The organism is Aeromicrobium massiliense JC14 (genome assembly GCF_000312105.1).
Taxonomy (GTDB): Bacteria; Actinomycetota; Actinomycetes; order Propionibacteriales; family Nocardioidaceae; genus Aeromicrobium; species Aeromicrobium massiliense.
On the sequence record NZ_HE978637.1, the window covers coordinates 1 to 441,664 of the forward strand.

The following is a 441,664-nucleotide window of genomic DNA, read 5'->3' on the forward strand; positions in this document are numbered from 1 at the left end:
AACGAATGCGCGTCCACTGTGAGGTTCCCGAGATACGAACGGGAACCAACCACCACCACACAACCCCCCCCGGGGCCGGTGGGGGATGGTGACTGGTTTTGATATCTCCATAGAGTTTCGGCGACCATGGCGAGAGGGAAACACCCGGTAACATTCCGAACCCGGAAGTTAAGCCTCTCAGCGCCGATGGTACTGCCCCCGGGAGGGGGTGGGAGAGTAGGACGTCGCCGGACAACCTTTAGAGCGCGAGGCCGCCCCCACACCAGGGGGCGGCCTCGCAGCCATTTACGCGGATGAATCGCGTCCGCGCACGAGAAGGGCCCACCGCCACGGCGGTGGGCCCTTCGTCGTTGTGGGACGGCTCTAGAGCCGCTCGGCGACCCAGTCCAGGCAGTGGGTGAGCCGGCGGACGTCGTCCGGCTCGATCGCCGGGAACATCGCGACCCGCAGCTGGTTGCGCCCCAGGCCGCGGTAGCTGTCGACGTCGATGACGCCGTTCTCGCGCAGGACGCCGGTGAGCGTCTTCTGGTCGACGCCGTCCAGGTCGATCGTGCCGACCACGAGCGAGCGCTGTGCCGGGTCGGGCACGAACGGGGAGGCGTACTCCGACCGCTCGGCCCAGTCGTACAGGACGGTCGAGGACTCGGTCGTGCGGCTGACCGCCCACGCGAGCCCGCCGCGGTCGTTCAGCCAGCGCACCTGGTCGTCGAGCAGGAACAGCGTCGCCAGGGCCGGCGTGTTGTAGGTCTGGTCCTTGCGGGAGTTGTCGATCGCCGTCGGCAGGTCCAGGAACCCGGGGACGTAGCGTCCCTCCGCCTGGATGCGCTCGGCCCGCTCGATCGCGGCGGGCGACATGATCGCGACCCACAGCCCGCCGTCCGAGGCGAAGGTCTTCTGGGGGGCGAAGTAGTAGACGTCGGTCTGCGAGATGTCGACCGGTAGGCCGCCCGCGCCCGAGGTGGCGTCGACGAGCACGAGGGCGTCGTCGTCAGCGCCCGGGACGCGGCCCACCGGCACCATCACGCCGGTGGACGTCTCGTTGTGCGCCCAGGCGTAGACGTCCACCCCGGCCTCCGCGACCGGCGCGGGGTGGGTGGACGGGTCCGACTCGATGACCGTCGGGTCCGCGAGGAACGGTGCCCGCTGGGTCGCGGTGGCGAACTTGCGGGTGAACTCGCCGTGGACGAGGTGCTGCGCCTTGTCGCGCACCAGCCCGAAGGTGGCGGCGTCGAAGAAGGCGTGCGAGCCACCAACGCCCAGCACGACCTCGTAGCCGTCGGGGAGGGAGAACAGCTCGGCCAGCCCGGCGCGGATGCTGCCGACGAGACCGCGGACGGGTGCCTGCCGGTGGGAGGTGCCCATCAACGTCGTCCCGGTGGCGGCCAGTGCGGCCAAAGCCTCGGGGCGCACCTTGGAGGGTCCGGAGCCGAAGCGACCGTCGGCGGGCAGGAGCTCGGTGGGGATCTGCACGCGGCCATTCTCGCAGGCGGCCGCAGTGGACTACCTCACATGCCGACGCGCGGGACGCTCCGTACGATGCCGCTATGGTCCCCGAACCCCCCGTCGACGCCGACGCCCTGGAGATCCCGCTCGCCGAGGGCGCGCAGCACACTCGCGAGGAGTGGGAGAAGGCCACGGCCGCGGTGCTGCGGAAGTCCGGCCGCCTGGGCGAGGGCGCGCCCGACGCCGACGTGTGGGGCCGGCTGTCGACCAGCACCGTGGACGGCATCGCGGTCACGCCGCTCGGCACCGCCGACCTGGTCGCCCGGCTGACCGACCCGGGACTGCCGGGCCAGGCGCCGTACACGCGCGGCGCCCGGGTGAAGGCTCCCGAGGACGCCTGGGACGTCCGCGCCTGCTTCGCCGACCCGGAGCCGCGGACCACCACCGACCACGTCGTGACCGACCTCGAGAACGGCGTCACGTCGCTGTGGCTCCAGGTCGGCGAGGGGGAGATCGCGCCCGGTGACCTGGCGCAGGTGCTCGAGCCCGTCTTCCTCGACCTCGCCCCGGTCGTGCTCGACGCGCCCACCGTGCCGGTCGACGCCGCCCAGGCCCTCGTCGCGGTGCTGGACGACAAGGGCGTGAAGCCCGCCGAGGGCACCTCGCTGGGCGCGGACCCGATCGGCAACCGTCTGCGTGGCCATGGCGTGACCGAGCTGGACGTCGTCGACGAGGTCGCCTCCCTCGCGGTGCGGGCCGGCGTCCGGGCCATCACCGTCGACGGCACGGCCGCGCACGACCTGGGCGCCTCGGACGTCCAGGAGCTGGCCTACGTGCTGGCCGCAGGGGTCGCGTACCTCCGGGTGCTGACCGACGCCGACTCCACGACCGGGCACGAGACCGACACCGCCGCCGGACTGCTGGAGTTCCGCCTGGCCGCCACCGACGAGCAGCTGCTGACCATCGCCAAGCTGCGCGCCGCGCGCCGTCTGTGGGCCCGCGTCGGCGAGCTCAGCGGCATCGCCGAGGAGCACCGCGGCATGGCGCAGCACGCGGTCACGTCGCGGCCGATGATGACGAAGTACGACCCGTACGTGAACATGCTGCGCACCACGGTCGCGGCGTTCGCGGCCGGCGTCGGCGGGGCGGAGTCGGTGACGGTGCTGCCGTTCGACGAGCGCCTGGGCCTGCCGGAGCCGTTCAGCCGGCGCATCGCCCGCAACACGTCCAGCCTGCTCATCGAGGAGTCGCACGTCGGTGCGGTCACCGACCCGGCCGGCGGGTCGTACGCGATCGAGAAGCTCACCGACGACCTCGCCCGCGCGGCGTGGGAGCTGTTCGGCGAGCTCGAGGCTGCTGGCGGCGTGCCGGCGGCACTCGACCTGCTGCGCGACCGCATCGCCACGACGGTCTCGGACCGGGCGCTGCAGGTGGCACGCCGGAAGCGTCCGATCACCGGGGTGAGCGAGTTCCCGAACCTGCGCGAGGAGCTGCCCGAGCGGCGCCCCGCGACGTCCACCCGGCCTCAGCCGCACCGCTACGCCGCCGAGTTCGAGCAGATGCGCGACGAGCCGGTCGGGCAGCCGGTCTTCCTGGCCACCATGGGCCCGGTCGCGCAGCACACCGCGCGCGCGACGTTCGCCAGCAACCTGCTTGCCGCGGGCGGCATCGACGCCATCGTCGCCGGGGCCACCGACGGCGCCGAGGCGGTGGTGGCCGCGTACGCCGAGGCCGGACGTCCGCCGGTCGCCGTGCTCGCCGGCACCGACGCCGCCTACGGGGAGTGGGGCGCCGCGCTGGTCGCCGCGCTGCGCGAGGCGGGCGCGGCCCGCGTCGTCCTGGCCGGCAAGCCGGACGCGGTCGACGCCAAGCTGGACGACTCCGCCGCCGCCGGGCTCGACGCCCTGGCCTTCCTGCGCCGCACCCGAGAGGCACTCGCATGAGCATCCCGAAGAGCTTCGCCGGCCTGCCGCTCGACCCCGAGCAGGCCCCGCGTCCGGACGCCGAGGCGCTGGCCGCCGCGACCGCCGGCCACCAGCCGTGGGCGTCGCCCGAGGGCATCGACGTGAAGGGGCTGTACACGGCCGCCGACGTCGATGGCCTGGACGCGCTCGACACCTACCCGGGTCTCACGCCGTTCCTGCGCGGCCCGTACCCGGCGATGTACACGACGCAGCCGTGGACGATCCGTCAGTACGCGGGCTTCTCCACCGCCGAGGAGTCCAACGCCTTCTACCGGCGCAACCTCGCCGCCGGGCAGAAGGGCCTGTCGGTCGCCTTCGACCTGGCGACCCACCGCGGCTACGACTCCGACAACCCGCGCGTCGTCGGCGACGTGGGCATGGCGGGCGTCGCGATCGACTCGATCTACGACACGCGCACCCTGTTCGACGGCATCCCGCTGGACAGGATGAGCGTCTCGATGACGATGAACGGCGCCGTGCTACCGGTGCTGGCGCTCTACATCGTGGCCGCCGAGGAGCAGGGCGTGAAGCCCGAGCAGCTGGCCGGGACCATCCAGAACGACATCCTCAAGGAGTTCATGGTCCGCAACACCTACATCTACCCGCCGGCGCCCTCGATGCGGATCATCTCCGACATCTTCGCGTTCACGGCCCAGCGGATGCCGCGGTTCAACTCGATCTCGATCTCCGGCTACCACATGCAGGAGGCGGGGGCGACGAACGACCTCGAGCTCGCGTACACGCTGGCCGACGGCGTCGACTACATCCGCGCCGGGCTCGACGTGGGCCTGGACATCGACGCCTTCGCGCCGCGGCTGAGCTTCTTCTGGGCCATCGGCATGAACTTCTTCATGGAGGTCGCCAAGCTGCGCGCGGCCCGCGCCCTGTGGGCCCGGCTGGTGCGCGACTTCGACCCGAAGAACCCCAAGAGCCTGAGCCTGCGCACGCACAGCCAGACGTCCGGCTGGTCGCTCACCGCCCAGGACGTGTTCAACAACGTCGGCCGCACCGCGATCGAGGCGATGGCCGCGACGCAGGGCCACACCCAGTCGCTGCACACCAACGCACTGGACGAGGCGATCGCGCTGCCGACCGACTTCAGCGCCCGCATCGCCCGCAACACCCAGCTGCTGCTGCAGCAGGAGTCGGGCACGACCGACGTCATCGACCCGTGGGGCGGCTCGTACTACGTCGAAAAGCTCACCCACGACCTGGCGAACCGCGCCTGGGCGCACATCCTGGAGGTCGAGAAGGCCGGTGGCATGTCCAAGGCCATCGAGGCCGGCATCCCCAAGATGCGCATCGAGGAGGCCGCGGCCCGCACCCAGGCACGCATCGACTCCGGCAAGCAGGCGGTCATCGGCGTCAACACCTACCGGCTGGCCGACGAGGACCCGCTCGAGGTGCTGAAGGTCGACAACAAGGCCGTCTACGCCTCCCAGGTGGCCAAGCTCGAGCGGCTGCGCGCCGAGCGCGACGACGACGAGGTGCGCCGCACCCTGGAGGCCCTGACGAACAGCGCCGAGCGTGGCGCGTCCCGTGACGGCTCGCTCGACGGCAACCTGCTGGCGCTCGCCGTGGACGCGGCGCGGGCCAAGGCGACGGTCGGCGAGATCTCCGACGCGCTGGAGAAGGTGTACGGACGCCACCAGGCGGTCATCCGTACGATCTCGGGTGTGTACCGCTCCGAGGCCGGTGGCGCCGGCAACGTCGAGGCCGTGATCGCGAAGACCGAGCGCTTCGAGGAGGCCGAGGGCCGTCGCCCGCGCATCCTGGTGGCGAAGATGGGCCAGGACGGGCACGACCGCGGGCAGAAGGTCATCGTCTCGGCGTTCGCCGACATGGGCTTCACCGTCGACGTCGGGCCGCTGTTCTCCACGCCCGAGGAGGTCGCCCAGCAGGCGGTGGACGCGGACGTGGACATCGTGGGCGTCTCGTCGCTGGCCGCCGGCCACCTCACGCTCGTCCCGGCGCTCAAGTCCGCGCTGGCCGAGCTCGGCCGGCCGGAGATCATGATCGTCGTCGGCGGCGTCATCCCGCCCGACGACGTCCCGACCCTGCTCGAGATGGGCGCCGCCGCGGTGTTCCCACCCGGCTCGGTCATCGCCGACTCGGCCCTGGACCTGCTCGACAAGCTCGCCGACCAGCTCGGGCACTGAGCCCGTGCCCCGGACGATCGACGTCGCCGAGCTCGCCGCCGGGGTCCGTGCCGGGCAGCGGGCGGCGGTGTCGCGGGCGATCACGCTGGTCGAGTCGCGCCGCGCCGACCACCGCGCGCTGGCGCGCGACCTGCTGGCCGACCTGACCCCGGACGCCGGGGGCGCGGTGCGGGTCGGCATCTCCGGCGTGCCCGGCGTCGGCAAGTCCACGTTCATCGAGGCCCTGGGCATGCACCTGGTCGGGCGCGGGCAGAAGGTCGGCGTGCTCGCGGTCGACCCGTCCAGCGTCCGCACCGGCGGCTCGGTGCTCGGCGACAAGACCCGGATGGCGCAGCTCTCGGCGCACCCGCAGGCGTACATCCGCCCGTCGCCGACGGCGGGGACGCTCGGCGGCGTCGCGCGCGCCACCGCCCAGGCGATCACCGTGCTCGAGGCGGCCGGCTACGACGCGGTGCTGGTCGAGACCGTGGGCGTCGGCCAGTCCGAGATCACCGTGGCCGGGATGGTCGACTCGTTCCTGTTCCTCACCATCGCGCGCACCGGCGACCAGCTGCAGGGCATCAAGAAGGGCATCCTGGAGATCGCCGACGTCATCGCGGTCAACAAGGCCGACGGCGAGCGCGTCACCGAGGCGCGGGCCGCGGCCAAGGAGCTGTCCGGCGCGCTGCGGCTCGTCCACGCCGGCGGCCAGGGGTGGGTGCCGCCGGTGCTCACCTGCTCGGCGGTCGAGGGCACCGACATCGACACCGTGTGGCAGCGCGTGCTGAGGCACCGCGAGTTCCTCGGCATTGCCGGGCTGTGCGAGAAACGGGCCCAGCAGCAGCTCGACTTCGCCTGGGCGCTGGTGCGCGACGAGCTCGAGCAGCGGCTGGCGAGCGACCCGGAGGTCGCCCGCGTGCGCGACGAGGTGCGGGCCGAGGTGCTGGCCGGACGCATGCCGGCGGCCACGGCGGCCGACCGCATCATCGCCGCCTGGGACGACTAGCGAGACGGAGGGGCCACCTCCCCGTGCCGGACGCCGGTATCGTGCCCCCGGAACCGACGAGAGGGGGAGGACGTGAGCTCGTTGAGCCCACAGCGCCTCATGGGCGCCGTGCGACGAAGGGCACCGGGGCGCCGCGAACGGCCCGCTGCGACATCGACGGAGACGCGGGCCGTCCTGGCCGGTGGACTGTTCGACCCGTGGTACTACGCGCTGCAGGTCGGTCGAGGGATGACGGCTGACGAGGCGGTGGCGCACTTCCTGGCTCGCGGCGCCGCCGAGGGTCTGCGACCGAACCCCTTGACCGAGACGGCGGTGCTCCGCCCTGAGGCCGTCCGTGAGGCGGTCCTGGACGGATCCGCGCGCACGCTACCGGTTCGTCGCTGGTTCGACGACGTCGGCTTCGTCGCTGCCGTCCCGGACAGCGTCGACCATCCTGGAGGGCCGGTCGGCGCCTACCTGGACCGTGCCCGCGCCGCTCAGCCCACTCCGAAGGTCGAAGGACGCTCCTGGGCCGACTTCGTCGTGCGACGGGAGAAGCAGGCCAAGGCGCTGCGCGCGATCCTGCGCTCGGGAGTGGTGGACCGGGAGTTCTACGAGCGACAGGTCGGACGGACGTTCCCGAGCGGCCGGGCGGCCGCATGGCACTTCCTCGAGGAAGGAGAGGCCGACGGGTTGTCCCTCACCCCGATCTTCGTCGGTGAGTGGTATCGCCGCACGAGTGGCGCCCGGGGCACCCTGCTGCTGAGCCAGCTCCTGCGAGCCGGCCAGTCGAGGGGCGCGGCTGGTCCTCACCTGGACCTGGGCGAGTACGTGCTCGCCCACCCCGAGGCGCTCGAGCACCGGAGCGGACCGCTGGCCCACTTCCTCGAGGAGGCCGACGACGACACGATGACGGTCCCGACGCCAGGATCCGGCGTCCGCCCGGCCCGGTTCGGCACGCTGCGCGCGACGATGATGGCGACGGCCGACGAGCTGGGTCTGGCCGGCCCGCGCACCGTGAGCACCGTCGCCGCGTGGGCCGTCGCCGCCGGTTCCCCTACCCGGTGCTCGTCCACGGCATCGGTCGCCGTGCTGCTGGACGCCCATGACTGGGACGCGGGCACGATCAAGACCTTGCGCAGCGTCCTGGACCAGACCCACGAGCACGTGGTGCTACGAGTGGCGGTCGAGCCGGAGGCCGGCTCAAGGGTCGAGATCGAACCTCGGACGGCCGGCCACCGGGTGGAGTGGGTCGAGACGGCCGCCCGCGACGTCGGGACTCGCCTCGCCGCGGTCGCGGCGACCGCGGCGGAGGACTTCGTCATGGTGTGGCAGCCCCAGGAGTCGTGGCACCCCGACCTGCTGTGCGGACTCGTCACGGCGGCGGGCGACGGCGTGGGTGCCTACGCTGCGATCCATGACGAGGCGGCGGGCGCGACAGTCGGCCCGCTGCCGCTGGCCGAGCACCGCGTCTGGCACCGGGCGCGCCCGCTCAGCGGCGTGCTGGTGCGTCGTGTTGAGCTCGTGCGGGCGGGATTCGCCGAGACCGCCGGCGACCAGCGAGGGTGGGAGCTGTTGCTGCGACTCGGCGACAGCCTGACCTTCGCACCGTTCATCGGCGTGCGTGGGCGCGACCTGGGACGGGAACCGGCCCCTCGCGGGTGGACGTCCACCGACGAGAACGTCGTGCGTGCGCAGCGCATCGTGGACTGGGCCGGCGCCGCCGACGAGCTGCCCACGCGGGTCGCGGACCGCGTGTCGCTCGTGGTGCCGACGTACCGGGACTGGCAGATGACCACGACGGCCGTGGCGAGCGCCCTCGCCCACGGCAGTGGTGACATGGAGGTCGTCATCGTCGACAACGGCTCGGCCCCCGACGTCGCGCTGACGTTGGCCGCGACCTTTGCCGGCGACGACCGGGTGGTGGTGCGGCACGTGCCGGTCAACACCAACTTCGCGACAGGCTCGAACCTCGGTGCCGTCTGGTCGACGGGTGAGACGGTCGTGTTCCTGAACAACGACACCGTCGCTCAGCCCGACTGGCTCGAGCCCCTCGTGGCCGCCCTCGCGGAGCCAGGCGTGCTGGGCACGCAGTCCCTGCTGCTGTATCCCGACGGCACGATCCAGACGGCCGGCACCGTGTTCCACGGGCCTCACACGGTCGCGTCGCACTTCCTGGCCGGGCATCCCGTCGAGGACCTCGTGCCGGAGATCGACCTGCGATTCCGGGCCGCCACGGCCGCGTGCCTCATGATGCGTGCGCAGACCGTCGTCAGCGCGCGCGGGTTCGACCCCGTGTTCGTGAACGGCATGGAGGACGTGGACCTGTGCCTGCGTGTCGCGCAGCAGCAGCCCGGTGCCTTCGTGACGGTTCCTGCATCCCGCGTCGTGCACGCCGAGAGCAAGACACCGGGCCGGATGGACCGGATCGAGCCGAACCGGCTGCGGTTCCTGGCGCGCTGGGGTGCCGAGCTGCCGGGGCCGGACGACCGGCCGTGGCAGCAGGCTGGGTTCGCCGTCGCGCAACGGCTGGTGGACGGCGGGCTGCCGGCCAGCCGGCGACGCACGTCCGTGCGCACGATCCTGAGTCGTCCGCGGGCCACGGTGCAGGACGGCCCCGCCGCGGGCCTGCCCAGTCTGCGCTGGTCGATCAAGATCGCGGCCCCCGCAGGCCCGCTGGGGGAGGCGTGGGGTGACACCCACTTCGCGGCCGACCTTGCGCGGGCCTTGCGCCGCTACGGCCAGCAGGTGGTGGTCGATCGGCGTGAGGTGCACGTCCGGCCGGCCTCGGATTACCTCGACGACGTGACGTTGACCCTCCGAGGACTCGATCGGGTCTCGCCGCAGCCGGGCGCGACCAACCTCCTGTGGGTCATCAGCCATCCCGACGACGTGAGCGACGACGAGCTGCGGTCGGGCTTCGACCGGATCTATGCGGCCAGCCGCTCCTGGGCGGACAGAGCGACGACGCGCAGCGGCGTGTCGGTGCGGCCGTTGCTCCAGGCCACTGATCCAGACCGCTTCTCGCCCCAGGGTGCCGCGACCGCCGGCCTGGGCGTCCTGTTCGTCGGCAACTCGCGGAAGGTCTTCCGCCCGGTCGTGCGCGACGCGGTCGCCGCGGGGGCCGACCTCACCGTGTTCGGTCGAGACTGGGACGGCCTCATCGATCCGCAGCTCGTGCGGGCCGAGCTCCTGCCCAACGAGCAGCTGCCGGCGGCGTACCGCGGGGCTGACGTGGTGCTCAACGACCACTGGCGTGACATGGCGGTCGAAGGCTTCGTCTCGAATCGCCTGTTCGACGCCGTAGCCGCCGGCGCGCGGGTGGTGAGCGACGCGGTCGAGGGGCTCGACGCGCTGTTCGGCGGATCCGTCCAGGTCTATCGGACGGCGGACGACCTGTCGACGCTGCTCGACCCCGCGTGCGCCCGCTGGCCCGACGACGAAGCCCGCCGGGCGAACGCTCGTGCCGTCGCAGAGCACCACTCGTTCGACGCCCGCGCCCGCACGCTGCTGGCCGACGTCCTGGACCAGCGTGAGGTGGACCATTCCCTCCGGGTGGCAGGTCCGGGTCCCGCCCCACGTGGCGACGTGTAATGTGACGACGGCCCTCCGACCTCCCAACCTCGGCGTCAGCCGAGCCAGCTCCTCTGCAGAAAGCCCGACAGCATGAGAAAGCGGATCAGCTCCGTGCACGGCCGGATCCGCCCGACGCCGGCTCCTCCGGCGGCGCCGACCGCCGTGCCCGTCCGGGCGCAGCGTTCGCGGCGGGACGCGCAGGTCATGCTGGAGTCCGGGGCGTTCGACGTGAGCTGGTACGCCGGTGAGGCCGGCGCCGCGTTCTCCACGCTCGAGGACGCCGTGGCGCACTACCTGGCGGAGGGAGCCGAGGCAGGACTGGCACCCCATCCGTTGTTCGACCCCACCACCGTGCGCAAGGTGCTGGACCGCTCGACCCCGTTCGGGACCTATCTGCGCCGCAGGAAGCTCTGGAGCAGGTCCCCGCACCCTGGGTGGGACCTGGCGTTCTGGCTGCGTGACCACCCGGAGGCGCTGGACCACCCGTACGGGCCCCTGGCCCATCTGGCCGCGACTCTCGGCGACGACACGATGCTGCCGCTGGTCACCCTCGAGGGCCGCCGGATCGTGCGTTGGGGGGACGTCCTGCCGTCGTGGACGCGCAGCAGCCGGCTGTGGACCGACATCTCGCGACTTCGCATCCCCGCGCTGGTCACGTCCCTGCCGGACAGCCACGTCCTTCCCGACCTCCCGCCGACGCCGCGGGACGACAGCACGCTCGTGTCTGTCGTGATCGCGTCCTGGAACCGCGCCGCCTCGCTGCGTGGCGCGATCGAGTCGGTCCAGGCTCAGACATGGCCGCACTGGGAGGCTGTCGTCGTCGACGACGGATCCGACGACGACACCGCGGTCGTCGTGCGCGCGCTCGCCGCCCGTGACGAACGTGTGCGCCTGGTCAGCCGGCCGCACGAGGGCGTGAGCGCGGCTCGGAACGCCGGCATCGCCCACGCGCGTGGCGCCTACGTCGCGTTCCTGGACTCCGACAACGTGTGGCAGCCCGGCTTCCTCAAGGCGATGGTGGCGGTGATGAGCGACGGTGGGCTGACAGCGGCCTACGGGACGCTCGAGCAGCGCACCGCGAAGGGCTCGGAGTTCCGGTGCGTCGCCTCACTGACGCGGGAGATCCTGCTGCGTGACAACCACGTGGACCTCAACGTCCTCGTGGTGCGCACCGACCTGCTCCGCACGGTCGGGGGCTTCGACGAGGGCCTGCGTCGCGCCGTCGACTACGACCTCGTGCTCCGCCTGTCGGTGCACACGGACCTGGTCCATGTGCCGGTGGTCGGTGTCGCGTACACGAACGACTCCTCGGCCGAGGACCGGATCTCGGTCCGTGAGCCGATGGCCTGGAACGACGTGGTGCACCAGCGGCACGTCGTCGACTGGGAAGCGGCACGCCGCGTTCCGCGGGTCCAGGGTCGGGTGAGCGTCGTCGTCACCGCGAACGACCGTCCGCTGACGGTGCTGCGGGCGATGCGCGCGGTCGCGTCGTCCCTTCGGGGCGTCGACCACGAGATCGTGGTGGTGGACGTGTCGCGGGGGCGGGAGATCCTGGCACGCACCCTCTCCCTGGTCGCCGGCGCGTCGAACGTGCGGTACCTGCGGCACCAGCGTCCGGTGGCCTTCGCGACCGCCGCATCGGTGGGCGCCGCCCATACGACGGGTGAGCACGTGGTGCTGCTCGACGGCGGAGTGGTGCCGCGACCGTCGGCAGTGCCGGCCCTCATCGAGGCGTTGGAGGCCGGGGCGGACGCCGCGCAGCCGGTCGTCGTGCGCGGCGACGACTCGGTGGTCGTCACGGCGGGCTCGGTCTTCGCCCGCCGTGAGGCCGTCCCGGCGCAGCTGCTCGCCGGGCATCCGGTCGGTGACCTGGAGGTGCTGGAGTCGCGGACGCCGTTGGCCGCCCTGAGCGGTTCCGCGGTCGCCCTCCGTGCCGCCGCGCTGCTCGAGCTCGACGGGCTCGATCCGCTCATGCGCGACGAGCTCGAGCTCGCCGACCTGTCGTTGCGCTGGCGTGCGCGTCAGCCCGACGTCGGGCTCGTCCTCGTGCGCGACGCGCGCATGCACGTGCCCGTGGCACCGCGCGGCGGCGAGGACCGACATGCGACCCGGCGAGTCTTCCGCGAGCGGCACGCCGGTTCCGTGCGGGCCACCCCGGCCTCGTTCTGGCGGCGATGGGGATGGGAGGCCACGCACTGGACGGTCGACGACGCGCCGCTCGACCCGGTCCGGCCGGTCGTGCACCGGCCTGAGCGGGCCGCCGGGTCGTTGCGCTGGCTCCTGCTCGTCGGCGAGCACCCCTCCGACTGGGTGCGCGCCTGGAGCGCGGCGCTGGTCGATGCCATCGAGGCGTGCGGTGACGTCGCGGTGATCAAGCCCAGCGCTCGGGTGGACCACTCGGCGAGCTATCTGGACGACGTCGTCCTGGCGCTCGTTCCGGAGGCCTCGATGCCCGAGGGGCAGGAGGTCGTCCGGGTGCGGTGGGTCCATGCCGCGCCGTGGACCGTCCCGGCCAACGCGAGCGCAGGCGACCTGTCGATCGGCTCGACCGAGGGCGGCCCGGGTGGGATCAGCCCCGAGATCACGCGTCCACCGGTGTCGTTCGAGGGCGGTTGGGTGGCCGGCACGCTCAGTGGGCCGGCACCGGCGACCGTCACCCCGGGCGCCGAGCCGGTGCTGGTCGTGGGTTCGGTCGAGCTCGCGCCGCTCGTCGTCCGAACGCTGCAGGACGCAGGCGTGCCGTTCCGTGTCGTGGGAGAGACCTGGCGCGCGGCACTGACACGCGCCGACCCCAAGGAGCGTCCACCCGCCGAGGTGCTCCCGTGGCCGGATGGTCCGGCGGAGTGGGCCGAGCTGCTCGGCTCGGCTCGACACGTCGTCGTCCTGCACGACCACGCCGCCGTGGTGGAAGGATTCTGGTCCCCGCTCGTGATCGATGCGCTCGCCGTACGGGGGGCCGTGATCACGAACCTAGGCGCAGAGACCACGCCGTGGGCCAGCGGCGTGCAGAGCTTCGGGTCCTACGAGGAGCTCGTCGCGATGCTGCGGTCCGACCACGAGCCCCGGCTCGACGACGACGCTCGTCACGCCCTGCTGCAGTCGCGGGGAACGTCGACGGTCGTGAGGGCCCTGCGCGAGCGGGTCCTGACCATGCTCCCCGATCAGGAACAGGACTGACCGTGCGCCGACTCGCCGCCGTAGCCCACTGGGACCCTGACGGACTCGCCGGACCACATGTCGTGCGTCTTCTCAAGCAGATGTCGGAGGTCTGCGACGAGGTCGTGCTGGTGACGACCTCGCCGCTGCAGGCCGACGCGCGGATCCAGGTCACGCCGTTCGCCGACGTCGTCGAACGAGAGAACGTCGGACAGGACTTCCTCGGCTGGAAGACGGTCCTGGACGCGCGGCTGTCGCACGGCTTCGACGAGGTGGTCCTGACCAACGACACCTACGTAGGAATGTTGCGCGATCCGGGGCACATGTTCGCGGAGATGGACGGCCGCCCCGTCGAGTACTGGGGGGTGACGCTCAGCGACCAGATCACCCGCCACCTGCAGAGCTTCTTCCTGGTGATGCGCGCGCCGGTGCTGCAGTCGCGCGCGTTCACCGAGTTCTGGCGCCGGATGCGCCCGGCTGCCACGCGCGTGGAGGCCATCTACAACCAGGAGGTGGGGCTGAGCGGCGCCCTCGACGCCGCGGGGTTCGTCGGTGAGCCGTACTTCCGGCCCACGGCAGCCGAGGAGGACCTCGCCTGGCGGCGGGACGCGTGGTACAAGCGCAAGCGGCGGCAGCGGGATGTCGCCCTGGGGCGCACGGGCCAGTCGATCCCGCCCATCGGAACGCCGTTCAACCCTGCCGTCGCATATGCCGATGCGGCCTTGGCCGACGGTCGCCTCCCGCTGGTCAAGTTCGACACGCTGCGGTACGACCCCTACTTCCTGGGCACCGATCACCTGTTGACGTTGTGCGAGCAGCGCTTCCCAGAGATGTTCGACGGCATCCGCGAGTTCCTGGCCCGGACGGACCCTGCCTATCCGCTCCGCAACCTCGACAACCGTGGCGGTGCCGTCCTGTCAGCGGAGGAACAGGCTACGATCGGCTACCACGCCTGCTAGACCTCGGTCCGGGCGCCGCCGTTCAAGACCGCCGGAGGCTGGATGCCCACGCCAGGATCGATCGTCTGCCCAGCTTGTCAAGGAGTCGGCCGGCTCAACCCCGGGCCAGGCGGACGTCCCTTGGCCGCGTGCCGCCACTGCGGCAGTCTGGAGCGGCATCGTGCCCTGGTCGGGCTGCTCCCAGCAACGGCCAAGCACGCGGCGCGGGGCCTCGTGCTGGACGTCGCGCCGACGCCCGTGACCTCGGAGATCATCCGGGCGACGGCCGGCGACGCGGGCAGCCGCTACCTCGGCATGGACTTCGACCCCGCGGCCGACAAGCGGGCGGTGAACGTCCAGGCCAGCCTGACCGACATCCCGCTGCCCGACTCCAGTGTCGGCCTGGTCATCTGTTTCCACGTCCTGGAGCACATCCCGGACGATCGGACCGCCATGCGTGACCTCGCCCGCGTCCTCGCCGACGGCGGGCTCGCCCTCGTGCAGGTGCCGCGCAAGGTCGGTGTCCCGACGGACGAGGACCCGTCCGCCCCGGTGGAGGTGCGACTCGAGCGGTTCGGCCAGGCTGATCACGTCCGTTTCTACGGTGAAGACTTCGAGGACCGCCTGCAGGAGTCAGGACTCACGGTCACCGCGATCGTGATGAGTGACCTGTACGACCCGCTCGAGTGCGAGGCCCTCGGCATCGACCCGGCTGAGACCGTGTGGCTGTGCACGACGGGCGAGGCCGTCGACCTGCCGGAGCTGCGGGGGCAGTGCGGAGCATCGGCGCAGCGCTCGATCCTGGATGGGCTGGACCGCACGTTCCTGCTGGCGGACCAGCGTGGAGCCGAGCTGCGAGCCTCGGCCGACCGTCTGCGCGCCAGCCAGGAGCGGCTCCGCGCGACCGCTGCGAAGCTCCGCTCCAAGAACGAGCGCATCCGCGAGCTCAAGGCCCGCCTGGCCGATGCGCGCGCTGGACACCGCCCGACCCGTCTGTCTCGTGTGCGAGCGCGAGTCGGCCGCGTCCGGCGTCGTCTTCGACAGCACTGAGCCGGACGCACGACGGCCCCGGCACCCTCGCGGGTCCGGGGCCGTGGTGGCTCAGCGGGTCAGGCGTGGGCCCAGTCCGGGTTCCAGCCGTCGACCTCGTCCGCGGCGCGCGACGCCGGGCCGGTGTAGATCGACGACGGGCGGATGAGGCGTCCGGTGCGCTTCTGCTCCAGGATGTGCGCGCTCCAGCCGGCGGTGCGGGCGGAGGTGAACATCGCGGTGAACATGTGCGGCGGGATCTGCGCGTAGTCCAGGACGATGGCCGCCCAGAACTCCACGTTCGTCTCCAGCACGCGGTCAGGACGACGCTCGCGCAGCTCGGCCAGGGCGGCCTGCTCGAGCGCCTCAGCGACCTCGGCGCGGGGAGCGTTGAGCTCCTTGGCCGTGCGGCGCAGGGTGCGGGCGCGGGGGTCCTCGGCGCGGTAGACGCGGTGGCCGAAGCCCATGAGGCGCTCGCCGCCGTCGAGCAGCTTCTTGACGTACGCGCGCGCGTCGCCGAGCTGCTCGACCTCCTCGATCATCGTCAGCACGCGGGCCGGGGCGCCGCCGTGCAGCGGGCCCGACATGGCACCGACGGCGCCCGACAGGGCGGCCGCGGCGTCCGCGCCGGTGGAGGCGATGACGCGGGCGGTGAACGTCGAGGCGTTCATGCCGTGCTCGGCGGCCGAGACCCAGTAGGCGTCGATTGCCTTGACGTGGTCGGGGTTCACCTCGCCGCGCCAGCGGGTCAGGAAGCGCTCGGTGATCGTGGAGCACTTGTCGATCTCGCTCTGCGGCACGAACGGCTGACCCACGCCGCGCGCGGCCTGGGCGACGTACGACAGCACCATGACGGCGGTGCGGGCGAGGTCGTCGCGGGCCTGCTCGTCGGAGATGTCGTACAGCTGCTTCATGCCCCACGCGGGCGCGGTCAGCGCGATGGCGCTCTGCACGTCGGCGCGGATGTCGCCCGAGTGCACGGGGATGGGGAACGGCTCCGCGGGCGGCAGGCCGGGCTCGTAGGCGCCGTCGACCAGCAGGCCCCAGATCTTCTCGAACGGCACGCGGCCGACGAGGTCGTCGATGTCGACGCCGCGGTAGCGCAGCGCAGACCCTTCCTTGTCGGGCTCGGCGATCTCGCTCTCGAACGCGATCACGCCCTCGAGGCCGTGGTGGACTTCAGTCATGGGCTCATCATGCCCTGCCCGGTCGTACCGTGTCCCCGTGGATGTCAGGCTCGCGCAGATGCGCACCGAGTACGCCCGCGAGGGACTGGACGAGCAGGCCGCCGGGGACGACCCGGTGACGCTGTTCCGGCGGTGGCTGGACGAGGCGGTCGAGGCCGGCGTGCCCGAGCCGAACGCGATGACCGTCGCCACGGCCACGCCCGACGGCGTCCCGTCCGCGCGCATCGTGCTGCTCAAGGACTTCGACGAGCGGGGGGCGGTGTTCTTCACCCGCTACACCTCGCGCAAGGGCGACGAGCTGGAGCGCAACCCGCGCGCCGCGGCCGTCATGCTCTGGCACCCGCTGCAGCGCCAGGTGCGCATCGAGGGCCGGGTCGAGCGGCTCGACCCGGCCGACTCCGATGCCTACTTCGCCTCGCGTCCGCGGGGCGCGCAGGTCGGTGCGGTCGCCTCGCCGCAGTCGCGCGTCCTGGCCGGTCGCGGCGAGCTCGAGCGGCTGGTCGCCGAGACCGAGCAGGCGTACGAGGGACGGCCCGTGCCGCGCCCGGACGACTGGGGCGGCTACCGCGTCGTGCTGGGCCGGATGGAGTTCTGGCAGGGCCGCGAGAGCCGGCTGCACGACCGGGTCGTCTTCACCCGGACGGCCGGCGGCTGGGACCGGACCCGGCTCGCACCCTGACCCGTTCGGGCTATACGGACTAGCCCGAACTAACTACTCCGGCGGTGGAAGTCAAGACTGCACTTCGGCCGCCGGACCTGCCTAGCGTCGAGGTACTCATTCCGAGCTAGGGGGAACTCATGATCCGTCGCACCATCGCCTCGGCGGTCGGGCTGGGGGCGCTCGTCGCCGCCGGTCTCGCCGGCCAGGCCACCGCCACCGCGGCACCGTCGTCGGCGTCCGGGGTCGTCGAGCGCACCACCGTGAGCGCCGCGGCGCAGGACCGGACCGAGAGCTACTGGACGCCCGAGCGCATGCGCCGGGCCCAGGACGCCGACGTGCTGGTGCGCGACGCCGCGCGGCGCAAGGCGGCCGCGCCCGAGCGGGCCGTGGCGAAGGGCGAGCCGACGGTGGTCGGCGGACGGGCGGCCGCGGCCCGGCCGAAGCAGCACGCCGACCTCGACGGCGGCCTGTACACCGGGGGCGGCACCGTGGTGCGCACGACCGGCAAGGTCTTCTTCACCCTGGGCGGCAGCGACTACGTCTGCTCGGGCAGCTCGACGCAGGCCGCGAACGAGAGCCTCGTGCAGACCGCCGGGCACTGCCTCAACGAGGGCCCCGGCGACTTCGCCACCAACTTCACCTTCGTCCCGGCCTACGACCGCGGCGCCGCGCCGTACGGGCAGTTCGCGGCGACCGAGCTGCTCACCACCACGCAGTGGGCCGACCAGGGCGACCTCGACTACGACGTCGGCTACGCGGTGGTCGGCCCGTCCGGCGGCCGGACGCTCGCCGATGCCGTGGGCGCGCAGGGCGTGGGCTTCAACCTGGCCCGCGGCGCCTACACGTACGCCTTCGGCTACCCGGCCGCGGCGCCGTACGACGGTGAGGAGCTGGCCTGGTGCCATGGCACCGTCGCGCAGGACACCTACGGCGGCAGCCAGGACCAGGGCCTGGTGTGCGACATGACCGGCGGCTCCTCGGGCGGCCCGTGGTTCAGCGGGTACGACGAGGCGAGCGGCCTGGGGACGCTGACCTCGGTCAACTCCTTCAAGTACAACCTCGGACCGCAGAGCGACCGGATGTTCGGTCCGTACCTGGGCAGCGTGGTGCAGGCGGTGTACCAGCAGGCCCAGGGCTGAGCGTCCGGCGAGCGACGGGGACGGCCTCGGCCGTCCCCGTCGCCGTGTCCGCGGTCAGTTCAGGACGGCGATCGCGGCGCTCAGCGTCGTGGCATAGAGCGTCCAGGCCAGGTACGGCACCATCAGCCACGCGGCCGCCGCCGACCAGCGGCGGAAGCGCCACACGCACAGGGCCACGAGCACGTCGAGGGCGAGGATGACGACGAGCCCGGGCCAGAGCCACTGCAGCGTGAAGAACACCGGGCTCCAGACGAGATTCACCGCGAGCTGGGCCCACCAGAGCCCGAGCGGGCCGCCGCGCCGCCAGACCAGCCACGCCGCGACGGCCATCGCGGCGTAGAGCACGGTCCAGACCGGCCCGAAGACCCAGCTGGGCGGGTTCCACGGCGGCTTCTCGGCGTCCTGGTACCAGCCGGTCGTCTCGCCGGCGTTGGCCCACGACCCGAGCGCGGCGACGACGGCAGTGGCCACGAGCAGGCCGGCGAGGACGAGCCAGGGCCGCGGCGAGCGACGGTCGGTGCGGGCGGCGACGTCGGTGGCGGTCATGCCTCCACACCAGCACGGGCCGCCACGGCCTGCACGTCCGTCCGTTCACCCGCACGACGCGGCGGGTTGGCGCCCCCGACACGCGCGCGGCGCAGCCTGGGGACGTGGTGGACGAGCTGACGGTCCTGCTTCTGGCCCTGGCGGCCGCCTTCGCCGAGTCCGGGCTCGGCCTCGGTGCGGTGGTGCCGGGGGAGACCTTCGTCGTGGTGCTGGCCGCGACGGCCGGCGGCGGGTGGGCCGCCGTGGCGCTGGGTGCCGCCGTGACCGTGGGCGCCTGCCTGGGCGACCACGTCGGGTACGGGCTGGGCCGGCGCCACGGCGACCGGCTGCGCCGCACCCGCGTGGTCGAGCGCGTCGGCGTGCACCACCTGGACCGGGCGATGGCGACGATGCGCCGGCACGGTGCCGCGGCCGTCGTGCTGACCCGCCTGGTGCCGGTGGTGCGGACGCTGACCCCCGCGGCTGCCGGCGCGTCCGGCCTGACGTACCCGCGGTTCCTGGCCGCCTCGCTGTCCGGCTCGGCGCTCTGGGCCACCGTCTACGTGGGCGGCGGCAGCCTGGCCGGGGTCGTGGGCGAGGCGCTGAGCGACGTCGCCGGTCGCGCGGGCTGGCTCGTGCTCGTGGCGGTCGCCTCGCTGGCGGTGCCGCCGCTGCTGGTGCGGGTGCTGGGCGGACGTCGTCCGGGCGTCGCCGCGCCGGATCTCGCCTCGCTCGAGCGGGACGTCGTGGTGCGCCGGCGCGCCGCGACGTCTCCGCTCATCGGCGACGTGCAGCTCTAGGCGAAGCGGGCGGGGTCGACCTCGATCCAGACCTGCTCGGCCCGGCCCACGAGCGTGCCGGCGTCGTCGTACAGCGCGGTGTCGGTGAGGAACTTGCGGCCGGACCGCTCGGCGAGACGTCCGGCGGACGCGTACGAGCGTCCGGCGACCAGCGGCTCGAGGACCTGCGCGGTCATGCGGCCGAGCACCATCACGTGCTGGGAGAAGTCAGCCGCCCAGCCGCCGGGACAGTCGAGCGCCGCCCACGCGACGGGCAGGCCCAGCGTGCCGTCCGGCTCGGCGAACGCCTCGTGCGCGTGGAAGGGGCCGGCGACCAGGCCGTCGCCGACCGGCCCGGTGAACAGGCGCAGGCCGTCACCCTCGCCGCGCTGGGTGCCGCAGGTGAAGCAGCGGTCGAACGGGTGGTGGTGGAAGCCGGGGTACGCCGCCAGCCCGGCCTCGACCTGCTCGCCGGTGGGCGCCGGCGGGACGTCCCGGACGAACGCGCCGTCGGTGGCCTCGCCGACCACGGTGCCGCCGTGGGTGAGCAGCCGGGTGAGGCCGTCGGCGTGCTCCCAGGTCAGCGGGGCGCCGAGCGGCGGCGGGACGCGCAGGGTGGCCGTGACCGGCCGGTCCGTCGCGTGCGCCCGGGCGAGCAGGCCGCTCACGTAGCCGCCGTTGCCCGAGCCGTCCGGTCCGTTGAACTGAGCCGAGATCGTCACCATGGCGCGAACCTACCGGTCACGCAGGGCGGCCAGCCGGGCCAGCGCCTCGCGCCGCTCGGCCGCGTGGTCGACCAGCGGCGGCGGGTAGTCCGCCGGTGGCTCGGGCATCTCCCACGGCTCGTGGACGAACGCCCGCGGCACGTCGGCCAGCTCGGGCACCCAGCGCCGGACGTACGCGCCGTCGGGGTCGAACTTCTTGCCCTGCGAGACCGGGTTCATCACCCGGAAGTAGGGCGCGGCGTCGGTGCCGCAGCCGGCCACCCACTGCCAGCCGTGCTGGTTGTTGGCCAGGTCGCCGTCCACGAGGTGGCCCAGGAAGTGCCGGGCCCCGTGCTGCCACTCCAGGTGCAGGTCCTTGACCAGGAAGCTGGCGGTGATCATCCGCACGCGGTTGTGCATCCACCCCTCGGCGAGCAGCTGGCGCATGCCGGCGTCGACGATCGGGATGCCCGTGCGCCCGTCGCGCCAGGCGTCGAGGTCGCCGCCGGGCTCGTCGTACTCCATGTGCGCGAAGCGGCGGTCGTAGTAGTCGCGGGCCGAGTCGGGACGCTCGCGCAGGACGCCGGCGTAGAAGTCGCGCCACGCGAGCTGGCGGACGTACGCGCCGGCGCCGCGGGACCGCAGCGGGGCGAGGTCGGCGAGCATCGTCCGCGGATGGATCTCGCCCCACTTCAGGTGCACCGACATGCGGGACGTGCCCCGCACGAGGGCCGGGACGTCGCGGGTGTCGTCGTAGTCGCGCACGTGGGCGTCGAGCCAGGTCCGCCACTGCCGCCGGGCCGCCGCTTCCCCGGCGTCCGGCAGGTCGGTGCCGGACGGGACCGGGGCGTCGGGGATCGCGTGCGTGCGTCCAGCGGGCGAGACCCACTCGACGGTGTCCGGGTCGACGTCCTGCGCGGGGGAGCGCCAGCCGTGCTCGGTCCAGGCCCGGTGGAACGGCGTGAACACCTTGAACGGCGTGCCGCCCTTGGTGGTGAGCCGGCCCGGCGCGACCGCGTACGGCGAGCCGGTGCGCACGAGCGCGACGCCGTCGTCGGCGAGCGCCCGCTCGACCGCCTCGTCGCGTCGCGTCCCGTACGGCCCGAAGTCGGCCGCCACGTGGACGCTCGAGGCGCCGGCGGCGCGGGCCACCCTCGGCACCTCGGTGACCGGGTCGCCGTGCACGACGTGCAGGCCGCCGACCCGCTCGGACAGGTCGCGCAGGGACGCCGCCAGGTACGCGCGGCGGACCGGTCCGGCCGGGCCCCAGAGCGTGTCGTCGAGCACGAAGAGCGGGACGACGCGACCGTCCGCGGCGGCGATCGCGTCCAGCAGGGCGGGGTTGTCGCCGAGCCGCAGGTCGCGGCGGAACCACAGGACGCTGGAGGGCACGCCACGACTCTGGCCGGTCACGCCCGCCGGCGCCAGACGAGCCGCGGACACGGGTTCGGGGCGTCGCCCACCGATGCGACACAATGGGGGGCGTGAGCGACCTGATCGACACCACCGAGATGTACCTGCGCACCATCTTCGAGCTCGAGGAGGAGGGCATCGTCCCGCTGCGCGCGCGCATCGCCGAGCGCCTGCACCAGAGCGGTCCGACGGTGTCGCAGACGGTGGCCCGCATGGAGCGCGACGGCCTGCTCACCGTGGGCGGCGATCGCCACTTGGAGCTGTCCGAGCGCGGCCGTCAGCTGGCCACGCGGGTGATGCGCAAGCACCGGCTGGCCGAGCGCCTGCTCACCGACGTCATCGGTCTGGAGATCGAGTACGTCCACGAGGAGGCGTGCCGCTGGGAGCACGTCATGTCCGAGCAGGTCGAGCGCCGGCTCATCGAGCTGCTCGAGCACCCCACCGAGTCGCCCTACGGCAACCCGATCCCCGGCCTGGCCGAGCTCGGCGACCCGCACGGCATGGTCAACTCCTTCCTCGACGGCGTGCTGCCGCTGCCGCAGGTGGCCGGCACCGCCGAGCCGTCGCGCGTCGTCGTGCGCCGCATCGCCGAGGAGCTGCAGAAGGACACCGAGGTCATGTCGGTGCTGCGCCGCGTGGGTGCGCTGCCGGGCAACGACATCCTGGTCTCGCGCACGATCACCGGCATCACCGTGGCCCGCCAGGGCGAGACCGCCGAGATCGACCACGACGCCGCCTCGCACGTCTTCGTCAGCGCCTGACCCTCAGCCCTTCCGGGGCGGCAGCGGCACGAAGTAGCTCGTCCGCCGCGCGTACGACGCCCAGCCGGGCTTGCGCTGCTGGCCCTGCTCGTTGAGCTTGGCGCCGGTCACGTTCACGAGCGAGTACGTCATGACGGCCGGGCCGAGCAGCGCGACGACGCCGGGCCACGACGAGGCGGCCACGAGGCCCAGTCCCCACCAGACGCACGCGTCGCCGAAGTAGTTCGGGTGCCGCGTGTAGCGCCACAGACCGGTGTCCATCACCTGGCCGCGGTGCGCCGGGTCGCGCTTGTAGACCTCGAGCTGACGGTCGCCGACGGTCTCGAAGAACAGGCCGACGGCCCACACCGCGACGCCGAGCACGACGAGCCAGGTCACGTGGCCCTCGTTCTGCGGGCCGACCATGAGCGGGGCCGCGACGACGTACATCCCGAGCCCCTGCGGACCCAGGACGCTGCGCACCGCGGTCTGGCCGAAGCCGCGGTCGGGATGGCGCTCCAGGACGTCCCGGTAGCGCGGGTCCTCGCCCTTGCCGTGGTTGCGGCGGTGGACGTGGGTGCCGAGCCGGACCGCCCAGACCGTGGTGAGCCCGAGCAGCAGCCAGCGGGTGAGGGCGTCGCCGCCGCCGGCCAGCGACACGGCCGTGGACGCCACGGCGACCGGCACGAACCCCAGGCCCCACACGGTGTCGACCACCGAGAGCAGGCCGGTGCGCCGGGCCCAGACGTACGTCACGGCCATCGTGAGGACGACCGCGGCCAGGCCGGCGAGCAGCGCCCAGCCGGTCTGGGACAGGTCGTTCGGGCTCACGCGACGTCCCCGTCGCGCACGAGCGGGAACGAGCTCGCGCCATCGGCGTCGGGCTTGACCGCGAGCACCTGGTCGACGCCCATGCGGTTCTCCTCGAAGGCCAGCGCGCCACCGACCAGGTAGAGCCGCCAGACCCGGGCGTTCTCGACGCCGGCGACGCGCACGGCCTCGTCCCAGTGGGTCTCGAGGTTGTGCAGCCAGCCGGCGACGGTCAGCGGGTAGTGCTCGCGCAGGGCCTGGACGTCACGGATCTCCAGGCCGGGCTCGCTGATCATCTGCAGGGTGCGCCACAGCGGCTTCATGTGCATGTCCGGCGCGATGTAGGTCTCGATGAACGGCCCGCCGCCGGGTCGGTCGCCCGCCTGGCCGTTGCTGCGCGACATCTGCTGGATCAGCACCCGGCCGCCGGGCCGGAGGTAGCGGTGGATGGCCGCGGTGAACTCGGCGTACTCGGCGTCGCCGACGTGCTCGCCCATCTCGAGCGACGCGATCGCGTCGATCTGCCCGTCGCCGACCCCGGCGCCGCTGAGGTCGCGGAAGTGGCGCAGGCTCACGTCGACGCGTCCGCCCAGCCCACGCTCGGCCGCGCGGGCGAGCACGAAGTCGCGCTGCTCGGACGACAGCGTCACGCCGACGACGTGGACGCCGTGGTGCTCGGCCGCGTGCAGCGCGAGGGCGCCCCAGCCGCAGCCGATGTCGACCAGCCGCTTGCCCGGGCCGAGGTCGAGCTTGCGGCAGACCAGGTCGAGCTTGTCGCGCTGGGCCTGGTCGAGCGAGACTTCCGGCGTGCGGTGGAAGCCCGACGAGTACGTCATCTGCGGGTCCAGGACGAGCTCGTAGAAGTCGTTGGAGAGGTCGTAGTGGTGCGCGATGGCCTCACGGTCGCGCTCGCGCGAGTGCAGGTCGCCGCTGAGCTGAGCCTCGGCGGCGGGCACCTCCGGCCGCCGGCCGACGGCACCCAGCCGCACCGCGAGCCAGGCCGCGCGGGCGGCGAGCCGCGGGGTGATGCGCACGCGGCCGGCCCGCGGGTCGGCCGCCCGGGCGTCGCGCACGGCGGCCCACAGCGTCCGGAACCCGTCGCCCAGGTCACCCTCGACGTCGAGCCAGCCCTTGACGTAGGCGCGGGCGACGCCGAGCTCGCCGGGGGAGTGCAGGACGTGGCGCAGCGCGCGCTTGTCCGAGACGACGACGGTCGGGCCGCCGGCGGGGCCCGTGACGCTCCCGTCCCACAGGCGCAGACGGACGGGGAGGCGCATGCCGAGGACGTCCTCGGCCAGGGAGTGGAGCGCGGCGGCCTTGTTCACCTGGACAGTGAAGCGTCCCGTGGCAACCGCGGCGACTCAGACACCCGTGTGGTCGTCGGTGGGGCCTGGCATGCTTGGGCCATGGCAGCGGCTGGCGCACGGAGGTGGTTCTCCCGCACGGGCTCGCTGACGCTCGGCTGGTTGCTGGTGGTCGTCGGCATCCCGCTCATGCCCCTGCCCGGGCCGGGCACCATCGTGCTGGTCGCCGGCGTCGCGCTGCTCTCGCGCCACTACACCTGGGCCGCCCGGGTGCTCGACCCGCTGGAGGCCAAGGCCGTCGAGGCCGCGCGCTACGGCGTCGCCACCTGGCCGCGCATCGCGATGAGCGTCCTCGGCGGGGTCTGGCTCATGGCGCTGGCCGTCGTCTGGACGATCGACCCGCGCATCCCGACCTTCGAGCTGCTCGGCATCGGCTTCGGCCCGCACCTGCCCGCCGGGGGCTGGGGCACGGGCCTCGGCCTGGCCGTCTCGGCGCTCGCCGCCTGGGGCCTGCTGGCCTACAGCGTCAAGCGCTGGCGCCCGTCACCACAGGACGGCGATGAAGACGTTGACGAGCGCGAGGGCACCGACGGCGTGGAACAGTCCCGCTGACGGCTGGGCCCCGGCGCGCTTGGCCTGCTTCTGGCCCACGAACGCGAGCACGGTCACGACGAGGGCGATGACGAGCTTCACCCCCAGCTTCACGTGGTTCGGGTCGCCGTCGTACGGCCGCGCGTCCGTGCTCTCCCACAGGCCGAGCAGGATGATGCCGGTCAGCAGCGCCGACGCCGCACCGTGGAACATGCCGGGCACCACGACCCGCGTGCGCACGTGGGTGAGCCAGCCGCCGATGACGATGGCCCACGAGACGAGGTGCAGGACGAGGATCAGCTCGTAGAGGGTCTCCATGGCGTCATCGTAGGGAACCGCGACCCTCGGGCCCCGGTCGGCTCAAGCCTTCTGCAGCAGCGCCAGGACGTCCCGCTCGAGCGCCCGACCGACGGCGCCGCCGGGGGAGACGCGGCGGTGGTCGGGCGACACGGTCTGGCCGTCCTCGAACAGGTCGACCACGCGCGGGTCGACGTACGACGAGCGCGCGACGGCCGGGGTGTTGCCCAGGTGGTCGGACACCTCCCGCATGGCCGCCGTGATCGCCCGCTTGCGGGCCGTCTTGGTGCCGGCCGCGCTGCCGGCCAGGGCCAGCGCGGCGATGACCGTGCCACGCCACGTCCGGAAGTCCTTGGCCGTGTGGTCGTCGCCGAGCTTCGCCTTCACGTACGCGTTGACGTCGGACGCGTCGACGTGGTGCCAGGCGTCGTCCTCGCGGAAGGCCAGCAGGCGCGGGTCGTCGTCGTCACGGTCGATCAGGTCGCGCAGCACGGCCACGACGCGCTTGTCGCGCACGGTCACCTCGACGTCCTGGCCGGACTTGCCGACGTAGTGGAAGTCGAGCGCCGCGCGTCCGTGCGGCGTCACGTGGTCGCGCTCGATCGTCGTCAGGCCGTAGGAGCCGTTCTCCTCGGTGTAGCGCTCCGACCCGATGCGGAAGATGCCCAGGTCGAGCAGCGCGAACGCGGCGGCGACGACCTGGGTGCGGCCGAGCTCCTCGCCGGGCGCGGCGCTCAGGTCGCGGCGGGTCGCCGCGCGGCGCTTGACCAGGGTCGCGGCGAACAGCTCGATGCGCTCGAACTTCTCCAGGTCGCGCTTCGTCCGCCAGTCCGGGTGGTACAGGTACTGGCGGCGTCCGGCGTCGTCCGTGCCGACGGCCTGCAGGTGGCCGTTGGGGTGCGGGCAGATCCACACGTCCTTCCAGGCCGGCGGGATCACCAGGTTCTTGCAGCGCACCACGTCCTCGGGCTCGAGCGGCCCGCCGTCCTGGTCCAGGTAGCGGAACCCGCGGCCCTGCTTCACCCGGTGCCAGCCCGGGCCCTGGCACGTCACTCGTCGCAGCCTCACCATCGTGCGATCACCGTAGGGCGGTCGCGCCGGACCCGCTCGTCGGCGGTGCTGGTGCCCGGCGCGCGGGCGCGCTACGCTAGGTCGTACAACTTTCAACTAGTGAGGACGCGGTCATGGCAGCGCAGCTCGAGCTCGGTCTGGACACCTTCGGCGACGTCACCGTCGACCTCGAGGGACGTCCGGTGCACCCGGCGCAGGTCGTCCGCGACGTCGTCGAGGAGGCCGTGCTCGCCGACCAGGTGGGGCTGGACTTCATCGGCCTGGGCGAGCACCACCGCGAGGACTTCGCGATCTCCTCGCCCGAGACCGTCCTCGCGGCGATCGCCGCCCGCACCGAGCGCATCCGGCTCGGCTCGGCGGTCACGGTGCTGAGCTCGGACGACCCGATCCGGGCCTACGAGCGGTTCGCCACCGTGGACGCGCTGTCGCACGGCCGCGCCGAGGTCGTGCTCGGACGCGGCTCGTTCACCGAGTCCTTCCCGCTGTTCGGCTTCGACCTGGACCGCTACGAGGAGCTGTTCGAGGACAAGCTCTCGCTGTTCGCCGAGGCGGTGAAGGAGCAGCCGATCACGTGGTCGGGCACGACGCGCACGCCGCTGGCCGACCAGTCGGTCTTCCCGCCGACCGAGAACGGGCTCACGACGTGGATCGGCGTGGGCGGCAGCCCCGAGTCGGTGGTCCGTACCGCGCGCTACGGCTTCGGCCTGTTCCTGGCCATCATCGGCGGCGACCCGGTGCGCTTCCGGCCGTACGTCGACCTGTTCCACGACGCGCTGGAGAAGATGGACCAGCCGGCCAAGCCGCTGGCCGTCCACTCGCCCGGCTACGTCGCCGACACCGACGAGCAGGCCCGCGAGGAGCTGTACGAGCACTTCCAGGCGCAGCGCGCCCGCATCGGCGCCCAGCGCGGCTGGCCCGCGCCGACCCGGCTGCAGTTCGAGCAGGAGGCCAGCCCGCACGGCTCGCTGTACGTCGGCTCGCCCGAGACGGTCGCCCGCAAGATCGCCCGCACGGTGGAGGCGCTCGGCGCGGACCGGTTCGACCTCAAGTACTCCAACGGTGCCGTGCCGCACGCGCAGCTCATGCACGGCATCGAGCTCTACGGCACCAAGGTCGCGCCGATGGTGCGCGACATGCTCGCCGGCTCCTGAGCCGCACCTCCGCGCTGGGCGTGGCGTTCTTGCGGCGACACGCCGGGTCGCGCCGCCAGAACGTCACGCTCAGCGCGAGGGGGAGCGCTGCAGGTCGGTGGCCAGCAGCGCGGCGTGCAGCGAGGTGCGCACCTCGGCCTCGGTGAGGGACGCGTCGAGCACGCGCTCGAGCTTGGCCAGGCGGTCGTAGAGCACCGGACGCGAGACGCCCAGCGCCGCCGCGGCCGCCGCCTTGCTGCCCCAGTGGTCGAGCACCGCCCGCAGGACGCTCATGAGCTCGGTGCCGTCGCGCTCGTCGGCGCGCACGACCGGCGCGAGCTCGCGCTCGGCGAAGGCGCGCACACGGTCGTCGTCGTGCAGCAGCACGAGCAGGCCGCGCAGGTGCACGTCCTCCAGCCGGTTGACGCCGCGCTCGCGTCCGGGCCGGCCGGCCACGGCGGCCATCACCTGCATCGCCTCGCGCAGCGTGCGGTCGGCCGTGCGCAGGTCGGGCACGCGCGTGCCGGCCGCGGCGACGAGCGCGACGCGGGTGCGCACCAGCTCGACCAGCCGGTCGACCGCCCGCTCCGGGTCCTGGCGCGCCGGGATGGTCACCAGCAGCCGCACGTCGCTCTCGAACGCGGCCACCAGCGCCTGCAGACCGGTCGCCTGCACCGACCGGGTGCAGGCCATGACCAGCGTGTCGAGCGCCGCGGACTGGCCGCTGAGCGGCTCGTCGCCGGCCGGGCGGAGCGCCAGGCCCACGACGTGGCCGGGGCGGCTGGGCAGCCCGGCCAGCTCGGCCCGGCGCACGAGCTCGGCGTCCGGCGGACCCGCGAGGATGCCGAGGACGAGCTCGTGGTGGGCCCGCCGCACGCGGCTGTCGCGCGTGCGGTCGTGCAGGCGGTGCATGGCCAGGGCGGCGGCGCCGCGCTCGGCGACGGTGACCAGCCGGGCGGCCGGCTCGCTGGTGGCGCCGATGACGAGCCGGCCCCACTCGCGCTCGCGCCGGCCCAGCGTCGTGACCAGCCAGCCGTTGCTGGCGTCCCAGAACGTGCGCTCGTCGCTGCGGACGGTGCGCGACCGGCGCTCCCAGTCGTCCAGGAAGCTGATCGAGGCGCCCGGTCCGGGGCGGAAGTCGACGACGCGGTGCTGCGCGCTCTCGAGCACGACCGGCGCGCCGGCCAGCCGCTCGACGGCGGCCAGCACCTCGTCCGGCCCGGCCTCGGCGATGCTCAGGTCGGTGAAGGTCTCGTGGACGCGCTGGGACTCGCGCAGCTCGGCGAGCTGCTCGTCGACCAGCCGCTCGCCGACCGCCTGGGTGATCGCGGCGAAGCGGACCTCGCGGCGCAGCGCGACGAGCGGCAGGCCGAGCTCGTCGCACGCCGCGACCAGGGCGGGCGGCAGGCTGGACCAGCGCCGGCCGAGCTCGACCATGAGGCCGACGGCGTCGGAGTCGACGAGGCTGCGGACGAACCCGCGCAGCGCCTCGTCGTGGTCGGCCAGCGCGATGCCGGTGGTGAGCACCAGGTCGCCGCCGCGCAGGAGCGGGGCGATGTCGGCCAGCTCGGTGGTGTGGACCCAGCGCACCGGACGGTCGACCAGGTGTCCGGCGGCGAGCACCGCCGGGTCGGCGCTGCGCACCGCGGCCATCGCGAGCACGTCGGCGAGCGTGAGCATCCAACCTCCTTCGTCCGACACCACGTCGGGTCGGCGCAGGAGATCCTACGGAACGTCGGGGTGTACCTGCGGGCGCTTCCGCCAAGATCGTCCCAGACCGACGAGAGGACCCTCATGACGACCACCATCGCGCACTGGGCCGCGGGCGAGCCGTTCGCCGGCACCAGCGACCGCTACGCCGACGTGACCAACCCGGCCACCGGCGAGGTGACCGGACGCGTCGCGCTCGCCTCGGCCGAGGACGCTGCGCACGTCATCGCCGCCGCCGACGCCGCCGCGTCCGCGTGGGGCCGGACGTCCCTGGCCCGTCGTACCCAGGTCGTCTTCGCCTTCCGCGAGCTGCTCAACGCCCGCAAGGACGAGCTCGCGGCGCTCATCACCGCCGAGCACGGCAAGGTGCACTCCGACGCGCTCGGCGAGATCGCCCGCGGCCAGGAGGTCGTGGAGTTCGCCTGCGGCATCTCGCACCTGCTCAAGGGCGGCCAGTCGCCGCAGGTCTCGACCGGCATCGACGTGCACTCGCGCCGCGAGCCGCTCGGCGTCGTCGGCATCATCAGCCCGTTCAACTTCCCGGCGATGGTGCCCATGTGGTTCTTCCCGGTCGCCATCGCGGCCGGCAACGCGGTCGTGCTCAAGCCCAGCGAGAAGGACCCGTCGGCCTCGCTGTGGCTGGCCGCGCTGTGGAAGGAGGCCGGCCTGCCCGACGGCGTCTTCACCGTGCTGCAGGGCGACAAGGTCGCCGTCGACGCGCTGCTGGAGAGCCCGGTCGTCCAGGCGATCAGCTTCGTCGGCTCCACGCCGATCGCCGAGTACGTCTACGAGACCGCCTCGCGCCACGGCAAGCGCGTCCAGGCCCTCGGTGGCGCCAAGAACCACATGGTCGTGCTGCCCGACGCCGACCTCGACATCGCCGCCGACGCCGCGGTGAACGCCGGCTACGGCAGCGCGGGCGAGCGCTGCATGGCGGTCAGCGTGCTGGTCGCCGTCGGCGAGGTGGCCGACGACCTGGTGGCCCGCATCGCCGACCGCACCCGGACGATCCTGGTCGGCGACGGCAGCGCGGAGGCCGGTGCCGAGCGTGAGGCCGACATGGGCCCGCTCGTCACGAAGGCGCACCGTGACAAGGTCGCCTCGTTCATCGACTCCGGCGAGCAGGCCGGCGCGAAGGTCGTCGTCGACGGGCGCGACGTCGCCGCCCGCGGCGCGGCCGGTGGCTTCTACCTCGGCCCGACGCTGTTCGATCACGTCACGCCCGAGATGGAGGTCTACCGCGAGGAGATCTTCGGCCCGGTGCTGTCGGTCGTCCGGGTCGACACCTACGACGAGGCCGTGGCGCTCATCAACGCCAACCAGTACGGCAACGGCACCGCGATCTTCACCAACGACGGCGGCGCGGCGCGTCGCTTCGAGTCCGACGTGACCGTCGGCATGATCGGCGTCAACGTGCCCGTCCCCGTGCCGGTGGCCTACTACTCCTTCGGCGGCTGGAAGAAGTCGCTGTTCGGCGACACCCACGCCCACGGCGTCGAGGGCGTCCACTTCTTCACCCGCGGCAAGGTCGTCACCAGCCGCTGGATCGACCCGGCCAACCGTCCCACCGGTGGCCTCGAGCTGGGGTTCCCGCGCAATGACTGACCCGACGACGACCGAGCTGGTCGACCTCACGCCCGAGCGCACCTACGAGCTGGACCGCGCGCACGTCTTCCACTCCTGGTCGGCCCAGGGCGCCCTGTCGCCGATGGTCGTCACCAAGGCGGAGGGCTCGCACGTCTGGGACGGCGCCGGCGCCCGCTACCTGGACTTCACGTCCCAGCTGGTGTTCACCAACCTCGGCCACCAGCACCCGCGGCTCGTCGCGGCGATCCAGGAGCAGGCCGCGCACCTGTGCACGGTGGCCCCGGCGTTCGCCAACGCCGCCCGCTCCGAGGCGGCAAGGCTCATCGCCTCGCACACGCCCGGCGACCTGGGCAAGGTGTTCTTCACCAACGGCGGCGCGGACGCGAACGAGCACGCCATCCGCATGGCCCGGCTGCACACCGGACGCCACAAGGTGCTCTCGACGTACCGCTCGTACCACGGCGGCACGCAGCTGGCGGTGAACGTGACCGGCGACTGGCGCCGGCACGACAACGACCACGCCTCCACCGGCACGGTGCACTTCTTCGGCCCGTACCTGTACCGCAGCGCCTTCCACGCCGAGACCGAGGCCCAGGAGTGCGAGCGTGCGCTCGAGCACCTGGAGCAGACGATCGTCATGGAGGGGTCGAGCACGATCGCCGCGATCATCCTGGAGTCGATCCCCGGCACCGCGGGCATCATGCTGCCGCCGGCGGGCTACCTGGCCGGCGTGCGCGAGCTGTGCGACCGGTTCGGCCTGGTCATGATCGCCGACGAGGTCATGGCCGGGTTCGGCCGCGCGGGCCGCTGGTTCGCGATCGACCACGACGAGGTCGTCCCGGACCTGCTGACCTTCGCCAAGGGCGTGAACTCCGGCTACGTCCCGATGGGCGGCGTGGCCATCAGCCCGGCCATCGCGGCGACCTTCGACGACCGCGTGTACCCGGGCGGCCTGACCTACTCCGGTCACCCGCTCGCCGCGGCTGCCGCCGTCGCTACGATCCGGACGATGGAGGACGACCGCGTCGTCGAGCACGCCGCGGCCCTCGGCGCGGAGGTCTTCGCGCCCGGCCTCGCCGCGCTGGCCGACGAGCACGCGTGGGTCGGCGAGGCCCGCGGCACGGGTGCGTTCTGGGCCGTGGAGCTGGTCGCCGACGCCGCGACCCGTGAGCCGCTCGACGCCGCCCGCGTGGGTGCCGTCGTCGCCGCGTGCAAGCGCCGTGGCCTGCTGCCCATGGCCAACGCCAACCGCATCCACCTGGTGCCGCCGCTGACCACGACGGCCGGCCAGGTGCGCGAGGCGATCAGCAGCCTGGGCGAGGCGCTGGCCGAGGCGTCGGCATGACCCTGACGTCCGGCCACCGCGACGCCCTCGCCGGCTCGGTGCTGCGCCCGCTGTGGCTCGACACCGCCGACCGTCCCGCCCCGCGACCCGCCCTCGCCGGGGACGTCTCGGTCGACCTGCTCGTCGTCGGTGGCGGGTTCACCGGGCTGTGGACCGCGCTGCGGGCGCTCGAGCGCGACCCCGGCCGCCGGGTGCTGCTCGTCGAGCGCGATCGCGTCGCCGAGCACGCGACCGGCCGCAACGGCGGGTTCTGCGAGGCGTCCATCACCCACGGCGAGGCGAACGGGCTCACCCGCTGGCCGGACGAGTACGACGCGCTGCACGCGATGGGCGTGCGCAACCTCGACGAGATCGAGCAGACCGTCGAGCGGTACGGCATCGAGTGCGGGTTCGTCCGCGGCGGCCAGCTCTCCGTGGCCACCCGCCCGCACGAGGTGGCGTGGCTGGAGCCGGACGAGCCGGGCTTCCTGGACGCCGACGCGATCCGCGCCCTGGTGGACTCGCCGACGTACGTGGCCGGACGTCTCGACGGTCCCGAGGAGTGCGCGCTGGTCGACCCGGCGCGCCTGGCCTGGGGACTGGCGGACGCGGTCGAGAGCCTCGGCGGCACCATCGTCGAGCAGACCTCGATCGAGCGACTGGCCCGCAGCGGCGGCGCGGTCGAGGCCACCACCGCGGGCGGCACGGTGCGCGCCGGCCGGGTCGTCGTGGCGACCAACGCGTTCCGCGGCCCGCTGCGCCGCACCCGCCTGGGCACGGTGCCGGTCTACGACTACGTGCTCGCCACCGAGCCGCTCACCGACGAGCAGCTCGCGGCGATCGGGTGGGACCCGGCCTTCGGCATCGCCGACTCGGGCAACCACTTCCACTACTACCGGATCACGCCGGACCGCCGGATCCTGTTCGGCGGCTACGACGCGATCTACCACTTCGGCCGCTCGATCGACCCCGGGCACGAGGACCGCACCGCGACCTTCGAGACGCTGGCCGGGCACTTCGCCGAGACCTTCCCACAGCTGGCGGACGTCCGGTTCACGCACCGCTGGTCGGGCGTCATCGACACCTCGACCCGGTTCTGCGCGTTCTTCGGCCGGGCGCACCGGGGCCGCACGGCGTACGCCACGGGCTTCACGGGCCTCGGGGTCGGCGCTTCGCGCTTCGCCGCGGACGTCGTCCTGGACCTGCTCGACGGCCGCTCGACCGAGCGGACCCGACTGAAGATGGTGCGCCGCCGGCCGCTGCCGTTCCCGCCGGAGCCGCTGGCCTGGATCGGCATCCAGCTCACCAGCTGGGCCATGGGCCGCGAGGACCGCACGGGCCGGCGCAACCTGTGGCTGCGCCTGCTCGACCGGCTCGGCCTAGGGTTCGACTCGTGAGCGAGACCAGCGAGACCAGCGAGACCAGCGAGACCAGCGAGACCAGCGGGACGAGCGGGACGAGGACGCAGGCGGACGAGCGGCTGCTGGCCGCCGACGTCCAGGCGCACGAGCTGCTGCGTGACGACGCCGGCGGCGCCCTGGCCACGTCCTCGACGGTGCTGGGCACGCTCGACCACACCGAGGTCGGGCTGTGGGAGGCCGGGCCGGGCACCGACCACGACACCGAGGTCGACGAGGTGTTCGTGGTGCTCTCCGGCGCGGCCACCGTGACCTTCGCCGACGGCAGCAGCGTCGCGCTGCGCCCGGGCGTCGCCGTGCGCCTGCACGCCGGCGACCGCACCCGGTGGGACGTCACCGAGCGGCTGCGCAAGCTCTACCTAGCCTGAGCGCCCCGACTGACGATCTCGTCGGTCATGTCGTCGAAACACTTCGGTATCAGAAGGTTCATTCCCCGATCCTCGACGGAATCGGTGGTTTCAGGTACGTTGATCCGCGTGACCGACACCACCTTCAGCAACGTCGTCGACGGCCGGCTCGTCCCTGCCGCGGACGGCCGCACCTACGACGTGATCGACCCCAGCACCGGCCAGGTCTACGCGCAGGCGCCGCTCTCGGGCGCCGAGGACGTCGACCGGGCGTACGCCGCCGCGGAGCGGGCGTTCGAGTCCTGGGGCTCCACCACCCCGCAGGAGCGCATGCTCGCCCTGCTCAAGATCGCCGACGCGCTCGAGTCGCGGGCCGAGGAGTTCGTCGCGGCCGAGTCGCGCGACACCGGCAAGCCGCTCGCGGTGACGATGAGCGAGGAGATGCCGCCGACGGTCGACCACTTCCGCTTCTTCGCCGGCGCGTGCCGCGTCATGGAGGGCAAGTCGGCCGGCGAGTACCTGGCCGACCACACGTCGTACGTCCGCCGTGAGCCCATCGGCGTCGTCGGCCAGGTGACGCCCTGGAACTACCCGCTGCCGATGATGGTCTGGAAGATCGCCCCGGCGCTCGCTGCGGGCAACACCGTCGTGCTGAAGCCGTCGGACACGACGCCGGCGACGTCCACGATGATGGCCGAGCTCGCGCAGGAGTTCCTGCCGCCGGGCGTGCTCAACGTCCTCACGGGCGACCGCGACACCGGCCGCGCGCTCGTCTCGCACCGGACCCCGCAGATGGTCGCCATCACCGGCTCGGTCCGTGCCGGCATGGAGGTCGCCGGCTCGGCGGCCACCGACCTCAAGCGCGTCCACCTCGAGCTCGGCGGCAAGGCGCCGGTCGTGGTGTTCGACGACGCCGACGTCGAGAAGGCCGCCGAGGCGATCGCCGCCGCGGGCTACTTCAACGCCGGGCAGGACTGCACCGCCGCCACCCGCGTGCTCGCCGGCAAGGGCGTCTACCGCGACTTCGTCGCCGCCCTCGCCGCGCAGGCGAAGGCCACCCGCACCGGCATGCCGGACGACGCCGACGCGTACTACGGCGCGGTCAACAACGCCGACCAGCTCGCCCGCGTGGGCGCGATGGTCGACCGCCTTCCCGACCACGCCACCGTCGAGGCCGGCGGACGCCGCCAGGGCGACCAGGGCTACTTCTACGAGCCCACCGTGCTCGCGGGCCTGCGCCAGGATGACGAGCAGGTGCAGGACGAGATCTTCGGCCCGGTCATCACGGTGCAGGAGTTCGGCGACGAGGCGGAGGCGCTGCGTCTGGCCAACGACGTCCGCTACGGCCTGGCCTCCAGCGTCTGGACGAAGGACCACGGCGTCGCGATGCGCATGTCGCGCGGCCTGGACTTCGGCGTCGTGTGGATCAACACCCACATCCCGTACGTCTCGGAGATGCCGCACGGCGGCTTCAAGCACTCCGGCTACGGCAAGGACCTGTCCATGTACGGCCTCGAGGACTACACGCGCATCAAGCACGTCATGTCCTACACGGGCGCATGAGCGCCGTGGAGGACGTCGACGTCGTCGTGGTCGTCGACGTCGTCGTGGTCGGAGCCGGCGCGACCGGCCTCACCGCCGCCACCCGGCTGCGCGAGGCCGGACGCTCGGTGGTCGTCCTCGAGGCTCGCGACCGGGTCGGCGGCCGTCTGCTGACCGACGACGTCGACGGCGTGCGGCTGGAGGTCGGCGGCCAGTGGGTGTCGCCCGACCAGTCCGCGCTGCTGGCGATGCTGGACGAGCTGGGGCTGAAGACGTACGAGCGGTACCGCGCGGGCGAGTCGGTCTACGTCGGACGCGACGGGGTGCGGCGCACCTTCACCGGCGAGGCGTTCCCGGTGAGCGAGCGCACCGCCGCGGAGGTCGACCGCATCACCGCCGAGCTCGACCGGCTGGCGTCCCTCATGGACCCGCTCGAGCCCTGGGCCCACCCGGACGCCGAGGCGCTGGACCGCGTCTCGTTCGCGACCTGGCTGGAGCAGCAGACCGACGACCCCGAGGCGCGCGACAACGTCGGCCTCTACATCGGCCCGGCGATGCTGACCAAGCCGACGCACGCCTTCTCAGCTCTCTCGGCGGTCCTCATGGCCGCGTCCGCCGGCGGGTTCAGCCACCTGGTCGACGCCGACTTCATCCTCGACCGGCGCGTGGTCGGCGGCCTGCAGGGCGTCCCGCTCGCGCTGGCCGAGCGGCTCGGCGACGCGGTGCGGCTGTCGTCGCCGGTGCGGCGGATCGCCTGGACGGCCGACGGGGCGACGGTCTCGACCGACGACGCCACGTTCACCGCCCGGCGGGTGCTGCTGGCGCTGCCGCCGACGCACGTCTCGCGGATCGGCTTCGAGCCCGCGCTGCCGGCGATCCACAGCCAGATGCGCCAGCACCAGTCGTTCGGGCTCGTGCTCAAGCTGCACCTGACGTACGAGACGCCGTTCTGGCGCGAGCAGGGCCTGTCCGGCACCGCGTTCAGCCCCTACGAGCTCGTGCACGAGGCGTACGACAACACCAACGAGGACGTGGCGGGGGAGACCCGCGGCACGCTCGTCGGGTTCGTCTCGGACGTCAACGCCGACGAGGTGCTGCGCCTGGACGCCGACGAGCGCCGCCGCCGCATCCTGGCGTCGGTGGCCTCGTACTACGGCGATCAGGCGCTCGAGCCGGTCGCGTACTACGAGAGTCCGTGGATGGACGAGGAGTGGACGGCCGGCGCCTACGCGACGAGCTTCGACATCGGCTCGCTCACCCGGTACGGCGCGCACCTGCGCGAGGACGTCGGCCCGATCGCGTTCGCCAGCAGCGACGTCGCCGGGCTGGGCTTCCAGCACGTCGACGGCGCGATCCGCATGGGCGAGGCCGTCGCGCGCCGCTTCCTGGAGTCCTGACCCGGCTCAGCCGCGGCGCAGGTGCAGCAGCGGGAACGGGCGGCCCTCGTTCGTCGAGGGCCGCCCTTCACGACGTCTGCTCGTCGGCGAAGAACGAGAACGAGCCGTCCTGCTCCAGCACGGCCCACTTCACCTGCTCCAGGTGCTCGATGCCGTTCGTGCGGGCGGCGGCCAGCAGGTCGGCCTCGTCGAGCCGCTCGATGCGCAGCGACTCGTGGATGATCCGCCCGTCGCGCACCAGCAGCGTCGGGACGCCCTCGAAGAACGAGCGGCGCCGCGGCAGCCGCCACGACAGCCACGACATGGCCACCGTCAGCACCGCGATGGTGGCGACGGCGACGACCGCGCCGGTGACCGACGTGTCCTCGCTGATGACGCCCTCCGCGACCAGGTCGCCGACGACGACGAGGATGACGAAGTCGAACGCCGAGAGCTCGCTGAGCTCGCGCTTGCCCACGATGCGCACGACGACCCAGACCAGGACGAAGACGACGGCCGCGCTGATCACGATGCTCACGGGCGAACCTCCGAGAAGGACGAACGGTACGGACGTCCGCCCGTGACGATGCTGTGGGTTCGGTCGCTCACGGCAGCACCCACGTCCGGGCGTCGACCTCGGTGACGCCGTCCGGTCCGGGCGCACGCAGGGTGTAGGAGAACGGTCCGGGACGGGCCTCGGTGGGGGAGCGGCCCGACAGGCTCACCGTGAGCGGCCCGCTCGGCGGCGCGTCGAACGTCAGCCGCACACGGCGGTCGTCGCCGGTCTGCGCCGACGGCGAGGGCGACATGACCTCCAGGCCCAGCCGCTCCAGCATGGCGGGCTCGACCTCCAGCACGACGGAGGCGCCGGGGGCGGGGGCGTCGACCGTCACGACGACCGCGGCATCCAGCCCGGCGCGGGTCACCTGCGGGTGCTGCACCTGGAGCGCAGGACCGGGACCCTCCGCGGACGCGGTCGTGTCGCGCGGGCCGAACCAGCCCACGACGGCGGCCAGCACGACGAGGACGAGCAGCGTCACGCCGAGCCGGCGCCAGGCCCGTCCGCGGCGGGCCCGCTCCGGCCCGGCGACCCCGCGCAGGACCGGGATCGACTCGCTGTCGTCCATGGCTCGACCTCCTCGTGACGGACGCCCGATCGTAGCCATCCCGTGGCGCCGCGGCGAGACGCGTGCCACTTCGCTCAGGTCCGGCAGCCTCCCGCCGATGCGTGGCGGCGCAGCGTCCAGGACGGACGCGCTCTGAATCGTTTCAGGAGGAAACTGCATGTCCGACCCCACCACGTCCGAGCACGGAGCCCGAGATCGCGCGAGCGGGGGCCGCGGCCTGGCCGGCTGGTGGTCGAGCCGTCCGGTGCGCACCAAGGTGCTGGTGCCGGCCGTGACCGGTGTCGTCGCCGCCGCCGTGCTCGGCGTCTACAGCCTCGACGCGCTCTCGGACAGTGCTGAGACCAGCGAGCGGATGTACGCCGAGGACGTGCAGGCGGTGAAGGTGCTGGGCGAGCTGAACGCGACCCGCAAGAGCATCTCGCTGAGCATCCGCGACCTGCTGCTGGTCGGGAACGGCCCCGACCGCGACGCGGTCGTCGAGGAGTACGAGGGCCTGCAGCAGACCTTCGACGAGCAGATCGACACCTACCTCGGGACCAGCCCCAACGCCGCCGACGAGGCCAAGGCCGAGCAGATGCGCGGGAAGATGCAGGAGTACACCGACACCGTCGACCAGCGGCTCACCCGGTACGCGGAGCGTCAGGACCTGGACGGCTGGACGGCCGCCAACAACGAGTACGGCGTGCCGATCGCCAAGGAGATCGGCGCGGCGCTGACCGAGATCACCGAGGTCGAGGACGCCCAGGCCGCCAAGGACGCCGCGCACGCCCGCGACGTCTACGAGCAGGCGCGCTTCACCGGCATCCTGGTGCTGCTGGCCGGTGCGGCGGCCTGCCTGACCATCGGCCTGCTCGTGGCACGGAGCATCGCGACGAACGTGGGCCGCGTGCGCAAGGTCGCGGTGGCGCTGGCCGCGGGCGACCTGACCGCGACGTCGGGCGTGACGTCGCGTGACGAGGTCGGTCAGATGAGCGCGAGCCTGGACGAGGCGACCGCGACGCTGCGCGGGCTCATGGGCTCGGTGACGGCGTCCTCGGACGCGCTGGCCGCCGCCGCCGAGGAGCTGTCGGCGTCGTCGCAGCAGATCGCCGCTGGTGCGGAGGAGACGTCGGTGCAGGCGGGCCTGGTGTCGGGTGCCGCCGAGGACGTCAGCCGCAACGTGCAGACCGTCGCGGCCGGGTCCGACGAGATGGGGGCCTCGATCCGCGAGATCGCGCACTCGGCGAACGAGGCCGCGCGCGTGGCGTCCGAGGCGGTGCGGACGGTCGAGACGACGAACCAGACGGTGGCGAAGCTGGGCGAGTCCAGCCAGGAGATCGGCAACGTGGTCAAGGTGATCACCTCGATCGCGGAGCAGACGAACCTGCTGGCGCTCAACGCGACGATCGAGGCGGCGCGGGCCGGCGAGGCGGGCAAGGGCTTCGCGGTGGTCGCGAACGAGGTCAAGGAGCTGGCGCAGGAGACGGCGCGGGCGACCGAGGACATCGCGCGCCGGGTCGAGACGATCCAGAACGACTCCGGGGGAGCGGTGGACGCGATCAGCGAGATCGAGTCGATCATCACCTCGATCAACGACTACCAGGTGACCATCGCCTCGGCGGTGGAGGAGCAGACCGCGACGACGAACGAGATGTCGCGCAACGTGGCCGAGGCCTCGACCGGTTCGGGTCAGATCGCGGACAACATCTCGGGCGTCTCGCAGGCGGCGTCGGGCACCACCCAGGCGCTGGCCCAGACCCAGGCCGCGGTCGACGAGGTGGCCCGCATGGCCGCCGACCTGCGCGGATCGGTCGCCCACTTCCAGGTCTGACCCACCCGCCCGAACGGCCCGGACCCTGCGCGAGCAGGATCCGGGCCGTTCGTCGTTTGGGAGACATTGGGAACCAGATAGCCTATAGGCTGGGTCCATGAGTACACGGCTTCCGGGGACCAGCGACCTGTACGACCAGCACGGGGAAGCCCTGCAGTCCTGCGACCTGCCGCTGCGCGACGTCGGCGGCGTCCGCCACTTCGCCGGCGAGGTCGTCACCTTCCGCTCCCGCGAGGACAACCTGCTGGTGAAGCGGATCGTGGCCGAGTCCGGCCGGGGGCGGGTGCTGGTGATCGACACCGAGGGCGTCACTCGGTGCGCGATGCTCGGGGACAACATGGCCGCGGCGGCGCTCGAGAACGGATGGGCCGGGATCGTGGTCAACGGCGCCGTCCGGGACCTGGAGGCGCTGGCGGCGCTCCCGATCGGCATCAAGGCGCTGGGGTCGAACCCGCGCCGCAGTCGCAAGGACGGCACCGGGGAGCGCGACGTGCCGGTCGCGTTCGGTGGTGCGTTGTTCCGGCCGGGCGACCACCTGGTGAGCGACGCCGACGGCCTGGTGGTGGCCCCGCCGACGCTCGGGGTCCTGGGCGGCTGACCGCCGTCAGTCCCGCGAGCCCTCGAGTGCGTCGATGGCTCGGCGTCCCAGGCTGTGGGCGACGTGGTCGAGCATCACCTGCCGCGCCCGCGCGACGTCCTGGTCGAGGACCGCCCGGGCCAGCGCCTCGTGCTCGGCCCGGACCCGCTCGAGGTCCTTCTCGCTGTCCGGCTGGGCCTTGAGCCCGGCGATGCGATAGCGGTCGGCCTTGTCCCAGAGTCCCTCGAGGACGTCGACGAGGATGGCGTTGTGCGACGCCCGGTAGACGGCGCGGTGGAACTCGCGGTGCACCTGGAGCGCCTGCAGGTCGGCGGTGTCCTGCAACGGCTGGAGCCGGGCCAGGGTGGACTCGATGTTCTCGACGTCGGCCTCGTCGCGGCGCTGCGCGGCCAGCTCGGCGGCCAGCGGGTCGATGCTCTGACGGATCTCGTACAGGTGACGCGCCTCGGCGGAGGTCAGCTCGGTGACGCGGGCGTCCCGGTGCATGTCCAGGCGCACCAGCCCCTCGGTCTTCAACCGCTTGAGCGCCTCGCGGACCGGGGTGGTGCTGACGCCGATCTCGGTCGCGATCCGTTCCTGGCTGACGACGGCGCCCGGCTCGAGCTCGTCGCTGAGGATGCGTCGCTTGATCTCCTCGTAGGCGACGTCGCTCTTGCTGAGAAACACGGCGGCAGGCATGGAGCTCCTTCGGGTCGGCAGGTGCATCCTAGTGGCCGATCTGTCCCGGTGACATTGTGTAGCCTATAGGCTCGGCTATGCTGACGAGGTGAACGCATCGTCCGACGTCCGCGACCTGGTCCTGGCCAGTGGTCGATCCCTGAAGGTCCACTCGATCGCCGGGCTCCCCGGGGTGGAGCGGCTGCCGTTCACGCACAAGGTGCTGCTCGAGAACCTGGTCCGGCACCGGGATGGGCGCGTGGTCACGGACGACGACGTGGACGCGGTGCTGCGCGGGGACGAGGCGGGGACGCGAGCCATCGCGTTCCACCCCGCCCGGGTGTTCCTCCACGACACGAACGGGGTGCCCGTCCTCACCGACCTGGCGGCCATGCGTGACGCGGCCGTGGCTCGCGGCGCCGATCCCATGGTGATCGACACGGTGGTCCCGGCGCAGCTGACGGTCGACCACTCGGTCGCCACCGACTTCCACGGACGCTCGGACGCCCCCCGGCTCAACGTCGCGCGGGAGTACGAGCGCAACGGCGAGCGGTACCGGTTCCTGAAGTGGGGCCAGAACGCGTTCGCCGGACTTCAGGTCGTCCCGCCCGGTGCGGGGATCATGCACCAGATCAACGTGGAGCGACTCGCGTCCGTGGTGGCGGTCCGCGACGGCTGGGCCGTCCCCGACACCGTCGCGGGCACCGACTCGCACACCACGATGGTCAACGGACTGGGCGTGCTCGCCTGGGGTGTGGGGGGCATCGAGGCCGAGGCGGCCATGCTCGGCCAGCCCATCTCGATGCTCGTGCCGCCCGTGGTGGGCGTGGAGCTGGCCGGCTCCCTGCGTCCGGGGGTGACCGCGACCGACCTCGTGCTCTCGCTGACCGAGCGGATGCGCGCCGAGGGCGTCGTGGGCTGCGTCGTGGAGTTCTTCGGGGCGGGGGTCGCCGGCACGTCGATCGCGACGCGCTGCACGATCGCCAACATGAGCCCGGAGTTCGGGTCGACGTCGGCCATGTTCCCGATCGACGCCGAGACCCTGGCCTACCTGCGGCTCACCGGGCGCAGCGAGGAGCAGGTGGACCTCGTCGAGCGGTACGCCAAGGCCCAGCTGCTGTGGCACGAGGTGGAGTCCGTGCCCGCGTTCGACCGGACGGTCTCGTTCGACCTGGGCGCGGTGGAACCCAGCCTCGCCGGCCCCCGGCGCCCGCAGGACCGACTGGGGATCGCGGACGTCCCGGCGGCGACCGCGAGCGCCGTGGAGCGGGAGCTGGCCGGTCGCCGGGAGCGGTCGCCCCGTTCCCGCGAGGCGCACGACGGGGCGGTCGCCATCGCCTCCATCACGTCGTGCACCAACACGTCGAACCCGCAGGTGATGGTGGCCGCGGGCCTGCTGGCGAGGAACGCCGTCCAGCGTGGACTCCAGGTCCCCGCGTGGGTCAAGACGAGCCTGGCGCCCGGCTCGAAGGTCGTCACCGACTACCTGGCTCGGGCCGGCCTCGACGTCTCCCTGGACGCACTTGGGTTCCACCTCGTCGGCTACGGGTGCATGACCTGCATCGGCAACTCCGGCGGCCTGGCTCAGGAGCTGGACGAGACGGACCCCGGCCGTGAGCTGGTCCTGTCGTCCGTGCTGTCGGGCAACCGGAACTTCGACGGACGCATCAACAACGAGGTGTCCATGAACTTCCTCGCCTCTCCACCGCTCGTGGTGGCGTACGCCCTGGCCGGGACGACCGACGTCGACCTGGGGCACGAGCCGGTCGGCTGGGACCGGCAGGGCCGTCCGGTGATGCTCGACGAGATCTGGCCGGACGACGAGGAGGTGGCCGCGATCGTCGCCGGTTCGGCCGACCCGGGCCTGTACGAGGCGGCCTACGCCACCCTCTTCGACGGCGACGAGCACTGGGCCGCCCTGGACGCACCCGACGGGGACGTGTTCGCGTGGGACGAGCGCTCGACGTACCTGCGCCGTCCGCCGTTCCTGGACCAGGCCGACGGTCGGCCCCAGGCGCTGACCGACATCGAGGGAGCCCGGGCCCTGGAGGTGCTGGGCGACTCGGTGACCACCGACCACATCCTTCCGGCGGGTCGCATCCCCACCCGGAGCGCGGCCGGAGTCCATCTCTCCGAGTGTGGAGTCGCGGCGGCCGACTTCAACACCTACGCCTCCCGGCGCGGCAACTGGGAGGTCATGGAGCGGGCGGGGTTCGCGAACGTCCGGCTGCACAACGCTCTGGTCCCGGACGGTCCCGGAGGGCTCACGGTGCACCTCGGCGACCGCACGCGGGAGGTGGTGCCCGTGCACGAGGCGGCGCGCCGCTACCGGGCGGAGGGGGTGCCTCTCGTGGTGCTCGGCGGGCGCGAGTACGGGACGGGATCGTCGCGGGACTGGGCCGCGAAGGTCACGGCGCTGCTGGGAGTGCGGGCGGTCATCGCGGAGTCCTTCGAGCGGATCCACCGCTCCAACCTGGTCAACATGGGCGTCCTGCCGCTGGAGCTGCGGGACGGAGCCACGCGCCGCTCGCTGGGCCTGGACGGCACCGAGGTCTTCGCCGTGCGCGGCCTCGCGGGGCGGGACCGGGTGCCTCGGACCGCCGTGGTGGAGGCGGTCCATCCCGAGAGTGGACGGCGAGTCGAGTTCGAGGTCGTCGTGCGGCTGGACACCGCGCTGGAAGAGCTCTACTACCGCGCCGGCGGAATCCTGCCGTACGTCCTCGACCAGCGACTGCGCCAGGCTTGACCTACAGCCTATAGGCTGTATGGTGTGATCGTCATCACGCTCTGCGAGAGGAACCCCCGATGAGGCACTTCACCCGCGCCGCGGCCGTCGCCAGCGCCGCGCTCCTGGCGCTGAGCGCCTGCGCTCAGGACCAGCCCGGAGACGAGGGAGGCGACGCCTTCCCGACGAAGGCGGGTCTGCAGCTCGTCGCGCCGGCCGCCCCGGGCGGCGGGTGGGACGGCACCGCCCGAGCCCTGCAGAAGGCGATCGAGGACGAGAAGGTGGCGGACGACGTGCAGGTCGTCAACGTCGAGGGAGCCGGCGGCACCATCGGCCTGTCGCGCTTCGTCTCGGCCGACGACCGCAAGCAGCTCATGGTCATGGGAGCGACGCTCGTGGGCGCCACCCTCGCCAACGACTCCGACGTCACCCTGGACGACGCGGTCCCGGTCGCCCGGCTGACGTCCGAGTACCACGTGCTCGTCGTGCCCAAGAACTCGCCGTACAAGACGCTCGACGACTTCACCGCGGCGTTCAAGGCCGACCCTGGCTCCCAGGCCATCGGCGGCGGGTCCGCGGGCGGCACCGACCAGGTGACCGCCGGCCTCTACGCCGAGGCGGTGGGCGTCGACCCGACGAAGGTCAACTACATCCCCTTCTCCGGTGGCGGCGAGGCGCTCGCGGCGATCGTCGGTGGCAAGGTCAAGGCCGGCATCTCCAACGTCAACGAGTGGGCCGGCCAGATCGAGAGCGGTGACCTGCGGGTCCTCGCTGTCAGCGCGCCCGAGCCGCTCGCTTCGCTCGACGCGCCCACCTTCACCGAGCAGGGCGTCGACGTCGTCCTGGCGAACTGGCGCGGCGTGCTGGCACCGCCCAGCACCACGGACGCGCAGGTGGAGCAGATCCAGGACTTCCTCGCCGAGGTGCACGAGTCCGACGCCTGGAAGCAGACCCTGGAGACCAACGGCTGGGAGGACTCGTTCATGGTCGGCGACGACGTCGAGCCGTTCTTCGACGAGCAGTCCGAGCAGATCCAGAGCACGCTCGAGCAGATCGGGCTCGTGTGAGCCAGACGACCACTCACCACCAGGGCCGCAGCGAGGTCGTCCCCGCTGCGGGCCTGGTGGTCCTCGGGATCTACCTGCTGCTCTCGGCCCGCGGCATCTCGGTGCCGGCCGGTGAGCACTCGATCGGTCCACGGTTCTTCCCCTACGTGGTCGGCGGTGTGCTGGTCGTCGTCGGCCTGTGGCTCGTCGTCGCGGTGCTGCGCGGCGACCGCGCCGAGGCCGAGGCCGGGGAGGACGTCGACGACCAGGCCTCGACGGACTGGCGGACGCTGGGCGTCATCGCCGCCGTCCTGGTGGGCTACGTCGTGCTGGTGCAGCCGCTGGGCTACCTCCTGGCCACGATCGGCCTGTTCGCCGGCATGGCCTGGAGCCTCGGCGCTCGGTCGTGGCGCAGCCTGGTCCTGGTCAGCCTGCTGGCACCGTTCGCCACCTACCTGCTGTTCACGCGCGCGCTCGGCATCTACCTGCCCAACGGGCTGCTGGCGTCGGTGATCTGATGGGCAGCCTCGACCTGCTGATGCAGGGGTTCGCCGACGCGCTGACCCCCACGTACCTCCTGTACGCCTTCATCGGGGTGCTGGTCGGCACCGCCGTGGGCGTCCTGCCCGGCATCGGGCCGGCCATGACGGTGGCCCTGCTGCTGCCGGTGACGTACTCGCTGGACGCCACCGGGGCGTTCATCATGTTCGCCGGCATCTACTACGGCGGCATGTACGGCGGCTCGACCACGTCGATCCTGCTCAACACGCCGGGCGAGTCCACCTCGATCATCACCGCGCTCGAGGGCAACAAGATGGCCAAGGCCGGGCGCGGCGCCGCGGCCCTGGCGACGGCGGCCATCGGCTCCTTCGTCGCGGGGACCATCGCGACCGTCGCGCTCACGCTCGTGGCACCCCAGGTCGCCGACCTGGCGGTGAAGCTCGGCCCCGAGGACTACTTCGCCCTCATGGTGCTGGCCTTCCTCACGGTCTCCACGGTGCTGGGCTCGAGCGTCGTGCGCGGCCTGGCGAGCCTGTGCCTGGGCCTCACGCTCGGACTCGTGGGCCTGGACGTCCTGTCTGGCCAGGCCCGTCTCACGTTCGGCGTGCCGCAGCTCTCCGACGGCATCGACGTCGTGGTCGTGGCGGTCGGACTGTTCGCCGTGGGCGAGGCCCTCTGGGTCGCCTCGCGGCTGCGGCGCACGCCGCCCAGCCTCGTGACCGTCGACGGCCACTGGATGAGTCGCGACGACTTCCGGCGGTCGTGGAAGCCCTGGTTGCGCGGGACCGCGCTCGGCTTCCCCTTCGGCACGCTGCCGGCCGGCGGTGGCGAGGTGCCCACCTTCCTGTCGTACGCGGCCGAGAAGCGGCTCAGCAAGCACCCCGAGGAGTTCGGGAAGGGCGCGATCGAGGGCGTGGCCGGCCCGGAGGCCGCCAACAACGCGTCGGCGGCGGGCGTGCTCGTGCCGCTGCTGACGCTCGGCCTGCCGACGTCGGCCACGGCCGCCGTCCTGCTCGCGGCGTTCCAGCAGTACGGCCTGCAGCCGGGGCCGGCGTTGTTCGACGAGGACTCCGAGCTCGTGTGGGCGCTGCTCGCGAGCCTCTACCTGGGCAACGTCATGCTGCTGGCCCTCAACCTGCCGCTCGTGGGCCTGTGGGTGAAGCTGCTGCGCATCCCGCGTCCGTTCCTCTACGCCGGGATCGTCATGTTCGCCGCGCTCGGCTCGTACACCCTGAGCCAGTCCGCCGTCGACCTGACGCTGCTGTTCCTGATCGGTGCGCTCGGCTTCATGATGCGCCGGTACGGATGGCCCGTGGGGCCGGCGGTGATCGGCCTGATCCTGGGCCCGATCGCCGAGCAGCAGCTGCGCCGGGCGCTGGCGATCAGCCAGGGCGACGTGTCCACCCTGTGGTCGACACCGTTCGCCGCCATCGTGCTGGGCATCTGCGCCGTGATCGTGCTGACTCCGCTCGTGCTGCGGGTCGTGGCGACGCGGCGGCGGGGCCATGACACGACGACCGATGACCGTGACGACGTACTGGAGAAGCGATGACCGTCCTGCTCGCCCATGCCCCGACCGCTGCGGCGGAGAACGCGTTCCTGGCCGCCGTCGAGGAGGCGCGCCTGCGGCACCTCGAGCTGGTGATCGTGAACGCTACTCGGGGTGACTCGCTCGTCGACCCGAAGTTCGCGTCGCAGGACGAGGTGGAGTCCTTGCGGCGCCGTGCCGGCGAGCTGGGGGTCGAGGCGAGGGTCCTGCGCCCCGTCGCGTCGGACGTGGTGGACGCCGTCCTGGAGACGGCGTCCGCCGAGCGGGCGGTGCTCGTGGTGATCGGGATCCGGCACCGGTCTCCCGTGGGAAAGATGCTCATGGGCAGCACCGCTCAGCGGATCCTGCTCGATTCCGAGCGTCCAGTGCTCGCGGTGAAGAGCTGAGCCATGGTGCTCAGGTTCTACAGCCTATAGCCGATAGGGACGGCGGTCTCGACCCCGGGGCCGCCGTCCCTCATGTGCTGGAGGCCCCATGTCCACGTCCGTCGTGCCCGAGACCGTGCGCTCGAGCGCCGTCGCCACCTGGTGGTCGAGCCGCAGGATCCGCACGAAGGTGCTCGTGCCGGCCGTCATCGGGGTGCTGGCCGCGTCCGTCCTCGGCACGTACAGCGTGAACGCGCTGTCCGACAGTGCGGCGACCAGCCAGCGCATCCACGAGGAGAACCTGCAGGCGGTCAAGGTCCTGGGTGACCTCAACACGACCCGCAAGAGCATCTCGCTCAGCATCCGCGACATCCTCATCGTGGGCGACGGGCCCGACCGCGCCGCGGTCGACGAGGAGTACGTCGAGCTGCAGCAGACCTTCGACGCGCAGCTAGGCGACTACCTGGCGACCGGACCGGACGCGGAGGACCGTGCCCGGGTGGACGAGATCAGGACGCTGTTCGCCGGATACGTCGATCGCATCGACTCGACGTTGGGACCCATCGCCGCCCGCCAGGACCTGAGGCGGTGGCGCGTGGCGAACGAGCAGGCCGGTGACGACTTCGCCTCCAAGATCAGCGACCTGCTGTCGCAGATCGTCGAGAACGAGGACGCCGCAGCCGAGGCGGACGCCGTCGCCGCACAGGACGCGTACAAGACGGCGCGCGCGACGACCCTCGTCGTGCTGATGCTGGGTGCGGCGACGTGCCTGGGCATCGGTCTGCTGGTGGCGCGGAGCATCGCGAGGAACCTGGGTCGGGTGCGCGAGGTGGCGGTGGCGCTGGCGGCGGGTGACCTGACGGCGACGTCGGGCGTGACGTCGCGTGACGAGGTCGGCCAGATGAGCGCGAGCCTGGACGAGGCGACCGCGACGCTGCGCGGGCTGATGGGGTCGGTGACGGCGTCCTCGGACGCGCTGGCCGCCGCCGCCGAGGAGCTGTCGGCGTCGTCGCAGCAGATCGCCGCTGGTGCGGAGGAGACGTCGGTGCAGGCGGGCCTGGTGTCGGGTGCCGCCGAGGACGTCAGCCGCAACGTGCAGACCGTCGCGGCCGGGTCCGACGAGATGGGGGCCTCGATCCGCGAGATCGCGCACTCGGCGAACGAGGCCGCGCGCGTGGCGTCCGAGGCGGTGCGGACGGTCGAGACGACGAACCAGACGGTGGCGAAGCTGGGCGAGTCCAGCCAGGAGATCGGCAACGTGGTCAAGGTGATCACCTCGATCGCCGAGCAGACGAACCTGCTGGCGCTCAACGCGACGATCGAGGCGGCGCGGGCCGGCGAGGCGGGCAAGGGCTTCGCGGTCGTCGCGAACGAGGTCAAGGAGCTGGCGCAGGAGACGGCGCGGGCGACCGAGGACATCGCCCGCCGGGTCGAGACGATCCAGAACGACTCCGGGGGAGCGGTGGACGCGATCAGCGAGATCGAGTCGATCATCACCTCGATCAACGACTACCAAGTGACCATCGCCTCGGCGGTGGAGGAGCAGACCGCCACCACGAACGAGATGTCGCGCAACGTCGCCGAGGCGTCGTCCGGCTCGGGTCAGATCGCCGACAACATCGCGGGCGTCTCCCAGGCGGCGTCGGGCACGACCCAGGCGCTGGCCCAGACCCAGGCCGCGGTCGACGAGGTGGCCCGCATGGCCGCCGAGCTGCGGGGCTCGGTCGCCCACTTCCAGGTCTGACCCCAGGACCCACGACGGCCCGGACCCTGCGCGAAGCAGGATCCGGGCCTTCGTCCGTCCCCGGGGCGGACGACCGGGCTCAGAGCGCGGCGTCCAGGTGGCCCAGCACGAGGGCGGTCAGCTGCAGCCGGCTCGTCACCTGGCACTTGGCGAAGACCGCCTTGAGGTGGTCCTGGACGGTGTAGGGCGACAGCATCAGCGCGGCGGCGAGGTCGCGCGTCGACCCACCGGTGAGCACGGCGCCGACGACCTCGGTCTCCCGCGGGGTCAGCCCGTGCTCGGACGCGAGTCGTGCCAGAGCCTCCGAGCGCGCCGACCGGTTGAGCACGATGACCGCCTCCGGGCGTCCCGCGGCGGTGCGGCGGAAGGTGACCCGGACGACCAGGCCCTGGAACGCCTCGGCACGCTGCGGCGCGACCAGCCGGGCGTGGGTGGCGTCGTAGTGTCGCCACACCGCGCCGATCAGGCAGGCCACCGGGCCGGTCGGCCCGAGGTCGGGGCGCAGTCCCAGCGGGCCGAGCAGGGTGCGGGCGCCCTCGTCGGCCTCGACCACGCGGCCGCTGCGGTCGACGACGAGCACCGCCTGCTCCGGCCGCCACGCGATCTGGGGCGCCGAGGTGGCGCTGACGGTGCGTCGCGCGAGCGTCGTGGTCTTCATGGTCCGTGCTCCCTGTGAGGTGTTCTGGTTGGTGCAGGACCTACTCAAACGGAGCCGGCTTTCAGCGGGCTTTCATCGGTCTTGCGCCGCGGGACCGCGGGATGACAGGGGCGGGTCGCTCGGGATCGGCTTGAGTTGCGACGGGGTGGGGAGACCGCCAGCGGGCAGGAGCACCGGTGAGGGAGGTCGCGGCCCTTGATGCTTCGTCCTGTCGAGGGACGTTCACGGTGCGGTCGAGCAAACGCGCTTGCGCGCGCGACGCGCATGCGCCGGGACAGCGCGGGCCCCCCGGCACCCTCAGCGACCAGGACGCTCGCGCGGCCGCCGAGGGTGCGGGGTCCCCGGAGCGCACGGAAGGGTGCCGTGCGCGGGGCGCCGGCACCGAGCGAGAGGACGAGCAGGGCGGGACGGGAGGCGGTCCGCCCGCTCAGGGTGCAGCGGGGAGCACGGGGTCCGCGTCCTCCGGCAGGTCGTCAACCGGGTCAGGAGCCTCGACCTGGCCCGTGACGACGACGTCCGGCCCTCCCTGGAAGAGATGGTCGAGGGTGAAGACCTCGGGGTCTGGCTGTTCAGCGGATTCACTCATGGGTGTCCTCTCGTGCCACCGGTGCGGTGGTCACAGCCTGCGAGATCGCGCTTTCACGAACCTTTCTACCCGTGAGTCACTTCGCCCCGGAGCCGCTCTGACGCTGCTCGTCCGCCAGCTCGGTCGCCAGGCGCAGCTCGGCCTCGGCGGCCCGCGGGTCCCGGGGCGCGAGCAGCTCGGCCCGCAGTCCGTGTAGCCGCACCAGGTCGAAGCGCTCTCCCGTGCGGCGCGACTCGTCCAGGGCCCGCTCGGACAGTCGCAGCGCCTCGTCCGGTCGTCCCGCGAGGGCGTGCAGGTCGGCCAGCAGGCGCAGCATCAGGTGCCCGAACATGTGCCCGTCCGGCAGCGAGCCGAAGGCCTCGAGCGCGGCGGACACCTGCGCCAGGCCCGACTCGGGATCGGTGGTCCGCCCGTGCCCCCAGCCCAGGGGGATCAGGGCGAACGCCTGCAGCTGCGCGAACCCGTTCTCGCTTGCGACCTCCATGGCCAGACGGCCGTGCCGGGCGGCGTCCTCGGGCCGGTCCAGCACGATGTCGCGCAGACCGATGACGATGTGGGCGTAGCTCGTCGAGAACAGGTGGTCCATGTCCTGCACCAGACCTTCGACGTCCTGCACGATGGCGTCGGAGGCCTCGACCTCGCCCTGCTGGGCGAGCACCATCGCGAGCCAGACTCGTGCCTGGACCCCAGGGTGCTGGAGCCACAGGTCCAGGTCGAACCCCTCGTCGGCGCCGTCGGCCAGCCCCATCGCGACCTCCAGGTCGCGTCGAGCCGGCGCCAGCTCGGCGACGTGCCAGGCGGACTGTCCGCGGGCGATGCGACCCGCCAGCGTGAGCATCGGGTCACCGGTCGCGGCGGCGGTCTCCATCAGGACGTCGACCGCGCTGCGGGCGGAGGCGAACCGGCCTGAGACCAGCGCGTTGCCCCAGGTTCCCCAGTGGGCGGAGAACAGGTCGGCGCTGGCGCCGTCCGGTCCGCTGAGGGCGAGCACCCGGTGGCGCTCGTCGGCGACTCCCGGGCCGTTGTAGCCGTGCCGGAGCGTGAGCAGCGTCCCGAGCCGCACGCGCAGGGCGATCTCGAGGCTCACGGCCTCCTCCGGAGGCAGGGCCTGGACGAGCGGGAGCGCGCGACGGACGAGACGTTCTGCCTCCTCGAGCGCGAGTCGCTGCTGAGCCAGGGACGCGGCCCGCAGCGAGTACTCCACCGCCCGGACCGGGTCGCCGTGCGGGTACGCCGCCACGTAGTGGTGCGCGATGGCGGCCACGGCGTGGGGGTGCGCGCCGTGCCGGACCTCGAGCGACTCCGCGACCGCGGCGTGCACGGCCGCCCGGCGCGCCAGGCTGGCCGACGCGATGAGGGCCTCCTGGACGAGCGCGTGCCCGAAGCGGAACTCCAGGGCGTTGTCCGTGCCGACGAGGACGCCGGCGGACACGCCGCGATCGATCGTCTCGAGCAGGACGAGGCGACCGACGGCACTGACGTCCTCCAGGACCAGGAGGTCGAAGGTGCGGCCGATGACCGCCGCGGCCTGCAGCACGTCGAGGTCGCCGGCCGGCAGGTGGCGCAGCCGGCGCTCGATGACGGCCTGCACGCCGCTGGGCACCGGCGTGTCCCCCCGGCCGGTGCGCCGTCGCTCGTCGCCGTAGAGCCGGGCGAGCTCGGACACGTAGAACGGGTTCCCGTCGGTCCGTTCACGCAGGGTGCGGGCGGTCGCGAACGACACCTCGACGCCCAGGCTGTCGGTGGCGAGCTCCTGCACCTCCTCGACGGCCATGCCGTCGAGGACCGTCGTGACGGCGCCGCCGGTCCTCGACATCGCTGCCGTCAGCTGGCGCGTGGCCGTGTCGGAGAGGTCAGGTCGGCGGACGGTGAGAAGCAGGGCCAGGCGTCCGGTCCGAGCGGTGGTGGCGAGGTACTCGAACAGCTCGACGGTGCCGCTGTCGGACCAGTGCATGTCCTCGAGCACCAGCAGCACCGGTCGCGCGTCTGCGGCCACCTCGAGGAAGGCCGTCACGGCGTCGTGGAGCCGGATCGCCGGTACGTCGCCCGCAAGGTCGACGGGCTCGTCGTGGGCGTTCGGAACCAGCAGGCGCGCCAGCTGACCGCGGCCGGAGAGGGCGGCGTCCCTCGTCGCGGGATCGAGCGCGTCCGCCACCGCGCCCAAGGCCTGCTCCCAAGGCCACAACGGCGGCGTGCCCTCGCTCTCCAGGCAGCGGCCGAACGCGACGACGACCCCCTCGGAGCGGGCCCGAGCGGCGAGCTCCTCGGCCAGCCGGGTCTTGCCGATGCCCGCCTCGCCGAACACGGCGGCCACGGCTGGCGGGCCCGTCGGTGTGGTCCAGCCCTGGCGCAGCGCCTCGTCCAGCACCTTCAGCTCATCGGTGCGGCCGATGAAGCCGCGATCGCGTGGTCCGGGCGCTGCTGAGGCCGGAGCCGGGCTGAGGGACGGATCGTGCTGGAGGATGCGGGCCTGCATCTCGCGCACGAGCGGGGTGGGCTCCAGGCCGAGCTCCTCGTCGAGGACGCGTCGGGCTCGCTCGTAGGTGGCCAGCGCCTCGGCCTGCTGGCCGCAGCGGTACTGCGCGAGCATGAGCGGGACCAACAGGCCCTCTTCCAGCGGGTACGCCTCCACCAGCACGGCCAGCCTTCGGGCGACGTCGTCGTGATGACCGGTCGAGAGGTCGATCTCGGCCAGGCGCTGGTGGGCGCCGAGCCGCAGGCGATGGAGCCGCTCGGCCTCGCTGCGCACCGCCGGCACCTGGACGTCGGCGTACGCGTCTCCCCGCCAGAGCGAGAGCGCCTGCTGGATGCGCTCCCTCGCGGTGGCGGCGTCGGCAGCGTCGCGGGCTGCCGCCAGGTGAGCCTCGAACTCGCGGGCGTCCGTGCGGTGGTCGCCGAGCGCGAGCCGATAGCCGGGGGCGCGGGTCTCGACCAGCTCGGCACCGAGTCGCGAGCGCAGCCGCGAGACGACCACGTGGACCGAGCCCGGTGCCACGTCGGCGCCGCCCCAGACCTCGTCGATCAGGGTCTCCACCGACACGACCTCGCCAGCGTGGATGAGCAGAGTGGCCAGCACCTCGCGGTTGCGGCGGGGCCCGACGTCCACGAGGTCCTGGGAGCCTCGGACCTGCAGGGTGCCCAGGACGTCGAACCTCATGGTGTCGATGGTCACGCGCGAAGGTCCTTCCTGAGGGGAGGGAGGGGTGCTGGTGAGCCGCTGCCCCGGTGCCGGGTCGAGCCTTGCACGTCCGTGGTGCCAGACGGTGCAGAACGGGCGACGTGTCCTCACGGACCGCAGCGGGGGCGAGGCCGTCGGGGTGCGAGGGTACGGTCCGCCACCGTCTCGCGGATCCCTCGGATCTGGGGGCCTGGCGGTCAGCCCGCGGCCAGCGCGCGGTCGACCGCAGCCTCGACGTGGATGCGGGTCGTGGGGAAGACCGGCACGGGGCTGTCGGACTCGCTGACCAGCAGCTCGACCTCGGTGCACCCGAGGACGACGCCCTGCGCGCCCCGCTCGACCAGGCGCTCGATGACGGCGCGGTACTCGGCACGGGACGACTCGCTGACGACGCCGCGCACGAGCTCCTCGTAGATGACCCGGTGCACGAGCGCGCGGTCGTCCGTGTCGGGCACCAGCACGTCCAGGCCGTGGCCGGCCATCCGCCCGCGGTAGAAGTCCTGCTCCATCGTGAAGGCGGTGCCGAGCAGCCCGACGTGGTCCAGCCCCGCCGCCCGGACGCGGGCCGCGGTCGCGTCGGCGATGTGCAGCACGGGCACGTCGACGGCCTGCTCGACCCGGTCGATCACCAGGTGCATCGTGTTGGTGCACAGGACGACCAGCTCTGCCCCCGCAGCGACGACCGCGCGGGCGCGCTCCGCGAGCAGGCGCCCGGCGTCGTCCCAGCGGCCCTCGGACTGCAGCAGCTCGACGTCGGCGAAGTCGAGCGAGTCCAGGACGACCCGGGCGGAGTGGACCCCGCCCAGCCGCTCGCGCACGAGGGTGTTGGCCAGCCGGTAGTACTCGGCCGTCGACTCCCAGCTCATCCCGCCCAGCATCCCGATCGTGCGCATGTCGTCCGTCCTTCGTCCGTGGTGCTGATGGTCGTCCCATCGTCGGGCGGCCGATGACCGCGGCACAATGCCATAGTTCTTTTCAGATTCCTTAGCAGCACTTCGGTGTGGAGGTCGTCCCATGGATCAGCAGCCCGCGTCGGGGCCGGCATCCGGCCCGTCGGAGCCGACGATCGACCCGCGTTCGCTGCTGGTCTTCGGCGAGGTGGGCCGCGCCGGGTCGCTGACGGCGGCGGCGCAGGCGCTGGGCTGGACCCAGCCCGCGGTGAGCCAGCACGTCAGGCGGCTCGAGCGCACGCTCGGCGTCCCGCTGGCCGTGCGGCGCGGCCGCGGCATCGAGATCACCGAGGCCGGCCGGGCGCTGCTGCGGCATGCGGACGCCGTCGCTGCCTCCCTGGCCGACGCCGCCCGGGAGGCCGACGCCCACGCCCAGGCCCGGACCGGGACGGTGCGGCTCGCCGCGTTCCCCTCCGCCAGCGCCACGATCGCGGCCGAGACCGTGACCGTGATGGCCGAGCGGCATCCCGGCGTCGAGCTCCGGCTCGCCCAGCTCGAGCCGCCGGAGGCGCGGGCCGCGCTCGTGGCGGGCGAGTGCGACGTCGCGGTGGTCTTCGAGCACGCGGGAGAGGACGTCGCACGCGGCGACGTGGACGCGACCTGGCTGCTGGACGACCCCGTGCGCCTCGTCGTGCGCCGGACCGACGCGCGGGCCGGACAACCGGAGCTGTCCTTGCGCGACCTGGCCGACGAGGCGTGGGTCGCGGGCTGCCCCACCTGCCGCCGTCACCTGGTCGGGGCGACTGCCCGCGCGGGGTTCGTGCCGGACGTGCGGCACAGCACCGACGACTACGTGGTGGTGCAGGCCCTGGTCGCGAGCGGGATGGCGGTCGCGACGCTGCCCGCGCTGGCCCTGCGCGCGAGCCGGCACGCGGGCGTTTTCGACGTCCCCGTCGCGGACCTGCCGCCCCGGCGGGTGCTGGCCCTGACCCGGCGCAACACCGCCCAGGTGCCGGCCGTCGGGCACACGCTGCGTGCGCTGCGGACCGCGGCGCAGCGTCACGCCGGGGACTGACCGGCTGCTGGTGCCCCCGGCAGGATTCGAACCTGCGACACCCGCTTTAGGAGAGCGGTGCTCTATCCCCTGAGCTACGGAGGCGGGGCCGCGGCCGCACGGGCGGCCGACAGGTGCCGAGCCTACAAGAGCCCCTCCGGTCGCCCCCTGCGAGTGGCGACGCGAGGTGGCCCGGGTTACGGTCGCTGAGCCTCGGCGGTTGCCCCGACCCCGCTCCTTGCCCCGGCTCGCCAGAGCACGAGATGGACGGTCGACCTCCCGGGAGTCCCATGTCGAAGTGGTTCAGCCACCTGCTGCTGCCGCACGACCTCGGCAGCCCGGGCCGAGCGCGCTCGTTCGTCCGGCACCTGCTCGACGAGCACGAGCTCCCCGAGCTGGCCGACGACGTCCAGCTCGTGGTGACCGAGCTGGCGACCAACGCGGTCGTCCACGCCCGCACCCCGTTCAGCGTCTCGGTGTCGCGCGACGGCCCCGTGCTGCGCGTGCGGGTCGAGGACGGCGCCCCCGAGCACCCCGCGCTGTCCGGCGACGCGGGCCCGGACGACACCGGCGGCCGCGGGCTCACCCTTGTCGAGGGCGTCAGCGACTCGTGGGGCGTGGAGCGCATCGACGGGCACGCGAAGGCGGTCTGGGCCACCTTCGCCGTGGAGCAGGCCTAGCGGCCGAGCAGCCGGCGCACGCCGAGCGTCGTCACCAGGCGCAGCGACGTCAGCAGGGTCGAGCGCGGGATCTTGGACGTGCCCTCGGTGCGGTCCAGGAACACGATCGGCAGCTGGACGACCTTGTCGGTCAGTCGAAGCGCCCGGGTCTTCATCTCGATCTGGAACGCGTACCCGGCCGATCCCACGCTCGTCAGGTCCATGCGGCGCAGCAGGTCGGCGGCGTACAGGTTGAAGCCCCCGGTGTAGTCCGACAGTGCCCGGCCCAGCAGCAGGCGGGCGTACCAGTTGCCGCCGCGGCTGAGCGCCTTGCGGTGCCAGCCCCAGTCGGGCGTCGCGCCGCCGGGCACGTAGCGCGAGGCGACCACGAGCTCGGCCCCGGCGCGGGCGTGCTCGAGGAACTCGTGGACGTACTGCGGGTCGTGCGAGAGGTCGGCGTCCATCTGCAGCACGGCGTCGACGTCGTCGCGGCGCAGCACGTGCTGCATGCCCTCGACGTAGGCGCGGCCGAGCCCGTTCTTCTCCGCGCGCTCCAGCACCTCGACGGTGAGGCGCCCGCTGGCCAGCTCGCCGGCCATGGACCGCACCAGCGCGGCCGTGCCGTCGGGGGAGGAGTCGTCGACCACGAGGACCCGCACGGCGTCCTCGGGGTGCTCCCGCGCGACCTGGGCGAGCCGGCCCATGAGCGGGACGATGTTGGCGCGCTCCTGGTAGGTGGGCACGACGACGGCGAGACGGACCATGCGGCGTGCTGCTCCTGGAGGCTCGGGTGCGGGGCCCGCCCATGCTTCCACACGGGCCCGGTGCGCGTGACGGTGTCCGGGTGAACGGTGGACGTCCGCGTGAGAACGTGGAGGAGTGACTGCCGAGCACGAGGTCTACCGCATCCCCACGAGCCCCGTCGCCGCCCCCGAGGCGGTCGTCCAGGGGGAGACGTTCCGCATCACAGTCCTGGCCGACGGGCTGGTGCGGCTCGAGCACGCCGCGGACGGCCGGTTCGAGGACCGGGCGAGCGCGTTCGCGCTGCACCGCCGCCAGCCGGTGCCCGAGTTCGACGTCCGCGACGGCGACGTGCTGGAGATCGTGACGGCCCGGCTCCACCTCACCTACGACAAGCGGCCGTTCAGCACGAGCGGCCTGAGCGTGCAGGTGCGCGGCGGCGTCAGCAACTACCACTCGGTCTGGCGGTATGGCGAGGACGTCCCGGACCTGGGCGGCACCGCCCGGACGCTCGACAAGGCCGACGGCGAGATCGACCTCGAGCCCGGTGTCGTGTCCCGCTGGGGCTATGCGGTCATCGACGACTCCGCGACCCCCGTGCTCACCGACGACGGCTGGGTCGAGCCGCGCGACGGCACCCGCCAGGACGTCTACGTGTTCGCCTACGGCCTGGACCACCGCGAGGCCGTCAAGGCGTTGTACGCGGTGTCCGGAGGCCAGCCACTGCTGCCGCGGTACGCCCTGGGCAACTGGTGGAGCCGCTACTACGCCTACTCCGCCGACGAGTACCGCGCGCTCATGGAGCGCTTCGAGGCCGAGCGGGTCCCGCTGTCGGTCGCGGTGCTCGACATGGACTGGCACCACGTCGACGTCGACCCCGTCCACGGCAGCGGCTGGACCGGCTACAGCTGGAACCGCGACCTGTTCCCGGACCCGCAGGGCTTCCTGGACGACCTGCACGCGCGCGGCCTGCACGTCACGCTGAACGTGCACCCGGCCGACGGCGTCCGCCAGTACGAGGACGCGTACGTCGCCGTCGCCCAGGCGCTCGGCCACGACCCCGCGGCTGGGGCACCGGTCGCGTTCGACGTCACCGACCGTGAGTTCGTCCGGGCCTACTTCGACCTGCTGCACCGTCCGCTCGAGGACCAGGGCGTCGACTTCTGGTGGATCGACTGGCAGTCCGGGCCGTACTCGCGCGTCGCCGGCCTGGACCCGCTGTGGATGCTCAACCACCTCCACTTCCTCGACAACGCCCGCGGCGGACAACGTCCGCTGACGTTCTCGCGCTACGCCGGCCCGGGCAGCCACCGCTACCCGGTCGGGTTCTCCGGCGACTCGGTGATCAGCTGGGACTCGCTGGCCTTCCAGCCGTACTTCACCTCCACCGCGTCCAACATCGGCTTCGGCTGGTGGAGCCACGACGTGGGCGGGCACTACGGCGGCCGCCGCGACGACGAGCTGGCGACCCGCTGGGTGCAGCTGGGCGTGCTCAGCCCGATCACCCGGCTGCACTCCAGCAACAACCCGTTCAACAGCAAGGAGCCGTGGCGGTTCAACCTCGAGGCGCGCCAGGTCATGTCGACCTGGCTGCGCCACCGGCACCGGCTGCTGCCGTACCTGCACACGATGAACCACCGCGCGGCGCGCGAGGGCGAGCCGCTGGTGCAGCCGCTGTACTGGGAGCACCCGGACGTCGACGACGCCTACGACCTGCGCAACACGTACCTGTTCGGCAGCGAGCTGCTCGTCGCGCCGATCACCAGCCCGCGCGACACCCGGACGATGCTCGGCTCGGTCACCGCGTGGCTGCCGCCGGGCACCTGGGTGGACGTCATCACCGGCCAGGTCTACGACGGCGACCGTCGCCTGGAGCTGCACCGCGACCTGTGGAGCATCCCGGTCCTGGCGCGCAGTGGGGCGATCGTGCCGCTGGACGCCGACCCGTCGTCCGCGGGCGCGACCGACAACCCCGCGACCCTGGAGGTCTGCGTGGTCGCCGGCGCCGACGGACGCTTCGTGCTCGTCGAGGACGACGGCCGCGGCGACGGCATGGACGAGTCCGGGGTCGCCCGCACCGAGCTGGTCTGGGACCAGGCCTCCGGCACGCTGACGATCGGCGCGGCCACGGGCGCGACGCACTGCATGCCGGCCGAGCGCACGTGGCGCCTGCGGCTGCTCGGCACCGACCAGGTGGTCGGCGTCGGCCCGCACACGACCACCGAGCCGCTGACCGTCTCCGTCGGCGACGACCCGCGGCCGCGCGACGCGCGCATCGGCGAGCGGCTGTTCGAGCTGCTCGACCGCGCGCAGATCCCGTTCGACGTCAAGCAGCGGGTCCACGCCGTCGCGATGCGCGACATGGACGCGGGCGTCCGCATGGCCCACCTGGGCACGCTGGGCCTGCCGCCGGCGCTGCTCTCGGCGGTCGGCGAGATGCTGCTCGCCAGTCCCTGACCTAGGGTCGCTTGGCATGCGTGTGCCCCGTCGACCCGTACGTGCCGCCCTGCCCGTCCTGCTGACCGCCGCGCTGCTGAGCGCCTGCGGTCCCTCGGACGCCTCGGACGGGCCCTGCGAGGACGTCGAGCCGGGCACCACGCGCGAGAGCGTCACGGTCGGCGGCGTCGAGCGCGAGTACCTGCTGCACGTCCCCGAGGGAGCGGCCGAGGACCAGCCGCGTCCGGTGGTCTACCTGCTGCACGGCTACGACAGCGACGCCCAGGACATGGTCGACACCACCCAGGTCCTGGCCACCGCGGACGAGGAGGGTTTCGTGGTCGTCGCGCCCGAGGGCGGCGGCGACCCGCAGCGCTGGGAGACGCCGGCGACGGGCTCGGACGACGACGTCACGTTCGTCGAGGAGCTGGTCGAGCACGTGGCCGACGACGTGGCCTGCGTCGACGAGGAGCGCACCTACGTGGCCGGGTTCTCCAACGGCTCGGCGCTCGCCCAGGCGCTCTCGTGCCAGGACGACAGCCCGTTCGCCGCCTATGCCGGCGTCTCGGCCCCGTTCGACCTGGGCCGCTGCCCGCGCGCCGAGCCCGCGCCGCTGCTCTACGTGCACGGGAGGCGCGACCCGGTCATCACCTACGACGGCAACATCCGGTCGGTCATCGGGCCGACCGCCCCGGTCGACCTCATGCTCGACCGCTGGCGTGCGCGCAACCAGTGCGACCGCCAGCCGCGGGTCGAGCGGCGCGGCGCGATCGAGCACCGCACCTGGACCGGGTGCGACGCGCGGCTCGAGGCCTACGTCGTTGCCGACGGCGGTCACCAGTGGCCCGGGGGCGACCGCGCGGCCGCGGGCGGTCCGTCGGGGAAGATGACCGACGAGCTCGACGCGACACGGACGGTGTGGGAGTTCCTCTCCGCGCACCGGCTCGCGAGAGGATGACCCCATGACCTCCCCCAGGCCGATCGAGTCGTGGCTCACCGACATGGACGGCGTGCTCGTCCACGAGGAGCGCGCGATCCCCGGTGCCGCCGACTTCATCGGTCGGCTCACCGCCACCGGCCGCAAGTTCCTCGTCCTGACCAACAACTCGATCTTCACCCCGCGCGACCTCGCGGCCCGGCTGCGTGCGGCCGGCATCGTGGTGCCGGAGTCGGCGATCTGGACGTCCGCGCTCGCGACGGCCAAGTTCCTGGCCGAGCAGCGTCCCGACGGCACGGCGTACGTCATCGGCGAGGCCGGGCTCACCACCGCGCTCTACAACGCCGGGTACGTCATGACGTCCAAGGACCCCGAGTACGTCGTCCTCGGCGAGACCCGCACCTACTCGTTCGAGGCGATCACCCGGGCGATCCAGCTCATCGCCGGCGGCGCGCGGTTCATCGCCACCAACCCCGACCCGACCGGCCCGTCGCCGACGGGCCCGCTGCCGGCCACCGGCTCGGTCGCGGCGCTCATCACCAAGGCGACCGGCGTCGAGCCGTACTTCGTCGGCAAGCCGAACCCGCTCATGATGCGCAGCGCGCTGAACCAGATCGAGGCGCACTCGGAGACCACGGTGATGATCGGCGACCGGATGGACACCGACGTCCTGTCCGGGCTCGAGGCCGGCCTGCGCACGATCCTGGTGCTCAGCGGGTCGACGTCCGCCGGCGAGGTGGACCGCTTCCCGTTCCGGCCGACCCGCGTCTTCAGCTCGATCGCCGACGTCGTCCCGCTGGTGGACGACGCGGAGGCCGAGTCGGTCCTGCAGCCGGATTGACCGGCGTCGCGGGGACCGGCGGGAAGTCCGCGGCTTTGGGGGAGCGGCGGGCCCGTTGCTAGGATCGCCGCGTCTGTCGGGACGTCGACGTCCCGACGGGGACGGAGATCGCGTGAAGGTGTTCCTCACCGGAGCGAACGGGGTCATGGGCCGATCGGCCGCCACCGCGCTCCTGGAGGCCGGCCACGACGTCGTGGGCCTGGTCCGGACGGCCGAGGCCGCGCGGGTCGTCGCCGACCTGGGCGTCGAGCCGTGGTTCGGCGACCTCTACGACGAGACCGCTCTGGCCGCCGGCATGCTCGGCTGCGACGCGGTCGTCAACTTCGCCACCAAGGTGCCGGTCGGCGCGACGTCGGTCAGCTACGCCCAGTTCCGCAGCCACGACCGGCTGCGCGTCGCGGGCACCCGCATCGCCGCCCAGGCCGCCTGCCGCGCGTCGGTCGGCCGCTTCGTCCAGCAGAGCGTCAGCTTCATCTACGCCGACCACGGCGAGGAGATCGTCGACGAGGACAGCCCCACGGCCGTCTCCCGCTTCTCCGAGCCGGTCGTCGTCTCCGAGACGCACGTGCGCAACGCGACGCTCGCCGGCCTCGACGGCGTGGTGCTGCGCTTCGGCCTCATCGTCGGCCCTGACCCGCACAGCGCCTGGCTGCTCAAGCGCGCCCGCGCCGGCCGCCCGGTCGGCGTCGGCGCCCGCGAGGCCTGGTGCCACGTCGTCCACCCCGAGGACGTCGGCACCGCGGCGGCTGCGGCCCTCGGCGCGCCCGCGGGCACGTACAACGTCGGCGCCGAGCCGCTGCGCCGCGGGGAGCTGGCCGACACCTACGCCCACGCCGTCGGTCGGCGCGAGGGCGTGCTGCACCACCGGCTCGTGCAGCGCAGCGTCGGGCACAAGATCGAGTGGCTGTCGCGCTCGCAGCGGGTCAGCTCGGAGCGCTTCCAGGCCGCCACCGGCTGGCAGCCGCGCCACCCCAAGGCCGTCCCCGAGTGGTTCGATGACCTCGTCCGCGTCTGAGCGGGAGCGGCGCGAGCGGCTGCGCCGGGCGGCCGCGCTGCTCGGCGACCTCGAGCCGTCCACGACCCGTGACGAGACGCCCGAGGGCTGGGGCGAGCGGGGGGCGGGCTCGCGCGACGACGAGCTGCGCCGCGACGTCCCGCCCCACCACGGCGGCTAGCTCAGGCCGGCGGGCCCGCGTGGCTGCCGGACGCCCCGGTGGCGCCGCCCCCGGGGTTCTGGCCCGCGAGCAGGTCGCGGATCTCGCGCAGCAGCGCGACGTCCTCGGGCGTCACCTCGGCAGGCGCCTCGGCCTTCTTGCCGCGGTCGCGCAGGTCGTTGATCTTCTTCATGGGCACGACGAGCACGAAGTAGATGACCGCCGCGGTGATCGCGAAGGTGATGAGGGCGCCGATCAGGTCACCGAACCGCAGCGTCGTGTCCGGGTTGTCCTCGAAGATCGTGTACGACCAGCCCGGGCCGCTCTTGCCGCCGACCGTGGCCAGGATCGGGTTGACGATGTACTCGGTGAACGCAGCCACCAGCGCCGTGAACGCGGTGCCGATCGCCACCGCGACGGCCAGGTCGACCAGGTTGCCGCGGAACAGGAAGTCCTTGAAGCCCTTCAGCATGGTGCCCCCTCGTGAGTCGGACGGTCGGCTCACGCTAGCGCGGGCCTCAGCCGACGGCGAGCAGCGACAGGGGTCCGCGCAGCGACGCCGAGCTGATCGACAGCGCGGTGGCCTCGTCGACGCCGAGGCCGACGACGACCGCGCCGTCGCGCGGCGGCGGGAGCGAGACGATGCGTGCCTCGCGTGTCACCACCCGGGAGCCGGCCTCGCCGTGCGGGTCGCTGGCCACCACGACGGCCTCGTCGCCCACGCCCAGCGCCGCGAGCGACTCGGGGTCGGCCACGCGCACGGTGGCCAGCACGGTGCCGTCGCCGAGCGCCTCGAGCAGGTCGGGGCCGGCGAGCCGGACGTCGGTGAACGGCTCGCCCGCCCGCATCGGGGCGGCGACGGTGCGCCCCACCAGGTCGCCGGCGTCGACCGTGCGGCTGGGTGCTCGCGCGACGACGGCCGTGCGCAGGTCGGAGCGGCTGAGCACGTGGCCGCTGGGCAGGTCGTCCGCGGCCACGACCACGCGGTCGCCGGGCGGGTCGGCGCCGAGCTCGGCGAGTGCCAGCCAGACGGCCAGGGCGACGCAGAGGGCCGAGAGGGCCCGGCGGTGACGCAGGACGAGACGGGAGACGCGGCGCATGCCGCGACGCTACGAGCGGCGCGCCGTCCGGCGTCCGCGCGCGTCCACAGGCCTCAGGCCGCGGAGCCGCCGGTCGAGGACGAGGACGTCGACGAGGACGTGGACGAGGAGCCCGAGTCCGAGGAGGTGCTCGTGGACGACGCCGAGGAGGACGAGCTGGTGTCCGACGACGTGGTCGACGACGAGCGGCTGTCGGTCTTGTAGAAGCCCGAGCCCTTGAACACCACGCCGACGGCGTTGAACACCTTGCGCAGCCGGCCCTGGCACCGCGGGCACTCGGTGAGGGACGGATCGCTGAAGCTCTGCTGGACCTCGAGGGCCTCGCCGCACTCGGTGCACTGGTACTGGTACGTGGGCACGGACGTCTCCTGGGGAAAGGGCGGGGGTTGCGGCGCCCAGGATACTCTGGGCGGACACGGCCCCGACCTCCAGGAGACCTGCGCTCGTGACCGAGTGGCTACTACTCGCCCTCGCCTTCCTGCTCGTCCTCGCCTGCGGAGTGTTCGTCGCCGCCGAGTTCTCGTTCGTGACGGTCGACCGCGCCAGCGTCGAGCGGGCCGCCGAGTCCGGCGACCGCGGTGCGGCCGGCACCCTCGTCGCTCTGCGGTCGCTCTCGACCCAGCTCAGCGGCGCCCAGCTCGGCATCACCATCACCAACCTGGCCATCGGCTACCTGGCCGAGCCGGCGATCGGCCAGCTCGTCCGCGGACCGCTCGGCGACGCCGGGCTCGAGGACGGCGCGCTCAGCGCCGCGTCCTACGCGATCGCCCTGGCGCTCAGCACGTTCGTGACGATGCTGCTGGGCGAGCTCATCCCCAAGAACCTCGCGCTCGCCGTGCCGATGCGCACCGCGTCCGCGACCCAGGCGGCCCAGCGCGCGTTCACCAAGGCGATGGCCTGGCCGATCCGTGGACTCAACGGGGTCGCCAACGCCACGCTGCGCCGCATGGGCGTCGAGCCGCAGGAGGAGCTGCGCTCGGCGCGCTCGCCGTTGGAGCTGCGCTCGCTGGTGCTGCGCTCGGCCGCCGACGGCTCCCTCGAGAGCCCCACCGCGCAGCTGGTGGCCCGCAGCATCGCGTTCGGCGACCGCACCGCCGCCGACGTGCGCACCCCGCGCGTCCGCGTCCACTTCCTGGAGGACCGCGACACCGCCGCCGACCTGGTCGAGGCGGCCCGGCAGACCGGCCACTCGCGCTTCCCGGTCATAGGCCGCACGCCCGACGACGTCCTGGGCGTCGTGCACGTCAAGGACGCGTTCCGCATCGACGCCGACCGCCGGCGCTCCGTGCGGCTGGCCGAGATCGCCGAGCCGGCGACCCGCGTGCCGGACTCGATCGAGCTCGACCCGCTGCTCAACGTGCTGCGCGAGTCGGGCATGCAGATGGCCGTCGTGGTCGACGAGTACGGCGGCAACGACGGTGTCGTGACGCTGGAGGACCTGGTCGAGGAGATCGTCGGCGACATCGCCGACGAGCACGACCGGATGGTCGCCCGCAGCCGCCACCGGCCCGACGGTCGGTGGACGCTCTCGGGCATGCTGCGGCCCGACGAGGTGCGCGAGCAGACCGGCGTCGCGGTGCCCGAGAGCGACGAGTACGAGACGATCGCCGGCTACGTCACCCAGCAGCTGGGCCGCCTGGCCGAGCGCGGCGACGTCCTGGAGGTCGAGCTCGACGGCGTCGCCGACGGCCTCAAGCGCCGGGTCGTGGTCACGCTCACCGTCGACCGCATGGAGGGCCGCCGCATCGACCGGGTCTCGATGACCACCCGCACGCGTGACGACGAGGAGGGCGAGGACCGATGAGCCCCGTCTTCAGCCTGTCGCTGACCCTCGTGCTGCTCGCGCTCAACGCGGTCTTCGTGGCCTCGGAGTTCGCGCTCATCTCGGCCCGTCGCGACCAGCTCGAGCTGCGCGTCGCTGCCGGCTCGCGGCCGGCCGCGCTCGCGCTCAAGGCGGTCGAGAACGTCACGTCCGCCATGGCCGCGGCCCAGCTGGGCATCACGATCTGCTCGATCGGCCTGGGCGCCGTGAGCGAGCCGGCCATCGCGCACCTCATCGAGCCCGGCTTCGAGGCGCTGGGCGTCCCGCACGGGCTCGTGCACCCGGTCGCGTTCACGATCGCGCTGGCGCTCGTGGTGTTCCTGCACGTCGTCTACGGCGAGATGGTGCCCAAGAACCTGGCGCTCGTCGGACCGGAGCGGGCCTCTCTCGTGCTCGGCCCGGTGATGCTGGTCTTCGTCGCCGTGCTGCGCCCGTTCGTCTGGCTGCTCAACGGCCTCGCCAACGGCTTCCTGCGCCTGGTCGGCATCGAGCCGCGCGACGAGGTGGCGTCCACCTACAGCCACGACGAGGTGGCCGGCCTGGTCGAGGAGTCGCGCCGCGAGGGCCTGCTCGACGAGGACGAGTACGGCCTGGTGTCCGGCGCGCTCGACTTCACCGCCGGCCGCGTGGAGCAGGTGCTGCTGCCCAGCGACACGCTCGTCACGATCCCGCCCGCGGCGACCCCGGCCGACGTCGAGGACGCCTGCGGCCGCACCGGGTTCTCCCGGTTCCCGGTCGCCGACGCCGGGGGAGACCTGGTCGGCTACCTGCACATCAAGGACGTCCTGGACGCCGGCGACACGTCGCGCGAGCTGCCGGTGCCCGAGAAGTGGGTGCGGCCGCTGGCCACCGTCGCCGCCGGCTCGGGGCTGTACGAGTCGCTGCGCACGATGCAGTCGCGCGGCGCGCACATGGCCCGCGTGGCTTCCCCCGAGGGCGTCGTCATGGGCGTCGTCATGCTCGAGGACGTGCTGGAGGAGCTGGTCGGCGAGATCCGCGACTCCGCCCGCGAGCGCCCCGCCCGCTGACGAGCGTCCCTCACCCGGCGCTCGCGCTGCCGAGATGTGGACGCGAACGCACCTCGATCCGGTCGATCGTGGTGCGTATGCGTCCACATCTCGGGGGAGCCGGGCTCGGGGAAGCGGCCGTCGTGAGGTGGGTCAGGACAGGACGCGGTGGACGCCGTCGGGCGTCGCCACGAGGTTCACCGGCACGTCGTGCGGCTCGGCGGGCACCGCGTCGAGCAGCTCATCGGTGAACACCAGCGCGCACAGCGGCACGTCCAGCCCGGCGAGCGCCCGGTCGTAGTAGCCCGCGCCGCGGCCCAGCCGGCGTCCGTGCACGTCGGCGGCCAGCGCCGGCACCAGCACCACGTCGCAGGACGCGAGGGCGTCGGGGCCGACCGGCTCGCCGGACGGCTGCGGGACGCCGAGCGTCGACGGCAGCAGCGGAGCGCCCGGCTCGTGCACGACCCAGTCGAGCGTCCGGTCGGGCCGGCTCAGCGGGAGCAGCACCTCGGTGCCGCGGTCGGCGAGGGCGTCCAGCAGCGGGCCGGTGCCCGGCTCCGTGGGCAGCGAGAGGTAGGCCGCGACGCGTCGGGCGCGGGCCACGACCGGCTCGGCGAGCAGGTGCGCGGCGATCGCCTCGGCCGCCTCCGACCGCGCCGCGTCGCTGCGGGCCGCCCGGTGCGAAAGCGCTTGGGCTCTTACGTCCTGCTTGTCCACGGGATCGACGCTAGCCTGATTCGCGATGAACGGACTCGAGGCAGCTCAGCGCAAGATGCGGGACGCGGGGATCGCGGACCTGGCGATCGACGTGTTCTCCGACTTCTACGGCAAGCTCGCGGCGGGGGAGACCGGGATGATCCCCGAGGTGGACGTCGATCCGCTCGACGGGGTCGACCGCGCCGCCGACCTGGAGGTGTCGCTGGAGGACCAACGGGCCGCCGCCGACGTCACCGCGGTGATCAAGCTCAACGGCGGCCTCGGCACGTCCATGGGCATGGACCGGGCCAAGTCGCTGCTGGACGTCCGCGAGGGACGCTCGTTCCTGGACCTCATCGTCGCCCAGGTGCGCGGCGTGCGTGAGGAGCTGGGCGTCCGGCTGCCGCTCGTGTTCATGAACAGCTTCCGCACCAGCGACGACACCCGCGCGGTGCTCGAGCGCTACCCCGACCTCGCGGTCGGCGACCTGCCGCTGGAGTTCCTGCAGAACCGCGAGCCCAAGCTGCTCGAGGACGACCTGACGCCGGTCGAGTGGGACGACGAGTCGCTCACCTGGTGCCCGCCGGGCCACGGCGACCTCTACACGGCGCTGGCCACCTCCGGCGTCCTGGACACCCTGCTCGAGCAGGGCTTCCGCTACGCCACGATCTCCAACTCCGACAACCTCGGCGCCTCGCCCGACCCGGCGATGATGGGCTGGTTCGCCGCGTCCGGCGCCCCGTACGCCGCCGAGGTCTGCCTGCGCACGCCGGCCGACGTCAAGGGCGGCCACCTCGTGGTCCGCAAGAGCGACGGGCGCCTGGTGCTGCGCGAGACGGCGCAGACGCCCGACGAGGACGCCGACGCCGCCGCCGACATGCAGCGGCACCGCTACTTCCACACCAACAACCTGTGGTTCGACCTGCAGGCGCTCAAGGCCCGGCTCGAGGAGCGCGGCGGCGTGATGGGTCTGCCGCTCATCCGCAACGTCAAGAACGTCGACCCGCGCGACCCGAGCTCGCCCAAGGTCGTGCAGATCGAGAGCGCCATGGGCGCCGCGGTCGAGGTGTTCGACGGGGCGACCGCCATCGAGGTGCCGCGCTCCCGCTTCCTGCCGGTCAAGACGACCAACGACCTGGCCCTGCTGCGCTCGGACGTCTACGACGTCGCCGACACCGGCCACGTCAGCGCGGCCGTCGACGAGGTGCCCCTGGTGCGACTGGAGAAGACGTACTTCGGCACGATCGACGCCTTCGAGCAGCGCCTCCCCCAGGTGCCGTCGCTGCGTGAGGCGCGGTCGCTGACCGTGCGCGGCGACTGGACGTTCGGGTCCGGCGTCCGCGTCGTCGGCGACGTCGAGCTGGCCGACACCGGCTCGGCCGAGCGCGTCGCCGACGGCGAGGTTCTGACGGGCGACTAGGCTGCCCACCATGTCCTCGGACGACGAAGTCACCGGCACCGCGCCCACCAGCGGCGCTCAGCCAGCGACCGCGGGGGCCGACGCCGGACCCCGCAGGCGGCCGCGGCCCGCGAGCATCCCCGACGGCGTCCTGACCGTCGAGGACCACCTCGAGCTGATCCTGCGCGGCACCGGACCGCTGGAGCCCTACGACCAGCCGCTGGTCGACTCGCTCGGCCTGCCCCTGGTGGAGGACTTCGTGGCCGGCCACGACCTCCCGCGCTTCGACAACGCGGCCATGGACGGGTACGCCGTGCGGGCCGAGGACATCGCCTCGGCCTCCGCCCACGCGCCGGTCGTCCTGCCCGTCGTCGGGTCGGTCGCCGCCGGTTCGGGCAAGCCGTTCGCGATCAGCGCCGGCACCGCGGCCAAGATCATGACCGGGGCTGCCATCCCGCGTGGCGCCGACACGGTCGTGCCCTACGAGCTCACCGACCGCGGCACCCAGCGTGTGTCCATCACCCGGGCGCTCGACTCCGGCGCCAACGTGCGCTGGCACGGCGACGACGTCACCAACGGCGAGACCGTGCTGCCGGCGGGCACCGTGCTCGGCCCGCGCGAGATCGGCCTGCTGGCCTCGCTGGGCGCCGGACGTGTGCCGGTGCGCCCGCGGCCGCGCGTCGTCATCATCTCCACCGGCAACGAGCTGCGCGAGGCCGGGCAGCACCTCGAGCACGACTCGATCTACGACGGCAACAGCCACATGATCGCCGCGGCCGTGCGCGCTGCCGGCGCGATCGCCTACCGCGTGGGCTCGGTCGACGACGACCCCAAGGCGTTCCGCCGGCTGCTGTCGGACCAGCTCGTCCGAGCCGACCTCGTGGTCACCACCGGCGGCATCAGCCAGGGCGACCACGACGTGGTCAAGGCCGCGCTCACCGGCATGGACGACATGCAGTTCCACCCGGTCGCGATGCAGCCCGGACGCCCGCAGGGCTTCGGCCGGGTCTTCGACGAGGGCACCCCGCTCATCGCGCTGCCCGGCAACGGCGTCTCGGCGTACGTCTCGTTCGAGGTGTTCGTGCTGCCGGCCATCCGCCGGCTCATGGGACTCACCCCCTACCGCCGCCCGATGGTGCACGCCGTGCTCGCGTCCGACCTCACGTCGCCGCCGGGCAAGCGCCAGTACGTCCGCGGGTTCTTCGAGGTCACGCACCGCGGCGCCAAGGTGACGCCGGTCGGCGGCCGCGGGTCGCACCAGGTCGGCGGGCTCGCCCAGGCCAACGCGCTCATCGTCGTCGGCGAGGACGAGACCGCCCTCAACCTCGGCGACACCGTGCGCACCCTCGTGCTCGACCGGCAGTTCTGAGGCGCCGGCCATGACCGAGCGCAGCGAGGGAATCGTCCGGGGTGTCATGGGCGGGCCTCCGTATCGTGCGTCCTTCACGGAGGTCCGGCCATGACCGAGCCGCGCCTCACGCACGTGGACGAGTCCGGTGCCGCGCGCATGGTCGACGTCACCGCCAAGCAGGTCACGGCCCGCACGGCAACGGCCCGCGGGCTCGTGCAGACCACGCCCGAGGTGGTCGCGCTGCTGCGCGGCGAGGGCGTGCCCAAGGGTGACGCGCTCGCCGTCGCGCGCATCGCCGGCATCATGGCCGCCAAGCGCACGCCCGACCTGGTCCCGCTGTGCCACCCGCTCGCCATCGGCGGCGTCGAGGTCGACCTCGCCGTCGTCGACGCCGGGGTGACGATCGAGGCCACCGTGCGCACCGCGGACCGCACCGGCGTCGAGATGGAGGCGCTGACCTCGGTCTCCGTGGCCGCCCTGACCGTCGTCGACATGGTGAAGGCGGTCGACAAGCTGGCCCGCATCACCGACATCGAGGTGGTCGCCAAGTCCGGGGGCAAGAGCGGCGACTGGCGGCGCGAGGACGTCCGATGAGGGCCGCCGTCGTCGTCGCCAGCAACCGCGCGGCCGCCGGCACCTACGCCGACACCACCGGCCCGCTGCTGGCCGAGGCGCTGCGCCGCTGGGGCTTCGAGACGCCCGACCCGGTCGTCGCGCCCGACGGCGAGCCGTTCGGCCGCGCGCTCGACACCGTGCTCGCCGCTGCGCCCGCGATCGTCCTCACCACCGGGGGCACCGGTGTCAGCCCGACCGACCGCACGCCCGAGGAGACCCGGCAGAGGCTCGACCTCGAGCTGCCCGGCGTGGCCGAGGCGCTGCGCGCGTACGGCGTCGCGCAGGGCGTGCCGACCGCGATGCTCTCGCGCGGTCTCGCCGGCGTCGCCGGACGCACCGTCGTGGTGAACCTGCCCGGCTCCCGCGGCGGGGTCCGCGACGGGCTCGCGGTGCTCGAGCCGGTCGTCGGGCACCTCGTGGACCAGGTCCACGGCGGCGACCACGTCCGGGGCGAGGGATGAGCCCCGGTTGGCCCGCGGAGCTCCAGCACGGACGAGTCGGGCTGCGGCCCCTGAAGGTGCGCGACGCCCGTGAGTGGCGCCGCCTGCACGACGCCAACCGCGACTGGCTGACGCCCTGGGAGGCCACGCTGCCCGAGGCGTCCGGGCCCGGGTTCCTGAGCGTCCGCTCGATGATCCGCACCCTGCGCCGGCGTGCGCGCCAGGGCCAGTCGATGCCGTTCGTCGTCACCTGGGACGGCGAGATGGTCGGCCAGATGACGGTCAGCGGCATCACCATGGGCTCGGCTCGCTGGGCCAGCGTCGGCTACTGGGTCGCCCAGAGCCACGCTGGGCGCGGCATCACGCCGACGGCCCTCGCGCTGGTGTGCGACCACCTGCTCGGGACGGTCGGGCTGCACCGGATCGAGATCGCCATCCGGCCCGAGAACGAGGCCAGCCTGCGCGTGGTGCAGAAGCTCGGCTTCCAGCGCATCGGGCTCGCCCCGCGCTACCTGCACATCGCCGGCCGGTGGTGCGACCACTGGCTGTTCCAGGTCGTGGCCGAGGACGTCTCCGAGGGGATGCTCGCCCGGCTCGAGCCCGGTGCCGGCCGCTGACCCTCCGAGGTCCCTCTCGTCACACCCGTCACACGAGCAACTCGGCGACACACGCGCGTCGCTGCCCGATGAGCCGCTCGCGACGTCCTACCGTGTCCATGTGAGTTACGGCAGCGGCTTCATCCTGGCCTTCATCGTCGCCCTGTGGGCGGCGTTCGTCGTGCCGTACATGCTGCGCCGCTACGACGAGGCCTCCCAGACCCGCACGGTCGAGAAGTTCTCCTCGCTCACCCGCGTCATCCCGCACCGCCGCTCGGCCGACGCCGCCGACGTGGAGGTCGAGGTGGCCGTGCAGACCGCTCCCGCACCGGCCGTCGAGCGTGAGCTCGCGACACCGGAGATGGTGCGCGTCGCCGCGACCCGTCGCCGCCGCGTGCTGTTCACGCTGCTCACCGCCCTGGTGGTCGTGGGCGCCCTCACCGCCGCTGCGGTCGCCCCGCTGTGGGCCCCGGCCGTCCCCGCCGGCCTCATCGCCGTCTGGCTGGTCGCGTGCCGCGTCCAGGTCCGTGGCGAGCAGGGCCTGGCGCGTCCGTCGCTGCGTCTGCCGCGCCGTGCCGCTGCCGAGCCCGACGACGGCCGCGAGGACACGATCGTCGTCTCGGGCCAGCTCGAGGAGCACGACCCGCACCGCAAGCACGTCATGCTCGAGGAGCCGCTGGCCGTCGACGCGCTGGACCAGAAGATCCAGATCGCCGTGCCGGTCGGCGCCACCGCCGGCTCCGGCCTGTGGGACCCGCTGCCGGTCACGCTGCCGACCTACGTCACGAAGCCGCGCGCCGGTCGCACCGTCCGCACCGTCGACTTCGGCGAGCCCGGCACCTGGACCTCCGGCCACGTCGAGGGCGAGGACGTCCGCCTGCCCGGTCGTGACGCGTCCGGCACGCAGGTCGAGGCGCCGCGCCGCGCGGTCGGCGAGTAGCTACCACACCTCAGCGTCCGACGGCCCCGGGAGATCCTCCCGGGGCCGTCGTCGTCCGTGGCGGTGCCGCCCGGCCCGCGCGCCGTGCGACAGACTGCGCCCGTGCGATCGTTCGTCCTCGTCCTGCTGGCCGCCGTCTGCTTCGGCACGACCGGCACCGCCCAGGCGCTCGGCCCGGACGCGTCGCCGTCGGCCGTCGGCCTGGCCCGCATCGTGTGCGGAGGGCTGGTGCTCGGGCTCGTCGCGACGTGGTTCCTGCGCCGGCACGGCGGCACCGGGGTCGCGCCGGGCGTGCTGTGGCCGCCGATGCTTGCCGGTGCTGCCGGGATGCTGGCCTACCAGCCCACCTTCTTCCTCGGGACGAGCGAGAACGGCGTCGCGGTCGGCACGGTGGTCGCGCTGGGCAGTGCCCCGGTGCTCACCGGCGTCCTGGAGTGGCTCGTCACCGGACGTCGTCCGACCGCGGTGTGGGGCGTCGCCACGCTGGTCGCGGTGCTGGGCGTCGGCCTGCTCGCCGGGGCCGACGGCGGCGGGGGAGGGACGTCGGTCGCCGGCCTGCTCGGCTCGGTCGGCGCCGGCCTGTCGTACGCGGTCTACGCCGTGGCCAGCAAGCGGCTGCTGGACGCCGGCGTGCCGCAGCCGGTGACCGTCGGTGGCGTCTTCGGCCTCGCGGCCCTCGGCGCGGTCCCGTTCCTGCTGCTGGTCGACCTGAGTCCCTTGGAGTCCGGCGCCGGCGTGGCGATGATCGCCTGGCTCGGCCTGGTGACGGTGGCCGTCGCCTACGTCCTGTTCGTGGCCGGTCTGGCCGGCCTGCGGGCGTCCACGGTGTCGTCCCTGACGCTCGCCGAGCCGGTCACGGCCTGCCTGCTGGGCGTGCTCGTGCTGGACGAGCGGCTGACCGGCCAGGCCGCTCTCGGGGTGCTGGCCGTCGCCCTGTCGGTCGTGCTGCTGGCCGCCGGTGCCCGCCGGACGACGGCCCACGCGAGCTGACCGCCCCCGGGTTGTCGTCCCCCGGGCGGGGGTTGCTAGAGTGGTCGTCGCACGAGGGGCATTGGCGCAGTTGGTAGCGCGCTTCGTTCGCATCGAAGAGGTCAGGAGTTCGAATCTCCTATGCTCCACCGGAAGGGCCGCCGAGAGGCGGCCCTTTTTCGTTGCCCTTGCACGACCTGAGCGCTGTGCCACGGTGGTGCCATGAGCATGGAGTCGATCGACCTGGCCGGCATCGTCCGCGACGAGCTGGAGGCGGCCCGGCAGGCGTCCAGCGGGCGCGCGGCCCGCACCGTGCGCGGCGGGCAGAACCACGCGCTGAAGCAGACCGTCATCGCGCTGCGCTCGGGGTCGGAGATGGCCGAGCACAACAGCCCGGACGAGGGCACGGTGCAGGTGCTGGCCGGACGCGTCCGGCTCGTCGCCGGTGCGGACGCGTGGGAGGGCGGTGTCGGCGACATGGTCGTCGTCCCGCCGCAGCGTCACTCGCTGCTCGCGCTCGAGGACGCGGTCGTGCTGCTGACCGCGGTGAACCGCTAGCCCGATGGCCGAGGACGTCCGCGCGCGGCTCGAGCGCTGGACCCGCGCCGGCGGCACCTGGCGGGCCGACCCGGCACCCGGCGGCCGCGTGACCGTCGTGCTGCAGCGCTGCGACGGCGGCGAGGAGGTCGACCGCTTCGTCTGCGAGGCGTCCGAGCTGCCGGCCGAGCCCAGCTAGGCGTCACGGGACGTCGACGACCTCGCCGTTGCGCGGCAGCCTTCCGTCGAGCAGGAACGGCACGGCGACGGCGTGCCTGGGGTCGGGGCCGTCCATCGCCTGCAGGTGGAGGTGCGGCTCGGTGCTGTTGCCGCTGCTGCCGCACCGGCCGATCTCGTCGCCCACCTCCAGGTGCTGACCGGGGCGGACCGCCACGCTCCCGCGCTGCAGGTGGCACAGCGCGACCACCGCTCCGCCGGTCCGGAGCAGCACGTGGTTGCCGGCGAGAGCGACCCAGCCGGCCGCCAGGCGTCGGCGCTGGGTGAGCGCGTGCGCCACCGAGGGCAGCCCGCGGTAGGCGGGGTGGTCGGGCTCGCCGTCGTGCACGGCCACCACCACGCCCGACGCCGGCGCCGTCACGACCCGGCCGAAGCCGGGGAACCGCTCGGGCGGTTCCGGCCGCACCAGCGTCGTCAGCCGGACGGGCGCGGTGCGGCCCCGGGCGTCCACCGGCACGAGGTCGATCGCGTGCGCGGTGGCCAGCAACGTCGTGCCGTGGCTCGGGACCCGGTTGGCCGGGCTGTTGCGGGCGAGCCAGCGACCGCGGAACGGGTGGGCGAGCGAGAGCGGGACGGTCACTCGGCCCCTTTCCTCACGTGCCGCCGGGTGCGGCCGAAGCGTCAGTCCTCGTAGGACGCGCGGGTGCGCTCCAGCAGGTCGCGGACGACCGCGTCGAGGTCGGTGTCGTCGCCGGCCACCCGGCACTGGCGCTGGGCGCCGGAGCCGTGCTCCTGCAGGTGGTGCAGCCGCTGGGCGATCCGCTCGCTGTCGCCGGCCGCCTCGAGCGCCGGCAGGACGTGCGCGACCAGGGCCTCGACGGCCTCGTACGCCGGCACCAGGTCGCCGCTCACGGGGTGGACGAGCCGGTCGGTCAGGCCGTGCCGGCTGGCGCGCCAGCGCGCGCCGCGGAGCAGGTCGACCCGCCAGGGGGCGACAGGCACGCCGGCGGCGTGCTCGTCGGCGACGGTGGTGACGATCGCCCGGATCAGCGCCGCGACGAGCGCGGTCGTGCCGAGGTCGGTGCAGATGTCGGCGACGCGCACCTCGACGGTCGGGTACGAACGGGCCAGGCGGGCGTCGAGGTAGATCATCCCCTCGTCCATCGCCGCCCCGGACGCGACGAGCCGCTCGACCGCCGACCGGTAGTGCCCGACGTCGCCGAACGGCTCGGTCGGGCCGGCGCTCGGCCAGGCGTCCCAGACCTGGGCGCGCCAGGACGCGTACCCGGTGTCGACCCCCTCGTTGAACGGCGAGTTGGTCGAGACGGCCTGGACGACGGGCAGCCAGGGACGCAGCCGGTCGACGACGCCGACGGCCTCCTCGGGGCTCTCGACGTCCACGTGGACGTGCATGCCGCAGACGACCGCGCGGCGGCCGAGCTCGCCGAAGCGCCCCATCATCCGCTGGTAGCGCTCCTTGGGCGTGACCTCGGAGTCCGGGTCCGGCAGCACCGGCGTGGGGGCGGCCATGATCGTGGCCCCGGCCTCGCCGGCCGCCTTGGCCGCGCGTCCCCGCCGGTTCCGCAGGTCGGCGACCACCTCGTCGAGGTCCGCCGACGGGTCGCTGGCGATCTCGACCTGGGTCAGGAACAGCTCCTGCTCCAGCTGGTCGTCGCCGCCGCCGACCACGCGGTCCGACACGGCCTTGAGCCGCAGCGTCCCGGGATCGACCAGCAGCAGCTCTTCCTCGACACCCACGCTGCGCACCGTCACCCAGCGATCGTGGTGCCCGGCCGGGGCCGCGGCAACTCGGGCTAGGAGCGCCGACCGCGCGGTCGGCGGACCCAGAGCACCGCACCGGCGCCGAGCAGCGCGCCGACGACCCAGGGCAGGGCGGCGGCGACCGCGTCCGAGCCGCGCGCCAGTGCCTCCTGCTGCGGCTCCTCCGGCTCGCGGGCCGTCGACAGGACGACGTAGAGCACCGCATCGCCGGCCACCGTCTTGCCCGCCGTCGGCGTGAGGGAGGAGAGCGACTCCTCCTTCAACCCGCCGCTGGACTGGACGTAGCGCTGGGTGACGTCAACGGAAGCGCCGTCGTCGAGCGACTCCAGGTGGTCGCTGACGGTCTCCAGCTCGCCGGCCGGGAAGCGCAGCCGCACCAGGGCGGTCGTGTCGTCGCCGTCCTGCTCGACCGAGCTGAGCTCGACGCGCCCGTCGGCCGTGGGCATCCACGCCCTCAGCTCGTCCGCCGTGCTCTCGGCGTCGGGCACGTCGAGGTGCGCGTTGCCGGCGGCGGCCACCTCGCTCAGCCGGACGGCCCAGTCGTCCGGGAAGAAGTCGGGGTCAGGACGTGCGTCGGACCAGGCCTGGGCCTCGAGCTCGGCTGGCGTGGTCGGCGGAACCGCCTCCACGGACGAGCTCTCCGAGTACGCCGCGCTCACGGACGAGGAGGACGCCTCGCCCTCGCCCAGCACGACCTGCTGGAGCGTGCCCGCGCCGACGCCGACCACGACGGCGGCCGCCGCGGCGAGCAGGGTGGTGCGGCGTCGGCGGGAGCGCTCGCGGTCCTCGGCGTCGATGCGGGTCGTGATCGCCGAGAGCATGGCATCGACGCGGTCGTCGCCGAGCTCGGGGAGGTCGGCGCGATCGGTCTCGTGCGGGTTCATGCCAGCCCCCTCAGGTCGTCGGTGTCGCGGCGCAGCCGGCCGCGCAGGCGCGAGACGCGGTTGCGGATGCCGCCGTGCGTGAGCCCGAGCTCGTCGGCCGCCTCCGCGTAGGTGCGATCACCCACGACGCACAGCTCGAAGAGCCGCCGGTCGACGTCCGACAGTCCGGCGACGCTGTCGCGCAGGCGGTCCAGCACGAGCGCGGTCGCGACCTGGTCGTCCAGCGGGGCGTCCGCGGACGGCGCCGTGTCGTCGTAGGCCTCCCAGCGCCGGCGGGTCGTGCGGCGGGCGTGGTTGCGCCCGATGTTCTTGGCGGTGACGAGCAGCCAGGGCAGCACCGAGGCGTCAACCAGGTGCAGGTCGTCCAGCCGGCGCCAGGCGACCACGAACACCTCCTGCACGACCTCCTCGGCGTCCGCGGCCGAGCCGACCACGCCGTACGCCTGCCAGTAGACCGGGCGCACGTGCCGGGCGTAGAGCTCGCCGAACGCCTCGCGGTCGCCCGCGCGGGCCCGCGACACCAGGGCGTGGTCGTCCGCGACGGGGTCCGGGGTCATGCCGCTCCGTCCTGCCACGAGGGTGCTCACGACCACCCATGTCGCGAGGGCGCCCACCGTCTCACGGGACCCTCGCGCCCGTCCGCGACTTCGGCGGTGAGACAGCGTCCACCGGCGACCCGTCGGTGGACGCAGGGTCACCGCTCGTCGGCGAGCGGGCTAGATCCAGCGGCCGAACCACATGCGGTCGCGCCACTGGTCGTACGAGACGAGGTCGTCGGTCCAGATCGGGTGGAAGTAGACGAACAGCACGACGACGGCCACGACGTAGAGCGCGAGGACGACGTGCAGCGCCGTCCGCGCACGCCCGTGCAGGGCCCGGCGCAGGCCGTCGACGACGAGCGCGACGGCGATGATCATGAACGGCAGGATCACGACGGCGTAGAACAGGAAGATCGGCCGGTCGGCGCTGAAGAACCACGGCAGCCAGGTGGCGACCAGACCCAGGGCGGGCAGCGACCAGGCCCAGTGGCGCGTGCGCATCCAGGCCAGCAGCGAGCCGACCACGGCGAGCACGCCCGACCACCAGACCAGCGGGTTGCCGAGCACGAGCACCTCGCGCATGCACGAGGAGTCGGCCGGGGCCCCGCACGAGGCCGCGGGCAGGTCGTTCTGCGCGTCCACGCCGACCGGTCGCTCCAGCACCAGCCAGCCGAGCGGGTGCGACTGGTAGGGGTGCGTCTGCCCGGCCAGGTAGTCGCCGGTGTGGAACTCGTAGGCCATGACGTGGAAGTGCCACAGCGAGCGCAGCGCGTTCCAGGTCTCGCCCCACCAGCTGCCCGGGTCGGTGCCGACGTACGAGCCCCAGGCCGGGGTGTCGCCGTAGCCGCGGCCGAACCGCAGCTCGTACGCCTCGTGGTGGACGAGCCAGCCGGTCCAGGTCAGCAGGTAGACGACCAGCGCGATGCCCACGAGCAGCACGAACGCGGGCGCGCCCACCCGCAGCGTCGTCAGCACGAGGCCCGGCCGCCGCAGCGTGGCGCGGTCGGCCCGCCAGGCCGCGCGCCGCGCGTGCACCTCCCACAGCACGATCGCCAGGCCGGCGACGGCGAGCACGTACACGCCGCTCCACTTCACCGAGCAGGCCAGCCCGAGGCTGACCCCGGCCGCGACCTGCCAGGGCCGCCAGGCGTGGAAGCGGTCGAGCCGGACGGCGATCCAGTCGCGGTCGGCGACCAGGCAGGCCACCGCGACGACCACCCACAGGCACAGGAAGACGTCCAGCAGCGCCGTGCGCGAGAGCACGAAGTGGACGCCGTCCAGGGTGAGCAGCAGGCCGGCCAGCCAGGACGCGACCAGCGAGCCGGTCAGCCGCAGCACGAGGCGGGCGAGCACGAGCACCGTCAGGGCGCCGGCGACCGCCGCGCTGATGCGCCACCCGAACGAGTCGGTGCCGAAGACCGCCTGCCCGAGCGCGAGCATCCACTTGCCGCCGTCGGGGTGGACGATCTGGGTCGGCAGGTCGAGCATCCCGGAGAAGTCGCCGCGGGCGAAGTCGTCGTTGACGTCCTCGGACCAGTCGCGCACGTACCCGTGGTGCAGCAGCGAGTACGCGTCCTTGGCGTAGTAGGTCTCGTCGAACAGCAGCCGGTTGGGGAACCCCAGGTTCCACACGCGCAGCACGAACGCCAGCACCGCCAGGCCGATCGGCCCGGCCCAGCCGAGCAGGTGGCGATCAAGCGCGACGGCGGGCAGACGGGGCACGAGCCCGATCCTAGGCAGACGCCTTCGCCGTCCCACCTGCGAGGATGGCCGGGTGCTGATCCTCGCCGGAACCCCCATCGGCCGCGTGGCGGACGCCTCGAGCCGGCTGGGCGAGGTGCTCGCCTCGGCCGACGTCGTCGCCGCCGAGGACACCCGCCGCCTGCGCCGTCTGCTCGGCGAGCTGGGCGTCGAGCCGTCCGGCCGGGTCGTGTCGTACTTCGAGGGCAACGAGGAGCGCCGCACCGTCGAGCTGCTGGACGAGCTGAGGGCCGGCGCGACCGTCGTGGTCGTCACCGACGCGGGCATGCCCAGCGTCTCCGATCCCGGCTACCGGCTCGTGGCCGCCGCCGTCGAGGCGGACGTCCCGGTCACCGCGGTGCCCGGCCCGTCGGCCGTCCTCACCGCGCTCGCCGTCTCCGGCCTGCCCGTCGACCGCTTCTGCTTCGAGGGGTTCCTGCCGCGCAAGGCGGGGGAGCGTGGACGCCGGCTGGCCGAGCTGTCGGCCGAGCCGCGCACGATGGTGTTCTTCGAGTCGCCGCACCGCACCGAGGCGACGCTGCGCGACATGGCCAGGGCCTGGGGCGACGACCGTCCGGCCGCCGTCTGCCGCGAGCTGACCAAGACGTACGAGGAGGTGCGGCGCGGCGGCGTGGCCGAGCTGGCCGAGTGGTGCGCCGGGCTCGAGCACGGCGTGCGCGGCGAGGTGACGCTCGTCGTCTCCGGCGCGGTGGCCGAGCAGCGCGAGTACTCCGCCGACGAGCTCGCCGCGCTCGTCCGCGAGGCCGAGGCCGGCGGCCTGACCCGCAAGGACGCCATCGCCCGCGTCGCCGAGGGCACCGGCGCCCGCAAGAAGGACGTCTACGCCGCCGCCCACCGCTGATCGGCGCGGGCGGCGCTCACTAGGATGGGGCGCATGTCCGACACGACCTTCTACGTCACGACGCCGATCTACTACGTCAACGACGCCCCGCACATCGGACACGGCTACACCACGACGATCGGCGACGTGCTCACCCGCTGGCACCGCCAGCGCGGCGAGAAGGTCTGGTACCTCACCGGCACCGACGAGCACGGCCAGAAGGTGCTGCGCAAGGCGCAGGCGAACGGCGTGTCCCCGCAGGAGTGGGTCGACCGCCTCGTCGAGAACGAGTGGAAGCCGCTGCTGCGCACGATCGACGCGGCCAACGACGACTACATCCGCACCACCGAGCCCCGCCACGAGGCCGGCGCGAAGGCCTTCTGGTCGGCCCTGCACGAGGCGGGCGCGGTCTACAAGGGCTCGTTCTCGGGCTACTACAGCGTCGGCTCGGAGGAGTTCGTCGCCGACGAGTACGTCGCCGACGGCGAGGGTGACGACGCGGGCCACAAGGTCTCGACGCTCGACGGCAGCCGCCTGGAGCACATGACCGAGGAGAACTACTTCTTCCGGCTCTCCGACTACGCCGACAAGCTGCTCGAGCTCTACCGCGAGCACCCCGAGTTCGTGCAGCCGGCGTCGGCGCGCAACGAGGTCGTCTCGTTCGTCGAGCGCGGCCTGCGCGACCTGTCGATCTCGCGCTCGACGTTCGACTGGGGCATCAAGGTGCCGTGGGACGACAAGCACGTCATGTACGTCTGGGTCGAGGCGCTGCTTAACTACCTCACCGCGGCCGGCTACGGCGTCGACCAGGAGCGCTTCGAGCAGCTCTGGCCGGCGAGCATCCACCTGGTCGGCAAGGACATCGTCCGCTTCCACGCGGTCATCTGGCCCGCGATGCTCATGGCCGCCGGGCTCCCGGTGCCGCAGCAGGTGTTCGCGCACGGCTGGCTGCTGGTCGGCGGGCAGAAGATGAGCAAGTCCAAGGCCAACGGCATCCACCCGACCGAGCTGGTCGACACGTTCGGCTCCGACGCCTACCGCTACTACTTCACGCGGGCGCTCACGTTCGGCTCGGACGGCTCGATCTCGTGGGAGGACATCGCCGCCCGCTACACCGCCGAGCTGGCCAACGGCTTCGGCAACCTCGCCTCGCGCGTCGCGGCCATGATCGGCAAGTACTTCGACGGCGCGCTGCCCGCGGCCGGCGAGCCGACCGCGGCCGAGCAGAAGGTCGTCGACACCGTGGCGGCGGCCGTCGCCGAGGCCGACGCGGCCATCGACGCCGTCGCCCCGCAGGACGCGATGACCGCCGTGTGGCGCATCGTCGACGAGCTCAACGGCTACCTGACCGAGCAGGAGCCCTGGAAGGTCGCCAAGGACGAGTCCCAGCGCGACCGCCTGGCCACGATCATGGCCACGGCCGCCGAGGGCCTGCGGGTGCTCGCGGTCGTCCTCAACCCGGTCATGCCGAAGGCGTGCGCCGCGCTGTGGGAGTCGCTCGGTGCCGAGGGTCCGCTGGGCCCGCTCGCCGACCAGCGCATCGACGACGTCGCCCGCTGGGGCCAGCTTCCGGCCGGCACGCCGGTCACCAAGGGCCCGTCGCTCTTCCCGCGCCTGGAGCTGGAGACCACGCAGGCGTGAGCGAGCGCAGCGAGCGAGCCCCCGTGAGCGACGACGTCCGCGCGCTCTGGCCCGAGGCGCCCGAGCCGCTGCCCGCGCCGGTGGTCGACAACCACTGCCACCTGGACGTGCGGGTCAAGGGCGGCCACCGGCTCGGCACGCGCGAGGCGATCGAGGCCGCCGCGGCGGTCAACGTCACCCGCATCGTGCAGGTCGGCTGCGACGTCGACGACTCCCGCTGGGCGGTGCAGGCCGCCGCCGAGCACCCCGAGCTGGTCGCGGCCGTCGCCATCCACCCCAACGACGCCGCGCGCCTGGACGCCGACGGACGCCTCGACGAGGCGCTCGCGGTCATCGACGAGCTCGCCGCGGCGGGCGACCACGTCCGCGCGGTGGGGGAGACCGGGCTCGACTACTTCCGCACCGGTCCCGAGGGCCGCGGTGCGCAGCACCGCTCGTTCCGCGCCCACGTCGAGATGGCCAAGCGGCACGACCGCACGCTCGTCATCCACGACCGCGACGCCCACGACGACGTGCTGGCCGTGCTCGACGAGGTGGGGGCGCCCGAGCGCTGGGTCATGCACTGCTTCTCCGGCGACGCCGACTTCGCCCGTGCCTGCGTCGAGCGCGGCGCCCACCTGTCGTTCGCCGGCACGGTGACGTTCAAGAACGCGCCGTACCTGCGCGAGGCACTGGCCCAGGCGCCCGCGGACCGGGTGCTGGTCGAGACCGACGCGCCCTTCCTGACGCCCGAGCCGCACCGCGGACGGCTCAACGCGTCCTTCCTCGTGCCGCACACGATGCGGCTCATGGCCGACGTCCGCGGGGCCGACCTGGCCGAGCTGTGCGCCCAGGTCGAGGCCAACACGTTCGCCGCGTTCGGCGGTCGCTGGTAGGCGTCCGGCCCGGCGTTCCAGGTGTGACCTGGGATTCGTCGGCTTGGCCTGCTACCAGAGGCTGGTTATGGTGGACAAGTTGTCTGCCCCCGACACGCGAGGAGAAGCGTGGCTTTCGCTCGACGATTCAAGGCACTGTCCTGGCCCATGATCGCCGTCTACACGGCGGTCCTGCTGGTGGTCGCCGGCGGCACCATCGCCTACGCCGGCCTTTCCAAGACCGTGACCCTCGTGGTCGACGGCAAGGAGCAGACCGTCCGCACCTTCGGTGACGACGTCGCCTCCGTGCTCGAGGCCCAGGACGTCAAGGTCGGTCTCGACGACCGCGTCGTCCCGGCCCAGGCCACCTCGATCTCCGACGGTGACACCGTCGAGGTCAGCTACGCGCGTCCGGTCACGCTGACCGTCGACGGCCAGCAGAAGACCGTCACCACCTGGGAGCACACCGTCGACGAGGCGCTCGCCGCGCTGGGCGTCGAGCCCGAGTCCGGCGCGTTCGTGTCGCGCTCCATGGACAGCCGCGTCCCGCTCAAGGGCCTGCAGCTGGTGGTCAGCAACCCCAAGACCGTCGAGATCCGCCAGGGCGACGACGCCCGCCGGGTCACCTCGACCGGCGTCACCGTCGCCGACGTGCTCGAGGACGCCGGCGTGCGTCCGGGCCAGGAGGACGAGGTCAAGCCGGCGCTCGACACCGCCCTCGCCGACGGCGACCGCGTCCGGGTCGTCGACATCGAGGTCGTGAACCGCGTCGAGAGCGTCGCGGTCGACCACGAGACCACCGTCCGCAAGGACCCGGACGCCTTCGAGGGCGAGGTCGACGTCGTCACCAAGGGCAAGGACGGCAAGGCGCGCCAGCAGGTCCGGTACGTCCTGGCCGACGGCAAGAAGCGCAGCCGCACCGTGGTGTCGACCAAGACCGTCCGTGAGCCGGTCACGCAGGTCGAGGAGCGCGGCACCAAGAAGCCCGAGTCGTCCTCGTCCGGCGACAACAGCGTCTGGGACCGGATCGCCAAGTGCGAGTCCGGCGGCAACTGGCAGACCAACACCGGCAACGGCTACTACGGCGGCCTGCAGTTCAGCGCCGCGACGTGGAAGAGCGTCGGTGGCCCGGGCCTGCCGCACCAGCACAGCCGTGAGGTGCAGATCAAGTACGCCAAGATCCTGCAGGCGCGTGCGGGCTGGGGCCAGTGGTCCTGCGCGGCCAAGGTCGGCGTTCACTGAGCGGTTCCGCCGGGGAGGTGAGGCAGGTCCGCCTGCTCACCGCCCCGGACGTCCGCACGCTCGCCGACGAGATCGGCCTGCGGCCCACCAAGCAGCGGGGGCAGAACTTCGTCATCGACCCCAACACGGTGCGCCGCATCGTGCGCACGTCGGGCATCGGTGACCAGGACGTCGTCCTGGAGGTCGGCCCCGGCCTGGGCTCGCTGACGCTCGGCCTGCTCGAGGCCGCCGACCGCGTCGTGGCCGTCGAGGTCGACGAGGTGCTCGCGGCGCGGCTGCCGCGCACGGTCGAGGAGCACGCCGCCTCCGCCGCCGAGCGGTTCACGCTCGTGCTGCAGGACGCGCTGCGCGTCACCGAGCTGCCCGGGCCCGCGCCCACCGCGCTGGTGGCGAACCTGCCCTACAACGTCTCGGTGCCGGTGCTGCTGCACCTGCTGGAGCTGCTGCCCTCGATCGAGCGAGGCCTGGTCATGGTGCAGGCGGAGGTCGCGCACCGGCTCGCCGCCGGCCCGGGGTCGCGCACCTACGGCGTCCCCAGCGTGAAGGCCGCCTGGTACGGCGAGCTCCACCTGGCCGGCAACATCGGGCGCAACGTGTTCTGGCCCGCTCCGAACGTCGACTCGGCCCTGGTCGCGTGGACGCGGCGTGAGCCGCCGAGCGTCCCGGGCTGGACGTCCGAGGAGCTGCGCCGCCGGCTGTTCACGGTGGTCGACGCGGCCTTCGCGCAGCGCCGCAAGACGCTGCGAGCCGGCCTCGCCGGGCTGGCCGGGTCGCCGGCCGCGGCCGAGGAGGCGCTCGTCGCCGCCGGCCTGTCGCCGCAGGTCCGCGGCGAGCAGCTCGACCTCGACGCCTTCGTCCGCCTCGCGGTGGCGATGGGCCGACCGCAGGAGGAGACCGCATGACGCAGGACGACTGGCTGGACGGCTGGCAGCGCTGGCACGACGAGCGCGAGCAGGCGGTGCTCGCCCCGCACGGCACCGCCTCGCTCACCGGCACCCACTGGATCGGTCCCGACCCGGTCCAGGTGCCGGGGCTCGACGGCTCCTGGAAGAGCGAGGACGGCGTCGTCACCGACGGCGACCTCCGGCTCGCCCCCGGCGACGAGGCGCGGGTCGGCGACCTGCTGCTGACCGCGATCGAGCGCGACGGCGAGCTCGCCCTGCGGGTCTGGGACCCCGAGGCGCCGACCCGCACCGGCCTGGCCGGCATCGACACCTTCGCGCCGGACGCCGCCTGGTCGGCGACCGGCCGCTTGGAGCCGGCCGCCGAGACGCTCTCCGTCGACCACGTCGACGGCCACACCGGCGCCGAGACGTTCGGCGGCGTGGTGCGGGTGACGGTGGCCGGCCACGAGCTCGGTCTGGTCACGCTCGTCCAGCCCGACGGACGCCTGCTGGTGCCGTTCGCCGACACCACCAACGGCACGACCACGCGCCAGTTCCGCTTCCTCAAGCTGCAGCCGGACGCCGACGGGTCGGTCGAGGTCGACCTCAACCGGGCCTACCTGCCGCCGTGCGCGTTCACCGACCACTACCTGTGCCCGATGCCGCCGCGTGAGAACCGGCTGACGTTCGCGGTCGAGGCCGGCGAGACCCACCCGCGCCTGCGCTAGAGCGCGGCGCCGTGCTGGGCCGGCACCGCATGGCACAGCCGCTGGTGCGCGTCGGCGGCGGCGCGGTCGACCCGGTGCGGGTCGATGCCGCTGAGCAGCGCGACCTGCAGGCCACGCCACAGCGCGAGCACCTGGCCGGCCGTCCGGCGGGCCGCGTCGGGGTCGACGCCGTCGCCACGGATCGACGCGGTGAGGTCGTCCAGCCACTGCATCCCGACCTCCTGCAGGAACGCGTCGTAGGACTCGGGGTCGAACGCGGCCAGCCCGAACACCTGGAAGAACAGCCGGTGGAAGGCGAGGTTCTCGGGAGCGGCCAGCGACTGCCACGCGGAGTCCAGCCGGTCGCACAGCGGGCGGGCGGCGTCGGCCACGATCCGCGGCACGGCCATGACCCGGGGGAAGCGGCGGGTCGACTCCTGCAGCGCGGTGACGATCAGCTGGTCGCGCGACCCGAAGTAGTACAGCAGCATGCGGTTGTTCGAGCCGGTGGTCTGGCTGAGCCCGCGCAGGGTGAGTCCGTCGATGCCGTGCTCGACGACGTGGTCGATGATGCGCTCCAGCAGCTCCGTGCGGCGGTCCTGGCTCACGGGTGGGCGTCCTCTCGGTGGACGGGGTCGGCGTCGTCGCGCAGCGGTCGTCCGGACGCCCCGCTGCGGGTGGCCACCACCTCGGCGTAGATCGAGACGGCGGTGTCGAACGGGGTGGTCGCCCCCAGGCGCAGGCCGACGGGGGAGTGCAGCCGCGCCAGCGTCGCGTCGTCGACGCCGAGCCCGCGCAGGGCCGCGACGCGGCGGGCGTGCGTGCGCCGCGAGCCCATCGCACCGACGAAGCCGAGCGGGAGCGCGAGCGCGGCGGCCAGGAACGGGGCGTCGACGCGCTCGTCGTGCGCGAGCAGCACCGCGACGCCGCGCTCGTCCAGCCCGGCCGCGGCGACGTGCTCCTGCGGCCACGCGCAGACGACCTCGGCGGCGTCCGGGAACCGGTCCTTCGTCGCGAACACCGGGCGCGGGTCGACGACGGTGACCCGGAAGCCGGCCGCCGTCGCGAGCGTGCACAGCGCGGCGGCCTCCTGCGTCGCCCCGGCCAGCAGCATCCGCGGCGCGGCGGGACGGTGCTCGACGTGCACCACGCGCCCGTCGTGGCGCAGCTCCAGGCGGGCGTCGAGACCGGCCGCGGCCCGCCGCAGCGGCTCCACGGCGTCCGGCCCGAGCAGCTGGACGAGCACCTGCACGCGTCCGCCGCAGGTCAGGCCGGGCGCGAGACCGCCGTCGCCGTCGTAGGCGTCCAGGCCCGGCTCGGCGGCGCCGTCGAGCAGCTCGCGGCAGCGGTCGTGCACGGCGCCGTCGACGCACCCGCCGGACAGGCTGCCGAGCACCGCGCCGTCGTCGGCCACGGCGAGGGACGAGCCGACGGTGCGCGGGGCGCTGCCCTGGACGTCCACGAGGGTCGCGACGGCGACCCGGCGTCCGGACTCCACCCAGGCCACGAGGTCGTGCGCGAGGTCGAGCATGCCGCCACCCTAAGCGCGTCGCCGCCAGGTCTCGCGTCGTCGGGCGGCGGCGGGCAGGATGCGGGGCATGTCCGAGGTCGTGGGTCTGCTGCTCGCCGCCGGGGCGGGCCGGCGCTTCGGCGGCCCGAAGGCGCTGGCCCGTGACGCGTCCGGACGTCCGTGGCTGCGACTCGCCCACGACGCGCTGGTCGAGGGCGGGTGCACGGACGTCACGGTCGTGCTGGGGGCCACTGCCGACGAGGCGCGGGCGCTGGTGCCGGACGGCGCCCGGGTCGTGGTGGCGGACGACTGGGAGCGCGGGCAGTCGGCCTCGCTCGCCGCCGGCCTCCGGGCTCTCCCGCCGGCCGTCGCCGTGGCCGTGACGCTGGTCGACCTGCCCGGGCAGACGGCCGCGGCCGTCGCCCGCGTGGGGCACGACGCCCGGCCCGCCTCGCTGCGCCGAGCCGTCTTCGGCGGCCGGCCCGGTCATCCCGTGCTGCTCGGTCGCGACCACTGGGCCGACCTGCTCGACGTCCTGGCCGGCGACGAGGGGGCGCGGACGTACCTGAGGAGCCACGGCGCCGAGGGCGTCGACTGCACGGACCTGGGCGGCGGCGAGGACGTCGACCGATGAGCGCGCGCTCGGGGTGCGACCTGGCGGCGCGCCGATAGGTTGTCACGGTGACGACGACCGTGCGGGTGCCCGCCAAGATCAACGTGAGCCTGGCCGTCGGACCGCTCGGCGAGGACGGGTTCCACTCGCTGGCGACGGTGTACCAGGCGGTGAGCCTCTACGACGAGGTCACCGCGCGCCCCAGCGACGACGCCGAGCTGCACGTCCAGGTCCACTTCGAGGGCCTCGAGCGCGAGGGCAGCGTCCCGCTCGACGGCGACAACCTGGCCGTCCGCGCCGCCCGCCTGCTGCGCGAGGAGACCGGGGTCGACGAGGGCGTCGTGCTGGCCATCCGCAAGGCCATCCCGGTCGCCGGTGGCATGGCCGGCGGCTCCGCGGACGCGGCGGGTGCGCTCGTGGCCTGCAACGACCTGTGGGGCACCGGGCTGACCCGTCCCGAGCTGGTCGAGCTGGCCGCCGCCCTCGGCAGCGACGTCCCGTTCTCGCTCACCGGGGGCATCGCGATGGGCAGCGGTCACGGCGAGGTGGTCAGCCCCGTGCTGGCCAGCGGCACCTACCACTGGGTCTTCGCGATCAGCGACGAGGGACTCTCGACGCCGACCGTCTACGCCGAGCTCGACCGGCTTCGCCACGACGACGACGTCGCGACGCCGGAGGTGCCCTCGAGCATCCTCACCGCGCTGCGCGCCGGCGACCCCGAGGCGCTGGGCGCCTCGCTGTCCAACGACCTGGAGCGGGCGGCGTTCTCGCTGCGACCGGGTCTGCGCGAGACGCTGCGGGCGGGTCGCAGCGCCGGTGCGCTGGGCGCGATGGTCTCCGGCTCGGGTCCCACGGTGATGTTCCTGGCCGCCGACGAGGCGCACGCCGCCGACCTCGCGGCGTTCCTCGAGGGGTCCGACGCGGTCACCGAGGTGGTCCAGGCGTACGGCCCCGTGCCGGGCGCCCGTATCGTCTAGGCGTGACCAACCGGACCCGTACCGCCTGATGGCCCATCTCCTCGGCGCCGAGAACCTCAGCCTGGAGTTCCCCACGCGACGCGTCCTCGACGGCGTCTCGCTGGGCCTGGACGAGGGCGACCGCGTGGGCGTCGTCGGCCGCAACGGCGACGGCAAGTCCACCCTGATGCGCCTGCTCGCCGGCCGCCTGGAGCCGGACGAGGGCCGGGTCACGCGTCGCCGCGACGTCACGGTCGGCTTCCTGGACCAGGCGGACGTCCTCGACCCCACGCTGACCGTGGCCGAGACCGTCGTCGGCGACACCGTCGAGCACGAGTGGGCCGGCGACGCGCGCGTCCGCGACGTCATCGACGGCCTCGTGGCCGACCTGCCGTGGGACGCCGCGGTCGGCACGCTCAGCGGCGGCCAGCGCCGTCGCGTCGCGCTCGCCGCGCTGCTGGTCGGGGAGTGGGACGTGCTGTTCCTCGACGAGCCCACCAACCACCTGGACGTCGAGGGCGTCGCGTGGCTGGCCGAGCACCTCAAGCGGCGCTGGTCGCCGAGTGCCGGCGGCCTGCTGGTCGTCACCCACGACCGGTGGTTCCTCGACGAGGTCTGCACCGACACGTGGGAGGTGCACGACGGTGTCGTCGAGCCGTTCGAGGGCGGGTACGCCGCGTACGTGCTGCAGCGGGTCGAGCGCGACCGGCAGGCGGCGGCGATCGAGTCCAAGCGGCAGAACCTCATGCGCAAGGAGCTGGCCTGGCTGCGCCGGGGCGCGCCGGCGCGCACGTCCAAGCCGAAGTTCCGGATCGACGCGGCCAACGAGCTGATCGAGGACGAGCCGCCGGTGCGCGAGGCCGTCGAGCTGCAGCAGCTCGCCACCGCGCGCCTGGGCAAGGACGTCGTCGACCTGCTCGACGTGTCGGTGTCCTACGGCGACAAGGCCGTGCTGCGCGGCGTGGAGTGGCGCATCGGGCCGGGCGAGCGCACCGGCATCCTCGGTGTCAACGGCGCGGGCAAGAGCACGCTGCTCGGCGTCGTGACCGGCGCGGTGACGCCGACGTCGGGCCGGGTCAAGCGCGGCAAGACCGTCCGCGTCGCGGTGCTCACCCAGTCGCTGTCCGAGCTCGACGAGATCGCCGACGACCGGGTCAGCGACGTCGTCGGACGCCAGCGGGCCACCTACGTGGCCGGCGGCAAGGAGATGACCCCCGGTCAGCTGCTCGAGCGGCTCGGGTTCTCCAGCGCGCAGCTGTCGACCCCGGTCAAGGACCTCTCGGGCGGGCAGAAGCGCCGGCTGCAGCTGCTGCTCATCCTGCTCGACGAGCCGAACGTGCTGATCCTGGACGAGCCGACCAACGACCTGGACACCGACATGCTGGCCGCGATCGAGGACCTGCTCGACACGTGGCCCGGCACGCTGCTGGTCGTCTCGCACGACCGCTACCTGCTCGAGCGTGTCACCGACCAGCAGTACGCGGTGCTCGACGGCGGGCTGCGGCACCTGCCCGGCGGCGTGGAGGAGTACCTGCGGCTGCGCTCGCTCTCGCGCGAGCTGGCCGCCCCGCCCGCGCCGACCCCGGCGAGCGCGCGCCCCGCGACGTCCAGCGCGGTGCAGCGCCAGGCGCGCAAGGACGTCGAGCGCCTGGAGCGTCAGCTGACGAAGGTCGGCGAGCGCGAGGCGGCGCTGGAGACCCAGATGGTCGAGCACGCCACCGACGCTCACCGGCTCGGCCGGCTCGCGAAGGAGCACGCCGACCTCGTGGCCGAGCGCGAGGCGCTCGAGGTCGCTTGGCTCGACGCCGCCGCCCTGCTCGAGGACTAGCCCCGACCCTCACCTCACGTCCGCTCCGCCGAGATGTGTGGAGGTATCGACCGGTCTCCCGCGGAACGGGGTCCACTTCTCCACACTTCGCGGCGGAGCCGGGCTGGGGTGAGCGGTCAGGCGAAGCGGCGGGCGAGGACGCGCAGCGCGTCGACCAGCACGTCGGCGCTGTCGTCGTTGAGCTCGGCGAGCAGCTCCTTCTCGTGCTCGACCAGCTCGGTGAGGGCGCCGTCCACGGCCGTCCGGCCCGCCGGGGTGAGCCGCACCTGGACGCCGCGCCGGTCGCTGGGGTCGGGCAGCCGCTCGACGAACCCGCGGGTGGCCAGCCGGTCGACCCGGTTCGTCATCGTCCCGCTGGTCACGAGCGTCTCCTGCACGAGGCGTCCGGGGGAGAGGGCGTAGGGCTCGCCGGCCTTGCGCAGCGCCGACAGGACGTCGAACTCCCACGGCTCGAGCCCGTGCTCGGCGAACGCCCGGCGGCGGGCGCGATCGAGGTGGTGGGCCAGCCGCGCGACCCGGCTCATGACCTGCATGGGGGACACGTCGAGGTCGGGACGCTCGTGCGTCCACGCCGCGACGAGTCGGTCGACCTCGTCCGGCTCGGCACTCATGGACGCCACTGTACTCGTCAAGAATCTCGACATCGAGATACCTGCGTGCCTAGGGTCGGAGCATGACCTGGGACCCCGCGACCTACCTGGCCTTCGCCGACGAGCGGGGCCGGCCGTTCCTGGACCTGCTCGCCCGCGTCGACGCCGACCCCGCGACGGTCGTCGACCTGGGATGCGGCCCTGGCCAGCTCTCGCCGGTGCTGCGCGCCCGCTGGCCCCGCGCGCAGGTGCTCGGCGTCGACTCCTCGGCCGAGATGATCGCGCGTGCCCGCACCGACGACCCCGACCCGCGCACCCGCTACGAGCAGGCCGACGTCGCCGCGTGGGCGCCGGACGAGCCCGCGGACGTCGTCGTCTCCAACGCCCTGTTCCAGTGGGTGCCCGAGCCGCTGGCCGTCGTCGAGCGGCTGGCCGGGCACGTCCGGCCCGGCGGGACCTTCGCGCTGCAGGTGCCGGGCAACTTCGACGCCCCGAGCCACCGCCTGCTGCACGACACCGCGGCCCGCGAGCCGTACGCCGCGCACACCCGCGGCCTGGACGAGGCGCGCGGCACCGAGCTGTCGGCCTGGTTCGAGCTGTTCGCCGGGCTCGGCTGGTCGGTGGACGCCTGGGAGACGACCTACCTGCACGTCCTGCCGGGGGAGGACCCGGTCTTCGACTGGATCCGGGGCACGGGCGCGCGGCCGGTGCTGCAGACCCTGCCCGACGACCTGCGACCCGGCTTCGAGACCGAGTACAAGGCGGCCCTGCGCGAGGCGTACCCGCGGCGTCCGTGGGGCACGGTGCTGCCCTTCCGGCGGCTGTTCTGCGTGGCACGCCGGCCCGACGAGGTCCGGTAGCCTGGGCCCGATCCCCGGTTGGTCTGCCGGCAGGGCCCGCCTGACTTTGAATCAGGACAAGCGACGCAGGTTCGACTCCTGCCCGGGGAGCGAACCGCCCGTCAACCCCGAAGGAGCCCGGTGAGTCACGCCGTCACGGCCGTCGTCCTGGCTGCAGGGGCCGGCACGCGCATGAAGTCGCGCACCGCCAAGGTCCTGCACGAGATCGGTGGCCGCAGCCTGGTCGCCCACGCCCTGCACGCGCTGTCCGGCGCCGGTGCCTCGCGCACCGTCGTCGTGGTCGGCCACGGCCGCGAGCAGGTCGGCCCGCACGTCGAGCAGGTCGCCCCGCATGCGCAGGTCGTCGTCCAGCACGAGCAGAACGGCACCGGCCACGCCGTCGCCGAGGCGCTCGCCGCGCTGCCCGAGGCCGTCACCGGCACCGTGCTGGTCACCTACGGCGACGTCCCGCTGCTGGAGCCGCAGACGCTGGCCGAGCTGCTCACCGACCACCACGCGCACGACCGCGCGGTGACGATCCTGACCGCGGAGGTGCCCGACCCGACCGGCTACGGACGCATCCTGCGCGACGCGTCCGGTGCGGTCACCGCGATCCGCGAGCACAAGGACGCCACGGACGACGAGCGCGCGGTGCGCGAGGTCAACAGCGGCATCCTGGCGCTCGACGCTGCCTTCCTGGCCCGGGCGCTGCCCCGCCTGGAGGCCAAGAACGCCCAGGGCGAGCTGTACCTCACCGACGTCGTCGCCGGCGCGGTCGCCGAGGGCGGCACCGTCGGGGCGTTCATGCTCGCCGACCCCGTGCAGGTCGAGGGCGTCAACGACCGGGTCCAGCTGGCGACCCTGGGTGCCGAGCTCAACCGCCGCACCACTGAGCGCTGGATGCGCCAGGGCGTCACGATCGTCGACCCGGCCACGACCTGGCTGGACGTCACCGTCGAGCTCGCGTCCGACGTCACCCTGCTGCCCGGCACCCAGCTGCACGGCGCCACCCGGGTCGCGTCCGGAGCCACCGTCGGCCCCGACACCACGCTGCGCGACGTGGTCGTCGGCGAGGACGCCACGGTCGAGCGAACCCACGGCTCGGACGCCGTGATCGGCGCCGGCGCCACGGTCGGCCCGTTCGCCTACCTGCGCCCGGGCACCGAGCTCGGCGAGCGCGGCAAGATCGGCACCTTCGTCGAGACGAAGAACAGCCGCATCGGCGCCGGCTCGAAGGTGCCGCACCTGTCGTACGTCGGCGACACCGAGGTCGGCGAGTCCAGCAACATCGGCGCCGGCACGATCACCGCCAACTACGACGGGGTCACCAAGAGCCGCACGCAGGTGGGGCACCACGTGCGCACCGGCTCGCACAACGTCTTCGTCGCGCCGGTCAGCATCGGCGACGGCGCGTACACCGGCGCCGGCACCGTCGTCCGCCAGGACGTCGAGCCGGGGGCGCTGGCGGTGCCCGAGACCGGGCAGAGGACCATTGGGGGGTGGGTCCCGCGCCGTCGGCCGGGGTCCGCTGCGGCGGACGCCGCGCTGAACGCCGCACCGAACCTGGAGGACAACGCCGGTGAGTAGCCTGAAGAGAACGCCGACGAAGAACCTGATGCTGTTCTCCGGTCGCACCCACCCGGTGCTGGCCGAGGAGGTCGCCAACCTGCTCGAGGTCGACCTCGTCCCCACCACCGCCTACGACTTCGCCAACGGCGAGATCTACGTGCGCTTCGACGAGTCGGTGCGCGGCTGCGACGCCTTCGTGATCCAGAGCCACGCGGCTCCGATCAACGAGGCGATCATGGAGCAGCTGATCATGGTCGACGCGCTCAAGCGCGCCTCGGCCAAGCGCATCACCGTCATCCAGCCGTTCTACGGCTACGCCCGCCAGGACAAGAAGCACCTGGGCCGCGAGCCCATCTCGGCGCGGCTCATGGCCGACCTGTTCCAGGCCGCCGGCGCCGACCGGCTCATGGCCGTCGACCTGCACACCGCGCAGATCCAGGGCTACTTCGACGGCCCGGTCGACCACCTCATGGCCAAGCCGATCCTCACGCGCTACGTGAAGAAGAAGTACGGCCAGCGCCCGTTCGCGGTGGTCTCGCCCGACGCCGGACGCATCAAGGTCGCCGAGCAGTGGGCCAACGCCCTGGGTGGCGCCCCGCTGGCGTTCATCCACAAGACCCGCGACGTCACGCGCCCGAACGAGACGAAGGCCAACCGGGTCGTCGGCGACGTCGCCGGACGCACCTGCATCCTGGTCGACGACCTGATCGACACCGGCGGCACGATCGTGCAGGCCGCCGAGGCGCTCATGGCCGACGGGGCCGAGGAGGTCGTCATCATCGCCACGCACGCGGTCTTCTCCGGCCCGGCCGTCGACCGGCTCAAGAACAGCCCGGCGACCGAGGTCATCGTGACCAACACGCTGCCGCTGCCCGAGGACAAGCACTTCGACAAGCTCACCGTGCTCTCCATCGCGCCGCTGCTCGCCCAGGCGATCGCCGCCGTCTTCGAGGACGGCTCGGTCACCAGCCTGTTCCGCTAGGCGATGTGCCTCGTCGGGGCGGCGTGGGATAGGATTCCCAGGTTGCCTCGGCGAGGACCCGCACCCGTGTGGGTCGTGATCGACAGGGCGCTCCGCTGCTGAGTGCCGTGTCGAGCGCCCCGAGCGACCGCAGACCTGAAGAAGCACCAGACCGCAGTACGTGTTGACGCGCGTACGAGCACCAACACGTCGAGGAGATTCCCGTGGCCGAGATCAAGCTGACCGCCGAAGCCCGCACCGAGTTCGGCAAGGGCGCCGCCCGCCGCATCCGTCGCGAGAACAAGGTGCCCGCCGTCCTGTACGGCCACGGCACCGACCCGCTGCACGTGACCCTGCCGGGCCACGACCTGATGATCGCGCTGCGCAACTCCAACGCGCTGCTGTCGATCGACCTGGACTCCGAGTCCCACCTGGCCATCCCCAAGCAGGTCCAGCGCGACCCGCTCAAGGGCTTCCTCGAGCACGTCGACCTGCTGCTCGTCCGCAAGGGCGAGAAGGTCGTCGTCGAGATCCCCGTGACCGTCGTCGGCGAGGCTGCCCCCGGCGCGCTGGTCGTCAACGAGACCACCGAGCTGTCGGTCGAGGCCGAGGCGACCCACCTGCCCGAGGGCGTCGAGGTCTCCATCGAGGGCCTGCAGGCCGGTGCGCAGGTCCTGGCCTCGGACGTCGAGCTGCCCGCGGGCACGACGCTCGCGTCGGACGCCGACCTGCTGATCGTCAACGTCACCGCCGCTCCGACGGCCGACCAGGTCGAGGCCGAGCTGGCCGACGCTGAGGCCGAGGCCGGCATCGAGCACGACGCTCCCGAGAGCGACGCCGCTGCGGACGAGGCCCCGGCGGAGTCCACCGAGTCCGAGTGACCTGGTTGGTGGTCGGCCTCGGCAACCCGGGGCCGGCCTACGCCGCCACGCGTCACAACGTCGGCTACATGGTGGCCGACGTCCTGGCCGGTCGCATGGGCGGCCGGTTCAAGGCGCACAAGGCCACCCGCACCGACGTCGTCGAGGGACGTCTCGCCGGCGAGCGGGTGGTGCTCGGCCGCGGCCGCACCTACATGAACGAGAGCGGCGGCCCGGTCAAGGCGCTCGCGTCGTTCTACGGCGTCGAGCCCGACCACGTCGTGGCGATCCACGACGAGCTGGACATCCCGTTCGCCGCCCTGCGGGTCAAGCTCGGCGGCGGCGACAACGGGCACAACGGGCTCAAGAGCATTCGCCAGTCGCTGGGCACCGGCGACTTCTACCGCATCCGCTGCGGCATCGGCCGTCCGCCCGGACGCCAGGAGATCCACGACTTCGTGCTCAAGCCGTACTCGTCGGTCGAGCGCAAGGAGCTCGACCTGCACCTGGAGGAGGCCGCCGACGCGGTCGAGAGCCTCGTGAGCCAGGGACTAGAAAAGACCCAGAGCGCGTTCAACCGGTAGATGTCTCTCTCCTCCCTGCGCACCCGCCTGGCCGCCGAGCCCACGCTGCGCGCCGCCACCGTCGACCGACGCGAGGGCCTGCCCGAGCTCGTCGTGCAGGCGCCCGCCGCCATCCGTCCGTTCCTCGTCGACGCGCTCGCCGGTGCCGGTCCGGTGCTGGCCGTCACCGCCACCGCCCGTGAGGCCGACGAGCTGACCGTCGAGCTGCGCTGCCTGCTGGGCGAGCACGCCGTCGTGTCGTTCCCGGCCTGGGAGACGCTGCCGCACGAGCGGCTCTCGCCGCGCTCGGACACGGTCGGCCGCCGGCTGGCCGCGCTGCGCCGGCTCGTGCACCCGGAGCCGGGCGAGGAGGTGCAGGTCGTCGTCGCGCCCGTGCGCTCGGTCCTGCAGCCGCAGATGAGCGGCCTGGCCGACCTGCGGCCGGTGGAGCTGGCGAAGGGCCAGCAGGCCGAGCTCGAGCAGGTCGTCCGCGACCTGGCCGCGGCCGCGTACACCCGGGTCGATCTGGTCGAGCGCCGCGGCGAGTTCGCCGTGCGCGGCGGCATCGTCGACGTCTTCCCGCCCACCGAGGACCACCCGGTCCGGATCGAGTTCTGGGGCGACGAGGTCGACGAGATCCGTCAGTTCGCCGTGGCCGACCAGCGCACCCTCGAGGAGGTCGGACGCCTCTGGGCGCCGCCGTGCCGCGAGCTGCTGCTGACCGACGACGTCCGCGAGCGCGCCGGCCGCCTGGCGCTGGCCCACCCGTCGCTGGCCGAGCTGTTCACCAAGATCTCCGAGGGCCACGCGGTCGAGGGCATGGAGTCGCTCACGCCGGTGCTGGTCGACGAGATGGAGCTGCTGGTCGACCTGCTGCCGGACGGCTCGACCGTCCTGGTGCTCGACCCCGAGCGCGTCCGCGCCCGTGCCGCCGACCTCGTCGCCACCAGCGAGGAGTTCCTGCAGGCGTCCTGGGCGGCCGCGGCCACCGGCGCCGAGTCGCCGATCGACCTGGGCTCGGCCGCCTTCCGCGAGCTCGACGACGTCCGCGAGCACACGCTGGGCCGCGGGCTCGGCTGGTGGTCGCAGAGCCCGTTCGGGCTCGACCTGGACGAGGAGACCCGCCGCGTCGCCGTGCAGGAGGCCCCGGTCTACCGCGGCGACCTGCCGGCCGTGGCCGACGACGTCCGCCGCTGGCTGGGCGAGAAGAAGCACGTCGTCGTCGTGGTGCCCGGTCCCGGCCAGGCGCAGCGCACCGTCGAGTGGCTGGCCGAGAACGACCTGGCCGGCAGCACCGACGCCGAGCCGCCCGCCGGCGTCGTGCAGGTGCTCGTCGGCGACCTCGACCACGGTCTCGTCGTCGAGGCGCTCGACCTCGTCGTGCTGACCTACGACGACCTGGTCAGCCAGCGGGCGGTCGAGCGGTCCGAGCGCAAGATGCCCACGCGCCGGCGCAAGCAGGTCGACCCGCTCGAGCTGAGCCCCGGCGACCACGTCGTGCACGAGCAGCACGGCGTCGGCCGCTACGTCGAGCTGGTCAACCGCACCGTGCAGGGTGCGGCCCGCGAGTACCTGGTCATCGAGTACGCGCCCAGCAAGCGCGGCCAGCCCGGCGACCGGCTGTTCGTCCCGATGGACCAGCTCGACCAGGTCAGCCGCTACGTCGGCGGCGAGAGCCCGAGCCTGGACAAGCTCGGCGGCTCGGACTGGACGAACCGCAAGAACAAGGCCCGCCGCGCCGTCCGCCAGATCGCCGGCGAGCTGATCAAGCTCTACGCCGCGCGGCAGTCGACGAAGGGCCACGCCTTCGGTCCCGACACCCCCTGGCAGCGTGAGCTCGAGGACGCCTTCGCGTACGTCGAGACGCCCGACCAGATGTCGACGATCGAGGAGGTCAAGCGCGACATGGAGCGGGAGGTCCCGATGGACCGCCTGGTCTGCGGCGACGTCGGCTTCGGCAAGACCGAGATCGCCGTGCGCGCCGCGTTCAAGGCCATCCAGGACGGCAAGCAGGTCATCCTGCTCGTCCCGACGACCCTGCTCGTGCAGCAGCACTACGCCACGTTCGCCGAGCGGTTCGCCCAGTTCCCGGTCACGGTCAAGCCGCTCTCGCGCTTCCAGACCGAGAAGGACACCAAGGCCGTCCTCGAGGGCTTGGCCGAGGGCACGATCGACATGGTCGTGGGCACCCACCGGCTGCTGCAGCCGGGCGTGAAGATCAAGGACCTCGGGCTGGTCATCGTCGACGAGGAGCAGCGCTTCGGCGTCGAGCACAAGGAGGCGCTCAAGCACCTGCGCGCCGCCGTGGACGTGCTGTCGATGTCGGCCACCCCGATCCCGCGCACCCTGGAGATGGCGGTCACGGGCATCCGCGAGATGTCGACCATCGCCACGCCGCCGGAGGAGCGCCACCCGGTGCTGAGCTTCGTCGGGCCGTACGAGGACCGGCAGGTCATCGCCGCCATCCGGCGCGAGCTGCTGCGCGAGGGCCAGGCGTTCTTCATCCACAACCGGGTGCAGAGCATCGACAAGGCCGTCGCGCGGCTCAAGGAGCTCGTGCCCGAGGCGCGGGTCGCCGCCGCGCACGGCCAGATGAGCGAGACCCAGCTCGAGCAGGTCATGGTCGACTTCTGGGAGAAGCGCTACGACGTGCTCGTGTGCACCACGATCGTGGAGTCGGGCCTGGACGTGTCCAACGCCAACACCATGATCATCGAGCGGGCCGACACCCTCGGCCTGAGCCAGCTGCACCAGCTGCGCGGCCGCGTCGGACGCTCGCGGGAGCGCGCCTACGCCTACTTCCTGTACCCGCCGGAGAAGCCGCTCAGCGAGACCGCGCACGACCGGCTGGCCACGATCGCCCAGCACTCCGAGCTCGGCGGCGGCATGGCCGTGGCCATGAAGGACCTCGAGATCCGCGGCGCAGGCAACCTGCTGGGCGGCGAGCAGTCCGGCCACATCGCCGACGTCGGCTTCGACCTGTACATCCGGCTCGTCGGCGAGGCCGTCGCGGAGTTCCGTGGCGAGGGCGAGCCCGAGCCCGAGGTCAAGATCGAGCTGCCCATCGAGGCGCACCTGCCGCACGACTACGTGCCCAGCGAGCGGCTGCGCCTGGAGATGTACAAGCGCCTGGCCGACGTCCGCACCGAGGACGACGTCACGGCGCTGCGCGAGGAGCTCGTCGACCGCTACGGCGAGCCGCCGGAGTCGGTCGGCACGCTGCTCGACGTCGCGCGGCTGCGCGTCCGGCTGCGCCAGGCCGGCATCAGCGAGGTGACGTCCGCGGGGTCGAACGTCCGGTTCGCGTCGCTGGACCTGCCCGACTCGATGCAGCTGCGGCTCAACCGGGTCTACCCCAAGAGCCTGTACAAGAAGGCCGGCCAGGTCGTGCTCGTCCCGCGTCCGCGCACCGCCGCGGTCGGCGGGCAGCCGCTGCGCGACGGGCCGCTGCTGGAGTGGGTGCGCACGGTCGTCGACACGATCGTCCCCGTGCGCGAGGACGCCCAGGCCTGACGGTCGAGGCGGGGCCCGCCCATCGCGTCCGAGTTGCGCGGTGGCGGGCCGCCCGTACGTTGTGCGCCATGGCATTTTCGGGCTTGTTCCGCACCAAGGACATCGACGACGTCGTCGAGCAGAACTCCGACGACAACCCCATGTCGGAGTCCGAGGGACCCCGGCTCGCCCGTCGCCTGGGCACGTCCGACCTCATCGGGTTCGGCATCGGCATCGTGATCGGCACCGGCATCTTCACGCTCACCGGCGTGCAGGCCAAGAACAACGCCGGCCCCGCGATCACCATCGCCTTCCTCGTGGCCGGCGTCGTCGCGATGCTGGCCGCGATCTGCTACGCCGAGCTCGCCGCCGCCGTCCCGACCGCGGGCAGCTCGTACACCTACGCGTACTCGACCATCGGCGAGCTGGCCGCCTGGGTCATCGCCTGGGACCTGATCCTGGAGTTCGCGCTCGGCGCCGCGGTGGTCGCCCGCGGCTGGTCCGGCTACCTGCAGGACGTCTTCGGGCTGCCTCAGGCGTTCTTCGGCGAGGAGGACTCCGTCGTCAACATCGGCGCGGTGTTCATCGTCGTCGTGCTCGGCGTCGTCGCCGCGGTCGGCATCCGCGAGTCCAAGTGGGTCACCAACGCGCTGGTCGTCATCAAGGTCGCCGTCTGCCTGTTCGTCATCGGCGTCGGCGCGTTCTTCGTCAAGGCCGCCAACTGGGACCCGGTCGTCCCCGAGTCGAAGCCGGCCGAGTCCGCCTCGGGCCTCAAGCAGCCGCTGTGGCAGTGGGCCACCGGTGCCGACGCCACGGCGTACGGCGTCACCGGCGTGCTCGTCGCCGCCGCCGTCGTCTTCTTCGCCTACAGCGGCTTCGAGGCCGTCGCCAACCTCGGCGAGGAGACCGAGAATCCCGAGAAGGACATGCCCCGCGGCCTGCTCGGCACGCTCGCCATCTGCACCCTGCTGTACGTCGGCGTCTGCATCGTCCTGACCGGCATGGTCAAGTACTCCGACCTCAGCGAGGGTGCCCCCATCTCGGACGCCTTCAAGCAGGTCGGCCTCGGCTGGGCCGGCATCCTCATCGGCATCGCCGCCGTCGCCGGCCTGACCTCGGTCATCCTGGTCGAGCTCGTCGCCATGGGTCGCATCGGCTACGCCCTGGCCCGCGACGGCCTGCTGCCGCGCTCGCTCGGCAAGCTCCACCCCACCTTCCACACCCCGGTGCGGCTGACCGTCATCATCGTCGTCGGCGTGGCCGCGCTGGCCGCGTTCGTGCCGATCCACACGCTCGCCGAGATGGTCTCCATCGGCACGCTGTTCGCCTTCCTGGTCGTCTCGGTCGCCGTGCTGGTGCTGCGCCACACGAAGCCCGACCTCAAGCGTCCGTTCCGGACGCCGTGGGTCCCCGTCGTCCCGGTGCTGTCGGCGCTGGCCTGCGTCGCGCTCATGACCAACCTGGCGGTGGAGACCTGGCTGCGGTTCCTGGTCTGGCTCGTCGTCGGTCTGGCCATCTACCTGTTCTACGGCCGTCACCACACCCGTCTGGCCAAGGAGGAGGCCGCGCGCGCCGACTCGTGAGTAGCATCGGCGCATGGGGGTACGACGTGCCGCGCTCTTGGCGCCGGCTGCACTGGTCCTCGCTGCCTGCACCCAGGTCCATCCGGGTGCCGCGGCGGTCGTCGACGGTGAGCGGATCGGGTTCGACGACGTCGACTCGACGGCTCGCGCCTACTGCGAGCTGACCACGCTGCAGGGCGCGACGCCCGACCCGGTCACGCTGCGCCAGCAGGCGCTGGCCGACCGTGTCACGCTCGACGTGGCCCGCGACCTGGCCGAGCAGCGCGACGTGGTCGTGCCGCGCTCGGCCTGGATCGTCCCGGTGGCCGACCGCGAGGCGCTGGCCGAGGCGCTGCCGGATGCCGACACCGAGGCCGTGATCGAGGCGGCCGAGCTGAACGGACGCCTGTACGCCACCCTCGAGGCGCTCGGCGCCCCGGCCGGCTCGCCCGAGGTCGCCCGCGAGCAGGGCCGGGCGCTGGTGGACGAGGAGCTCGCGACCCGCGACGTCCAGGTCGACCCGCGGCTCGGGCTCGACGAGACGCTCCAGCTCGCCGGCCCGGCGGGCGCGCTGTCGGTGCAGGTCGGCGACGTCGACCGTCCGGCCGTCACCGGCTGCGAGTGACGCCGTGCCCGTCCTGCAGCTGAGCCCCCGTGTGCCGCCCGGCCTGCTGACCGCCGAGGCGTGGGACGTCCTGCGCACCGCCCGGGAGGTGCTGACCGACGACCTCGCCGTCCCGCACGTGGCAGCGGTGCGCCAGTCCGGCGTCCGCGTGCGGCAGGTCGCCCACCGGCCGGTCCACCTCGACCACGACGTCGTATGGCTGACCACCGACCCGGTCGACGCCGACGACCTGCTGGTCGGCTCCTACGACGTCCCGGGCGCCCACGTGCTCGACCTCGTGCACGTCATGGACCGGCTGCGCCGCGAGTGCCCCTGGACGCAGCAGCAGACCCACGAGGGCCTGGCGCGCTACCTGCTCGAGGAGACGTACGAGACCCTCGAGACGATCGAGGACGGCGACCGCGACCACCTGCGCGAGGAGCTCGGCGACCTGCTCATGCAGGTGGTGTTCCACGCCCGCATCGCCGCCGAGTCGGCCGGGTGGGACCTCGACGACGTCGCCGACGGCATCACCACGAAGCTGGTCAGCCGCAACCCGCACGTCTTCGGCGACGCGCAGGTGAGCACCGTCGAGGAGATCGACGCCAACTGGGAGGCGATCAAGGCCGCGCAGAAGCAGCGCACCCGGCCCGACGAGGGCGTCCCGCGTGCGCTGCCGGCCCTGGCCTACGCCGACACCGTGCTCGGCCGGCTCGGCGACCCGGACGTCGAGGGGGATGACCTGGGGTCACGCCTGCTGGCGCTGGTCGCCGAGGCGCGGACGTCCGGCGTGGACCCCGAGGGCCTGCTCCGCGCCCGCGTCCGGTCGCTGCTGGCCTAGGAGCAGAACTCTCCTAAGTCGTCGGTCGTCACCTCGGTCGCGATGTCGCCCTCGGCCCGCACCGTTTCGTGCTGACCCTTCCGGGACACGTCGAGCGTTCCCAGCGTCATCCACACGAGCGAATCTCCCCAGCGGCACGGCTCCGCCGCCCGACGCAGCGGCAGGTTCACGGAGTGGGAGTCACCGGGCTCGAGCGTCACGTCGATGACGACCCGCCGGCCCCTGACCGTCTCGAACAGCAACTCATGGTCCACCAGGAGACCGAGCTGGCTGCTCTCGTCCTCGGGCACGAGGTAGGACGACAGGTCGTGCACGCGGACGGCGTGCTCGCCGTCGTTGCGCGCCAGCATCTTCAGCAGGCAGCGGTCGGTCCGTTCGAGCGGCACGACGAATCCCGGCAAATGGTCGGGCACGTCCCCGTACTCCTCGTCGTTCTCAGCCGGAACGAACGGGACCGGCTCGTCGTCGCACACGAGGGACGACGGCAGCAGTCGGACACCGCCGACCTCAGGCTCGGGCCGGCTGGTCCACCACCAGCCGGCGGAGACGGCGACGAGCGCCGCCACGAGCAGGCCGACGACGACGGTGGTCGGCTGCACGCGACGGCGGGACGGAACGAGGTCGGACGGGGCAGTCACGGCGTCACCCTGGCAGACCGACCGCCTCCGGTGCGGCATCTTCGGAGAACGAGCGGGCAGGACTAGGCTGGAGCCGCATCCGACGGACGACCCCCAGGAGAAGCACGTGGCAAGCATCGAGGCCGTAGGCGCCCGCGAGATCCTCGACTCGCGAGGCAACCCCACCGTCGAGGTCGAGGTCGCCCTCGACGACGGGACGATCGGACGTGCGGCGGTGCCGTCGGGTGCGTCCACCGGCCAGTTCGAGGCCGTGGAGCTCCGTGACGCCGGCGCCCGCTACCTAGGCAAGGGCGTCCTGAAGGCGGTCGAGAACGTCAACGCCACCCTCAACGAGGCGCTCGTCGGCTTCGACGCCGACGACCAGCGCTCGCTCGACCAGGCGATGCTCGACATCGACGGCACGCCGAACAAGGCCAACCTCGGCGCCAACGCGATCCTCGGCGTCTCGCTCGCCACCGCGCACGCCGCGGCCGAGTCCGCCGGCCTGCCGCTGTTCCGCTACGTCGGTGGCGCCAACGCGCACGTCCTGCCGGTGCCGATGATGAACATCCTCAACGGCGGTGCCCACGCCGACTCCAACGTCGACGTGCAGGAGTTCATGATCGCGCCCATCGGCGCCGACTCCTTCGCCGAGGCGCTGCGCCAGGGCGCGGAGGTCTACCACGCGCTGAAGTCGGTGCTGAAGGCCGACGGCCTGTCCACCGGCCTGGGCGACGAGGGCGGCTTCGCGCCCAACCTGTCGTCGAACCGCGCCGCGCTCGACCTCATCGCCAAGGCGGTCGAGAAGGCCGGCCTGACGCTGGGCACCGACATCGCGCTGGCCATGGACGTCGCCTCGAGCGAGTTCCACGGCGAGGGCGGCTACACCTTCGAGGGCGAGCTCAAGACGTCCGAGCAGATGGCCGACTACTACGCCGGCCTCGTCGACGCCTACCCGATCGTCTCGATCGAGGACCCGCTGGACGAGGAGGACTGGGCCGGCTGGGTGAACCTCACCGAGCGTCTGGGCGACCGCGTGCAGCTCGTCGGCGACGACCTGTTCGTCACCAACGTCGAGCGTCTGGCGCGCGGCATCAACGAGGGCGCCGGCAACGCGCTGCTCGTCAAGGTCAACCAGATCGGCTCGCTCACCGAGACGCTGGACGCCGTCGAGCTGGCCCACCGTCACGGCTTCACGTCGATGATGAGCCACCGCTCGGGCGAGACCGAGGACGTCACCATCGCCGACCTCGCCGTCGCCACCAACTGCGGCCAGATCAAGACCGGTGCGCCGGCCCGCTCGGACCGCGTCGCCAAGTACAACCAGCTGCTGCGCATCGAGGAGCTGCTCGGCACGGCGGCGTCCTACGCCGGCGCGACGGCGTTCCCGAGGCTGTCGCTCTGAGGTGAGTCCGGTGGCCCCGTCGTCGAACCGTGGACCCGGTCGCGGCCCCTCGCGGAGCCGTCGGCCGGCCCGGTCGCGCACGGGGCCGTCGGCCGCACCGACCACCGCGGGGGAGCCGGCCCTCGCGCCGGCGCGCCCGGCCCGCTTCACGACCCGGGCGATCATCCTGCTCGCGGTCGTGCTGCTGCTCGTCGCCTCGTACGTCACGAGCCTGAACGCCTGGTGGCAGCAGCGCCAGGAGATCCAGTCGACCAAGGCGCAGATCGCCACGACGAAGGCCGACATCGCCCGGCTCGAGGACGACGAGGCCCGCTGGGAGGACCCGGCGTACGTCGAGCAGCAGGCCCGCGCCCGCTTCGGCTGGGTCATGCCCGGCGAGGTCGGCTACCGGGTCATCGGCGCCGACGGCGAGGTGCAGGGCGAGGTCGCCGAGCTCGACGAGGCGCCCGACGAGACGCCCGACAGCTGGCAGGCCCGGCTCTGGGCGTCGGTCGAGCAGGCCGACGAGCCCCCGCAGGACGTGAAGCAGGACGCCCCCGTTCCCCCCGACCCCGACAAGGTGCTGAAGAAGAAGTCGTGACCACCATCGACCCCGCCGACATCGAGGCCATCGAGGGCCAGCTCGGACGCGTGCCGCGCGGCATCGTCGAGATCGCGTCGCGCTGCCCCTCGGGCCACCCGAACGTGGTCAAGACCGAGCCGCGACTGCCCGACGGCACCCCGTTCCCCACGCTGTACTACGTCACGTGCGACCGGCTCGCCGGCGAGATCGGCACCCTCGAGGCGTCCGGGCTCATGCGTGAGATGAGCGAGCGGCTCACCCACGACACCGACCTCGCGGCCGCGTACGCCGCCGCGCACACGTCCTACCTGGCCGAGCGCGAGGCGCTGGGCCACGTGCCGGAGATCAAGGACGTCTCCGCCGGCGGCATGCCCACGCGGGTCAAGTGCCTGCACGTGCTCGTCGGGCACAGCCTGGCCGTCGGTCCCGGCGTGAACCCGCTGGGCGACGAGACCCTCGCCCTGCTGGGCGACTGGTGGGCCGGGACGCCCTGCGGCCCGCAGCAGCAGGACCCCCAGGAGTAGCCGAGTCGCGGTCGCCCCCGGCCGGCCCCAGGATGGGCGCGGACCAATCACGTCGATCCGGGGGGATCCATGACCAGGGCCGAGCCCGAGTCCACGCGCACCGAGCGCAAGGACCGCACGCACTACCTGTACATCGCCGTCATCGTCGCGGTCGTGGCCGGCGTGACCCTGGGCTTCGTCGCCCCTGAGTTCGCCCAGGAGCTCAAGCCGCTGGGCGACCTGTTCGTCGCGCTGATCAAGATGATGATCGCGCCGGTCATCTTCTGCACGATCGTGCTGGGCGTCGGCTCGGTGGCCAGCGCCGCGCAGGTCGGCAAGGTCGGCGGCCTCGCCCTGGCCTACTTCGTCACGATGTCGACGTTCGCGCTCGCCATCGGCCTGGTGGTGGGCAACCTGCTCGACCCGGGCGAGGGGCTGCAGCTCAGCGACGAGCTCGCCGCGACCGGCTCCGAGCAGGTCGCCGAGGAGGAGACGACCTGGGAGTTCCTGCTCGGCATCGTCCCGGACACCCTGGTGTCGGCGCTGACCTCCGGCGAGGTGCTGCAGACCCTGCTCGTGGCGCTGCTGGTCGGCTTCGCCCTGCAGGCGATGGGCGAGACGGGCGAGCCGGTGCTCACTGCGATCGGCTACATCCAGAAGGTCGTCTTCCGGGTGCTGGCGATGATCATGTGGCTGGCGCCGATCGGCGCGTTCGGTGCCATGGCGGCCGTCGTGGGTGCCACCGGCGTGGACGCGCTCAAGAGCCTCGCGACGGTGATGATCGGCTTCTACGTCACGTGCGTGCTGTTCGTCTTCGGCGTCCTCGGCACGCTGCTGTACGTCGTGACGCGGGTGAACATCTTCAAGCTGTTCAAGTACCTGGGCCGGGAGTTCCTGCTCATCCTGTCGACGTCGTCCTCGGAGTCGGCGCTGCCCCGGGTGATCGCCAAGATGGAGCATGCGGGCGTGGACCGGACGACCGTCGGCATCGTGGTGCCGACCGGCTACTCGTTCAACCTCGACGGCACGGCGATCTACCTGACGATGGCGTCGATCTTCGTCGCGGACGCTCTGGGCAAGCCGCTGTCGCTGGGCGAGCAGATCTCGCTGCTGGTGTTCATGATCATCGCGTCGAAGGGGGCCGCGGGCGTCACGGGCGCCGGCCTGGCGACGCTCGCCGGCGGCCTCAACTCGCACCGCCCCGAGCTGGTGGAGGGCGTCGGCCTCATCGTCGGCATCGACCGCTTCATGTCTGAGGCGCGGGCGCTGACGAACTTCGCCGGCAACTCGGTGGCCACGGTGCTGGTCGGCCACTGGACCGGCACGGTCGACCGCGAGCGGCTCGACGCGGTGCTCGACGGGCAGCGTCCCTTCGACGAGAGCCGCATGCTCGACGACTGACGACGGGCGGCCCCGGCGTGCTTCGCTAGGCTCGCCCTCATGCTCGATGCCCAGCGCGTCGCCGCGATCGACTGCGGCACGAACTCGATCCGTCTGCTCGTGGCGGACGTCGGCATCGACGGCAGCAAGACCGACCTCGCCCGCGAGATGCGCATCGTCCGCCTCGGCCAGGACGTCGACCGCACCGGCGTGCTGGCCGAGGAGGCGATCGAGCGCACGCTGGGCGCCCTGCGCGAGTACGCCGACGTCATCGCCGAGCACGACGTCGACAAGGTGCGCTTCTGCGCGACGTCCGCGACCCGGGACGCGGCCAACTCCGCGGAGTTCGGCCAGAGGGTGGAGCGGGTCATCGGCGTGCGTCCGGAGGTCATCAGCGGCACGAGCGAGTCCCGGTTCTCCTACGTGGGGGCCACGTGGGGGCTGCCGCCGGGCTCGCGCGCGGTGCTCGACATCGGCGGCGGGTCGACCGAGCTCGTCCTGGGCGACAAGCCGCTCGGTCCGGACGTGGGGGAGTCCTACGACATCGGCTCGGTGCGGATGACCGAGCGGTTCCTGCACGCCGACCCGCCGACCCTGGCCGAGATCGGCACCTGCCTGGACGCGTGCGACCGGCTGATCGGCCGCGAGCTGGAGAAGTACCCGCCGGTCTCGACGCTCATCGGCGTCGCCGGCACGATCACGACCGTCGCGGCCCACGCGCTGGAGTTGCCCCGCTACGACAGCGAGGCGCTCCACGGAGCCCGCATCCCGGTCGACGAGATGACCAGTGCGTGCCTGGCGCTCGCGTCGATGTCGGTGGCCGAGCGGCGCGACCTGCCGTTCATGCACCCCGGTCGCGCGGACGTCATCGGCGGCGGTGCGCTCGTGCTGGACTCGGTGCTGTCGCACCTGCCGCTGCAGACCGACGAGATCGTCATCAGCGAGCACGACATCCTCGACGGCATCGCGCTGTCGTTCGTCCTGCCCCTGGACCAGCCGTGATCGGACGTCGTCGGCCGACCCACCGCGTCCACCTGCCCGCGCGGGTTCTGCCCATGCATCGCGGCGACTGGTACGAGGACCCGCTCGTGCACGAGCTGGCCGCCGAGGGCGTGAGCCTCACCGTCACGGGCAGCCGGACGTTGATCGACGACGACGCTCGGGTCGAGGGCACGGAGCTCTACGTGCGCACGAAGGACGAGCGGTTCGTGGCGGCGGCCGTCGACCTGCTCGAGCGACAGGCAGCCCCGGTCGGCTCCTACGTCGAGGACCTCCGTACCAGGCAGCGGACACCGTTCGGACGGTGCGCCGTGATCGTCGCCCGGCTGCACGCGGCGGTGCCCGTGGACGCCGTGTTCGACCGGGCCGACGGGAACGCCGTGCTGATGGCGGTCATCGAGGCCATGCGCGACGAGCTCGCCGCCACCCGCGCCGGTGTCGTCCCCTCCTGGCACGTCCTGCCCGAGACCACCGACGTCGTCCTGCACGGGGCCGACGCCGACGCGCTGGTCGCGTTCGTGGAGTCCGAGCCCTGGTTCGCCGAGCTGACCGACGAGGTCGAGCTCGTCCGGGTGACGCCGTGAGCGACCCGGCGGCGGACGCCGAGGCGTTCGAGGCCGAGCGCCCGCGCCTCGTGCGCCTGGCCGCCCGCATGCTCGACGACCGGGTCGAGGCCGAGGACGTCGTCCAGCAGGCGTGGCTGCGGCTGCACGGCACCGACCGGAGGATCGACAGCCTGCCGGCCTGGCTCACGACCGTCACGACCCGGCTGTGCCTGGACCGGCTGCGCGCCAAGGTGCCCGTGCCCGAGGAGCCGGTCGACGCCGCGGACCCCTACGACGACCCGGTCGAGGACGCCGTGCTGGCCGACTCGGTGGGGGAGGCGCTGTCGGTCGTCCTGGACCGGTTGTCGCCGAACGAGCGGGTCGCCTTCGTGCTGCACGACAGCTTCGGCCACGACTTCGCCGCCGTCGCGGCCGTCCTCGACACGTCCCCGGCCGCGGCACGCAAGCTCGCGTCGCGCGCCCGGGCGAAGCTGGCCGGGCCCGCGCCGGCGGCCGTCCCGCCGCGGTGGGAGGTCGTGGACGCCTTCCTGTCGGCCGCCAAGGGCGGTCACCTCGACCGGCTCGTCGCGCTGCTCGCGCCCGACGTCGTGGTGGGCGCCGACGCGGCCGCCGCCGCGCTCGGCACGCCGACCAGCATCGTCGGGCGCGAGCAGGTGTCGGCGTTCTTCGACGGCTCCGCGCACGCCGCGCTGCCCGTCTTCGCCGGGGACCGGGCCGCCGCGGCGTGGATGGACCGGGGCCGGGCGCGGGTGGTCTTCGACTTCGACATCTCCGACGGCGTCGTCACCCGGATCGAGTTCCGGGCCGAGCCGTCGCTGCTGGCCACCGTGCGGCCCCGCCGCGACGGCGGGCCGGGCGGGCGCGACGCCCCACGCGCACCCGCCTGACGGCGCTCAGCCCTCCGGCAGCTCGGCGAACGCCTTCTTCATGTCGCGGTACCAGCCGAGCGACTTCTTCGGGTGGCGCCAGCGGCCCTTCATGTCCTCGCGGGCGGGCTCGTGCGCGGCGTCGCCGGCTTTGACCGCCTGGCGCAGGTGCTTGTCTTGGGCGTTGATGACGTCGTCCGCGGTCTCGCCGGTGTGCGCGAGGTCGCAGGGGCCGCCGAGCTGGCGGCAGGTCATGGTCTTCATGGTGTCTCCTCGGTCGGTGCGGTCAGGCGGGCGCCTGCTCCTACCCTCATGACGCACGAGGGGCACGCGATGTGACATCGCCCGGGCACGGGCATGATCGGGGTCATGAGCGAGCCGACGACCGACCTGCGCGTGAGCGTCCCCGAGGAGACCTGGCTGGAGTCGCTGGCCGACGAGCCCGACACCGAGCTGGTGGTCTGGGACCCGCGCGAGGCCGACCAGCCCGACGGCCACCTCGACCTCGTCGTGTGGCCGTACGACCTCGGCGGCGGGAACGCGTTCACCCGGCTGGACGTCTCGCGCATCGGGCTCGTCCAGCTGCAGTCGCTCGGCTACGACGGTGTCGCGGACGCGATCGGCGAGGGTGGCCGGGTCGCCAACGCGGTCGGCGTCCACGAGGAGTCGACGGCCGAGCTGGCCGTCGCGCTGACCCTCGCGGCCCTGCGCGACCTGCCGTCCCACGTGCGCCAGCAGGAGCACGGCGAGTGGCGCAAGGCGTTCACGTCGAGCCTCATCGATCGGCGCGTCATGCTGCTGGGGCACGGGGGCATCGGCACCCAGGTGGCGGCGCGGCTGGACGGCTTCGGCTGCGAGCTCGTGCGTGTCGCCTCGCGGGCCCGCGACGAGGACGGCGTGTACGTCCACGGCACCGACGAGCTCGACGCGCTGCTGCCGACGGTGGACGTCGTCGTGGCGGCGGTGCCGTACTCCGCGGCGACGCACCACCTGGTCGACGCGCGCTTCCTGGCCGCCCTGCCGGACGGGGCGCTCGTGGTCAACGTCGCCCGTGGCAAGGTCGCCGACACCGACGCGATCCTGGCCGAGGCCGGACGCCTGCGGTTCGCCTCGGACGTGTGGGACCCGGAGCCGCTGCCGGCCGGCCATCCGCTGTGGTCGGCGCCCGGCGTGCTGGTGAGCCCGCACGTCGGCGGCATGACGTCGGCCATGCGCCCTCGGATCGTGCGGGTCGTCCGGGGCCAGCTCGCGCGGCTGCGGGCGGGGGACGAGCCGGCGGACGTCGTCGTCGGCTGATCATTGACTTTCCATCTCGGAACATGATTGAGTGTCCGACATGGAAAACATCGATCCGCTCCAGGACGTCGCCGCCGCCCGTGCCGCCGCGGCCGATCGTCTCGTGACGCCCTGGTGGTACCACCTGACCCTCGGTGTCATGCTCGCCGTGTACGTGGTGGGCCTGACCCTGGGCGGACCGTTGCTGGACCTGCTCTTCCTGGCCGTCCTCTTCGCCGGCCTGTACCTGCTCGTCCGGGCCTACCGCCGCACGACCGGCGTCTGGATCGACGGCCTGCAGTCGGGCCCGGCGCGACGCTGGTCGTACGCCATGGGCGGCTCGGTCTTCGTCGTCGCGCTGGCCGCGGTGATCGTCCCGCGCCTCACCGACACGGTCTGGCCCATGTACGTGCTCGCCGGGCTGCTCGTCCCGGTCACCGTGGTGCTCGGCGGCCGGTTCGACGCGGCGGTCCGCCGCGAGCTGCGGGAGGGCGTGTGACCGAGAGCCGGTTCGACGAGGTCGTCCACGCGCCGAACCGGCTGAAGATCTGCGCGTTCCTCGACGCCACGACGTCCGCGGAGTTCTCCGCCGTGCGCGACATGCTCGGCGCGGCCGACTCGGTGGTCAGCAAGCACGTCAAGGTGCTGCAGGACGCCGGCTACGTGAAGGTCTCCAAGCCCACCGGCAAGGGCCGTGTGCGCACCTGGCTCTCGCTGACGCCGGCCGGCCGCGAGGCGTACCGCGGACACGTCGCCGCGCTCCGCGAGCTCGTCGGCGACCCGGGCGCGGCGCCGGCTGACTAGGCTGACGCGCGCGCTCCCGTAGCCCAATCGGCAGAGGCGGACGGCTTAAACCCGTCGCAGTGTGGGTTCGAGTCCCACCGGGAGCACCGGAACCTCACCGCGCGTCGCCTCCGGCGAGATGTGGACGCAAAGGCACCACGATCTCGGCGAACGTGGTGCCTTTGCGTCCACATCTCGGGGGAGCCGGGCTCGGGCGAGGAACTCCGGGAGGTGGGAAGGCGGGACGCAGGACTCGCGCAGTCGGGGAACTGCGGTCGCGCCGGCGCCCCGCCGATCAGGGGGCGGTGCGGCTCAGATGGCCGCGCCCGCGGTGACCTGCCAGGCGAGCGCGTGCTCGCCGAACGGAGCCGGACGCTCGAGGATCGCGTCCGCCGCGTGGCGGGCGATCGCGGGGCCGAGCTGGATGCCGTTGCCGCCGCCGCCGGCCGCGTAGACCACCGACGGCTGGTCCGGGTGCGGCCCGGTGAGCGGCGACAGGGTGGACGTCATCGGGTAGGTGCCGGTCCAGCTGCGGCCGATCGCCATGTCGTCGACGTTGTGCAGGCGGGGGAGCAGCAGCTCGATGATGCGCTCGACCTCGGGCATCGGCAGGCTGCCCAGCGTGACGTCCGGGTCGACCGTCGGGGCGATGGCCTCCTCCGTGTGCAGGCCGGCGATGAGCTGGTCGGCGCGCTCGGAGCGGAAGTACACGCCCTCGACGCCCGACCCGGGGATGTAGTCCATGATGAACGGCGTGAACGGCACGTCGTGCGCGAGCTCGACGGTCACCGCGCCGTGCAGCTGGGGCGTCAGGGCGACGGGCGCGCCGAGCGTCCGCCCGACCGGCCCGGCCCACGAGCCGGCCGCGTTGACGACGACGTCGGCCTCGAAGACGCCACGGGTGGTCTCCAGGCGCCAGGCCTCGGGCCGCTCGGCCCCGAGCAGCCGGGTGCCGGTGTGCACGCGTCCGCCGGCGCCGCGCACGAGCCGCGCCAGCACCTGGCAGACCTCGTAGCCGTCGACGTACCCGTCCCAGGAGCCGAACAGGCCACCGGACAGGTCGTCCACGACCAGGTGGCCCCAGCGCTGCGCCAGCTCGGCCGGGGACAGCACGACGGCGTCCTCGATGCCGACCGCGCGCTGGGTCTCGATGCTCTCGCGGAAGCGTTCGAGGTCGGCGTCCGTGCGACCCAGCCGCAGGTACCCGCCGTGGGTGAACGTGAGGTCGTGCTCGGCAACCAGGGCGCTGTAGACCTGGCGGCCGTAGGCCCGCACCGCCACGTCGGCCGGCTCGAAGTACTGGGTCTCGACCATGCCGACCGACCGGCCCGACGACCCGTCACCGGGGTGGGACATCTCCAGGACGTCCACCTCGACGCCCCCGGCCCGCACCAGGTCCCACGCCGTGAACAGTCCCGCCACTCCGCCGCCGACGACGACGACCCGCTTGTCCGCCACGTTGCTCGTTCCTCCCTGTCGAACGGCTCGTCCAGCCGCGTGGGCGCAAACATACAAGTATGTCGTTTTAGTTGACCAGCCCTCCGGACGATTTGGTCGTGCGCACCTGGATCCGTGACCGGCGCCACAGGGCAGAACGACGGTCAGGCCGAAACCGTCCCGAAACACGAGCGAAACCGCCACGACGAGAACTTGAGCGAAGGTCTGGGCAGGAAAAAGATAGTTGTGTATGTTAACGCCATTCGATGCGCGGACATGACCGCGGTCACATCGCCGCCGGACCGGAAGGAACGCCATGAGCCAGAAGATCGACTACTCCTCGTCCACCCTCGGGGACGCCGACACGGAGCGTCGGTTCGAGGCTGCGCTGACCCTCGCCCGCTCGGCGCAGGTGGCGGTCGAGCCGCACGTCGTCGACGGCCAGGAGCTGTTCGAGGGCGCGGCGATCGAGCGGCAGGACCCGTGCCACGCCGGCGTGGTCGTCGGCCGGGCCCACGAGGCGGACGCGGCCGTCGTGGAGCGGGCGGTCGCCGCCGCCAAGGCGGCAGCGAAGGGCTGGCGCCGCACCCCGTACGCCGAGCGCAACGAGCTGCTGCGCGCCGCCAGCGCCGAGCTGGCCGGCCAGGTGCCGGAGATCGCGGCCCTCGTGTCGGCCGAGACGGGCAAGACCCGGCTCGAGGCCGTCGGCGAGGTGCAGGAGGTGCTCGACATGGTCGCGCACTACACGCACCTCATGGAGGCCAACGAGGGCTACGCCGTGCAGCAGACCTCGACCGAGTCCGAGAAGAACTACGACGTGCTCGTGCCGGTGGGCGTCTTCGGCGTCATCTCGCCGTTCAACTTCCCGGCCGCGCTGCTGGTCGGCATGACCAGCGCCGCGCTCGTCACCGGCAACACCGTCGTGCTCAAGCCGTCGGACAAGACCCCGCGCTCCAGCGGCGTCATCGCGCGCATCATCGCCGCCCACCTGCCCGCCGGCGTGCTCAACGTCGTCCATGGTGGCGCCGAGACCGGCAAGGCGCTGGCCGCCACGGACGTCGACGGCATCGCGTTCACCGGCTCGTCGGCCGTCGGGTGGCAGCTCGTCGAGACGCCGCGCCCCAACGGGCTGCCCCGCCCGGTGCTCGCCGAGATGGGCGGCCAGAACGTCGCCGTCGTCGCCGCGTCCGCCGACCTGGACGCCGCCGCGTCCGGCATCGTCCGCTCGGCCTTCGGCCTGTCGGGCCAGAAGTGCAGCGCGTGCCGCCGCGTCGTCGTGGAGCGGTCGGTCGCCGACGAGCTCGCGGCCAAGATCGTCGAGCAGGCCGAGGCGCTCGTGCTGGCCGACCCGATCGACCCCGCCGCGGGACTCGGCCCGGTCATCGACGACGCCATCGCCGCCCGCGTGGACGAGGCGATCGCCCAGGCGACGGCCGACGGACGCGTGCTCACCGGAGGTCGGGCCGACGACCTCAAGGGCAACTGGTTCCGCCCCGTCGTGGTCACCGACCTGCCGATCGGCCACCGGCTGACCCGCGAGGAGCTGTTCGCCCCGTTCCTGACGATCATCGCCGTCGACTCGTTCGAGGACGCCATGACCGAGGCGAACGCCGTCGAGTACGGCCTGTCCGCGGGCGTGTTCTCCGCCGACCCCGAGCAGGTCGAGACCTTCCTGGACGAGGTCGAGGCCGGCGTGCTCTACGTCAACCGCGCGGCGGGCGCCACGACCGGCGCGTGGCCGGGCGTCCAGTCGTTCTGCGGCTGGAAGCGCAGCGGCTCGACCGGCAAGGGTGGCCTGGGCGTGCACTACCTGCAGGGCTTCATGCGCGAGCAGAGCCGCACCATCGTGGTGGACGCGTGACGGGCCCGGCCCAGGCGGCGTACGCCGACCACCCGCTCGCCGAGCGCGCCCGGGCGGTCATGCCCGGCGGCAACACCCGCTCGACGCTGTTCGTCCCTCCGACGCCGCCGTTCGCCGTCCGCGGCGAGGGGGCGTGGGTGGAGGACCAGCTCGGCCACCGCGTGCTCGACTGCAACAACAACTACACGGCGCTCGTCCACGGCCACGCCTTCGAGCCCGTGCAGCGGGCCGTGGCCGGCGTCGTGCCCCGCGGCACCGCGTTCGGGCTGCCGACCGCCGAGGACGTCGCCCTGGCCGAGCTGCTGCAGCAGCGCACCGGCCTGGAGCTGTGGCGCTTCTCGAACTCGGGCACCGAGGCGGTCATGACCGCGCTGCGCGGCGCCCGCGCCGCGACCGGCCGCGACGTGGTCATCCGCTTCGCCGGCAGCTACCACGGCACGACCGACGCGGTCGTCGACGTGACGGCGCCCGGCGTCCCGGACGCGGTGGGGCAGACCGTGGTGGTCGTCCCGCAGGGTGACCGGGCGGCGTACGACGCGGCCCTCGACGAGCACGGGGACGACCTGGCGGGCGTCCTGGTCGACCTCATGCCCAACCGTGCGGGCCTCGTGCCGGCCGACCCGGGCTTCGTCACGCACCTGCGCGAGACGACCCGCCGGCTCGGCGCCGTGCTGGTCGTGGACGAGGTCATCACCTACCGGCTCGACGTCGGCGGCCTGCACCAGCGCTACGGCATCGAGCCGGACCTGGTGACCTTCGGCAAGGTCATCGGCGGCGGCTACCCGGTCGGCGGGCTCGGCGGCCGGGCCGAGATCATGGACGTGTTCGACCCGCGCCGCCAGGGCGCCGTCGGCTGGGGCGGCACGTTCAGCGCCAACCCGGTCACGATGACCGCCGGCCGGGTGGCGCTCGAGCACCTCGACGAGGCCGCGATCGCCCGCCTGGACCGGCTGGGCGAGCTGCTCCGCGGCCTGCTCGCCGAGGCGGGGGTCGCCGCCAGCGGCGGCGGCTCGCTCACGCGCCTGCGCGAGCCCGTCGACGTGGGCGAGCTGTGGTGGGAGGCCTACCGCCGTGGCGTCATGGCGGGCACCAACGGCCTCGTCGCCCTGTCGACGCCGATGACCGAGGACGACGTCCGCACCATCGCCTCCGCGCTGGTCGACGCCGTCCGCACCGTGAAGAAGGAGACCCCCGCGTGACGACCGACCCCTCCGCCGGGCAGGCGATCCTGAGCCTGTCGAACGTCCGCAAGGAGTACGCCGGGCACGTGGCCGTCGACGACGTCGACCTGACCGTCTCGGCGGGCGAGGTCGTGGCGATCATCGGCCCGTCCGGCTCGGGCAAGAGCACGACGCTGCGCTGCATCAACCTGCTCGAGGTGCCCGACTCCGGCACCGTCACGGTGCTCGGCCGCACGCTCGACACCGCCCGCGGCGTCAAGCACGCCGAGCTCATGCAGCTGCGCCGTGACGTCGGCATGGTCTTCCAGTCGTTCAACCTGTTCCCGCACCTGACGGTGCTGCGCAACGTCTCGCTGCCCCAGGAGCGGGTGCTCGGACGCTCGCGCAAGGAGGCCGACGAGCGCTCGATGGCCCTGCTGGAGCAGGTCGGCCTGGCGGGCAAGGCGTCCGCCTACCCGCCCAAGTGCTCGGGCGGCCAGCAGCAGCGCGTCGCCATCGCCCGCGCGCTGGCCCTCGACCCGAAGGTCATGCTGTTCGACGAGCCGACCTCGGCGCTGGACCCCGAGCTGGGCCTGGAGGTGCTGGCCGTCATGCGCCAGCTCGCCGACAAGGGCATGACGATGATCGTCGTCACCCACGAGATCCACTTCGCCACCGAGGTCGCCGACCGTCTGGTCGTCATGTCCGACGGCCGGATCATCGAGGAGGGCGACCCCAAGGCCGTCCTCGCGCACCCCCAGGTCGAGCGCACCCGCACCTTCCTGTCGGCCATCCGGGACCGCTGATGGACCACCTCGTCATCATCCTCGAGGCGGTGCCGACGACGCTCGCCGTCACCGGCGCGTCCTTCGCGGTCGGTGCGCTGGTCGGCCTCGTCCTGGTGCTGCTGCGGCGCACCCCGTGGCTGCTCGTGCGCGGCCTGGCCCGGCTCGTCGTGGACGTCCTGCGCGGCATCCCGCCGATCGTCCTGCTGTTCATCGTCTTCTTCGGCATCGGCAGCGGCGCGATCCGGCTCGACCCGTTCCAGGCCGCGGTCATCGCGCTGGGCCTCGTCTCGGCCGCGCACCTGTCCGAGGTCTACCGCGGAAGCCTGCTCGCCGTGCACCGCGGTCAGTTCGAGGCCTGCCAGGCGCTCGGCCTGGGCCGGCGCACGACGTACGCCCGGGTCATCGCGCCCCAGGCCGCCCGCGTCGCCGTCCCGGGCATGGTCACCTGGGCGATCAGCCTGCTGAAGGACTCCGCGCTGGTGTCCACCATCGGCGTCGCCGAGATCATGCTCGTCGCCGGGCAGGACGCGCGCTCCACCGGCGCGGGCCTGCTCCCGTTCGTCCTGGCCGGCGCGGTCTACATCGCGCTCGGCACTCCGCTGGCGCTGCTCTCGCGCTACCTGGAGGACAGGCTCAGCATCGAGAGGAGCCGCTGATGTCGACCTCCCTGCTCGACGACTGGGCCGACTGGGCGCCGCGGCTGCTCGACGGCCTGGGCCTGAGCCTCAAGGTCACCGGGCTGAGCCTGGCGATCGGCCTGACGCTCGGCCTGGTGCTGGCGCTGTGGTCGTCGGCCAAGCGCCTGCCCGTGCGGCTGCCGGCGATCGTGCTGGTCGAGGTCGGTCGCGGCATGCCCGCCCTGGTCATGCTGCAGCTCATCTACTTCGGCCTGCCGGACGCGGGTCTCACCCTCGAGACCTTCCCCGCGGTCGTGGTGGCGCTGTCGCTCACCACGGCGGCCTACACCAGCGAGATCATCCGGGCCGGCCTGCGCGCCGTGCCGTCCGGCCAGCTCGAGGCGGCCTCCGCCCTGGGCATGTCCGGCGGCGACACGCAGCGGTTCGTCGTGATCCCGCAGGGGCTGCGCATCGCGCTGCCCACCCTGATGGGCTTCGCGATCCTGATCTTCCAGATCAGTGCGCTGGCCTACTCCGTCGGCCTGCCCGAGCTGCTCAGCCAGGCCTACTCGGTCGGGGCGGCGACGTACCGCTACCTCGACGTGCTGGTCCTGGCCGGGCTGTTCTACCTGGCCGTCACGATCCCTGCGAGCTGGCTCGTAGCCCGACTCGAACGGCGCCTCAACCGGCACCTGTGAGTCATCCACCACCCCTCAAGGAGAAACCATGAAGTCCTCTGTGCTGCGCGTCGGTGGCGTCCTCGCCGCCGCCGCCCTCGTGCTGTCGGCCTGTGGCTCCGACTCGGAGTCCAGCGTCGCGGCCGACTGCAAGCCCGCGCACGACGTCTCGACGGTCAAGGAGGGGGTCCTGACCGTCGGCCTCACCAACACGCCGCCGTACTCGTTCGAGCAGGACCGCGAGATCGCCGGCATCGACTCCGACATCCTCAAGGCCCTGGCCGAGGAGGAGTGCCTGGAGATCGAGCACGCGCCGTACACGTACGCCGCGGCGATCCCCGCCGTCAACACCGGTCGCGTCGACGTCGCCGTCGGCGGCTTCTACCGCACCGAGGCCCGCGCGAAGGAGACCACGCTCAGCGCCCCGCTGTACGTGGACGAGCTGACCGTCATGTCCGAGGACGGCTACTCGACCGTCGACGACCTGCTGGGCAAGAAGATCGGCACCGTCGAGGGCTACCTGTGGGTCGACGCGCTCAAGGCGCTGCCCGGCACCGACCTGCGGGTCTACGCCGACTCCGGCGCGCTGGCCAACGACCTGAAGGCCGGCCGTCTGGACGCCGCGCTGGACGGCTACGGCGCCGCGACCATCTCGGCCAAGGGCACCGACTTCGAGCTCGCCGTGCTGGAGGAGGACGACCGCGTGCCGGCCACCAACGAGCCGAGCCAGACCAGCATGCTCGTCCACCCGAAGGACGAGGCGCTCGCGAAGGCGCTCGACGAGCTCGTCGGCGCGATGCGCGAGGACGGCCGCTTGGTCAAGATCCTCGGCGAGCACGGCCTGCCGGAGACGGCCGCCGAGGTGGGCGAGGCGCGCCTCGTCAGCTGACCTCGTCACGGTCCCGACGGGACGTCGCCCGCACCGCGGGTGGCGTCCCGTCGTCGTGTCGGGGGAGGGTCAGGCCAGGTGGACGAGCGTCCAGCCGGACGCGCCGACCGGGACGCGGCGCTCGACGCGGGCGTCCTCGAGCGCGCGCAGGCGCACCGACAGCTCGATCGTCGGGTCCGAGCTGGCCACGACGCGGTCCTCGGCGTCCAGCAGCAGCTCGCGGCTCATCGGGTCGAGCAGGTCGTCGACCTCGGCCAGCCAGGTGCGGACGACCAGGTCAGCGGCCACGACGCCCAGCACGGCGTCGTCGACGACCACCGGCACGGCCGCGACCATCGTCAGGTCGTCCGTGCCCCAGGAGTCGACGAACGGCGCGATGAGCGTGCGCTGCCGGGTCTGGACCGCGGTGCGGAACCAGCGCGACTGGGCGAAGTCGTAGTAGGAGTCCGACGCCGGGTTGTCGACGTGCTGCTTGCGGCGCACCTCGTCGCCGGAACGGCGCCACCAGACCATCGTGCCGAGCGGGCCGAGACCGGCGGCCTCGGGTGCGACGGCGACGCCCGCGCCGATCGTGAGCGGATGCCCCTCGAGGTGGGCGAGCACCGGCGGCTCGGTGACCGCCGCCAGCGCCTCGGCGTCCGTGCCGCCGGCGAGCGCGGGCGCGGTCGCGGCCGCGATCCGCTCCAGGTCGGTGAAGAGCGCGTCGGTGACGTCGACGATGCGCTGGGCGCGCTGCTCCATGTCGCGTCTCATGCCTGCCATCCGTTCGAGCGCAGCGTGCCGGCCCGGTCGGCGACGAACCCGATGGCGTCCGCGACGGCCTGCTCGGCCTCGCGGACGCGCACCTCGCGCAGATGCTCGGCCACCGGCTCGAGCAGGCGCGCGACGTGCTCGCGCGTCTCCACGGCGTGGTAGACGAGGGTGAGCACCGGGCTGTACTCCACCTGGGCGTTGATCAGGGCGGTGCTGAGCCGGGTCGACTGCGACGCCGCGCCCAGCTCGATGTAGAAGCGGCTCTCGGCGCGGCGGCCCTCGATGCCGTCGCCGGCCTCGTGCAGCCGCTCGACGCTGCGCGGCATCGGGGCGACGTCCTCGCTGGACGCGCGGCGGGCGGCGAGCCGCACCGACTCCAGCGACAGCGCCCGGCGCCAGTCGGCCAGGTCGCGCAGGTCCAGGGCGGTCAGGGCGCGCACCTGGTCGATGGCCACGCGGATCTGGCTGACGGTCGGGGCGGTGACGACGGTGCCGCCGCCGCGTCCGCGCCGCGTGGTCACCAGGCCCTGGTCGCGCAGGCGGTTCAGTGCCTCGCGCAGCGTGACGGGGGAGATGTTGAACTGCGCGGCCAGCTCGGGCTCCGGCGGCAGCAGGTCGCCCTCGGCCAGGACGCCGAGCGAGATCGCGGTGCGCAGGCGCTCGGCCACCGTCTCGGCCCGGCCGTGGGCGTCCAGCGGCGCGAACAGCACGCGACGCGTGTGCGTCGTGAGCAGCTCGGGACGCCGGGGCGCCGACGCAGCGCGTGCAGGCATGCTCGCGAGTCTATCGGCGCGCTCGGGCGTCCGGGTCGTTCCGTCAGGCGCGTTGCAGCGGGACGTCCATGCGCTCGGCGAGCTCGTCGAACGACAGGCCGTAGGTCTCCAGCACGGTGACGCCGTCGGGCCCAACCGCGAACACGCCGTGGTCGGTGTAGACCCGGCTCACGCAGCCGACGCCGGTGAGCGGGTACGTGCACGCCGGCACGATCTTGGCCGAGCCGTCCTTGGCGAACAGGCTCATCATCACCAGCACCTCCTTGGCGCCGATGGCCAGGTCCATCGCGCCGCCGACGGCGGGGATGGCGTCGGGTGCGCCGGTGTGCCAGTTGGCCAGGTCGCCGTTGCCCGCGACCTGGAAGGCGCCCAGCACGCAGACGTCCAGGTGGCCACCGCGCATCATCGCGAACGAGTCGGCGTGGTGGAAGTACGCAGCGCCGGGCAGCTCGGTGACCGGCACCTTGCCGGCGTTGGTGAGGTCGGTGTCGACCTCGTCGCCCTGGGCCTGCGGCCCCATGCCAAGCATGCCGTTCTCGGTGTGCAGGACGACGCCGGAGTCGGCCGACAGGTGGTCGGCGACCTTCGTCGGCTGGCCGATGCCCAGGTTCACGTACGAGCCGTCGGGGATGTCGCGGGCGACGCGGGCGGCGAGCTCGTCGCGGTCTAGCGGGCCCCGGTCGGTGTGCTCCTGCGTGCTCATCAGCGGGCTCCTTCCACCTGCAGGTGACGCGGCTCGACCCGCACCACGCGGTCGACGTAGATGCTCGGGGTCACGACCGCCTCGGGGTCGAGCGTCCCGGTCTCGACGACCTCGGACACCTGAGCGACGACCGTGGTGGCGGCGGTGGCCATGACCGGGCCGAAGTTCCGGGCCGTCTTGCGGTAGACGAGGTTGCCCATGCGGTCCGCGGTGTGCGCCGAGATGAGCGCGACGTCGCCCTTGATCGGCATCTCGAGCACGTAGGTGCGTCCGTCGATCTCGCGCACCTCCTTGCCCTCGGCCAGCGGGGTGCCGACCGCGGTCGGACAGTAGAACGCCCCGATGCCGGCACCGGCGGCGCGCATGCGCTCGGCCAGGTTGCCCTGCGGGACGACCTCGAGCTCGATCTTCCCGGCGCGGTACAGCTCGTCGAACACGAACGAGTCGCTCTGCCGCGGGAACGAGCAGACGACCTTGCGGACGCGTCCGGCCTTGAGCAGCGCGGCCAGGCCCCACTCGCCGTTGCCGGCGTTGTTGCTGACCACGGTGAGGTCCTTCGCGCCCTGGTCGATGAGCGCCTCGATGAGGTCGAACGGCATGCCGGCCAGGCCGAAGCCGCCGACGAGCACGGTCGAGCCGTCCTCGATCCCGTCGACCGCCTCGCGCGCCGTGTCCAGCACGGTGGCCCGGGTCATCGCGCGTCCGACGCGGTGTTCTCGAGGACGACGGCCAGGCCCTGCCCGACGCCGATGCAGATGCCGGCGACGCCCCAGCGCTGCTTGCGCTCGCGCAGGACGTGGGCGAGGGTGCCGACCACGCGGGCGCCGGACGCGCCGAGCGGGTGGCCGATGGCGATCGCGCCGCCGCGGGTGTTGACGATCTCGGGGTCGACGTCCCAGGCGTCGACGCAGGCCAGTGACTGGGCGGCGAAGGCCTCGTTGAGCTCGACGGCACCGACGTCGGACCACGAGATGCCCGCCCGGCGCAGCGCCGCGTTGGCCGCCTCGACGGGAGCGAAGCCGAACTCGGTCGGGTCGAGCGCGTGGACGCCGCGGCCGGCGATGCGGGCCAGCGGCTCGAGGCCGAGCGTCGAGGCGGCAGCCTCGGAGCCGATGACGACCGCGGACGCGCCGTCGTTCAGCGGCGAGGCGTTGCCGGCGGTGATGCTGCCGTCGGGGCGGAAGGCCGGCTTGAGGCCGGCGAGCTTCTCGACCGTCGTGCCGGGCCGGATGCTCTCGTCGCGGTCGAGCTCGACGCCCTCGACCGCCACGGCGAGGTCGGCGTAGAAGCCGTCGTCCCAGGCCTGGGCCGCGAGCTCGTGCGAGCGGGCGGCGAACGCGTCCTGGCGGTCACGGCCGATGTCCTTGGCCTCGGCCAGCTGCTCGTTGCACTCGCCGAGCGAGATCGTCCACTCCTTCGGCATGCGCGGGTTGACCAGGCGCCAACCGAGGGTGGTCGAGACCGCAGTGGTGTCGCCGGCCGGGAACGCGCGGCTCGGCTTCGGCAGCACCCACGGCGCGCGGGTCATGGACTCCACGCCGCCGGCCACCACGACGTCCGCGTCGCCGGTGTCGACGGCGCGCGAGGCCTGGATGACCGCGTCGAGGCTGGACCCGCAGAGCCGGTTGATGCTGGTCGCGGGCACCGACGTGGGCAGGCCGGCGAGCAGCACGGCCATGCGTCCGACGTTGCGGTTGTCCTCACCGGCGCCGTTGGCGTTGCCCCACAGGACGTCGTCGATGCGGGCCGGGTCCAGGTCGGGGGCCTTGGCCAGCACGCCGCGGAGCGCGGTGGCGGCCAGGTCGTCGGGGCGGACGCCGGCGAGGGCGCCGTTGAACTTGCCGAACGGGGTGCGAGCGGCCGCGTACACGTAGGCCATGGGTCCTCCTGGAGGAGAAGTTCACGATGCGAACAAGTGTTTGCTGTGCGAACTCAAGCCTACCAAGCCGAGGGCCGGTCGGCCAGGGGTCAGACGGCGTGCGGGGCGACGGCGAGGTCGTCCGAGATCGCCGCCGCGGTGGCCAGGAGCTCGGTGCGGTACGACTCGGGCAGGGAGCGTCCGGCGTAGGTGGCCGAGACGTTGACCGCCGCGACGACGCGTCCGCCGGTGCCGCGCAGGGGAGCGGCCACCGAGGCCAGGCCGGGCTCGAGCTCCTGCTCGACGCTGGCCCACCCCTGGTCGCGCACCCGGCCGAGCGCGGCCCGCAGCGTCGCCTCGTCGTGCAGCGTGGCGTCGGTGAGGGCGGTCAGCTCGGCGGTGGCGAAGTACGCGTCCAGCTCGGCGGGCTCCAGGTGGGCGAGCAGCACCCGGCCCATGGACGTGGCGTGGGCCGGGAAGCGCGTGCCGACGGTGATGCCGACCGACATGATGCGCCGCGTGCCGACCCGGGCGACGTAGACGATGTCGGTGCCGTCGAGCACGGCCGCGGACGTCGACTCGTGCAGCGCGGCGCTGAGCCGCTCCAGGTGGGGCTGGGCGATCTGCGGCAGGTCCAGGCCGCTCAGGTACGCGGTGCCGAGCCGCAGCACCTGTGGCGTCAGCGAGAAGCGGGTGCCGTCGAGCCGCACGAACCCCAGGTCGACGAGCGTGAGCAGGAACCGCCGGGCGGTGGCGCGGCTCAGGCCGGTGCGCTGGGCGACCTCGGTGAGCGTCATCGCCGGGTGGTCGCGGTCGAACGCAGTGATGACGGCGAGCCCGCGCTCCAGCGACTGCACGTGGTGCGCGCCGGGGGACGGCTCGGCCGGTGTCATGGTGGCCACCCTAGGGTCCGCCGGACGCTCAGAGCTGCGCGATGCGCATGGCCGACCACGCGCCGCCCAGGCGGTGGTGCTCGTAGGCCGCCCACGCGAAGTCGTCCAGGACGTCGTACACGTCCTCGGGCGTCATGGTGCCGTAGCCGTCGTCGGGGTAGACGACCCAGACCGGCTCGACGGAGCCGAGCTCGGAGAGGGTGTCGTCGAGCAGTCGGCGCAGGTCGGCCTGCCCGTCGGCGACCAGGACGGCGGCGTCGACGCTCTCGCTGGAGTCGTCGTCGCCCTCGGGCGCCTCGATGACGAAGGCGCCCTCGGGCAGGGGGTCGAGCAGGCTGTCGGTCTCGAGGGAGCCGCCGACCAGCCAGACGGCGTACCCCTCGCCGATGCCGAGCAGCTCGGCGGTGGTGGGCTCAGGCACGGGCACAGCCTAGCGACGCGTGGCCGTCAGGTCCCAGATGTCGCGCCCGACGGTCGTGCCCTTGGTCTCGAACCGGGTCACGGTGCGCCCGGCGAAGCGCTCGGTGCGGCCGGCGTGGTCGAAGCCCTCGGCGCGGGCGAGCACCTCGTCCATCTGCTCGGCGTAGTCGAGCCAGTCGGTCGCGAGCCGCAGCGTGCCGCCCGGCCGCAGCACCCGCCGCACGAGCGGCAGGAACGAGTCGTCGACCAGGCGCCGCTTGTGGTGGCGCTTCTTGTGCCACGGGTCGGGGAAGAACACCCACACCTCGTCGGCGCGCTCGGCCGGCACCATCGTGGCCAGGGCCTCGGCGGCGTTGACGATGGCCAACCGGACGTTGGTGAGCCGGTGCTGGCGCACCTGCACGAGGGTCTGCGCGACGCCCGGCTTGTAGACCTCGAGCGCCAGGAAGTCGTGGTCGGGACGCTCCTGGGCCGCGGCGACGACGGCCTCGCCGCGTCCGCTGCCGATCTCGACGACGAGCGGCGCCTGCCGGCCGAACGCGGCCTCGACGTCGAGCTCGTAGGCGGGGTCGACCGACGTGCTCGGGCCGCTGCGCGGGACGTCCAGCACGTAGCGTCCGGCCAGCTCGTCCCAGGCGCTCTGCTGGCGCTCGTTCAGGCGGCCGCCACGGCGGGTGAAGGAGACCGGCTCGGTGCGGTACGGGGGCGCTTCGGACACCGCAGCAGCCTACCGGCGGCTGTCGTAGGGTCTGGCCATGGCGATCACCCCCGACTCCAAGGACTGGACCTGGGTCCTGTCCGAGCCGTGCCCCGAGTGCGGCTTCGACCCGGCCGGCCTGGACCCGCGGGAGGTGCCCGGGCTGGTGCGCCAGAGCGTCCCGCGCTGGCAGCTGGCGCTCGACCGCGGCGACGCCCACGAGCGTCCGGACGAGCAGACCTGGTCGGTCGTCGAGTACGCCTGCCACGTGCGCGACGTCTTCACCGTCTTCTCCGAGCGGGTCGCGCTCATGCTCACCCAGGACGACCCGGTGTTCGAGAACTGGGACCAGGACGCCACCGCGCTCGAGCAGGACTACGCATCCCAGGACGCGGCGACGGTCGCGCCCCGGCTCGCCGCCACCGCCGAGCTGGCCGCCGCCTCGTTCGAGTCGGTGCCCGACGACGCCTGGGAGCGCACCGGGCGCCGCAGCAACGGCTCGTCGTTCACGGTGGCCACGCTCGCGCAGTACTTCTGGCACGACGTCGAGCACCACCTGCACGACGTCCGCGCGGACCAGTGACCCCGGACGCCGTCGACGCGGTCGTCCTCGCCGGTGGGCGGGGGACGCGGCTCGGCGGCGTCGACAAGGGCGCGCTCGAGGTCGACGGCCGCACGTTGCTCGACGGGGTGCTGGACGCCGTCGCCGGCTGCGACCACGTGGTCGTCGTCGGTGACGTCGCGCCGCGTCCGGGCCTGGTGGTGACGCGCGAGCAGCCGCCGTTCGCCGGCCCGGCCGCGGCCGTGGCCGCCGGGCTCGCCCTCGTCGAGGCGCCGTGGGTGCTGCTGCTGGCGTGCGACCTGCCGCGGGCGGTCGACGCCGTCCCGGCCCTGCTCGCCGCCGAGCGCGGGCCCGACGGCGTGGTCGCCGTCGACGGGACGGGTCGCCGTCAGCACCTGCTGTGCCTCGTCCGGACCGAGACGCTGCGGGCCGCGGCGGCCGCCGCGGGCGACCTGGAGGGTGCCGCGCTGCGCCGCCTGCTCGCCCCGCTCGACCTGGTCGAGCAGCCGCTGCCGGCTCGTCTGACGCAGGACGTCGACACGTGGCACGATCTCGAGAGAGCGAGAGGAGAGCACCGGTGAGCGACATCTCCCTGGAGCAGTGGGCCACGGCCCTGGCCGCCGAGCTCGGTCTCGGCCCGGACGCCGTCGACGTCGAGCAGGTGCTCGACCTGGCCGCGGACGCCGCGCACGGCGTCGTGCGACCGGCCGCGCCCGTGACGACCTACCTGGTGGGCCTGGCCGCGGGCAAGGCCGGGGGCACCGACGCCGACGTGGCCGACGCCGTGGCCCGTGCGGAGGCCCTGATCGACCGTCTCGGGGAGGAGTGACGTGGCCGGCCGCGTGACCCGCCGGCTGCGCGTCCAGCGGCACCGGCCCGACGGCACGGTCAGCCGCCGCGAGGACGTGCTCGCCGCCGAGGAGCCGCTCGAGGTCCGGCTGGGCGGACGCTCCTTCACCGTCACGATGCGCACTCCCGGCGACGACTTCGACCTCGTGGCCGGGTTCCTGGTCTCCGAGGGCGTCATCTCCTCGCCGGACCACCTGGCCGCCCAGCGCTACTGCGCCGGCACCGACGAGGACGGCCTGCAGACCTACAACGTCATCGACGTCCAGCTCGCGCCGGGCGTCGCGCTGCCCGACACGTCCATGGAGCGGCACGTCTACACGTCCAGCGCCTGCGGCATCTGCGGAACGGCCTCGATCGACGCGGTGCACAAGGCCGCGCACTTCGGCCGGGTCGACGACGCCACGACGTTCGACGCCGCGCTCGTCGGCCGGCTGCCCGAGCTGCTCCGCGCCGAGCAGAAGGTGTTCGACCGCACCGGGGGCGTCCACGCGGCCGGCCTGTTCGACGCGTCCGGCGAGCTGCTGTGCCTGCGCGAGGACGTCGGCCGGCACAACGCCGTCGACAAGGTGGTCGGCTGGGCGCTCGGCCAGGGACGTCTGCCGCTCGCCGACACGGTGCTGCAGGTGTCGGGCCGCGCCTCGTTCGAGCTGGTGCAGAAGGCCCACATGGCCGGCATCGCGATGCTGTCGGCCGTCTCGGCCCCGTCGTCGCTGGCCGTCGAGCTGGCCGAGTCGTCCGGCGTCACGCTGGTCGGCTTCAACCGCGGCGGCGGCTTCAACGTCTACGCCCACCCGCACCGCATCGCCTGAGCCACCCGCACGCCATCGCGGTGCTCGTTCGTCCGCGGTAGTGCGTACTGCGTGGTACCGTCCGACGCATGGATGCGACCCAGCTGCTCAAGGGTGTGCTCGACCTGGCCGTCCTGGCCGTCGTCGAGAAGGAGGACGGCTACGGCTACGACGTCGTGCGCCGCCTGCGGGCCGCCGGCCTGGAGGAGGTGGGCGAGGCGTCGGTCTACGGGACGCTTCGCCGGCTCTACTCCGCCGGCGCGCTCACGTCGTACGTCGTCCCCTCCGAGGAGGGCCCGCACCGCAAGTACTACGGGATGAACGACCAAGGGCGGGCCACGCTCGCGGCGCAGCGCAAGGTCTGGGCCGACTTCACCGCCACCATGGAGCACGTGCTCACCGGGGAGGCAGCATGACCACCACGACCGTGCCGGCGCAGATCGCCGACTTCGCCCACCGCGTCCGCGCGGCCCTGTCCGACCTGCCGGCCGAGGAGGTCGACGAGCTCACCGACGGGCTCGAGGCCGACCTCACCGAGAGCTTCGCCGAGGACCTGCGCCGCGAGCTGCCCGATCCGGCGGCCTACGCCGACGAGCTGCGTACCGCCGCCGGCTTCCCGCGCGCGGAGGAGACCACCCGCCGCCGGCTGAGCCCGGCCGAGGCGTGGACCGACCTGGTTTCCCGGGTCGGCGGCAGCCCGGCCGGGTCGGCGGTGCTGGACTTCCTGGAGGCGGTGCGCCCGGTCTGGTGGGTGCTCCGCGGGCTCGTCGTGGCCGGCTGGCTGATCATCCTGAGCGGCCGCGGCGGCGCTCCCGTGCCCGGGACCGCCGGCGAGTGGACGCTCACGGTGCTGCTGGTCGTCGCCAGCGTCCAGTGGAGCCGGGCCCGGTCGCGGGGGACCTGGTGGCGACGGGCTCTCGTGGGCGCGAACCTGGTCACGGCACTGGCGTTCTTCCCCCTCGTCGGCGAGGTCGCGTCCCAGACGGTGTCGTGGGACGAGATCGACGCAGCCGACTACTCCACCGGCAGCCTCGTGCTCGACGGCGAGCCGGTGACGAACGTCTTCGCCTACGACGCGCAGGGCAACCCGATCCAGGACGTCCAGCTGTTCGACCAGGACGGAGATCCGCTCACCGCGGAGGCGCCTCAGTACTCGGACTGCCTCGACGCGGACTGCACCACGTCCGGTGCGCTCACCTCTCGTGCGCTCGAGAACGGCCGCGTCGCTTGGAACGTGTTCCCGCTGCGGTCCGTCGAGTGGGCGCCCGACGAGTGGGGCGTCGAGTCACCGGTGGTCGGCGCACCGACGCGGGCCGTCGAGCCGCCGCTGCTCAAGGTGCCGGCTGTCGCGCCGCTCGCTCCCGCACCGTCCGCCGAGCCGATGGCGCCGCCTGAGGTTGCCCAGAACAACCGCTAGATCGGGCACAAAGCCGCAGGTCACGACGTTCTATAGGGTGGACACACGTCCCGCCCGATCCGGAGGAACCATGCAGAGCAGCAACCCCGTCTTCTCGCGCAGCGAGGAGTTCAACGGTCGCGGCCAGTTGCGCACCGACCCGTCGCAGTGGCAGATCGACCTCAACGGCGAGCCCACCACGTACGGCTCGCAGTCCGTCACCGACCAGCGCCGCATGACCATCGACTCGGTGGTGGAGAAGACGGCCATCACGCTCGGCCTCGTCGCCATCTCCGCGGCGGTCACCTGGTTCCTCATCGGTGACATCGCAGCCTCGGACGCGAACATCCAGAAGGCGTGGACGTTCGCCATGGGCGGCGCGCTCATCGGCTTCGTGCTGTCGATGGTCAACTCGTTCAAGAAGGTCATCAGCCCCGCGCTGGTCATGGCGTATGCCGTGGCCGAGGGCGCGTTCGTCGGCGCCTTCTCGAAGGTCATCGCGAACATGGTCGGCGACCAGACGATCGTCTTCCAGGCAGTGCTGGCCACCATCGTCGCCTTCGCGGCGACGCTGGGCGCGTACAAGTTCTTCGACATCCAGGTCACCGCGAAGTTCCGCAAGGTCGTCCTGATCTCGATGTTCGCCTTCGTCGGCGTCATGCTGGTCAACTGGATCCTCAGCCTGACCGGCGTCCTGGAGTCCGGCGGCCTGCGCAGCTTCGACAACCCGGGCCTGTCGCTCCTGGTCTCCGGCATCGCGGTCGTCCTGGCCGTGTTCATGCTGATCCTCGACTTCGACTACGTCGAGCAGGGCGTCCGCGCCGGGCTCCCGGAGCGCGAGTCGTGGCGCGCGGCCTTCGGGCTCACCGTCACCCTCGTGTGGCTCTACCTGGAGCTCCTGCGCATCCTCGCGATCCTGCGCGGCGACGACTGACCCCAGCACCACGCACGACGGGCCGGTTCCCCCTCGGGGAGCCGGCCCGTCGGCGTTGGTGCGGGAGGTCAGCCGCGGCGGCGGCGGACGGTGGCCCAGCGGCCGGCGCCGACGACCTCGGTGCCGGACTCGTGCGACGCCTGGGCGGCCGCAGCCCCGAGCGGCATGAGGTCGCGCGGGACGTCGAAGAACGGCACGCGCCCGGTCTCGTGCTCGCGCAAGGCGCCGGTGATGGCGGGCAGCAGCACGCCGACCATGTTGGCGTAGCCGGTGGCCGACGGGTGGAAGCGGTCGGCGCCGAACATGACGTCGTGGTGCTCCAGGAACAGCCGGCCGAGCAGCTCGCCCAGCGACACGGCGCGTCCGCCGTTGCGGGCGACGGCCACGGTCTGCAGCTTGGCCAGCCGCGTGCTGATGCGGTGGGCGTACCAGCGCAGCGGCTGCTGCAGCGGCCGCACGAGTCCGAGGTCGGGGCAGGTACCGACGACGACCTCGATGTCGCGGGCCGTCAGGTCGCGCACCACCTCGCCGAGCTGGCGCGCCGCGAGGCCCGGCCGCACGCGGTGGGTGACGTCGTTCGCGCCGACGACGATGACGACGACGTCCGGCTTGTGCTCCAGCCCCAGCTCGAGCTGGGCCGGCAGGTCGGCGGTGACGGCCCCGACGACGGCGACGCTTCGCACGTCCACGGGCGCGCCGAGCACGTGGGTGAGCCCGATGCCGATGAGGCCGGGCGGGGTCTGGTCGGCGCGCTCGGTGCCGTAGCCCACCGCCGCGGAGTCGCCGGCGACCAGGACGCGGACGGGCTCGCCCAGCAGGTCGTCACCGTACAGGCCGTCGGGGGAGGGCGGACGCTCGTCGGTCACGCCGATCGCCTTGCGCGCCAGGACAGCCTCGGCGAGCACGGTGCCGTAGAAGCCGGTCAGGGCGGCGGTGCTGCCCACGAGCGCGGTGGTGGCGACTTTCGTGGGCTTGGGCACGCCGCACATGATACGAGCACCCACCCCCCTGGTTGCGAGTCGAGACGACGTGGGATCGGCCACGCTGTCGGATCCGGTGGCTAGGGTCGGGACATGACGACCTACCTGCCCAACCTGCGCGACGTCGGTGGGCTGCCGGTGCCCGGTGGCGGACGCGTGCGGGCCGGGCGGGTGCTGCGCAGCGCCGCGCCCATGGCCGGTGACGCGGTGCCCGAGGGTCTGGTCTGGCCGCCGGCGGTCGTGCTCGACCTGCGCTCGGCCGGCGAGCTGGGCAGCGTCCATCCCCTGGCCGGGCCGTCCACCCGGGTCGTCAACGTCCCGCTGCTCGAGGCGCTGCGGCCCGACGCGCACCCGGTGCGCGACCTCACCGACCTGTACCGGGTGATGCTCGACCACTCCAGCGAGCGCTTCGTCGACGTGCTGCGCGAGGTCGCCGACACCGACGGCCCGGCGCTGCTGCACTGCGCGGCCGGCAAGGACCGCACCGGTGTGAGCGTCGCGCTGGTGCTGCGCCTGCTCGACGTCGAGCACGAGCACGTCGTGGCCGACTACCTGGCCACGGAGAAGGAGTACGACGCGATCGACGCCCGGCTCAGCCAGGGCCCGGGCGCCGCGAACCGGGCGAACCTGCCGGCCTCGTTCTTCACCACGCCGGTCGAGGCGATCGAGAGCGTCCTCGAGCGCTGGGACGCCGCCGACGGCGGGGTCGAGGGCTGGGCCGTGCGCGCCGGCGCCGACGAGAAGCTGCTCGACCGGCTCCGCACCTCGCTGGTCGGCTGAGCCCGGCTCCGGCGGGCTCGGCCCTCGACACGGAGCGTTCACCGGGTGTCCGCCCCGATGACCTGTCGCCGTGCTGTCCTGAGGGCATGAGCACTCGGGGGAGCCGCTCCACGCGGCTGCACGTCATCGGTCCACTCGCCGGCCTCGCACTCGCGGCCGGCCTCGTCCCACTCGGCGCGGGCAGCGCCGAGGCCCACGACCGTGGGTCCCACCACCAGGCCGCGCCGGTGGTCATCGCCCACCGCGGCGCGTCCGGGTACCGGCCCGAGCACACGCTCGAGGCCTACCGCGTCGCCATCCGCCAGGGCGCCGACTTCATCGAGCCCGACCTCGTGCCGACCAAGGACGGCGTCCTCGTCGCCCGGCACGAGAACGAGATCAGCACGACGACGGACGTCGCGCAGCACCCGGAGTTCGCGGCCCGCCGGGCGACCAAGACCATCGACGGCGTCACGGTCACCGGCTGGTTCACCGAGGACTTCACGCTGCGCGAGCTGAAGACGCTGCGAGCCAAGGAGCGCCTGCCCCAAGTCCGTCCGGGCAACACCGCCTACGACGGACGGTTCCAGGTGCCTACGCTCGAGGAGGTGCTCGACCTGGCGCAGCGGGCCTCGCGGCGTGAGGGGCGCACGATCTCGGTCTATCCCGAGACCAAGCACCCCACCTACTTCGACTCGATCGACCTGTCGCTGGAGGAGCCGCTCGTGCGCACGCTGAACCGGCACGGCCTGCGCGGGCCGAAGGCGCCGGTCATCGTCCAGTCCTTCGAGACCGGCAACCTGCGCGACCTGTCGCGCCTGACCCGCGTCCGTCTGGCGCAGCTCGTCGACGCCGCCGGCGCACCGTACGACCTGCGGGCCGCCGGAGATCCGCGCACGTACGCCGACCTCGTCACGCCTCGCGGCTTGCGCGAGATCGCGCGCTACGCCGACGGCATCGGTGCGGAGAAGAAGGTCGTGCTGCCCCGCGACGCGGACGGAGCGACCGGCGCGCCCAGCTCCGTCGTGCGCGACGCGCACCGGGTCGGGCTGGACGTGCACGTCTGGACGGTCCGGGCGGAGAACCAGTTCCTGCCGACGAACTTCCGGCGGGGCACCGACCCGAACGCCCACGGCGACGTGCGCGGCGAGCTGCTGGCCCTGCTCGACACCGGGGTGGACGGCATCTTCTCGGACTTCCCCGACGAGGCCGTGCAGGCCCGCAAGGCGTGGCTGCGCGACCGCTACCGCCGCGCCGGCTGAGTCTCCTCGACGGGCTCGGGGAGCTGGCGGCTCCCCGAGCCCGTCGACGGTCCTGTCGTGAGCCTGTCGAAGGTGCCTGTCCTGAGCCTGTCGAAGGGACCCCCGGTTCGCATACCGTGGGTATGTGATTCACAACGACTGGTCGGGGCAGCCCTTCCCGCACCCACCGGGGCGCCGTCTGCTCACCGGCGACGTCGACCCGGACCTGCGTGACACCCCGCTGCAGGGCATCATGCGGCGCGGCGAGGGTCTCGGCCCGATCTTCTCGGTGCGGGCCTTCCGCCAGCAGTTCGTCATCGTGGCTGGCGCGAGCCTGTCGGCCGAGCTGTGCGACGAGCAGCGGTTCGAGAAGGCGTTGTCGCCGGCGCTGGAGTCGCTGCGCGAGCTCGGCGGCGCCGGCCTGTTCACGGCTCACAACGACGAGCCGGAGTGGCAGCTGGCCCACGACCTGCTGCGTCCGGCGTTCTCCAAGCAGGCGATGGAGCGCTACCACCCGGTGATGGTGCAGACGTCCGACGAGCTGTTCGCCCGCTGGGACGCGGCGCAGACGCCGGTCGACGTCTCGCGCGACATGACCAAGCTGACCCTCGAGACGCTGAGCCGCACCGCGTTCAGCCAGGACTTCGGCTCGTTCGCGAGCGACGAGCCGCACCCGTTCATCCCGGCGATGGTGGCCGCGCTGAAGGCGGCGCAGCGCAAGTCCGGCCTCGACGGGGTGCCCGGGGCGTCCCTGGTGCGCCGACGCATCGACCGCGCGAACGCGCCGCACGTGGCCTACCTCGACGACATGCTGGACGAGGTCGTGCGCACGCGCCGGGCGGCGGACGACGGGCGCGACGACGACCTGCTCGGCCTCATGCTGCAGACCGCGCACCCGGAGACGGGGGAGCGGCTGCCGGACGAGAACATCCGGCACCAGATCCTGACCTTCCTCATCGCCGGGCACGAGACGACGTCCGGCGCGCTGTCGTTCGCGCTCTACTACCTGTCGCGCCACCCCGAGGTCGTGGCGCAGGCGCAGGCCGAGGTCGACGCGGTGCTCGGCCCGGACCCGGACGCCGCGCCGACCTTCGCCCAGGTGCCCAAGCTGCGCTACGTGCGCCGGGTGCTGGACGAGGCGCTGCGGCTGTGGCCCACCGCGCCCGGGTTCGCCCGCTCGCCGCGCGAGGAGACGACGATCGGCGGTCGCTGGCGGATGCGTCCGCAGGACTGGGCGCTCGTGCTGCTGCCGCTCGTGCTGCTGCCGCTCGTGCACCGCGACCCGGAGGTCTGGGGCGAGGACGCGGAGGAGTTCGACCCCGACCGCTTCCTCCCGGCCCGTAGCAAGGGCCGTCCGCCGCACGTCTACAAGCCGTTCGGCACGGGGGAGCGGGCCTGCATCGGGCGCCAGTTCGCGCTCCACGAGGCGGTGCTCGTGCTGGCGCGCCTGCTGCACCGCTACGACCTGTCCGGCGACCCGGGCTACGACCTGCGGATCGCCGAGCGGCTGACGATGATGCCGCAGGGCTTCGAGGTCACGGTGTCGCGGCGGCGCCCGCAGGCGGTGCCCACGGGCGCTCCGGAGCCGGTCGACGAGCCGTCGGCCGAGGCCGGCGGCTGCCCCGTCCGCCACGCCCCCTGAGGCACGACGTCCGCTCCCGGGGCCTGTCGAAGGGCCGGACGCGACGAAGGCCGCCGCCCTGCGTGAGGGTGGCGGCCTTCGTGCGTGGGTGTCAGGACGCGTCGTCGGCGGTCTCGCCGCTGACCGTCTCGACGGCCTTGGGCGAGCTCGAGCTCACCGCGATGCGGGTGGGCTCGGTGCCGGCGTAGACGCCGGCGACCCGGATGCTCAGCACGCCGGCGTCGTAGCCGGCGCTGATCGCGTCGGGCCCGACGTGGGCCGGGAGCGCGAACGTGCGCTCGAAGCGTCCGTAGCGGATCTCGCGGACGTGACGCCCGCGATCGTCCTCGGCGCGCTCGTCGCGGCGCTCACCGCGGATGACGAGGCGTCCGGAGACGGCCTCGACGGTGACGTCGTGCTCGACGTCGATGCCGGGCAGCTCGAGCCGGACGACGGCGTCATCGCCGTCGCGCAGGGTCTCGGCGGCCGGCATGAAGTCGGTGCGCTCGGTCGTCATCGGGGCGGTGCCGGCGAACGCGTTGCGCATCAGCGAGTCGAACTCGGCGAACGGGTCGCGGCGGTTGAAGAGGGAGAGCGTCGTCATGGAAACCAACCTCCTGGTCGATCAGGCCGGCCACCTCGGCCGGCACCCTGTTCAACATGAGTCGATGCGACTCAATTCCCATGACAGAGATTCTAGGCATGGACGCGTTCGAGTCCAGCGGCGTCGGCGGCCTCGCCGTACGCCACGGCCAGGGACGCGACGGTCGCGTGGGCGTTGAGGCCGCTCGGGTTGGGGACGACCCACAGTCGCGCCGCGCCGATCGTCCGTGGTTGCTCGCCGGCGGACGCCTTCCGCTCGCCGAACGCCGTGCGGTACGCGGTGATTCCAGCGACCGCCACGACCCGCGGGCGTTGCTCGGCCACGAGGCGCTCGAGCCGCGCCCGGCCCTCGCGCAGCTCCTGGTCGTCGAGCTCGTCGGCCCGGGCGGACGCCCGCGGCACGAGGTTCGTGATGCCGACGCCGCGCTCGAGCAGCGCCGGCACGGCGTCCTCGGGCGTCAGGACGTCCGGCGGGAGGATGCCGGCGGCCCGCAGCGCCGGGTAGAAGCGGTTGCCGTTGCGGGCGAAGTGCAGCCCGGTCGCCGCGCTCACCAGGCCGGGGTTGATGCCGACGAAGAGCAGGCGCAGGCCGGGCCCGACGAGGTCGGGGATGGTGCGGCCCGCGTACGACGAGAGTTCATCGCGCGTCCACCGGGACGCACTTGCCGTGGCCCTCTCGCGGCCTACGGTGGACCCATGAGCTGGATCATCGTCGTGGCCGTCCTGTCGCTGACCATCGTCGCGGGCACCGTCGTCTTCGGTACGTCCGATCACGACCACATCGTCGTCTGACCGCACGCCCCACGCACCCCGGCGGGCGCCGGACCCGGTCGGCGCCCGCCGGGCCCCGGACGCCTAGCGCGTGGGGTCGACCAGGACCTTCGCGTGCGAGGTCCGGCCCGAGTCGAGCTCGTCCATGAGGGCGGCCAGCTCGCCGAGCCCCACCGTGCCGGTGTGCAGCCCGGTGACGTCGACCGAGCCGTCGGCGATCGCGCGCATCGAGCCGAGGAAGTCCTCGTGGTTGTACGCGAGGGAACCGATCACGGTCAGCTCACGCACCTGCCAGTCGCCGTAGCTCACGGTCGAGTCGGTCATCGGGAAGCCGAGCAGCGAGAGCGTGCCGCCGCGGCGCACCATCGCCGCCGACGGCTGCAGCAGCGCGGCGACCCCCGTGCACTCGTACAGCACGTCGGCGCCCAGGCCTTCGGTGATCTCGGCCAGGTGCGCGGCGACCTCGTCGCCCGGGGCGAAGACCTCGGTGAAGCCGAGCGCCTCAGCGGCGGCGCGACGCTGCTCGTTCGGCTCGATCACGACGAGCCGACCGGCGCCGGCGTGCCGCGCGTGCTGGGCGGCCAGCAGGCCGATCGGACCGGCGCCCTGGACGACCACGACGGCGCCCAGCGGCTGCTTCGTGCGCTTGACCGCGTGGTAGGTGACGGCGGAGGGCTCGACCATCGCGGCCTGGACGTCCGAGACGCCCGGCAGCACCTTCATGACGCGCCGGACGGGGACGACCAGGCGCTGCGCGAAGCCGCCGTGGGTCGGGCTGTCGGGCGTGACGCCGTTGGCCTCGGCGAAGGCGGTGTCGCAGTGCTCGGGGTGGCCGGCGACGCACATGGCGCAGGTGCCGCAGGCCGGCCCGACGCAGGCCACGACCCGGTCGCCGACGGCCACGGACGTGACGTCGTCCGCGACCCGGGCGATCGTGCCGGTCCACTCGTGGCCGAACACCGAGGCGGGGATGGGGCCGGGGCCGGACGTGTAGTTGTGCGTGTCGGTGGCGCAGACGCCGCAGTAGGTGATCGCCACCTCGACGCGGCCCGGCGGCAGCGTCTCGGCGTCGGGCTCCTCGACCAGGTCCACAGCGCTCGGTCCCGAGACCCGCGCGACAAGATTGTTCATGCTTCAACCATATGCCTCGGTCGAAGCGCGCTCCGTCAGAGCAGGTCGGCAGTCGCCCGTCCGCGCCGGTGGCGGTGCCACTCGGCGTCCGTCCGGTCCTTGTTCACCGCCCAGACGACGATCCACACCACCGGCACGAGCCCGGCCGCGAGGGCGACCAGCATGCTGTGCGGGACCGAGTAGCCGCTGAGGTGCCGGCAGCGCCGGAAGCACGCGACGGCCACGGCGAGGCTGAGCGCGACGGCGAGGACGGTGCTGACGGCCGACAGCACCAGCTCGGCCCGCTCCACGGGCAGCGGCTCGGCGGCGCGCGGGCCGTCCATGCCGGTCGTCAGCCCGCGTGCCGGAGGCGACTGGTGGCCGTGACCAGCGACCCGGCGAGCAGCCCCAGCAGCCCCCCGACGGCGGCCGCCGGCACGCCGACCTCGAGCACGGCGAACCACGCCGTGGCCGGGTGGGCCAGCAGGCCGAGCACGAGACCGGCGACGGCGCCGAGCACGCCGGCGACGAAGCCCGCGATCACGCCCCAGCGCAGCGGGCGGGGAAGGTCGCCGAGGATGGCACGCACGTCGTCCATGCCGGCAGCCTGCCACGCGCGCCGGGCGCGTGGGAGCGGAACACGTCCGTCTGCCCGAATGACGAGGGCCCCGCAGACCATCGGTCTGCGGGGCCCTCCTGTGCCGGGACGATCAGGCGTACGAGACGCCCGTCGCGTGCAGCGGGCAGTAGCCGAACGGGTTCTTCACCAGGTACTGCTGGTGGTACTCCTCGGCGTAGTAGTAGTCCTGCAGTGGCTTGATCTCGGTGGTGATGCGTCCGTAGCCGGACTTGGTCATCTGCTCCTGGTAGCGGTCGCGCGACGCCTCGGCCTTGGCCTGCTGCTCGGGCGACGTGGTCAGCAGCACCGAGCGGTACTGGCTGCCGCGGTCGTTGCCCTGGCGCATGCCCTGCGTCGGGTCGTGGTTCTCCCAGAACACCTTGAGCAGGTCGTCGTAGGACGTCACGCTCGGGTCGAAGACCACGCGGACGACCTCGGCGTGGCCGGTGCGTCCGGTGCAGGTCTCCTCGTACGTGGGGTTGGGCGTGTAGCCACCCGCGTAGCCCACGGACGTGGACCAGACGCCGGGCTGCTCCCAGAACGTCTTCTCCTCGCCCCAGAAGCAGCCGAGGCCGAGCACGGCGACCTCGAAGCCCTCGGGGCCGTCGGTCTCGATCGGGTTGCCGGTGACGAGGTGCTTGTCGCCGACCGCGAACTCGCGGGTCGGGCGGCCCGGGAGCGCCTTCTCGCGCTCGGGCATGGCGGTCTTGTCGAAGCCGAAGATCATGGTCACCTTTCCGCCGGCCGGGAAGCCGGTCCACGACTGTCAACCGCCGAGCGGCTTGCGGTGTTCCCGATAGTGTCGCCGGTGTGAGCGAGCGACGAGACGCCGGGCGCCCGACCTTCCCGCGCGGCATGGAGATCGCGACCGGCTGGGCGTGGCGGCTGCTGCTGCTCGGCGTCGCCACCTACGCGCTGCTGTGGGTGCTCAACTTCTTCTCGGCCATCACCGTGCCGATCGCGGTCGCCCTGCTGCTGACCGCGCTCACGTCCGGGCTGGTGGACCGCCTGCAGGGGTGGCGCGTCCCGCGGTCGGTGGGCACGCTCGCGGTCGTCCTGGGCTTCCTGGCCGTCGTGACGGGGCTCGTGCTCGTCGTCGGCACCCAGGTCTCGCGCCAGTTCGACGACCTGCGCCGTCGCGTCGTCGACGGCATCGCCGACCTGCAGGACTGGCTGCAGACCGGTCCGCTGCGCCTGACCGACGCCCAGCTGCAGCGCTACATCGACACCGCGCAGGAGAAGATCGCGCAGGCGGACGGCGTCCTGTTCACGACCGCGGGCGAGGTCGGGGTGACCGTCAGTCACTTCGTCGCCGGGCTGTTCGTGGTGCTGTTCGCGACGATCTTCTTCCTCTACGACGGCAAGCGGATCTGGGCCTGGATCGTGCTGCTGTTCCCGCGCTCGTCCCGCGACCGCGTGCACTCGTCGGGCGAGACCGCGTGGCACTCGCTCACCGCGTTCGTCCGGGCCACCATCGTCGTCGCGCTCGTGGACGCCATCGGCATCGCCCTGGCCGCGTCGCTGCTGAACGTCCCGCTGGCACTGGCGATCGGCGTGCTGGTGTTCCTGGGTGCGTTCGTGCCGATCATCGGTGCCTTCACGTCCGGGCTCGTGGCGGTCGGCATCGCGCTGGTCGCCCAAGGGCCGTGGACCGCGCTGTTCATGCTCATCGCCGTGCTGGCGGTGCAGCAGATCGAGAGCCACGTGCTGCAGCCGTTCGTCATGGGACGCATCGTCTCGGTGCACCCGCTCGGCGTGATCCTGGCGATCGTCGCGGGCATCACCGTCGGCGGCGTGGTGGGCGCGCTCGTGGCCGTCCCGATCGCCGCGTGCCTGAACGGCGTCGTCCGGCACCTGGCCACGGACGAGGGGGAGCGGTTCGCCTCCGACGGGCTGCCCGCCGACGAGCAGCATCCACCGGTCGAGCCGGCTCCCGAGCAGGCCTAGCGTCCGCCGGCGGCGGCCTGCGCCGCCGTAGGGTGGCCGGGTGCAGCTCAGCGACGTCGTCACCGCCCGGTCCCTGCTCGACGGGGTCGCCACCACGACCCCCTGCGTCAGCTCGCGCTGGCTCAGCGACCTGGCCGGGACGACCGTCCGGCTCAAGTGCGAGAACCTGCAGCGCACCGGCTCGTTCAAGATCCGCGGCGCGTACGTGCGCATCGCGCGGCTCAGCACCGAGGAGCGCTCGCGCGGCGTCGTCGCCGCCAGTGCCGGCAACCACGCGCAGGGCGTCGCGCTCGCCGCGGCGATGCTCGACACGAAGGCGCGCATCTTCATGCCCGAGGGTGCGGCCATCCCGAAGGTCAGCGCGACGCGCGGCTACGGCGCCGACATCGAGTTCGTCCACGGCGGCGTGACCGAGGCGGTCAAGGAGGCCCAGGCCTACGCGCAGCGCACCGGGGCCGAGTTCATCCACCCGTTCGACCACGACGACATCCTGGCCGGCCAGGGCACCGTGGGCCTGGAGATCGTCGAGCAGGTGCCCGACGTCCGCACGATCCTCGTGCCGATCGGCGGCGGCGGGCTCGCGGCCGGCATCGCGCTGCTGCGCGAGAAGCACCCGGACGTCCGCATCGTCGGCGTGCAGGCCGAGGCGGCGTCCACGTACGTCCCGTCACTGAGCTCCGGCGCCCCGGTCGAGGTCGACCTGGGCCCGACGATGGCCGACGGCATCGCGGTCTCCCGGCCGGGCCAGATCCCGTTCGACGTCATCGCCGAGCACCTGGACGAGGTGCTCACGGTCAGCGAGGAGGCGATGAGCCAGGCGCTGCTGCAGCTGCTCGAGCGCACCAAGATGCTGGTCGAGCCGTCCGGCGCCGCCGGCGTCGCCGCGCTCATGGAGCACCCCGGACGCTTCGAGGGCCCCGTCGTCACGGTGCTGTCGGGCGGCAACATCGACGCGCTCGTGCTCATGGAGGTCATCCGGCACGGACTCAACGCGGCCGGCCGCTTCCTGGCCTTCCGGGTGCGCATCCCCGACCGTCCGGGCGAGCTGATGCGCCTGCTCGTGGCGCTCGCCGACCTGCAGGTGAACATCCTCAACGTGCAGCACGACCGCACGTCGGAGTCGCTGGGCGTCCGCCAGGTCGAGGTGGCCCTGCAGGTCTCGACCCGCGGCACCGACCAGCAGGCGCAGGTGCGCGAGACGCTCACCGGCCTGGGCTACGACCTGCTCTGACCCTCACCCGAGCCCGGCGCTCCCGAGAAGTGTGAAGAAAAGGACCACTTCCGCGAAGGAAGTGGTCCTTTTCTTCACACGTCGCGGCGGAGCCGCGGGGCGGTGAGGCTCAGAACGGGACGGCGTCGACGATCTCGACCTCGATGGTGCGGCCGTTGGGCGCCTCGTAGGACGCCGAGTCGCCGCGCTTCTTGCCCATGATCGCCGCGCCGAGCGGGGACGTGGGGGAGAAGACGTCGAGGTCGACGCTGGAGTCCATGCTGAGCAGCTCACGCGAGCCGAGCAGGAAGGTCTCGGTGTCGGAGTCGCCGGCGAACTTGATCGTCACCTTCATGCCGGCCTCGACCAGGCCGTCGTCGGCGGGGGCGTCGCCCACCTCGGCGCGACGGAGCATGTCCTCGAGCTGGCGGATGCGGGCCTCGGTCTTGCCCTGCTCCTCGCGGGCGGCGTGGTAGCCACCGTTCTCCTTGAGGTCGCCCTCGTCGCGGGCGGCGGCGATCTTGGCCGTGATGTCGGCCCGGACCTCGCCCTTGAGGTGCGCGAGCTCGGCCTGGAGACGGTCGAACGCCTCCTGCGTCACCCAGATGGTGTCCTGCGTCGGCTGCGTCATGGCATGCCTCCTTCTACGTACGGCACCCCGGGCGCCCGCCCGGGGTGAATACGCAAGGCTACCAGTTCAGCGGACTTCCCGGCAGGTGCGCAGGACGCCGTTCACCGCGCGCTCCTGGGTGCGCACCGCCACCGAGAGCGCCTGCTCGCGGTCGTCAGAGTCGAGCCGGACGGTCTTCTCGCCGACGACGGCGTGGTTCATGTTCTGGGCGTAGACGGTGCACTCGACCGGCTCGTCGGTGTTGACCACGACGTCCACGCGGACGACGACCTCGGTGTTGCTGACGACGTCGTAGCTGTGCAGCGAGGCACTGACCGGCTTCTCGGCCGTGGCCACCCAGGCGGCCCAGGCGACGCCGAGCACGATGCCGACGGCGGCGAACGCCCACCAGAACCAGGTGGGCTTGGTGCGGCGGCCGTAGCGGGCGTCCAGGTTCGTCACGTCCCCATTGTCCCAGGTGCGGGAAGCGGGACGGGGGTCGGTGACGTTGCATGGAAGGATGGCCCCGGCCGAACGACGGACAGGAGAGACGTGAGCGAGAAGCTGCGACTCATGCACGTGCACGCCCACCCGGACGACGAGTCCAGCAAGGGCGCTGCGTCGACCGCGAGGTACGTCGCCGAGGGGGTGGACGTCCACGTCGCCACCTGCACCGGCGGTGAGCGCGGCTCGATCCTCAACCCCTCCTTCCAGCACCCCGGTCTGGAGGACAACCCCGAGCTGATCAGCGAGATCCGTCGCGACGAGATGGCGCGTGCCCGCGACATCCTCGGCATCAAGCAGGACTGGCTCGGCTTCGTCGACTCCGGCTGGCCCGAGGGCGACCCGAAGCCGCCGCTGCCCGAGGGCTGCTTCGCGCTCGTGCCGATCGAGGAGGCCGCCGCGCCCCTGGTGAGGCTGATCCGCTCGTTCCGTCCGCACGTCCTGACGACGTACGACGAGAACGGCGGCTACCCGCACCCGGACCACATCAAGTGCCACGAGATCAGCGTCTACGCCTTCGAGGCCGCCGCCGACCCCGAGCGCTACCCCGACCTCGGCGAGCCGTGGCAGGTGCAGAAGCTCTACTACCACGTCGGCTGGAGCGTGGCCCGGCACGAGGCCATCTCGAAGGCGCTGGACGAGCACGGGCTGGAGAACCCGTACAAGGAGCGCGCGAGCTGGCTCGACCCCGAGCGCGACAAGCGCATGACCACGCGGGTCGAGTGCGCCGACTACTTCCACGTCCGCGACGAGGCTCTCATCGCGCACGCCACGCAGATCGACCCGGACGGCTTCTGGTTCGCCGTGCCCCGCGAGATCCAGGCCGAGGTGTGGCCCACGGAGGACTTCGAGCTGGTGAAGTCGTTCGTCGAGACCACGACGCCCGAGGACGACCTCTTCGCCGGCCTGCGCTGACGCCCGCCTGCGCGGCCGGGCTCCTGAGCCCGCCGCGTAGGCTGGGGGCATGCGCACGTACGTCCTGCTGGCCTCGTCCGGCTCCCGTCCCAACATCGACCCCGACATCGTCAAGCCGGGGTGGGGCGCGCTCGGACTCGTGGTGCTGCTCGGCATCGTGCTGGCCCTGCTGCTGTGGAACTTCACCAAGCAGCTGAAGAAGGTCGACTTCGTCGAGGAGCCCGACCCGCGCGCCGACCGGACGGCGTCCACCGACGCCACCGACGAGTCGCGCGACGAGCCCCGCTCGGACGCCTGACCTACGACCGCACGCGGTAGACGTGCCGGTCGCCGATGACGGCGGCCACGTCGTAGTCGCGGTCGAGCACGGTCTGCGCCGACGCCGCGTCCACGCCCCACGTCCGGAGCGTCGGGCCGGTCACGAGCACCCAGGTCGGTCGTTCGCGCTCGAGCACCCGCCGCAGCTCGTCCAGCCGCGGGTCCCGCACGCGGACGGGCAGGCTCCACAGGTGCTCGTACGGGCTGTCGAGCCCGGCCTCGCGCAGCAGCGCCGGGTCGCCGAACGCGGTCACCGCGGTGTCGCCCGGACCGGCGCTCGCCTGCAGGTACGCCACGAGCCGGTCGTCGTCGCTCGGTGCCTGGGCCGTCGCGAGCGACGGGACGAGGGCGACGAGCGCCGACGCCGCCGTCCCGGTGACCGCGAGCCGGACCAGCCGGCTCGGTCGCGGTGAGCGCTCCAGCGTCGCGGCGAGCAGCAGCGCCAGGCCCGGGATCGTCCCCACGAGGTAGTGCCGCCAGTAGCTGCCGCCGCCCGCGACCACGACGAGCTCGGTGGTGAGCACCGCGACGGCCAGCACGAGCGGGAGCGACGGACGCCGGAGCCCGCCGGACCGCGGGAGCAGGCACGCGAGCAGCACCACCGCGGCCCCGCTGGCCACGAACGCCAGCACGAGGCCGGCGGCGCGAGCGTCGGTGGCGCTCGTCGACGAGCTGCCGATGACGTGGGCGGCGTCCAGCCGGAACCGCACCGTGGCGTCCCACAGGTCCAGGGGACCGGTGCCGCGCGCGGCGGCCCAGCCCAGCAGCAGACCCAGCGTCGCGACCGCGCCGAGGGCGGCGGACGCGATCAGGCGCGCCGCCTCGATCGGCCGGGTGCGCGCGACCCAGACGGTCGCGACCAGCCCGGCCACGACCAGCTCGACGACGGACTGCTTCACCGCCACGGCGCACGCGGCCAGCACGCCGGCGGCGGCCCAGGCCAGCGCGTGCGACCGGTCGGGCCCGGTCCCGGCCACCAGGGCGACCAAGCCGGCGAGGACGAGCGGCAGCGCGAGCAGCTCGCCGTTGACGTCCTGCGCCCCATGCAGCGGGGTGGATGCCAGCGCGGCCACCGTGACCGCCACGAGCACCGGGGCCGACGGCCGTCCGGGGGCGACGAGCACCGCCAGCCGAGCGGCCAGCAGCACCGAGCCGAGCACCGCCGCGGCGCCGATCAGCCGCAGCGGGACGGTGCCGCCCAGTGCGTCCGCGACGGCGAAGACTCCGATCAGCAGCGGCGGCCGGTCGACCCAGTAGTCGCCGTAGAGCGAGGAGCCCGGCGCCCACTGCGCGGCGACCATGAGGAAGCCGCCCTCGTCGGGCGACAGCGGGGCGTCCAGCCCGGGCAGGCGCACGAACACGGCCGCGAGCCCGGCCAGGACGACGAGCGGCCCCGACCGCAGGGACCGTGCGACCGTCGTGAGCCGGCTCGTCCGCGGGGGCGTGCGCTGGAGCATGGGCGTGACGCTAGGCAGGCCACGTGACCCGTGCGCGACGCCCGGTCGACGCGTCGGCGAACGTCTCGGAACCCCCGCCACGCGGCACCCGGCGGCTCGCCTGGACACCCCGGCGGAGCCGACCTAGGGTGAAAAACACCGCGGAATCGCAGCAGACACGACGGTGGCCTCGCTCCACCGTCCTCTTCCAGGATGCAGCACCCCCACACCGCGCGGCGCCCCGACCACGGTCGCCCCGCCGCGCTCCAGCGGACTCGCCTTCGTCGCGCCCGACGCCCTGCCGCGCCGCCCCCTCGGACCTGTCCGGAGCCGGAGGGCTCATGTTCTTGCCACGCAGAATCCGAGCACGCCACACCACGGTCCTGATCGTCGCGACGTCCGTCGTCGCGCTGATGGGATCCACCGTCACCACCGCCACGGCGGCACGTGACGACCAGGACCAGCGCAGCCGCTTCGGCGGACCACGCTTCACCGCACCCAGGGTCGACACCTCCCGCGTGGACGCGCCGCGGACGCCCAGCTGGGACACGTCGCCGGCGGTCGAGCGCCGGGTCGAGCAGATCCTGGCCCAGATGACCACCGAGGAGAAGGCGGACCTCGCGACCGGCCAGATCAACAACAACTATGGCTTCTACAACAACCCGATCGAGCGGCTCGGCATCCCCGCCCAGACCATGGCCGACGGCCCGGTGGGCGTCCGCGTCGCCAACCCGAACATCGACCAGCGGTCGACCCAGCTGCCGTCCGCGTCCAGCCTGGCGGCCACGTTCGACCTGCGCCTGGCCGAGACGTTCGGTGACGTGCTGGGCCGCGAGGCGTTCCGCACCGGCCACAACTTCGAGCTGGCGCCGTCCGCCGACGTCGCCCGCACACCGCTGTGGGGCCGCGCCTTCGAGGGCTTCGGCGAGGACCCGCTGCTGATCGGCTCGATGGCCGCACAGGTGATCCGGGGCATCCAGGCCAGTCCGGTCGTGGCGTCGCTCAAGCACCCGTTCGCCTACAACCAGGAGACCGACCGCTTCGACGTCGACGCCCAGGTGGACGAGCGCGCGCTGCAGGAGATCTACTCGCGCCCGTTCGGCATCGCCATCGACCGCGGCCGGCCCGGCTCGGCGATGTGCTCGTTCAACCGGGTCAACGGCATCAGCGCCTGCGAGAACCCGCTCATGACGACGATCCTGAAGGAGCAGTTCGGGCTCCGCGGTTTCATCATGAGCGACTACAACGCGACGCCCAGCACCGTCCAGGCGGCGAACGCCGGCTTGGACCAGGAGCAGCCCGGCGACCAGGGTCCGGGCTCGGCGAACTTCGGCGAGCGTCTCGTCGCCGCGGTCGCGGCCGGCCAGGTCAGCATGGCCCGGCTCGACGACATGGCCCGTCGCATCCTGCGGCCGATGGTCGGCCTGGGGCTGTTCGACCGGCTGCCGGTGGTGCAGCCGATCCAGGTCGAGCGGGACGCCCGCGTCGCCCGTGAGGTGGCCGCGAACGGCATGGTGCTGCTGAAGAACCAGCGCGGCGTCCTGCCGCTGAACCGGCGCGCCCGGTCGATCGCGGTGATCGGCCCCGACGCCGACAACACGTCGGCCCAGGGCGGCGGCTCGGCCACCGTCTCGCGCCCGACGCGCTCGGTGTCCCCGCTGCAGGGGATCGAGCAGCGTGCCGGCGGCGGCACGGACGTGACGTACTCGGCGGGCACCGACGGCATCTCCGAGGGCGACCTGCTCCCGGGTGCCGCACCGGTCCCGTCGTCGGTGCTGACCCCGTCGCAGGGGGACGGGAACGGGCTGTCGGCGACGTACTGGAGCAACCGGACGTTCTCCGGCGACCCGCACCTGACGCAGGTCGACCCCAACGTGAACGTCAACTTCGGGTTCCAGAACTTCCCGGGGTTCAACGTCGCGTCGCCCAAGATCCCCACGGCGCGCGGTGACTTCGCGCTCCTGGGCGACCTGTCGGCGCGGTGGACGGGCACGCTGACCGCTCCGGCCACGGCCTCGTACCAGCTCGGGCTCACGGCCCGCGGCGACGCCCGGCTCTACCTGGACGGCGAGCTGCTGGTCGAGCACACCGGCGACCTGTCGTCGGTCGGCCGCCGGGTCACGCTGCGGCAGGGCGAGCCGCACGAGGTGCGCATCGAGTACAGCGCGCCGGCGCTGAACTCCTACCAGGGCGGCCAGGTGCGGCTGTTCTGGCAGCACCCCGAGGACGTGGTGTCGCCGGCGATGGCCGAGGCCGTCGCGACCGCACGCGCCGCCGACACCGCCGTGGTGGTCGTCCGTGACTACGAGACCGAGGGCTACGACCGGCCCGACCTGGCCCTGCCGAAGGAGCAGGAGCAGCTCATCCGCCAGGTAGCTCGGGTCAACCCCCGGACCGTCGTGGTGGTCGAGACCGGTGCCGTCAGCCGGACCGAGCCGTGGTCGGCACGGGTCCGGGGCATCGTCCAGGCCTGGTACCCCGGGCAGGAGCAGGGCCACGCCATCGCCGACGTGCTGTGGGGTGACGTGAACCCGTCGGGCAAGCTGCCGGCGACCCTGCCGCGCAACGAGCGCCAGGTGCCCGGCACGCCGCCGGGGGTGGCTCGGTTCCGTGAGTCGATCTACGTCGGCTACCGAGGCTTTCTCGAGGACCGCGTCCGGCCGAGCTACCCGTTCGGCTTCGGCCTGTCGTACACGACGTTCGCCTACCGCAACCTGAGCGTCTCGTCGGGCAACCGGCGCGGCGACCGGGTGACGGCGACGTTCACCGTCCGGAACACCGGCCGGCGGACCGGCTCGGAGGTGGCCCAGGTCTACGTCGGGCGGCTGCCCGGTGCCGTCGCCACGCCGCCGCGCCAGCTCGCCGGGTTCGCCAAGGTGAGGCTCGCGCCGGGACAGTCGCGGCGCGTCACGGTGCGCATCCCGAAGGAGGCGCTGTCGTACTGGGACACGGGCGACGACGCCTGGGTCACGCCGTCCGGCCGCACGCGGATCCTGGTCGGACCGTCGTCGGCCCGCGTCGTGCTGGGGGGCTCGGTGCAGGTCCGCTGAGCACAGGGACGGCGCAGGCCCGGGCCGGTCGCCCGGGCCTGCGCCGCGCCCGGAGGTCTCGCCCGGCGTCCGGGCGTCGTGCTCGCTAGCGTGGCGGGCATGGCCAACCGACTCGCGCAGGCGTCCAGCCCGTACCTGCTCCAGCACGCCGACAACCCGGTCGACTGGCACGAGTGGGGCCCCGAGGCGTTCGCGCTCGCCCGCGAGACCGACCGCCCGATCCTGCTCAGCGTCGGCTACGCCGCCTGCCACTGGTGCCACGTCATGGCGCACGAGTCGTTCGAGGACGCGGCCACCGCGGCCTACATGAACGAGCACTTCGTCAACGTCAAGGTCGACCGCGAGGAGCGTCCGGACGTCGACGCGGTCTACATGCGCGCCGTGCAGGCGATGACCGGCCAGGGCGGCTGGCCCATGACCTGCGTGCTGACGCCGGAGGGGGAGCCGTTCTTCAGCGGCACCTACTTCCCGCCCGTGCCGGCGCAGGGGATGCCCGCCTTCACGCAGGTGCTGCAGGCGCTGAACGACGCCTGGACGAACCGCCGTGACGAGGTGGTGCGCATCGGCCAGCAGGTCGTCGACCACCTGGGCAGCGCCGGCCACGTGCCGGGCGAGGTGCTCTCCGCGGCCGACCTCGACGGTGCTCTGGACGCGCTGGCGCGCACCTACGACGAGGACGCCGGCGGGTTCGGCACGAGCCCGAAGTTCCCGCCGTCCATGGTGCTGGAGTGGCTGCTGCGGCACGAGGCGCGCACCGGCGACGAGCGCGCGACCCGCCTGGCCGACCACACGCTGCTGGCCATGGCCGCCGGCGGCATGCACGACCAGCTCGCCGGCGGGTTCGCGCGCTACAGCGTGGACCGGTTCTGGCGGGTGCCGCACTTCGAGAAGATGCTCTACGACAACGCCCAGCTGGCTCGCGTCTACACGCACGCGAGCCGTCGCGGGGAGCACGCGGAGCGCTTCCGCCGCGTCGCGACCGACGTCGCGGACTTCCTGCTGCGCGACCTGCGGACGTCCGAGGGCGGCTTCGCGTCGGCGCTGGACGCCGACACCGAGGGGGTCGAGGGGGCGACGTACGTCTGGACGGCCGAGCGGCTCGTCGAGGTGCTCGGCCCCGACGACGGTGCCTGGGCGGCCGAGGTCTTCACCGTCACCGAGCAGGGCACGTTCGAGCACGGCACGTCGACGCTGCAGCTGCTCGACCCGCCGGCGGACGACGACCGTCTGGACCGCGTACGGGCGCGGCTGCTCGAGGCGCGCGGTGAGCGGCCCCAGCCCGCGATCGACGACAAGGTCGTCGCCGCCTGGAACGGGCTGGCGATCAGCGCGCTGGCCGAGATGTCGGTCGTCCTGGAGCGGCCGGACTACCTGGACGCCGCGCGGGCGGCGGGCGAGCTGCTGGCCACGGTGCACACGACCGACGATGGCCGGCTGCTGCGCGTCTCGCGCCACGGCCGGGCGGGCGCGCACGCCGGCGTGCTCGAGGACTACGGGTGCGTCGCCGAGGCGTACCTGGTGCTGCTCGGCGTGACCGGCGACCGGGTCTGGTTCGAGCGGGCGCAGGCGCTGCTGGAGCAGGTGCTGGACCGCTTCGCCGCCGAGGTCGGCTTCCACGACACGGACGCGGAGGCCGACGCGTTGCTCGTCCGGCCGCAGGACCCGGCCGACAACGCCTACCCCTCGGGCACGTCCGCCGTCGTCCACGACCTGCTGGCGATGGCCGCGGTCACGGGGGAGGAGCGCTGGCGCGAGGCCGCCGAGTCGGGCGTGCGTTCGGCGGCCGGCGTGGCCCGTCAGGACCCGCGCTTCGCGGGGTGGACGCTGGCCGCGGCGGAGGCGCTGCTGGCCGGCCCGCTGGAGGTCGCGCTGGTCGGCTCGGGCGACGAGCTCGCCGCGCTGCAGCGCACGGCGCTCACGTCGGCCTCGCCGGGCGCGGTCGTGGTGGCGGGGGAGCCGGGCCTCGACGTGCCGCTGTTCGCCGAGCGGGGGCTGTTGGACGGACGGGCGACGGCGTACGTCTGCCGGCGGTTCGTCTGCGACCGGCCGGTCACGACGCCGCAGGAGCTGGCCGCGCTGCTCGGCGGCTGACCCTTCGACAGGCTCAGGGAGCGGTGCGCGAGCTGAGGGAGGACGGTGCCCCTGCGGCTCAGTAGCCGCTGTAGGCCAGGATGCTGACGCCGACGTAGTGGACGACGAACGCCGCGATGGTGAACGAGTGGAAGATCTCGTGGAAGCCGAACCAGCGCGGCCACGGGTCGGGCTTCTTGAAGCCGTAGACCGCCGCGCCCAGCGAGTACAGGACGCCGCCGACGATCATCAGCACGAACACCGACGTGGGCGCCTCGCGGGCGAACTCGGGCAGGTAGATGACCGCCGCCCAGCCCAGCGCGAGGTACAGCGGCACGTACAGCCAGCGCGGAGCGCCGACCCAGAAGATGCGGAAGAACACGCCCAGCAGCGCGCCGCCCCAGACCAGCGTCATCATGATCGCGGCGTGGTCGGGATCGAGCAGCATGAGCGAGAACGGCGTGTACGAGCCGGCGATCATCACGAAGATGTTGGCGTGGTCGAAGCGCTTCCAGACCACGCGAGCCTGGTCCGACCAGGTGCGCGTGTGGTACAGCGCGCTGACCGTGAACAGCAGCAGCGCCGACACCATGAACACGGCCGCGCCGACCCGCAGGCGGGTGTCGTCGGCCAGCACCAGCAGGACGATGAAGCTGAAGAAGGCCAGCGGCGACGTGGCGGCGTGCAGCCACCCTCGAAGGCGCGGCTTGATCTCCTGCGCCGTGTCCCGGATCCGGTCACCGAGCTCGTGGGCGGCGTCCGGGGTCCTGGTCTCTGGCATGGCCCTAGAGTAGCCCGCATGGGCCTGAACCACCTCGTCTACCAGCTGTACGAGCGCAGGCTCCAGCGCGAGATCCGGCCCGACCGTCTGCCCCGTCACGTCGGTGCGATCGTCGACGGGAACCGGCGGTGGGCGAAGGGAGCCGGGGCCGACCTGGTGGGTGGTTACCGGGCGGGCGCGGACAAGATCGTGGAGTTCGTCGGGTGGTGCGACGAGCTCGGCATCGAGATCGTCACGCTGTGGGTGCTGTCCACCGACAACCTCGCGCGTCCGGCCGACGAGCTGCGCGGTCTGCTCGCCGTCATCGAGCAGCTCGCCGAGACCCTGGCCGGCACCGGACGCCGCCGGGTGCAGCTGCTCGGCAGCCTGGACCTGCTGCCTCCCGACACCGCCGAGCGGCTCAAGCGCACCGCGGAGTCCACCAGCGGGGTCGAGGGCTCGGTCGTCAACGTGTGCGTCGGGTACGGCGGACGCCAGGAGCTGACCGACGCCATCCGCTCGCTGCTCCTGACCGAGGCCGAGGCCGGACGCAGCCTGGCCGACGTGGCCCACACGCTCGACGTCGACGACATCGCCGAGCACCTCTACACCAAGGGCATGCCCGACCCCGACCTCGTCATCCGCACGTCCGGCGAGCAGCGGCTGTCGGGCTTCCTGCTGTGGCAGAGCGTCCACTCGGAGTTCTACTTCTGCGACGCGCTGTGGCCGGCGTTCCGGCGGGTCGACTTCCTGCGTGCGCTGCGCTCGTACGCCGGGCGCGAGCGCCGCTTCGGCCGCTGAGACGCGTGGGACGACTGTTCACCTGACGGCAACGCACGACACGCGCACAATGCCGTGTCGCGGCGCGGCGCGGTCGTACGTTCGTCCTGTGACGCCCGCCCCGGAGCCGAAGGTTCAGGTCCCCCCTACCGAGTAAGGGGACCGGCGAGGGCGCGCGCGGGTCCCACGAGGAGCACATCGTGGCCGACAGCATGAGCACCCCTCGCACGTACGTCCTGGACACCAGCGTCCTGCTGGCCGACCCCGGCGCCGTGACACGCTTCCACGAGCACGAGGTCGTCATTCCCGTCGTGGTCATCACCGAGCTGGAGGCCAAGCGCCACCACCCCGAGCTCGGCTACTTCGCCCGTCAGGCGCTGCGGCTGCTGGACGACCTGCGCACCCAGCACGGTGGTCTCGACCGTCCGCTGCCGATCGGCGACGAGGGCGGCACGCTGCGGGTCGAGCTCAACCACGTGGACGTGTCCTCGCTGCCGGCCGGCTTCCGGCTCGGCGACAACGACACCCGCATCCTCGCCGTGGCCAGGAACCTGGCCGACGAGGGGCGCGCGGTGACGCTCGTGTCGAAGGACCTGCCGATGCGGGTCAAGGCGTCCGCGTCCGGGCTGGCCGCCGAGGAGTACCGCGCCGAGCTCGCGGTCGAGACCGGCTGGACCGGCATGGTCGAGCTCGAGGTCGACTCGCTCGACCTCGACGACCTGTACGAGCAGGGCCGCATCGACCTCGAGGCGGCTCGCGAGCTGCCGATCCACACCGGCCTGGTGCTGCTGAGCGACAAGGGCTCGGGCCTGGGACGCGTCACCGCCGACAAGCAGGTGCAGCTCGTGCGCGGCGACCGCGAGGCGTTCGGCGTCCACGGCCGCTCGGCCGAGCAGCGCGTCGCGCTGGACCTGCTGCTCGACCCCGAGGTGGGCATCGTCTCGCTCGGCGGCCGGGCCGGCACCGGCAAGTCGGCGATGGCGCTGTGCGCCGGGCTCGAGGCGGTCATGGAGCGCCACCAGCACAAGAAGGTGGTCGTGTTCCGGCCCCTGTACGCCGTCGGTGGGCAGGAGCTGGGCTACCTGCCGGGCAGCGAGTCCGAGAAGATGGGGCCCTGGGCGCAGGCGGTGTTCGACACGCTCGGCGCCGTGGCCAGCGAGTACGTGGTCGAGGAGATCGTCGAGCGGGGGATGCTCGAGGTGCTGCCGCTGACCCACATCCGCGGACGCTCGCTGCACGACGCGTTCGTCATCGTCGACGAGGCGCAGTCGCTGGAGCGCAACGTGCTGCTGACGGTGCTCTCGCGCATCGGTGCCAACTCCAAGGTCGTCCTGACCCACGACGTCGCGCAGCGCGACAACCTGCGGGTCGGACGCTACGACGGCGTGGTCGCGGTGGTCGAGAAGCTCAAGGGCCACCCGTTGTTCGCGCACGTGACGCTGAGCCGGTCCGAGCGCTCGCCGGTGGCGGCGCTGGTCACCGAGATGCTGGAGGACGTCACCCTCTGACGTCGGGCTGCCGCTCCGGGTCGTCGGCGACGACCCGGAGCGGTCCCTCGTCCGGGGTCGGCACCTCGAAGGTGTCGAAGTGGCGGGCGGCCACGTCGGCGTCCAGCACCAGGTCGTCGCCGTCGCGGCCGGTGCGCCCGCGCAGGCGGGCCAGCGCGGTGGCGCGGTCGGTGGCCAGGAAGACCGTCTCGGGCACGATGCCGGACGGGGCGAGCAGCGCGCGGTACTCGTCGCGCAGGGCCCGGGTGGAGAAGGAGAAGTCGAGCACGACGTCGGTGCCGGCCGCGACGAGCGCGAGCAGGCGGGCGCGCAGCTCGGCCTCGATCTCGGCAGCGGCCGCCGCGGTCAGCGGGGCGGTGAGGCCGCGCCGCCACGTCTCGTGGTCGAACGAGAGCCGCACCATGCCGTCGGCCTCGAGCCGCCGGGCGTACGTGGACTTGCCCGACCCCGACGGCCCGCACATGAGGATGACCCGGCTCATGAGCGGACCCTACGACGTCCCGTGACAGGATCGGGGCGATGAGCGCCTCGACCACCGGACGCGTGCGCCGCGGCGCCTCACTGGTCGCCGCGGCGCCGGTCGTCGTGGCCGTGCTGACGAGCCTGGCGCTCGGCGTCCTCTCGCTGCGCCGGTTCGCGCGGTTCGAGCCCTCGTCGTGGGACAACGCCATCTTCGAGCAGGCGCTGCAGTCGTACGTCGACCGCGGCTGGCCGCTCGTGGAGATCAAGGGTCCGGGCTACAACCTGCTCGGCGACCACTTCCACCCGGTGATCGCGCTGCTGGCGCCGGTCTACGCGCTGGTGCCGTCGGCCCAGACGCTGCTGGTGGCGCAGGTCGTGGCGATCGGCGTGGGGGTGGCGGTGGTCGGACGCCTGGCCGCGCGGGAGCTGGGACCGTGGAGCGGCGTGGCCGTCGCGCTGGCTATGGGGCTGTCGTTCGGCGTGCAGTCGGCCGTGGTCGCCGACTTCCACGAGGTCGCGCTGGGCGTGCCGCTGCTGGCGCTCGCGGGGGCGGCGTACGTGCGACGCGACTGGCGAGCGGTGGCGCTGTGGTCGCTGCCGCTGCTGCTGGTCAAGGAGGACCTCGGCCTGACTGTCGCGATGATCGGCTTCGTGGTCTGGCTCGGGGGAGCGCGCCGGCTCGGGGCGGCGCTGGCCGCGGCCGGGGTGCTCGGATGGCTGCTCGTGGTGACCGTGCTGCTGCCGCTCCTCAACTCGTCCGGCGGCTACGACTACACCGGCAACCTCGGCGGCGACGACGGCGTGATCGGCACGCTGCTGACCGACGTGGACGTCAAGCTCGGCACGGTGCTGCTGACCCTCGGTGTCACCGCGTTCGCGGCCTGCTGGTCGCCGTGGGTGCTGCTGGTGCTGCCGACGTTCGCGTGGCGGTTCGTCGGGGGCGTGCCGTTCTACTGGGGCACCGAGTGGCACTACTCGCTGCTGCTCATGCCCGTCGTGTTCGTGGCGATGGTCGACGGGCTGGCCCGCGTCCGGCGGCGGTCGAGCCCGGTCGTCTGGCAGGTCGCCCGGTGGGCGCCCGCGGTGGCCGTCGCGGTCGCGCTGGTGCGGCTGCCGACGTCCCCGCTGGGCGACCTCGCGGACCCGGCGACGTACGAGACGTCGCCGCGCGCGCAGGCCGCGCAAGGGGCGGTCGACCTGGTGCCTGCCGGCGCGTCCGTCGTCGCCGACATCGCGACGCTGACCCACCTGGTCACCGACCGTGACGCCTACTGGATCGGCACCGTGATGCCCGACGCGCGTCCGGACTACGTGCTCGTCGAGGCCGGCCAGTACGGCTCACCCACGGACGCCGCGGCCTGGGCCACCGAGACCTTCGGCGTCCCCTACGACCTCGTCCTCATCGACGGCGGCTTCCAGCTCGCGTCGAGGCGGTAGCGCTGTCTCCTTCTGGCGGTTTCCCTGGGGCCCCAGGGAAACCGCCAGACCCCGGGGAAGCATCCCCGGGGTTCGGCAGGATGCCCGGGGTCTGCCGCGGAACGGACGCGACGAGGCCCGTGGCGTGGACGCGACGAGGCCCCCGGTCCGTGGGGACCGGGGGCCTCGTCGGTGGCGTCAGGGACGCGTCACGGGTGGGTCATGCTCATGACGTCCAGCGCCTTGTCGAGGTCGGCCTCGCTGATCTCGCCGCGCTCGACGAAGCCGGACTCGATGACGACCTCGCGGATCGTCTTCTGCTCCTTGACCGCGGTCTTGGCCACCTTGGCCGCGTTCTCGTAGCCGATGAAGCGGTTGAGCGGCGTCACGACCGACGGCGACGACTCGGCCAGGCGCTTGCAGTGCTCGACGTTCGCGGTGGTGCCGTCGATGCAGCGGTCGGCCAGGACGCGCGAGGCGTTGCCCAGCAGGCGCATCGACTCCAGCAGGTTGCGGCCCATGACCGGCAGCATGACGTTGAGCTCGAAGCTGCCCGTCGTGCCCGAGAACGCGATCGCCGCGTCGTTGCCGATGACCTGCGCGCAGACCTGCAGCGTCGCCTCCGGCAGCACCGGGTTCACCTTGCCCGGCATGATGCTCGAGCCCGGCTGCAGGTCGGGCAGCGCGATCTCGCCCAGGCCAGTGCGCGGGCCCGAGCCCATCCAGCGCAGGTCGTTGCAGATCTTCACGAGGCTGACCGCGATCGTGCGCAGCTGGCCGGACATCTCGACCAGGCCGTCGCGGGCGCCCTGCGCCTCGAAGTGGTCGACCGCCTCGGTCAGCGGCAGGCCGGTGTCCTCGGCCAGGATCGCGATGACCCGCTGCGGGAAGCCCTGCGGCGTGTTGATGCCGGTGCCGACCGCGGTGCCGCCCAGCGGAACCTCGGCCGTGGCCGGGACGGCCTGCTGGACGCGCGCGATGCCCTTGCGGATCTGCGCGGCGTACCCGGCGAACTCCTGGCCGAGCGTGACCGGCGTGGCGTCCATGAGGTGGGTGCGGCCGGACTTGACGACGTCCTTGAACTCCTCGGCCTTGCGCTCCAGCGACTCTGCCAGGTGCGTCAGGTCGGGGACGAGGTTCTCCAGCGCGTACGCCGTGGCGGCCACGTGGATGGACGTCGGGAAGACGTCGTTGGACGACTGCGAGGCGTTCACCTTGTCGTTCGGGTGCACCTCGCGGCCGAGCGCCTTGGAGGCCAGGGTCGCGATGACCTCGTTGGTGTTCATGTTCGACGACGTGCCCGAGCCGGTCTGGAAGACGTCGATCGGGAACTGGTCGTCGTGCTGGCCGGACGCGACCTCGGCCGCCGCGGCGACGATGGCGTCCGCCTCGTCCTGCGGGAGGATGCCGAGCTCGGCGTTCGCCTTCGCGCACGCGGCCTTGATCTGCGCGAGCGCCTTGATCTGGGCCGACTCGATGGGGGTGCCGGAGATCGGGAAGTTCTCGACGGCGCGCTGGGTCTGGGCCCGCCACAGGGCGTCGGCCGGGACCTTGACCTCGCCCATGGTGTCGTGCTCGATGCGGTATTCGGTCATGCTCGGCACCATATCCGACCGCATCCGGACAGGCCTGTGGGCTTCTTCACCCGGCCTGCGCCGGGGTCAGCCGGCGAGCCGCGGACGTGACCCGGTGAGCACCCAGTAGGTCTCGTCGCGGCCCTGCAGGTCGACCGGCACGGACGTGGCGGTGACCTCCTCGAAGCGGTCGTCGAGCAGGGCGCGGACGTCGGCGGAGTCGGCCATGGACCAGATCGACAGGTGCCCGCCGGCGCGCAGCCGGGACGCGCACACGTCGGCGAACCCGGGCTCGTAGACGGCGGCGTTCTGGTCGTGGACGAGGAAGTCCGGCCCGTTGTCGACGTCGAGCACGATCGCGTCGAGGGACGCGGCGGGCTGCGCGGCCACGACGTCGCGCACGTCGCCGACGACGACCTGCAGGCGAGGGTCGGTCAGCAGGTCGGCACCGGGCAGCGTGCCGTCGCGCATCCAGGCGACGATCTCGCCGTGCAGCTCGGCCACGACGACGCGCTGCACCGACGGCGCCGACAGCAGCTCGCGGGCGGTGAAGCCGAGCCCGAGCCCCCCGACCAGCACCTCGGACGCACCCAGGTCGACCACGGCGCGCGCGAGCAGCCGCTCGCTGCTCGTCTCCACGTCGTCCATGACGAAGACGCCGTTGACCCGCAGCTCGACCGAGCCGTCCTCGCGCCGCCGCACGGTGACCTCGTCTGCTCGCTCGCTGCGCTCGCTCATGCGTCCCCATCGTGGAACGCGGACACGACACGCGGTGCCCGCTGCGGACGGCTGAGGGTGCGCATCAGGGCCGCCTGGCCGTGCCGCTCGACGGCCAGGTTCGTGAGCAGCGCGAGGACGGGACCGACGACGCGCTCGGGCATCGGCGGCGTGCGCAGGCCGACGCTGCTGGCCAGGTCGTCGCTGTGCACCACGAGCTCGAGCGAGCGGGTGAGCAGGAAGTCGTCGGACGTCAGCGTCCAGCCCTGCCACGGGACGCGCACGACGTCGGGGGAGCGGTGTGCTGACAGCACGTCGGGCAGGTCGTCGAGCACCTCGCGGGCGTGAGCCAGCACGGCGTCGTGGCCCGCCGTGGCGGCGTCGTCCGCGCTCGTGCGGATCTCGATGTTGACCTCCGCCTCCGGATCGCTCTGCACCCACGCGGCCCGGCGGTAGTGCTCGATCGCCGGGATCGGGTCGCCCTCGGGCGCGGCGGAGAGGAGCTGCACCACCCGCTCGGGCTGCGCCAGCAGGTGCTGGGCGAGCCCGCCGACGGTCATGCCCTCGCAGCTGCTCTCGGACGTCCACGCGTCCGCGACCTCGGGCCGCGACGCCAGGTCGAAGGCGGTGCGGCAGGCGGCGACGAAGGCGATGCGGTCGATCCGGTCCATGACCGGCACCGTACCGAGCCTCAGGTGCGCGGAGGGTCGCCGGCGCGGGCGGCGGTGCGCGCGACGACGTCCACGAACGTGCGCCACAGCGGGGCGGGCAGGTCGTGGCCCATGCCGGCGAGCTCGAGCAGCTCGGCGCCGGGGATCGCCGCAGCGGTGGCGCGCCCGCCCGACTTGTCGACGAGCGGGTCGCGCAGGCCGTGCACCACGGCGACCGGCATCGTCAGGTCGCCGAGGTCACGGGTGCGGTCGGGCTGGGTCAGCACCGCCAGCGTGTGGCGCAGCGACCCGCCGCGGATCCAGCCGCGGTCGTACGTCTCCTCGGCCCGGGTGCGGTGCACGTCCTCGGTGGTGGGGAACCCCGGCGAGCCGATGAGCGCGCTGCCCCGGATCGTGCGGGTGACGTACGCGTCGCGGTCGAGCGGGACGTTCGCCAGGAACGGCTTCAGCACGCTGGGGTGCTGGTAGCCGACCCGCCGGCGTCCGGTCGTGGACGACATCGACACCAGCGAGGCGACCCGCTCGGGGTGGGCGATGGCCATGGTCTGGCCGATCATCCCGCCCATCGACACCCCCACGACGTGCGCCCGGTCGACCCCCAGGTGGTCGAGCAGGCCGAGCGCGTCGTCGGCGAGGTCGTCGAGGCCGTACGGCGCCTTGCCCAGGCCGAGCCAGGCGCGGACGAGGTCGACCCGCGTCACCTCGAAGCCCTCGAGCTTGGTCGAGCGTCCGGTGTCACGGTTGTCGTAGCGGACGACCCGGTAGCCGCGGTCGGCGAGCATCCGGCAGAAGTCGGTGTCCCACCAGCCCATCGGCCCGCCCACGCCCATGACGAGCAGCACGGTCGGATCGCCGTCGTCGCCGAACGTCTCGAAGCACAGGTCGATGCCCGACGGCAGGGCCGCGACGCGCTCGGTCATCTCAGCTGTTGTAGTCGATGGCCGAGTACGCTTGGAGCTTGGTGAGCCGGTGCTCGGAGGTGATCTTGCGGATCGTGCCGCTGCGCGAGCGCATGACGATCGACTCGGTCACCGCCCGGCCGGGCAGGTAGCGGACGCCGTCCATGAGCTCGCCGTCGGTGATGCCCGTGGCGACGAAGAACGCGTCGTCGCCGGTGACCAGGTCGTCGGTGTAGAGCACGCGGTCCAGGTCGTGGCCGGCGTCGATCGCGCGCTGGCGCTCGTCGTCGTCGGTGGGCCACAGCCGGCCCTGGATGACGCCGTCGACACACTTCATGGCGCACGCGGCGATGATGCCCTCCGGCGTGCCGCCGATGCCGACCAGCAGGTCGACGCCGGTGCCCGGACGCGCGGCGGTGATGGCGCCGGCGACGTCGCCGTCGGTGATGAACTTGATGCGGGCGCCGGTGGCGCGGATCTGGTCGACCAGCTCGTCGTGGCGCGGACGGTCCAGGACGCAGACGGTGATGTCGCCGGCCGAGACGCCCTTGGCCTTGGCGACGAGGCGGATGTTCTCCGAGATCGGCAGCCGGATGTCGACGACGTCCGCGGCCTCGGGGCCGGTGACCAGCTTCTCCATGTAGAACACGGCGGACGGGTCGTACATCGAGCCGCGCGGCGCCACGGCCATGACCGAGACGGCGTTGGGCATGCTCTTGGCGGTCAGCGTGGTGCCGTCGATCGGGTCGACCGCGACGTCGCACTCGGGGCCGGTGCCGTCGCCGACCTCCTCGCCGTTGAACAGCATGGGCGCGTCGTCCTTCTCGCCCTCGCCGATGACCACGACGCCGCGCATCGTGACGGTGTTGATGAGGCTGCGCATCGCGTTGACGGCCACGCCGTCGGCACCGTTCTTGTCACCGCGTCCGACCCAGCGGCCGGCGGCCAGCGCTCCCGCCTCCGTCACGCGCACGAGGTCGAGCGCGAGGTTGCGATCGGGGGCTTGGGCGGCCGGCTGCAGGCTGTGCTCAGTCATGGCGGCATGCTACCGGCGTCACGGCGGTGCGCCAGGTCGGTCGCGGCGGGCGGACGGTCGGGCGCTGTGCCCGCCCCCGTAGGCTGACCGGCGGCGACGACGAAGGAGACGGACGTGAGTGGACGCGGCTACAGCGGTGGCAACCCGGCGATGGGGGACATCCTGCGCTCGGTGCTCGTGCTGGGTCTCGCGCTCGTCGTCATCTACGGCGTCGGCCAGCTGATCTACGGTCGCGACCCCGAGTCGCCGGCCCCGAAGGTCGACTACGCGACGGCCGCCCAGACCGCCCAGCGTGCCGCCGACTTCGGCCTGCTGGTGCCGGGCGAGCTGCCCCAGGGGTGGCAGTCGAACTCGGCCCGCTTCGAGCCGGGCGAGCGCGGCGGCTGGCACCTGGGCGTGCTCACGGACGACGACGAGTACATCGGCGTCGAGCAGTTCAAGCGCACCGAGGACGACCTCGTCCGCGACTTCGCCGAGGGCGCGAAGGACGCCGGCACGGTCGACATCGACGGTCGGTCGTGGCGCGTGCTGAAGGGGGCCGAGAACCCGGTGGTGCTCGTGACGACGATCGACAACACGTCCGTGCTCGTCACCGCGACCGCGCCCAGGAGCCAGGTCGAGGACTACGTGGCCACGCTGCGGCCGGCCGGTCAGCCGGCGTCGGCCGCGCCCTCCGCGGGCTGACCCGAGGCCGCGGCCAGGCGCGTGCGGGCGCCGTCGAGCCACTGCTGGCAGATCGCGGCCAGCTCCTCGCCGCGCTCCCACAGCGCCAGCGACTCCTCCAGGGACGTGCCGCCGGTCTCGAGCCGCTGCACGACCGAGATCAGCTCGTCGCGGGCCTGCTCGTAGGGGATGGCGGGAGCCTCGTCGCTCATGGTGCCTCCTGGGCGGGGTGGGGGTCGGGGGTGACGGCGGTGCTGGTGACGCTCACGTGGCCGTCGGCCAGCCGCAGCACGAACTCGGTGCCCACCGGGGCCTGCTCGATCGACGTGACGACGTGGCCGTCGGGGGTCTGGGCGACGGCGTAGCCGCGCTGCAGCGTGTTGAGCGGCGACAGCGCACGGACCCGGGCCAGGTGGTGCCCGACCTCGTCGTGGGCGCGGTCGAGCCGATGGCCCAGCGAGCGGCGGGCGCGGTCGCGAGCCTCCAGCACGACGTTCTGCTGCAGGTCGACGAGCGTCGTGGGCGTGGCCATGACCGGCCGCGAGCGCAGCGCCGTCAGGCCGTGGTGCTCGCGCTGCAGGAAGTGGTGCAGGGCGAAGCGGGCGCGCTCGCGCATGGCCTCGACGCCGGCGAGCTCCTCGGCGACGTCGGGCACGATGCGCTTGGCCGCGTCGGTGGGGGTGGACGCGCGCAGGTCGGCGACCAGGTCGAGCAGCGGGGTGTCGGGCTCGTGGCCGATGGCGCTCACGACCGGCGTGGTCGCGGCGTGGACCGCGCGCACGAGGGCCTCGTCGGAGAACGGGAGCAGGTCCTCCACCGAGCCGCCGCCGCGGGCGATCACGATGAGGTCGATGCCGGGGGCGGCGTCCGCCTCGCGCAGCGCGGCGATGACCTCGCGGGCCGACGACGCGCCCTGCATGAGCGCGTGGCGCACGTGCAGCGGCGCGGACGGCCAGCGGAGCCGGACGTTCTCGACCACGTCCCGCTCGGCGGCGGACTGCTTGCCGGTGATGAGCGCGATGCCGCGGGGCAGGACGGGCAGGGGGCGCTTGAGCCGCGGGTCGAACAGGCCCTCGGCCGCGAGCAGCTGCTTGCGCCGCTCGAGCTGGGCCAGCAGCTCGCCCTCGCCGACCGGACGGATCTCGCGGACGTCCAGCGACAGCGAGCCGTTGGGGGAGTAGAAGGTGGGCTTGGCGTGGACGACCACGCGGCTTCCCTCGGTGACCGGGGCGACGCACGCGTCCAGCACCCGGCTGTGGCACTTGAGGCTGATGGAGATCTTGGCCTGCAGGTCGCGCAGGGTCAGGAAGCTGATGCCCTGACGGCGGGTCATCTGGGCGATCTCGCCCTCGACCCAGATGGCGCCGAGGCGGCCGACGTAGCCCTCGATGAGCTGCGAGACCTGCCGCAACGGCGCGGGGGCGTCGGCCGTGGTCTCCAAGGGCATGGTGATCACCCTAGAGGCCGGGGCCGACACCCCCGCGAGCTGATGGTCCGTGTGTCGTCAGGGGCGACGCACGACGTACCGCGAGCTCCAGATCTTGGTCTTCTTGACCTTGGTGCCCGGACGCTGGGCCTCCCAGATCTTGCCCTTGCCGGCGTAGAGCGCCGCGTGGTAGGCGCGACCGTTCTTGAGGAAGACCAGGATGTCGCCGGCGCGACGGTTCTTCTTCGAGACCTTCTTGTACTTCAGCATCGACGCGGACGTGCGCGAGAGCTTCTTGCCGGCCTTCTTGTAGGAGTACTGCACCAGGCCCGAGCAGTCGAAGCCGCTGGGACCGGCGCCGCCGCGGCGGTAGGGGTCGCCCTTCTGCTTCGCGGCGACCTTGAGGGCCTTGGCCGCGGTCTTCTTCGACGCGGCGTCGGCGTGGTCGGCGCCCGGTCCGGCGAGTCCGCCGAGCAGGAGTCCGCCGGCGAGCATGGCAGTGGTGATGACACGAATGAAGCGCATGGATTCCTTCAGATCCGCCTGCGAAAGATGACCTGTCGGGTTCAGGCGTGAAGGTTGCCTGCCGCTCGACACGAGCGGTTCACCCCAAGGCTCCTCAGGGGGAGGAGCCGTACTGCTGGGTCTTCCGTGCCCATCCCTGTGTTGCGGATCGTCATGTCCCGATGGGCCTCGGCGAGGACACGACAACGCCCCCGGTGGGGGGCGCCGCGGTGACGTTACAGACACGTTTCAACGCCGACCAAGCGCCAAACCGCTTTTGTGACAAGTCCCTCATCGAATCCCCGCGTGGGTGTGACGCAGGACTCAGGTTTCGCGGGCCCGTAGGATGGGCGCCATGTCCTCCTCCGTCACCCTCGGCATGCCCACGATCGGCGGCAGCGTGCTGCTGGCCGACCCGCGCGGCTACTGCGCCGGTGTCGACCGCGCCGTCATCACCGTCGAGAAGGCGCTCGACCTCTACGGGCCCCCGGTGTACGTGCGCAAGCAGATCGTGCACAACAAGCACGTCGTGCAGAACCTGTCCGAGCGCGGCGCGGTGTTCGTCGAGGAGCTCGACGAGGTGCCCGAGGGCGCGACGGTCGTGTTCTCCGCCCACGGCGTCTCCCCGTCGGTGCACGCCGAGGCGGCCGAGCGCAGCCTGAAGACGATCGACGCCACCTGCCCGCTGGTCACCAAGGTGCACCACGAGGCGCGCCGCTTCGCCGCCGACGACTACCGCATCCTGCTCATCGGCCACGCCGGCCACGAGGAGGTCGAGGGCACCGCGGGCGAGGCGCCCGAGCACATCACGCTGGTCGAGACGCCCGAGGACGTCGACACGCTCGAGATCGATCCCGGCGTGAAGCTGTCGTGGCTGTCGCAGACCACGCTGAGCGTCGACGAGACGATGGAGATCGTCCGCCGGCTGCGCGCGAAGTTCCCGCACCTGGAGGACCCGCCCAGCGACGACATCTGCTACGCCACGCAGAACCGTCAGGTCGCGGTCAAGCAGATCGCCGCGGACGCCGACCTGGTCATCGTCGTCGGCTCGGCGAACTCCTCGAACTCGGTGCGCCTGGTCGAGGTCGCGCTCGAGGCGGGCGCCAAGGCGTCCTACCGCATCGACGACGTCAGTGAGATCGACGAGCGCTGGCTCGACGGGGTCGAGACGGTCGGCGTCACGTCCGGCGCCTCGGTGCCCGACGACCTCGTGCAGGACGTGCTGAGCTACCTGGCCGAGCGGGGCCACGAGGGCGCCACGGCCGTCCGCACCGCCGACGAGAGCCTGGTCTTCGCGCTGCCGCCCGAGCTGCGCCGCGACCTCAAGGCCGCCGGCCGGGCCTGACCCCCAGCCGCACACGACGACGGCGCGCCATCCCTCGCGGGTGGCGCGCCGTCGTCGTGTCCGGCGTCGCTGGCCGGTGACTAGCGGCGGCTGGGCCTCACCACCGCGGCGCTGCCCCCGCCACGCCGGCTCGGCTCGGCCGCGGCGGTCAGGCGTCCGCGCCGGTCGACCTCGATGGCGGCGACCGCCCCGATCTCGCTGGCCGACGTGAACGAGTCGCCCGACGGGGTCAGCTGCTGGCCGTACGCGGCGAGCGCGTCGCCGTACGCCTCGATGAACGCCGGCTCCGCGGTCGTGGACGCGGTGTTGCGCTGCGAGGCGCGCGGCGCGGCCACCGCCTCCGGCAGCGTCATGCCGAGGTCGAGCCGGTTGAGCAGCACCTGCAGGACGGTGGTGATGATGGTCGATCCGCCGGGCGAGCCGACGACGAACCGGACGCCGCGGCGGTCGGTGACGATGGTCGGCGACATCGACGAGCGCGGACGCTTGCCCGGCTCGATGCGGTTCGGGTCGTCGGCGTCGTAGACGGTGCTGAAGTCGGTCAGCTCGTTGTTGAGCAGGAAGCCCCGGCCCGGCACGGTCATGCCCGAGCCGCCGGTCTGCTCGATGGTGAGCGTGTACGCGACCGCGTTGCCCCAGCGGTCGACGACCGACAGGTGCGTGGTCGAGACGTTCTCGGTGTCGCTCTCGTCGACCGTCGGCTGGGCCGGGGTGCACGCGGCGCCGTCGAGCGCGCCGGGTGCGACGGGGCGCGGCGTCGCCTGGTCGGGATCGATGGTGCACGCCCGGGTGTCGGCGAAGCGCTGGCTGAGCAGCGTCCGGGTCGGGACGTCGACGAACGCCGGGTCGCCGACGTGCTCGGCGCGGTCGGCGAACGCGCGGGCTGACGCCTCCAGGTACAGGTGCAGGGCCTGGGGCAGCGGCAGCGCACCGAGGTCGTAGTTCTCCAGGATGTTGAGCCCCTCGCCGACGGCGATGCCGCCGGACGACGACGGCGCCATGCCGTGCACGGTGAGTCCGCGGTACTGGACGGACGTCGGCTTCTGGTCGACCACGCGGTACCGAGCGAGGTCGCGCGTGGTCATGGAGCCGGCGGGCGCGGGCAGGCCGGACGCGGGATCGACCCGCGGCGACCGTACGACGTCCGCGATCTCGGCGGCGAGCCGGCCGCGGTAGAACGCCTCGGGGCCGCGCTGGGCGATGGACTCCAGCGTGCGGGCCAGCTCGGGGTTGCGGAAACGGGTGCCGACCTGCGGTGCGTCGCCGCCGGGCAGGAAGAGGCGGGCGGTGTCCGGGAACGCTGCGAACCGCTTGGCGTTGTCGAGCGTCTGGCCGCGGAACGTCTGGTCGACCACGAAGCCGCGGCGGGCCAGGTCGATGGACGGCTTGAGCGCCTGCTTCAGGCTGAGCCGGCCGAAACGGTCCAGGGCCCGGTCCCAGGTGGCGACGGTGCCGGGCACGCCGACGGCGACGCCGGAGCTCACCAGCTCGGGCGTGAAGCGGTACGGCTGGCCGGTGGCCGGGTCGATGAACGCGTCGGGCTTGATGCCGGCCGGGGCGGTCTCGCGCCCGTCGATGGTCGAGACCTTGCCGGTGCGCGCGTCGTAGTGGACGAAGTAGCCGCCCCCGCCGATGCCGGCGCTGTACGGCTCGGAGACACCCAGCGCGGAGGCGGTGGCGACGGCGGCGTCGGCCGCGTTGCCGCCGCGGCGGAGCACGTCCAGGCCGATGCGGGTGGCGTTGGCGTCGACGGACGTGACGGCGCCGCCGTAGCCGTAGGCCGTGGCCGAGTCCGGCAGCGGTGGACGTGGGTCGCGCCGGTCGGCGTCCGCGGTCGTGCCGGTGCTGACGAGCAGCGCGGCGGTGAGCGCGGCGACGGCCGCCGTGCTGGTGGCGCGCAGTCGAGTGCGAGCAGTCATCTGTCATCCCCCCGGAAGCAGCGTGGACCTCGACCGTAGGCACAGCCGGGCTCGGTCGGCAACGGGACGGCCGGACCTGGCGGTGCCGGTGCGGGCTCGGTGCGGGCATGCTGGGGCGATGCCTCACCTGGAGATCGAGCACACCGACAACATCGACCTCGTCGCCGACCACCTGCTGGCCGCGGCGGTCGACGCGCTGCACGACCTCGGCGAGTACGACATGGCGGCCACCAAGGCGCGCGTGCGTCGGCTCGACGTGTACTCGGTCGACCGGCCCGACTCGGGCGGCGCGTTCGTGGCGGTGACGCTGAGCATCCTGCCCGGACGCTCGGAGGAGCTGCGGCTGCGGACGTCCCAGGCGCTCACCGAGGCGGTGGCGACCGCGGCGACGTACCCGGCGGGCACCCAGATCACGACGCAGGTGCGGGAGCTGGAGGCCTACAGCAAGGTCGTGGTCTGAGCGGGGGCTGCGTCAGGTGGCGCGGGGCTCGGCCTTCGCACTGGCGGCCCGGAACGCCAGGACGAGCAGCGCGCCGATCTGGCCCACGACCAGCGGGGTCGCGTGGTCGATGAAGCCGGCGAGGACGTGCTCGAGCGCGCCGGCGCCGGCCTCGACGTCCTGGCCGTGCAGCTGGTCGGGGGCGAGCAGGCCGAAGCCGACGACCACGACGGTCATGAGCAGCGGCGGGAGGATGCCGGCGACGAAGAAGCCGCGCGGCCGGACGGTCAGCGGGACGGTCCAGGCGACGAGCACGAAGGCGACGCCGAACAGGATCGCGAGGCGTCCCTCGACCAGCAGCTCGAGCGCGATGACGACCGCGAGCGCGAGGACGGCGAGCACGACGGCCTGCCCGGGCAGCAGGTCCTGGGACGCCAGGCTGCCGCGGGGGCGAGGGGACCGTGCCGCCGTCGACATGTCAGGAAGATAGCCGCTCGACGAGCTCGGGAGCCGTAGGCGCACGGTGCCCTGTCTCGACCCGTCGCGGGGCGGTGACCTCGCGGGTGCCGATGTCGAGGTCGTGCAGGCGGCGGGCGGTCACGAGCAGGCGCGACTCGACCGAGCCGACGGTGTCGTTGTAGCTGGTGACGGCGTTGGCCAGCGCCTTGCCCAGGGCGTCCACGTGACCGCCGACGACGCCGATGCGCTCGTACAGCTCGGCGGCGACGCGCTGGATCTCGCGGGCGTTGTCGGCCAGGCGCTCCTGGGTCCAGGCGTGGGCGACGGTGCGCAGCAGGGCGATGAGCGTCGTGGGGGTGGCGAGCACGACCTGCTTGGCCGCGGCGTGCTCGAGCAACGACGGATCGTGCGCGAGCGCCTCGGCCAGGAACGCCTCGGCCGGCACGAACAGCACGACGAACTCGGGGGAGTGCTCGAGCCGGCTCCAGTACGACTTGGCCGCGAGCTGGTCGACGTGGGTGCGCAGCTGGCGGACGTGGCGCTGCACGTGCACCTGGGCGACGTCGGGATCGCTGGCCTCGACCGCGTCCAGGTAGGCGTCGAGCGGCACCTTGGCGTCGACGACGACGTTCTTGCCGCCGGCCAGGTGCACGACCATGTCGGGGCGCAGCGTGCCGTCGGCGGTGGTGACCTGCAGGTCGAAGTCGCAGTGCTCGACGAGGCCGGCGAGCTCGGCGGTGCGCTTGAGGTGCATCTCGCCCCAGCGTCCGCGAACCTGCGGGCGGCGCAGCGCGGTGGCCAGCGACGCGGTCTCGCGGCGCAGCGAGTCGGACGTGGTGCGCACGGCCTCGACCTGCTCGCGCAGCTGGCTGTGCCACTCGATGCGGCTGGCCTCGAGCTGGCGCAGGCGGGCGTCGAAGCGGTCGAGGCTCTCGCGGACGGGAGCGACGGCGCGGGCAGTGGCCTCGGCGGCGGGCGCGGAGACGTCCGGCGGCGCGGCGGCGGGGGAGCGGCGGCCGAGGGCCAGGCCGATGCCGATGCCCGCGGCCAGCGCGAGGACGGCGGTCAGCAGGAGGGGGAAGGCATCCATGACGTCAGGATGCCCGCCCCCACCGACAGAACCGCGCACGTCGACCTCACCCGTGCCCCGCGTTGCCGAGGTGTGGACGCAAACCGACCACGATCAGCGCGAACGTGGTGCTTTCGCGTCCACACATCGCGGCGGAGCTGGGCTCGGGTGCGGGACGGCGAGGAGGCGGGTCAGGCGCGGCGGTCGAGCGCAGTCTCGTACGACCACAGCTCGGCGCCGGTGCCGACCGGCTTGCGGCGGTGGCCCTCGCCGTTCTCGTCGGTGCCGCCGCCGTGAGCGCCGGCGTCCGCGCCACCGTGACCGTGGCTGCGTCCGAACGCCTCGGACGCGGTCCAGGCCTCGAACGACGCCTCGTCGGTCCAGCGCGTGACGACGAGCCACACGTGGCGGTCGTCGGTGGGCTTCAGCAGCTCGAAGCCCTCGAAGCCGGGGGTGCCGTCCATCGAGTCGCCGCGGGCGGCGAAGCGGTGGGCCAGCTCGTCGCCGGAGTCGGCCGGGACGGTGATCGCGTTGATCTTGACGATGCTCATGGCCCGAGGCTACCGACGGTGCGTGGGGGACAGCAGCCCGTGCGCGAGGACCAGGAGGCTCGTGCCCGCCGCCGTCATGACGACGGCCGCGACCCACGGACCGGTCGGGTCGGGCAGGGTGCCGTCCGTGCTGCGCGCGGTCGTCCAGGCAAGCGCCCAGAGGGGCGCGAGGACGAGCAGCGTCCCCACGGACGCCAGCAGGCAGCCACGGTCGCCGCGGCGGGCGCCGGCGCCCCGAGGTCCGGCCGCCCCGGCGAACAGCCCGACGACCACTGCCGGGACGGCACAGATGGCCCAGAACAGGAGATGCCGAGACCACGAGACCTCGGTGGCGAACGCGTAGAGCGCGATCATCATCCCGATCGCGATCGGCACCACGACGGCGGTCGTGAGCACAGCGATCGCGACGAGCGTCCGCCCCGGTCGCACCCTCAGTCCTCGAGCAGGATGCGGCCGGCGCGGAAGGACAGGACGGCCAGGCCGCCGAGCACGGCCACGCCGACGACGTGGGCGGGGAGGTCGGTGAGTCCGCCGGTCAGCAGCGCCACGACGGGACCCACCACCAGTGGCGGAGCGGCGGCCACCAGGACTCCGGCCACGACCGCCCGGACGAGCGGCACCTTCAGCGCCACGCGCGACAGCACCCCGCTGAGCAGACCGACGCCCAGTGCCACCAGCGCGAACGGCCCGGCCAACGCACCTTGGCCCGCGCTGTCGTTCATGAAGAACGACGACACGAACAGCCACGGCGCGATCGCGACCAAGGCAGCGCTGCTGAGTGCCAGCGTCAGGACGACCGCGGACGACGAGGTGCTCGTCCGCGTCATGCGGCGACCTCGGCGCGAGCGGGCCGGCTCAGGATCCGGTGGGCACCCCAGAGGCCAGCGGCGCCGGTGAGGAAGAGCCCGAGCGCCAGCAACGTGTTCGGCAGGTCCGTCTCGGGTGTCGAGTAGCCCAGCTCGTTGAACGGCAGCACCGACTCCACCCAGATCGGGCCGAGCAGCAACGGCGCAGCCGGGGCGGCAATCAGGCACGCGAGCACGGCGGAGGCCTTGCGACAGGCGAGCCCGCAGAGCAGACCCGCGGCGAGCGTCGGCGTCAGCACGGTGACGGCGAACATACGGTTCTCGCTCGCCGTCACCGAGTCGTTCAGCATGTAGCACGAGAAGAACCCGTAGGGCACCGAGACGAACAGCGTCCCCAGCCCGAGGAACGCGGTCAGCGCGACCGTGCCCCACGGCGTCATCGACGACGGGTGGGACGTCACCACCGGGGGATCCGCTCGTCGCGCAGCAGGCGTGAGGCGCTCCGGAGGCACGCGCAGCCCGCCAGAAGCAGGACGAGCGAGAGGGCAACGTTCTGCAGCGTCGTGTCGGGGGCCGGGTCGTCCCACCGGTCGAACGGCAGGATCGAGAAGACCCAGACGGGCCCGGCCAGCAGCGGCGGTGCGAGGGCAGCGAGCAGGCCTCCCGGTACGGCACGAGCCTCGGGGACGTCGCCGCGTGAGCCGATGGTCGTCCCGCACACGAGCCCGACGACGAGCGCGGCGGCGACGACGAGCGCGACGAACTGAAGGTGGTCGCCCCACGACGGGGAGTCGTTGAACATGTACGCGGGCGCGAACGCGAGGGGCACCACCACGACCAGCGTGAGGACGGACACGCCGGCCGTCGTCGCCACGCTCGCACTCGTCATGGCGGCATCGTGGCACCGGCGGGCACCGCAGCGCAGGCGTTTACGCTCGCGGGGTGATCATCGAGACCGAGCGACTCGTCCTGCGTCCGTACACCGACGCGGACGCCGAGCGGGTGCTCGACATCCACTCGCGGCTCGAGGTCATCCGCTGGCTGGACGACCCGCCGTGGACGCCGATGGCCGACCTGGACGAGGCGCGGGCCTGGATCGCCAACTGGGAGCGCATCCACGAGAAGGACGAGCGTGACGTCGGGCTGGCCATCGAGGTGCGCGAGACGGGCGTCGTGGCCGGCACGATCATGTGCGTCCCGCTGCCGAAGTCCCAGAACGGCGAGAAGCAGATCGGCTGGCACCTGCACCCCGACAGCGTCGGCCACGGGTACGTCACCGAGGCGGCGTCCGCGCTGCTCGACCACGTCCTGCCGCTCGTCGGCAACCTGTGGTGCGACATGTTCGCCGACAACGCCCCGTCGGCCGCCGTCGCGCGCCGGCTGGGGCTGCGCGAGCTCGGCGTGCGTCCCGACCCCTGGTACGGCGGGGAGTCGCTGATGTTCCACGTCACCCGCGACGAGTGGCAGGCGCGCCGGCCCGCGTAGGCTTGCCTCCCGTGGCTCTCTCCATCGGCATCGTCGGACTCCCGAACGCAGGCAAGTCGACGCTCTTCAACGCCCTGACCAAGAACGACGTCCTCGCGGCGAACTACCCGTTTGCAACGATCGAGCCGAACGTCGGCGTGGTCGGCGTGCCCGACTCGCGGCTGGAGAAGCTCGCCGAGATCTTCGGGTCGGAGAAGATCCTCCCCGCGACCGTGCAGTTCGTGGACATCGCCGGCATCGTCCGCGGCGCGTCCGAGGGCGAGGGCATGGGCAACGCGTTCCTCAGCCACATCCGCGAGTCGGACGCGATCTGCCAGGTGACCCGTGTCTTCCGCGACGAGGACGTCACGCACGTCGACGGCAAGGTCGACCCGGGCAGCGACATCGAGACGATCTCGACCGAGCTGATCCTCGCCGACCTGCAGACCGTCGAGAAGGCGCTGCCGCGACTCGAGAAGGACGCGCGCCGCGACAAGTCGCTCGCCGCCCAGCTCGCCGAGGTCGAGAAGGCCAAGGAGGCGCTCGAGGCGGGCACCGGCGTCTTCCAGGCCGGCCTGGACCTGGAGCTGCTGCGCGACCTGCACCTGCTGACCGGCAAGAAGCTGCTGTACGTCTTCAACTGCGACCTCGACGAGCTCGCCGACGAGGACCTCAAGGCCAAGATGCGCGAGATCGTCGCGCCGGCCGAGGCGATCTTCCTGGACGCCAAGAGCGAGGCCGAGCTGGCCGAGCTCGGCGACGACGAGGAGTCCCAGGAGCTGCGCACCCAGATGCTCGAGGAGATGGGCATCACCGAGCCCGGCCTGGACGCCCTCGCGCGCGTCGGCTTCGACACGCTCGGCCTGCAGACCTACCTGACGGCGGGCCCGAAGGAGGCGCGCGCCTGGACGATCAAGAAGGGCGCGACCGCTCCCGAGGCCGCCGGCGTCATCCACACCGACTTCCAGCGCGGCTTCATCAAGGCCGAGATCGTCTCGTACGACGACCTGGTGGAGGCCGGCACCATGGCCGCGGCGAAGTCCGCCGGCAAGGTGCGCATGGAGGGCAAGGACTACGTGATGGCCGACGGCGACGTCGTGGAGTTCCGGTTCAACGTGTGAGGTGGTTCCGTCGAGGAAGTGACGGACCTTCCGCCAATGCTCTGGACATGACGCAGGACCGACGACGCGAGCTCATCGAAGACATCATCGAAGGCCTCGTCCACGGGGAGGTCGGAGAATCTCTGCCGACGTTCGACATCCAGCGCGTCGACGATGGTTCGATCACGTTCGACCTGGGTGACCCGGACCGGATCTACGTCGTGACGGTCACGAGCTCCCTGCGGTCGGGATAGGTCCTTCCCGCTCGCTTGTTGGCTCGCGAGTTCCTGAGCGCTACCTCCTGAGCGAGGACCGCAGCGTCCGCACACTGTCCGCAACGCGGGGGCCGGACGCCGTCCGCGCACCTAGCCTTCGTCCATGCAGGACTTTCTGCTCGTCGCCGGCCTGGTGCTCTTCCTGCTGGGACTGCTGACCGGCTTGGTCGTCCCCGCGCTGAAGAACCCGCGCATGGGAGTGGTCAGTCACCTCCAGGGGATGACGAACGGGCCGTTCCTCGTCGTCGTCGGGCTGCTGTGGCCGATGCTCGCGCTGTCGCGTGCGTGGGAGGTCGTCGCGGTCGTGCTGCTGGTCTACGGCACGTATGCGAACTGGCTCGGGACGCAGCTCGGCGCGCTGTGGGGTGCGGGCGGCCGGTTCGCCCCGCACGCGACCGGCGACCATCGCGCGTCCGCCGGGCAGGAACGGGTCGTGGACGCGCTGCTCGTGACGCTCGCCCCGGCGATCATCGTCGCCACGGTGATCCTGATCGTGGGTCTCCTGCTCAGTTGATGATCTCGGCCCGGGTCTGCCGCATGATCGCGAGCCGCTCGGCCCACGTCGCCAGGGCCTCGGGGGTCAGTCGCGTCCAGTCGGTGACCTCCTCGACGACGACCAGCGGGTCCGTCGTGCGGAAGGACCGGGTCGGGTTGCCGGGGAACTTCTTGTCGGTGACGTTCGGGTCGTCCTCGAACGGTCCGGTCGGCTCGACGACGTACACGTGCGGCTCGGCGTCGTCCGGCCCGAGCATGGCGGCGATCTCGGCGGCCAGGCCTGCTCCGTCGCGCAGCGCGGTGAAGTAGACGTGGTTCATGACCACCTCGGGCCGGTAGTTCGACGGCCGCCCGGCGGTCAGCCGGTCGCCCGGCTGAAGGAGCGCACGGGTGCCGTGGAAGAACGGACCGTCCGGCGTCCCGCTCAGACGTCCGCCGTCCGGATGCGGACCTCGCGCTCCATCCGCTTCTCGTGCCGCGCGCGTCCCTTGATCGCCTCGAGCTCGCGGCTCTTCGGCGGTGCGTTCGTCACGAGCTCGTCGAGCATGCGACGGGTCGCCGCCGCGATCTCGTCGATGGCCCGCTCGAACGCCTCGGTGTTCGCCTTGGACGGCTTCGTGGAGCCGCTCACCTTCCGCACGAACTGCAGCGCCGCCTCGCGGACCTCGTCATCGGTGGTCGGCGGCTCGAAGTTGTGGAGCTGTCGGATGTTCCTGCACATGGATCGACGGTAGTCCCGACTGGCCGCATCCGGACAGGTCCGAGCCGATTCCCGCCAGGCCCAGCGGGGTAGGACGAACGCGTCGTACCCGTCGGTAGGGCGGCCGTGTCGCTAGCCTTCACGGACCGTCACGGAGGAGGAACCATGCTGAAGAACATCGTCGTCGGAGTGGACGACAGCGAGAGCGCCCTCAAGGCCGCTCAGCGGGCCGCCGAGCTCGCCGCCACCACCGGCGCCGTCCTGCACGTGGTCTCCGCGGTGGACGACCGCCGCCCGCTCCCGGACTCCACCGACGTGCCCGAGGGTGTCGGCACCACCCCGGGCGAGCAGGCCGAGGCCATCGCCGCCGGCGTCGCCAACGCGCTCAGCGACACCACCACCCAGGTGCACGCCTCACCGCACCCGGGACGTCCCGGCGACGCGCTGGTCAGCGTGGCCAAGGAGGTCGACGCCGACCTCATCGTCGTCGGCAACCGCCGGGTCCAGGGCCTCGCCCGCGTGCTCGGCAGCGTCGCCACGGACGTCCTGCACCACGCTCCCTGCGACGTCTACATCGTCAAGACCGTCTGACGCGTCGCACGCCGCAGGCGGGCCGCCCGTCTGGCAGCGTGGGGGCATGAGCACGATCGACGAAGCCCTGGCCGTCGCGGCCGAGCACGGGCTCGAGCTGTCCGCCCACGACGCCACGGTCAACGAGGCCGGGCTCGACTACCGGGTCGTCATGGCGTCGGACGCCGACGGCGTCCGATGGGTGCTGCGACTGCCGCGACGCGAGGACGTCTCGGAGGGGATGGCCGACGAGGTGCGCATCCTCGACCTGGTGGCGCCGGTTCTGGCGGCCGACGGGATCGCGGTGCCCGACTGGCAGGTGCGGGCGCCGGAGCTAATCGCCTACCGCGCCCTGCCCGGCGCACCCGGCCTGACCCTTACGGACGCGAGTGAGGTGGTCTGGCACATGGACCCCGCCAGCCCCGACTACGCCGAGCGTCTCGGACGTCTGCTCGCGCGCCTGCACTCGATCGGCGCGGAGGAGGCCCGCTCGGCCGGGGTCGAGGTGCGCACGCCCGCGGAGGTCCGCCAGGCCTGGCTCGACGACGTCAGCCGTGTGCGCGAGGCGTTCACGGTGGCGCCGTCCCTCTCCGACGCGTGGCAGGCCTGGCTGGACGACGACGCGTGCTGGCCCGAGCGGACGGTGATGACGCACGGCGAGATCTACCCGGCGCACGTCCTGCTCGCCGACGACGGCACGTTCACGGGCGTTCTCGACTGGACGACGGCGCGGGTGGACGACCCGGCGCGCGACCTGTCCGCCCAGTACGGAGCCGGCGGCGAGGAGATGCTGCAGCTGACCCTGCGTGCGTACGAGCAGGCCGGCGGGCACGTCCATCCCGGGCTGGCGGCGCAGGCACAGCACCTGTGGGACGCCTCGCCCATCGGCTACGGCCTGTACGCGCTGACGACCGGTGCGGATGCCGACCTGGCGACCGCCGCGGCCCTGCTCGACCCCCAGGAATGAGCGGAGCGGCGCGTCTGGACGCGTTCGAGGACGAGCTGCGGAGTCGGCTCGACGGTCTTGCGACCGTGACGCGCGAGCACGTCCACAACTATCCGAAGCCTGACCTGTACGACGTCGTCGTGACGATCGAGCCGGTCAATCCGGCGAGCGCCCCGATCTCGTGGATCGCGTCCGACGTGGACGTCGTCCTGTCCGTCGGCCGCGGGAACTGGCCGCGGTGGGAGCTCGCTCTCGACGATCTGGGCTTCGACGAGCTCGACAACCTCGTGAAGGCTGCCATCGACGGTCGGGTGCGCGAGACGTTCGGCTGGCACCGGTCGTTCGTCGAGGTGCTGCACGAGGACGGTCAGGTCGAACGCTCGACCGGCGGCGGCCTGCTGGGCCTGGTGCCCTTGCCCGGCTGGAAGTGGTGGGGGCGGCACGTCCGGTACGAGCCGTACGCCTGAACGGGGGAGCGGCGGCGCGGTCGCGTCCTTGCCGCTGCACCGGGGCGGCTGCCAGGCTCCGGAGCACCATCGACGGGACGAGGTTCTGCATGCAGGTGACACAGGTGGGGGCGGCCTTCGCGGTCGAGGATCCAGCGGCCGCCGGGAGCTGGTTCGCCCAGCACCTCGGGTTCGGTGTGCTGGTGGACCTCGGCTGGTTCGTGAGCACGCAGCACCCGGACCAGCCGGACCTGCGGATCGACTTCGTCAGCGCCGACCACGAGACCTGGGTCGAGCGCACGCCGGGCGTCCGCGGCTCGATGATCGCGCTCGTGATCGGCGACGTCGACGAGCAGCACGGGCGACTCGTGGCCGCCGGTGTCCCGATCCTGAAGCCGCTGGTGACCGAGCCGTGGGGGCAGCGCCGCTTCCAGGTGCTCGCTCCGGGAGGGCTCGTCGTCGAGCTCGTGCAGCCGGTCGAGCCAGACTCCGCCTGGATGGAGTCCCAGGGCCTCGGGACCTGAGCTTCCCCACGGCGAACCGCCCGGCGGCCGGCTAGCGCTCGGCGTCCATCAGGCGCCAGGTGAGGGCCGGGATCACCACGGCGGCGGCGACGAGGTGCAGGCCGACGAGGGTGAGGATCGTGGCGATGTCCGCGCCCGACAGCGTCGCGGGCACCAGCGAGACCAGTGTCAGCACGACCGTCGTGCGCAGGAACCAGGTGGACGGTCGTGCGCTCCATCGGCGCAGCGCGACGGCCAGGACGACGCCGAGCAGCGACGCGAACGCGGTGACCACCGCGAACCCCGACAGCGGGATCTTCTCCTCGCCGTCAGGCACCTCGAAGTCGACGCCGGCCGCGCGGGCGAGGGCCGCGATCGCGGTCGTCAGCACCACCGCGCCGAGGGTGGCGAGCAGGCCGGTGACGACGAGCTCCCGCTGCGGATGCCGGTGGTCGTGCCCGGGTGTCTCGCCGGTGGTGAGGGTGGGTCCGTCGATGCTGTTCATGTCGTGCCTCCATCTTTCGCGGTTCGCGCAGGGGCGGTGGCGTCGGGCCAGCGTCGTGGTCGGTGATCGCCGTGGCATCCGCAGGGGACGCCGCGATCCCTCAGTCTGCGTCAGGCAGGGTGTCGAGCCAGTCCTGCCAGGCCGGCTCCTCGCGCTTCGCGTAGTCGGCGGCGTCGGCGCCGAACAGGTAGGCGCGGACGCCGACGGTGGCCTTGTCGTCGTCCCACGGGAAGGTGAAGAAGCTGAGCATCCCGGGCACGGGGTCGGTGACCCGGACCAGCGTCTGCCGCTCGCCAATGCGCTCGACGACGCCCGTGGAGCCGCGGACGTCCACGGTCTCGCCGACGTCCGTGAGCCCGAGCCGCTCGTGCAGCGTCGCCCACAGCGTCTTCGGGTCGCCGGGGTGCGTCGAGCTGATCTCGAGCGGCGTCGCCTGCTGGCCGGGGAAGTGCGACAGGTACAGGCGCAGGTTGTCGAACCACGGGCGCCAGCTGATGTCCATGTCCTCCCACCACTCGGACTCCCAGTCGGCGCCGGTGCCGTACCCGCTGGTGGTGACGCGGACGACGCACGTGCCGCCGGACGTGGCCTCGACGAGGTACTCCGACGTCATCGGGCTGAGCTCGTCCGGCTCCTTGCCCATGAGGGCGGCCCAGTCCTCCTGGTACTCGAGCCGGCGCGGCGGCTCCCAGGCGGTGACCTCGCCGTCCGAGCCCATGTCGGGGCCCATGGAGATGTGCAGCGAGCCGCCGACGCGCTCGTCGATCTGGGTCGGGAGGAACCAGGCGGTCATGCCCTTGCCGGTGGCGATCGCCTCCCAGACCTGCTCGGGCGTGCCGGGCACCTCGACGCTGAACTGCAGGCGGTACGGGACGTTCGGGGTGGTGGTGCTCATCTCTTCTCCTCGGGTAGTGGGTGGGAGGCGACGACCAACCGGTGCGGACGTCCGTCGTCGTGGTGGTACTTGGCGGTCAGGTCGATCACCGCGGCGGTGAGCTCGTCGGCGAACGCGGCGCGGTCCTCGGCGGAGCGGAACCCGACGCGGGTGTCGATGGTCAGGGTGGGAAGGCGCTTCCCGGACGATCCGGCTCGGCGGGCGAGCGCGCCGACCTCGCGCACGACGCGTCCGGCCAGGGCGACGAGGTAGCCGGCGGACTGCTGGTCGGCGTTGGCGTCGGGGTCGGCGGCGGACGCGCTGACGACGGCGGGGGAGACGACGTATGTGGCGGCGGACGCCTGCAGGACCCGCTCGGTGATGCCGCCGTGGCGCCGCTCCTCGGCGAGCGTGACCAGGCCGCGCGCCTCGAGCGCCTTGAGGTGGTAGTTGACCTTCTGCCGGGCCAGGCCGACCCGGCTGGCGAGCTCGGCGGCGGAGGCGGGCGTGGCCAGCTCGCCCAGCAGCCGGGCCCGGATGGGCTCCAGCGCGGCGGCGGCCGTGCCCGCGTCCTCGATGACTTCGACGTCCTGCATGGCCTCAGCCTGCGCCTTGACAAGAAAACTTGTCAAGGGTGTCCGCGAGCGCCTGCGGAGGCCCGCAAACGTCCGGGCCGGCGGGCATGAACAGGCTTACGCTGACGAGGTGTCCACGACGTCCTTGGCGCGGCGTGCGGCCCGGACGGTGGGCGAGAGCCCGGCTGCGGGCCGGGTCGCGGACGCGCAGGAGGCGCTCTACCGGCCAGTGCTCGCGTGGTTGGGTCACAGCCCCTTCCACACGGACGTGCTCGGCCACTCGATCCATCCGATGCTCACCGACGTCACCCTGGGGTGCTGGCTCAGCGCGTCGATCCTCGATGCGAGCCGGGGGAGGAGCGCTCGGGGAAGCGCGACGGTGCTGGTCGCCAGCGGCCTGGTCGCGTCGGTGCCCACCGCGTTCGCGGGAGCTGCGGACTGGGCGGGGATGTCGGGCAGCGATCGCCGCATCGGCGCGATCCACTCGCTGGGCACCGACGTCGCGACGTTCCTGTTCCTCGGCTCCCTCGTCGCGCGCCTGCGAGGCCGGGACTCCACGGGGATGAGGCTGGCGATCGCGGGCAACCTCGTCCTGGTCGGCGCCGGCTTCCTCGGTGGGCACCTGGCGCTCAGCCGCGGCACCGCGAAGCGGTAGTGCTGGGTGGCCGGGCGTCAGCCGTCCGTCCGGAGGCGGACCGGCGCTCGTCGGCGTAGCGTGCCGGGCATGACGAGCGACGCTGACGCCCAGGTGGAATGGCCGACCCACTGCCCCGAGTGCGGCACCGAGCTGCAGTCGGAGGTACTGGAGTCGGTCGTGACGAACGACTGGAACGAGGGCTCGCCGATGCCCGTCCTGGCGGTCGACGTCTGCCCGAACCCGGACTGCCCGGCGAAGACCGTCGGTCCGGGTGGCGGTGCTGAGGGCGTCGAGCTCTGAGCCTCAGCCGATCCGCTCGGCGAGCGAGGCGATGATGCCCTCGGGGCCGCGGACGTAGGCCATGAGCCAGACGTCCTCGTAGCGTCCGATGCCACCGACGAGCCCGAACCCGTCGGCGGCGAGGCGCTCGACCGTCCCCTCGAGGTCGTCGATCTCGAAGCAGACGTTGCGCAGGCCGAGCTCGGTCGCCATCGCGGTGGGGGAGCCGGGCTGGTGGTCAGGACGTACGAACGTCGACAGCTCGAGCGCGGTCTCGCCGCCGGGCGGACGCAGCATGACGATCTCGGTGCGCGCGTCCGGGATGCCGATGACGGTGTCGAGGAACTCGCCCTCCACGAACGTCCGGCCCTCCGCCTCCAGCCCGAGCTTCTCGAAGAAGGCGAGGGCGGCGTCGAGGTCGGCGACGGTGATGCCCACGTGGTCGAACCGGCGGATCGGAGTCATGGGGTCATGCTCCGCCGCCGGTGGGTCAGGGCAGGGCCGGCCAGCTTGCGCGGAAGTCGTCGGCAGCGGCATGGGTCCTGAACTCAAGAACCGCGACGTTGTGCTGTTGCAGCGCGTCCAGGACTGCCTGAGGCTCGACGCGGAAGAACTCCTTGCGAAGGTTGACCTTGTTCAAGCGTTGCGCGGCGAACTCCCGATGCAGCATCGCTTCCACGCCGACCGCGTCGTCGCTGAAGAACAACGCGTGGACGTCGAAGATGAAGGGAACGGACGCGTCGCCCAGCTCTCGCACTCGATCCATCGGGTCGAGTCTTCGGGTCATGCCGATCTTCACCACCCCTTCTCCGAACGCCCCGATGTTGGAGATGACGTAGACGTAACCGGCGCGGATGTTCGCAACGCGGTAGTCCGCTTCGGCGATTGCCGCGTCGATGCGTACGAGCTCCGACTCGAGCTTGAGTGCGCCGTCCTCATCGCCGGCAGCGCGAAGGCGTTCGATGGAGTTCGTGTAGTGCGCGCGCTCCTTTTCGAGCCTTTCCTTCTCGCGGGTGATCTCGGCCTCTAGAGCCTTCTGCTCACGCAGCTCAGCGCGACGCTCGCGTTCGAGCTCCTTGGCAGTCGCGACGGCCTTCAGATGCCGGGCGGCAAGCTCCAGCTCTAGGAGTCGAAGGTGGTGGTAGCGCGTGGTCACCGCGAGATCGATCATGGTGCCCTGCTTGGCGATCTGTTCACGCGCAACCGACAGCCGCTTCTGCGCGGAGGCTAGATTGCCAGCCTTGACGCTCTTGACTGCATTCTCCGCCTCGGCGTTGTAGGCACGGAGCATGATCCGGCTCATCTGATTGACGAAAGTCTTGCCCTTCGCCGTCGAGCCGTTGAACGTGAAGCCGGACGTGGCCGTGATCGCGGTGCCGATCTTGTTGGCCTGGCGGATCTGGGAGCGGAGCGCTTCAAGCTCGGTTGCAAGGCTAGCCGAGGCTTCCGCTGGATGCTCGAAGTCGAAGAGCCCGAGCTCCTCCAGCGAGATTCGGTCGCGGGCCACCAAGATGTCGGACTCGACCCGCTCCTTCTCAGCAGAAAGTTCCTGGACTTCTGCCCGCAAAGCGGTCTCGAGCTCTTGCTGCTCTGCGATCCGTGTCGCGCGCTCGACCGCGTCTAGGGCACCCAACTCCGCCAACAGACGGGTGAGACGGGCGTTTTCGGACTGAAGCTTTGTCGCGATCTTCTTGGCGTTGAATGCCGTGACCTTCTCGGGCTCACGAGTTGCCGCGGACGGCATCGGGTCTGGCTCATCGATGGCCGGGGCTTCCGCAACTGGTGTTTCGTGCGTCGGCTGGGCCTTGTCCGTTTCGCCTACCGCCGGTTGAGGAGGCAGGGCGTCCTGATGACGCTGACCGTTCGTAGCCACGTGCTCGGTCCATCGAGCGCCGTCCCAGTAGCGAAACTCGTAACGTCCAGTCGGGTCGCGGTACCAATCGGCGACGGTCGTTCCCATGATTCATCGTCCTTTGCTCATCGGGACCGTATGACATTGCGTCAGAGAGATGGGGCGTTTCGACGGACCTGCTCCTGAGAACCGTCCTGGATTCCGCCGCGGAACCCGTTCAGGACCTGGTGCCCTACGACGAGGACGCCCAGCAGGTGCTGGCTCGCGCGTTCGACGTCGCGATCGCGGCGGAGGCCGAGATGGTCGACGTCCCGCACGTCGTGACGGCCCTCGGCGACGACTTCGCGGCGTAGGCGCGTCGCCACAACGAGGTGCTAGGCCTAGCACCCCTGTGGCACGGCACCATGGCGTCATGACGGACGCACCCCGAGCCCGGCCCGCTGCCCACGTCGTGCGACGGGGCGAGGGGATGCCGCTCGTCGCGCTGCACGGCAACGGCGTCGACCACCGGATGCTGCTCGGCCTGGACGACGTGCTGGCCGCGTCGGGCGGGTGGGAGCGGATCTACCCGGACCTCGCCGGCTTCGGGCGCACCCCGGCGCTGGACGCACCGGGTGGCCTGCCCGAGCTGGCCGACTGGACGGTCGCGACGGTGCGCGACGTCGTCGGCGATCGTCCGTTCGCGCTGATCGCGAGCTCGCTCGGCGGACTGCTGGCCCGGCACGTCGTCGCCGCGATGCCTGACCAGGTGCGCGGACTCGCGCTGCTCGCTCCGGTGGTCGATCCGGTCCCGTCGCGTCGCTCGCTGCCGCCGTTCTAGGTGCGTGAGCGCGACGAGGAGCTGGTCGCATCGCTCGACGCCGGCGACCGCCTGGAGTTCGAGGGCCTCACGACGCGTCAGGTGCGCGACGTCTGGGAGCTGTTCCGCGACACCGTCCTGCCCGGCGTCCGGGTCGCCGACGCGGAGGCAGGTGCGCGGCTGTGGGAGAACTACGTGCTGGACATGCCGGAGACGTCCCTCGTGGAGCCGTGCGAGGCGCCGACGCTCATCGTCACCGGACGCCAGGATCACATCGTCGGCTTCCGAGACCAGCTCGCCCTGCTCGAGCACTACCCGCGGGCCACGTACCTGCTGCTCGACGACGCCGGTCACAACCCGCAGCTCGAGCAGCCGACGCTCGTCGCGGCCGCGCTGCAGGACTGGTCGCGCCGCGTCCACGCGGCGGAGTAGCGCCTCAGCCGAAGGCGGCGCGGGTGGTGGCGTCGGCGGGGAGGAACGTCTCCAGGTGCAGGCCGGCGAGGGTGACGTCCGTGGCGGTGTCGAGCTGGGCGGACGTGCTGAAGAAGCGCAGCACGCCCGCGTCCGTCTCGAGCTCGAGGGTGAGGACGGGTCCGGACGTGCGTGGCGGTGAGGGCGTCCCGCCGAGGTAGCCGGTGACCTCCTCGACGAGTGCGCGATGCCGCGGGTCATGGGTGTGCGCGGCCCGGTGTGCGACCTGGTGGAACAGGTGGGCGGCCCAGTCGTCGCGGTTGCGGATGCGGGCGCCGATGCCGTCCGGGTGCAGGCAGATCCGCAGCACGTTGAGCGGCGGCTCGAGCAGCGCCGGTGAGCATCCGACCAGCAGAGCGTCCACCGCGGCATTGGCGTCGACGACGTCCCACGCGTCATCGAGCAGCAGCGCCGGGTACGGCAGGTGGGCGTCGAGCAGGTGACGTAGGCCGTCCATGACGTCCGCGACGGAGCCGTCGTCGAGCGGCTGGTCGTGGAACCGCGGCGCGTACCCGGCGGCGAGCAGCATCGCGTTGCGCTCGCGCAGCGGGACCTCCAGGTGGTCGGCGAGGTGCAGCACCATGTCGGCGGTCGGTCGGGCGCGGCCGGTCTCGACCCGGCTGAGGTGGCGGGTGCTGACGCGCGACAGGTTCGACAGCTCCTGCTGGCTGAAGCGGCGACGCTCGCGCCAGGTGCGCAGCATCGGCCCGACCCCGGCCGGGGGCGCGTCCTCGACGGTGGCGAGCAGTGTCATGGCGGTGAGCCTAGGGACGCGCGAGTCCACCGCCCATGACCTCGGAGGTCATGGACCGTCCGCCGCGACGGCACGAGGCTCCTGGTGTCGGGCCGATCGCCGGCCGATGTCGGAAGGAGATCCTCATGAGTGACGTGACCGAGCAGTACCTGGCGACGTGGAACGCGACCGGGTCCGAGCGCGACCGGCTGCTGGCCGAGCACTGGGCGGCGGACTTGGTCTACGTCGACCCCATGGCCGCGGTCGAGGGACGCGAGGCGATGAGTGCGCTCATCGACGCCGTCCACGCGCAGTTCCCCGGCTTCGTGTTCACCCGCGCGTCCGAGGCCGACGCGCACCACCAGCAGGTGCGCTTCACCTGGGGGCTCGGACCGGCCGGGCAGGAGCCGGTCGTCGTCGGGTTCGACGTGCTGATGCTGGACGACGACGGACGCATCCGGGACGTCCGTGGCTTCCTCGACCGGGTGCCGGCGTGAGCGGACGCCGCGGGTACGCGATCGGGCACCTGCGCGGGGTGCGTCTGGGGCCGGACATCCGTCGCTACCTGGAGGAGATCGAGGCGACCATGGCGCCGTTCGGCGGCGAGTTCCTCGTGCACGGCACGACCGCGGAGGTGCTCGAAGGGCCGCCGGTCGGCGACGTCATTCTCATCGGTTTCCCGTCGGTGCAGGCGGCGCGCGACTGGTACGCGTCGCCGGCCTATCAGGCGATCCTGCCGCTGCGCACCGAGCACGCGCAGTCGAACGTCGTCCTGCTCGAGGGCGTGTCCGAGGGGTACCGCGCGGCCGAGACGGTGGCGAAGGTCTTCGGCAGCTGAGTGAGGGATGAGTCAGCGAACACGATTCCCGCAGAGCGCCAGGACAGAACCGAAGTCTGTTGCCAGATTTCCCATCTCGCCAATCGCGACGATCAGTGCTGGGACATCGATGGTGATCGCGTCGAACGATCCGCCTGCGGACTTGCGCGATGGTTTGTGCCCCCAGACGGTGCCGTCAGTAGCCGTCGGGTACGCGCTGTGGACAAGAGAGTTTCGTTTATCTAGTACCCCCTCGACGGCGACCAGATACTCATGCACACGAGGCCGGGCGTACGCAGGGAGTTCCTCAACGAGTTTCAGACATCTCTGAACGCATTCAGATGCAGGAAGCTGCTTGCCCACCGGCGACCCCCGCAGGGCCATCTGCTCGTAGAGCGCCTCGAGTTGTTGTTCAAGCACTGCCGAGACGCAGACAACCCGTCCCAGACAGGAGAAGAAGTCGTCGGGCAATGGTCCCAGGACTCCCTGCGGTAGCCCGTACTTGTCGGTACCCATGGCTGGATTCTGCCCGCTCCAGAATCTGACGGTCCGAATTTCTCTGTCAGGCTCTGCAAGGGAAGCGCTACGCGCTCGAACGCGTTGCCCCTAACGTGAGGCTTTCGCTGCTCGACCGCTCCCGGACCCGCGCCGGACGTCCCGACGCCGAGGCGCTGGAGGGGACGATCGCCCGGGCGGCGCACGCCGAGCAGCTCGGGTACGAGCGGTTCTGGGTCGCCGAGCACCACGCCGTCCCCGGCATCGCGTCCGGCACGCCGGCGGTGCTGGTCGCCGCAGTCGGCGCCGCGACGTCCCGCATCCGGATCGGTTCCGGCGGCGTGATGCTGCCGCTGCACCAGCCGCTCGTCGTGGCCGAGCAGTTCCTGGTCCTGGAGGCGCTGCACCCCGGACGTGTCGATCTCGGACTCGGACGCTCGCTCGGCTTCACCCCGCCCGTCCGGCGGGCACTGCGCCGCGAGCTGGATGCCGTGGACGAGTTCGAGGACGACCTGGTCGAGCTGCGCTCGTATCTCGACGGCACCGGCGGCGTCACCGCCCGTCCCGCTTCCGGACCCGTGCAGATGCACCTACTCGCGACCGGTCGCGGCATCGACATCGCCGCGCGACTCGGCCTCCCGGTCGTCCTCGGTGGTCCCGTGCTCGACTCCGACGAGCTGCCGGACGTCCTGGCGCGCTACCGCCGGACGTTCCAGCCGCACGAGGGGAGCGAGCCGTCGGTCACGATCTCGCTCGACGTCACGGTCGCCGACGACGACGCGACCGCACGCGAGCTCGCGCTGCCCGAGGCGTACGCGATGGCGATGTCGCGGCAGACGGGGGAGTTCGGACCGCTCGAGTCAGTGGCGGACATTCGTTCGCGTGACTGGCCGGACATCGTCAGCCGCCGCGTCGAGGAGTCGCTCGACCGCGCCGTCGCCGGGAGCCCCGCCACCGTCCGCAAGCGTCTCGAGCAGCTCGCCGAGCGCACCGGTGCCGACGAGCTCCTGGCGAGCACGTCCACCCACGACCGTGACGCCCTGTTCGCGTCCGACACCATGCTGCGCGACCTGATGGGCTGACGCGATTGGTCAGTCGCGAGCGACCAGCCCGCGGCTCAGCTCGGCTCGAACGTCAGCACGACAGTCGGGTGCTGAACCTCCAACCGTCCCCAGCTACCATCGAGCACCCAGGATCCATCACGGTCAGCGGGCCCGAAGGCGTCGATCTGGCCGAGATCGAGCTCACCGTTCGCGTCGATGGCTGGCCGATTCCCCGACAGAGCGAGTTCGGCGTCCTCGCTGTGTACGACCATCCATCCGCGGCGATAGCAGTGCTGCTCGCCGGTACGCGGTGCCCGATAGTCAGGGTGATCGGGAGTCAGCACCACGTCCATCAAGAACGCGACGCCTGCCGATGACGGCACGATCTCGAGGACCCACGACTCGGTCAGGTCGACGGCCCTCAGGTCCGCGAAGGCCTCCCAGTACTCCATGCCAAGGGCCTTCGTCAGTCCTCATCTGCCGACGACTCGTCGCCGTTCTTTCGTGTGCCGCGCTCGCTGACACGACGTGACACCTTGTCTTTCGCCGATCGCGCCCGGACGATCGCATGAGTGCCGAGTCGCTTGGAGGCATCGAAGCCTCCTGAGCCGGCCTCGAGCATGCGGTCCCTGACGTCCGTGGCAGCGTCCGACCAGGGACGCGCCTCGAGCGCGGATCGCTCGGACTCGATCCCGAGCCGTCCGTGAAGCTCCGACACGACTTCTGAGACTCGTTCGGTGGAGTTCACGACCGTGGGCGAGGCAGACGGGTGAAACAGCACCTTCGTGTTCGCCTTCGTCGCGGCTGTCTGCATGCGTGCGAGCAGGCCGTGGGTCGACCGGGTGATGCTGTCGAGTCGCTTCTGGCGGGCGGCGCGCAGCCCGCGCCGGTGTCCGTCGAGGCCCTCCGGTGATGCCTCGGCCACGCGGTCGATCTCGAGGATGGCGATCGCGTCCTGCAGCTGGAAGCAGCGGGCGAGCACGGCGAGCCAGCTCTGCACGTCCGCCTCGATCTTCTCGGCGGTGTCGGCCAGTCCGCGGATGCCCGACTGGCTCTCGAGCTTGTCGGCGAGAGCATCGAGCCTGAGCAGGGCGTACGCCTGAGTGCGGGCGATGGTCGCTGACGAGGCCTGGACTTTGGACCAGGTGACCTCGTTGACACCGCCGCCGTGCTCGCGGATGACCATGGCCTCGTCGATGTCGAGCCCGACACCGATCATCCCGGCGATGACCTCGTCCTTCTGGGCACGCAGCAGGTCGTCGACCTTCTCGTCGATCGTGGCGAGGTAGTCGGTCAGCTCGCTCATCGTCTGCTGCATCGCGAGCTGCGCCATGACACCGGCAGCACCGGCGAGCAACGCGGGGTTCGCGGCGATCGAGCCGGGTGCCTTGGAGACCTGGAGCCACGACTTCACGGCACCGGGCTTTCCCACCATCGCGTGAGTGACGCCGGGGTCCTTGCCCTGCATGAGCCCGTACTTCTTGACCTGCTCGGCCGACTCCGCCGTCAGCTTGAGCCACCTACCAGAGTTCGCGGCGACCTGTGATCCGGCTTGCGCGGCGCTGCTGCCGGCACCCAGGACGGTGCTCAGCTTCGGCATGGCGACGGCCTGGGACGTCAGGTTCTCCGAGACGAGGAACTGCTCCACGGCGTTGGGGTCGCCGATGACGGCCAAGCCATCTCCGTCGCTGATCAGCTGAATCTCGTCGTTCAAGTCCGCTCCTCGCGTGGGTCCTGCCGGAGCCGCATGGCTTGCGGAATCCTCGACGATGCTAAGCGTGACGGGTCGATGGTGAGCCGTGTTCGGCGAACTCACCCCACCCGCACCGGCACCCGCTTCAGGTGCGTCCAACCCGTCCAGCCGCGCTGCTCGATCAGCCGCATCAGCTCGCGGCCGCACGGCACCGAGTCGATGAAGACGCGATCCAGCAACGCGATGAGCTCGGGGGCGAGCGGGAAGTCGTCCTCGTCGCCGTCGGGCTCCGGGGACGCCTCGAAGATCGCGACGAGCTTGTCGGCGACGGCGGGCAGGCGCGGGTCGTCCGGCGTCCAGTCGACGATGTCCCACAGGTCGCGGTACATCTCCACGACGCCGGGCTGGTCGAGCTGGGCCTGCTTGAGGTCCATGAGCATCGTCATGTGCTCGGGCAGCTGGGCGGCGACGAGGATCCAGGCGTCCCGCTCGGCGTCGACCATCCGGTCGTGCAGACCGAGCTTGCGCAGCCGGTCCAGGTAGGCGACGGCCTCGGCGGGCAGCGCGAGGCTGTCGCCGGCGGCGAGCCGGGCGATGCGGCGGCGGTGCTCCTGCTTCTGGGCGATCTCGCGCCGCAGGCGGCGGTCGATGTCGTCGACCGCCGCCGCGAACGTCGCCTCGTCCGCCCCGAGCAGCTCGCGCACCCGGGCCAGCGGCACCCCGGCGTCCGCGAGCGCCCGGATGCGGATGAGCTCGACGACGGCCTCGGCGCCGTACCGGCGGTACCCCGAGACGTCCCGCTCGGGCTCGGGCAGCAGGCCCTTCTGGTGGTACAGCCGCACCGCGCGCGGCGTGACGCCGGCGTAGGTGGCGAGCTGTCCGATCGTCAGCATGGCGACACCCTGCCTCAGGCCGAGCGCCGGTGGAAGACCGCCATCGCGCCCCAGTAGGCCACCGCGAGCAGTCCGATGCACCAGGCGAGTGCGATCCACAGCTCGTCCCCGACCGGCTGCTCGGCGAGCAGGCTGCGCAGGACGTCCACGATGGACGTGACCGGCTGGTGCTCGGCGAACGCGGCGACCGGCGCGGGCATGGTGTCGGTCGGGACGAACGCCGAGCTGAGGAACGGCAGGAACAGCAGCGGGTAGGCGAAGCCGCTGGCGCCGTCGACGGACTTGGCGGTGAGGCCGGGGATGACCGCCAGCCAGGTCAGCGCCAGCGTGAACAGCGCCAGGATGCCGACGACGCCGAGCCAGGCGAGCGGGCTCGCGCCGGAGCGGAAGCCCATCAGCAGCGCCACCGCGATGACGACGACGAGCGCGACCGCGTTGGCCACCAGGGACGTCAGCACGTGCGCCCACAGCACGGACGAGCGCGCGACCGGCATCGTCTGGAAGCGCTCGAAGATGCCGGCGGACAGGTCCGTGAAGAGCCGGAACGCGGTGTACGAGATGCCCGAGACGACGGTGATCAGCAGGATGCCCGGCAGCAGGTACGCGACGTACGACTCGCTGCCGGTGTCACCCTCGATCGCGCCGCCGAAGACGTAGACGAACAGCAGCAGCATCGCCACGGGCATGACCGCGGTGGTGATGATCGTGTCGGGGCTGCGCAGGATGTGGCGCAGCGACCGGCCGGTCAGGGCGGCGGTGTCGCCGGCGAAGTGGGTGGTCATGTCACTGCTCCTTCGTGGTGGTGGGGGAGTCGGCCGGCGCGGCGGGGTCGTCGCCGACGATGGCGAGGAAGACCTCCTCGAGCGTCGGCTGCTTCTCGACGTACTCGACGCGTGCGGGCGGCAGCAGCGCCTTGAGCTCGGCGAGCGTGCCGTCGGCGATGATGCGGCCGCGGTGCAGGATCGCGATGCGGTCGGCGAGCCGCTCGGCCTCCTCCAGGTACTGGGTGGTGAGCAGCACGGTGGCGCCGCCGGACGCGAGCCGCTCGACCGTGGCCCAGACCTCCTGCCGTGCCTGCGGGTCGAGGCCGGTGGTGGGCTCGTCGAGCAGGACGACCGGCGGGTCGCCGATGAGGCTCATGGCGATGTCGAGCCGGCGCCGCATGCCGCCGGAGTACGTCCCGGCGCGGCGTCCGCCTGCCTCGGTGAGCGAGAAGCGGTCGAGCAGCTCGTCGGCGACGGCGCCGGGGTCGGGCAGGTGCCGCAGCCGGGCGACGAGGGCGAGGTTCTCGCGTCCGGTGAGGATCTCGTCCACGGCGGCGAACTGCCCGGTGAGGCTGAACGACTCGCGGACGCGAGCGGGATCGTTGGCGACGTCGAAGCCGGCGACGCGGGCGGTGCCGGCGTCGGACTTCAGCAGCGTCGCGAGGATCTTGACGAGCGTGGTCTTGCCGACACCGTTGGAGCCGAGCAGGGCGAAGATGCTGCCGCGGGCGACGTCGAGGTCGACCCCGCGCAGCACGTGGACGTCCCCGAACGACTTCTCCAGGCCCCGGACCTCGATGGCGGAAGTGGGTGTGTCAGTGGTCATGCAGGGAGCCTGAAGGGTTGCCCCTGCGTCAAGGTCAAGGGTCGGGAGAAGCGTCGGGACGAGTCATTAATTCGCGACTCCGCCTATGCAGGTGACCTGCTGCCCGTCAGGTGCTCATCCGATCCGCTACGTGGCCACGGCGCGAAGCGGTCCAGGCGACACCGGTCCGTGCTTCCATGTCCCCAGACACTCACGTCACCAGGAGGCCCACCGTGGAACAGCGCAAAACTGTGTTTTTGGCATTTGCGAAAGAGGACGAGACGTCCAAGAACCTCTTCATTGGTCAACGGAAACTTGGTAATACGCCGTACGACTGGACTGATATGGCGGTTAAGCAACCTTATGAGACCGCTTGGAAGGACCGCGTGCGCACGCGAGTGCGTCGTTCCGACGGGGTTATCGCGCTAATCAGTAGCAGCACCCCGGACGCAGATGGCCAGCTCTGGGAAATTGAGTGCGCGGTAGAAGAGCAAGTACCGGTTCTTGGCGTGTGGATCGAAGACGGCTACCGGACCAAGCCGACGGAGCTGGGTAGCGCGAAGTGCGTGAGTTGGACCTGGGATAACATCGCCAATTTCATCGACTCTCTCTGATCATGAAGCGCGCACTGTTGGTCGGCAATGACACGTATAAGTCGTTTGGAAACTTGAGTGGCTGTGTCGAAGATGTTAAGGCGTTGCAACCGCTGCTCGCCCGTCACGAGAACGGTGAGCCAAATTTTGAGTGCGTCACAGAGACCGACCTAACACGAGATGAACTGATCGGCGCTATCGGTCGCCTTCTCGCCCCGGGCGCCGACTCCGCGCTGTTTTTCTTCGCCGGCCACGGGGGAAAGAACGTTAATGATGTCGTGCTCTGCACCAGCGATGGGACCGAAAATTCTCCGGGCGTGGCATTCAGCGACGTGTTGGGGATGATTGCATCCTCCCCCCTTCAGGAGGTTGTGATTCTCCTAGACTGTTGCTTCGCCGGTGGTGCTGGCAACGTGCCTGCGCTCGCCTCCGACGGCGCGACTTTGAAGCCAGGTTTGAGTATTCTGGCCGCGAGCCGAGGTGACCAGACATCAGCCGAAACTGAAGCAAGACGGGGACTCTTTTCAACCTTTGTGGAGGGAGCGCTCGACGGCGGGGCCGCGGACACGCTCGGCAGCGTCGATCTGGGAAATCTGTACGCGTACGTTTCTGAGTCGTTCGGCGCATGGGAGCAGCGACCGACATTCAAGGCCAATATCAGCCGGCCACTGGAACTTCGGAAGTGCGAACCTATTCTAAGTTCGGGCGATCTACGACGGATTCTCAACCTCTTCGAGCATGCATTCTCGCGGTACCCCCTGAACCCCTCCTATGAGCCGACGGAAGATCCGAAGCACGAGGAGAACGAGGCCATCTTCCGCCTTCTGCAGAAGGCGAGAGCGTCGCGCTTGGTGGAACCGGTGGAAGAGGATCATCTGTACTTCGCTGCGATGAACTCCGGCGCGTGTGAACTCACGGCGTTGGGTCGTCACTATCATCAAGTCAATCGTGAAGGTAGATTGTGACTTCCGACTCGGCAACCTCGAACCGTATCGGTGTTACCGGCCATCAAAAACTTCCGCGCATCGCCGCCGAATTGGTCGAGGAGCGACTCCACGAGTGGTACCCCGACGGCCTTGGAATTACGGTCGTCTGTTCACTAGCAGAAGGCGCGGATTCGCTAGTCGCCGACATCCTGCTGTGCGCCGGGGCTGAGTTGCACGCGATAATTCCCAGCCAGGGTTATCGCCAGACTTTTGATGAGCAATCCGTGGAAACCTACGAGCGGCTACTCGGGCAGGCTTCTCGTGTAGACGTTCTCGATTTTCGGGAACCGTCGGAAGAAGCGTACTTATCGGCTGGACAATTGATGGTAAGTACCTGCGAGACGCTGATCGCGGTCTGGGACGGCGAGCCTTCTCGCGGTGTCGGAGGTACCGGAGACATCGTCGAGTTCGCAGCCAGCTTAGGCAAGAGTGTAAGAGTCATCTGGCCGCCCGGCGTTGCCCGGTAGTGCCCCCAGGGTGTTTGAACAGCGCGAGGGAAGGCACGTGACCATCTTGTTCGTGGCGGGGCATCAGGCAGCTCAGGGCGGCTGAGATCGGAACCACAACCACCGTCATGGCCATAGTGATGCACGTCGTCCAGTCGGTCGGTGGGACAGCCAACCCAAGCAGTCCCGCGCTGACGCCGAGGATCGCGGGGATGATCGCCAGGGTGCCGATGAGCCAGGCGCAAACCGCGATCACCAGGGACTCGACGAGGAGCATGCGGCGGAGCTGGTGGCGGGTCGCGCCGGTGCGCCAGAGCAGGGTGAACTCGTCGCGGCGGCCGGCGGTGGCCAGCACCAGGGCGTTCGCGGCGGCGACCAGGACGAAGACCAGCAGGCACAGGAGCAGGACGGTCGACAGGTCGCGCTCGCCGTCACCTGCCGACACCGCGGTGGCGACGTACTCCTGCTCGTCCGTGACGGTGACGCCGAAGTCCGCGACGGCAGCAGCGCCGGCGTCGGACGTGCGGAGCAGCAGGGTGTCCGGGCGGGCGTCCACGCCGTGCGCGGCCGGGGTCGCCTCACCGGTCAGGTAATCGCCGAAGCCGAGTCCGCGGTCGTAGATGGCCACGACGGTGGCGCGCACGGGCTTGCCGTCGTCCCAGCGGAACGTGAGCTCGTCGCCGATGCCCTTCATCGCCTCGAACTTCGCGTCGCGGCTGATGGCGACGGTGTCCGGCTCGCTCAGCGCGGCAAGCGAGCCGTCGACGACGTCCGGGTCGAGCAGTCCGTCGACGCCGCCGGCGGGCAGCGCCCGCACCTGCAGCGGCTCCCAGGCCAGGGCGCCCATGAACGCGTCCTCCTCGTCGAGCATCACCTGCGCAGACACGGAGGAGAGTGGCACCGCGGCGTCCACGCCGGGGGCGGACGACACCGCTTCCACGGTGGCGGCGTCGAAGTCGCCGGTGACGATCGCGTCCGCCTTCATCCCGTCCTCGAGCTGACGGGTGCCGGCGACCGCGACGGTCTCGTCGACCGTCGCCTGAACGGTGCCGACGCCTAGCGCCAGCGCGAGCGGGACGACGACCAGCGTCAGCCGGCGCGAGAAGCCGCGCGTGTTGGCCAGGGCGAGCTGCGTGGCCGGTCCGCCGGGCAGGCGCGACAGGACGCCGACGAGCCAAGCGACGAGGACTGGTCCGGCCAGTGCCGCGGCACCGATGAGCAGGAACGCCGACACCGCAGCGAAGGCGGCGCCGATCGTGCCGGGCACGAACACGGGGCTGAACGCAGCGACGAGCCCGAGTCCGGCGACGACGAGCGCGGACGTGCGGCGGACGGGTCCGATGCCGGCCGGCTCCACGACGCTCTGCGCCACCGCCGCCGTCGGGGACGTGCGCAGGGTGCAGCGGGTCGCCAGCCGCGCCGCGAGGTACGCGACCGGCAGCAGCAGGACGAACGCGCTCAGCACCGGCACGGGGGAGAGGGACAGCTCGAAGCCGGGGTCGACCATGCCGGACGACTCCAGGATCGGCGTCAGACGTCCGACCGCGAGCAGGCCGACCAGACCGCCGAGCGGCGCGGCGACGAGGGTGATGAGCGTGACCTCGCGGCTCACCAGCTGGCGCACCTGACCGCGCGTCGCGCCGACCGCACGCAGCAGCGCGAAGTCGCGCTGACGCTGGCGCAGGGCGAGCGAGACCGTCGACGAGACGACGAAGATGACGAGCAGCAGCGCCGTGCCCGAGAACGAGCTGGCCAGCGCGACGAGGAACCCCGCGTCACCGCCGGTCCGCAGCCCGGACTCGACGAGCACTCCCGCGCCCGACACCAGCACGCCTGCGAGCGCCAGCACCACGAACGGGCCGACCAGGCTCGGCAGGTGCGCCCTCGCGCCCGAGCGGGCCAGCTGCCACGTGGCGCTCATCGCTCGAGCCCCAGCATGCGGTCCGCGACGGCCTGCGCGGTCGGGCTCGTGAGCATGTCGACCAGGCGTCCGTCGGACAGGAACAGCACCTGATCGGCGGCCGCGGCGACCTTCGCGTCGTGGGTCACGACGACGACGGTCTGACCGAGCCGGCGGGCGGTGTCGCGCAGCAGCGTCAGGACGGCCTCACCGGTGCGCGCGTCGAGCGCCCCGGTCGGCTCGTCGGCGAACACGACCGTCGGCCGCGAGTACAGCGCCCGCGCGATCGCGACCCGCTGCGCCTGCCCGCCGGACAGCTCGCCGGGACGCCGGTCGGCCTTGCCGTCGAGCCCGACGGCGTCCAGCAGGTCCTCGAGCCAGCGCGGGTCGGCGTCGCGTCCGGCCAGGATCATCGGCAGCCGGACGTTGTCGGCCACGCTCAGGTGCGGCACGAGGTTGTAGGCCTGGAAGACGAAGCCGACGTGGTCGCGGCGGAAGCGCGTCAGGTCGTCCGGCTTGAGCGCGCTGATGTCGCGGTCGCCGACGATGACGCGTCCGCTCGTGGGGGTGTCGAGACCGGCGGCGCAGTGCAGCAGCGTCGACTTGCCCGAGCCCGACGGACCCATGACGGCGGTGAACGATCCGGCGGGCAGGGTCAGCGAGACGCCGCGCAGCGCGGCGACCGCGCCGACCGGGCCGGGGTAGGACTTGTGGACGTCCAGCAGGCGCAGCGCGGCCGTGCTCTGCGGCACGGGCGCGGCGGTGCTGGGGTCGGACGTGGAGGTGAACACGAGGGCTCCTCGGTCGCGGTGGTGGGACACCACGAACCTAGGAATTCCGGCACCCCGCCATCGAGCCGCTCAGGACGGAGATCGGGGAGTTGCATCCTTCGATGGAAGGGCGGTAGGCGCAGTTGCTAGGTGTCTGTCATCGCCGCCGCAGGATCTCAGCCTGCCAATCGTCGAGAGCGCTCTCCGGAATCGAAACCCCGAAGTTCTCGAGGACTTGTTGTGTGAGGTCGATAGCAAACTGTGTTGGCGAAGCGATAAGCGCAGGAGCCTCCGCTGTCACGCGCGCTTCAATCTCGTGTCCGTGGAATACCGGGTTAGAGACCAGCTCCCGTCGCCAATCGCCCGCCACTAGTTCCCGACCGTCAACGCCGCGGAGTGTTACCGTGAAATCTACCGTGCTGCAGCCCGTCGCTACGGCGAAACGTGATCCGAGCTCGGCGAGCTCGACGAAGTACAGAAGCACATCCCAGACTGCGATTACGGCTGAGGCTTGGCTTCGGCGCGGCTTCAAACTGGGAACGTCGTGCATATCGCTAGCAAACATCCGGCGATGCAAGAACTGTCCGCTGCTGCAAAGACGCCATGACTCGGAGCGGGTCGACTCGTCTTGTCCAAGGCAGGACGCTGCGCGCAATGGGGTGGCTTGTTCAATGAATGGAACGGGCCACCCGCGGAGACGGACAGTGTGTGAAGTCATGAAGTTCATGAGTTCCGCCGGCGGGATTCGGCGGTTCTCGTATGGACCAGGACGAACAGCGGCGTCGAAGTAGCTTGTGGTCGGGCCATCCGCCCGCAGTGGGGATTCGCCCAATCGCCAGGCGCGGTCGCGCTCGTCGTCGAAGCGGGATTCGTCTGACACCTCCACCGGTCTAGTCGAGGTAAGCAGGCCTGCATCAGAAAGCGTGGAGATGTATCGGCGCAAGGCCTTTGCCGTGGCGAGGTCGAGGACTTCTCTCATCTCGGCCGAGTCGGGGACATTGGTGGATCGCGGTTTCCCTCTGGGGCGGACGTACAACTGTCCTGCAACCAACTCTCCGGGGAGGTCCCGCTTACAGATATGAGGCGAAAGCTCGAACTCCTCGATGTCCAGGACGCAGATCGTGTTGCCGTTGGAAAGCTGTTCGATTCTCAACCCGAACTTGACCGGAGGGTCGCTGTAACGGGCGATAGCGTCAGCGACGTCGTCGAACTTGGACCACTGCTCGGCCTGATCGGAAGACAGTCCCGGCGCCATCGATGGGAGGTCTTGATCGTTGACGCCGAGGACCAAAGTTCCGCCGTCCGTAAGATTTCCCAGCGCCATAGCCGCGCGTGCCACCTTGGCGCAGAACGGCTTCGACCCCAGGTTTCCAGGCCCCTTCACTTCGAATGGGCGGGTCTCATGACCCAGGCGAAGGAGTTCCTCGATCTCATCGACAGTGAGCATGGCTCACCGTAGGCCGAGAGGCGCCGCTAACGAGGGGGAATAGTTCCACCCCTCACTCGGGGATGGCGACGACCTTGTTCTGGTAGGCCCAGACGACTGCCTGGAGCCGCGATCGGACGCCGAGCTTGGGCATCATCCGGGCCAGGTGCGACTTCACCGTGGACGTCTCCAGCACCAGCTTGGCCGCGATCTCGTCGTTCGACAGGCCCTGGGCGAGCAGCAGCAGGATGTCCAGCTCGCGGGCAGTGAGCAGCTCGGACGCGCGTCCGGCCGTCACCGGGACGATCTCGCGGCGGGTCACCACCTCGCGCAGCACCCGCTTGGTCAGTGCGTCGTCGAGCGTCCCGTTGCCGGCGGCGACGGTGCGGACGGCGCCGACCAGCACCTCGGGCTCGGAGTCCTTGAGCAGGAAGCCGGACGCGCCCGCCTCGAGCGCACCGAACAGGTAGTCGTCGATGTCGAACGTCGTCAGCACGAGCACCGGGATCGGGTCGGCGACGCCCGGGCCGCACAGCTGGCGGGTGGCGCTGATGCCGTCCTGACCGGGCATGCGGATGTCCATGCAGACGACGTCCGGTCGATGCTCGCGCGCCGCCGCGACCGCCTCGCGTCCGTCGGCGGCGACGGCCACGACCTCGATGTCGGGCTCGGCGTCCAGCAGCGTCTTGAGCCCGGCGCGGACGAGCGCCTGGTCGTCGGCGATGACGACGCGGATCATGCGTCCTCCCTCGGGTGGAAGTCGGTGTCGGCGTCGGCGTCGTGGTCGCGCGGGACGCGCAGGACGACCCGCCAGCCGCCGTCGTCGGTGGGTCCGGCGTCCACGCGGGCGCCGGTGAGCTCGGCTCGCTCGCGCATGCCGACGAGCCCGAACCCGCCGCCACCGGCGTCGACGGACGCGACGGGGGAGCGGTCGTTGGCCACGGTGACCACCACGGCGGCCGCGTCACGGTCGTCCACGGTCACCTCGACGCGCGAGCCGGGCGCGTGCCGGGCCGCGTTGGCGAGCGACTCCTGCGCCATCCGGTAGGCCGCGAGCTGGGCGAGAGGTCCGACACCGTGACCGAGCGGACGCTCACCGGTGAGCACCGTCAGGCCCACGTCGCGTCCGGCCGAGACCGCGTCGTCGACCAGCGCGCTGATGCCGGCGAGCGACTCCGGCCGCACCTCGCCGGGGCCGGCGTCGCCCTCGCGCAGCAGGCCGACCAGGCTGCGCAGGTCGCGCAGGACGGACGTGGTCTGCCGCCGCACCTGGGCGACGGACGCCTTCGCGGCCGCGGGGTCGGAGTCGATCTGGGTGCCGATCGCGGCGGTCATCACCGCGATGCCGGACAGGTGGTGCGCGGCGATGTCGTGCAGCTCGCGCGCCATGGCCGTCCGCTCGCGGGCGATCGCGGCCTGGACGAGGGCGTCGCGCTCGCGCAACAGCGCCGCCTCACGTCCCTCGCGGGCCTGACGCACCTCGCGTCGCGCGGCGACGACCATCGCGACGACGACGGGGAGCGCCAGCGTGCCGACGGCCTGCGCGATGCCGATGCCGACCGCGGACGCGTACGAGTCGCCACCGGCCCGGGTGCTGATCGTGCCGCCGACGGCGAGCAGCACCGCGGCGGCCAGGTACGTCGGCCAGGCGCGCGAGAGCGGCTGCGCGAGCCCGAGGGTGAACGCCGCGACGAGGACGGCGAGCTGGGCGAGCCCGGTCGCGTCCCCGAGCCCGACGACGGCGGCGAGCAGCAGGCCCGCGGACGTGGCGAGCAGGACGGCTTCGGGCGCGGCCCGGCGCCACAGCAGTGCGACTGCCTGGACGGTGAGCACGAGCCCGCCGAGCACCCAGGACGTCGTGGACGGGACGGGCGTGACGACGTCCGACTCGGGTGCCGCGTGCGCGACCAGCGCGACGGCGACGAGCGAGACCAGCGCGATCGCCCCGGTCACCAGCGCGACGCGACGGTCCACGGTGCTGGGACGGGGCAGGCGGTTCACGACCGCGACGCTACCGCGCAGCGTCGCGACGTCCTGGGGAACGGCTGCGGGGACTGACCTGCGTCCGCGAGGATCGGGGCCGTGGACGAGCGCGAGGACCGGATCGAGGTCCGGGTGATGAACGAGTACGGCGTCGACTTCCCGCTTTGGGGGAGCGACGGCGACATCGGCCCGGACGACCCGGAGGACGCCGGGCTCAGCCCCGAGCTCACCGCCGACCTGCACGCGTTCGCCGCTCGGTGGGAGGCGCACCTGGGCCCGGACGCGTCCGACGACCGCTTCGACCGGTTTCCGGTGCTGCCGGCGCTCGTCGACCGGTGGCGTCGGCTCCGCGCATCGGTGGACCGAGAGGGTGTCCAGCGGGAGGCCGAGGCGACCGCCATCAAGGAGCTCGGCGAGCAGCTCGCTCACCGGGTCCAGGACGAGCTCGGCCCGCGCTACGCCGTCAGCTACCGGGGCTGACGCCCTTCACCCCGCGGCGAGCCGCTGCTGCAGGCTGGCGAGCACGAGGTCGACGCCGAGCTGGAAGGCGCGGTCGGCCCGCTCGCGTCCGGTCGGGGACGCCTCGATGGCCGCCGCGAGCAGCGGACCCTGGGCGGCGTCGCGGCTCCAGACCTGCTCGGGCGCGGCGAGGTCGAGCGCCGAGCCGATGACCAGGTTGTCCAGCACCGTGATGACGGTCAGCAGCTCGTCGTCCGGCACGCCGGCGCGCGAGAGGGCCGCCGCCATCTGCTCGTACAGCGCCATGACGTCGGGGGACGAGACCGTGTACGCGGTGAGTAGCGGGACGAGCCGCGGGTGGGCGGCGAACGCGTCGCGGTAGCGGCGCAGCAGCTCGCGCAGGTGGGACTCCCACTCGTCCGTGTCGGTCAGCGGCGGCGGGTCGAGCTCCTGGAAGACGAGCGAGCGCATCGCCTCGACGATCTCGGCCTTGCCGGCCAGGTGGTTGTAGAGCGACGAGGGGCGCACGTCGAGCGCCTTGGCGACCTCGTTGACGCTGAACTCGCCCTTGCGGTCGACGATCGCGAGCGCCGCGGTGGCGATCTTCGCGACCGAGAGCACGGGCACGGACGGTCGGGCCACGCCGGTGCCTCCTCGGGACGTCGTCGGGCGGGACCATGGACATCCGGCCCCGCGATCACCATACTAACGAACACCATTCGTTTTAGATCCCTGCGAGGCACCCATGTCCCGTCCGTCCGGTCCGGCCGCGCACCTCGTCCACGGCCCCGCCCTGGAGTCGCCCGCCCGCGTCGACGCCCCGACCCGCGAGCCGCTGCGCGTCGGGCTCGTCCAGCACCGCTGGCGCGAGGACGCCGACGAGCTGCAGGAGGTGCTCGCCGACGGCGTCGCCGCCGCGGCCGGCGAGGGCGCCACCGTGGTCTTCCTGCCCGAGCTGACGCTGTCGCGCTACCCGGCGTTCGAGGAGCCCGCCGGCGCCGCGTCCGACCTGACCGAGAGCCTCGAGGACGGCCCGACGGTTACCTTCGCCGCCCGGGTCGCGCGCGAGCACGGCGTCCACGTGCACGCGTCCCTGTACGAGCGCGCGGACGCCGGCGACGGGCTGGGCTTCAACACCGCCGTCGTCGTCGACCCGTCCGGACGCCTCGTGGCCCGCACCCGCAAGACGCACATCCCGGTCACCGAGGGCTACGTCGAGGACAAGTACTTCCGTCCCGGCCCGGCCGAGGACGCCTACCCGGTGCACCAGCTCGACGGGCTGCCCGCGGCGCTCGGCCTGCCGACCTGCTGGGACGAGTGGTTCCCCGAGGTCGCCCGCATGTACGCGCTCGGTGGCGCGGACGTGCTCGCGTACCCCACGGCAATCGGCTCCGAGCCCGACCACCCCGACTTCGACACCGCGCCGCTGTGGCGCCAGGTGATCGTGGGCCACGCGATCGCCAACGGGCTGTTCATCGTCGTGCCGAACCGCACCGGCGACGAGGGACGCATCCGGTTCTACGGCTCGTCGTTCGTCGTCGACCCGTACGGCCGGGTGCTCGCCGAGGCGCCGCGCGACGAGGAGGCCGTGCTCGTCGTCGACCTCGACCTCGACCAGCGCCGCGACTGGCTGACGCTGTTCCCGTTCCTGCGCACCCGCCGTCCCGACACCTACGCGGGGCTAGCGCGATGACCTGGACCATGCCGGCCGAGACCGCGCCGCACGCCTGCACCTGGATGGCCTGGCCGTCGTCCGGCTACACGCTCGGCGAGACCGACGCGGACGCCGACGAGGCCCGCCGCACCTGGGCGTCCGTCGCGCACGCGATCTCGCGGTTCGAACCGGTGCGGATGGTCGTCGACCCGTCCGCCGTCGGCGTCGCCCGCGACCACCTGGGCTCGGACGTCGAGCTGCTCGAGGCGCCGCTGGACGACGCGTGGATGCGCGACATCGGCCCCACGTTCGTCGTCGACGGCGACCGGCTCGGGGCCGTCGACTGGACGTTCAACGGCTGGGGCGGGCAGGCGTGGGCGTCCTGGGAGCACGACGCCCAGGTCGCCGGACGCGTCGCCGAGTGGGCCGGTGCGACGCTCGTGCCGTCCGACCTGGTGAACGAGGGCGGCGGGATCCACGTCGACGGCGACGGCACCGTGCTGGTCACGACCACCGTGCAGCTCGACCCCGGCCGCAACCCCGACCTGTCCGCCGCCGACGTCGAGGCCGAGCTGCGCCGCACCCTCGGCGTGCGCGACGTCGTCTGGCTGCCACGCGGCCTCACCCGCGACTACGCCGAGTTCGGCACCCGGGGGCACGTCGACATCGTCGCCGCCATGCCCGAGCCGGGCGTCGTCCTGCTGCACCGCCAGCAGGACCCGCGCCACCCCGACCACTCGCTCGACGCCACGCTGCGGGCCGCGCTGCCCGAGACCTGGCGGGTCGTCGACCTGCCGGCGCCGCAGCAGCTCGTCGACGAGACCGGCCCGGTCGACTACAGCTACGTCAACCATCTCGTCTGCAACGGCGGCGTGGTGATGGGCGGCTTCGACGACCCGCACGACGACGTCGCCGCCGAGGTGCTCGCGCAGGCCTACCCGGGGCGCGAGGTCGTCCGCGTCGACGCTCGTCCGCTGTTCGCCCGCGGCGGAGGCGTCCACTGCATCACCCAGCAGCAGCCGGCGGTCTAAGCCCGGACGTCGGTGCCGGTCCCTACGCTGAGGGCTCCGTCATCGAGGAAGGGACGCCCGTGGTCGACGTCTGGAAGGTCGTGCACGCCGAGCGTGCCTCGCTCGTCGCGTTCCTGGAGCGCGTGCCCGACGAGCGGTGGGCGACGCCGTCGCCGTGCGAGGGCTGGACGGTGCACGACGTCGTCGCGCACCTGGTCGACTGCGCCCGCACCGACACGTGGCACCTGGCCAAGGGGCTCGCGCGGGCCCGGTTCGACCTCGACCGGCAGAACCAGCAGGGGCTCGAGCACGAGAAGGGCACGCCGGCCGAGACGCTGCAGCGGCTGCGCGAGGTCGTCCCGCTGACCAAGACGCCGCCGGTGAAGCTCGAGACCCGGCTCGTCGAGGCGTTCGCCCACGGCGAGGACGTGCGGCGTCCGCTCGGCGGCCGCGGCGAGTACCCGGCCGACGCGATGAACGCGGCGCTCGGCTATCTCGTGGGCGCGTCCACCAAGATCGGCGGCGGGCGCCAGCGGGTCGAGGGGCTGCGGGTCGAGGCGCCCGACACCGGCTTCGCCCACGGCGCCGGCCCGACGGTCACCGGCCCGGCGAGCTCGCTGCTGCTCGTGCTGTCCGGCCGCCGCGCCGGCCTGGACGAGCTCGAGGGGGACGGCACCGAGGTGCTCGCCGCGCGCTGAGGCTCAGGCGCCGGCTCGCCGCCGGACCAGCTCGACCAGGGCGTGGCGGGTGCGGGCGGCCTCGGGGATGGCGCGGGTCATCCAGACGTGGAACATCGCCGGGTGCTCGTGCACGTGCAGCGCGACCTCGGACGTCCGGGCGCGGTCGGCGAGCAGGTCGACGGCCGGACGCAGGATGTCGCGGTCGCCGATGTACACGTCCAGCGGCGGCAGGTCGTCCAGCCAGCCGTTCACCGGGCTGACGAGCGGGTCGGCGGGGGAGCGGTCACCCGCCCACCAGCGTCCGGCCGCCCGCAGGCCCGACTCGGCCAGCATGGGGTCCGTCGCCTCGAGGTCGCGCACCTGCTCCTCGTCGAGCGTCGCGTCCAGCCACGGGGACAGCAGGACCACCCCGGCCGGCCGCGCCCCGCGGGTGTCGCGCAGCTGCTGGGCTATGACGAGCGACAGCGCGCCGCCGGCCGAGTCACCCATGACCACGAGCGGCAGCCCGTCGGCCGAGACGGCCGACACCAGCGACATGAGCCGGGGCAGCACGTCGTCGACGGTCGCGTCCGGGGCTAGCGGGTAGGCCGGCACGACGACCTCGGCCGGCACGGACGTGAGCGAGCGGACGAGGCGCCAGTAGTCCTTGGTCAGCGGGTGCACGTAGCCGCCGCCGTGCAGGTACAGCACGCGGGCGACGGGCGCGTCGGTGCGCGGACGAGCGGTCCGGACCGGCATGCCCGCGACGGACGCGGTGCGGACGTCGAGCCGGCGCCTGGTCAGCCGGGTCGGTGGCGTGTTGCCCGAGCGCTGCTGCGTCAGGGCCTTGTCCAGCGTGTGCTGCTCGCCCTCGAACGCCTGCTTGTCGCGGTTCAGCCACATGCCGCGCACGTACACGCGGGTGTAGGGCGTCGGCCGGTCGCGACCCTCGACGTCCCACTGCACGCTGCGCATCGCCCCGAGTGTGCCCAGGGTCGGCGCCGGTTGCACGATGGGCTCATGACGCTGCTCGGGACCGACCTGCCGATCGTCGGCGCACCCATGGCCGGCGGCACCACGACCGTCGACCTCGCCGCCGCCGTGACCGGGGCGGGCGGTCTCGGCTTTCTCGCCGCCGGCTACCGGACGCCCGACGACCTCGCCGCGCAGGTGGCCGCGCTGCGCGAGCGGACCCACCAGCTCGGGGTCAACCTGTTCGTCCCGTCGGACGAGCGGCCCGACCCGGCCGCGCTGCGCGCCTATGCCGAGCGGCTGCGGCCGGTGGCTGACGCGTTCGGCGTCACGCTCACCGACCCGCCGCTCGTCGACGACGACCACTGGGACGCGAAGGTCGACCTGCTGACGTCCGACCCGGTGCCGCTCGTCTCGCTCACCTTCGGGCTGCCGCCTCGTGAGGACGTCCGGCGGTTGCAGCAGCCCGGCAGCAGCGTGCTGGCGACCGTCACCACCGCGGCGGAGGCGCGCGAGGCCGAGGCGCTCGGCGTCGACGGGCTGGTCGTGCAGGGGCCGTCGGCCGGCGGGCACAGCGCCACGTTCGACCCGCGCCGGACGATCGAGGACGTGCCGACCGCCGATCTCGTCCGGGCCGTGCGGGCGGCGACCCGGCTGCCCGTGGTCGCGGCAGGTGGCGTGGCCGGACCCGCGGACGTCCGCGAGCTGCTCGCCGCGGGAGCCGAGGCCGTCCAGGTCGGCACCCTGCTGCTGCGCACCGACGAGTCCGGGGCCAACCGGACCCACCGCGACGCGCTGGTCGACCCGCGGTTCACCGAGACCGTCGTGACCCACGCGTTCACCGGACGTCCGGCCCGGGCGCTGCGCAACGCATTCGCCGACGAGCACGGGGAGGACGCGCCCGTCGCCTACCCGGCCGTCCACCACCTGACCCGCGAGCTGCGCGCCACGGCGGCCCGGGTGGGCGACGCCGAGCACGTCCATCTCTGGGCCGGCACCGGCTACCGGCACGCGCCCACCGGCCCCGCCGCCGACGTCGTCCGCGCCCTCACCGAGGATCTGTAGGCGTCCCTTCGCGCTGGACGTGACGTTGTGCACGCGACACGCCGAGAAGGGCGTACACAACGTCACGCTCAGCGAGGAGGCGACTAGTGCGGGCCGGCGAGGAAGACGTCGTGGGCCAGGCAGGAGTCCGGGACCCGCTGACCGCGGAAGGTCCACGGCGCGTCGGGAACCTTGCCGCCGACGTGCTCGACGATCCATCCGCCGCCGAGGCTGATCCGGTCGCCGAGGGCGAACCGTCCGCGTCCCGGCACCTCGACGGTCAACGGGTCGTCGCCGACGAACCGGGTGCCGTGCGGCCAGACGATGACGCCGCCGTCGGCGCCCGGGCAGCCACCGACGACCTCCAGGCGTCCCCGGGTCAGCGCCGTCATGCTCGCCCCGGTTGGCTCGTCGACCAGCAGCACGGGACGTGGCGCCGGGGACGTGGAGGGCGCGGGCAAGGTCTGCACGTCCGGCGCACGGCCGCACCCGGACGTCATGGCAAGGACGAGCAGTGCGGCTCCCAGAAGGCGTCCGACGGTGGTCATGCTCCTCCATGTCCTTCAAGCTCGCCCCGTCTCGGCCCTCCTTCCCGCTGAGCGTGACGTTGTTGCGGGGATCATCGGCGTGTCGCCGCAACAACGTCACTCCCAGCGCGAGGGGGCGTCGCCACGCAAGGGGTGACCAGCGCGCGGAGGTGCCCGGACGGCTGACCCGGCGCAGGATGAGGGCAGCCGACGAAGGGGAGCCCATGACCGTCCTGTCCACCGTCCGTGCCGCCGCCGCGGGGGCGCTGCTCGTCAACGCCGTCCCGCACGGGGTCAAGGGGATCACCGGCCAGCGGTTCCCGTCGCCGTTCGCCAAGCCGCCGGCCGTCGGACTGTCCGGACCCGTGCCCAACGTGCTGTGGAGCGCCGCGAACCTCGCGGCCGGCTCGTGGCTGCGCCGCGGCGTCACGACACCGGCCGAGCGACGAGCCATGGTGCTCGGCGGGGTCGGGACGGCGGCCGGCCTGGCAGCGTTCTTCCACCGCCTGCCGACCCTGCCGGAGGCGTGACGAAGCACTCCGTCGTTTGCGGTGCACGACGCCGGAGCGCCGCTTACGCTTCGGGAGGTGCCGAACCGGCACCACGTCCCGCCCGACGGATCGGGCTTCGGGGGACTGCAAAGGAGTGCACCATGAAGAGCTTCGCCTGTGGCGACGTCGTTCCCGGCTGTGACGCCACCTTCGTCTGCGACACCGACGACGACGTGCTGGCCGCCGTCGCCCGCCACGCGCAGGACGACCACGGCATGACCGAGGTCCCCGCCGAGCTGGTCGACCAGGTGCGTGGACACATCGTCGCCGTCGCCTGACCAGGCGACCGTCAGCCCCGCCGACATCGCCCGTGTGCTGGGCGGCGAAGGACTGACGACCCACTACCAGCCGATCGTCGACCTGCGCCGCGGCACGGTCGTCGGCTACGAGGCGCTCGCGCGCTTCGACGCCGCCGAGCGCAACCCCGAGGTGTGGTTCGCCCGGGCCCGCGAGCTGGGCCTGGGCGCCGCGCTCGAGGCCGCCGCGGTGCGGTCGGCGCTCACCCGCCGCGCGAACCTGCCGGCCAACACCTTCCTGACCGTCAACGTCGGGCCGGACGTGCTCGCGTCCGCCGAGATGCAGGACGTCTGGGCGTCGTCGGAGTCGCTGGGCGGCGTGGTGGTCGAGCTGACCGAGCAGCACCGCATCGAGTCGTACGTGGACCTCGAGCCCAGCCTGCACGCGCTGCGTGCGCAGGGTGCGCTCGTGGCCATCGACGACGCCGGCGCGGGCTACGCGGGCCTGCACCACCTGCTGTCGTTGCGGCCGGACTTCATCAAGCTCGACCGCGGGCTCGTGGCCGGGCTCGATCGCGACGAGGCCAAGCGCGCCCTCGTCGAGATGATGGGCACCTTCGGCAGCCGGGTCGACGCCTGGCTGCTCGCCGAGGGCATCGAGACCGGCGAGGAGCTGGACGTCCTGGTGCAGCTGGGCGTCCCGCTCGGCCAGGGCTACTTCTTCGGCCGGCCGGCGCCGGAGTTCGCCGGCGCCGACCCCGACTCGGTGCTGCGCGTCCTGACCCAGCAGCAGGCCGGCGAGCACCCGGGGCTGCGTCCGCTCATCGAGTTCGCGCCCACCGCCGTCGAGGTCGACGAGGCCCGCGTGCTGCTCGGCGACGACCGGCACGACGTCGTCGTGATCCTCGACGGTCACGGACGTCCGTCGGCCACCGTCGACGGCTGGGGCGCCCTGCATGCCATCCGCGACTCGGGGCTGCGGATCAACGTCTCGACGCCGCTGGACGAGGCCGCCCAACGGGCCATCGTGCGCTCGGCGACCTCGCGCTTCCACCCGCTCGTCTGCACCGACAACGCCGGACGCTACTGCGGCATCGTGCGCGTCGAGCGGCTGCTCGACGCGCTCGCCCGCGCCGCGGCCCCGGCGCTGCACGCATGAGCCGTCCGGCGGGCGATTTCGCTCACGTCGCCGGGCCCGCGGCCGATGGGTCGGGGGTCGAGCACACCCCGGATCCCGGACCCCCTCCCGAGGAGCAGTAGTGAAGCGATTTGCCTGTGGTGACGTCGTCCCCGGCTGCGAGGACGTGTTCCTCGGCGCCACCGACGACGAGGTGCTGGACCAGGCGCTCCAGCACGCGGCCGAGGCGCACGGCATGACCGACGTCCCGCCGGAGACGCTCGAGCACGCCCGCGGCCTCGTCACGACCGTCGCCTGATCATGACCGCCGGGACCGCGGCGGGAGACGTCGTCGGGCCCGAGGACCTGGACCGTGCCGTCCACGGTGACGGGCTGCGCGTCCACCTGCAGCCGATCCTGGACCTGACCCGCGCCACGGTCGTCGGCTACGAGGCGCTCGCGCGCTTCGACGGACCGGTCACGAGCCCCGAGGTCTGGTTCGACGCGGCCCACGCGTGCGGCCGCGCCGCCGAGCTCGAGGCCGCCGCCGTGCGCGCCGCGCTCTCCCGCCGGGCCGAGCTGCCGCCGATGCGGTTCCTGACCGTCAACGTCTCGCCGGACGTGCTCAGCGACCCGGTCATGCAGCAGGTCTGGCGTGAGGCCGCCCCGCTGCGCGGCGTCGTCGTGGAGCTCACCGAGCAGCGCCGGTTCGACGAGCGCGAGGTGCAGGCCGAGCTCACCGCGCTGCGGGCCGCCGGCGCGTTCATCGCCATCGACGACACCGGCTCGGGCTACGCCGGGCTGCACCGCCTGCTCGTGGTGCGACCGCACTTCATCAAGATCGACCGCGGGCTCGTCGCCGGCGTCGACCAGGACGAGGGCAAGCGCGCCCTCATCGAGATGCTCGGCATCTTCGGCAACCGCGTGGACGCCTGGCTGCTCGCCGAGGGCATCGAGACGCCCGAGGAGCTCGAGGCACTCATGCAGCTCGGCGTCCCGCTCGGCCAGGGCTACCTGCTCGGCCGTCCGACCGCCGAGCCCGTCGCCCCGAGCGCCGAGGCCGTCCGCCAGGTGCTGGCGCACCGCCGTGTGCACCACGACGGCGAGGGGCTCGGCCCGCTGCTCGAGCGCGTCCCCACCGCCCCCGACGTCGCCAGCGCGCACGCCGTGGTCGCGCGCGAGGGCGTCGACCTGGTCGTCGTGGTCGACGCCGACCACGGCCCGGTGTCGACCGTGTGCTCGGCCGGCCACGTGGAGCCGGTGCGCGAGGCCGGTCTGCGGCTGCACGTCGACACTCCGCTGCACGAGGCGGCGCGCCGGGCGATCGTCCGGACGCCGGTGCTGCGGTTCCGGCCGCTCGTGTGCATCGACGCGCAGGGCCGACTCGCCGGGATCGTGCGCATGGAGCGACTCGTCGAGGCGCTCGCCCAGCCCGCCGCCGGCTGAGCCTGTCGCCGCCGGCTGAGCCCGGCGCCGCTGGCTGAGCCTGGTGAAGCCTCCCTTCGGCAAGCTCAGGGAGCGGGGGTGCGGCTCGGAGAGCGGGGCTCAGGCGGTGACGGCGTCGGGCCCGGGCGCGGGGACGTCCTCGCCGCGGGGCGCGAGCAGCGTCGCGAACGCCGTGGTGATCGGCACCGCCAGCACCAGGCCGATGGCGCCGACGAGCGTCCGCGCCACCTCCGAGCCGATCTCCTCGCTGGTCGCGACCTGGGTCAGGCTCTGGCTGTACGCCGACACCAGCAGCAGGATCGTCATCGCCGAGCCCGCGTACGCGAACACCAGCGTGTAGACGCTGGACGCGATGTGGTCGCGGCCGATGCGCATGGCCGACGTGAACAGCTGCGTGCGGCTGGCGCCGGGCTGCAGCGCGCGCATCTCCCACACCGCGCTGGCCTGCGTGACGGTGACGTCGTTGAGCACGCCGAGGCCGGCGATCACCATGCTGGCCGCGACGATGCCCGACAGGTCGGCGCTGGTGGCGACGGCGGCGAGCAGCCGGTCGTCGTCCGACGCGACGCCGGTCAGGTGCGACCAGTCGGTCGCCCAGGCGCCGAGCACGGCGGTGAGGGCGAGTCCCACCAGCGTCCCGAACAGGGCTGACGTGGTGCGGATCGAGATGCCGTGGGCCAGGTAGAGCACCACGATCATGATCGCCGCCGACCCGACCGTGGCCACGAGCAGCGCGTTCGTGCCCGACAGCAGCGCGGGCATGACGAAGCCGAGCAGCACGACGAGGGTGACGCCGATGCCGGCGATGGCGAACAGGCCGCGCCAGCGCGCGACCACCACCACGAGCAGGCCGAACACCGCGGCGATCGCGGCGAGCGGGAAGCCGCGCTCGAAGTCGTAGAACTCCCAGGACGCCGGCTGGCCGTCGGGAGCGATGCGCAGGACCTGGATCTCGTCGCCGACCTTCATGCCGGACGCCCACCGGGTCGGGTCGAGCGTGAACGTCGCGGTCTCGTCGCCGGCCTGCGCGGTCACCTCGGCGCAGTCGCCGGCGCGGGCCTGCGTCTGGTCGGGGCCGAGGCCGTCGCCGCCGCAGTCGAACGCCCGCACGGACTCGACCACCGCGGGGACGCGGCTCACGCCCTCGGCGGCGTACGGGTCCTGGGCCTTCGGCACGTCCTCGTCCGCGGGCCACAGCAGCGCCATGGCGACGAGGGTCACGACGGCGATGACGCCGACGATCGCCGCCAGGACGAGCGCGAGGGTGCGGCGCGGCGGGCCGTCGGAGGGCGGGGTCGCGTGGGAGTGGCTGTGGCTCACGGCCCCGATCGTGCCAGGTCCGGCCGGCGACGGCGTCCGGGACTCAGTCGGCGAACGACAGACCGTGCGCGCGGAGCGCCTCGTCCAGGAGGCGCACCGCCTTCGGGCCGACGCCGTGCAGGGCGAGCAGCTCGGCGCGGGTGCGGCCGGCGACCTGCTCGAGCGTCGTCCAGCCGGCCGCGGTGAGGGCCGCCGTCGCCGGCCGTCCGATGGCGGACGGGAGGGGATGCGTCATGCGCCGGGCTGGTCGAGCGCGAGCTTCATGCCCTCGTGCGAGGCGACGAAGCCGAGCCGCTCGTAGAAGCGGCGCGCGTCCGTGCGCTGCTTGTCGGTGGTGAGCTGCACGAGGACGGCGCCGCGCTCACGACCGTGCTCGACGGCCCAGCCGATCATCGCGGTGCCGAGGCCGGTGCCGCGGTGGGACGCCGCGACCCGCACAGCCTCGACCTGGAGCCGCAGGGCGCCACCCCGTGACAGCCCGGGCAGGAAGGTCAGGTGAACGGTGCCGGCCACGACGTCCCCGTCGCGCACCACGGCGAGCAGGTGAGCGGGGTCGGCGTCGACGGCGTCGAACGCGGCCAGGTACGGATCGAGGTCGGGCGCCTCGCGGTCGCGGCCGAGGACGTCGTCGGCCAGCAGGGCCACGATCGCCGGCACGTCCGTGCGTCGGGCGCGGTCGACGTGCACGGTGCGGTCGGCGAGCTCGAGCGGCGTCATGGCGCACAGACTACGGACGGATGTCGGGGCAGAGGCCTAGCCTTCGGCCATGAGGCTGAGCGACGAGGACCTGCGGCTGCGCACTCTCGCGCGCCAGCTGCCGGACGCGGGCGACGTGCTCGACCTGTTCGAGCGCCTCGCACCGATCCAGTCCCAGGTGCCGCGCGGCCCGTTCGTCCTGGCCTCCTCGCGCCGGCCGGGCACGACGTACGCCGAGGTGAACGCGCTGCTCGAGTCGCACGCGCTGGTCAAGGGCACCTGCCTGCGCGGCACGGTGCACACGGCGTCCGCGGCCGTCTGGCCCGACCTCGACGCGGTCGCCCGGCGGGCGCGCGCCGGCGAGCTGCGCCGGGCCCTGCGCCTGGAGCGTCTCACCCCCGACGACGTGACGGCCGAGGTCGAGCGGGTCTGCGCCGACCGCTTCGTCCCGCGCGAGGAGCTCGTCGACGCGGTGGTGGGGTTCGTCGAGGCGGCCGAAGGGCGTCCGGTGGAGCGGTCGACCTTCAGCGACAACCTGCTCTGGGGGCACCCCGGCCTGGTGCGCCGCCCGCGCGACGAGCGCTGGGAGAAGCGCACCGACGCCTTCCACCGCACGGCGTCCACGCTGCTGGAGCTGGGCGACTCACCGTCGCCGGACGCCGCGCTCGACCGGCTCGTGCTGCGTCACGTCGCGGCGTGCGGCCCGGTCACCCGCCGCGACCTCGCCTACTTCCTGGGCGAGCAGCTGCGCCGGGTGGACGCGTCGCTGGCCCGGCTCGGCGACCGGCTCGAGCACCTCGACGGGCCCGACCCCGAGGGCTACCTCGACCTCGTCGACGCCCCGCTGACCCCGTCGGCCGATCTCGGCGTGCGCCTGCTGTCGGAGTTCGACGCGCTCACCGTCGGCTACCGAGGGCCGGGGCGCACCCGCTTCCTGCGTCAGGAGCAGCTCGACGTGGTGTGGGGCCGGGTCAACGGCCAGTACGCCCCCACAGTGCTGGCCGACGGACGCATGGTCGCGACCTGGCGGGTCGCCGGCCCGGCGCGAGCCACGCGGCTCGAGGTCGCGATGCTGCCCGGCGAGGCAGCCCTCGCCGACGACGCGCTCGAGCCGCCGGCCCGCGCGCTCGGCGCCGTGCTCGACCTGCAGGTCGCCGACGTCGACGTCCGCGCCTAGACGCGACGAGGCCCGGGGAGGCGTGCTCCCCGGGCCTCGTCGGACGTCACTGCGTCAGTGGTGGCTCTTCTTCTTGCCCGTGAACGCGTTGTAGGCGATGAGCACGATGATGGCGCCGACGATCGAGCCGATGATGCCGGCCGCGGAGAAGTCGATGCCGTCACCGCTGATCAGGCTGCCGAGCAGACCGCCGACGAACGAGCCGACCATGCCGAGCACGATCGTGGCGAGGATGCCCATGCTGTCCTTGCCGGGCACGATGGCGCGCGCCAGGAAGCCCGCGATGAGTCCGACGATGATGAAGCCGATGATGCCCACGTGATTCTCCTTCTCGGCCGGCCGGGTGGCCGGCGCTAGCGGTGTCTCGCCGGTCACCGTAGGGGAGTCCGAGCCGGTCCGCCTTCCGAGCGGGGTCGGCGGCGTGCCACGATCGTGGCCATGGCTGACGAGGAAGAGCTGACCGGGGGAGCCACCGGCGGGGCGACCCGCGTGGGGCGCACCGTCCGTCGTCCGACCGGTCCCTGGACCCCCGCCGTGCACGAGCTGCTGGACTTCCTGCACGAGGCGGGCCTGCGCGGCATCCCGCAGGCGCACGGCACCGACGAGCAGGGCCGCGAGGTGCTGACGTACGTCGAGGGGCGCGGCGTCCCGGTCGACGACGAGGTCGTGCTGCCCGAGGTGCTGCAGGAGGCGGTCGCCTGGCTGCGCGACTTCCACGACCTGGTCGACGGCTTCCGTCCCGACGGCCCCCGCACGTGGCGCCAGAGCGGCGAGGTCGAGCTCGAGCCCGGCCAGGTCATCTGTCACAACGACCCGGGCGCCTACAACTGGATCATCCAGTCCGGCCACTTCGTGGCGATGATCGACTGGGACCTGGCCGGACCGGGCGACCCGATCGACGACCTGGCGTTCATGGCCTGGACGGCGATCCCGCTGTACCGCGAGATCGACCCGGCGCTCGCCGCCGAGCGGATCAACCTGCTCGTGGACGCCTACGGCGAGTGGGGACCGATGACGCTGCTGGACGCCGTCGAGCGCCGCATGCGCACCGCCGCTGACCGCATCGAGGCCGGCATCGAGCGCGGCGACGAGGGCATGCTCAACCTGGCCCGGCTGCGCGGCGAGCCGCAGCGCACCCGCGAGCGGGTCGAGGCGTTCGCCGCCCGCCGCCCGGCGATCGAGGCCCACCTGTGAACGCGATGGAGGTCTGCCCGTGAAGCACCCGCTGATCGACGCGCTGGGTCTGGTGCAGCACCCCGAGGGCGGCTGGTACCGGCAGAGCTGGGCGTCCGGCGTGGACGTCGAGCTGGCCGACGGCCGGGTCCGGCCCACGGCGACGCTGATCCACTTCCTGCTGCCGGCCGGTGACGCGTCCGGCTGGCACAAGGTGGCCTCGGACGAGATCTGGATCGCCCAGCAGGGTGTCGTCGTGCTCGAGCTCGGCGGCTCCGGCGAGGAGCCGGAGGCCGAGGCGCAGCACACCGTCGGGCTGGACGTCGAGGTCGGTCACGAGACGCAGGTGCTCGTCCCGGCCGGCACGTGGCAGCGCACCGTGCCTCGCGAGGAGGACGCGCTGGTCAGCTGCGTGGTCTCGCCGGGCTTCGACTTCGCCGACTTCACGCTGCTCGACTAGTCGACGGCGCGCAGGAACGCCTCGACGACGTCGTCGAGCGTGGGCAGCGCCGCCTGCGTGCCCGGCACCCGGTCGACCGCGGCCGTGTCGCGGATGGCGGCCACCGCCAGCAGCACCGCCGGGCGGAAGCGGCCCCCGCTCCTCGAGCGTGTCGAGAAGGGCCCTTCGACAGGCTCAGGGACCGGGCCTCGGCTGAGGCTCAGGAACCGGACGCCTAGGCGCGGTGGAGCTCGAAGACGGGCAGGGCTGGGGCGGCGGCGAGCAGCTCGGCGTCGGTCGAGGCCTTCGAGATGCTGACCGGCATGATCGCGCCGACCTCCCACTCCCACTTGCGCAGGTACTCGCGCAGCACGGGGATCTTGTCGGCGTCGGCCAGCTCGGTGGCCCGGTAGCGGACGACGGAGCGGCCGCGGCGCAGCGTGCAGGTGCCGGCGGCGCGCAGGTTGCGGGTCCAGTGCGTGTGCCCCCGCGCGCCGAGGACGTACGTGTGCCCGTCGAGCCGCAGCGGGTTCACCGGGGTGGTGCGAGGCTGCCCGCTGGACCGGCCGACGACCTCGAGGGTGCGAGCGCCGACCAGGCCGATCCCGCGGTTCGCGAGCCAGCCGACGAGCCGGTTGAAGCGGGTGGAGAGCCGGCCCGGTGGCCGGTAGGCGAGTGCGTCCATGGGGGACTCCTTCGATTCGGAGAGCACTGCTCTCGGAGTCAGCATGGTGGTTCCGGGACGCGAAAGCAAGAGCAGTGCTCTCGTTGTGTCACGATGGCGCCATGCCCACCCGAGCCGAGACCCGTGCCCGCACCGAGCAGCGCATCCTCGAGGTGGGCCGCGATCACCTGGCGACGTGCGGGGCGGCGGCCCTCTCGCTGCGGGCCGTCGCCCGCGACCTGGGCCTCGTCTCGTCGGCGGTCTACCGCTACGTCGACAGCCGCGACGAGCTGCTGACCCGGCTGCTCGTCGACGCCTACGACGAGCTCGCCGACGCCGCCGAGGCTGCGCACGCGAGGGCGACGACGCCACGCGAGCAGGTGCTGGCCGTCGCCCGCGCGTTCCGGGCCTGGGCCGTCGCCGAGCCCGCCCGCTACGCGCTGCTCTACGGCAGCCCGGTGCCCGGCTACGCGGCGCCGGCCGAGCGCACGAGCGGTCCGGGGACGCGCGTCATCGGCCTGCTGCTGACCACCCTCGACGGGGCCGGTGCCACGGCACCGGCCCCGCCGGGGCTCGACCTCTCGCGCCTGCGCGAGGAGGCCGGGGTCGCGCTGGACGACGGCGCACTGCGCCACGCCCTGGGCGTCTGGACGACCATCGTCGGGCTCACGAGCCTGGAGGTCTTCGGCCAGCTCGGCCCCGACCCGGTCGTCGACCCGGCCGCGCTGCTGGACGTCCAGGTCGCCGACTCCCTGGACGCCCTCGGCCTCACGTCGTGATCGTGCGGTCCAGCCCGAGCGCCTCCAGGAACCGCTCGTCGTGGCTGACCACCACGAGCGCGCCCTCGTAGCCCGACAGCGCCTCGACCAGGCGGTCGACGCTGCGCATGTCGAGGTCGTTGGTCGGCTCGTCCAGGCACAGCAGCTGCGGGGCCGGCTCGGCGAGCAGCAGGCACGCCAGCGTGGCCCGCAGCCGCTCGCCGCCCGACAGCGTCCCGGCGTCCTGGTCGGCGCGGGCACCTCGGAGCCCGAAGCGGGCCAGGCGCGAGCGCACCTCCTGCCGGGACGCCGTCGGCGCGAGCCGCTCGACGTTCTCGGCGACCGACGTGCCGGGCACCAGCAGCCGCGGGCGCTGGGGGAGCAGGCGAGCCGGCACGCGCAGCCGCACCTCGCCCTCCCTCGGCTCGAGCTCGCCGACGAGCGTGCGCAGCAGCGTCGTCTTGCCCGAACCGTTGCGGCCGACCAGGCCGATGCGCTCGGGCCCGCGCACGTGGACGTCCAGGGCCAGCCCGTTGGCGAGCACGAGCCCGTCGGTCGTGACGACGTCGCGCGTGGCCGGCACCCGCGTCTCGGGCAGGTCGACGCGGATCGGCTCGTCGTCGCGCAACCGGGCGTCGGCCTCCGACAACCGGTCGCGGGCCGCCTCGACGTTGCCCTCGTGCTCGCCGCGCAGCTTGCCGGCCGACACCTCCGCGTTCATCCGGCGGCCGTGGGCGACGATCTTCGGCACCCGCTTCTCGCGCTCGGCCTTCGCCGCCGTGCGGTTGCGCCGGGCCAGCGTGACCTGGGCGGCGGCCAGCTCGCGCTTCTGCCGGCGCAGGTCGGACTCGGCGTCGCGGACGTCCCGCTCGGCCGCCTCGCGCTCCACCGCGACCGCCGCCTCGTACGCGGTCAGGTCACCGCCGAACGTGCGCACGCCGCCGTCGCGCACCTCGTGCACGGCGTCGACGTGCTCGAGCAGCTCGCGGTCGTGGCTGGCCACGACGAGCACGCCGCGGAACTCGTCGACGACCGAGAGCAGGCGCTCGCGGGCGGGACGGTCGAGGTTGTTCGTCGGCTCGTCCAGCAGCAGCACGTCCGGCTCGGTGAGCAGCCGCGCCGCCAGCGCGAGCAGCGTCAGCTCGCCGCCGGACAGCGTCGACGCATCCCGGTCGAGCGTCAGCCGGTCCAGGCCGAGCCGGCCGAGCAGCGCGGTCGTGCGTGCCTCGACGTCCCAGTCGTCGCCGATGGTGTCGTAGACGTCCGGGTCGACGCTTCCGGACTCGACGGCCCGCAGCGCCGCCAGCCGGTCGGCTACGCCGAGCACGTCGGCGACGGTCGCGGCGTCCTCGGGCAGCGGGTCCTGCGGCAGATGCGCGAGCCGGCCCTCGACCAGCCGGGTGCCCGACGTGGGGGCGAGTTCGCCGGTGAGGATGCGCAGCAACGTGGACTTGCCGGACCCGTTGTCTCCCACCAGGCCGTGGTGGGCGGGGGACAGGTCGAGCGTGACGCCGTCCAGGACGGTGCGGCCGTCCGGCCAGGTCAGGGTGAGGTCGTGCAGGGACAGGTGTGGCATGGGGCCTCCAGGCAGTCACAGGGACGGGATGCGTGGAGACGCTGCGTGGACGACGCGCGGTCGAGGGTGCCCGTGGGCAGAGGTCGACGAGGACGCGCGGCAGTGCCGCGCAGGGTCTCGGACCTCAGCTCTTCAACGGATGCGTACCTCGTGGTGGGCGACGTGACCGGACCATCCTACGCTCTGCTCGTGCAGGACGTGTGGTTCGACGAGATGGACGACGCCGAGGCGTTCGTCGCCGCGCTGGACGAGGCCGGTTACGCCAGCAGCGTGCGCCGCGAGATGTTCGCCGGCGAGGAGGACGACGAGGACCTCGCCTCGGTCGTCGCTGTGGAGCCGTGGGACGCCGTCGCGGCCGACCTCGCCGACGAGGCGGGCGGCTGGGTGCCGCCCGAGCCGGACGGGCCGCCGGCGCCGGTCGTGCCGCTCGAGCTGCCCACCCAGCCCAAGCGGCTCAAGCGCCCGCGCGCCTGAGCCACGGCTCCGGCGTCAGCCGAGGTGGGTGCGCAGGAAGTCGAGCTGGAGCAGCTTGAGGTTCTCCGCGACCGTCTCCTGCGGCGTCATGTGCGTGACGCCCGACAGCGGCAGCACGGTGTGCGGACGCCCGGCCGCCAGCAGCGCCGACGACAGCTTCAGCGTGTGCGCGGCCACGACGTTGTCGTCGGCCAGGCCGTGGATGATCATCAGCGGACGCTCGAGGCCGGCGGCCAGGTGCGTCAGCGAGTTCTCGTCGTAGACCTCGGGACGCTCGTCGGGGTGGCCGAGGTAGCGCTCGGTGTAGGCGGTGTCGTAGAGCCGCCAGTCGGTGACCGGGGCGCCGGCGACCGCGGCGTGGAAGACGTCGGGACGGGCCAGCACGGCGAGCGCGGCCAGGTAGCCGCCGTACGACCAGCCGCTGATGCCGACCCGGGACGTGTCGACGTCGTCGGGCAGCTCGGCCGCCACGCCCTGCAGCGCGTCCACCTGGTCCTGCAGGGTCGGGCCGGCGAAGTCGTGCAGGATCGCGTGCTCCCACGAGATCGAGCGGCCCGGCGTGCCGCGTCCGTCGGCGACGACGACGGCGAAGCCCTGGTCGGCGTACCACTGGGCCTCGAGGAACATCCGCGCCGAGCTGAGCACCATCTGGGCACCCGGGCCGCCGTAGGGGAGCATCAGCACGGGCAGCCGCCGTGAGCCGGGCACGTGCTCGCGCGGCAGCACCACGGCGACGCGCAGGTCGCGCTCGCCCACGGTCAGCAGGCGCACCTGCGGCTGGAACGGCGCCTCCTCGCTGACGACGCGCAGCTCGCGCGGCTCGACGCCGTCGCGGAAGACGGTGACGGTGGGCCGGGCGGACTCCAGCGACGCCCGGGTGACGACCGTGGTGCCGCCACCGACCACCGCGCCGTGCACGGCGGGGCCGGACGTGACGGGGTCGACCGAGCCGTCCAGGCCGAGCCGGACGACCTGCACCTGGGTGGGGTCGTCGGACGCGGTGACCACCACGGCGTCCGGGTGCACCGAGACGATGCCGCGCACGTGCCAGGTGTCGTCGCCGATCGGCTCGCCGTCGACGCAGACGCGGCGCTTGTCGCCGGACTCCTCGATCGTCACGAGGCGTCCGCCGGGGGCGAGGCGGGCGGGGGACGCGTTGGGCTCGACCCACGCCCGCGAGGTCAGCTCGCGCAGCACGCGGGTGGCGCCGGTGGCGGGGTCGACCGCCAGCACCTGCGAGCGGCGCTGGTCGCGGCCGAGCACCTGCACCACGGGGTCGCCGTACTCGTTCCACGACACCTGGTGGACGTACTCGTACGCCTCGCGGTCCCACACGACCTCGGTGCGGGTGCCGTCCAGGCCGACGATCCACAGCGTCACCTCGGCGTTGGGGGTGCCGGCGGCGGGGTAGCGCTGGGTGACGGGCGTGCGCTCGGGGTGCTCGGGGTCGGCGACGTGCCAGACCGGCACCGGCGACTCGTCGGTGCGCTGGACGAGCAGCGACTCGCCGTCCGGCGCCCACCAGAAGCCGCGGTAGCGGTCGAGCTCCTCGGCGGCGATGAACTCGGCCTGGCCCCAGGTCACGTGCTCGCCGTCGGGCTCGACGAGGGCGCGGTCGTCCTCGCCGTCCACGCCCACGACGCGCAGCGCGCCGCCGCTGGCGTACGCGACGCGGCGTCCGGCCGGGTCGAGGCGCGGGTCGATGACGCCGGCGGGCGTCGGCAGCTCGCGGACGGCGCCGGCGCCCAGGTGCACGGCGAACAGGCGGCCGGAGAGCGGGAAGCAGGCCCAGCGGCCCGTGGGGTCGACGTCGTAGGAGACCAGGCCGGCCGCGGACTCGCGGCTGCGCTCGCGACGGGCGCGCTCCTGCGGCGTCAGCTCCTCGGGCCCCTCGCCGAGCAGGTCGGCGGGGTCGACGAGCAGCGACTCCTCGCCGGACGCGACGTCCAGCGCCCACAGCTGTCCCGTGCGCGTGACCCCGTCGGGCGTCCGGATGAAGCGGACGGTGCCGCCGTCGGGGGAGACGGTCACGGTGCGCGGCACCCCCAGCGTGAAGCGGAGGGTGCGGGCGGCGAGGCGGGGGTACGAGACGGTCACGCCCCGATCTCATCACAGCGTGGCTAGCCTGTGACCCATGGACTCTGCCGACAAGCGGCTGCTGCTCGTGCACGCGCACCCCGACGACGAGACGATCGGCAACGGCGCCACCATGGCCCGCCTCGTCGCGGAGGGCGCCCACGTCACCCTCGTCACCTGCACGCTCGGCGAGGAGGGCGAGATCCTTGTCCCCGAGATCGCGCACTACGCCAGCGACCAGGAGGACCGACTCGGCCAGCACCGCATCGGCGAGCTCGCCGCCGCGATGAAGGAGCTCGGGGTCACCGACCACCGCTTCCTCGGCGGGCCCGGACGCTTCCGCGACTCCGGCATGGTCTGGGGCGAGGACGGCAACGCCACCGCCGGCACCGACGTGCGTCCGGACGCGTTCTGGGCCGCCGACCTGCTCGTCGCCGCCGACCTGCTGGTCGAGGTCATCCGCGAGGTGCGTCCGCAGGTGCTGGTCACGTACGACCAGTTCGGCGGCTACGGCCACCCCGACCACGTGCAGGCCCACCGCGTCGCGATGTACGCCGCCGACCTGGCCGGCGTCCGCTCCTACAAGCCCGAGCTGGGCGAGCCGTGGGAGATCGCCAAGGTCTACTGGTCGGCGATGTCGGCCCGCGCCTTCCGCGAGGGCCTGACCGCGCTGCGCGAGGCCGGCGACACCACCAGCTTCGAGGGCTGGGAGGCCGACAACCTGCCGCCCATGGCGTTCGAGGACGACCAGCTCGACGCGGCCATCGACGGCACCGCCTTCCTGGACGCCAAGTCCGCGGCGCTCCGGGCGCACGCCTCGCAGGTCGAGGTCGACGGCCCGTTCTTCGCGCTGTCCAACAACGTCGGCCAGACGGTGTGGGGCACCGAGCACTACCGCCTCGCCCGAGGCACCCGTGGTCCGGTCGGCCCCTCGGGGCTCGAGGACGACCTCTTCGCCGGGCTGTGATCGCCGGGCGGGTGGTCGCCGGGCTGGCCGGTCTGTGGACCGGCCTCATGGCGTCCGTCGTGCACCGTCACCTGTGGGACGCAGGTGACCTCGAGCTGCCGTGGGGCCTGGTCGTGGGCGTCGTCGCGACGCTGCTCGTGGCCCGCGGGGCCGAGGCCCTGGTGTCGCTCGGGACGGCCTGCTTCGCGGTCGGCTGGGCGGTCGCCGTGCTCGCTCCGCTGATGGCCGGGAGCGACAGCTACCTGGTCGCCGACGACACCCTCGGGTGGGTCTTCACCCTCGGTGGCGGCGGGGCGCTCGTGGTGGCCTCCCAGTGGAAACCTAGGCTTGCCCCGTGAGGGATCCGATCGACGACAAGGCGTTCCGTGGCGCGCTGGGCAGGTTCGCCAGCGGCGTCACCGTCGTCTCCACCGTCCACGAGGGCATCGACCACGCCATGACGGCGAGCGCGTTCTGCTCCGTCTCGATCGATCCGCCGCTCGTCCTGGTCTGCTCGCACAAGAACAGCCGGTTCCACGAGGCGGTGCTGCAGAGCGGTGTCTGGGGCGTCTCGATCCTCGCCGAGGGCGGCCGTGAGACGTCCGCCTGGTTCGCCCACCGCGGACGTCCGCTGGAGTCCCAGCTGGAGGGCGTCGAGCACCACCGCGGCCCACGGACCGGTGTCGCGCTCATGGATGAAGGTCTGGCGTGGCTGGAGTGCGAGACGCATGCTGTCCACGACGGCGGTGACCACTCCATCCTGGTGGGCAGCGTGGTCTTCGCCCGCGTCCGCGACGAGATCGACGACCCGCTGCTGTACTACCGCTCGCACTACGGACGCCTCGTCCACACCGACGCCTCGGAGAAGACGGTCTACCGTCCCCCGACCACGCAGGAGCCCGCATGAGTGTCGCCACGTTCGTCCGCAGCCACAAAAAGCTGTCGTGGAGCCTGGGGACCCTCGTCGTCGTGCTCGTCGGCGTGTACCTGGCCGGCTTCTTCCTCACCGGCTCGCGGCTGCCGGCCAACGCCACGATCGGCGGCATCGACGTCGGCGGCATGAGCCCGGCCAAGGCCGAGCGCACCGTCGCCGACGCCGTGAAGGCGCGTGAGGACGCCCGGATCGGCGTCCAGTACGACGTCGACGGCGAGACCGAGACCGTCCAGCTCAAGCCCGCCGACCTCGGCCTCGAGGTGGACGCCGCCGAGAGCGTCGACCAGGCCGGCGGCGAGCGCACCTGGAACCCGGTCCGCATGGCCGAGCTCGTGCTGGGATCCGACGAGCACGACCTGGTCGTGACGTCCGACCCGACCAAGATGGCCTCGGCGCTCGACAAGGTCGCCGAGGAGGTCGAGGTCGAGGTCGTCCAGCCGCTCGTCACCTTCCCCAAGGCGAAGCCGCGTCCGCGCTCGCCCGAGGACGGCGTGGCTCTCGACCGCGACGCCACGGCTCGGGCCGTCGAGGCCGTCTACGGCACGACCGACGAGCCGGTCGTGGACGTCCGGACCGACGTCGTCGAGCCGGAGGTGGACGAGGCGGGCCTGCAGCAGGCCGTCACCGAGATCGCCGAGCCGGCCGTCTCGGCGCCCGTCACCATCGCGGTGGGCCAGAAGAAGGTCGCGCTCCCGGTGTCCGCCTACGCGCCGGCGCTCAAGATCGAGCCGGTCAACGGCACCATGACCGCCGTCATCGACCCCGAGAAGCTCTCCGGTGCCCTGGCCGCCGAGACCAGTGGCGTGGGGCGCAAGGCCGTCGACGCCCGCATCGTCGTCGACAGCGGCAAGCCGCGCATCGTCCCCAGCAAGACCGGCATCGGCCTGCAGCCCGAGGAGATGGCGACCAAGATCGCCCCGGTGCTCACCGAGACCGGTGCCGCGCGCACCGTCACGGTCGAGGCGAAGGTCGTCGAGCCCGAGTTCACCACCGAGGACGCGCAGAAGCTCGGCGTCAAGGAGAAGGTCAGCGAGTTCACGACGTACTTCCCGCACGCCGACTACCGCAACATCAACCAGGGCCGGGCGGCCGAGCTGCTCGACGACACCCTGGTGCTGCCGGGCGAGACGTTCAGCTTCAACGACACCGTGGGCGAGCGGACGATCGAGAACGGCTTCACGACCGGCTCGGTCATCAACGGCGGCCAGTTCCGCGAGGAGCCGGGCGGAGGCGTCTCGCAGGTCGTCACCACGACCTACAACGCGGCGTTCTTCGCCGGTCTCGAGGACGTCCAGCACAAGGCGCACACGTTCTACATCGACCGCTACCCGGTGGGCCGCGAGGCGACCGTGTACTGGGGCAGCCTGGACATGAAGTTCAAGAACAACACCGACCACGGCGTGCTCATCAACGCCTGGGTCGACAAGAGCACGCCCGGCCGCAAGGGCGAGATGCACGTGCAGATGTTCTCGACGAAGGTCTGGGACGAGGTGGAGGCGGGCAAGTCCGGCCGCTACAACTTCCGCACCCCGGGCAAGCGCTACGACACCAGCGACAAGTGCGTCCCGCAGTCGCCGATCACCGGCTTCGACATCGACATCTACCGCTACTTCGTCCAGGACGGGCAGCGCAAGAAGTCCGAGAAGTACACGACGACCTACCAGGCCGCCGACCACGTCATCTGCGGCGAGGACCCGGCCAAGAAGAAGGCCGAGCAGCGCAAGAAGCGCGCCGAGCGCGAGGCCGCCGAGAACGGCGGCTAGTCCCGAGCATGAGCGCGGAGGAGGACTGGCAGCGCCAGATGGTGAAGCTGGTCCGCGAAGTTTCGGGGCCGGCCGTGCTGGTGGACGTCCTGCCGGGTTGGCGTCCGGAGGACGGCGTCGCCGTGCTGCTGAGCGGCGAGGAAGGCCGGACTGCTCGGCTCGTGCTGGAAGGCGGCTGGTGCGACCTGCTGCTCCGCGAGGACGGCGTGGGCGCTTTCGGGCTGATGGACGATGCCGACGACTTCGAGGAGCGCCCTGACGAGGTCCGGGCCTTGACCCGGCTGGCGGCCACCTACGTCACCGGCGGCGGACGTCTGGAGCACCGTCGTTCGCGGGTGCTGAGGCGTCAGGTTCCGGTCTGGGTGGCCACGGTCGAGGGCGAGGTGTGGGAGCTGTCGCGACGGTGGTCCCGCCGAGGCCCCGCCTGACGAGATCGACCGGGCGACGTGGGCGTGCCGACGCCGGTTAGTCCCGTCGCACCGCACGGAGCGGTCAGTGGCGCTGCGAAGCCGGAGCCGGCTCGCCGGGCCCAGTGCCCCTCAGCGCGAGGTGACCGGCCTGCGGCGGCGGTCGAGGACGGCGACGAGTGCCGCAGCGACCGCGACACCGACGAGCGTGCCGATGCCGTTGGCGAGCCAGTCGTCGACGTCGCAGCGGCGGCCGACCGCGGGGATCGCGGCCTGCACGGCCTCGATCGCGAGCGACAGGCCGATGCCCGCCGCGAGCACCAGCAGTGGACGACGCAGGGCGACGACGGCGAACAGCGCCGGCACGAGGAACAGCAGCATGTTCTCGTGGTCGCGCAGGAAGTAGATCGGATCGAGGTTGCACCGCACGTCCGCGGGCTGAGCGGTGTCAGGCACCAGCGTCAAGCCGACGATGGCGAGCAGGCCCAGCGTGGCCAGCACGCCGGCGACGCGGCGGCCGGTGTCCCCACCCCGAGCGAACACGGCGGCGAGCACGACGCACACGACCAGGACGGCGCCGACGAGGAAGGCCATGAGCGTCTGGTGCTCGGCGATGAAGGTGCTGATCACGGGGCGAAGTCTCTCGTGTCGGCTCGACGATGGGTCCGCCGGGTGCTGCCGGCGGTCTACGGTGGCGCCATGAGCGACGAGCGGATCAGTGCCACCCGGCTGGTGCCCGTCGACCCGGAGGCGATCCGGTCCGTGCTGTCGGACCCCGACGGGCACGTCGCGATCGACGCCAGCGGCATGCTGCAGGGGGCGACCGGACGCCGGGTCTCGTCGGTGGGCGACTCCTTCATCGTCCACATGGACCGCGAGGCGCTCGGCGACCTGCCGATGGGCCGCTACGACGTCACGGTGATCATCACGCGGCACGACCCCGGCGGCGTGGAGTGGACGATCCATGGCACGGTGAAGCCGCCGATCGGCCACGTCTGGGGCTACGAGCTCGAGCCTGCCGACGAGGGCGGTACGCGGGTCACGTCGTACTGCGACTGGTCGGACGCCGCTCCCGAGTGGAAGCCGATCTTCCCGGTCGTCGGCGAGACCGCCCTGCGAGCGTCCCTCGGGCTGCTTGAGCGCGCCGTGGTCCGCGGCTACCCCCGTCCGGCGAGCGCGACGGACTGAGCCGGGGATCTGCCCCCGAACGCCGGACGCGACGGGTCGCCGCGGCCTAGCATGAGCCGCTGCCCTCGTCCCGACCTCGGAGTCCCTCGTGAAGCTCTTGTCCCCGCGCCTGGCCGGCGTCGCCGTCGCTGCTGCCGCCGCCCTGGTGGCCGGCTCCGTCACCTCGGTGCAGGCCGAGACCGCCGACACCCGGATCTCCGTGCGCGTCACCGCCGCTGGCGAGCCCCAGCGCGGCGTGGACCTGATCGCCGAGAAGGTCGACGAGGACTACAACGGGTACACGGCCTACCTGGGAGTCAGCGGGTCCGACGGCGTCGTGCGCCCGAGCAAGGGGTCGCGGTTCTGGGGGATGCCACGCACGCTGGAGCCGGGGACCTGGGAGCTCGCCTTCGTCGACCACGCCGAGGAGCACGGCACCGTCTTCCGGACCGTGACGCTGACGGCCGGGACGAACACGCTCGCCGACGCCGTGATGGAGCCCGCCTCCGCGGCGCGCGGGCGGCTGCTGACGCCGTCGGGCCAGCCGTTGAAGAACGTGGACGTGGCGGCGATGGCCGTCCGCGGCGAGACGTCCCTGGGGTTCTCCGTCGCGATGGACGAGAACGGCGTCGACTCGACGGGCCGCGACGGCACCTACGCGCTGCACGGGCTGGGTCGTGCGAAGTACGACGTCACGGTCGGCGACCGGCGCGTCCGCGAAGGCAACCTGCTTTCGACCCGCGGCAAGGTCGTGGTGACCCAGCCCGGCACGACCTATCAGGTGCCGGACATCCGCGTGCGGGTGCAGCCGACCATGAGCGTCGCCCGGACGAAGTCGCGTCGCGGCGTCGCGGTGGTGCGCGCGAAGCTGCTGGTGCAGCGCTTCGGCATCACCGCGCCAGGCGGGATGATCCGGGTCTACGAAGGGCGCACGCTGCTCGCCAAGGTCAAGGCCACGGGCGCGCCGCAGACGTTGCGCGTGCGTCTCGGCAAGGGCCAGCACCGGCTCCGGATCAAGTACACCGGAAGCAAGGACGTCCGCGAAGCCGCGGCGAAGCACCTGAACGTCCGCGTGCGCTGAGCGGACCGGGGTGGACCCCCGCTCCGTCGTAGCGTCGGGACGCACGCCTGAGCAGGAGGTCCCCATGACGGCACGGCTGGACTCGCTGGCGATCGACGCTGCCGACCCCGACCGGCTGGCCGCGTTCTGGGGCGGGCTGCTGGGCTGGTCGGTCGAGGACGATGCGTCCGGAGCGCCTATCGCGCGGTCGGACGATGGGAGCGGCCTGCCGCTGCGGTTCCCGCCGTCCTCCGCGTCCCGTACCGGGCTGAACCGCATCCACCTGCACCTGACCAGCACGTCCCTCGACGACCGCGACGCCCGCATCGCCACCGCGCTCCGGCTCGGCGGTCGGCACCTGGACGTCGGCCAGCTGCCCGAGGAGACGCACGTGGTCCTGGCCGACCCCGAGGGCAACGAGCTCTGCGTCATCGAGCCGGGCAACCGATGGCTCGCGGGCTGCGGCCTGCTGGGCGAGCTGGCCTGCGACGGGACGCGCGCGACCGGCGTGTTCTGGAGCGAGGCGCTCGGCTGGCCGCTCGTGTGGGACGAGGACGGCGAGACCGCGATCCGTTCACCGCGGGGCGACTTCGTGATGGCGTGGGGCGGGGAGCCGCTGAACCCCAAGCGCGGCACCAACCGTCTGCGGCCCGAGCTCGTCGCCGACGACCTCGACGCCGAGGCGGGCCGGCTGGAGGCCCTCGGTGCGCGCCGGTCCTTACCGCTGCCCGGTACCGACGGGGTCGTCCTGCTCGACCCGGACGACAACGAGCTGGTCGTCCGGGCGGCGGGCTAGCCGCGGCTAGTCGGGGTAGACCGCGAACGACCACTCGGCGCCCTCGGGCGCCGTCACGGTCATCTGGCGCGGGCCCGGCGTCAGGTCGTAGTCGAGGGAGACGAACCCGGGGCCGTCGCCGACGTGCTCGCCGCACCCGATGCTCGCTCCACCCCCGTCCTTCAGCTGCACGCTGAGATCGCCCGACGGAGCCACGCAGTCGAGCGCCACGAGGACGCTGCCCGAACCGTCCGGGATGGTCACGTCCTGGCGGAGCTGCGTGCCGGTGCGTCGGTAGGCCTCGGCGAGCGCCGTGGCCCCCTCGGGTTGCATGCTCTCGAACGACGTCGCGGCGTGCTCGCGCGGCTCGGGGTCGTCCGAGCAGCCGGACAGCGGAAGCAGGACGAGGGCGGCGAGGGCGAGGGAGCGGAGGTGCACGGCGGTGAGCCTAGGGTCCGGTCGCCCACCCCGTCCGGGTTTCAGCTCCCGGGGGTCAGGTAGCGGTACTCGTGGTGGTCGGTGAAGCCGAACGGTCGGTACAGCGCGATCGCCGGGTCGTTGTCGCGCATCGTCTGCAGGTACGCCTTGTCGGCCCCGTGCTCGACGGCCCACGCGAGCGACGTCTCGACGATGCGTCGCGCGAGTCCCTGGCGGCGCGCCTCAGGAGCCACCTCGACGGCGGCCAGGCCGGCCCACTCGCCGGTCACCACGACGCGCCCGATGGCGACGGCGGGGGAGGCGATGCTGACGAAGCCGACCGTCTCCGGTCCCTCCAGCACGGCGCGGGCCAGCGGGAGGTCCTCTGCGCGGTGGTACATCCGCATCCATCCCTCGGACACGTCCGTCTCGACGACCGCGTCCGGGTCGCGCCGGTAGGCGGGCTCGAGGTCGGCCACCTGCACGATCGCGCCGGGGCGCGCACCGCCGTAGGCCACCCAGCCGGCCTCGCCGAACGCGCGGTCCCAGGCCGACCCGGCGACGACCTGCGCCAGCGCGGGCTGGTCGCGGGCGGCGTAGAACGCCTCGACGAGCACGAGCGCGTCCGCCAGCGGCACGCCCGGGTCGCCGTGGACGGCGACGGAGTTCGCCCGCCCCGTGAACCCGCCGGCCGCGCGCAGCTCCCAGTCGCCGAGCGGGACGCTCTCGGTGCCCGGCCAGCCGCGGGACGTGATGCGGGTGAGGTCCTCGGCGTCGACGGCCGCGGCACGCCGGCGGCGCAGCGGACGCGGCGGGACGGTCTTCGCGGCGACGACCGCGGCGACCGGGACGTCGACGGGGGTGCCGTCGCGACGCTCGACGCGGGCGGTCGCCTCGTCGAGGGCGAGCAGACGCCCGACGACGTCGGTCATGGCGGGGCCGCCGCCGGGACCGGTGCCACCCACCAGGTGGCGCACGACGACGCGGGACCCGACCATGCTGGCGTCCAGAGGCATGCGCACAACCTACGGACGTCCCATGAGGCGAACCTCCGTGGGCCCTCCGTGGCCGGACGGTAGATACTGAGGCGTACGCCCATCGAAGGAGACAGTTCAGTGACCTACGTGATCGCCCAGCCGTGTGTGGACATCAAGGACCGCGCCTGCGTGGACGAGTGTCCGGTCGACTGCATCTACGAGGGCAAGCGCATGCTCTACATCCACCCCGACGAGTGCGTCGACTGCGGCGCCTGCGAGCCGGTCTGCCCGGTCGAGGCGATCTTCTACGAGGACGACACGCCGCCGGAGTGGAAGGACTACTACGACGCGAACGTGAACTTCTTCGACGACCTCGGCTCGCCCGGTGGTGCCGCGAAGATGGGCGTCATCGACAAGGACCACCCGATGATCGCCGCCCTCCCGCCGCAGAACCAGGAATGAGCGCCCCGGTCTCGTCGCGGTTCCCGGACTTCCCCTGGGACACGCTCGCCGCGGCCAAGGCTCGGGCGGCCGAGCACCCCGGCGGGATCGTCGACCTGTCCATCGGCACGCCGATCGACCCCGTGCCGCAGGTCGTCCAGGACGCGCTGTGCGCCGCCTCGGACGCGCCGGGCTACCCGACCGTGCTCGGCCCGGTCGAGGTGCGCCAGGCGGCCGCCGACTGGATGACCCGGCGGTTCGGCGTCGTCGGCGTCGGCCCCGAGCACGTCCTCATGACGATCGGCTCCAAGGAGCTCATCGCCAACCTGCCGACCCAGCTCGGCCTGGGCGAGGGCGACCTGGTCGTCTTCCCCGAGCGCGCGTACCCGACCTACGAGGTGGGCGCCCGCTATGCGGGGGCGACGCCGGTCGCCGCCGACTCGCTGACCCAGCTCGGCCCGCAGAAGCCGGCGCTGGTCTACGTCAACAGCCCGGCCAACCCGCACGGCCAGATCCTCGGCGTCGACCACCTGCGCAAGGTCGTGGAGTGGTGCCGCGAGCGCGGCGCGCTGCTGGTCTCCGACGAGTGCTACCTGGAGTTCGCCTGGGACGCCGAGCCGGTCTCGGTGCTGCACCCGGACGTCTGCGGCGGCTCGTTCGAGGGCCTGCTCGCGGTCCACTCGACGTCGAAGCGCTCGAACCTGGCCGGCTACCGCGGCTCGTTCGTGGCCGGTGACCCGGACGTGGTCGCCGAGCTGCTCGCCGTGCGCAAGCACCTGGGCTTCATGGTGCCGACGCCGGTGCAGCAAGCCATGGCCGCCGCGCTGGCTGACGACGCGCACGTGGACGAGCAGCGTGAGCGCTACCGAGCCCGCCGCGCGACCTTGCGCACGGCGCTGGAGGGCGCGGGCTTCGAGATCACGCACTCCGAGGGCGCGCTGTACCTGTGGGCGACCCGCCACGAGCCGTGCCGCGACACCGTCGCCTGGCTGGCCCAGCGCGGCATCCTCGTCGCCCCCGGCGACTTCTACGGCCCGAAGGGCGCCGAGCACGTCCGGGTCGCGTTCACCGCGACCGACGAGCGCGTCGCCGCGGCGGCCGAGCGGCTCGCCTGAGCTACGCCCGCGTCGCGGTCATCAGCAGGTACTCCCACTCGAGCACGCCGGGCTCGGGCGCGTACTCGTCGGCGAGCCGGACGACCGTCTGGTCGAGCTCGGCCTCGCGCTGGGGATTGTCGGCCACCGCGCGGTAGGCCATGATCGTCGGCCCGTACGTCGTCTTGAAGAAGTCCAGGAACGCGCGTCCGTCGGCGAACCGCTCCACCCGCAGCGTCCGGCGCTCGGCGTGGACGTCCTTCACCCGGTCGCCGAGCAGCGTGCGCACGTGCTCCTCGTCGCCCCACAGCGGCGGCGGCTGCGTCCCGGGCGGCGGCGGTGGGATGAACGGGCGCATCGTGCCGAGCATCTTCCCGATGAAGCCGGTCGGCGTCCACGACAGCAGCGCGATGCGTCCGCCGGGCCGGACGACGCGGACGAGCTCGTCGGCGGCGTCCTGGTGGTGCGGGGCGAACATGATGCCCACGCACGAGATGGCCACGTCGAAGGACGCGTCGTCGAACGGCAGCGCCTCGGCGTCCGCCTCGCGCCAGGTGAGGTCGAGGTCGAGCCCCTCGGCGCGGGCGCGGCCGGCCTCGAGCAGCGACGGCGTCAGGTCGCTGGCCACGACCGAGGCGCCGGCGATCGCCGCGGGGATCGACGCGTTGCCGGACCCGGCGGCGACGTCGAGGACGGTCTCGCCGGGCCGGATCCGTGCGGCGTCGACGAGCACCTGGCCGGTCTCCGCGATGACCTCCGCGGCGACGGCCGGGTAGTCGCCGAGCGACCACAGCGCCCGGTGCCGGTCCTTGAGCTCCTGGTCGGGAGTGCTGGTGGACATGGTTCCTCCTGGTGACGAGCGGCTCCGCGGCGCACCCGGCGTGGCCGGACCGCGGCCCGGCCGCCACCACCGTCGCCCGGCCGGTCCGTGCCGGCCTCGCGTGGTGCAGCGATCGTAGGCCCGTTCGAGCGCGGCGGACCGGCTCGGCGGGAAGGTCTGCGGACTCCCGCCGAGGGCGCGCGTCCGCCCCGCATCGTGCGCACCGTGCAACCACCGGCGACGGCCGGTCCGGGCCACGGAGTGCCCTCGATAGGGTCGGAGGACCGCATCCCCGACGCCCAGGAGGACCGCATGGTCTCCGCGCCGCCGATCACGGTCGAACGGCTCACGAAGCGCTTCGGCGCCGTGACCGCCGTGGACGACCTCAGCTTCACCGTCGAGCCCGGCCGGGTCACCGGCTTCCTCGGCCCGAACGGATCGGGCAAGACCACGACCCTGCGGATGGTGACCGGGCTGGCCCGGCCGACGTCCGGCCAGGCGCTCGTGGGAGGTCAGCCCTACGCCGCGAACCCGCACCCGGCCCGGCTCGTGGGCACGTCGCTGGAGGCCGCGTTCCACCCCGGCCGCAGCGCGCTCAACCACCTGCGGGTCTACGCGCCGCAGGTCGGCGTGGACGACCGCCGCTGCCACGAGCTGCTCGAGCTGGTCGGTCTGGCCCCGTACGCGAATCGCCGCGTCGGCGGGTTCTCGCTCGGCATGCGCCAGCGCCTCGGCCTGGCCACGGCCCTGCTCGGCGACCCGCCCGTCGTGATCCTCGACGAGCCCGCCAACGGGCTCGACCCGCAGGGCATCGTCTGGATGCGCTCGCTGCTGCGCGCGTTCGCGGCCGAGGGGCGCACCGTGCTGGTCTCCAGCCACGTGCTGGGGGAGGTGCAGCACACGGTCGACGACGTCGTCGTCATCGCGCGCGGCCGCCTGGTGCACGCCTCGCCGCTCGCCGACCTCACCGGCCTGGCGGAGCCCGAGACCTTCGTCCGCGCCGCTGACCCCGGACGCCTCGCGGCGCTGGCCGCCGAGCGCGGCTGGACGCCCGAGACCGAGGCTGGCGGCGTCCTGCTGCGCGGGGTGGACGCCGACGAGGTCGGCGCCGCCGCCTTCGCGGCGGGCATCGAGCTGCGCCAGCTCACCGACCGTGCCGTCGACCTGGAGAACGTCTTCCTCCGCCTCACCGCCGACCAGGAGGTCTCGCGATGACCGCCGCGCTGAAGTCCGAGCTGCGCAAGCTGCTGACCACCCGGCTGTGGTGGGTGCTGCTGCTGGTCATGGTCGCCTACCTCGTGTTCATCGGGGTCGTCATGGCGTTCACGGTGACCGTCGAGGCGCCCGACGGCAGTGGCCCGATCGTGGAGGGCGTCGACGCCGCCGTCTCGGTGTACTCGAGCACCAACGCGATCGGCTACGTCTTCCCGCTGCTGCTGGGCACGCTCGCGTTCACCGCCGAGCACCGTCACCGAACGATCGAGCAGACGCTCCTGGTCGAGCCGGACCGCGACGTCCTGCTGGCGTCCAAGACCACGGCGACGCTGCTGCTCGGCCTGGTGTTCGGCGTCGTCGCGGTCGCGTCGATCGTGGCGGGCGCGGTGCCGCTGCTCGTGTGGCAGGGCGACGGCGCGTACCTGACCGACCCCGACGTGGTGGCCGTGCTGCTGCTCAGCGTCGCCGTCATGGCCGTCTGGGCGGTGATCGGCGTCGTCCTCGGCGCGCTCGTGACCAACCAGGTCGTGGCCATCGTCGCGGTGCTGGCGTTCACGCAGTTCGTGGAGCCCATCGCGCGGCTCGGGCTCGGCGCGGTCGACGCGCTCTCGGGCGTCGCCCAGGTGCTGCCCGGGGCCGCGGCCGACGCCGTCGTCGGCGCCTCGGCGTTCGGCGCGTTCGGCGGCGACGGCGACCTGCTGCCCCGCTGGGGCGGCCTGCTGGTGATGCTCGCCTACGTCGTGGTGCTCGGGCTGGTCGCCCGGCTCACCACGCTGCGCCGCGACGTGAGCTAGGAGACGGTGACGCGGACGCGCTCGGCCGAGGCGTCCTCGTCCTCGACCCAGCCGTCGGGGGAGTCCTTCGCCGTCCAGGTGCGTCCGTCGAAGCTGACCGAGGTGAGCTCCAGCCGGGCGGCGTTGGCGACGAGGAACTGCGCCAGGCGCCACCCGCGCCGGGCGCGCTCGTCGGCCGCGCCGCGCACCGGGTAGTCGAGCGCCTCGCGCCGGCGGTCGACGTCCTGGGCGCCGAACGACTCGCGCACGAGCTCCTCGACGTCCGTCAGGGAGCCGCCCTCGCGCACGTTGACCTGGCAGCTGAAGGCGGCCGGGCTGTAGCCCATGAGCGAGGACGCGAGCGCCCGGGCGAACGGCTCGTGGTCGGCGTACGCCTCGGGGTAGGCCGAGCGCTGCACCCGCTGGGCGGCGTCGGTGATCTCGAGCTCGGTGTAGCCGTCGATCTTCGCCAGCGCGTCGTAGAAGCGGCCCGTGGCGTAGACGGGGTCCATGATCTGCTCGACCGTGCCCCAGTCCTGCGACGGACGCTGCTGGAACAGGCCCACCGAGTCACGGTCGCCGTAGTCGATGTTGTGGATGCGCGACTCCTGGTAGGCGGTCGCGATCGCGATGGTCGTCGCCCGCGCCGGCAGGCCGCGCTCGGCCGCCATCGCGGCCATGAGCGACGTCCAGCGCGCCTGCTCCAGGTCGACCTCGGCGCGCAGGGTGTCGACCTGCGCGACGCAGTACTCGGCGCGGTCGGGCTCGTCCTCCCGCAGGACGACGAGGGCGACCGCGCAGGCCGCCACCGCCGTCCCGGCGACGACCCAGCTCGCCGCCCGCACTAGTTGGCGTGCAGCGCGGCGTTGAGCTCGACGCCCGAGCGGCCGGCCCGGGGACGGGCCTCGAGGCGTCCGGTCTCGCTGTTGGTCAGGTACAGCAGCCCGTCCTGGCCCGACAGCTCGGCGGCCTTGACGACACGGCCGTCGGGCAGCGTGACCTTGCTGGCGGCCGTGACGTAGGTGCCGGCGGCCACGACGCAGTCGTCGCCCAGCGAGATGCCGATGCCGGCGTTCGCACCGATGAGGCAGCCGGTGCCCACCTGGATGACCTCCTTGCCGCCACCGGACAGGGTGCCCATGATCGAGGCGCCGCCGCCGACGTCGGAGCCGTCGCCCACGACGACGCCGGCCGAGATGCGGCCCTCGACCATCGCGGTGCCGAGCGTGCCGGCGTTGAAGTTCACGAAGCCCTCGTGCATGACCGTGGTGCCCTCGGCCAGGTGGGCGCCGAGGCGCACGCGGTCGGCGTCGCCGATGCGGACGCCGGAGGGGACGACGTAGTCGGTCATGCGCGGGAACTTGTCGACGCTGGTGACGTTCACGACCAGGCCGGCGGCCTGGGCGCGCAGGCGGGTGACCTCGAAGTCGGCGACGGCGCAGGGACCGATCGTCGTCCAGACGACGTTGGCCAGCAGGCCGAAGATGCCGTCGAGGTTCTGCCCGTGCGGCTGCACCAGGCGGTGCGACAGCAGGTGCAGGCGCAGGTAGGCGTCGTACGCGTCGGCCGGGGCGGCGGACAGGTCGTCGACGACGGTGTGCACGACGGCGCGGGTGACGGCACGGACCTCGTCGCGGCCCTCGAGCGCGTCCAGCCCCTCGGGCTGCAGGTCGTGCTCGGCCGGGGATCCGAGGTGGGGCTGGGGGTACCAGACGTCCAGCACGTCGCCCTCGTCGGTCACCGTGGCGACGCCCCAGGCGTACGCACCCGTCTTCGCAGCAGCATCGGTCATGCGTCCTACGGTATCGGGCCGGCCCGACGGACCGGTCGCGTCGGTCCGCTCCACGCCCTAGGTTCGTGCCATGAGCCTGGTCACCTTCCAAGCCCTCTGCGTCGACGTCAACGACCTGCACGTGGGAGGCCTCTTCTACAGCCGCATCCTGGGGGTGCAGACGGCCCGCCCGGACCTCGACCCCGACGACGTCAAGCTCGTCGGGCCGACCGCGGAGCACACCGTCTGGCCGAACAAGGTGCTGGAGCCCAAGACCGTGAAGAACCGCGTGCACCTGGACGTCTGGGGCCGCTCGGTCGAGGACTTCCGCGACCTGCAGCAGCTCACCGAGGACGGGCACTTCCCGTGGACCGTGTTCGCCGGCCCCGAGGGCGACGAGTTCTGCGTCTTCGAGTGGAACCGCGACGAGGAGCTGCCGGAGTACCGGCTCAAGGACGTCGTCGTCGACGCCGTCGACCACGTCGCGATCTCGCGCTGGTGGGCCGACGTCATGGGCGGCACGCTCACGCACGACGACTCGGGCTACTCCTACCTCGACGACGCGCCGGGCGTGCCGTTCGAGTCGTTCGACTTCGTGCCGGTGCCCGAGCCGAAGACGACCAAGAACCGCATCCACTGGGACGTCGACCTCGTCGAGGGCGCGACCATCGCCGACCTGGTCGCGAAGGGCGCGACGGTCCTGCGGGAGAAGGGCGGCGACATCCACTGGACGGTCATGGCCGACCCCGAGGGCAACGAGTTCTGCGTCTTCGACGACTGAGCCGGGTCTCGACGGGCTCGGCCGGCGGCACCGCTCCGCTCCGCTCCCCGAGCCGGCCGTCCGCTCCCCGAGCCCGTCGAGGGGACCGGCTGCCATGATGAGGGCGTGCCTTCCCTGGACCCCTCGCGCGACGTCGTCGCGCTGACCGCCGACCTGGTCGACATCGCCTCGGAGAGCTTCGACGAGCAGGCGATCGCCGACGCCGTCGAGGCCGTGCTGCGGGCCGCCCCGCACCTGGACGTCGTCCGCGACGGCCACACGCTCGTGGCCCGGACGGACCTGGGCCGCGCCGAGCGGGTCGTCGTCGCCGGCCACCTCGACACGGTGCCGGTCAACGGCAACTTCCCGTCGCGGCTCGAGGACGGCGTGCTGTGGGGCCTGGGCTCGTGCGACATGAAGGGCGGGGTCGCCGTCGCGCTGCGCCTGGCCGCGCACCTGTCCGAGCCCTCGCGCGACGTCACCTACGTCTTCTACGAGGCCGAGGAGGTCGCCGCCGTCCACAACGGTCTCGGCCGCCTCGCCCGTGAGCGTCCCGAGCTGCTCGCCGGCGACTTCGCGATCCTCATGGAGCCCTCGGACGGCGGCATCGAGGCCGGCTGCCAGGGCACGATGCGCTTCGACGTCGTCACCCGCGGCGAGCGGTCGCACTCGGCCCGCTCGTGGATGGGCTCCAACGCCATCCACGCCGCGCACCAGGTGCTGGCCCGGCTGAACGCCTACGAGCCGCGCCGCGTCGACATCGACGGCCTGGAGTACCGCGAGGGGCTCAACGCCGTCCTCGTGAACGGGGGCGTGGCCGGCAACGTCATCCCCGACGAGTGCCGCGTGACGGTGAACTACCGCTTCGCGCCCGACCGCGACGAGGCCGCGGCGCTCGCGCACGTCCGCGAGGTCTTCGACGGGTTCGAGCTCGAGGTGACCGACTCCTCGCCCGGTGCCCTGCCCGGCCTCTCGCGTCCCGCGGTGCAGGACTTCGTGGCCGCCGTCGGCGGCGAGGTGAAGCCTAAGTTCGGCTGGACGGACGTCTCGCAGTTCACGAGGCTGGGCGTCCCGGCGGTCAACTACGGTCCGGGCGACCCGCTGTTCGCCCACAAGGCCGACGAGCACGTGCCGGTCGAGCAGCTGCGTCAGGTGGAGGAGCGGATGAACAGGTGGTTGGGCGCATGAGCGACGAGAAGCGGACGTACGGCGACACCCACCTGGGTCCGGTGCGGCTGCGGCGCAAGATGGTCAAGGAGACGACCACCGACCAGCGCCTGCTCGACAGCCACGGCGACACAGACTGGCTGCACACCGACCCGTGGCGCGTGCTGCGCATCCAGTCCGAGTTCGTCGAGGGCTTCGGCGCGCTGGCCGAGCTCGGCCCGGCGGTCGCGGTCTTCGGCTCGGCGCGGACGCCGCAGGACGACCGGCACTCGCTCATGGCCGAGGAGATCGCGCAGGGCCTGTGCCAGCGCGGCTACGCGGTCGTGACCGGCGGCGGCCCCGGCATCATGGAGGCGGCGAACCGTGGCGCGTCCGAGTGCGGCGGCACGTCCGTCGGCCTGGGCATCGAGCTGCCGCACGAGCAGAGCCTCAACGACTGGGTCGACCTCGGCATCAACTTCCGCTACTTCTTCGTGCGCAAGACGATGTTCGTGAAGTACACCGACGGCGCGCTCGTGCTGCCCGGCGGCTTCGGCACGATGGACGAGCTGTTCGAGGCGCTGACCCTGGCCCAGACGCACAAGATCACCGAGTACCCGGTCGTCCTCGTCGGCGTCGACTACTGGTCGGGCCTGATCGAGTGGATGCGCAGCACCATGCTGACCGCGGGCAACATCGTCGCCGCCGACCTCGACCGTATCGTCCTCACCGACGACGTCGAGGAGGCGCTCGAGGCCTTCCCCAAGAAGTCGTGACCGAGCGCGGGGCGGAGCCGGGGGAGGACGGCGTCCTGCGCTGCCCATGGGGCAACGCACCGGACATGACGGCGTACCACGACACGGAGTGGGGCCGGCCGGTCCGCGACGACCGCGGGCTGTTCGAGCGGGTGAGCCTGGAGGCGTTCCAGTCGGGGCTGTCGTGGGCGGTGATCCTGCGCAAGCGCGAGGGCTTCCGCGCCGCGTTCGCCGGCTTCGACCCCGAGGTGGTCGCCGGCTTCGGCGAGGACGACCGGGCGCGGCTGCTCGCCGACGCGGGCATCGTCCGCAACCGGGCCAAGATCGACGCCACCATCGCCAACGCGCGGGCCTACCTGGAGCTCGACGAGCCGTTCGCCGAGCTGCTGTGGTCGTTCGCCCCGCAGGAGCGGCGGGTACCGCGGACGCTCGCGGACGTCCCGGCGGTCACGCCGGAGTCGACCGCCATGGCGAAGGCACTGAAGAAGCGCGGCTTCAAGTTCGTCGGACCCACCACGGCGTACGCGCTCATGCAGGCCACAGGCATGGTCGACGACCACCTGGCCGGCTGCGTCGCTCGTCCCTAGGTGCTCGCCGGCTCGAGCGCGCGGGGTCGGTGCTTGAGGTGGCGGGCGTGGCGGAGTGGTCGCTGCTGCGGGTCGATCCGTGGTGGCGGGATCACTTCCACGACGCCGTCTGGGCCGAGGCGCGCTTGCCAGTCTGAGTCGTGGAGCAAGTGGTGGTGGAAGAAGCAGAACAGGGCACCGTTGTCGATCGAGGTCTCACCACCCTGGCTCCAGGGTCGGAGGTGGTGGGCCTCGCACCAACCGGGTGGCCGGTCGCATCCTTTCCAGGAGCACCCCTTGTCCCGTTTCGCGAGGACGGCGCGCTGGTAGCGGTCGTGGAGGCGCTTCTCGGTGCCAGCGTCGAGGACGCGGGACTCGCCGTCGAGCACGAGGGGCAGCAGGTTGGCGCTGCAGGCGAGCCGTCGCGCCTGGGAAGCACTGAGGTCACAGCCGCTCGACAGAGTCGCCCGCGAGACGCGGTCGCGGAGGTCGTCGTAGTCGATGTTGATCGTGACCGTGGCGGCGACGCCACCGGCCTGCGGGTAGGCGCCCTGCGGGAGGTGCTCGACCAGCTCGCACAGCGCCAGGCCCATACGGCGGGCGTGGTCGAGCCGTCCGATCTCCTGATCGGAGTGGTCGCCGTCGACGTCGCGGAAGATCGCGCCGTCGCGTCGGGGTGAGGCCAGACCCTCCAGCACGGTCTTGAGCATGTCGGCCTGCACGTCCGGCAGCACGCCTCGGATGCTCGAGCGGTCCTGGCCCATGCGGGTGATCGACAGGTGGGTCTCGTCCCACGCCTGTTTCTCCTGCCGCTCGAGCTGGGCGCCGATGATCTCGTCCGCGCTGTCGGGATCGACGACCTCGACGATGCGGTTGGCCAGGCGGCGCAGGTCGTCGGCACCGAACTCACGGGCGTGCTCCAGGAGGGTGGCCTCGGCGTCGTCGTGCTGCTCGTCGACGAACCAGTCGGGCAGGGCGTCGAGGGCCTTCAGGATGATGTGCGCCTGCTCGGTCGTGAGCCGGCCGGACGCCCACCGCTGGCGCGTGATGGTGCCGCGCGTCGGGTCGAGCCGGGTCAGTGAGACGAGCTTGGACGCCTCGCTTCGGGAGACGTTCGTGGTGGTGGCGAGCCAGACGGTGGGCGACGTGCAGCCATCCTCACGCGGGAGGGCCAGGTCTTCGGCGGCAGTCGTCAGCTTCACGGTGAGGGCCTGGAGCCCGGCGACTGCCTCGGCCGCGGCTCGCAGCTCGGAACGGATCTGATCACCGGTCAGGCGCCACGGCTCGAGCGTGCTGGACTCCTCCAGCAGTGCCTCCACCTGTTCGCCGATCATCCGAACCCCCCCCTGTCGAACGTTTGTTCTAGTCTACCTCGACGGGATGACATGAACCAGTGAAAATCCCTAGTAATTCAGCATTCTTTCTCGCTTCGACAAGCTCAGCGAGCGAGGGCTCGGCGAGCCGACGAATCCACCCCGCCGAGCACCCAAGAGCCTCGTCATCAGCCCCTTGGGCGACCGAGTCGGAAGGCGTGCTTCGACAAGCTCAGCGAGCGGCGCGGGCGAGCCGACGACCTGACCGATCAGCCTCGTCATCAGCCCCTCCGGTGACCACGGGAGGAGGCGCTTCGGCAGGCTCAGCGAGCGAGGGCCGGGCGAGCCGACGATCCTGACCGATCCGAGCGCCCAGCCGCGTCGTCATCAGCCCCTCGGGCGACCACGCGAGAGGCTCCTTTCGACGAGCTCAAGGAGCCCCAAGACCCACCCCGCAAGAACCCCGCACCATCGCCCGGCGACCCGAGGGACGACCGAGCACCCGGACCTACGCTGGAGGATCTGCTCCGGCCGCCCGGGCGGCCTCGTCCGAGGGAGATCTCGATGCGCTTCTCCACCGTGCTGGCCACCGCCGTGGCCGCCACCGTCCTGGTGGCCGTGCCGACGTCGGCCGACGCCGCCACCAGCGTCCGCTACCGCGACCGGGCCGGCGACGCCCCTGCGCACGCCGACATCCGCTGGGTCAAGATCAACAAGTCCCAGCGCTGGCTCGTCACCACGATCCGGCTGCGCGAGGTCGTGCGTCCGGGCCGCGCGGACGAGAGCCTGTTCTGGATCCACTACGACACGACCGGCTCACGCAGCCCCGACTACCTCTTCGCGGTGCCGGGGGCGGAGTGGCTGGCCGGATCCGCGCGCGGCTGGTTCCGGGTGCGCGCCGGCACCGACCCGGAGGACGTCTACGGCGACTGGGGCGCGTGCCTGGGCGGACGGCGTCCGTACACCTACAGCACGTCGCGCGACACCATCCGGGTCAAGATCCCCATGCGCTGCTTCGAGGGCGCCGAGCGGGTCCGCGTCGCGGTCAACACCGACCACGCGGACGACCCGCGCACGCGGCACGACTGGTTCCGTCGTCCCGGCCAGTACAGCCGCTGGCTGCGCTGACCGCCCCGCGCCGGTCTCCGCGCGCCTCCCGGGAAAACCGGTCCCGCACGCCTAGCCTGGCGCCATGGCCAAGACCTCGGACGCCCCCCGCACCGACCGTCGCGCTCGTCGCTCCACCCGGACGCTCGCCGCGGTCGTGCTGCTGCTGACCGCCGCCGCCGTCGGTATCGCCGCGATCTCCGCCGGCTCCACGGGCCTGCTCGTGGCCGCCGTCGTCTACGCCGTGGTCGCCGGCTCGGTCGCCGCGCGCCTGCTGAGCGACGAGACCGCCCAGGTCCGTCGCTCGTGGGCGCAGGACCGCGCCACCACCGCCCAGTCCTACACCCGCACCGCGGCGGCCCGCTCCGACGAGCAGGCCGCGTTCGCCGAGACCATGGGCGCCCGCGTCCGCGCCGGCGTCGAGCGCCAGACCAAGCTCGTCGAGCAGGTCACCGCGCTCGAGTCGGCCGTCCACGAGACCCGCACGCGCCTGGCCGACGAGCGCAAGCGCAGCGAGGCGCTCGACGCCCAGCTGGCCGCCGAGCGCGAGTCGCTGGCGCAGGCCGAGGCCGAGCTGTCCACCGTGCGCACCGAGCTCGAGCGGGTCCGCGCCGAGGTCCGTCGCCTCCAGACCGAGCTCACCACCATCGAGAGCGCCGAGGCCGAGCTGCGCGAGCAGCTCGTGGCCCAGCACGCGGACGTCCTGCGCCGCGAGCAGGCCGACCGCCTGGCCTGATTCAGCGTCCCTCGAACACCGGGGGACGTCCCTCGGCCCGCGCGGCCTGCGCCTCGGCGTGGTCGCGCGAGCGCCGCAGCATCGTCACCCGCTGCGACTCCAGCTGCATCGTGCCGACCAGGCCGTCGTCGTCGGCGTGCGCCAGCGACCGCTTCGTCGCGGCCATGGCGAGCGGCGGCCGGGCGGCGAGCTCCTCGGCCAGCGCCTGCACCTCGTCGTCGAGCTCGTGAGCGGGGACGACGTACGTGGCGAGTCCCAGCGCGAGGGCCTCGTTCGCCGCCACGACCTGCGGTCGCAGCAGCAGCTCCGCCGCCCGTGCGCGCCCGACCAGGCGCGGCAGCGTCCACGACAGCCCGCCCAGCGGCGGCAGCGCGTCGGCGTCCACCCCGGTGTCCAGGGCGGCGTCGTGGGCCAGGACGCGCAGGTCGGCCGCGCAGACGAGCGCCAGGCCCGCGCCGCGCGCCGTGCCGTCCACCGCCGCGACCACGGGCTGGGGGAGCGCCGCCAGCGCGGCGACCGCCACCGGGACGAGAGCATCCTCGGACGCCTCCCTGAGGGCGGTGCCGAGGTCGCCGGCCAGGACGACGCATCGCACGGAGGAGTCGGTCGCGACGTCGTGCAGGGCCGCCACGAGCGGGTCCAGCCCGGCCCCGGCGGAGAGCGTGAGCACCCGCACGGCGGCGGCGTCACGCGTGTCGGGCGCGTTGTCCTCGTGGGTCACGGGGCGACCTCCTGACGATCCGTTGGCCGCGTCACACGGTCATGGGGGATAATAGGCCGGGCGCTCTCCACCGGGGGTGCCAGGACGAGAGGGGATTCAATGGCGGCCATGAAGCCACGGACCGGCGACGGACCGATGGAGGTCACCAAGGAGGGACGCTGCATCGTGATGCGCGTCCCGCTCGAGGGCGGCGGACGACTCGTCGTCGAGCTCAACAACGAAGAAGCCGCCACGCTCGGCGACGCCCTCAAAGCCGTCTGATGCTGGGACTGTCCGTGCGCTGGTCGTTGACCGGCACGCCGGACGGCACCCTCGAGGCGCTGCGGGAGTACGTCGAGGAGCAGTCCTTCCGACGCTTCGCAGCCCTCGAGGGCCTGCGCTTCAAGACCTGGCGCGCCCGTGAGGGCGAGTGGTTCGAGGGCACGTACGTGTTCGTCAGCGAGTCCGCCCGCGCCGAGTTCCAGGCGCAGATGGAGGAGCAGGCCGCCGACCTGCCCGGCTCGAAGCTGATCGGCGCGGCCCCCGAGCTGATCGAGCCGTTCGAGACCGTCGCCGTCGTGCGGGGTCCGGGCGGCTTCCGCTCGGCCGCCCGGTTCGAGGGCTAGGCCAGTCGCTGGGCGACGAGCAGGCCGTCGCCCATCGGCAGGAGCGAGCTGCGCATCGCGTCGTCAGCCACCACCGCGGCGATCGTCTCGCGGATCGCGGTCGTCTCCGGGTCGCGCTGGTCGGCGTCCGCGACGCGGTCGTGCCACAGCGCGTTGTCGATCACGACGAGCCCGCCGGGACGGACGAGGCGCTTGGCCTCGGCCAGGTAGTCCAGGTACTCGACCTTGTCGCCGTCGATCAGCACGAGGTCGTAGCCGCCGTCGGTCAGCCGCGGCAGGACGTCGAGGGCGGCGCCGGCGATGAGCCGGAAGCGCTGGGGCGGCAGACCCGCCTCGCGGAACGTGTCGCGGGCCAGGCGCTGGTGCTCGGCCTCCAGGTCGACCGACGTGAGCACGCCGCCGTCGGCCATCGCGCGGAGCATCGTGAGGCCCGAGACGCCGGTGCCGGTGCCGACCTCGACCACGGCGCGAGCCTGCAGGGTCGAGACGAGCAGGGCGAGCGTGCTGGCCGCACCCTGCGAGAGCGGGGTGACGCCCACCTGGCGCGCGCGGTCGCGTGCGGCGGCGAGGTGCTCGTCCTCAGGGACGTGGCGCTCGGAGAGCTCGAGGCTGGCTGACGTGGTGATCGGAGGGCTCCTTCGTCTGGTCAGGCCCAGCCTAGGCCCGCCTCCGCCCTGCAATCACGGGCGACACGCGGTGTGCGGGACATTCACCGTAGCGCGTCGTCACGGCTGTCGGCCAGCGTGACGCCGAGCACGACGGCGCCCACGCCGGCGCCCAGGGTGCCGAGCACGAGCAGCAGCACGGCCCAGGCGGTCGTCGTCGCGTCCCCGTCGTCGAGCCCGGCGTGGAGCAGCGCGGCGGCGACGCCGATCAGCACCAGCCCCGCGATGCTGAGGAACCCGGTCACGGTGCGCGCGTCGTTCGTCACCGGAGCAGACGAGGGACGGATCGAGGGACGTGGAGCGGTTTTCGCGTAGGGAACCATCAGCGGGCTCTCGGCGTTCTCTCAGCAAGGCCCGAAAGGATCGGGCCATGAACGAGGTTCAGGAGCCCGTGACCCAGACGCTCGACTGGCACGACGTGGTGGCGCAGCACTCCGCCCGCGTCTACCGCCTGGCGTACCGGCTCACCGGCAACCGCCAGGACGCCGAGGACCTGACCCAGGACGTGTTCGTCCGGGTGTTCCGCTCCCTCGACCGCTACGAGACCGGCAACTTCGAGGGCTGGATCCACCGCATCACGACCAACCTGTTCCTCGACCGCGCCCGTCGTCGCTCGCGCATCCGCATGGACGGGTTCGCCGAGGGTGCCGAGGAGCGCCTGCTCTCGCGCGAGGTGCAGCCGGACGCGTCCGTGCACGAGGCCGGCTTCGACCCCGACGTCGAGACCGCGCTGCAGTCGCTGTCCGAGGACTTCCGCGTCGCCGTCGTGCTGTGCGACGTCGAGGGCCTGTCGTACGAGGAGATCGCCGACGTGCTGGGCGTCAAGCTCGGCACGGTCCGTTCGCGCATCCACCGCGGACGCACGCAGCTGCGCCAGGCCCTCGCGCACCGCGCCCCGCAGGGCGGGCGCACCCGTGTCGGGGGCCCGGTCGAGGTCTGATGGGGCACCTGGACGACGACGTCGCCGCGTACGTGGACGGGCAGCTGCCCGAGTCCGCGGCGCTGGCGGCCCGTCGCCACCTGGAGGGGTGCGAGCCGTGCCGCTGGGCGGTGGCCCAGCAGGAGGCCATGAAGGCGCGGATGCGTCAGGCCGGGGGACCGATCGTCCCGCACTCCCTGATGGCCTCGCTCGCCCAGCTGCCCGACGCGCGCATCGAGCACGAGCCGTGGTCGGCCCGGCTGCGCCGCTCGCGCACGATGCGCGTCTCGACCGGCGTCCTCGGCTCGTGCGTGGCCCTGCTGGCCGTCGCCTTCGCCCTGGGGGCCCCGGACGACGGCCCGGACGCGGTCACGCCGCCGTTCGCCGCCTACGTCGCCGCGTTCGCCGGTCCCGGTGCGTCACCGGTGCTGGCGGCCGGCAGCCCGATCGACGACGTGCAGGCCGAGCGGCTCACCGCCGAGGGCTGGCCGTGCCACCACACGCTCGCCGGCGACCTGCGCCGCGAGCACGGCAGCCAGGACGCGTCCACCGTCGCGCTGAGCTACGGCAACGGCACGCACCGGCTCGACCTGTACGAGCAGCAGGGCGCCCTGAGCGAGGCCGCCGTGCGCGGCTTCTCGCGCACCACGGTGGCCGGGTCGCCGGTGTGGATGAGCGCCGGATCGCCCACGATCCTCACCTGGGACGCCGACGGACTCGTCTACACGGTGGTGACGGACGCCGGCACCGAGCGCATCGGACGCACCCTGGCCGAGCTGCCGACGCCGGCGAGCCCGGACGACCCGAGCCTGCCGGAGCGGGTCGGCGACGGGTTCGCCCGCATGGCCGGCTGGGTCGCCGACGCCGCCTGAGCGGACGCCCTCGGGCCTAGGCTGGCCCCATGGGGCACCGCATCTTCACCACCGCCGTGGCGGACGTCTACCCGCACTACGTCACCAAGGTCGAGCGCAAGGGGCGGACCCGCGACGAGCTGGACGCGGTGACGTGCTGGCTCACCGGCTTCGACCGGGACGAGCTGGAGCAGCACCTGGCGTCGGGCACCACGTTCGAGGACTTCTTCGCCGAAGCCCGCCTGAACCCGGGCGCCGAGCTCATCACCGGCTCGGTCTGCGGGGTGAAGGTCCAGGAGGTCGAGGACCCGCTCATGCGGCGCATCCGCTACCTGGACAAGCTCGTCGACGAGCTCGCCAAGGGCAAGGCGCTGGAGAAGGTGCTCCGCACCCCAGCCGCCTAGGTCAGGTCGCCTCGTCGTCGAACGGGGGACGGGCGCCGACCGGCAGCACCGACGGCAGGGCGACGTCGGGGTTCAGCCGCGGCTTCGTGGGCGACGCGTCGTCGTCCAGGAAGGTGCGGCGCACGACCTCGCGCGGGTCGAGCGAGGCGAGGTCGACGTCGGAGAAGTCCTTGCCCATCTCGCGGCCGAGGTCGTTCTTGGCGTTCTCGGCCATCTGCCGCACCGTGCGGATGCCCCGCGCCGCCTGACGGGCGATCTCGGGCAGCTTGTCCGGACCGAAGATGAGCAGGGCGACCACCATGATGACGGCGATCTCCGCCCACCCCATGCCGAACATGGCTGGAGCCTACAGTCGGCCGGCGGGGGCCAGGCCGAGCTGCATGCCGGCCAGGCCGCGGGTGCGACCGCTGAGCTGGTCGGCCATCTTCTGCAGCTCCTGAGCGGCCGCGGACGTGGGGTCGGAGACCACGATCGGCTCGCCGGTGTCGCCACCGACGCGCAGCTTCTCGTCGAGCGGGACCTTGCCGAGCAGCGGCACGTCGTAGCCGAGCCGCGCGCCGAGGGTCTTGGTGACCTGCTCGGCGCCACCGGAGCCGAAGACCTCCATGCGCTCGCCCGAGGGCAGCTCGAGGTAGCTCATGTTCTCGACGACGCCGACGACGCGCTGGTGCATCATCGAGGCCATCGTGCCGGCGCGCTCGGCGACGGTCGCAGCGGCCTGCTGCGGCGTGGTGACGACGACGACCTCGGCGCCGGGCAGGTGCTGGCCCAGGCTGATCGCCATGTCGCCGGTGCCCGGCGGCAGGTCGAGGAAGAGCGCGTCCAGGTCGCCCCAGTAGACGTCGCTGAGCATCTGGACGAGAGCACGGTCGAGCATCGGGCCGCGCCAGGCGACGACCTGGTCGCGCGCGGGCTTGAGCATGCCGATGCTGATGACCTTCATGCCGTGCAGCGGCACGGGCATGATCATGTCCTCGACCTGCGTGGGACGCGCGTCGCCGGCGCCCAGCATGTCGGGGATCGAGTGGCCGTAGATGTCGGCGTCGACGATGCCGACCTTGAGACCGCTGCGCGCCATGGCCAGCGCGAGGTTGACCGTCACCGAGGACTTGCCGACGCCGCCCTTGCCGGAGGCGATGGCGTACACCTTGGTCAGGTTGCCCGGCTGGGCGAAGGGGATGTCGCGCTGGGTGACGCCGCCGCGCAGCACCTCCTGGAGGTTCTTGCGCTGCTCCTCGTTCATGACGCCCATGTCGACCGTCACCTGCGCGTCCGGCGCGACCTTGACGACCGCGTTGGTCGTGTCGCGGGTCAGCGTGTCCTTGAGCGGGCAGCCGGCGACCGTCAGCAGCAGCTTGACCGTGATGCTGGAACCGTCGATGAGGACGTCGTCGACCATCCCGATCTCGGTGATGGGTCGCTTGATCTCCGGGTCGTTGACGGTGGCGAGGGCCTCGAGGACCTGCTCACGGGTGACGGAAGCCATGACGCCCATGGTACGTACCGGCGCGTAACGCCAGCAGGGCAGCGTGCCCTCACCCGGCTCAGCCCTCGGCGGGGTCGTCCTCGCGGCGGCGGTCGAGCTCCTCGACGAGGTCGCGCAGCTCCGAGCGCAGGAAGTCGCGGGTGGCGACCTCGCCCATGCCCAGGCGCAGGCTCGCGACCTCGCGGGCCAGGAACTCCATGTCGGCGTGCGACTGGGCGCTGGCCTGGCGGTCCTGCTCCTGCTGGACGCGGTCGCGGGCCTCCTGGCGGTTCTGCGCCAGCAGGATGAGCGGCGCCGCGTACGAGGCCTGCAGCGACAGCACGAGCGTCAGGAAGATGAACGGGTACTCGTCGAAGCGCGGACGGTCGGGGCCCCCGGGCAGGTTCCACAGCACCCACAGCACGATGAGCACCGTCATGCCGCCGAGGAACCTCGGCGTGCCCATGAAGCGGGCGAACTCCTCGGCGAAGCGGCCGAACGTCTCGCGGCCGCCGCGCGGCCGGGGCAGGCGGCGGCGCGACGGGTCGCGCGGCTGGTCGAGGCGGAATCCGGTCTCAGCCACGGGGCACCGCCCTCGAGGCCAGGCCGTGGGTCTCGCTCTCGCGCCAGCCCTCGGGCAGCAGGTGGTCGAGCACGTCGTCGATGGTCACGACGCCCAGCAGGTGCGCGGCGTCGTCGACCACGGGCAGGGCGACCATGTTGTAGGCCGCGAGCAGGCTCGAGACCTCCTCGAGGCTGCTCTCGGCGCGCGGCCACTCGATGTCGTTGTCGACGACCGCGCCGACGAGCGTCGAGGGAGGCTCGCGCAGCAGCTGCTGGAAGTGCACGACGCCCAGGAAGCGTCCGGTCGGCGTCTCCAGCGGCGGGCGGCACACGTAGACGGTGCTGGCCAGCGCTGGGTGCAGCTCGGGGGCGCGGACGCGGGCGAGGGCCTCGGCGATGGTCGCGTCCGGGGGCAGGACGATCGGCTCGGGCGTCATCATGCCGCCGGCCGTGCGGTCCTCGTAGGTCATGAGCCGGCGGACGTCCTCGGCGTCGTCCTCGTCCATGAGCCCGAGCAGGTGGTTGGCGGTGGCCGCGGGCAGCTCGCCCATGAGGTCGGCGGCGTCGTCGGCGTCCATCTTGCCGAGCACGTCGGCGGCTCGCTCCGGGTGCAGCACGCCGAGGATCTCGACCTGCAGCTTCTCGGGCATCTCCTCGAGGATGTCGGCGAGCCGCTCGTCGGTGAGCTCGGCGGCGATCTCGGTGCGCCGCTTGGGCGTGAGCTCGCGCAGCGCGTTGGCCACGTCGACCGGGCGCATGTCGTCCATCGTGGCCAGCAGGTGCGTGGCGCCCTGGCCGGGCTCCTCGCTGGACAGGCCCGAGACCTCGTCCCACTCGACGACGTGGCTCGCGCCGCGGCGGCCGAAGCGCTTGCCGGCCTCGCGCACGGCCAGCTGGCCGACGTACCAGTCGCGACGGGCGTCCTGCTCCATCGCGACGTCGTAGACGGTGCCGGTGGTGCCGTCGGGCAGCGTGACGGTGCGGTCGAGCAGCTCGCCGAACACGAGCGTCTCGGTGCGGCGCTGCTCGAAGCGGCGCACGTTCAGCAGGCCGGTGGTGATGACCTGGCCGGCGTCCACGGACGTGACGCGGGTGATCGGCAGGAAGACCCGGCGGCGGCCCAGCACCTCGACGACGACGCCGAGCACGCGCGGACGCTGGCGGGCCGAGCGGACGGCGATGACGACGTCGCGCAGCTTCCCGACCTGGTCGCCGGCGGGGTCGAACACGGCCAGGCCCACGAGACGGGAGAGGAAGACTCGTCCTGGCGTGGTGCTCACGAGCAGACCTCCTGCGACGAACGGGCGGACCGGGGTGAGCGGACCAGTCCGCACGGTGCGCTCGCTCCCGGCCCCGACCCTACCGCCGAGGCCGTGGAGCCGCCGCGACCGACGTCCGACGGGCCGAGCGGCGTCGTCCTGCGTAGGTTGAGACGCACGTCACTCCAGGGGGTACATCCATGACGCTCGCCGTGCTCGACCGCGACCGCACGGTCGCCAAGCCCACGTTCAACCGATGGCTCATCCCGCCGGCCGCGCTGGCGGTGCACCTGTGCATCGGCCAGGTGTACGCGACCAGCGTCTACAAGAGCTCGCTGGTCGAGCACTTCGACTCCTCGCTGACCGCGATCGGCTTCATCTTCTCGCTGGCCATCGTCATGCTCGGCGTCTCGGCCGCGGTGTTCGGCACGTGGGTCGACACCGGCGGCCCGCGCCGGGCCATGGCGGCGGCCGCCGCGTGCTGGGCGACCGGGTTCCTGGTCGCGGCCCTGGGCATCGTCAGTGAGCAGCTGTGGCTGGTCTACCTCGGCTACGGCGTCATCGGCGGCATCGGCCTGGGCATCGGGTACATCTCGCCGGTCTCGACGCTGATCAAGTGGTTCCCCGACCGGCCCGGCCTGGCCACCGGCATGGCGATCATGGGCTTCGGCGGCGGCGCGATGATCGCCAGCCCGGCGTCGTCGTGGCTGCTGGAGCGCTACGACAGCGCGTTCGACACCGCCAGCGGGGTCGCGTCCGGCTCGGCCGTCGCGAAGCTGTTCATCACGTTCGCGGTCGTCCACCTGCTCGTCATGTCGTTCGGGGCCTGGCTGATCAAGGTGCCGCCGCCGGGCTGGCGGCCGGCCGGCTTCGACCCGTCGACGGTGAAGCAGAAGTCGCTCGTGACCACCGAGAGCGTCTCGGCCAACAACGCCATCCGCACGCCGCAGTTCTGGTTCCTGTGGGTCGTGCTGTTCTGCAACGTCACCGCCGGCATCGGCATCCTCGAGCAGGCCGCGCCGATGATCCAGGACTTCTTCCGCGAGAACGGCGAGTCGACGGTCGCGGCCGCGTCGGCCGCGGGCTTCGTCGGCGTGCTGTCACTGTGCAACATGGCGGGCCGGTTCGTCTGGTCGTCCACCTCGGACGTCGTGGGGCGCAAGCCGATCTACATGCTCTACCTCGGCGTCGGCGTGGTGCTGTACCTCGTGCTCGCGCTGCAGGGCTCGACGTCGGTCGTGCTGTTCGTCGTGCTGGCCGGCATCATCCTGAGCTTCTACGGCGGCGGCTTCGCCACGGCGCCGGCCTACCTGCGCGACCTGTTCGGCACCTTCCAGGTCGGTGCGATCCACGGCCGGCTGCTGACGGCGTGGTCGGCCGCGGGCATCGCCGGACCGCTCATCGTCAACGGCTTCCTGGACGCGCGCGGCGAGCCGGGCAACCTCCAGGCCGCCGACTACCGGCCGGCGCTGCTGACCATGGCGGCGCTGCTGGCCGTCGGGTTCGTGGCCAACCTGCTGATCCGGCCGGTCGCGGACCGCTTCCACGAGCCCGGCCGCACCGAGCCGACGGCGGCCAGCGCCGACGGCGACGTGGTCGAGGCGCACGACGTGGAGCGGCAGACCCCGCTGCTCGTGCTGGCCTGGGCGGTGGTCGGCATCCCGCTCGGCTACGGCATCTACGAGACGGCGGCCAAGGCGGTCGACCTGTTCGGCTGACGGCCCAGCCACGACGAGCCCGCCCGAGCACTGCTCGGGCGGGCTCGTCGCGTGACGGGGTCAGGCCAGGCTGAGCAGCCGGTCGGTGGCGGCGTCCGGGCACCCGGCGTACCAGCGCTCGAGCACCTGGCCGAACACCGGCTCGTCGGCCGCCGTGCGGGCGAACAGCGTCATCGACGAGTGCAGCTTCTGCGCGTCGACCGGCCCGAGCACGTCCTCGGGTGCCCGGTCGAGGTCGCGGACGATGATCGCCAGCTCGACCAGCCGGGGCCCGAGCACGGGGTGCGCGAGGTACGCCTCGGCCTCCTCGGGCGAGCTGATGGCGTAGCGCATGGACGTCTCGCTGCGGCCGAGCCCGGCCATCTGCGGGAACACGAACCACATCCAGTGCGTGCGCTTGCGCCCGGCGGTCAGCTCGGCGACCACCCGGTCGTGGACGTCGCGGCCCTGGGCGTCGACGAAGCGCTGCAGGTCGAAGGAGTCGGTCACGACAGGTGGGTGGGCTGCGGGTGGGTCTTGTGCGTGTCGTCGGACCGCACCGAGTCCTGCTCGCCGCCGTCGGCGCCGCCGTGCGTGTGCGGGCTGGACGGGGTCAGCCACACGACGACCGACTTGTAGGTCGGCTGGTTGCTCTTGAGCGCGGTGGAGTCCAACGGAACCAGGACGTTCGCCTCGGGGTAGTACGCGCCGATCGTGCCGCGCGGCACGTCGTACTCGACGACGCGGAACCGGTCGGCGCAGCGCTCGACGTCGTCGTCCTCCCAGCGCGTGTGCAGGTCGACGAAGTCGCCCGCGCGCAGGCCGTGCGCCGCGACGTCCTCGCGGTGCATGAAGACCACGTGCCGGCCGCCCTCGATGCCGCGGTAGCGGTCGGAGGTGCCGTAGATGGTGGTGTTGAACTGGTCGTGGCTGCGCATCGTGTGCAGCAGCAGGTGTCCCTCGGGCACGTGCAGCACCTCGATCGGCGACACCTCGAACTCGCCCCGGCCCGACTCGGTCTCGAACGAGCGCGAGTCGCGCGGCGGGTGGGGCAGCAGGAAGCCGCCCTGCTTGCGGCAACGGGCGTTGTAGTCCTCGCAGCCGGCCACGACGCGCGAGATGTGGTCGCGGATGATGTCGTAGTCGTCCTTCATCGACAGCCAGTCGATGCCGTGCCGGTCGGCGCCGCCCTCGGTGTCGGCGAGCGTCGCGGCGGCGATGCCGGCGATGATCGCGACCTCCGAGCGCAGGTGCGGGCTGGCCGGCTCGAGCGGCCCGTGCGAGGCGTGGACGGCGCAGACGGAGTCCTCGACGGTGATGATCTGCTCGCCGGTCGCCTGGACGTCCTTCTCGGTGCGGCCGAGCGTCGGCAGCAGCAGGGCGACGTCGCCGCAGGTCAGGTGCGAGCGGTTGAGCTTCGTCGCGACGTGGACGGTCATCCGGGACCGGCGCATCGCGTCGCGGGTGACGTCGGTGTCGGGGGAGGCCGTGACGAAGTTGCCGCCCAGGCCCATGAAGAACTCGACCTTGCCGTCGCGCAGGCCGCGGATCGTGTCGACGGTGTCGAGACCCTCGTGGCGCGGCGGGTCGAAGCCGAACTCGGCCTGCAGCGAGTCGAGGAACTTCTGCGGCGGACGCTCCCAGATGCCCATCGTGCGGTCGCCCTGCACGTTGGAGTGGCCGCGGACGGGGAACAGCCCGGCACCCTTCTTGCCCAGGTCGCCGCGGGCGAAGGCGAGGTTGGCGATCTCCTTCACGGTGGCGACGGCGTTGCGGTGCTGCGTGATGCCCATGGCCCAGCACCAGACGGTGGCCTTCGACGCGGCCAGCAACCGGGCCGCCTCGGTGATCTGGTCGCGGGTCAGCTCGGTGACCTGCTCGACCTGCGCCCAGTCGACCTGGCGCACGTGCTCGGCCCAGTCCTGGAACCCGGTGGTGTGGGCGTCGATGAAGTCGTGGTCGAGCGCGTCCCACTCGACGATCAGCGAGCCGATGGCCTGGAGCAGCGCCAGGTCGCCGTTGGGCTTGACCGGCAGGTGCAGGTCGGCGATGTCGGTGCCGCGACCCACGACGCCGCGCGGCTTCTGCGGGTTGCGGAAGTTCACCAGCCCGGCCTCGCGCAGCGGGTTGATCGCGATGATCTTCGCGCCCCGGCGCTTGGCCACCTCCAGCGCGGAGAGCATCCGCGGGTGGTTGGTGCCCGGGTTCTGCCCGGCGATGATGATCAGCTCGGCGTTGTAGACGTCGCTGATCGTGACGCTGGCCTTGCCGATGCCGATCGACTCCTGCAGCGCGATGCTCGTGGACTCGTGGCACATGTTCGAGCAGTCGGGCAGGTTGTTGGTGCCGTAGGCCCGCACGAACAGCTGGTACAGGAACGCGGCCTCGTTGGACGCGCGTCCGGACGTGTAGAAGGAGGCCATGTCCGGCGACGGCAGGCTGCGCAGCGTGGCGGCGATCTCGCGGAACGCCTCGTCCCACGAGATCGGCTCGTAGTGCGTGCCGCCGGAGCGCTTGACCATCGGGTGGGTGAGGCGACCCTGGCGCTCGAGCCACATGTCGTCGTGCTGCTCGAGGTCGGCGATGCTGTGCTGCGCGAAGAAGTCGGGCGTCGCCCGTTCGGTGTCGCCCTCCCAGGCCACCGCCTTGGCGCCGTTCTCGCAGAACTCCGCGGTGTGGCGGTCCTTGGGGGCCGGGTCGGGCCAGGCGCAGCTCATGCAGTCGAAGCCGTCGGCCTGGTTGAGCTTCAGCAGGGTCTGCGCGGAGCGCTTCGGCCCCATGAGGGACAGCGAACGCTCCATCGCCACCCGCACGCCGGTCACGCCCGCCGCGGCGTCCTTCGGCTCGTGGACCTCCAGCTGGGACTCGTCGATGCGGTCGTCGCTCAAGAAAATCGCCTCCTGCCGCCCACGCTAACGCGGGCGCCGGGTCGGCGCGTCCCGAGTCAGCCGGCCTGCGGCACGACGGCCGGACGGACTCGCGCGGCGGCGCGGGACGCGGCCGGCCGGCGGGCCAGGGCGTGCACGAACTCGCCGATCTCGTGCAGCGCGAGCCGGGCCTCGGGCAGGAACGCGGCCATCTGGAAGACGTGCACCTGGCCGTCCCAGACCTGCAGCGTCACCGGCACGCCGGCCGCGGAGAGCCGGTTGGCCATCAGCTCGGCGTCGGCCAGGACGACCTCGCGGGAGCCGACCTGCAGCAGCACCGGCGGCATGTCGTCCACGCGCATGTCCACGGGGGAGAACCGCGGTGCGGTGGTCTTGAGCCGCGTGTCGACGTGGTCGGCCAGGTCGATGAGCCGGGCGATCGCCGCGGCGGAGAACGTGTGGCAGGTACGGGCGTTGGGGTGCGCGAGCTTGCGCGTGGGGTCGAGGTCGAGCAGCGGCGACAGCCCGACCACGCCCGCCGGGGTGCCCCAGCCGGCGTCGATCGCGGCGCGGGCCACGCAGAAGGCGAGGTAGCCGCCGGCCGAGTCGCCGACGAGCGTGACGTCCTCGGTGCGGACGCCCTGCTCGCGCAGCCAGCCGAGGGCGGCGACGCAGTGCGAGACGGAGTCGGCGATCGAGTGCCGCGGCATCTGCCCGTAGGCGACGCTCAGCACGGGCTGGTCGGTGCGGCTGGACAGGCGCGAGACGAGCCCGCGGTGCGTGGTCAGGCCGCACGACAGGAAGCCGCCGCCGTGCAGGTAGAGCACGACCCGGCTGCCCGGCTCCGCGGACGGCACGCCGTCGCCGCGCACCCACTCGCCGTGGCACTCGGGCAGGTCGACCCGGGCGCAGCGGGTGCCGGCGGGCACGGGGAGCAGCCGGGCGCCGTGCTCGAGGACGTTGGGCGGGACGACGCGGAACGGGGTGAGCGCCCAGGCGTCCAGCAGCGGGCGGACGGTGGTGCGCAGGCCGAGACCGAGCGCGCGCGAGCGGAGGCTGCGTCCGACGACGACGTCCTGCTCGGCGGCCACCTGCAGGTGGGCCGGGCGCGTGCCGGGACGGCGGGTGCGGCTGCGCATCTCGTCCTCCTCGTGACGTGGGCCACGTCCGGGCCACGGTAGACCCGTCACGGGCGCGGTGCCCGTCGAACGATGACATCGACCGTGTCGCGCGTCACATGAGCGGTCCGCGGCGGGGTCGTGCCGGACGTCCGCGCGCCGGGCCGCACACTGGGGCGGTGAACGTGCTGCTCGCCATGCTCGGCGTCGCCGGGGTCTCGCTGTCCGGACCGATCATGGCGGCCACCGCCGCGCCGGCCATGGCCATCGCGTTCTGGCGCACCGCCCTGGCGACCGCGGCGCTCGGCCCGTTCGCGCTGACCCGCAGCCGGGGCGAGCTGCGCGCGCTGGACGCCCGAGGCTGGCGCACGACCGCCTTCGCCGGGCTCATGCTGGCGCTGCACTTCGCCACCTGGATCACGGCGCTGACGCTCACGTCCGTCGCGGCGGCCACGGCGCTCGTCGCGACGCAGCTGGTGTGGGTGGTGCTGATCGAGCGGCTGCGCGGGACGCCCGTCGCGCGTCCGGTGGCTTTGGGCTCGGCGGTGGCCATCGCGGGGGTGCTGGTGGTGTCGGGCGTCGACCTCAGCGTCTCGCCCGAGGCGCTGCTCGGCGACGTGTGCGCGCTGCTCGGCGGGATGTTCGCCGCGCTCTACCTCGTGGCGGGGGAGTCGGTCCGGCGCTCGCTGTCGACCACGGCCTACACCTTCGTCTGCTACGGCATCTGCGCCGTCGCGCTGGCCGTCGCGTGCGCGGCCGGGCTGGTGCCGCTCGTCGGGTTCGACGCCGAGGACTGGCTGCTCATCGTCGCCGTCACGGTCGTCGCGCAGCTGGGCGGGCACTCGATCTTCAACCACCTGCTCGCGGTCATGAGCCCCACCGTCGTCTCGCTGTTCATCCTGCTCGAGGTGCCGGGCGCCGCCCTGCTCGCCGCGCTGCTGCTCGGCCAGGCCCCGGCCTGGGGCGTGTACGCCGGCCTGGCGCTCATGCTCGCCGGGCTCGCCGTCGTCACGCTGGCCCGCCGCCCCGCGCCGGCCGAGGTACCGCTCGCCGAGTGATGTGACCTGAGCCGCACGGCGACGGAGGTTAACTGGCGGTAACCTGCCGGAGCACCGACCCCTCAGACAGCGGAGGCCCTCGTGGGACGCCTTGTGAGCACCGACGGACTGACCGACATCCAGCAGGAGATCCTCAAGACCGTCCGACAGTTCGTCGACAAGGAGATCATCCCCGTCGCCACCGAGCTGGAGCACAAGGACGAGTACCCGACCGAGATCGTCGAGGGGCTCAAGGAGCTCGGCATCTTCGGCCTCATGATCCCCGAGGAGTACGGCGGCCTCGGCGAGTCGCTGCTGACCTACGCGCTCGTGGTCGAGGAGATCGCGCGTGGCTGGATGAGCGTCTCGGGCGTCATCAACACGCACTTCATCGTCGCCTACATGCTCAAGCAGCACGGCACGGAGGAGCAGAAGAAGAGGTACCTGCCCAAGATGGCCACCGGCGAGGTGCGCGGCGCGTTCTCGATGTCCGAGCCGTCGCTGGGCTCGGACGTCTCGGCGATCTCGACCAAGGCCACCAGGACCGACGACGGCTACGAGATCACCGGCCAGAAGATGTGGCTGACCAACGGCGGCTCGTCCAACCTCGTCGCGGTGCTGTGCAAGACCGACGAGGGCGCCGACAGCGTCTACAAGAATATGACGACGTTCCTGGTCGAGAAGGAGCCCGGCTTCGGCGAGACGGCCCAGGGCGTCACGGTGCCCGGCAAGATCGACAAGATGGGCTACAAGGGCATCGACACCACCGAGATGATCCTGGAGAAGCACCGGATCAGCGCGGACCAGGTGCTCGGCGGCGAGCCCGGCAAGGGCTTCTACCAGATGATGGACGGCGTCGAGGTCGGCCGCGTGAACGTCGGCGCCCGCGCCGTCGGCATCGCCAACCGCGCCTTCGAGCTCGGCATCGCCTACGCCCAGCAGCGCGAGACCTTCGGCAAGCCGATCGCCCAGCACCAGGCCATCCTGTTCCGCCTGGCCGAGATGGCCACCAAGGTCGAGGCGGCGCACACGATGGTCGTCCGCGCCGCCCGGCTCAAGGACGCCGGCGAGCGCATGGACGTCGAGGCCGGCATGGCCAAGATGCTCGCCTCCGAGTACTGCAACGAGGTCGTCGAGGCGTCCTTCCGCATCCACGGCGGCTACGGCTACTCCAAGGAGTATGAGATCGAGCGGCTGTACCGCGAGGCGGCCTTCATGCTGATCGGCGAGGGCACGTCGGACATCCAGAAGATGATCATCGGCCGCAACCTGCTCAAGCAGTACAAGGCCTGACCCGTCCGACGAGGGCCCGGGGGAGCGTGTGCTCCGCCGGGCCCTCGTCGTGCCCCGGGTCTACGGTGGCGCCATGGCTGAGATCTTCTCCCTGCAGTTCCCCCAGTCGCTGGGGACGTTCGAGAACTACGCCGACGCGCAGAAGGCCGTCGACCACCTGGCCGACCACGACTTCCCGGTCGAGAACGTGCTGGTCGTCGGCACCGACCTCAAGCAGGTCGAGCGCATCACGGGTCGCCTCACCTGGGGCCGGGTCATCCTGGCCGGCATCGCGTCCGGCGTGTGGCTGGGCGTGTTCGTCGGTCTGCTGCTGGGCCTGTTCGCGGAGCCGGGCAGCTGGTTCGCCACGGTGCTCAGCGCCGCCGCGTTCGGTGCCGTGTTCGGCGCGGTCTGGGCGGCGATCGGGTACGCGTTCACCCGCGGCCGGCGCGACTTCAGCTCGGTGCAGCAGATCCGCCCGTCGCGCTACGAGGTGCTGGTCGAGCACAAGCACCTGACCCGGGCCCAGGAGCTGCTCGTGCAGCTGCCGGGCTACCGCGCCAGCGAGTTCTGACCCCGTGTGGGGTGGTCCACACGCCGCGCGGGGTGCCGGTGCGCCAGGATGACGAGGGCACACCCGCGAGCGTGAGGACATCCATGGGCAAGACGAACCCGGGCAACTTCTTCGAGGACTTCACCGTCGGCCAGGTGATCGAGCACGCCACGCCGCGCACGATCACCGAGGGCGACCGGGCGCTGTACGGCGCGCTCTACCCGACCCGGTTCGCGATCCCGTCGTCCGCGCCGTTCGCCGCCTCGGTGGGCCTGTCGCCCGCGCCGGTCGAGGAGCTGCTCGCCTTCCACGTCGCGTTCGGCAAGACCGTCCCGGACGTCTCGCTCAACGCCGTGGCGAACCTGGGCTACGCCGAGTGCCGCTTCCACCGCCCGGTCGTGCCCGGCGACACGTTGAGCACGCGCTCGGAGGTCATCGGGCTCAAGCAGAACAGCAACGGACGCACCGGCGTCGTGTACGTCCGCTCGACGGCCACCAACCAGCGCGGCGAGGTCGCCCTGGACTGGGCGCGCTGGGTCATGGTGCACAAGCGCGACCAGGACGCCCCGGCGCCCGAGACGGTCGTGCCCGACCTCGCGAAGGTCGTCGACCCGGCCGACCTCGTGCTGCCCGAGGGCCTGGACTTCACCGGCTACGACGTCGCCGCCGCCGGCGAGCCGCACCGCCTGGGCGACTACGAGGTCGGCGAGAAGATCGACCACGTCGACGGCGTGACCCTCACCGACGCCGAGCACATGATGGCGACCCGGCTGTGGCAGAACACGGCCAAGGTCCACTTCGACGTCCAGGCCCGGCCCGACGGACGCCGCCTGGTCTACGGCGGCCACGTCATCTCGCTGGCCCGTGCGCTGTCGTTCAACGGGCTGGCCAACGCCCAGCTGGTCGCGGCGATCAACGGCGGCTCGCACGCCGCGCCCGCGTACGCCGGCGACACGATCCACGCCTGGTCCGAGGTGCTCGACGTCGCCGAGACGTCCGCGCCCGGCGTGGGCGCCCTGCGGCTGCGGCTCGTGGCCACCAAGGGCCGCGACGAGTCGATGACGCTGCGCGGCGACGACGGCAAGTACGCCGATGGCGTCCTGCTCGACCTCGACCTGTGGGCCCTGGTGCCGCGATGAGCGCGGAGATCTGGCTCGTCCGCCACGGCGAGACCGAGTGGAGCTCGGCCGGCAAGCACACGTCGGTGACCGACCTCGACCTCACCGAGGAGGGGGTGGAGGTCGCCGGCGCGCTGCGTCCGGCGCTCGCGCTGGTCGACTTCGACCACGTGCACTCCAGCCCGCGCCTGCGCGCGCGGCGCACGGCCGAGCTCGCCGGGTTCCCGGACCCGCAGGTCGACGACGACCTGGTCGAGTGGGCCTACGGCGACTACGAGGGCATCACGACCCCGCAGATCCGTGAGCACGACCCGGGCTGGACGGTGTGGGACGGCGTGACGCCGAACGGCGAGACCCCGGTGCAGGTGGCCGAGCGGCTCGACCGCGTCGTCGACCGGGCCGTGCGCGAGGGCGGGCGGACGCTCGTGTTCGGGCACAGCCACTCGCTGCGCGTGCTGGCCGCCCGCTGGCTCGGCCTGACGCCGCAGCGGGGCCGGCACTTCTTCCTGAGCACCGCCACGATCTCGGTGCTGGGCGAGGACCGGGGCGAGCGTGTCGTCCGGCACTGGAACGTCTCGCCCGACCAGGCGCGCCCGGGCTCGCTAGCCTGAGTCCGTGCGCATCGACCTCCACACGCATTCGGACCGCTCCGACGGGACGGACTCGCCGACCGAGCTGGTCGAGAACGCGGCGCGAGCCGGCCTCGACGTGGTGGCGCTGACCGACCACGACGCCACCGTCGGGTGGGACGAGGCCCAGGCCGCCGCCGACCGGGTCGGCGTCCGGCTGGTCCGGGGCCTGGAGATCTCCACCCAGCTGCAGGGCAAGAGCGTCCACCTGCTCGGCTACGAGGTCGACCCGACGCACGGGCCGCTGCTGGCCGAGCTGCAGCGCGTCCTCGACGGACGCGACAACCGGCTGCCGCTCATCCTGGAGCGGCTCGGCGCGCTCGGCATCGACGTCACCGTCGAGGACGTGGCCCGCTGGTCGGGCAACGCCGCGGCGTCCGGACGTCCGCACGTGGCCGACGCCCTGGTCGAGAAGGGTGTCGTCGCCAACCGCGACGAGGCGTTCGACCGGCTGCTCAAGCCCGGCCGGCCGGCGTACGTCGACCGCTACGCCGCCCCGCTGCACGAGGCCGTCCGGCTGGTCCGTGACGCCGGCGGCGTCGCCGTCGTGGCCCACCCGTGGTCGCGCGGGTCGGACCGGGTGATGACCCCGGACGCGATCGCCGAGCTCGCCGACCTCGGCCTGGGCGGTCTCGAGGTCGACCACAACGACCACAGCGAGGAGCAGCGCGTCCGGCTGCGGTCCCTCGCCGCCGACCTCGACCTCGCGGTCACCGGGTCCAGCGACTACCACGGCACCGGCAAGATCGGCTTCCCGCTGGGCTGCCACACGACCGATCCCGAGCAGCTGCAGCGCCTGCTGCCCGGCGTGCTCGCGTGAGGCTCAGCGCGAACCAGCAGCGCCTGGTCATGAACCTGTGGCCGACCTACCGCTTCGCCGGCATCCGCATCGAGCGCATCGCCCCGGACTGGACCGAGGTCGACGTCCGGCTGCGGGTGCGCGGGCTGAACCGGAACGCCGTCGGCACCGCGTTCGGTGGCTCCCTGTTCGCCATGGGCGACCCGTTCCTCATGCTCATGGCGATGAAGCAGCTCGGCCCCGAGTACGTGGTGTGGGACAAGCAGGCCGCGATCGAGTTCGTGCGGCCCGGACGCGGCACGGTGCGCGGCCACTTCGCGCTCGGCGCGGACGACGTCGACCTGATGCGCAAGGCGACCGCCGACGGCGACAAGCACCTGCCGTGGTTCGAGGACGTCCTGACCGACGAGTCCGGCGAGGTCGTCGCCCGGCTGCGCCGCCAGCTGTACGTCCGCCGCAAGCGCTGACCCCGGCTGTCCCCGGCCGGGTGCACCCTGGGGGCATGACCTACGACCTCGAGCTCGCCGAGCGGGTGCGCCAGCTCGTCTGCTTCGAGCCGGGCACGTCCGAGAAGGCGATGTTCGGCGGGCTCGCGTTCCTGGTGAACGGGCACATGGCGGTCGCGGTGAGCGGTCAGGGCGGCCTCATGCTCCGCGTGCCGCCCGACCACACCGACGAGGTGACGGTGCTGCCGCACGCCGGCCCGATGGTCATGAGCGGTCGTCCGGCCCGGGGCTGGGTCCGGGTCGACGCGGCGGGGTGCGAGGACGACGCCGAGCTGGAGACCTGGGTGGCCCGCGGCCTCGACCACGCCCGCAGCCTCCCACCGAAGGAGTAGGCGCTGGCGCCGGGGCACGAGCGCCGCCGGGGCGTGACCGTCAGCCGGTGACGCCGAACTGCTCGACCCGGATCGCGTCCGCGCGCATGCCCGACTCCTGCAGCAGCCGCGTCGCGTAGGTGGCGAACCCGGGCGAGCCGCAGACGTACGCGACGTCGGCCTTCTCCACGAGCGGCGCGACCTCGTCCGGGTACGGCGGGGAGGCCACGCGGTCGCCGAGGTTCTCGCGGGTGAGCGCGGTGAACGCGCCGTTGCGGTTCAGCTCGGCGAAGTACGGCAGCTGGGTGCGGGTGCGGCCGACGGCGACGACGCTCAGCCGGTCGTCCTGGCCGGTGCGCCGCGCGTACCGCTGCATCGCGACGAACGGCACGACGCCGGTGCCGCCGCCCACGCAGATCGCCCGCTCCTCGCCGTCCCAGACGAAGTAGCCGCCGATGGGGCCGCGCAGCTCCAGCACGTCGCCGATCTCCGCGACGTCGTGCAGGTGCCCCGACACCTCGCCGCCGGGCATGAGCTCGATCGCCAGCTCCAGCAGCGGGTCGTCGGGGTCGGACGCGACCGAGTACGAGCGCTGCGCGGTGTAGTCGTCGGGCGCGCGCAGGCGGACGACGTAGTGCTGGCCGGGCAGGTGGTCGGTGCGGTCCTCGACGTGCAGGCGCAGCCGGACCAGCCGCTCGCTGGGCTGGTCCTTCTCGATGATGCGGCCGGTCGTCCAGCCGCCGGTGGGCGGAGTGCTCACGGGTCTCCCTGGTAGCGCTGCTCGAGCCACGGGTCGCCGCGGTCGTGGTAGCCGTTGCGCTCCCAGAAGCCGGGCTGGTCCCTGGCCATCAGCTCCAGCCGGGTGACCCACTTGGCCGACTTCCAGAAGTACAGGTGCGGGACGACGAGCCGCGCCGGGCCGCCGTGGTCGGGCGTCAGCGGCTTGCCGTCGGCCTCCCAGGCCACCCACGCCTTGCCACCGGTGACGTCCTCGAGCGGCAGGTTGGTGGTGTAGCCGGTGGTCGAGTGGGCCATGACGTACGCGGCCTCGGGCAGCGGGCCGGCTGCCTCGAGCAGGGTGTCGACGCTGACGCCGGCGAAGCTCATGTCGAGCCGCGACCACGTGGTGACGCAGTGGATGTCGCCCAGGTAGGTCGAGGGCGGCAGCTCGTGCGCCTCGTCCCAGGTCCAGGTCGTCGGACGCTCGACGAGGCCGTCGACGGTGATCGTCCACGCCTTCGGGTCCAGGTGCGGGGTGACCTCGGCGGTCAGCGTGGGCCACGACGAACCGGTGTCGTACTGGCCGGGCGGCAGGCGGTCGGGCCGCTCGGGGCGGCGCCGGCCGATGAAGCCTCGGGTCACGGGCATGGGCCCAGCCTAGGACCGTCCCCCGACCAGCTCACCCCAGCCCCGCGTTGCCGAGATGTGTGAAGGAATCGACCACGTTCCGTCCCGAGGTGGTTCATTCCTTCACACTTCGCGGCGGAGCCGGGGGCGGGTGAGGTCCGTCAGTGGTCGGCGAGGAAGGGGAGCCAGGCCGCGGCCAAGGCCTCGGGGTTCTCGATCGCGGGGGAGTGGGCGCTGTCGGGCACGACGTGCACCTGCGTGCCGTAGCGGCGGGCCATCTCGTCCTGGACGTCGAACGGCCACGCGTCGTCGTCGGCCCCGCGGGCCACGAAGACCGGCAGGCCGGACTTCTGCGCCGCCTCGACCAGGTCGGGCGCCTCGAGCAGGTGGACGGTCATGGCCCGCAGCGACGCGACGGCGTTCGAGACGAACTTGCGCCGGGTGAACTCCTCGACGTCGGCGGGCTGCTCGTCGCGTCCGCGCGCGGCCTGCAGCTGGCCGTAGACCTCCTCGAGCGAGTCGCGGTCGAGCACCTCGACGAGGTGCGACAGCGGACGCTGCGGGTCCTCGCCCAGCGCGCCCGGGCCGGTGCACAGCAGCGTGAGCGAGCGCCAGGCCTCGGGCTGGGCCGCGGCCGCGGTCTGGGCGACGAGCCCGCCGAACGAGTGGCCCAGCAGGTGCACGGGGCCCGCACCGGCCGACTCGGCGACCGCGACGGCGTCCTCGGCGAACCCGGCCAGCGTGTAGTCGTCCTCGGGCAGGCCGGTGGTCTCCAGCTGGCCGCGCTGGTCGTAGGCGGTGGCGCTGAAGCCGGCCGCGCGCAGCAGCGGCAGCAGCGGCGCGAAGTCCTCCTTGCTACCGGTCCAGCCGGGCACGAGGACGACGTGCGCGGTCGGGACGTCCTCGGGCTCGGTGGCCAGGGCGGCGAACGTGCCGCGCGAGGTGGCGAGCGAGACCGGGACGACGTGCTCGGGCAGGCGGAGCGTGCGCGGCGTGCTCATCGGCCCCGCCTCGCGGCCCGCGCCACCAGCGGCGCCGGCGCGTGCCGGGCGAGCGCGCCGAGCACCTTGTAGCGCAGCGACGGCACCGAGACCGGTTTGCCCTTGTCGAGGTCGTCCAGCGAGGCGCGCACGACCTTGGGGGCCTTGAGCCACATCCAGCGCGGCACGGTGCTGACGTCCGCGCCCATGCGCTGGTGGAACTCGGTGCGCACGAAGCCGGGGCACACCGCGGTGACCTGCAGGCCGGCGTCGGCGTACTGCCAGCTCATCCAGCGCGTCAGGTTCAGCAGCCACGCCTTGTGCGCGGAGTAGGCGCCCCGCGGCGTCCAGGCCGCGACGCTGCAGACGTTGAGGATCTGGCCGCGCCCGCGTCCGGTCATCGCCTTGATCGCGGCGTCGCTCAGGTGCATGGGGGCGCGGACGAGCAGGTCGAGCTGACGGTCCTCGTCGGCGACGTCGGTGGTGCCGAACCAGCCGGCCAGCGAGGCGCCGGCGTTGTTGACCAGCAGGTCGACCGGGCGGGCGTTGGAGCGCACCAGGCCGGCGGCGAGGTCGATGCCCTCGGACGTCGCGAGGTCGGCCGCCTGCACGTCGACCTCGACCCGGTGGTCGCGGCGGAGCTCGGCGGCGAGGGCGTCCAGCCGGGCCTGGTCGCGTGACACGAGCACGAGGTCGTAGCCCCGACGGGCCAGCTCGAGGGCGTACGCACGGCCGAGGCCGGCCGTGGGACCGGTGACGAGAGCACGGGGCATGCGCTCAGCATGCCACGGCGAGACTCGCCCAGGAGGGCGCCCGTCGGTGGCATGCTGGGGCCATGACGACGACGCTGGCCGTGGCCAACCAGAAGGGCGGCGTCGGCAAGACCACGACGGTCGCCTCGCTGGGCATCGCGCTCGTCGAGCGGGGCCTGCGGGTGCTGCTGGTCGACCTGGACCCGCAGGGCGGGCTCACCTTCTCGCTCGGCATCGACCCCGAGGACGTCGAGCTCACCGCGGGCGATGTCATGCTCGGCCGGCGCCCGGTCACCGACGCCCTGGTGGTCACCGACGAGGGCGTCCACCTGCTGCCGTCCAGCATCGCGATGACCCGCGCCGAGGAGCAGCTGGTCGGCCGCACGGGCCGCGAGCGCCGGCTCTCGGTCGCGCTCGACACCGTCGCCGCCGACTACGACTGGATCCTGGTCGACTGCCCGCCGACCCTCGGCGTGCTGACCGTCGGCGCGCTCGCCGCCGCCGACGAGGTGCTGGTGCCGCTGCAGTGCGAGACGCTCTCGCACCGCGGCGTCGGCCAGCTGCTCGACACCATCCACGACGTCCAGCAGCTGCTCAACCCGCGGCTGCACGTGCTCGGCGTCCTGCCGACGGCCTACGACGGACGCACCCGGCACGCCCGCGCCGTGCTCGAGACGATCGGCGAGACGTACGGCCTGGACGTGCTGGAGCCGGCCATCCCCAAGTCGGTGCGCTTCGCCGAGGCCCCGGCCATCGGCCGCTCGGTGCTCGGCACCGCGCCGCGGCACAAGGGCGCCGAGGCGTACCGCGCGGTCGCGGCCCGGCTCGTGGACCGCGCGCCGGCGACCGTCTGACCCCTTGACGCAGCGAGCCCCCGGACCGTGACGGTCCGGGGGCTCGCTCGCGTGCGGGTGCTACTCGGCCGAGGTGGCCTCGCCGCCGGTGGGCTGCTGGCCGCCCTCGAGCGGCGCGCCGCTGCGGGTGCGACGGCGACGCCGGCGACGGGCGCTCGTGCTGGTGCCCTCGCCGGACGGCTTGTCGCTCGCCTCGGCGCTCTCGGCGGCCTCGGCGCGCGGGGCGTCGCTGCGCTCTCCCTGCGGACGTCCGCCGCCGGAGCGACCACGGCCGCCGTCGCGACCGCCGTTGCCGCGGCCGCTGGAGCGTCCGCCCCGGTCGCCCTCGGTCTTGGGCTTGGGCTCACGCGGGGGAGCAGGCTTGAGCCGGCCCTTGGTGCCCGCGGGGATGCCCTGGTCGTGGAACAGGTGCTCGGACGTGGAGTAGGTCTCCTGCGGCTCGTCGAACGGCAGGTCCAGCTCCTTGTTGATCAGCTTCCAGCGCTGGATGTCGGCCCAGTCGACGAAGGTGATCGCGATGCCCGTGGCGCCGGCGCGGCCGGTACGGCCGATGCGGTGCACGTAGGTCTTGTGGTCCTCGGGGCACGTGTAGTTGATGACGTGCGTGACGTCCGCGACGTCGATGCCGCGCGCCGCCACGTCGGTGGCCACGAGGATGTCGACGCCGCCGTCGCGGAACTTCGTCAGGGCCTTCTCGCGGGCGCCCTGCGCCATGTCGCCGTGCAGCGGCGAGCACGGGAAGCCGCGCTCGGCCAGGTCGTCGGCGACGCGCTGCGCGGAGCGCTTCGTGCGCGTGAAGATGATGACCTTGCCGACGTTCTCGGCCTGCAGGATGCGGGCGACGACCTCGGGCTTGTCCATCTCGTGCGCCTGGTAGACGAACTGCGCCGTCGCGGGAACCGTCTGGTTCTCCTCGGTCGACTCGGCGCGGATGTTCATCGGGTGGCGCATGTGCTTGCGGGCCAGCGAGACGATCGCGCCCGGCATCGTGGCCGAGAACAGCAGCGTCTGACGCAGCTCGGGGGTCTTGGCCAGGATCGACTCGACGTCGGGCAGGAAGCCCAGGTCGAGCATCTCGTCGGCCTCGTCCAGCACGATCGACTTCACGTGCGACAGGTCGAGGTGGCCGCGGTTGGCCAGGTCGAGCACGCGGCCGGGGGTGCCGACGACGATCTCGACGCCGCGCTCCAGCGCCTCGAGCTGCGGCTCGTACGGCACGCCGCCGTAGATGACGAGGTTGCGGGTGCCGCGCTTGGCCGACGCCGTCTCGACGTCCTTGAACACCTGGATGGTGAGCTCGCGCGTGGGCGTGATGATGAGCGCCTGCGGCTTGCCGGGGGCGGCGAGCTGCTCGAAGTCGGGGTCGTGCGGGGCGACGGTGCGCTGGATGACGGGGATCGCGAAGGCGAAGGTCTTGCCGGTGCCGGTACGGGCCTGGCCGATGAGGTCGGTGCCCATGAGGGCCACCGAGAGGGTCATCTCCTGGATGGGGAAGGGCTTCTCGATGCCCTTCTCGGCGAGCGCGTCGGCGATCTCGGGCAGGACGCCCAGGTCTCGGAACGTGGTGATGGCTCTACTCGAATTCTTGAGGAGTTCAGGATGTGTTCGAGGCCATGCTACGCGCGGAGGCCGGAAACCCGGGCCTCGACGCCCCGGACGGGTCCGCACGGACGCGTCCGAGGCGCGGCTCTCGGTACGCTGCGGCCATGGCTCTCTCGAAGCGTGACGCGTCCGGCAAGGGCTCCGCCCTGGACGACCCGACGTACCGCAGCGGCGTCGTCGAGCTGCTCAGCCTGCTGGCCTACGGCGAGATCAGCGCCGTCGAGCAGCTCGCCCAGGACGGCCGCATGGCGCCCGACCTGCGGAGCCGGGTCGAGGTCGCCGCGCTCGCCGCCGCCGAGTTCGACCACTTCCAGCAGCTGCGCGACCGGCTCGTCGAGATGGGCGTCGACCCGTACGAGTCGATGAAGCCGTTCGAGGCGATCTTCCAGCGCTACCACGCCAAGACCCAGCCGTCGGACTACTACGAGAGCCTGCTCAAGGCGTACGTCGGCGACGGCCTGGCCTCGGACTTCTACCGCGAGGTCGCGGCGTTCCTGGAGACGTCCACGCGCGACCTGGTCGTGTCCACGCTCAGCGGCACCGCCCACTCGCAGTTCGTCGTCGACACCGTCCGCGCGGGCATCGAGCAGGACCCGAAGATCGCCGGACGCCTCGCGCTGTGGTCGCGCCGGCTCATGGGCGAGGCGCTCAGCCAGGCCCAGACCGTGGTGGCCGAGCGGGACGCGCTCGCCGCCGTGCTGGTCGGCGGCGTCGACGTGCCCGGCATGGACCTGGCCGCGATCGGCCGGATGTTCGCGCGCATCACCGAGGCCCACACCAAGCGCATGGAGCGCCTCGGTCTCGCCGCCTAGGCCGCAGACGACACGAGCCTGCCGGGAGCGGTGCTCCCAGCAGGCTCGTGCTGCGTCGATGGGGCTCGAGGCCCCGGTCAGCGGGTCAGGCGTTCAGGCCGGCCGCGAAGCCGACCTTGGGACGTCCGGCCTCGGACGTGAAGTACAGGTAGGCGACCTTGTCGGCCGGCACGGCCACGGTGTGGCCCTTGGGATCGGTCAGGGAGAAGACCTTGGAGTCGGCGATCGCCGTCTCCAGCAGGCTCAGCAGAGCCTCGGGGGTCTCCTCGGTCTCGACGGACAGCTCACGGGCGGCGTTCTGGACGCCGATCTTGACCTCCACGGTCATTCCTCTCCTCGGTCTGAGTTCTCGGGGTCGCGCGGGAAGCCGCCGATGCCGCGCCAGGCGAGACCGGCAGCCAGCTGGACGGCCTGCTCCTTGCTGAGCTCGGAGCGGGTGTCGAGCCACGTGCGGGCTCCCACGTGCCCCATGCCCACCAGGCTGACAGCCAGCTGGTGAGCGGCGGCTCCGGGCAGGCCGGTGTCCTCGCGGATCACCTCGGCGATGGCCGCCGCGGAGTCCTCGATGACGCCGTCGACGAGCCGGCGCACGGCCGGGTCGTTGGTCAGGTCCGACTCGAACACGAGCCGGAAGGCCGCGCCCTGGTCGGCGACGTAGTCGTACCAGAGCGCCATGGTCGCCTGGACGCGCTTGCGGTTGTCGGTGGTCGACGCCAGCGCGACGCGCACGCCCTGCACGACCTCCGCGCACGACGTCTCCAGCAGCGCCAGGTACAGCTCGAGCTTGCCGGGGAAGTGCTGGTACAGCACCGGCTTGCTCACCCCGGCGCGGTCGGCGATCTCGTCCATGGAGGCGGCGTGGTAGCCCTGCTCGACGAAGACACCGAGCGCGACCTCGAGCAGCTGGGCGCGCCGCTCGGTGCGCGGCATCCGGCCCGAGCGCGGACGAGAGGTGGTGTCAGTCACGACGTGATCCTATCGGCCGGGGTCGGCCCGGCAGCGACGCCTCACGCATGCACGTGGGGCGCGACCTCGGCGGCGACGAGCTCGAGGTGGTCGAGGTCGGCCAGGTCGAGCACCTGCAGGTACACCCGGCTGCTGCCGGTCGCGGCGTACGCGTGCAGCTTCTCGACGACCTCCTCGGGCGTGCCGGCCAGGCCGTTCTCGCGCAGCTCGCCGACCTCGCGGCCGATGGCGGCGGCCCGGCGGGCGATCTCGGCCTCGTCGGAGCCGACGCACAGCACGAGGGCGCTGGAGCGGACGAGCTCGCCGGGGTCGCGGCCGATCTCCTCGCAGGCGCGGGTCGTGCGCTCGAACATCACCCGGTTCGCCTCGACCGACCCGAACGGGACGTTGATCTCGGCCGCGTAGCGGGCGGCGAGGGCCGGGGTGCGGCGCTTGCCGTGGCCGCCGATCAGCACCGGCGGGCCGGGACGCTGCGCCGGCTTGGGCAGCGCGGGGGAGTCGGTGAGCGAGTAGTGCGCGCCGGCGTGGTTGAACGTCTCGCCCTCGGGCGTGCCCCACAGGCCGGTCAGGATCGCCAGCTGCTCCTCGAGCCGGTCGAACCGCTCCTTGGTCTCGGGGAACGGGATGCCGTACGCGGTGTGCTCCTCGGCGAACCAGCCGGCGCCCAGCCCGAGCTCCACGCGGCCGCCGCTCATGCGGTCGACCTGGGCCACGGCGATGGCCAGCGGGCCGGGCAGGCGGAACGTCGCGGACGTCATGAGCGTCCCCAGCCGGATCGTGCTCGTCTCGCGGGCGAGGGCGGCCAGCGTGATCCACGCGTCCGACGGGCCGGGCAGGCCGTCGCCGCCCATCGTCAGGAAGTGGTCGGAGCGGAAGAAGGCGTCGAAGCCGAGCCGCTCGGCGGCCTGGGCCACGGCCAGGAGGTCCTCGTGGTCGGCCCCCTGCTGGGGCTCGGTGAAGATGCGCAGGTCCATGCCCGGAGTCTCCCAGGCCCAGCATCCGGACGCCGGACGAGCCGCCGGGGCGGCGCGGGAAGAATGGGCGGGAGCCGGGCGTTGGGCCTGGCAAGCACCGCACCCGATCCCGAGGAGATGCCGTGGTCGCCCCCCTGGTGGAACCCGCCGACGAGCTGACGATCGACGAGGTCCGTCGCTACAGCCGTCACCTGATCATCCCGGATGTCGGCATGACCGGCCAGAAGCGGCTGAAGAACGCGAAGGTGCTGGTCATCGGCGCCGGCGGCCTCGGCAGCCCGGCCCTGCTGTACCTGGCCGCGGCCGGCGTCGGCACGCTCGGCATCGTCGACGACGACGTCGTGGACGAGTCGAACCTGCAGCGCCAGGTCATCCACGGCCAGAGCGACATCGACAAGCCGAAGGCGGTCAGCGCCGCGGAGTCGGTCGCCGAGGTCAACCCGTACGTGAACGTCATCGTGCACAACGAGCGGCTCGACAACGACAACGTGCTGGAGATCTTCTCCGGCTACGACCTGATCCTCGACGGCACCGACAACTTCGCGACCCGCTACATGGTCAACGACGCGGCGGTCATCCTGAACAAGCCGTACGTGTGGGGCTCGATCTACCGCTTCGAGGGGCAGGCGTCGGTGTTCTGGGCCGAGCACGGCCCGCAGTACCGCGACCTCTACCCGGAGGCCCCGCCGCCGGGCATGGTGCCCTCGTGCGCCGAGGGCGGCGTCCTGGGCGTCCTGTGCGCGTCGATCGGCTCGATCATGGTCACCGAGGCGATCAAGCTGATCACCGGCATCGGCGACCCGCTCATCGGCCGGCTCATGGTCTACGACGCGCTCGAGATGCGCTACACGACGCTCAAGATCCGCAAGGACCCGAACGGCGTCCTGCCGACCGAGCTCATCGACTACGAGGCGTTCTGCGGCGCGATCAGCGACGAGGCCGCCGAGGCCGCCGCCGACTCGACCATCTCGGTCACGACGCTCGACGGCTGGCTCAAGGAGCGCGAGGACGGCAGCCGCGACTTCGTCCTGGTGGACGTCCGCGAGCCCAACGAGTACGAGATCAACAAGATCCCGGGCTCGGTGCTCATCCCCAAGAACGAGATCATCAGCGGCCGCGCGTTCGAGCAGCTGCCGCAGGACAAGCAGGTCGTCCTGCACTGCAAGTCCGGCGTCCGCTCGGCCGAGGCGCTGGCCGTGCTCAAGGGCGCGGGCTACTCCGACGCGGTGCACGTCGGCGGCGGCGTGGTGGCCTGGGTCAACCAGGTCGACCCGTCGCAGCCCAGCTACTGAGCGTCCGCGACGTCGCCAGAGGGCGGTCTCCCCGAAGGGGGAGGCCGCCCTCTGGCATGCTCGCGGCGTGGACGAGCGGTTCGTGGAGCGGGTGCTGGCGCTGGTCGAGCGCATCCCCGCCGGACGCGTGATGAGCTACGGCGCGATCGCCGAGGCGCTGCAGGACGGCTACGGGCCCCGCTACGTCGGACGCGTGATGTCGACGACCGGGGCGACGGTGCCGTGGTGGCGGGTGGTTCGCGCCGACGGCACGCCCGCCGACTGCCACGACGGCGAGGCCGCGCGGCTGCTGCTGGCCGACGACACCCCCATGCGTCCGGACCTGCGCCGGGTCGACATGCGCGCCGCCGCCTGGTCACCCGAGCGTTGAGCCCCCGTCCTCGCTGAGGGTGACGTTGTGCACGCCTCGCGCGGCGTGTCGCGTGCAGAACGTCACTCCCAGCGCGGAGGTGCGGGTTCGTGCCCGGGTGTCGGTGCGGTCTGCTGGGATAGGGGCATGCCCGAGTCGTACGTCCTGCGCCGCCGCGCGGCGGCCCCGGTGCGCGTGCCCGTCCTGGACGAGCAGCAGCGCGCCGTGGTCGAGCACCGCGGCGGGCCGCTGCGCGTGCTCGCCGGCCCGGGCGCGGGCAAGACGACGACGCTGGTCGAGCTCGTCGTCGACCGGGTCGAGAAGGGCGAGCTGACGCCCGACGAGGTGCTGGTGCTGACCTTCAGCCGGCAGGCCGCCGAGGAGATCCGCGGCCGCATCGCCCGCCGGCTCTCGCGCACGGTGTCCACGACGCCGGCCATGACCTTCCACTCGTTCTGCTACGCGTTCGTGCGCGCGCACCAGGGGGCCGACGACTTCGTCTCGCCGATGCGCCTGCTGAGCGCGCCCGAGCAGGACACGATGCTGCGCGACCTGGTCACCGGCGGCGCCGCCGAGCGCTGGCCCGCGCGGCTGCGCCCGGCGCTGCGCACCCGCGGCTTCGCCAGCGAGCTGCACCGGCTCATGGCCGCCACCCAGACGCTCGACATGGATCCCGAGCAGCTGGCCGACGTGGCCCGCGAGACCGGTCGCGACGACTGGTACGCCGCCGCGCACCTCATGCGCGAGTACGCCGACGTCTCGGCGCTGCGCAACACCACCGACTACGGCGGCATCGTGCACCAGGCCGTGCAGCTGCTGCGCGACCCGCAGGTGCGCGAGCAGGCGCGTCGTCGCCACCGCCTGGTCGTCGTCGACGAGTACCAGGACACCGACCCGCTGCAGGTCGCGCTGCTGCGCGAGCTGGCCGGCGACGGCCGCGACCTGGTGGTCGTCGGCGACCCGTACCAGTCGATCTACGGCTTCCGCGGTGCCGACGTCTCGGGCATCCTCGACTTCCCCGAGCAGCTGGCCACGCCGGCCGGCCCGGCGCCCACGATCGTCCTGCGGCACACCAACCGCTACGGGCCGGCGATCGCCGCCGCCGTCCGCTCGGTGGTCGACAACCGCGGCGCCCTGGGCCCGGTCGACGGCCGCGACTACGCCGCCCTGCGCGACCAGGTGTCGCGCGTCGACGACCCCGGCGTCGTCGAGGTCGAGACCTACACGACCCCGGCCGCCGAGGCCGAGCACATCGCGCTGCGGCTGCGCGAGGCGCACCTCAAGGCCGAGGTGCCGTGGCGCGACATGGCGGTGCTGGTGCGCACGAGCCGCGACATCGCCCGGCTGCGCCGCGCGCTCACCACCGCGGGCGTCCCGGTCGACGTCGCGGGCGACGAGCTGCCGCTGTACCAGGAGCCGGCCGTCCGCACCCTGCTCGGCGCGCTCGACCTCGCGGTCGCGGTCGCCGCCGGGCAGACGCTCTCGGCCGACGACGCCGAGGCCGTGCTGACCAGCCCGCTCGGCGGGCTCGACGACCCGGCGCTGCGCCGGCTCGGTCGCGTGCTGCGCCAGCGCGAGGCGGCCGAGGGACGCGAGCTGCGACCCGCGCGCGTCCTGGTCGCCGAGCTGCTGCACGCCCCGGCCGGGCTGTCGCTCGACGCACCGCACACGCCCGTCGGCCAGGCGGCCGCGGCCGTCGAGCGCGTCGCCCGGCTGCTGCAGCGTGCCGCGGCGCAGATCGAGTCCGGCGAGCCGGCCGAGCAGGTGCTGTGGACGCTCTGGGACGGCACCGACTGGCCGCGCCGCCTGCGCGACGAGGCCGAGACCGGGGGCGAGGGCGCCGCCCGGGCGCACCGCGACCTCGACGCGCTCGTCGCGCTCTTCGACGAGGCCGCGCGCGCCCAGGAGGAGTTCGCCAAGGACTCGCTGGGCGAGATCGTCAGCCGCATCAAGGACCAGCAGATCCCGGCCGGCGCGGGCGCGCGTCCCGGCCGCGACTCCGGGGCGGTCCGGCTCATGACCGCGCACCGGTCCAAGGGCCTGGAGTGGGCGTACGTCGTCGTCGCCGGCGTCCAGGACGGCGTGTGGCCCGACCTGCGCTTCCGCGGCAGCTTCCTGCAGTCCGAGCGGCTCGGAGCCGACGGCCTGGTCGAGCCGCCCAGCGCCCGCGCAAGGCTCGCCGAGGAGCGCCGGCTGTTCTACGTCGCGTGCAGCCGCGCCCGCCGCCACCTCGTCGTCACTGCCACGCAGAGCGGCCATGAGGACGGCGACCAGCCCTCGCGGTTCGTCACCGAGCTGGCCGAGCACGTCGCCGAGGCCGCCGGTGCCCACGCGCGTCCGGCCTCGCTCGACCTCGTGCCCCGGCCGCGGCCGCGCCGGGCGCTGTCATTGCGTGGCGTCGTGGCCGAGCTGCGCCGCCTCGGCGAGACCACCGACGACGAGCAGGTGCGCGTCCAGGTCGCCGACCAGCTCGCCCGGCTGGCCGCCCACCCGGCGGCCCGCGGTGCGAGCCCCGACCGCTGGTGGGGCCTGCGCGAGCGCACCGACACCGGACGTCCGCTGCACGACCCCGAGCGGCCGATCCGACTGTCGGGCAGCTCGGTCAGCACGCTCACCGAGTGCTCGCTGCGCTGGTTCCTCGAGCACGAGGCCAAGGCCGGTGCCGGCACCTCCTCGGCCCAGGGCTTCGGCTCGCTCGTCCACGCCCTCGCCGCCGACGTCGTGCGGCGCGACCGCGACGACGACGCCGGCACGCTGGCCGCCGAGCTCGACGGTGTCTGGCACCAGCTGGAGTTCAACGCGCCCTGGATCGAGGCCCGCGAGCGCGAGGCGGCGGTCGAGGCGATCGGCCGGTTCGTGCGCTGGCACCGTGAGCACGGACGCACGCCGCTGGCCGTCGAGCACCCCTTCGAGGTGACGCTCACGGTCGAGGGCCGCGAGGTCGTCCTGCGCGGCTCGATGGACCGGGTCGAGCTCGACGACGCCGGTGGCGTCCACGTCATCGACCTCAAGACGTCCAAGAACGCGCCGAGTGCCCGCGAGGTCGGCGAGCACGCGCAGCTCGGCTTCTACCAGCTGGCCGTCGAGCACGGCGCCACCGACGAGCTCGCCCCGGGCGCGCCGCCGGCCGGTGCCGAGCTCGTCCAGCTGCGCAACGACGAGACGAAGGTGCCCGGCTACCCGAAGGTCCAGCCGCAGGACGCGCCCCGGCCCGACGAGCCGTTCTTCGCCGTCGAGCAGCTGTCCCACGCGGTGCGCACCATCGGCGACGAGGCGTGGGAGGCCACGCCGTCGGACAAGGCGTGCGGCTACTGCGCCTTCCACCGGGTGTGCCCGACCAAGGACGCCGGCCAGACGATCCTCGGAGGTGGCGAGTGAGCGAGCTGCGTGAGCGAACCGAGCTGCGCGAGCCGGTCCTGCACGACCTGGACGACCTCGACCGGCTGTTCGGCGAGATGAGCGGCATCGACGGGTTCCGCTTCTCCGACGAGCAGCGGGCCGCGATCACCGCCCCGCTCGACACCGCCAGCGTCATCATCGCCGGCGCCGGGTCGGGCAAGACCACGGTCATGGCTGCGCGCGTCGTGTGGCTGGTCGGCCACCACGGGGTCGCGCCGGAGCGCATCCTCGGCCTGACGTTCACCAACAAGGCCGCCGCCGAGCTCGGCCTGCGCATCCGCCGGTCGCTGCAGGCGCTGGGGGAGCGGCAGGCGATCGGCGACGGCGAGCCCACCACCGCCACGTATCACGCGTTCGCCGGCACCCTCATCGCCGAGCACGGGCTCAACCTCGGCGTCGAGCCCGACCTGCGGGTCGTCTCGGACGCGTCGCGGTTCCAGCGCGCAGCCATGGCGGTGCGCACCTTCGAGCGTCCGCTCCAGCACGTCGGCACGCACCTGCCGACGCTGGTCGGCGAGCTGCTGGCCCTCGACGGGCAGATCGCCGAGCACCTCACCACGCCCGAGGCGGTGCGCGAGCACGCCCGCGGTCTGGTCGCGCTGGCCGAGGCGCAGGGCAACAAGCCCGCCGTGCTGCGCAACGCCGCCGAGACCGCGCGCAAGCGGGCCGAGCTGACCGAGCTCGTCGACCAGTACCGCGAGCTCAAGCGGGTCGACGGCGTCATGGACTTCTCCGACCAGATGTACTTCGGCGCCGCGCTGGCCAAGGACGAGCACGTCGGCGCCGCGCTGCGCGACCGCTTCGACGTCGTCCAGCTCGACGAGTACCAGGACACCTCGGTCGCCCAGCGCGACCTGCTCAAGGGGCTGTTCGCCGGGCTGTGCGTCACCGCCGTCGGCGACCCCGCGCAGGGCATCTACGGCTGGCGCGGGGCCGCGGCGAACAACCTGCTGGAGTTCCTCGACGACTTCCCGGTGCCCGGACGCCCGGGCGCGCGCCTGTCGCTGTCGGAGACCCGGCGCTGCCCGACCGGCGTCATCGACCTGGCCAACAGCGTGGTGCAGCCGTTCTACGCGACCACGGGCGAGGTCACGCCGCTGCGCTCGGCCCGCTCCGACGCCGGACGCATCACCGTCGCGCTGCACGAGACCGTCGCCGATGAGGTGGCCGCGGTGATCGACGGCGTCCAGCGGGCCCACGAGGCGGGCACCGACCTGCGCGAGATCGCCATCCTGGTGCGGGTGGGCGCCGAGAACGAGGCCATCGTCGCGGCCCTGCGCCGGGCCGGCGTCCCGTTCGAGATCGTCGGGCTCACGGGGCTGCTCAGCCAGCCCGAGGTCGCCGACCTGCTCTCGGTGCTCGAGGTGCTGGAGGACGTCACCGCCAACCCCGCGGTGATGCGGCTGCTCGACGGCCCCCGCTGGGCGGTCGGCCCGCGCGACCTGGCCCTGCTCGGCCGCCGTGCCGCCATGCTCACCCGCGGTGCCGGACGCCCAGACGCCGCGGCGACGCTCGAGGACGAGCTGGCCCGCGCCGTCGAGGGGTCCGACCCCACCGAGGTCGTGTCGCTCGCCGACGCCGTCGACGACCCGGGCGACCTCGGGTACTCCGCCGAGGCGCTGGAGCGGTTCCGCGACCTGTCCGGGCTGCTCACCTACCTGCGCAAGCACGTCGGCGAGCCGCTGGTCGACCTCGCGCGCCGGGCCATGGTGGCGCTCGACCTCGACCTCGAGCTGGAGTCCGGCGACCACCCCGCCGCGATGGACAACGTCGCGCTGCTCATGGACGCGATCGCCGCCTACGCCGAGACTGACCGCTTCGCCTCGCTCACCGGCCTGCTCGCCTACCTGCGGGCCGAGGACGAGTACAACGACGGCATGGAGGTCTCCACCCCGTCGGAGGCCGAGTCGGTCAAGCTGCTCACCGCGCACAAGGCCAAGGGCCTGGAGTGGGACGTCGTGTTCGTCCCGATGATGTCCGCGACCGTCTTCCCGTCCGGCAAGGGCCGCGAGCGCTGGATCGGCTCGGCCAAGACGCTCCCGGCCGAGCTGCGCGGCGACCACGCCTCGGTGCCCGACATCGAGGACTGGACGCCGACCGCCGAGCGCGAGTTCAAGGCCGCGGTCAAGGAGGACTCGCTCATGGAGGAGCGGCGCCTGGCCTACGTCGCGTTCACGCGCGCCAAGCAGGAGCTGCACGTCAGCGGCCACTGGTGGGGACGCACGCAGGCCAAGCCGCGCGGCCCGTCGCCGTTCCTGGAGGCCACCCGCGACTGGGTGGTGGCCAACGGCGGCGAGCCGTCCACGTGGGCGGCCCGGCCCGAGGACGACGCGCCCAACCCGCACCTGGACGAGCGCGTGGGCCTGGCCTGGCCGGCCCCGGCTCCGCGCCTGGAGCGTCGCCGCGTGCTGGCCGACGCGGTCCGCGAGCGCCTGGCCGCCGGCGACGACGCCGAGCCGGTCGAGCCCGACGGACGGGTCGCCGAGCTGGCCGACGAGATCGCACTGCTGCTGGCCGAGGCCGAGCAGGTCGAGGCCGGACGCAACGTCGTCGAGCTGCCCGAGACGCTGTCGGCCACCGCCACCATGGCGCTGCACGCCGACCCGCAGCGGTACGCCGCGACCCTGGCGCGTCCGATGCCGCGGCGGCCCTCGTCCGCCGCCCGGTACGGCACGCGGTTCCACGCCTGGGTCGAGGCGCGCTTCGACCAGCAGGCGCTGCTCGACCCCGAGGACCTGCCCGGCCAGGCGCAGGAGGACATCGTCGACGACGCCGACCTCGAGGCGCTCATGAAGGCGTTCGCCGAGGGCCCGTACGGCGAGCGGCGCCCGTTCGCGATCGAGGCGCCGTTCTCGATCGTGCTCGGCGGCCAGCAGGTCATCGGCCGCATCGACGCGGTCTACGAGACCACCCTCGACGACGGCAGCACCGGCTACGAGGTGGTCGACTGGAAGACCAACGCGGCCCAGACCGCCGACCCGCTGCAGCTGGCCATCTACCGCCTGGCCTGGGCCGAGCTGCAGGGCGTCGACCCGAGCCGGGTGAGCGCGGCGTTCGTGTACGTGCGGCTCGGCACCACCGAGCGTCCGGCGTCGCTGCCCGGCCGCGAGGAGCTCGAGCGGCTCCTCGGGTGGGCCGACTGACCTGCGGCTAGCGTGGCGGGGTGACCGACACCGAGCAGGCCCCGTTCGCCTTCCACCGCGCCCGGCACGACCGGACCGGCAACCGACGCCGGCTCGAGGAGTGGCGCGACGACGAGGGCCTGCGGGTCATGGTGCTCGGCGGTGAGCACGTGGCCACGGTCGACGGTCCGGCGGTGCGCTGGACGTCCCGCGACGAGGCGCCCGAGGGGGAGTGGCTGCTGCTCGGCGAGCAGCACGGCGTCACCCACGCGGCGGTCGTCGTGGAGCGCGTCCCCGACGAGCTGACGCCGGTGAGCGTCCGCACCCTCGCGCCGCTGCTCGACCCCGACGAGCTGTCGCTGGCCATCCACGCCGTCGCCATGGCGCGCTGGCTGGCGTCCACGCCGTTCTGCCCGCGCTGCGGCGGGCGCACCGAGGTGCGGCAGGGCGGTCACGTGCGGCACTGCCTCGAGTGCGGCAAGGACCACTTCCCGCGCACCGACCCCGCGGTCATCATGCTCATCACGGACGCCGACGACCGGGCGCTGCTGGCCCGCAACCCGTCCTGGCCCGAGGGACGGTTCTCGACCCTGGCCGGCTTCGTCGAGCCCGGGGAGGCGCTGGAGGACGCGGTGCGCCGCGAGGTGAGCGAGGAGGTCGGCGTCGAGGTGGGCGAGGTGCGCTACGGCGCCAGCCAGCCGTGGCCGTTCCCGGCGAGCCTCATGGTCGGCTTCTTCGGCCGCGCCGTGACGACCGACATCCACGTCGACCACGACGAGATCGCCCAGGCGACCTGGGTGACGCGCGAGGAGCTGGCGCGGTGGGGCGAGTCCGGCGAGCTGGTGCTGCCGCCGCCGCACGTGTCGATCTCGCGCTGGCTCATCGAGTCCTGGTACGGCGGTCCGATCCCCGGCTCCTGGTAGTCCCCACCTTCGCGCTGAGTGTGACGTTTCGGGGGTCGTTCAGGCCTGATCAGCCCCGAAACGTCACACTCAGCGGGAAGGTGATCAGCTCAGCGAGGCGAGCTGCGCCTTGACCTGCGCGACCGACGGGTTGGTCAGCGCGCTGCCGTCGGAGAAGACGAGCGTGGGAACCGTCTGGTTGCCGTTGTTGGCCTGCTCGACGAGCTTCGCGGCCTCGGGCTGCTGCTCGATGTCGACCTCGACGAACTCGACGATGCCCTCGCGCTCGAGCTGGTTCTTCAGCCGGTGGCAGTAGCCGCACCAGGGAGTCGAGTAGAGGGTGAACTGGGCCGACATGTCTGTCTCCTGTGCCGTCTAGGGTGGGTCTCGGTCGTGCGACTGGATCAACGCCGGCGTCCGCCGGGCTGTTCCCCTCGACCGTAGCCCCCGACCTCGAAGGAGTCCCGTGCCCGACCCCAGCGACCTGCTCGCCGCCCTCGATCCCGAGCAGCGTCAGGTCGCCCAGACGATCCGCGGCCCGCTCGTGGTCGTCGCGGGCGCCGGCACCGGCAAGACCCGCGCCATCACGCACCGCATCGCCTACGGCGTGGCGACGAACGTCTACCAGCCCACCGAGGTGCTGGCGGTCTCGTTCACGACCCGGGCGGCCGGTGAGATGCGGTCGCGGCTGCAGCAGCTCGGCGCCGGCGGCGTCCAGGCGCGCACGTTCCACTCCGCCGCGCTGCGCCAGGCCCGGTTCTTCTGGCCGCAGGTCTACGGCGGCGAGCTGCCCGAGGTCACCGGCTCCAAGATCCCGCTCGTCGTCGAGGCCACCCGCAAGGTCGGCCTGCGCCCCGACCAGTCGGTGCTGCGCGACCTGGCCAGCGCCATCGAGTGGGCCAAGGTCAGCAACGTCCGCCCGGCCCAGTACGCGGTCAAGGCGAAGGACGCCCGGCGCGAGGTCGGCGACCTGCAGCCGTCCCAGGTCGGCGAGGTCTACGCCGCCTACGAGGAGGTCAAGCGCGGCCACCACCGCATCGACATGGAGGACATCCTCCTGGTCACGGCGGCCATGCTCACCGAGGACGAGCGCGTCGCCGCCCAGGTGCGCAGCCAGTACCGCTGGTTCGTGGTCGACGAGTTCCAGGACGTCAACCCGCTCCAGGCCACGCTGCTCGACCTGTGGCTGGGCGGACGCGACGAGCTGTGCGTCGTCGGCGACCCGCGCCAGACCATCTACTCGTTCGCCGGCGCCAAGGCCGAGTACCTGACCGGCTTCACCCGGCGCTACGAGGACGCCCAGCGCGTCGACCTGGTGCGCAACTACCGCTCGACCCCGCAGGTCGTGGCCGCGGCCAACGCGGTCTTCGACCGGCGCACGTTCGGCGTCACGCTCGAGGCGCAGCGCTCGGCCGGCGACCCGGTCACCTACCGCGGCTTCGGCGACGAGCCGGCCGAGGCGGCGTACGTGGCCGGCGAGGTCCGACGGCTGCACGACCGCGGGCTCCCCTACCGCGACATGGCGGTGCTGTTCCGCATCAACGCCCAGTCCGAGGCGTACGAGGAGGCACTCGGCGCCCAGGGCATCCCGTACGTGCTGCGCGGCGTCGAGCGGTTCTTCGAGCGCGGAGAGGTGCGCCAGGCCGTGACGCTGCTGCGCGCGGCGGCCGTCTCGGAGACCGAGGCGAGCGGCGACCTGGCTGGTCAGGTGCGCGACGTGCTGTCCGGCCTGGGCTACACGGCCGACCCGCCCGCGGCCAGCGGCGCCGTGCGCGACCGCTGGGAGTCGCTGCACGCGCTCGTCTCCATGGCCACCGACCTGGGTGACAACGCCAGCCTCGCCGACCTGGTGAACGACCTCGAGCGGCGCGCGGCCACGGCCAACGCACCCACCGCCGACGGCGTCACGCTGGCCACGATGCACTCGGCCAAGGGCCTGGAGTGGGAGGCGGTGTTCTGCGTCGGCATGCAGGAGGGCACCGTCCCGCTCGTCCACGCCACCACCGAGGCCGAGATCGAGGAGGAGCGCCGGCTGTTCTACGTCGGCATCACCCGCGCGCGCTCGTTCCTGACCATCTCGTGGGCGGCGGCGCGCCAGGCCGGCGGCCGCGGCAACCGTCAGCCCACCCGCTTCCTCGACCGGCTGCTGCCCGCCGACCACGCGGCTCGCAGCCAGGGACGTCCGCAGGCGAAGGCGAAGAAGGTGCGCCTGGTCGCGCGGCCGGACGACTTCGACGAGGCGCTGTTCGAGCGGCTGCGCGCCTGGCGCACCGAGCAGGCCCAGGAGCAGAGCGTCCCGGCCTACGTCATCTTCAACGACCAGACGCTGGAGCAGCTGACCATCCTCAAGCCGTCCGACGTCCGCGAGCTGGTGCAGGTCAAGGGCATCGGCCAGACCAAGCTCGAGCAGTACGGCGAGGACGTCCTGCGGGTCATCGCCAGCGAGTAGCGCGCTGGCAGACCCTGCCGAAGCCCCTTCGACAGGCTCAGGGACCGGGCGGCTCGGCGAAGCCGGGCACCGACTCCTCGACGATCGCTCGCGCCGGCACGGTCGCGCCGAGCTGGCACAGCACGCCGATGCCGCCCGCCCACACGCGGTGGATGAGCAGGTACTCCGGCGGCAGGTTGATCTTGGACGCGATCGCGGCACTCGACGGCTGGCTCAGCCGTCCCGCCTGGCCGCGCAGCCAGTCGCGGTCGAACGGGAACGTCTCGTGCCGCACCGGCTCCAGGAACGGGTCGAGGTAGGCGCCGAGCTGCTCGGCGTCGACCACCACGCCCACGCGCACGAAGCCCTCGGCCCGCAGGCCCTCCAGCACGGCGGCCCGGTCACCGTCGAGCGCGAGGCGCAACAGCCGGCCCATGGACGGCGGCAGGCCGTCGGGCAGCCGGGCGACGGCGCCGAAGTCGACGACGCCGAGGCGCCCGTCGGGCATGATCCGGAAGTTGCCCGGGTGCGGATCGGCGTGCAGCAACCCGACGCGCTCGGGACCGGCGAGCAGGAAGCGGATGAACGCCTCGCCGTAGCGGTCGCGCTCCTCGGGCGTGCTCGAGACGATGACCTCGGCGAGCGACGACGCGGACTCCAGCCACTCGCTGACGAGCAGGGCGTCGGTGTGGTGCACGACGTTCGGCACGACCACCTCGGGGTCGTCGCGCAGCTCGTCGGCGAACGCCTGCTGGGCGGCGGCCTCGAGCGCGTAGTCGAGCTCCTCGGCGACACGCTCCTGCAGCTCGGTGACGAGCGCGCGGACGTCCATGCCGGGCATGAGCACGCCGAACAGCCGCGCGATGCGGGCGATCTGGCGCAGGTCCGAGCGCAGCGCGCGGCCGGCGCCGGGGTACTGGATCTTGACCGCGACCTCGCGCCCGTCGTGCCAGGTGCCGCGGTGGACCTGGCCGATGGACGCCGAGGCGGCCGGCTTGTCGTCGAACGTGGTGAGCAGGTCGCGCCAGTCGGGCCCGAGCTGCTCGGCCAGCACGCGGTGCACCGTCGAGGTGGGCATCGGCGGGGCGGCGTCCTGCAGCTTGGTGAGGGTCTCGCGGTAGGGGCCGGCGATCTCCGGCGGCAGCGCGGCCTCGAAGATGCTCATCGCCTGGCCGAGCTTCATCGCGCCGCCCTTGAGCTCGCCGAGCACGCGGAAGATCTGGTCGGCGGTGCGCTGCTGCACCTCGGTCGCGACGTAGCCGGCGGGCGCGCCGACGAGCCGCTTGCCCAGGCCCCAGGTGGTGCGGCCGGCGAATCCCACGGGCAGGGCGGCGAGCCGCGCGCCGCGGGACAGGGCGTTGCCGCGGATGCCGCGGTCCTCCTCGTCCTTGGCCACGTGGTCATCGTAGGGGCGCGCGCCCAGGGTGGCCCGTCGTCAGGCGACCAGCAGCAGCTCGCACCCGCAGGCGGGGTGGAAGCCGATGGGCCACGTGTCCGCGTCGAACGGACCGGGCCCGACGACGACGCAGCGGCTCGCGCCCGCGTCCTGCCCGCGGGCGTACGCATCGACCTCGGCCAGGACGCGCAGCGCGGCAGCGTGGACGGTGGCGACCGGCAGCGCCGGCGGGACGACCAGGGTGCCGGGGGAGCCGAGCTGGGTGAGCAGCGCCGGCCAGCCACGGTCCCAGTCGGTGCGATGCTGGTCGTGGCAGTGGATGCACGGGGTCAGCCCGGGCCGGACGAGCGGGCCGATGCGGACGCGCTCGTCCTCGACCACGACCCGCAGGTGGTCGTCGCGGGCCTCCTGCGCGGCGCGGAACAGGGCCCGGGGCGGCTCGCCGGCGGACAGGACGACGGTGAGGTCGGCCGGAGCGCCCCGGCGGACGATGCGGTGCCCGGACTCGAGGAGGAGAGCCTCGACGCACTCGGCCAGGGGAGTGGTGGCGTGGTCGTGGTCGAGCAGCACGCTCGTGGTCGGCCGAGCGGGCCGGGGGAGTCCGGCCAGGACGAGCCCGGCGACCCGCAGGTCGGTGGCGACCGCCTCGACGTCGCCGGCGAACCCGACGTCGTCCGCGTGCCGCCGCAGCCGGGTGAGGTCGGCGGTGCCGTCGAAGCGGCGCAGCAGCGCGAGCAGGCCGGGCTCGTCGCGCACGACGACACCGGGGGAGGTGCCGAGCTGCAGGTGGCCGGCGTCGCGACGCAGCAGCAGCAGGCCGGGGCGGAGGCAGGGTCGGAACGCCATGCCCCACCCTCGCTCCGGGTCGACGGAACCGGCCGGCGTCCGTCCACAGCACGACGCGCCCCGCCGGAAGGCCGGGGCGCGTCGTGGAGGCTGGGTCAGGCGCGGCCGAGGATGCGGTTGAGCTTGGTGCCGCAGACCGGGCACGTGCCCTTGGCCATCTTGGTGCCCTTCTCGCTCACCTGGACCTCCCCGGTGGCCTCGCGCTTCTCCTTGCACTTGACGCAGTAGAACTCGCCGGTCCACGAATCTGCCATGTCGCGCTCCTGTCCGCCGGGGCGTCGTTGTGACGCCGGTCACAGCCACCGTACGGCGACCCGGGGGCGTCCGCGCGTCAGCACCGCGCGCGTCCTCGGTTGTCCACCGTCTGTGGAAAAGGTTGGGGACGACGTGTGTGGACACGGGGACGACCTGTGGAACGCGCCGGGTGCGCCGTGGACAGCCGGGCGTGTCCCTCCACCCCGGCTGGAGGGTTCGGTCCCCGCTGGGCGTGACGATCGGTACGCCGGACGCGGCGTGTCGCGTACCGAACGTCACGCCGAGCGCCGAGGTGCGGACGCTGTCGGGTGCCGGGGCTACGCTCGCGGCGTGCCCGAGGTCGAGATCCGTCGCAGCGCGCGACGCACGCGCACCGTCTCGCTGCGCCGCGAGGGGGACCAGCTCGTGGCGCTCGTGCCGCAGCACGTCACCGACAAGCAGCTCGAGCCGATCGTCGCGCGCCTGCTCGCGCGCATCGAGAAGCGCGAGGCCCGGCGGCGCCCCGGCGACGACGAGCTCGAGACCCGCGCCCGCGAGCTGTCGCGCCGCTACGTGGCCGGCTCACCGATGCCGACGTCGGTGCGCTGGGTCTCCAACATGACGACCCGCTGGGGATCGTGCAGCGCCGCCGACGGCGCCATCCGGCTGTCGGACAAGCTGCAGGGCATGCCGCCGTGGGTGGTCGACTACGTGCTCGTCCACGAGCTGGCACACCTGGTGGAGCCGAACCACTCCGACCGGTTCTGGACGATCGTCAGCGCGTACCCGCGGACGGAGCGGGCTCGGGGGTTCCTCGAAGGCGTCGAGCACTCAGCTCCACCAGCGTCCTGACGCTGTCGTCCACACCCTCGGGCAGCGCGTCGAGCGCGAACCACTGCAGGTCGCTGGACTCGTCGCTGATCACCTCGACCGCACCCTGCGGCGCGACCGCCACGTACTGGACGTCGAGGTGGTGGGCCGGACGCACCGGGCCGCACGGCACCTCATGGCGCGACAGCACCACCGGCTCCGGATCGACGACCAGCCCGTCGATGCCGGACTCCTCGGTGGCCTCGCGCAGCGCCGCCTCGGCCAGCGTCACGTCGTCGGTCTCGCAGTGCCCGCCGGTCTGGAGCCAGCGCTGCAGGCGCCGGTGCAGGGTCAGCAGGACGCGCTCGTGCGCGGCATCCACCACCAGCGCGGACGCCGTGAGGTGGTCGGGGTGGCAGGCGCGCTCCATCGCGTCCGGGCGCGTGGCCAGGTGGGCCAGGTAGTCGCGCCGCAGCTCGTCCTGGGCCGGGTCGGGCGCCGTCCAGGCGGTCAGCACCCGGACGGCGTCGGCGTGCAGCGTCACCGCGGCTGGTCGTCGTCGCCGGCGGGACGATCGTCGCCGGCGTCGCCCTCGTCGAGCAGCCGGCCGAGCGCCTCGTCGAACTGCGCGTCGAACTGGGCGCTGGGCCCGTCGGACGGCCGGTTCTCGCCCGCGGCGAAGCCGATCGGGTCGTCGAGGTCGTCGACCGTCGGCAGCAGGTCGGGGTGCGACCACACGGCGTCGCGGACCTCGGGGCCCTGGGCGTCGCGCAGCGCGGCCCACAGGTTAGCCGCGTCGCGCAGGCGGCGCGGACGCAGCTCGAGCCCGACCAGCGTGGCGAAGGTCTGCTCGGCGGGGCCGCCCTCGGCCCGGCGGCGGCGCATGGCCTCGGCCAGCGGCACGGCGGCGGGCATGCGGTCCTTCGTGGCCTGGGTGACGACCTCGTCGACCCAGCCCTCGACCAGCGCGAGCATCGTCTCCAGGCGCTGCAGCGCCTGCTCCTGCTGCGGCGTGCGGGCCGGCTCGAACAGACCGCCCTGCAGCGCCTCGGCGATCTCGTCCGGGCGGGACGGGTCGAGCGAGCCGAGCTGGCTCTCGATGGCGGAGACGTCGATGGTGACGCCACGGCCGAAGTCCTCGACCGCGCCGACGAGCTGGGCGGCGAGCCACGGGGCGTGCGCGAACAGGCGCTGGTGCGCGGCCTCGCGCAGGACGACGTACAGCAGCACGTCCGCCTCGCTGTGCTCCAGGCCCTCGCCGAAGGCGCGGACGTTCGCGGGCAGCACGGCGGCGGTGCGCTCGGGGCCGAGCGGCAGACCGACGTCGGTGGACGACAGCACCTCGCCGGCGAGGGTGCCGAGCGCCTGCCCGACCTGCTGGCCGAACATGGCGCCGCCGGCCTGGCTGAGCATGCCGACGAGCGGGCCGGCCATGGCGCGGGCCTCGGCCGGCAGCGCGTCACCCACCGCCTTGACGACGTGCTCGGCGATCGGCTCGACCAGCTGGTGCCAGGTGCCGGACGTCTGCTCGACCCACTCGGCCTTGCTCCACGCGACGGCGCGGGTGGCGCCGGCGGGCAGGTCGGTGGCGGTGTCGAGCCACATCTCGGCCAGGCGCAGGGCGTCGTCGACGGCGCTGCGCTCGCCGGCGTGCGGCGTCGGGTCGGGGCCGGCGGCGGCGAGCACGTGGCGCGCGACGTCCTTGGCCATGTCGAAGTTCACGTGCCCCTCGTGCGGGGCGAACATGCGCTGCACCTGGTTCATGAGCGCCTGGAAGTCCGGCGTGCCCCCGCCACCGGTGAACGCCGTGAAGAACTGCTCCATCGGCGTGCCCTTGAACGGGTTGTCGTCGCGGTCCGGGTCGTGGGGGTCGGCCATGGGTCAACGCTACCCGCCGAGGCCCGGGCGCCCCAGGTGGACGAGCCCTGGTTCGTCCAGGGCGAACACCGGAGCTCACCCGTAGGCTGGCCGGGTGGAACCCCTGGTGGACGTCCGAGAGACGCCGTTGAGCCTCGACGAGGTGTACGACGCGGTCACCGACCCGACCGCCGGCGGCATCGTGCTGTTCGTCGGCACGGTGCGCGACCACGACGGTGGCAAGGGAGTGACGGCGCTCGGCTACGAGTCGCACCCGACCGCCGTGGCCCGGCTGCGCGCCGTGGTCGACGAAGTCGCTCGCGAGCCCGGCGTCGTCCGGCTCGCCGCGGTGCACCGCACCGGCGAGCTGCGCATCGGCGACCGAGCGGTCGTCGTCGCCGTCTCCGCCGCCCACCGGGCCGAGGCGTTCGCCGCCTGCCGCCTGCTGATCGACCGGCTCAAGGACGAGGTGCCCATCTGGAAGCACCAGGAGTTCGTCGACGGCGAGGCCGTCTGGGTCTGAGGTTGGCGCTTCCCCCTAGGGTGTGGGCGTGAGCGCGCAGGAGCAGGAGCCCGAGCGCCCCGTCACGTGGAGCCGCCGCAGCCGCACGCTCACGATCGGTGGGGTCGCCCTCGTGGTGCTGACCTGCCTGGCCGCGTTCGTGCCGGTGCCCTACTCCACGATGCGGCCCGGCCCCGTGTTCAACACCCTCGGCGAGTTCGACGGACGTCCGCTCATCGAGTTCGGCGACGGCGTCACGACCTACGACGACCCCGACGGCTCGCTCAACTTCACGACCGTCTCGGTCTCGCGGGCCTCGTCGGACGTCTCGCTGCTGGACGCGGTCAAGACCGCGCTCACGCCGGACGCCGAGGTCGTCCCGCGCGACCTGCTCTACCCCGAGGGGACGACGCAGGAGCAGTCGACGCAGGAGTCCGCCGCCCAGCTGGCCGGCTCCAAGAGCACGTCGGCCGTCGCCGCGCTGCGCGCCCTGGGCAAGGACGTGACCACCCGCGTGCTCGTCGCCTCGGTGGTCGAGGACGGGCCGGCCAAGGACGTCCTGCAGGCCGACGACCTGGTGCGGAGCATCGACGGCGTCGCGGTGGCCACGCCGCAGGAGGCGGTCGACCAGATCAGCAAGGCGAAGCCCGGCGACACGGTGACGCTCGACGTCGAGCGCGCCGGCAAGCCGCAGCAGGTCAGCGTCACGACCGTGCCGGCCGAGGACGACCCCGACCGCGCGCTGGTCGGCGTCACGCTCGGGGCCGACTACGACCTGCCGGTCGACGTCACCAACAACGTCGGCGAGGCGATCGGCGGCCCCAGCGCCGGCACGATGTTCGCCCTCGCCATCTACGACAAGCTGACCCCCGGCTCGCTGACCGCGGGCCGCGACATCGCCGGCACCGGCACGATCGACGCCGACGGCGTGGTCGGCCCGATCGGCGGCGTCAAGCAGAAGATCGCCGGCGCGGACGAGGCGGGGGCCGAGGTCTTCCTCGTCCCGGCCGCGAACTGCGCGGAGGCGGCCGAGTCCGACCGCGACCTCACGCTCGTGAAGGTCGAGAAGCTGACCGGCGCCATCGACGCCCTCGAGGCGCTGGCGAAGGATCCCGACGCGGAGGTGCCCACGTGCGAGTAGAGGACCTGGCGAACCTGGCTCCGGACTCCGACGTCCGCCAGGCGGCGCTCGAGGTGGAGCGGCACGTCGCCGCCGAGGGGTGGGACCAGGCGCCGCGGCTGTTCGCGCTCGTGCGCACCGCCGCGCTCGTCGCCCAGCAGCCCGAGCTCGCCGGCCAGCTCGGCGACGCGGTCTACACGCCGGTCGAGCAGGAGGGCCTGCCCGACCAGGGCTCGCTGGAGGAGTCGCTCGACGCGATCGCCTGGCCGCCGGCCGTCGACGGCTGCGCGGTGGTGGTCGAGCGCATCATGCTCCCGCCCGAGGCCGAGCAGGACGTCCCCGACGACCCGGCCGCGCTCGAGGCCTACGTGGCCGCCCACCCGGACCGCCGTGACGTGCGCATCGTGGCCGCCGTGACCCGCGACGGACAGTCCCACACCGGCGTCCGCGGACGTCTGCCGGCCGACGACGAGCTGCTCGAAGCCCCCGACCTCGTGCCCAACCTGACCCGTGCCCTTCGGGACACGCTGGCAGACTAGGTACTGCGTGACCCCTGACCCAGGAGAACTGTGAGCAATCCGTTCGGCACACCACGTCAACAGCCACGCGCCCCGCGTCCCGGCAACAGCCGCCGCGTGCTCGTGCCCACCCTGATCACGCTCGCAGCCCTGCTGATCCTGGGCTCGGTCTTCACCAGCGTCTGGACCGACCGGCTGTGGTTCAAGTCCGTCGGGTACTCCGACGTCTTCCGGACGGTGCTCGGCACCCGCGTGCTGCTGTTCGCGGTGCTCGGCCTGCTGTTCGGCCTGTTCGTCCTGGCCAACATCGTCGTGGCGTACCGGACGCGTCCGGAGTTCGTCAGCGTCCGGCGTGACGACCCGGCCACGCGCTACCGCGCCGCGCTCACCCCGATCCTCAAGCCCGTGCTCGCGGTGCTCACCGTCGTCCTGGTCGCGTTCGCCGGCTCGGTTGCCGCCGGGCAGTGGGACACGTTCCAGATGTGGCGCAAGGGCGGCTCGTTCGGCCAGAAGGACGCCCAGTTCGGCAAGGACGTCGGGTTCTACGTCTTCGACTACCCGTGGTTCCGCTTCCTGCTGAGCTACGGCTTCGCGCTGATCGTGGTCACCGTGCTGCTGGTCGCGTTCGTCCACTACGTCTACGGCGGCATCAAGCTGGCCGGCAAGGGCACGCGCTTCTCGCGCGCCGCCCAGGTGCACCTGGCCGTGCTGTTCGGCCTCGGCGTGCTGCTGCGTGCGGGCTCGTACTACTTCGACCGCTACGACCTGGTCATCAACGGCTCGGGCTACGTCGACGGCGCCGGCTACACCGACGTCCACGCGCGCATCCCGAGCAAGAACATCCTCATCGCCGTGGCGATCGTCTGCGCGATCCTGTTCTTCGCCACGATCGTCATCCGCTCGTGGACGCTGCCCGTCCTGAGCCTGGGCCTGCTGCTGGTGACGTCGATCCTCATCGGCGGCATCTGGCCGGCGATCATGCAGTCCTTCCAGGTGCGCCCGTCGCAGCCGGACAAGGAGGGGCCGTACATCGAACGCAACATCGAGGCGACGAGAGACGCCTACGACGTGGCCGACACCGAGGTCACGAACTACTCGGCCAAGACGAACCTGTCGAACCAGGACCTCACGCAGACGGCCGAGTCGCGCACGTCCGCGCGGCTCATCGACCCGACGCTCGTCTCGCCGGCGTTCGAGCAGCTGCAGCAGGTGCGCGGCTACTACACGATGCCCGACACGCTCGACGTCGACCGCTACAAGCTGGGCGACGACTCGATCGCGAGCGACGTCATCATCGCCGCGCGCGAGGTCGACCTGAACGGCCTGCAGGACACCCAGCGCAACTGGGCGAACGACCACACGGTCTACACGCACGGCTACGGCGTCGTCGCGGCGCGCGGCAACCAGCGCGGCCCGAACGGCGAGCCGGTCTGGGTGGAGAAGGACATCCCGTCCTCGGGCGAGTTCGACATCCAGCAGCCGCGCATCTACTTCGGCGAGAACTCCCCGTCGTACTCGATCGTCGGACGTCCCGATGGCGCGAACCCGATCGAGGTCGACATCCCGCGCGGTGGCGGCGGCCAGCCGGCCGAGGGCGAGGAGAACGTCACCGCCAACGAGTACGAGGGCAAGGACGGCGTCAGCGTCGGCAACCTGTTCAACAAGGTGCTGTATGCGTTCAAGTTCGGCGAGCCGAACATCGTGCTGTCGAGCCGCGTCAACGAGAACTCCAAGATCATCTACGACCGCAACCCGCGCGACCGCGTCGCGAAGGTGGCGCCGTGGCTGACCGCCGACGGCGACGCCTACCCGGCGGTCGTCGACGGGCGCATCGTGTGGGTCATCGACGCGTACACGACGTCCAACCAGTACCCGTACAGCCAGCACCGCTCGCTGGAGGAGGCGACCACCGACTCGCTCACCCAGCGGGGTGCGCAGGCGGTGCTGCCGACCGACGAGATCAACTACATGCGCAACTCGGTCAAGGCCGTGGTGGACGCGTACGACGGCACCGTCGACCTGTACGCCTGGGACGACAAGGACCCGATCCTCAAGACCTGGATGAAGGTCTTCCCCGACGCGGTGAAGCCGAAGTCGGAGATCTCGCCCGAGCTGCTGCAGCACCTGCGCTACCCGGTCGACCTGTTCAAGGTGCAGCGCGACGTGCTGACGCGGTACCACGTGACCGACCAGTCGACGTTCTACGAGGACGGCGAGCGCTGGAAGACGTCCGAGGACCCGACGAACAAGGTCACCAAGCAGCCGCCGTACTACCTGACGACGAGCAACCCGAACCAGCCCGACCCGCGGTTCTCGCTGACGTCGGTGTTCCTGCCGAACAACCGGCAGAACCTGGCGGCGTTCGTGTCGGTGAACTCCGAGACCACGGACACCGAGGACTACGGGAAGATGACGATCCTGCAGCTCCCGAGCGAGACGCAGATCCCCGGTCCGAGCCAGGTGGCGAACGACTTCCAGACCGACCCGGCCGTCACCCAGGCGCTGCTGCCGTTCGAGCAGTCCGAGGAGGCCACGATCCGTCGCGGCAACCTGCTGACGCTGCCGGTCGGCGACGGCCTGCTGTACGTGCAGCCGGTCTACATCCAGCGCTCCAACGCCGAGGGCTCGTACCCGGTGCTGCAGTTCGTGATCGCCTCGTTCGGTGACGGCGTCGGCTTCGGCCAGACGCTGGACCAGGCGTTGCGCGCGGCGCTCGGCCTGGAGCCGGGCGATGCCGGCAACACCGAGCCCGGTGGTGACGCCGACGACGGTAGCGACGCGGGCGACGGCGGCGAGACCCCGGCGACGCCGAACACGGACGCGACCGCCAGCCAGCTGCTGGACCAGGCGTCGCGCGAGTATGCGGCGGCCCAGCAGGCGCTGGAGGCCGGTGACCTGGCCGAGTACCAGAAGCGCATCGACAACGTCGGACGCCTGGTCGGCCTGGCCCGCGACGCGGTCGAGGGAAGCTAGCGCTCATGAGGACGAGGGCGGGCGTCGTGGCAGCAGCCACGGCGCTCGCCCTCGCTCTGTCCGGGTGCACCTCGGGGGAGTCGGACCCCGTCGAAGGGACGCCGACCTCGGAAGCCAGCCCCACGCTTCCTGAGCCTGTCGAAGGGAGCCCCTCTGCGACGCCCTCGCCCACCCCGACGGCTGAGCCTGTCGAAACCCCCGTCGACACCTCCCAGCCCGACATCACGTCCTACTTCGACAAGCGCTTCACGGGTGGCGACCTGCGCCTCGGCCGCATCCACGAGCGCCAGGCCACCTACACGTCCCGCAACGTCACCTTCCGCAGCGAGGGGCTGACGATCTCGGGCGTCCTGAACGTCCCGCGCGGCCGTGGCCCGTTCCCGGCCGTCGTGCTCGTCCACGGCTACATCCCGCCGGACTCGTACGAGCAGGGCCAGGGCATGACCCGCGAGCGCGGCTACCTCGCCGACCAGGGCTTCATCGCGCTCCACGTGGACCTGCGGGGCCACGCCGCGTCCGACGACGACCCACGGCTGTTCCGCGGCTTCCGGCACGGCTACGCCGCCGACGCGATCAACGCCGTCCACGCGCTGCGCGAGACGACGGACGTCCCGGTCGACGACGACCGCATCGCCCTGGCCGGACGTTCGATGGGCGGGGGAGTGGTGCTCCAGGCGCTGGAGATGGCGCCGGGCCTCGTCGGCGCCGGCGTGGTGTTCTCGGGCGTCTCGAGCCTGGAGGCCGACCAGTGGGCCCAGTACGGCGACGGCGGCTCGGGCTTCTGGAGCTACGCCGAGCGCCGCTGGGGCACGCCGGACGAGAACCCGGAGCCGTACCTGCGCGCGTCCACCCGCCCGCACCTGGGCCGCATCACCGAGCCGCTGCTGATGCACCACGGCACCCTCGACGACCAGACCCCGCCCCGCTGGGCCCGCGCCACCCACCGCGCCGCCAAGCAGGCCGGCGTCGATGTGACCCTGCGTTGGTACGAGGGCGAGGGACACGCCTTCGGCCCCCAGTTCCCCGACGCCATGGCGCGGACCGTGCGCTTCTTGGAGCGTGAGCTCGGCTGAGCAGCGGACTCATAATCCTTGGGCGCCAGCACGCTCCCTGAGCCTGCCGAAGGGACGTCCGCTACCCGCTCCCCGAGCTTGTCGAGGGGGACGGCCCCCGCAGGACTCATAATCCCTAGTCACGACCGCTCCGTGCCCCCATCGAACAGATCACACCACCCCGATTTGGCTCGCCAGACGCCCCCTGCTAACGTTGTCTTCAGCGACGCGGGGTGGAGCAGCTCGGTAGCTCGCTGGGCTCATAACCCAGAGGTCACAGGTTCAAATCCTGTCCCCGCTACCAATGAAGGTCCCTGATCAGCAGAGATGCCGGTCAGGGACCTTTTTCTTGCGATGGCGGATCGATCTAGTTGACCTGTTGTCGACTGGTTGATGTCTGCGAGATGCGGTCAACGCCTCAGCGGGCCGCGCCTTCGTTCGAGGCGGAGGTGGACGAGCGTCGCACCGTTTCGTCGCGGGCAACCGGGACGGACGAGCGCGATCTCGCACGACCACGTCCGCCGACAGGTGTCGGATGCAACCAGCGGCAGCCGCGCCGGCGAGAACCGTGTGGGGGCCGCGCTTGAACTCCATCCGCGAGCACGTGGCCGAGGAGATGGGCATGACCTTGGAGCTGCAGCGGAAGTGGGACAAAGCCGACTGACCTGAGTCGACGTGGCCTTGGGCGCGGACGGACTTGAGCAGCTCGCGACGCTGGCGCAACTGACCTGGGGTAGGTCGCCGGGAACGTCGGAGGCCCCTAGCTGACACTTCCGGGCGAACGGGTGAATGGCGGGGACTCGTGATAGACCTGCGGATTCCGCAACGGCGACACGGCGTGCGCTCTAAAGTCAGGGTGTCCGCATAGGGACGCCGAACCTCCCACGAGGTGGTTCTCAACCGACGTTGAGCTAGACGAGGATGTACGTGAAGAAGGCTGTCGACGGTCGACGCATAAGCCCCTCGTTGGCGGAGCCTGGGCGGTGACGACCAACGTCTCGCTCATCGACTTTCGTGTCCATTTCCTCAGGACCGGCAGTGACGAAGGTGGTCGCGTCGACTTTCAAAGGATGCTGTCCGCGCTCATCGGGCAGGTGCATCCGTCGGCAACTGAGATTCGGCCTGCTCCTGGCGATTGGGGCATCGACATTCTCGTCGGCAGCCTGGTCGACAAGGTGTCGATCTGGCAGTCGAAGTACTTCTACACCGACATCGGCGACTCGCAGAAAGCCCAGATTCGTGACTCGTTCGCTTCGGCGATGAAGAACGCCGCGAAGGAGGGATACACCGTCGAGACGTGGGTGTTGTGCGTGGCTTGTGAGTTGAGCGCTCCTGAACGGAAGTGGTGGGACGGGAAGAAGCGCGGGTGGGAGAGGGACAACCCCGGCTTGAACATCGAGTTGTGGGACGCCCCCGTTCTGCGCCGCAAGCTGCTTGCGCCTGAGTCTGCTGGCGTGGCCCAAGCGTTCTACCCGGGCTACGGCCCGCCGCCCTCCTCGTCCGTGTCGACGATGACGGTTCCGCCTGTTGCGCCCGCGGCGGAAGCCCCGCGGTACGAGTCGGCGTTGTTCGTGCGACAGCTGACCACTGCTGGCATCTACGAGCTCGATGGTCAGCGGGCCGCGTACTTCAACGCTGACCTGGTGGTGCGTGATGTCGAAGCGCGAGCCGTGCCCGCGGAGCTCGCGGCCGTTGAGGAGATTGACCAGACACTGGTCGGGCTGTGGGAGGACTCGGTTGCTGACCCGGAGTCATCGCCGACTGTCGAGAACTATGAAAACTCCGCACGCAAGCTCTACTCGACGGTGATGAGCAAGACGCTCGATCACGCCCCGCCGACGACTCTCCCGGTCGGCAAGGTGCACCTGCGTGGCTTCATGCACCGGGTCGTGGAGGACTCTCGTGCCGGCTGGGTTCACGACTGGCGCGACGTAGCCCGCCAGCACGCTGAGGAGCAGACGAAAGCGGAGCAGACGACCGCGGCCGTTGATGAAGCGCGCGAGTCCGAGGCGTCCGTTTCAGTGGTCACCGAACCGCCGCCGCTGTCACCTGACGAGGAAGGGGAGGGCGTGTGAGCGCCAACCTTGACGACGCCGATGGCTGGTCCTCGACCCAGTCGCGCGCCCCCGAAGAGCACACCACGTTCCGGCTGGCTCAGCTTGCCATCCTTCTCGGTGAGGTCGCACCGGTTGGTGGACGCTCGGTCGACCTTGAAGTGCTGGGCTACTACGACTTCTTTGCCGCGAACCCGTTCGTCGTCGTCGCAGTGGACGACGCGAGAGACCGGGCGCGCCTTCATCAGGCAGCGTTCGACGAACGTCAGCTCACGTACGCGTCGACCGGGTCTCGGTTCGCGAACCGGCGCAAACGGCTCCAACACGACTTCGCTCTCATGGTCGCGTACGGGCTCGCGGAACGCCGCAGCGACGGATACGGGCAGACGGTTCTCGGCGCTGAGTTCGTCGCGTCGATGCACGCCTTGTACGTCGACCAGTACCGCGCGTCCGTGTCAATCGTTCACGCTCGAATTAGGTCGTTGAGTCCGGCCAGGTTAGGCCGTGAAGCCCGGCATTGGTTGAGTACCCCGTCGCTCGTCCTCGACCTGTACGGCGCACACGAGCAGTCCGATGGGACGCCGCAGACTGAACCCGGAAAGAGCACGTCATGACCACCGACGACACCACCAACGTCGACCAGGCCACGTACGCACCCGTCGTCCGCGGTCTACGCGTCCGACGGCTCATCCTGCTCGGTCCCGCGGGCCCGTTCACGGTCGACTTCGCCCCCCAGACCGACGACCTCACCAGAGCTGGCGGCGACGACGTTGGGACCGCTGAAGCGAACACTGGCGATGTCGATGAGTCGCTTGGCGGCATCGACTTGCCAGAAGTCGAAACTACCGAGGCTCAGCCGGCGCCCGTGTGGCCGTTGAGTGTTATTGCGGGCAGGACGAACACCGGCAAGACGAGCATCCTGCGGTTCATCGAGTACGTCCTCGGCGCGAAGGACTTTCCACGCAAGCAGGAGGTGCTTCGTCAGGTGCGGTCGGCCGTCCTGGAGGTCGACACCCCCGACGGCATTTTCTCGGTCGAGCGGACGTTGGAATCGAACCGTGTACTGGTCTACCCAGGCGAGTTCGAGAATCGTGACGCGCTCGCGGCCGAAACCTTCATGGTCGAACCGACCAGCGACCCGTCGTCCATCTCGCAGTGGGTCCTCACAACCGTCGGTCTTCAGGACATTGACCTGAAGGAAGCGCCCACGCAGCAGGAGTCCGGCGTCGACCGGCTGAGCTTCCGCGACCTCATCTGGACGTGCCTGTACTTGAACGAGCGCGTCGGCAGCCTGCAGTTGCTTCACGACGGCAACACCATGAAGTCCCTCAAGTTGCGCCAGGTCGTCGACGCCATCTTCGACGTCCACGACAATGAGCAGGCCGACTTGGCTCGCCGCATCAAGGACGCGGCCACGAACCTGAAGAGTCAGAGCCGAGCGCTCGAACAGCTCACCGACTTCGTCGAGCAGCAGCAACCGAAGACAGCCGAAGAGCTCAACAGCGAAGCTCGCGAGCTTGACCTGGACCTCGACCGGGTCGCCGACCAGCTCCGCGACCTCGAACAGCGCGAACGAGCTGCGTCAGACTTCGCAAGCGAGATGCGCGCATTTCGCACAGCCGCGGCGATCAGGGCGACGCAGTCGGCAGCCCGCGTCCGCGACCGTCTCTCGCAGCTCGACCGGTTTGGGTCCCTACGTGCGCAGTACGCCGATGATGTCCGCAAGTTGACCATGCTCGTCGAAGCAGAGTCATTGTTCGACCAGCTGTCGGTGACCGTGTGCCCGGCCTGTTTCAGTGCGCTGACCGAACCTCCCCGCCTCGACGACGGCGTGTGCAGCCTGTGCCACACCGACACGCGAACCACCGCCGATGCCGCCGACGAGGATGCTCAGCACCCGTCTGCTCGCGCCGGTTCGATCGACGCCGCCGCGAAGGAGCTCCGCGCAGCCAAGCGCCGCTACAAGGAACTGGATGAATACTGGCAGCGCCAGTCAAATGAGCTTGCATCGCTGCGCGCGACGGCTGAACAGGACGCGGCCGCCGAAGCCGAAGCTGCCGGACGTCTCGACGCGGCCACCAAGGAAGCGCTCAGCCCGTTCCTGGCCGAGCGCACCGAACTGACCACCCGTCGTCAAGCCATCCTCGTTCAACGGTCCCAGGTCATCCAGGGACTGAAGCTGCACACCGGGCTCGAGTCTCGCCAGATCGCGTTCGTTCGTGCCGAACGAAATCTGGAATCGTTGCGCAAGCAGTACCGCGACTCCAAGCAGCGCCCCGACCGAGACCGCGTCATCTCGGACCTATCCGCTCGATACCGGCACATCTTGGAAGAGATCCGGTACCCGAAGGTTCACGAACAAAGCGTCCCTCCGCCATTCATCGACTCCAGCCTCGTTCCGTACGTGCGCGGCCAGCATTTCAAGGAGGCCAGCAGCGGAGGCCAGGTACTTGTCACGTTGGCGTGGGCGCTCGCGATCTTCGAGGTCGCGTACGAGACGGGGGCCGCGCACCCGGGCATCTTGATGATCGACACCCCGCAGAAGAACCTTGGTGGTAAGGCCGACGACACCGAGTTCGCCGACATCCACCTTGTCGAGGCGCTGTACGACCACATTGTTGACTGGCTCACGGGCGCCGGCGCGGGAGCGCAGGTCATCATCGTCGACAACACCCCGCCGTCGAACGCTGAAGAGTATGTGCGTGTCCGCTACACGCGTGACCCGAACACTCCGCCGTTCGGACTCATCGCGAACGAAACCGGGTACGACGGCTCGGACGACGACGAACCGGACGTTGCTGGCGACGAGCTGCCGTAGAGCAACGACTGACGACCCGCGCCGACCGGCCACGGCGCCCACCTCAAGGCGCCGCCATCGCCAGCTCGCCAACCGCTGAGGTGATGGCTCAAGCCCAGGTGAAAGCTGAGCCGCGGCGGCGCTCGGACGAGATCCCATCCGGCGAGTAATCGCTCACCGGGCTCGCCGACCTCCTGGCGGCCGCGGCGACGAGCATGGACTCGTGTCGCGTCTTGCCGCAGGCGCGTGATTGAGTGGATTCGTCATGCGGAGAAGATCGACCTTCCGATCGACCAATAACCCAGAGGTCACAGGTTCAAATCCTGTCCCCGCTACCACCACGAAGGCCCTTCCGGAGAGATCCGGGAGGGCCTTCGTCATGCCCGGACATCAGGAGCTCGGCTGGTTCGTGGCAACGCCTCCGCGGGACGAGAGGTCAATTGCGAGAGCCGCGGTCTCTGGGAAGGCAAGGTCAGGGCGCTCGTCGATACGTCCGCCGTGGAGCGGGATGAACTTCGAGAGGTACTCGCGAAGCGTGGGGTCGCAGACGTAGACGTAGGTGCCGCGGATGCCGCGAGTCAGCAGCACCGCGTAGATGTTTGCGATGTAGCCCAGCAGGTCGTCGTCGGAGTACGCCACCCCGAGCATGTTGTTGTTGGCCTTGCCCTTCGTGTCGAAGTACGAGTCACGGTCGACGGACATCCGTCCGCTGGCGGGATCCATCCGCAGGTCAGGTCCGATGATCACGCCTGCGTAGTTGAGGTCGTAGCCCTGCGTGGTGTGGATCGAGCCCACCTCGTCAGCGGACGTCTTCGAGTTGATCCAGTCAGTCGCCGTCCGGTTCCAGTGGAGCTTCACCCCGTCGATCTCGATGTCGAAGACGCCTGGGTCGTTCTTGCTCAGCCAGGGCCACGCGTAGCCGGCGACGAGCCGCGCGAGCTTGTGCTCCTTCTCGCGCGCTTGGATCGCTCGGCGCATGTCTCCCAGGTCGTCGTACATCCGCAGGTCGTACTCGGCGAAGCCGACCGGGGCGTCCTGGCGTTGTGCCAGCACCGCTCTGACGTAGCCGACGTAGTCCTCGTCAGCGCGGACGCGCATCTGGGTCGTCAGCTCGAAGTATCGCTCCTGCTCCTGAGCGGTCTCGACCAGTCCTCGGACGACGGCGGGTGAGATGTCGGACGCCGGTCTCACCGTCTGCTCGGGGTCGAGCAGGAAGATCTGGTGCTTGCTGGCCCGCTGGATCCAGTCGACCTGGTTGCCGCCCTTCTCGTCCCCGAAAAGGCGTCGGTTGATGTCCTTGAACTGGTTGATCATCGTCGCCATGGTCGCGGACAGCTGTTGAAGTCGGTGGGCCTCGTCCACGATGAGCAGGTCGTAGGTCGCCCCGGCTTCCACGGCCTTGGCCGGCGACAGGACCATGTCTCGGTGGAGGCCGGACGTCTTCGCGAACACCTTCTCGACGGTCTTCCGCAGGGACTGCTGCGGGACGACGAGCCCCATCCGGAAGTCGCTCAGCAGCTCGGCGTTCTCCTCGGTGAAGAAGCCGGCCAGGATGGAGTCGGAGCTTCCCTCCTCGATCTGGACCCGGTTCTTGATGTCGGCCAGCACCTTCATCAGGTAGATGCCCACGACGGTCTTGCCGGTGCCCGGTTGTCCCTTGACCACGGCGGTGCTGCTCAGGCCGGAACGAAGATCCGCGAACAGCGACTCGATCATCTGCATGACGGCTGTGCGCTGGTCGACGGTCAACGCCTTGTACGGGGACATCTTGAACAGCGCGCTGTTCTCGATCTGCTCGATCGACTGGACGAACAGGCCCTCACGACGGAGGTCGGCGAAGATCGCCTCGAACTTCTCGCGGTAGCGGTCTCGCTCGTAGTAGTCCGAACCAGTCAGCCCGGCGTTCGCGTTGTCGACCTGCAGCTTTCCGTCGCCGGAGAACATCCGGATGAGGAACGACTCCAAGTCCAGGCACACCGACTTGTTGAAGGTCTCGTCGACGACGATGCGCACCCGACTGAGATGACTGCGGTCAGGGTTGGCGAGGTGCTGGCGCATCCGGCTCAACGCCTGGGTGGACTCTCCGACGTACACCCGTCGGTCGCTGTCGAGCGTGTAGACCACTGGCCAGTTCTGACTGCGCTCCTCGAGGTCCGCCCAAGCGGCCAAGGCGTCAGCACGGAACGGGACCCGATCGATCCTAGAGCCGGTCATACTTCTCGCTTCGTCCACGGCTGCGATCAACGGGGTACTTCTCACGAGTCACGGCGAGCTTGTCCAGGACGACCTGGTCCGGGTCGAGACCCATCCGGTCCGCCAGCAGCAGGCAGTAGGTGAGGACGTCAGCCAACTCATCCCGCACGCGGGCGGGATCCGCCTCGGCGTTCCACTGGAAGCACTCCAGCAGCTCGGCGGCCTCGATCGAGATGCTCTTGGCGAGGTTCTCGGGGGAGTGGAACTGGCCCCAGTCGCGCTCCGCCGCGAACTGCCTGAGGGCTTCGATCGGCGACGTCTCGCTAGACGGCTCGTCCGAGGTGCTCATGGTCGCTCAGGCTAGCGGGAGGTCGATCGACAGTCGGGCCGAATGAGCAGATGAGCGATGCGCACGGAGGCGTTCATCGATGAGTTGGCTGACCCTCGGGTCCGCCTGCGCCCGGACGGAGCACTATCGGCCGGGGGTGACCCGGCGGACCGCCTTCTTGGACTTCTTGACGCCCGCCTTCGCGTTGGACTTCGCGGTGCCCCACAGGCCCTGGGTGAGAAGCGTGAGGCCGCCGCCGACGATCCAGGCGTCCTTGGCCAGGGCGATGCCCTCCTGGCTGGGGCGGATGCCGTCGGCCAGGGTCATGGACGGGGTGCGGAAGTACATGCCCATGAGGCTCGCGCCGAAGCCAGTCAGGGCCGCGCCGGCCACCGCCGCCGGAACCATCGGCGACAGCAGTGCGGCGCCCACGCCGATCTCGCTGTAGGCGAGCAGCTTGGCGAACTTCTTGGGCTCCATGTCCTTGAACACGGCCGGGTAGGTCGAGGCGGCGGCCCCGTGGAGGTACTGGGCGGTCCCTTCGTCGGCACCGAGCTTGCTGATGCCGGAGTTGAGGATGTACGCGCCCGTGGCGAGGCGGAGCGGGACGTGGGTGGGATGCATGGTGGCTCCTCAGCCAGGAAGCAGGTTGGCTTTCGACGATAGTCGCCGGACCAGCCACCGCCACCCCACGGCGAGGACGTTCGCCGTGCGCCGCCGAGGGCTACGCTCACGGAGCCGGGGGAAGAGCGGTGAGGGAGAGTCATGACGGACGAGCTGGGCGGTCTTGCGCGCCCTGAGGTGTCGGTGGAGGACGCGGCGCGGGTGGTGCGCGAGCGGTGGGGCGTCGAGGGGGACGTCGTCGAGCTCGGCAGCAACCAGGACCGCAACTTCCGCATCGGCGCCGGGCACGTGCTCAAGGTCGCCAACGCCGTCACGGACCTCACCGAGCTCGAGGCGCAGAACGCGTCCATGGACGTCCTCGACGGCGCCGGTCTGCGGGCACCGCAGCCGGTCGAGAGCGTCGACGGTCGAACCGTCGAGCCGGTCGAGATCGGTGGCGTCACGCTGCACGCGCGGCTGCTGACGTACGTCGAGGGCACGCCGCTCATGGACGTCGAGTCGTTCGGCGACGCCGAGGCACGGATGCTCGGCGAGACCGCCGGACGCATCGTCGCCGCGCTGGCCGGGTTCGAGCATGAGGGCACCACGCGCACGACGCAGTGGGACCTGCGGGCCGCGCCGGACGTGGTCCGAGCGCTGCTGCACCACGTTCCCGAGAGCCTGCGCGCCCGGGTCGCCAACGCCAGCCTGGACTCCGTCGCGCGGGTCGCGGCGGTCTCGCCGGCGCTGCCGCGGCAGGTGATCCACGGTGACGTCACCGACGACAACCTCGTGCTCGACGAGCAGGGGAGCGTCGGGGTCATCGACCTGGGCGACCTCATGGTCAGCTGGCGCGTCGCCGAGCTCGCCGTCGCGCTCACCGGCGTGCTGGCCAACGGCTGCGACGACCCGCTCACGTCGCTCGAGACCGTCCGCGCGTACGCCGAGCAGGTGCCGCTGGAGCACGCCGAGGTCGTCGCGCTGTGGCCGCTCGTCGTGCTGCGCTGCGCCGTGCTCGTCACCAGCGCCGCCGAGCTGACCGCCATCGACGAGGGCAACGACTACGCCGCCGAGCGCACCAGTCGCGAGTGGCGCGCGTTCCGGCTCGCCACGTCCATCGACCCCGACGAGATGGCCGTGCTCGTCGCCGCGACCGTCGCGGGCGTGCGGCCGCGGCCGTTCTCGCTCGGCCGGATGCTGCCGGAGGGAGTCCGGCCCCGCGTCGTCGACCTGTCCGTGCTCAGCCCTTCGTTGGACGCCGGACGCTGGCTCGAGCCGGACGCCGAGCAGGCCGTCCTCGCCGCCCAGGGCGCGCCGGTCAGCACCCGCTGGGCCGAGCACCGGCTCACCCAGGCGCGTCCGCTCGCCGCGCGTGGCAGCGCGAAGACGCTCGCGCTCGGCGTGGACGTCGTCGTCCCCGAGGGCACGCTGCTGCACGTCCCGTTCGAGGGGGAGCGCGTGCGCATCGACGGCGGCTTCGAGCTGCGCGGCGACGCGCTCACGCTCGTCGTCCGCGGCGACGTCGAGGACGGCGACGGGCTCGGTCTCGCGTCCGGGCACCTGCGCGTCCAGCTGCACCGCACCGAGGCGCCGCGCGCGCCGTTCCTGGTCAGCCCGCGCGCGCACGCGCTGTGGCGGGCGCTGAGTCCCGACCCGTCCGCCCTGCTCGGCGTCGACGTGGCCGCGCCCCAGCCCGACCCGGACGACGTCCTGGCTCGCCGTGACGCCGCGTACGCGCCGGTGCAGGAGCACTACTACGCCGCGCCGCCGCAGGTCGAGCGTGGCTGGCGCGAGCTCATGGTCGACACCCAGGCGCAGGTCTACGTCGACGTGGTCAACAACGTCGCCACCACCGGCCACGCGCACCCGCACCTGGTCGAGGCCGCCACGCGTCAGTGGTCGCTGCTCAACACCAACTCGCGCTTCCACTACGCCGCGGTCGCCGAGCTGTCCGAGCGGCTCGCCGCGCTCGCGCCCGACGGCCTGGACAGCGTCTTCCTGGTCAACAGCGGCAGCGAGGCCGTCGACCTGGCCATCCGGCTCGCGCAGACCGCCACCGGACGTCCGCGGATGCTCGCCGCCCGCGAGGCGTACCACGGCTGGACGCTCGCCTCCGACGCCGTGTCCACGTCGCTCGGCGACAACCCGCGCGCGCTGGAGAGCCGGCCGGACTGGGTCGAGCTCATCGACGCGCCCAACAGCGTCCGCGGCACGCACCGTGGCGCGGACGCCGCCGCCGGCTACCTCGCCGACCTCGACGTGCAGCTGGACGCGCTCGGTGAGGAGGGACGCGCGCAGCTCGCGGGCGTCGTCATCGAGCCGATCTTCGGCAACGGCGGGGGCGTGCTGCTGCCCGACGGCTACCTCGCCGGCGTCTTCGAGCGGGTGCGCGCGCTCGGCGGCGTGTGCATCAGCGACGAGGTGCAGGTCAGCTACGGACGCCTCGGCGAGCACTTCTGGGGCTTCGAGCAGCAGGGCGCCGTGCCGGACGTCATCACCGTCGCCAAGGCGATGGGCAACGGCCAGCCGCTCGGCGCGGTCATCACGACCCGCGAGATCGCCGAGGCGTTCGCGGCCGAGGGCTCGTTCTTCAGCTCGTCCGGCGGCAGCCCGGTCAGCTCGCGCATCGGGCTAGCCGTGCTGGACGTCCTGGAGTCCGAGCGGCTGCAGGAGAACGCCCGCGAGGTCGGCGGGCACTTCCGCGAGCGGCTCCTCGCGCTGGCCGATCTGCATCCCGCAATCGGCGCGGTGCACGGCATGGGCTTGTACCTCGGCGTCGAACTGGTCAGCGACCGTGAGACGTTCGCGCCGGCCACGCAGCTCGCCGCCGACGTCTGCGACCTGCTGCTCGAGGAGGGCGCCATCGTGCAGCCCACGGGCGACCACAAGAACGTCCTCAAGATCAAGCCACCGCTGGTCATCACCCGCGAGAGCGTCGACTACGTCGTGGACGCCCTCGACCGCGTCCTCTCGATGCTGGGGTAGGGCTCCTGGTTCGTCGAAAGGCGCGCCTGGGTGCATGGTCGCCCGCGGGGCTTCTGACGAGGGCTCGGGTGCGTGCGCGGCTGGGTTCGTCGGCTCGCTCGAGCCCGCTCCCTGGGCTTGTCGAATCGACGTGAAAAATCCTGGAATGCTGGGGATTCTGGGTGGTTGCTGTCGGACGCGCCAGGTAGGATAGAACAAACGTTCGACACGGGGGTTCTCGGATGCTTCTCGACCAGCTCGACAGGATGCGCGACGACGTGTCCGAGGTCGAGGCTTGGGCGCACACCGACGCGGAGATCCGCGAGATCCTGAAGTCCTCGACCGCGATGATCAGCGCCCTGCAGGCCATGAACGCCCGGCTGACGGGCGCCGCCGAGGACCGTGCTCTTCCCCGCGAGGACGGCTCGGCGTCGACGGTGGCCTGGCTCGCCTCGACCACCGGCATCGCCCGTCGCGAGGCGTCGAGGCTCGTGAAGCTCTCGCGCCTGGACGCCACCCGGGGCCTCGCGACCCGTGAGGCCTGGTCGTCCGGGGCGGTGTCGACCGAGCAGGCGTCGATCATCCTGACCGCGCTGGACCAGCTGCCGGACTGGTTGGTGGCCGAGCAGCACGACGACGCCGAGACGACCCTGCTGGAGCACGCGAAGGAATTCGCCGCGGACGACCTGCGACGCCTGGCGAACCGGATCGTCGAGGTCGTCGACCCGGACTCCGCCGACGAAGTGATCGGCGAGCAGCTCGAACGGCAGGAGAAGCAGGCCTGGTCCGAGGCGCACCTGACGTTCACGCCGCGCGGCGACGGACTCACGTGGGTCCGCGGTGCTCTGCCGGACGTGCAGGCCGACATGCTCCGCACCGTCCTCGAAGGCCTGTCCGCTCCGCGCCGACTGGAGGCGCTGTTCCGGGACGTCGACGGCGAGCACTCCGACAGCGAGATCGGCCGGCTCGACCACCCCCGTCGCATGGGACAGGCGTTCTGCGAGCTGATCGAGCACCTGCCGAGCGAGTGCTTCCCGCAGGCCGGCGGCCTCGCCGCGACCGTGACGGTGAACATCGACTATGACGACCTGCAGCAGCGGGTGTCTCGGGCCACGCTGAGCACCGGCTGTGACCTCAGCGCGAGCCAGGCACGACGTCTCGCCTGCAACGCGAGCATCCTGCCGATGGTCCTCAGTGGGGACTCCCAGCCCCTCGACCTCGGCCGCGCCGAGCGCCTCCACGACCGCCATCAGCGTGCCGTCCTGGCGAAACGGGACGGCGGATGCTCGTGGAAGGGCTGCGACAGACCCCCGGCCTGGTGCGAGGCCCACTACCTCAGACCCTGGAGCGAGGGCGGCGAGACATCGGTCGACAACGGCGCGCTGTTCTGCTTCCAGCACCACCACCTGCTGCACGACTCGGACTGGTCAGCACGGTTGGCCGAGGACGGCGTCGTCGAGGTCGTCCCGCCAGCGCGGATCGACCCGCTCCGACGACCCTTGCGCCACGTCCGGCACGTGAGGCTGCGCCCACGCGTCCCGGCCTGACGTCGGCCCGTCCGAATCCGGGACGCGGGGATGACTGTCGTGGTCTTGTACCGGCATGGATGCCAACGTCGCGCTCTTCCTCCTGCTGCTCGTCGCGCTCGCCATCGGTCTGTGGTGGCTGCTGATGCTCGTCGACGCGCTGCGCGTGCCGCAGCACGTGTGGAAGGCCGCGGGCCAGAGCCAGCTGATCTACGTGCTGCTCATGGTGGTGGTCGGCGTGCTCGGGACGATCGTCTACGTGGCCATCGCCCGGCCGCAGCTGCGCGACGCCGGAGCGCCCAACCTGCGGTAGGACGCCGCTGCGAGCGCTGTGCCACGCTGGGCTCGTGCTGAGGATCGTGGGGCTCGTGCTGGTCGTCGCGGGCCTGTCCGTGCTCGGCTGGCTGGGCTGGCAGTACTGGGGCACGAACTGGCAGTCCCAGCAGCGCCACGACGACGTCACCGAGACGCTCGAGAAGACGTGGACGTCCGGGCAGGCGACGGCGGAGACCGACTTCGGCGAGGCCACCGCGATCCTGCGCATCCCGCGGTTCGGCGACGACTGGTCCGTGCCGGTGCTGAACGGTGACTCCGCCGAGGTGCTGGCCTCCGGCGTCGGGCACCTCGACGGCACCGCCGACCCGGGGGAGCGGGGCAACCTCGCGCTCGCCGGCCACCGGGTCACCCACGGCGAGCCGTTCGCCGGCATCCGCGGCCTGCGCCCCGGCGACGAGGTGACGGTCGAGACGCGCGACGCCGTGCACACGTACGTCCTCGACACGAGCGGCCAGGACCTCGACGTCCCGTTCACCGACACCTGGGTCGTGTCCGAGCGGCCGCGGAACCCCGACGGCGGCACCGGCCCGGTCGACGCGCCCGCGCTCCTCACCCTCGTGACCTGCGCCGAGGTCTTCCACACCGACGACCGGACGGTCGTGTTCGGGCACCTCGTGAAGTCCGAGCCGCGGGTCGCGCCCGCCGCCGGCTGAGCGTCCGCGGGGAGCCGTCACCGGCACGGGTAGGTTCTAGCCATGGCTGAGATCGAGACCGTGCACAACACCGACCGGAGCCGCTACGAGGCGTGGATCGACGGCGTGCGCGCCGGCTTCGCCGAGTACCAGCTCACCGACGAGCTCATCGTCTTCACCCACACCGAGGTCGACAAGAAGTTCGAGGGCCAGGGCGTCGGCTCCAAGCTCGCCCGCTTCGCGCTCGACGACGTCCGCTCCGACGGCACCCGCAAGGTGCTGCCGCTGTGCCCGTTCATCAAGGGCTGGATCGGCCACCACCGCGAGTACGTCGACATGATCTACGGCGCGCCCGCGACGACGGCGACCGACTGACCTTCGGCGGGCGCCCTTCGACAAGCTCCCTTCGACAGGCTCAGGGAGCGTCTCGACAGGCTGCGGGGGCGGACTGCGCCTACGGTCGAGGCATGGAGCTCGACGACGCGATCCTGGACGCACTCTCCGAGGGTGGACGCTCACCGGAGCTGGTGGCCGCCGCCGTCAGCGCGCCGTTGGACGACGTCCGCGCCCGCCTGTCGATCCTCGAGGCGTCCGGTGCCGTCGTGTCCGTCGAGCTGCCGTCGCAGCCGCCCCGCCAGCAGTACCGGCTGACGGCGTCGGCCGACTGATGGTCTCGCTCCAGGCCGGACGCTGGACGGCGCAGCGGCACCTGCGCGTGCCGCCCGAGGTCGTCTGGGACCTGCTCACCGACCCCGACGCGTGGCCGGTCTGGGGTCCGACGGTCAAGCGCGCCGAGATCGACGGCGGCGCCGTGGTCGAGGGTGCGCGCGGCACCGTCTGGACGCCGGTCGGCGTTCCGCTGCCGTTCCAGATCACCGACGTCGACCCCGAGCACTGCTGGTCGTGGAGCGTCGCCGGCGTCCCCGCCACGACCCACGAGGTCGAGCCCGTCCTCGGCGGCTGCGTCGCCCGCATGACCGCGCCCATCTGGGCGCCGGCCTACCTGCCGGTGCTCGAGGTCGCGCTGCGCCGCATCGAGCGCCTCGCCGCTGAGCGGCCCACCTCCTAGCCTGGGCGTCGTCCGACGACGACGGGAGCAGGCATGGCCACCACGACCGGCACGGGCGGGTTCTCCGCCGCCGAGCGCAAGGCGCTCAAGGAGCGCGCCGCCGAGCTGCGCACCGAGGCCGAGCGCCCGCGCGGCGGCAAGGCTGCGGCCGAGGAGCTGGACGTCCTGGAGAAGATCGCCGCGATGGACGCCGGCGACCGGGCCCTGGCCGAGCGCATCCATGTCATCGTCACCGAGCACGCGCCCGACCTGCGGCCGAAGCTCTGGTACAGCCAGCCCGCGTACGCCCGCAAGGGCAAGGTCGTGTGCTTCTTCCGCAGCGGCGTCGGCGACGGCGAGCGGTACTCGACGTTCGGCTTCACGCCGCACGCCGAGCTCGACGACGAGTCCGGCGTCTGGGTGACGTCCTACGCGGTGCGCGAGCTGACCGCGGACGCCGAGCGGACGATCACCGCGCTGGTGAAGCGCGTCGCGCAGTAGCCCTCAGAACGGGGGCCAGGGGACCGGCGGCATGTGACCGCTCGGGGCCGGCAGCACGCCCGCGTCCAGCAGGACGTCGCAGCGGGCCAGCAGCGCCTCGACCTCCGCGCCGGTGAGGTAGTCCGTGAGCGTCCGGGCCAGGCCGTCGTCGAGGGCGTCGCGCACCCGCTCGACCCCGGCGCGTTCGTCGTCGCTCAGCGGCTGGCCGATCCAGCCCCACAGCACGGTGCGCAGCTTGTGCTCGGCGTGCAGCGAGACGCCGTGGTCGACGCCGTGCCGGTGGCCGTCGGCCATCTCGAGCACGTGCCCGCCCTTGCGGTCGGCGTTGTTGATGACGACGTCGAAGATCGCCATGCGGCGCAGCGCGGCCGACTCCTCGTGCACGACCGAGACGACCTCCTCGTCCTCGTCCAGGCCGTCCATGACGTGGTGCCAGCCCTCGGGCAGCTCGCCGGCGCGGACGACGGTGACCGCCTCCTGCTCCGGATCGGCATCGACCCAGCGCTGCACCATGCCGACGCCGTGCGGGCCGTCGCGCAGCCAGGTGGGCGGGACGACGTCCCAGCCGGTGGCCTCGGAGACCAGGTACGCGGCGACCTCACGCTGGGCGAGCGTGCCGTCGGGGAAGTCCCACAGCGGACGCTCGCCGGCCACGGGCTTGTAGACCACCTGCACGTCGCCGATCGTGGCCAGGAACGTCGCGTTGGACGCCGGCATGATGCGGCCCTGCAGGACGAGCTCGCCCTCGAGCAGGTCGCCGGGAACGGTCACCGGAACCCGTCGGGCAGCTCGCAGACGTGCCCTTCGTCCATCGGCAGGCCGCACAGCGAGCAGATCGGCCGGCCGGACGCGACGACGTCCCGCGTGCGCTTGGTGAACGCGCGGGCGGCGCCGACCGGGATGCGCACCTGCATGACCTGCTCGGGCAGCGTCTCGGGCAGGTCGATGAGCTCGTCGAGGTCCTCGAGCCGGTCGACCTCGACCTCGATGATCGGGAACGCCTCGATGACGACCTGCCCGGTGGCCGGGTCCCAGCCCAGGCTCATCGCGCCGGCGCGGAACGCCTCGTCGATGGGGGTGTCGAGCGGGTCCTCGTCCACGAGCGCCTCGTCGGCGAGCGGCGGGATGCTGTACGGGTTGCCGTCCTCGGCCATGAGCTCGTCCAGCACCTCGTCGATCTTCTCGGCGAGGGCGAACGACTGCTCCTTCTCGACCGACACGCTCACCACGCGCTGGCCGTCGCGGGCCTGCAGGAAGAACGTGCGCGCCCCGGGGACTCCGACGGTGCCGACGACGAAACGGTCAGGCCAGTCGAACTCGTGGACGATCGGTGCCATGGGGCCCACTCTAGGAGCGCTCGTCAACGGGCGCCGCCGGGCCTGCTCCGCCGCCCACCGCGGCGTCGTCGCCGGACGGCTTGGCGGCGAGCCAGGACAGGTCGCCGGCGTGCGTGTTCATCGCGACGACGTACGGCCGCGCGCTGGTGTAGCGGACGACCGAGACGGACGCGGGGTCGACGCCGATGCGCTGGAAGGCGTCCAGGTGCATGCCCAGCGCGTCGGCCAGGACGGCCTTGATGATGTCGCCGTGGCTGACCGCCGCCCACACCGCGTGCGGACCGTGCTCGGCCTCGACCTGCGCGTCGCGACGGCGGACGGCCTCGACCGCCCGCGACTGCATCGACACCATCGACTCGCCACCGGGGAAGACGACCGCGGACGGCTGGTTCTGCACCACCGGCCACAGCTCGTGCTTCGACAGGTCGGCCAGCGACCCGCCCTGCCAGTCGCCGTAGTCGGCCTCGGTGAGCGCGTCCTCGACGACCGCCTGCGTGGCTTCGGACTGGTGCATCGCGACGGCGGCCGCGGTCTGCCGGCAGCGCTCGAGCGGGCTGGTGACCAGCTCGACCAGCGGGACGTCCGCGAGTCGCTTGCCGGTGCGGGCGACCTGGTCGCGTCCGGTCTCGTCGAGCTCGACGCCGGGGGTGCGTCCGGCGAGGGTGCCGCTGGCGTTCGCGGTGGTGCGTCCGTGCCGGACGAGGATGACGGTGGCCATGCCGCGAGCGTAGTGAGGCCTGACCAACGGCTCTGCATGGATGCGTTGCCGGCCGTGACCTCCGAGGCGGCGAACGGAGCGCTCCAGCGGGGGCACGTCCTGGCGGCGGCCGGGCTCGACGAGACCGAGGACATCGTCGTCCCGATGACCTAGCCCATCTTCGTCGCTGACGGAAACTAGTCACCGGCCCCTTGCCCGGTGCCATCCTGCCCCGCCACAATCGGCGTGAGGCCATTGCACTCACATCGTCGCCAGTGGCGACGCACTACTCGGGGGAGTCTTCAATGCGGGTTGCTCACGTCGGGGCTCTTGCCCTCGCTTCAGTCGCGCTGGCTGCCGCAGCAGCCGTCACCGAGACACCGGTGGTGGGCACGTCCAGTGCTGCCGCCGCGGCACCCACGCTGCCGAAGTCGCCGGCAGGTCGTGTCTCGGTGATGAGCTTCAACGCTGACGAGATGCTCCGAGCCGTGGATTTCCGCGAGACGCGTGACATGGAGCATTTTGCGCTACGCGCTCAGGTGGTGCTGAAGGCGCTCAACGACCGCGGACCCGCAGTGCCCAACTACGCCCCCGACATCGTCCTGCTCCAGGAGGTCAGCCACGAGTCGACGGCGGTGATCGCCAGCCAGCTGACCGCGAAGACCGGGTACACCTATCGAGTCGCGGTCGACGCCGCTGCCGGTGAGAAGGCCTGGGCGTGCAAGACGTGCACCCCGGCGATCATGCGCGAGACCGCGATCCTCTACAACGCCAACTCGATGACGGTGCCCGCGGGAGCGACGCCGGCGCACTCGCTGCTGAAGTACGCCTCCTCGGACGCGGTGCCTGGCCAAGCGTGGATCTCGCTCGGACAGGCCACCATCGAGCTCAAGCAGATCAGCTCGGGCAAGTCCTACGGCGTGTACAGCGTCCACTACCGAACGGCCACTCAGGTGAAGAACCACGACGCCTACACGGTCGAGTGGACCAACTTCCTCAAGAAGCGCATGCGAGAGCTCTACCCGAGCTCCACCCCGATCATCGGTGGAGACACCAACAACACACACTCCTACCAAGCCCCGCTGCAGACGTCCTCGGCCGCCGGGCCCGGGGCATACAACGTCACCAAGAGCGGCGCGATCTACGGCATCGACATGCTCGCCAGCACCGACCCGCGCACAGCACCGGCAGCGCCGAGCTACGACTACGACTACCTGCGCGAAGGCGCCGACCCCCACGACGGCTACTTCGACAAGGTCCACCGCACCGAGGGCGCCGGTGAAGTCACCACGTTCATCGCGTGCGACAACCTGTTTGGCGCCGGGAACGGCGGCAGCAGCCAGGCTCAGGCCATCGACGGTTGCTCCGGCCGCTACTACTCCGACCACCCGTTCATGTGGACTGTCTTCGGTAGCTGATTACGACTTCCGCAGCGTCTAGCTCATCGGAGATACGGCGCGCTCCGGCACGTCGTGGGTTGGACGAGCCTCGCTTCGAACGCGCGTTGCTGGTCGTGAACTCGGTCTGAACCAGAGCTGGTGATCCGACCTCTGCTTGGATGCGGGGCATGCCGATCCGACCCGAGCTCCTGGACCTGCTGGCCCGCCGTGCCCTCACCGAGGACGCCGCGCGACCCGAGGCGGTGGCGAGGCTGCACGCCCGCGGCGGGCGGACGGCGCGCGAGCTGATCGGCGCGCTCGTCGACGAGGGCAGCTTCGTCGAGTACGGCCGCTACGTCACCGCCGCGCAGGAGCAGCGGCGCAGCGTGGACGAGCTGCTCGACCGCAGCGTCGCGGACGGCATCGTGGGCGGCCTGGCGACGATCGACGGCCAGCAGGTGGCGGTGCTGTCGTACGACTACCTGGTCATGGCCGGCACGCAGGGCTTCCGCGGTCACACCAAGACCGACCGGCTGTTCGAGGTGATCGAGCGGCTCGCTCTGCCGACGGTGTTCTTCGCGGCCGGCGGCGGCGGACGTCCCGGCGACGTCGACCTGCCGATGGTCTCCGGGCTGCACGCCACGACGTTCGCCGAGTGGGCACGGCTGTCCGGCACGGTGCCGCGCATCGCGGTCGTGGACGATAACTGCTTCGCCGGCAACGCGGTGATCGCCGGCTGCTCGGACCTCATCGTCGCCAGCGACCGCGCGTCCCTGGGCATGGGCGGCCCGGCGATGATCGCCGGGGGAGGGCTCGGCGACTTCGCGGCGTCCGAGGTCGGGCCGATCGACGTCATGACCACCAACGGCGTGGTGGACGTCGCTACGTCCAGCGAGGAGGTCGTGCCGGCCGCGCGCTCTCTGCTCGGCTACTTCCTGGGCCGGGCGGAGTCGTGGACGGCGCCGGAGCAGGACTTCCTGCGTGACGCGGTGCCGGAGGGGGAGCGGCGCGCGTACGACGTGCTGCCGATCGTGGAGACGATCTGCGACGAGGACACCGTCACCGTGCTGCGTCCGGACTTCGCGCCCGAGCTGCTCACCGCGCTCGGACGGATCGAGGGTCGCACCGTCGGCGTGGTCGCCAACGACACCCGGCACACCGCCGGCGCCATCACTGCGGATGCCGGCGACAAGGCGGCCCGGTTCCTGCAGCTGTGCGACGCGTACGGCTTCCCGGTCGTCTCGCTCGTCGACACGCCGGGGATGATGGTCGGCCCGGACGCCGAGAAGACAGCGATGGTGCGGCACACGTCGCGCCTGCTGATCGCCGGGGCCCGGCTTTCGGTGCCGCTTGTCGGCGTCGTGCTGCGCCGCGGCTACGGACTGGGTGCGCAGGCGATGCTCGGCGGCAGCACCCGCGAGCCGCTCATGACCCTCGCCTGGCCCGGCGCGCACCTCGGCGCGATGGGCCTGGAGGGCGCGGTGCGGCTGTCGATGCGCAAGGAGCTCGAGGCGATCGAGGACGACGCCGAGCGGGAGGCGGCCGTGCAGGAGCTGGTCGCGCACGCGCAGTCCCACGCGTCCGCGCTCAACGTGGCGCGCCACTTCGAGATCGACGACGTCATCGACCCGGCCGAGACCCGCTTCGTCCTGACCCGCCTGCTCGACGCCGCCGATCGCGACGGCCGGCTGCAGGGGAGCCGCCGCCCCGTGGACGCCTGGTGAGTCAGGTGCGTTCGGGATCGGTGGATCGGGCCCGCGAGCACGGTCAGCGACCTAGCCTCGAGGTACGCGCGGACTTCAACCCGCGTTGAGCCAGTCCGGCCTGGGAGAACACATGGGCGCTCGCTTCATCGGGATCGACCTGGCGTGGTCGGCGAAGAACCGCACGGGCCTCGCCGTGGTCGGCGAGGACGGACGGCTGCTCGACTCGGCGACGGTGCGGACGGACGAGGAGATCGAGACCTGGGTCCGCGCGCAGGGCGACGTGGTGCTCGTCGCGGCGGTGGACGCGCCGCTGATCGTCCCGAACCAGACCGGGCAGCGGCCGGGGGAGAACGAGGTGCAGCGCGCGTTCGGTGCGTACGGGGCCGGTCCGTACCCGGCCAACCGGTCCCGGCCGTGGTTCGACCCGCCCCGTGGCGAGACGCTCGCGAGGTTGCTGGGCTGGTCGATGGATCCGGCGCAGCACGGCGCCGCAGGCGAGACGGTGTGCATCGAGGTCTACCCGCACCCGGCGATGGTCGCGCTGTTCGAGCTGCCGACCGTCCTGCCCTACAAGTCTGGTCGCGGCCGCACGCCTGAGGGGCGACGCGACACGTTCACGACGCTCGTCCGGCACATGGAGAGCATCGAGCCGCTCCGCCTCACCGAGAACGAGCGCTGGCGGCACCTCCGGGCCGCGGTCGAGGGTGCCACCCGCCACATGCACCTGGAGGCGATCGAGGACGAGATCGACGCCGTCCTGTGCGCGCACCTGGCCTGGGTGTGGCACGTGCAGCCGGACGCGCTCCAGGTCTACGGCTCCTACGAGCAGGGCTACGTCGTGGCCCCGCCCCCGCCGTCGCACGCAGCCGGCCCGCGTCGGCCCCGGACGGCCGCTGCGCCGTCGGCCGTGCTCGAGGTCGCGCCGGGCGGCGACCTCATGCAGAACGCCGCGGCCGCCATCGAGGCGGCGAGCCTTCCGGACGTCCGCTCGGTAACGGTCGAGCTCGCCGTCGCACCGGGGCTCGGACCGCGTCTGGAGGTGCTGGTGACCGAGGTGCTGACCGGGATGCGGGACGCTCTCGTGCCGCGAGAGGTGGCCGAGGTCCGCGCCCGCTTCGACGCCCGGGTCGACGGCGTGCGGGTGACGATCGCGCCGCGTCGGGGTACCCGGCCCCCTAGCCTGGACACATGAGAGCGACCTTCCTCGGCCTGCGTGGATGGACCCGGCGTCACGCAGCCCTGCTCCTCGGCGTGGTCGCCGTGCTGCCGCTCGTGGTGGTCGACCCGGCCGCGATCGCGGTGCTGCTCAACGCCGAGATGCTCGTCGCGATGGGCACGGTCGGCACGGCGATGCTGCGCGGCGACCTGCGGCACCTGTGGCGGCGGGTCGCCGACAGCACCGACGTCGCCATGATCCGCGGCGGCATCGCCCTGACCCGCCAGCACCCGCGCTCGATCCTCACCTGGGTCGGCCCCTGACCCAGGGACGACGAAGGGCCCCGGACCATCAGGTCCGGGGCCCTTCGTCGTCGGGGCGGGTCAGCCCTTGACGGTGAGCGTGCGGGAGACGAGACCGCCGCCGGCGTAGATCTTCACGCGGAGGGTGCGCTTGGCCTTCGAGCGGGCGTTGACCTTCCAGGAGTAGGTCTTGACCCGGCTCGAGCTGGTCAGGCGGGTCTTCTTGACCGTCTTCCAGCGACCACCGGTGCGCACCTGGACGACCACCTTCTGGCGGGCCGGACGCGCCACCGTGAGGCGCACCTTGCGGTACGTGCGCTGCGAGGACGCCTTGTACTTCCTCAGCTTCACGCGGGCGTTCGGCTGCACCCGGACGAACGACGTGCGCCGCGCGGCCACGCCGGCCGTGCGGGCCTCGATGGTCGTGCCGTGGATCAGCGGGACGTTGAACGCGGCCTGCCCGTTGGCACGCGTGCGGACGTTCATGGTGCGACCGGTGGACGTGCGGATGGTCACCACGCGGTTGGCCAGCGGGCGACCCAGGTGGGAGACGCGAACCTGCATGCGCGCGCTGGCGCCGGCGGTGTACGTGCGGGCGACCGAGCCCAGGAACGACACGGCGGGCTTCGTGGCGGCGGCGACGTTGATGCGTCCGACGCCGGTGAACGGGTCGCCGCCGAACGACAGGCCCTGACGTCCGCCCACGACGTCCTTGGCGCTCGCGACGAGCGCGCCGTAGGCCTGGTTGCCGGTGATGCCGCTCGACATGAGCGAGGCGATGGAGCCCGTGACGGCCGGGGCGGCCATCGAGGTGCCGGACATGTAGGCGTACCGGTAGCCCGTCCAGCTCGGAGCCAGGGACACGATCTCGTGGCCGGGCGCGGAGATGTCGACGTCGTTGCGCACGCTGGAGAACGAGGCCCAGTAGTCACCCCGGGTGGTCGCTCCGACCGAGATCGTCTCGGGGTAGGCCGCCGGGTAGGAGACAGGAGCCCCGGCGCCGTCGTTGCCGGCGGCTGCGACGACCACCACGCCCTTGCTGCGGGCGTAGCGGAGCGCCGCGCGCAGGTTCGGGTCGCCCTGGCGTCCGCCGAGGCTCAGGTTGAGCACCTTGGCGCCCTGGTCGACCGCCCAGATGACCCCCTTGGTGAAGTCGCTGGTCCAGCCCTCGCCGCCCCGGTTGAGCACCTTGACCGGGAGGATCTGGACGCGCTGGGCGAACCCGTCGATCGGGCTGCCCGCGTCGTTGTTGACGGCGCCGATGATGCCGGCGACGTGCGTGCCGTGACCGTCGTCGTCGGCCGTGCCGGGGTTGCCGGTGCGTGGACCCTCGGTGAGGATCTCGCGCCCGGGCACCACGCGGCCCTTGAGCTCGGGGTGGCCCGCGAAGACGCCGGTGTCGAGCACCGCGACCTTGATGGTGCGGGTGCCCAGCGTCCACGCCTGGCGGGCGCCGGTGATGCTCAGCTGGTAGTTCGGCGTGACCGCGGAGGCGCCGCCCTTGACCGCGTACGGACGGGCGTCGCCCGTGAAGCTGCGCACCTTCTGGTTCACGCCGATCGAGACGACGTCGTCGTCGCGGCGCAGGTCCTCGGCGGCCTCGCGGGCCTCCTCGGGCGAGTCGGCGTCGATCGTGCGGACGCGCAGGCTGTCGCCGTCCTGCACCACTGCGACGACCGGGTTGCCGGTCTGCTCGACCTCCTGCTCGACCTGGGCGGGGGTCAGCCCGTCGGGAGCGTCGGAGGGGGTGGCCTCGTCGGCCGACGCCGTGCCGGCGACCAGCGGGACGAGGGCCGCGGCGAGGGTGCCGCACAGGGCGCGGCGGATGGACAACGAGCTCAAGACAGCCTCCGGGGACTCTTCACAGGACGAGCTCGTTCCCCCGAGCCGCCGTGCGAACCGTACCTTCTCGCGGTGACGGGACGGAAAACCGCGCCGGACGCTCAGGCGCCGGTCTAGGCCAGGCGGGCCGGGAAGCCGCCGGTGGCGATCGGGCCCCAGCGCTCGGGCGTGATGCGCAGCAGCGACTTGCCCTGGTCGACCATGGCCTGGCGGTACTCGTCCCAGTCGGGGTGCTCGCCGGAGATGCTGCGGAAGTAGTCGACGAACGCGTCGAGCGCCTCGTCGCCCTCGGAGGCGTCCAGCACCTCGCACGGCCCGTCGACCTGCGCCCAGGCGTCGTTCCACTCGTCGGAGAGCACGACCACGCTCACCCACGGCCGCTTGCGTGCGTTGCGGGTCTTGGCCCGCTCGGGGTACGTCGCGACGACCAGGCGTCCGGACGAGTCGACGCCGCCGCTCACCGGGGACGCCTGCGGCGTGCCGTCGGCCCGCTCGGTGATGAGGACGAAGCGGTGCCGCGGCCGGACGAAGTCCAGCAGCGCGGGCAGGTCGACTCGAGTGTTCGTCGCGATCGTGCGGGCCATGGATCGATCGTGGCACGGGCGGGGGACGCCCGCGCGGCTACGAGCGCGACAGCCGCCCGAACCAGCCGCTTCCCGTGGTCCGCGGCGGCTCGGGATCGGGCGCGCCCATCGCGCGCAGCCGCTGCTCGACCGCCTGCAGCCGGACCTGGCGCGCGGCCTGCACCGGTGTCTGCCCCTCCAACGGCGACTCCAGCACGGGCGACGCGCCGTGGTCGAGCAGGACGTCCGCCGCGGCCGCCTGCCGCTCGAGCAGGCAGGCGACCAGCGCGGTCGACTGGTACTCGGGGTGGACGTAGTCGGGGTCGACGCCCGCGGCCAGGTGGTGGCGCAGGGTGTCGAGGTCGCCGGCGCACGCGGCGCCGAACATGTCCTTCCAGTCACCGCCGGACACGGGGCCTCCTCGCTCGGGTGCCTCGAACGGTAGCGCGGGACGTGACCCGGGTCACTGCCATCCTTCGGTCATCCGAGCCCCTGGAGGACCCCGATGAACGACTCCGCCCTCATCACCGTCGGCCTGCCGATCGCGCTGGCGATCATCATGTTCGGCCTCGGCCTGTCGCTGACGGTCGGCGACTTCCAGCGCGTGGCCCGCTCGCCCAAGGCGGTGGTCGTCGCGCTGGTGCTGCAGGTGCTCGTGCTGCCGTTCGTCGCGTTCGGCCTGGTGGTCGCGTTCGACGTCGACCCGCTCCTGGCCGTCGGCGTCATGCTCCTGGCGGCGTCGCCGGGCGGCACGACCGCCAACCTGTTCAGCCACCTGTTCCACGGCGACGTCGCGCTGAACGTGACGCTCACGGCGATCAACTCGGTGCTGGCCGCGGTGTCGATCCCCGTCATCACCAACCTGGCCATCGGCTACTTCGACGCCGAGGGCGAGCTGGGGCTGCAGCTGGGCAAGGTCGTGCAGGTCATCGCGATCGTGCTGGTGCCCGTGGCGATCGGCATGGTGGTGCGCAGCCGCTCGGAGTCGTTCGCCGCCCGCGCCGACAAGCCCGTGCGCATCTTCTCGATCGTCGTGCTGGTGGCGGTCTCGATCGGCGCCATCGTCGGCGAGCGCGAGAACATCGCCGACTACGTCGAGCAGGTCGGCCTCGTCGTGACGCTGTTCTGCCTGGCCAGCCTGACCATCGGCTACCTCGGGGCGCGGGTCATGCGGCTGGACGAGCGTCAGGCCATCGCCAGCTCGATGGAGGTGGGCATCCACAACACGACCGTCGCCATGACCATCGCGCTCAGCGTCCTGGACAACACCGAGGTCGCGATCCCCAGCGCCGTCTACTCCATCGTCATGTACGTGCTCGCCGCCCTGTTCGGCTGGGCCATCTCGCGCCGGGTGCGCGGGGGAGCGGCGGCGGAGCCGCTGCCGGGGGAGCGCGCGGTGCGGTAGGCCGTCCGACAGGCTCAGGCTCCCTTCGACAGGCTCAGGGAGCGGACGCGTCAGCCGAGGGTGGACGTGCGGGCGACGAGCTCGGGCTCGAAGGTCAGCTGCTGGTGGGCGTGCTGGGGGTTGCTCGACTCGTCCAGCACGAGCAGCGCGGCGGTGCGGCCGAGCTCGTGGCGCGGCTGGCGCACGGACGTCAGCGGGACCGCAGCAGCCGCGGCGAACTCGATGTCGTCGTAGCCGACGATCGCCAGCTGGTCGGGCACGGCGAGCCCGGCGCGCGTGGCCTGCTGCAGCAGCCCGAGGGCGATCAGGTCGTTGGCGCAGAACGCGGCGGTCGGGCGCCGGGTGGTGGCGAGACCGGCGATGCGCTCGCCTGCCTCGCGGCCCGCGGCCACGGTGAGCGACTCGGTCTGGACGAGCGTGAGGTCGTCCTCGGGCAGGCCGGCGTCCGCCCAGGCCTGGCGGGCGCCCTCGAGCCGGTCGGTGACCTGGCCGATCGAGGTGGGTCCGCCGACGAAGGCGACACGTGTGTGCCCCTGGTCGATGAGGTGCTCCACGGCGAGGCGTCCGCCCAGCACGTCGTCGACGGCCACCGAGCAGATCCGGTCGTCGCTGCGCGTGCGGTCGACGATGACCAGGGGAGTGCCGCGCTCGACGACGGCGTCCAGCGTCGGGCTGTCCGGGTCGACCGGGGTGATGAGGATGCCCTGGACGCGCTGCTGCTCCAGGTGCTCCAGGTGGGCGGCCTCGCGGCCGGCGCGGTTGTCGCTGTTGCACAGGAAGAGCGAGAGGTCGCCGTCGTCCGCCGGGCCCTCGCTGCCGCGGGCGACGTCGGTGAAGAACGGGTTGCCGGCGTCGAGCATGACGTAGGCGAGGGTGCGCGAGCGGCCCGAGCGCAGGGAGCGAGCGGACTCGTTGCGCACGAAGCCGAGCTCGTTCATGGCCCGCTCCACCCGCTCGCGGGTGCCGGCCGCGACCCGGTCGGGTCGGTTGAGCACGTTGGAGACGGTGCCGAGGGAGACGCCGGCGGCCGCGGCGACGTCCTTGACGGACGCTGTGGGGCTTGCCGGACGACGTGCTGCAGGACTCACGGACCCTCCCTCCGAGGCTCGCCTGATTGAAACGGTTCAGGGTGCATGTGTCAACGATCACGCTCACGACACGCGGGCCGGGCCACGATATTTGTCGGAGATGACGGGCAGATTGCCGACTCGCGACAAATTGGTTCGTCTGGGCGGTTGACGTCCGTGATGGCGGTCACATACATTTCCCGTGCTCGATTAAAACGTTTCAAAGGAGCGATGCATGGCTGGTCCGGCCCCCGCCACCACCCCGGTGCTGGAGCTGCAGGACGTCCGCAAGTCCTTCGGCTCGGTCGCTGCGCTGCGCTCCGGGAGCCTCGCCGTCCAGGCGGGGTCGATCCACGCGCTGATCGGCGAGAACGGCGCCGGCAAGTCGACGCTGGTCAAGATCGTCGCCGGCGTGCACCGCCGCGACTCCGGCACCTTCCGCTTCCAGGGCGAGGACGTCGACTTCGGCTCCACCGCCGCGTCGAAGGCCGCGGGCATCGCGGTCATCTACCAGGAGCCGACGCTGTTCCCCGACCTGTCGGTCACGGAGAACATCTTCATGGGCCGCCAGCCGCTGGGTGCCGGCCGCCGCATCGACCGCGGCCGCATGCACGAGGAGGCGCTGTCGCTGTTCGAGCGCCTCGGCGTGCAGATCGACCCGCGCCGTCCGGCCCGCGGCCTGTCCATCGCCGACCAGCAGGTCATCGAGATCGCCAAGGCCATCTCGCTCGACGCGAGCCTGCTGATCATGGACGAGCCGACCGCGGCGCTGAGCGGCGTCGAGGTCGAGCGCCTGTTCACCATCGCCCGAAGCCTGCGCGACGAGGGTCGCGGCCTGGTGTTCATCTCGCACCGCTTCGACGAGGTCTTCGCGCTGTGCGACACCGTCACGGTCATGCGTGACGGCGAGTACGTCGGCACGAACGCGATCGCCGAGACCACCAACGACGAGCTCGTCGCCCTCATGGTCGGTCGCGAGGTCGCCGAGCTGTTCCCCAAGACGCCCGCCCCGATCGGCGACGTCGTCCTGGACGTGCAGGGGCTCAGCGCCGCCGGCACCTTCCACGACGTCAGCTTCCAGGTGCGCGCCGGCGAGATCGTCGGCCTGGCCGGCCTCGTCGGCGCCGGCCGCAGCGAGATCGCCCGCGCCGTCTTCGGCGTCGACAAGTACGCCGCCGGCACGGTCACGATGAACGGCAAGCCCGTCCCGGCGAACCGTCCCCGCGCGGCCATCGGCTCGGGCATCGCGTTCGTCGCCGAGGACCGCCGCAAGCAGGGCCTGGTCGTCGAGGAGTCCGTCGCCCGCAACATCGGCTCGGTCATCCGCCGCCGGCTCACCAAGGCCGGGCTGCTGACCTCCGGCGCCGAGAACAAGGCCGCCGGGCCGTGGGCGTCCAAGCTCGAGGTCAAGACCAACGCCCTCGACATGGCCGCCTCGACGATGTCGGGCGGCAACCAGCAGAAGGTCGTCATCGCCAAGTGGCTGGCGACGAACCCCAAGCTGCTGATCATCGACGAGCCCACCCGCGGCATCGACATCGGCACCAAGTCCGAGGTGCACCGGCTGCTCTCCGAGCTGGCCGGCCAGGGCATGGCGATCCTCATGATCAGCTCCGAGCTGCCCGAGGTGCTCGGCATGGCCGACCGCGTCCTCGTCGTGTGCGAGGGCCAGATCACCGCCGAGCTCGACCGCGCCGAGGCGACGCCCGAGAAGGTCATGCACGCCGCCACCCGTGGCGCCAGCACCACCGAGGAGATCAAGGCATGAGCACGACGACCGAAGCGCACCGTCCGGACACGGGGTCGCGCCAGAGCGCCCTCGTGCGCGGCCTGGGCAACGCCCTGCGCTCGCGCGAGATCGCGGTGGCCGCGGTCCTGGTGCTGGTCGTGCTGCTCACGACGCTCAAGAGCCCCAGCTTCCTGTTCGGCGGCGACAACTTCCGCGACCTGCTGGTGACCCCGTCCATCCTGCTGCTGCTCGCGGTGGGCCAGACGGCCGTCATCATCACCCGCAGCGTCGACCTGTCGGTCGGCTCCACGCTCGGCCTGACCGCCTACCTGACCGGCAAGCTGTTCTCGACCTACCCCGACCTGCCGATCGTGGCGGTCTTCGCGGCCGGCCTGGCCATGGGCGCGGTGCTGGGCCTGGTCAACGGCGTGCTGGTCGCCTTCGGTCGCGTCCCGGCGCTGGTGATCACGCTCGGCACGATGTACATCTACCGCGGCATCTTCCTGTCGTGGGCCGGCAGCGACCGCATCACCGCCTCGGACATGCCGAGCGGCTTCCTCGACCTGGGCACGTCCTCGATCCTGGGCATCCCGATCCTCACGATCATCGCGCTCGTCGTGCTGGCGATCGTCGGCTACTACCTGCACAGCCACCGCGGCGGCCGCGAGCTGTACGCGATCGGCTCCGACCCGGACGCCGCGACGCTGTACGGCCTGCCGGTCACCCGCCGCGTCCTGTCCGCCTTCGTGCTGTCCGGCGCGCTCGCCGGCCTGGCCGGTGTCGTCTACGCCGCCCGCTACGGCACGGTCAGCTCCGGCGCCGGCATGGGCATCGAGCTCCAGGCGGTCGGCGCGGCCGTCATCGGCGGCGTCGCCATCTTCGGCGGCGCGGGCACCGTGTGGGGCGCGGCCATCGGCGCGTTCCTGCTCATCACCATCAACCGCGCCCTGCCGGTCATCGGCATCCAGGACTTCTGGCAGCGTGCCGTCGTCGGCGCCCTGATCATCGGCGCGATCGTCCTGGACCGGGTGCTCTCGGCCCGCCAGGAACGCAAGCTCGTGGAAGAGAGGGACCACGCATGAGCACCCCCGTCCTCACCCGTCCCGAGGGACAGGCGCGCACGTACGACGCCTACGCCCAGCCGTGGTGGAAGCGCGTCCTGCTGACCCGTGAGATGGCGATCATCGCCCTGGTCATCGCGGTGTACGCGTGGTCGATGGGCAACGTCGCCAACTTCGACAGCCCGCTGACGCTGTACTACCTGTTCCTGGACGTCGCGCCGCTGCTGCTCATCGCGCTGCCAATGACGCTCATCATCATCACCGGCGAGATCGACCTGTCGGTCGCCAGCGTGGTGGGCCTGTCCAGCGTCCTCGTGGGTGTCCTGGTCCAGGACGGCGGACTGTCCGTCCCGGTCGCGGCGCTCATCGCCATCGCGGTCGGCGCGGTCTGCGGGGCCTTCAACGGCTTCCTGGTCGCGTACGTCGGGCTGCCGTCGCTGGCCGTCACGATCGGCACGCTCGCGCTGTACCGCGGCATCGCGGTCGGCATCCTCGGCACGACGGCGAAGACCGACTTCCCCGAGAAGTGGACCGACCTGTCCAAGGAGCGCATCATCGAGGGCCAGCCCTACCCGATGATCCTCATCCCGTTCCTGGTGCTCCTCATCGGCTTCGTCCTGCTGCTGCACTTCTCGCCGTTCGGCCGCGGTGTCTACGACATCGGCCTGAACGACGAAGCCGCGCAGTTCGCCGGCGTCGACGTGGCCCGCACCAAGCTGTGGCTCTTCCTGCTGGCCGGTGCGGTCTCGGCCCTGGCCGGCGTCTACTTCACGCTGCGCTTCGGCAGCGCCCGCGGCGACAACGCCAACGGCATGGAGCTGCAGGTGATCGCGGCCGTCCTGCTGGGCGGCGTGTCGATCTTCGGCGGACGCGGGGCGCTCCACGGCGTCATCGCCGGCGTCCTGCTGATCGGCGTCATCTCCAGCGCGATGCGCCTGGAGGGCCAGACGGTCAACGTCATCAACATCGTCATCGGAGTGCTCCTCGTGCTCTCGGTGATCTCCACGAACCTCCTCGGCTGGGTCTCGGGCCAGGTCCGCTCGAGGACACGGGGCTCCCGCCCCTCCACCGGCCGGGCTCAGTCCGGCACCAGCAGCACGACAGAAGGGTAAGAACGATGAAGTTCATCAACCGGCGGACGGCCGCGCTCACCGCGCTCGCCCTCACCGCCAGCCTCGCGCTGACCGCCTGCGGTTCGGACGACGAGGGCGACAGCGGCAACGGGGGCGGCGACGCCTCGGTCACCTTCCTGCCGAAGAACCTGGGCAACCCGTACTTCGACACCAGCGACGCCGGCGGCAAGAAGGCCGTCGAGGAGTTCGGTGGAAAGTTCGAGGAGGTCGGTCCCGACACCGCCACCCCGGACGCGCAGGTGCCCTTCATCAACACCGCCGCGCAGCAGGGCGTGGGTGCGCTGGTCGTCTCGGCCAACGACCCCAAGGCCATCTGCGACGCGCTCGGCGAGGCCAGCGACGCGGGCGTCAAGATCGTGACGTTCGACTCCGACACCGAGGCCGACTGCCGCGACATCTACGTCAACCAGGCGTCGTCCGAGGGCATCGCCAAGGCGCAGGTCGACCTGATCGCCAAGCAGATCGGTGACGCCGGCGAGATCGCGATCCTGTCGGCCGCGGCCAACGCGACCAACCAGAACGCGTGGATCGAGCTCATGAAGGCCGAGCTCGAGGCGAACCACCCGAACATCAAGCTCGTCGACACCGTCTACGGCGACGACGACGACCAGACGTCGTTCGACAAGACCGCGGCCCTGCTGCAGTCGCACCCGAACCTCAAGGGCATCGTCTCGCCGACCACCGTCGGCATCGCGGCGGCCGCCCGCTACCTCTCGACGTCCAAGTCGAAGGGCAAGGTCGCGCTGACCGGTCTGGGCACCCCCAACCAGATGCGTGAGTACGTCAAGAACGGCACCGTCACCGAGTTCGCGCTGTGGAACCCGGAGGACCTGGGCTACCTGGCCGCGTTCGCCGCCAAGGCGCTCATCGACGGCGACATCGAGGGCAAGAAGGGCGACACCTTCGAGGCCGGCAAGCTCGGCGAGTACACCGTCGGCGACAAGGGCGAGGTGCTCCTGGGCGAGCCCTTCGTCTTCACCGCCGAGAACATCGACGACTTCGACTTCTGAGTCGAGCCGTCACTTTGGACCCGTGCCTGCCGGGGTCCCTCCAGGTCCCGGCAGGCACGACCCCAGGAACGAGGAACAGATGAGACGGGTGTGCTTCCACTCCCAGGTGAGGCCCGACCGCATCGAGGAGTACAAGCGCCGCCACGCGGCGGTGTGGCCCGAGATGCTGCAGGCCCTGCACGAGACCGGGTGGCACAACTACTCGCTGTTCCTCCGCCCTGACGGGCTGCTCATCGGCTACCTCGAGACCGAGTCCCTCGAGGCCGCCCAGGCCGCCATGGCCGCGCGCGAGGTCAACGCGCGCTGGCAGGCCGAGATGGGCGACCTCTTCGAGGACCAGGACCAGGCGCCCGACGAGGGCTTCCAGGAGCTCGAGGAGGTCTTCCACCTGGAGGACCAGCTCGCGGCCGCGAACACCAGCACAGAGACGAAGTGAGATGACAACGTTCCAGCAGATTGCGCCGCTCCTCGAGGGCCAGGCGATCGAGGTCCCGTCGTGGGCCTACGGCAACTCCGGCACCCGGTTCAAGGTCTTCGGCACCCCGGGCACGCCCCGCACGGTGCAGGAGAAGATCGCCGATGCTGCCCAGGTGAATCGTTTCACCGGCCTGGCCCCGACGGTCGCGCTGCACATCCCGTGGGACCAGGTGGACGACTACTCGGCGCTGCGCTCGTACGCCGCCGACCTGGGCGTGGGCCTGGGCACGATCAACTCCAACACCTTCCAGGACGACGACTACAAGCTCGGCGCCCTGACGCACACCGACAAGGCGGTCCGCCAGAAGGCGATCGACCACCACCTGGCCTGCATCGAGATCATGCACGCCACCGGGTCGCAGGACCTGAAGATCTGGCTGGCCGAGGGCAGCAACTACCCGGGCCAGGCCGACATGCGCGGCCGCCAGGACCGCCTGGCCGAGAGCCTGCGGACGATCTACGACCGGCTCGGCGACGACCAGCGTCTCGTGCTCGAGTACAAGTTCTTCGAGCCGGCGTTCTACCACACCGACGTCCCGGACTGGGGCACGTCGTACGTGCAGGTGGCGGCCCTCGGCGAGAAGGCGATGGTCTGCCTCGACACCGGCCACCACGCGCCCGGCACCAACATCGAGTTCATCGTGGCCCAGCTGCTGCGCCTGGGGAAGCTCGGCTCGTTCGACTTCAACAGCCGCTTCTACGCCGACGACGACCTGATCGTCGGCTCGGCGGACCCGTTCCAGCTCTTCCGCATCATGGTCGAGTGCGTCCGCGGCGGCGCCCTCGACGCGGACAGCGGCGTGGCCTTCATGCTCGACCAGTGCCACAACATCGAGAAGAAGATCCCCGGGCAGATCCGCTCGGTGCTCAACGTCCAGGAGATGACGGCGCGCGCGCTGCTCGTCGACCGTGACGCGCTGACCAAGGCGCAGGAGGACGGCGACGTCCTGCTGGCCAACGAGATCTTCATGGACGCCTTCTACACCGACGTCCGCGCCGACCTCGCCACGTGGCGCGAGGAGCGAGGCCTGCCCGCGAACCCGATGCGGGCCTACCTCGAGAGCGGCTACCAGGAGCAGATCGAGGCGGACCGCGTGGGCGGTACGCAGGCAGGATGGAACTGATGACCAACCCGACGGCAGCCGAGCTCATCGCGCGGTCGAACCGCCTGGGCGCGGATCCCAAGAACACCAACTACGCCGGCGGCAACACGTCCGCCAAGGGCACCGAGACCGACCCGGTCACCGGCCAGGAGGTCGAGCTGCTCTGGGTCAAGGGCTCCGGCGGAGACCTCGGCACGCTCAAGGAGCAGGGCCTGGCCGTCCTGCGCCTGGACCGCCTGCGCTCGCTCGTCGACGTCTACCCGGGCGTCGAGCGCGAGGACGAGATGGTCGCCGCGTTCGACTACTGCCTGCACGGCAAGGGTGGTGCCGCGCCGTCGATCGACACCGCGATGCACGGCCTCGTGCCGGCCGCGCACGTCGACCACCTGCACCCGGACTCGGGCATCGCCATCGCGACGTCCGCCGACGGCGAGGCCCTGACCGCCTCCATCTTCGGCGACAAGGTCGTGTGGGTGCCGTGGCGTCGTCCGGGCTTCCAGCTCGGTCTCGACATCGCTGCGATCAAGGAGAAGAACCCGCAGGCGATCGGCTGCATCCTCGGTGGCCACGGCATCACCGCCTGGGGCGACACCAGCGACGAGGCCGAGAAGAACTCGCTGTGGATCATCGACACGGCGGCCGCCTACATCGCCGAGCACAGCAAGGCCGAGCCGTTCGGCCCCGTGCTCGACGGCTACGCCCCGCTGAGCGGGGCCGAGCGTCGCGCCAAGGCGGCCGCGCTGGCCCCGACGATCCGCGGCATCGCCTCGATCGACCGCCCGATGGTGGGTCACTTCAACGACTCCGAAGCCGTCCTCGACTTCGTGGCCCGCGCCGAGCACCCGCGCCTGGCCGAGCTGGGCACCAGCTGCCCGGACCACTTCCTGCGCACCAAGGTCAAGCCGCTCGTGCTCGACCTGCCCGCCACGGCGACGGTGGAGGAGTCCATCGCCCGCCTGCACGAGCTGTCGGAGTCCTACCGCGCCGACTACCAGGCCTACTACGACCGTCACGCGACGGCGGACTCGCCGGCCATCCGCGGCGCGGACCCGCTGGTCGTGCTCGTCCCGGGCGTCGGCATGTTCAGCTTCGGCAAGGACAAGCAGACCGCCCGCGTCGCCGGCGAGTTCTACGTCAACGCCATCAACGTCATGCGTGGCGCCGAGGGCCTGTCGACGTACGCCCCGATCGACGAGGCCGAGAAGTTCAACATCGAGTACTGGGCGCTGGAGGAGGCCAAGCTCCAGCGGATGCCGAAGCCGAAGCCGCTCGCCACCCGCGTCGCGCTCGTCACCGGCGCCGCGTCCGGCATCGGCAAGGCGACGGCCAAGAAGCTCGCGGCCGAGGGCGCCTGCGTCGTCATCGCCGACCTGTCGCTGGAGAACGCCCAGGCCACCGCCGCGGAGATCGGCTCGTCCGACGTCGCGGTCGGCGTCCACGTGGACGTCTCGAGCGCCGAGAAGGTGCAGGCCATGATCGACGAGGCCGTGCTGGCCTTCGGCGGCGTGGACCTCATCGTCAACAACGCCGGCCTCTCGCTCTCGCGCTCGCTGCTCGAGACCACTGAGAAGGACTGGGACCTGCAGCACGACGTCATGGCCAAGGGCTCGTTCCTGGTGTCCAAGGCGGCGGCGAAGGTGCTCATCGAGCAGAAGCTCGGCGGCGACATCGTCTACATCTCCTCGAAGAACTCCGTCTTCGCGGGCCCGAACAACGTCGCCTACGGCGCCGCCAAGGCCGACCAGGCCCACCAGGTGCGCCTGCTGGCCGCCGAGCTCGGCGAGCACGGCATCAAGGTCAACGGCGTGAACCCGGACGGCGTCGTCCAGGGCTCGGGCATCTTCGCCAGCGGCTGGGGCGCGAACCGCGCCGCGGTCTACGGCGTGGAGGAGCAGGACCTGGGCAAGTTCTACGCGCAGCGCACGATCCTCAAGCGCGAGGTGCTCCCCGAGCACATCGCCAACGCGGTCTTCGTGCTCTGCGGCCCGGACATGACCCACACGACCGGTCTGCACGTCCCGGTCGACGCCGGCGTCGCCGCCGCGTTCCTGCGATGAGCGCCGCCCGCACGCCGCTGCGTGTCGCGGCGGTGGACCTCGGCGCCACCAGCGGACGGGTGATGGCGGCCACCATCGCCCCGGACCGCCTGGAGCTGACCGAGGAGCACCGCTTCGCCAACGGCGGCGTGCGGGTGCGTGACGCCCTCCTGTGGGACGTCGTCGGCATCCACCGCGAGGTGGTCGACGGCGTCCGCCGGGTGGCGGCCGGGGGAGCGCTGGACGGCATCGGCATCGACTCCTGGGCCGTCGACTACGGCCTGCTGGACGCTGACGGGCAGCTGCTCGGCACCCCGTTCTCGCACCGCGACTCCCGCACCGACGGGGTCGCGGAGCAGGTCGCCGCGACGGTGCCGCCGGCCGAGCTGTACGGCGTCACCGGCCTGCAGAACCTGCCGTTCAACACCGTCTACCAGCTCGTCGCCGCCCGCGGCACCGCCGCGCTCGAGGCCGCGCGCTCGCTGCTGCTGGTGCCCGACCTGCTGACCTACTGGCTCACCGGCCACGTCGGCGCCGAGCGCACCAACGCGTCCACCACCGGCGTGTACGACGCGACGAGCCGTTCATGGGCGCTCGAGCTGTGCGAGCGGCTCGGCATCCCGGCCTCGCTGCTGCCCCCGCTGCACGACGCCGGCACGGTCGTCGGCCGCGTGCTGCCGTCGGTGGGGGAGACGATCGGCGCGCTGGACGTCCCGGTGGTCTCCGTCGCCTCGCACGACACCGCGTCCGCCGTGGTCGCGGTACCCGCGGGGCAGGAGCGCTTCGCCTACCTGTCGTCCGGCACCTGGTCGCTGGTCGGGCTGGAGCTCGACGAGCCCGTGCTCACCGAGGCCGCCCGCGAGGCCGACTTCACCAACGAGGGCGGCGTCGACGGCACGATCCGCTTCCTCAAGAACGTCATGGGCCTGTGGGTGCTCTCGGAGTCGATCCGGGCCTGGGAGCGCGAGGGCCGCGACGTCTCGCTCGCCAGCCTGCTGGCCGAGGCCGCGCAGGTGCCCGCGCTCCGCACCGTCGTCGACATCGACGACCCCAGCCTGCTGCCGCCCGGCGACATGCCGGCCCGGCTGCGGGCGCTGGCCGAGCGGGCGGGGGAGCCGGTGCCCTCGACCCCGGGCGAGCTCGTGCGCTGCGTGCTCGACTCGTTGGCGCTGGCGTACCGGCGCCACGTCCGCAAGGCCTGCGAGCTGGCCGGCGAGGACGTCGACGTCGTCCACGTGGTCGGCGGCGGCTCGCAGAACACGCTGCTGTGCCAGCTGACCGCCGACGCCTGCGAGCGTCCGGTGCTGGCCGGCCCCGCCGAGGCCGCCGCGCTGGGCAACGCCCTGGTGCAGGCGCGCACGCTGGGCGCCGACCTGCCCGACCTCGCGGCGATGCGCGACCTCGTGCGCCGCACCCACGACCTGGTCCGCTACGAGCCCCGCAGCGGGCTCGACTGGGACGCGGCCGAGCGCCGGGTCCGCGCCGCGGTGACGTCACCGCGATGAGCACGAACCCCCGCGCGACGGGAGCCGGTCCGGCCGAGCGTCTGGCGACGCTGGACGCGTCCGACCTGCACCTGCTGCGGCTCGTGGCCGACGGTCACACCGCCGCGGGCACCGCCACGCGGCTGGACGTCTCCGAGCGCACCGTGCGGCGCCGGCTGCGTGACGTGTGCGACCGGCTCGAGGTCCAGAGCCCCATCGAGGCGGTCGTGCTGGCCGTCCGGCACGGGCGCATCTGACCCTCGCGACACCGCTCGTGGCCACTTCCGGCCAGAGGATGGATCGACGGATGTGACCCCGGTTACAGTCCTGTGAATCGATTCAACCCACAGGGGGACGTATGCCGGACGAGGGCACCAAAGGCACGCAGCAGGACGCCGAAGGACGAGGCCAGGGCGGGATGCAGCGACGCACGCTGCTCCGTGCCGCCGCCGTGACGGCGGGTGCCGCCGTGGTCGCGGGCGACCCGCTGGTCGCCGCGGCCAAGCAGACCGGCAAGGGGGTCGGGGCCGGGCTCGGCACCTCGGCGAACGGGCTGCCGCGCGGCCTCGCCCGCGCCTTCGAGCGTCCGGGCCTGGAGACCGGCGCCGGCTTCCGCTGGTGGTGGCCGCACGGCGCGGTCGACCCGCGCGAGGTCGCCCGCGAGGTCGACCAGGTCGCCGACGCCGGCTTCGGCCACCTCGAGATCGCCGACGTGACGCACAGCCTGCGCGCGCGCAACATCGAGATCGACCTCGACCGGCAGGGCTGGGGCACCAAGGCGTGGGTGGCCGGCGTCACCGCCGCGCTGCGTCAGGGCGCCCGCCGCGGCGTCACCATCGACATCACGGTCGGTCCCTCGTGGCCCGCCGCCGTCTCGACGATCACCCCCGACGACGACGCGGCCTGCACCGAGCTCGTGCACGGGCGCGTGGACGTCACCGCCGGCCAGGCGTACGACGACGTCGTGCCCGAGCCGGCCGTGCCCGCCACCGACGGCGTCACCAAGCGCACGCTCGTGGCCGTGCAGGCCTACCAGGTGACCGCCGAGGCGAAGGGCATCGCCACGCTCGACCCGGCCTCGCTCGTCGACCTGACGAAGTCGGTCACGGGCGACCGCCTCGTCTGGACCGCGCCGGCGGGCTCGGGCACGTGGGCCGTGCTGGCCTACTGGCGTCGCGGCTCGGGCCAGGAGCCCGAGGCCGGACCGCACACCAACCCCAAGTCGTGGGTCGTCGACCACTTCAGCGCCGCGGGCTCGCAGGCCGTCATCGACCTGTGGGAGGACAAGGTCCTCAACCGGGAGCTGCGCAGCCTGCTGCGCAAGGCCGGCGGCAACCTGTTCGAGGACTCGCTGGAGATCGAGACCGAGGCGACCATCTGGACGCCGCGGATGCTCGAGGAGTTCCGCAAGCGCGCCGGGTACGACCTGCTGCCGTTCCTTCCGGTGGTGCTCGAGGTGCACGAGAAGTACCTGTTCGCCTACGACGCGGTCACCACCACGCGGGTCCGCGACGACTTCAACCAGGTGCTCTCGGACCTGTACCGCGACAACCACCTCAAGGTGCTGCAGCGCTTCGCCAAGGGCCTGGGCATGGGCCTGCGCGTCCAGCCGTACGGCCTGGAGACCGACACGGTCGAGCACGCCGCGCTCCTGGACGTCCCGGAGACCGAGTCGCTCGGCTTCAAGAACCTCGACGACTACCGGGTCATGGCCGGCGGCCGCGACATGGGCGGCCGGACGCTGCTCTCGTGCGAGGCGGCCTGCTACTTCGGCGCGGCCTACAACACCACGTGGGACCGGGCGCTGCAGACGATCAACAGCATCTTCGTCGCCGGCGTGAACCGGGCGATGCTGCACGGCTTCGCGTACCGCGAGGCGCCCGGCGTCTCGTGGCCCGGCTTCGCCGCCTTCTCGCCGTACTACAGCGGCGCCGTCGGCTACGGCGAGGCGTGGGGCCCGCGCACGCCCACCTGGGAGCACGTGCGCGACGTCGCCGACTACCTCAACCGCAGCCAGCTGGTGCTGCAGACCGGCACGCCGAAGTACGACATCGTCTTCCTGCGCCAGAAGGGCTGGACGTCCACCGGCATCGGCGCCGCGTGGGCGACGAACAGCGGCATCCCGGTCGGCTGGACCCACTCGTTCGCCACGCCGGCGCTGCTCGACCTGCCGCTGGCGACCGTCCGCAACGGACGGCTGGCGCCGAAGGGCCCGGCCTACAAGGTGATGATCGTGGGCCCGGACCAGTTCCGCGGCAAGGAGGCGACCATCGCGGTCGAGACCGCCCGCAAGGTGCTGGCCCTCGGCCGGGCCGGGCTGCCGATCGTGCTGCACGGCGACTGGAGCAAGCCCGACGTCGTGGGGCTGGCCCAGCCGGGCGAGACCGAGAAGGTCCGCGCGCTGGTCGCGCAGATCGCGGCGCTGCCGACGACCGCGGCGGCCCCGGCCGACGCGGACATCCCGACCGCGCTCGACGCGCTCGGCGTCACGCCCGACGTGAGCCACGAGACGTCCACGGTCATGTCGCTGCGCCGGGTCGAGGGCGACGTCGACCTGTACTTCCTGGCCAACGCCAAGCACGCCGAGAACCGCCGCCTGACCCGCGTGACCCAGGACGTGTGGCTGACCTCGACCCGGCGCGACGCCGTGCCGGTGCAGCTGGACGCGTGGAGCGGCGAGGCGACGCCGGTGGCGCTGTGGGAGCGCCAGGGCGACCGGGTGCGGGTGCGGGTCGACCTGCTGCCCGGGCAGAGCACGGTCATCGCGCTCGCCCCGGCCCGCGGCCGTCAGCTGGCGGCGTCGGCCACGACCGGATCCGCGCTGCGGGTCGACGGCAACCAGCTCGTCGTCCGCGCCGACGTCGCCGGCACGGTCAGCACCACGCTGGCCGACGGCCGCGTCGTGCGGACGACGGTCGGACGCGTGCGCGAGCCGATCGCGCTGACGTCCTGGGACCTCGCGGTCGAGGACTGGCAGCCGGGCAAGGACGCGTTCACCACGGTCAAGCCGGTGCGCAAGGTGAAGCTGGACGCTCTCGCGCCGTGGTCGCAGGTGCCCGGCCTCGAGGACGTCTCGGGCGTCGGCACCTACCGGACGACGGTCGACCTGGGCAAGGACTGGACGAACGAGGACGGCGCCGTGCTCGACCTCGGCGAGGTCAACGACACCTTCCGCGTGCGGGTGAACGGCAAGCGGCTCGCGCCGGCCGACATGCTCGACACGACGGTCGACCTGGGCGACCACCTGCGCAAGGGCCGCAACACGATCGAGGTGGAGGTCGCGAGCACCCTGCTCAACCGCCTGCGCACCGTGACGCCGGCGGTCTACGGCAGCTCGCCGCGCCAGGCGTACGGCCTCGTCGGCCCCGTCCGGCTGGTGCCGTACGTGGAGCGTCGCGTGCGCTGACCGGCGCCGTCACGACACGTCACCCCGGTGGGCCGAAGCGGCTCACCGGGGTGACCGCTGTCACGGTACAGTGGGATTGAAACGTTTTAATGCAGGAGGTGGTCCCGTGCGAGTCGCCCTGATGGTCACGTGCATCAACGACGCGCTGTACCCCGGCACCGGCCAGGCCGTCGTCGCGCTGCTGCGCCGGCTGGGGGTCGAGGTCGACTTCCCGGCGGCCCAGACCTGCTGCGCGCAGCCCATGGTCAACACCGGCTACCTCGACGAGGCCGTGCCCGTCGTGCGGACGTTCGTGGACGCCTTCGCCGGCTACGACGCGATCGTCACGCCGTCCGGCTCGTGCGCCGGGTCGGCCCGGCACCAGCACGGCATCGTGGCCCGCCGCTCGGGCGACGCCGGGCTCGAGCGTGCGGTCGCCGAGACGTCCCCGAAGGTCTACGAGCTCTCCGAGTTCCTGGTCGACGTGCTGGGCGTGACCGACGTCGGCGCCTACTACCCGCACACCGTCACCTACCACCCGACGTGCCACTCGCTGCGCATGCTCGGCGTCGGCGACCGGCCGCGCCGGCTGCTGGAGAACGTCCGCGGCCTGACGCTCGTCGACCTGCCCGGTGACGACCAGTGCTGCGGCTTCGGCGGCACGTTCGCGGTGAAGAACTCCGACACGTCCGTCGCGATGGGCACCGACAAGGTGCGCCACGTGCTGGAGACCGGCGCCGAGGTGCTGGTCGCCGGCGACAACTCCTGCCTCACCCACATCGGAGGGCTCATGACCCGCGAGAAGGCCGGCGTCCGCACCGTCCACCTGGCCGAGATCCTCGCCTCGACCGAGTCCCTCCAGCTGGGGGTCGTGCGATGAACGAGCGCCAGCGAGCGACCGAAGGGATCGTCACGACCGTGACTCCGTACGCTCTTGTTCCTTCTACGGAGGTGCGGTCGTGAGCGCCGGGACGTTCGTGGGCATGCCCAAGTTCCCCACGGCGGCGAAGGAGGCCCTGGGCAACGCCCAGCTGCGGCACAACCTCGCGCACGCCACGGGCACCATCCGGGCCAAGCGGGCCGCCGTCGTCGGCGAGGTCGAGCAGTGGGAGGAGCTGCGCCTGGCCGGGGCCGGCGTCAAGGAGGCCGCGCTGCGGACCCTCGACGTCCAGCTCGAGAAGCTCGAGGCGTCGCTGACCGCCAACGGTGCGACCGTGCACTGGGCCCGCGACGCGGCCGAAGCCAACCGGATCGTCGCCGACATCGTCAAGGCGCACGACGCCGACGAGGTGGTCAAGGTCAAGTCGATGCTGACCCAGGAGATCGGGCTCAACGAGGCGCTCGCCGAGGAGGGCATCGCCGCCTGGGAGACCGACCTGGCCGAGCTCATCGTCCAGCTCGGCGACGACCTGCCCAGCCACATCCTGGTGCCGGCGATCCACCGCAACCGGGCCGAGATCCGCGAGATCTTCCTCGACGGCATGGCCAAGGCCGGACGTCCCGCGCCGGCCGACCTGACCGACGAGCCGGCGGTGCTGGCCGCGGCCGCCCGCGCCCACCTGCGCGAGAAGTTCCTGCGCGCCAAGGTCGGTGTCTCGGGCGCGAACTTCGCCGTCGCCGACAGCGGCACGCTCGTGGTCGTCGAGTCCGAGGGCAACGGACGCATGTGCCTGACGCTGCCCGAGGTGCTCGTGTCGGTCGTCGGCATCGAGAAGGTCGTCTCCACCTGGGACGAGCTCGACCCGCTGCTGCGCCTGCTGCCGCGCTCGTCCACCGGCGAGCGGATGAACCCGTACACGTCCACCTGGTCGGGCGTCACCCCCGGCGACGGCCCGCAGGAGGTGCACGTCGTCCTGCTCGACAACGGACGCACCAACGCGCTCGCCGACGAGGTCGGACGCCAGGCGCTGCGCTGCATCCGCTGCTCGGCCTGCCTCAACGTGTGCCCGGTCTACGAGCGCACCGGCGGCCACGCCTACGGCTCGGTCTACCCCGGCCCGATCGGCGCGATCCTCAACCCGCTGCTCAAGGGCGTCGGGCACGACGACCAGGTCGACTCGCTGCCCTACGCGTCGTCGCTGTGCGGCGCGTGCTTCGAGGTGTGCCCCGTGCGCATCGACATCCCCTCGGTGCTGGTCGACCAGCGGGCCAAGGTCGTCGACGCGCACCGCGGTGGCGTGCCCAAGCCCGAGGCGGTCGCGTTCAAGGGCGCTGCCGTGGCGCTCTCGCGCTCACGCCTGCTGGGCGCGGGGGAGCGGTTCACCGGCGTCGGCATCAGGCTGGCCCGCCGCGTGGGCGTCAAGAAGTGGACGGACACGCGCGACCTGCCGGACGCGCCGCAGGAGTCCTTCCGCCGCTGGTGGAAGCGCACGGACGGAGGCCGCAAGTGAGCGCTCGCGAGGAGATCCTGGGCCGCGTCCGCGCGGCGCTGTCGGACGTCGACCACGTGCCGGCCCCGCCGGTCGCGCCGCGCATCACGCCGGTCGACGACGTCGTCGGCCTGTTCGCCGAGCGCGTCGCCGACTACCGCGCCGAGGTGGTGCGCACGACGTCCGCCGGCCTGGCCGCGGCCGTCGCCGCCGCGCTGCCTCCGGGCGACGGACGCGTCGTCGTGCCCGCCGACCTGTCGTTCGAGGTGCCCGGCGCCGTCGCCGACGACGGCACGTTCACCCCGTACCAGCTCGACTCGACGGTCGCGGTCGTCACCGAGGCCCGCGTCGGCATCGCCGAGACCGGCACGATCGTGCTCGACCACGGCCAGGGCCAGGGCCGCCGCGCGATCACGCTGGTGCCCGACTGGCACGTGTGCGTCGTCCGCGCCGACCAGGTCGTCGTCGACGTGCCGGACGCGATCGCGCTGCTCGACCCCTCGCGTCCGCAGACCTGGATCAGCGGCCCGTCCGCCACGAGCGACATCGAGCTGGACCGGGTCGAGGGCGTCCACGGCCCCCGCACCCTGCACGTCATCGTCGTCGACTGAGGTTTGCACGCCGAGCCGGTCGAAGGGCCGCGCGCCCGGCGAGCGGTGAGCCACCAACCGAATGAGGGCCTCAGACGGTTGCCGGCTCACCGCTCCCAGGGGTGGTCAGTCCAGCTCGAGACACACGAGCCGCTCCCGGTCGTCCCACCGCTCGGCCGTGGCGAACCCGAGCCGTCGGTACATCCGGATCGCCGGGTCTCGCCACTCCCAGACCGAGAGCCGGACGGGCCGAGCCGCCTGTCCGAGCGCCTCGGCCAGGAGCGCTGAACCCAGGCCATGACCGCGTGCCGGCGGAGTCGTCCAGAATCGCTTGATCTCCGACCCTCGTGCCGGTGAGCCCGACACCACGGCGATGCCGCAGTCCTCCCCGTCGACGCTGGCCACCAGCACACGCATCCCGGCGAGCGCCTCGGCCGGACGATCCACCTCCCGCGCGTACCGCTCGGGCAGGTCGGCGGCCCGTGGGGCGACGCCGTGCTCGGCCTTCTCCGTCTCGGTCTGACGGAGATAAGCGTCCAGCAGCGACGACACGGAAGGACCGTCCTGCGGGAAGGACGCCTCGCGGATCACGCCGGCGCCCGTCCGGGCGAGGTCCGTCCCGGACGGAGGTCCGCCGGCCGGCCGGGCCTCTTCGGCCACGCTCAGCGCCAGCCGAGGGCCGGCGCGACGTGCTTGAGGATGCTCTCGATGACGTGGGCGTTGTAGTCGACGCCGAGCTGGTTGGGGACGGTCAGCAGGAGCGTGTCGGCCTCGGCGACGGCCGAGTCCTCGCGCAGCTGCTCGATCAGCCGGTCCGGCTCGGCCGCGTACGTCTTGCCGAAGCGGGCCTTGCCGCCCTCGAGGAAGCCGACCTGGTCGTCGCCGCCGGAGCCGCCGAAGTAGGCGTGGTCGCGCTCGTCGACCAGGGCGAAGATGCTGCGGCTGACCGACACGCGCGGGGTGCGCTCGTGCCCGGCCTTCTTCCAGGCGTCGCGGAAGCGCTGGATCTGCTCGGCCTGCAGCTCGTGGAACGGCACGCCGGTGTCCTCGGTGAGCAGGGTCGAGCTCATCAGGTTCATGCCCTGCTCGGCCGTCCACTCGGCGGTCGCGCGGGAGCCGGCGCCCCACCAGATGCGGTCGCGCAGGCCGGGGGAGTGCGGCTCGATGCGCAGGTTGCCCGGCGGGTTGGGGAACATCGGGCGCGGGTTCGGCTCGGCGAACCCCTCGCCCTTGAGGATCTCCAGGAGCACCTGGGTGTGGCCGCGCGCCATGTCGGCGTCGCTCATGCCCTCCGGCGGCTCGAAGCCGAAGTACTTGTAGCCGTCGATCACCTGCTCCGGTGATCCCCGGCTCACGCCGAGCTGCAGCCTCCCGCCGGAGATGAGGTCGGCCGCGCCGGCGTCCTCGGCCATGTAGAGCGGGTTCTCGTACCGCATGTCGATGACGCCGGTGCCGAGCTCGATGCGGCTCGTCCGCGCAGCGGCCGCGGCCAGCAGCGGGAACGGCGAGGCGAGCTGGCGGGCGAAGTGGTGCACGCGGAAGTAGGCGCCGTCGGCGCCCAGCTCCTCGGCGGCCACGGCCAGGTCGATGGACTGCAGCAGGGTGTCGGCGGCCGAGCGCGTCGCCGACTGCGGCGACGGCGTCCAGTGGCCGAAGGAGAGGAACCCGATGTTCTTGGTCACGCCTGCCCCAACGCTCGGCGGACGTCCAGGATTCCGGGCCCCTGTCCAGGGGCGTGACGCTTAGGGTAGCCTCACCTCTCGTGACCACGGCTCTGAGCGGCGACGCGCTCGTCCTCGCCTACCAGCGCTCCGTCGTGGTCCACGGCGTCTCCGTCCGGCTCGCCCCCGGTCAGGTCACCGCGCTCGTGGGCCCGAACGGCAGCGGCAAGTCCACCGTGCTGCGCTCGCTGGCCCGCCTGCACGAGACCGAGTCCGGCGACGTCCGGCTCGACCGCGAGGGCGAGGCGCTCGACGCTCAGGCCATGAGCGCGCGCGAGTTCGCCCGCCAGGTGACCCTGCTGTCGCAGTCGCGTCCGCACCCGTCCGGCCTGTCGGTGCGCGAGGTCGTCGCGTTCGGCCGCCACCCGCACCGCAAGCGCTTCGCCGGCCTCACCGACGCCGACCGGGCCGCGATCGACGACGCGCTCGACATCACCGGCGTCGCGCCGATGGCCGACAAGGGCGCCCACGAGCTGTCCGGCGGCGAGCTGCAGCGCGTCTGGCTGGCCACCTGCCTGGCCCAGGACACCGACGTCGTCCTGCTCGACGAGCCCACCAACCACCTCGACCTGCGCTACCAGGTCGAGACCCTCGACCTCGTGCGCGACCTCGCCGACCGCGGCACCGCCGTCGGCGTCGTCCTGCACGACCTCAACCAGGCCGCTGCGGTCGCCGACCACGTCGTGCTGCTGCACGCCGGACGCGTCGTCGCCGCCGGCGACCCGGTCGACGTGCTCACCGCCGCGCACGTCGAGTCCGTCTACGGCCTGCCCGTGGACGTCAGCACGTCCCCCGAGACGGGCCGCCTGCGCGTCGAGCCGCGCGGCCGCCACCACCTGCGACAGCGCTGAGCGCGGTCGTCCCACCCCGAAGGAACCGATGAACAACCGACTCGTGCGCGCCGCCGTCGCGGCCGTCACGCTCCCCGCCCTCCTCGCCGCGTGCGGCACGACCGACGCCGAGGACGACGCCAAGCCGGCCGCCTCGACCTCGGAGTCGTGCAGCGACGACAGCACCACGACGTCGACCGAGCCGGTCTCGCTGACCGACTCCTTCGGTCGCAAGGTCGAGCTCGACAAGCCCGCCGAGCGGGTCGCCGTGCTGGAGTGGCAGCAGACCGAGGACGTCCTCAGCCTGTGCGTCAACCCGGTCGCCGTCTCCGACGGCAAGGGCTTCACGCTGTGGGACGAGGCCGAGAAGCTGCCTGCGGAGTACACCGAGATCGGCACGCGCGGCGAGCCCAACCTCAACGCGCTCTACGGCGCCAACCCCGACCTGATCATCATCGAGGCGTACACCGCCGAGGACGAGATCATCAAGCAGCTGGAGAAGCAGGACGTCCCGGTGCTCGCCACCAAGGGCGCTGACGGCGCTGACCCGATCAAGCAGATGAACGCGACGTTCGACCTCATCGCGCAGGCCACGGGCCGCGAGGAGCGCGCCGAGGTCGTCAAGGCCGACTTCGAGGACACGCTCGCCGAGGGCAAGAAGGCGCTGGCCGACCTGGACGCCGCCGACAAGAAGTTCGTGTACTTCGACGGCTACGCGCAGGGCGGCAACGTCAGCCTGCGTCCGTTCGGGCAGGGCTCGCTCATGGGCGAGGTCGGTGAGGCGCTCGGCCTGGAGAACGCCTGGACCGGCGAGGTCGACCCGGCCTACGGCCTGGGCCAGACCGACGTCGAGGGCATGACCGCCGTCGGCGACGCGAACCTGTTCTACACCGGCACCGAGGACCCCGAGTCCGAGGACATCAACGAGCTGCTCCAGAAGAACGACATCTGGACCTCGCTGCCGGCGGTCGAGGAGGACCGCGCCTACGCCTTCCCGTCGGGCATCTGGACGTTCGGTGGCCCGCGCTCGGCCGAGGCCATCGTCGACGCCTACGTCGACCTGCTGACCGACTGATCACATGGTCCAGGTGCACGACTCGGCGACCCGCCCGGCTCCCTCCGAGGAGCCGGGCGGGCTGCCGCGCGTCGGTCTCGGCGCCCGGCTGGGCACGGCCGGCGTGCTCGTCGCGCTGGTGGCCGCCCTCGTGGCCGTCGGGGCCTGGCACCTGACCCAGGGCACGTCCGGCGTCGGCGTGCGCGACCTCGTGAGCCTGCTGCTGGGCGGCGACGGCCACGACGCGACCACCCGCGACGTCCTCATGGGCTCGCGCCTGCCGCGCCTGGCCGCCGGCGTCGCGGTCGGCTTCGCGCTCGGTGTCGCGGGCGCGATCTTCCAGTCGCTGTCTCGCAACGCGCTGGCCTCGCCCGACACCCTCGCGGTCACCGCCGGTGCCTACCTCGCGGTGACGACGGTCGCCGCATTCGGCCTGACGCTGCCGCTGTGGTCGTCCGGCGCGGTCGCCTTCGCCGGCGGCCTGCTCGCCGCGGGCCTCGTGCTCGCGCTGGCCGGGGGAGCGGGGACGTCCACGACCCGCCTCGTGCTGGCCGGCTCGGCCGTGGCCATGGGCCTGCAGGCGGCGACGTCGACCCTGCTCATCCTGTTCGCGCAGGAGACCACGAGCCTGTTCGCCTGGGGCAACGGATCGCTCACGCAGATCAGCCTGGACGGCTTCGAGCAGGCCGCCCCGGTCATCGTGCTCGCCGCGCTCGGCGGCCTGCTCATCTCGCGCCGCATGGACCTGCTCGGCCTGGGCGACGACACCGCCGCCGTGCTCGGCGTGCCGGTGCGCTCGACCCGCGCCGTCGGCACCGTCCTGGCCGTCGTCCTGACCGCCGCGGCGGTGACGCTCGCCGGCCCGATCGGCTTCGTCGGCCTGTTCTCGCCGGTGATCGTGCGGCTCATCGCCCGCGCGGTGCCCGGGCTCAGCCGCCACCTCGTGCTCATCCCGGCGGCCGGTCTCGTCGGCGCCGTCGCCGTCGTCCTCGCTGACGCGGGCATCCGGGCGTTGATCGGCGCGGAGTCCGCGCTGGCCGTGCCCACCGGCGTCACCACGACGGTGCTCGGCGCGATCATGATAATCGCGCTGGCCCGCAGCAGCCGTGACTCCGGCCCGACCCGTCAGCCCGCGGCCGGCGGCGTCGGCCTGCGCAGTACCCGTCGCTTCGCCGTCGTCGCCGCCGTCTCGGTCGTCGCCGTCGTCGCGATGGTGCTGGTCGGGATGCTCGCCGGCGAGACCTGGTACCTGGTCGGCGACCTCGGCCTGTGGCTGTCCGGCTCGGCCCCGGCACCGATCGACTTCGCCTTCTCCGAACGGGCCCCGCGGGTCGCCGCGGCCCTGCTGGCCGGAGCCGCGCTGGCGCTGTCGGGCTCGCTGGTGCAGGCCACCTGCCGCAACCCGCTGGCCGAGCCGGGCCTGCTGGGCATCACCGGCGGCGCCGGCCTGGGTGCCGTGCTGGTCGTGACCCAGATGGGTGCGAGCTCGACCACGCAGACGCTCGTCGCCGCGTGCGTCTCGGCGCTCGTGGCCTTCGCGTTCGTCTACGCGCTGGCCTGGCGCCGCGGCCTGGACGCCGACCGGCTCGTGCTCATCGGCATCGGCACCTGGTACGGCACGACGGCGCTGACCACGTACCTGCTGGTGCGCGCCGACCCGTGGAACACCCCGCAGATCTTCACCTGGCTCTCGGGCACCACGTACGGACGCGCCTGGGAGCAGGTCGCCCCCGTGGCGGTCGTGCTCGTCCTGGCCGTGCCGCTTGCGGTGGCGGTGCGTCGCGAGCTCGACCTGCTGACGCTGGACGAGGACAGCCCGCGGGTCGTCGGCGTGCCGCTCGAGCGCGTCCGGCTGGTCGTGCTCGCCGCGGCCGCGCTGCTGGCCGCGACGAGCGTCGTGGCCGTCGGCGTCATCGGGTTCGTCGGCCTGGTCGCGCCGCACGCCGCGCGCGCGCTGGTGGGCGGACGGCACTCGCGCAGCGTGCCCGTGGCGATGCTGCTCGGTGCGACGCTCGTCGCCCTGGCCGACGTCATCGGCCGCACCGTCATCGCCCCGGCGCAGATGCCGGCCGGCCTCATGGTCGCGATGGTGGGCGCGCCGTACTTCGTGTACCTGCTCTGGCGCTCGAAGATCTGACGACGACGAAGGGCCCCGGCGAACCGCTCGCCGGGGCCCTTCGTCGTCCTGCGGCTAGAGCCGCCAGCAGGACGACGGCGCCGGCTTGCCGGCCAGCCGGGCCTCGAGGAAGCCGTAGACCTCCGTGGCGTTGTTGAGGATGCCGCCGACGTGCAGCGGGCTCGCGTTGGTGCTGAGCCGGACGTTCGCCCCGCGCGCGCACCAGTCGACGGCCAGCTGGCGTCCGGTGCGGTAGGGGATGACGTCGTCGAGCACGCTGTGGGTCAGCAGCACCGGGGCGCTGGGCTTGATCCGGCCGATGCGCTGGTCGTCGATCATCGTGCGGAACGGCTCGCGGGCGATGAGGTCGCCCAGGGTCGAGCCGTCGACGGTGAAGTCCTTGGACTGCTTGAACGAGGCGTTGAACAGGTCGAAGACGCAGTCGTTGGACGCGTCGGCCAGGAACTGCTGGCCGCGCGCGTTGAGGTAGGGGTTGAGGTCGATGTCGTAGCTGTCGGTCAGGCCGCTGACCGCGAACCAGAGGAACTCGGCGTACAGCGAACCGTCCAGGACGCCGGGCAGCACGCTCAGGTCGGCCGGCACGGCGCCGGCGACGGTGCCCTTCACCTTCAGCTCGGGCGCGTACGACCCGGCGAGCTCGGCCGCCGACGCTGCGGCGCCGCCGCCCTGGGAGTAGCCGTAGATGCCGACGGGGCTGGACGCGCTGAGACCGGTCCAGTCCTGGCGCTGCGCGGCGCGCACGGCGTCCAGCACGGCCTGGCCCTGGGAGACGCGGTCCATGTAGGTGTGGGCGCCCGCGGTGCCGAGGCCCTCGTAGTCGGTGACGGCGAGGGCGTAGCCGCGCTTGAGCAGGCCGGCCATGAACAGGCCCTCGTACTCGATGCCCTCGCTGAACTGGCGCGACGGCGCGCAGGTGTCGCCGACGCCCTGGGTGCCGACCGCGTAGCCGATGACCGGACGCGTGCCCGGTCCCTTCCAGGCCGCCTTCGGGACGATGACCGAGCCGGAGATCGCGTGACGCTCGCCGGTGCGGTCGCGCGAGGTGTAGAGCATCCGCTTGGACGTGTAGGCGACGTCGCTGACGCCGGCCGGGTCGAGCAGGTAACGGATCGCCTCGGTGCGGATGACCGTGCCGTCGCCGGCGGGCAGGGAGTCCGGCGCCTGGTAGAAGGAGGGCAGGTCGTCGGCGGCCTGCGCCGACGTGGTGAGCGAGGCGAGCATCGCGGCGGCGACGGCGACGATGCCGGTGCGCAGGAGTGGGCGTCTGGTCATGGTGTCTTCCCCCGAAGAGTCGTTACCGACAGGTAATGGGAGGACTGTGACAGGTGAGCGGGGTCACACGCCGCCGCCGGCTCACGGGGAAGGACGCTCGTCGGACGATCGAGGAAAGGGGTTGACCGTCCGACGAGCGAGTGCGTCGGTGGGTGTGGCCGGGCAGGCCGCACGCGTTGCGCCAGGACGTCTCATCGGCACGCCGTGGCGATGCTGAAGCGGTTGCGCGGAACATCTTCGCGTGACCGCCGCCACCGGGCTCAGCGCGTGGGCGCGCCCTGGGTCCGGTGCACCCGCACGAAGCCGTCGACCGAGTCCCACAGCCAGATCGCGACGGCGACGAGGGCGACGACGGCGTGCGTCGTGCCGGGGGAGAAGCCGGCCCAGTCCTGCTGGATCGCCAGCACCGCGTCGGGGTTCAGCAGCTGCTCGGTCCAGCCCAGGTAGACGAACGGCAGGGCGAAGAGGGCGCCGAGCGCGACGTTGGCCACGGCGAGCGGACGCGTCCAGCCGCCGACGCGGTACTTGACCACCTCGAAGCCGGCCTCGACGACCAGCAGCGCGAGGATCACCGGGAACCACGAGCGCCACAGGTCCGGGTCCAGCACCGGCACGTCCGCGCCGTCCAGCGACAGCGGCGGACGCACCTGCTGCCAGACGAGCAGGCCCGCGAGCAGCGCCTGGAAGGTGAGCGCGGCGACGAGGTCGGTGAGCGAGCCGCGGCGCTGCGGGGCGTCGGGCAGGTCGTCGGGGCTCCAGTCGACGTCCAGGCTCTCGCGGACGCCGCTGTCGGCGCTGCTGCGCTCGGCGAGCACGAACACCAGCGTCGTCCAGAAGACGATGTGCACGACGAGGCTCAGCATGATCCACACGACGCTGCCGACGACCTCGCCGAACGTCTTGCCGACCGCCACCTGGACGACGGCGAACGCGAGCGTGGACACCGGCACGGCGACCAGGAGGATCGCGCGGACCGTGCGCTCCCAGGCCGGGTAGACCTCCGGACCGAGCAGCTGGCGTGGACGTCCGGTGTAGGCGCCGGCCAGCGTGCTCGGCTCGCCCAGCTCGGCGACCGCCTCGCGCTCCGCCGTGGCCGGGTCGAGGTCGGGCCGCTCCTCGAGCAGCGACTCGACCCGGTCGGCGATGCTGGCGCGCAGCTCGTCGGCGACGTCGGCGCGCTGCTCCTCGGGCAGCCGCCGGGTGACGGCGTGGACGTAGCGCTCGGCCAGGGACGTGGTGGTCGCGGGCATGGTGCTCACCTCAGGCTCTCGACGGACGTGTGAAGGGTCTGCCACTCGGCGAGCAGCGCGTCCAGCAGGGCGCGTCCCTCGTCGCTGACCTCGTAGAACTTGCGCGGGCGCGACTCCTCGGTGTTCCACTCGCTGGTGAGCAGGCCCTGCTTCTCCAGGCGGCGCAGCAGCGGGTAGAGCGTGTTGCCCTCGACCGCGAAGCCGGCGTCGGCCAGCGTCTCGAGCAGCGCGTACCCGTAGGTCGGACGCGTGAGGGTGGCCAGCGCGGCCATCACCACGGTGCCGCGGCGCAGCTCCTGCAGGTGTCCGGCGAGGACGTCGTCATCCATGAGCGGCACGATAGTGTGCGACACACACCATTGTCCAGGGCGCAGCGTCAGTCACGTCCTGGACTCCGGGCCCGGCTCCTAGGCTGCGGCCATGGACTCGGTCGTGGTGGTCACCGGTGGCACGCGTGGGATCGGCGCCGACGTGGTGCGGCGGCTGCACGCCGCCGGGCACGCCGTGCTCGCCGTGCACGCCTCGCCCGACGCCGGTGAGCTCGAGGCGCTCGACGGTGGTCCGGCGGTCGTCCGGCTGCGGGCCGACGTGGCCGACCCGGCCGCGGCGACCACGATCCTCGACACGGCGGCGGAGCTCGGCCGAGTCACCGGGCTGGTCAACAACGCCGGTATCACCGGGCCGCTGGGCCCGATCGAGTCGCTCGCCGACCACGTGCTCGACCGGGTGCTGGCGGTGAACCTCGCCGGCCCGGTGCGGCTGTGCCGCGAGGCCGTGCGCCGCTGGACGGCGGACGACGAGGCCGGCGGACGTGCGATCGTCAACGTCACGTCCATCGCGGCGGTCACCGGCTCGCCCGGCGAGTACGTCGCCTACGCCGCGTCGAAGGGCGGACTGGAGTCGTTCACCGTGGGGCTGGGCCGCGAGGTCGCGACCCGCGGCATCCGGGTCAACGCGGTGTCGCCCGGGACGATCGAGACCGGCATCCATGCCCGCGCGGGCGAGCCCGACCGCCCGGCGCGGGTCGCGCAGCGGATCCCGATGCGGCGGGCCGGTCAGCCCGACGAGGTCGCCGCCGCGGTGCAGTGGCTGCTGTCGGACGAGGCGTCCTACGTCACGGGCACGGTGCTGCGGGTCGGCGGCGGTCTGTAGCCGGCCGGCGCGACGTCAGGACGCGGCGCGGGCGGCCAGACCGATCGCGTAGTCGGCCCAGAACGTCCCGGCCGACGGCTCGGCCCGGCTGCACTCGCCGTCGGACTGGCCGGGCACCTTGATCCACAGCAGTGCGTCCACCAGGTCGTCCTTCACCGGGGTCAGGGGGAGCGGGCCGAGCGCGCGCTCGGGCGGGTTGCACCAGTGCTCGAACCCTTCGGCTGGTCCCAGCCCGTTGCGGCTCGTGTCGACGACGAACTTCTTCCAGCCGATGCGCGACGACAGCGACCGGCCGTAGGCGACGTTGTCGGTCGTCCAGCCGAAGTTGCTGACGTTGAGCGCGAAGCCGCGGGCGCCGAGGACGTTCGCCTTCTTGAGCCGGTCGACCATGACAGACGCGGGCTGCCAGCCGGCGTTGCCGGCGTCGAGGTAGGTGGCGATCGCCGGGTAGCGGTTGAACGCGGTGACCGCGTACGACAGCAGCTCGTACCGACGGGCCTGGTCGGTGGCCGACAGGCAGTCGAGGCTGGCCAGGGCGTCCGGCTCGAGCACGACGGCGGCCTTGCGCGAGCCGATGCCCGCGGCGACCTCGTCGATCCACGCCTTGTACGCCTCGGCCGAGTGGGCGCCACCGGCGGAGTACAGGCCGCAGTCGCGCTGCGGGATGTTGTAGGCGACGAGCACCGGCACCGCGCCGGCTGCCGTCACCTGGGTGACGCGCTGCGCGACGGTCTGGCGCGGGGCCGGCGTCCAGTCGCCGATCCAGTCGGCGCTGCCGCCGCGGGCCACCTTCTCCAGCATCGCCTTCCGCCAGGCGTCGGGCTCGGCGGCGGCGGCGCGGGCGGCGTCGGAGTACGGGTCGACCCACGGCACGGTCCCCGCGAACGGGTTCGGCGAGGACTGGTTGGCGAACGCCACGGGCGCCAGCCTAGGACCGGTCGCGGCGAGGGTCGCGGCGACGAGCGCGGCGCCGGCGAGGGCGGTCGGCAGGGCGGTGAGCAGCGCGCGGCGGACGCGGCGCCGGCGCGGGGAGGGCAGGGACATCGAGCGTGCTCCGGGACGACGGACGGTGGCCGGATCCGGTCACCGTCGCTCCCATCGGCAGCCGCGTCGTGCGCCAAAGAAGTTTCGCGGTAGCGGCGAAACGCCGCCAAACGAGGCCGGACGCGCCGCTCCCCGGGGGCCGTGGAGGAAGGCGGACCCGGGGAGCGGCTGGCAACGGGGAGGATCAGGCGGCGGCGCCGAAGACCTCCACGATCTTGGCGGTGAACGCCTCGAGGTCGTCGGGGGTGCGCGAGGTGATGAGCGTCCAGTCCTCGGCGGTGCACACCTGCACCTGCTCGTCCACCCAGGTGCCGCCCGCGTTCTGGATGTCGACGCGCAGCGAGGGGTACGACGTGAGCGTCTTGCCGCCCACGACGTCGGTCTGCACGAGCGCCCACGGGCCGTGGCAGATGGCGGCGACCGGCTTGCCGGCGTCGACGAAGCCCTTGACGAACGTCATGGCGACCTCATCGAGACGCAGGGTGTCGGCGTTGATGGTGCCGCCGGGCAGGATCAGCGCGTCGTAGTCGGTCGGGCTGGCGTCCTTGACCGCCTGGTCGGCGGTGAACGTGTCGGTCGGGTCGGTGTCGCCGGTGACCGTCTTCACCTCGCCGGCCTCGGGGGCCAGGAGGTCGAGGTCCCAGCCCTGGTCGAGGACGGTCTGGCGGGGGTCGGCGAGCTCGGAGTGCTCGACGCCGGCGTTCGAGGTCAGGATCGCGATCTTCATGTCCCGGTGGTACCCAGCCGGCGCCGGGTCAAGCACTCAGTCGAGCACGGCGTCCATCTGCTCCAGGGCCTGGCTCGTGCCCTCCACCGCGCCCATCCCGATGATCTGCTCGAGCGCCTCGCGGGTGTCGTAGCGCGTCACCCAGACCAGCTCGGTGCCGCCGTCGCGCGCGGTGAGCCGGACGTCGGAGCGTCCGGCCGGCATGCCCTCGACCGGCTCGAAGGAGTCGTCGGCGAACCCGTCGGTGAAGGCCAGGTGGTTCGGCACCTCGACCTCGTCCACGTGCCACCAGCCGGGCAGCTTCTCGCCCTCGGGGCTGGTCATGAAGTACCGGACGCGCCCGCCGGGCGTGAGGTCGTGGTCGCGGACGGTGGCCGGGTAGCCGGGCGGTCCCCACCACTTCTCGAGCCGGCGCGGGTCGGACCACAGCAGCCAGACGCGCTCGACGGGAGCGTCGAGATGGACGGTGGCGGTGAGGGTGTGCTGCTCGAGGTCGGGCTCGACGCTGACGACGGCCATGGTGGTCTCCGTTCGTGGACGGTGGTGGTCAGCGTCCTCCTGCCGGGACACCCGGCGCAAGACCCTCAGCGGAAGGCGGGCGAGCGGGGGAGCGGCGCCTCGGACGTGTCGAGCAGCTCCAGCACACGCGGCGCGATGAGCGTCGACAGCACCATGACGCTGGTCGAGCGGACGACGGCGCCGGTGCGCGCCAGGCGCAGCAGCACGTCCTGGAGCTCGTCGTTCGAGCGGGCGGCCAGCTTGCACAGCACGTCGGCGGTGCCGGTGGTGGCGTGCGCCTCGAGCACCTGCGGGATGCCGGCCAGGTCGGCGGCGACCTGCTCGAGCGCGCCCTGGGCGATCTCGAGCGTGACGAACGCCTGCACGCCGAAGCCGGCGGCGGCGGGTTCGACGGTCGGCGACCAGTCGCGCAGCACGCCGTCGTCGGCCAGCCGGCGCAGCCGCGACTGCACGGTGGCGCGGGCGACGCCGGTCGTGCGCGACAGCTCCAGGTCGCCGGCGCGCGGGTGCTCGGCGAGGGCGTGCAGCAGCGCGAGGTCGAGCGCGTCCAGGTGGTGGCTCATGGACGTCAGGCTAGGCAGGTTGCCAGGTCATCCGTCGGTCTACGCGGCCGGTCTGGGCGTCCTGACCAGGTGTTTCTGGGCAGGTTGCCAGTCGACCCCGCGCGGTCCTTCGATCGGACCACCCCACCCGAGAGGACCGTGCCATGACCCTGCAGGACACCCTGACCGACGCCGAGCGGCTCGCCGAGCTCGACCTGGCGACGCTCCAGCAGCTCGTGGGTCTCGTCGACCACGACGACGCCGCCGACCCGTTCCCGGTGACCGGCTGGGACGCCGTCGTCTGGACGGTCGGCAACGCGACCCAGAGCGCCCACTTCTTCCAGTCCGCGTTCGGGATGGACCTGGTCGCCTACTCCGGCCCCGAGACCGGCAACCGCGACCACGTCGCGTTCGTGCTGACCAGCGGCGCGGTGCGCTTCGTCATCAAGGGCGGCGTCGATCCCGCGAGCGACCTCGTCGCCCACCACGCGCGGCACGGCGACGGCGTCAGCGACATCGCGCTCGAGGTGCCGGACGTCGACCGCTGCGTCGAGCACGCGCGCTCGGTCGGCGCGACCGTGCTCGACGAGCCGCACGACATCACCGACGAGCACGGCACCGTGCGCGTCGCGGCCATCGCCGCCTACGGCGACACGCGGCACACGCTGGTCGACCGCAGCCGCTACACCGGGCCGTACCTGCCCGGCTACGTCGCGCGGACGTCCACCTACCGCAAGCGCGACGGGGCTCCGCGGCGCATCTTCCAGGCGCTCGACCACGTCGTCGGCAACGTCGAGCTGGGCCGCATGGAGGAGTGGGTCGACTTCTACCGCCGGGTCATGGGCTTCACCAACATGGCCGAGTTCATCGGCGACGACATCGCCACCGACTACTCCGCGCTCATGAGCAAGGTGGTGGCCAACGGGAACCACCGGGTGAAGTTCCCGCTGAACGAGCCGGCCATCGCCAAGAAGCGCTCGCAGATCGACGAGTTCCTGGAGTTCTACGACGGTCCCGGCGCCCAGCACCTGGCCCTGGCGACGAACGACATCCTGGCCGCCGTGGACGCGCTGCGCGGCGAGGGCGTCGTGTTCCTGACGACGCCGGACTCGTACTACGAGGACCCCGAGCTGCGCGCCCGCATCGGCGAGGTGCGTGTGCCGATCGAGGAGCTGCAGAAGCGCGGCATCCTGGTCGATCGCGACGAGGACGGCTACCTGCTGCAGATCTTCACCAAGCCGCTCGGCGACCGGCCCACCGTGTTCTTCGAGCTGATCGAGCGGCACGGCTCGCTCGGCTTCGGCAAGGGCAACTTCAAGGCGCTGTTCGAGGCGATCGAGCGCGAGCAGGACCGCCGCGGCAACCTCTGAGGCCCTTCGACGGGCTCAGGGAGCGGTGCTCGGGACGACCTTCGCGAGCGTCTCGGGGTCGCGGGCGACGACGGTGGTGCCGTCGTCGGCGGTGATGATCGGGCGCTGGATCAACTTCGGGTTCGCCACCAGGTGGTCGACCCACTCGTCACGGTGCTCGGCGTCGCGGGGGAGGGCCTTGAGCTCCAGCTCCTTGGCGATCGCCTCGTTCATCCGCGTGACGTCCCACGGCTCCAGTCCGAGGCGTCCGAGCACGTCGCGCAGCTCGGCGGCGGTCGGCGGGTCGTCGAGGTAGCGGCGCTCGGTGTACTCGACGCCGGCCTCGTCGAGCGCGGACTTGGCGGTGCGGCACTTGGCGCACGCGGGGTTCATCCAGATCTCCACGTCCCAGGTCTAGCAGAGAGGCACAGCCGGCGCCGGTACAGTCGGGGCGTTCGTGGACGCCCGGTACGGCGCGTCCGTCCCCGTCCCGAAAGGCCCACGATGCGCCGAGCCGCGCCCGTCGCCCTGCTTCTCGCCCTCAGCTTCGTGCTGAGCGCCTGCACCGACCTGGACATCGACGCGCGCGTCGGTCGCGACCAGACGGTGAGCGGCACGATCGAGGCGGCCATCGACCGCGACGAGGTCAGCCAGCTGCTGGCGCCGTACGGCGTGGATCTGGACGAGGAGGACCCGCTGTCGCAGGTCATCCAGAAGGAGACGCTGGAGTCGCTGGAGGACCGCGACGACGTCGACGTGACGATCGACGAGTTCAACCGCGGCGACGTGTTCGGCTTCGTGGCCACCTTCGACGACCTGTCGATGAAGGAGTTCACCCAGCTGCTCGTCGGCGACGACCCGCGCTACGTCTTCGAGCGCGACGGCGACGAGTACAAGCTCACCGTCGAGGGCAGCGAGGAGGAGGTGCAGTACGCGCAGCAGTCGGGCGTCGACCTGAACCTCTCGCTGACGTTCCCGGGCGACATCGTCGACACCGACGGCGACGTCGACAACCGCACGGTCTCGTGGGACTCGTACGAGGACGTCGCCGACGGCATCTTCGTCACCTCGGAGGTGCCGCTGGGTGCGTCCGACCTCGAGCGCGTCTGGACGGGTGCCGGCCTGGCGATCGTGCTGGTCATCGCCGCCGGGTGCGCGTTCGCCTGGCGTCGTCAGCGCGGCTGACCGCGACGGTCGCGCGTCCGCTCAGGCGGACGCGAGCGACAGCTTGACCGCGAAGCCGATGAACGCGGCCCCGACGATCGACGTGCCGCCGGCCGCGAGCGCCTTGCGGTCGCGGAAGACCTGCGCCAGCCGGACGCCGCCGAAGATCAGCGCCGACAGGTACAGGAAGCTCGCCGCCTGCACGATGAGGCCGAGCTCGAGGAACGCCAGCGCCGGGTAGGCGTAGTCGGGGTCGACGAACTGCACGAAGAAGGCGATGAAGAACAGGATCGCCTTGGGGTTGAGCAGGCTGACGACGAGCGCCTTGCGGAACGGTCGCTCCTGCGGCGCCTCCATGGGCGCCTCGTCGATGACGTCCTGGCGGGTCTGCTCGGGCGTGCGCCGCAGCAGCCCGGGCACCGAGCGCAGCATCCCGAGCGCCAGCCACGCGAGGTAGGCCGCGCCCGCGTACTTGACGATCGAGAACAGCAGCGGGCTGCTGGTCAGCGCGCCGGCCGCCCCGACCGCCGACAGCGTCATGAGCACCGCGTCGCCGACGAACACGCCGCACGCCGCCGCGTAGCCCGCGCGCACGCCGCGCCGCGCCGCGACCGAGATGACGTAGATCGAGTTCGGTCCGGGCAGCAGGACGATGAGGATCGCGCCGACCACGAAGGTCGACAGGTCGGTGATGCCAGGCACGAGGAGAAGTCTGGCACCGGACGCCGCGCTGGGGCCAGGGCCCGTCCGGGTGGGTCCCGTCGACAGGGGCTTCGACAGGCTCAGCCAGCGGGCTCGCTCCTTGAGCGCGGTGACCCGCCCACCATCCCGGTCGGCGGGCGGTGAGACATCCACCATCCGACCATGCTCGATGGTGGACAGTTCACCGCGCAGTCATCAGGGACGATCGCGGAGCCCTGCGCTCAGGTGCCCGAGATGGATGGGCGTCCGAATCGGCACGTCCAGTGAGCTCAAGCGGGCAGCTTGTCGCCGCGCCCTTCCTACGTTCGCTGTGACCACGTTCGTCCAGCCAAGGAACCCAGTGATGAAGACTCGCGAGTACTACTCCAGCAACTCGTCTGATCCTGACGTGTACCACGACCACAGCGACTGTCCGACCGGTCAGCAGATCCCTACGCGCAACAAGCTCTACGGCCGCGGAGGGCACGTGCGCTGCAAGCAGTGCATCGACAAGGGCTGACCGGCCTGGAGGGGCGATCCTCTGGAAGGCCGGCGGACCCGTTCGACAGGTGCAGGGAGCGGGCTTCGACAGCCTCAGCCAGCGGGCTCGCTCCTTGAGCTTGTCGAAAGGAGCCCTTCGCGGTCAGGCGGGTTCGAGCACTCTCGGTCGGTGCTTGACGTGTCTCGCGTTCCGCAGGGGTCGCTGTTGGGGGTCGATCCGTGTTGGTGGGATGACTTCGACGACGCCGTCGTGACTCAGCCGGGCTTGCCAGTCGGAGTCGTGGAGCAGGTGGTGGTGGAGGAAGCAGAAGAGTGCGCCGTTGTTGATGGATGTCTCGCCGCCCTGAGACCACGGGACGAGGTGGTGGGCTTCACACCAGCCGGGTGGTCGGTCGCAGCCCTTCCAGCTGCAGCCGCCGTCGCGCGTGGCCAGGGCGATGCGCTGGTGCTGGTCGTGGAGCCGCTTGCGCCGCCCGACGTCCATCGGCTGGCTCTTCCCGTCGAGCACGACGGGGATGATTCCGGCGTTGCAGGCCAGGCGGCGGGCCTGCGAGGCGGAGAGCCCGGTGTCGGTGGAGAGCATCGCGCGTCCGAGGTCGCGGACCAGGTCGTCGTGCTTCATCGAGACCGTGACGGTCGCGGCGACGCCGCCGGCCTGCGGGAAGCACTCGGTCGGGAGGTGCTCGATGAGCTCGCAGAGCGCGAGTCCCATGCGGCGGGCGTGGTCGAGCCGGCCGATCTCAGCGTCGGAGTGCTCCCCATCGACGTCGCGGAAGATCGCGCCGTCGCGTCGGGGTGAGGCCAGTCCTTCGAGGACCGTCTTGAGCATGTCGGCCTGGACGTCGGGCAGCACACCACGGATGCTCGAGCGTCCCTTGCCCATCCTCGTGATGGTCAGGTGGGTCTCGTCCCAGGCCTGCTTCTCCTGCCGCTCCAGCTGCGCCCCGATGATCTCGTCCGCGCTGTCGGGATCGACCACCTCCACGATCCGGTTGGCCAAACGGCGCAGGTCGTCGGCGCCGAACTCGGATGCGTGCTCCAGCAGGGTGGCTTCGGCGTCGTCGTGCTGCTCGTCGACGAACCACTCCGGCAGCTGGTCGAGCGCCTTCAGGATGATGTGGGCCTGCTCGGTCGTGAGCCGACCGGCCGCCCACCGTTCGCGGGTGACGGCGCCGCGAGTCGGGTCGAGACGGGTCAGCGAGACCAGCTTCGACGCCTCGCTTCGGGAGACGTTGGTGGTGCTGGCCAGCCAGACGGTGGGGGAGGTGCAGCCGTCCTCACGGGGCAGGCCACGATCCGTAGCCGCAGCGGTGAGCCGGACGGTCAGCGCCTGGAGCGCGGCCGCCGCCTGAGCAGCGGCCTGCAGCTCGGCGCGGATCTCGCGGTCGGTCAGCATCCAGGGCTCGAGCGCGCTGGACTCCTCCAGCAGTGCCTGAACCTGGTCGCCGATCATCCGAAACCCCCGTGTCGAACGTTTGTTCTAGTCTACCTCGAAGGGGTGACAGGAACAACGCGATATCCACTGGAATCGCAGACGTTTTCAAGCCTTCGAGAAGCTCGTTTCGACAAGCTCAAGGAGCGGACGTGGGCGAGCCGACGAGCCCAGGCGGCGCGCACCCAACGGCTTCGTCATCAGCCCCTTGGACGACCATGCACCGAAGCGACGCTTCGACAAGCTCAGCGAGCGGGGCGGAGGCGAGCCGAGAAACCGACCGGACCGAGCACCCAACCCCGTCGTCGTCAGCCCCTCGGGCGAGGTCACGGAGCGGGCGCGTCCTTCGAGCGGCTCACGGACTCGATGCGCAGGTTGAGGTCCGACAGCTCGTCGAGCACGTCGGTGGCCGCCCACACCTGGTCCCGGGGCCGGCGCGAGGTCGGAGCCACGACGCCCACCTCGTGCAGGCGGCGCAGGGCCTGCTGGGCAGTGGCGAGGGTGACGTCGAGGCGCTCGGCGACGACGGCGGCGGTGACGATCGGCTCGCGGGGAAGCAGCTCCAGCAGGCGGGCCAGGGCGGTCCCGCCGCGCACGGGTCCGACCGCGGACGCCCACGCCTGGCGGATCTCGTGCAGGTTCGTGGCCGTGCGCCGCGACTCGTGGCTGGCGATGAGCGTGGACGAGGTGAGCAGCCCGATCAGCGTGTACGCGCGTCCGTCGCGGTAGTCGCCGAGCGCGTCGAAGTAGCGCTGCCGGTTGGCCACGAGCCCGGACGCGATCGGCACGGTCAGGTGCCGGGTCGCCTTGCGGCGTCGCAGCACCGCGTGGACGAGCGTGCGTCCGACCCGGCCGTTGCCGTCGTGGAAGGGGTGGATCGACTCGAACTGCGCGTGCACGACCGCGGCCTGCACGAGCACCGGGACGTCGTCGCGGTTGGCGTAGGCGACGAGGTCGTCCAGGTAGTCGTCCACGGTCTCGGGCGGCGGTGGGACGAACAGGGCGCCGCGCGGGGAGTAGTCGCTGCCGCCGATCCAGCTCTGCCGGCGACGCAGCTGGCCGCCCTTCGGCGCGTCCTCGGCGCTGCGGCTGAACAGCGAGCGGTGCGCCTGCAGCAGCGCGTCCAAGCGGATCTGCCCGGTCGACTCGGCGTCCTCGATGATGCCGACGAGCGCCTCGGTGGCCGAGACCATCGACCGGGCGGACGCGTTGGCGCGGACGCCGAACAGGGCCCGTGCGTAGTCGGACAGGCTCGACTCGATGTTCTCGATCTTGGACGAGGCGACCGACTCGGTGCGCAGCAGCAGCGAGTCCAGTGCGCCGAGGCGGCTGCCGTGGCTGTTGTCGAGCCGGCCGAGGTTGTTGAGTGCGTTGTCCATCATGAGCCGCAGTGGCCGCTCGAGCGGGTAGTCGAGCTCCGCGACCATCGGCGGCAGGCTCACCTCGACCTCGCGCAGGTCGCGGTCGGCGCGCGGGCCCTTGGGCACGGTCTGGCGCCAGGGACGTCGCTCGCGCCGGTGCGGCGGCCAGTCGGTCTCGGGCACCCCCGGAGTCTGGCAGAGGTTTGTTACGGGCTTACTTCCTCGCCGAGTGTGACGTTTCGGGGGTGGATCGGCCCGAATCACCCCCGAACCGTCACACTCAGCGGGAGAGCGACGCCATCAGGTAGGTGAGGACCCCGAGGGTGGGGGCGACGAGGAAGGCGAGGCGCCGCACCCGGGCGCGAGTCGCCACCGTGCCGCGGCCCAGCGCGAGGGCGCGGGCGACCCGGCGGACGTCCAGGTCGTCCAGCTCGAGCGCGGCGCCGGAGCCGACCGGTCCGAGCCAGAGGTCCGCGCCCGGCACCGCCGCGCTTCCCACGAGACCCACGACGCGTCCGGACGCCCGCAGCCGCTCCACGACCTCTGCCCGCCGGGCGTCGTCGGCCTCGGCGTGCCAGTGCTCGACGCCGGACTGCTCGGCCACGTGCGCGGTGTCGACCGCCGGCCCCGCAGAGACCAGCTCGACCCGCACGCCGTCGGACGCCAGCGACCCGACCACCTCGGCGGCGTGCTCGCGGACGACGTCGGCCACCACGAGCCGCCCGAGCGGACGTCCGTCGACCTCGACGCCGACGGTCGTGCCGACGCCGTCGAGCGCGACCAGGCCGATCCAGTCCGGCCGGCCGAGCCGCACCGGGTGCCGGTCGACGGCGCCGCTGAGCCCCAGGCCGGGCGTGGCCACGACGTCGGTCACCCGGCCGCGGGCCGCGAGCTTCGCGACGGCCTGCTCGACGGGGGAGTCGGACGTGTGGGCAAGCGCCGCGGCGAACCAGCGCAGGTTGCGGTCGTGCTCGGGGTCGATCGGCTCGACCTGCACGACACGCAGCGAGCCGGTGGTGACGGTGCCGGACGTGTCGAGCACGAGCGCGTCGACGCGGGCGGCGGTCTCCAGTGCGTCGGACGCCCCGACGAAGATGCCCTCCGCACGCCCCCGGCGGCGGGCGAGCGCGAGGGCCAGCGGCGCGGCAGCGAGCAGCATCGCCACCCCGGTCACGACCAGCACGACCAGGGCGACGACGAGGGTCGTCACGTTCACCGCGGCCCCTCGACGGGCGCGTGGAAGCGGTCGACGTCGCTCTGGTCGCCGGCCTTCCACAGCGGGACGGTGGCCTTGAGCAGCATCGTCACCTGCACGACGAACTCGGGGTCGTGCAGGTCCTCGCCGAACAGCTCGTTGATGCGCTTCCAGCGGTAGCGGATGGTCTGCGGGTGGACGCCGAGCCGGGCGGCGATGGCCGGGGCGCTGTCGCGCGACTCGAGCCAGGCGAGCAGCGTCTCGGACAGGATCTCGCGCGAGTTCGGGGTCTCGGCCAGTAACGGACGCAGCAGTGCGAGGCTGAGCCGCTGGCGCAGGCGCGGCTCGGCGTGCAGCCACAGCTGGGTGGCGTGGTCGGCGCAGCGGACGACGTCGGTGGCGGGCAGCACGCCGGCGTCGACGAGGGTCAGGGCGCGGGTGGCGAAGCGCAGCGAGTCGGGCACCTCCTCGGCCGGGACGGCCCACCCGGCGGCGACGCGGCGTCCGGCCAGGCGGGCGAGCACGTCGTCGACGAGCTCGGCGCGGCACACGACGACGGCAGGCTCGGGGCGCGGACGCACGAGGACGTCGTCGCCGAGGTCGGGCAGCGGATCGGCGCCGGCGACGGCCAGCAGCACGAGCGGCTCGTCGACGCGCCAGCGCGCGGCGGCGCCGGCCCGGCGCAGCTGCTCGGCCGGGGCGCCGTCGAGCAGGGCTTCGAGCAGGCGGGCCCGGGTGCGGGCGGGGTCGGAAGCGAACGAGCGCCGGGCGCCGTGGTAGCCGTTCGCGGTCTGCTCGAGCATGCGCTCGACGTGGTTCTCGACCGCGGCGCCGAAGCGCACGAGGTCGTCCTGGGTGCCGTGGTCGCGGACGTGCTGCCAGACGGCGTGGACGCCGACGCGGAACGCGGCCTGGACGCTGTCAAGGTCGTGGCCGTGCACGGCCTGCAGGTGCCCGACGCGGCGGAACAGCTCGTCGACGTGTCGCCCGGTGGCCGGCTCGGGGCGCGGCTCGAGCAGCAGGGCGACGGCCCACACGACGGCGGTGTCGAGGGCGCGGCGCAGGCGTCCGTCGGGCAGGGAGGCGTAGGCGGTGACGTCGCTGCGGATGAGCTCCGCGACCCGCTTGGCCAGGGCGGCGGCCTCCGGGTCGAGGCGCGGCTGGGCGACGGCGCGTCCGTCGGCGTCGGTCATGCCGGCGCGCACGTGCGTCCCTCGATCTCGGCCATGGCGGTCCCCGTTCCCCCGTGGTGGTGTGCTCGGGCCCATTCCTACCCCCTCCCGGGCTCGCGCGGGCCAGAACGCGACGAAGGGCGACCGGCCCCGAGACCGGCCGCCCTTCGGCGGGCGTCAGCCGATCGTGCGTCCGTTCGCGATCTGGAGATCGACGGTGTTGCCGTCGCCGGGGATGATCGAGTTGATCAGCAGGGTGTTCAGGCCGCAGTTCTGGAACTTGCCGATGCTGAACTCGCCGGTCAGGTGACCACCACTTCCGATCGCGAAGTACTCGCCCGCGGGGGAGGACGCGTTGATGGTGATCGGCTCCTTGGTACGGCACCACGGGCCGGCGAACAGCGGCAGGCCCACGGCCTTCACGTTCGACAGCTTGAGGTAGTAGCTGGAGGTCGTGGCGATGGTGCGCTGGCGGCCGACCCGGGTGATGGTGCCGGTCAGCGGCTCGGCCACCTCGAAGCTCACGTCCGCGCTCACCGGGATGAAGCCGGCCAGCTTGAACTGGGTGCGGGTGCCGGGCAGCGGCAGCGTGCCGGTGACCGGACCGCCCTCGCTCTCGGCGGCGATCGTGAGCAGAGCGGGACCGAGCGCGACCTCGGACCCCGTCGACGCGATCGTCGAGGTGCCGGTCACGTCGTACTCGATGTCCAGGACGACGGCATTGGCCGGTGCGGCGGTCAGAGCGACGGCGCTCACAGCGGCGGCGATCGCAGCCGCCGCGCGTCCGCGTCGGATGAGGTTCTTGGGCATGGATGTTCCTCTCGGTTCTTCAGGGTGGGTGGGGAAGTGCATCGACGCGTCCGGTCCCGAGAGGACGAGCGCGGGTGTGGGCTACTGGAACGTGAGGTTGCCGTCGGTGGTGGTGAGGGCATAGTCGGCATCGAGGTCGAGCTTGTCGCCATCGAGGAACTCGCCGAAGCAACCGACAACCTTGCTGATGTCGAGGTGGAAGGTGCCGGTGTCGGTGTTCCGAGTGTTCGCCGAAGCGGCCGGGGACAGGGTGAGCAGATCGGCGGCGGCCAGGGCGGCGGCCTTGACGAAACGCATCACGACGCAGTCCTTCGATCGTTAGGTTGGAGGATGGTGCCGGGCCCAGATTCGCGCTGGGCCCGGCACCGCAGACGGGTCGGACTGCTCCCCGCCTTCGGGCGCTGCCCTATCGGAAGGTGACGCTGCCGCCGGTGGTGCTGACGGCGTAGTCGGCCCCGAAGGTGGCGGTGTCGTCGTCGAGCACCTCGCCGAAGCAGCCCACGACGTTGCTGATGGTGAGGCCGTACCCGCCGTCGATGCTCAGCGTCTGGTTGTTCGTGTCGAACGAGCCGTCGACCGTGCCGGTGACGTCGAACTCGCACAGGTCGTTGACGACGCTGCGCACCTGGGCACTGACGTTGGTGATCTCACCGGAGACGACACCGCCGACCGGTGCGCTGTCGGCCTTGAGGTTCCATGTGCCGACCTGCGTCACGTTCAGCTGCGTGTTGAACAGCGTCGGGGCGATGCATCCAGACCAGGTGGTGCCGGTGATGGTGGCGACCGTGCTGGCAGTGGGCGGCGTGAAGGTGGCGCCGCGCTGGATGTTGCCGGCCGCCGTGCCGGACGAGCACGTCATGGGCACGCCGTAGTTCGTGTCGAAGGTGATTCCGCCGGTCGAGGCGGTGTAGGCGTTCGTCCCGACCGTCGTGTTCCCGCCGACCGCCACGGTGTACGTGGCCGCCATGGCGGCCGGGGCGAGGGCGATGATGCTGGTCGCCGCGAGGGCGGCGGCCTTGGTAATGCGCTTCATGGGTGTGTCTCCTCTTTTTCCCGTTGACCGTCCCGACGGGCGTCGGGACGGAGTCCTAGGGGCGTGACGCCGGTAGGTCCATCTCCGGCATCGGGGTGCAGCTGTCGTCGTACGCCCACGGCACGCAAGCCGCCCGCAGCTGGCTCACGCGGACCGAGACCGGGTTGTCGTCCTGCGAGACGAGACCGGTCAGCACCGGACTGAGGTCGTCGTCGGCTGTCGTGCACCCGGTGAAGGCGGGGATGTCGACCGTTCCCTCGAGCAGGCCTCCGTTCGGGCCAGTGAAGAACCGGGTGGTGCTGGGGTCCCACGGAACGGTCTCACCCGGACGAAGGTCAGGATCGCGCCCGTAGTAGTCACGTGACGCGAGCTTGAGCGCGGTGGGGCGCTCGGCGCGGCACTGACCCGTGAGCTGGATGTCGACCCCGTCGACCGCCAGTGACTCGACACCGATCTGCACGTCGCCCGTGAACTCGGCTGGCGGGATGTGCTGCTCGGTCTGGCGGGGACCGGCATGAGGACCGAGCCCCGGGCAGAAGGTCTTGTTGGGCACGCTGAGCGTCCACGGGACGGGAAGGCCGTCGGCATCACGGACCTGCTGGATCGAGAGTCGAGCCACGACCGGGACCGCGCCGAGAGCCGCCGTGCGCACGGTGAACACAGGAGCGTGTCCATAGGGGTGTGCCGCGCCTTCGGGAGAGACGAGGTTGACGTTCCCCTTCCAGGACTGTGTCTCCTGATACGGGTAGTAGTCGCGGCAGGTCGGGTCCTTCAGCGTCACCTGCTCCTCGACGAACGTCACGAGGTGCAGTGCAGGCAAGTTGATCCACTGCTTGGCTCTGGCGACCTCGTGGATGCCGCTCGTCCGGTTGCCGCTCATCGTTCCCGGCTTGGACTGCGCGGGGAGACCTGGATGGTCCGGGTCCTCCGCGGCGCTGGCTGAGAACGCAGGCAGCAGCGCAAGAGCGGTAAGCGCAGCGACCATGCGGCGAGTGAACATGCCGGGAGTGTGACCTGCGTCATGTCCGCGACGCCAGGTTCGAGGGGTCATCCTGTCCCGAAATGGGATGTTCATCCCAAACGCACCGCCGGGTGGCGCCGTGACGCAGGTCACGCCCTTTCGCCATGGTGAACTGCGGAGGCTGCCTGACCAGGCATTGTCACCCGCGGAGCTCGTCCGCACTTCCGTCTTGGAGGACACATGCGACCACTCGCACGCCGGGGAGCTGCCGTCGCGGCGCTTGCCCTCGCCGCCGCCACGTTGAACGCGCCCAGCGCGCACGCTGCTCCGGTCCGGGTACCGGACGGCCAAGCAGGAACGATCGAGGTGTGGGGGGCTTCTGGCGCCGCTCCGGTCCGCCTCACGTACGGGGCGGCCCGCTACGTGGCCGTCGAGCGGGGTGGCGCGAGTGACTCGGTCACGTTCGGGATCGGCGCCAGTGGGACGGTCGACGCCGTCGAGGGCTCCGGGGTCCTGGTCACGGGTCTTCCCGCTGCGCTGACGTCCAACGCTGCCGGGATCGATGCCACCACGAGCGCCGCCGTGGGGTGGGACAGGGACGGAGTCGCCTACGTGTGGGGGCAGCGTGCGCCGTCCATCGCCAACCTGTCGGGAGACCGGGTCGAGCAGATGTCACTCAGCACGACGTGGGGGCTGGCTCTCAAGCAGGACGGTTCGATCGAGGCGTTCGGAACCAGTGGCACGGGCGCCACGGTGCTGCCTGACCAGCTGACGAGTCCCGCGGCCGACGGGTTCGTCCGGTCCACCAAGGTGCTCACGTCGCCGTCGGGGACGTTCGGAGCAGCGTTGCGAGCCGACGGCACCGTGGTCGCGTGGGGGGCCTCGGCGCCCACCGGACTTTCCGGAAGCAGCGGGATCTCCGACGTGGCGGTGACGAATCAGCACGCCGTTGCGGTTCGGGCGGACGGCTCGCTCGAGCAGTGGGGCGGAGACGGCACCAAGACGTCTTTGCCGGCGGGTGACGACTACGTCGCCGTCGCCACGACGAACTCGTCGGCGGCCGCGACGACGACGGGCGGGGAGATCGCGGCCTGGATTCCCAACAAGGTCGCGGTCTCGGACGAGGTCAACGTCCCGGTCGAGCTGCAGGGACGCGCCGGGGGTGGTCTCGGAGGAGCCAACAGCACGTTCTTCCTCGTCTCGGCCGGGCCTGCCACGGGCGTCTCGTACCGTCTCGACTCCGCCGGAGTCCTCACGGGAACCCCGTACGTCGGTGAGACCCTGACCGGTACTTCCGCCACGTTCACCGGTGGAGCGGCCGTCACCCAGCAGTGGGTCGCTGACGGTGAGCCGATCGCAGACGCGACGGGAGCGACTCTCGAGGTCTCGCGCGAGCTGGTCGGCAAGCAGGTGGCCTTCCGCACCGAGGCGCTCCTCGGCGGCGTCCGGTCGACGCATACGACAGCTCCCGTCACGGTGACCGCGTTCGGGGTGGCGGTGGCGGGCTCCGTGACCCCGTCGCCCGCCAAGGTCGGGGACCTGCTGACCGGCGTCCCGGCCACCTTTACCCGGCCGGATGCCCAGGTGTCGGTGCGGTGGACGGTCGACGGCGAGCCGGTCGACGGCGCCACCGGGACGACGTTCGCCCTGACGCGCGAGCACGTCGGCAAGCTGGTGCAGTTCGTGACGGTCGGCACCTGGGAGGGGTTCGAGGTCCAGAGCGCCCCGGGATCCTTCGTTGAGAGCGGCGACCCTCTCGCTGTCGTGGAGCCCGGTTCCATCTCGGGCACGCCGAAGGCGGGCCAGAGGCTCGTCGGTCGGCTCGCGAGGGCCAACGCCCTGGCCGCGACGTCTGCGATCGCCTGGCTGGACTCCGACGGCAACGTCGTTGCGACGACTGCCAACCTCGTCCTGACCGACGACCACGTCGGCGAGACGCTCGTGCTGCGCACGACACTGCGGCTCGGCGACGAGCAGGTCGTCGACACCTCTGCGCCAATCGGCCCGATCCAGCCGGAGGACCCGCTCGCTGTGTTCCGCAAGGGAACGGTGACGGGCACGGCGAAGGTCGGCCAGACGCTGACCGGTACGGCCGCGCGGTTCAACACCGGCGCTGCGACCGTCACGCGCCAGTGGCTCGCCGACGGGGAGGCGATCGCGGGTGCCACCGGCACCACGTTCGTGCCGACGGTGGCTCAGGTGGGCAAGAAGATCGCGCTGCGCACCACGGGCGCGCTGCTCGGTGAGACCGCGACGGATGTCTCGGCGGCGACGGCGAACGTCGCTCCGGCGACGGTGCCGAAGGCCAGCACGTCCGTGGCCGTCTCGGGTGCCACCACCGCCGCGTACGGCTCGACCGTGCGCTGGACGGTGACGGTCCGTGGCGGCAGCCCTGCCGGTGGCACCGTGACGGTGGCCGGGTCGGGCGTGAACGTCCGGGCCGCGGTCAGCCGCGGTCGTGCGGTCGTCACCCTGCCGCGGACGCTGGCCCCGGCCAGCCGCACGCTGCGGGTCACCTACAGCGGCGACGGCACGCACCTCGCGTCGTACCGCAACCTCGGCCTGCGGGTCGTGAAGGCCAACGTCTCGGCGGCGGCCAAGGTCACCAAGAAGCCCACCAGCCGCAAGGCCGGCAAGGTCCGCGTCACCGTGCGCGGCGCGGGCCCGGTGCGAGCCGGCGGCCGCGTGACCGTGACCATCCAGAAGGGCAGCAAGCGGTACACCGTGCGCGGCAACGTCCGCTCCAACGGCACCGTCGACCTGACCCTGCGGAAGCTGGCGAAGGGCACCTGGACGGTCAAGGCCGTCTACGCCGGTGACGCCCGCTACAACGCCCGGGCCACGGGCGCCGTGCGGGTGAAGGTCAGCAAGTAGCACCACCCGCGGAGGGGGTCGGGCCTGCGGGCCCGGCCCCCTCCGTCGTGCGTGAGGGCCCTCGACAGGCTCGGGGAGCGTGGTGCGGCTCGGGGAGCGGGGTGCGCTCCTTGAGCTTGTCGAAAGGAGCCCCTCGACAAGCTCGGGGAGCGGGCCCCTCGACAGGCTCGGGGAGCGGGTGCGGCTCGCCGGCGTCCGGTGGCTGAGCTTGTCGAAGCCCCTCGACAGGCTCGGGGAGCGCGGCCGCGGCTCGGGGAGCGGGTGCGGGCCTTCGCTCCTTGAGCTTGTCGAAAGGAGCCCCTCGACAGGCTCGGGGAGCGGGTGCCGCTCGAGGAACGGGCCCCTCGACAGGCTCGGGGAGCGGGGACGCGCGAAGGGCCCACCGGGACGTCCGGTGGGCCCTTCGACAGGCTCAGGGAGCGGGTACCTGGAAGCGTCAGAGGTGGGTGCGCCAGCGGGGGAGGGCGGCGCGCAGGGCGACGACGAGCTCGAGCCGCTGCAGCGGGTCGTCCAGCGCCTGGCCGAACAGCTCACGCACCGTCTTCATGCGGCTGTGCGCGGTCTGCGGCGGCACGTGCAGCTCGCGCGCGATCGTGTTCGTCGGCCGGCCCAGCTCCAGCGACATGAGCAGCACCTCGCCCAGGTCGACCTTCCGTCGGGCGGGCATGCCGTCGAGCACCGACAGGTGCTTGCGGATCGCCAGCTCGGCCAGCAGGGCGTCGCTCTCGGCCACCAGCTCGCCGAGCAGGTCCTCGCACGCCACCAGGCGCGGACGTCCGGACGTGCCTCGCTCGCGCAACAGGCGCACCGCCCGCCGGGTGAGCGCGACGGCGTCGCCGGCCTCGGCGAGCGGCACGGCCGGGCCGGTCACCGCGGGGCCGTCGACGAGCGCCTCCAGCACCTCCGGCGCCCAGGTGTGCGCGACGAGGACGGCCGTGGGCTCCGCGGCCCGGATCGACCCCGGCGCGTCCAGCAGCGCGGCAGGCAGGGGAGCGTCCAGCGAGATCACCGGGACGACGAGCGCGGCCGGGTCGAGGCCGCTCACCGCGGCCAGCTGCACGAGCTCGGCGGACGACTGCCGGCCGAACGCGGCCGTCGCCATGCGGGCGCGCCGCTCGGGCTCGCTGAGCTCGCGCAGGCGGTGGGTGCGGTCTAGGCCGCGGCGCGCCCACACGTGCAGGCGCGCCAGGTAGGTGGTGAGGTCCTCGCGCAGGCCGACCTGGCCGTCGCGGTTGACCAGGTCGCCGACGACGCTGTCCAGGCTCTTGTGCAGGGCGCTGCGGGCGACGTCGAACGCGGCGTCCAGGTCGGCGGGGGTGAAGCCGCGGTGCGCCTGGCGCTGGCCGATGCGGTCCATGAGCGGGCCGACCCGGCGGGCCGCGCGCTCGACGTCGGCGTCGTGCTCGACGAACGCGTCGACGGCCGCGCGCACCAGCTCGCTAAGCAGCTCGTCGGTGGCGCCGCCCGTGGCCCGCACGACCGCCTGGTCGATGCGGTGGCACAGGGAGTCGAGCCGGTGGTCCGGCACCTCGTGCGCCGAAGGGTACGTGCGCGGTCGTTCCGGTCTGGCCGGCATCTCCATGAGGGTCACTGCTCTCTCCCACCCGTCGTGGTGCACTGGGCACCGAACGTCGAGGGGGCGACACGCTGATCTACGCACGCGCGCTCGGGCCCGCACAAGCCGGATCCGGCGCTTCGACTTGCGCCGGGTCGTTTCTTGTGACGGGGCTGACAAAGAAAGGTTACGAAACGATTACGAAAGTGCTCGATGTCGTTCGACCGAGCCGGGGTGACGCACGCCATACCTACGTTCGTCGCCAGGCGCCGGCCGGCTGAGGGGGCGGCCGGCGCCTGACCCAGACCACGGCGCGCCCTCGGGGGACGCGCACGGATCGGAGGAACATGGGCGGCACCGTCGTCGTCGAGGGGCTCACCAAGAGCTACGGGCGTCAGAACATCTGGCGCGACGTGACCCTCACGCTCCCGCCGGGCGAGATCACCGCGCTGCTGGGCCCGTCGGGCACCGGCAAGTCGGTGTTCCTCAAGTCCGTCATGGGGCTCGTGCAGCCCGAGCACGGCACCATCCACGTCGACGGCGTCGACATGGTGAAGGCCAAGGAGGCACAGCGCCTGGAGATGCGCAAGCGCTTCGGGGTGCTGTTCCAGGACGGCGCACTGTTCGGCTCCATGAACGTCTACGACAACGTCGCCTTCCCGCTGCGCGAGCACACCCGGCTGGACGAGCGCGAGATCAAGCGCATCGTCAACGAGAAGCTCGACCTCGTCGGGCTGCTCGGCCAGGAGCACAAGGTGCCCGGCGAGATCTCCGGCGGCATGAAGAAGCGCGCCGGCCTGGCCCGCGCGCTGGTCACCGACCCGGCGATCATCCTCATCGACGAGCCCGACTCCGGCCTCGACCCCGTGCGCACGTCGAACCTGGCGCAACTGCTCATGGAGGTCAACACCGCCACGGACGCCACGATGCTCGTCGTCACGCACAACATCGAGCTCGCGCGGACGCTGCCGGACAACCTCGGCATGCTGTACCGCCGCGAGCTGGTCATGTTCGGCCCGCGCGAGGAGTTCCTGCTCACCGACCACCCGGTCGTCTCGCAGTTCATGAGCGGCGACCCCGAGGGGCCGATCGGCATGAGCGAGGAGACCGACCACCGCGACGTGCCGGTCGACCCCGGGTTCGACGACCCGGCCGGCTTCCCGGGCGGCACCGCGCTGCTGTCACGCCACGCCGGCGCCCGCTCGATCGAGGTTCTGCCGCGCCAGCTCGTGCCGCGCAGCGGCCAGCCGCGGGCGGCCACGACCCGCCACCGCGAGCGGGTCGCCAGCGGCGCCGCGCCGCTGTACGTCGCCGACGACGACGAGCGTGAACGAGTCCCGACCCCACCCCGTCCGGGCCCGGTCGGCGCCGCGCTGGCCGCCACCGGCGACCTGTTCGCGCTGGGCCTCGACACGGCGCGGATGACGTTCAAGCGTCCGTTCGCCGGACGCGAGCTGCTCGAGCAGTTCTGGTTCGTGGTCAGCGTGTCGTGGGTGCCGGCGATGCTGGTGGCCATCCCGTTCGGCGCGGTCATCGCGCTGCAGCTGGGCACGCTGACCCGCCAGGTCGGCGCCGAGTCGTTCACCGGTGCGGCGAGCGTGCTGGCCGTCGTCCAGCAGGCCGCCCCGATCGTCACGACGCTGGTCATCGCCGGCGCCGGCGGTGCGGCCATCTGCGCCGAGATCGGCGCCCGGACGATCCGCGACGAGATCGACGCCATGCGGGTCATCGGCATCTCGCCGGTGCAACGCCTGGTCGTGCCCCGCGTGCTCGCCTGCGTCGCCGCGGCCGTGCTGCTCAACGGCCTCGTCTCGGTGGTCGGCGTGCTCGGCGGCTACGTGTTCAACGTCCTCGTGCAGGGCGGCACCCCGGGCGCCTACCTGGCCAGCTTCACCGCGCTCGCGCAGATCCAGGACCTGATCGTGGGCGAGATCAAGGCGGTCATCTTCGGCCTCATCGCCGGCGTCGTGGCCTGCTACCGCGGGCTGAACACCGCGCCCGGCCCCAAGGGCGTCGGCGAGGCGGTCATGCAGTCGGTCGTCATCACGTTCCTCATGCTCTTCTTCGTCAACTTCGTCGTCACCACGCTGTACCTGCAGCTGGTGCCGGGCAAGGGGGCCTGACATGGCCGAGCTCGCCGCCGGGTCCCGCAAGCGCTGGTGGGACCGCCCCGTCGACGCGCTGGCGCGCATGGGCGAGGACATCCGCTTCCACGGCCAGGTCATCGCCTGGATCCCGCGGACGATCGTGCGCTACCCGCGCGACATCGCCCGCCTGCTCACCGAGGTCAGCTTCGGGTCCGGCGCCCTCGCCGTCATCGGCGGCACGATCGGCGTGATGGTCGGCATGACGCTGTTCGTCGGCACCGTGGTCGGCATGCAGGGCTACGCCGCCCTCGACCAGATCGGCACCTCGACGCTCAACGGGTTCATCTCGGCCTACTTCAACACCCGCGAGATCGCCCCGCTCGTCGCAGCGCTCGCGCTGTCGGCCACCGTCGGGTCGGGCTTCACCGCCCAGCTCGGCGCCATGCGCATCAACGAGGAGGTCGACGCCCTCGACGTCATGGCCGTGCCGAGCATCCCGTACCTGGTCACCACGCGGGTGATCGCCGGGTTCATCGCGATCATCCCGCTGTACGTGATCGGCCTGCTGACGTCCTACCTCGGCTCGCGGCTGGTGACGGTCTACCTCTACGGCCAGTCCGCGGGCACGTACGACCACTACTTCAACCTGTTCCTGCCGCCGATCGACATCCTGCTGTCGTTCGCGAAGGTGCTCGTGTTCTCGGTGCTGATCATCCTCATCCACTGCCGTCTCGGCTTCCGCGCGACCGGCGGGCCGGCGGGCGTGGGCGTGGCGGTCGGCACCGCGGTGCGGCGCAGCATCGTCACCGTCGCGATCCTCGACCTGGTGCTGTCGATGGCGCTGTGGGGCACCACCACGACCGTGCGGATCGCCGGATGACCGCCCGCCCGCGCATCCTCGACGCCCTGCTCGGCCTGGGCTACCTGCTGCTGGCCGCCGCGCTGCTCGTCGTGGCCGGCATGGCCTACCAGCGCACGTTCGTGCCCAGCGTCGACGTGACGCTCGAGACCGCCGCCGTCGGCAACGCGCTCAAGAAGGGCTCGGACGTGAAGCTCAACGGCGTCCCGGTCGGCGAGGTGAAGCAGGTGCGCTCGTCGGCTGACGGCGCCACGCTCACCCTGGCCCTCGACCCCGACACCGCCGAGTCGCTGCCGCAGGGCACCACCGCCCGGCTGCTGCCCAAGACGCTGTTCGGCGAGCGGTTCGTCGCGCTCGTCCGGCCGCAGCAGGCCGGCGCCACCGGCGTCACGGCCGGCACGACGCTGCGCCAGGACACCAGCGACGAGGCGGTCGAGCTCGAGGAGGTGCTGGACGAGCTGCTGCCGGTGCTGCAGTCGATCCAGCCCGAGAAGCTCTCGGCCACGCTCGGCGAGCTCGCCGCCATGCTCCGCGGGCGCGGCGACGACATCGCCGGCACGCTCGACGACTGGCAGGCCTACCTGAAGCGCATCAACCCGCTCGTGCCGCAGATCGCCGACGACCTGGCCAAGCTGGCCGACGTCGCCGACACCTACGAGACCGCGCTGCCCGACCTGCTCGACGCGCTCGACTCGATGACCACCACGACGAAGACGCTGGTCGAGGAGCGCAAGGGCCTGGCCGACGTCTACGCCTCGGTGACGAGCATGTCGCGCAGCACCGACGCATGGCTGGGGAGGAACCAGGGCCGCATCGTCGTGCTGGCCGACGAGAGCCGCTCCGCGCTGGCCGCCGTCGAGCCGTACGCGGTGCAGTTCCCGTGCCTGCTCAAGGCGACCCGCCAGCTCGTCCCGGTCATGGACGACGTGCTCGGCAGGGGCACGTCCGAGCCCGGCCTCCACGTGACGCTCAACGTCGTCGAGGGCCAGGGCCGCTACCTGGCCGGCGACAAGCCCACGATCACCAGCAGCGGCGCGCCCCGGTGCCCGTACGTGACCGGGCAGACCGGCACGCGTCCGGCCCCGGCCGCGGGCGCCTCGGCGTCGACGGCACCCGCTGCCATCCCGGCCCCGCCCAACGCCCAGGTCGACGCGAGCACGCTCGCGGCCGCCAGCGGCCTGGGCGAGGCGAACTCGCCGGCCGAGAACCAGCTGATCGCCGAGCTGCTCGCGCCCACCCGGGCGATGGCGCCCTCGGACTACCCGGACTGGGGGAGCCTGCTCGTCGGGCCCACCCTGCGCGGCACGGAGGTGAGCCTGCGATGAGGGCCGTCGTCATCAAGAGCCTGGTGTTCACGCTCGTCACGATCGCCGCCACCGCGGCGCTCGCCGCCACCATCCGCAACTCCGCGGGCGGCTCCGGCGAGGGCTACACCGCGCTGTTCAGCGACGCCACCAGCCTGAACAAGGGCGACGACGTGCGCGTCGCCGGCGTGAAGGTCGGCACGGTGCAGGACGTCTCGGTCGCCGACGACAGCGTCGCGAAGGTGTCGTTCACCGTCCGCGACGACGTCGAGCTGGCCGCCGGCACCACCGCGCAGCTGCGCTTCCGCAACGTCGTCGGCCAGCGGTACGTCGCGCTGGAGCAGCCGCCGGCGGCCGAGGCCGGCAAGGCGCTGGAGGCCGGGCACACGTTCGGCCTCGACGAGACCAGGCCGGCGCTCGACCTCACCGTGCTGTTCAACGGCTTCCAGCCGCTGTTCCGGTTGCTCGACCCCGACGACGTCAACACGCTCAGCGCCCAGGTGATCTCGGTGTTCCAGGGCGAGGGCGCCACGGTCGAGACGCTGCTGTCGAGCACCGCGAGCCTCACGTCGACGCTGGCCGAGAAGGACCAGGTGATCGGCGAGCTCGTCGACAGTTTGTCGTCCGTGCTCGGCACCGTGCAGCAGCGCTCGGGCCAGCTCGACCAGACCGTCGTCACGCTCGACCGCCTGGTCACCGGCCTGGCCGAGGACCGCAAGACGATCGGCGACGCCGCCGACGGGCTGGGCGACCTGGGCGTCAGCGTCGCCGAGCTCCTGGAGGACGGCCGGGCGCCGCTCAAGGACTCCATCGCCGGGCTCGGCGCGCTGTCGGGCAACCTGGCCGCCGACTCGGCCACGCTCGAGAAGTTCCTGCAGACCCTGCCGACCAAGATCGACCGCATCGGCCGGATCGGCAGCTACGGCTCGTGGCTCAACTTCTACGTGTGCTCGATCGAGGGCCGCATCCCCGTGCCCGAGGGCTACGTCGGCGACGTCGGGGCCAAGCCCGTCGCCGGGAGGTGCCAGTGATGAAGCGATTCCCCACCGCGTTCGCCGAGCGGAACCGCGTCGTCGTCGCGATCGCCGGCCTGCTGGCCATGACGCTCGTGTTCGCCGCGACCTACTACGCCGAGGCGCTGCCGGTCGTCGGCGGCGGCACCGTGCACGAGGCCCGGTTCGCCGAGGCCGGCGGCCTGCGCGAGGGCAACGAGGTGCGCGTCGCCGGCGTGAAGGTCGGCGAGGTCACCGAGATCGGGCTCGACGAGGACGTCGTCGCGGTGAAGTTCCGGGTCAAGGACGTCCGCCTCGGTGACCAGACCAGCGCCGCCGTGAAGGTCAAGACGCTGCTCGGGCAGAAGTTCCTCAGCCTGGAGCCGGGTGGCCGCGGCGAGCTCGACGGGGCCATCCCGGTCGAGCGCACCACGACGCCGTACGACGTCTCGGCCGCGCTGTCGGACCTGTCGACCACGGTCGGCGACATCGACACCGACCAGATGGCGAAGAGCTTCGACGTCCTGAGCCGGGCGTTCCGCGACACCCCCGAGAGCGTCCGCACCATGGTCGACGGCCTGGCCGACCTGTCGCGCACCGTCTCCAGCCGCGACGAGCAGATCGCCGACCTGCTGGCGTCCAGCAACGACGTGACCAGGACGTTCGCCGACCGCAACGCCGAGCTGGCCGGCATCGTGCAGGGCGGCGACGCGCTGCTCGCCGAGCTCAAGACCCGGCGCCGGGCGATCCACGACATGCTCACCGGCACCCGCCGCCTGGCCGTGCAGCTGCGCGGCCTCGTGGCCGACAACAGCGAGCAGCTGCGCCCGGCCCTGAAGCAGCTCGACACGGTCGCGGGCATCCTCGACCGCAACGAGAAGCAGCTCGAGAAGGCCGTCTCGCAGCTCGGCCCGTACTACCGGGTGCTGGCCTCGGCCACCGGCAACGGCCACTGGGTCGACTCGTACGTCTGCGGCCTGTTCGACGCCACCGGCGCGCCCGTGCTGCAGAACGACGTCCAGCGCACGTGTGCGCCGGCGAAGGGAGGCGGCCAGTGAGCCGCAGGACGCTGCGCCGGCTCGGCGCGACCATCGCCGCCGCGGCCGTCCTGGTCGCGGGCGGCCTCACCTGGCGAGCCGTGGCCGACGGGGAGCGCACGACGGTCGAGGCGATGTTCGTCTCCACCATCGGCCTGTACCCGGGCTCGGACGTCGCGGTGCTCGGCGTCCCGGTCGGCACGGTCACCGCGGTCGAGCCCGACGGCGACTCCGTCCGCGTCTCGATGGAGCTCGACGCGGACCAGAAGGTCGCCGCCGACACCAAGGCGGTCATCGTGTCGCCGACGCTGGTCAGCGACCGCTACGTGCAGCTCACCGAGCCGTACCGCGGCGGCGCGGCGCTCGAGGACGGCGCGGTCATCGACCGCGAGGACACCGGCGTCCCGGTCGAGATCGACGAGCTGTACGCCAGCCTCGACGACATCGCCACGCGCCTGGGCCCGAAGGGCGCCAACAAGGACGGCTCGCTGTCGCGCCTGCTCGAGGTGGCGGCCAAGAACCTGGACGGCAACGGCGAGGAGATCAACACCCTCGTCACCGAGCTGGGCAGGGCCACGCAGACGCTCAGCGAGTCCGACGAGGACTTCTTCGCAACGGTCGCGAACCTCGCCTCCCTCAACGACATGCTCGTCGACAACGACCGCGAGATCGCGAACGTCAACCGCTCGCTCGCCTCGGTCGCCGACTACCTGTCCGACGACCGCGACGAGCTGGCCGAGGCGGTCAGGACGCTGGGCGTCGCGCTCGGCGACGTCGAGGGATTCATCGGCGACAACCGCGAGGCGCTGCGCACCAGCGTCGACGGGCTGACCGGCCCGGTCGCGGCGCTGTCGCGCCAGTCGCGCTCGCTCGCCGAGGCCATCCGCACGGCGCCGGTCGTGGTGCAGAACTTCCTGCGCAGCTACGACCCGGCCACCGGCACGATGGACGGCCGCGCGAACCTCAACGAGCTGACCATCTGGTCGGACGCCGGGCAGTCGGGCCGGTCGTCCGCCGACGCCCCGCCCGTCCTGATCGAGGGGGAGCGATGAACCGCTGGACCCGGCGCGCCGGCGTCGTCGTGGCCGCGCTCGCGCTCGGCGGGTGCAGCGCTCTCGGCGGCGGCGTCTACGACACCCCGCTGCCCGGTGGCGCCGACGTCGGCGACCACCCGATCACGCTGACCGCCGACTTCGCGGACGCGCTCGACCTCGTGCCGCAGTCGGGCGTGCGGGTCGACGACGTCGCCGTGGGCCGGGTCAGCAGCATCGAGCTCGCCCCCGGCGGGCGCAGCGCGCGGGTCGAGCTGGTCGTCGACGGCGACGTCGAGCTGCCGGCCGGCACCACCGCGCGGCTGCAGCAGACGTCGCTGCTCGGCGAGAAGTACGTCGCCCTCGTGCGTCCGGCCCAGCCCGGTGCCGGCGAGCTCGAGGACGGCGACCACCTCGGCGACGAGGCCACCTCGCAGAGCGCCCAGGTCGAGCAGGTGCTCGGCGCGCTGTCGCTCGTCCTCAACGGTGGCGGTGTCGGGCAGTTCCAGGAGATCTCGCGCGAGCTGCAGCAGGCCGGCGACGACCCGCAGCAGATCAAGGCGTTCCTCGACGAGATGGCCACGTTCACGTCCGGCCTGGACGAGCGCAAGGAGTCGGTCACCGCCGCCATCGACTCGCTCGCCGCGCTGTCGACGACGCTCGAGGCCGACCAGGACAAGATCGCCACCGCGCTGGAGGACCTCGAGCCAGGCCTCGCCGCGCTCGCCGACCAGCGCGAGGACCTGGTGCGGATGCTGGCCGCGCTCGACGACCTGTCCGACGTCACGGTCGAGACGCTCGACAAGGCGCAGGCCGACATCGTCGCGGACCTCGAGCTGCTCGCCCCCGTGCTGCAGCAGCTCGGCGCCGCCGGCAGCGACCTGCCGCGCTCCCTGGAGATCCTGCTGACCTACCCGTTCCCGGACTCGGTGCTCGGCGCGGTGAAGGGCGACTACCTCAACGTCTTCCTCACCACGAAGTTCCGCACCCAGCCGGCCGGCTGCACCGACGCGTCGTGCGACTGGCCGCAGGTGGCGGCCAGCACCGGGCGCACGCAGTCGCGCTACGTGCCGAGGGCGAAGGACGACGACGAGGAGGCGGCGAAGGCCGTCCCGTCACCGGTGCGCCCGACGCCCAGCGCGTCCCCGTCGGCGACGCCGTCGCCGAGCGCCACGCCGCGGGCCACCCCGTCTCCGAGCGCGTCGCCCAGCGTCACGCCGAGCGCGACGCCGAGCAGCCCGGCCCCGGCGACGCCGTCCGTGTCCGCCGACCCGAAGGAGCAGGACTGATGCTCACCCGACGCATGAAGCTGCAGCTCGTCGCGTTCGTCGTGCTCGGGCTGGTGGCCACGTCCTACCTCGGCGCGCGCTACGTGGGCATCGACCCGTTCAACCGAGGCTACGAGGTCTCGGTGACCCTGCCCGAGGCCGGCGGCCTGTTCGACAACGGCGAGGTGACGTTCCGCGGCGTCCCGGTGGGCCGCATCGGCTCGCTCGAGGCCACCGAGGAGGGCACGACCGCGGTGCTGCGCATCGACGCCGGCGCCCCCGTCATCCCGTCCGACGTCGAGCCGGCCGTCGCCAACCGCTCCGCGATCGGCGAGCAGTACCTCGACCTGCGCGGCGGCGGCACCGGCGAGCCGCTGGCCGACGGTGCCGAGCTCGACGGCATGCAGGCGCAGATGCCGCAGCCGATCGAGCAGGTGCTGCGCAGCGGGCGCGACTTCAGCGCGTCCGTGCCGCAGGACGCACTCACGACCGTCATCGACGAGGGCTACGAGGCGTCGCGCGGCGCGGGCCAGGACCTCGGCCGGCTGCTCGACACGTCCCGTGACCTCGTGCGCACGGCCGACCGCGGCTTCCTCAACACCCAGCGGCTGGTCGAGACCGCCGATCGTGTGCTCACCACGCAGCAGGAGTCGGCCACGAGCATCACCAGCTTCAGCACCGACCTGCGCGACTTCTCCGTGACGCTCGCCGACAGCGACCGTGACCTGCGCACGCTCATCGGCGCGGCGCCCGGGGCCGCCGAGCAGACCGACCAGCTCGTCCGCCAGGTCGGCGGCCCGCTCGGGACGCTGTTCGACCGGCTCGTCGCGCCGGTGAAGGCGTTCGGCGAGAACGGTGCCGGCATGCGCGACGCGCTGATCCGGCTGCCCGAGGCGGTCAGCGTCACCTGGGCGGTCACCGGCTCGCAGGGGCTCGACCTCGGCCTGGCCCAGACCTACACGAACCCGGTGCCGTGCACGAGCGGCTACGCCGGCACCCCGGTGCGCGGCGGGCTCGACGCCAGCGCGGGCAGGCCGTTCAACACGCGCGCCGGCTGCACCGCGTCGCCGAGCACCGGCACCGGCGTGCGCGGTCCGCAGGCCATCCCCGACAGCTGGGGCCGCGTGCGCGAGGGCCGCCGGTGAGGCGCCGCTGGCCCGTGCTGCTGCTCGTCCTGGGCGCCCTGGTGCTCGTCACCGGGCTCGTGGCCTGGCGCGCGACGGCTGGTGACGAGCGGCTCGAGCGGGCCCAGGCGCGCGACGAGGTGGTCGCCGCGGCCACGAAGCACGTGGCCACGCTCAACTCGCTCGACTACCGTGACGTCGACGCCGGGCTCGAGGCCTGGGCCGACGCCAGCACCGGCACCCTGCACGACCAGCTCGTGCAGGCCGGCGAGCAGGACCGCCAGCTGCTCCTCGACCAGCAGAAGATCAGCACCGCCGAGGTGCTCGAGGCGGCGGTGCTCGAGCTCGACGACGACAGTGCCACCGTCATCGCGGCGGTCGAGGTGTCGATCGCCGACGGCGCGACGCCCGACGCCGAGCCCGAGCTCAAGCGCAACCGGTTCAGCGCGCAGCTCGTCCGCACCGACGGACGCTGGCTGCTCGAGGACCTCGGCCAGGTCGCGGTGGGGGCGGCATGACCCGCCGGACGATCGTGGTCGCGCTCGCCGTCGTCGCGCTGGTCGGCGGCCTCGTCGCGTGGGGCGCGGTGTGGCAGGAGCGCTCGACCGACGCGGCCCGCAACGGCGCCGTCGTCGACGTCACCGACAGCGGCACCGTGCAGCGCGAGGTCTCGACCATCTTGACCCGCGTGCTGGCCTACGACGCCGGCTCGCCCGACCAGACCCGGGCGGCGGCCGAGGAGCTGCTCGTCGGCACGGCCCGCGACGAGCACGAGACGCTGTTCGCCTCGCTGCTGGAGCGGGCGAAGGACCAGCAGCTCGTCATGGACGTCGAGGTGCAGGCCGCCGCGGTGCAGGAGCTGCGCGGCGACGAGGCCACGCTGCTCGTCTTCCTGGACCAGACCAGCCGGCGCGCCACCGACCAGGAGGCGTCCGTCGCCGCGGCCCAGCTCGTCGTCGACGCCCGCCGCGACGGCGACACCTGGAAGGTCTCCGGCCTCCGCGTCCTCTGACTCTCCCCGGGTGAGAGGTTCCGTTCGCGCTGAACGTGACGTTCCGGGGGTGGATGTTCCCGTTTCCGCCCCGGAACGTCACGCTCAGCGCGAGCGGGACGGACGGCTCGGGGGAGGGTGCTCGAGGGGCCGAGGCGGGCCGGTCGCGCTAGCGTCCAGGCATGCAGACGACCGAGCCGCGCACCACGACCTTCGGCCCCCTGGAGATCGACTTCGACGACCGGGTGCTCGAGCCGCGGGCGTGGACGCAGGCGCAGTCGCAGTGGGCCGCCGACCTGCTCGCTGAGGCGCCCGAGGGCCCGGTGCTGGAGCTGTGCGCGGGTGCCGGCCACATCGGCCTGCTCGCCGTCGCGGCGTCCGACCGCCACCTCGTCATGGTCGACGTGAACCCGGTCGCGGTCGAGTACGCCACCGCCAACGCCGAGCGCAACGGCCTCGCCGACCGCGTCGAGGTGCGCGAGGGCGACATGCGCGAGGTCGTCGCTGCCGACGAGCGGTTCGCGCTCGTCGTGGCCGACCCGCCGTGGGTGCGTTCGTCGGACCTGCGCCGCTTTCCGGCCGACCCGCAGCTGGCCATCGACGGCGGCGACGACGGGCTCGACCTGGCCCGGCTGTGCCTGGACGTCATCGGTGCGCACCTGCTGCCCGGCGGAGCCGCCGTGCTGCAGCTCGGCCCCGAGCAGCACGGGCCGATCGCCGCGGAGATCGCCGACGGACGCTGGCCGCGGCTCGTGCCCGGCGGCGTGCGCGAGCACGGCGAGCGCGGCTGCCTGCTCGAGGTCCGCCGCCCGGCCTGACGCTCCAGCCGGCGGGCGGTGAGTCATCCACCACCCGATGGGGCGTCGTGGTGGGTGACTCACCGCCCCCAGAGCGACCTGGTGGATCACTCACCGCCCCCAGAGAGACGTGGTGGATGACTCACCGCCCAGCGGGACGCGCTACGGGTGCTTGCGGTCGTCGTGGCGGGCGCGGCGGGACGCGCGGTAGGCGCCCTCGCGCAGCTTCGCCACCCAGGGGTACTGCTCCAGACCCGGCAGCCGGTTGGTCATCGGGTCGAACGCGATCTCCTCGTCGTCCACGGTGCTCGCCGGGCCGGCGACGTGCAGCGTCGCGAACGGCGTCCACATGCCGCGCGGGCGGGCGTGGGCGAGCCGGAAGGTCTCTTCGTCGCGGGGGAAGAACGCGAGCAGCAGCGGCCCCGTCGGCGTGCGGTAGGGGACGAGCGTCGTGTGCGCGGCGCCGGTGGTCTCGCGCGTGGCGACGAGCAGGAAGCGGGTCAGGCGGCCCGTGCCCGTGGTCGAGACCAGCACGTCGCCGTGGCCGCCGTCGCGCCTGGGCACGCGCAGCGCGATGCCGTGGACGTCCGGCAGCGGAGCCGGCACCCCGCTGGCCCGTGAGAACCGGACGAGGCAGTCGTCGGTGCCGGGCTCGTCGATCCACGGGACGCCGGTGCGCGTGGTGCTGCCCTCGCGCTCGAGCCGGCCCTGGCGCACGCCACCGTCCGGGTGCAGCGGCTTGCCACGGAAGCGGGCCCAGGCGCCGAAGACGCCGGCCAGCACGGCTCCGGCACCGCCGGCGGCGACGGTCACGGCACGCTCGGTGGGGGTGCGCTCCTCGTTCATGGCGAGCGTGTACCCCCTCGGCCGCGGTCTACGCGTGGGCCGGCTCGACGACCTCGTAGTCGTCGCCGGTGCGCCGCACGAGGCCGCGCTCCTCGAACGCGTCCAGCCAGCCGGTCATCGGCCAGCGCCCCCAGCGGTCGCGGAACAGCCGCCCGTTGCGCACGACGTCGGCCACGTGCTGCACCGGTGGGGACGTCGTGGGGTGGTGCTGGTGGTACGCGCGGGCGCCGCCGACCCAGCCGTGCTGCAGCCCGGCGCGGACGACGCGGTGACCGAAGTCGGTGTCCTCGCCGCCGTAGCCGACGTACGCCTCGTCGAACCCGCCCGCGGCGTGCCAGGCGTCCGCGTGGAGCGCGAACGAGAGCGACCAGAAGAGGTCGGGGTCGCCGCCGACCTGCGTCTCGCCCGGGCCAGGCGCGGGACGCGCTGCGTGCGGCGCGTCGAGCCGTCCGAGGTCGTCCAGCGGGTATCCGCCGGCGGGCGCGGGCGGCAGGTAGGTCACCGGCCCGGACCAGACGACGTCCGGCCGCTCGACCACCGCGTCGGCGTAGCCCCGGACGAGGCCGGGGCCGGGCAGGCAGTCGACGTCGAGCAGCACGAGCACGTCGGCGCCGAGCTGCTGCAGGGTGCGGGCGGCCAGGTTGCGTGCCGCGGCGAGTGGCAGGCCGAGCGGCTCGCGGCCGATCTCGACGACGCGCGGGGGAGCGGGCAACGCCCGGGCCCAGGCGGCGGTCTCGGGGTCGTCCATCGCCACGACGACGTACGGCCCGTCGTGCTGGCGGCGCACCAGCGCGTGCTGGTTGGCCAGGTGCGCCCGACGGCCGTGGACGAGCGTGGCCAGGCCGGGGGTCACGCGCTCACCGCCCGTGGACGGGCCGGCAGCATCGACCGGACGACGTCGGCGAACCGCTCGGCCGCGTGCCCGTCGCACCAGCCGGCCCACGCGGAGCCGTCCAGGGCGGCGGCCCGCTCGAGCCGCTCGGCCCAGCCGTCCGCCGGAGCGGTCGGCTCGACCAGCACCGGCCAGCCGCCGGACGCGAGCACGGACGCCGTCGTGGCCTGCTCGGCGTGCGGCCGGTCCTGCGGCAGGACGACCGCCGGGCGCCGGGCCGCGGCCACCTCGGCGAGCGCGTTCTGGCCGGCGTGGGTGACGACGACGTCGGCGTCGACGACCGCCCGCCACGGGTCGTCGACCCAGGTGCCGCCGCCGAGCAGCGTCCACGCCCAGTCCGGCGTCTGCTCCTGGGCGGCGGCGAGCACGGCTGGGTCGAACGCGCCGCCGCGCCCGGCCAGCACGGTGACGCGCCGGGGCCCGGGACGTCGCGGCGCCGGCGCGGCCACGGGGAAGCGCGACAGCGCACCCACCCGGTGCAACCGCGCCCGCTGGGCCTCGGCCAGCCCGGTGGCCAGGTCGGGCGAGCCCTCGGGCCACAGCCCGACGAGCGCGTCGCACACGTCCAGGCCGAGCCGGTGGGCGTCGTCGCTGCGGTCGCCGGGCAGCACGACGCCCAGCACGGGCACGCCGTGCAGCCGGGCCAGGAGCGAGACCTCGACCGACACGTCGCTCACCAGCAGCGCCGGGGCGGCCTCGCCGATCCAGGCCGAGAGCCGCGCCATGCGGCCGCGCAGCCCGGCGTCGTGCTCGGGCACCCAGTGCAGGCGCCCGTTCGCGTCGACCCCGGTGGGCGCGGGGTCGTGGTCGTCGCGGGGCAGCTCGACCCACGGGCCACGCCAGCCGGCCGGGCGGGGCAGCGACGACAGCCCCGTGACCGGCAGGTCGAGCACCTCGGCCAGCGCGGTGGCCCGGTGCAGGTGCCCGGCCCCGACGTGGTGGACGTAGTAGCCGATCACGCCGCCACCGGACGTCCGATCGCGCGGGCGTAGACGTGCTCGTAGTCGGCGACCATGCGGTCGAGCGCGAACCGCTCGACCGAGCGGCGGCGCACCCGGGCGCGGTCGAGGACAGCCGCGTCGGCGATCGCGCGGGCCAGGGCGGCGGTCGAGCCGGGCTCCGCGAGGCGTCCGGTGACCTCGTCGACCACCTCCGGCAGCGCGCCGCGGCGCAGCGCCGCGACGGGGGTGCCGCAGCTCATCGCCTCGGCAGCCACGAGCCCGTACGGCTCGTCCCACTCCGGCGTCACGATGGCGACCCGGGCGCGTCCGACCGCGGTCGCGAGGTCGGACTGGCGCAGATGCCCCAGGTAGCGGACGTCCGGGCCCAGCCGCGGCCAGACGTGCTCGCGTGCGTAGTTGGGGTCGAGCACGGGGCCGGCCAGGTCGATCGGGACGCCGGCCTGCAGCGCCGCGTCGATGGCCACGTGCGGCGCCTTCTCCGGCACCAGGCGGCCGGACCAGATGGCTCGCTCGCCGCCCGGGCCCGCCGGCCATGCTGCCGCGTCGATGCCGTTGAGCACGACCGAGCTCGACACCGCGTGCGACCACGACCGCGACGTGTACTCGCTCACCGCCACGAACGCGGCGCTCGGATCGGCGTACCGCATCGCCGACTCCAGCCACGGCACCGGCGGCGTGTGCAGCGTCGTCACCACCGGGATCTCCAGTGCCGACGACATCGCGACGGGCAGGTGGTGGAGGCTGTTGTTGTGGACGACGTCGAAGCGGCGGCGTCCCTCACGGGCCAGGTCGAGCATGAGCCCCAGGTAGGCGTGGTGCTCACGCATCCAGGTCTCGGGCGGCGCCCCCACGTCGGAGCGCGCGGCGTCGCTGGACGCGAACGGCTGCAGCGGCAGCTCGTGCACGTCCAGGGACGGGTCGGAGCCGGGCGCCGCGAACAGCGACACCTCGTGCCCGCGCCGGCGCAGCGCCCGAGCCAGCGACGCGGTGTGCGCCTCCAGCCCGCCGGCGAACGGCTCGGCGACCGGGAACCGGCTCGACGCGACCAGGCAGATGCGTAACGTCATTTCCCCAGCCCCCGGTAGAGGCGGAGGTGGGCGTCGGCGACCTCCTGCCGCTGCTGGACCCGCTCGTCCCACGACGCGCCCAGCTGGGGGCGCTCGGCGTAGGCCTGCTCGACGGCGGCCCGCAGCGAGCCGGCGTCGAAGTGCTGCTCCTCGTGCTCGTACGTGAGCACCGGGCCCTGCTCCTTCAGGTAGCCGCAGGTCGGCGCCAGGACGGTGGTGCCCAGGTCGCGGCACGCCTCGAGCCAGCCCGAGTGCGTCCCGAACCGGTAGGGGAGCACCGACAGGTCAAGCGAGGCCAGGTAGCGCCACAGCTCGTCGTCGGGCAGGAAGTCGTGGACGCGCAGGTCGACGCGTCCGGCCGCGGCCTGCTCGTGCAGGAAGCCGGACAGGTCGGCGTCGAAGCGGGCGCCGCCGGGGGTGAGGACGTCGTGGTGGCCGTTGACCTGCAGCACGGCGCCGGGCAGGCGGTCGACGGTCTCGACCAGCACGGGCAGGACGCGGTGCGGCGCCATGCCCGCCCGCAGGCTCTTGACGTGCACGCCGACGCGGAACGGCTCGGGGTCGCGCTGCTCGCGCTCGGCGCGCAGCCGGGCGACGGTGTCGGCCTCGACGACGTGCGGGTGCGGCAGCACGAGCGCGTCACGGCCCCACCGGCGGCGGATCTCGTCGGCGGCGCCGGGCGTCAGCGTGACCAGCGCGTCGGCGGCGGGGACGAGCACGTCCAGCTGGGCGTCGTGCAGCGTGCGGTCCTCGTGGTGCGGGTTGCGCAGGTCGTGGACGGTGTAGACCAGCGGGATGCCGCGCCGGCGCAGCACCTGCGTCCAGGCGGCGAGGTCCTCGGGGGAGCGGGCGTCGAAGCCGAACTGCAGGTGCACGAGGTCGGCGTCGGTCGTCTCGGCCCACGCGGGATCGAGCATCACCGGCGGCCACCACTGGGCCCCCGCCGGACGGCGCGGGTCGTGCGGGTCGGGGTCGTCCAGGTGGACCACCTGGCCCGTGGGCGTCACCGGGTCGAGGTGACGGACGTAGACGTGCGAGCCCGGCACGGACGCCACGACGACGGGGCGCGACGTCGTGGTCGCCGTGGTGGTGGGGTCGACCGTCGCCGTCATTCCGCGGGAGCCGCGGTCGGCTGGTTCTCCGGCGCGTCGGCGGGGTCGTCCGCCTGGGGGTTCTCCTCGGCGGGGTCGAGCTGGTGCTCGGGGGTGGCGTCCGGGTCGGGGCTGATCGGGTCGGCGGTCATGGTTCTCCTTCGTCTCGTGGCGAGCATGGCTCAGGCGTCGGCAGGTTGCACGACGGAACGGCCTGACAGGTGCGGGGGCATCCGGTCCATGGGGATGCGGGTGGAGCCGGTCAGCCGGAACGGCAGCCGCGCGAGCTCGGGCAGCAGGGCGACGAGCAGCGCGATCGTCACGTCCTCGCCAGGGCAGCGGTGCCCGCGCTCGCGGTCGCCCCCGCCCTGCGGCACCAGGTCGTACGGGGTGGGCTCGCGGCCGCTGAAGCGCGTCGGGTCCAACGCGTCCGGGCGCTCGTACAGGCCCGGGTCGTGGTCGGTGCCCCACAGGTCGAGGACGACGAGCGCCCCGGCCGGGATGCGGGTGCCGCGGTGCTCGAGCTCACGCGTCGCCCGGGCGGCGAGGTACGGCGCGAACGGCAGCCGGCGGCGCAGCTCGTGGGCCAGGTCGAGCGCGCTGAAGTCGCCGTCGAGCAGGCCCTGACGCAGGTGCGGGAAGCGCTCGAACGCGTACGCGCCGCCGACCACGAACCACGACACGGCCGTGGTCGGGCGCAGCACGTTGAGCACCTCGACGGCGGCGACCCGCTCGTCGAGCAGGTTGCCGTCACGGTCGCGGTGCCGGGCGACGTCCGACAGCGGGGTGGGCAGCGGGGCGCCCTCGCGGGCGTGGCGCACCTGCTGGGCGATCCAGCGCTCGCTGCGGCCGCGGGCCCGGCGGGCCTTGACGTGGCCGCGGGCGCCGGCGTTCCCGAAGCCGTCGACCATGAGCATCATGTCGCGGGACCGCAGGCCCAGGTCGTCCACCTCGACGCCGGCCCACGACGTGACGGCCTCGAGCAGCACCGAGCGGGCGGCCACGCCGAGGTCGACCTCGCCGTCCCAGCCGGCCGCGCGGCGGCGCCAGCCCTCGACCGCGTTGCCGCTGATCGTCCAGGCCGCCTTGGCGTCGAGCAGGGACGTGAACAGCTGCTTGCGGTGGCGGTGGTCGTCGCCGTCGAGGGTGTGCACCGCGCCCTTGCCGAAGAGCGTGCCGACGACCGGCTCGGGCAGCGCGGTCGAGCGCTCCAGGCCCGGCGTCTCGTAGAAGAAGCGCACCGCGTCGGCGCCGCTGATCGAGACGGCGCGCGAGCCGAGCAGGCGGGTGCGGACGGTGGCGCGAGGCTCGGGACGCAGGTGCAGCCAGAACGTGTAGCCGTCGGTCAGCGCCTGCAGGGATCGGTCGAGCGGGGCGGACGTCGTCATGCTCCGTCCGTGCCCAGCGGAGCGCCGGTTCAACCATCGTCGGCGGCCCGTCGCCGCAGCATCGGCACGACCACCCAGCCGGCCAGCAGGCCGAGCACGAGGAAGGCGCTGAAGCCCCAGGCGACCGCGGCGCCGAAGACGAAGTCCAGGATCAGCCAGACGGCACCGATGTTGGCCAGCGCCATGGCGACGAGACCGGCGCGGGCGACCCCGTCGGCGGTCTCGACCAGCCAGGGCCGCTGCCCACGCCGGAACAGCGCGCGGTGCAGCGCGACCGGCGTGAGCAGCAGCAGGGTGGCGACGACGGCGCAGCCCAGCACGCAGCCGTACACGACGCGTGAGTGCTGCGGGACGTCCTCGAAGGCGTCGCTGAACGGCAGCGTCAGCAGGAAGCCGGTGAGGATCTGCACGCCCGTCTGGGCCACGCGCAGCTCCTGCAGCAGCTCCTCCCAGTTGTCGTCCAGCCGGCGCGAGGACGACGGGTGCGGACTGCCGCCGTCGTCGCCCACCGGACGTCAGCCCTGCGGCGACGTGTTGTCGGTGCCCCCGAGCTCCTTGAGGAAGCGGTGCGCGGTGTGGGCGCGCTCGGCGTCCTGCTTCTGGACGGTCTCGAAGAACTCGGCGATGTCGTCGCGGCCGGCGTTGCGGGCGTCGCGGACGTACTGGCCGTAGTCGTGACCGGCCTTCAGCGAGTGGTACTGCACCGAGATCAGGTCGAAGGTGACGTCGTCGAATCCGGTCTCACCGGTGGCCATGGTGGTTGCTCCTTCCGTGTGCGAACAGGTCACGGGGGAGGTGCCCACTCGCCGCCGTCTCGAACGTGCCCGGCCCCAGGACGTCCGGCGGTCGGGGTGCGGGGCAGAATCGGGGCATGACCGAGACTGCTGACATCGTCTGGAACCCCCGCGGCGAGTTCGAGGACATCCTCTACGACGTCACCGACGACGGGATCGCCAAGATCACGATCAACCGGCCCGAGGTGCACAACGCCTTCCGGCCGCAGACGCTGATCGAGATCATGGAGGCGCTCACCGACGCCCGCGAGGACGAGTCGGTCGGCGTCATCATCCTCACCGGTGCCGGCGGCAAGGCGTTCTGCTCCGGCGGCGACCAGCGCGTGCGCGGCGACAGCGGCTACAAGACCGACGAGAAGGCCACCGGCCGCTTCCACGTCACCGACCTGCAGGTGATGATGCGCCGCTGCCCGAAGCCGATCATCGCCATGGTGGCCGGCTGGGCGATCGGCGGCGGCCACGTGCTGCACGTCGTGTGCGACCTGACGATCGCCGCCGACAACGCGCGCTTCGGCCAGACCGGCCCGAAGGTCGGCTCGTTCGACGGCGGCTTCGGCGCCAGCGTCCTGCGCGACCTGGTCGGCCCGAAGAAGGCCAAGGAGATCTGGATGCTGTGCCGTCAGTACGACGCGCAGGAGGCCCTCGACATGGGCCTGGTCAACAAGGTCGTCCCGCTGGCCGACCTGGAGAAGGAGACCGTGCAGTGGGCGCGCGAGATGCTCGCCAACAGCCCGTGGGCGCTGCGCCTGGTCAAGCTCAGCTTCAACGCGGCCGAGGACGGCTACGCGGGCATGCAGCAGCTGGCCCACGACGCGAACCTGCTGTTCTACGGCACCGCGGAGGCGGCCGAGGGGCGTGAGGCGTTCAAGGCCAAGCGCAAGCCCGAGTTCGACCAGTTCCCGCGCCGCGCCTGACCCGGCGGCGGACGCACGAGGGCCCGGCACCACGCGGTGCCGGGCCCTCGTGCGTGCGGTCTCAGTAGCCGACGGTGAAGCGGGCGCCGCGGTGGTTCGCCTGCTCGATCTCGTCGACGAACGCGAGCGCCAGGTCGTCCGCGCCGAGCGTGGACGAGCCGTCCTCGGCGACGACCAGCACGTCGCCGCCGGTGCGGTAGGTGCCCTTGCGCTCGACCGGGGCGTAGGCGCCGAAGCCGCCGGCGGGGGAGACGTAGAACCAGTCCAGGCCCCCGCCGTTCGCCTGCAGCCACTCGAGCACGCGGCCGTGGGCCGACGCCTCGGGCTTGAACGCCTCGGGGAAGTCCGGGGTGTCGATGACGCGGGGGCCGCCCTCGGCGACGAACGAGCTGCCGGCGCCGCCGACGAAGGCCAGCGTGCCGCCGTGCTGCTTCACGGCCTCGGCGATGCCGGGCGTGAGCTCGTCGAGGTTCGGGCCCTCGGGCAGGTCGGCGTGGGTGGCGACGACCAGGACGTCGGCCTGCGCGGCCTTCGTGACGGTGGCCTCGTCCTGCACGGAGCCGGTCTCGTAGGTCACGCCGTCGACGCGCTGCTCGGGCAGGTGGCGGCTGACCGACGTCACCTGGTGGCCGCGGGACACGGCCTCGCGGACGATCGCGGAGCCGGCGTAGCCGGTGCCGCCGATGACGGTGATGCTGCTCATGGGGTTCCTCTCGTCGGGGTTGCACCGTCAATCTAGGCTCGTGCTGGGGGACTTTCACGGTCCGGAAGGGTCAGATCATGGTCGAAGTGCGACAGATCGCCGACGTCGGCTACGCGCCGCCGCCGTCCGTCGCCACCGCGCTGGAGGCGATCAGCCTTTCCGCGCTGCGCCAGCGGGCCGGCGGTGCCATCCCCGCCGGGGCGCAGCGGCTGGACTTCCACGTGCTGCTCGCCGTCACGTCCGGGCGCTCGACCCACATGGTCGACTTCGAGACGGTGGAGCTCGAGCCCGGGACGGTGCTGTGGATCCGCCCCGGCCAGGTGCACGGCTGGGGCGACATGGACGCGTTCGAGGCCCACGTCGTCATGGGGGCGCGCGACGCGCTCGACACCGTCCGCGAGGTCTCGGCGTGGGTGAGCGACCCGTTCGCACCGGTGCGCTGGCAGCTGCGGACGTCCGACCCGGCGTTCCGCGCCGTGGCCGAGATCGGGCGCTACGACGACGCCGGCCTCGACACCGCCGCCGGTGACGCCGTGCTGCGCTGGCAGGCGGCGACGGCGGCCCTGCTGCTCGCGGCGTCCGGTGGGGCGGAGGTCGGTGCGCACCCGGAGCTGTTCACCGCGTTCCGCCGCCTGGTCGAGGCCCGCTTCGACCGCGAGCGCGACGTGCGCGCGTATGCCCGCGAGCTGGCCGTCACGCCACGGACGCTCGAGCGGGCGGTCACCGTCGCCGTGGCCACGACGCCCAAGCGGGTCGTCGACCGCCGGGTCGCGCTGGAGGCGCGCCGCCTGCTGGCCCACTCCGACGCGAGCGTCGCCGCGGTGGCCGCCCGGCTGTCGTTCGACGACGCGGCCAACTTCTCGCGCTTCTTCGTCCGCGTCACCGGCGAGCTGCCGGGTGCCTTCCGCGAGCGCGTGCGCGGCGCCGAGACCGGCGGGTCCTGGACGCGGGAAGAGACGGCGGCCCGCCCGGGTTGACGCTGACGTGCACGCAGAGCTGAAGGTTCCCCAGGGCAAGCTGGTCGTCGTCGACCTCGAGGTCACCGAGGGGAGGATCGCGGACGTCCGGCTGTCCGGTGACTTCTTCCTGGAGCCCGACGAGGCGCTCGGCCACATGTCCGACGCCGTCGAGGGGCTGCCCGCCGACGCGTCGCTGGCCCAGATCGAGGCCGCTGTCGAGACCGCCCGCGGCGACGCCGTCATGGTCGGCTTCGACCCGCGCTCGATCGCCATGGTCGTGCTGCGCGCCCTCGGCCGGGCCACGACCTGGACCGACCACGACTTCACCCTGATCGAGACCGGGCCGCTGCACCCGGCCATGCAGATGGCCGTCGACGAGGTCATCGCCCAGCAGGTCGGTGCCGGCGAGCGCGGGCCGGCGCTGCGCATCTGGGAGTGGGCCAGCAACGCGGTCATCATCGGCTCGTTCCAGTCGCTGAGCAACGAGGTCGACCTCGACGCTGCCGCACGTCACGACACCACCGTGGTGCGGCGCATCTCCGGCGGCGGCGCGATGTTCGTCGAGCCGGGCAACACGATCACCTACTCGCTCTACGTGCCCGGCACCCTCGTCGAGGGCATGAGCTTCGTGGAGTCGTACGCCTTCCTGGACGCCTGGGTGGTGCGCGCGCTGCGTGAGCTCGGAGTCGCGGCCGACTACAAGCCGGTCAACGACCTGGTGTCGCCCGCGGGAAAGATCGGCGGAGCCGCGCAGAAGCGGCTCGCGTCCGGCGCGGTGCTGCACCACGTGACCATGTCGTACGACATGGACGCGGCCAAGATGCTCGACATCCTGCGCATCGGCCGCGAGAAGCTGTCCGACAAGGGGCACGTCAGCGCGGCCAAGCGGGTCGACCCGATCCGCTCGCAGACCGGCCTGCCGCGCGAGGACGTCGTCAAGGCGCTGGTCGAGCACTTCGACCGCGAGAACGGTCCGCTCGCCCGCACCGAGCTCGACGCCGACACCTGGGCGCGCGCCGAGCAGCTGGCCGAGAGCAAGTTCTCCGACCCCGACTGGCTGGCCCGCGTCCCGTAGGCCGTAGTTGGATGGCCGGGTGAACGAGTCCCTCGACGCCCGGCCTGCCCTCCGCGACGACCTGCCCGACGTCCTGGGGGTCTTCCACGCCGTCGACCTCGACACGGCGGGGGAGACCCTGCTGGACGCGGTCGACCTCGACGGCTTCTGGTCCGACCCGACCTTCGACGCGCGGACCGACAGCCGTGTGGTGCGGCTCGACGGGCGTCCGGTCGGCGCGGCGGCCGCGTTCGCCAACGGGTTCGCCCGCGTCGACGTCGTGCCGGACCTGTGCGGCCACGGGCTCGGCACGCGGCTGGCCGACTGGGTCGAGCAGCGCCAGCGCGAGCGCGGGCTGGCGCACTGCGAGCAGGAGGCGTTCGAGACCGACGCCCGCACGCGCACCTTCCTGCAGGCGCGCGGGTACGTCCCGGCCCACGAGTCGTGGTCGCTCGAGCTGCCCGCCGACGCCACGATCGCCGAGCGGCCGCTGCCCGACGGGATCGTCGTGCGGCCGATGCGGGCGGGCGAGGAGCACGCGGTCCACCATGTCGTCGAGGACGCCTTCAACGAGTGGGAGGGTCGCACCCCGCGCGCGTTCGAGAGCTGGAAGGCGCTCGTGCTCGACCGGCCGGGCACGACCGAGGACCACCTGCTCGTGGCCGTGGCCGGTGACGAGGTGGTCGGCGCGTGCGTGGGCATGGACGGCGAGAGCGACGACGAGTACTGGGTCGCCCAGCTCGCCGTCCGCCGCGACCACCGCGGGCGGGGCATCGCGCAGCAGCTCCTGGCCGTCTCGTACGGCGCGGCCCGGGCCTGCGGACGCACCCGCGGCCGGCTCGACACCGACTCGCGCACCGGAGCGCTCAGCCTCTACGAGCGGCTCGGCATGCACGTCACCCTGTCGTTCACCAGCTTCCGCAAGCCACTGGCCGACCCCACCCCCGCCGGCTGACCCGACCTCCGCTGGCTGAGCTTGTCGAAGCCCCCTTCGACAAGCTCAGGGAGCCGAGCCGAGCGGCGTGGCTAGGCGACGTGCTCGCGGAGCACCTCGGCGAAGCGCTCGCCGACGCGGCGGTGGCCCGCCGTGTCCAGGTGCAGCCGGTCGGGCAGCGGCAGCTCGTCGTGGTCGGCCGGCCCGTAGAGCGTCAGCCCGTCGACCAGGTGCAGGTGCGGGTCGCTCGCCCGGCGCTGCTCGACGACGTCGGTGAGCGCGCCGCGGATCGTCCGCAGCGACAGCCGGCCGGCCGCCACCTCGGCCGGGTCGCCGGTGGCGACGAACCGCAGCGTGCCGTCGCTCAGGTCGAACCCGCCCGGTCCGGGGGTGTCCTCGTGGATGGGGCAGTACAGCGGCGTCGTGACGAGCAGCGGGACGTCCGGGTGACCCTCGCGGATCGTGTCCAGGAAGCCGTGCACCGCCGGCACGAACGCCCGCATCCGCATCGCGTCCGCGTTCACCACGTTGATGCCGAGCTTGACGCTCACGAGGTCGGCCGGGTGGTCGCGCAGCGTGCGGGCGACGAACGGGTCGAGCAGGGCGCTGCCGCCGAGCCCGAGGTTGGTCAGGTCGACCCCGGCGGCGGCCGCCGCGACCGACGTCCAGGTCGAGGTCGGGCTCGTGGCGTTCGAGCCCTGGCTGATCGAGCTTCCGTGGTGCAGCCAGCGCGGCCCGGAGCGCTCCACGGGCTGCACGGGGGCGTCGGCGCGCAGTGCCACGAGCTCGGTGCTCTCCAGGTGCGGCAGCCACACCTCGACCCGCTTCTCACCCGCGGGGAGGTCGACCCGCAGCGTCCCGGGCTCGCCGCGGTGCTGCTCGGCGGTGCCCGTGCGCGGGTCGAGCACGAGCCGGTCGCCGCCCGCGACGGTGTCCTGGGCGACCAGCCGGCCGTCGACGAGCACGTCGTAGAGGCCGAGCGGGCGGGGCGGCACGCCGGCGTACTCGCGCCGGGTCGGGAGCGTGTCGAGCTCCAGGGCGGCCGCCGCCGTGCGCAGCACCAGCCGGACGCCCGCGGGCTCGACCTCGACCATCGCGACCTGCGGGTCGGTGTTCTGCTCGCGGGCCCAGCCGGGCAGGCGGTGCGGACGCAGGCCGCGCTCGGTGCGCTCGAGGTCGAGCGCCCCGTGGACGAGCTCGGGGGTCAGCGGGACGGGGACGAGGGCGGTCATGCGGTCTCCTGGTCGGTCGGGGCGGGCCACGTGCGCAGCAGGGTGTCGAGCGCGTCGAGGCAGCGCCGCCACGACGACTCCGCGTCCGGGAGCGAGTGGCTGAAGCCGCCGGACAGCTCGAGGTCGACGAACCCGTGGACGAGGCTGCCGAGCAGCCGCACGGCGTGGGTCTGGTCGTCGCCCTGCAGGCCGTAGTCGCGCAGCACGGCCCGGGTCAGCTCGGCCTGGCGGGGCCCGGCGCTGCGGGCGGCGGTCTCGTCGTCGAGGTCGAAGCGCGAGGCGGCGTAGCGGCCCGGGTGCTCGCGGGCGTAGGTGCGGTAGACGTCGGCGAAGGCGACGAGGGCGTCGCGGCCGCTGCGCCCGGCGAGCGCATCGGCCAGCCGGACGGCCATCTCGTCGAGCGCGAGCAGGGCCAGGCGGGTGCGCAGGTCGGCCGAGCTGGTGACGTGGGAGTACAGGCTCGCGACCTTGACGTCGAAGCGCCGGGCGAGGGCGGACAGCGTGACCTGGTCGGCGCCCTGCTCGTCGGCGAGCTCGGCCGCGGCCCGGGTCAGGCGGTCGGCGGTGAGGCCGGCACGCGCCATGGCTTCCTCCTGGGTCTAGGTAGTTGCCTAAACCCTATAGGTAGTCAGTCCCAGCGCCGCTGCCGGCCGCTCTTCACGTCCGAGCGCAGCTTCTTGGCCGCCAGCCGGCGCTCCTGCGACCCGCGGGTCGGCTTGGTCGCCCGCCGCTTGCGGCGCGGCACCAGGGCGGCGGCGACGAGCTCCTCGAGCCGGGACTTCGCGGCCTCCCGGTTGCGGTGCTGCGAGGCGTACTGGGACGAGACCACCCGGACGACGCCGTCGGTCACCCGGGTGCTCAGCGCGGCCAGGACGTGCGCCTTCTGCACGTCGTCGAGCACGTCGCTCGCGCGGACGTCCCACAGCAGCTCGGCCTTGGTGTCCGTGGTGTTGACGTGCTGCCCGCCCGGCCCCGAGGAACGGCTGAACCGCCACGTGAGCTCGGAGTCGGGCACGCGGAGTCGGCGGTCATGGGCGGGGGTCATCACCCGCCAGGATGCCGTACAGCCGCCGGCGCGTCTCCTCGAGCAGGGCGGTCGCCCGCGCCTGCTGCTCGTCGGTGCCGGTCTTGGCGACCTGGCTCCAGGCGACGATCATCGCCTTGAGCGCCTGCCCGGACTCGGCCGAGACGTGCTGGCCGCGCGCGTGGGTCGTGGCCTCGCGCCAGGCGGCGTCGAGCCGCTCGCGGTGCTCGGCGACGTACGCCGTGCCCTCGGCGGTGAGCGACGCGGTCTTGCGTCCCTCGACCCGCTCGAACTCGACCAGGCCCTCGTCCTCCAGCTGCTGCAGCACGGGGTAGATCGAGCCGGGGCTGGGCGTCCAGGCGCCCTCGGTGCGGTCGCTGACGTCCTGGATCAGCTGGTAGCCGTGGCGCGGGCCGTCGGCGAGCAGCAGCAGGGCCGCGGCGCGCACGTCGCCACCCCGTCCGCCGCGGCGCCGGCCGCGCCCGCGTCCGCCGCCGGGACCGAAGCCCGGGCCGAACCCGGGGCCGAGGCCCAGGTCGTCGAAGTCGCCGCGGCGCGGGCTGCGCCGGCCGTCGTGGTCGTGGTGGTGGTGTGGGGTCCGCATGGGACACCTCCTGGTGTCGGGGGACGCCGACGAGTGTCGGCGATGCACTAACGATATATCGAAAGTGCATCGCCGACAAGGCTGGTGCTCATCCGGGCGGCCCCACGAAGCCGGCCGGGTCGACCGGACGGATCGCGCGAGGGAGCTTCTCGACCACCAGCAGGTAGGAGTCGGTGACCAGCTCGTCCACCAGCTCGCCGGTCAGGGCGCCGCCGGGTGCAGCGTGATCCAGTGCCGCTTGTCCATGTGGTAGCCGGGGGTGACGTCGTCGTGCTGCTCGCGCAGCACCCGCGCGTCGGCGGGGTCGGCCTTGAGGACGACGACGGGGGACCCGGTGACGGCGGTCAGCAGCAGGAAGACCTTGCCGCGCACCTTGAAGTCGTCCCAGTCGGGACCGAAGGGATGCTCGAGATCGGCGCCGGGCAGCTGCTCGGCGCGGTCCCTCGCGCGCTGCTGGAGGTGGACGCCGTCCATCGGTCCTCCTCGGCGGGGCGGGTCAGTCGCGCTCGCGCGCCCAGTCGAACGGGGTCACGTTGCTGTCGCCGTCGTGCGGCTCGGCGTCGGGGAAGTAGCCCAGGTACGCCATCGCGGCGTCGTGCAGCCGGGTGTTGGTCGCCAGGGCGTTGTCGCCCCACGGGCCGGGCTCACCGCTGAGCGAGGCGAAGGTGCCGCCGGCCTCGCGGACGATCACGTCCAGCGCGGCCATGTCCCAGACCTTCAGCTCGGGCTCGGCGGCGACGTCGACGACGCCCTCGGCGAGCATCATGTACGACCAGAAGTCGCCGTAGGCGCGCGTGCGCCAGCAGCGCCGGGTCAGGGCGAGGAAGGGCTCGAGCCGGCCGATCTCCTCCCAGCCGTGCAGCGAGGAGTACGAGAACGACGCGTGGTCGAGGTCACCGACCTGCGAGACCTGGATGCGCCGCGACGACATGAGCGACTTGCCGGTGTAGGCGCCCGAGCCCTTCGCGGCCCACCAGCGGCGGCCGAGCGCGGGGGCCGAGACGCAGCCGGCGACGATCTCGCCGTCCTCCTCGAGCGCGATGAGCGTGGCCCAGACGGGGACGCCGCGGACGAAGTTGGACGTGCCGTCGATCGGGTCGATGATCCAGCGCCGGCCCTCGCTGGCGCCGACCTGCTCGCCCTGCTCCTCGCCGAGCACCGAGTCGCGGGTGCGGGCGCTGCGCAGGGTGCGGCGGATCGCCTCCTCGACGGCCTGGTCGGACTCGGTCACGAAGGTCATGTCCGGCTTCGTCGACACCTGCAGGTCGACGGCGCCGAAGCGGTCCATCGAGAGGTTGTCGGCGGTGTCGGCCAGGACGTGCGCGAGTCGCAGGTCGTCGTGGTACGCGTGGGCCATGGGGCCAACCGTACCGGTCTAGTCGCGTCCCTCGCGGCTGGTCAGGACACGGCGGAACGAGGCGACCCGGGCCGGTGCGACGCGTCCCTCGGCGACGGCCAGGTCGAGCCCGCACTCGGGCTCGGTCGCGGCGTGGGTGCAGCCGCGCGGGCAGGCGTCGCTGGCCGCGTCCAGGTCGGGGAACGCGCGGATGATGCGGTCGACCTCGACGTGGGCCAGGCCGAACGAGCGGAAGCCCGGGGTGTCGACGATCGTGCCGCCGAACGGCAGCGGCAGCCACACCGCGGACGTGGACGTGTGCCGGCCGCGGCCGGTGACCTCGTTGACGTGGCTGGTGGTGCGGTGCGCGTCCGGCACGAGGGCGTTGACCAGGGTCGACTTGCCCACGCCGCTGTGCCCGATCAGCACGCTCACCTTGTCGCGCAGCACGTCGCGTAGCTCGCCCAGGTCGTCGGCGTTCTGGGTGACGAGCACCTGGACGTCCAGCGGCTCGAGCAGGGCCAGCACCTCGGCCGGGTCGGCCAGGTCGGCCTTGGTCAGGCACACGATCGGCGTCATCCCGGCGTCGTACGCGGCGACGAGGCAGCGGTCGATCAGGCCGGGCCGCGGCGGCGGGTCGGCGAGCGCGGTGACGACGACCATCTGGTCGGCGTTGGCCACGACGATGCGCTCGATCGGGTCGTCGTCGTCGGCGGTGCGGCGCAGCTCGGTGCGGCGGGGGACGACCTCGACGATGCGCGCGAGGGTGTCGGGCAGGCCGGACAGGTCGCCGACGACCCGCACCTCGTCGCCGACCACGACGCCCTTGCGGCCCAGGTGGCGGGCCTTGACGGTGGTGACGCGGCGACGGTCCTCGTCGAGCTCGACGGTCACGCGTCCGCGGTCGATCGTCACGACCCGCGCGGTGACCGCGTCGTCGTACGTCGGGCGCTCCTTGGTGCGCGGGCGGGTGTGCCGGCGCGGGCGCTCGAAGCGGGCGTGCTCGTCGTCGTCCCTCACACCAGCCGCCCCCACACGTCGGCGAACCCGGGGAAGGTCTTGGCCGTCGTCGCGACGTCCTCGACGAGCACGCCGGGCACGCGCAGGCCGAGGACGACGGCGGCGTGGGCCATGCGGTGGTCGTGGTAGGTGCCGAAGCGGCCACCGTGCAGCGGGCGCGGCGTGATGCGCAGGCCGTCGGCGGTCTCCTGGACGTCGCCACCGAGCGCGTTCAGCTCGGTGGCCAGCGCCGCGAGCCGGTCGGTCTCGTGCCCGCGCAGGTGCGCGATGCCGCGCAGGGTCGACGGACCGTCGGCCAGCGCGGCGAGGGCGGCGACGACGGGGGTGAGCTCGCCGACGTCGGACAGGTCGAGGTCGACGCCGCGCAGGGTGCCGGTGCCGCTCACGGTGAGGCCGTCGTCGTCCAGGGTCGTGGTGCCGCCGAACGCCTCGGCCAGCCCGCGCCAGGCGTCGCCGGCCTGGTCGGTGTGCTCGGGCCAGCCCTCGACCGTCACGCGTCCGCCGGTGGCCAGGGCCGCGGCCACGAACGGCCCGGCGTTGGACAGGTCGGGCTCGACCGCGACGTCGACCGCCGCGACCGGTCCGGGGGCGACGACCCAGCGTCCGGGGGTGCTGTCGTCGACCTGCACGCCGCGGCGGCGCAGCTCGTTGACCGTCATCTCGACGTGCGGGGCCGAGGGCAGGCGGCCGCCGGTGTGGCGCACGTCGACGCCCTGCTCGAAGCGCGGGCCGGCGAGCAGCAGCGCCGAGACGAACTGGCTGGACGCCGAGGCGTCCACCTCGACCGCGCCACCGCGCACCGAGCCGGTGCCGCGGACGGTGAAGGGGAGCGTGCCGCGTCCGTCGTCGTCGATGCCGACGCCGAGCGCACGCAGGGCGTCCAGCACGCCGGCCATGGGACGCACGCGGGCGCGCTCGTCACCGTCGAAGGTGACCGGCCCGTCGTGCAGGGCGGCGACCGGCGGCACGAACCGCATGACCGTGCCGGCCAAGCCGCAGTCGACGTGCAGCGCGGTGCCGGACGCGGGGGAGACGGGCGTGACGGTCCAGACGTCGGCGCCGCGCTCGACCCGGGCGCCGAGCGCCTGCAGCGCGGCGACCATGAGGTCGGAGTCGCGCGAGACGAGCGGACGCCGCAGGGTGCCGGGGCCGTCGGCGATCGCGGCGAGCAGCAGGGCCCGGTTGGTCAGCGACTTGGAGCCGGGCACCTGGACGCGGCCCTGGACGGGACGCTCCGGGGTCGGAGCGGGCCAGAGGTCGGGGGCGGCGGGCGTCTGCGTCATCGGCGTCACTCTATCGGCGCGTCGCCGCAGGGCGGTCGGCTCGCCGCAGCACGGACGGCGCCCCGGCCGAGGCCGGGACGCCGTCCGAGGGGGCGAGGCTCAGTGGATGAGGCCGTCGACCTTGTCGCTGGCCGCGTGGAAGGTCTCGACCGTCCGGTCCTTGGCCCGGCGGGCGAGGATCTTCTTCTTCGGATCCGGGTCGAGCGTGGCCATGAGCAGGCCGCCCATGAGCGAGACGTTCTTGAGGAAGTGGATCGTCTGGTTGGTCCGCTGCTGCGGGTCGGACTCCTTCCAGAACGGGTGGCCCTGCACGGTCGTGGCCGGCAGCGTCGAGGCCAGCGCGAGCGAGGCCAGGCGTGGGAGGCGGCCGGTGGCCAGGGCGAGTCCGGCGACGACGTGGACGGCGGCGTTGGCCCGCACCACGTTCTCGGGGGTCGGGCTCACCGGCATCGACGGCGCGGCCTTGCCGAGCGCGTCGGCGACCGGCTGGGCGGCGGGGGCGGCGTGCTGCGGGGCACGCAGCGACTGCACGCCTCCGTACACGAACATCGAGGCGAGCATCGGGCGGGCGACGGCGCGGAGAACGGTCATGGGTTCCGTTCTACCGGCTGTGGCGTCCGCGGCAACTCCGCTCGTCGGTGCCCTGTGCCAGGCTGGACGCATGTGCGGCCGCTACGCCACGAACCTCACGCCCGCTGCGCTCGAGACCGAGTTCGCCGTCGGCGTCGCCAACTCCTTCGTCGACCTCGAGCCGTCCTACAACGTCGCGCCGACCGACACCCAGGCCATCGTCGTGGCCCGGCCCGACGACGACGGGGTCGTGCAGCGCCAGCTGCGCGCCGCCCGCTGGGGCCTGGTCCCGTCGTGGGCCAAGGACCCCAAGATCGGCAACCGGATGATCAACGCCCGGGTCGAGACGGTCGCCGAGAAGCCGGCCTACAAGAAGGCGTTCGCCTCGCGCCGGGCCATCGTGCCGGCCACCGGCTACTACGAGTGGTACGTCAAGGACGACGGCGGCAAGCAGCCGTTCTTCATCCGCCCCAAGGACGGCTCGCCGTTGGCCATGGCCGGGCTCTACGAGTTCTGGAAGGCGCCCGACGGCGAGTGGCTGGTCAGCTTCACCGTCATCACCACGACCGCCGAGGACTCGCTGGGCCGCATCCACGACCGCATGCCGTTCGTGGTCGAGCGCGACACGTACGAGGCCTGGCTCGACCCCACGGCGTCCGGGCCCGAGCTGCTCGACCTGCTCGTGCCCGCCGCGCCCGGACGGCTCGACGCCTACCCGGTCAGCCCCGCCGTGGGCAACGTCCGCCACGACTCGCCCGAGCTGATCGAGCCGCTGCCGGCGGCGTGACCCGGGTCCCGCCGGCCCCGGGAACAAGCCGGAGCCGCACGCGGTTGTGACAGGCATGATCGGATGCCTCGAACGCCCCACCGACGTCGTGGGCTCGCCGGACGGCGGCCGTCGGACGTCGGCAGTAGGCTTGACAGTGATGACCGACGACCAGGACGTCCGCGAGACCGAGACCCCGGAGCAGCGCCAGGCGCGCTTCGAGGCTGATGCGCTGCCCTTCCTCGACCAGCTCTACTCCGCCGGGCTGCGCATGACGCGCTCCCCGCAGGACGCCGAGGACCTGGTGCAGGAGACCTACGCGAAGGCGTTCACCGCCTTCCACCAGTTCAAGCCCGGCACGAACCTCAAGGCCTGGCTGTACCGCATCCTCACCAACACCTACATCAACTCGTACCGCAAGAAGCAGCGTCAGCCCCAGCAGATGACCGACGAGGTCGAGGACTGGCAGATCGCCGCGGCGGCCGCGCACACGTCGAGCGGGCTCAAGTCCGCCGAGATGGAGGCGCTCGAGCACCTGCCCGACAGCGACGTCAAGGACGCGCTGCAGGCCCTGCCCGAGGACTTCCGCATGGCGGTGTACCTGGCCGACGTCGAGGGCTTCCCGTACAAGGAGATCGCCGAGATCATGGACACGCCGATCGGCACCGTGATGTCGCGGCTGCACCGTGGTCGGCGCCAGCTGCGCGAGAGCCTGGCCGACTACGCCCGCGAGCGGGGCATGCGCGTGGGAGCGGGTGAGAAGGCATGAGCTGCGACGGTCCCGACTGCGCCGACGCGCTGCAGAAGCTCTACCTGTTCATCGACCACGAGATGGACGACGCCTCCTGCGAGGAGGTGCAGGCGCACATCGACAGCTGCTCGGACTGCCTCACCGAGTACGACCTCGAGCGGGTGGTCAAGCAGGTCGTCTCCCGCTCGTGCCGCGAGCCCGCCCCCGAGCCGCTGCGTGAGCGCGTGCTGCTGAGCATCCGCACCGTGCAGGTGACGATCGAGACGCGCGAGGCCTGACCGGCCCGAAAACGACAAAGACCCCCGTCGGAGACGACGGGGGTCTTTCTCTGCTCAGGGAGCGATGCTCACGCGTTGGGGCGCTTGCCGTGGTTCGCGCCCTTCTTGCGGCGAGCGCGGCGCTTGCGTCCGGTCTTGCCCATGGTGTCCTCCTCTGACGTACGACGCCTCAGTCTCCCACAGGGCTCACACGGGCGAGAAATCGCTCCCGGTCGACGACGACGCGGCGCACCTCGCCGGACGCCACGAGCCGCGAGCCCTCGTGCGCGGCGACGGTGAAGATGACCATGCGGCCGTCGCGACGCAGCACGTCGGCGGTGGTGGTGACCTGCGCCCCGACCGGGGACGCGGTGGAGTGCTCGACCTCGACCCGGGTGCCGACGCTGGTCGTGCCCGGGGTCAGCTCGGGCTCGAGCGCCGCGACGGTCGTGGCCTCCAGCCAGGCCAGCAGGACGGGGGTGCCGAGGACGGGGACGTCGCCGCTGCCGACCGCCTGCGCGGTGTGGGCCTCGGTGACGGTGTGGGTCAGGGTCGCCATGGGGCCACCCTAGGAGGCCGCGGCGACACGAGGGTCAGGACGACGTCCAGGCCCGCCACAGCCGGGCGTAGCGTCCGTCCGCCGCGACCAGCTCGTCGTGCGGGCCCTGCTCCACGACGCGTCCGGCCTCCATGACGACGACCCGGTCGGCCGTGCGGGCCTGGGTGAGCCGGTGGGCGACGACGATCGCCGAGCGGCCGCGCACGACCTCCAGGGCGGCGTCCTCCAGGTCGCGGGCGCCCGCGGAGCCGGCCTCGGCGGTCGCCTCGTCCAGCACCACGACGGCCGGGTCGCGCAGCAGCACACGGGCCAGGGCGACCTGCTGGGCCTGCGCGGCGGTGAGCTCGGTGCCGAAGGTGCCCACGGGCGCGTCGAGGCCGCTGGGGAGGGTGGCGAGCCAGCCGGAGGCGCCGACGCGGTCCAGGGCGTCGAGGAGCGTGGCGTCGTCGGCGTCCTCGTGGGCCAGCGTCAGGTTGTCGCGCAGCGTGCCGGTGAGCACGTGCACCTCCTGCGACACCACGGCGACGTGGAGGCGGACGGTCGCCGGACCCAGCTCGTCCAGCGGGCGCCCGGCGAGGCGCACCGAGCCCGACGTCGGGGTCACGAGCCCGGCGGCGACGGCGGCGAGGGTCGTCTTGCCGGCGCCGGTGGAGCCCACGAGCGCGACCCGCTCGCCCGGTGCCACCGTCAGGTCGACGTCGTGCAGCACCGGCACGCCGGGCGCCCACGCGTGGCCGATGCCGGAGAGCACGAGCGCCGGCTCGTCCGGCAGGCCGCCTGCGGGGGTCTCGTCGCGGGAGAGCAGGGCGACGCCCGCCAGGCGGGCCAGCGAGGCGCCCGACCGCTGCACCACGTCGAAGACCATCAGCACGGCGCCGATCGGGTTGAACAGTCGGTGGAAGTACAGCGCCGCGGCGGTCGCCGCGCCGACCGTCACGGCACCGTCGCGGACCAGCCAGAAGCCGGCGCCGAGCACGAGCAGCATGCCGATCAGCTCGGCCCGGTTCATGCGCGCCCAGAACCGGGTGAGCATGACGAAGACGTCCTGGGCCAGGCCGCGCGCGGCGTCGGACGTCCGCTCGACCTGCTCCAGCGCGAGCCGCTCGTGGCCGAACGCGCGCCACGTGCCCGCGCCCTGCACGCCGGCCATGAGCGCCTCGGCCCGCTCGCCCTGGGCGACACGCTCGGCGCGGTAGAACGGGCCCGATCGGGGCAGGTACCAGCCGAGCGACGCGGCGTAGGCCGGCAGCGCGAGCAGCCCGGCCAGGCCGAGCCGCCAGTCGAGCGCGAAGAGCCCGCCCGCGGTGAAGACGATCGCGGTCAGCGACCCGACCAGCAGCGGCACGGCCTCGTCCAGCGCGTCGGTGACGGTGCGAACGTCGTCGCCCACGCGGGCCATGACGTCGCCCGTGCCGGCGGCCTCCAGCCGTCCGGAGTCCAGCCGCAGCGAGCGGTCCAGGACGTCCTCGCGCAGCTGGGCCAGCGCGGGCACGGCGGTCTGCGCGAGCGCGCCCACGGCCACCACCTCGGCCAGCGCGCCGACGAGCGCGGCGGCGACGATCGACAGCACCGGCGTGGCCAGGTCGGCCCGGCTGCCGCCGTCGCGGACGACGTCCACGACGACGCCCAGCGCCCAGGGAGACACGACGCCGGCCATCCCGGCCAGCACGAACCCCAGCACGGTGGCGGTGGCGGCCACCGGACGGCGGGCCAGCAGCCGCAGCGTGAGCCGGGTCGTCTCACCCCGTCCGGCGACGGGCAGGAGGGTGCGCTCGGCGGCGGAGGCGGTCATCGCAGCACCGCCTCGCGGTAGTCGGGCTCGGCCAGCAGGGTCGCGTGCGAGGCCTGCGCCACCACGCGGCCGTGGCGCACCCACACGACCCGGTCGGCCGCGGCGAGCAGCGCGGGGCTGCTGGTGACGACGACCGTGGCGCCGTGGCTGCGGCGCAGGGCCCGCAGGCCGGCGGCGACGCGCTGCTCGGTGACCGCGTCGACCGCGCTCGTCGGGTCGTGCAGCACGAGCACCGGCGGCACGGCCGCCAGGGCCCGGGCGAGCGCGAGGCGCTGGCGCTGACCGCCCGACAGGCTCGCGCCCCGGGCCCGGACGGCGTGGTCGAGCCCGGCGTCGTGCAGCGCCACCACGTCCTCGGCGGCCGACGCGGCGAGCACGGCGTCGAGCTCGTCGGCGCCGAGGCGGCCGAGCGGGTCCACGACCGAGCGCAGGGTCCCTTCGGGCAGGTAGGCCGCGTGCGGCACGACGAGCACGGACCGCCGCCGGGCGTCGATGGTGAGGTGCTGCGCCGGCGTCCCGCCGACCCGGACCTCGCCGGCACCGGGCTCCACGTCGCCGCTGAGCAGCGACACGAGCGTCGCGGCGGCGGCCGGGTCGTCGACCGCGAGCGCGAGCAGCTCGCCCTCGGACGTCGTGAGGCTGACGTCGTGCAGCGGCCCGTGGCTGACGCCGCGCAGCTCCACGCCGGGACGCTCCGGGACGTCCGCCACGTCGCCGTCGGCCAGGTCGGGAGCGGTCGACAGGAACGCCGCGATGCGCCGGGCGGACGCCCACGACGCCGCGGCCTGGGCGCTGAGGTCGCCCAGGTGCTTGATCGGCTCAGCCAGGAACTGGGTCAGGCCGACGACGGCCACCAGCTGGCCGAGCGACAGGTCGCCGTCCAGCGCCTTGGTGCCGGCCAGCCAGGCGACCAGGGCCAGGAACGAGCCGGCGATGAACGTCGTCAGGCCGCTGAGGTAGCCCCAGGAGCGGGCCGTGACGACCGCCGAGCGCTGGGCGGCACGGCTGCTCGTCCGGTAGCGGTGGCTCGCGACGTCCTCGGCACCGATGCCCTTGATCGGGCGCACGCCGGCCACGAGGTCGCCGGCCAGGCCGGCGACGCGCGCCACGGCGGCCTGCTCGCGCTCGGTGCGGCGCGCGACCACGGGGGAGACGGCCTGGGTGAGCGCGATCGTGACCGGAAGTCCGAGCAGCACCACCAGCGCCAGCGTGACGTCGACGCCGACGAGGTAGACCGCCGTGACCAGCACGGTCACGAGCGACGCGATCGTGTAGCCCAGCTGGCGCACGAGCATGGTCACCTTGTCCGCGTCCGACGTGGCCAGCGACAGAGTCTCGCCGGAGAGCTGCTCGTCGCGGACGCCCCTCGGGTCCAGCACGTGCCCGGCCACCTCGAGGCGGATGCGGTGCGACTCGGCCTGCTGGGCGCGCAGCGCCATGCGCCCGCCGAAGCGGTAGCTGAGGCTGAACACCAGGAAGACCAGACCGAGGCCGAGGCACGAGAGCAGGAACGGGCCGAGCTCGCCGGTCGCGATGCCCCGGTCGACGACGACGCCGATCATCACCGGGACGGCGGCCTCGCCGAGCTGCCACACGATCGTGAGCAGGTACGCGGAGGTGAGCAGCCCGCGGTTCCGGCGGAAGGGCTCGAGCACCACCTGGCGGGCCGTGCGGCGCCCGGTGTCCCCGGCGGAGGCGGCGGGGGAGGCAGGGCGAGGCACCGGGCCATCCTTCCTCACCGGGCCCGGCGCGCCGACATCGGCTCCGCGCTCAGCCGGCAGTCAGGCGCAGCCCGAACCCCCACAGCAGGACGTCCGGGAGCGGGCTCCAGTCCAGGTCGGGGCGACGCTCGAAGCCGCGTGCGGCGTAGAGCCGGTGCGCCGCCCGCATCTCGGGCAGCGAGCACAGCACGACCTCGGTCAGGCCCTGGGCGCGGGCGGAGTCCAGGCAGGCGTCCAGGAGCGCGGCGCCGACGCCGCGTCCCCGCACGGCGGGGTCGACGGCCAGCATCCGCAGCTCGCCCTGGTGGTCGTGCACCGCCTGCTGGCGCAGACCCGAGCCCGGCGGGCACCACGTCACGGTGCCGACGACCTCGCCCGCCTCCACCGCGGCGAGCACGACGCTCGACGCCGCGCGTCCGGCGGCGTCGGCGAGGCTGGACGCGTACACGTCGTCGTAGCCGCCGTCCGGTCGCACGAGGTAGCCGTCGGCGTCGTAGGCGGCCACGGTGATGCGTCCGACGCGCTCGAGCTCGTCGGGCCGGGCGGGGCGGACGACCAGGTCAGACACCGAACGTCTGACGCGGGTACGCGGCGTCGACGTCCGTGACCACGTTGACCAGGTACGGCACGTTCGCGGCGAAGGCGCGGTCCAGGGCCGGGCCGATCTCGCGCGGGTCGGTGACCATCTCGCCGGCGCCGCCGAGCGCCTGGACGACCTGGTCGTAGCGGGTCTGCGGCGCGAGGTCGGCGGCCACGTCGTACCCGTAGAGCATCTGCATCGGGCCCTTCTCCAGGCCCCATGCGCCGTTGTTGCCCATGACCATGACGACCGGCAGGTCGTGGCGCACCAGCGTGTCGACGTCCATGAGGCTCATGCCGGCGGCGCCGTCGCCGTACAGCAGCACGACCTGGCCCGACGGACGCACCAGGCGGGCGGCCATCGCCGCACCCATGCCGGCGCCGAGGCAGCCGAACGGGCCCGGGTCGAGCCAGCCGCCGGGCCGCTTGGGCTCGACGTACTTGCCGGCGAACGACACGAAGTCGCCGCCGTCGCCGACGACGACCGCGTCGTCGGCCAGGCGGGGCAGCAGCTCGCCGTAGATGCGCGCCGGGTGGATCGGGTCGGCCTCGGCCGACAGCAGGGCGGCGTCGCGCTCGGTGGCCTGGGCGACGGTGGCCTGCAGGTCGGCCAGCCAGTCGCCCCAGCGCGGCTTCGGCCCGGACAGCAGGGCGTCCAGCAGCACGTCGAAGCAGGTGGTGAGGTCGCCGGCGGCCGATCCGGCGAGCTCGGCGTGGCCGGCGAGCTGCTCGGGGGAGTCGGCGACGTGGACGGTGCGGGCGACCGGCGCCTCCTCCTTGCCGCCGAAGACGCCGTAGCCGAGCCGGAAGTCGAGCGGGGTGCCGACCACGACGACGAGGTCGGCCTGGCCGAGCGCCCGGCCGCGCGCCTTGGTGACGAGCTGCGGGTGGCCGCCGGGCACGACGCCGCGGCCCATGCCGTTGCTGATGACCGGGACGCCCGTCTGCTCGACGAAGCGCAGGGCCGCGTCCTCGGCGTGGTCGAGCCAGACGTCGCTGCCGATCACCAGCACCGGGTGGACGGCCTCGGCGAGCAGCCGCGCGATGGCGCGCAGGGCGTCGCCGTCCGGCTCGATCGTGCGCCGCTCGGCCGGACGCGGGGCGGGCGTGGCGGTGCTGTTGAACAGCTCGTCCATGGGCACGTCGACGAACGCCGGACCGCGGTGGGACGAGCCGGCCAGCGTGAACGCCTCGTCCAGCGCCGGGCCCACGTCCTCGACGGTGTGCGCGGTGCGGGCCGACTTCGTGACGGTGGACAGGATCGGCGGGTGGTCGAGCTCCTGCAGGCTGCCCGAGCCCCAGCGGCCGGCGGGCGCGCGGCCGCCGACGCAGACGAGCGGCGAGCCGCTGAAGTAGGCCTGGGTGAGCGGGCTGACGCCGTTGGTGACGCCCGGGCCGGCGGTGAGCACGGCGAGACCGGGCTTGCGGGTGAGCTTGCCGACCGCCTCGGCGGCGAACACGGCCGACGGCTCGTGGCGCACGTCGACGATGCGCATCGGCGGGTCGGCCTTCACCGCCCCGTCGTACAGCGGGAACACGTGGGCGCCCGAGAGGGTGAACATGTGCTCCACGCCGTGCGCCCGAGCCACCTCGACGGCGATCTGCCCGGCGTGCTGGGTGGTCTGGTCGGTCTGGTCGGCCGTCTCCGTCATGTGACGCAGGTTACCTGGGCGTAGGTCAGTGGCGGGGGCGGTTCGCGGGCTCGCGGTACAGCCCCGGGCTCTCGGCCCGGACCTGGTCGAGCACGGCCAGCAGCAGGTCGGCGCGGTGTCGCGGCGGGCGGGCGAACAGCGCGGCGTCCGAGCGCAGGTCGCTGCGCCCCTGGACGCCCAGCGCGAGCTGCAGGTGCAGGGCGCGCAGGAACGCGGACGTGTTGCGGACGGCGGGCGTGGGCCACTCGTCGTCGCGGTGGCCGCGCGTGGGCGGGTGGACGACGCCGGAGCCGAGCCGGTTGAGCCACGCCTCGACCAGGCCGGGCTCGAGCACGTCGCGGTGCAGCATCGTCATGACCGCGAACGCGAGCCGGTCGTCCTCGCCGTGGCGCCACACGTACGGCGTGGGGGCGAGCAGCCGGTCGCCGACGACGTCGAGCAGCACGGTGAGCTCGAGCGCGCCGAGGTGGCGCGAGCGGGCGAGGGCGGCCATGAGCTCGGCGCCGTGGGTGACGGCCTGGGCCCAGCCCTGGGCGCCGAGCCAGCCGCGGTGGTCGTTCTCGCGGACGTACCAGCCGGCCGCCTCGTCGCCCCAGGCCAGCACGGTGGTGCGGGGGAGCAGGTGCTCGGACTCGTCGCGGGCCAGCACCTCGGCCAGCACCAGGGCGCTGTAGGAGCGGCGCAGCACCGAGGCGTCGCCGTCGTGGCCCAGGCCGTGGCGCAGGCCGGGCAGCAGGCCGTCGCCGAGGCCGCCGAGCAGCTCGTCGTAGACGCCCTGGCCGATCCAGGTGGTGAGCAGCGGGTACGCGACGTCCTCGCGGACGCGGGGGTTCGGCGAGCCCAGGAGCTGCACGAGCTCGACGGTGGCCTCGCTGAGGGAGCGGTCGCGAGGGAGCGTCATGCCGCCGGACATCACGGCCTGCCAGTACACCTCGGACACGTCGCCATGGTGCCATGCGGGGCCGACAGCCCTCTAGGCTGATCGACGTGCCCTCGCTCGACTCGATCGTCCGTCACCAGACCGCGCTCGGTCGCGAGGAGGTCGCGCTGCTGCACCGCCTCGTCGCGGACTGGCAGCTGCTGGCCGACCTGGCGTTCGGCGACCTCGTGCTGTGGGTGCTGGACGCCGAGGCGAAGGGCTACTGGGCCGCGGCGCAGATCCGTCCGACGACCGGCGCGACGACGCTGGCCGACGACGTGGTCGGCACGTTCGTCCCGGCCGTCCACGCCCCGGACCTGGTGCGCGCCGCCGCCAACCCGCACCTGAGCACCGAGGTCGACGAGGTCGAGGTCGACGGCGAGCCGGTGTCGGTGCGCTACGTCCCCGTGCGCCGGCGCAACCGCCTGGTCGCGCTCGTCGAGCACCGCTCCAGCGTCGGCGCGCTGCGCCGGCCCAGCCGGCTCGAGGACGCCTACCTCGAGGCGGCCCGGACGCTGGAGGCCATGCTGACCGCGGGCACGTTCCCGACCGAGTCCGACTCCGAGCTGGCCGGCAGCCTGCGCGTCGGCGACGGCATGGTGCGGCTCGATGCGCGCGGCACGGTCACCTACGCCAGTCCCAACGCGGTCTCGGCCTACCGCCGGCTCGGCGTCACCGGCGGCCTCGTCGGCACCGAGCTGGCCGCGTTGACCCAGGGCCTCGTCGGGCCACGGCGCACGGACTCCGCGCCGCTCACGATGCTCGGCGGGCGCACCCCGGACGAGGGCGAGGTCGAGGGCCCCGGAGCCACCCTGCTGGTGCGGGTCGTGCCGCTGTCCCGCGGCGGCGAGCACGACGGTGCGCTGGTGCTGCTGCGCGACGTCACCGAGCTGCGCGTGCGCGAGCGCGAGCTGCTGAGCAAAGACGCGACGATCCGCGAGATCCACCACCGGGTCAAGAACAACCTGCAGACGGTCGCGGCCCTGCTGCGGCTGCAGGCCCGCCGCATGGACTCGCCGCAGGCGCGCACGGCCCTGGTCGAGGCCGAGCAGCGCGTCGGCTCGATCGCGCTCGTCCACGAGACGCTCAGCCAGTCCTTCGACGAGACGGTGGCCTTCGACGACGTCGCCGACCAGCTGCTGCGCTCGGTGCTGGAGGTGGCCACGGCCGACGGCCTGCAGGTGGAGGGGCACCGCATCGGCTCGTTCGGCCAGGTGTCGGCCGAGGTCGCGACGCCGCTGGCCCTGGTGCTGACCGAGATCGTGCAGAACGCCGGCGAGCACGCCTTCGCCGGACGGTCGTCGGGCCGGGTGACGGTCGCGGTGAACCGCATCCGCAACCGGCTGCGGCTGCGCGTCGGCGACGACGGCGCCGGGCTGCCCGACGGGTTCGACCCGCGCTCCAGCCTGGGCCTGTCGATCGTCGCGACGCTGGTCGAGAGCGAGCTCGACGGCCGGCTGACCTTCGACTCGCGCCCGGGCGCCGGCACCACCGTCTCGATCGAGCTCACGCTCTAGCGCGGCGCGTTCCGGGCTGCGGAACCCCGAGGACGCAGAAAGACCCCGCATCCGGTGGATGCGGGGCCTGTCGACGGTCGTTCAGGCGGTGCGGATGCGCGCACGCGCGTTGCGACGCTTCAGCGCGCGACGCTCGTCCTCGCTCATGCCTCCCCAGACGCCGTGGTCCTGACCGGACTCGAGCGCCCAGGTCAGGCACCGCTCGCGGACGTCGCAGCGTCGGCACACCGTCTTGGCCTCCTCCGACTGGAGGATCGCCGGGCCGGTGTTGCCGATGGGGAAGAAGAGCTCAGGATCCTCGTCGAGGCAGGCAGACTTGTGCCTCCAGTCCATGAGAAACTCACCCTTCGTGGTTCGTGGATTCCGCTGCCCCAGACCCGGGCCGTCGGCGCCGGGGAGCAGCACCAGTAATGTTCCCAACTTCGCGGGGGCGAAACAAGGGTTCACCAACAATGCATCTGTCGGTTTCGTCACATGCTTGTAACATCAACCGACTGGCTAGGCTGGACCCCGTGATCCCGCTCGCCGCCGTCGTCGTCCTCGTCGAGGCCCTGGCCCTGCTCGGCTTCGCCGGGACCGAGGTCGTGGCCGAGCCGAGCCGGCCGATGACGTACGCGACCGCGGGTCTCCTCACGGCGTACGCGCTGGGCCAGGCCTGGGCCGCGCTGCTGCTGCTCAAGCACCGGATCGGTGCCCGCGGCCCGCTCGTCGTGACCCAGCTCATCCAGCTGGGACTGGCCTGGAACTCGCGCGACTCCGATCTCGAGTGGCTCAGCCCCGTGCTCGTGATCGCGGCGGTCGTGGCGCTCGTCGGGCTGCTGGCGCCGTCGACCACCCGTGCCCTCGTGGCCGCGGAGCGCGTGCCAGAATGAAGGCCGGGGCCCACCTGACGCCCCGCACGCACGGCTGAACGCCCCGCTGACGTCGAGACCAGACCGGTCTCCGCAGCGAGCGGCATCCCCGTCCCCACTGCGAAAGAACGTCATGGTCGCCCACGACATCGATGCCCCCACGTCCTCCTACGACCCCACCGATCCCGTCCACGCGCTGCACCTCGGCGGCAAGATGGAGATCACCTGCACCGTCCCGCTCGCCGGCAAGGACGACCTGTCCATGGCCTACACGCCGGGCGTCGCCCGGGTGTGCGAGACGATCCACGCCGACCCCGAGGCGGCGCACGAGCTGACCTGGGTCTCCAACACCGTCGCCGTCGTCACCGACGGCACGGCCGTGCTGGGCCTGGGCGACATCGGCCCGGCGGCGTCCATGCCGGTGATGGAGGGAAAGGCCGTGCTGTTCAAGCAGTTCGGCGGCGTCGACGGCATCCCGGTCGCGCTGGACACCACCGACGTCGACGAGATCGTCGAGACCGTCGTCCGCCTCGCGCCGAGCTTCGGTGGCATCAACCTCGAGGACATCTCCGCCCCGCGCTGCTTCGAGATCGAGGCGCGGCTCAAGGAGCGGCTCGACATCCCGGTCTTCCACGACGACCAGCACGGCACCGCCGTCGTCACGCTCGCGGCGCTGATCAACGCGCTGCGGCTCACCGACCGCGACCCCGAGCACACCCGGGTCGTCATCTCCGGCGCGGGCGCCGCGGGCGTCGCGATCACCAAGATCCTGCACCGGGTCGGCATGCGCCGGATCAGCGTCGTCGACCGTCGTGGCGTCATCCACCCCGGCCGCGAGGACCTCACCGACGTGAAGCGCTGGTTGGCCGAGGAGACCGCGGACTTCGCGCGTCCGGGCAGCGTCGCGGACGCCCTGGTCGGCGCGGACGTGTTCATCGGCGTCTCCGGCGGCACGGTGCCCGAGGAGGCCGTGGCGCGGATGGCCGACGACGCGATCGTGTTCGCGATGGCCAACCCGAACCCCGAGGTGCACCCGGACGTGGCGCACAGGTACGCGCGGGTCGTGGCCACCGGGCGCTCGGACTTCCCGAACCAGATCAACAACGTGCTGGTCTTCCCCGGCATCTTCCGTGGCGCGCTCGACGTGCGGGCCACGGGCATCTCCGAGGAGATGAAGGTCGCGGCCGCGCGGGCGCTCGCCGACCTGGTGGGGGAGGATCTGAGCGAGACGTACGTGATCCCGTCGCCGTTCGACCCGCGGGTCGCCCCGGCGGTCGCGAAGGCGGTCACCGACACCGCCCGTCGCGAGGGTCTCGCGCGTCGCCCGTACTGATCCCGACCGAGAGGACGCCCATGCTCGCCGTCTACGCCCAGTCGTTCAGCACCGACGATCCACTGTCCGGGCTGGTGGTCGGGGACCGTCCGGAGCCCGAGGCGCCCGAGGGATGGGCGACGGTGACGGTCAAGGCGGCCTCGATCAACCACCACGACGTGTGGAGCCTGCGCGGGGTCGGCCTGCGCGAGGAGTCGCTGCCGATGATCCTGGGCTGCGACGCAGCCGGGCACGACGAGGACGGCAACGAGGTCGTCGTCCACTCGGTCATCAGCGACCCGTCGTGGCGCGGTGACGAGACGCTCGACCCGCGACGCTCGCTGCTGTCGGAGAAGCACCAGGGCACCTTCGCCGAGAAGGTCGTCGTGCCGCGCCGGAACCTGCTGCCCAAGCCGGCCGGCCTGTCGTTCGCCGAGGCCGCGTGCCTGCCCACCGCGTGGCTGACGGCCTACCGGATGCTGTTCACCCAGTCCGGCCTGCAGCCGGGCGGCTCGGTGCTCGTGCAGGGTGCCGGCGGCGGCGTGGCGACGGCGCTCATCGTCCTGGCACGCGCGGCCGGCATGCGGGTGTACGCGACCAGCCGGGACGAGTCCAAGCGCCAGCGGGCGCTCGAGCTCGGCGCCCACGAGGTGCTCGAGTCCGGCGCCCGGCTGCCCGAGAAGGTCGACGCGGTCATGGAGACCGTCGGCGCCGCCACCTGGTCGCACTCGATCAAGTCGCTGCGTCCCGGCGGCACCGTGGTCATCAGCGGCGCGACGTCCGGCGACGCGCCGTCCAAGGCCGAGCTGACCCGGATCTTCTTCCAGCAGATGCGCGTGCACGGCTCGACCATGGGCACGCGCGACGAGCTAGCCCGGCTGGTCGAGCTGTGCGACGTCAGCGGCGTGCGTCCGCTGATCGACCGCGAGATCCCCATGGAGGACGCGGCCGAGGGCCTCGCCGCCGTCGCCGCCGGCGACGTCTTCGGCAAGATCGTGCTGACCCGCTGAGCGGTCAGTCGTCGGCGAGGGTGTGCCGCAGGTAGCGCTGCGGGACCTCGAGGAAGGCGCGCCAGTGGTGGACGAGCCCGAGCTCGGCCCACGTCGTCTCGCGCAGGCCCCAGTCGCCGACCTCCAGGATGCGGGCGCCGGGCAGCGACGCGAGCACGGGGGAGTGGGTCGCGCACAGCACCTGCCCGCCGGCCGCGACGACGTCGTGCAGCACGCGCATGAGCGTGAGGGTGGACGAGAACGACAGCGCGGCCTCGGGCTCGTCGAGGCAGTAGAAGCCGGGCGAGTCGAAGCGCCGCTCGAGCACGGCCAGGAACGACTCGCCGTGGCTCATGGCGTGGAAGTCGGGGTCGCCGCCCCCGCCGACGCCGTCGAGGTAGGTGTACCAGCCGTGCATCGTCTCGGCGCGCAGGAAGAACCCCCAGCGCCCGGCGCCGACGCCGCGCTGCAGCACCAGGCTGCGGTGCAGCGAGGACTCGGTGCGGCGGGTCTCGTGCCGGCCGAACGCCGTGCCGCCCTCGGGGGAGAGCCCGTACGCCTGGGCCACCGCCTCGACGACGGTGGACTTGCCCGAGCCGTTCTCGCCGACCAGGAACGTGACCCCGTGCGGCAGCGTCAGGCCCTCGTCGAGCAGCTGGCGGACGGCCGGCACCTGTAGCGCCCACGGCTCGGGCGGATCGGCCCGCGGGTCGGCAAAGACGCGCACGACGGGCGGCTGGTCCAGGTCCACGGCGGCAGTCTGCCAGCCGGGGCCGACGAGCGCGGTCGATCACCCAGGGACGACGAGGGGCCCCGGACCGTGTGGTCCGGGGCCCCTCCTCGTGCGGTCAGTCCTCGTCGTCGTCGAGCCGCGCCAGCCAGGTGGCCAGCCGCTCGACCGGAACCTCGAAGTCGGGGTTCAGGTCGACGAACTCGCGCAGGTGCTCGGCGAGCCACGCGAAGGTGACCTCCTCGTCACCCCGGCGCGACTCCAGCTCCTCGATGCCTCGGTCGGTGAAGTACACGGCGTCCTCGGCTCAGGCGAAGGCCTGCTGCATGAGGCTCTTGTGCTCCTCGAGGTGGCGCGAGTGCTGGCCGACCGACGGTGCGGTCAGCGCGACCCGGGTGACCGGCTTGATCGGCTGGTCGAACGCCTCGCCGTAGTGCAGCGCGACGTGCGGCCACGGGCCCTGGTTCTCCGGCTCGTCCTGCACCCAGCGCACGTCGGACGCGTTCGGGAACGCGCCCACCGCGGCCTTGAGCTCCTCGACCGGGTTCGGGTACAGCTGCTCGACCCGGACGATCGCGGTGCGCGGGTTGTCGCCCTCGCGCTTGGTGCGCTCGGCGAACAGCTCCCAGGCGATCTTGCCCGAGCAGAGCAGGACCCGCTCGACCTTCTGCGCGTCCACCGTGGTGTCGGCGATGACCGGCTGGAACGTGCCGGAGGTGAAGTCCTCTGGCTGCGAGGCGGCCGCCTTGCTGCGCAGCATCGACTTGGGCGTGAACACGACCAGCGGCCGGTGCTCGGCGCCCAGGTTGTGCCGGCGCAGCAGGTGGAAGTACGACGCGGGCGTCGACGGCTGGGCGAGCGTCATGTGGTCGTCCGCGCACAGCGCCAGGAAGCGCTCGATGCGCGCCGACGAGTGGTCCGGGCCCTGGCCCTCGTAGCCGTGCGGCAGCAGCAGCACGACGCCGGACTTCTGGCCCCACTTGGCCTCGCCGGCCGAGATGTACTCGTCGATGACCGACTGGGCGCCGTTGACGAAGTCGCCGAACTGCGCCTCCCAGACGGTCAGCGCCTCCGGACGCGCCACCGAGTAGCCGTACTCGAAGCCGAGCGCGGCGTACTCGCTGAGCAGCGAGTCGTAGATGTAGAACGGCGCCTGGTCGTCGGTGAGGTTGGACAGCGGGGTCCACTCGTCGCCGTTGGTGCGGTCGATCATCGTCGCGAAGCGCGAGGAGAACGTGCCGCGGCGGCTGTCCTGGCCGGCCAGGCGGACCGGACGGCCCTCCATGAGCAGCGAGCCGAGGGCGAGGATCTCGCCGGTGCCCCAGTCGATGCCGCCGGACGTGATGGACTGCGCGCGACGCTGCATCTGCGGCATTACCTTCGGGTGGACGGTGAAGCCGTCCGGCACGTTGGTGTGCGCGTCCGCGATCGCCTTGAGCGCCTCGGGCGAGATGGCGGTGACCAGCTCGCTCGCGACCGGCTTGACCGGGTAGTCCGGCGTGCGGCTGTAGTCGGGGTCCTCGTGCGAGGACGCCTCCTTCACCTCGGCGAAGTTGCGCTCGAGCTTGGCCTGGTAGTCCGCGAGCGCGGCCTCGGCCTCCTCCAGGGTGATGTCGCCACGACCGACCAGCGCCTCGGTGTAGAGCTTGCGGACCGACTTCTTGGCGTTGATCGTGTCGTACATCAGCGGCTGGGTGAAGCTCGGGTCGTCGCCCTCGTTGTGACCGCGACGGCGGTAGCAGACCATGTCGATGACGACGTCCTTGTGGAACGTCGCGCGGTACTCGTAGGCCAGCTGGGCCACGCGGATGCAGGCCTCGGGGTCGTCGCCGTTCACGTGGAAGACCGGCGCCTGGATCATGCGGGCCACGTCGGTGCTGTAGCGCGAGGAGCGCGACGACGAGGGGCTCGTCGTGAAGCCGACCTGGTTGTTGATGATCAGGTGGATCGTGCCGCCGGTGCGGTAGCCGCGCAGCTGGGACAGGTTCAGCGTCTCGGCCACGACGCCCTGGCCGGCGAAGGCCGCGTCGCCGTGCACGAGCAGCGGCAGGACGGGGTAGTCCTGGCCGCGGTTCAGCCGGTCCTGCTTGGCGCGGGTGATGCCCTCCAGGACCGGGTCGACGACCTCCAGGTGCGACGGGTTCGCGGCCACGGAGACCTTGATCCGGTCGCCCGTCGCGGCGGTGAACTCGCCCTCGACGCCCAGGTGGTACTTGACGTCGCCGGAGCCCTGGACGGTGCGCGGGTCGATGTTGCCCTCGAACTCGCGGAACACCTGGGCGGGGCTCTTGCCGGCGATGTTCACCAGGACGTTGAGGCGTCCGCGGTGGGCCATGCCGATGCAGACCTCCTCCAGGTGGTCGGCGGCGGCGGCCTCGCAGATCTCGTCCAGCAGCGGGATGGCGGTCTCGCCGCCCTCGAGGCTGAAGCGCTTCTGGCCGACGAACTTCGTCTGCAGGAACGTCTCGAACGCCTCGGCCTGGTTGAGCTTGTCGAGGATGCGCAGCTGCTCCTCGCGCGGCGGCTTGGTGTAGCCCGACTCCAGGCGCTCCTGGAACCAGCGACGCTCGCCCGGGTCCTCGATGTACATGTACTCGACGCCGATGGTGCGCGCGTAGGCGTCGCGCAGGACGCCCAGGATGTCGCGCAGCTTCATGTAGCGGCGCTCGCCGCCGAAGCTCGGGCCGGTCGGGAACTCGCGGTCCAGGTCCCACAGGGTCAGGCCGTGCGAGGCGGTGTCCAGGTCCGGGTGCGTCCGCTGGCGGTACTCCAGCGGGTTGATGTCGGCCATGAGGTGGCCGCGCACGCGGAAGGCGTGGATGAGCTCGAGCACGCGGGCCTGGCGGTCGATGTCGTCGTCGTGACGGACCGCGATGTCCTGCGCCCAGCGGATCGGCTCGTAGGGGATGCGCAGCGACTCGAAGATCTCGTCGTAGAAGCCGTCGGCCCCGAGCAGCAGCTGGTGGATGACCTTGAGGAACTCGCCGGACTGCGCGCCCTGGATGACGCGGTGGTCGTAGGTCGAGGTGAGGGTCATCATCTTCGACACGGCCAGCTGCGTGATCGTGTGCTCGGACGCGCCCTCGAACTCGGCCGGGTACGTCATCGAGCCGACGCCGATGATGGCGCCCTGGCCGGCCATGAGCCGCGGCACCGAGTGGTTGGTGCCGATGCCGCCGGGGTTGGTCAGGCTGATCGTCGTGCCCTGGAAGTCGCTGACCTCCAGCTTGCCGTCGCGCGCCTTCTTGACCAGCGTCTCGTACGCCGCCCAGAACTGGGCGAACGTCATCGTCTCGGCGGCCTTGATCGAGGGCACCAGCAGCTGGCGGGTGCCGTCGGGCTTGGGGACGTCGATGGCCAGGCCGAAGTTGACGTGCTCGGGCTGGAGCTGGACCGGCTTGCCCTTCTCATCCGTGGCGTAGCCGGTGTTCATCTCGCGCATGCGGCTGGCGGCGCGCACGACGGCGTAGCCGATCAGGTGCGTGAAGGACACCTTGCCGCCACGGGCGCGGGCCAGGTGGTTGTTGATCACCGTGCGCTGGTCGAACAGCAGCTTGACCGGCACCGAGCGGACGCTCGTGGCGGTGGGGACGGTGAGGCTGTCGTCCATGTTCTTGGCGGTGCGGGCGGCGGCGCCGCGCATCGTGACGCGCTCCACCTCGCCCGGGCCGGTGGGCGCGGCGGCCGGCTTCGCGGGCGGCTTGGCCGCGCTCTTGGCGTTCGTGCCACCGGTCGTGCCGTTGGTGGTGGCGGTCGCCTTGGCCTTCGGCTGCTCGGGGGTCGGAGCCGAGGCGGGGGTCGCGGCCTTGGCCGGCGCGGCCGGCTTCGGCTCGGCCTTGGTGGCCGGGGCGGCGGGCGTGGCGGCCTTCGGCTGCTGGGGGGCGGCGCTGGGCGCGGTGCCGTTGGTCGGTGCGGGGTCCGGGGCACCTCCCTGGCCGTCCTTGAAGAACGTCACCCAGGTCTCGTCCACCGAGCTGGGGTCAGCCTGGTAGCGCTCGTACATCTCCTCGACGAGCCACTGGTTGGTTCCGAAGTCTGGGGTGCCTTGCGAGGACTCGGCCACGGCCTCGATCGCCTCTTCCGAAATGTGTCTGGTGTGGTACAGGACGTCGTGTCAACCCTAGCGCGCTGCGGGCGGCCCGCGCCCCCGGGTCGCGGGGCCGGGCGCGTCCGCAGCGGGCGCCTACCGGGTGCGTGTCCGATCGCCCGCGGAGGCCGGGTGGATGAGGCTTCCGCAGGTGATCCGCGTCACGCGGGCGCGTCGCTCAGGCGTCGAAGGCGACGTCCACGGTGATCTCGCCGACGCCCGCCAGCGCCTTGGAGACGGGGCAGGTGCGCTTGGCCTCCTCGGCGACGCGGCGGAAGCCCTCGGCGTCGATGCCCTGGGCGGTGCCGGCGACGGTCAGGTGGATCGCGCTGATCTTGAACCCCTCGGTGTCGGGGCCGAGCTCGACGTCCGCCGAGACCGCGAGCGTGCCGGGCGTGGCGCCGTGCTTGGCCAGCAGCGCCGACATCTGCATCGCGTAGCAGGACGTGTGCGCGGCGGCGATGAGCTCCTCGGGGCTGGTCACGCCGCCGGCGTCCTCGGCCGAGCGCCGCGGGAACGAGACCTCGAACGTGCCGGCGCCGGAGCTGGCCAGCTGGACCTCGCCGGAGCCGTCCTCGAGCGTGCCTTCCCAGGCGGTGTGCGCGGTGCGTGTGGGCATGGGTCCTCCTCGATGGTGGGTGTGCCCCCTCGACGCTAGACCGGTGCGTGACGGACACAACTCGACGACGCGCGTAACCTCCGGCGCCGACGTACGTTGTAGAGGTGCACGACGCCGTCGAGGCGTTCTCGGGAGGGGGAGTCCCATGATCCAGCTGCACCACAGCGACGGCCGCGGCTTCTGGCTGAACCCGGACCTGGTCGAGACGCTCTCGGACGCCGATCCCTGGACCCGCATCGACCTGGTGAGCGACCGCGCCCTGCTCGTCACCGAGTCGCCCGACGAGGTCGCCGCGATCATCGACGCCTACCGCGTCGACCTCTCGCGCCGCGCGACCGCGCCGGCCGAGGCGCCCGCGGCCCCGCCGCGCGACGCGCAGGTCATCCAGCTGCGTCGCTGACCCACCCGCTTGTCACCACGAAGGCGCCCGGCCGAGCCGGGCGCCTTCGTCGTGATCAAGGCGTGTCCGTGCGGCCGCCTATCGTGGCGCGGGTGAGTGACGCCGCCGACGAGCTGGTCCGCAGCCCCCCGACGCTCGAGGACTACCTCCACCTGAGGGCCGCCTCGGGGCTGACGCCGAAGTCGGCGGCGCAGGGGGAGGGCGCCCTGCTCGGCAGCTGGCGATGGAGCGTCGTCCAGCACGCAGGGCGGGCCGTGGCGATGGGGCGCGTCATCGGCGACGGCGGCTGGTACTTCCACGTCGCCGACATGGCGACGCTGCCCGAGCACCAGGGCCGCGGACTGGGCCGGCGAGTGCTCGCCGACCTGCTGGCACAGATCGAGGAGGCCGCGCCGGCAGGCGCGTACGTGACGCTCATGGCCGACGCGCCCGGGCGCCGGTTGTACGCGTCGATGGGCTTCGTCGAGACCGCGCCCGAGTCGCTGGGCATGCGCCTGGCGCGCTGATCCGCCCAGCGGCGTGCCGGCGCGCTCGGCTCAGACCAGGACGTCCAGCGGCAGGCCGGCGCACGTGCGCACCGTGGCGTAGGCGGCCGGGTCGACCGGCTCGCCGGCGAACACCTGGGCCTGGGCCGACAGCACGGCGCGGTGGTGGTGGTTGGCCAGCGTGGCGCCGGCGCCGGCGAAGGTGGCGAGCAGCTCCTTCTCGACCGTCGCGGCGAGCACGTCCGCGCCCATCACGCCGAGCATCTGCCCGTCGCGCAGCACGGGCACGGTCACGGTGAGGGTCAGCTCGTCGGTGCACACGTAGTCGACGTACGGCCCGGTCACGTGCGAGCGGCCGGTGCGCTGCGGCGTGCGGAACCACTCCTGGCGGCGGTAGTCGGCGGACTGGACGAGCGCGGGGGACTGGGTCAGCTGCTCGCGCCCGTCGCCCTGCCACCAGGCCAGCGCGTACGACTCGTCGGCGAGCAGGCCGGGCGTGACGACGAAGCCGGCGCCCATCGTGTGCGGGTCGGCGAGCACCTCCAGCGCGAGCGGGCGGGCCGCGCGCAGCAGGACGTCGCTGCGCAGGGGCGCGTCGAACAGCGGCACGAGCCGCTCGCCGAGCGTGGTCAGCGTGCGGACGAGCGGGGAGAAGAACCCCTCGACGGCGCGGACGCAGTCGTCGGCGGTGGTCTGGGTGGGCGTGACGGGCATGGTCCTCACCGGATCCTCGAGTGCAGCTCGGCGAGCTCGCCGAGGGCCTGACGGACGCGAGTCCGCATCTGGTGGCGGGCCGCCGCCGCGTCGTGCGTCGCGACGGCGTCCAGGAGCGCGACCTGGTGGGCGCGCACGTCCCCACGGTGCCCCGGCTCGGAGAGCGGCAGGCGCAGCAGCACGCCGAACTCGGTCTCCGCGCGCATGACGTCGCGGGTCAGCCGGGCCGAGTGGGTCAGCGCGGCCAGGGCCAGGTGGAGCTCGGTGTCGGCGTGCCGGACGGTGCCGACCTCCTCGACGTCCTCGGGGAGCACGATCTCGCGCAGGTCCTCGGTCTCCTCGGGGTTCGCGCGCTCGGCGGCGAGCTCGGCGCAGCCGGCCAGGATCGTGGCGTAGTGGACGCCGCGGTCGGCCAGGTCGACGCGGGTCATGCGCGCGAGCCGCTCGTGCAGCCGGGCGTCGTCGCCGCCGTCGGGACGCGTGACGAACGAGCCGCCGCCGCGTCCCCGGACCGTCGTGACCAGCCCTTGCGCCCGCAGCGAGACGAGCGCCTCGCGGGCGGTGACCGTGGCGACGCCGAGCATCGAGGCCAGCTCGGGCTCGCTGGGCAGCCGCTCGCCGTCGACCAGCAGCCCGGCGTGGATCGCCTCGGCCAGGCGCTGCTCGACGCGCGTCGCGCGACCGACGTCGCCGAGCGGCGCGAACACGGCGGTGCGCGCTCGTGAGGACGGGCGGCGGACGGTCGCCATCAGGCTCCTGGGCTCGGGGAGATGTTTACGAGATCGTGACAGAAATGTATGGACATTTAATCTCTGGGTCCATAGGTTTTCTCCTCAGACCGTGACGCAGACCACTCCGAGGAGCACGATGAGCCAGCCCGGACCCACCCCCGCGATCCAGCTCGTGGGGCTGGAGAAGCACTTCGGCGACGTCCGCGCCGTCGACGGCGTCGACCTGGAGATCGCCGACGGTGAGTTCTTCTCCATGCTCGGCCCGTCCGGCTCGGGCAAGACGACGGTGCTGCGCCTGGTGGCCGGCTTCGAGCAGCCCACCGGCGGCCGGATCGTGCTGGGCGGCACCGACGTCACCGGCACGGCCCCGTTCGAGCGCGACGTCAACACGGTCTTCCAGGACTATGCGCTGTTCCCGCACATGAGCGTGCTCGAGAACGTGGCCTACGGGCTGCGCGTCCGCGGCGTCGGCAAGCGCGACCGCCTGGCCCGTGCCCGCGAGGCGCTGGCGACCGTCCGGCTCGAGCACGTCGCCGACCGCCGTCCGGCCCAGCTGTCCGGCGGGCAGCGCCAGCGCATCGCGCTCGCCCGCGCGATCGTCGTGCGGCCCAAGGTGCTGCTGCTCGACGAGCCGCTCGGCGCGCTCGACCTCAAGCTGCGCGAGCAGATGCAGGTCGAGCTCAAGGCTCTGCAGCGCGAGCTGGGCATCACCTTCGTGTTCGTGACCCACGACCAGGAGGAGGCGCTGACCCTCAGCGACCGCATCGCGGTCTTCAGCGAGGGGCGCATCGTCCAGCTGGGCACGCCGCAGGAGATCTACGAGTCCCCGCAGGACGAGTACGTGGCGACGTTCGTCGGCACGTCCAACCTGTTCGCGCCCGAGGACTCCCGTGCCGTGCTCGGCCGCGAGGGACGCTTCGCGCTGCGCCCGGAGAAGATCAGCCTCTCCGACGGCGACGTCCCGGACGGAGCGCTCAGCGCCCGCGGCGTCGTGGCGGAGACCATCTACCTCGGCACCGGGCGGCGCGTCGTCGTCGACCTGGAGACGGGGCCGCGGCTGGTGGTGCTCGAGCCGAGCACCGTCGAGACCGCGGTCGAGCGTGGCGACAAGGTCGTCGCCGCGTGGCGCCCGGACGACCTCGTGGCGCTGTCCTGAACACCCCATCCCACCCAAGAGAGAGGGGTCCAGCGATGACCCTCACCCGCAGAAACGGACGCCTGGGCGGACTCGCCCTGGCACTGACCTGCAGCCTCGCGCTCAGCGCGTGCGGCGGCGACTCGTCCGACGACGAGGCGGCCGGTCCGCTGAAGGAGCTGGGCAAGACCGAGGGCCAGGTCTCGATCCTGGCCTGGCCCGGCTACGTCGAGGACGGCAGCAACGACCCGAACGCCGACTGGGTCTCCAGCTTCGAGGAGAAGACCGGCTGCAAGGTCACGAGCAAGGTCTACGGCACGTCCGACGAGGCGTTCAACCTGGCCAAGAGCGGCGACTACGACGTCGTCGCGGCCTCGGGAGACCTGACGCTGCGCATGGTCGCGGCCAAGGCGGCGGCCGAGGTGAACACCGACCTGGTGCCCAACTACGAGAAGGTCTTCGACTTCCTCAAGGACCAGGAGTGGAACACCGTCGACGGCAAGAACTACGGCGTCCCGCACGGCTACGGCGCCAACCTGCTCATGTACAACAGCGACGTCGTGAAGCCGGCCCCCACCTCGTGGGACGTCGTGTTCGACAAGGCGTCCGAGCAGAAGGGCAAGGTCACGGCGTACGACTCGCCGATCTACATCGCCGACGCCGCCATGTACCTCATGGCGACCCAGCCCGACCTGGGCATCGAGAACCCGTACGCCCTCGACGAGGACCAGCTGGCCGCCGCGGTGGACCTGCTCAAGTCCCAGCGCGAGAACGTCGGCGAGTACTGGTCGGACTACCTCAAGGAGGCGCAGGCGTTCAAGACCGGCGACTCGGTGGTCGGCACGACCTGGCAGGTCATCGCCAACACGATCGACCAGGACAACGTCAAGGTCACCGTGCCCAAGGAGGGCGTCACCGGCTGGAACGACACCTGGATGATCGCGGCCAAGGCCAAGAACCCCAACTGCGCCTACGCGTGGCTGGACCACATCGAGGACCCCGAGATCAACGCGCAGGCGACGCAGTACTTCGGTGAGTCGCCCAACAGCCAGGAGGCGTGCGACTTCGCCGAGCCCGGCTTCTGCGAGTCCTACCACGCCGGCGACAAGGCCTATTCGGACAAGATCTGGTACTGGCGCACGCCGATCGAGGACTGCCTGGACGGTCGCACGGACGTGAAGTGCACCGACTACTCGGACTGGACCAAGGCCTGGACCGAGATCAAGGGCTGACGTGACCGCACCCAGCACGCCCGTGGTGGCCGCCCCCTCGGGGGCGGCCACCCGCCGGGCCTCCTCGTTCCTGGCGACGCGTCCGCGCGTCCGCCTCGGCCTGCTCCTGGCCGCGCCGCTGACCTGGCTCGTCCTGGTCTACGTCGTCGCGCTCGCCGCGCTGCTGGTGACGGCGCTGTGGTCGGTCGACAGCTTCACCGGCGAGCTCGACCGCAGCCTCACCTTCGACAACCTGCGCGAGATCACGACCGAGTCGCTGTACCGCACCGTCACCCTGCGCACGCTGGGCGTCGCGCTGCTGGTGACCCTCATCGACGTCGTCGTCGCGCTCCCCATCGCCTTCTACATGGCCAAGGTGGCGTCGCCGCGGGCCCGCCGCATGCTCGTCGTGGCCGTGCTGACCCCGCTGTGGGCCAGCTACCTGGTCAAGGCGTTCGCGTGGCGCTCGATGCTCAGCGAGGGCGGGCTGGTCGACTGGGTGCTCAACCCCTTCGGCGCGAGCACCCCCGGCTACGGCCTCACCGCCGTGGTGCTGACCCAGGCCTACATCTGGCTGCCGTACGTCATCCTGCCGATCTACGCCGGCATGGAGCGCGTCCCGGACTCGCTCATGGAGGCCGCGGGCGACCTCGGGGCGTCCTCGAGCCGGACGATCCGCACGGTCGTCATGCCCCTGGTGTGGCCGGCCGTGCTCGCCGGCTCGATCTTCAGCTTCTCGCTGACGCTCGGCGACTACATCACCGTCAACATCGTCGGCGGCGCGAACCAGATGCTCGGCAACCTCGTCTTCACCAACGTCGGCGCGGCCAACAACCTGCCGCTCGCCGCCGCGATCGCGCTCGTCCCGATCGTCATCATGCTCGGCTACCTGGCCGCGGTGCGCCGCACCGGCGCGCTGGACAACCTGTAGGAACGGGAGACCTCGTGACCCTCAGCCCGCTCACCCGGCGGCTCCTCGCCGCCGTCACCGGCCTGGTGCTGCTGGTGATGTACGCGCCGCTGCTCGTCGTCGTGGCGAACTCGTTCAACGCCGACCCGTCGATGACGTGGCCGCCGGACGACTTCACCACCGAGTGGTGGACCCGCGCGTTCCACAGCCAGGGCGCGCGCGACGCCGTCCTGACCAGTGTCCAGGTGGCCGTGGCCTCGACGGCGGTCGCGCTGGTGCTGGGCGTGCTCATCGCCTTCGCCCTGCAGCGGTTCAGCTTCTTCGGCAAGAACACGGTCAACCTGCTGGTGATCCTGCCGATCGCGCTGCCCGGCATCGTCACCGGCATCGCGCTGAACAACGCGTTCCGGGGCATCCTCGGCGTCCAGCTCGGCATCGCCACGGTGATCGTGGCGCACGCGACGTTCTGCATCGTCACGGTGTTCAACAACGTCATCGCCCGGCTGCGGCGCACGGGCGGCAACTTCGAGGAGGCCTCGGCCGACCTCGGCGCGGGTGTGTGGACGACGTTCCGGCTCGTCACGTTCCCGCAGCTGCGCTCGGCGCTGCTCGCCGGCGGCCTGCTGGCCTTCGCGCTGAGCTTCGACGAGATCATCGTGACGACGTTCACCGCCGGACCCGGCACGACGACGCTGCCGATCTGGATCCTCAACAACCTGTTCCGGCCCAACCAGGCGCCGGTCGTCGCGGTCGTCGCGGTGGTGCTGATCGTCGTGTCGATCGTGCCGATCTGGATCGCCCAGCGGATCGCGGGGGACACCGAGACGGTGCGCTGACGTCGGCCCGACCTGCGCAGGGGCGCCCGGCTCGTCGCCGGGCGCCCTTTCGTCGTCCTCAGGCGTAGCGCCGGGCGACCCAGGCCCGCAGGCGCGCGGCCAGGTCGGCGAGCAGGGCGGCACCGGGGTGCTCGGGCGACCAGGCGCCGTGCAGCTCGATGCTCACCGTGCGGCCCTCGGACGTGAGCGGCAGCGGCACCAGGTCGAACCGGGGGTCGTCGGTGACCAGCGCGACGCCGCGCCCACCGGCGGCCAGCGCCTGCGCGACGGTGCCGTTGCTCGCCTCGGTCAGCCGCAGGGGCGGCAGGCCGGCGGCGCTCACCGCCTCGTCGAGGGCGCGGCGGGCGCCGAACGGCTGGGGCAGGCCGATCAGGTCCCCGACCTCGTGCAGCTCGGCGAGGTCGACCTCGCGGCGTCCGGCCCAAGGATGGTCAGCGCGCACGTACGCGAGCACCGGCAGCACCGCCAGCGACGTCGCGGCGAGCGGCTCGTCCGGGGGATAGGGCGTGATGACCAGGTCGGCGCCGCGGGCCAGCGCCTCGGCGGCCGGCAGGTCGTCGGACGTCAGCACCGCCGGCACCGGGTCGGTGCGCTCGAGCGTGGCGATGAACGGCGACACCAGGTCGGTCAGGGTGGTGGCCGGCGCGGCGATGGTGACGGTCTCGAGCCGGCCCTGGGTGCGCAGCGCGGCCGCCCGGCGCAGGTCGTCCGCACGGCCCAGCACGTCGCGGGCGAGCGGGAGGAGGGCGCGTCCGCTGCTGGACAGCGTCAGGCGTCCGGCGGCCCGGTCGAACAGGTCCAGGCCCAGCTCGCGCTCGAGCTGGCGCAGCTGGCGCGACAGCGCCGGCTGGGTGACACGGACGGCGTCGGCGGCGGCCGAGACCGTCCCGGCGTCGGCGACGGCGACGAAGTACCGCAGGGTGCGCAGCTCCATGGACGTATCGTATGCCCCATCGGCATGTCGTCCATCGAGAAGAGGTATTGGACGGCATGGCTTCTCGAGGATGATCATGGCCGCATGAGCCACGAGATCCCGCAGTCGCGCCACGTCGTCCAGTTCCCCGGACCTCGCTCGGTCGAGCTGATGCAGCGCAAGCAGGCCGCCGTCGCCGCCGGCGTCGGCACGACCATGCCGGTCTTCGCCACGCGCGCCGGCGGAGGCATCGTCGAGGACGTCGACGGCAACCGCCTGATCGACCTCGGGTCGGGCATCGCCGTCACGACGGTCGGTGCCAGCAACCCGCGCGTCGCCGCCGCGGTGGCCGAGCAGGTGCAGGCGTTCACGCACACCTGCTTCATGATCACGCCGTACGAGGGCTACGTCGCCGTCGCCGAGGCGCTCGGGCGGCTCACGCCCGGCGACCACGACAAGCGCACGGCGCTGTTCAACTCCGGCGCCGAGGCGGTCGAGAACGCGGTCAAGATCGCCCGCTCGTACACCGGCAAGCAGGCCGTCGTCGTGTTCGACCACGCCTACCACGGCCGCACGAACCTGACGATGGCCATGACGGCGAAGAACATGCCCTACAAGCACGGCTTCGGCCCGTTCGCGTCCGAGGTCTACCGGGCACCGCTGTCCTACCCCTTCCGTGACTCCGGCGTCGACGGCGCTGCCGCCGCCCAGCGTGCGATCACGGTCATCGAGAAGCAGGTCGGGGCGGCCAACCTGGCCGCCGTCGTCATCGAGCCCATCCAGGGCGAGGGCGGCTTCATCGAGCCGGCGGACGGCTTCCTGCCCGCGCTGGCCGACTGGTGCCGCGCGAACGGCGTCGTGTTCGTCGCCGACGAGGTGCAGACCGGCTTCGCGCGCACCGGCGACCTGTTCGCCTGCGACCGCGAGGGCGTCGTGCCCGACCTGATCGTCACCGCCAAGGGCATCGCCGGTGGCCTGCCGCTGTCGGCGGTCACCGGTCGCGCCGAGATCATGGACGCCCCGCACGGCGGCGGCCTGGGCGGCACCTACGGCGGCAACCCGATCGCCTGCGCCGCCGCGCTCGCCGCCATCGAGACCATCGAGGCCGACGGCCTGGTCGAGCGCGCCCGCGAGATCGAGGCGCTGCTCAAGCGCCGTCTGGACGCGCTGCAGTCCGACGACGCGCGCGTCGGCGACGTGCGAGGCCGCGGCGCGATGATCGCCGTCGAGCTCGTCCAGCCCGGCACCACGGAGCCGGACGCGGCGCTGGCCTCGGCCGTCGCGGCGTACGCGCACCAGCGGGGTGTCATCGTCCTGACCTGCGGCACGTTCGGCAACGTCCTGCGCTTCCTGCCGCCGCTGACCATCAGCGACGAGCTGCTCGAGGACGCCTTCGACGTCGTCGCCGAGGCGTTCGCCTCCACGCGTGAGGCGGTGTCCGCATGAGCACCTCGTACCTGGACGCGCTGGACGCCGGCCGCGGCGTGCTGGTCGGCGGCGAGTGGCGTCGTGGCGGCGCCGGGCTGTTCGACGTCGAGGACCCCGCGACCCGGGAGGTCGTCGCCCACGTCGCCGACGGCGACCGGGCCGACGCGACCGCCGCGGTCGAGGCCGCGGACGCCGCGTTCGCGACCTGGCGCCACGTCGCGCCGCGCGAGCGCTCGGAGATCCTGCGCCGGGCGTTCGAGCTCATGCACCGCGACGTCGACGAGCTCGCCGCGCTGATCTGCGCCGAGAACGGCAAGTCGCTGACCGACGCGAAGGGCGAGGTCGTCTACGCGGCCGAGTTCTTCCGCTGGTTCGCCGAGGAGGCCGTGCGCCCGGGCGGCGACTACGGCTCGTCCCCGGCCGGCGGCACGCGCACCGTCGTGACCCACCGTCCGGTCGGCGTCGCCGCGCTCATCACGCCGTGGAACTTCCCGGCGGCGATGGCGACCCGCAAGATCGCTCCCGCGCTCGCCGCGGGCTGCACGGTCGTGCTCAAGCCCGCCGCCGAGACGCCGCTGACCGCCCTCGCGGTGGCCCGGCTGCTCGCCGAGGCCGGCGTGCCCGACGGCGTCGTCAACGTCGTCCCGTCCACGGACGCGGCCGGCGTGGCCGAGACCTGGCTGGCCGACAAGCGCGTGCGCAAGGTCAGCTTCACCGGCTCGACGCGGGTCGGCTCGATCCTGCTCAAGCAGGCCGCCGATCGTATCGTCAACGCGTCGATGGAGCTGGGCGGCAACGCCCCGTTCGTCGTCACCGAGGACGCGGACCTGGACGCCGCGGTGGCCGGCGCGATGATCGCCAAGTTCCGTGGCGGGGGACAGGCCTGCACCGCGGCCAACCGGTTCTTCGTCCACGCCGACGTCGCCGACGCGTTCGTGGCCCGCTTCGGCGCGGCCGTCGAGGCGCTCACGGTCGGCCCGTCGAGCACCGGCGCGGAGATCGGCCCGCTCATCTCGGGCAAGGCCGTCGCCGAGCTCGACCGCGTCGTCGCCGAGGCGGTCGAGGCCGGGGCCCGCGTGGCCCATCGCGCCGAGGTGCCCGAGACCAAGGGCTACTTCTACGCGCCGACGGTGCTCACGGACGTCCAGCCGGGCTCGGCGATCCTTGAGCACGAGCTGTTCGGCCCGGTGGCGCCGGTCGTCACGTGGCGCGACGACGCCGAGCTGATCGCCATGGTCAACGACTCCGAGATGGGGCTGGCGGCGTACGTCTTCGCCGGCGAGCTCCAGCGGGCGATGAAGCTGGGCGAGGCGATCGACGCCGGCATGGTCGGCGTGAACCGCGGCCTGGTCTCCGACCCGTCCGCGCCGTTCGGCGGCGTCAAGCAGAGCGGCCTCGGTCGTGAGGGCGCCCGCGAGGGCCTGGCCGAGTTCCAGGAGACGCAGTACCTCTCCGTCGCCTGGTAGGTCACCCTCGCGCGGCGCTGCCGCGAAGCGGACGCGAAAGCACCACGTTCCCTCGGGACGTGGTGCTTTCGCGTCCGCATCCCGCGGGACTGCTGATTGCTGTCCGGTCGTTGGACGAGGGCTGTCGGCCCCCGCCGGTTCGGGCGTAGTCTCATGATGTGAGTCAAGCATCTCAAAAGACGAGACGTACCGACTACATCCACGGTCACCACGCGTCGGTGCTCGCGTCGCACGGCGCGCGGACCGCCGAGAGCTCGTGCGCGTACCTGCTGCCGCACCTCCGCCCCGGCATGAGCGTGCTGGACGTCGGCTGCGGCCCGGGCTCGATCACCCTGGACCTCGCGGCCCTCGTCGCCCCCGGACGCGTCGTGGCGATCGAGAACGTGGACGCCCCGCTGCAGGCCGCACGCGAGGCCGCCTTCCGCCGCGACGACCGGCGCACGAGCTTCGAGCGCGCCGACGTCATGGCGCTGCCGTACCCCGACGACAGCTTCGACGTCGTCCACGCCCACCAGGTGCTGCAGCACCTCACCGACCCGGTCGGGGCGCTGCGCGAGATGCGCCGGGTCTGCCGGCCCGACGGTCTCGTGGCCGTCCGCGACGTCGACTTCGAGTCGATGACCTGGTGGCCCGCCTCGGACGCGCTGCAGCACTGGCGCGACACCTACCGCCGGCTCTCGCGCGAGAACGGTGCCGAGCCGGACGCCGGCCGCCGGCTGCGCCAGTGGGCGCGCGAGGCGGATCTGCAGGACGTCCGTCTGTCGACGTCCACGTGGACGTACGCCACCGACGAGCAGGCGCGCTGGTGGGGCGACAGCCAGGCCGAGCGCGTGCTGTCGTCCACCTTCGCGACGCAGGCCCGCGCCGACGGCATGGGCCAGGCTGAGCTGGACGAGATCGCCGACGCCTGGCGCACCTGGGGCCGCTCGGAGGACGCCTACTTCCACATGGTCCACGCCGAGGTCCTCGCCTCCGGCGCCTAGATCGCCCCCTCACCCGAGCCCGGCGTCCGCCGCGAAATGTGGAGAAAAGAACCTCGCGGCGCTCCAAGAAGGCCGACAGCTCCACACATCTCGCGGGAGCGCGGCTCGGGTGACGGAGGCCGGGCACCGCAACGACGAAGCCCGCCGCGAGTGACTCGCGGCGGGCTCTCGCATCGGGTGCCCCCGGCAGGATTCGAACCTGCGCTCCCGCCTCCGGAGGGCGGTGCTCTATCCCCTGAGCTACGGGGGCGGGCGACCCGGGTGGGATCGACGGAGCGAGCGTACCGCACCGATAGGTTGGTCCCGTGCCCACCGTCCTCGTCGTCGACGACACGCCCTCCATCCGGTTCCTGATCCGGACGAACCTGGAGCTGGCGGGCTTCGACGTGCGCGAGGCGGTCGACGGCCAGGCCGCCCTGGACGCCCTCGCCGGCGACGACCTGCCCGACGTCATCACGCTCGACGTGATGATGCCGCGGCGCGACGGCGTCTCCACCGTGAGCGCCATGCGGGCCGACCCGCGGCTGCGCCACCTGGGCGTCGTCATGGTCACCACGCAGGGCCACCCGGCCGACATCGCCAAGGCGCAGCGCGCCGGCGTCGACGCGTACGTCATCAAGCCGTTCGACCCCGACGAGCTCGTCGCGACCATCCAGCGCGTCCTGGACGAGGGAGGCCATCGCTAGACTCCTCGGGTGACCCCCGAGCAGCTCTCCCAGTCGATCGTCGCCGCCCTGACGTCCCTCGTGGACGACGGACGCCTGAGCCTCCCCGACGGGGTGCCCGCCACCGTCGTCGTCGAGCGGCCCAAGCAGCGCGAGCACGGCGACTACGCCACGAACATCGCGCTCCAGCTGGGCAAGAAGGCCGGCATGAACCCGCGCGAGCTGGCCCAGCTGCTGGCCGACGAGCTGGTCAAGGACGACGGCGTCAGCGCCGCCGAGATCGCCGGCCCGGGCTTCCTCAACCTGCGGGTCGCCGCGGGCGCCCAGGGCGCGCTGGCCGGCCAGGTGCTGGCCGTGGGCGCGCAGTACGGCCGCAGCCAGACCCTCGCCGGGCAGAAGGCGAACCTGGAGTTCATCTCGGCGAACCCCACCGGCCCGCTGCACCTGGGCCACACGCGCTGGGCTGCCGTCGGTGACGCCATCGGACGCGTGCTCGAGGCCGCCGGCGCCGGCGTCACCCGCGAGTTCTACATCAACGACCGCGGCAACCAGATGGACAAGTTCGGCGCCTCGCTCATGGCCCGCGCGCACGGCGAGCAGCCGCCCGAGGACGGCTACCAGGGCGCCTACGTGGCCGATCTCGCCGCGAAGGTCGTCGAGTCCCGTCCTGGCATCCTCGAGCTGCCCGACGACGAGCAGCTCGTCGCCTTCCGCGAGGGCGGCTACGCGCTGCAGCTGGCCGAGCACCAGTCCGAGCTGGCCGAGATGAACACGCACTTCGACGTGTGGTTCTCCGAGCGCTCGCTGCACGAGTCCGACGCCGTCGAGCGCGGCTTCGAGAAGCTCGAGGAGCAGGGCCGGCTGTTCGAGCTCGACGGCGCGCTGTGGATGCGCACGACCGACTTCGGCGACGACAAGGACCGCGTCCTGCGCCGCTCCAACGGCGAGCTGACCTACTTCGCGTCCGACACCGCCTACTACGTCGACAAGCGCGAGCGCGGCTTCGACCCGTGCATCTACCTGCTCGGCGCCGACCACCACGGCTACGTCGGACGCCTGTCGGCCATGGCCGCGTGCGTCGGCGACACCCCGGGCGAGCAGCTGCAGGTGCTCATCGGCCAGCTGGTGAAGATCCTCCAGGACGGCGAGGAGCTCAAGCTGTCCAAGCGTGCGGGCACGATCGTGTCGCTGCGCGAGCTGATCGACCTGATCGGCGTCGACCCGCTGCGCTACACGCTCATCCGCTACCCCTCGGACTCGCCGCTCACGCTGGACGTCGCCGAGATGACCCGGCAGAGCAACGACAACCCGGTCTACTACGTCCAGTACGCGCACGCGCGGCTCTCGTCGATCCTGCGCAACGCCGGCGACCTGGGCGTCACGGTCGACGCCGAGGGCTACGACCCGTCGCTCCTGGCCGAGGAGCGCGAGGGCCAGCTGCTGCGTGCGCTGGCCGAGCTGCCGCGCGTCGTGGCCCGGGCCGCCGAGCTGCGCGAGCCGCACCGCGTCGCGCGCTACCTCGAGGACACCGCGTCGACGTTCCACAAGTTCTACGACGTCTGCCGCGTCCTGCCGCAGGGCGACGAGGAGGTCACCGACCTGCACCGGGCCCGCCTGGTGCTCGTCGCCGCGACCCGTCAGGTCATCGCCAACGGCCTGGCCATCCTCGGCGTCTCGGCCCCGGAGCGCATGTGATGCGGGCCCACGAGGCCGGTGCCATCCACGGGCAGGCCGGCGACCGCGGGCCCGCGTGGCTGCGTCGCCCGGACGACCCGAACGAGCTGGTCGCGCACCTGTGGGCGGCCAACGTCTCCAAGACCGACGGTGTCCTCGAGGTCGCCGGCGTCACGGCTCCCGAGCTGGCCGCGGAGTTCGGCACGCCCACGTACGTCGTGGACGAGGACGACTTCCGCGCCCGTGCCCGGGCCTTCCGCGACGCGTTCAGCGGGGCCGACGTCTACTACGCCGGCAAGGCGTTCCTGTGCGTCGCCACGGCCCGCTGGATCGCCGAGGAGGGGCTCAACCTGGACGTCTGCACCGGCGGCGAGCTCGCCGTCGCGCTGCGGGCCGGGTTCCCGACCGAGCGCATCGGCCTGCACGGCAACAACAAGAGCGTCGCCGAGCTGCGTCGCGCGCTCGAGGTCGGCGTCGGGCGCATCATCGTCGACTCGTTCGAGGAGATCGATCGCCTGGCCGCGCTGACCGCCGAGCTGGGCGTCACCGCGCCGCTCATGGTGCGCGTGACCGCCGGCGTCGAGGCGCACACGCACGAGTACATCTCCACGTCGCACGAGGACCAGAAGTTCGGCTTCTCGATCACCGGCGGCGACGCGCTCGAGGCGGTGCGCCGCATCGTCGACCGTCCGGGCCTGGAGCTGCGCGGCCTGCACTCGCACATCGGCTCGCAGATCTTCGTCACCGACGGCTTCGAGGTCGCGGCCCGCCGCGTGCTGCGCCTGCAGGGCCAGATCGAGCGCGAGCTCGGCGCCGTGCTGCCCGAGCTCGACCTCGGCGGCGGATTCGGCATCGCCTACACGACCCAGGACGACCCGTCGACGCCCGACGACCTCGCCCGGCGCATGGTCAAGATCGTCCACGACGAGTGCGCCGCCGAGGGCATCGCCGTGCCCCACCTGTCGATCGAGCCCGGCCGCGCCATCGCCGGCCCGTCGACGTTCACGCTCTACGAGGTCGGCACGACCAAGCAGGTCGGTCTCGACGGCGGCGCCTCGCGCCGGTACGTCTCGGTCGACGGCGGCATGAGCGACAACATCCGCCCGGCCCTCTACGGCGCCGACTACTCCTGCACGCTCGCCTCGCGCACGTCCGAGGCGGCCTCGGTGCTCAGCCGCGTCGTCGGAAAGCACTGCGAGAGCGGCGACATCGTGGTCAAGGACGAGTTCATGCCCGCCGACGTCGAGGCGGGCGACCTGCTCGCCGTGCCCGGCACCGGCGCGTACTGCCGCTCGCTGGCCAACAACTACAACCACGTCCCGCGCGCCGCCGTCGTCGCCGTCCGCGAGGGCGAGGCCCGGCTGGTCCTGCGCCGCGAGGACGAGGACGACCTGCTGCGCCTCGACGTCGGCTGACGACCACCGCTCACCGTTCGGGGACGTCCTCGAGCGGGCGGAGCAGGCGGCGCGGCCCCGGGCCGTCCGTCGCGAGCTCGTCGTCGGCGTTGTAGAGCGCACAGCTGCGCAGCGACAGGCAACCGCACCCGATGCAGCCGTCCAGCGAGTCGCGCAGCCGGGTGAGCTGGTCGATGCGGGCGTCCAGGTCGTCGCGCCACGACCGTGACAGCCGGGCCCAGTCCGCCTTCGTCGGGCTGCGGTCGCCCGGCAGCGTCGCGAGCGCCTCCTTGATGCGGGCCAGCGAGATGCCCAGCTGCTGCGAGGCGCGGACGAACGCGAGCCGGCGCAGCACGTCGCGGTGGTACCGCCGCTGGTTCCCGGCCGTCCGCTCGCTGACCACCAGGCCCTCACGCTCGTAGAAGTGCAGGGCCGACACGCTCACGCCCGCCCGGGCCGACGTCTCGCCCGGGGTCAGCAGGTGCCGGCGGTGCTCGGCGTTCGACACGCGCTCCTCCTCGCCTTGACCTCAACCAAGGTTGAGGTTGTTCGCTGGCCTCAACCTACTCAAAGGAGCGCCATGCACGCCGTACGCCAGCACGTCCACGGGGGACCCGAGGTCCTCGTCCTGGAGGACGTGGCCGACCTTGAGCCCGGCCCGGACCAGGTGCGCGTCGCGGTCGCCGCCGCCGGCGTCCATCTGCTCGACGCCTCCATCAGGGCGGGGGAGTCGTTCGGCTCGCTGCCCGCCCCCGAGCTGCCGATGACGCCGGGGCGCGAGGTCGCCGGGACGGTCGACGCCGTGGGCCCGGGCGTGGACTCGACCTGGGTCGGACGCCGCGTCGTCGCCCACCTCGGCGCCGCGAGCGGTGGGTACGCAGAGCAGGCGCTCGTGGCCGTCACCTCCCTGCACCCGGTGCCCGACGGGCTCTCGGCCGAGCTCGCCGTCGCGGCGATAGGGACGGGGCGCACCGCCACCGGTCTGCTGGACGTGGCCGACGTGCGCCCGGGTGAGGTCGTGCTGGTGATGTCCGCAGCGGGCGGCCTCGGCGTGCTGCTCGTGCAAGGCGTCGCGAACGCGGGGGCGACCGCGGTCGGCCTCGCCGGAGGTCCGGTCAAGACCGAGGTGGCGCGCCGCGCCGGCGCGTCCGCCGTCGTCGACTACCTCGACGACGCGTGGCCCGACCAGGTGCGGGGCCTGGGGCTGGAGCCCACCCTCGTCCTGGACGCCGTGGGCGGACGCGCGGGGGAGCAGGCCTACGCCCTCCTCGTGCCGGGCGGGCGGCTCGTCCGGTACGGCTGGACGGCCGGCGACGCCCGCTACGACGATCCCGAGCGCGACGTGGTCGAGCCGCTCGGTCCGACGCTGCTCGCGCGCGGGCTCCGCACGCTCGAGTCCGAGGCGCTCGCCGCCGCGGCCGACGGCACGCGCGTCCCCGTGGTCGGGGGCCGGTTCGCGCTCGGGGACGCCGCCGAGGCCCACCGGGCGCTGACCGGTCGTCGGACGTTTGGCAAGGTCGTCCTGGTGACGAAGGGCGGCGAGGCGTGAGCACGGTGCAGCGCGAACGGCTCTGGACCGGTCCGCAGGGCGCCGTCGTCGCCGGCGTGTTCGCCACCGCCTTCCTCTTCGCCTTCGAGTCGTACGCCATCGCGACCGCGCTGCCGCTGGTGGCCGACGACCTCGACGGCTTGTCCCTCGTGGGCGTCTCGTTCGCGGTGATGCTCGCGGCGTCCGTGGTGACGATGACCGTGTCGGCGCCCTGGTGCGACCGCGAGGGACCCACCGTCCCGCTGCTGACGGGCGTCGCCGGGTTCGTCGTCGGCCTCGTCGTCTCCGGCACCGCGGTGTCGATGGAGCTGTTCGTCGTCGGGCGCGCGGTCCAGGGCCTCGGCTCGGGGCTCACCACCGTCGCGCTCTACGTCCTCGTGGGGCAGGCGTTCGACGAGCGCGTGCGGCCACGGGTCTTCGTCGTCCTCACCTCCGCGTGGGTGCTGCCGGCGCTGGTCGGCCCGCCGGTGGCGGGCTGGGTCGCCGAGACCGCCGGATGGCGCTGGGCGGTGCTCGGCGCGATCGTCCCGGCCGTGCTGGCTCCGGCCCTGCTCGCACCGGCGCTGGGCACGCCCGGCGCGCACGCGGACGTCCGGCTGCGCCCGCGTCGGCTGCTGCTGGCCACCGCCGCGGCGGTGTCGGTGCTCGTGGTGAGCGTCTCGGGGCAGCGTGGCTTCGCCCTGTGGTGGGTCGTGCTGGTCGCCGCCCTCGGGGTGGCCGTGCTCGTCGTGCCGCCGCTGCTCCCCGCGGGCACGTGGACCGGACGCCCGGGGCTGCCGACGGTCATCTCGACCCGTGGAGTCGTGTCGCTGGCCTTCTTCGGCATCGAGGCCTACCTGCCGCTCGCCCTCGTCGAGCACCGCGGCCTCACGCCGACCCAGGGCGGCATGTTCCTGACCGGGGGAGCGGTGCTGTGGTTCAGCGGCTCGTGGCTCGCGGCCAACGTCCCGGCCCTGGCCGACAAGCACCGTCGCGTGCGCCTGGGCGTCGGCCTGGTGACGCTCGGCAGCGTCGCCGGCGGGCTGGTGCTCGTCGAGGCGGTGCCGCTCGTCCTGCTCGTGCTGCTGTGGCCGCTGGCCGGGCTCGGCATGGGCATGGCGACGTCGACCCTGTCGGTGCTGCTGCTGGAGACCGCGCCGGCCGGTGAGCACGGTGCGGCGAGCGCCGCGATGCAGACCAACGACGCCGTCGTGCAGGCGATGGGACTGGCGCTGGGCAGCGCGGTGTTCGCCGCCCTGCTGACCCGGTCGAGCGAGACCGCCTTCGCCGCGGTGCTCGGTGCGTCCCCGGTGATCGGCCTGGCCGCCCTGTGGCTGAGCGGGCGCCTGCGCGAGCGGTGAGCGGGCCGGTCGTCTCGTCCTTCGCCGCCCCGGGCCCCGGGACGGCCCGCGGCCGATACCCTGGGCCCGTGACCAGCGACAAGCCCAGCCCCCGGCCGCTCAAGGTCGCCCTGCTCGGCTGCGGAGTCGTCGGCTCCGACGTCGCGCGGCTGCTGACCCAGGACGCCGACGAGCTCGCCCGCCGCATCGGCGCGCCCGTCGAGCTGGTCGGCATCGCCGTGCGCCGCCCGGGCCGCGAGCGCGAGCTCGACCTCCCCGCCGAGCTCTTCACGACCGACGCCAAGGCGCTCGTCTCGCGCGGCGACCTCGACGTCGTGGTCGAGGTCATCGGCGGCATCGAGCCGGCCCGCGACCTCATCCTCACCGCCCTCGAGCACGGCGCCTCGGTCGTCACCGCCAACAAGGCGCTGCTCGCCGAGGACGGCGCGACGCTCTACGAGGCGGCGGCCAAGGCCGAGCGCGACCTGTTCTACGAGGCCGCCGTCGCCGGCGCCATCCCGATCGTCCGCCCGCTGCGCGAGTCGCTCGCCGGCGACCGCGTCACCCGCGTGCTGGGCATCGTCAACGGCACCACCAACTTCATCCTGGACGCGATGACGTCCACCGGCGCCGACTTCGCCGAGGCGCTGGAGGAGGCGCAGGCCCTGGGCTACGCCGAGGCCGACCCGACCGCCGACGTCGAGGGCTTCGACGCCGCCGCGAAGGCCGCGATCCTGGCCAGCCTGGCCTTCCACACCCGCGTGACCATGGACGACGTCCACCGCGAGGGCATCAGCGACGTCACCGCTGCGCACGTCGCCTCGGCGGCCGAGCGCGGCTCGGTGGTCAAGCTGCTGGCCATCTGCGAGCAGCACGAGACGCCGGACGGTCCCGCGGTCTCGGCCCGCGTCCACCCGGCGATGATCCCCGACGACCACCCGCTGGCCAGCGTCCGCGGCGCGTTCAACGCGGTGTTCGTCGAGAGCGAGTCGGCCGGCCAGCTCATGTTCTACGGCCCCGGTGCCGGCGGCGCCCCCACCGCCTCGGCGGTGCTCGGCGACCTGGTCACCGTGGCGCGCAACCGGGTCGACGGCGTCTTCGGGCCCGGCGAGTCCAGCCACGCCCAGCTCGAGGTGCTCGGCATGGGCCGCACCCGCACGGCGTACCACATCTCGCTGGACGTGGCCGACCGTCCGGGTGTCCTGGCGGCGGTGGCGCAGGCCTTCGCCGAGCAGGAGGTCTCCATCCGCACCGTCCACCAGGAGGGCCACGGCGACGACGCGACGCTCGTGGTCGTCACCCACGTCGCCGACGACGCCGCGCTCTCGGCGACCGTGGCGCGGCTGCGCGACCTCGACATGGTCCGCGGCGTCTCGTCGGTCATGCGCGTCGAGGGAGGCCGCTGATGCCCGCACGTGCCCACCTGTGGCGAGGCGTGATCGAGGAGTACCGCGACTGGATGCCCGAGCGGGCCACGACGCACGTCGTCTCGCTGGGCGAGGGCGGCACGCCGCTCGTGCACAGCGCCTGGCTCTCCGGGCTCGTGGGCGGCGACGTCCACGTCAAGGTCGAGGGCGCCAACCCCACCGGCTCGTTCAAGGACCGCGGCATGACCGCGGCGATCTCCGCGGCCGTCGCCGAGGGCGCCAAGGCGGTCGTCTGCGCGTCCACCGGCAACACGTCTGCGTCGATGACCGCGTACGCCGCCAAGGCCGGGCTCACCCCGGTCGTGCTCGTGCCGCACGGCAAGATCGCCGCCGGCAAGATGGCGCAGGCCGTCATGCACGGCGCCGAGGTCATCCAGGTCCGCGGCGGCTTCGACGAGTGCCTGATGCTCTCGCGCGAGCTGGCCGACAAGTACCCGGTCGCGCTCGTGAACTCGGTCAACCCGGTGCGGCTCGAGGGCCAGAAGACCGCCGCCTTCGAGATCGTGGACGCGCTCGACCGCGCCCCCGACGTGCACGTGCTCCCGGTCGGCAACGCCGGCAACATCTCGGCCTACTGGCTGGGCTTCCAGGAGTACGCGCGCGAGGGCATGGCCCAGGGCACGCCCGCCCTGTGGGGCTTCCAGGCCGAGGGCGCGGCCCCGATCGTCCGCGGCGAGGTCGTCACCACGCCCGAGACCGTCGCCACCGCCATCCGCATCGGCAACCCGGCGTCCTGGCACCTGGCCACGGCCGCCCGTGACGATTCCGGCGGGCTCATCGACGCGGTCTCGGACGAGCAGATCCTGGCTGCGCAGCGCGCGCTGGCCTCCCACGACGGCATCTTCGTGGAGCCGGGCTCGGCGGCCAGCGTCGCCGGCCTGCTCAAGCTGGCCGAGGCCGGACGCGTCGAGCGCGGGCTGACGATCACCGTCACAGTCACCGGGCACGGGCTCAAGGACACCGACACCGCGCTGTCCGGCGTGGGCTCGATCGTCGACTCGGTGATCGACGCCGACGTCGACGAGGCTGCGGCCGCGGCCGGCCTGGCATGACCTTCGTCGACGGCCCGGTCAGCGTCCACACGCCGGCCAGCAGCGCCAACCTGGGCCCCGGCTTCGACGCCTTCGGGCTCGCGCTCACGCTGGGCGACACCCTGACGGCCGAGGTCACCGACGCGGGCCTGGACGTCCACGTCGAGGGTGAGGGCGCCACCGACGTGCCGCGCGACGAGTCGCACCTCGTGCTGCGCTCGATGCACGCCGCCTTCGACCTCATGGGCGTCAAGCCCGACGGCCTGCGCCTGTCGTGTCGGAACGTCGTGCCCCACGCGCGCGGGCTCGGCTCGTCCAGCGCGGCCATCGTCGGCGGCATCGCCCTGGCCCGCGCCCTGGTGCGCGACAGCGACGTGCTCATGGACGACCTCGCCGCGTTCCAGCTCGCCACCGACCTCGAGGGCCATCCCGACAACGTCGCCGCCGCCCAGTTCGGCGGCTTCACCATCGCGTGGCTGGACGGGTACGCCGCCTCGGTGCACCGGCTCGACGTGTCCGCCGAGGTCACCGTGCTGGTGCCGCCCGAGCCGGTGTCCACCGAGCTGGCCCGCGGCCTGCTGCCCAACACCGTCCCGCACCGCGACGCCGCGGCGAACGCCGGACGCGCCGCGCTGCTCGTGGCCGCGCTCACCGGAGCCCCCGGGCTCCTGCTGCCGGCCACCGAGGACCTGCTCCACCAGTCCTTCCGCGCCCCGGCGATGCCCGAGTCGCACAAGGTGATGCGGGCGCTGCGGGTCGAGGGCGTCCCGGCGGTCGTCTCCGGCGCCGGCCCCACCGTGCTGGCCTTCGGCCGGGGCGTGGCGGGCGTGGCCCCGGAGGGCTGGGCCGTGCACGAGGTCGAGGTCGCCGCCCGCGGCGTCCACCGCGTCGACACGCCCTGAGGGGTTGGGAACAAAGCCGCCACCCGTGGTGCTATGGTCGACGTAGTCGGAGTTCGAGAGTCCTTCTCCCCGACGGAGCAGTTCCCCCAGGCGCCTGTGCTCTTCTCGAGCCGGGCATACCTTCACACACCCGGGTCACCCGGGCGGAGGCCCTCGTGCCTCCCGAAAAGGAATCCACGTGACTGACACGATCGACACCACCCCCGAGGCTGCCGCCACCGACGCTCCCGCGGCCGAGAAGCCTCGCCGCACGACCGGCGGACTGGCCGGCAAGAAGATCGCCGAGCTGCAGGAGATCGCCTCCGGCCTCGGCGTCAGCGGTGCCGGGCTGCGCAAGAGCGCGCTCATCGACGCGATCAAGGCCGCCCAGGGCGGCGCCCCCGCTGCGAAGGCGGAGAAGACCGAGAAGCCGGCGAAGGTCGAGAAGCCCGCCGCCGCGGCCAAGGCCGACGACAAGCCCGCCGACGAGCGTCCGGCCCGCCAGGAGCGTCAGCGCGGCGACCGCGCCGCCCGCTCCGAGGGCGACAAGAACGAGCGTCCCGCCAAGAACGAGGGCGGCGACAAGGCCGAGCGCGCCGAGCGTCCCGCCCGGAACGAGGGCGGCGACAAGGCTGAGCGCGGCGACCGCGCCTCCCGCTCCGAGGGCGGCGACAAGAACGACGCGCAGGGCAAGAACGAGGGCCAGCGCGAGCGCAACCGCCAGGGCAACCGTGGCGGTGACGACGACAACCGTGGCGAGGGTCGCGGCGAGGGTCGCGAGCGCAACCGCCAGGGCGGACGCAACAACGACCGCGGCAACAACGACGGCGGCAACCGCGACCGCGGCCAGCGCGAGGACCGCGGCCCCCGCGACGACGACGACTTCGGTGGCGGCAACCGACGCGGCCGCAACCGCAACCGGAACCGCAACCGCAACCGCGACCGCGGCATGGAGGTCGAGCCGACCTACACCGAGGACGACGTCCTGGTGCCGGCGGCCGGCATCCTCGACATCCTCGACAACTACGCGTTCGTGCGCACCACGGGCTACCTGCCCAGCGAGAACGACGTCTACGTCTCGCTCTCCATGGCCCGCAAGTGGGGCCTGCGCAAGGGCGACGCGATCGTCGGCCAGGTGCGCCAGCCCCGCGAGGGCGAGCGCAAGGAGAAGTTCAACCCGATGGTCCGGATCGACTCGGTCAACGGGATGACGCTCGAGGAGTCCAAGAGCCGGGTCGAGTTCGGCAAGCTCACCCCGCTGTACCCCTCCGAGCGCCTGCGCCTGGAGCGCGACGGCAACCTCGCCGGCCGGGTCATCGACCTCGTGTCGCCGATCGGCAAGGGCCAGCGTGGCCTCATCGTGTCGCCCCCGAAGGCGGGCAAGACGATGATCATGCAGTCCATCGCCAACGCGATCACCGAGAACAACCCCGAGTGCCACCTGATGATCGTCCTGGTCGACGAGCGTCCCGAGGAGGTCACCGACTTCCAGCGCACGGTCAAGGGCGAGGTCATCTCCTCGACGTTCGACCGTCCGGCCTCGGACCACACCACGGTCGCCGAGCTGGCGATCGAGCGGGCCAAGCGCCTGGTCGAGCTGGGCCACGACGTCGTGGTGCTGCTCGACGGCATCACCCGTCTGGGCCGCGCCTACAACATCGCGGCGCCGGCCTCGGGCCGCATCATGTCCGGTGGTGTCGACTCCTCGGCGCTGTACCCGCCGAAGAAGTTCTTCGGCGCCGCGCGCAACATCGAGGACGGCGGCTCGCTGACCATCCTGGCCACCGCGCTGGTCGAGACCGGCTCGCGCATGGACGAGGTCATCTTCGAGGAGTTCAAGGGCACCGGAAACATGGAGCTGCGCCTGCGCCGCGACTTCGCGGACAAGCGCATCTTCCCGGCCATCGACGTCCTGGGCTCGAGCACCCGCCGCGAGGAGCTGCTCATGGCCAAGGACGAGCTCGCGATCGTCTGGAAGCTGCGCCGGGTCCTGTCGGGCCTGGAGGGCCAGGCCGGCCTGGAGCTGGTGCTCGACAAGCTCAAGAAGAGCGCGAGCAACGCCGAGTTCCTCATGCAGATCTCCAAGACGATGCCCGGCGAGCACGCCTGACGCACCGTCCGGCCACGAGCCCGTCCCACCTCGGTGGGGCGGGCTCGTCCGCGTCCAGGGGGCCGCGTGACCGGCCCCGCCCTACGCTGGCGCCGTGACCACTGCCCACGACTTCGACGCCACCGCGATCGACGGCCTGCAGCGTCAGCTGGCCGACTACCGCGGCAAGGTGATGCTCATCGTCAACACCGCCTCCCAGTGCGGGTTCACCCCGCAGTACAAGGGCCTGGAGGCGCTGTACCAGGAGTACGTCGACCGCGGTCTGGTCGTGCTCGGCTTCCCGTGCGACCAGTTCGGCGGCCAGGAGCCGGGGGAGGAGGCGGAGATCGCCGACTTCTGCGAGCGCAACTTCGGCGTGACCTTCCCGCTGTTCTCCAAGGTCGACGTCAACGGCAAGGACGCCCACCCGCTGTTCCAGTGGCTGAAGTCCGAGAAGTCCGGCCTGCTGGGCAGCGGCGCGATCAAGTGGAACTTCACCAAGTTCCTGGTCGACCCCGACGGGAAGGTCGTCAAGCGGTACGGCTCGACCACCAAGCCCGAGGACATCGCCGGCGACATCGAGAAGCTGCTGCCCGCGGAATAGATCCGCCCCCGATTTCCTTGTAGCGGGTACCACCTGGCAGTATTGATCCTCGGTTCTGGTTCACGAGACGCACTCCGCGCCCGACCCAGCGGCCGTGACGAGAGGACACCCATGAAGAGCGAGATCCACCCCACCTACGTGGAGACCCAGGTCACCTGCACCTGCGGCAACACGTTCACCACGCGCAGCACCAAGGACGACGGAACCATCCGCGCCGACGTGTGCTCGGCGTGCCACCCGTTCTACACCGGCAAGCAGAAGATCCTCGACACCGGCGGCCGCGTCGCCCGCTTCGAGAAGCGCTACGGCAAGCGCGAGGCCTAGCTGGTCCACGGCGCCGGTCCCACCTGTACGGGTGGGGCCGGCGCCGTCGTTCTACCCTCACCCCTCTTCGTCCGCAGGAGCCGAAATGTTCGAGGCCGTCGACTCGCTCGTCGCCGAGCACGCCGAGCTGGAGCACCGCATGGCCGACCCGGCCGTCCACGCCGACCAGGCGATGGCCAAGCGCCTGGGCCGGCGCTACGCCGAGCTGTCGGCGATCGTGCGCGCCTACCGCGAGTGGCAGCAGACCACCGAGGACCTCGAGGCGGCCCGCGAGCTCGACATGGCCGACGAGGCCGCCGAGCTCGAGCAGCGGCTCCCGGCCCTGTCCGAGCGGCTGCAGCACCTGCTCGTGCCGCGCGACCCGGCCGACTCCAAGGACGTCATCGTCGAGGTCAAGGGCGGCGAGGGCGGCGAGGAGTCGGCCCTGTTCGCCGGCGACCTGCTGCGCATGTACTCGCGCTTCGCCGAGCAGCAGGGCTGGACGACCGAGGTGCTGGACTCCACCGAGTCCGCGCTCGGCGGCTACAAGTCGGTCACCGTCGCGGTCAAGGCCAAGGGCACGCCGGACCCGGGGGAGGCCCCGTACGCGAAGCTCAAGTTCGAGGGCGGCGTGCACCGCGTGCAGCGCGTGCCGGTCACCGAGAGCCAGGGCCGCATCCACACGTCCGCGGCCGGCGTCCTGGTGCTGCCCGAGGCCGAGGACGTGGACGTCGAGATCCACGACAACGACCTGCGCATCGACGTCTACCGCTCGTCCGGTCCCGGCGGGCAGAGCGTCAACACGACCGACTCGGCCGTGCGCATCACCCACCTGCCGACGGGCATCGTGGCCAGCTGCCAGAACGAGAAGAGCCAGCTGCAGAACAAGGAGCAGGCCATGCGCATCCTGCGCGCCCGCCTGCTCGAGGCGGCGCAGGCGGCCGCGGACGCCGAGGCGTCCGACGCGCGCCGGTCGCAGGTGCGCACCGTCGACCGCTCCGAGCGCATCCGCACCTACAACTTCCCCGAGAACCGCATCAGCGACCACCGCACCGGCTTCAAGGCCTACAACCTCGACCAGGTGATGGACGGCGCGCTCGGCGACGTCATCACCTCGCTCGTCGAGGCCGACCTGGCCGAACGCCTGGCGTCGCTGGAGCCTCGCTCGTGAAGGGCGACCGCCTGCTCACCGAGGCGACGCAGACGCTCGCCGACGCCGACGTGCCCAGCCCGCGGGTCGACGCCGAGCTGCTGCTGGCGCACGTCACCGGGGTGCCGCGGGCCATGGTCGCGGGCAAGTTCATCGACGCGCGTCAGCGCGAGACGTACGCCGAGATGATCGCCGCCCGCGCCCGACGTGTCCCGCTGCAGCACATCACCGGCACCGCCGCGTTCCGCTACGTCGACCTCGAGGTCGGTCCGGGCGTGTTCGTGCCGCGGCCCGAGACCGAGGTCGTGGCCGGTTGGGCGATCGATCGCGCCAAGGCGGTCGAGGCCCCGGTCGTCGTCGACCTGTGCACCGGCTCCGGCGCGATTGCGCTGTCGGTCGTCCACGAGGTGCCCGGCGCCCGCGTGCACGCCGTGGAGCTGGACGAGAAGGCGCTGCAGTGGGCGCACCAGAACCTCGACGGCGCCGGCGTCGACCTGCGCGGCGGCGACATGGCCGACGCGTTCCCCGACCTCGACGGCACCGTCGACGTGGTCGTGTCGAACCCGCCGTACATCCCGCTCGAGGCGTGGGAGAGCGTCACCGCCGAGGTGCGCGACCACGACCCGTCGCTGGCCCTGTGGTCCGGCGACGACGGCCTGGACGCGATGCGGGTCCTGGAGCGCACGGCCCACCGCCTGCTCAAGCCCGGCGGCGTGGTGTGCGCCGAGCACGCCGACGCCCAGGGCGAGAGCGCGCCCGCGGTGTTCGTGGAGACCGGTCGCTGGGACGACGTCCGCGACCACCCCGACCTCACCGGCCGGGCCCGCTTCGTCACCGCCACGCGCCGCTGAGCCGCCGCCGGGTCCGCACAGCCCGCCGATAGGGTGGGCGGGTGCTGGAGGACCTGGTCATCGTCGCCGCGGCCTTCGGCTTCGGCGTCGGGTCGGCCATCCTGCCGATCTTCCTCAACGCCGAGGCGTACGTCATCGCCTCGTCCGCGTTCATGGACGACTCGATGCTCGTGGTGGCCATCGTGAGCCTCGTCGTGGGCACCGTCGCCGGCAAGGCGATCGTGTTCGAGGCCGCCCGGCAGGGCAAGCGGAAGCTCGACGAGCGCGGTGCGCCGAAGCCGCCCCGCAACCGCTTCACGGCCTCGATCCGCCGGGCGAGCGACTGGATGCTCGGCCTGCTGGACCGCAAGTGGGCCGGTGGCCTGACCGTCCTGGCGTCGTCGCTAGTGGGCGTCCCGCCGCTCGCGGTGGTCAGCATCCTGGCCGGGCTGTCCCGGCAGCCGCTGTGGCTGTTCCTCACCCTCGTGGGCGTCGGCCGGCTCGTCCAGTTCCTGGCCATCGCCTTCGTCTTCCACGCGGTGTTCTGAGCCCGCGCGGCCCGCGCCTAGGATGTGCGGGTGAAGTTCGACCTGGCTGACGAGACCGTCCACGAGCGCGCCCTGGACGTGGCGGCCCAGGCCGTGCGCGACGGCGAGCTCGTCGTCCTGCCCACCGACACCGTCTACGGCGTGGGGGCCGACGCGTTCTCGCCGGCCGCCGTGCAGCGCCTGCTGGACGCCAAGGGCCGCACCCGGCAGATGCCGCCGCCCGTGCTGATCGGGGCGGTCGGCACCCTGGACGCGCTCGCGATCGAGGTGCCGGGCTGGCTGCGGTCGATGATCGGCGAGCTGTGGCCCGGCCCGCTCACCGTCGTCCTGCGCCAGCAGCCGTCGCTGACCTGGGACCTGGGGGAGACCCGCCAGACCGTCGCGGTGCGCATGCCGGCCGACGAGCGCGCGCTCGACCTGCTGCGCCGCACGGGCCCGATGGCGGTCAGCAGCGCGAACCGCACCGGCATGGAGGCGGCCACCACGGCCGACGCTGCCCGCGACATGCTCGGCGACTCGGTGGCGGTCTACCTCGACGGCGGCCCGACCGGCGACAGCGTCCCGTCCACGATCCTGGACGCCACGGGCGCCACCGCCCGCGTCCTGCGCCAGGGCGCCCTGCCGCTCGAGCGCCTGCACGTCTTCAACAACACCATCGAGGCCGCCCCGGATGCGTGAGTACCTGGTCGTCTTCGGCATCGCCCTGGGAGCCACGTACCTCCTGGCGTCCATCGCCCGCATGCTCGCGGTGCGCTGGGGAGCGGTGGCGAAGGTGCGCGACCGGGACGTCCACCGCATCCCGACGCCGTACTTCGGCGGCCCGGCCATGCTGGGCGGGCTCGTGGCCGCCTACATGGTCGCCACCCAGCTGCCGTTCCTGGCCAAGGCGGCCGACTCGGCGGTCTTCGCCGACGCGCGCGCGGTCATCCTCGGCGGTGCCGTCATCTGCGCCGTCGGCGTCATCGACGACCTGTTCGAGCTCGACGCGCTGAGCAAGTTCGCCGGCCAGGTGTTCGCCTCGGTCGTCGTGATCGTCCAGGGCGTGCAGTTCGTCTATCTGCCGCTGTACGGCAACTACGTGGGGCTCGACCAGGTCCAGGCGGTGCTGCTGACAGTCCTGCTCGTCGTCGCCACCACCAACGCGGTCAACTTCGTCGACGGGCTGGACGGGCTGGCCGCCGGCATCGTGGCCATCGGCGCGATCGCCTTCTTCACCTACGCGTTCCTGCTGGCGGTCGAGAACGGCGAGACCCGGGCCATCGCCGGTGCGCTGCTCACCGCGTCCCTCGCCGGTGCGTGCCTCGGCGTGCTGCCGCACAACTTCTTCCCGGCCCGGATGTTCATCGGTGACTCCGGCTCGATGCTCATCGGCTTCGTGCTGGCCTGCTCGACCATCAGCCTCACCGGCCAGTTCCCGGCGACCAACCTCTCCGAGGGCGTCGGCGGGGGACAAGCCACCTTCCTGGCCGCGCTGCTGCCGATCTTCCTGCCGGTGATGGTGCTGCTGGTGCCGTTCGTCGACATGCTGCTCGCCGTCGTGCGCCGCACGCGCGCCGGACGCTCGCCGTTCAGCCCGGACAAGATGCACCTGCACCACCGCCTGCTCGAGATCGGTCACTCGCACCGCCGCGCCGTGCTGCTCATGTACATGGTCGCCGCGCTGGTGGCGTTCGGCAGCGTCGCGGTGAGCCTGTTCAGCGGCTGGCTGTCGTTCCTGACCGTCGGCGTGCTCGCCGTGCTGACGGCGGCCGCCGTGTTCGTCCTGCCCAAGATCGAGGAGCGCGTGTGGTCGTCCTGATCCAGCTGGCCGTCGCGGCGGTGTGCACCGGTGTCGCGGCGCTGCTGCGCGGCGAGGACGGCGCGCTCGGCGCGGCCGTCGGCGGCGCCGTGGCCATCGCCTTCTTCGCCTCGACGCAGGCGGTGCTCGGCCCCATGACGCGCATGGCGCCCGGCCTCAGCATGCTCGTGGCGGTCATGTTCTTCGCGACCAAGATGCTCGGCCTGCTGGCCGTCCTGGTCGTGCTGCTCGACCCCGACCTGCTCGGCGCGCACGTCGACGAGCCGTCGCTGGGGGTGTCCGTGCTGGCCGTCGCGCTGACCGTCACGGTCGCGAGAGTGGTGGCACATCGTAGGAATCGGCAACTGCTGTACGACCTGAGCGAAAGGCCGCGGTGAAAGCCTGATAACCTGCACGGGCAATGAGCGAGACCCCTCACTTCGACCCCTGGACGTCGTTCGCACGCATCCTGGCCGGGGTGATCCTCTACGGTGGCGCAGGCTTCCTGCTCGACCTGTGGTGGGGGACCGAGTTCATGGTGGGAGTGGGCATCGTGCTGGGCGCCGGTCTCGGCATCTACACGGTGGTCGCCTCGCTGCGCACCACATGACGCTGGCCGAACCTGGTTCGCCGCACGACGATCGACGACCGCGCCATTAGAAGGGTGATGGATTGACCACCGCACTGACGTTCGTGGCCGCCGAGGGCGAGGGCTTCACCGCCCCGGGACCCGGCAGCTTCGAGCTTCCGCCCGTCTTCGAGATCGGCTCCCTCGGCGTCACCAAGTCGATGCTGCTGATCATCCTCTCGGCGTTCATCGTCGTCGGCCTGAGCTGGTACGCCTCGCGCAAGGCCGCGGTCGTCCCCGGTCGCGCGCAGTTCGCCGGTGAGTACCTCTACGGGTTCATCCGCAACGGCGTCGCCCGCGACTCCATCGGGTCCGAGCACTTCATGAAGTTCGTGCCGTACCTGTTCAGCCTGTTCACCTTCATCCTGGTGAACAACTACTACGGCATCGTCCCGTTCCTGCAGTTCCCGAGCTTCTCGCGGATCAGCTACGTGTACGGACTCGCCGCCCTGACCTGGCTGATCTACAACGGCGTCGGCATCGCCAAGCACGGCTTCCTGGGCTACCTGAAGCTGCAGACGATCCCGAGCGGCATGAAGGGCCCGATCCTGGTCCTGCTGATCCCGCTCGAGTTCCTGTCGAACATCCTGGTCCGCCCGGCCACGCTGGCGCTGCGACTGTTCGCCAACCTCTTCGCCGGCCACCTGCTGCTGATCCTGTTCTCGCTCGGTGGCGCCTACCTCATCCTCGACTCCGGCAACGCGTGGTACGCGCCGGTCGGCGTCGTGTCCTTCCTGCTCGGCATCGCGGTCAGCTTCCTGGAGATGCTGGTCATGTTCCTGCAGGCCTACGTCTTCACCCTCCTCACTGCCATGTACATCGGCAGTGCGCTCGCCGACGAGCACTGAGCCCGTCGCCGAGCCACAACTTCATAGACCTGGTTCACGCATGACGACGCACAAGGCGTCACAACGGAAGGAGTTGCCGTGGAAGGCAGCCTGAACATGATCGGCTACGGCCTAGCTGCGGTTGGCCCCGGCATCGGCATCGGCCTGATCTTCGCCGCCTACATCAACGGCGTCGCCCGTCAGCCCGAGGCGCAGTCGCGCCTGCAGTCGATCGCGATCCTCGGCTTCGCCCTCGCCGAGGCCCTCGCGATCATCGGTATCGCGCTCGCGTTCGTCCTTTAACCAATCCGCGTCGAGACAGGAGTCCGCATGGACACGACTCTCCTGGCCGCAGAGGGAGAGCACTCTCCCCTCGCGGTGGAGTGGCCTGAGCTCATCCTCGGCCTGATCGTCTTCGGCATCGTCGTCGCGCTCGTCGCGAAGTTCGTCGTGCCGAACTTCGAGAAGGCGTACGCCGAGCGCACCGCCGCCATCGAAGGTGGCATCGAGGACGCTCAGCAGGCCCAGAAGGAAGCCCAGGCGGCGCTGGAGAAGTACAACGCCCAGCTCGCCGAGGCCCGCACCGAGGCTGCTCGCATCCGCGAGGAGGCCAAGGAGCAGGGCGCGCAGATCGTCACCGAGCTGCGCGAGCAGGCCAAGGCCGAGGCCGACCGCATCACCGCGGCCGCGCACGCGCAGGTCGAGGCCGAGCGGGCTCAGGTCCTGGCGCAGCTCAAGGCCGAGGTCGGCGACCTGGCCACGCAGCTGGCCGGCCGCATCGTCGGTGAGTCGCTCGAGGAGGAGGCCCGCCAGAAGCGGACCGTCGAGCGCTTCATCACCGAGCTCGAGGGGTCTGCCAACTGATGCGAGGCATCTCTGCGAAGACGCTCACGGACGTCCTGGCCGCGGTCGAGGCGTCCACGACCGGTGCGACCGTGGGGCAGGAGCTGTTCGGCGTCGTCTCGGCGCTGGACGGTGCTCCCGCCCTGCGGCGCGTCCTGTCGGACCCGTCCACGGAGGGCCCGGCTCGCGCCGGGCTCGCCGGGGACGTCTTCGGCGGCAAGGTGAGCGACCAGACGCTCGCGGTGGTCAAGACCGCCGCGGGCGGTCGCTGGTCCACCGGTCGTGACCTCGTCGACGGCCTGGAGATCGCCGGCGTCGCCGCGCTCGTCGTCGCCGCCGACGCGGCCGGTGAGCTCGACGCGGTCGAGACCGAGCTGTTCGAGCTCGGTCAGGCGGTCGACGCCGAGCACGAGCTGCGCGGCGTCATCAGCGACCGGGCCGTCCCGCACGCGGGCAAGGCGTCGCTGCTGACGTCGCTGTTCCAGGGCAAGGTCTCGGGCACGACGCTCGCGCTGGCCGTCCAGGCCGCCGCGACGCGCACGGGCTCGTTCGACCGGGTGCTGGAGACGTTCGGCGAGCAGGCCGCGGCGCGCCGCAGCCGGCTGCTGGCCGAGGTGCGCAGCGCCTACCCGCTCGACGCGGGCGAGCAGCAGCGCTTGGCCGCCGCACTAGCCTCGAAGTACGGGCACGACGTGCACCTGAACCTCGTGGTCGACCCGTCCGTGATCGGCGGCCTGTCCGTCTCGATCGGGGACGACGTCGTCGACGGCACCATGTCCAGCCGCCTGGAGACCGCACGCCGGCAGCTCGCAGGCTGAGCCCCCGCCGCACGCGCGGCACCGAAGCCCCGCCGCCCCGTGCGGCACAGACCCAAAGAAGGCAGGGACCACCATGACGGAGCTCTCGATCCGTCCGGACGAGATCCGTGACGCGCTGCAGAAGTTCGTCACCGACTACGCCCCGACGACGAGCAAGACCGAGGAGGTCGGCGTCGTCGCGCAGGCCGCCGACGGCATCGCCCGGGTCGAGGGTCTTCCCTCGGCGATGGCGAACGAGCTGCTGGAGTTCGAGGACGGCACGCTCGGCCTCGCGCTGAACCTCGACGTCCGCGAGATCGGCGTCGTCATCCTCGGCGACTTCGCCGGCATCGAGGAGGGCCAGACGGTCCGTCGCACGGGCGAGGTCCTCTCGGTCCCCGTCGGTGACGGCTACCTCGGCCGCGTCGTCGACCCGCTCGGCAAGCCGATCGACGGCCTGGGCGAGATCGCCACCGAGGGCCGCCGCGCGCTCGAGCTGCAGGCGCCCAACGTCGTCCAGCGCAAGAGCGTCCACGAGCCGCTCATGACCGGCATCAAGGCGATCGACTCGCTGACGCCGATCGGCCGTGGCCAGCGCCAGCTGATCATCGGCGACCGCCAGACCGGCAAGACCGCCATCGCGATCGACACGATCATCAACCAGAAGGCGTTCTGGGAGTCGGGCGACCCGACCAAGCAGGTCCGCTGCATCTACGTCGGCATCGGTCAGAAGGGCTCGACCATCGCCGGTGTGCGTGGCGCGCTCGAGGCCGCCGGCGCCCTGGAGTACACGACGATCGTCGCGGCCCCCGCGTCGGACTCGGCGGGCTTCAAGTACCTCGCCCCGTACACCGGCTCGGCCATCGGCCAGCACTGGATGTACCAGGGCAAGCACGTCCTGGTGATCTTCGACGACCTTTCGAAGCAGGCCGAGGCGTACCGCGCCGTGTCGCTGCTGCTGCGCCGCCCGCCGGGCCGCGAGGCGTACCCCGGCGACGTGTTCTACCTGCACTCGCGGCTGCTCGAGCGCTGCGCCAAGCTCTCCGACGAGCTGGGCGCCGGCTCGATGACCGGCCTGCCGATCATCGAGACGAAGGCCAACGACGTGTCGGCCTACATCCCGACGAACGTCATCTCGATCACCGACGGCCAGATCTTCCTGCAGTCGGACCTGTTCAACGCCAACCAGCGTCCCGCCGTGGACGTCGGCATCTCGGTGTCGCGCGTCGGTGGCGCGGCGATGACCAAGGCGATGAAGGCCGTCACCGGCTCGCTGAAGGTCGAGCTCGCCCAGTACCGCGCCATGGAGGCGTTCGCGATGTTCGCGTCCGACCTCGACGCCGCGTCGAAGGCGCAGCTGGCCCGCGGACAGCGCCTCATGGAGCTGTTCAAGCAGGACCAGTACCAGCCCTTCCCGATGGAGAACCAGGTCGTCTCGATCTGGGCCGCCACCACGGGCAAGCTGGACGCCGTCCCGGTCAGCGACGTCAGCCGCTTCGAGTCCGAGTTCCTGGACTACGTCAAGCGCAGCCACGCCGGCGTGCTGGACGCGATCCGCGAGTCGGGCAAGTTCGACGACGCCTCGGCCTCCGCGCTCGAGGGTGCCTACGACTCGTTCCTGGACCAGTTCCAGACGGGTGAGGGCGAGTCCATCAAGCCGGGCCGCGAGGACGTCGAGGCCCTGGGCGACGAGGACGTCGAGCAGGAGCAGATCGTCAAGCAGAAGCGGGGCTGACCATGGCCGTCTCCCTCCGTGAGTACCGCGCGAAGATCAAGTCGACGCAGTCGATGAAGAAGATCACGCGCGCCATGGAGCTGATCGCCGCCTCGCGCATCATCAAGGCGCAGCAGCAGGCGGCGGCCGCCGCTCCCTACGCGCGTGAGCTCACCCGGGCCGTCTCGGCGGTGGCGACGTTCTCGAACGTCGACCACCCGCTGACGACCGAGAAGCAGAACCCGACCCGGGCTGCGGTGCTGGTCATCACCAGCGACCGCGGCCTGGCCGGGGCCTACTCCTCGAACGTGCTGAAGGAGGTCGACCGTCTCGGCGAGAAGCTGCGCGCCGAGGGCAAGGAGGTCTCGTACTTCCTGTCCGGCCGCAAGGCGGAGACCTACTTCAACTTCCGCCAGCGCGAGTTCGTCCAGGCCTGGACCGGTCACACGGACAAGCCGTCGTTCGACGTCGCCCGCGAGATCGGCTCCACCCTGGTGGAGGCCTTCGACCCGGCCGACGAGTCGTCCGAGGGCCTGGCCGCGGACGAGCTGCACATCGTGTTCACGCGCTTCAAGTCGATGCTGACGCAGGTGCCCGAGGTCATCCGGCTGCTTCCGCTGGAGGTCGTCGAGGGCACGGAGGCTCCCGAGGCCGACGACCTGCTCCCGCTGTACGAGTTCGAGCCCTCGGCCCACGAGGTGCTGGACGCGCTGCTGCCCAAGTACGTCAACAGCCGGATCTACTTCTGCCTGCTGCAGGCAGCGGCGTCCGAGCTGGCCGCGCGTCAGAAGGCCATGAAGTCCGCGACCGACAACGCGCAGGACCTCATCGAGAAGTACACCCGTATCGCCAACCAGGCCCGTCAGGCTGGCATTACCCAAGAGATCAGCGAGATCGTCGGTGGCGTGGAAGCGCTCTCCGGCGCCGGTGCTGGGAACGAGTGAGAGAAGACATGACCGCTACCGTCGAAGAGAAGGCCACCCCCACCGGTGGTGCCACCGGGCGCGTCGCCCGTGTCATCGGCCCGGTGATCGACATCGAGTTCGCCAGCGACTCGATGCCCGACATCTACAACGCGCTCCACGTCGACACCGAGGTCGCCGGCATCAAGGAGACGCTCACGCTCGAGGTCGCGCAGCACATCGGTGACGGCATGGTCCGCGCCATCAGCCTGCGCCCGACCGACGGCGTCGTCCGCGGCTCGACCGTGACCGACCTCGGCGAGCCCATCATGGTGCCCGTCGGCGACGCCACGCTCGGCAA

At 72.5% G+C, this 441,664-nt stretch carries 466 protein-coding genes, 6 tRNA genes, 1 rRNA gene and 1 riboswitch (1 of these 474 cut by a window edge); of the genes, 278 read left to right on the forward strand and 195 right to left on the reverse strand.

Annotation, left to right across the window (positions count from 1 at the left end; genetic code table 11):
• Positions 1–116 precede the first annotated feature (116 nt).
• Positions 117–233 (forward strand): 5S ribosomal RNA (rrf, locus tag HGAM_RS07015).
• Between the two features lie 130 nt (positions 234–363).
• Here rrf and serC read toward each other — a convergent pair.
• Positions 364–1,470, reverse strand: a complete 1,107-nt coding sequence (gene serC / locus HGAM_RS07020) for a phosphoserine transaminase (protein WP_019144766.1) — start codon at positions 1,468–1,470, stop codon at positions 364–366.
• Positions 1,471–1,544: 74 nt separating this feature from the next.
• On the opposite strand from serC, the gene HGAM_RS07025 reads away from it, so the two are divergent.
• From HGAM_RS07025 to HGAM_RS18230, 7 genes are all read left to right on the forward strand, one after another.
• Entirely contained in the window at positions 1,545–3,386 is a 1,842-nt protein-coding gene (locus HGAM_RS07025) for a methylmalonyl-CoA mutase family protein (protein WP_019144767.1), read from the forward strand.
• Positions 3,383–5,566, forward strand: a complete 2,184-nt coding sequence (gene scpA, locus HGAM_RS07030) for a methylmalonyl-CoA mutase (protein ID WP_019144768.1) — start codon at positions 3,383–3,385, stop codon at positions 5,564–5,566. The genes HGAM_RS07025 and scpA overlap by 4 nt, the downstream gene beginning before the upstream one ends.
• A gap of 4 nt (positions 5,567–5,570) precedes the next feature.
• Complete coding sequence (gene meaB, locus HGAM_RS07035; RefSeq protein WP_019144769.1) at positions 5,571–6,551, forward strand: methylmalonyl Co-A mutase-associated GTPase MeaB; 981 nt, start codon at positions 5,571–5,573, stop codon at positions 6,549–6,551.
• A 228-nt stretch (positions 6,552–6,779) separates the two neighbouring features.
• Positions 6,780–10,124 carry a glycosyltransferase gene (locus tag HGAM_RS07040; protein ID WP_019144770.1) on the forward strand — a complete coding sequence of 1,115 codons (3,345 nt, stop codon included), beginning with the start codon at positions 6,780–6,782 and terminating at the stop codon, positions 10,122–10,124.
• A 186-nt stretch (positions 10,125–10,310) separates the two neighbouring features.
• Entirely contained in the window at positions 10,311–13,283 is a 2,973-nt protein-coding gene (locus HGAM_RS07050) for a glycosyltransferase family 2 protein (RefSeq protein ID WP_019144772.1), read from the forward strand.
• A gap of 62 nt (positions 13,284–13,345) precedes the next feature.
• On the forward strand, positions 13,346–14,221 hold the full coding sequence (locus HGAM_RS07055; protein ID WP_019144773.1) for a rhamnan synthesis F family protein: 876 nt from the start codon (positions 13,346–13,348) through the stop codon (positions 14,219–14,221).
• Between the two features lie 237 nt (positions 14,222–14,458).
• Entirely contained in the window at positions 14,459–15,250 is a 792-nt protein-coding gene (locus tag HGAM_RS18230) for a class I SAM-dependent methyltransferase (RefSeq protein WP_245532112.1), read from the forward strand.
• A 59-nt stretch (positions 15,251–15,309) separates the two neighbouring features.
• On the opposite strand, the gene HGAM_RS07065 is transcribed toward HGAM_RS18230, so the two are convergent.
• Positions 15,310–16,416, reverse strand: coding sequence for a citrate synthase 2 (locus HGAM_RS07065; RefSeq protein ID WP_019144775.1), 1,107 nt, complete (start codon positions 16,414–16,416; stop codon positions 15,310–15,312).
• Positions 16,417–16,453: 37 nt separating this feature from the next.
• Here HGAM_RS07065 and pdxH point away from each other — a divergent pair, with 37 nt between their 5' ends.
• Positions 16,454–17,095 (forward strand): pyridoxamine 5'-phosphate oxidase, encoded by a 642-nt coding sequence (gene pdxH, locus HGAM_RS07070; RefSeq protein WP_038951619.1) that lies wholly within the window; start codon positions 16,454–16,456, stop codon positions 17,093–17,095.
• A gap of 119 nt (positions 17,096–17,214) precedes the next feature.
• Positions 17,215–18,216, forward strand: coding sequence for a trypsin-like serine peptidase (locus HGAM_RS07075; protein WP_019144777.1), 1,002 nt, complete (start codon positions 17,215–17,217; stop codon positions 18,214–18,216).
• A 54-nt stretch (positions 18,217–18,270) separates the two neighbouring features.
• On the opposite strand, the gene HGAM_RS07080 is transcribed toward HGAM_RS07075, so the two are convergent.
• Positions 18,271–18,762, reverse strand: coding sequence for a TspO/MBR family protein (locus HGAM_RS07080; protein WP_019144778.1), 492 nt, complete (start codon positions 18,760–18,762; stop codon positions 18,271–18,273).
• A 104-nt stretch (positions 18,763–18,866) separates the two neighbouring features.
• Between HGAM_RS07080 and HGAM_RS18235 the strand changes: the two genes are divergently transcribed.
• Positions 18,867–19,541 carry a DedA family protein gene (locus tag HGAM_RS18235; protein ID WP_019144779.1) on the forward strand — a complete coding sequence of 225 codons (675 nt, stop codon included), beginning with the start codon at positions 18,867–18,869 and terminating at the stop codon, positions 19,539–19,541.
• Here the strand turns inward: HGAM_RS18235 and HGAM_RS07090 are convergent.
• Together HGAM_RS07090 and HGAM_RS07095 are read right to left on the reverse strand one after the other, a co-directional pair.
• On the reverse strand, positions 19,538–20,245 hold the full coding sequence (locus tag HGAM_RS07090) for a hypothetical protein (RefSeq protein WP_019144780.1): 708 nt from the start codon (positions 20,243–20,245) through the stop codon (positions 19,538–19,540). The genes HGAM_RS18235 and HGAM_RS07090 overlap by 4 nt on opposite strands.
• 9 nt (positions 20,246–20,254) lie before the next feature.
• Positions 20,255–21,616 carry a cryptochrome/photolyase family protein gene (locus HGAM_RS07095; RefSeq protein ID WP_019144781.1) on the reverse strand — a complete coding sequence of 454 codons (1,362 nt, stop codon included), beginning with the start codon at positions 21,614–21,616 and terminating at the stop codon, positions 20,255–20,257.
• 92 nt (positions 21,617–21,708) lie between these two features.
• Here HGAM_RS07095 and HGAM_RS07100 point away from each other — a divergent pair, with 92 nt between their 5' ends.
• The gene (locus HGAM_RS07100) at positions 21,709–22,398 is read left to right on the forward strand and encodes an iron-dependent transcriptional repressor DtxR (protein WP_019144782.1); all 690 of its coding nucleotides are present in this window, start codon (positions 21,709–21,711) and stop codon (positions 22,396–22,398) included.
• Between the two features lie 3 nt (positions 22,399–22,401).
• Here the strand turns inward: HGAM_RS07100 and HGAM_RS07105 are convergent, their stop codons facing one another.
• Both HGAM_RS07105 and HGAM_RS07110 read right to left on the reverse strand, forming a co-directional pair.
• Positions 22,402–23,208, reverse strand: a complete 807-nt coding sequence (locus HGAM_RS07105) for a DUF1295 domain-containing protein (protein WP_019144783.1) — start codon at positions 23,206–23,208, stop codon at positions 22,402–22,404.
• Positions 23,205–24,512: an SAM-dependent methyltransferase gene (locus HGAM_RS07110; protein ID WP_019144784.1), complete on the reverse strand. Its 1,308-nt coding sequence runs from the start codon at positions 24,510–24,512 to the stop codon at positions 23,205–23,207. Before HGAM_RS07110 ends, HGAM_RS07105 begins: the two co-directional genes overlap by 4 nt.
• An 81-nt stretch (positions 24,513–24,593) precedes the next feature.
• Here HGAM_RS07110 and HGAM_RS18240 point away from each other — a divergent pair, with 81 nt between their 5' ends.
• Complete coding sequence (locus HGAM_RS18240; protein ID WP_081591886.1) at positions 24,594–25,103, forward strand: PGPGW domain-containing protein; 510 nt, start codon at positions 24,594–24,596, stop codon at positions 25,101–25,103.
• Here HGAM_RS18240 and HGAM_RS07120 read toward each other — a convergent pair.
• Complete coding sequence (locus HGAM_RS07120) at positions 25,035–25,400, reverse strand: hypothetical protein (RefSeq protein WP_019144786.1); 366 nt, start codon at positions 25,398–25,400, stop codon at positions 25,035–25,037. The two genes, HGAM_RS18240 and HGAM_RS07120, sit on opposite strands and share 69 nt — an antisense overlap.
• Before the next feature lie 42 nt (positions 25,401–25,442).
• Positions 25,443–26,450 carry a DNA topoisomerase IB gene (locus tag HGAM_RS18245; RefSeq protein WP_049798217.1) on the reverse strand — a complete coding sequence of 336 codons (1,008 nt, stop codon included), beginning with the start codon at positions 26,448–26,450 and terminating at the stop codon, positions 25,443–25,445.
• A 113-nt stretch (positions 26,451–26,563) separates the two neighbouring features.
• On the opposite strand from HGAM_RS18245, the gene HGAM_RS07130 reads away from it, so the two are divergent.
• Positions 26,564–27,601, forward strand: a complete 1,038-nt coding sequence (locus tag HGAM_RS07130; RefSeq protein WP_019144788.1) for an LLM class flavin-dependent oxidoreductase — start codon at positions 26,564–26,566, stop codon at positions 27,599–27,601.
• Positions 27,602–27,670: 69 nt separating this feature from the next.
• Here HGAM_RS07130 and HGAM_RS07135 read toward each other — a convergent pair whose 3' ends face one another.
• A complete protein-coding gene (locus HGAM_RS07135; protein ID WP_019144789.1) occupies positions 27,671–29,260 on the reverse strand; it encodes a PucR family transcriptional regulator in 1,590 nt (529 codons plus the stop codon).
• 114 nt (positions 29,261–29,374) lie between these two features.
• Between HGAM_RS07135 and HGAM_RS07140 the strand changes: the two genes are divergently transcribed.
• The 6 genes from HGAM_RS07140 (at position 29,375) to HGAM_RS07165 (ending at position 36,905) form a co-directional block, all read left to right on the forward strand.
• Entirely contained in the window at positions 29,375–30,895 is a 1,521-nt protein-coding gene (locus HGAM_RS07140) for a CoA-acylating methylmalonate-semialdehyde dehydrogenase (protein ID WP_019144790.1), read from the forward strand.
• Positions 30,888–32,222, forward strand: a complete 1,335-nt coding sequence (locus tag HGAM_RS07145) for an aspartate aminotransferase family protein (protein ID WP_019144791.1) — start codon at positions 30,888–30,890, stop codon at positions 32,220–32,222. The genes HGAM_RS07140 and HGAM_RS07145 overlap by 8 nt, the downstream gene beginning before the upstream one ends.
• A complete protein-coding gene (locus HGAM_RS07150; protein ID WP_019144792.1) occupies positions 32,219–33,598 on the forward strand; it encodes an NAD(P)/FAD-dependent oxidoreductase in 1,380 nt (459 codons plus the stop codon). The genes HGAM_RS07145 and HGAM_RS07150 overlap by 4 nt, the downstream gene beginning before the upstream one ends.
• Positions 33,595–33,987: a cupin domain-containing protein gene (locus HGAM_RS07155; protein WP_019144793.1), complete on the forward strand. Its 393-nt coding sequence runs from the start codon at positions 33,595–33,597 to the stop codon at positions 33,985–33,987. Before HGAM_RS07150 ends, HGAM_RS07155 begins: the two co-directional genes overlap by 4 nt.
• A 108-nt stretch (positions 33,988–34,095) precedes the next feature.
• Positions 34,096–35,529 carry a gamma-aminobutyraldehyde dehydrogenase gene (locus HGAM_RS07160; protein WP_019144794.1) on the forward strand — a complete coding sequence of 478 codons (1,434 nt, stop codon included), beginning with the start codon at positions 34,096–34,098 and terminating at the stop codon, positions 35,527–35,529.
• The gene (locus tag HGAM_RS07165) at positions 35,526–36,905 is read left to right on the forward strand and encodes a flavin monoamine oxidase family protein (protein ID WP_019144795.1); all 1,380 of its coding nucleotides are present in this window, start codon (positions 35,526–35,528) and stop codon (positions 36,903–36,905) included. Before HGAM_RS07160 ends, HGAM_RS07165 begins: the two co-directional genes overlap by 4 nt.
• Before the next feature lie 67 nt (positions 36,906–36,972).
• Here the strand turns inward: HGAM_RS07165 and HGAM_RS07170 are convergent, their stop codons facing one another.
• Together HGAM_RS07170 and HGAM_RS07175 are read right to left on the reverse strand one after the other, a co-directional pair.
• A complete protein-coding gene (locus HGAM_RS07170; protein WP_019144796.1) occupies positions 36,973–37,422 on the reverse strand; it encodes a DUF421 domain-containing protein in 450 nt (149 codons plus the stop codon).
• 67 nt (positions 37,423–37,489) lie between these two features.
• The gene (locus HGAM_RS07175) at positions 37,490–38,011 is read right to left on the reverse strand and encodes a hypothetical protein (RefSeq protein WP_019144797.1); all 522 of its coding nucleotides are present in this window, start codon (positions 38,009–38,011) and stop codon (positions 37,490–37,492) included.
• A gap of 157 nt (positions 38,012–38,168) precedes the next feature.
• Between HGAM_RS07175 and HGAM_RS07180 the strand changes: the two genes are divergently transcribed.
• Positions 38,169–39,821: a methyl-accepting chemotaxis protein gene (locus HGAM_RS07180; RefSeq protein WP_019144798.1), complete on the forward strand. Its 1,653-nt coding sequence runs from the start codon at positions 38,169–38,171 to the stop codon at positions 39,819–39,821.
• A gap of 97 nt (positions 39,822–39,918) precedes the next feature.
• On the forward strand, positions 39,919–40,419 hold the full coding sequence (gene rraA / locus HGAM_RS07185) for a ribonuclease E activity regulator RraA (RefSeq protein ID WP_019144799.1): 501 nt from the start codon (positions 39,919–39,921) through the stop codon (positions 40,417–40,419).
• Positions 40,420–40,425: 6 nt separating this feature from the next.
• Here the strand turns inward: rraA and HGAM_RS07190 are convergent, their stop codons facing one another.
• Positions 40,426–41,097: a GntR family transcriptional regulator gene (locus HGAM_RS07190; RefSeq protein ID WP_019144800.1), complete on the reverse strand. Its 672-nt coding sequence runs from the start codon at positions 41,095–41,097 to the stop codon at positions 40,426–40,428.
• Positions 41,098–41,185: 88 nt separating this feature from the next.
• On the opposite strand from HGAM_RS07190, the gene acnA reads away from it, so the two are divergent.
• The 6 genes from acnA (at position 41,186) to HGAM_RS07220 (ending at position 49,006) form a co-directional block, all read left to right on the forward strand.
• Positions 41,186–43,822 carry an aconitate hydratase AcnA gene (gene acnA, locus HGAM_RS07195; protein WP_019144801.1) on the forward strand — a complete coding sequence of 879 codons (2,637 nt, stop codon included), beginning with the start codon at positions 41,186–41,188 and terminating at the stop codon, positions 43,820–43,822.
• 59 nt (positions 43,823–43,881) lie between these two features.
• The gene (locus HGAM_RS07200; protein WP_019144802.1) at positions 43,882–44,868 is read left to right on the forward strand and encodes a Bug family tripartite tricarboxylate transporter substrate binding protein; all 987 of its coding nucleotides are present in this window, start codon (positions 43,882–43,884) and stop codon (positions 44,866–44,868) included.
• Positions 44,865–45,365 carry a tripartite tricarboxylate transporter TctB family protein gene (locus tag HGAM_RS18250; protein ID WP_019144803.1) on the forward strand — a complete coding sequence of 167 codons (501 nt, stop codon included), beginning with the start codon at positions 44,865–44,867 and terminating at the stop codon, positions 45,363–45,365. The genes HGAM_RS07200 and HGAM_RS18250 overlap by 4 nt, the downstream gene beginning before the upstream one ends.
• The gene (locus HGAM_RS18255) at positions 45,365–46,900 is read left to right on the forward strand and encodes a tripartite tricarboxylate transporter permease (protein ID WP_019144804.1); all 1,536 of its coding nucleotides are present in this window, start codon (positions 45,365–45,367) and stop codon (positions 46,898–46,900) included. Before HGAM_RS18250 ends, HGAM_RS18255 begins: the two co-directional genes overlap by 1 nt.
• Positions 46,897–47,283, forward strand: a complete 387-nt coding sequence (locus tag HGAM_RS07215; RefSeq protein WP_019144805.1) for a universal stress protein — start codon at positions 46,897–46,899, stop codon at positions 47,281–47,283. The genes HGAM_RS18255 and HGAM_RS07215 overlap by 4 nt, the downstream gene beginning before the upstream one ends.
• Positions 47,284–47,371: 88 nt before the next feature.
• Positions 47,372–49,006 (forward strand): methyl-accepting chemotaxis protein, encoded by a 1,635-nt coding sequence (locus HGAM_RS07220; protein ID WP_019144806.1) that lies wholly within the window; start codon positions 47,372–47,374, stop codon positions 49,004–49,006.
• A gap of 79 nt (positions 49,007–49,085) precedes the next feature.
• Here the strand turns inward: HGAM_RS07220 and HGAM_RS07225 are convergent, their stop codons facing one another.
• From HGAM_RS07225 to HGAM_RS07240, 3 genes are all read right to left on the reverse strand, one after another.
• The gene (locus tag HGAM_RS07225) at positions 49,086–49,664 is read right to left on the reverse strand and encodes a response regulator transcription factor (RefSeq protein ID WP_019144807.1); all 579 of its coding nucleotides are present in this window, start codon (positions 49,662–49,664) and stop codon (positions 49,086–49,088) included.
• Positions 49,665–50,326: 662 nt separating this feature from the next.
• Complete coding sequence (locus HGAM_RS07235; protein WP_019144809.1) at positions 50,327–53,422, reverse strand: ATP-binding protein; 3,096 nt, start codon at positions 53,420–53,422, stop codon at positions 50,327–50,329.
• Between the two features lie 203 nt (positions 53,423–53,625).
• Positions 53,626–54,321: an aspartate/glutamate racemase family protein gene (locus HGAM_RS07240; protein WP_019144810.1), complete on the reverse strand. Its 696-nt coding sequence runs from the start codon at positions 54,319–54,321 to the stop codon at positions 53,626–53,628.
• A gap of 121 nt (positions 54,322–54,442) precedes the next feature.
• On the opposite strand from HGAM_RS07240, the gene HGAM_RS07245 reads away from it, so the two are divergent.
• Positions 54,443–55,393, forward strand: a complete 951-nt coding sequence (locus HGAM_RS07245; RefSeq protein ID WP_019144811.1) for a LysR family transcriptional regulator — start codon at positions 54,443–54,445, stop codon at positions 55,391–55,393.
• An 8-nt stretch (positions 55,394–55,401) separates the two neighbouring features.
• Here the strand turns inward: HGAM_RS07245 and HGAM_RS07250 are convergent.
• Positions 55,402–55,477, reverse strand: a tRNA-Arg gene (locus tag HGAM_RS07250).
• Between the two features lie 185 nt (positions 55,478–55,662).
• On the opposite strand from HGAM_RS07250, the gene HGAM_RS07255 reads away from it, so the two are divergent.
• Positions 55,663–56,052 carry an ATP-binding protein gene (locus tag HGAM_RS07255; protein WP_019144812.1) on the forward strand — a complete coding sequence of 130 codons (390 nt, stop codon included), beginning with the start codon at positions 55,663–55,665 and terminating at the stop codon, positions 56,050–56,052.
• Here the strand turns inward: HGAM_RS07255 and HGAM_RS07260 are convergent.
• Complete coding sequence (locus HGAM_RS07260; protein ID WP_019144813.1) at positions 56,049–56,795, reverse strand: polyprenol monophosphomannose synthase; 747 nt, start codon at positions 56,793–56,795, stop codon at positions 56,049–56,051. The genes HGAM_RS07255 and HGAM_RS07260 overlap by 4 nt on opposite strands.
• A 115-nt stretch (positions 56,796–56,910) precedes the next feature.
• Between HGAM_RS07260 and HGAM_RS07265 the strand changes: the two genes are divergently transcribed.
• The 5 genes from HGAM_RS07265 (at position 56,911) to HGAM_RS18260 (ending at position 62,161) form a co-directional block, all read left to right on the forward strand.
• On the forward strand, positions 56,911–59,229 hold the full coding sequence (locus HGAM_RS07265) for a glycoside hydrolase family 31 protein (RefSeq protein ID WP_019144814.1): 2,319 nt from the start codon (positions 56,911–56,913) through the stop codon (positions 59,227–59,229).
• Between the two features lie 16 nt (positions 59,230–59,245).
• Positions 59,246–60,166, forward strand: a complete 921-nt coding sequence (locus HGAM_RS07270; protein ID WP_019144815.1) for a CE1 family esterase — start codon at positions 59,246–59,248, stop codon at positions 60,164–60,166.
• Positions 60,167–60,170: 4 nt separating this feature from the next.
• Positions 60,171–60,986 (forward strand): HAD-IIA family hydrolase, encoded by an 816-nt coding sequence (locus HGAM_RS07275; protein WP_019144816.1) that lies wholly within the window; start codon positions 60,171–60,173, stop codon positions 60,984–60,986.
• A gap of 112 nt (positions 60,987–61,098) precedes the next feature.
• On the forward strand, positions 61,099–62,001 hold the full coding sequence (locus HGAM_RS07280; RefSeq protein WP_019144817.1) for an NAD-dependent epimerase/dehydratase family protein: 903 nt from the start codon (positions 61,099–61,101) through the stop codon (positions 61,999–62,001).
• Positions 61,982–62,161 carry a hypothetical protein gene (locus HGAM_RS18260; RefSeq protein ID WP_019144818.1) on the forward strand — a complete coding sequence of 60 codons (180 nt, stop codon included), beginning with the start codon at positions 61,982–61,984 and terminating at the stop codon, positions 62,159–62,161. Before HGAM_RS07280 ends, HGAM_RS18260 begins: the two co-directional genes overlap by 20 nt.
• Position 62,162: 1 nt before the next feature.
• Here HGAM_RS18260 and mscL read toward each other — a convergent pair whose 3' ends face one another.
• Genes mscL through HGAM_RS07300 form a run of 3 tightly spaced genes read right to left on the reverse strand, consistent with a single transcriptional unit; the run spans position 62,163 to position 63,599 of the window.
• The gene (gene mscL, locus HGAM_RS07290) at positions 62,163–62,612 is read right to left on the reverse strand and encodes a large conductance mechanosensitive channel protein MscL (protein WP_019144819.1); all 450 of its coding nucleotides are present in this window, start codon (positions 62,610–62,612) and stop codon (positions 62,163–62,165) included.
• A gap of 46 nt (positions 62,613–62,658) precedes the next feature.
• A complete protein-coding gene (locus HGAM_RS18265) occupies positions 62,659–63,240 on the reverse strand; it encodes an SAF domain-containing protein (protein ID WP_019144820.1) in 582 nt (193 codons plus the stop codon).
• A 53-nt stretch (positions 63,241–63,293) separates the two neighbouring features.
• Positions 63,294–63,599 carry an FmdB family zinc ribbon protein gene (locus HGAM_RS07300; protein WP_019144821.1) on the reverse strand — a complete coding sequence of 102 codons (306 nt, stop codon included), beginning with the start codon at positions 63,597–63,599 and terminating at the stop codon, positions 63,294–63,296.
• 86 nt (positions 63,600–63,685) lie between these two features.
• On the opposite strand from HGAM_RS07300, the gene HGAM_RS18270 reads away from it, so the two are divergent.
• Positions 63,686–65,044: a hemolysin family protein gene (locus HGAM_RS18270; protein ID WP_019144822.1), complete on the forward strand. Its 1,359-nt coding sequence runs from the start codon at positions 63,686–63,688 to the stop codon at positions 65,042–65,044.
• Positions 65,041–66,090, forward strand: a complete 1,050-nt coding sequence (locus HGAM_RS07310; protein WP_019144823.1) for a hemolysin family protein — start codon at positions 65,041–65,043, stop codon at positions 66,088–66,090. Before HGAM_RS18270 ends, HGAM_RS07310 begins: the two co-directional genes overlap by 4 nt.
• 132 nt (positions 66,091–66,222) lie before the next feature.
• Here HGAM_RS07310 and HGAM_RS18275 read toward each other — a convergent pair whose 3' ends face one another.
• Entirely contained in the window at positions 66,223–66,786 is a 564-nt protein-coding gene (locus tag HGAM_RS18275) for a 5-formyltetrahydrofolate cyclo-ligase (protein WP_019144824.1), read from the reverse strand.
• Between the two features lie 25 nt (positions 66,787–66,811).
• On the opposite strand from HGAM_RS18275, the gene HGAM_RS07320 reads away from it, so the two are divergent.
• The 10 genes from HGAM_RS07320 (at position 66,812) to HGAM_RS20590 (ending at position 73,811) form a co-directional block, all read left to right on the forward strand.
• Positions 66,812–68,185, forward strand: a complete 1,374-nt coding sequence (locus HGAM_RS07320; protein ID WP_019144825.1) for a UTP--glucose-1-phosphate uridylyltransferase — start codon at positions 66,812–66,814, stop codon at positions 68,183–68,185.
• A 10-nt stretch (positions 68,186–68,195) separates the two neighbouring features.
• Entirely contained in the window at positions 68,196–69,533 is a 1,338-nt protein-coding gene (gene glp / locus HGAM_RS07325) for a molybdotransferase-like divisome protein Glp (RefSeq protein ID WP_019144826.1), read from the forward strand.
• 90 nt (positions 69,534–69,623) lie between these two features.
• Positions 69,624–70,109, forward strand: a complete 486-nt coding sequence (moaC, locus tag HGAM_RS20310; RefSeq protein ID WP_019144827.1) for a cyclic pyranopterin monophosphate synthase MoaC — start codon at positions 69,624–69,626, stop codon at positions 70,107–70,109.
• Positions 70,106–70,591, forward strand: a complete 486-nt coding sequence (locus tag HGAM_RS20315; protein ID WP_019144828.1) for a MogA/MoaB family molybdenum cofactor biosynthesis protein — start codon at positions 70,106–70,108, stop codon at positions 70,589–70,591. Before moaC ends, HGAM_RS20315 begins: the two co-directional genes overlap by 4 nt.
• Positions 70,588–71,187, forward strand: a complete 600-nt coding sequence (locus HGAM_RS07340; protein ID WP_038951628.1) for a GNAT family N-acetyltransferase — start codon at positions 70,588–70,590, stop codon at positions 71,185–71,187. The genes HGAM_RS20315 and HGAM_RS07340 overlap by 4 nt, the downstream gene beginning before the upstream one ends.
• 100 nt (positions 71,188–71,287) lie before the next feature.
• The gene (gene sepX, locus HGAM_RS07345; protein WP_019144830.1) at positions 71,288–72,106 is read left to right on the forward strand and encodes a divisome protein SepX/GlpR; all 819 of its coding nucleotides are present in this window, start codon (positions 71,288–71,290) and stop codon (positions 72,104–72,106) included.
• 102 nt (positions 72,107–72,208) lie between these two features.
• Positions 72,209–73,096, forward strand: a complete 888-nt coding sequence (locus HGAM_RS07350) for a DMT family transporter (protein ID WP_019144831.1) — start codon at positions 72,209–72,211, stop codon at positions 73,094–73,096.
• Positions 73,097–73,151: 55 nt separating this feature from the next.
• Positions 73,152–73,224 (forward strand) — tRNA-Ala (locus tag HGAM_RS07355).
• A gap of 73 nt (positions 73,225–73,297) precedes the next feature.
• Positions 73,298–73,633 carry a cupin domain-containing protein gene (locus tag HGAM_RS07360; protein WP_019144832.1) on the forward strand — a complete coding sequence of 112 codons (336 nt, stop codon included), beginning with the start codon at positions 73,298–73,300 and terminating at the stop codon, positions 73,631–73,633.
• 4 nt (positions 73,634–73,637) lie between these two features.
• Positions 73,638–73,811, forward strand: coding sequence for a hypothetical protein (locus HGAM_RS20590; protein WP_019144833.1), 174 nt, complete (start codon positions 73,638–73,640; stop codon positions 73,809–73,811).
• A 3-nt stretch (positions 73,812–73,814) separates the two neighbouring features.
• Here HGAM_RS20590 and HGAM_RS07370 read toward each other — a convergent pair whose 3' ends face one another.
• The 5 genes from HGAM_RS07370 to HGAM_RS07390 form a co-directional block, all read right to left on the reverse strand.
• The gene (locus HGAM_RS07370; protein ID WP_019144834.1) at positions 73,815–74,429 is read right to left on the reverse strand and encodes a M23 family metallopeptidase; all 615 of its coding nucleotides are present in this window, start codon (positions 74,427–74,429) and stop codon (positions 73,815–73,817) included.
• A 41-nt stretch (positions 74,430–74,470) separates the two neighbouring features.
• Positions 74,471–75,562, reverse strand: a complete 1,092-nt coding sequence (locus tag HGAM_RS07375) for a carboxylate-amine ligase (protein WP_019144835.1) — start codon at positions 75,560–75,562, stop codon at positions 74,471–74,473.
• Positions 75,563–75,603: 41 nt separating this feature from the next.
• Positions 75,604–76,455 carry a DUF4349 domain-containing protein gene (locus HGAM_RS07380; RefSeq protein ID WP_019144836.1) on the reverse strand — a complete coding sequence of 284 codons (852 nt, stop codon included), beginning with the start codon at positions 76,453–76,455 and terminating at the stop codon, positions 75,604–75,606.
• Positions 76,452–77,012, reverse strand: a complete 561-nt coding sequence (locus HGAM_RS18280; protein ID WP_020691826.1) for an RNA polymerase sigma factor — start codon at positions 77,010–77,012, stop codon at positions 76,452–76,454. Before HGAM_RS18280 ends, HGAM_RS07380 begins: the two co-directional genes overlap by 4 nt.
• 159 nt (positions 77,013–77,171) lie before the next feature.
• Complete coding sequence (locus tag HGAM_RS07390; RefSeq protein WP_019144838.1) at positions 77,172–78,716, reverse strand: dolichyl-phosphate-mannose--protein mannosyltransferase; 1,545 nt, start codon at positions 78,714–78,716, stop codon at positions 77,172–77,174.
• A gap of 52 nt (positions 78,717–78,768) precedes the next feature.
• Here HGAM_RS07390 and rsmI point away from each other — a divergent pair, with 52 nt between their 5' ends.
• The 6 genes from rsmI to HGAM_RS07420 all read left to right on the forward strand — a co-directional run bounded on the left by rsmI (position 78,769) and on the right by HGAM_RS07420 (position 84,924).
• Positions 78,769–79,596 carry a 16S rRNA (cytidine(1402)-2'-O)-methyltransferase gene (gene rsmI, locus HGAM_RS07395; RefSeq protein WP_019144839.1) on the forward strand — a complete coding sequence of 276 codons (828 nt, stop codon included), beginning with the start codon at positions 78,769–78,771 and terminating at the stop codon, positions 79,594–79,596.
• 33 nt (positions 79,597–79,629) lie between these two features.
• Positions 79,630–81,216, forward strand: coding sequence for a methionine--tRNA ligase (gene metG / locus HGAM_RS07400; RefSeq protein WP_019144840.1), 1,587 nt, complete (start codon positions 79,630–79,632; stop codon positions 81,214–81,216).
• Positions 81,213–82,091 carry a TatD family hydrolase gene (locus HGAM_RS07405; protein WP_019144841.1) on the forward strand — a complete coding sequence of 293 codons (879 nt, stop codon included), beginning with the start codon at positions 81,213–81,215 and terminating at the stop codon, positions 82,089–82,091. Before metG ends, HGAM_RS07405 begins: the two co-directional genes overlap by 4 nt.
• A 147-nt stretch (positions 82,092–82,238) precedes the next feature.
• Positions 82,239–83,312, forward strand: coding sequence for a resuscitation-promoting factor (locus HGAM_RS18285; RefSeq protein WP_019144842.1), 1,074 nt, complete (start codon positions 82,239–82,241; stop codon positions 83,310–83,312).
• 17 nt (positions 83,313–83,329) lie between these two features.
• Positions 83,330–84,214 carry a 16S rRNA (adenine(1518)-N(6)/adenine(1519)-N(6))-dimethyltransferase RsmA gene (gene rsmA / locus HGAM_RS07415; protein ID WP_019144843.1) on the forward strand — a complete coding sequence of 295 codons (885 nt, stop codon included), beginning with the start codon at positions 83,330–83,332 and terminating at the stop codon, positions 84,212–84,214.
• The gene (locus tag HGAM_RS07420; RefSeq protein WP_019144844.1) at positions 84,211–84,924 is read left to right on the forward strand and encodes a DUF1684 domain-containing protein; all 714 of its coding nucleotides are present in this window, start codon (positions 84,211–84,213) and stop codon (positions 84,922–84,924) included. The genes rsmA and HGAM_RS07420 overlap by 4 nt, the downstream gene beginning before the upstream one ends.
• Here the strand turns inward: HGAM_RS07420 and HGAM_RS07425 are convergent.
• Complete coding sequence (locus tag HGAM_RS07425) at positions 84,921–85,511, reverse strand: TetR/AcrR family transcriptional regulator (RefSeq protein WP_019144845.1); 591 nt, start codon at positions 85,509–85,511, stop codon at positions 84,921–84,923. The genes HGAM_RS07420 and HGAM_RS07425 overlap by 4 nt on opposite strands.
• Positions 85,508–86,434: an XdhC family protein gene (locus HGAM_RS18290; protein WP_019144846.1), complete on the reverse strand. Its 927-nt coding sequence runs from the start codon at positions 86,432–86,434 to the stop codon at positions 85,508–85,510. Before HGAM_RS18290 ends, HGAM_RS07425 begins: the two co-directional genes overlap by 4 nt.
• 67 nt (positions 86,435–86,501) lie before the next feature.
• On the opposite strand from HGAM_RS18290, the gene HGAM_RS07435 reads away from it, so the two are divergent.
• Genes HGAM_RS07435 through HGAM_RS07445 form a run of 3 tightly spaced genes read left to right on the forward strand, consistent with a single transcriptional unit; the run spans position 86,502 to position 89,810 of the window.
• Complete coding sequence (locus HGAM_RS07435) at positions 86,502–87,047, forward strand: nucleotidyltransferase family protein (RefSeq protein ID WP_019144847.1); 546 nt, start codon at positions 86,502–86,504, stop codon at positions 87,045–87,047.
• A 47-nt stretch (positions 87,048–87,094) separates the two neighbouring features.
• Entirely contained in the window at positions 87,095–88,003 is a 909-nt protein-coding gene (locus tag HGAM_RS07440) for a 4-(cytidine 5'-diphospho)-2-C-methyl-D-erythritol kinase (RefSeq protein WP_019144848.1), read from the forward strand.
• Positions 88,004–88,031: 28 nt separating this feature from the next.
• A complete protein-coding gene (locus HGAM_RS07445; RefSeq protein WP_019144849.1) occupies positions 88,032–89,810 on the forward strand; it encodes an ABC-F family ATP-binding cassette domain-containing protein in 1,779 nt (592 codons plus the stop codon).
• A 116-nt stretch (positions 89,811–89,926) separates the two neighbouring features.
• Here HGAM_RS07445 and HGAM_RS07450 read toward each other — a convergent pair whose 3' ends face one another.
• Positions 89,927–90,421: a MarR family winged helix-turn-helix transcriptional regulator gene (locus tag HGAM_RS07450; RefSeq protein ID WP_019144850.1), complete on the reverse strand. Its 495-nt coding sequence runs from the start codon at positions 90,419–90,421 to the stop codon at positions 89,927–89,929.
• 62 nt (positions 90,422–90,483) lie between these two features.
• On the opposite strand from HGAM_RS07450, the gene HGAM_RS07455 reads away from it, so the two are divergent.
• From HGAM_RS07455 to HGAM_RS18295, 10 genes are all read left to right on the forward strand, one after another.
• Positions 90,484–91,260, forward strand: a complete 777-nt coding sequence (locus tag HGAM_RS07455) for a methyltransferase domain-containing protein (protein WP_019144851.1) — start codon at positions 90,484–90,486, stop codon at positions 91,258–91,260.
• 11 nt (positions 91,261–91,271) lie between these two features.
• Positions 91,272–91,350: transfer RNA gene (locus tag HGAM_RS07460), tRNA-Gln, on the forward strand.
• 30 nt (positions 91,351–91,380) lie between these two features.
• On the forward strand, positions 91,381–92,826 hold the full coding sequence (glmU, locus tag HGAM_RS07465; protein WP_019144852.1) for a bifunctional UDP-N-acetylglucosamine diphosphorylase/glucosamine-1-phosphate N-acetyltransferase GlmU: 1,446 nt from the start codon (positions 91,381–91,383) through the stop codon (positions 92,824–92,826).
• On the forward strand, positions 92,819–93,790 hold the full coding sequence (locus HGAM_RS07470; RefSeq protein ID WP_038951635.1) for a ribose-phosphate diphosphokinase: 972 nt from the start codon (positions 92,819–92,821) through the stop codon (positions 93,788–93,790). Before glmU ends, HGAM_RS07470 begins: the two co-directional genes overlap by 8 nt.
• 203 nt (positions 93,791–93,993) lie before the next feature.
• Positions 93,994–94,650 carry a 50S ribosomal protein L25/general stress protein Ctc gene (locus tag HGAM_RS07475; RefSeq protein ID WP_019144854.1) on the forward strand — a complete coding sequence of 219 codons (657 nt, stop codon included), beginning with the start codon at positions 93,994–93,996 and terminating at the stop codon, positions 94,648–94,650.
• Complete coding sequence (gene pth, locus HGAM_RS07480) at positions 94,647–95,213, forward strand: aminoacyl-tRNA hydrolase (protein WP_019144855.1); 567 nt, start codon at positions 94,647–94,649, stop codon at positions 95,211–95,213. Before HGAM_RS07475 ends, pth begins: the two co-directional genes overlap by 4 nt.
• The gene (mfd, locus tag HGAM_RS07485; protein WP_019144856.1) at positions 95,214–98,705 is read left to right on the forward strand and encodes a transcription-repair coupling factor; all 3,492 of its coding nucleotides are present in this window, start codon (positions 95,214–95,216) and stop codon (positions 98,703–98,705) included.
• 68 nt (positions 98,706–98,773) lie between these two features.
• Positions 98,774–100,267, forward strand: a complete 1,494-nt coding sequence (locus HGAM_RS07490; RefSeq protein ID WP_020691819.1) for an APC family permease — start codon at positions 98,774–98,776, stop codon at positions 100,265–100,267.
• Between the two features lie 13 nt (positions 100,268–100,280).
• Positions 100,281–100,871: a hypothetical protein gene (locus tag HGAM_RS07495; RefSeq protein WP_147543620.1), complete on the forward strand. Its 591-nt coding sequence runs from the start codon at positions 100,281–100,283 to the stop codon at positions 100,869–100,871.
• A gap of 4 nt (positions 100,872–100,875) precedes the next feature.
• A complete protein-coding gene (locus HGAM_RS18295) occupies positions 100,876–101,691 on the forward strand; it encodes a nucleoside triphosphate pyrophosphohydrolase (protein WP_019144859.1) in 816 nt (271 codons plus the stop codon).
• Here HGAM_RS18295 and HGAM_RS07505 read toward each other — a convergent pair.
• Positions 101,688–102,329, reverse strand: a complete 642-nt coding sequence (locus HGAM_RS07505; protein WP_019144860.1) for a hypothetical protein — start codon at positions 102,327–102,329, stop codon at positions 101,688–101,690. The two genes, HGAM_RS18295 and HGAM_RS07505, sit on opposite strands and share 4 nt — an antisense overlap.
• 106 nt (positions 102,330–102,435) lie before the next feature.
• Between HGAM_RS07505 and eno the strand changes: the two genes are divergently transcribed.
• From eno to HGAM_RS07540, 7 genes are all read left to right on the forward strand, one after another.
• Positions 102,436–103,713 carry a phosphopyruvate hydratase gene (gene eno / locus HGAM_RS07510; RefSeq protein ID WP_019144861.1) on the forward strand — a complete coding sequence of 426 codons (1,278 nt, stop codon included), beginning with the start codon at positions 102,436–102,438 and terminating at the stop codon, positions 103,711–103,713.
• Positions 103,714–103,723: 10 nt separating this feature from the next.
• Positions 103,724–104,293: an FtsB family cell division protein gene (locus HGAM_RS18300; protein ID WP_019144862.1), complete on the forward strand. Its 570-nt coding sequence runs from the start codon at positions 103,724–103,726 to the stop codon at positions 104,291–104,293.
• Positions 104,290–104,799 (forward strand): DUF501 domain-containing protein, encoded by a 510-nt coding sequence (locus HGAM_RS18305; RefSeq protein ID WP_019144863.1) that lies wholly within the window; start codon positions 104,290–104,292, stop codon positions 104,797–104,799. The genes HGAM_RS18300 and HGAM_RS18305 overlap by 4 nt, the downstream gene beginning before the upstream one ends.
• 69 nt (positions 104,800–104,868) lie before the next feature.
• The gene (locus HGAM_RS18310) at positions 104,869–106,179 is read left to right on the forward strand and encodes a cation:dicarboxylate symporter family transporter (protein ID WP_019144864.1); all 1,311 of its coding nucleotides are present in this window, start codon (positions 104,869–104,871) and stop codon (positions 106,177–106,179) included.
• 39 nt (positions 106,180–106,218) lie between these two features.
• Positions 106,219–107,160: a Ppx/GppA phosphatase family protein gene (locus HGAM_RS07530; protein WP_019144865.1), complete on the forward strand. Its 942-nt coding sequence runs from the start codon at positions 106,219–106,221 to the stop codon at positions 107,158–107,160.
• Positions 107,161–107,213: 53 nt separating this feature from the next.
• Entirely contained in the window at positions 107,214–107,741 is a 528-nt protein-coding gene (locus HGAM_RS07535; protein WP_020691817.1) for a hypothetical protein, read from the forward strand.
• Positions 107,738–108,610 carry a sigma-70 family RNA polymerase sigma factor gene (locus tag HGAM_RS07540; protein WP_019144867.1) on the forward strand — a complete coding sequence of 291 codons (873 nt, stop codon included), beginning with the start codon at positions 107,738–107,740 and terminating at the stop codon, positions 108,608–108,610. Before HGAM_RS07535 ends, HGAM_RS07540 begins: the two co-directional genes overlap by 4 nt.
• Positions 108,611–108,616: 6 nt before the next feature.
• On the opposite strand, the gene HGAM_RS07545 is transcribed toward HGAM_RS07540, so the two are convergent.
• Positions 108,617–108,853, reverse strand: a complete 237-nt coding sequence (locus HGAM_RS07545) for a DUF1059 domain-containing protein (RefSeq protein WP_019144868.1) — start codon at positions 108,851–108,853, stop codon at positions 108,617–108,619.
• Between the two features lie 105 nt (positions 108,854–108,958).
• On the opposite strand from HGAM_RS07545, the gene HGAM_RS07550 reads away from it, so the two are divergent.
• From HGAM_RS07550 to HGAM_RS07565, 4 genes are all read left to right on the forward strand, one after another.
• A complete protein-coding gene (locus HGAM_RS07550) occupies positions 108,959–109,885 on the forward strand; it encodes an NAD(P)-dependent oxidoreductase (RefSeq protein WP_038951637.1) in 927 nt (308 codons plus the stop codon).
• A 31-nt stretch (positions 109,886–109,916) separates the two neighbouring features.
• Complete coding sequence (locus HGAM_RS07555; protein WP_020691815.1) at positions 109,917–110,363, forward strand: hypothetical protein; 447 nt, start codon at positions 109,917–109,919, stop codon at positions 110,361–110,363.
• Positions 110,360–110,668 (forward strand): transcriptional regulator, encoded by a 309-nt coding sequence (locus HGAM_RS07560; RefSeq protein WP_019144871.1) that lies wholly within the window; start codon positions 110,360–110,362, stop codon positions 110,666–110,668. The genes HGAM_RS07555 and HGAM_RS07560 overlap by 4 nt, the downstream gene beginning before the upstream one ends.
• Positions 110,669–110,680: 12 nt before the next feature.
• Positions 110,681–110,754: transfer RNA gene (locus HGAM_RS07565), tRNA-Leu, on the forward strand.
• A 205-nt stretch (positions 110,755–110,959) separates the two neighbouring features.
• On the opposite strand, the gene HGAM_RS07570 is transcribed toward HGAM_RS07565, so the two are convergent.
• Positions 110,960–112,105, reverse strand: coding sequence for an NAD(P)/FAD-dependent oxidoreductase (locus HGAM_RS07570; protein WP_019144872.1), 1,146 nt, complete (start codon positions 112,103–112,105; stop codon positions 110,960–110,962).
• A gap of 295 nt (positions 112,106–112,400) precedes the next feature.
• Between HGAM_RS07570 and HGAM_RS07575 the strand changes: the two genes are divergently transcribed.
• Genes HGAM_RS07575 through HGAM_RS07600 form a run of 6 tightly spaced genes read left to right on the forward strand, consistent with a single transcriptional unit; the run spans position 112,401 to position 118,076 of the window.
• On the forward strand, positions 112,401–113,945 hold the full coding sequence (locus tag HGAM_RS07575; protein WP_019144873.1) for an aldehyde dehydrogenase family protein: 1,545 nt from the start codon (positions 112,401–112,403) through the stop codon (positions 113,943–113,945).
• The gene (locus HGAM_RS07580) at positions 113,942–115,144 is read left to right on the forward strand and encodes an aspartate aminotransferase family protein (RefSeq protein WP_019144874.1); all 1,203 of its coding nucleotides are present in this window, start codon (positions 113,942–113,944) and stop codon (positions 115,142–115,144) included. Before HGAM_RS07575 ends, HGAM_RS07580 begins: the two co-directional genes overlap by 4 nt.
• Complete coding sequence (locus tag HGAM_RS07585; protein WP_019144875.1) at positions 115,141–115,911, forward strand: amino acid ABC transporter ATP-binding protein; 771 nt, start codon at positions 115,141–115,143, stop codon at positions 115,909–115,911. The genes HGAM_RS07580 and HGAM_RS07585 overlap by 4 nt, the downstream gene beginning before the upstream one ends.
• Positions 115,911–116,549, forward strand: a complete 639-nt coding sequence (locus HGAM_RS07590; protein ID WP_019144876.1) for an amino acid ABC transporter permease — start codon at positions 115,911–115,913, stop codon at positions 116,547–116,549. The genes HGAM_RS07585 and HGAM_RS07590 overlap by 1 nt, the downstream gene beginning before the upstream one ends.
• The gene (locus HGAM_RS07595; RefSeq protein ID WP_019144877.1) at positions 116,549–117,208 is read left to right on the forward strand and encodes an amino acid ABC transporter permease; all 660 of its coding nucleotides are present in this window, start codon (positions 116,549–116,551) and stop codon (positions 117,206–117,208) included. The genes HGAM_RS07590 and HGAM_RS07595 overlap by 1 nt, the downstream gene beginning before the upstream one ends.
• A 28-nt stretch (positions 117,209–117,236) precedes the next feature.
• Positions 117,237–118,076, forward strand: coding sequence for a substrate-binding periplasmic protein (locus HGAM_RS07600; RefSeq protein ID WP_081591893.1), 840 nt, complete (start codon positions 117,237–117,239; stop codon positions 118,074–118,076).
• Between the two features lie 69 nt (positions 118,077–118,145).
• Here HGAM_RS07600 and HGAM_RS07605 read toward each other — a convergent pair whose 3' ends face one another.
• The 8 genes from HGAM_RS07605 to trmB all read right to left on the reverse strand — a co-directional run bounded on the left by HGAM_RS07605 (position 118,146) and on the right by trmB (position 124,194).
• A complete protein-coding gene (locus HGAM_RS07605; RefSeq protein WP_147543624.1) occupies positions 118,146–118,829 on the reverse strand; it encodes a PDC sensor domain-containing protein in 684 nt (227 codons plus the stop codon).
• Positions 118,826–119,602: a FadR/GntR family transcriptional regulator gene (locus HGAM_RS07610; protein WP_019144880.1), complete on the reverse strand. Its 777-nt coding sequence runs from the start codon at positions 119,600–119,602 to the stop codon at positions 118,826–118,828. The genes HGAM_RS07605 and HGAM_RS07610 overlap by 4 nt, the downstream gene beginning before the upstream one ends.
• Before the next feature lie 43 nt (positions 119,603–119,645).
• The gene (locus HGAM_RS07615) at positions 119,646–120,305 is read right to left on the reverse strand and encodes a 3-oxoacid CoA-transferase subunit B (protein ID WP_019144881.1); all 660 of its coding nucleotides are present in this window, start codon (positions 120,303–120,305) and stop codon (positions 119,646–119,648) included.
• On the reverse strand, positions 120,305–121,000 hold the full coding sequence (locus tag HGAM_RS07620; RefSeq protein WP_019144882.1) for a 3-oxoacid CoA-transferase subunit A: 696 nt from the start codon (positions 120,998–121,000) through the stop codon (positions 120,305–120,307). The genes HGAM_RS07615 and HGAM_RS07620 overlap by 1 nt, the downstream gene beginning before the upstream one ends.
• Positions 120,997–122,184: a thiolase family protein gene (locus HGAM_RS07625; RefSeq protein WP_019144883.1), complete on the reverse strand. Its 1,188-nt coding sequence runs from the start codon at positions 122,182–122,184 to the stop codon at positions 120,997–120,999. Before HGAM_RS07625 ends, HGAM_RS07620 begins: the two co-directional genes overlap by 4 nt.
• 89 nt (positions 122,185–122,273) lie before the next feature.
• Positions 122,274–123,056 (reverse strand): IclR family transcriptional regulator domain-containing protein, encoded by a 783-nt coding sequence (locus HGAM_RS07630; protein WP_019144884.1) that lies wholly within the window; start codon positions 123,054–123,056, stop codon positions 122,274–122,276.
• Positions 123,057–123,084: 28 nt separating this feature from the next.
• The gene (locus HGAM_RS07635) at positions 123,085–123,477 is read right to left on the reverse strand and encodes a DUF3052 family protein (protein WP_019144885.1); all 393 of its coding nucleotides are present in this window, start codon (positions 123,475–123,477) and stop codon (positions 123,085–123,087) included.
• 9 nt (positions 123,478–123,486) lie between these two features.
• On the reverse strand, positions 123,487–124,194 hold the full coding sequence (gene trmB, locus HGAM_RS07640; protein ID WP_019144886.1) for a tRNA (guanosine(46)-N7)-methyltransferase TrmB: 708 nt from the start codon (positions 124,192–124,194) through the stop codon (positions 123,487–123,489).
• A gap of 37 nt (positions 124,195–124,231) precedes the next feature.
• Between trmB and HGAM_RS07645 the strand changes: the two genes are divergently transcribed.
• The 7 genes from HGAM_RS07645 to HGAM_RS07675 all read left to right on the forward strand — a co-directional run bounded on the left by HGAM_RS07645 (position 124,232) and on the right by HGAM_RS07675 (position 128,702).
• On the forward strand, positions 124,232–124,756 hold the full coding sequence (locus HGAM_RS07645) for a DinB family protein (RefSeq protein ID WP_019144887.1): 525 nt from the start codon (positions 124,232–124,234) through the stop codon (positions 124,754–124,756).
• Positions 124,753–125,316 carry a molybdenum cofactor guanylyltransferase gene (gene mobA / locus HGAM_RS07650; RefSeq protein WP_019144888.1) on the forward strand — a complete coding sequence of 188 codons (564 nt, stop codon included), beginning with the start codon at positions 124,753–124,755 and terminating at the stop codon, positions 125,314–125,316. The genes HGAM_RS07645 and mobA overlap by 4 nt, the downstream gene beginning before the upstream one ends.
• Positions 125,313–125,564: a DUF6457 domain-containing protein gene (locus tag HGAM_RS20320; RefSeq protein WP_019144889.1), complete on the forward strand. Its 252-nt coding sequence runs from the start codon at positions 125,313–125,315 to the stop codon at positions 125,562–125,564. Before mobA ends, HGAM_RS20320 begins: the two co-directional genes overlap by 4 nt.
• 1 nt (position 125,565) lies before the next feature.
• Positions 125,566–126,393 carry a formate dehydrogenase accessory sulfurtransferase FdhD gene (gene fdhD, locus HGAM_RS07660; protein WP_019144890.1) on the forward strand — a complete coding sequence of 276 codons (828 nt, stop codon included), beginning with the start codon at positions 125,566–125,568 and terminating at the stop codon, positions 126,391–126,393.
• Between the two features lie 68 nt (positions 126,394–126,461).
• Positions 126,462–126,788 carry a PadR family transcriptional regulator gene (locus HGAM_RS07665; protein WP_019144891.1) on the forward strand — a complete coding sequence of 109 codons (327 nt, stop codon included), beginning with the start codon at positions 126,462–126,464 and terminating at the stop codon, positions 126,786–126,788.
• A complete protein-coding gene (locus tag HGAM_RS18315) occupies positions 126,785–127,789 on the forward strand; it encodes a hypothetical protein (RefSeq protein WP_019144892.1) in 1,005 nt (334 codons plus the stop codon). Before HGAM_RS07665 ends, HGAM_RS18315 begins: the two co-directional genes overlap by 4 nt.
• Before the next feature lie 70 nt (positions 127,790–127,859).
• Entirely contained in the window at positions 127,860–128,702 is an 843-nt protein-coding gene (locus HGAM_RS07675; protein WP_019144893.1) for a Bax inhibitor-1/YccA family protein, read from the forward strand.
• 68 nt (positions 128,703–128,770) lie between these two features.
• Here the strand turns inward: HGAM_RS07675 and HGAM_RS18320 are convergent, their stop codons facing one another.
• Entirely contained in the window at positions 128,771–129,682 is a 912-nt protein-coding gene (locus HGAM_RS18320) for an SGNH/GDSL hydrolase family protein (protein ID WP_019144894.1), read from the reverse strand.
• Positions 129,683–129,775: 93 nt separating this feature from the next.
• On the opposite strand from HGAM_RS18320, the gene HGAM_RS07685 reads away from it, so the two are divergent.
• From HGAM_RS07685 to HGAM_RS18330, 3 genes are all read left to right on the forward strand, one after another.
• Positions 129,776–130,462 (forward strand): tyrosine-protein phosphatase, encoded by a 687-nt coding sequence (locus tag HGAM_RS07685; RefSeq protein ID WP_019144895.1) that lies wholly within the window; start codon positions 129,776–129,778, stop codon positions 130,460–130,462.
• A gap of 86 nt (positions 130,463–130,548) precedes the next feature.
• Complete coding sequence (locus HGAM_RS18325) at positions 130,549–131,703, forward strand: glycerophosphodiester phosphodiesterase (protein WP_019144896.1); 1,155 nt, start codon at positions 130,549–130,551, stop codon at positions 131,701–131,703.
• Between the two features lie 124 nt (positions 131,704–131,827).
• Positions 131,828–133,324: a cytochrome P450 gene (locus HGAM_RS18330; RefSeq protein WP_019144897.1), complete on the forward strand. Its 1,497-nt coding sequence runs from the start codon at positions 131,828–131,830 to the stop codon at positions 133,322–133,324.
• Positions 133,325–133,415: 91 nt separating this feature from the next.
• Here HGAM_RS18330 and HGAM_RS18335 read toward each other — a convergent pair whose 3' ends face one another.
• The 6 genes from HGAM_RS18335 to msrA form a co-directional block, all read right to left on the reverse strand.
• Positions 133,416–133,907, reverse strand: coding sequence for an Hsp20/alpha crystallin family protein (locus HGAM_RS18335; protein WP_019144898.1), 492 nt, complete (start codon positions 133,905–133,907; stop codon positions 133,416–133,418).
• 92 nt (positions 133,908–133,999) lie between these two features.
• A complete protein-coding gene (locus tag HGAM_RS18340) occupies positions 134,000–134,518 on the reverse strand; it encodes a mismatch-specific DNA-glycosylase (RefSeq protein ID WP_049798273.1) in 519 nt (172 codons plus the stop codon).
• Between the two features lie 243 nt (positions 134,519–134,761).
• A complete protein-coding gene (locus tag HGAM_RS07710; protein ID WP_038951642.1) occupies positions 134,762–135,808 on the reverse strand; it encodes a zinc-dependent alcohol dehydrogenase in 1,047 nt (348 codons plus the stop codon).
• Positions 135,809–135,843: 35 nt separating this feature from the next.
• Positions 135,844–136,131 carry a hypothetical protein gene (locus tag HGAM_RS07715; RefSeq protein WP_019144902.1) on the reverse strand — a complete coding sequence of 96 codons (288 nt, stop codon included), beginning with the start codon at positions 136,129–136,131 and terminating at the stop codon, positions 135,844–135,846.
• 8 nt (positions 136,132–136,139) lie between these two features.
• A complete protein-coding gene (locus tag HGAM_RS07720; protein ID WP_019144903.1) occupies positions 136,140–136,385 on the reverse strand; it encodes a hypothetical protein in 246 nt (81 codons plus the stop codon).
• Between the two features lie 112 nt (positions 136,386–136,497).
• The gene (msrA, locus tag HGAM_RS07725) at positions 136,498–137,133 is read right to left on the reverse strand and encodes a peptide-methionine (S)-S-oxide reductase MsrA (protein WP_020691807.1); all 636 of its coding nucleotides are present in this window, start codon (positions 137,131–137,133) and stop codon (positions 136,498–136,500) included.
• 83 nt (positions 137,134–137,216) lie between these two features.
• On the opposite strand from msrA, the gene HGAM_RS07730 reads away from it, so the two are divergent.
• Positions 137,217–138,353 carry an AI-2E family transporter gene (locus tag HGAM_RS07730; RefSeq protein WP_245532113.1) on the forward strand — a complete coding sequence of 379 codons (1,137 nt, stop codon included), beginning with the start codon at positions 137,217–137,219 and terminating at the stop codon, positions 138,351–138,353.
• Between the two features lie 40 nt (positions 138,354–138,393).
• Positions 138,394–139,584, forward strand: a complete 1,191-nt coding sequence (ilvA, locus tag HGAM_RS07735) for a threonine ammonia-lyase (protein WP_019144906.1) — start codon at positions 138,394–138,396, stop codon at positions 139,582–139,584.
• A gap of 109 nt (positions 139,585–139,693) precedes the next feature.
• Here ilvA and greA read toward each other — a convergent pair whose 3' ends face one another.
• Both greA and HGAM_RS07745 read right to left on the reverse strand, forming a co-directional pair.
• Positions 139,694–140,194, reverse strand: coding sequence for a transcription elongation factor GreA (greA, locus tag HGAM_RS07740; protein ID WP_019144907.1), 501 nt, complete (start codon positions 140,192–140,194; stop codon positions 139,694–139,696).
• 66 nt (positions 140,195–140,260) lie between these two features.
• A complete protein-coding gene (locus tag HGAM_RS07745; RefSeq protein ID WP_019144908.1) occupies positions 140,261–140,635 on the reverse strand; it encodes a DUF4307 domain-containing protein in 375 nt (124 codons plus the stop codon).
• Between the two features lie 90 nt (positions 140,636–140,725).
• Here HGAM_RS07745 and mca point away from each other — a divergent pair, with 90 nt between their 5' ends.
• Both mca and HGAM_RS07755 read left to right on the forward strand, forming a co-directional pair.
• Positions 140,726–141,592 (forward strand): mycothiol conjugate amidase Mca, encoded by an 867-nt coding sequence (gene mca, locus HGAM_RS07750; protein ID WP_019144909.1) that lies wholly within the window; start codon positions 140,726–140,728, stop codon positions 141,590–141,592.
• A 49-nt stretch (positions 141,593–141,641) separates the two neighbouring features.
• Positions 141,642–141,890 carry a hypothetical protein gene (locus tag HGAM_RS07755; protein ID WP_019144910.1) on the forward strand — a complete coding sequence of 83 codons (249 nt, stop codon included), beginning with the start codon at positions 141,642–141,644 and terminating at the stop codon, positions 141,888–141,890.
• Position 141,891: 1 nt separating this feature from the next.
• Here the strand turns inward: HGAM_RS07755 and HGAM_RS07760 are convergent, their stop codons facing one another.
• The gene (locus HGAM_RS07760; protein ID WP_038951643.1) at positions 141,892–143,367 is read right to left on the reverse strand and encodes a hypothetical protein; all 1,476 of its coding nucleotides are present in this window, start codon (positions 143,365–143,367) and stop codon (positions 141,892–141,894) included.
• A 392-nt stretch (positions 143,368–143,759) separates the two neighbouring features.
• Between HGAM_RS07760 and HGAM_RS18345 the strand changes: the two genes are divergently transcribed.
• Both HGAM_RS18345 and HGAM_RS07770 read left to right on the forward strand, forming a co-directional pair.
• Entirely contained in the window at positions 143,760–146,396 is a 2,637-nt protein-coding gene (locus tag HGAM_RS18345) for a beta-glucosidase (RefSeq protein WP_019144911.1), read from the forward strand.
• A 99-nt stretch (positions 146,397–146,495) separates the two neighbouring features.
• Positions 146,496–148,487: a thioredoxin domain-containing protein gene (locus tag HGAM_RS07770; RefSeq protein ID WP_019144912.1), complete on the forward strand. Its 1,992-nt coding sequence runs from the start codon at positions 146,496–146,498 to the stop codon at positions 148,485–148,487.
• A gap of 58 nt (positions 148,488–148,545) precedes the next feature.
• Here the strand turns inward: HGAM_RS07770 and trhA are convergent, their stop codons facing one another.
• A complete protein-coding gene (gene trhA / locus HGAM_RS07775; RefSeq protein ID WP_019144913.1) occupies positions 148,546–149,247 on the reverse strand; it encodes a PAQR family membrane homeostasis protein TrhA in 702 nt (233 codons plus the stop codon).
• An 18-nt stretch (positions 149,248–149,265) separates the two neighbouring features.
• On the opposite strand from trhA, the gene HGAM_RS07780 reads away from it, so the two are divergent.
• Positions 149,266–150,027, forward strand: a complete 762-nt coding sequence (locus HGAM_RS07780; RefSeq protein WP_019144914.1) for an isoprenyl transferase — start codon at positions 149,266–149,268, stop codon at positions 150,025–150,027.
• Between the two features lie 191 nt (positions 150,028–150,218).
• On the forward strand, positions 150,219–151,514 hold the full coding sequence (phoH2, locus tag HGAM_RS07785) for an RNA 5'-3' helicase PhoH2 (RefSeq protein WP_049798274.1): 1,296 nt from the start codon (positions 150,219–150,221) through the stop codon (positions 151,512–151,514).
• On the opposite strand, the gene HGAM_RS07790 is transcribed toward phoH2, so the two are convergent.
• Positions 151,504–151,995, reverse strand: a complete 492-nt coding sequence (locus HGAM_RS07790) for a P-loop nucleotide/nucleoside kinase family protein (RefSeq protein ID WP_019144916.1) — start codon at positions 151,993–151,995, stop codon at positions 151,504–151,506. The genes phoH2 and HGAM_RS07790 overlap by 11 nt on opposite strands.
• A 38-nt stretch (positions 151,996–152,033) precedes the next feature.
• Between HGAM_RS07790 and HGAM_RS18350 the strand changes: the two genes are divergently transcribed.
• A complete protein-coding gene (locus HGAM_RS18350; RefSeq protein ID WP_019144917.1) occupies positions 152,034–153,413 on the forward strand; it encodes a DUF2079 domain-containing protein in 1,380 nt (459 codons plus the stop codon).
• A 188-nt stretch (positions 153,414–153,601) separates the two neighbouring features.
• On the opposite strand, the gene HGAM_RS07800 is transcribed toward HGAM_RS18350, so the two are convergent.
• From HGAM_RS07800 to glpX, 5 genes are all read right to left on the reverse strand, one after another.
• Positions 153,602–154,987: a class II fumarate hydratase gene (locus tag HGAM_RS07800; protein WP_019144918.1), complete on the reverse strand. Its 1,386-nt coding sequence runs from the start codon at positions 154,985–154,987 to the stop codon at positions 153,602–153,604.
• Between the two features lie 66 nt (positions 154,988–155,053).
• On the reverse strand, positions 155,054–155,704 hold the full coding sequence (locus HGAM_RS07805) for a spermine/spermidine synthase domain-containing protein (RefSeq protein ID WP_019144919.1): 651 nt from the start codon (positions 155,702–155,704) through the stop codon (positions 155,054–155,056).
• On the reverse strand, positions 155,701–156,354 hold the full coding sequence (locus tag HGAM_RS18355) for a maleylpyruvate isomerase N-terminal domain-containing protein (protein ID WP_019144920.1): 654 nt from the start codon (positions 156,352–156,354) through the stop codon (positions 155,701–155,703). Before HGAM_RS18355 ends, HGAM_RS07805 begins: the two co-directional genes overlap by 4 nt.
• Positions 156,355–156,374: 20 nt before the next feature.
• Positions 156,375–157,274: an alpha/beta fold hydrolase gene (locus tag HGAM_RS07815; RefSeq protein ID WP_019144921.1), complete on the reverse strand. Its 900-nt coding sequence runs from the start codon at positions 157,272–157,274 to the stop codon at positions 156,375–156,377.
• A 1-nt stretch (position 157,275) separates the two neighbouring features.
• Positions 157,276–158,289, reverse strand: coding sequence for a class II fructose-bisphosphatase (gene glpX / locus HGAM_RS07820; protein WP_019144922.1), 1,014 nt, complete (start codon positions 158,287–158,289; stop codon positions 157,276–157,278).
• A 114-nt stretch (positions 158,290–158,403) separates the two neighbouring features.
• Between glpX and HGAM_RS07825 the strand changes: the two genes are divergently transcribed.
• Positions 158,404–158,973 carry a DUF4245 domain-containing protein gene (locus HGAM_RS07825; protein WP_019144923.1) on the forward strand — a complete coding sequence of 190 codons (570 nt, stop codon included), beginning with the start codon at positions 158,404–158,406 and terminating at the stop codon, positions 158,971–158,973.
• Here HGAM_RS07825 and HGAM_RS07830 read toward each other — a convergent pair.
• From HGAM_RS07830 to HGAM_RS07840, 3 genes are read right to left on the reverse strand one after another with little or no spacing between them, the layout of a single operon-like run.
• Positions 158,940–159,164, reverse strand: a complete 225-nt coding sequence (locus HGAM_RS07830) for an exodeoxyribonuclease VII small subunit (protein ID WP_019144924.1) — start codon at positions 159,162–159,164, stop codon at positions 158,940–158,942. The two genes, HGAM_RS07825 and HGAM_RS07830, sit on opposite strands and share 34 nt — an antisense overlap.
• Positions 159,161–160,399, reverse strand: a complete 1,239-nt coding sequence (gene xseA / locus HGAM_RS07835; protein ID WP_019144925.1) for an exodeoxyribonuclease VII large subunit — start codon at positions 160,397–160,399, stop codon at positions 159,161–159,163. Before xseA ends, HGAM_RS07830 begins: the two co-directional genes overlap by 4 nt.
• A gap of 57 nt (positions 160,400–160,456) precedes the next feature.
• Positions 160,457–160,903: a C40 family peptidase gene (locus tag HGAM_RS07840; protein ID WP_020691799.1), complete on the reverse strand. Its 447-nt coding sequence runs from the start codon at positions 160,901–160,903 to the stop codon at positions 160,457–160,459.
• Positions 160,904–161,059, reverse strand: a riboswitch (cyclic di-AMP (ydaO/yuaA leader).
• A gap of 178 nt (positions 161,060–161,237) precedes the next feature.
• Here HGAM_RS07840 and HGAM_RS07845 point away from each other — a divergent pair.
• Complete coding sequence (locus tag HGAM_RS07845) at positions 161,238–162,227, forward strand: 4-hydroxy-3-methylbut-2-enyl diphosphate reductase (RefSeq protein ID WP_019144927.1); 990 nt, start codon at positions 161,238–161,240, stop codon at positions 162,225–162,227.
• Between the two features lie 80 nt (positions 162,228–162,307).
• On the opposite strand, the gene ggt is transcribed toward HGAM_RS07845, so the two are convergent.
• Positions 162,308–164,146: a gamma-glutamyltransferase gene (ggt, locus tag HGAM_RS07850; RefSeq protein ID WP_019144928.1), complete on the reverse strand. Its 1,839-nt coding sequence runs from the start codon at positions 164,144–164,146 to the stop codon at positions 162,308–162,310.
• A gap of 118 nt (positions 164,147–164,264) precedes the next feature.
• Here ggt and HGAM_RS07855 point away from each other — a divergent pair, with 118 nt between their 5' ends.
• Positions 164,265–164,606: a 5-carboxymethyl-2-hydroxymuconate Delta-isomerase gene (locus HGAM_RS07855; protein WP_019144929.1), complete on the forward strand. Its 342-nt coding sequence runs from the start codon at positions 164,265–164,267 to the stop codon at positions 164,604–164,606.
• Positions 164,607–164,618: 12 nt separating this feature from the next.
• On the opposite strand, the gene HGAM_RS18360 is transcribed toward HGAM_RS07855, so the two are convergent.
• From HGAM_RS18360 to HGAM_RS07890, 7 genes are all read right to left on the reverse strand, one after another.
• Positions 164,619–165,062 (reverse strand): DUF6542 domain-containing protein, encoded by a 444-nt coding sequence (locus HGAM_RS18360; RefSeq protein ID WP_019144930.1) that lies wholly within the window; start codon positions 165,060–165,062, stop codon positions 164,619–164,621.
• 1 nt (position 165,063) lies between these two features.
• Entirely contained in the window at positions 165,064–166,134 is a 1,071-nt protein-coding gene (locus HGAM_RS18365; protein WP_019144931.1) for a DNA recombination protein RmuC, read from the reverse strand.
• Positions 166,135–166,304: 170 nt separating this feature from the next.
• Positions 166,305–166,664, reverse strand: coding sequence for an antibiotic biosynthesis monooxygenase family protein (locus tag HGAM_RS07870; RefSeq protein ID WP_019144932.1), 360 nt, complete (start codon positions 166,662–166,664; stop codon positions 166,305–166,307).
• 9 nt (positions 166,665–166,673) lie between these two features.
• Positions 166,674–167,093 (reverse strand): hypothetical protein, encoded by a 420-nt coding sequence (locus tag HGAM_RS07875; RefSeq protein ID WP_049798220.1) that lies wholly within the window; start codon positions 167,091–167,093, stop codon positions 166,674–166,676.
• A gap of 2 nt (positions 167,094–167,095) precedes the next feature.
• Positions 167,096–167,491 (reverse strand): hypothetical protein, encoded by a 396-nt coding sequence (locus HGAM_RS07880; RefSeq protein WP_019144934.1) that lies wholly within the window; start codon positions 167,489–167,491, stop codon positions 167,096–167,098.
• Entirely contained in the window at positions 167,488–167,934 is a 447-nt protein-coding gene (locus HGAM_RS07885; RefSeq protein ID WP_019144935.1) for a hypothetical protein, read from the reverse strand. The genes HGAM_RS07880 and HGAM_RS07885 overlap by 4 nt, the downstream gene beginning before the upstream one ends.
• Positions 167,928–168,359: a hypothetical protein gene (locus HGAM_RS07890; protein WP_019144936.1), complete on the reverse strand. Its 432-nt coding sequence runs from the start codon at positions 168,357–168,359 to the stop codon at positions 167,928–167,930. Before HGAM_RS07890 ends, HGAM_RS07885 begins: the two co-directional genes overlap by 7 nt.
• A gap of 53 nt (positions 168,360–168,412) precedes the next feature.
• Here HGAM_RS07890 and HGAM_RS07895 point away from each other — a divergent pair, with 53 nt between their 5' ends.
• The 4 genes from HGAM_RS07895 (at position 168,413) to HGAM_RS07910 (ending at position 170,823) form a co-directional block, all read left to right on the forward strand.
• Complete coding sequence (locus HGAM_RS07895; RefSeq protein ID WP_019144937.1) at positions 168,413–168,955, forward strand: GNAT family N-acetyltransferase; 543 nt, start codon at positions 168,413–168,415, stop codon at positions 168,953–168,955.
• Between the two features lie 11 nt (positions 168,956–168,966).
• A complete protein-coding gene (ychF, locus tag HGAM_RS07900; RefSeq protein WP_019144938.1) occupies positions 168,967–170,055 on the forward strand; it encodes a redox-regulated ATPase YchF in 1,089 nt (362 codons plus the stop codon).
• A 47-nt stretch (positions 170,056–170,102) separates the two neighbouring features.
• The gene (locus HGAM_RS07905) at positions 170,103–170,288 is read left to right on the forward strand and encodes a hypothetical protein (RefSeq protein ID WP_019144939.1); all 186 of its coding nucleotides are present in this window, start codon (positions 170,103–170,105) and stop codon (positions 170,286–170,288) included.
• Between the two features lie 124 nt (positions 170,289–170,412).
• Entirely contained in the window at positions 170,413–170,823 is a 411-nt protein-coding gene (locus HGAM_RS07910; RefSeq protein WP_019144940.1) for a hypothetical protein, read from the forward strand.
• On the opposite strand, the gene arr is transcribed toward HGAM_RS07910, so the two are convergent.
• Both arr and HGAM_RS07920 read right to left on the reverse strand, forming a co-directional pair.
• Entirely contained in the window at positions 170,816–171,232 is a 417-nt protein-coding gene (gene arr / locus HGAM_RS07915; protein WP_038951649.1) for an NAD(+)--rifampin ADP-ribosyltransferase, read from the reverse strand. The two genes, HGAM_RS07910 and arr, sit on opposite strands and share 8 nt — an antisense overlap.
• Positions 171,229–171,525 carry a DUF2277 domain-containing protein gene (locus HGAM_RS07920; RefSeq protein WP_019144942.1) on the reverse strand — a complete coding sequence of 99 codons (297 nt, stop codon included), beginning with the start codon at positions 171,523–171,525 and terminating at the stop codon, positions 171,229–171,231. Before HGAM_RS07920 ends, arr begins: the two co-directional genes overlap by 4 nt.
• Positions 171,526–171,669: 144 nt before the next feature.
• Here HGAM_RS07920 and HGAM_RS07925 point away from each other — a divergent pair, with 144 nt between their 5' ends.
• The 4 genes from HGAM_RS07925 (at position 171,670) to HGAM_RS07940 (ending at position 173,990) form a co-directional block, all read left to right on the forward strand.
• Positions 171,670–172,095, forward strand: a complete 426-nt coding sequence (locus HGAM_RS07925; protein ID WP_019144943.1) for a universal stress protein — start codon at positions 171,670–171,672, stop codon at positions 172,093–172,095.
• A 46-nt stretch (positions 172,096–172,141) separates the two neighbouring features.
• Positions 172,142–173,041 carry a macrolide 2'-phosphotransferase gene (locus tag HGAM_RS07930; protein WP_019144944.1) on the forward strand — a complete coding sequence of 300 codons (900 nt, stop codon included), beginning with the start codon at positions 172,142–172,144 and terminating at the stop codon, positions 173,039–173,041.
• The gene (locus tag HGAM_RS07935) at positions 173,038–173,487 is read left to right on the forward strand and encodes a hypothetical protein (protein WP_019144945.1); all 450 of its coding nucleotides are present in this window, start codon (positions 173,038–173,040) and stop codon (positions 173,485–173,487) included. Before HGAM_RS07930 ends, HGAM_RS07935 begins: the two co-directional genes overlap by 4 nt.
• Positions 173,488–173,576: 89 nt before the next feature.
• Positions 173,577–173,990, forward strand: a complete 414-nt coding sequence (locus HGAM_RS07940) for a VOC family protein (protein ID WP_019144946.1) — start codon at positions 173,577–173,579, stop codon at positions 173,988–173,990.
• Positions 173,991–174,021: 31 nt separating this feature from the next.
• Here the strand turns inward: HGAM_RS07940 and HGAM_RS18370 are convergent, their stop codons facing one another.
• The 3 genes from HGAM_RS18370 to HGAM_RS07955 all read right to left on the reverse strand — a co-directional run bounded on the left by HGAM_RS18370 (position 174,022) and on the right by HGAM_RS07955 (position 175,944).
• Complete coding sequence (locus HGAM_RS18370; RefSeq protein ID WP_019144947.1) at positions 174,022–174,474, reverse strand: DUF6069 family protein; 453 nt, start codon at positions 174,472–174,474, stop codon at positions 174,022–174,024.
• 100 nt (positions 174,475–174,574) lie between these two features.
• Positions 174,575–175,369 (reverse strand): SRPBCC family protein, encoded by a 795-nt coding sequence (locus HGAM_RS07950; protein ID WP_019144948.1) that lies wholly within the window; start codon positions 175,367–175,369, stop codon positions 174,575–174,577.
• Complete coding sequence (locus tag HGAM_RS07955) at positions 175,366–175,944, reverse strand: ArsR/SmtB family transcription factor (protein WP_019144949.1); 579 nt, start codon at positions 175,942–175,944, stop codon at positions 175,366–175,368. Before HGAM_RS07955 ends, HGAM_RS07950 begins: the two co-directional genes overlap by 4 nt.
• Before the next feature lie 109 nt (positions 175,945–176,053).
• Here HGAM_RS07955 and HGAM_RS18375 point away from each other — a divergent pair, with 109 nt between their 5' ends.
• The gene (locus HGAM_RS18375; protein ID WP_019144950.1) at positions 176,054–176,578 is read left to right on the forward strand and encodes a DUF2231 domain-containing protein; all 525 of its coding nucleotides are present in this window, start codon (positions 176,054–176,056) and stop codon (positions 176,576–176,578) included.
• 69 nt (positions 176,579–176,647) lie between these two features.
• Positions 176,648–176,860, forward strand: coding sequence for a hypothetical protein (locus tag HGAM_RS07965; RefSeq protein ID WP_019144951.1), 213 nt, complete (start codon positions 176,648–176,650; stop codon positions 176,858–176,860).
• Between the two features lie 3 nt (positions 176,861–176,863).
• On the opposite strand, the gene HGAM_RS07970 is transcribed toward HGAM_RS07965, so the two are convergent.
• Positions 176,864–177,304 carry a VOC family protein gene (locus HGAM_RS07970; RefSeq protein ID WP_019144952.1) on the reverse strand — a complete coding sequence of 147 codons (441 nt, stop codon included), beginning with the start codon at positions 177,302–177,304 and terminating at the stop codon, positions 176,864–176,866.
• A 25-nt stretch (positions 177,305–177,329) separates the two neighbouring features.
• The gene (locus HGAM_RS07975) at positions 177,330–178,799 is read right to left on the reverse strand and encodes an SNIPE associated domain-containing protein (RefSeq protein ID WP_020691794.1); all 1,470 of its coding nucleotides are present in this window, start codon (positions 178,797–178,799) and stop codon (positions 177,330–177,332) included.
• Positions 178,800–178,918: 119 nt separating this feature from the next.
• Here HGAM_RS07975 and HGAM_RS20990 point away from each other — a divergent pair, with 119 nt between their 5' ends.
• From HGAM_RS20990 to HGAM_RS20770, 3 genes are read left to right on the forward strand one after another with little or no spacing between them, the layout of a single operon-like run.
• Entirely contained in the window at positions 178,919–179,044 is a 126-nt protein-coding gene (locus tag HGAM_RS20990; protein ID WP_019144954.1) for a hypothetical protein, read from the forward strand.
• A 59-nt stretch (positions 179,045–179,103) separates the two neighbouring features.
• Positions 179,104–179,511, forward strand: a complete 408-nt coding sequence (locus tag HGAM_RS20765; RefSeq protein ID WP_218915268.1) for an alpha/beta fold hydrolase — start codon at positions 179,104–179,106, stop codon at positions 179,509–179,511.
• The gene (locus HGAM_RS20770; protein ID WP_019144956.1) at positions 179,512–179,922 is read left to right on the forward strand and encodes an alpha/beta fold hydrolase; all 411 of its coding nucleotides are present in this window, start codon (positions 179,512–179,514) and stop codon (positions 179,920–179,922) included.
• A 4-nt stretch (positions 179,923–179,926) separates the two neighbouring features.
• Here HGAM_RS20770 and HGAM_RS07990 read toward each other — a convergent pair whose 3' ends face one another.
• Positions 179,927–180,715 (reverse strand): helix-turn-helix domain-containing protein, encoded by a 789-nt coding sequence (locus tag HGAM_RS07990; protein ID WP_019144957.1) that lies wholly within the window; start codon positions 180,713–180,715, stop codon positions 179,927–179,929.
• A gap of 125 nt (positions 180,716–180,840) precedes the next feature.
• On the opposite strand from HGAM_RS07990, the gene HGAM_RS07995 reads away from it, so the two are divergent.
• Positions 180,841–181,191 (forward strand): nuclear transport factor 2 family protein, encoded by a 351-nt coding sequence (locus tag HGAM_RS07995; RefSeq protein WP_019144958.1) that lies wholly within the window; start codon positions 180,841–180,843, stop codon positions 181,189–181,191.
• Positions 181,188–181,532 carry a DUF1330 domain-containing protein gene (locus tag HGAM_RS08000; RefSeq protein WP_019144959.1) on the forward strand — a complete coding sequence of 115 codons (345 nt, stop codon included), beginning with the start codon at positions 181,188–181,190 and terminating at the stop codon, positions 181,530–181,532. Before HGAM_RS07995 ends, HGAM_RS08000 begins: the two co-directional genes overlap by 4 nt.
• A gap of 12 nt (positions 181,533–181,544) precedes the next feature.
• Here the strand turns inward: HGAM_RS08000 and HGAM_RS20325 are convergent, their stop codons facing one another.
• The gene (locus HGAM_RS20325; protein ID WP_020691793.1) at positions 181,545–182,027 is read right to left on the reverse strand and encodes a hypothetical protein; all 483 of its coding nucleotides are present in this window, start codon (positions 182,025–182,027) and stop codon (positions 181,545–181,547) included.
• Positions 182,028–182,122: 95 nt separating this feature from the next.
• On the opposite strand from HGAM_RS20325, the gene HGAM_RS08005 reads away from it, so the two are divergent.
• Entirely contained in the window at positions 182,123–183,088 is a 966-nt protein-coding gene (locus HGAM_RS08005; protein WP_019144960.1) for an MsnO8 family LLM class oxidoreductase, read from the forward strand.
• A gap of 35 nt (positions 183,089–183,123) precedes the next feature.
• On the opposite strand, the gene HGAM_RS08010 is transcribed toward HGAM_RS08005, so the two are convergent.
• The 5 genes from HGAM_RS08010 to HGAM_RS08030 are packed head-to-tail and all read right to left on the reverse strand — an operon-like array spanning position 183,124 to position 187,225.
• A complete protein-coding gene (locus tag HGAM_RS08010) occupies positions 183,124–183,501 on the reverse strand; it encodes a hypothetical protein (RefSeq protein WP_019144961.1) in 378 nt (125 codons plus the stop codon).
• A 14-nt stretch (positions 183,502–183,515) separates the two neighbouring features.
• A complete protein-coding gene (locus HGAM_RS08015; protein WP_218915269.1) occupies positions 183,516–184,865 on the reverse strand; it encodes a hypothetical protein in 1,350 nt (449 codons plus the stop codon).
• On the reverse strand, positions 184,862–185,635 hold the full coding sequence (locus HGAM_RS08020; protein WP_019144963.1) for a MerR family transcriptional regulator: 774 nt from the start codon (positions 185,633–185,635) through the stop codon (positions 184,862–184,864). Before HGAM_RS08020 ends, HGAM_RS08015 begins: the two co-directional genes overlap by 4 nt.
• Positions 185,636–185,649: 14 nt before the next feature.
• Positions 185,650–186,417, reverse strand: a complete 768-nt coding sequence (locus HGAM_RS08025) for an ABC transporter permease (protein WP_019144964.1) — start codon at positions 186,415–186,417, stop codon at positions 185,650–185,652.
• Position 186,418: 1 nt separating this feature from the next.
• Positions 186,419–187,225, reverse strand: coding sequence for an ABC transporter ATP-binding protein (locus HGAM_RS08030; RefSeq protein WP_019144965.1), 807 nt, complete (start codon positions 187,223–187,225; stop codon positions 186,419–186,421).
• Positions 187,226–187,437: 212 nt separating this feature from the next.
• On the opposite strand from HGAM_RS08030, the gene HGAM_RS20050 reads away from it, so the two are divergent.
• From HGAM_RS20050 to HGAM_RS20330, 3 genes are read left to right on the forward strand one after another with little or no spacing between them, the layout of a single operon-like run.
• Positions 187,438–187,818 carry a TIR domain-containing protein gene (locus tag HGAM_RS20050; RefSeq protein WP_218915270.1) on the forward strand — a complete coding sequence of 127 codons (381 nt, stop codon included), beginning with the start codon at positions 187,438–187,440 and terminating at the stop codon, positions 187,816–187,818.
• Between the two features lie 2 nt (positions 187,819–187,820).
• Positions 187,821–188,762 carry a caspase family protein gene (locus HGAM_RS20055; protein WP_020691791.1) on the forward strand — a complete coding sequence of 314 codons (942 nt, stop codon included), beginning with the start codon at positions 187,821–187,823 and terminating at the stop codon, positions 188,760–188,762.
• On the forward strand, positions 188,759–189,250 hold the full coding sequence (locus HGAM_RS20330; protein WP_020691790.1) for a hypothetical protein: 492 nt from the start codon (positions 188,759–188,761) through the stop codon (positions 189,248–189,250). The genes HGAM_RS20055 and HGAM_RS20330 overlap by 4 nt, the downstream gene beginning before the upstream one ends.
• On the opposite strand, the gene HGAM_RS08035 is transcribed toward HGAM_RS20330, so the two are convergent.
• From HGAM_RS08035 to HGAM_RS18385, 5 genes are all read right to left on the reverse strand, one after another.
• A complete protein-coding gene (locus HGAM_RS08035; RefSeq protein WP_019144966.1) occupies positions 189,222–191,150 on the reverse strand; it encodes an ABC transporter permease in 1,929 nt (642 codons plus the stop codon). The genes HGAM_RS20330 and HGAM_RS08035 overlap by 29 nt on opposite strands.
• Positions 191,147–191,920, reverse strand: coding sequence for an ABC transporter ATP-binding protein (locus HGAM_RS08040; RefSeq protein ID WP_019144967.1), 774 nt, complete (start codon positions 191,918–191,920; stop codon positions 191,147–191,149). Before HGAM_RS08040 ends, HGAM_RS08035 begins: the two co-directional genes overlap by 4 nt.
• A 136-nt stretch (positions 191,921–192,056) precedes the next feature.
• On the reverse strand, positions 192,057–193,346 hold the full coding sequence (locus tag HGAM_RS18380; RefSeq protein ID WP_019144968.1) for an AlbA family DNA-binding domain-containing protein: 1,290 nt from the start codon (positions 193,344–193,346) through the stop codon (positions 192,057–192,059).
• A 52-nt stretch (positions 193,347–193,398) separates the two neighbouring features.
• Positions 193,399–194,064, reverse strand: a complete 666-nt coding sequence (locus HGAM_RS08050) for a response regulator (RefSeq protein ID WP_019144969.1) — start codon at positions 194,062–194,064, stop codon at positions 193,399–193,401.
• Positions 194,061–195,326 (reverse strand): sensor histidine kinase, encoded by a 1,266-nt coding sequence (locus tag HGAM_RS18385; RefSeq protein ID WP_019144970.1) that lies wholly within the window; start codon positions 195,324–195,326, stop codon positions 194,061–194,063. The genes HGAM_RS08050 and HGAM_RS18385 overlap by 4 nt, the downstream gene beginning before the upstream one ends.
• A gap of 81 nt (positions 195,327–195,407) precedes the next feature.
• On the opposite strand from HGAM_RS18385, the gene HGAM_RS08060 reads away from it, so the two are divergent.
• Positions 195,408–195,788, forward strand: a complete 381-nt coding sequence (locus tag HGAM_RS08060; protein ID WP_019144971.1) for a hypothetical protein — start codon at positions 195,408–195,410, stop codon at positions 195,786–195,788.
• 6 nt (positions 195,789–195,794) lie between these two features.
• Here the strand turns inward: HGAM_RS08060 and HGAM_RS08065 are convergent, their stop codons facing one another.
• Positions 195,795–196,409, reverse strand: coding sequence for a TetR/AcrR family transcriptional regulator (locus tag HGAM_RS08065; protein WP_019144972.1), 615 nt, complete (start codon positions 196,407–196,409; stop codon positions 195,795–195,797).
• 103 nt (positions 196,410–196,512) lie between these two features.
• On the opposite strand from HGAM_RS08065, the gene HGAM_RS18390 reads away from it, so the two are divergent.
• The 3 genes from HGAM_RS18390 to HGAM_RS08080 are packed head-to-tail and all read left to right on the forward strand — an operon-like array spanning position 196,513 to position 199,129.
• On the forward strand, positions 196,513–197,460 hold the full coding sequence (locus HGAM_RS18390) for a nitrilase-related carbon-nitrogen hydrolase (protein WP_019144973.1): 948 nt from the start codon (positions 196,513–196,515) through the stop codon (positions 197,458–197,460).
• Entirely contained in the window at positions 197,457–198,452 is a 996-nt protein-coding gene (locus HGAM_RS08075) for an agmatine deiminase family protein (RefSeq protein WP_019144974.1), read from the forward strand. The genes HGAM_RS18390 and HGAM_RS08075 overlap by 4 nt, the downstream gene beginning before the upstream one ends.
• Before the next feature lie 59 nt (positions 198,453–198,511).
• The gene (locus tag HGAM_RS08080) at positions 198,512–199,129 is read left to right on the forward strand and encodes a maleylpyruvate isomerase family mycothiol-dependent enzyme (RefSeq protein WP_019144975.1); all 618 of its coding nucleotides are present in this window, start codon (positions 198,512–198,514) and stop codon (positions 199,127–199,129) included.
• 3 nt (positions 199,130–199,132) lie between these two features.
• Here the strand turns inward: HGAM_RS08080 and HGAM_RS18395 are convergent, their stop codons facing one another.
• Positions 199,133–200,065 (reverse strand): alpha/beta hydrolase fold domain-containing protein, encoded by a 933-nt coding sequence (locus tag HGAM_RS18395; protein ID WP_019144976.1) that lies wholly within the window; start codon positions 200,063–200,065, stop codon positions 199,133–199,135.
• Positions 200,066–200,110: 45 nt separating this feature from the next.
• Here HGAM_RS18395 and HGAM_RS08090 point away from each other — a divergent pair, with 45 nt between their 5' ends.
• A complete protein-coding gene (locus tag HGAM_RS08090; RefSeq protein ID WP_019144977.1) occupies positions 200,111–201,127 on the forward strand; it encodes an NAD(P)H-dependent flavin oxidoreductase in 1,017 nt (338 codons plus the stop codon).
• An 83-nt stretch (positions 201,128–201,210) separates the two neighbouring features.
• Here HGAM_RS08090 and HGAM_RS20595 read toward each other — a convergent pair whose 3' ends face one another.
• Positions 201,211–201,498, reverse strand: a complete 288-nt coding sequence (locus HGAM_RS20595) for a hypothetical protein (protein WP_172636433.1) — start codon at positions 201,496–201,498, stop codon at positions 201,211–201,213.
• A gap of 359 nt (positions 201,499–201,857) precedes the next feature.
• Here HGAM_RS20595 and HGAM_RS18400 point away from each other — a divergent pair, with 359 nt between their 5' ends.
• The 5 genes from HGAM_RS18400 to HGAM_RS08120 all read left to right on the forward strand — a co-directional run bounded on the left by HGAM_RS18400 (position 201,858) and on the right by HGAM_RS08120 (position 204,983).
• Positions 201,858–202,163 (forward strand): hypothetical protein, encoded by a 306-nt coding sequence (locus HGAM_RS18400; RefSeq protein ID WP_019144979.1) that lies wholly within the window; start codon positions 201,858–201,860, stop codon positions 202,161–202,163.
• Between the two features lie 122 nt (positions 202,164–202,285).
• The gene (locus HGAM_RS20060; RefSeq protein WP_019144980.1) at positions 202,286–202,462 is read left to right on the forward strand and encodes a DUF1059 domain-containing protein; all 177 of its coding nucleotides are present in this window, start codon (positions 202,286–202,288) and stop codon (positions 202,460–202,462) included.
• Positions 202,437–203,579, forward strand: coding sequence for an EAL domain-containing protein (locus HGAM_RS08110; protein ID WP_019144981.1), 1,143 nt, complete (start codon positions 202,437–202,439; stop codon positions 203,577–203,579). The genes HGAM_RS20060 and HGAM_RS08110 overlap by 26 nt, the downstream gene beginning before the upstream one ends.
• Before the next feature lie 100 nt (positions 203,580–203,679).
• A complete protein-coding gene (locus HGAM_RS20065; protein ID WP_020691786.1) occupies positions 203,680–203,856 on the forward strand; it encodes a DUF1059 domain-containing protein in 177 nt (58 codons plus the stop codon).
• A 2-nt stretch (positions 203,857–203,858) separates the two neighbouring features.
• The gene (locus HGAM_RS08120) at positions 203,859–204,983 is read left to right on the forward strand and encodes an EAL domain-containing protein (protein ID WP_019144983.1); all 1,125 of its coding nucleotides are present in this window, start codon (positions 203,859–203,861) and stop codon (positions 204,981–204,983) included.
• A gap of 99 nt (positions 204,984–205,082) precedes the next feature.
• Here HGAM_RS08120 and HGAM_RS18405 read toward each other — a convergent pair whose 3' ends face one another.
• From HGAM_RS18405 to HGAM_RS08135, 3 genes are read right to left on the reverse strand one after another with little or no spacing between them, the layout of a single operon-like run.
• Positions 205,083–206,303: a YibE/F family protein gene (locus HGAM_RS18405; protein ID WP_019144984.1), complete on the reverse strand. Its 1,221-nt coding sequence runs from the start codon at positions 206,301–206,303 to the stop codon at positions 205,083–205,085.
• Between the two features lie 43 nt (positions 206,304–206,346).
• A complete protein-coding gene (locus HGAM_RS08130; protein WP_019144985.1) occupies positions 206,347–206,538 on the reverse strand; it encodes a helix-hairpin-helix domain-containing protein in 192 nt (63 codons plus the stop codon).
• Entirely contained in the window at positions 206,535–207,020 is a 486-nt protein-coding gene (locus HGAM_RS08135; RefSeq protein ID WP_019144986.1) for a GNAT family N-acetyltransferase, read from the reverse strand. The genes HGAM_RS08130 and HGAM_RS08135 overlap by 4 nt, the downstream gene beginning before the upstream one ends.
• Positions 207,021–207,069: 49 nt before the next feature.
• On the opposite strand from HGAM_RS08135, the gene HGAM_RS08140 reads away from it, so the two are divergent.
• Positions 207,070–208,176, forward strand: a complete 1,107-nt coding sequence (locus HGAM_RS08140) for a DNA glycosylase AlkZ-like family protein (RefSeq protein WP_019144987.1) — start codon at positions 207,070–207,072, stop codon at positions 208,174–208,176.
• Positions 208,177–208,230: 54 nt separating this feature from the next.
• On the opposite strand, the gene HGAM_RS08145 is transcribed toward HGAM_RS08140, so the two are convergent.
• Positions 208,231–208,494 (reverse strand): GlsB/YeaQ/YmgE family stress response membrane protein, encoded by a 264-nt coding sequence (locus tag HGAM_RS08145; RefSeq protein WP_019144988.1) that lies wholly within the window; start codon positions 208,492–208,494, stop codon positions 208,231–208,233.
• A gap of 120 nt (positions 208,495–208,614) precedes the next feature.
• Here HGAM_RS08145 and HGAM_RS08150 point away from each other — a divergent pair, with 120 nt between their 5' ends.
• Positions 208,615–209,370, forward strand: coding sequence for a phosphotransferase (locus HGAM_RS08150; RefSeq protein WP_019144989.1), 756 nt, complete (start codon positions 208,615–208,617; stop codon positions 209,368–209,370).
• Positions 209,371–209,389: 19 nt separating this feature from the next.
• Entirely contained in the window at positions 209,390–209,809 is a 420-nt protein-coding gene (locus HGAM_RS08155) for a cupin domain-containing protein (protein ID WP_019144990.1), read from the forward strand.
• Between the two features lie 214 nt (positions 209,810–210,023).
• On the opposite strand, the gene HGAM_RS08165 is transcribed toward HGAM_RS08155, so the two are convergent.
• Positions 210,024–210,473 (reverse strand): nitroreductase family deazaflavin-dependent oxidoreductase, encoded by a 450-nt coding sequence (locus tag HGAM_RS08165; RefSeq protein WP_019144992.1) that lies wholly within the window; start codon positions 210,471–210,473, stop codon positions 210,024–210,026.
• A gap of 101 nt (positions 210,474–210,574) precedes the next feature.
• Here HGAM_RS08165 and HGAM_RS08170 point away from each other — a divergent pair, with 101 nt between their 5' ends.
• On the forward strand, positions 210,575–211,231 hold the full coding sequence (locus HGAM_RS08170; RefSeq protein WP_019144993.1) for a TetR/AcrR family transcriptional regulator: 657 nt from the start codon (positions 210,575–210,577) through the stop codon (positions 211,229–211,231).
• On the opposite strand, the gene HGAM_RS18410 is transcribed toward HGAM_RS08170, so the two are convergent.
• A complete protein-coding gene (locus HGAM_RS18410) occupies positions 211,221–212,786 on the reverse strand; it encodes an ABC-F family ATP-binding cassette domain-containing protein (RefSeq protein WP_019144994.1) in 1,566 nt (521 codons plus the stop codon). The two genes, HGAM_RS08170 and HGAM_RS18410, sit on opposite strands and share 11 nt — an antisense overlap.
• Before the next feature lie 189 nt (positions 212,787–212,975).
• On the opposite strand from HGAM_RS18410, the gene HGAM_RS08180 reads away from it, so the two are divergent.
• Positions 212,976–213,260, forward strand: coding sequence for a hypothetical protein (locus HGAM_RS08180; protein WP_019144995.1), 285 nt, complete (start codon positions 212,976–212,978; stop codon positions 213,258–213,260).
• A gap of 15 nt (positions 213,261–213,275) precedes the next feature.
• Here the strand turns inward: HGAM_RS08180 and HGAM_RS08185 are convergent, their stop codons facing one another.
• Entirely contained in the window at positions 213,276–215,357 is a 2,082-nt protein-coding gene (locus HGAM_RS08185) for a S9 family peptidase (RefSeq protein ID WP_019144996.1), read from the reverse strand.
• 37 nt (positions 215,358–215,394) lie between these two features.
• On the opposite strand from HGAM_RS08185, the gene mshB reads away from it, so the two are divergent.
• The 5 genes from mshB to HGAM_RS08210 are packed head-to-tail and all read left to right on the forward strand — an operon-like array spanning position 215,395 to position 219,407.
• Entirely contained in the window at positions 215,395–216,303 is a 909-nt protein-coding gene (mshB, locus tag HGAM_RS08190) for an N-acetyl-1-D-myo-inositol-2-amino-2-deoxy-alpha-D-glucopyranoside deacetylase (protein WP_019144997.1), read from the forward strand.
• Positions 216,304–216,350: 47 nt separating this feature from the next.
• The gene (locus HGAM_RS08195; protein WP_172636434.1) at positions 216,351–216,641 is read left to right on the forward strand and encodes a hypothetical protein; all 291 of its coding nucleotides are present in this window, start codon (positions 216,351–216,353) and stop codon (positions 216,639–216,641) included.
• On the forward strand, positions 216,638–217,189 hold the full coding sequence (locus HGAM_RS18415; protein WP_019144999.1) for a flavin reductase family protein: 552 nt from the start codon (positions 216,638–216,640) through the stop codon (positions 217,187–217,189). Before HGAM_RS08195 ends, HGAM_RS18415 begins: the two co-directional genes overlap by 4 nt.
• Complete coding sequence (locus HGAM_RS18420; protein ID WP_019145000.1) at positions 217,186–218,979, forward strand: VanW family protein; 1,794 nt, start codon at positions 217,186–217,188, stop codon at positions 218,977–218,979. The genes HGAM_RS18415 and HGAM_RS18420 overlap by 4 nt, the downstream gene beginning before the upstream one ends.
• 8 nt (positions 218,980–218,987) lie before the next feature.
• Complete coding sequence (locus HGAM_RS08210; protein WP_019145001.1) at positions 218,988–219,407, forward strand: hypothetical protein; 420 nt, start codon at positions 218,988–218,990, stop codon at positions 219,405–219,407.
• Between the two features lie 111 nt (positions 219,408–219,518).
• Here the strand turns inward: HGAM_RS08210 and HGAM_RS08215 are convergent, their stop codons facing one another.
• Complete coding sequence (locus HGAM_RS08215; protein WP_019145002.1) at positions 219,519–220,016, reverse strand: VanZ family protein; 498 nt, start codon at positions 220,014–220,016, stop codon at positions 219,519–219,521.
• A 69-nt stretch (positions 220,017–220,085) separates the two neighbouring features.
• On the opposite strand from HGAM_RS08215, the gene HGAM_RS08220 reads away from it, so the two are divergent.
• The 3 genes from HGAM_RS08220 (at position 220,086) to HGAM_RS08230 (ending at position 222,409) form a co-directional block, all read left to right on the forward strand.
• On the forward strand, positions 220,086–220,574 hold the full coding sequence (locus HGAM_RS08220; protein WP_038951655.1) for an SRPBCC family protein: 489 nt from the start codon (positions 220,086–220,088) through the stop codon (positions 220,572–220,574).
• An 88-nt stretch (positions 220,575–220,662) separates the two neighbouring features.
• Positions 220,663–221,634, forward strand: coding sequence for a hypothetical protein (locus tag HGAM_RS08225; RefSeq protein WP_019145004.1), 972 nt, complete (start codon positions 220,663–220,665; stop codon positions 221,632–221,634).
• Positions 221,635–221,698: 64 nt separating this feature from the next.
• Positions 221,699–222,409, forward strand: coding sequence for a VOC family protein (locus HGAM_RS08230; protein ID WP_019145005.1), 711 nt, complete (start codon positions 221,699–221,701; stop codon positions 222,407–222,409).
• 6 nt (positions 222,410–222,415) lie between these two features.
• On the opposite strand, the gene HGAM_RS08235 is transcribed toward HGAM_RS08230, so the two are convergent.
• Together HGAM_RS08235 and HGAM_RS18425 are read right to left on the reverse strand one after the other, a co-directional pair.
• Positions 222,416–222,826, reverse strand: a complete 411-nt coding sequence (locus HGAM_RS08235) for a hypothetical protein (RefSeq protein WP_019145006.1) — start codon at positions 222,824–222,826, stop codon at positions 222,416–222,418.
• Between the two features lie 41 nt (positions 222,827–222,867).
• Complete coding sequence (locus tag HGAM_RS18425) at positions 222,868–223,821, reverse strand: GNAT family N-acetyltransferase (protein ID WP_019145007.1); 954 nt, start codon at positions 223,819–223,821, stop codon at positions 222,868–222,870.
• Positions 223,822–223,920: 99 nt separating this feature from the next.
• Between HGAM_RS18425 and fdxA the strand changes: the two genes are divergently transcribed.
• Together fdxA and dapC are read left to right on the forward strand one after the other, a co-directional pair.
• On the forward strand, positions 223,921–224,244 hold the full coding sequence (fdxA, locus tag HGAM_RS08245; RefSeq protein WP_019145008.1) for a ferredoxin: 324 nt from the start codon (positions 223,921–223,923) through the stop codon (positions 224,242–224,244).
• Complete coding sequence (gene dapC / locus HGAM_RS08250) at positions 224,241–225,338, forward strand: succinyldiaminopimelate transaminase (RefSeq protein WP_019145009.1); 1,098 nt, start codon at positions 224,241–224,243, stop codon at positions 225,336–225,338. Before fdxA ends, dapC begins: the two co-directional genes overlap by 4 nt.
• A 1-nt stretch (position 225,339) precedes the next feature.
• On the opposite strand, the gene HGAM_RS08255 is transcribed toward dapC, so the two are convergent.
• Complete coding sequence (locus HGAM_RS08255) at positions 225,340–226,158, reverse strand: class I SAM-dependent methyltransferase (RefSeq protein ID WP_019145010.1); 819 nt, start codon at positions 226,156–226,158, stop codon at positions 225,340–225,342.
• Between the two features lie 291 nt (positions 226,159–226,449).
• Here HGAM_RS08255 and HGAM_RS08260 point away from each other — a divergent pair, with 291 nt between their 5' ends.
• A complete protein-coding gene (locus HGAM_RS08260) occupies positions 226,450–227,352 on the forward strand; it encodes an ABC transporter ATP-binding protein (protein ID WP_019145011.1) in 903 nt (300 codons plus the stop codon).
• Positions 227,349–228,146 (forward strand): ABC transporter permease, encoded by a 798-nt coding sequence (locus HGAM_RS08265; RefSeq protein WP_019145012.1) that lies wholly within the window; start codon positions 227,349–227,351, stop codon positions 228,144–228,146. The genes HGAM_RS08260 and HGAM_RS08265 overlap by 4 nt, the downstream gene beginning before the upstream one ends.
• Here the strand turns inward: HGAM_RS08265 and HGAM_RS08270 are convergent.
• Together HGAM_RS08270 and dapD are read right to left on the reverse strand one after the other, a co-directional pair.
• A complete protein-coding gene (locus HGAM_RS08270) occupies positions 228,143–228,970 on the reverse strand; it encodes a VldE C-terminal domain-containing protein (protein WP_019145013.1) in 828 nt (275 codons plus the stop codon). The two genes, HGAM_RS08265 and HGAM_RS08270, sit on opposite strands and share 4 nt — an antisense overlap.
• Positions 228,970–229,917, reverse strand: coding sequence for a 2,3,4,5-tetrahydropyridine-2,6-dicarboxylate N-succinyltransferase (dapD, locus tag HGAM_RS08275; protein WP_019145014.1), 948 nt, complete (start codon positions 229,915–229,917; stop codon positions 228,970–228,972). The genes HGAM_RS08270 and dapD overlap by 1 nt, the downstream gene beginning before the upstream one ends.
• Before the next feature lie 70 nt (positions 229,918–229,987).
• Here dapD and HGAM_RS08280 point away from each other — a divergent pair, with 70 nt between their 5' ends.
• From HGAM_RS08280 to HGAM_RS08295, 4 genes are all read left to right on the forward strand, one after another.
• Positions 229,988–230,677: a VOC family protein gene (locus HGAM_RS08280; protein ID WP_019145015.1), complete on the forward strand. Its 690-nt coding sequence runs from the start codon at positions 229,988–229,990 to the stop codon at positions 230,675–230,677.
• A 105-nt stretch (positions 230,678–230,782) separates the two neighbouring features.
• Positions 230,783–231,844: a succinyl-diaminopimelate desuccinylase gene (gene dapE, locus HGAM_RS08285; RefSeq protein ID WP_019145016.1), complete on the forward strand. Its 1,062-nt coding sequence runs from the start codon at positions 230,783–230,785 to the stop codon at positions 231,842–231,844.
• The gene (locus HGAM_RS18430; protein WP_019145017.1) at positions 231,841–232,578 is read left to right on the forward strand and encodes an LOG family protein; all 738 of its coding nucleotides are present in this window, start codon (positions 231,841–231,843) and stop codon (positions 232,576–232,578) included. Before dapE ends, HGAM_RS18430 begins: the two co-directional genes overlap by 4 nt.
• Positions 232,579–232,643: 65 nt before the next feature.
• Complete coding sequence (locus HGAM_RS08295; RefSeq protein ID WP_019145018.1) at positions 232,644–233,144, forward strand: DNA-3-methyladenine glycosylase I; 501 nt, start codon at positions 232,644–232,646, stop codon at positions 233,142–233,144.
• Here the strand turns inward: HGAM_RS08295 and HGAM_RS08300 are convergent.
• Complete coding sequence (locus HGAM_RS08300; RefSeq protein ID WP_019145019.1) at positions 233,141–234,457, reverse strand: HNH endonuclease signature motif containing protein; 1,317 nt, start codon at positions 234,455–234,457, stop codon at positions 233,141–233,143. The two genes, HGAM_RS08295 and HGAM_RS08300, sit on opposite strands and share 4 nt — an antisense overlap.
• Positions 234,458–235,000: 543 nt before the next feature.
• On the opposite strand from HGAM_RS08300, the gene HGAM_RS08305 reads away from it, so the two are divergent.
• Together HGAM_RS08305 and HGAM_RS08310 are read left to right on the forward strand one after the other, a co-directional pair.
• On the forward strand, positions 235,001–235,564 hold the full coding sequence (locus tag HGAM_RS08305) for a hypothetical protein (RefSeq protein WP_019145020.1): 564 nt from the start codon (positions 235,001–235,003) through the stop codon (positions 235,562–235,564).
• Between the two features lie 64 nt (positions 235,565–235,628).
• Complete coding sequence (locus HGAM_RS08310) at positions 235,629–236,279, forward strand: hypothetical protein (RefSeq protein WP_019145021.1); 651 nt, start codon at positions 235,629–235,631, stop codon at positions 236,277–236,279.
• Between the two features lies 1 nt (position 236,280).
• Here the strand turns inward: HGAM_RS08310 and HGAM_RS18435 are convergent, their stop codons facing one another.
• Entirely contained in the window at positions 236,281–237,000 is a 720-nt protein-coding gene (locus HGAM_RS18435; RefSeq protein ID WP_019145022.1) for an enoyl-CoA hydratase/isomerase family protein, read from the reverse strand.
• A 99-nt stretch (positions 237,001–237,099) separates the two neighbouring features.
• Here HGAM_RS18435 and HGAM_RS20070 point away from each other — a divergent pair, with 99 nt between their 5' ends.
• Together HGAM_RS20070 and HGAM_RS08325 are read left to right on the forward strand one after the other, a co-directional pair.
• A complete protein-coding gene (locus tag HGAM_RS20070; protein WP_019145023.1) occupies positions 237,100–237,261 on the forward strand; it encodes a DUF3117 domain-containing protein in 162 nt (53 codons plus the stop codon).
• The gene (locus HGAM_RS08325; RefSeq protein WP_019145024.1) at positions 237,261–237,605 is read left to right on the forward strand and encodes a hypothetical protein; all 345 of its coding nucleotides are present in this window, start codon (positions 237,261–237,263) and stop codon (positions 237,603–237,605) included. Before HGAM_RS20070 ends, HGAM_RS08325 begins: the two co-directional genes overlap by 1 nt.
• On the opposite strand, the gene HGAM_RS08330 is transcribed toward HGAM_RS08325, so the two are convergent.
• Together HGAM_RS08330 and HGAM_RS08335 are read right to left on the reverse strand one after the other, a co-directional pair.
• Positions 237,602–238,144 (reverse strand): O-methyltransferase, encoded by a 543-nt coding sequence (locus tag HGAM_RS08330; protein WP_019145025.1) that lies wholly within the window; start codon positions 238,142–238,144, stop codon positions 237,602–237,604. The genes HGAM_RS08325 and HGAM_RS08330 overlap by 4 nt on opposite strands.
• Positions 238,145–238,314: 170 nt before the next feature.
• Positions 238,315–238,536: a hypothetical protein gene (locus HGAM_RS08335; RefSeq protein WP_019145026.1), complete on the reverse strand. Its 222-nt coding sequence runs from the start codon at positions 238,534–238,536 to the stop codon at positions 238,315–238,317.
• A gap of 104 nt (positions 238,537–238,640) precedes the next feature.
• Between HGAM_RS08335 and sigE the strand changes: the two genes are divergently transcribed.
• The 3 genes from sigE to HGAM_RS08350 are packed head-to-tail and all read left to right on the forward strand — an operon-like array spanning position 238,641 to position 240,444.
• Positions 238,641–239,210 carry an RNA polymerase sigma factor SigE gene (gene sigE / locus HGAM_RS08340; protein WP_019145027.1) on the forward strand — a complete coding sequence of 190 codons (570 nt, stop codon included), beginning with the start codon at positions 238,641–238,643 and terminating at the stop codon, positions 239,208–239,210.
• On the forward strand, positions 239,210–240,061 hold the full coding sequence (locus HGAM_RS18440; protein WP_019145028.1) for a zf-HC2 domain-containing protein: 852 nt from the start codon (positions 239,210–239,212) through the stop codon (positions 240,059–240,061). Before sigE ends, HGAM_RS18440 begins: the two co-directional genes overlap by 1 nt.
• Before the next feature lie 29 nt (positions 240,062–240,090).
• Positions 240,091–240,444: a DUF2200 domain-containing protein gene (locus HGAM_RS08350; RefSeq protein WP_019145029.1), complete on the forward strand. Its 354-nt coding sequence runs from the start codon at positions 240,091–240,093 to the stop codon at positions 240,442–240,444.
• A gap of 1 nt (position 240,445) precedes the next feature.
• Here the strand turns inward: HGAM_RS08350 and HGAM_RS08355 are convergent, their stop codons facing one another.
• The 4 genes from HGAM_RS08355 to HGAM_RS08370 are packed head-to-tail and all read right to left on the reverse strand — an operon-like array spanning position 240,446 to position 243,753.
• The gene (locus HGAM_RS08355) at positions 240,446–240,781 is read right to left on the reverse strand and encodes a sec-independent translocase (RefSeq protein WP_019145030.1); all 336 of its coding nucleotides are present in this window, start codon (positions 240,779–240,781) and stop codon (positions 240,446–240,448) included.
• Between the two features lie 9 nt (positions 240,782–240,790).
• Positions 240,791–241,930, reverse strand: a complete 1,140-nt coding sequence (locus tag HGAM_RS08360; protein ID WP_019145031.1) for an Mrp/NBP35 family ATP-binding protein — start codon at positions 241,928–241,930, stop codon at positions 240,791–240,793.
• 58 nt (positions 241,931–241,988) lie between these two features.
• Entirely contained in the window at positions 241,989–242,492 is a 504-nt protein-coding gene (locus HGAM_RS18445) for a DUF1003 domain-containing protein (RefSeq protein WP_019145032.1), read from the reverse strand.
• The gene (locus tag HGAM_RS08370) at positions 242,485–243,753 is read right to left on the reverse strand and encodes a magnesium transporter MgtE N-terminal domain-containing protein (RefSeq protein WP_038951657.1); all 1,269 of its coding nucleotides are present in this window, start codon (positions 243,751–243,753) and stop codon (positions 242,485–242,487) included. The genes HGAM_RS18445 and HGAM_RS08370 overlap by 8 nt, the downstream gene beginning before the upstream one ends.
• A 179-nt stretch (positions 243,754–243,932) precedes the next feature.
• On the opposite strand from HGAM_RS08370, the gene HGAM_RS18450 reads away from it, so the two are divergent.
• Entirely contained in the window at positions 243,933–245,450 is a 1,518-nt protein-coding gene (locus HGAM_RS18450) for an OFA family MFS transporter (RefSeq protein WP_019145034.1), read from the forward strand.
• A 60-nt stretch (positions 245,451–245,510) separates the two neighbouring features.
• Here the strand turns inward: HGAM_RS18450 and HGAM_RS08380 are convergent, their stop codons facing one another.
• Genes HGAM_RS08380 through HGAM_RS08390 form a run of 3 tightly spaced genes read right to left on the reverse strand, consistent with a single transcriptional unit; the run spans position 245,511 to position 249,435 of the window.
• Entirely contained in the window at positions 245,511–245,939 is a 429-nt protein-coding gene (locus HGAM_RS08380; RefSeq protein ID WP_019145035.1) for a DUF1810 domain-containing protein, read from the reverse strand.
• Positions 245,936–248,317 (reverse strand): FdhF/YdeP family oxidoreductase, encoded by a 2,382-nt coding sequence (locus tag HGAM_RS08385; protein WP_019145036.1) that lies wholly within the window; start codon positions 248,315–248,317, stop codon positions 245,936–245,938. Before HGAM_RS08385 ends, HGAM_RS08380 begins: the two co-directional genes overlap by 4 nt.
• Positions 248,318–248,373: 56 nt before the next feature.
• Positions 248,374–249,435 carry an alpha/beta hydrolase gene (locus tag HGAM_RS08390; protein WP_019145037.1) on the reverse strand — a complete coding sequence of 354 codons (1,062 nt, stop codon included), beginning with the start codon at positions 249,433–249,435 and terminating at the stop codon, positions 248,374–248,376.
• Between the two features lie 158 nt (positions 249,436–249,593).
• Between HGAM_RS08390 and HGAM_RS08395 the strand changes: the two genes are divergently transcribed.
• From HGAM_RS08395 to HGAM_RS08430, 8 genes are all read left to right on the forward strand, one after another.
• Positions 249,594–250,472 (forward strand): DMT family transporter, encoded by an 879-nt coding sequence (locus HGAM_RS08395; RefSeq protein ID WP_019145038.1) that lies wholly within the window; start codon positions 249,594–249,596, stop codon positions 250,470–250,472.
• Positions 250,473–250,553: 81 nt separating this feature from the next.
• Entirely contained in the window at positions 250,554–251,744 is a 1,191-nt protein-coding gene (locus HGAM_RS08400; RefSeq protein ID WP_038951659.1) for an acyl-CoA dehydrogenase family protein, read from the forward strand.
• 73 nt (positions 251,745–251,817) lie between these two features.
• Positions 251,818–252,297 carry a YflT domain-containing protein gene (locus HGAM_RS18455; RefSeq protein ID WP_019145040.1) on the forward strand — a complete coding sequence of 160 codons (480 nt, stop codon included), beginning with the start codon at positions 251,818–251,820 and terminating at the stop codon, positions 252,295–252,297.
• Between the two features lie 83 nt (positions 252,298–252,380).
• Entirely contained in the window at positions 252,381–253,415 is a 1,035-nt protein-coding gene (locus tag HGAM_RS08410; RefSeq protein WP_019145041.1) for a MaoC family dehydratase, read from the forward strand.
• The gene (locus HGAM_RS08415; RefSeq protein WP_038951660.1) at positions 253,412–254,005 is read left to right on the forward strand and encodes a histidine phosphatase family protein; all 594 of its coding nucleotides are present in this window, start codon (positions 253,412–253,414) and stop codon (positions 254,003–254,005) included. Before HGAM_RS08410 ends, HGAM_RS08415 begins: the two co-directional genes overlap by 4 nt.
• A 4-nt stretch (positions 254,006–254,009) precedes the next feature.
• Complete coding sequence (locus HGAM_RS18460; RefSeq protein WP_019145043.1) at positions 254,010–254,843, forward strand: PHP domain-containing protein; 834 nt, start codon at positions 254,010–254,012, stop codon at positions 254,841–254,843.
• Complete coding sequence (locus HGAM_RS08425; RefSeq protein WP_019145044.1) at positions 254,840–255,289, forward strand: DUF4442 domain-containing protein; 450 nt, start codon at positions 254,840–254,842, stop codon at positions 255,287–255,289. The genes HGAM_RS18460 and HGAM_RS08425 overlap by 4 nt, the downstream gene beginning before the upstream one ends.
• Before the next feature lie 35 nt (positions 255,290–255,324).
• Entirely contained in the window at positions 255,325–255,660 is a 336-nt protein-coding gene (locus HGAM_RS08430; RefSeq protein WP_019145045.1) for a TfoX/Sxy family protein, read from the forward strand.
• Positions 255,661–255,700: 40 nt separating this feature from the next.
• Here the strand turns inward: HGAM_RS08430 and HGAM_RS08435 are convergent, their stop codons facing one another.
• The 4 genes from HGAM_RS08435 to HGAM_RS08450 form a co-directional block, all read right to left on the reverse strand.
• The gene (locus tag HGAM_RS08435) at positions 255,701–256,399 is read right to left on the reverse strand and encodes an FAD-binding oxidoreductase (protein WP_019145046.1); all 699 of its coding nucleotides are present in this window, start codon (positions 256,397–256,399) and stop codon (positions 255,701–255,703) included.
• Positions 256,396–257,007 (reverse strand): sulfite oxidase-like oxidoreductase, encoded by a 612-nt coding sequence (locus HGAM_RS08440; protein ID WP_019145047.1) that lies wholly within the window; start codon positions 257,005–257,007, stop codon positions 256,396–256,398. Before HGAM_RS08440 ends, HGAM_RS08435 begins: the two co-directional genes overlap by 4 nt.
• Before the next feature lie 140 nt (positions 257,008–257,147).
• Entirely contained in the window at positions 257,148–257,987 is an 840-nt protein-coding gene (locus tag HGAM_RS08445; RefSeq protein ID WP_019145048.1) for an alpha/beta fold hydrolase, read from the reverse strand.
• Positions 257,984–258,739 (reverse strand): SDR family NAD(P)-dependent oxidoreductase, encoded by a 756-nt coding sequence (locus HGAM_RS08450; protein WP_019145049.1) that lies wholly within the window; start codon positions 258,737–258,739, stop codon positions 257,984–257,986. Before HGAM_RS08450 ends, HGAM_RS08445 begins: the two co-directional genes overlap by 4 nt.
• Positions 258,740–258,801: 62 nt before the next feature.
• Here HGAM_RS08450 and HGAM_RS08455 point away from each other — a divergent pair, with 62 nt between their 5' ends.
• Positions 258,802–259,572, forward strand: a complete 771-nt coding sequence (locus tag HGAM_RS08455; RefSeq protein ID WP_019145050.1) for a ParA family protein — start codon at positions 258,802–258,804, stop codon at positions 259,570–259,572.
• A 60-nt stretch (positions 259,573–259,632) separates the two neighbouring features.
• Here HGAM_RS08455 and HGAM_RS18465 read toward each other — a convergent pair whose 3' ends face one another.
• The gene (locus HGAM_RS18465) at positions 259,633–261,051 is read right to left on the reverse strand and encodes a DEAD/DEAH box helicase (protein WP_019145051.1); all 1,419 of its coding nucleotides are present in this window, start codon (positions 261,049–261,051) and stop codon (positions 259,633–259,635) included.
• 227 nt (positions 261,052–261,278) lie between these two features.
• Here HGAM_RS18465 and HGAM_RS08465 point away from each other — a divergent pair, with 227 nt between their 5' ends.
• A complete protein-coding gene (locus tag HGAM_RS08465) occupies positions 261,279–261,986 on the forward strand; it encodes a ferritin-like fold-containing protein (protein ID WP_019145052.1) in 708 nt (235 codons plus the stop codon).
• 85 nt (positions 261,987–262,071) lie between these two features.
• Here HGAM_RS08465 and HGAM_RS08470 read toward each other — a convergent pair whose 3' ends face one another.
• From HGAM_RS08470 to HGAM_RS08480, 3 genes are read right to left on the reverse strand one after another with little or no spacing between them, the layout of a single operon-like run.
• Complete coding sequence (locus HGAM_RS08470; RefSeq protein ID WP_019145053.1) at positions 262,072–262,314, reverse strand: DUF3107 domain-containing protein; 243 nt, start codon at positions 262,312–262,314, stop codon at positions 262,072–262,074.
• Positions 262,311–262,952 (reverse strand): TetR/AcrR family transcriptional regulator, encoded by a 642-nt coding sequence (locus HGAM_RS08475; RefSeq protein WP_019145054.1) that lies wholly within the window; start codon positions 262,950–262,952, stop codon positions 262,311–262,313. Before HGAM_RS08475 ends, HGAM_RS08470 begins: the two co-directional genes overlap by 4 nt.
• Before the next feature lie 41 nt (positions 262,953–262,993).
• Positions 262,994–263,926, reverse strand: coding sequence for an LLM class F420-dependent oxidoreductase (locus HGAM_RS08480; RefSeq protein ID WP_019145055.1), 933 nt, complete (start codon positions 263,924–263,926; stop codon positions 262,994–262,996).
• 122 nt (positions 263,927–264,048) lie between these two features.
• Here HGAM_RS08480 and moeZ point away from each other — a divergent pair, with 122 nt between their 5' ends.
• The 5 genes from moeZ (at position 264,049) to nudC (ending at position 273,011) form a co-directional block, all read left to right on the forward strand.
• Positions 264,049–265,218 carry an adenylyltransferase/sulfurtransferase MoeZ gene (gene moeZ, locus HGAM_RS08485; protein ID WP_019145056.1) on the forward strand — a complete coding sequence of 390 codons (1,170 nt, stop codon included), beginning with the start codon at positions 264,049–264,051 and terminating at the stop codon, positions 265,216–265,218.
• 67 nt (positions 265,219–265,285) lie between these two features.
• Positions 265,286–265,588 carry an MGMT family protein gene (locus HGAM_RS08490; protein WP_019145057.1) on the forward strand — a complete coding sequence of 101 codons (303 nt, stop codon included), beginning with the start codon at positions 265,286–265,288 and terminating at the stop codon, positions 265,586–265,588.
• A 126-nt stretch (positions 265,589–265,714) separates the two neighbouring features.
• Positions 265,715–268,945: an ATP-dependent helicase gene (locus HGAM_RS08495; RefSeq protein ID WP_019145058.1), complete on the forward strand. Its 3,231-nt coding sequence runs from the start codon at positions 265,715–265,717 to the stop codon at positions 268,943–268,945.
• Positions 268,942–272,109, forward strand: coding sequence for an ATP-dependent helicase (locus HGAM_RS08500; RefSeq protein WP_019145059.1), 3,168 nt, complete (start codon positions 268,942–268,944; stop codon positions 272,107–272,109). The genes HGAM_RS08495 and HGAM_RS08500 overlap by 4 nt, the downstream gene beginning before the upstream one ends.
• A gap of 20 nt (positions 272,110–272,129) precedes the next feature.
• On the forward strand, positions 272,130–273,011 hold the full coding sequence (nudC, locus tag HGAM_RS18470; protein ID WP_019145060.1) for an NAD(+) diphosphatase: 882 nt from the start codon (positions 272,130–272,132) through the stop codon (positions 273,009–273,011).
• Positions 273,012–273,095: 84 nt separating this feature from the next.
• Here the strand turns inward: nudC and HGAM_RS08510 are convergent, their stop codons facing one another.
• Positions 273,096–273,347, reverse strand: a complete 252-nt coding sequence (locus tag HGAM_RS08510; protein WP_019145061.1) for a mycoredoxin — start codon at positions 273,345–273,347, stop codon at positions 273,096–273,098.
• 109 nt (positions 273,348–273,456) lie between these two features.
• On the opposite strand from HGAM_RS08510, the gene HGAM_RS08515 reads away from it, so the two are divergent.
• Positions 273,457–275,439 carry an ATP-dependent DNA helicase UvrD2 gene (locus tag HGAM_RS08515; protein ID WP_019145062.1) on the forward strand — a complete coding sequence of 661 codons (1,983 nt, stop codon included), beginning with the start codon at positions 273,457–273,459 and terminating at the stop codon, positions 275,437–275,439.
• Positions 275,440–275,476: 37 nt separating this feature from the next.
• Here HGAM_RS08515 and HGAM_RS08520 read toward each other — a convergent pair whose 3' ends face one another.
• The 3 genes from HGAM_RS08520 to HGAM_RS20600 all read right to left on the reverse strand — a co-directional run bounded on the left by HGAM_RS08520 (position 275,477) and on the right by HGAM_RS20600 (position 277,914).
• Entirely contained in the window at positions 275,477–276,814 is a 1,338-nt protein-coding gene (locus HGAM_RS08520; protein WP_019145063.1) for an ABC1 kinase family protein, read from the reverse strand.
• A 39-nt stretch (positions 276,815–276,853) separates the two neighbouring features.
• The gene (locus HGAM_RS08525) at positions 276,854–277,660 is read right to left on the reverse strand and encodes a hypothetical protein (protein WP_019145064.1); all 807 of its coding nucleotides are present in this window, start codon (positions 277,658–277,660) and stop codon (positions 276,854–276,856) included.
• Between the two features lie 95 nt (positions 277,661–277,755).
• Positions 277,756–277,914 carry a DUF5679 domain-containing protein gene (locus tag HGAM_RS20600; RefSeq protein ID WP_019145065.1) on the reverse strand — a complete coding sequence of 53 codons (159 nt, stop codon included), beginning with the start codon at positions 277,912–277,914 and terminating at the stop codon, positions 277,756–277,758.
• A gap of 331 nt (positions 277,915–278,245) precedes the next feature.
• On the opposite strand from HGAM_RS20600, the gene HGAM_RS20885 reads away from it, so the two are divergent.
• On the forward strand, positions 278,246–278,746 hold the full coding sequence (locus tag HGAM_RS20885; RefSeq protein WP_019145066.1) for a M48 metallopeptidase family protein: 501 nt from the start codon (positions 278,246–278,248) through the stop codon (positions 278,744–278,746).
• Here HGAM_RS20885 and HGAM_RS08540 read toward each other — a convergent pair.
• On the reverse strand, positions 278,670–279,248 hold the full coding sequence (locus tag HGAM_RS08540) for an NUDIX hydrolase (protein WP_019145067.1): 579 nt from the start codon (positions 279,246–279,248) through the stop codon (positions 278,670–278,672). The genes HGAM_RS20885 and HGAM_RS08540 overlap by 77 nt on opposite strands.
• Positions 279,245–280,582, reverse strand: coding sequence for a zinc-dependent metalloprotease (locus tag HGAM_RS18480; protein ID WP_019145068.1), 1,338 nt, complete (start codon positions 280,580–280,582; stop codon positions 279,245–279,247). The genes HGAM_RS08540 and HGAM_RS18480 overlap by 4 nt, the downstream gene beginning before the upstream one ends.
• 94 nt (positions 280,583–280,676) lie before the next feature.
• Here HGAM_RS18480 and HGAM_RS08550 point away from each other — a divergent pair, with 94 nt between their 5' ends.
• The 9 genes from HGAM_RS08550 (at position 280,677) to HGAM_RS18495 (ending at position 291,598) form a co-directional block, all read left to right on the forward strand.
• Positions 280,677–281,084, forward strand: a complete 408-nt coding sequence (locus HGAM_RS08550; RefSeq protein WP_019145069.1) for a molybdenum cofactor biosynthesis protein MoaE — start codon at positions 280,677–280,679, stop codon at positions 281,082–281,084.
• A 28-nt stretch (positions 281,085–281,112) separates the two neighbouring features.
• On the forward strand, positions 281,113–282,204 hold the full coding sequence (locus HGAM_RS08555; protein WP_019145070.1) for a YlbL family protein: 1,092 nt from the start codon (positions 281,113–281,115) through the stop codon (positions 282,202–282,204).
• A complete protein-coding gene (locus tag HGAM_RS18485; RefSeq protein WP_019145071.1) occupies positions 282,195–282,722 on the forward strand; it encodes a PPA1309 family protein in 528 nt (175 codons plus the stop codon). The genes HGAM_RS08555 and HGAM_RS18485 overlap by 10 nt, the downstream gene beginning before the upstream one ends.
• Before the next feature lie 96 nt (positions 282,723–282,818).
• Positions 282,819–285,674, forward strand: coding sequence for a UPF0182 family membrane protein (locus HGAM_RS08565; RefSeq protein ID WP_019145072.1), 2,856 nt, complete (start codon positions 282,819–282,821; stop codon positions 285,672–285,674).
• Between the two features lie 26 nt (positions 285,675–285,700).
• Positions 285,701–286,747, forward strand: a complete 1,047-nt coding sequence (locus HGAM_RS08570; protein ID WP_019145073.1) for an alpha/beta hydrolase family protein — start codon at positions 285,701–285,703, stop codon at positions 286,745–286,747.
• A 206-nt stretch (positions 286,748–286,953) separates the two neighbouring features.
• A tRNA-Met gene (locus HGAM_RS08575) sits at positions 286,954–287,030 on the forward strand.
• Between the two features lie 679 nt (positions 287,031–287,709).
• Positions 287,710–288,801: a hypothetical protein gene (locus HGAM_RS08585; protein WP_019145075.1), complete on the forward strand. Its 1,092-nt coding sequence runs from the start codon at positions 287,710–287,712 to the stop codon at positions 288,799–288,801.
• A complete protein-coding gene (locus tag HGAM_RS18490) occupies positions 288,798–289,394 on the forward strand; it encodes a hypothetical protein (RefSeq protein WP_019145076.1) in 597 nt (198 codons plus the stop codon). Before HGAM_RS08585 ends, HGAM_RS18490 begins: the two co-directional genes overlap by 4 nt.
• The gene (locus HGAM_RS18495; protein ID WP_019145077.1) at positions 289,391–291,598 is read left to right on the forward strand and encodes an ATP-binding protein; all 2,208 of its coding nucleotides are present in this window, start codon (positions 289,391–289,393) and stop codon (positions 291,596–291,598) included. The genes HGAM_RS18490 and HGAM_RS18495 overlap by 4 nt, the downstream gene beginning before the upstream one ends.
• Positions 291,599–291,967: 369 nt before the next feature.
• Here the strand turns inward: HGAM_RS18495 and HGAM_RS18500 are convergent, their stop codons facing one another.
• From HGAM_RS18500 to HGAM_RS08610, 3 genes are all read right to left on the reverse strand, one after another.
• Positions 291,968–293,701 (reverse strand): DUF2075 domain-containing protein, encoded by a 1,734-nt coding sequence (locus HGAM_RS18500; RefSeq protein WP_019145078.1) that lies wholly within the window; start codon positions 293,699–293,701, stop codon positions 291,968–291,970.
• Between the two features lie 76 nt (positions 293,702–293,777).
• Complete coding sequence (locus tag HGAM_RS08605) at positions 293,778–294,119, reverse strand: nucleotide pyrophosphohydrolase (protein WP_019145079.1); 342 nt, start codon at positions 294,117–294,119, stop codon at positions 293,778–293,780.
• A gap of 123 nt (positions 294,120–294,242) precedes the next feature.
• Complete coding sequence (locus HGAM_RS08610) at positions 294,243–294,722, reverse strand: hypothetical protein (RefSeq protein WP_019145080.1); 480 nt, start codon at positions 294,720–294,722, stop codon at positions 294,243–294,245.
• Between the two features lie 141 nt (positions 294,723–294,863).
• Here HGAM_RS08610 and HGAM_RS08615 point away from each other — a divergent pair, with 141 nt between their 5' ends.
• From HGAM_RS08615 to HGAM_RS08650, 8 genes are all read left to right on the forward strand, one after another.
• A complete protein-coding gene (locus HGAM_RS08615) occupies positions 294,864–297,686 on the forward strand; it encodes an aminotransferase (RefSeq protein WP_019145081.1) in 2,823 nt (940 codons plus the stop codon).
• A 221-nt stretch (positions 297,687–297,907) separates the two neighbouring features.
• A complete protein-coding gene (locus tag HGAM_RS08620; RefSeq protein WP_019145082.1) occupies positions 297,908–299,212 on the forward strand; it encodes an HNH endonuclease signature motif containing protein in 1,305 nt (434 codons plus the stop codon).
• 55 nt (positions 299,213–299,267) lie between these two features.
• Positions 299,268–299,504 (forward strand): hypothetical protein, encoded by a 237-nt coding sequence (locus HGAM_RS08625; RefSeq protein WP_019145083.1) that lies wholly within the window; start codon positions 299,268–299,270, stop codon positions 299,502–299,504.
• A gap of 34 nt (positions 299,505–299,538) precedes the next feature.
• Positions 299,539–300,180 (forward strand): class E sortase, encoded by a 642-nt coding sequence (locus tag HGAM_RS08630; RefSeq protein ID WP_019145084.1) that lies wholly within the window; start codon positions 299,539–299,541, stop codon positions 300,178–300,180.
• Positions 300,181–300,222: 42 nt separating this feature from the next.
• Positions 300,223–300,534 (forward strand): GNAT family N-acetyltransferase, encoded by a 312-nt coding sequence (locus HGAM_RS08635; protein ID WP_019145085.1) that lies wholly within the window; start codon positions 300,223–300,225, stop codon positions 300,532–300,534.
• A gap of 92 nt (positions 300,535–300,626) precedes the next feature.
• The gene (locus HGAM_RS08640; RefSeq protein WP_019145086.1) at positions 300,627–300,827 is read left to right on the forward strand and encodes a hypothetical protein; all 201 of its coding nucleotides are present in this window, start codon (positions 300,627–300,629) and stop codon (positions 300,825–300,827) included.
• Positions 300,827–301,228: an SRPBCC family protein gene (locus HGAM_RS08645; protein ID WP_019145087.1), complete on the forward strand. Its 402-nt coding sequence runs from the start codon at positions 300,827–300,829 to the stop codon at positions 301,226–301,228. Before HGAM_RS08640 ends, HGAM_RS08645 begins: the two co-directional genes overlap by 1 nt.
• Before the next feature lie 33 nt (positions 301,229–301,261).
• On the forward strand, positions 301,262–301,708 hold the full coding sequence (locus HGAM_RS08650; RefSeq protein WP_019145088.1) for a DUF1801 domain-containing protein: 447 nt from the start codon (positions 301,262–301,264) through the stop codon (positions 301,706–301,708).
• Positions 301,709–301,711: 3 nt separating this feature from the next.
• Here HGAM_RS08650 and HGAM_RS08655 read toward each other — a convergent pair whose 3' ends face one another.
• From HGAM_RS08655 to HGAM_RS08665, 3 genes are read right to left on the reverse strand one after another with little or no spacing between them, the layout of a single operon-like run.
• Positions 301,712–302,479, reverse strand: coding sequence for an SCO1664 family protein (locus HGAM_RS08655; RefSeq protein ID WP_019145089.1), 768 nt, complete (start codon positions 302,477–302,479; stop codon positions 301,712–301,714).
• On the reverse strand, positions 302,476–303,045 hold the full coding sequence (locus HGAM_RS08660; protein WP_019145090.1) for a DUF3090 domain-containing protein: 570 nt from the start codon (positions 303,043–303,045) through the stop codon (positions 302,476–302,478). Before HGAM_RS08660 ends, HGAM_RS08655 begins: the two co-directional genes overlap by 4 nt.
• A gap of 10 nt (positions 303,046–303,055) precedes the next feature.
• Positions 303,056–303,763, reverse strand: coding sequence for a histidine phosphatase family protein (locus HGAM_RS08665; RefSeq protein WP_019145091.1), 708 nt, complete (start codon positions 303,761–303,763; stop codon positions 303,056–303,058).
• A 254-nt stretch (positions 303,764–304,017) separates the two neighbouring features.
• Between HGAM_RS08665 and HGAM_RS08675 the strand changes: the two genes are divergently transcribed.
• The 4 genes from HGAM_RS08675 to HGAM_RS08690 all read left to right on the forward strand — a co-directional run bounded on the left by HGAM_RS08675 (position 304,018) and on the right by HGAM_RS08690 (position 308,306).
• Positions 304,018–305,160, forward strand: a complete 1,143-nt coding sequence (locus HGAM_RS08675; RefSeq protein ID WP_147543634.1) for an exonuclease/endonuclease/phosphatase family protein — start codon at positions 304,018–304,020, stop codon at positions 305,158–305,160.
• 149 nt (positions 305,161–305,309) lie between these two features.
• Positions 305,310–306,845, forward strand: a complete 1,536-nt coding sequence (locus HGAM_RS08680; RefSeq protein WP_019145094.1) for an acyl-CoA carboxylase subunit beta — start codon at positions 305,310–305,312, stop codon at positions 306,843–306,845.
• Between the two features lie 112 nt (positions 306,846–306,957).
• Positions 306,958–308,019 carry a DUF429 domain-containing protein gene (locus HGAM_RS18505; protein ID WP_019145095.1) on the forward strand — a complete coding sequence of 354 codons (1,062 nt, stop codon included), beginning with the start codon at positions 306,958–306,960 and terminating at the stop codon, positions 308,017–308,019.
• Complete coding sequence (locus HGAM_RS08690; RefSeq protein WP_019145096.1) at positions 308,016–308,306, forward strand: hypothetical protein; 291 nt, start codon at positions 308,016–308,018, stop codon at positions 308,304–308,306. The genes HGAM_RS18505 and HGAM_RS08690 overlap by 4 nt, the downstream gene beginning before the upstream one ends.
• A gap of 60 nt (positions 308,307–308,366) precedes the next feature.
• Here the strand turns inward: HGAM_RS08690 and HGAM_RS18510 are convergent, their stop codons facing one another.
• The 3 genes from HGAM_RS18510 to HGAM_RS18515 all read right to left on the reverse strand — a co-directional run bounded on the left by HGAM_RS18510 (position 308,367) and on the right by HGAM_RS18515 (position 311,102).
• Entirely contained in the window at positions 308,367–310,127 is a 1,761-nt protein-coding gene (locus tag HGAM_RS18510; protein WP_172636436.1) for a S8 family serine peptidase, read from the reverse strand.
• A 113-nt stretch (positions 310,128–310,240) separates the two neighbouring features.
• Complete coding sequence (locus HGAM_RS08700; protein ID WP_019145098.1) at positions 310,241–310,711, reverse strand: PPOX class F420-dependent oxidoreductase; 471 nt, start codon at positions 310,709–310,711, stop codon at positions 310,241–310,243.
• Between the two features lie 37 nt (positions 310,712–310,748).
• Positions 310,749–311,102: an ankyrin repeat domain-containing protein gene (locus HGAM_RS18515; protein ID WP_019145099.1), complete on the reverse strand. Its 354-nt coding sequence runs from the start codon at positions 311,100–311,102 to the stop codon at positions 310,749–310,751.
• Between the two features lie 93 nt (positions 311,103–311,195).
• Between HGAM_RS18515 and HGAM_RS08710 the strand changes: the two genes are divergently transcribed.
• Positions 311,196–312,095 carry a bile acid:sodium symporter family protein gene (locus tag HGAM_RS08710; RefSeq protein ID WP_019145100.1) on the forward strand — a complete coding sequence of 300 codons (900 nt, stop codon included), beginning with the start codon at positions 311,196–311,198 and terminating at the stop codon, positions 312,093–312,095.
• A 50-nt stretch (positions 312,096–312,145) separates the two neighbouring features.
• On the opposite strand, the gene HGAM_RS08715 is transcribed toward HGAM_RS08710, so the two are convergent.
• On the reverse strand, positions 312,146–313,183 hold the full coding sequence (locus HGAM_RS08715) for a LacI family DNA-binding transcriptional regulator (protein WP_020691757.1): 1,038 nt from the start codon (positions 313,181–313,183) through the stop codon (positions 312,146–312,148).
• A 214-nt stretch (positions 313,184–313,397) separates the two neighbouring features.
• Between HGAM_RS08715 and HGAM_RS08720 the strand changes: the two genes are divergently transcribed.
• The 13 genes from HGAM_RS08720 (at position 313,398) to HGAM_RS08780 (ending at position 329,560) form a co-directional block, all read left to right on the forward strand.
• Positions 313,398–314,930 carry a sugar ABC transporter ATP-binding protein gene (locus tag HGAM_RS08720; RefSeq protein ID WP_019145102.1) on the forward strand — a complete coding sequence of 511 codons (1,533 nt, stop codon included), beginning with the start codon at positions 313,398–313,400 and terminating at the stop codon, positions 314,928–314,930.
• Positions 314,927–315,973, forward strand: a complete 1,047-nt coding sequence (locus HGAM_RS08725; RefSeq protein ID WP_019145103.1) for an ABC transporter permease — start codon at positions 314,927–314,929, stop codon at positions 315,971–315,973. The genes HGAM_RS08720 and HGAM_RS08725 overlap by 4 nt, the downstream gene beginning before the upstream one ends.
• The gene (locus HGAM_RS08730; RefSeq protein ID WP_019145104.1) at positions 315,970–317,064 is read left to right on the forward strand and encodes an ABC transporter permease; all 1,095 of its coding nucleotides are present in this window, start codon (positions 315,970–315,972) and stop codon (positions 317,062–317,064) included. The genes HGAM_RS08725 and HGAM_RS08730 overlap by 4 nt, the downstream gene beginning before the upstream one ends.
• Before the next feature lie 5 nt (positions 317,065–317,069).
• Complete coding sequence (gene rhaS / locus HGAM_RS08735) at positions 317,070–318,095, forward strand: rhamnose ABC transporter substrate-binding protein (protein ID WP_019145105.1); 1,026 nt, start codon at positions 317,070–317,072, stop codon at positions 318,093–318,095.
• Between the two features lie 79 nt (positions 318,096–318,174).
• Entirely contained in the window at positions 318,175–318,531 is a 357-nt protein-coding gene (locus HGAM_RS08740) for an L-rhamnose mutarotase (protein ID WP_038951674.1), read from the forward strand.
• Between the two features lies 1 nt (position 318,532).
• Entirely contained in the window at positions 318,533–319,696 is a 1,164-nt protein-coding gene (rhaI, locus tag HGAM_RS08745) for an L-rhamnose isomerase (RefSeq protein ID WP_019145107.1), read from the forward strand.
• Positions 319,696–321,732 (forward strand): bifunctional rhamnulose-1-phosphate aldolase/short-chain dehydrogenase, encoded by a 2,037-nt coding sequence (locus HGAM_RS08750; RefSeq protein WP_019145108.1) that lies wholly within the window; start codon positions 319,696–319,698, stop codon positions 321,730–321,732. Before rhaI ends, HGAM_RS08750 begins: the two co-directional genes overlap by 1 nt.
• Entirely contained in the window at positions 321,729–323,216 is a 1,488-nt protein-coding gene (locus HGAM_RS08755; protein ID WP_019145109.1) for a rhamnulokinase, read from the forward strand. Before HGAM_RS08750 ends, HGAM_RS08755 begins: the two co-directional genes overlap by 4 nt.
• Complete coding sequence (locus tag HGAM_RS08760; RefSeq protein ID WP_019145110.1) at positions 323,213–323,452, forward strand: helix-turn-helix domain-containing protein; 240 nt, start codon at positions 323,213–323,215, stop codon at positions 323,450–323,452. The genes HGAM_RS08755 and HGAM_RS08760 overlap by 4 nt, the downstream gene beginning before the upstream one ends.
• A gap of 161 nt (positions 323,453–323,613) precedes the next feature.
• The gene (locus HGAM_RS18520; protein ID WP_019145111.1) at positions 323,614–326,601 is read left to right on the forward strand and encodes a glycosyl hydrolase; all 2,988 of its coding nucleotides are present in this window, start codon (positions 323,614–323,616) and stop codon (positions 326,599–326,601) included.
• A 121-nt stretch (positions 326,602–326,722) separates the two neighbouring features.
• Positions 326,723–327,460, forward strand: a complete 738-nt coding sequence (locus HGAM_RS08770) for a (Fe-S)-binding protein (protein ID WP_019145112.1) — start codon at positions 326,723–326,725, stop codon at positions 327,458–327,460.
• 79 nt (positions 327,461–327,539) lie between these two features.
• Positions 327,540–328,970 carry a lactate utilization protein B gene (locus tag HGAM_RS08775; protein WP_019145113.1) on the forward strand — a complete coding sequence of 477 codons (1,431 nt, stop codon included), beginning with the start codon at positions 327,540–327,542 and terminating at the stop codon, positions 328,968–328,970.
• A complete protein-coding gene (locus HGAM_RS08780; RefSeq protein ID WP_019145114.1) occupies positions 328,967–329,560 on the forward strand; it encodes a LutC/YkgG family protein in 594 nt (197 codons plus the stop codon). The genes HGAM_RS08775 and HGAM_RS08780 overlap by 4 nt, the downstream gene beginning before the upstream one ends.
• A 105-nt stretch (positions 329,561–329,665) precedes the next feature.
• On the opposite strand, the gene HGAM_RS08785 is transcribed toward HGAM_RS08780, so the two are convergent.
• Positions 329,666–330,091: a GNAT family N-acetyltransferase gene (locus HGAM_RS08785; protein ID WP_218915271.1), complete on the reverse strand. Its 426-nt coding sequence runs from the start codon at positions 330,089–330,091 to the stop codon at positions 329,666–329,668.
• Positions 330,092–330,201: 110 nt separating this feature from the next.
• Positions 330,202–331,221, reverse strand: coding sequence for an LLM class flavin-dependent oxidoreductase (locus HGAM_RS08790; protein WP_019145116.1), 1,020 nt, complete (start codon positions 331,219–331,221; stop codon positions 330,202–330,204).
• 80 nt (positions 331,222–331,301) lie between these two features.
• Between HGAM_RS08790 and HGAM_RS08795 the strand changes: the two genes are divergently transcribed.
• From HGAM_RS08795 to HGAM_RS08805, 3 genes are read left to right on the forward strand one after another with little or no spacing between them, the layout of a single operon-like run.
• Positions 331,302–332,111 carry an ABC transporter ATP-binding protein gene (locus HGAM_RS08795; RefSeq protein ID WP_019145117.1) on the forward strand — a complete coding sequence of 270 codons (810 nt, stop codon included), beginning with the start codon at positions 331,302–331,304 and terminating at the stop codon, positions 332,109–332,111.
• A gap of 28 nt (positions 332,112–332,139) precedes the next feature.
• The gene (locus HGAM_RS08800) at positions 332,140–333,165 is read left to right on the forward strand and encodes an ABC transporter substrate-binding protein (RefSeq protein WP_019145118.1); all 1,026 of its coding nucleotides are present in this window, start codon (positions 332,140–332,142) and stop codon (positions 333,163–333,165) included.
• Between the two features lie 4 nt (positions 333,166–333,169).
• The gene (locus HGAM_RS08805; RefSeq protein WP_019145119.1) at positions 333,170–335,281 is read left to right on the forward strand and encodes an iron ABC transporter permease; all 2,112 of its coding nucleotides are present in this window, start codon (positions 333,170–333,172) and stop codon (positions 335,279–335,281) included.
• 54 nt (positions 335,282–335,335) lie between these two features.
• Here HGAM_RS08805 and HGAM_RS08810 read toward each other — a convergent pair whose 3' ends face one another.
• The 3 genes from HGAM_RS08810 to HGAM_RS08820 form a co-directional block, all read right to left on the reverse strand.
• Positions 335,336–336,553, reverse strand: a complete 1,218-nt coding sequence (locus tag HGAM_RS08810) for a lipase family protein (RefSeq protein ID WP_019145120.1) — start codon at positions 336,551–336,553, stop codon at positions 335,336–335,338.
• 260 nt (positions 336,554–336,813) lie between these two features.
• Positions 336,814–337,803: an HAAS signaling domain-containing protein gene (locus tag HGAM_RS18525; RefSeq protein ID WP_147543636.1), complete on the reverse strand. Its 990-nt coding sequence runs from the start codon at positions 337,801–337,803 to the stop codon at positions 336,814–336,816.
• A 5-nt stretch (positions 337,804–337,808) separates the two neighbouring features.
• Complete coding sequence (locus HGAM_RS08820) at positions 337,809–338,132, reverse strand: PadR family transcriptional regulator (protein WP_019145122.1); 324 nt, start codon at positions 338,130–338,132, stop codon at positions 337,809–337,811.
• A gap of 91 nt (positions 338,133–338,223) precedes the next feature.
• Between HGAM_RS08820 and HGAM_RS08825 the strand changes: the two genes are divergently transcribed.
• Positions 338,224–338,955 carry an SDR family NAD(P)-dependent oxidoreductase gene (locus HGAM_RS08825; protein ID WP_019145123.1) on the forward strand — a complete coding sequence of 244 codons (732 nt, stop codon included), beginning with the start codon at positions 338,224–338,226 and terminating at the stop codon, positions 338,953–338,955.
• Between the two features lie 15 nt (positions 338,956–338,970).
• On the opposite strand, the gene HGAM_RS08830 is transcribed toward HGAM_RS08825, so the two are convergent.
• From HGAM_RS08830 to HGAM_RS08845, 4 genes are all read right to left on the reverse strand, one after another.
• Positions 338,971–339,999: a glycoside hydrolase family 6 protein gene (locus HGAM_RS08830; protein ID WP_019145124.1), complete on the reverse strand. Its 1,029-nt coding sequence runs from the start codon at positions 339,997–339,999 to the stop codon at positions 338,971–338,973.
• Between the two features lie 184 nt (positions 340,000–340,183).
• On the reverse strand, positions 340,184–340,726 hold the full coding sequence (locus HGAM_RS08835) for a type 1 glutamine amidotransferase domain-containing protein (protein ID WP_019145125.1): 543 nt from the start codon (positions 340,724–340,726) through the stop codon (positions 340,184–340,186).
• A 36-nt stretch (positions 340,727–340,762) separates the two neighbouring features.
• Positions 340,763–341,245, reverse strand: coding sequence for an SRPBCC family protein (locus HGAM_RS08840; RefSeq protein ID WP_019145126.1), 483 nt, complete (start codon positions 341,243–341,245; stop codon positions 340,763–340,765).
• A 65-nt stretch (positions 341,246–341,310) separates the two neighbouring features.
• A complete protein-coding gene (locus tag HGAM_RS08845; protein WP_019145127.1) occupies positions 341,311–341,808 on the reverse strand; it encodes an Lrp/AsnC family transcriptional regulator in 498 nt (165 codons plus the stop codon).
• A gap of 143 nt (positions 341,809–341,951) precedes the next feature.
• Between HGAM_RS08845 and hppD the strand changes: the two genes are divergently transcribed.
• Positions 341,952–343,157, forward strand: coding sequence for a 4-hydroxyphenylpyruvate dioxygenase (gene hppD / locus HGAM_RS08850; protein ID WP_019145128.1), 1,206 nt, complete (start codon positions 341,952–341,954; stop codon positions 343,155–343,157).
• 15 nt (positions 343,158–343,172) lie between these two features.
• On the opposite strand, the gene HGAM_RS08855 is transcribed toward hppD, so the two are convergent.
• Positions 343,173–343,541, reverse strand: coding sequence for an ArsC/Spx/MgsR family protein (locus tag HGAM_RS08855; RefSeq protein WP_019145129.1), 369 nt, complete (start codon positions 343,539–343,541; stop codon positions 343,173–343,175).
• A gap of 99 nt (positions 343,542–343,640) precedes the next feature.
• Here HGAM_RS08855 and HGAM_RS08860 point away from each other — a divergent pair, with 99 nt between their 5' ends.
• Positions 343,641–344,321 (forward strand): LppM family (lipo)protein, encoded by a 681-nt coding sequence (locus HGAM_RS08860; protein WP_019145130.1) that lies wholly within the window; start codon positions 343,641–343,643, stop codon positions 344,319–344,321.
• 21 nt (positions 344,322–344,342) lie between these two features.
• Here HGAM_RS08860 and leuE read toward each other — a convergent pair whose 3' ends face one another.
• From leuE to HGAM_RS08910, 9 genes are all read right to left on the reverse strand, one after another.
• Entirely contained in the window at positions 344,343–345,002 is a 660-nt protein-coding gene (gene leuE, locus HGAM_RS08865) for a leucine efflux protein LeuE (RefSeq protein WP_019145131.1), read from the reverse strand.
• A 622-nt stretch (positions 345,003–345,624) separates the two neighbouring features.
• The gene (locus HGAM_RS18530; RefSeq protein WP_019145133.1) at positions 345,625–346,935 is read right to left on the reverse strand and encodes an HNH endonuclease signature motif containing protein; all 1,311 of its coding nucleotides are present in this window, start codon (positions 346,933–346,935) and stop codon (positions 345,625–345,627) included.
• Between the two features lie 305 nt (positions 346,936–347,240).
• Positions 347,241–348,458 (reverse strand): Fic family protein, encoded by a 1,218-nt coding sequence (locus tag HGAM_RS08880; RefSeq protein WP_019145134.1) that lies wholly within the window; start codon positions 348,456–348,458, stop codon positions 347,241–347,243.
• A gap of 97 nt (positions 348,459–348,555) precedes the next feature.
• The gene (locus tag HGAM_RS08885) at positions 348,556–349,491 is read right to left on the reverse strand and encodes an HAD family hydrolase (RefSeq protein WP_019145135.1); all 936 of its coding nucleotides are present in this window, start codon (positions 349,489–349,491) and stop codon (positions 348,556–348,558) included.
• On the reverse strand, positions 349,488–350,675 hold the full coding sequence (locus HGAM_RS08890; protein WP_019145136.1) for a helix-turn-helix domain-containing protein: 1,188 nt from the start codon (positions 350,673–350,675) through the stop codon (positions 349,488–349,490). The genes HGAM_RS08885 and HGAM_RS08890 overlap by 4 nt, the downstream gene beginning before the upstream one ends.
• A gap of 144 nt (positions 350,676–350,819) precedes the next feature.
• A complete protein-coding gene (locus HGAM_RS08895) occupies positions 350,820–351,452 on the reverse strand; it encodes a hypothetical protein (protein ID WP_019145137.1) in 633 nt (210 codons plus the stop codon).
• A gap of 81 nt (positions 351,453–351,533) precedes the next feature.
• The gene (locus HGAM_RS08900; protein WP_019145138.1) at positions 351,534–351,752 is read right to left on the reverse strand and encodes a hypothetical protein; all 219 of its coding nucleotides are present in this window, start codon (positions 351,750–351,752) and stop codon (positions 351,534–351,536) included.
• 106 nt (positions 351,753–351,858) lie between these two features.
• A complete protein-coding gene (locus HGAM_RS08905; protein ID WP_019145139.1) occupies positions 351,859–352,485 on the reverse strand; it encodes a hypothetical protein in 627 nt (208 codons plus the stop codon).
• A 55-nt stretch (positions 352,486–352,540) separates the two neighbouring features.
• Positions 352,541–353,485: a hypothetical protein gene (locus HGAM_RS08910; protein ID WP_019145140.1), complete on the reverse strand. Its 945-nt coding sequence runs from the start codon at positions 353,483–353,485 to the stop codon at positions 352,541–352,543.
• A gap of 885 nt (positions 353,486–354,370) precedes the next feature.
• Here HGAM_RS08910 and HGAM_RS08915 point away from each other — a divergent pair.
• Positions 354,371–356,320 (forward strand): Ig-like domain repeat protein, encoded by a 1,950-nt coding sequence (locus HGAM_RS08915; protein WP_172636437.1) that lies wholly within the window; start codon positions 354,371–354,373, stop codon positions 356,318–356,320.
• Positions 356,321–356,756: 436 nt separating this feature from the next.
• Here HGAM_RS08915 and HGAM_RS08920 read toward each other — a convergent pair whose 3' ends face one another.
• Positions 356,757–357,848: a helix-turn-helix domain-containing protein gene (locus tag HGAM_RS08920; protein WP_019145142.1), complete on the reverse strand. Its 1,092-nt coding sequence runs from the start codon at positions 357,846–357,848 to the stop codon at positions 356,757–356,759.
• A gap of 374 nt (positions 357,849–358,222) precedes the next feature.
• Between HGAM_RS08920 and HGAM_RS21075 the strand changes: the two genes are divergently transcribed.
• The 11 genes from HGAM_RS21075 (at position 358,223) to HGAM_RS18560 (ending at position 369,386) form a co-directional block, all read left to right on the forward strand.
• A complete protein-coding gene (locus HGAM_RS21075) occupies positions 358,223–359,998 on the forward strand; it encodes an ABC transporter permease (protein WP_081591901.1) in 1,776 nt (591 codons plus the stop codon).
• Between the two features lies 1 nt (position 359,999).
• A complete protein-coding gene (locus HGAM_RS08930) occupies positions 360,000–360,842 on the forward strand; it encodes an MlaE family ABC transporter permease (protein WP_019145143.1) in 843 nt (280 codons plus the stop codon).
• Positions 360,839–362,146, forward strand: coding sequence for an MCE family protein (locus HGAM_RS08935; RefSeq protein WP_019145144.1), 1,308 nt, complete (start codon positions 360,839–360,841; stop codon positions 362,144–362,146). Before HGAM_RS08930 ends, HGAM_RS08935 begins: the two co-directional genes overlap by 4 nt.
• The gene (locus HGAM_RS18540) at positions 362,143–363,156 is read left to right on the forward strand and encodes an MCE family protein (protein ID WP_019145145.1); all 1,014 of its coding nucleotides are present in this window, start codon (positions 362,143–362,145) and stop codon (positions 363,154–363,156) included. Before HGAM_RS08935 ends, HGAM_RS18540 begins: the two co-directional genes overlap by 4 nt.
• Entirely contained in the window at positions 363,156–364,175 is a 1,020-nt protein-coding gene (locus HGAM_RS08945; protein ID WP_019145146.1) for an MCE family protein, read from the forward strand. Before HGAM_RS18540 ends, HGAM_RS08945 begins: the two co-directional genes overlap by 1 nt.
• Entirely contained in the window at positions 364,172–365,206 is a 1,035-nt protein-coding gene (locus tag HGAM_RS18545; protein WP_019145147.1) for an MCE family protein, read from the forward strand. Before HGAM_RS08945 ends, HGAM_RS18545 begins: the two co-directional genes overlap by 4 nt.
• The gene (locus HGAM_RS18550; protein WP_019145148.1) at positions 365,203–366,474 is read left to right on the forward strand and encodes an MCE family protein; all 1,272 of its coding nucleotides are present in this window, start codon (positions 365,203–365,205) and stop codon (positions 366,472–366,474) included. Before HGAM_RS18545 ends, HGAM_RS18550 begins: the two co-directional genes overlap by 4 nt.
• Positions 366,474–367,598 (forward strand): MlaD family protein, encoded by a 1,125-nt coding sequence (locus HGAM_RS08970; protein ID WP_019145149.1) that lies wholly within the window; start codon positions 366,474–366,476, stop codon positions 367,596–367,598. Before HGAM_RS18550 ends, HGAM_RS08970 begins: the two co-directional genes overlap by 1 nt.
• Positions 367,595–368,095 (forward strand): hypothetical protein, encoded by a 501-nt coding sequence (locus HGAM_RS08975; RefSeq protein ID WP_020691746.1) that lies wholly within the window; start codon positions 367,595–367,597, stop codon positions 368,093–368,095. Before HGAM_RS08970 ends, HGAM_RS08975 begins: the two co-directional genes overlap by 4 nt.
• On the forward strand, positions 368,092–368,589 hold the full coding sequence (locus HGAM_RS18555) for a hypothetical protein (RefSeq protein ID WP_019145151.1): 498 nt from the start codon (positions 368,092–368,094) through the stop codon (positions 368,587–368,589). Before HGAM_RS08975 ends, HGAM_RS18555 begins: the two co-directional genes overlap by 4 nt.
• A gap of 161 nt (positions 368,590–368,750) precedes the next feature.
• Positions 368,751–369,386 (forward strand): methyltransferase, encoded by a 636-nt coding sequence (locus HGAM_RS18560; RefSeq protein ID WP_019145152.1) that lies wholly within the window; start codon positions 368,751–368,753, stop codon positions 369,384–369,386.
• 141 nt (positions 369,387–369,527) lie between these two features.
• On the opposite strand, the gene HGAM_RS08990 is transcribed toward HGAM_RS18560, so the two are convergent.
• From HGAM_RS08990 to HGAM_RS09030, 9 genes are read right to left on the reverse strand one after another with little or no spacing between them, the layout of a single operon-like run.
• Positions 369,528–370,211: a hypothetical protein gene (locus HGAM_RS08990; protein WP_019145153.1), complete on the reverse strand. Its 684-nt coding sequence runs from the start codon at positions 370,209–370,211 to the stop codon at positions 369,528–369,530.
• Between the two features lie 28 nt (positions 370,212–370,239).
• Positions 370,240–371,064, reverse strand: a complete 825-nt coding sequence (locus tag HGAM_RS18565; RefSeq protein ID WP_019145154.1) for a glycosyltransferase family 2 protein — start codon at positions 371,062–371,064, stop codon at positions 370,240–370,242.
• The gene (locus HGAM_RS09000; protein WP_019145155.1) at positions 371,061–372,062 is read right to left on the reverse strand and encodes a glycosyltransferase; all 1,002 of its coding nucleotides are present in this window, start codon (positions 372,060–372,062) and stop codon (positions 371,061–371,063) included. Before HGAM_RS09000 ends, HGAM_RS18565 begins: the two co-directional genes overlap by 4 nt.
• Entirely contained in the window at positions 372,059–373,132 is a 1,074-nt protein-coding gene (locus HGAM_RS09005) for a glycosyltransferase (RefSeq protein WP_019145156.1), read from the reverse strand. Before HGAM_RS09005 ends, HGAM_RS09000 begins: the two co-directional genes overlap by 4 nt.
• Positions 373,129–374,244 carry a glycosyltransferase family protein gene (locus tag HGAM_RS09010; RefSeq protein ID WP_019145157.1) on the reverse strand — a complete coding sequence of 372 codons (1,116 nt, stop codon included), beginning with the start codon at positions 374,242–374,244 and terminating at the stop codon, positions 373,129–373,131. The genes HGAM_RS09005 and HGAM_RS09010 overlap by 4 nt, the downstream gene beginning before the upstream one ends.
• A complete protein-coding gene (locus tag HGAM_RS20995) occupies positions 374,241–374,375 on the reverse strand; it encodes a hypothetical protein (RefSeq protein ID WP_019145158.1) in 135 nt (44 codons plus the stop codon). Before HGAM_RS20995 ends, HGAM_RS09010 begins: the two co-directional genes overlap by 4 nt.
• A gap of 30 nt (positions 374,376–374,405) precedes the next feature.
• A complete protein-coding gene (locus tag HGAM_RS20345) occupies positions 374,406–375,611 on the reverse strand; it encodes a cytochrome P450 (protein WP_019145159.1) in 1,206 nt (401 codons plus the stop codon).
• A 29-nt stretch (positions 375,612–375,640) separates the two neighbouring features.
• Positions 375,641–376,120, reverse strand: coding sequence for a DUF6328 family protein (locus HGAM_RS09025; RefSeq protein WP_019145160.1), 480 nt, complete (start codon positions 376,118–376,120; stop codon positions 375,641–375,643).
• A 6-nt stretch (positions 376,121–376,126) separates the two neighbouring features.
• The gene (locus HGAM_RS09030; protein WP_019145161.1) at positions 376,127–376,366 is read right to left on the reverse strand and encodes a hypothetical protein; all 240 of its coding nucleotides are present in this window, start codon (positions 376,364–376,366) and stop codon (positions 376,127–376,129) included.
• A gap of 116 nt (positions 376,367–376,482) precedes the next feature.
• Here HGAM_RS09030 and menB point away from each other — a divergent pair, with 116 nt between their 5' ends.
• On the forward strand, positions 376,483–377,319 hold the full coding sequence (gene menB, locus HGAM_RS09035; protein WP_019145162.1) for a 1,4-dihydroxy-2-naphthoyl-CoA synthase: 837 nt from the start codon (positions 376,483–376,485) through the stop codon (positions 377,317–377,319).
• A gap of 61 nt (positions 377,320–377,380) precedes the next feature.
• Here menB and HGAM_RS09040 read toward each other — a convergent pair whose 3' ends face one another.
• On the reverse strand, positions 377,381–378,022 hold the full coding sequence (locus HGAM_RS09040; RefSeq protein ID WP_019145163.1) for an NAD(P)-dependent oxidoreductase: 642 nt from the start codon (positions 378,020–378,022) through the stop codon (positions 377,381–377,383).
• A 77-nt stretch (positions 378,023–378,099) separates the two neighbouring features.
• Here HGAM_RS09040 and HGAM_RS09045 point away from each other — a divergent pair, with 77 nt between their 5' ends.
• From HGAM_RS09045 to HGAM_RS18575, 3 genes are read left to right on the forward strand one after another with little or no spacing between them, the layout of a single operon-like run.
• Positions 378,100–378,999: an AraC family transcriptional regulator gene (locus HGAM_RS09045; RefSeq protein ID WP_019145164.1), complete on the forward strand. Its 900-nt coding sequence runs from the start codon at positions 378,100–378,102 to the stop codon at positions 378,997–378,999.
• Between the two features lie 7 nt (positions 379,000–379,006).
• Positions 379,007–380,056 (forward strand): lipoate-protein ligase small subunit, encoded by a 1,050-nt coding sequence (lplB, locus tag HGAM_RS09050; RefSeq protein WP_019145165.1) that lies wholly within the window; start codon positions 379,007–379,009, stop codon positions 380,054–380,056.
• A gap of 19 nt (positions 380,057–380,075) precedes the next feature.
• Positions 380,076–380,990, forward strand: coding sequence for a GNAT family N-acetyltransferase (locus HGAM_RS18575; protein ID WP_019145166.1), 915 nt, complete (start codon positions 380,076–380,078; stop codon positions 380,988–380,990).
• 71 nt (positions 380,991–381,061) lie between these two features.
• Here the strand turns inward: HGAM_RS18575 and HGAM_RS09060 are convergent, their stop codons facing one another.
• From HGAM_RS09060 to HGAM_RS09100, 9 genes are all read right to left on the reverse strand, one after another.
• The gene (locus tag HGAM_RS09060) at positions 381,062–382,201 is read right to left on the reverse strand and encodes a GDSL-type esterase/lipase family protein (protein ID WP_019145167.1); all 1,140 of its coding nucleotides are present in this window, start codon (positions 382,199–382,201) and stop codon (positions 381,062–381,064) included.
• Positions 382,198–382,785 (reverse strand): TetR/AcrR family transcriptional regulator, encoded by a 588-nt coding sequence (locus tag HGAM_RS09065; RefSeq protein WP_019145168.1) that lies wholly within the window; start codon positions 382,783–382,785, stop codon positions 382,198–382,200. The genes HGAM_RS09060 and HGAM_RS09065 overlap by 4 nt, the downstream gene beginning before the upstream one ends.
• A gap of 44 nt (positions 382,786–382,829) precedes the next feature.
• On the reverse strand, positions 382,830–383,246 hold the full coding sequence (gene arfB / locus HGAM_RS09070) for an alternative ribosome rescue aminoacyl-tRNA hydrolase ArfB (protein ID WP_019145169.1): 417 nt from the start codon (positions 383,244–383,246) through the stop codon (positions 382,830–382,832).
• Positions 383,230–383,829: a PadR family transcriptional regulator gene (locus HGAM_RS18580; protein WP_019145170.1), complete on the reverse strand. Its 600-nt coding sequence runs from the start codon at positions 383,827–383,829 to the stop codon at positions 383,230–383,232. Before HGAM_RS18580 ends, arfB begins: the two co-directional genes overlap by 17 nt.
• Before the next feature lie 201 nt (positions 383,830–384,030).
• On the reverse strand, positions 384,031–384,303 hold the full coding sequence (locus tag HGAM_RS09080; RefSeq protein WP_218915272.1) for an MmcQ/YjbR family DNA-binding protein: 273 nt from the start codon (positions 384,301–384,303) through the stop codon (positions 384,031–384,033).
• Positions 384,304–384,325: 22 nt separating this feature from the next.
• A complete protein-coding gene (locus tag HGAM_RS09085) occupies positions 384,326–385,186 on the reverse strand; it encodes an inositol monophosphatase family protein (RefSeq protein WP_019145171.1) in 861 nt (286 codons plus the stop codon).
• An 18-nt stretch (positions 385,187–385,204) separates the two neighbouring features.
• Positions 385,205–386,185, reverse strand: a complete 981-nt coding sequence (rsgA, locus tag HGAM_RS09090) for a ribosome small subunit-dependent GTPase A (RefSeq protein WP_019145172.1) — start codon at positions 386,183–386,185, stop codon at positions 385,205–385,207.
• Positions 386,182–387,468, reverse strand: a complete 1,287-nt coding sequence (gene aroA / locus HGAM_RS09095; RefSeq protein WP_019145173.1) for a 3-phosphoshikimate 1-carboxyvinyltransferase — start codon at positions 387,466–387,468, stop codon at positions 386,182–386,184. The genes rsgA and aroA overlap by 4 nt, the downstream gene beginning before the upstream one ends.
• Before the next feature lie 99 nt (positions 387,469–387,567).
• Positions 387,568–388,059 carry a DoxX family protein gene (locus tag HGAM_RS09100; RefSeq protein WP_019145174.1) on the reverse strand — a complete coding sequence of 164 codons (492 nt, stop codon included), beginning with the start codon at positions 388,057–388,059 and terminating at the stop codon, positions 387,568–387,570.
• A 70-nt stretch (positions 388,060–388,129) separates the two neighbouring features.
• Between HGAM_RS09100 and HGAM_RS09105 the strand changes: the two genes are divergently transcribed.
• The 3 genes from HGAM_RS09105 (at position 388,130) to rsrA (ending at position 389,833) form a co-directional block, all read left to right on the forward strand.
• Positions 388,130–388,825, forward strand: a complete 696-nt coding sequence (locus HGAM_RS09105; protein ID WP_019145175.1) for an SOS response-associated peptidase — start codon at positions 388,130–388,132, stop codon at positions 388,823–388,825.
• 139 nt (positions 388,826–388,964) lie between these two features.
• Positions 388,965–389,573, forward strand: a complete 609-nt coding sequence (locus HGAM_RS09110; RefSeq protein WP_019145176.1) for a sigma-70 family RNA polymerase sigma factor — start codon at positions 388,965–388,967, stop codon at positions 389,571–389,573.
• Positions 389,570–389,833, forward strand: a complete 264-nt coding sequence (rsrA, locus tag HGAM_RS09115) for a mycothiol system anti-sigma-R factor (protein WP_019145177.1) — start codon at positions 389,570–389,572, stop codon at positions 389,831–389,833. Before HGAM_RS09110 ends, rsrA begins: the two co-directional genes overlap by 4 nt.
• Before the next feature lie 68 nt (positions 389,834–389,901).
• On the opposite strand, the gene HGAM_RS21080 is transcribed toward rsrA, so the two are convergent.
• The 7 genes from HGAM_RS21080 to HGAM_RS09145 are packed head-to-tail and all read right to left on the reverse strand — an operon-like array spanning position 389,902 to position 397,055.
• A complete protein-coding gene (locus HGAM_RS21080) occupies positions 389,902–389,976 on the reverse strand; it encodes a 50S ribosomal protein bL37 (RefSeq protein ID WP_369797015.1) in 75 nt (24 codons plus the stop codon).
• A 26-nt stretch (positions 389,977–390,002) separates the two neighbouring features.
• Positions 390,003–390,371 (reverse strand): thioesterase family protein, encoded by a 369-nt coding sequence (locus HGAM_RS09120; protein ID WP_019145178.1) that lies wholly within the window; start codon positions 390,369–390,371, stop codon positions 390,003–390,005.
• A gap of 34 nt (positions 390,372–390,405) precedes the next feature.
• Positions 390,406–392,163 (reverse strand): ABC transporter ATP-binding protein, encoded by a 1,758-nt coding sequence (locus tag HGAM_RS09125; protein ID WP_019145179.1) that lies wholly within the window; start codon positions 392,161–392,163, stop codon positions 390,406–390,408.
• Positions 392,160–393,884 carry an ABC transporter ATP-binding protein gene (locus HGAM_RS09130; protein WP_019145180.1) on the reverse strand — a complete coding sequence of 575 codons (1,725 nt, stop codon included), beginning with the start codon at positions 393,882–393,884 and terminating at the stop codon, positions 392,160–392,162. The genes HGAM_RS09125 and HGAM_RS09130 overlap by 4 nt, the downstream gene beginning before the upstream one ends.
• Before the next feature lie 49 nt (positions 393,885–393,933).
• Positions 393,934–394,452 (reverse strand): GNAT family N-acetyltransferase, encoded by a 519-nt coding sequence (locus HGAM_RS09135; protein WP_019145181.1) that lies wholly within the window; start codon positions 394,450–394,452, stop codon positions 393,934–393,936.
• Entirely contained in the window at positions 394,445–396,115 is a 1,671-nt protein-coding gene (locus tag HGAM_RS09140) for an acetolactate synthase (protein WP_019145182.1), read from the reverse strand. Before HGAM_RS09140 ends, HGAM_RS09135 begins: the two co-directional genes overlap by 8 nt.
• Before the next feature lie 25 nt (positions 396,116–396,140).
• A complete protein-coding gene (locus tag HGAM_RS09145; RefSeq protein WP_019145183.1) occupies positions 396,141–397,055 on the reverse strand; it encodes a DUF2785 domain-containing protein in 915 nt (304 codons plus the stop codon).
• 47 nt (positions 397,056–397,102) lie between these two features.
• Between HGAM_RS09145 and HGAM_RS09150 the strand changes: the two genes are divergently transcribed.
• The gene (locus HGAM_RS09150) at positions 397,103–398,551 is read left to right on the forward strand and encodes a sensor histidine kinase (RefSeq protein WP_019145184.1); all 1,449 of its coding nucleotides are present in this window, start codon (positions 397,103–397,105) and stop codon (positions 398,549–398,551) included.
• Between the two features lie 81 nt (positions 398,552–398,632).
• On the opposite strand, the gene HGAM_RS09155 is transcribed toward HGAM_RS09150, so the two are convergent.
• Positions 398,633–398,884 (reverse strand): WhiB family transcriptional regulator, encoded by a 252-nt coding sequence (locus HGAM_RS09155; RefSeq protein WP_019145185.1) that lies wholly within the window; start codon positions 398,882–398,884, stop codon positions 398,633–398,635.
• A 179-nt stretch (positions 398,885–399,063) separates the two neighbouring features.
• Here HGAM_RS09155 and HGAM_RS18585 point away from each other — a divergent pair, with 179 nt between their 5' ends.
• The 3 genes from HGAM_RS18585 to HGAM_RS09170 all read left to right on the forward strand — a co-directional run bounded on the left by HGAM_RS18585 (position 399,064) and on the right by HGAM_RS09170 (position 401,724).
• Positions 399,064–399,423, forward strand: coding sequence for a hypothetical protein (locus tag HGAM_RS18585; RefSeq protein WP_019145186.1), 360 nt, complete (start codon positions 399,064–399,066; stop codon positions 399,421–399,423).
• Between the two features lie 112 nt (positions 399,424–399,535).
• Positions 399,536–400,735: an NAD(P)-dependent malic enzyme gene (locus HGAM_RS09165; RefSeq protein ID WP_019145187.1), complete on the forward strand. Its 1,200-nt coding sequence runs from the start codon at positions 399,536–399,538 to the stop codon at positions 400,733–400,735.
• A 20-nt stretch (positions 400,736–400,755) separates the two neighbouring features.
• The gene (locus HGAM_RS09170) at positions 400,756–401,724 is read left to right on the forward strand and encodes a zinc-binding dehydrogenase (protein ID WP_019145188.1); all 969 of its coding nucleotides are present in this window, start codon (positions 400,756–400,758) and stop codon (positions 401,722–401,724) included.
• A gap of 4 nt (positions 401,725–401,728) precedes the next feature.
• Here the strand turns inward: HGAM_RS09170 and HGAM_RS18590 are convergent, their stop codons facing one another.
• The 4 genes from HGAM_RS18590 to HGAM_RS09190 all read right to left on the reverse strand — a co-directional run bounded on the left by HGAM_RS18590 (position 401,729) and on the right by HGAM_RS09190 (position 407,139).
• Complete coding sequence (locus HGAM_RS18590; RefSeq protein ID WP_019145189.1) at positions 401,729–402,454, reverse strand: AAA family ATPase; 726 nt, start codon at positions 402,452–402,454, stop codon at positions 401,729–401,731.
• Between the two features lie 97 nt (positions 402,455–402,551).
• The gene (locus HGAM_RS20350) at positions 402,552–402,728 is read right to left on the reverse strand and encodes a DUF6104 family protein (RefSeq protein WP_019145190.1); all 177 of its coding nucleotides are present in this window, start codon (positions 402,726–402,728) and stop codon (positions 402,552–402,554) included.
• 12 nt (positions 402,729–402,740) lie between these two features.
• On the reverse strand, positions 402,741–406,496 hold the full coding sequence (locus HGAM_RS09185) for a multifunctional oxoglutarate decarboxylase/oxoglutarate dehydrogenase thiamine pyrophosphate-binding subunit/dihydrolipoyllysine-residue succinyltransferase subunit (protein ID WP_019145191.1): 3,756 nt from the start codon (positions 406,494–406,496) through the stop codon (positions 402,741–402,743).
• Positions 406,497–406,698: 202 nt separating this feature from the next.
• Positions 406,699–407,139 carry an OsmC family peroxiredoxin gene (locus HGAM_RS09190; RefSeq protein ID WP_019145192.1) on the reverse strand — a complete coding sequence of 147 codons (441 nt, stop codon included), beginning with the start codon at positions 407,137–407,139 and terminating at the stop codon, positions 406,699–406,701.
• A 145-nt stretch (positions 407,140–407,284) separates the two neighbouring features.
• Here HGAM_RS09190 and HGAM_RS20605 point away from each other — a divergent pair, with 145 nt between their 5' ends.
• Positions 407,285–407,539: a flagellar FlbD family protein gene (locus HGAM_RS20605; RefSeq protein ID WP_019145193.1), complete on the forward strand. Its 255-nt coding sequence runs from the start codon at positions 407,285–407,287 to the stop codon at positions 407,537–407,539.
• Between the two features lie 92 nt (positions 407,540–407,631).
• Positions 407,632–408,045, forward strand: a complete 414-nt coding sequence (locus HGAM_RS09200) for a GNAT family N-acetyltransferase (protein WP_019145194.1) — start codon at positions 407,632–407,634, stop codon at positions 408,043–408,045.
• A gap of 30 nt (positions 408,046–408,075) precedes the next feature.
• Here HGAM_RS09200 and HGAM_RS18600 read toward each other — a convergent pair whose 3' ends face one another.
• Together HGAM_RS18600 and HGAM_RS09210 are read right to left on the reverse strand one after the other, a co-directional pair.
• Positions 408,076–408,738, reverse strand: coding sequence for a cache domain-containing protein (locus tag HGAM_RS18600; protein ID WP_019145195.1), 663 nt, complete (start codon positions 408,736–408,738; stop codon positions 408,076–408,078).
• A 5-nt stretch (positions 408,739–408,743) separates the two neighbouring features.
• Positions 408,744–409,487: a FadR/GntR family transcriptional regulator gene (locus HGAM_RS09210; RefSeq protein WP_019145196.1), complete on the reverse strand. Its 744-nt coding sequence runs from the start codon at positions 409,485–409,487 to the stop codon at positions 408,744–408,746.
• Between the two features lie 118 nt (positions 409,488–409,605).
• Between HGAM_RS09210 and HGAM_RS09215 the strand changes: the two genes are divergently transcribed.
• Genes HGAM_RS09215 through HGAM_RS09230 form a run of 4 tightly spaced genes read left to right on the forward strand, consistent with a single transcriptional unit; the run spans position 409,606 to position 413,561 of the window.
• Positions 409,606–410,625 (forward strand): ABC transporter ATP-binding protein, encoded by a 1,020-nt coding sequence (locus HGAM_RS09215; RefSeq protein ID WP_019145197.1) that lies wholly within the window; start codon positions 409,606–409,608, stop codon positions 410,623–410,625.
• 35 nt (positions 410,626–410,660) lie between these two features.
• Positions 410,661–411,836, forward strand: coding sequence for an extracellular solute-binding protein (locus tag HGAM_RS09220; protein ID WP_019145198.1), 1,176 nt, complete (start codon positions 410,661–410,663; stop codon positions 411,834–411,836).
• A 1-nt stretch (position 411,837) separates the two neighbouring features.
• On the forward strand, positions 411,838–412,746 hold the full coding sequence (locus HGAM_RS09225; RefSeq protein ID WP_020691732.1) for an ABC transporter permease: 909 nt from the start codon (positions 411,838–411,840) through the stop codon (positions 412,744–412,746).
• Positions 412,747–412,760: 14 nt separating this feature from the next.
• Entirely contained in the window at positions 412,761–413,561 is an 801-nt protein-coding gene (locus tag HGAM_RS09230; protein ID WP_019145200.1) for an ABC transporter permease, read from the forward strand.
• A gap of 58 nt (positions 413,562–413,619) precedes the next feature.
• On the opposite strand, the gene HGAM_RS09235 is transcribed toward HGAM_RS09230, so the two are convergent.
• Positions 413,620–414,495, reverse strand: a complete 876-nt coding sequence (locus HGAM_RS09235) for a LysR family transcriptional regulator (protein WP_019145201.1) — start codon at positions 414,493–414,495, stop codon at positions 413,620–413,622.
• Between the two features lie 84 nt (positions 414,496–414,579).
• Between HGAM_RS09235 and gabT the strand changes: the two genes are divergently transcribed.
• The 3 genes from gabT (at position 414,580) to HGAM_RS09250 (ending at position 418,351) form a co-directional block, all read left to right on the forward strand.
• Positions 414,580–415,920: a 4-aminobutyrate--2-oxoglutarate transaminase gene (gabT, locus tag HGAM_RS09240; protein ID WP_019145202.1), complete on the forward strand. Its 1,341-nt coding sequence runs from the start codon at positions 414,580–414,582 to the stop codon at positions 415,918–415,920.
• Positions 415,917–417,368, forward strand: coding sequence for an NAD-dependent succinate-semialdehyde dehydrogenase (locus HGAM_RS09245; RefSeq protein WP_019145203.1), 1,452 nt, complete (start codon positions 415,917–415,919; stop codon positions 417,366–417,368). Before gabT ends, HGAM_RS09245 begins: the two co-directional genes overlap by 4 nt.
• A 218-nt stretch (positions 417,369–417,586) precedes the next feature.
• The gene (locus HGAM_RS09250) at positions 417,587–418,351 is read left to right on the forward strand and encodes a methyltransferase domain-containing protein (RefSeq protein ID WP_019145204.1); all 765 of its coding nucleotides are present in this window, start codon (positions 417,587–417,589) and stop codon (positions 418,349–418,351) included.
• 178 nt (positions 418,352–418,529) lie between these two features.
• Here the strand turns inward: HGAM_RS09250 and HGAM_RS09255 are convergent.
• A tRNA-Arg gene (locus tag HGAM_RS09255) sits at positions 418,530–418,601 on the reverse strand.
• 55 nt (positions 418,602–418,656) lie between these two features.
• On the opposite strand from HGAM_RS09255, the gene HGAM_RS09260 reads away from it, so the two are divergent.
• Genes HGAM_RS09260 through lysA form a run of 3 tightly spaced genes read left to right on the forward strand, consistent with a single transcriptional unit; the run spans position 418,657 to position 422,105 of the window.
• Positions 418,657–419,037, forward strand: a complete 381-nt coding sequence (locus HGAM_RS09260) for a response regulator transcription factor (RefSeq protein ID WP_019145205.1) — start codon at positions 418,657–418,659, stop codon at positions 419,035–419,037.
• Between the two features lie 9 nt (positions 419,038–419,046).
• Entirely contained in the window at positions 419,047–420,711 is a 1,665-nt protein-coding gene (gene argS, locus HGAM_RS09265) for an arginine--tRNA ligase (RefSeq protein WP_019145206.1), read from the forward strand.
• Positions 420,708–422,105, forward strand: a complete 1,398-nt coding sequence (gene lysA / locus HGAM_RS09270) for a diaminopimelate decarboxylase (protein WP_390622760.1) — start codon at positions 420,708–420,710, stop codon at positions 422,103–422,105. Before argS ends, lysA begins: the two co-directional genes overlap by 4 nt.
• A 10-nt stretch (positions 422,106–422,115) precedes the next feature.
• On the opposite strand, the gene soxR is transcribed toward lysA, so the two are convergent.
• Positions 422,116–422,592: a redox-sensitive transcriptional activator SoxR gene (gene soxR, locus HGAM_RS09275; RefSeq protein ID WP_019145208.1), complete on the reverse strand. Its 477-nt coding sequence runs from the start codon at positions 422,590–422,592 to the stop codon at positions 422,116–422,118.
• 72 nt (positions 422,593–422,664) lie between these two features.
• Here soxR and HGAM_RS09280 point away from each other — a divergent pair, with 72 nt between their 5' ends.
• From HGAM_RS09280 to atpD, 22 genes are all read left to right on the forward strand, one after another.
• Positions 422,665–423,633: an alcohol dehydrogenase catalytic domain-containing protein gene (locus HGAM_RS09280; RefSeq protein WP_019145209.1), complete on the forward strand. Its 969-nt coding sequence runs from the start codon at positions 422,665–422,667 to the stop codon at positions 423,631–423,633.
• On the forward strand, positions 423,630–424,973 hold the full coding sequence (locus tag HGAM_RS18605) for an MFS transporter (protein ID WP_019145210.1): 1,344 nt from the start codon (positions 423,630–423,632) through the stop codon (positions 424,971–424,973). Before HGAM_RS09280 ends, HGAM_RS18605 begins: the two co-directional genes overlap by 4 nt.
• A 68-nt stretch (positions 424,974–425,041) precedes the next feature.
• On the forward strand, positions 425,042–426,358 hold the full coding sequence (locus HGAM_RS09290; RefSeq protein ID WP_019145211.1) for a homoserine dehydrogenase: 1,317 nt from the start codon (positions 425,042–425,044) through the stop codon (positions 426,356–426,358).
• A complete protein-coding gene (gene thrC / locus HGAM_RS09295; RefSeq protein ID WP_019145212.1) occupies positions 426,358–427,431 on the forward strand; it encodes a threonine synthase in 1,074 nt (357 codons plus the stop codon). The genes HGAM_RS09290 and thrC overlap by 1 nt, the downstream gene beginning before the upstream one ends.
• The gene (gene thrB / locus HGAM_RS09300; RefSeq protein WP_019145213.1) at positions 427,428–428,312 is read left to right on the forward strand and encodes a homoserine kinase; all 885 of its coding nucleotides are present in this window, start codon (positions 427,428–427,430) and stop codon (positions 428,310–428,312) included. Before thrC ends, thrB begins: the two co-directional genes overlap by 4 nt.
• Before the next feature lie 178 nt (positions 428,313–428,490).
• Positions 428,491–430,401 (forward strand): transcription termination factor Rho, encoded by a 1,911-nt coding sequence (gene rho / locus HGAM_RS09305; RefSeq protein WP_019145214.1) that lies wholly within the window; start codon positions 428,491–428,493, stop codon positions 430,399–430,401.
• Positions 430,402–430,495: 94 nt separating this feature from the next.
• Positions 430,496–430,984: a glutathione peroxidase gene (locus HGAM_RS09310; RefSeq protein ID WP_019145215.1), complete on the forward strand. Its 489-nt coding sequence runs from the start codon at positions 430,496–430,498 to the stop codon at positions 430,982–430,984.
• Between the two features lie 111 nt (positions 430,985–431,095).
• Positions 431,096–431,308, forward strand: coding sequence for a 50S ribosomal protein L31 (gene rpmE, locus HGAM_RS09315; RefSeq protein ID WP_019145216.1), 213 nt, complete (start codon positions 431,096–431,098; stop codon positions 431,306–431,308).
• Between the two features lie 85 nt (positions 431,309–431,393).
• The gene (gene prfA / locus HGAM_RS09320; RefSeq protein WP_019145217.1) at positions 431,394–432,458 is read left to right on the forward strand and encodes a peptide chain release factor 1; all 1,065 of its coding nucleotides are present in this window, start codon (positions 431,394–431,396) and stop codon (positions 432,456–432,458) included.
• Positions 432,455–433,288: a peptide chain release factor N(5)-glutamine methyltransferase gene (prmC, locus tag HGAM_RS09325; protein ID WP_019145218.1), complete on the forward strand. Its 834-nt coding sequence runs from the start codon at positions 432,455–432,457 to the stop codon at positions 433,286–433,288. Before prfA ends, prmC begins: the two co-directional genes overlap by 4 nt.
• A gap of 41 nt (positions 433,289–433,329) precedes the next feature.
• The gene (locus HGAM_RS09330; RefSeq protein ID WP_019145219.1) at positions 433,330–433,815 is read left to right on the forward strand and encodes a VTT domain-containing protein; all 486 of its coding nucleotides are present in this window, start codon (positions 433,330–433,332) and stop codon (positions 433,813–433,815) included.
• Between the two features lie 30 nt (positions 433,816–433,845).
• Positions 433,846–434,493, forward strand: a complete 648-nt coding sequence (locus tag HGAM_RS18610; protein ID WP_019145220.1) for an L-threonylcarbamoyladenylate synthase — start codon at positions 433,846–433,848, stop codon at positions 434,491–434,493.
• Positions 434,486–435,613, forward strand: a complete 1,128-nt coding sequence (locus tag HGAM_RS18615) for an MraY family glycosyltransferase (protein WP_019145221.1) — start codon at positions 434,486–434,488, stop codon at positions 435,611–435,613. The genes HGAM_RS18610 and HGAM_RS18615 overlap by 8 nt, the downstream gene beginning before the upstream one ends.
• Complete coding sequence (locus tag HGAM_RS18620; protein ID WP_019145222.1) at positions 435,601–435,990, forward strand: Cg1360 family ATP-synthase-associated protein; 390 nt, start codon at positions 435,601–435,603, stop codon at positions 435,988–435,990. Before HGAM_RS18615 ends, HGAM_RS18620 begins: the two co-directional genes overlap by 13 nt.
• A gap of 23 nt (positions 435,991–436,013) precedes the next feature.
• Positions 436,014–436,202, forward strand: a complete 189-nt coding sequence (locus HGAM_RS18625; RefSeq protein WP_019145223.1) for a hypothetical protein — start codon at positions 436,014–436,016, stop codon at positions 436,200–436,202.
• A 62-nt stretch (positions 436,203–436,264) separates the two neighbouring features.
• Positions 436,265–437,068, forward strand: coding sequence for a F0F1 ATP synthase subunit A (gene atpB, locus HGAM_RS09355; protein WP_019145224.1), 804 nt, complete (start codon positions 436,265–436,267; stop codon positions 437,066–437,068).
• A 96-nt stretch (positions 437,069–437,164) separates the two neighbouring features.
• Positions 437,165–437,350: an ATP synthase F0 subunit C gene (gene atpE / locus HGAM_RS09360; protein WP_049798293.1), complete on the forward strand. Its 186-nt coding sequence runs from the start codon at positions 437,165–437,167 to the stop codon at positions 437,348–437,350.
• A gap of 27 nt (positions 437,351–437,377) precedes the next feature.
• Positions 437,378–437,911 carry a F0F1 ATP synthase subunit B gene (locus HGAM_RS09365; RefSeq protein WP_038951698.1) on the forward strand — a complete coding sequence of 178 codons (534 nt, stop codon included), beginning with the start codon at positions 437,378–437,380 and terminating at the stop codon, positions 437,909–437,911.
• A complete protein-coding gene (locus HGAM_RS09370) occupies positions 437,911–438,708 on the forward strand; it encodes a F0F1 ATP synthase subunit delta (RefSeq protein WP_019145227.1) in 798 nt (265 codons plus the stop codon). The genes HGAM_RS09365 and HGAM_RS09370 overlap by 1 nt, the downstream gene beginning before the upstream one ends.
• A gap of 73 nt (positions 438,709–438,781) precedes the next feature.
• Positions 438,782–440,422: a F0F1 ATP synthase subunit alpha gene (gene atpA / locus HGAM_RS09375; protein WP_019145228.1), complete on the forward strand. Its 1,641-nt coding sequence runs from the start codon at positions 438,782–438,784 to the stop codon at positions 440,420–440,422.
• 2 nt (positions 440,423–440,424) lie between these two features.
• Complete coding sequence (locus tag HGAM_RS09380; RefSeq protein WP_019145229.1) at positions 440,425–441,345, forward strand: F0F1 ATP synthase subunit gamma; 921 nt, start codon at positions 440,425–440,427, stop codon at positions 441,343–441,345.
• 8 nt (positions 441,346–441,353) lie between these two features.
• On the forward strand, positions 441,354–441,664 hold the 5' end (the start) of the coding sequence (atpD, locus tag HGAM_RS09385; RefSeq protein ID WP_019145230.1) for a F0F1 ATP synthase subunit beta. It continues 1,144 nt past the right edge of the window; only the first 311 of its 1,455 coding nucleotides appear in the window; it begins with the start codon at positions 441,354–441,356; its stop codon lies beyond the right edge, outside the window.

Excerpts from the sequence above, each read along its gene's own strand:
- HGAM_RS08415 (WP_038951660.1), top strand. The coding sequence starts at position 253,412 with ATGAGCGCGGAGATCTGGCTCGTCCGCCACGGCGAGACCGAGTGGAGC.
- HGAM_RS07445 (WP_019144849.1), top strand. The coding sequence starts at position 88,032 with ATGGCCCATCTCCTCGGCGCCGAGAACCTCAGCCTGGAGTTCCCCACG.
- HGAM_RS08465 (WP_019145052.1), top strand. The coding sequence starts at position 261,279 with ATGGCTCTCTCGAAGCGTGACGCGTCCGGCAAGGGCTCCGCCCTGGAC.
- HGAM_RS20590 (WP_019144833.1), top strand. The coding sequence starts at position 73,638 with ATGGCCGAGGACGTCCGCGCGCGGCTCGAGCGCTGGACCCGCGCCGGC.
- HGAM_RS07990 (WP_019144957.1), bottom strand. The coding sequence starts at position 180,715 with ATGACACTGCTCGCCACCGTCGAGGACGCGCCCCCGGCCGGGGTCGGG.
- HGAM_RS18260 (WP_019144818.1), top strand. The coding sequence starts at position 61,982 with ATGACCTCGTCCGCGTCTGAGCGGGAGCGGCGCGAGCGGCTGCGCCGG.
- HGAM_RS08730 (WP_019145104.1), top strand. The coding sequence starts at position 315,970 with ATGAGCACCCCCGTCCTCACCCGTCCCGAGGGACAGGCGCGCACGTAC.
- HGAM_RS07880 (WP_019144934.1), bottom strand. The coding sequence starts at position 167,491 with ATGACGCGGACGAGCACCTCGTCGTCCGCGGTCGTCCTGACGCTGGCA.
- HGAM_RS07175 (WP_019144797.1), bottom strand. The coding sequence starts at position 38,011 with ATGGACGACAGCGAGTCGATCCCGGTCCTGCGCGGGGTCGCCGGGCCG.
- sigE (WP_019145027.1), top strand. The coding sequence starts at position 238,641 with ATGAACGAGGTTCAGGAGCCCGTGACCCAGACGCTCGACTGGCACGAC.
- HGAM_RS20070 (WP_019145023.1), top strand. The coding sequence starts at position 237,100 with ATGGCGGCCATGAAGCCACGGACCGGCGACGGACCGATGGAGGTCACC.
- HGAM_RS07320 (WP_019144825.1), top strand. The coding sequence starts at position 66,812 with ATGAACGGACTCGAGGCAGCTCAGCGCAAGATGCGGGACGCGGGGATC.
- HGAM_RS08690 (WP_019145096.1), top strand. The coding sequence starts at position 308,016 with ATGAGAGCGACCTTCCTCGGCCTGCGTGGATGGACCCGGCGTCACGCA.
- HGAM_RS07145 (WP_019144791.1), top strand. The coding sequence starts at position 30,888 with ATGACTGACCCGACGACGACCGAGCTGGTCGACCTCACGCCCGAGCGC.
- HGAM_RS18540 (WP_019145145.1), top strand. The coding sequence starts at position 362,143 with ATGAGGGCCGTCGTCATCAAGAGCCTGGTGTTCACGCTCGTCACGATC.
- HGAM_RS07150 (WP_019144792.1), top strand. The coding sequence starts at position 32,219 with ATGACCCTGACGTCCGGCCACCGCGACGCCCTCGCCGGCTCGGTGCTG.
- HGAM_RS07130 (WP_019144788.1), top strand. The coding sequence starts at position 26,564 with ATGGCAGCGCAGCTCGAGCTCGGTCTGGACACCTTCGGCGACGTCACC.
- HGAM_RS18525 (WP_147543636.1), bottom strand. The coding sequence starts at position 337,803 with ATGCCCGCGACCACCACGTCCCTGGCCGAGCGCTACGTCCACGCCGTC.
- HGAM_RS09235 (WP_019145201.1), bottom strand. The coding sequence starts at position 414,495 with ATGGAGCTGCGCACCCTGCGGTACTTCGTCGCCGTCGCCGACGCCGGG.
- HGAM_RS18550 (WP_019145148.1), top strand. The coding sequence starts at position 365,203 with ATGAACCGCTGGACCCGGCGCGCCGGCGTCGTCGTGGCCGCGCTCGCG.
- HGAM_RS18465 (WP_019145051.1), bottom strand. The coding sequence starts at position 261,051 with ATGACCCTCTCGGTGGCCCTCATGGGCACCGACCTCATCGGCCAGGCC.
- HGAM_RS09125 (WP_019145179.1), bottom strand. The coding sequence starts at position 392,163 with ATGACCGCCTCCGCCGCCGAGCGCACCCTCCTGCCCGTCGCCGGACGG.
- HGAM_RS07600 (WP_081591893.1), top strand. The coding sequence starts at position 117,237 with ATGAAGTCCTCTGTGCTGCGCGTCGGTGGCGTCCTCGCCGCCGCCGCC.
- HGAM_RS09100 (WP_019145174.1), bottom strand. The coding sequence starts at position 388,059 with ATGACCGTTCTCCGCGCCGTCGCCCGCCCGATGCTCGCCTCGATGTTC.
- greA (WP_019144907.1), bottom strand. The coding sequence starts at position 140,194 with ATGACGCAGCCGACGCAGGACACCATCTGGGTGACGCAGGAGGCGTTC.
- HGAM_RS09165 (WP_019145187.1), top strand. The coding sequence starts at position 399,536 with ATGGTCGCCCACGACATCGATGCCCCCACGTCCTCCTACGACCCCACC.
- HGAM_RS09085 (WP_019145171.1), bottom strand. The coding sequence starts at position 385,186 with ATGGCCCACGCGTACCACGACGACCTGCGACTCGCGCACGTCCTGGCC.
- HGAM_RS18355 (WP_019144920.1), bottom strand. The coding sequence starts at position 156,354 with ATGGACCGGATCGACCGCATCGCCTTCGTCGCCGCCTGCCGCACCGCC.
- HGAM_RS09140 (WP_019145182.1), bottom strand. The coding sequence starts at position 396,115 with ATGACGGAGACGGCCGACCAGACCGACCAGACCACCCAGCACGCCGGG.
- HGAM_RS18325 (WP_019144896.1), top strand. The coding sequence starts at position 130,549 with ATGAGCACTCGGGGGAGCCGCTCCACGCGGCTGCACGTCATCGGTCCA.
- menB (WP_019145162.1), top strand. The coding sequence starts at position 376,483 with ATGACCGAGACTGCTGACATCGTCTGGAACCCCCGCGGCGAGTTCGAG.
- HGAM_RS07755 (WP_019144910.1), top strand. The coding sequence starts at position 141,642 with ATGCGCACGTACGTCCTGCTGGCCTCGTCCGGCTCCCGTCCCAACATC.
- HGAM_RS18390 (WP_019144973.1), top strand. The coding sequence starts at position 196,513 with ATGTCCCGTCCGTCCGGTCCGGCCGCGCACCTCGTCCACGGCCCCGCC.
- HGAM_RS08700 (WP_019145098.1), bottom strand. The coding sequence starts at position 310,711 with ATGGCCCGCACGATCGCGACGAACACTCGAGTCGACCTGCCCGCGCTG.
- HGAM_RS07685 (WP_019144895.1), top strand. The coding sequence starts at position 129,776 with ATGACGACCTACCTGCCCAACCTGCGCGACGTCGGTGGGCTGCCGGTG.
- atpE (WP_049798293.1), top strand. The coding sequence starts at position 437,165 with ATGATCGGCTACGGCCTAGCTGCGGTTGGCCCCGGCATCGGCATCGGC.
- phoH2 (WP_049798274.1), top strand. The coding sequence starts at position 150,219 with ATGAGCACCCCTCGCACGTACGTCCTGGACACCAGCGTCCTGCTGGCC.
- HGAM_RS08680 (WP_019145094.1), top strand. The coding sequence starts at position 305,310 with ATGCCGATCCGACCCGAGCTCCTGGACCTGCTGGCCCGCCGTGCCCTC.
- HGAM_RS18285 (WP_019144842.1), top strand. The coding sequence starts at position 82,239 with ATGATCGCCGTCTACACGGCGGTCCTGCTGGTGGTCGCCGGCGGCACC.
- HGAM_RS09040 (WP_019145163.1), bottom strand. The coding sequence starts at position 378,022 with ATGAGCAGCATCACCGTCATCGGCGGCACCGGCTACGCCGGCTCCGCG.
- rpmE (WP_019145216.1), top strand. The coding sequence starts at position 431,096 with ATGAAGAGCGAGATCCACCCCACCTACGTGGAGACCCAGGTCACCTGC.
- HGAM_RS08990 (WP_019145153.1), bottom strand. The coding sequence starts at position 370,211 with ATGAACGAGGAGCGCACCCCCACCGAGCGTGCCGTGACCGTCGCCGCC.
- HGAM_RS07720 (WP_019144903.1), bottom strand. The coding sequence starts at position 136,385 with ATGGACGACGTGCGTGCCATCCTCGGCGACCTTCCCCGCCCGCTGCGC.
- HGAM_RS08935 (WP_019145144.1), top strand. The coding sequence starts at position 360,839 with ATGACCGCCCGCCCGCGCATCCTCGACGCCCTGCTCGGCCTGGGCTAC.
- HGAM_RS07215 (WP_019144805.1), top strand. The coding sequence starts at position 46,897 with ATGACCGTCCTGCTCGCCCATGCCCCGACCGCTGCGGCGGAGAACGCG.
- HGAM_RS07790 (WP_019144916.1), bottom strand. The coding sequence starts at position 151,995 with ATGAGCCGGGTCATCCTCATGTGCGGGCCGTCGGGGTCGGGCAAGTCC.
- HGAM_RS07590 (WP_019144876.1), top strand. The coding sequence starts at position 115,911 with ATGGACCACCTCGTCATCATCCTCGAGGCGGTGCCGACGACGCTCGCC.
- HGAM_RS07935 (WP_019144945.1), top strand. The coding sequence starts at position 173,038 with ATGAGCGGAGCGGCGCGTCTGGACGCGTTCGAGGACGAGCTGCGGAGT.
- HGAM_RS08390 (WP_019145037.1), bottom strand. The coding sequence starts at position 249,435 with ATGCGCAGCCGCACCCGCCGTCCCGGCACGCGCCCGGCCCACCTGCAG.
- HGAM_RS07675 (WP_019144893.1), top strand. The coding sequence starts at position 127,860 with ATGCAGAGCAGCAACCCCGTCTTCTCGCGCAGCGAGGAGTTCAACGGT.
- HGAM_RS20345 (WP_019145159.1), bottom strand. The coding sequence starts at position 375,611 with ATGACGACGTCCGCCCCGCTCGACCGATCCCTGCAGGCGCTGACCGAC.
- HGAM_RS08230 (WP_019145005.1), top strand. The coding sequence starts at position 221,699 with ATGACGGCACGGCTGGACTCGCTGGCGATCGACGCTGCCGACCCCGAC.
- HGAM_RS07550 (WP_038951637.1), top strand. The coding sequence starts at position 108,959 with ATGAGCGAGCCGACGACCGACCTGCGCGTGAGCGTCCCCGAGGAGACC.
- HGAM_RS18370 (WP_019144947.1), bottom strand. The coding sequence starts at position 174,474 with ATGAACAGCATCGACGGACCCACCCTCACCACCGGCGAGACACCCGGG.
- HGAM_RS07225 (WP_019144807.1), bottom strand. The coding sequence starts at position 49,664 with ATGAAGACCACGACGCTCGCGCGACGCACCGTCAGCGCCACCTCGGCG.
- HGAM_RS07490 (WP_020691819.1), top strand. The coding sequence starts at position 98,774 with ATGGCATTTTCGGGCTTGTTCCGCACCAAGGACATCGACGACGTCGTC.
- HGAM_RS08210 (WP_019145001.1), top strand. The coding sequence starts at position 218,988 with ATGAGCGCGGAGGAGGACTGGCAGCGCCAGATGGTGAAGCTGGTCCGC.
- HGAM_RS09245 (WP_019145203.1), top strand. The coding sequence starts at position 415,917 with ATGAGCACCTCGTACCTGGACGCGCTGGACGCCGGCCGCGGCGTGCTG.
- HGAM_RS08295 (WP_019145018.1), top strand. The coding sequence starts at position 232,644 with ATGACGGCGTACCACGACACGGAGTGGGGCCGGCCGGTCCGCGACGAC.
- HGAM_RS18450 (WP_019145034.1), top strand. The coding sequence starts at position 243,933 with ATGACGCTCGCCGTGCTCGACCGCGACCGCACGGTCGCCAAGCCCACG.
- HGAM_RS08440 (WP_019145047.1), bottom strand. The coding sequence starts at position 257,007 with ATGCCCGTGACCCGAGGCTTCATCGGCCGGCGCCGCCCCGAGCGGCCC.
- HGAM_RS07970 (WP_019144952.1), bottom strand. The coding sequence starts at position 177,304 with ATGACTCCGATCCGCCGGTTCGACCACGTGGGCATCACCGTCGCCGAC.
- HGAM_RS09110 (WP_019145176.1), top strand. The coding sequence starts at position 388,965 with ATGACCGACGACCAGGACGTCCGCGAGACCGAGACCCCGGAGCAGCGC.
- HGAM_RS08445 (WP_019145048.1), bottom strand. The coding sequence starts at position 257,987 with ATGAGCACGCCGCGCACGCTCCGCCTGCCCGAGCACGTCGTCCCGGTC.
- HGAM_RS08830 (WP_019145124.1), bottom strand. The coding sequence starts at position 339,999 with ATGTCCCTGCCCTCCCCGCGCCGGCGCCGCGTCCGCCGCGCGCTGCTC.
- HGAM_RS07135 (WP_019144789.1), bottom strand. The coding sequence starts at position 29,260 with ATGCTCACGCTCGCCGACGTGCTCGCGATGGCCGCGGTGCGCAGCGCC.
- HGAM_RS18440 (WP_019145028.1), top strand. The coding sequence starts at position 239,210 with ATGGGGCACCTGGACGACGACGTCGCCGCGTACGTGGACGGGCAGCTG.
- HGAM_RS07760 (WP_038951643.1), bottom strand. The coding sequence starts at position 143,367 with ATGCTCCAGCGCACGCCCCCGCGGACGAGCCGGCTCACGACGGTCGCA.
- HGAM_RS08665 (WP_019145091.1), bottom strand. The coding sequence starts at position 303,763 with ATGGCCACCGTCATCCTCGTCCGGCACGGACGCACCACCGCGAACGCC.
- HGAM_RS07420 (WP_019144844.1), top strand. The coding sequence starts at position 84,211 with ATGACGCAGGACGACTGGCTGGACGGCTGGCAGCGCTGGCACGACGAG.
- HGAM_RS07925 (WP_019144943.1), top strand. The coding sequence starts at position 171,670 with ATGCTGAAGAACATCGTCGTCGGAGTGGACGACAGCGAGAGCGCCCTC.
- HGAM_RS08305 (WP_019145020.1), top strand. The coding sequence starts at position 235,001 with ATGCGCTTCTCCACCGTGCTGGCCACCGCCGTGGCCGCCACCGTCCTG.
- HGAM_RS08930 (WP_019145143.1), top strand. The coding sequence starts at position 360,000 with ATGGCCGAGCTCGCCGCCGGGTCCCGCAAGCGCTGGTGGGACCGCCCC.
- HGAM_RS07380 (WP_019144836.1), bottom strand. The coding sequence starts at position 76,455 with ATGAACCCGCACGAGACCGATCGCGCCGACCTCCCCGAGCTCGGCGAC.
- HGAM_RS07025 (WP_019144767.1), top strand. The coding sequence starts at position 1,545 with ATGGTCCCCGAACCCCCCGTCGACGCCGACGCCCTGGAGATCCCGCTC.
- HGAM_RS08260 (WP_019145011.1), top strand. The coding sequence starts at position 226,450 with ATGGTCTCCGCGCCGCCGATCACGGTCGAACGGCTCACGAAGCGCTTC.
- HGAM_RS07975 (WP_020691794.1), bottom strand. The coding sequence starts at position 178,799 with ATGGGAACGACCGTCGCCGATTGGTACCGCGACCCGACTGGACGTTAC.
- HGAM_RS18455 (WP_019145040.1), top strand. The coding sequence starts at position 251,818 with ATGGCTGAGATCTTCTCCCTGCAGTTCCCCCAGTCGCTGGGGACGTTC.
- rhaI (WP_019145107.1), top strand. The coding sequence starts at position 318,533 with ATGACAACGTTCCAGCAGATTGCGCCGCTCCTCGAGGGCCAGGCGATC.
- HGAM_RS18265 (WP_019144820.1), bottom strand. The coding sequence starts at position 63,240 with ATGCGCCGCGTCTCCCGTCTCGTCCTGCGTCACCGCCGGGCCCTCTCG.
- HGAM_RS21075 (WP_081591901.1), top strand. The coding sequence starts at position 358,223 with ATGGGCGGCACCGTCGTCGTCGAGGGGCTCACCAAGAGCTACGGGCGT.
- HGAM_RS07930 (WP_019144944.1), top strand. The coding sequence starts at position 172,142 with ATGAGCACGATCGACGAAGCCCTGGCCGTCGCGGCCGAGCACGGGCTC.
- HGAM_RS07940 (WP_019144946.1), top strand. The coding sequence starts at position 173,577 with ATGCAGGTGACACAGGTGGGGGCGGCCTTCGCGGTCGAGGATCCAGCG.
- HGAM_RS07780 (WP_019144914.1), top strand. The coding sequence starts at position 149,266 with ATGGGCCTGAACCACCTCGTCTACCAGCTGTACGAGCGCAGGCTCCAG.
- HGAM_RS07360 (WP_019144832.1), top strand. The coding sequence starts at position 73,298 with ATGAGCATGGAGTCGATCGACCTGGCCGGCATCGTCCGCGACGAGCTG.
- HGAM_RS07630 (WP_019144884.1), bottom strand. The coding sequence starts at position 123,056 with ATGACACCGGCCGAGCCGTCCCCCGGCGCGCACCACGTGCAGTCGCTG.
- HGAM_RS07180 (WP_019144798.1), top strand. The coding sequence starts at position 38,169 with ATGTCCGACCCCACCACGTCCGAGCACGGAGCCCGAGATCGCGCGAGC.
- HGAM_RS08650 (WP_019145088.1), top strand. The coding sequence starts at position 301,262 with ATGGCCACCACGACCGGCACGGGCGGGTTCTCCGCCGCCGAGCGCAAG.
- HGAM_RS08150 (WP_019144989.1), top strand. The coding sequence starts at position 208,615 with ATGGCTGACGAGGAAGAGCTGACCGGGGGAGCCACCGGCGGGGCGACC.
- HGAM_RS07200 (WP_019144802.1), top strand. The coding sequence starts at position 43,882 with ATGAGGCACTTCACCCGCGCCGCGGCCGTCGCCAGCGCCGCGCTCCTG.
- HGAM_RS07450 (WP_019144850.1), bottom strand. The coding sequence starts at position 90,421 with ATGAGTGCCGAGCCGGACGAGGTCGACCGACTCGTCGCGGCGTGGACG.
- HGAM_RS07620 (WP_019144882.1), bottom strand. The coding sequence starts at position 121,000 with ATGACCCGGGCCACCGTGCTGGACACGGCGCGCGAGGCGGTCGACGGG.
- HGAM_RS18615 (WP_019145221.1), top strand. The coding sequence starts at position 434,486 with ATGCGTGAGTACCTGGTCGTCTTCGGCATCGCCCTGGGAGCCACGTAC.
- HGAM_RS07065 (WP_019144775.1), bottom strand. The coding sequence starts at position 16,416 with ATGACTGAAGTCCACCACGGCCTCGAGGGCGTGATCGCGTTCGAGAGC.
- HGAM_RS08050 (WP_019144969.1), bottom strand. The coding sequence starts at position 194,064 with ATGATCCGCGTCGTCATCGCCGACGACCAGGCGCTCGTCCGCGCCGGG.
- HGAM_RS18350 (WP_019144917.1), top strand. The coding sequence starts at position 152,034 with ATGAGCGCCTCGACCACCGGACGCGTGCGCCGCGGCGCCTCACTGGTC.
- HGAM_RS18430 (WP_019145017.1), top strand. The coding sequence starts at position 231,841 with ATGAGCGACGAGAAGCGGACGTACGGCGACACCCACCTGGGTCCGGTG.
- HGAM_RS09220 (WP_019145198.1), top strand. The coding sequence starts at position 410,661 with ATGACCCTCACCCGCAGAAACGGACGCCTGGGCGGACTCGCCCTGGCA.
- HGAM_RS07190 (WP_019144800.1), bottom strand. The coding sequence starts at position 41,097 with ATGCCTGCCGCCGTGTTTCTCAGCAAGAGCGACGTCGCCTACGAGGAG.
- HGAM_RS08605 (WP_019145079.1), bottom strand. The coding sequence starts at position 294,119 with ATGAGCACCTCGGACGAGCCGTCTAGCGAGACGTCGCCGATCGAAGCC.
- HGAM_RS18505 (WP_019145095.1), top strand. The coding sequence starts at position 306,958 with ATGGGCGCTCGCTTCATCGGGATCGACCTGGCGTGGTCGGCGAAGAAC.
- HGAM_RS08135 (WP_019144986.1), bottom strand. The coding sequence starts at position 207,020 with ATGACGCCGCTCGAGCTCGCCGACCGCACCGTGCACGTCGACCGCGCC.
- HGAM_RS07910 (WP_019144940.1), top strand. The coding sequence starts at position 170,413 with ATGCAGGACTTTCTGCTCGTCGCCGGCCTGGTGCTCTTCCTGCTGGGA.
- HGAM_RS07455 (WP_019144851.1), top strand. The coding sequence starts at position 90,484 with ATGACCTGGGACCCCGCGACCTACCTGGCCTTCGCCGACGAGCGGGGC.
- prfA (WP_019145217.1), top strand. The coding sequence starts at position 431,394 with ATGTTCGAGGCCGTCGACTCGCTCGTCGCCGAGCACGCCGAGCTGGAG.
- HGAM_RS07890 (WP_019144936.1), bottom strand. The coding sequence starts at position 168,359 with ATGACGAGTGCGAGCGTGGCGACGACGGCCGGCGTGTCCGTCCTCACG.
- HGAM_RS07255 (WP_019144812.1), top strand. The coding sequence starts at position 55,663 with ATGTCGAAGTGGTTCAGCCACCTGCTGCTGCCGCACGACCTCGGCAGC.
- HGAM_RS07870 (WP_019144932.1), bottom strand. The coding sequence starts at position 166,664 with ATGAGCATCGTCAAGATCAACGCGATCACCGTCCCGGCCGACTCCGGC.
- HGAM_RS18410 (WP_019144994.1), bottom strand. The coding sequence starts at position 212,786 with ATGCCACACCTGTCCCTGCACGACCTCACCCTGACCTGGCCGGACGGC.
- HGAM_RS20595 (WP_172636433.1), bottom strand. The coding sequence starts at position 201,498 with ATGACGGCGCTGACCCGGGGACGCCTGGAGGTCGTCGGTGGCTGCCCG.
- msrA (WP_020691807.1), bottom strand. The coding sequence starts at position 137,133 with ATGATCTTCGGCTTCGACAAGACCGCCATGCCCGAGCGCGAGAAGGCG.
- HGAM_RS09155 (WP_019145185.1), bottom strand. The coding sequence starts at position 398,884 with ATGGACTGGAGGCACAAGTCTGCCTGCCTCGACGAGGATCCTGAGCTC.
- mfd (WP_019144856.1), top strand. The coding sequence starts at position 95,214 with ATGTCTCTCTCCTCCCTGCGCACCCGCCTGGCCGCCGAGCCCACGCTG.
- HGAM_RS09365 (WP_038951698.1), top strand. The coding sequence starts at position 437,378 with ATGGACACGACTCTCCTGGCCGCAGAGGGAGAGCACTCTCCCCTCGCG.
- HGAM_RS18495 (WP_019145077.1), top strand. The coding sequence starts at position 289,391 with ATGACCACCGACGACACCACCAACGTCGACCAGGCCACGTACGCACCC.
- HGAM_RS08810 (WP_019145120.1), bottom strand. The coding sequence starts at position 336,553 with ATGACCAGACGCCCACTCCTGCGCACCGGCATCGTCGCCGTCGCCGCC.
- HGAM_RS18420 (WP_019145000.1), top strand. The coding sequence starts at position 217,186 with ATGAGTGTCGCCACGTTCGTCCGCAGCCACAAAAAGCTGTCGTGGAGC.
- aroA (WP_019145173.1), bottom strand. The coding sequence starts at position 387,468 with ATGACGCAGACGCCCGCCGCCCCCGACCTCTGGCCCGCTCCGACCCCG.
- HGAM_RS08355 (WP_019145030.1), bottom strand. The coding sequence starts at position 240,781 with ATGTTCGGCATGGGGTGGGCGGAGATCGCCGTCATCATGGTGGTCGCC.
- HGAM_RS08350 (WP_019145029.1), top strand. The coding sequence starts at position 240,091 with ATGGGGCACCGCATCTTCACCACCGCCGTGGCGGACGTCTACCCGCAC.
- HGAM_RS08945 (WP_019145146.1), top strand. The coding sequence starts at position 363,156 with ATGAAGCGATTCCCCACCGCGTTCGCCGAGCGGAACCGCGTCGTCGTC.
- HGAM_RS07805 (WP_019144919.1), bottom strand. The coding sequence starts at position 155,704 with ATGAGCGAGCGCAGCGAGCGAGCAGACGAGGTCACCGTGCGGCGGCGC.
- HGAM_RS08725 (WP_019145103.1), top strand. The coding sequence starts at position 314,927 with ATGAGCACGACGACCGAAGCGCACCGTCCGGACACGGGGTCGCGCCAG.
- glp (WP_019144826.1), top strand. The coding sequence starts at position 68,196 with ATGTCCTCGGACGACGAAGTCACCGGCACCGCGCCCACCAGCGGCGCT.
- HGAM_RS09065 (WP_019145168.1), bottom strand. The coding sequence starts at position 382,785 with ATGGCGCGTGCCGGCCTCACCGCCGACCGCCTGACCCGGGCCGCGGCC.
- HGAM_RS08840 (WP_019145126.1), bottom strand. The coding sequence starts at position 341,245 with ATGGCCGTCGTCAGCGTCGAGCCCGACCTCGAGCAGCACACCCTCACC.
- metG (WP_019144840.1), top strand. The coding sequence starts at position 79,630 with ATGTCCGACACGACCTTCTACGTCACGACGCCGATCTACTACGTCAAC.
- HGAM_RS07665 (WP_019144891.1), top strand. The coding sequence starts at position 126,462 with ATGGATGCGACCCAGCTGCTCAAGGGTGTGCTCGACCTGGCCGTCCTG.
- HGAM_RS08895 (WP_019145137.1), bottom strand. The coding sequence starts at position 351,452 with ATGCCCAAGAACCTCATCCGACGCGGACGCGCGGCGGCTGCGATCGCC.
- HGAM_RS08905 (WP_019145139.1), bottom strand. The coding sequence starts at position 352,485 with ATGAAGCGCATTACCAAGGCCGCCGCCCTCGCGGCGACCAGCATCATC.
- moaC (WP_019144827.1), top strand. The coding sequence starts at position 69,624 with ATGACCGAGCCGCGCCTCACGCACGTGGACGAGTCCGGTGCCGCGCGC.
- HGAM_RS07715 (WP_019144902.1), bottom strand. The coding sequence starts at position 136,131 with ATGGACGGCCCGCGCGCCGCCGAGCCGCTGCCCGTGGAGCGGGCCGAG.
- HGAM_RS20055 (WP_020691791.1), top strand. The coding sequence starts at position 187,821 with ATGAAGCGCGCACTGTTGGTCGGCAATGACACGTATAAGTCGTTTGGA.
- HGAM_RS08030 (WP_019144965.1), bottom strand. The coding sequence starts at position 187,225 with ATGACCACTGACACACCCACTTCCGCCATCGAGGTCCGGGGCCTGGAG.
- HGAM_RS09030 (WP_019145161.1), bottom strand. The coding sequence starts at position 376,366 with ATGGCCACCGGTGAGACCGGATTCGACGACGTCACCTTCGACCTGATC.
- HGAM_RS07240 (WP_019144810.1), bottom strand. The coding sequence starts at position 54,321 with ATGCGCACGATCGGGATGCTGGGCGGGATGAGCTGGGAGTCGACGGCC.
- HGAM_RS08470 (WP_019145053.1), bottom strand. The coding sequence starts at position 262,314 with ATGACCGTGGAGGTCAAGATCGGCGTCCAGAACGCCGCCCGTGAGCTG.
- HGAM_RS18520 (WP_019145111.1), top strand. The coding sequence starts at position 323,614 with ATGCAGCGACGCACGCTGCTCCGTGCCGCCGCCGTGACGGCGGGTGCC.
- HGAM_RS07050 (WP_019144772.1), top strand. The coding sequence starts at position 10,311 with ATGCTGGAGTCCGGGGCGTTCGACGTGAGCTGGTACGCCGGTGAGGCC.
- HGAM_RS09010 (WP_019145157.1), bottom strand. The coding sequence starts at position 374,244 with ATGACGGCGACGGTCGACCCCACCACCACGGCGACCACGACGTCGCGC.
- hppD (WP_019145128.1), top strand. The coding sequence starts at position 341,952 with ATGACCCTGCAGGACACCCTGACCGACGCCGAGCGGCTCGCCGAGCTC.
- HGAM_RS07545 (WP_019144868.1), bottom strand. The coding sequence starts at position 108,853 with ATGAAGACCATGACCTGCCGCCAGCTCGGCGGCCCCTGCGACCTCGCG.
- HGAM_RS08020 (WP_019144963.1), bottom strand. The coding sequence starts at position 185,635 with ATGCTGACGATCGGACAGCTCGCCACCTACGCCGGCGTCACGCCGCGC.
- HGAM_RS07075 (WP_019144777.1), top strand. The coding sequence starts at position 17,215 with ATGATCCGTCGCACCATCGCCTCGGCGGTCGGGCTGGGGGCGCTCGTC.
- HGAM_RS08120 (WP_019144983.1), top strand. The coding sequence starts at position 203,859 with ATGACCGCCGGGACCGCGGCGGGAGACGTCGTCGGGCCCGAGGACCTG.
- HGAM_RS08860 (WP_019145130.1), top strand. The coding sequence starts at position 343,641 with ATGCGCCGAGCCGCGCCCGTCGCCCTGCTTCTCGCCCTCAGCTTCGTG.
- HGAM_RS08640 (WP_019145086.1), top strand. The coding sequence starts at position 300,627 with ATGGAGCTCGACGACGCGATCCTGGACGCACTCTCCGAGGGTGGACGC.
- HGAM_RS07830 (WP_019144924.1), bottom strand. The coding sequence starts at position 159,164 with ATGAGCGACGAGGCTCCCGCCATCCCCTACGAGCAGGCCCGCGACGAG.
- trhA (WP_019144913.1), bottom strand. The coding sequence starts at position 149,247 with ATGCCAGAGACCAGGACCCCGGACGCCGCCCACGAGCTCGGTGACCGG.
- HGAM_RS07310 (WP_019144823.1), top strand. The coding sequence starts at position 65,041 with ATGAGCCCCGTCTTCAGCCTGTCGCTGACCCTCGTGCTGCTCGCGCTC.
- HGAM_RS08825 (WP_019145123.1), top strand. The coding sequence starts at position 338,224 with ATGGACTCGGTCGTGGTGGTCACCGGTGGCACGCGTGGGATCGGCGCC.
- HGAM_RS18290 (WP_019144846.1), bottom strand. The coding sequence starts at position 86,434 with ATGCTCGACCTCGCGCACGACCTCGTGGCCTGGGTGGAGTCCGGACGC.
- HGAM_RS08410 (WP_019145041.1), top strand. The coding sequence starts at position 252,381 with ATGGGCAAGACGAACCCGGGCAACTTCTTCGAGGACTTCACCGTCGGC.
- HGAM_RS07340 (WP_038951628.1), top strand. The coding sequence starts at position 70,588 with ATGAGCCCCGGTTGGCCCGCGGAGCTCCAGCACGGACGAGTCGGGCTG.
- HGAM_RS18580 (WP_019145170.1), bottom strand. The coding sequence starts at position 383,829 with ATGCGGACCCCACACCACCACCACGACCACGACGGCCGGCGCAGCCCG.
- HGAM_RS08255 (WP_019145010.1), bottom strand. The coding sequence starts at position 226,158 with ATGTCCACCAGCACTCCCGACCAGGAGCTCAAGGACCGGCACCGGGCG.
- HGAM_RS08310 (WP_019145021.1), top strand. The coding sequence starts at position 235,629 with ATGGCCAAGACCTCGGACGCCCCCCGCACCGACCGTCGCGCTCGTCGC.
- arfB (WP_019145169.1), bottom strand. The coding sequence starts at position 383,246 with ATGACCCCCGCCCATGACCGCCGACTCCGCGTGCCCGACTCCGAGCTC.
- HGAM_RS08480 (WP_019145055.1), bottom strand. The coding sequence starts at position 263,926 with ATGGACCTGCGCATCTTCACCGAGCCCCAGCAGGGGGCCGACCACGAG.
- HGAM_RS07530 (WP_019144865.1), top strand. The coding sequence starts at position 106,219 with ATGCTCGATGCCCAGCGCGTCGCCGCGATCGACTGCGGCACGAACTCG.
- HGAM_RS18395 (WP_019144976.1), bottom strand. The coding sequence starts at position 200,065 with ATGCGCAGCGTGCAGTGGGACGTCGAGGGTCGCGACCGGCCGACGCCC.
- HGAM_RS20315 (WP_019144828.1), top strand. The coding sequence starts at position 70,106 with ATGAGGGCCGCCGTCGTCGTCGCCAGCAACCGCGCGGCCGCCGGCACC.
- HGAM_RS07220 (WP_019144806.1), top strand. The coding sequence starts at position 47,372 with ATGTCCACGTCCGTCGTGCCCGAGACCGTGCGCTCGAGCGCCGTCGCC.
- HGAM_RS18400 (WP_019144979.1), top strand. The coding sequence starts at position 201,858 with ATGACCGTCCTGTCCACCGTCCGTGCCGCCGCCGCGGGGGCGCTGCTC.
- HGAM_RS18555 (WP_019145151.1), top strand. The coding sequence starts at position 368,092 with ATGACCCGCCGGACGATCGTGGTCGCGCTCGCCGTCGTCGCGCTGGTC.
- HGAM_RS09190 (WP_019145192.1), bottom strand. The coding sequence starts at position 407,139 with ATGCCCACACGCACCGCGCACACCGCCTGGGAAGGCACGCTCGAGGAC.
- HGAM_RS07905 (WP_019144939.1), top strand. The coding sequence starts at position 170,103 with ATGACGCAGGACCGACGACGCGAGCTCATCGAAGACATCATCGAAGGC.
- HGAM_RS07245 (WP_019144811.1), top strand. The coding sequence starts at position 54,443 with ATGGATCAGCAGCCCGCGTCGGGGCCGGCATCCGGCCCGTCGGAGCCG.
- HGAM_RS08130 (WP_019144985.1), bottom strand. The coding sequence starts at position 206,538 with ATGACGCATCCCCTCCCGTCCGCCATCGGACGGCCGGCGACGGCGGCC.
- HGAM_RS07535 (WP_020691817.1), top strand. The coding sequence starts at position 107,214 with ATGCATCGCGGCGACTGGTACGAGGACCCGCTCGTGCACGAGCTGGCC.
- HGAM_RS18280 (WP_020691826.1), bottom strand. The coding sequence starts at position 77,012 with ATGACCCCGGACCCCGTCGCGGACGACCACGCCCTGGTGTCGCGGGCC.
- rhaS (WP_019145105.1), top strand. The coding sequence starts at position 317,070 with ATGAAGTTCATCAACCGGCGGACGGCCGCGCTCACCGCGCTCGCCCTC.
- ggt (WP_019144928.1), bottom strand. The coding sequence starts at position 164,146 with ATGACTGCTCGCACTCGACTGCGCGCCACCAGCACGGCGGCCGTCGCC.
- HGAM_RS09210 (WP_019145196.1), bottom strand. The coding sequence starts at position 409,487 with ATGGCGACCGTCCGCCGCCCGTCCTCACGAGCGCGCACCGCCGTGTTC.
- HGAM_RS08770 (WP_019145112.1), top strand. The coding sequence starts at position 326,723 with ATGGTCACGTGCATCAACGACGCGCTGTACCCCGGCACCGGCCAGGCC.
- HGAM_RS09215 (WP_019145197.1), top strand. The coding sequence starts at position 409,606 with ATGAGCCAGCCCGGACCCACCCCCGCGATCCAGCTCGTGGGGCTGGAG.
- HGAM_RS08025 (WP_019144964.1), bottom strand. The coding sequence starts at position 186,417 with ATGACCACCCACTTCGCCGGCGACACCGCCGCCCTGACCGGCCGGTCG.
- HGAM_RS08610 (WP_019145080.1), bottom strand. The coding sequence starts at position 294,722 with ATGCATCCCACCCACGTCCCGCTCCGCCTCGCCACGGGCGCGTACATC.
- HGAM_RS08710 (WP_019145100.1), top strand. The coding sequence starts at position 311,196 with ATGAACGACTCCGCCCTCATCACCGTCGGCCTGCCGATCGCGCTGGCG.
- HGAM_RS08645 (WP_019145087.1), top strand. The coding sequence starts at position 300,827 with ATGGTCTCGCTCCAGGCCGGACGCTGGACGGCGCAGCGGCACCTGCGC.
- HGAM_RS07625 (WP_019144883.1), bottom strand. The coding sequence starts at position 122,184 with ATGGCCTACGTGTACGCGGCCGCTCGCACCCCGTTCGGCAAGTTCAAC.
- HGAM_RS07605 (WP_147543624.1), bottom strand. The coding sequence starts at position 118,829 with ATGAGACGCGACATGGAGCAGCGCGCCCAGCGCATCGTCGACGTCACC.
- HGAM_RS07710 (WP_038951642.1), bottom strand. The coding sequence starts at position 135,808 with ATGAACAATCTTGTCGCGCGGGTCTCGGGACCGAGCGCTGTGGACCTG.
- HGAM_RS07840 (WP_020691799.1), bottom strand. The coding sequence starts at position 160,903 with ATGCGCTTCATTCGTGTCATCACCACTGCCATGCTCGCCGGCGGACTC.
- HGAM_RS18335 (WP_019144898.1), bottom strand. The coding sequence starts at position 133,907 with ATGACGACGCTCTCCCTCTTCAACCGCCGCGACCCGTTCGCCGAGTTC.
- HGAM_RS20325 (WP_020691793.1), bottom strand. The coding sequence starts at position 182,027 with ATGGGTACCGACAAGTACGGGCTACCGCAGGGAGTCCTGGGACCATTG.
- HGAM_RS18360 (WP_019144930.1), bottom strand. The coding sequence starts at position 165,062 with ATGTCGACGGCGGCACGGTCCCCTCGCCCCCGCGGCAGCCTGGCGTCC.
- HGAM_RS08300 (WP_019145019.1), bottom strand. The coding sequence starts at position 234,457 with ATGATCGGCGAACAGGTGGAGGCACTGCTGGAGGAGTCCAGCACGCTC.
- HGAM_RS07950 (WP_019144948.1), bottom strand. The coding sequence starts at position 175,369 with ATGAGCACCACCACCCCGAACGTCCCGTACCGCCTGCAGTTCAGCGTC.
- glpX (WP_019144922.1), bottom strand. The coding sequence starts at position 158,289 with ATGACTGAGCACAGCCTGCAGCCGGCCGCCCAAGCCCCCGATCGCAAC.
- HGAM_RS08635 (WP_019145085.1), top strand. The coding sequence starts at position 300,223 with ATGGCTGAGATCGAGACCGTGCACAACACCGACCGGAGCCGCTACGAG.
- scpA (WP_019144768.1), top strand. The coding sequence starts at position 3,383 with ATGAGCATCCCGAAGAGCTTCGCCGGCCTGCCGCTCGACCCCGAGCAG.
- HGAM_RS09170 (WP_019145188.1), top strand. The coding sequence starts at position 400,756 with ATGCTCGCCGTCTACGCCCAGTCGTTCAGCACCGACGATCCACTGTCC.
- HGAM_RS08455 (WP_019145050.1), top strand. The coding sequence starts at position 258,802 with ATGACGACGACGCTGGCCGTGGCCAACCAGAAGGGCGGCGTCGGCAAG.
- HGAM_RS07270 (WP_019144815.1), top strand. The coding sequence starts at position 59,246 with ATGCGTGTGCCCCGTCGACCCGTACGTGCCGCCCTGCCCGTCCTGCTG.
- HGAM_RS18625 (WP_019145223.1), top strand. The coding sequence starts at position 436,014 with ATGAGCGAGACCCCTCACTTCGACCCCTGGACGTCGTTCGCACGCATC.
- HGAM_RS08280 (WP_019145015.1), top strand. The coding sequence starts at position 229,988 with ATGAGCCTGGTCACCTTCCAAGCCCTCTGCGTCGACGTCAACGACCTG.
- HGAM_RS07080 (WP_019144778.1), bottom strand. The coding sequence starts at position 18,762 with ATGACCGCCACCGACGTCGCCGCCCGCACCGACCGTCGCTCGCCGCGG.
- HGAM_RS20765 (WP_218915268.1), top strand. The coding sequence starts at position 179,104 with ATGACGGACGCACCCCGAGCCCGGCCCGCTGCCCACGTCGTGCGACGG.
- thrB (WP_019145213.1), top strand. The coding sequence starts at position 427,428 with ATGACCTTCGTCGACGGCCCGGTCAGCGTCCACACGCCGGCCAGCAGC.
- HGAM_RS08805 (WP_019145119.1), top strand. The coding sequence starts at position 333,170 with ATGGTCCAGGTGCACGACTCGGCGACCCGCCCGGCTCCCTCCGAGGAG.
- dapC (WP_019145009.1), top strand. The coding sequence starts at position 224,241 with ATGAGCGCCCCGGTCTCGTCGCGGTTCCCGGACTTCCCCTGGGACACG.
- rsrA (WP_019145177.1), top strand. The coding sequence starts at position 389,570 with ATGAGCTGCGACGGTCCCGACTGCGCCGACGCGCTGCAGAAGCTCTAC.
- HGAM_RS09370 (WP_019145227.1), top strand. The coding sequence starts at position 437,911 with ATGCGAGGCATCTCTGCGAAGACGCTCACGGACGTCCTGGCCGCGGTC.
- HGAM_RS18530 (WP_019145133.1), bottom strand. The coding sequence starts at position 346,935 with ATGATCGGCGACCAGGTTCAGGCACTGCTGGAGGAGTCCAGCGCGCTC.
- HGAM_RS18600 (WP_019145195.1), bottom strand. The coding sequence starts at position 408,738 with ATGCCCGTCACGCCCACCCAGACCACCGCCGACGACTGCGTCCGCGCC.
- HGAM_RS07615 (WP_019144881.1), bottom strand. The coding sequence starts at position 120,305 with ATGAGCACGCAGGAGCACACCGACCGGGGCCCGCTAGACCGCGACGAG.
- HGAM_RS07845 (WP_019144927.1), top strand. The coding sequence starts at position 161,238 with ATGTCCTCCTCCGTCACCCTCGGCATGCCCACGATCGGCGGCAGCGTG.
- HGAM_RS08720 (WP_019145102.1), top strand. The coding sequence starts at position 313,398 with ATGGCTGGTCCGGCCCCCGCCACCACCCCGGTGCTGGAGCTGCAGGAC.
- HGAM_RS08035 (WP_019144966.1), bottom strand. The coding sequence starts at position 191,150 with ATGAGCGCCACGTGGCAGCTGGCCCGCTCGGGCGCGAGGGCGCACCTG.
- HGAM_RS20060 (WP_019144980.1), top strand. The coding sequence starts at position 202,286 with ATGAAGAGCTTCGCCTGTGGCGACGTCGTTCCCGGCTGTGACGCCACC.
- HGAM_RS20605 (WP_019145193.1), top strand. The coding sequence starts at position 407,285 with ATGATCCAGCTGCACCACAGCGACGGCCGCGGCTTCTGGCTGAACCCG.
- HGAM_RS08495 (WP_019145058.1), top strand. The coding sequence starts at position 265,715 with ATGCCCGAGTCGTACGTCCTGCGCCGCCGCGCGGCGGCCCCGGTGCGC.
- HGAM_RS20995 (WP_019145158.1), bottom strand. The coding sequence starts at position 374,375 with ATGACCGCCGACCCGATCAGCCCCGACCCGGACGCCACCCCCGAGCAC.
- HGAM_RS07800 (WP_019144918.1), bottom strand. The coding sequence starts at position 154,987 with ATGACCGAATACCGCATCGAGCACGACACCATGGGCGAGGTCAAGGTC.
- atpA (WP_019145228.1), top strand. The coding sequence starts at position 438,782 with ATGACGGAGCTCTCGATCCGTCCGGACGAGATCCGTGACGCGCTGCAG.
- HGAM_RS08760 (WP_019145110.1), top strand. The coding sequence starts at position 323,213 with ATGAGCACGAACCCCCGCGCGACGGGAGCCGGTCCGGCCGAGCGTCTG.
- HGAM_RS07855 (WP_019144929.1), top strand. The coding sequence starts at position 164,265 with ATGCCTCACCTGGAGATCGAGCACACCGACAACATCGACCTCGTCGCC.
- HGAM_RS18245 (WP_049798217.1), bottom strand. The coding sequence starts at position 26,450 with ATGGTGAGGCTGCGACGAGTGACGTGCCAGGGCCCGGGCTGGCACCGG.
- HGAM_RS07815 (WP_019144921.1), bottom strand. The coding sequence starts at position 157,274 with ATGACCGAGCGCGTCGCGGCCCTGCCGTCGGGCATCGACCTGTGCTTC.
- HGAM_RS08740 (WP_038951674.1), top strand. The coding sequence starts at position 318,175 with ATGAGACGGGTGTGCTTCCACTCCCAGGTGAGGCCCGACCGCATCGAG.
- HGAM_RS08820 (WP_019145122.1), bottom strand. The coding sequence starts at position 338,132 with ATGGATGACGACGTCCTCGCCGGACACCTGCAGGAGCTGCGCCGCGGC.
- HGAM_RS18425 (WP_019145007.1), bottom strand. The coding sequence starts at position 223,821 with ATGCCTCTGGACGCCAGCATGGTCGGGTCCCGCGTCGTCGTGCGCCAC.
- HGAM_RS09060 (WP_019145167.1), bottom strand. The coding sequence starts at position 382,201 with ATGACCGCCCTCGTCCCCGTCCCGCTGACCCCCGAGCTCGTCCACGGG.
- HGAM_RS08845 (WP_019145127.1), bottom strand. The coding sequence starts at position 341,808 with ATGAGCCACCACCTGGACGCGCTCGACCTCGCGCTGCTGCACGCCCTC.
- HGAM_RS08525 (WP_019145064.1), bottom strand. The coding sequence starts at position 277,660 with ATGGCGTTCCGACCCTGCCTCCGCCCCGGCCTGCTGCTGCTGCGTCGC.
- HGAM_RS08800 (WP_019145118.1), top strand. The coding sequence starts at position 332,140 with ATGAACAACCGACTCGTGCGCGCCGCCGTCGCGGCCGTCACGCTCCCC.
- HGAM_RS08195 (WP_172636434.1), top strand. The coding sequence starts at position 216,351 with ATGGCGTCCGTCGTGCACCGTCACCTGTGGGACGCAGGTGACCTCGAG.
- HGAM_RS07120 (WP_019144786.1), bottom strand. The coding sequence starts at position 25,400 with ATGGAGACCCTCTACGAGCTGATCCTCGTCCTGCACCTCGTCTCGTGG.
- HGAM_RS07955 (WP_019144949.1), bottom strand. The coding sequence starts at position 175,944 with ATGCAGGACGTCGAAGTCATCGAGGACGCGGGCACGGCCGCCGCCGCG.
- HGAM_RS08970 (WP_019145149.1), top strand. The coding sequence starts at position 366,474 with ATGCTCACCCGACGCATGAAGCTGCAGCTCGTCGCGTTCGTCGTGCTC.
- HGAM_RS08265 (WP_019145012.1), top strand. The coding sequence starts at position 227,349 with ATGACCGCCGCGCTGAAGTCCGAGCTGCGCAAGCTGCTGACCACCCGG.
- HGAM_RS09380 (WP_019145229.1), top strand. The coding sequence starts at position 440,425 with ATGGCCGTCTCCCTCCGTGAGTACCGCGCGAAGATCAAGTCGACGCAG.
- HGAM_RS08165 (WP_019144992.1), bottom strand. The coding sequence starts at position 210,473 with ATGGACGCACTCGCCTACCGGCCACCGGGCCGGCTCTCCACCCGCTTC.
- HGAM_RS07275 (WP_019144816.1), top strand. The coding sequence starts at position 60,171 with ATGACCTCCCCCAGGCCGATCGAGTCGTGGCTCACCGACATGGACGGC.
- HGAM_RS08660 (WP_019145090.1), bottom strand. The coding sequence starts at position 303,045 with ATGGCACCGATCGTCCACGAGTTCGACTGGCCTGACCGTTTCGTCGTC.
- HGAM_RS08140 (WP_019144987.1), top strand. The coding sequence starts at position 207,070 with ATGAGGCTGAGCGACGAGGACCTGCGGCTGCGCACTCTCGCGCGCCAG.
- HGAM_RS07770 (WP_019144912.1), top strand. The coding sequence starts at position 146,496 with ATGGCCAACCGACTCGCGCAGGCGTCCAGCCCGTACCTGCTCCAGCAC.
- thrC (WP_019145212.1), top strand. The coding sequence starts at position 426,358 with ATGCCCGCACGTGCCCACCTGTGGCGAGGCGTGATCGAGGAGTACCGC.
- HGAM_RS09045 (WP_019145164.1), top strand. The coding sequence starts at position 378,100 with ATGGTCGAAGTGCGACAGATCGCCGACGTCGGCTACGCGCCGCCGCCG.
- HGAM_RS09105 (WP_019145175.1), top strand. The coding sequence starts at position 388,130 with ATGTGCGGCCGCTACGCCACGAACCTCACGCCCGCTGCGCTCGAGACC.
- HGAM_RS07495 (WP_147543620.1), top strand. The coding sequence starts at position 100,281 with ATGGGGGTACGACGTGCCGCGCTCTTGGCGCCGGCTGCACTGGTCCTC.
- HGAM_RS08075 (WP_019144974.1), top strand. The coding sequence starts at position 197,457 with ATGACCTGGACCATGCCGGCCGAGACCGCGCCGCACGCCTGCACCTGG.
- HGAM_RS07595 (WP_019144877.1), top strand. The coding sequence starts at position 116,549 with ATGTCGACCTCCCTGCTCGACGACTGGGCCGACTGGGCGCCGCGGCTG.
- rraA (WP_019144799.1), top strand. The coding sequence starts at position 39,919 with ATGAGTACACGGCTTCCGGGGACCAGCGACCTGTACGACCAGCACGGG.
- HGAM_RS08910 (WP_019145140.1), bottom strand. The coding sequence starts at position 353,485 with ATGTTCACTCGCCGCATGGTCGCTGCGCTTACCGCTCTTGCGCTGCTG.
- HGAM_RS09120 (WP_019145178.1), bottom strand. The coding sequence starts at position 390,371 with ATGGCGACCCTGACCCACACCGTCACCGAGGCCCACACCGCGCAGGCG.
- HGAM_RS07435 (WP_019144847.1), top strand. The coding sequence starts at position 86,502 with ATGTCCGAGGTCGTGGGTCTGCTGCTCGCCGCCGGGGCGGGCCGGCGC.
- xseA (WP_019144925.1), bottom strand. The coding sequence starts at position 160,399 with ATGCCCTTGGAGACCACGGCCGACGCCCCCGCGCCGTTGCGGCAGGTC.
- HGAM_RS07260 (WP_019144813.1), bottom strand. The coding sequence starts at position 56,795 with ATGGTCCGTCTCGCCGTCGTCGTGCCCACCTACCAGGAGCGCGCCAAC.
- HGAM_RS08360 (WP_019145031.1), bottom strand. The coding sequence starts at position 241,930 with ATGGCTTCCGTCACCCGTGAGCAGGTCCTCGAGGCCCTCGCCACCGTC.
- HGAM_RS08430 (WP_019145045.1), top strand. The coding sequence starts at position 255,325 with ATGACCTACGACCTCGAGCTCGCCGAGCGGGTGCGCCAGCTCGTCTGC.
- HGAM_RS18315 (WP_019144892.1), top strand. The coding sequence starts at position 126,785 with ATGACCACCACGACCGTGCCGGCGCAGATCGCCGACTTCGCCCACCGC.
- HGAM_RS07090 (WP_019144780.1), bottom strand. The coding sequence starts at position 20,245 with ATGGTGACGATCTCGGCTCAGTTCAACGGACCGGACGGCTCGGGCAAC.
- HGAM_RS18380 (WP_019144968.1), bottom strand. The coding sequence starts at position 193,346 with ATGCTCACTGTCGATGAGATCGAGGAACTCCTTCGCCTGGGTCATGAG.
- HGAM_RS09005 (WP_019145156.1), bottom strand. The coding sequence starts at position 373,132 with ATGACGTTACGCATCTGCCTGGTCGCGTCGAGCCGGTTCCCGGTCGCC.
- mscL (WP_019144819.1), bottom strand. The coding sequence starts at position 62,612 with ATGCTGAAGGGCTTCAAGGACTTCCTGTTCCGCGGCAACCTGGTCGAC.
- HGAM_RS18255 (WP_019144804.1), top strand. The coding sequence starts at position 45,365 with ATGGGCAGCCTCGACCTGCTGATGCAGGGGTTCGCCGACGCGCTGACC.
- HGAM_RS07920 (WP_019144942.1), bottom strand. The coding sequence starts at position 171,525 with ATGTGCAGGAACATCCGACAGCTCCACAACTTCGAGCCGCCGACCACC.
- HGAM_RS07165 (WP_019144795.1), top strand. The coding sequence starts at position 35,526 with ATGAGCGCCGTGGAGGACGTCGACGTCGTCGTGGTCGTCGACGTCGTC.
- gabT (WP_019145202.1), top strand. The coding sequence starts at position 414,580 with ATGAGCCACGAGATCCCGCAGTCGCGCCACGTCGTCCAGTTCCCCGGA.
- dapD (WP_019145014.1), bottom strand. The coding sequence starts at position 229,917 with ATGACCGATGCTGCTGCGAAGACGGGTGCGTACGCCTGGGGCGTCGCC.
- HGAM_RS07610 (WP_019144880.1), bottom strand. The coding sequence starts at position 119,602 with ATGCCTGCACGCGCTGCGTCGGCGCCCCGGCGTCCCGAGCTGCTCACG.
- HGAM_RS08755 (WP_019145109.1), top strand. The coding sequence starts at position 321,729 with ATGAGCGCCGCCCGCACGCCGCTGCGTGTCGCGGCGGTGGACCTCGGC.
- HGAM_RS07040 (WP_019144770.1), top strand. The coding sequence starts at position 6,780 with ATGACGGCTGACGAGGCGGTGGCGCACTTCCTGGCTCGCGGCGCCGCC.
- HGAM_RS18480 (WP_019145068.1), bottom strand. The coding sequence starts at position 280,582 with ATGGCCGACCCCCACGACCCGGACCGCGACGACAACCCGTTCAAGGGC.
- HGAM_RS08625 (WP_019145083.1), top strand. The coding sequence starts at position 299,268 with ATGGATGCCAACGTCGCGCTCTTCCTCCTGCTGCTCGTCGCGCTCGCC.
- HGAM_RS07140 (WP_019144790.1), top strand. The coding sequence starts at position 29,375 with ATGACGACCACCATCGCGCACTGGGCCGCGGGCGAGCCGTTCGCCGGC.
- HGAM_RS08170 (WP_019144993.1), top strand. The coding sequence starts at position 210,575 with ATGCCCACCCGAGCCGAGACCCGTGCCCGCACCGAGCAGCGCATCCTC.
- HGAM_RS08620 (WP_019145082.1), top strand. The coding sequence starts at position 297,908 with ATGCTTCTCGACCAGCTCGACAGGATGCGCGACGACGTGTCCGAGGTC.
- HGAM_RS18365 (WP_019144931.1), bottom strand. The coding sequence starts at position 166,134 with ATGGATGCCTTCCCCCTCCTGCTGACCGCCGTCCTCGCGCTGGCCGCG.
- HGAM_RS18240 (WP_081591886.1), top strand. The coding sequence starts at position 24,594 with ATGGCAGCGGCTGGCGCACGGAGGTGGTTCTCCCGCACGGGCTCGCTG.
- HGAM_RS07575 (WP_019144873.1), top strand. The coding sequence starts at position 112,401 with ATGAGCCAGAAGATCGACTACTCCTCGTCCACCCTCGGGGACGCCGAC.
- HGAM_RS08750 (WP_019145108.1), top strand. The coding sequence starts at position 319,696 with ATGACCAACCCGACGGCAGCCGAGCTCATCGCGCGGTCGAACCGCCTG.
- mshB (WP_019144997.1), top strand. The coding sequence starts at position 215,395 with ATGGACTCTGCCGACAAGCGGCTGCTGCTCGTGCACGCGCACCCCGAC.
- HGAM_RS07995 (WP_019144958.1), top strand. The coding sequence starts at position 180,841 with ATGAGTGACGTGACCGAGCAGTACCTGGCGACGTGGAACGCGACCGGG.
- HGAM_RS08325 (WP_019145024.1), top strand. The coding sequence starts at position 237,261 with ATGCTGGGACTGTCCGTGCGCTGGTCGTTGACCGGCACGCCGGACGGC.
- HGAM_RS08835 (WP_019145125.1), bottom strand. The coding sequence starts at position 340,726 with ATGAAGATCGCGATCCTGACCTCGAACGCCGGCGTCGAGCACTCCGAG.
- HGAM_RS20600 (WP_019145065.1), bottom strand. The coding sequence starts at position 277,914 with ATGGCAGATTCGTGGACCGGCGAGTTCTACTGCGTCAAGTGCAAGGAG.
- HGAM_RS09080 (WP_218915272.1), bottom strand. The coding sequence starts at position 384,303 with ATGGACGGCGTCCACCTCCAGCAGCGCGCGAGGGACCGCGCCGAGCAG.
- HGAM_RS08220 (WP_038951655.1), top strand. The coding sequence starts at position 220,086 with ATGAGCGACGAGCGGATCAGTGCCACCCGGCTGGTGCCCGTCGACCCG.
- HGAM_RS09280 (WP_019145209.1), top strand. The coding sequence starts at position 422,665 with ATGCACGCCGTACGCCAGCACGTCCACGGGGGACCCGAGGTCCTCGTC.
- HGAM_RS07965 (WP_019144951.1), top strand. The coding sequence starts at position 176,648 with ATGACGAGCGACGCTGACGCCCAGGTGGAATGGCCGACCCACTGCCCC.
- HGAM_RS07645 (WP_019144887.1), top strand. The coding sequence starts at position 124,232 with ATGGCGATCACCCCCGACTCCAAGGACTGGACCTGGGTCCTGTCCGAG.
- HGAM_RS08615 (WP_019145081.1), top strand. The coding sequence starts at position 294,864 with ATGACGGACGAGCTGGGCGGTCTTGCGCGCCCTGAGGTGTCGGTGGAG.
- HGAM_RS18560 (WP_019145152.1), top strand. The coding sequence starts at position 368,751 with ATGCAGACGACCGAGCCGCGCACCACGACCTTCGGCCCCCTGGAGATC.
- HGAM_RS08090 (WP_019144977.1), top strand. The coding sequence starts at position 200,111 with ATGACGCTGCTCGGGACCGACCTGCCGATCGTCGGCGCACCCATGGCC.
- HGAM_RS18345 (WP_019144911.1), top strand. The coding sequence starts at position 143,760 with ATGGGATCCACCGTCACCACCGCCACGGCGGCACGTGACGACCAGGAC.
- HGAM_RS08010 (WP_019144961.1), bottom strand. The coding sequence starts at position 183,501 with ATGGAGTACTGGGAGGCCTTCGCGGACCTGAGGGCCGTCGACCTGACC.
- HGAM_RS08450 (WP_019145049.1), bottom strand. The coding sequence starts at position 258,739 with ATGCCCCGTGCTCTCGTCACCGGTCCCACGGCCGGCCTCGGCCGTGCG.
- HGAM_RS18310 (WP_019144864.1), top strand. The coding sequence starts at position 104,869 with ATGACCAGGGCCGAGCCCGAGTCCACGCGCACCGAGCGCAAGGACCGC.
- HGAM_RS08510 (WP_019145061.1), bottom strand. The coding sequence starts at position 273,347 with ATGTCGGCCCAGTTCACCCTCTACTCGACTCCCTGGTGCGGCTACTGC.